The 461,373-nt window shown below is 53.2% G+C and carries 396 protein-coding genes, 5 pseudogenes and 6 riboswitches (2 of these 407 cut by a window edge); of the genes and pseudogenes, 93 read left to right on the top strand and 308 right to left on the bottom strand.

The window, feature by feature from the left end; translation table 11 throughout:
- A protein-coding gene (locus E1757_RS03215; protein ID WP_133225362.1) for an HD-GYP domain-containing protein crosses the window boundary here: on the bottom strand, positions 1 to 509 show its beginning. It extends 595 nt beyond the left edge of the window; only the first 509 of its 1,104 coding nucleotides appear in the window; the start codon lies at positions 507 to 509; the stop codon falls past the left edge of the window.
- 301 nt (positions 510 to 810) lie between these two features.
- On the opposite strand from E1757_RS03215, the gene E1757_RS03210 reads away from it, so the two are divergent.
- Complete coding sequence (locus tag E1757_RS03210) at positions 811 to 1,623, top strand: undecaprenyl-diphosphate phosphatase (RefSeq protein ID WP_133225361.1); 813 nt, start codon at positions 811 to 813, stop codon at positions 1,621 to 1,623.
- A 112-nt stretch (positions 1,624 to 1,735) separates the two neighbouring features.
- Here E1757_RS03210 and E1757_RS03205 read toward each other — a convergent pair whose 3' ends face one another.
- Positions 1,736 to 3,238 carry a bifunctional metallophosphatase/5'-nucleotidase gene (locus E1757_RS03205; protein ID WP_133225360.1) on the bottom strand — a complete coding sequence of 501 codons (1,503 nt, stop codon included), beginning with the start codon at positions 3,236 to 3,238 and terminating at the stop codon, positions 1,736 to 1,738.
- 150 nt (positions 3,239 to 3,388) lie between these two features.
- The gene (locus E1757_RS03200) at positions 3,389 to 3,847 is read right to left on the bottom strand and encodes a molybdopterin-binding protein (protein ID WP_133225359.1); all 459 of its coding nucleotides are present in this window, start codon (positions 3,845 to 3,847) and stop codon (positions 3,389 to 3,391) included.
- 273 nt (positions 3,848 to 4,120) lie between these two features.
- Here E1757_RS03200 and E1757_RS03195 point away from each other — a divergent pair, with 273 nt between their 5' ends.
- The 3 genes from E1757_RS03195 (at position 4,121) to E1757_RS03185 (ending at position 7,224) form a co-directional block, all read left to right on the top strand.
- Positions 4,121 to 4,810, top strand: coding sequence for a molybdenum cofactor biosynthesis protein (locus E1757_RS03195; RefSeq protein ID WP_133225358.1), 690 nt, complete (start codon positions 4,121 to 4,123; stop codon positions 4,808 to 4,810).
- A gap of 56 nt (positions 4,811 to 4,866) precedes the next feature.
- Complete coding sequence (locus tag E1757_RS03190; RefSeq protein WP_133225357.1) at positions 4,867 to 6,012, top strand: ThiF family adenylyltransferase; 1,146 nt, start codon at positions 4,867 to 4,869, stop codon at positions 6,010 to 6,012.
- Positions 6,013 to 6,168: 156 nt separating this feature from the next.
- The gene (locus tag E1757_RS03185) at positions 6,169 to 7,224 is read left to right on the top strand and encodes an HD-GYP domain-containing protein (protein ID WP_133225356.1); all 1,056 of its coding nucleotides are present in this window, start codon (positions 6,169 to 6,171) and stop codon (positions 7,222 to 7,224) included.
- Positions 7,225 to 7,344: 120 nt separating this feature from the next.
- Here the strand turns inward: E1757_RS03185 and E1757_RS03180 are convergent, their stop codons facing one another.
- Positions 7,345 to 8,490, bottom strand: a complete 1,146-nt coding sequence (locus tag E1757_RS03180) for a C40 family peptidase (protein WP_133225355.1) — start codon at positions 8,488 to 8,490, stop codon at positions 7,345 to 7,347.
- A gap of 281 nt (positions 8,491 to 8,771) precedes the next feature.
- On the opposite strand from E1757_RS03180, the gene E1757_RS03175 reads away from it, so the two are divergent.
- On the top strand, positions 8,772 to 9,200 hold the full coding sequence (locus tag E1757_RS03175; protein ID WP_133225354.1) for a DUF2935 domain-containing protein: 429 nt from the start codon (positions 8,772 to 8,774) through the stop codon (positions 9,198 to 9,200).
- A 443-nt stretch (positions 9,201 to 9,643) separates the two neighbouring features.
- On the opposite strand, the gene E1757_RS03170 is transcribed toward E1757_RS03175, so the two are convergent.
- Positions 9,644 to 9,868, bottom strand: coding sequence for a hypothetical protein (locus E1757_RS03170; protein WP_133225353.1), 225 nt, complete (start codon positions 9,866 to 9,868; stop codon positions 9,644 to 9,646).
- A 495-nt stretch (positions 9,869 to 10,363) separates the two neighbouring features.
- On the opposite strand from E1757_RS03170, the gene E1757_RS03165 reads away from it, so the two are divergent.
- On the top strand, positions 10,364 to 10,687 hold the full coding sequence (locus tag E1757_RS03165; protein WP_133225352.1) for a DUF2642 domain-containing protein: 324 nt from the start codon (positions 10,364 to 10,366) through the stop codon (positions 10,685 to 10,687).
- A 467-nt stretch (positions 10,688 to 11,154) separates the two neighbouring features.
- Here E1757_RS03165 and sufB read toward each other — a convergent pair whose 3' ends face one another.
- The 6 genes from sufB to E1757_RS03135 all read right to left on the bottom strand — a co-directional run bounded on the left by sufB (position 11,155) and on the right by E1757_RS03135 (position 17,203).
- Positions 11,155 to 12,552: a Fe-S cluster assembly protein SufB gene (gene sufB, locus E1757_RS03160; protein ID WP_133225351.1), complete on the bottom strand. Its 1,398-nt coding sequence runs from the start codon at positions 12,550 to 12,552 to the stop codon at positions 11,155 to 11,157.
- Positions 12,553 to 12,621: 69 nt separating this feature from the next.
- Positions 12,622 to 13,044: a Fe-S cluster assembly sulfur transfer protein SufU gene (gene sufU / locus E1757_RS03155; protein ID WP_133225350.1), complete on the bottom strand. Its 423-nt coding sequence runs from the start codon at positions 13,042 to 13,044 to the stop codon at positions 12,622 to 12,624.
- Entirely contained in the window at positions 13,031 to 14,257 is a 1,227-nt protein-coding gene (locus E1757_RS03150) for a cysteine desulfurase (protein ID WP_133225349.1), read from the bottom strand. Before E1757_RS03150 ends, sufU begins: the two co-directional genes overlap by 14 nt.
- Complete coding sequence (gene sufD / locus E1757_RS03145) at positions 14,254 to 15,567, bottom strand: Fe-S cluster assembly protein SufD (RefSeq protein ID WP_133225348.1); 1,314 nt, start codon at positions 15,565 to 15,567, stop codon at positions 14,254 to 14,256. The genes E1757_RS03150 and sufD overlap by 4 nt, the downstream gene beginning before the upstream one ends.
- Before the next feature lie 26 nt (positions 15,568 to 15,593).
- A complete protein-coding gene (sufC, locus tag E1757_RS03140; protein WP_133225347.1) occupies positions 15,594 to 16,424 on the bottom strand; it encodes a Fe-S cluster assembly ATPase SufC in 831 nt (276 codons plus the stop codon).
- 194 nt (positions 16,425 to 16,618) lie between these two features.
- Positions 16,619 to 17,203, bottom strand: coding sequence for a DUF1802 family protein (locus tag E1757_RS03135; RefSeq protein ID WP_133225346.1), 585 nt, complete (start codon positions 17,201 to 17,203; stop codon positions 16,619 to 16,621).
- Between the two features lie 127 nt (positions 17,204 to 17,330).
- On the opposite strand from E1757_RS03135, the gene E1757_RS03130 reads away from it, so the two are divergent.
- Positions 17,331 to 17,510: an asparagine synthase gene (locus E1757_RS03130; RefSeq protein WP_133225345.1), complete on the top strand. Its 180-nt coding sequence runs from the start codon at positions 17,331 to 17,333 to the stop codon at positions 17,508 to 17,510.
- Between the two features lie 242 nt (positions 17,511 to 17,752).
- On the opposite strand, the gene E1757_RS03125 is transcribed toward E1757_RS03130, so the two are convergent.
- From E1757_RS03125 to E1757_RS03115, 3 genes are read right to left on the bottom strand one after another with little or no spacing between them, the layout of a single operon-like run.
- Positions 17,753 to 18,646, bottom strand: a complete 894-nt coding sequence (locus E1757_RS03125; RefSeq protein WP_133225344.1) for a glycine betaine ABC transporter substrate-binding protein — start codon at positions 18,644 to 18,646, stop codon at positions 17,753 to 17,755.
- Complete coding sequence (locus E1757_RS03120; RefSeq protein ID WP_133225343.1) at positions 18,647 to 19,486, bottom strand: ABC transporter permease; 840 nt, start codon at positions 19,484 to 19,486, stop codon at positions 18,647 to 18,649.
- Positions 19,461 to 20,681 carry a quaternary amine ABC transporter ATP-binding protein gene (locus E1757_RS03115; protein ID WP_133225342.1) on the bottom strand — a complete coding sequence of 407 codons (1,221 nt, stop codon included), beginning with the start codon at positions 20,679 to 20,681 and terminating at the stop codon, positions 19,461 to 19,463. Before E1757_RS03115 ends, E1757_RS03120 begins: the two co-directional genes overlap by 26 nt.
- A 273-nt stretch (positions 20,682 to 20,954) precedes the next feature.
- On the opposite strand from E1757_RS03115, the gene E1757_RS03110 reads away from it, so the two are divergent.
- The gene (locus E1757_RS03110; RefSeq protein WP_133225341.1) at positions 20,955 to 21,518 is read left to right on the top strand and encodes a GbsR/MarR family transcriptional regulator; all 564 of its coding nucleotides are present in this window, start codon (positions 20,955 to 20,957) and stop codon (positions 21,516 to 21,518) included.
- 143 nt (positions 21,519 to 21,661) lie between these two features.
- Here E1757_RS03110 and E1757_RS35645 read toward each other — a convergent pair whose 3' ends face one another.
- Positions 21,662 to 21,838, bottom strand: a complete 177-nt coding sequence (locus E1757_RS35645) for a hypothetical protein (protein ID WP_165971934.1) — start codon at positions 21,836 to 21,838, stop codon at positions 21,662 to 21,664.
- A gap of 316 nt (positions 21,839 to 22,154) precedes the next feature.
- Here E1757_RS35645 and mtnK point away from each other — a divergent pair, with 316 nt between their 5' ends.
- Both mtnK and mtnA read left to right on the top strand, forming a co-directional pair.
- On the top strand, positions 22,155 to 23,360 hold the full coding sequence (mtnK, locus tag E1757_RS03105) for an S-methyl-5-thioribose kinase (RefSeq protein WP_133225340.1): 1,206 nt from the start codon (positions 22,155 to 22,157) through the stop codon (positions 23,358 to 23,360).
- A 49-nt stretch (positions 23,361 to 23,409) separates the two neighbouring features.
- Positions 23,410 to 24,498 (top strand): S-methyl-5-thioribose-1-phosphate isomerase, encoded by a 1,089-nt coding sequence (gene mtnA / locus E1757_RS03100; protein WP_133225339.1) that lies wholly within the window; start codon positions 23,410 to 23,412, stop codon positions 24,496 to 24,498.
- 224 nt (positions 24,499 to 24,722) lie between these two features.
- On the opposite strand, the gene E1757_RS03095 is transcribed toward mtnA, so the two are convergent.
- The 17 genes from E1757_RS03095 to E1757_RS03015 form a co-directional block, all read right to left on the bottom strand.
- Positions 24,723 to 25,775, bottom strand: a complete 1,053-nt coding sequence (locus tag E1757_RS03095) for an aminoglycoside phosphotransferase family protein (RefSeq protein ID WP_133225338.1) — start codon at positions 25,773 to 25,775, stop codon at positions 24,723 to 24,725.
- Positions 25,772 to 29,086: an alpha-mannosidase gene (locus E1757_RS03090; RefSeq protein WP_425464813.1), complete on the bottom strand. Its 3,315-nt coding sequence runs from the start codon at positions 29,084 to 29,086 to the stop codon at positions 25,772 to 25,774. Before E1757_RS03090 ends, E1757_RS03095 begins: the two co-directional genes overlap by 4 nt.
- Before the next feature lie 58 nt (positions 29,087 to 29,144).
- On the bottom strand, positions 29,145 to 30,173 hold the full coding sequence (locus E1757_RS03085; RefSeq protein WP_133225337.1) for a LacI family DNA-binding transcriptional regulator: 1,029 nt from the start codon (positions 30,171 to 30,173) through the stop codon (positions 29,145 to 29,147).
- A gap of 123 nt (positions 30,174 to 30,296) precedes the next feature.
- Positions 30,297 to 31,454, bottom strand: a complete 1,158-nt coding sequence (aroC, locus tag E1757_RS03080) for a chorismate synthase (RefSeq protein WP_133225336.1) — start codon at positions 31,452 to 31,454, stop codon at positions 30,297 to 30,299.
- Between the two features lie 566 nt (positions 31,455 to 32,020).
- The gene (locus tag E1757_RS03075; RefSeq protein ID WP_133225335.1) at positions 32,021 to 32,617 is read right to left on the bottom strand and encodes a PilZ domain-containing protein; all 597 of its coding nucleotides are present in this window, start codon (positions 32,615 to 32,617) and stop codon (positions 32,021 to 32,023) included.
- Between the two features lie 208 nt (positions 32,618 to 32,825).
- Positions 32,826 to 33,620 (bottom strand): SDR family NAD(P)-dependent oxidoreductase, encoded by a 795-nt coding sequence (locus E1757_RS03070; RefSeq protein ID WP_133225334.1) that lies wholly within the window; start codon positions 33,618 to 33,620, stop codon positions 32,826 to 32,828.
- A 19-nt stretch (positions 33,621 to 33,639) separates the two neighbouring features.
- Complete coding sequence (locus tag E1757_RS03065) at positions 33,640 to 34,800, bottom strand: UxaA family hydrolase (RefSeq protein ID WP_133225333.1); 1,161 nt, start codon at positions 34,798 to 34,800, stop codon at positions 33,640 to 33,642.
- Between the two features lie 313 nt (positions 34,801 to 35,113).
- Positions 35,114 to 35,437, bottom strand: coding sequence for a UxaA family hydrolase (locus E1757_RS03060; protein ID WP_133225332.1), 324 nt, complete (start codon positions 35,435 to 35,437; stop codon positions 35,114 to 35,116).
- Positions 35,438 to 35,454: 17 nt separating this feature from the next.
- Complete coding sequence (locus E1757_RS03055; protein ID WP_133225331.1) at positions 35,455 to 36,363, bottom strand: fumarylacetoacetate hydrolase family protein; 909 nt, start codon at positions 36,361 to 36,363, stop codon at positions 35,455 to 35,457.
- 85 nt (positions 36,364 to 36,448) lie between these two features.
- A complete protein-coding gene (locus E1757_RS03050; RefSeq protein ID WP_133225330.1) occupies positions 36,449 to 37,222 on the bottom strand; it encodes an SDR family NAD(P)-dependent oxidoreductase in 774 nt (257 codons plus the stop codon).
- Positions 37,223 to 37,253: 31 nt separating this feature from the next.
- Positions 37,254 to 38,009: an IclR family transcriptional regulator gene (locus E1757_RS03045; protein ID WP_133225329.1), complete on the bottom strand. Its 756-nt coding sequence runs from the start codon at positions 38,007 to 38,009 to the stop codon at positions 37,254 to 37,256.
- A gap of 236 nt (positions 38,010 to 38,245) precedes the next feature.
- Positions 38,246 to 39,085 carry a carbohydrate ABC transporter permease gene (locus tag E1757_RS03040; protein ID WP_133225328.1) on the bottom strand — a complete coding sequence of 280 codons (840 nt, stop codon included), beginning with the start codon at positions 39,083 to 39,085 and terminating at the stop codon, positions 38,246 to 38,248.
- Positions 39,085 to 39,990 (bottom strand): carbohydrate ABC transporter permease, encoded by a 906-nt coding sequence (locus E1757_RS03035; RefSeq protein ID WP_133225327.1) that lies wholly within the window; start codon positions 39,988 to 39,990, stop codon positions 39,085 to 39,087. The genes E1757_RS03040 and E1757_RS03035 overlap by 1 nt, the downstream gene beginning before the upstream one ends.
- Positions 39,991 to 40,050: 60 nt before the next feature.
- Positions 40,051 to 41,358, bottom strand: a complete 1,308-nt coding sequence (locus tag E1757_RS03030) for an ABC transporter substrate-binding protein (RefSeq protein WP_165971933.1) — start codon at positions 41,356 to 41,358, stop codon at positions 40,051 to 40,053.
- 73 nt (positions 41,359 to 41,431) lie between these two features.
- Entirely contained in the window at positions 41,432 to 42,241 is an 810-nt protein-coding gene (locus E1757_RS03025) for an SDR family NAD(P)-dependent oxidoreductase (RefSeq protein ID WP_133225325.1), read from the bottom strand.
- Between the two features lie 74 nt (positions 42,242 to 42,315).
- On the bottom strand, positions 42,316 to 43,305 hold the full coding sequence (locus E1757_RS03020; protein ID WP_133225324.1) for a galactitol-1-phosphate 5-dehydrogenase: 990 nt from the start codon (positions 43,303 to 43,305) through the stop codon (positions 42,316 to 42,318).
- 39 nt (positions 43,306 to 43,344) lie between these two features.
- On the bottom strand, positions 43,345 to 44,493 hold the full coding sequence (locus E1757_RS03015; RefSeq protein WP_133225323.1) for a mandelate racemase/muconate lactonizing enzyme family protein: 1,149 nt from the start codon (positions 44,491 to 44,493) through the stop codon (positions 43,345 to 43,347).
- 206 nt (positions 44,494 to 44,699) lie between these two features.
- On the opposite strand from E1757_RS03015, the gene E1757_RS03010 reads away from it, so the two are divergent.
- Positions 44,700 to 45,503, top strand: coding sequence for an IclR family transcriptional regulator (locus tag E1757_RS03010; protein ID WP_133225322.1), 804 nt, complete (start codon positions 44,700 to 44,702; stop codon positions 45,501 to 45,503).
- 84 nt (positions 45,504 to 45,587) lie between these two features.
- Here E1757_RS03010 and E1757_RS03005 read toward each other — a convergent pair whose 3' ends face one another.
- From E1757_RS03005 to E1757_RS02985, 5 genes are all read right to left on the bottom strand, one after another.
- Entirely contained in the window at positions 45,588 to 46,673 is a 1,086-nt protein-coding gene (locus E1757_RS03005; RefSeq protein ID WP_133225321.1) for a mandelate racemase/muconate lactonizing enzyme family protein, read from the bottom strand.
- A 32-nt stretch (positions 46,674 to 46,705) separates the two neighbouring features.
- Positions 46,706 to 48,247, bottom strand: coding sequence for an extracellular solute-binding protein (locus E1757_RS03000; RefSeq protein WP_133225320.1), 1,542 nt, complete (start codon positions 48,245 to 48,247; stop codon positions 46,706 to 46,708).
- Between the two features lie 135 nt (positions 48,248 to 48,382).
- Complete coding sequence (locus E1757_RS02995; RefSeq protein WP_133225319.1) at positions 48,383 to 49,294, bottom strand: hypothetical protein; 912 nt, start codon at positions 49,292 to 49,294, stop codon at positions 48,383 to 48,385.
- A 230-nt stretch (positions 49,295 to 49,524) separates the two neighbouring features.
- Complete coding sequence (locus E1757_RS02990; RefSeq protein WP_133225318.1) at positions 49,525 to 50,406, bottom strand: carbohydrate ABC transporter permease; 882 nt, start codon at positions 50,404 to 50,406, stop codon at positions 49,525 to 49,527.
- A gap of 18 nt (positions 50,407 to 50,424) precedes the next feature.
- On the bottom strand, positions 50,425 to 51,354 hold the full coding sequence (locus E1757_RS02985; RefSeq protein WP_246079023.1) for an ABC transporter permease: 930 nt from the start codon (positions 51,352 to 51,354) through the stop codon (positions 50,425 to 50,427).
- A 409-nt stretch (positions 51,355 to 51,763) separates the two neighbouring features.
- Between E1757_RS02985 and E1757_RS02980 the strand changes: the two genes are divergently transcribed.
- Positions 51,764 to 54,088, top strand: coding sequence for a helix-turn-helix domain-containing protein (locus E1757_RS02980; protein ID WP_246079022.1), 2,325 nt, complete (start codon positions 51,764 to 51,766; stop codon positions 54,086 to 54,088).
- A gap of 298 nt (positions 54,089 to 54,386) precedes the next feature.
- Here the strand turns inward: E1757_RS02980 and E1757_RS02975 are convergent, their stop codons facing one another.
- The 5 genes from E1757_RS02975 to E1757_RS02955 form a co-directional block, all read right to left on the bottom strand.
- The gene (locus E1757_RS02975) at positions 54,387 to 55,952 is read right to left on the bottom strand and encodes an extracellular solute-binding protein (protein WP_133225316.1); all 1,566 of its coding nucleotides are present in this window, start codon (positions 55,950 to 55,952) and stop codon (positions 54,387 to 54,389) included.
- Positions 55,953 to 56,096: 144 nt separating this feature from the next.
- Positions 56,097 to 56,978 (bottom strand): carbohydrate ABC transporter permease, encoded by an 882-nt coding sequence (locus E1757_RS02970; RefSeq protein ID WP_133225315.1) that lies wholly within the window; start codon positions 56,976 to 56,978, stop codon positions 56,097 to 56,099.
- Positions 56,979 to 57,044: 66 nt separating this feature from the next.
- Positions 57,045 to 58,004 carry an ABC transporter permease gene (locus E1757_RS02965; RefSeq protein WP_133225314.1) on the bottom strand — a complete coding sequence of 320 codons (960 nt, stop codon included), beginning with the start codon at positions 58,002 to 58,004 and terminating at the stop codon, positions 57,045 to 57,047.
- 490 nt (positions 58,005 to 58,494) lie between these two features.
- The gene (locus E1757_RS02960; protein WP_133225313.1) at positions 58,495 to 59,109 is read right to left on the bottom strand and encodes a TetR/AcrR family transcriptional regulator; all 615 of its coding nucleotides are present in this window, start codon (positions 59,107 to 59,109) and stop codon (positions 58,495 to 58,497) included.
- 21 nt (positions 59,110 to 59,130) lie between these two features.
- Positions 59,131 to 59,736 (bottom strand): VC0807 family protein, encoded by a 606-nt coding sequence (locus E1757_RS02955; protein WP_133225312.1) that lies wholly within the window; start codon positions 59,734 to 59,736, stop codon positions 59,131 to 59,133.
- Positions 59,737 to 59,996: 260 nt separating this feature from the next.
- Between E1757_RS02955 and E1757_RS02950 the strand changes: the two genes are divergently transcribed.
- Positions 59,997 to 60,521 (top strand): YfiT family bacillithiol transferase, encoded by a 525-nt coding sequence (locus E1757_RS02950; RefSeq protein ID WP_133225311.1) that lies wholly within the window; start codon positions 59,997 to 59,999, stop codon positions 60,519 to 60,521.
- Positions 60,522 to 60,714: 193 nt separating this feature from the next.
- Here E1757_RS02950 and E1757_RS02945 read toward each other — a convergent pair whose 3' ends face one another.
- The 4 genes from E1757_RS02945 to E1757_RS02930 form a co-directional block, all read right to left on the bottom strand.
- A complete protein-coding gene (locus tag E1757_RS02945; RefSeq protein ID WP_133225310.1) occupies positions 60,715 to 61,485 on the bottom strand; it encodes a LutC/YkgG family protein in 771 nt (256 codons plus the stop codon).
- Complete coding sequence (locus E1757_RS02940; protein WP_133225309.1) at positions 61,482 to 63,101, bottom strand: LutB/LldF family L-lactate oxidation iron-sulfur protein; 1,620 nt, start codon at positions 63,099 to 63,101, stop codon at positions 61,482 to 61,484. Before E1757_RS02940 ends, E1757_RS02945 begins: the two co-directional genes overlap by 4 nt.
- Positions 63,082 to 63,828: a (Fe-S)-binding protein gene (locus tag E1757_RS02935; RefSeq protein ID WP_133225308.1), complete on the bottom strand. Its 747-nt coding sequence runs from the start codon at positions 63,826 to 63,828 to the stop codon at positions 63,082 to 63,084. Before E1757_RS02935 ends, E1757_RS02940 begins: the two co-directional genes overlap by 20 nt.
- Positions 63,829 to 64,053: 225 nt before the next feature.
- Entirely contained in the window at positions 64,054 to 64,767 is a 714-nt protein-coding gene (locus E1757_RS02930; protein WP_133225307.1) for a FadR/GntR family transcriptional regulator, read from the bottom strand.
- 287 nt (positions 64,768 to 65,054) lie between these two features.
- On the opposite strand from E1757_RS02930, the gene E1757_RS02925 reads away from it, so the two are divergent.
- The gene (locus E1757_RS02925) at positions 65,055 to 65,705 is read left to right on the top strand and encodes an HAD family hydrolase (RefSeq protein ID WP_133225306.1); all 651 of its coding nucleotides are present in this window, start codon (positions 65,055 to 65,057) and stop codon (positions 65,703 to 65,705) included.
- A 13-nt stretch (positions 65,706 to 65,718) separates the two neighbouring features.
- Here E1757_RS02925 and E1757_RS02920 read toward each other — a convergent pair whose 3' ends face one another.
- Together E1757_RS02920 and E1757_RS02915 are read right to left on the bottom strand one after the other, a co-directional pair.
- Positions 65,719 to 67,332 (bottom strand): response regulator transcription factor, encoded by a 1,614-nt coding sequence (locus E1757_RS02920; protein WP_165971932.1) that lies wholly within the window; start codon positions 67,330 to 67,332, stop codon positions 65,719 to 65,721.
- Positions 67,304 to 69,130, bottom strand: a complete 1,827-nt coding sequence (locus E1757_RS02915) for a sensor histidine kinase (protein WP_133225304.1) — start codon at positions 69,128 to 69,130, stop codon at positions 67,304 to 67,306. Before E1757_RS02915 ends, E1757_RS02920 begins: the two co-directional genes overlap by 29 nt.
- A 226-nt stretch (positions 69,131 to 69,356) precedes the next feature.
- On the opposite strand from E1757_RS02915, the gene E1757_RS02910 reads away from it, so the two are divergent.
- Positions 69,357 to 70,502 carry an enolase C-terminal domain-like protein gene (locus E1757_RS02910; protein ID WP_133225303.1) on the top strand — a complete coding sequence of 382 codons (1,146 nt, stop codon included), beginning with the start codon at positions 69,357 to 69,359 and terminating at the stop codon, positions 70,500 to 70,502.
- A gap of 39 nt (positions 70,503 to 70,541) precedes the next feature.
- Positions 70,542 to 72,140 (top strand): extracellular solute-binding protein, encoded by a 1,599-nt coding sequence (locus tag E1757_RS02905; RefSeq protein WP_165971931.1) that lies wholly within the window; start codon positions 70,542 to 70,544, stop codon positions 72,138 to 72,140.
- Between the two features lie 284 nt (positions 72,141 to 72,424).
- Here the strand turns inward: E1757_RS02905 and E1757_RS02900 are convergent, their stop codons facing one another.
- Entirely contained in the window at positions 72,425 to 72,727 is a 303-nt protein-coding gene (locus E1757_RS02900; RefSeq protein WP_133225301.1) for a YunC family protein, read from the bottom strand.
- 473 nt (positions 72,728 to 73,200) lie between these two features.
- Here E1757_RS02900 and E1757_RS02895 point away from each other — a divergent pair, with 473 nt between their 5' ends.
- Positions 73,201 to 73,707: a hypothetical protein gene (locus E1757_RS02895; protein ID WP_133225300.1), complete on the top strand. Its 507-nt coding sequence runs from the start codon at positions 73,201 to 73,203 to the stop codon at positions 73,705 to 73,707.
- 241 nt (positions 73,708 to 73,948) lie between these two features.
- Here E1757_RS02895 and E1757_RS02890 read toward each other — a convergent pair whose 3' ends face one another.
- Complete coding sequence (locus tag E1757_RS02890) at positions 73,949 to 74,335, bottom strand: DUF423 domain-containing protein (RefSeq protein WP_133225683.1); 387 nt, start codon at positions 74,333 to 74,335, stop codon at positions 73,949 to 73,951.
- A gap of 69 nt (positions 74,336 to 74,404) precedes the next feature.
- Between E1757_RS02890 and E1757_RS02885 the strand changes: the two genes are divergently transcribed.
- Entirely contained in the window at positions 74,405 to 74,740 is a 336-nt protein-coding gene (locus tag E1757_RS02885) for a hypothetical protein (RefSeq protein ID WP_133225299.1), read from the top strand.
- Between the two features lie 130 nt (positions 74,741 to 74,870).
- On the opposite strand, the gene E1757_RS02880 is transcribed toward E1757_RS02885, so the two are convergent.
- The 9 genes from E1757_RS02880 to E1757_RS02845 form a co-directional block, all read right to left on the bottom strand.
- Entirely contained in the window at positions 74,871 to 75,173 is a 303-nt protein-coding gene (locus E1757_RS02880) for a hypothetical protein (protein ID WP_133225298.1), read from the bottom strand.
- Between the two features lie 85 nt (positions 75,174 to 75,258).
- A complete protein-coding gene (locus E1757_RS02875) occupies positions 75,259 to 76,278 on the bottom strand; it encodes an HD-GYP domain-containing protein (protein WP_165971930.1) in 1,020 nt (339 codons plus the stop codon).
- A gap of 346 nt (positions 76,279 to 76,624) precedes the next feature.
- Entirely contained in the window at positions 76,625 to 77,395 is a 771-nt protein-coding gene (locus tag E1757_RS02870) for a gfo/Idh/MocA family oxidoreductase (protein ID WP_246078989.1), read from the bottom strand.
- A gap of 6 nt (positions 77,396 to 77,401) precedes the next feature.
- Positions 77,402 to 77,704, bottom strand: coding sequence for a Gfo/Idh/MocA family protein (locus tag E1757_RS36370; RefSeq protein WP_246078988.1), 303 nt, complete (start codon positions 77,702 to 77,704; stop codon positions 77,402 to 77,404).
- 79 nt (positions 77,705 to 77,783) lie between these two features.
- The gene (locus tag E1757_RS02865) at positions 77,784 to 78,899 is read right to left on the bottom strand and encodes an ADP-ribosylglycohydrolase family protein (RefSeq protein WP_133225296.1); all 1,116 of its coding nucleotides are present in this window, start codon (positions 78,897 to 78,899) and stop codon (positions 77,784 to 77,786) included.
- Positions 78,900 to 78,937: 38 nt separating this feature from the next.
- Entirely contained in the window at positions 78,938 to 80,005 is a 1,068-nt protein-coding gene (locus E1757_RS02860; RefSeq protein WP_165971929.1) for an ADP-ribosylglycohydrolase family protein, read from the bottom strand.
- 213 nt (positions 80,006 to 80,218) lie between these two features.
- Entirely contained in the window at positions 80,219 to 81,727 is a 1,509-nt protein-coding gene (locus E1757_RS02855; RefSeq protein WP_133225294.1) for an extracellular solute-binding protein, read from the bottom strand.
- An 80-nt stretch (positions 81,728 to 81,807) separates the two neighbouring features.
- On the bottom strand, positions 81,808 to 82,731 hold the full coding sequence (locus tag E1757_RS02850; protein ID WP_133225293.1) for a carbohydrate ABC transporter permease: 924 nt from the start codon (positions 82,729 to 82,731) through the stop codon (positions 81,808 to 81,810).
- Complete coding sequence (locus tag E1757_RS02845; RefSeq protein ID WP_246078987.1) at positions 82,731 to 83,678, bottom strand: ABC transporter permease; 948 nt, start codon at positions 83,676 to 83,678, stop codon at positions 82,731 to 82,733. Before E1757_RS02845 ends, E1757_RS02850 begins: the two co-directional genes overlap by 1 nt.
- A gap of 343 nt (positions 83,679 to 84,021) precedes the next feature.
- Here E1757_RS02845 and E1757_RS02840 point away from each other — a divergent pair, with 343 nt between their 5' ends.
- Positions 84,022 to 84,957, top strand: a complete 936-nt coding sequence (locus E1757_RS02840) for a nucleoside hydrolase (protein WP_133225292.1) — start codon at positions 84,022 to 84,024, stop codon at positions 84,955 to 84,957.
- Positions 84,958 to 85,108: 151 nt separating this feature from the next.
- The gene (locus E1757_RS02835) at positions 85,109 to 86,140 is read left to right on the top strand and encodes a LacI family DNA-binding transcriptional regulator (protein WP_342774513.1); all 1,032 of its coding nucleotides are present in this window, start codon (positions 85,109 to 85,111) and stop codon (positions 86,138 to 86,140) included.
- Between the two features lie 97 nt (positions 86,141 to 86,237).
- Here E1757_RS02835 and E1757_RS02830 read toward each other — a convergent pair whose 3' ends face one another.
- Positions 86,238 to 87,074, bottom strand: coding sequence for an AraC family transcriptional regulator (locus E1757_RS02830; RefSeq protein ID WP_165971927.1), 837 nt, complete (start codon positions 87,072 to 87,074; stop codon positions 86,238 to 86,240).
- A 320-nt stretch (positions 87,075 to 87,394) separates the two neighbouring features.
- Here E1757_RS02830 and E1757_RS02825 point away from each other — a divergent pair, with 320 nt between their 5' ends.
- On the top strand, positions 87,395 to 88,426 hold the full coding sequence (locus tag E1757_RS02825; protein ID WP_342774512.1) for a LacI family DNA-binding transcriptional regulator: 1,032 nt from the start codon (positions 87,395 to 87,397) through the stop codon (positions 88,424 to 88,426).
- 317 nt (positions 88,427 to 88,743) lie between these two features.
- On the opposite strand, the gene E1757_RS02820 is transcribed toward E1757_RS02825, so the two are convergent.
- From E1757_RS02820 to E1757_RS02770, 11 genes are all read right to left on the bottom strand, one after another.
- Complete coding sequence (locus tag E1757_RS02820; protein ID WP_133225288.1) at positions 88,744 to 89,778, bottom strand: zinc-dependent alcohol dehydrogenase; 1,035 nt, start codon at positions 89,776 to 89,778, stop codon at positions 88,744 to 88,746.
- Between the two features lie 132 nt (positions 89,779 to 89,910).
- Positions 89,911 to 91,359, bottom strand: coding sequence for a CoA-acylating methylmalonate-semialdehyde dehydrogenase (locus E1757_RS02815; RefSeq protein ID WP_133225287.1), 1,449 nt, complete (start codon positions 91,357 to 91,359; stop codon positions 89,911 to 89,913).
- Positions 91,356 to 92,201, bottom strand: coding sequence for a class II fructose-bisphosphate aldolase (locus E1757_RS02810; RefSeq protein WP_133225286.1), 846 nt, complete (start codon positions 92,199 to 92,201; stop codon positions 91,356 to 91,358). Before E1757_RS02810 ends, E1757_RS02815 begins: the two co-directional genes overlap by 4 nt.
- Positions 92,202 to 92,401: 200 nt before the next feature.
- Positions 92,402 to 93,394: a 5-dehydro-2-deoxygluconokinase gene (gene iolC, locus E1757_RS02805; RefSeq protein ID WP_133225285.1), complete on the bottom strand. Its 993-nt coding sequence runs from the start codon at positions 93,392 to 93,394 to the stop codon at positions 92,402 to 92,404.
- Positions 93,395 to 93,445: 51 nt separating this feature from the next.
- Positions 93,446 to 94,270 (bottom strand): 5-deoxy-glucuronate isomerase, encoded by an 825-nt coding sequence (gene iolB / locus E1757_RS02800; protein WP_133225284.1) that lies wholly within the window; start codon positions 94,268 to 94,270, stop codon positions 93,446 to 93,448.
- A 42-nt stretch (positions 94,271 to 94,312) separates the two neighbouring features.
- Entirely contained in the window at positions 94,313 to 95,323 is a 1,011-nt protein-coding gene (gene iolG, locus E1757_RS02795; protein WP_133225283.1) for an inositol 2-dehydrogenase, read from the bottom strand.
- 70 nt (positions 95,324 to 95,393) lie between these two features.
- Entirely contained in the window at positions 95,394 to 96,275 is an 882-nt protein-coding gene (iolE, locus tag E1757_RS02790; protein ID WP_133225282.1) for a myo-inosose-2 dehydratase, read from the bottom strand.
- A 36-nt stretch (positions 96,276 to 96,311) separates the two neighbouring features.
- Positions 96,312 to 98,174 (bottom strand): 3D-(3,5/4)-trihydroxycyclohexane-1,2-dione acylhydrolase (decyclizing), encoded by a 1,863-nt coding sequence (gene iolD / locus E1757_RS02785; protein ID WP_133225281.1) that lies wholly within the window; start codon positions 98,172 to 98,174, stop codon positions 96,312 to 96,314.
- Positions 98,175 to 98,645: 471 nt separating this feature from the next.
- Entirely contained in the window at positions 98,646 to 99,650 is a 1,005-nt protein-coding gene (locus E1757_RS02780) for a LacI family DNA-binding transcriptional regulator (RefSeq protein WP_133225280.1), read from the bottom strand.
- 36 nt (positions 99,651 to 99,686) lie between these two features.
- On the bottom strand, positions 99,687 to 100,370 hold the full coding sequence (locus E1757_RS02775) for an MgtC/SapB family protein (protein ID WP_133225279.1): 684 nt from the start codon (positions 100,368 to 100,370) through the stop codon (positions 99,687 to 99,689).
- A gap of 255 nt (positions 100,371 to 100,625) precedes the next feature.
- Positions 100,626 to 101,609, bottom strand: a complete 984-nt coding sequence (locus E1757_RS02770) for an aldo/keto reductase (RefSeq protein ID WP_133225278.1) — start codon at positions 101,607 to 101,609, stop codon at positions 100,626 to 100,628.
- 277 nt (positions 101,610 to 101,886) lie between these two features.
- On the opposite strand from E1757_RS02770, the gene E1757_RS02765 reads away from it, so the two are divergent.
- Positions 101,887 to 103,494: an LPXTG cell wall anchor domain-containing protein gene (locus tag E1757_RS02765; RefSeq protein WP_133225277.1), complete on the top strand. Its 1,608-nt coding sequence runs from the start codon at positions 101,887 to 101,889 to the stop codon at positions 103,492 to 103,494.
- Positions 103,495 to 103,594: 100 nt separating this feature from the next.
- A complete protein-coding gene (locus E1757_RS02760; protein WP_133225276.1) occupies positions 103,595 to 104,263 on the top strand; it encodes a class D sortase in 669 nt (222 codons plus the stop codon).
- A 49-nt stretch (positions 104,264 to 104,312) separates the two neighbouring features.
- Here E1757_RS02760 and E1757_RS02755 read toward each other — a convergent pair whose 3' ends face one another.
- From E1757_RS02755 to thiM, 17 genes are all read right to left on the bottom strand, one after another.
- Entirely contained in the window at positions 104,313 to 105,278 is a 966-nt protein-coding gene (locus E1757_RS02755) for a sugar phosphate isomerase/epimerase family protein (protein WP_133225275.1), read from the bottom strand.
- The gene (phnM, locus tag E1757_RS02750) at positions 105,268 to 106,488 is read right to left on the bottom strand and encodes a phosphonate metabolism protein PhnM (RefSeq protein ID WP_133225274.1); all 1,221 of its coding nucleotides are present in this window, start codon (positions 106,486 to 106,488) and stop codon (positions 105,268 to 105,270) included. The genes E1757_RS02755 and phnM overlap by 11 nt, the downstream gene beginning before the upstream one ends.
- Before the next feature lie 27 nt (positions 106,489 to 106,515).
- Positions 106,516 to 107,235: a phosphonate C-P lyase system protein PhnL gene (gene phnL / locus E1757_RS02745; protein ID WP_133225273.1), complete on the bottom strand. Its 720-nt coding sequence runs from the start codon at positions 107,233 to 107,235 to the stop codon at positions 106,516 to 106,518.
- Positions 107,236 to 107,249: 14 nt separating this feature from the next.
- A complete protein-coding gene (locus E1757_RS02740) occupies positions 107,250 to 108,197 on the bottom strand; it encodes an ATP-binding cassette domain-containing protein (RefSeq protein WP_246078986.1) in 948 nt (315 codons plus the stop codon).
- Positions 108,198 to 108,199: 2 nt separating this feature from the next.
- Entirely contained in the window at positions 108,200 to 109,081 is an 882-nt protein-coding gene (locus E1757_RS02735; protein WP_165971925.1) for an alpha-D-ribose 1-methylphosphonate 5-phosphate C-P-lyase PhnJ, read from the bottom strand.
- On the bottom strand, positions 109,020 to 110,279 hold the full coding sequence (locus E1757_RS02730; protein ID WP_133225272.1) for a carbon-phosphorus lyase complex subunit PhnI: 1,260 nt from the start codon (positions 110,277 to 110,279) through the stop codon (positions 109,020 to 109,022). The genes E1757_RS02735 and E1757_RS02730 overlap by 62 nt, the downstream gene beginning before the upstream one ends.
- 1 nt (position 110,280) lies before the next feature.
- Positions 110,281 to 111,036: a phosphonate C-P lyase system protein PhnH gene (phnH, locus tag E1757_RS02725; protein ID WP_133225271.1), complete on the bottom strand. Its 756-nt coding sequence runs from the start codon at positions 111,034 to 111,036 to the stop codon at positions 110,281 to 110,283.
- A complete protein-coding gene (gene phnG / locus E1757_RS02720) occupies positions 111,023 to 111,454 on the bottom strand; it encodes a phosphonate C-P lyase system protein PhnG (protein WP_165971924.1) in 432 nt (143 codons plus the stop codon). Before phnG ends, phnH begins: the two co-directional genes overlap by 14 nt.
- An 11-nt stretch (positions 111,455 to 111,465) precedes the next feature.
- A complete protein-coding gene (phnE, locus tag E1757_RS02715) occupies positions 111,466 to 112,305 on the bottom strand; it encodes a phosphonate ABC transporter, permease protein PhnE (RefSeq protein ID WP_246078985.1) in 840 nt (279 codons plus the stop codon).
- The gene (phnE, locus tag E1757_RS02710; RefSeq protein WP_133225269.1) at positions 112,302 to 113,090 is read right to left on the bottom strand and encodes a phosphonate ABC transporter, permease protein PhnE; all 789 of its coding nucleotides are present in this window, start codon (positions 113,088 to 113,090) and stop codon (positions 112,302 to 112,304) included. Before phnE (E1757_RS02710) ends, phnE (E1757_RS02715) begins: the two co-directional genes overlap by 4 nt.
- Positions 113,091 to 113,113: 23 nt before the next feature.
- Positions 113,114 to 113,857, bottom strand: a complete 744-nt coding sequence (gene phnC, locus E1757_RS02705; RefSeq protein ID WP_133225268.1) for a phosphonate ABC transporter ATP-binding protein — start codon at positions 113,855 to 113,857, stop codon at positions 113,114 to 113,116.
- A gap of 18 nt (positions 113,858 to 113,875) precedes the next feature.
- Positions 113,876 to 114,874 carry a phosphate/phosphite/phosphonate ABC transporter substrate-binding protein gene (locus E1757_RS02700; protein ID WP_246078984.1) on the bottom strand — a complete coding sequence of 333 codons (999 nt, stop codon included), beginning with the start codon at positions 114,872 to 114,874 and terminating at the stop codon, positions 113,876 to 113,878.
- 51 nt (positions 114,875 to 114,925) lie between these two features.
- Positions 114,926 to 115,663 carry a GntR family transcriptional regulator gene (locus E1757_RS02695; protein ID WP_133225267.1) on the bottom strand — a complete coding sequence of 246 codons (738 nt, stop codon included), beginning with the start codon at positions 115,661 to 115,663 and terminating at the stop codon, positions 114,926 to 114,928.
- Positions 115,664 to 115,947: 284 nt separating this feature from the next.
- Entirely contained in the window at positions 115,948 to 116,877 is a 930-nt protein-coding gene (locus E1757_RS02690; protein WP_133225266.1) for an EamA family transporter, read from the bottom strand.
- Between the two features lie 279 nt (positions 116,878 to 117,156).
- The gene (locus E1757_RS02685; RefSeq protein ID WP_133225265.1) at positions 117,157 to 118,614 is read right to left on the bottom strand and encodes an MDR family MFS transporter; all 1,458 of its coding nucleotides are present in this window, start codon (positions 118,612 to 118,614) and stop codon (positions 117,157 to 117,159) included.
- Positions 118,615 to 118,865: 251 nt separating this feature from the next.
- Positions 118,866 to 120,029 carry a DUF6807 domain-containing protein gene (locus tag E1757_RS02680; protein WP_133225264.1) on the bottom strand — a complete coding sequence of 388 codons (1,164 nt, stop codon included), beginning with the start codon at positions 120,027 to 120,029 and terminating at the stop codon, positions 118,866 to 118,868.
- A gap of 86 nt (positions 120,030 to 120,115) precedes the next feature.
- Positions 120,116 to 120,922 carry a hydroxyethylthiazole kinase gene (gene thiM, locus E1757_RS02675; RefSeq protein WP_246078983.1) on the bottom strand — a complete coding sequence of 269 codons (807 nt, stop codon included), beginning with the start codon at positions 120,920 to 120,922 and terminating at the stop codon, positions 120,116 to 120,118.
- A 190-nt stretch (positions 120,923 to 121,112) separates the two neighbouring features.
- Between thiM and E1757_RS02670 the strand changes: the two genes are divergently transcribed.
- Complete coding sequence (locus E1757_RS02670; RefSeq protein ID WP_133225262.1) at positions 121,113 to 121,895, top strand: SDR family oxidoreductase; 783 nt, start codon at positions 121,113 to 121,115, stop codon at positions 121,893 to 121,895.
- A gap of 165 nt (positions 121,896 to 122,060) precedes the next feature.
- Here E1757_RS02670 and E1757_RS02665 read toward each other — a convergent pair whose 3' ends face one another.
- The 21 genes from E1757_RS02665 to E1757_RS02565 all read right to left on the bottom strand — a co-directional run bounded on the left by E1757_RS02665 (position 122,061) and on the right by E1757_RS02565 (position 146,928).
- Positions 122,061 to 123,320, bottom strand: a complete 1,260-nt coding sequence (locus E1757_RS02665) for a pyridoxal-phosphate-dependent aminotransferase family protein (RefSeq protein WP_133225261.1) — start codon at positions 123,318 to 123,320, stop codon at positions 122,061 to 122,063.
- Between the two features lie 30 nt (positions 123,321 to 123,350).
- Positions 123,351 to 124,751: a Zn-dependent hydrolase gene (locus tag E1757_RS02660; RefSeq protein WP_246078982.1), complete on the bottom strand. Its 1,401-nt coding sequence runs from the start codon at positions 124,749 to 124,751 to the stop codon at positions 123,351 to 123,353.
- Positions 124,752 to 124,827: 76 nt separating this feature from the next.
- Positions 124,828 to 126,231 (bottom strand): allantoinase AllB, encoded by a 1,404-nt coding sequence (gene allB, locus E1757_RS02655; protein ID WP_133225260.1) that lies wholly within the window; start codon positions 126,229 to 126,231, stop codon positions 124,828 to 124,830.
- 36 nt (positions 126,232 to 126,267) lie between these two features.
- A complete protein-coding gene (gene uraH / locus E1757_RS02650) occupies positions 126,268 to 126,639 on the bottom strand; it encodes a hydroxyisourate hydrolase (protein WP_133225259.1) in 372 nt (123 codons plus the stop codon).
- Positions 126,636 to 127,628 carry a factor-independent urate hydroxylase gene (gene pucL / locus E1757_RS02645; protein WP_133225258.1) on the bottom strand — a complete coding sequence of 331 codons (993 nt, stop codon included), beginning with the start codon at positions 127,626 to 127,628 and terminating at the stop codon, positions 126,636 to 126,638. Before pucL ends, uraH begins: the two co-directional genes overlap by 4 nt.
- Positions 127,615 to 128,142 (bottom strand): 2-oxo-4-hydroxy-4-carboxy-5-ureidoimidazoline decarboxylase, encoded by a 528-nt coding sequence (uraD, locus tag E1757_RS02640; protein WP_133225257.1) that lies wholly within the window; start codon positions 128,140 to 128,142, stop codon positions 127,615 to 127,617. The genes pucL and uraD overlap by 14 nt, the downstream gene beginning before the upstream one ends.
- Positions 128,139 to 128,672: a (2Fe-2S)-binding protein gene (locus tag E1757_RS02635; RefSeq protein WP_133225256.1), complete on the bottom strand. Its 534-nt coding sequence runs from the start codon at positions 128,670 to 128,672 to the stop codon at positions 128,139 to 128,141. Before E1757_RS02635 ends, uraD begins: the two co-directional genes overlap by 4 nt.
- The gene (gene pucD / locus E1757_RS02630) at positions 128,608 to 130,998 is read right to left on the bottom strand and encodes a xanthine dehydrogenase subunit D (protein WP_133225255.1); all 2,391 of its coding nucleotides are present in this window, start codon (positions 130,996 to 130,998) and stop codon (positions 128,608 to 128,610) included. The genes E1757_RS02635 and pucD overlap by 65 nt, the downstream gene beginning before the upstream one ends.
- 16 nt (positions 130,999 to 131,014) lie before the next feature.
- Complete coding sequence (locus E1757_RS02625) at positions 131,015 to 131,899, bottom strand: FAD binding domain-containing protein (protein WP_133225254.1); 885 nt, start codon at positions 131,897 to 131,899, stop codon at positions 131,015 to 131,017.
- A 307-nt stretch (positions 131,900 to 132,206) separates the two neighbouring features.
- Positions 132,207 to 133,262, bottom strand: coding sequence for an XdhC family protein (locus tag E1757_RS02620; protein ID WP_165971923.1), 1,056 nt, complete (start codon positions 133,260 to 133,262; stop codon positions 132,207 to 132,209).
- Positions 133,263 to 133,340: 78 nt separating this feature from the next.
- The gene (locus E1757_RS02615; protein ID WP_133225252.1) at positions 133,341 to 134,942 is read right to left on the bottom strand and encodes a PucR family transcriptional regulator; all 1,602 of its coding nucleotides are present in this window, start codon (positions 134,940 to 134,942) and stop codon (positions 133,341 to 133,343) included.
- 549 nt (positions 134,943 to 135,491) lie between these two features.
- Entirely contained in the window at positions 135,492 to 136,748 is a 1,257-nt protein-coding gene (locus E1757_RS02610; RefSeq protein WP_133225251.1) for an amidohydrolase family protein, read from the bottom strand.
- 76 nt (positions 136,749 to 136,824) lie between these two features.
- On the bottom strand, positions 136,825 to 137,640 hold the full coding sequence (locus tag E1757_RS02605; RefSeq protein WP_181956611.1) for an ABC transporter permease: 816 nt from the start codon (positions 137,638 to 137,640) through the stop codon (positions 136,825 to 136,827).
- 98 nt (positions 137,641 to 137,738) lie between these two features.
- A complete protein-coding gene (locus tag E1757_RS02600; RefSeq protein WP_133225249.1) occupies positions 137,739 to 139,076 on the bottom strand; it encodes an FAD-binding oxidoreductase in 1,338 nt (445 codons plus the stop codon).
- A gap of 18 nt (positions 139,077 to 139,094) precedes the next feature.
- Positions 139,095 to 139,877, bottom strand: a complete 783-nt coding sequence (locus E1757_RS02595) for an ABC transporter ATP-binding protein (protein WP_246079021.1) — start codon at positions 139,875 to 139,877, stop codon at positions 139,095 to 139,097.
- A gap of 78 nt (positions 139,878 to 139,955) precedes the next feature.
- A complete protein-coding gene (locus tag E1757_RS02590; RefSeq protein WP_133225247.1) occupies positions 139,956 to 140,771 on the bottom strand; it encodes a creatininase family protein in 816 nt (271 codons plus the stop codon).
- A 54-nt stretch (positions 140,772 to 140,825) separates the two neighbouring features.
- Complete coding sequence (locus tag E1757_RS02585) at positions 140,826 to 141,572, bottom strand: NAD(P)H-dependent oxidoreductase (RefSeq protein ID WP_133225246.1); 747 nt, start codon at positions 141,570 to 141,572, stop codon at positions 140,826 to 140,828.
- A gap of 49 nt (positions 141,573 to 141,621) precedes the next feature.
- Positions 141,622 to 143,004 (bottom strand): amidohydrolase family protein, encoded by a 1,383-nt coding sequence (locus E1757_RS02580; RefSeq protein ID WP_133225245.1) that lies wholly within the window; start codon positions 143,002 to 143,004, stop codon positions 141,622 to 141,624.
- A gap of 148 nt (positions 143,005 to 143,152) precedes the next feature.
- Positions 143,153 to 144,247, bottom strand: coding sequence for an ABC transporter substrate-binding protein (locus E1757_RS02575; RefSeq protein ID WP_133225244.1), 1,095 nt, complete (start codon positions 144,245 to 144,247; stop codon positions 143,153 to 143,155).
- 191 nt (positions 144,248 to 144,438) lie between these two features.
- Positions 144,439 to 145,524 (bottom strand): aromatic ring-hydroxylating dioxygenase subunit alpha, encoded by a 1,086-nt coding sequence (locus E1757_RS02570; protein WP_246078981.1) that lies wholly within the window; start codon positions 145,522 to 145,524, stop codon positions 144,439 to 144,441.
- Positions 145,525 to 145,542: 18 nt separating this feature from the next.
- A complete protein-coding gene (locus tag E1757_RS02565) occupies positions 145,543 to 146,928 on the bottom strand; it encodes an amidohydrolase family protein (RefSeq protein WP_133225243.1) in 1,386 nt (461 codons plus the stop codon).
- 264 nt (positions 146,929 to 147,192) lie between these two features.
- Between E1757_RS02565 and E1757_RS02560 the strand changes: the two genes are divergently transcribed.
- Positions 147,193 to 147,654, top strand: coding sequence for an Lrp/AsnC family transcriptional regulator (locus E1757_RS02560; RefSeq protein ID WP_220446477.1), 462 nt, complete (start codon positions 147,193 to 147,195; stop codon positions 147,652 to 147,654).
- A 111-nt stretch (positions 147,655 to 147,765) separates the two neighbouring features.
- Here E1757_RS02560 and E1757_RS02555 read toward each other — a convergent pair whose 3' ends face one another.
- On the bottom strand, positions 147,766 to 152,934 hold the full coding sequence (locus E1757_RS02555; RefSeq protein ID WP_133225242.1) for an S-layer homology domain-containing protein: 5,169 nt from the start codon (positions 152,932 to 152,934) through the stop codon (positions 147,766 to 147,768).
- 444 nt (positions 152,935 to 153,378) lie between these two features.
- Positions 153,379 to 154,404, bottom strand: a complete 1,026-nt coding sequence (locus tag E1757_RS02550; RefSeq protein WP_133225241.1) for a DUF7309 domain-containing protein — start codon at positions 154,402 to 154,404, stop codon at positions 153,379 to 153,381.
- 488 nt (positions 154,405 to 154,892) lie between these two features.
- Here E1757_RS02550 and yhbH point away from each other — a divergent pair, with 488 nt between their 5' ends.
- Both yhbH and E1757_RS02540 read left to right on the top strand, forming a co-directional pair.
- The gene (gene yhbH / locus E1757_RS02545; protein WP_133225240.1) at positions 154,893 to 156,050 is read left to right on the top strand and encodes a sporulation protein YhbH; all 1,158 of its coding nucleotides are present in this window, start codon (positions 154,893 to 154,895) and stop codon (positions 156,048 to 156,050) included.
- On the top strand, positions 156,047 to 157,474 hold the full coding sequence (locus E1757_RS02540) for a SpoVR family protein (protein ID WP_133225239.1): 1,428 nt from the start codon (positions 156,047 to 156,049) through the stop codon (positions 157,472 to 157,474). The genes yhbH and E1757_RS02540 overlap by 4 nt, the downstream gene beginning before the upstream one ends.
- Before the next feature lie 53 nt (positions 157,475 to 157,527).
- Here the strand turns inward: E1757_RS02540 and E1757_RS02535 are convergent, their stop codons facing one another.
- Both E1757_RS02535 and E1757_RS02530 read right to left on the bottom strand, forming a co-directional pair.
- Positions 157,528 to 158,136, bottom strand: a complete 609-nt coding sequence (locus tag E1757_RS02535) for a Uma2 family endonuclease (RefSeq protein WP_133225238.1) — start codon at positions 158,134 to 158,136, stop codon at positions 157,528 to 157,530.
- Positions 158,137 to 158,601: 465 nt separating this feature from the next.
- The gene (locus E1757_RS02530; protein ID WP_133225237.1) at positions 158,602 to 163,038 is read right to left on the bottom strand and encodes an S-layer homology domain-containing protein; all 4,437 of its coding nucleotides are present in this window, start codon (positions 163,036 to 163,038) and stop codon (positions 158,602 to 158,604) included.
- 281 nt (positions 163,039 to 163,319) lie between these two features.
- On the opposite strand from E1757_RS02530, the gene E1757_RS02525 reads away from it, so the two are divergent.
- Positions 163,320 to 165,083 (top strand): PdaC/SigV domain-containing protein, encoded by a 1,764-nt coding sequence (locus tag E1757_RS02525; RefSeq protein WP_165971922.1) that lies wholly within the window; start codon positions 163,320 to 163,322, stop codon positions 165,081 to 165,083.
- Positions 165,084 to 165,141: 58 nt separating this feature from the next.
- Here E1757_RS02525 and E1757_RS02520 read toward each other — a convergent pair whose 3' ends face one another.
- From E1757_RS02520 to E1757_RS02505, 4 genes are all read right to left on the bottom strand, one after another.
- On the bottom strand, positions 165,142 to 166,926 hold the full coding sequence (locus E1757_RS02520) for a hypothetical protein (protein ID WP_133225235.1): 1,785 nt from the start codon (positions 166,924 to 166,926) through the stop codon (positions 165,142 to 165,144).
- Between the two features lie 282 nt (positions 166,927 to 167,208).
- Positions 167,209 to 167,901, bottom strand: coding sequence for a response regulator transcription factor (locus E1757_RS02515; RefSeq protein WP_133225234.1), 693 nt, complete (start codon positions 167,899 to 167,901; stop codon positions 167,209 to 167,211).
- Positions 167,902 to 168,019: 118 nt separating this feature from the next.
- Entirely contained in the window at positions 168,020 to 169,924 is a 1,905-nt protein-coding gene (locus tag E1757_RS02510; RefSeq protein ID WP_165971921.1) for a DUF2334 domain-containing protein, read from the bottom strand.
- 282 nt (positions 169,925 to 170,206) lie between these two features.
- On the bottom strand, positions 170,207 to 170,977 hold the full coding sequence (locus E1757_RS02505) for a class I SAM-dependent methyltransferase (protein ID WP_133225232.1): 771 nt from the start codon (positions 170,975 to 170,977) through the stop codon (positions 170,207 to 170,209).
- 445 nt (positions 170,978 to 171,422) lie between these two features.
- On the opposite strand from E1757_RS02505, the gene E1757_RS02500 reads away from it, so the two are divergent.
- Positions 171,423 to 172,979, top strand: coding sequence for a PAS domain-containing sensor histidine kinase (locus tag E1757_RS02500; RefSeq protein ID WP_133225231.1), 1,557 nt, complete (start codon positions 171,423 to 171,425; stop codon positions 172,977 to 172,979).
- 210 nt (positions 172,980 to 173,189) lie between these two features.
- Here E1757_RS02500 and E1757_RS02495 read toward each other — a convergent pair whose 3' ends face one another.
- The gene (locus E1757_RS02495) at positions 173,190 to 173,336 is read right to left on the bottom strand and encodes a hypothetical protein (RefSeq protein WP_181956604.1); all 147 of its coding nucleotides are present in this window, start codon (positions 173,334 to 173,336) and stop codon (positions 173,190 to 173,192) included.
- 295 nt (positions 173,337 to 173,631) lie between these two features.
- Here E1757_RS02495 and E1757_RS02490 point away from each other — a divergent pair, with 295 nt between their 5' ends.
- Positions 173,632 to 174,033, top strand: coding sequence for a DoxX family protein (locus E1757_RS02490; RefSeq protein ID WP_133225230.1), 402 nt, complete (start codon positions 173,632 to 173,634; stop codon positions 174,031 to 174,033).
- A gap of 169 nt (positions 174,034 to 174,202) precedes the next feature.
- Here E1757_RS02490 and E1757_RS02485 read toward each other — a convergent pair whose 3' ends face one another.
- Both E1757_RS02485 and E1757_RS02475 read right to left on the bottom strand, forming a co-directional pair.
- Entirely contained in the window at positions 174,203 to 174,400 is a 198-nt protein-coding gene (locus E1757_RS02485) for a DUF2524 domain-containing protein (protein ID WP_133225229.1), read from the bottom strand.
- 709 nt (positions 174,401 to 175,109) lie between these two features.
- Positions 175,110 to 177,005, bottom strand: a complete 1,896-nt coding sequence (locus E1757_RS02475) for a PrkA family serine protein kinase (RefSeq protein WP_133225227.1) — start codon at positions 177,003 to 177,005, stop codon at positions 175,110 to 175,112.
- A 347-nt stretch (positions 177,006 to 177,352) separates the two neighbouring features.
- Here E1757_RS02475 and E1757_RS02470 point away from each other — a divergent pair, with 347 nt between their 5' ends.
- Positions 177,353 to 177,568, top strand: a complete 216-nt coding sequence (locus tag E1757_RS02470; RefSeq protein WP_133225226.1) for a hypothetical protein — start codon at positions 177,353 to 177,355, stop codon at positions 177,566 to 177,568.
- Between the two features lie 68 nt (positions 177,569 to 177,636).
- On the opposite strand, the gene E1757_RS02465 is transcribed toward E1757_RS02470, so the two are convergent.
- Positions 177,637 to 178,980: a sn-glycerol-1-phosphate dehydrogenase gene (locus tag E1757_RS02465; protein ID WP_133225225.1), complete on the bottom strand. Its 1,344-nt coding sequence runs from the start codon at positions 178,978 to 178,980 to the stop codon at positions 177,637 to 177,639.
- 231 nt (positions 178,981 to 179,211) lie between these two features.
- On the opposite strand from E1757_RS02465, the gene E1757_RS02460 reads away from it, so the two are divergent.
- Positions 179,212 to 180,036 carry a DUF2161 family putative PD-(D/E)XK-type phosphodiesterase gene (locus E1757_RS02460; protein ID WP_133225224.1) on the top strand — a complete coding sequence of 275 codons (825 nt, stop codon included), beginning with the start codon at positions 179,212 to 179,214 and terminating at the stop codon, positions 180,034 to 180,036.
- Positions 180,037 to 180,297: 261 nt separating this feature from the next.
- On the top strand, positions 180,298 to 181,455 hold the full coding sequence (locus tag E1757_RS36365) for a polysaccharide deacetylase family protein (protein WP_246078980.1): 1,158 nt from the start codon (positions 180,298 to 180,300) through the stop codon (positions 181,453 to 181,455).
- Between the two features lie 308 nt (positions 181,456 to 181,763).
- Here E1757_RS36365 and E1757_RS02450 read toward each other — a convergent pair whose 3' ends face one another.
- The 4 genes from E1757_RS02450 to E1757_RS02435 form a co-directional block, all read right to left on the bottom strand.
- Positions 181,764 to 182,690 carry an NAD(P)/FAD-dependent oxidoreductase gene (locus E1757_RS02450; RefSeq protein WP_133225223.1) on the bottom strand — a complete coding sequence of 309 codons (927 nt, stop codon included), beginning with the start codon at positions 182,688 to 182,690 and terminating at the stop codon, positions 181,764 to 181,766.
- Positions 182,691 to 182,859: 169 nt separating this feature from the next.
- On the bottom strand, positions 182,860 to 184,164 hold the full coding sequence (locus tag E1757_RS02445) for an ABC transporter substrate-binding protein (RefSeq protein ID WP_133225222.1): 1,305 nt from the start codon (positions 184,162 to 184,164) through the stop codon (positions 182,860 to 182,862).
- A 127-nt stretch (positions 184,165 to 184,291) separates the two neighbouring features.
- Complete coding sequence (locus E1757_RS02440) at positions 184,292 to 185,128, bottom strand: carbohydrate ABC transporter permease (RefSeq protein ID WP_133225221.1); 837 nt, start codon at positions 185,126 to 185,128, stop codon at positions 184,292 to 184,294.
- Positions 185,128 to 186,012: a carbohydrate ABC transporter permease gene (locus E1757_RS02435; protein ID WP_133225220.1), complete on the bottom strand. Its 885-nt coding sequence runs from the start codon at positions 186,010 to 186,012 to the stop codon at positions 185,128 to 185,130. Before E1757_RS02435 ends, E1757_RS02440 begins: the two co-directional genes overlap by 1 nt.
- A gap of 145 nt (positions 186,013 to 186,157) precedes the next feature.
- On the opposite strand from E1757_RS02435, the gene E1757_RS02430 reads away from it, so the two are divergent.
- From E1757_RS02430 to E1757_RS02415, 4 genes are all read left to right on the top strand, one after another.
- Positions 186,158 to 187,930 (top strand): cache domain-containing sensor histidine kinase, encoded by a 1,773-nt coding sequence (locus E1757_RS02430; RefSeq protein WP_133225219.1) that lies wholly within the window; start codon positions 186,158 to 186,160, stop codon positions 187,928 to 187,930.
- An 85-nt stretch (positions 187,931 to 188,015) separates the two neighbouring features.
- The gene (locus tag E1757_RS02425; protein WP_133225218.1) at positions 188,016 to 189,629 is read left to right on the top strand and encodes a response regulator; all 1,614 of its coding nucleotides are present in this window, start codon (positions 188,016 to 188,018) and stop codon (positions 189,627 to 189,629) included.
- A complete protein-coding gene (locus E1757_RS02420) occupies positions 189,626 to 190,069 on the top strand; it encodes a hypothetical protein (protein ID WP_133225217.1) in 444 nt (147 codons plus the stop codon). Before E1757_RS02425 ends, E1757_RS02420 begins: the two co-directional genes overlap by 4 nt.
- Positions 190,070 to 190,083: 14 nt before the next feature.
- Positions 190,084 to 191,157 carry a phosphodiester glycosidase family protein gene (locus tag E1757_RS02415; protein ID WP_133225216.1) on the top strand — a complete coding sequence of 358 codons (1,074 nt, stop codon included), beginning with the start codon at positions 190,084 to 190,086 and terminating at the stop codon, positions 191,155 to 191,157.
- A gap of 313 nt (positions 191,158 to 191,470) precedes the next feature.
- Here the strand turns inward: E1757_RS02415 and E1757_RS02410 are convergent, their stop codons facing one another.
- Entirely contained in the window at positions 191,471 to 191,725 is a 255-nt protein-coding gene (locus E1757_RS02410; RefSeq protein ID WP_133225215.1) for an AbrB/MazE/SpoVT family DNA-binding domain-containing protein, read from the bottom strand.
- Between the two features lie 191 nt (positions 191,726 to 191,916).
- Positions 191,917 to 192,381: a tRNA (uridine(34)/cytosine(34)/5-carboxymethylaminomethyluridine(34)-2'-O)-methyltransferase TrmL gene (trmL, locus tag E1757_RS02405; RefSeq protein WP_133225214.1), complete on the bottom strand. Its 465-nt coding sequence runs from the start codon at positions 192,379 to 192,381 to the stop codon at positions 191,917 to 191,919.
- Positions 192,382 to 192,527: 146 nt separating this feature from the next.
- Between trmL and E1757_RS02400 the strand changes: the two genes are divergently transcribed.
- On the top strand, positions 192,528 to 193,241 hold the full coding sequence (locus E1757_RS02400; protein WP_133225213.1) for a response regulator transcription factor: 714 nt from the start codon (positions 192,528 to 192,530) through the stop codon (positions 193,239 to 193,241).
- A 140-nt stretch (positions 193,242 to 193,381) separates the two neighbouring features.
- Here the strand turns inward: E1757_RS02400 and serC are convergent, their stop codons facing one another.
- Positions 193,382 to 194,470, bottom strand: coding sequence for a 3-phosphoserine/phosphohydroxythreonine transaminase (gene serC, locus E1757_RS02395; protein WP_133225212.1), 1,089 nt, complete (start codon positions 194,468 to 194,470; stop codon positions 193,382 to 193,384).
- A 174-nt stretch (positions 194,471 to 194,644) separates the two neighbouring features.
- Here serC and thpR point away from each other — a divergent pair, with 174 nt between their 5' ends.
- Positions 194,645 to 195,220 carry an RNA 2',3'-cyclic phosphodiesterase gene (gene thpR, locus E1757_RS02390; RefSeq protein WP_133225211.1) on the top strand — a complete coding sequence of 192 codons (576 nt, stop codon included), beginning with the start codon at positions 194,645 to 194,647 and terminating at the stop codon, positions 195,218 to 195,220.
- Positions 195,221 to 195,298: 78 nt separating this feature from the next.
- Here thpR and glnA read toward each other — a convergent pair whose 3' ends face one another.
- The 10 genes from glnA to E1757_RS02340 form a co-directional block, all read right to left on the bottom strand.
- Positions 195,299 to 196,723: a type I glutamate--ammonia ligase gene (glnA, locus tag E1757_RS02385; RefSeq protein WP_133225210.1), complete on the bottom strand. Its 1,425-nt coding sequence runs from the start codon at positions 196,721 to 196,723 to the stop codon at positions 195,299 to 195,301.
- A 256-nt stretch (positions 196,724 to 196,979) separates the two neighbouring features.
- Entirely contained in the window at positions 196,980 to 198,020 is a 1,041-nt protein-coding gene (aroF, locus tag E1757_RS02380; protein WP_133225209.1) for a 3-deoxy-7-phosphoheptulonate synthase, read from the bottom strand.
- Positions 198,021 to 198,211: 191 nt separating this feature from the next.
- The gene (locus E1757_RS02375; RefSeq protein ID WP_133225208.1) at positions 198,212 to 198,751 is read right to left on the bottom strand and encodes a DUF2062 domain-containing protein; all 540 of its coding nucleotides are present in this window, start codon (positions 198,749 to 198,751) and stop codon (positions 198,212 to 198,214) included.
- 24 nt (positions 198,752 to 198,775) lie between these two features.
- A complete protein-coding gene (locus E1757_RS02370; RefSeq protein WP_133225207.1) occupies positions 198,776 to 199,729 on the bottom strand; it encodes a 4-hydroxy-3-methylbut-2-enyl diphosphate reductase in 954 nt (317 codons plus the stop codon).
- Between the two features lie 57 nt (positions 199,730 to 199,786).
- Entirely contained in the window at positions 199,787 to 201,328 is a 1,542-nt protein-coding gene (locus E1757_RS02365; protein WP_133225206.1) for a sensor histidine kinase, read from the bottom strand.
- A gap of 1 nt (position 201,329) precedes the next feature.
- Positions 201,330 to 202,022, bottom strand: coding sequence for a response regulator transcription factor (locus E1757_RS02360; RefSeq protein WP_133225205.1), 693 nt, complete (start codon positions 202,020 to 202,022; stop codon positions 201,330 to 201,332).
- A gap of 163 nt (positions 202,023 to 202,185) precedes the next feature.
- On the bottom strand, positions 202,186 to 203,745 hold the full coding sequence (locus tag E1757_RS02355; RefSeq protein ID WP_133225204.1) for a S1C family serine protease: 1,560 nt from the start codon (positions 203,743 to 203,745) through the stop codon (positions 202,186 to 202,188).
- A 312-nt stretch (positions 203,746 to 204,057) separates the two neighbouring features.
- Positions 204,058 to 205,236, bottom strand: coding sequence for an NAD(P)/FAD-dependent oxidoreductase (locus E1757_RS02350; RefSeq protein WP_133225203.1), 1,179 nt, complete (start codon positions 205,234 to 205,236; stop codon positions 204,058 to 204,060).
- A gap of 35 nt (positions 205,237 to 205,271) precedes the next feature.
- The gene (locus E1757_RS02345; RefSeq protein ID WP_133225202.1) at positions 205,272 to 205,712 is read right to left on the bottom strand and encodes a DUF1641 domain-containing protein; all 441 of its coding nucleotides are present in this window, start codon (positions 205,710 to 205,712) and stop codon (positions 205,272 to 205,274) included.
- Between the two features lie 338 nt (positions 205,713 to 206,050).
- Entirely contained in the window at positions 206,051 to 206,455 is a 405-nt protein-coding gene (locus tag E1757_RS02340) for a YugN-like family protein (protein WP_425464817.1), read from the bottom strand.
- A gap of 203 nt (positions 206,456 to 206,658) precedes the next feature.
- Between E1757_RS02340 and E1757_RS02335 the strand changes: the two genes are divergently transcribed.
- Positions 206,659 to 207,951, top strand: coding sequence for an ammonium transporter (locus E1757_RS02335; RefSeq protein ID WP_133225200.1), 1,293 nt, complete (start codon positions 206,659 to 206,661; stop codon positions 207,949 to 207,951).
- A 166-nt stretch (positions 207,952 to 208,117) separates the two neighbouring features.
- Here the strand turns inward: E1757_RS02335 and E1757_RS02330 are convergent, their stop codons facing one another.
- From E1757_RS02330 to ytxC, 6 genes are all read right to left on the bottom strand, one after another.
- Positions 208,118 to 208,600 carry a DUF3862 domain-containing protein gene (locus E1757_RS02330; protein ID WP_133225199.1) on the bottom strand — a complete coding sequence of 161 codons (483 nt, stop codon included), beginning with the start codon at positions 208,598 to 208,600 and terminating at the stop codon, positions 208,118 to 208,120.
- A 220-nt stretch (positions 208,601 to 208,820) separates the two neighbouring features.
- Entirely contained in the window at positions 208,821 to 209,162 is a 342-nt protein-coding gene (locus tag E1757_RS02325; protein ID WP_133225198.1) for a hypothetical protein, read from the bottom strand.
- A 239-nt stretch (positions 209,163 to 209,401) separates the two neighbouring features.
- A complete protein-coding gene (locus E1757_RS36880) occupies positions 209,402 to 209,536 on the bottom strand; it encodes a hypothetical protein (protein WP_281282477.1) in 135 nt (44 codons plus the stop codon).
- Between the two features lie 62 nt (positions 209,537 to 209,598).
- Entirely contained in the window at positions 209,599 to 210,270 is a 672-nt protein-coding gene (locus E1757_RS02320; RefSeq protein ID WP_133225197.1) for a 3D domain-containing protein, read from the bottom strand.
- Positions 210,271 to 210,567: 297 nt separating this feature from the next.
- Positions 210,568 to 212,508: a threonine--tRNA ligase gene (gene thrS / locus E1757_RS02315; RefSeq protein ID WP_133225196.1), complete on the bottom strand. Its 1,941-nt coding sequence runs from the start codon at positions 212,506 to 212,508 to the stop codon at positions 210,568 to 210,570.
- Positions 212,509 to 212,916: 408 nt separating this feature from the next.
- Positions 212,917 to 213,837, bottom strand: a complete 921-nt coding sequence (ytxC, locus tag E1757_RS02310) for a putative sporulation protein YtxC (RefSeq protein ID WP_133225195.1) — start codon at positions 213,835 to 213,837, stop codon at positions 212,917 to 212,919.
- 167 nt (positions 213,838 to 214,004) lie between these two features.
- Between ytxC and E1757_RS02305 the strand changes: the two genes are divergently transcribed.
- Positions 214,005 to 215,117, top strand: a complete 1,113-nt coding sequence (locus tag E1757_RS02305) for a GGDEF domain-containing protein (RefSeq protein ID WP_133225194.1) — start codon at positions 214,005 to 214,007, stop codon at positions 215,115 to 215,117.
- 107 nt (positions 215,118 to 215,224) lie between these two features.
- On the opposite strand, the gene mqnC is transcribed toward E1757_RS02305, so the two are convergent.
- From mqnC to metA, 4 genes are all read right to left on the bottom strand, one after another.
- The gene (gene mqnC, locus E1757_RS02300; protein ID WP_133225193.1) at positions 215,225 to 216,361 is read right to left on the bottom strand and encodes a cyclic dehypoxanthinyl futalosine synthase; all 1,137 of its coding nucleotides are present in this window, start codon (positions 216,359 to 216,361) and stop codon (positions 215,225 to 215,227) included.
- A 167-nt stretch (positions 216,362 to 216,528) separates the two neighbouring features.
- Positions 216,529 to 217,698, bottom strand: a complete 1,170-nt coding sequence (locus E1757_RS02295; RefSeq protein ID WP_133225192.1) for a trans-sulfuration enzyme family protein — start codon at positions 217,696 to 217,698, stop codon at positions 216,529 to 216,531.
- A 3-nt stretch (positions 217,699 to 217,701) separates the two neighbouring features.
- The gene (locus E1757_RS02290) at positions 217,702 to 218,883 is read right to left on the bottom strand and encodes an aminotransferase class I/II-fold pyridoxal phosphate-dependent enzyme (protein ID WP_133225191.1); all 1,182 of its coding nucleotides are present in this window, start codon (positions 218,881 to 218,883) and stop codon (positions 217,702 to 217,704) included.
- Positions 218,880 to 219,806, bottom strand: coding sequence for a homoserine O-acetyltransferase MetA (metA, locus tag E1757_RS02285; protein ID WP_133225190.1), 927 nt, complete (start codon positions 219,804 to 219,806; stop codon positions 218,880 to 218,882). The genes E1757_RS02290 and metA overlap by 4 nt, the downstream gene beginning before the upstream one ends.
- 109 nt (positions 219,807 to 219,915) lie before the next feature.
- Positions 219,916 to 220,057: riboswitch (SAM riboswitch) on the bottom strand.
- A 652-nt stretch (positions 220,058 to 220,709) separates the two neighbouring features.
- Here metA and corA point away from each other — a divergent pair.
- Together corA and E1757_RS02275 are read left to right on the top strand one after the other, a co-directional pair.
- Positions 220,710 to 221,645 (top strand): magnesium/cobalt transporter CorA, encoded by a 936-nt coding sequence (gene corA / locus E1757_RS02280; protein WP_133225189.1) that lies wholly within the window; start codon positions 220,710 to 220,712, stop codon positions 221,643 to 221,645.
- A gap of 82 nt (positions 221,646 to 221,727) precedes the next feature.
- Entirely contained in the window at positions 221,728 to 222,159 is a 432-nt protein-coding gene (locus E1757_RS02275; RefSeq protein ID WP_133225188.1) for a universal stress protein, read from the top strand.
- A gap of 70 nt (positions 222,160 to 222,229) precedes the next feature.
- Here E1757_RS02275 and E1757_RS02270 read toward each other — a convergent pair whose 3' ends face one another.
- The gene (locus tag E1757_RS02270; protein WP_133225187.1) at positions 222,230 to 223,246 is read right to left on the bottom strand and encodes an HRDC domain-containing protein; all 1,017 of its coding nucleotides are present in this window, start codon (positions 223,244 to 223,246) and stop codon (positions 222,230 to 222,232) included.
- A 277-nt stretch (positions 223,247 to 223,523) separates the two neighbouring features.
- Here E1757_RS02270 and E1757_RS02265 point away from each other — a divergent pair, with 277 nt between their 5' ends.
- Positions 223,524 to 223,811 (top strand): hypothetical protein, encoded by a 288-nt coding sequence (locus E1757_RS02265; RefSeq protein ID WP_133225186.1) that lies wholly within the window; start codon positions 223,524 to 223,526, stop codon positions 223,809 to 223,811.
- A gap of 239 nt (positions 223,812 to 224,050) precedes the next feature.
- Here E1757_RS02265 and ilvD read toward each other — a convergent pair whose 3' ends face one another.
- Positions 224,051 to 225,736, bottom strand: a complete 1,686-nt coding sequence (gene ilvD / locus E1757_RS02260) for a dihydroxy-acid dehydratase (RefSeq protein ID WP_133225185.1) — start codon at positions 225,734 to 225,736, stop codon at positions 224,051 to 224,053.
- A gap of 208 nt (positions 225,737 to 225,944) precedes the next feature.
- Between ilvD and E1757_RS02255 the strand changes: the two genes are divergently transcribed.
- Positions 225,945 to 226,238, top strand: coding sequence for a DUF3055 domain-containing protein (locus E1757_RS02255; protein ID WP_133225673.1), 294 nt, complete (start codon positions 225,945 to 225,947; stop codon positions 226,236 to 226,238).
- 148 nt (positions 226,239 to 226,386) lie between these two features.
- The gene (locus E1757_RS02250; protein ID WP_165971919.1) at positions 226,387 to 227,046 is read left to right on the top strand and encodes a GPP34 family phosphoprotein; all 660 of its coding nucleotides are present in this window, start codon (positions 226,387 to 226,389) and stop codon (positions 227,044 to 227,046) included.
- A gap of 136 nt (positions 227,047 to 227,182) precedes the next feature.
- Here the strand turns inward: E1757_RS02250 and E1757_RS02245 are convergent, their stop codons facing one another.
- From E1757_RS02245 to E1757_RS02195, 11 genes are all read right to left on the bottom strand, one after another.
- A complete protein-coding gene (locus E1757_RS02245; protein ID WP_133225183.1) occupies positions 227,183 to 227,500 on the bottom strand; it encodes a cupin domain-containing protein in 318 nt (105 codons plus the stop codon).
- 264 nt (positions 227,501 to 227,764) lie between these two features.
- On the bottom strand, positions 227,765 to 229,324 hold the full coding sequence (locus E1757_RS02240; RefSeq protein ID WP_133225182.1) for an extracellular solute-binding protein: 1,560 nt from the start codon (positions 229,322 to 229,324) through the stop codon (positions 227,765 to 227,767).
- A 26-nt stretch (positions 229,325 to 229,350) separates the two neighbouring features.
- On the bottom strand, positions 229,351 to 230,439 hold the full coding sequence (locus tag E1757_RS02235) for an SGNH/GDSL hydrolase family protein (protein ID WP_133225181.1): 1,089 nt from the start codon (positions 230,437 to 230,439) through the stop codon (positions 229,351 to 229,353).
- A gap of 399 nt (positions 230,440 to 230,838) precedes the next feature.
- On the bottom strand, positions 230,839 to 232,251 hold the full coding sequence (locus tag E1757_RS02230) for an extracellular solute-binding protein (protein WP_133225180.1): 1,413 nt from the start codon (positions 232,249 to 232,251) through the stop codon (positions 230,839 to 230,841).
- A 138-nt stretch (positions 232,252 to 232,389) separates the two neighbouring features.
- Positions 232,390 to 234,174 (bottom strand): cache domain-containing sensor histidine kinase, encoded by a 1,785-nt coding sequence (locus E1757_RS02225; protein ID WP_133225179.1) that lies wholly within the window; start codon positions 234,172 to 234,174, stop codon positions 232,390 to 232,392.
- On the bottom strand, positions 234,171 to 235,778 hold the full coding sequence (locus tag E1757_RS02220) for a response regulator (RefSeq protein WP_133225178.1): 1,608 nt from the start codon (positions 235,776 to 235,778) through the stop codon (positions 234,171 to 234,173). Before E1757_RS02220 ends, E1757_RS02225 begins: the two co-directional genes overlap by 4 nt.
- 189 nt (positions 235,779 to 235,967) lie before the next feature.
- Positions 235,968 to 237,158 (bottom strand): Gfo/Idh/MocA family protein, encoded by a 1,191-nt coding sequence (locus tag E1757_RS02215; protein ID WP_133225177.1) that lies wholly within the window; start codon positions 237,156 to 237,158, stop codon positions 235,968 to 235,970.
- A 24-nt stretch (positions 237,159 to 237,182) separates the two neighbouring features.
- Positions 237,183 to 238,010: a sugar phosphate isomerase/epimerase family protein gene (locus E1757_RS02210; protein WP_133225176.1), complete on the bottom strand. Its 828-nt coding sequence runs from the start codon at positions 238,008 to 238,010 to the stop codon at positions 237,183 to 237,185.
- A 146-nt stretch (positions 238,011 to 238,156) separates the two neighbouring features.
- Complete coding sequence (locus tag E1757_RS02205; protein WP_133225175.1) at positions 238,157 to 239,470, bottom strand: ABC transporter substrate-binding protein; 1,314 nt, start codon at positions 239,468 to 239,470, stop codon at positions 238,157 to 238,159.
- Positions 239,471 to 239,582: 112 nt separating this feature from the next.
- On the bottom strand, positions 239,583 to 240,365 hold the full coding sequence (locus tag E1757_RS02200) for a carbohydrate ABC transporter permease (RefSeq protein ID WP_133225672.1): 783 nt from the start codon (positions 240,363 to 240,365) through the stop codon (positions 239,583 to 239,585).
- Between the two features lie 62 nt (positions 240,366 to 240,427).
- Complete coding sequence (locus E1757_RS02195) at positions 240,428 to 241,366, bottom strand: carbohydrate ABC transporter permease (protein ID WP_133225174.1); 939 nt, start codon at positions 241,364 to 241,366, stop codon at positions 240,428 to 240,430.
- A gap of 229 nt (positions 241,367 to 241,595) precedes the next feature.
- Between E1757_RS02195 and E1757_RS02190 the strand changes: the two genes are divergently transcribed.
- Complete coding sequence (locus E1757_RS02190; RefSeq protein WP_133225173.1) at positions 241,596 to 242,042, top strand: GNAT family N-acetyltransferase; 447 nt, start codon at positions 241,596 to 241,598, stop codon at positions 242,040 to 242,042.
- A 176-nt stretch (positions 242,043 to 242,218) separates the two neighbouring features.
- On the opposite strand, the gene E1757_RS02185 is transcribed toward E1757_RS02190, so the two are convergent.
- The 6 genes from E1757_RS02185 to E1757_RS02160 form a co-directional block, all read right to left on the bottom strand.
- Positions 242,219 to 243,088 (bottom strand): 5'-3' exonuclease, encoded by an 870-nt coding sequence (locus tag E1757_RS02185; protein ID WP_133225172.1) that lies wholly within the window; start codon positions 243,086 to 243,088, stop codon positions 242,219 to 242,221.
- Positions 243,089 to 243,182: 94 nt separating this feature from the next.
- Entirely contained in the window at positions 243,183 to 244,307 is a 1,125-nt protein-coding gene (locus E1757_RS02180; RefSeq protein ID WP_165971918.1) for a Ger(x)C family spore germination protein, read from the bottom strand.
- Positions 244,304 to 245,407, bottom strand: coding sequence for a GerAB/ArcD/ProY family transporter (locus E1757_RS02175; protein WP_133225170.1), 1,104 nt, complete (start codon positions 245,405 to 245,407; stop codon positions 244,304 to 244,306). Before E1757_RS02175 ends, E1757_RS02180 begins: the two co-directional genes overlap by 4 nt.
- 19 nt (positions 245,408 to 245,426) lie before the next feature.
- Positions 245,427 to 246,551: a Ger(x)C family spore germination protein gene (locus E1757_RS02170; protein WP_133225169.1), complete on the bottom strand. Its 1,125-nt coding sequence runs from the start codon at positions 246,549 to 246,551 to the stop codon at positions 245,427 to 245,429.
- Positions 246,548 to 247,648 (bottom strand): GerAB/ArcD/ProY family transporter, encoded by a 1,101-nt coding sequence (locus E1757_RS02165; protein ID WP_133225168.1) that lies wholly within the window; start codon positions 247,646 to 247,648, stop codon positions 246,548 to 246,550. Before E1757_RS02165 ends, E1757_RS02170 begins: the two co-directional genes overlap by 4 nt.
- The gene (locus tag E1757_RS02160) at positions 247,645 to 249,183 is read right to left on the bottom strand and encodes a spore germination protein (protein WP_133225167.1); all 1,539 of its coding nucleotides are present in this window, start codon (positions 249,181 to 249,183) and stop codon (positions 247,645 to 247,647) included. Before E1757_RS02160 ends, E1757_RS02165 begins: the two co-directional genes overlap by 4 nt.
- Positions 249,184 to 249,429: 246 nt before the next feature.
- On the opposite strand from E1757_RS02160, the gene E1757_RS02155 reads away from it, so the two are divergent.
- From E1757_RS02155 to E1757_RS02145, 3 genes are read left to right on the top strand one after another with little or no spacing between them, the layout of a single operon-like run.
- Complete coding sequence (locus E1757_RS02155; protein ID WP_133225166.1) at positions 249,430 to 250,524, top strand: GerAB/ArcD/ProY family transporter; 1,095 nt, start codon at positions 249,430 to 249,432, stop codon at positions 250,522 to 250,524.
- Complete coding sequence (locus E1757_RS02150; protein WP_181956602.1) at positions 250,521 to 252,005, top strand: spore germination protein; 1,485 nt, start codon at positions 250,521 to 250,523, stop codon at positions 252,003 to 252,005. The genes E1757_RS02155 and E1757_RS02150 overlap by 4 nt, the downstream gene beginning before the upstream one ends.
- Positions 252,002 to 253,153 carry a Ger(x)C family spore germination protein gene (locus E1757_RS02145; protein ID WP_133225165.1) on the top strand — a complete coding sequence of 384 codons (1,152 nt, stop codon included), beginning with the start codon at positions 252,002 to 252,004 and terminating at the stop codon, positions 253,151 to 253,153. The genes E1757_RS02150 and E1757_RS02145 overlap by 4 nt, the downstream gene beginning before the upstream one ends.
- A 349-nt stretch (positions 253,154 to 253,502) precedes the next feature.
- Here E1757_RS02145 and E1757_RS02140 read toward each other — a convergent pair whose 3' ends face one another.
- Positions 253,503 to 254,573 (bottom strand): lactonase family protein, encoded by a 1,071-nt coding sequence (locus tag E1757_RS02140; protein ID WP_246078979.1) that lies wholly within the window; start codon positions 254,571 to 254,573, stop codon positions 253,503 to 253,505.
- A gap of 334 nt (positions 254,574 to 254,907) precedes the next feature.
- On the opposite strand from E1757_RS02140, the gene E1757_RS02135 reads away from it, so the two are divergent.
- Positions 254,908 to 256,149, top strand: coding sequence for a multidrug effflux MFS transporter (locus E1757_RS02135; protein WP_133225164.1), 1,242 nt, complete (start codon positions 254,908 to 254,910; stop codon positions 256,147 to 256,149).
- Between the two features lie 435 nt (positions 256,150 to 256,584).
- Here the strand turns inward: E1757_RS02135 and gcvPB are convergent, their stop codons facing one another.
- The 3 genes from gcvPB to gcvT all read right to left on the bottom strand — a co-directional run bounded on the left by gcvPB (position 256,585) and on the right by gcvT (position 260,771).
- On the bottom strand, positions 256,585 to 258,042 hold the full coding sequence (gene gcvPB, locus E1757_RS02130) for an aminomethyl-transferring glycine dehydrogenase subunit GcvPB (protein WP_133225669.1): 1,458 nt from the start codon (positions 258,040 to 258,042) through the stop codon (positions 256,585 to 256,587).
- Positions 258,043 to 258,098: 56 nt separating this feature from the next.
- The gene (gcvPA, locus tag E1757_RS02125) at positions 258,099 to 259,454 is read right to left on the bottom strand and encodes an aminomethyl-transferring glycine dehydrogenase subunit GcvPA (protein ID WP_133225163.1); all 1,356 of its coding nucleotides are present in this window, start codon (positions 259,452 to 259,454) and stop codon (positions 258,099 to 258,101) included.
- 213 nt (positions 259,455 to 259,667) lie between these two features.
- Positions 259,668 to 260,771: a glycine cleavage system aminomethyltransferase GcvT gene (gcvT, locus tag E1757_RS02120; protein WP_133225162.1), complete on the bottom strand. Its 1,104-nt coding sequence runs from the start codon at positions 260,769 to 260,771 to the stop codon at positions 259,668 to 259,670.
- 101 nt (positions 260,772 to 260,872) lie between these two features.
- A riboswitch (glycine riboswitch) is annotated at positions 260,873 to 260,993 on the bottom strand.
- Positions 260,994 to 261,089: riboswitch (glycine riboswitch) on the bottom strand.
- 232 nt (positions 261,090 to 261,321) lie between these two features.
- Between gcvT and gcvH the strand changes: the two genes are divergently transcribed.
- Positions 261,322 to 261,714: a glycine cleavage system protein GcvH gene (gcvH, locus tag E1757_RS02115; RefSeq protein ID WP_133225161.1), complete on the top strand. Its 393-nt coding sequence runs from the start codon at positions 261,322 to 261,324 to the stop codon at positions 261,712 to 261,714.
- A 131-nt stretch (positions 261,715 to 261,845) separates the two neighbouring features.
- Positions 261,846 to 262,757: an alpha/beta fold hydrolase gene (locus E1757_RS02110; protein ID WP_133225160.1), complete on the top strand. Its 912-nt coding sequence runs from the start codon at positions 261,846 to 261,848 to the stop codon at positions 262,755 to 262,757.
- Between the two features lie 52 nt (positions 262,758 to 262,809).
- Here the strand turns inward: E1757_RS02110 and E1757_RS02105 are convergent, their stop codons facing one another.
- The 10 genes and pseudogenes from E1757_RS02105 to E1757_RS02060 form a co-directional block, all read right to left on the bottom strand.
- The gene (locus tag E1757_RS02105) at positions 262,810 to 263,751 is read right to left on the bottom strand and encodes a DMT family transporter (RefSeq protein ID WP_133225159.1); all 942 of its coding nucleotides are present in this window, start codon (positions 263,749 to 263,751) and stop codon (positions 262,810 to 262,812) included.
- Between the two features lie 162 nt (positions 263,752 to 263,913).
- Positions 263,914 to 264,068: riboswitch (FMN riboswitch) on the bottom strand.
- Positions 264,069 to 264,141: 73 nt separating this feature from the next.
- Entirely contained in the window at positions 264,142 to 265,113 is a 972-nt protein-coding gene (locus tag E1757_RS02100) for an AraC family transcriptional regulator (protein ID WP_133225158.1), read from the bottom strand.
- Between the two features lie 388 nt (positions 265,114 to 265,501).
- Positions 265,502 to 266,521, bottom strand: a complete 1,020-nt coding sequence (locus E1757_RS02095) for a Gfo/Idh/MocA family protein (protein WP_133225157.1) — start codon at positions 266,519 to 266,521, stop codon at positions 265,502 to 265,504.
- Between the two features lie 20 nt (positions 266,522 to 266,541).
- A complete protein-coding gene (locus E1757_RS02090; protein ID WP_133225156.1) occupies positions 266,542 to 267,624 on the bottom strand; it encodes a Gfo/Idh/MocA family protein in 1,083 nt (360 codons plus the stop codon).
- A 173-nt stretch (positions 267,625 to 267,797) separates the two neighbouring features.
- On the bottom strand, positions 267,798 to 268,445 hold the full coding sequence (locus tag E1757_RS02085; protein WP_133225155.1) for a hypothetical protein: 648 nt from the start codon (positions 268,443 to 268,445) through the stop codon (positions 267,798 to 267,800).
- A gap of 127 nt (positions 268,446 to 268,572) precedes the next feature.
- A pseudogene (locus tag E1757_RS02080) lies at positions 268,573 to 269,575 on the bottom strand (aminotransferase class I/II-fold pyridoxal phosphate-dependent enzyme).
- A gap of 58 nt (positions 269,576 to 269,633) precedes the next feature.
- The gene (locus E1757_RS02075; RefSeq protein WP_425464812.1) at positions 269,634 to 270,701 is read right to left on the bottom strand and encodes a site-2 protease family protein; all 1,068 of its coding nucleotides are present in this window, start codon (positions 270,699 to 270,701) and stop codon (positions 269,634 to 269,636) included.
- Positions 270,702 to 270,719: 18 nt separating this feature from the next.
- Complete coding sequence (locus tag E1757_RS02070; RefSeq protein ID WP_133225153.1) at positions 270,720 to 271,103, bottom strand: arsenate reductase family protein; 384 nt, start codon at positions 271,101 to 271,103, stop codon at positions 270,720 to 270,722.
- A 422-nt stretch (positions 271,104 to 271,525) separates the two neighbouring features.
- A complete protein-coding gene (locus tag E1757_RS02065; protein WP_133225152.1) occupies positions 271,526 to 272,569 on the bottom strand; it encodes a hypothetical protein in 1,044 nt (347 codons plus the stop codon).
- Between the two features lie 246 nt (positions 272,570 to 272,815).
- Entirely contained in the window at positions 272,816 to 274,036 is a 1,221-nt protein-coding gene (locus E1757_RS02060; protein WP_133225151.1) for a mandelate racemase/muconate lactonizing enzyme family protein, read from the bottom strand.
- 209 nt (positions 274,037 to 274,245) lie between these two features.
- Here E1757_RS02060 and E1757_RS02055 point away from each other — a divergent pair, with 209 nt between their 5' ends.
- Positions 274,246 to 274,998: a YdcF family protein gene (locus E1757_RS02055; protein ID WP_165971917.1), complete on the top strand. Its 753-nt coding sequence runs from the start codon at positions 274,246 to 274,248 to the stop codon at positions 274,996 to 274,998.
- Between the two features lie 360 nt (positions 274,999 to 275,358).
- Here E1757_RS02055 and E1757_RS02050 read toward each other — a convergent pair whose 3' ends face one another.
- The 21 genes from E1757_RS02050 to E1757_RS01950 form a co-directional block, all read right to left on the bottom strand.
- Positions 275,359 to 276,318 carry an RluA family pseudouridine synthase gene (locus E1757_RS02050; RefSeq protein WP_133225149.1) on the bottom strand — a complete coding sequence of 320 codons (960 nt, stop codon included), beginning with the start codon at positions 276,316 to 276,318 and terminating at the stop codon, positions 275,359 to 275,361.
- Positions 276,315 to 276,881 (bottom strand): cob(I)yrinic acid a,c-diamide adenosyltransferase, encoded by a 567-nt coding sequence (locus E1757_RS02045; protein WP_133225148.1) that lies wholly within the window; start codon positions 276,879 to 276,881, stop codon positions 276,315 to 276,317. Before E1757_RS02045 ends, E1757_RS02050 begins: the two co-directional genes overlap by 4 nt.
- Positions 276,836 to 279,766: a cobyric acid synthase gene (locus E1757_RS02040; RefSeq protein WP_133225147.1), complete on the bottom strand. Its 2,931-nt coding sequence runs from the start codon at positions 279,764 to 279,766 to the stop codon at positions 276,836 to 276,838. Before E1757_RS02040 ends, E1757_RS02045 begins: the two co-directional genes overlap by 46 nt.
- Before the next feature lie 71 nt (positions 279,767 to 279,837).
- Positions 279,838 to 280,734 (bottom strand): adenosylcobinamide-GDP ribazoletransferase, encoded by an 897-nt coding sequence (locus E1757_RS02035; RefSeq protein WP_133225668.1) that lies wholly within the window; start codon positions 280,732 to 280,734, stop codon positions 279,838 to 279,840.
- Complete coding sequence (gene cbiB, locus E1757_RS02030; RefSeq protein ID WP_133225146.1) at positions 280,716 to 281,708, bottom strand: adenosylcobinamide-phosphate synthase CbiB; 993 nt, start codon at positions 281,706 to 281,708, stop codon at positions 280,716 to 280,718. Before cbiB ends, E1757_RS02035 begins: the two co-directional genes overlap by 19 nt.
- Positions 281,709 to 281,759: 51 nt before the next feature.
- Positions 281,760 to 282,566, bottom strand: coding sequence for a bifunctional adenosylcobinamide kinase/adenosylcobinamide-phosphate guanylyltransferase (locus tag E1757_RS02025; RefSeq protein ID WP_133225145.1), 807 nt, complete (start codon positions 282,564 to 282,566; stop codon positions 281,760 to 281,762).
- Positions 282,567 to 282,574: 8 nt separating this feature from the next.
- Positions 282,575 to 283,642 carry a nicotinate-nucleotide--dimethylbenzimidazole phosphoribosyltransferase gene (cobT, locus tag E1757_RS02020; protein ID WP_133225144.1) on the bottom strand — a complete coding sequence of 356 codons (1,068 nt, stop codon included), beginning with the start codon at positions 283,640 to 283,642 and terminating at the stop codon, positions 282,575 to 282,577.
- Positions 283,643 to 283,688: 46 nt separating this feature from the next.
- Positions 283,689 to 284,480, bottom strand: a complete 792-nt coding sequence (locus E1757_RS02015) for an ABC transporter ATP-binding protein (RefSeq protein ID WP_133225143.1) — start codon at positions 284,478 to 284,480, stop codon at positions 283,689 to 283,691.
- Positions 284,481 to 284,499: 19 nt separating this feature from the next.
- A complete protein-coding gene (locus E1757_RS02010) occupies positions 284,500 to 285,528 on the bottom strand; it encodes a FecCD family ABC transporter permease (protein WP_133225142.1) in 1,029 nt (342 codons plus the stop codon).
- 1 nt (position 285,529) lies between these two features.
- A complete protein-coding gene (locus tag E1757_RS02005) occupies positions 285,530 to 286,570 on the bottom strand; it encodes an ABC transporter substrate-binding protein (protein WP_133225141.1) in 1,041 nt (346 codons plus the stop codon).
- Positions 286,571 to 286,942: 372 nt separating this feature from the next.
- A riboswitch (cobalamin riboswitch) is annotated at positions 286,943 to 287,139 on the bottom strand.
- A 106-nt stretch (positions 287,140 to 287,245) separates the two neighbouring features.
- The gene (locus E1757_RS02000) at positions 287,246 to 287,788 is read right to left on the bottom strand and encodes a hypothetical protein (protein ID WP_133225140.1); all 543 of its coding nucleotides are present in this window, start codon (positions 287,786 to 287,788) and stop codon (positions 287,246 to 287,248) included.
- 268 nt (positions 287,789 to 288,056) lie between these two features.
- Positions 288,057 to 288,320 carry an aspartyl-phosphate phosphatase Spo0E family protein gene (locus E1757_RS01995; protein ID WP_133225139.1) on the bottom strand — a complete coding sequence of 88 codons (264 nt, stop codon included), beginning with the start codon at positions 288,318 to 288,320 and terminating at the stop codon, positions 288,057 to 288,059.
- A 155-nt stretch (positions 288,321 to 288,475) separates the two neighbouring features.
- A complete protein-coding gene (locus E1757_RS01990) occupies positions 288,476 to 289,678 on the bottom strand; it encodes an aminotransferase class I/II-fold pyridoxal phosphate-dependent enzyme (RefSeq protein ID WP_133225138.1) in 1,203 nt (400 codons plus the stop codon).
- 13 nt (positions 289,679 to 289,691) lie between these two features.
- Positions 289,692 to 290,183 carry an Lrp/AsnC family transcriptional regulator gene (locus tag E1757_RS01985; protein WP_133225137.1) on the bottom strand — a complete coding sequence of 164 codons (492 nt, stop codon included), beginning with the start codon at positions 290,181 to 290,183 and terminating at the stop codon, positions 289,692 to 289,694.
- A gap of 345 nt (positions 290,184 to 290,528) precedes the next feature.
- Complete coding sequence (locus tag E1757_RS01980; protein WP_133225136.1) at positions 290,529 to 290,837, bottom strand: hypothetical protein; 309 nt, start codon at positions 290,835 to 290,837, stop codon at positions 290,529 to 290,531.
- A 403-nt stretch (positions 290,838 to 291,240) separates the two neighbouring features.
- On the bottom strand, positions 291,241 to 292,149 hold the full coding sequence (gene cysK, locus E1757_RS01975; protein WP_425464816.1) for a cysteine synthase A: 909 nt from the start codon (positions 292,147 to 292,149) through the stop codon (positions 291,241 to 291,243).
- A gap of 196 nt (positions 292,150 to 292,345) precedes the next feature.
- Entirely contained in the window at positions 292,346 to 293,662 is a 1,317-nt protein-coding gene (locus E1757_RS01970; protein WP_133225134.1) for an MFS transporter, read from the bottom strand.
- 243 nt (positions 293,663 to 293,905) lie between these two features.
- Entirely contained in the window at positions 293,906 to 294,418 is a 513-nt protein-coding gene (locus E1757_RS01965; RefSeq protein WP_133225133.1) for a hypothetical protein, read from the bottom strand.
- 145 nt (positions 294,419 to 294,563) lie between these two features.
- A complete protein-coding gene (locus E1757_RS01960) occupies positions 294,564 to 294,983 on the bottom strand; it encodes a DUF350 domain-containing protein (RefSeq protein WP_133225667.1) in 420 nt (139 codons plus the stop codon).
- A gap of 106 nt (positions 294,984 to 295,089) precedes the next feature.
- Positions 295,090 to 295,767: a PspA/IM30 family protein gene (locus tag E1757_RS01955; RefSeq protein WP_133225132.1), complete on the bottom strand. Its 678-nt coding sequence runs from the start codon at positions 295,765 to 295,767 to the stop codon at positions 295,090 to 295,092.
- 140 nt (positions 295,768 to 295,907) lie between these two features.
- Positions 295,908 to 298,274 (bottom strand): endonuclease MutS2, encoded by a 2,367-nt coding sequence (locus tag E1757_RS01950; RefSeq protein WP_181956601.1) that lies wholly within the window; start codon positions 298,272 to 298,274, stop codon positions 295,908 to 295,910.
- Between the two features lie 272 nt (positions 298,275 to 298,546).
- Here E1757_RS01950 and E1757_RS01945 point away from each other — a divergent pair, with 272 nt between their 5' ends.
- Together E1757_RS01945 and E1757_RS01940 are read left to right on the top strand one after the other, a co-directional pair.
- Positions 298,547 to 298,915: a phage holin family protein gene (locus tag E1757_RS01945; protein ID WP_133225130.1), complete on the top strand. Its 369-nt coding sequence runs from the start codon at positions 298,547 to 298,549 to the stop codon at positions 298,913 to 298,915.
- Positions 298,916 to 299,137: 222 nt separating this feature from the next.
- Positions 299,138 to 299,539 carry a cupredoxin domain-containing protein gene (locus E1757_RS01940; protein WP_133225129.1) on the top strand — a complete coding sequence of 134 codons (402 nt, stop codon included), beginning with the start codon at positions 299,138 to 299,140 and terminating at the stop codon, positions 299,537 to 299,539.
- Between the two features lie 616 nt (positions 299,540 to 300,155).
- Here the strand turns inward: E1757_RS01940 and E1757_RS01935 are convergent.
- The 4 genes from E1757_RS01935 to pheS all read right to left on the bottom strand — a co-directional run bounded on the left by E1757_RS01935 (position 300,156) and on the right by pheS (position 307,503).
- Positions 300,156 to 300,701, bottom strand: a complete 546-nt coding sequence (locus tag E1757_RS01935) for a CvpA family protein (RefSeq protein WP_133225128.1) — start codon at positions 300,699 to 300,701, stop codon at positions 300,156 to 300,158.
- 19 nt (positions 300,702 to 300,720) lie between these two features.
- Positions 300,721 to 303,783 carry a cell division protein ZapA gene (locus E1757_RS01930; RefSeq protein ID WP_133225127.1) on the bottom strand — a complete coding sequence of 1,021 codons (3,063 nt, stop codon included), beginning with the start codon at positions 303,781 to 303,783 and terminating at the stop codon, positions 300,721 to 300,723.
- 213 nt (positions 303,784 to 303,996) lie between these two features.
- Positions 303,997 to 306,447, bottom strand: a complete 2,451-nt coding sequence (gene pheT / locus E1757_RS01925; RefSeq protein WP_133225126.1) for a phenylalanine--tRNA ligase subunit beta — start codon at positions 306,445 to 306,447, stop codon at positions 303,997 to 303,999.
- A 21-nt stretch (positions 306,448 to 306,468) separates the two neighbouring features.
- On the bottom strand, positions 306,469 to 307,503 hold the full coding sequence (pheS, locus tag E1757_RS01920; protein WP_133225125.1) for a phenylalanine--tRNA ligase subunit alpha: 1,035 nt from the start codon (positions 307,501 to 307,503) through the stop codon (positions 306,469 to 306,471).
- A gap of 748 nt (positions 307,504 to 308,251) precedes the next feature.
- Between pheS and E1757_RS01915 the strand changes: the two genes are divergently transcribed.
- Positions 308,252 to 308,512, top strand: a complete 261-nt coding sequence (locus tag E1757_RS01915) for a hypothetical protein (protein WP_246078978.1) — start codon at positions 308,252 to 308,254, stop codon at positions 308,510 to 308,512.
- Between the two features lie 64 nt (positions 308,513 to 308,576).
- Here E1757_RS01915 and lepB read toward each other — a convergent pair whose 3' ends face one another.
- On the bottom strand, positions 308,577 to 309,107 hold the full coding sequence (gene lepB, locus E1757_RS01910) for a signal peptidase I (protein ID WP_133225124.1): 531 nt from the start codon (positions 309,105 to 309,107) through the stop codon (positions 308,577 to 308,579).
- Positions 309,108 to 309,208: 101 nt separating this feature from the next.
- Positions 309,209 to 309,643 (bottom strand): hypothetical protein, encoded by a 435-nt coding sequence (locus E1757_RS01905; RefSeq protein WP_133225123.1) that lies wholly within the window; start codon positions 309,641 to 309,643, stop codon positions 309,209 to 309,211.
- Positions 309,644 to 309,903: 260 nt separating this feature from the next.
- On the opposite strand from E1757_RS01905, the gene E1757_RS01900 reads away from it, so the two are divergent.
- Both E1757_RS01900 and E1757_RS01895 read left to right on the top strand, forming a co-directional pair.
- Complete coding sequence (locus E1757_RS01900; protein WP_133225122.1) at positions 309,904 to 310,824, top strand: aldo/keto reductase; 921 nt, start codon at positions 309,904 to 309,906, stop codon at positions 310,822 to 310,824.
- Between the two features lie 158 nt (positions 310,825 to 310,982).
- Positions 310,983 to 312,203, top strand: a complete 1,221-nt coding sequence (locus E1757_RS01895; RefSeq protein WP_133225121.1) for an MFS transporter — start codon at positions 310,983 to 310,985, stop codon at positions 312,201 to 312,203.
- A gap of 29 nt (positions 312,204 to 312,232) precedes the next feature.
- On the opposite strand, the gene E1757_RS01890 is transcribed toward E1757_RS01895, so the two are convergent.
- The 9 genes from E1757_RS01890 to E1757_RS01850 all read right to left on the bottom strand — a co-directional run bounded on the left by E1757_RS01890 (position 312,233) and on the right by E1757_RS01850 (position 322,904).
- Positions 312,233 to 313,915, bottom strand: a complete 1,683-nt coding sequence (locus tag E1757_RS01890; RefSeq protein WP_246078977.1) for a copper resistance CopC/CopD family protein — start codon at positions 313,913 to 313,915, stop codon at positions 312,233 to 312,235.
- Between the two features lie 34 nt (positions 313,916 to 313,949).
- Positions 313,950 to 314,354, bottom strand: a complete 405-nt coding sequence (locus tag E1757_RS01885) for a DUF2203 domain-containing protein (protein ID WP_133225120.1) — start codon at positions 314,352 to 314,354, stop codon at positions 313,950 to 313,952.
- Between the two features lie 78 nt (positions 314,355 to 314,432).
- Positions 314,433 to 315,005, bottom strand: coding sequence for a nickel-responsive transcriptional regulator NikR (nikR, locus tag E1757_RS01880; RefSeq protein ID WP_133225119.1), 573 nt, complete (start codon positions 315,003 to 315,005; stop codon positions 314,433 to 314,435).
- 277 nt (positions 315,006 to 315,282) lie between these two features.
- On the bottom strand, positions 315,283 to 316,170 hold the full coding sequence (locus E1757_RS01875) for a carbohydrate ABC transporter permease (protein WP_425464811.1): 888 nt from the start codon (positions 316,168 to 316,170) through the stop codon (positions 315,283 to 315,285).
- Between the two features lie 2 nt (positions 316,171 to 316,172).
- Positions 316,173 to 317,054: a carbohydrate ABC transporter permease gene (locus tag E1757_RS01870; protein WP_133225118.1), complete on the bottom strand. Its 882-nt coding sequence runs from the start codon at positions 317,052 to 317,054 to the stop codon at positions 316,173 to 316,175.
- A gap of 160 nt (positions 317,055 to 317,214) precedes the next feature.
- The gene (locus tag E1757_RS01865) at positions 317,215 to 318,528 is read right to left on the bottom strand and encodes an ABC transporter substrate-binding protein (protein ID WP_133225117.1); all 1,314 of its coding nucleotides are present in this window, start codon (positions 318,526 to 318,528) and stop codon (positions 317,215 to 317,217) included.
- 115 nt (positions 318,529 to 318,643) lie between these two features.
- On the bottom strand, positions 318,644 to 319,822 hold the full coding sequence (locus E1757_RS01860) for a response regulator (RefSeq protein WP_133225116.1): 1,179 nt from the start codon (positions 319,820 to 319,822) through the stop codon (positions 318,644 to 318,646).
- Between the two features lie 3 nt (positions 319,823 to 319,825).
- A complete protein-coding gene (locus E1757_RS01855) occupies positions 319,826 to 321,106 on the bottom strand; it encodes an ABC transporter substrate-binding protein (RefSeq protein WP_246078976.1) in 1,281 nt (426 codons plus the stop codon).
- Positions 321,093 to 322,904 carry a cache domain-containing sensor histidine kinase gene (locus tag E1757_RS01850; RefSeq protein ID WP_246078975.1) on the bottom strand — a complete coding sequence of 604 codons (1,812 nt, stop codon included), beginning with the start codon at positions 322,902 to 322,904 and terminating at the stop codon, positions 321,093 to 321,095. The genes E1757_RS01855 and E1757_RS01850 overlap by 14 nt, the downstream gene beginning before the upstream one ends.
- Before the next feature lie 637 nt (positions 322,905 to 323,541).
- On the opposite strand from E1757_RS01850, the gene E1757_RS01845 reads away from it, so the two are divergent.
- From E1757_RS01845 to E1757_RS01830, 4 genes are all read left to right on the top strand, one after another.
- The gene (locus E1757_RS01845; protein ID WP_133225113.1) at positions 323,542 to 325,767 is read left to right on the top strand and encodes a ribonucleoside-diphosphate reductase subunit alpha; all 2,226 of its coding nucleotides are present in this window, start codon (positions 323,542 to 323,544) and stop codon (positions 325,765 to 325,767) included.
- Positions 325,768 to 325,895: 128 nt separating this feature from the next.
- Positions 325,896 to 326,177: a hypothetical protein gene (locus E1757_RS01840; RefSeq protein WP_133225112.1), complete on the top strand. Its 282-nt coding sequence runs from the start codon at positions 325,896 to 325,898 to the stop codon at positions 326,175 to 326,177.
- A 345-nt stretch (positions 326,178 to 326,522) separates the two neighbouring features.
- Positions 326,523 to 327,560 (top strand): ribonucleotide-diphosphate reductase subunit beta, encoded by a 1,038-nt coding sequence (locus E1757_RS01835; RefSeq protein WP_133225111.1) that lies wholly within the window; start codon positions 326,523 to 326,525, stop codon positions 327,558 to 327,560.
- A gap of 399 nt (positions 327,561 to 327,959) precedes the next feature.
- A complete protein-coding gene (locus E1757_RS01830; RefSeq protein WP_133225110.1) occupies positions 327,960 to 328,166 on the top strand; it encodes a hypothetical protein in 207 nt (68 codons plus the stop codon).
- Positions 328,167 to 328,285: 119 nt separating this feature from the next.
- Here E1757_RS01830 and E1757_RS01825 read toward each other — a convergent pair whose 3' ends face one another.
- Both E1757_RS01825 and E1757_RS01820 read right to left on the bottom strand, forming a co-directional pair.
- On the bottom strand, positions 328,286 to 329,977 hold the full coding sequence (locus E1757_RS01825) for a diguanylate cyclase (RefSeq protein WP_133225109.1): 1,692 nt from the start codon (positions 329,975 to 329,977) through the stop codon (positions 328,286 to 328,288).
- A 103-nt stretch (positions 329,978 to 330,080) separates the two neighbouring features.
- A complete protein-coding gene (locus E1757_RS01820; RefSeq protein ID WP_133225108.1) occupies positions 330,081 to 330,455 on the bottom strand; it encodes a response regulator in 375 nt (124 codons plus the stop codon).
- Positions 330,456 to 330,667: 212 nt separating this feature from the next.
- On the opposite strand from E1757_RS01820, the gene E1757_RS01815 reads away from it, so the two are divergent.
- Positions 330,668 to 331,048, top strand: a complete 381-nt coding sequence (locus tag E1757_RS01815) for a hypothetical protein (protein ID WP_133225107.1) — start codon at positions 330,668 to 330,670, stop codon at positions 331,046 to 331,048.
- A 121-nt stretch (positions 331,049 to 331,169) separates the two neighbouring features.
- Here E1757_RS01815 and E1757_RS01810 read toward each other — a convergent pair whose 3' ends face one another.
- Complete coding sequence (locus E1757_RS01810; protein ID WP_133225106.1) at positions 331,170 to 331,565, bottom strand: gamma-glutamylcyclotransferase family protein; 396 nt, start codon at positions 331,563 to 331,565, stop codon at positions 331,170 to 331,172.
- Positions 331,566 to 331,816: 251 nt separating this feature from the next.
- On the opposite strand from E1757_RS01810, the gene E1757_RS01805 reads away from it, so the two are divergent.
- Positions 331,817 to 332,578 (top strand): sulfite exporter TauE/SafE family protein, encoded by a 762-nt coding sequence (locus E1757_RS01805; RefSeq protein ID WP_133225105.1) that lies wholly within the window; start codon positions 331,817 to 331,819, stop codon positions 332,576 to 332,578.
- 131 nt (positions 332,579 to 332,709) lie between these two features.
- Here E1757_RS01805 and E1757_RS01800 read toward each other — a convergent pair whose 3' ends face one another.
- Positions 332,710 to 332,997 carry a CD3324 family protein gene (locus E1757_RS01800; RefSeq protein WP_133225104.1) on the bottom strand — a complete coding sequence of 96 codons (288 nt, stop codon included), beginning with the start codon at positions 332,995 to 332,997 and terminating at the stop codon, positions 332,710 to 332,712.
- 719 nt (positions 332,998 to 333,716) lie between these two features.
- Between E1757_RS01800 and E1757_RS01795 the strand changes: the two genes are divergently transcribed.
- Together E1757_RS01795 and E1757_RS01790 are read left to right on the top strand one after the other, a co-directional pair.
- The gene (locus tag E1757_RS01795) at positions 333,717 to 334,310 is read left to right on the top strand and encodes a sigma-70 family RNA polymerase sigma factor (RefSeq protein ID WP_133225103.1); all 594 of its coding nucleotides are present in this window, start codon (positions 333,717 to 333,719) and stop codon (positions 334,308 to 334,310) included.
- Positions 334,289 to 335,245, top strand: a complete 957-nt coding sequence (locus E1757_RS01790) for a hypothetical protein (protein ID WP_133225102.1) — start codon at positions 334,289 to 334,291, stop codon at positions 335,243 to 335,245. The genes E1757_RS01795 and E1757_RS01790 overlap by 22 nt, the downstream gene beginning before the upstream one ends.
- A gap of 200 nt (positions 335,246 to 335,445) precedes the next feature.
- Here the strand turns inward: E1757_RS01790 and E1757_RS01785 are convergent, their stop codons facing one another.
- The 4 genes from E1757_RS01785 to E1757_RS01770 form a co-directional block, all read right to left on the bottom strand.
- Positions 335,446 to 336,234: an alpha/beta hydrolase gene (locus tag E1757_RS01785; RefSeq protein WP_133225101.1), complete on the bottom strand. Its 789-nt coding sequence runs from the start codon at positions 336,232 to 336,234 to the stop codon at positions 335,446 to 335,448.
- Between the two features lie 120 nt (positions 336,235 to 336,354).
- The gene (hisC, locus tag E1757_RS01780) at positions 336,355 to 337,467 is read right to left on the bottom strand and encodes a histidinol-phosphate transaminase (RefSeq protein ID WP_133225100.1); all 1,113 of its coding nucleotides are present in this window, start codon (positions 337,465 to 337,467) and stop codon (positions 336,355 to 336,357) included.
- A gap of 257 nt (positions 337,468 to 337,724) precedes the next feature.
- On the bottom strand, positions 337,725 to 337,838 hold the full coding sequence (locus E1757_RS36360) for a sporulation protein YjcZ (RefSeq protein WP_133225099.1): 114 nt from the start codon (positions 337,836 to 337,838) through the stop codon (positions 337,725 to 337,727).
- A 65-nt stretch (positions 337,839 to 337,903) separates the two neighbouring features.
- A complete protein-coding gene (locus tag E1757_RS01770; RefSeq protein ID WP_133225663.1) occupies positions 337,904 to 339,505 on the bottom strand; it encodes a bifunctional metallophosphatase/5'-nucleotidase in 1,602 nt (533 codons plus the stop codon).
- Positions 339,506 to 339,723: 218 nt separating this feature from the next.
- Here E1757_RS01770 and E1757_RS01765 point away from each other — a divergent pair, with 218 nt between their 5' ends.
- Positions 339,724 to 340,695 carry a phosphate/phosphite/phosphonate ABC transporter substrate-binding protein gene (locus E1757_RS01765; RefSeq protein WP_133225098.1) on the top strand — a complete coding sequence of 324 codons (972 nt, stop codon included), beginning with the start codon at positions 339,724 to 339,726 and terminating at the stop codon, positions 340,693 to 340,695.
- A 205-nt stretch (positions 340,696 to 340,900) separates the two neighbouring features.
- Here the strand turns inward: E1757_RS01765 and E1757_RS01760 are convergent, their stop codons facing one another.
- The 6 genes from E1757_RS01760 to E1757_RS01735 form a co-directional block, all read right to left on the bottom strand.
- Positions 340,901 to 342,262, bottom strand: a complete 1,362-nt coding sequence (locus tag E1757_RS01760) for an MATE family efflux transporter (RefSeq protein WP_133225097.1) — start codon at positions 342,260 to 342,262, stop codon at positions 340,901 to 340,903.
- A 14-nt stretch (positions 342,263 to 342,276) separates the two neighbouring features.
- Complete coding sequence (locus tag E1757_RS01755; protein WP_133225096.1) at positions 342,277 to 342,852, bottom strand: TetR/AcrR family transcriptional regulator; 576 nt, start codon at positions 342,850 to 342,852, stop codon at positions 342,277 to 342,279.
- A 241-nt stretch (positions 342,853 to 343,093) separates the two neighbouring features.
- Positions 343,094 to 343,879: a phosphonate ABC transporter, permease protein PhnE gene (gene phnE, locus E1757_RS01750; RefSeq protein WP_425464815.1), complete on the bottom strand. Its 786-nt coding sequence runs from the start codon at positions 343,877 to 343,879 to the stop codon at positions 343,094 to 343,096.
- Positions 343,880 to 343,884: 5 nt separating this feature from the next.
- Positions 343,885 to 344,685 carry a phosphonate ABC transporter, permease protein PhnE gene (gene phnE, locus E1757_RS01745; protein ID WP_133225094.1) on the bottom strand — a complete coding sequence of 267 codons (801 nt, stop codon included), beginning with the start codon at positions 344,683 to 344,685 and terminating at the stop codon, positions 343,885 to 343,887.
- Positions 344,685 to 345,455, bottom strand: coding sequence for a phosphonate ABC transporter ATP-binding protein (phnC, locus tag E1757_RS01740; protein ID WP_133225093.1), 771 nt, complete (start codon positions 345,453 to 345,455; stop codon positions 344,685 to 344,687). Before phnC (E1757_RS01740) ends, phnE (E1757_RS01745) begins: the two co-directional genes overlap by 1 nt.
- A 272-nt stretch (positions 345,456 to 345,727) precedes the next feature.
- Positions 345,728 to 346,108 carry an Hpt domain-containing protein gene (locus tag E1757_RS01735; protein WP_133225092.1) on the bottom strand — a complete coding sequence of 127 codons (381 nt, stop codon included), beginning with the start codon at positions 346,106 to 346,108 and terminating at the stop codon, positions 345,728 to 345,730.
- Positions 346,109 to 346,149: 41 nt separating this feature from the next.
- Between E1757_RS01735 and E1757_RS01730 the strand changes: the two genes are divergently transcribed.
- The gene (locus E1757_RS01730; RefSeq protein WP_165971916.1) at positions 346,150 to 346,542 is read left to right on the top strand and encodes a response regulator; all 393 of its coding nucleotides are present in this window, start codon (positions 346,150 to 346,152) and stop codon (positions 346,540 to 346,542) included.
- 185 nt (positions 346,543 to 346,727) lie between these two features.
- On the opposite strand, the gene E1757_RS01725 is transcribed toward E1757_RS01730, so the two are convergent.
- From E1757_RS01725 to E1757_RS01705, 5 genes and pseudogenes are all read right to left on the bottom strand, one after another.
- Positions 346,728 to 347,498 carry an ABC transporter permease gene (locus E1757_RS01725; RefSeq protein ID WP_133225090.1) on the bottom strand — a complete coding sequence of 257 codons (771 nt, stop codon included), beginning with the start codon at positions 347,496 to 347,498 and terminating at the stop codon, positions 346,728 to 346,730.
- Between the two features lie 427 nt (positions 347,499 to 347,925).
- A pseudogene (locus E1757_RS37145) lies at positions 347,926 to 348,660 on the bottom strand (ABC transporter ATP-binding protein); the annotation flags it as partial.
- 77 nt (positions 348,661 to 348,737) lie between these two features.
- On the bottom strand, positions 348,738 to 349,553 hold the full coding sequence (locus E1757_RS01715; RefSeq protein ID WP_133225089.1) for a uroporphyrinogen-III synthase: 816 nt from the start codon (positions 349,551 to 349,553) through the stop codon (positions 348,738 to 348,740).
- Between the two features lie 43 nt (positions 349,554 to 349,596).
- Complete coding sequence (locus E1757_RS01710) at positions 349,597 to 350,523, bottom strand: YitT family protein (RefSeq protein ID WP_133225088.1); 927 nt, start codon at positions 350,521 to 350,523, stop codon at positions 349,597 to 349,599.
- Positions 350,465 to 350,713, bottom strand: a complete 249-nt coding sequence (locus E1757_RS01705) for a hypothetical protein (RefSeq protein WP_133225087.1) — start codon at positions 350,711 to 350,713, stop codon at positions 350,465 to 350,467. Before E1757_RS01705 ends, E1757_RS01710 begins: the two co-directional genes overlap by 59 nt.
- Before the next feature lie 159 nt (positions 350,714 to 350,872).
- Here E1757_RS01705 and E1757_RS01700 point away from each other — a divergent pair, with 159 nt between their 5' ends.
- From E1757_RS01700 to E1757_RS01675, 7 genes are all read left to right on the top strand, one after another.
- Entirely contained in the window at positions 350,873 to 351,184 is a 312-nt protein-coding gene (locus E1757_RS01700) for a hypothetical protein (RefSeq protein ID WP_133225086.1), read from the top strand.
- Between the two features lie 162 nt (positions 351,185 to 351,346).
- Entirely contained in the window at positions 351,347 to 352,087 is a 741-nt protein-coding gene (locus tag E1757_RS01695) for an ABC transporter ATP-binding protein (RefSeq protein ID WP_133225085.1), read from the top strand.
- Between the two features lie 7 nt (positions 352,088 to 352,094).
- Positions 352,095 to 353,276, top strand: a complete 1,182-nt coding sequence (locus E1757_RS01690; RefSeq protein ID WP_133225084.1) for an ABC transporter permease — start codon at positions 352,095 to 352,097, stop codon at positions 353,274 to 353,276.
- A 190-nt stretch (positions 353,277 to 353,466) separates the two neighbouring features.
- Positions 353,467 to 354,369 (top strand): alpha/beta hydrolase, encoded by a 903-nt coding sequence (locus E1757_RS01685; protein ID WP_246078973.1) that lies wholly within the window; start codon positions 353,467 to 353,469, stop codon positions 354,367 to 354,369.
- Positions 354,370 to 354,551: 182 nt separating this feature from the next.
- Positions 354,552 to 354,695 (top strand): hypothetical protein, encoded by a 144-nt coding sequence (locus E1757_RS35640; RefSeq protein WP_165971915.1) that lies wholly within the window; start codon positions 354,552 to 354,554, stop codon positions 354,693 to 354,695.
- Between the two features lie 32 nt (positions 354,696 to 354,727).
- Complete coding sequence (locus E1757_RS01680) at positions 354,728 to 355,777, top strand: serine hydrolase domain-containing protein (protein WP_165971914.1); 1,050 nt, start codon at positions 354,728 to 354,730, stop codon at positions 355,775 to 355,777.
- 2 nt (positions 355,778 to 355,779) lie between these two features.
- Positions 355,780 to 356,712, top strand: coding sequence for a phosphotransferase family protein (locus tag E1757_RS01675; RefSeq protein WP_246078972.1), 933 nt, complete (start codon positions 355,780 to 355,782; stop codon positions 356,710 to 356,712).
- Positions 356,713 to 356,819: 107 nt separating this feature from the next.
- On the opposite strand, the gene E1757_RS01670 is transcribed toward E1757_RS01675, so the two are convergent.
- The 4 genes from E1757_RS01670 to E1757_RS01655 all read right to left on the bottom strand — a co-directional run bounded on the left by E1757_RS01670 (position 356,820) and on the right by E1757_RS01655 (position 361,746).
- On the bottom strand, positions 356,820 to 357,179 hold the full coding sequence (locus tag E1757_RS01670) for a VOC family protein (protein ID WP_133225081.1): 360 nt from the start codon (positions 357,177 to 357,179) through the stop codon (positions 356,820 to 356,822).
- A gap of 260 nt (positions 357,180 to 357,439) precedes the next feature.
- On the bottom strand, positions 357,440 to 358,423 hold the full coding sequence (locus tag E1757_RS01665) for a TAXI family TRAP transporter solute-binding subunit (protein WP_133225080.1): 984 nt from the start codon (positions 358,421 to 358,423) through the stop codon (positions 357,440 to 357,442).
- 24 nt (positions 358,424 to 358,447) lie between these two features.
- Positions 358,448 to 359,809 (bottom strand): sigma-54-dependent transcriptional regulator, encoded by a 1,362-nt coding sequence (locus tag E1757_RS01660; protein WP_133225079.1) that lies wholly within the window; start codon positions 359,807 to 359,809, stop codon positions 358,448 to 358,450.
- Positions 359,794 to 361,746: a transporter substrate-binding domain-containing protein gene (locus tag E1757_RS01655; RefSeq protein ID WP_133225078.1), complete on the bottom strand. Its 1,953-nt coding sequence runs from the start codon at positions 361,744 to 361,746 to the stop codon at positions 359,794 to 359,796. Before E1757_RS01655 ends, E1757_RS01660 begins: the two co-directional genes overlap by 16 nt.
- Positions 361,747 to 362,173: 427 nt before the next feature.
- Between E1757_RS01655 and E1757_RS01650 the strand changes: the two genes are divergently transcribed.
- From E1757_RS01650 to E1757_RS01630, 5 genes and pseudogenes are all read left to right on the top strand, one after another.
- Positions 362,174 to 363,295 carry an ABC transporter substrate-binding protein gene (locus E1757_RS01650; protein WP_133225077.1) on the top strand — a complete coding sequence of 374 codons (1,122 nt, stop codon included), beginning with the start codon at positions 362,174 to 362,176 and terminating at the stop codon, positions 363,293 to 363,295.
- 19 nt (positions 363,296 to 363,314) lie between these two features.
- Positions 363,315 to 364,409: an ABC transporter ATP-binding protein gene (locus E1757_RS01645; RefSeq protein WP_133225076.1), complete on the top strand. Its 1,095-nt coding sequence runs from the start codon at positions 363,315 to 363,317 to the stop codon at positions 364,407 to 364,409.
- On the top strand, positions 364,373 to 365,317 hold the full coding sequence (locus tag E1757_RS01640) for an ABC transporter permease (RefSeq protein WP_133225075.1): 945 nt from the start codon (positions 364,373 to 364,375) through the stop codon (positions 365,315 to 365,317). Before E1757_RS01645 ends, E1757_RS01640 begins: the two co-directional genes overlap by 37 nt.
- Positions 365,318 to 366,112 carry an ABC transporter permease gene (locus E1757_RS01635; protein ID WP_181956600.1) on the top strand — a complete coding sequence of 265 codons (795 nt, stop codon included), beginning with the start codon at positions 365,318 to 365,320 and terminating at the stop codon, positions 366,110 to 366,112.
- A gap of 17 nt (positions 366,113 to 366,129) precedes the next feature.
- A pseudogene (locus E1757_RS01630) lies at positions 366,130 to 366,452 on the top strand (DUF3870 domain-containing protein).
- Positions 366,453 to 366,609: 157 nt separating this feature from the next.
- Here E1757_RS01630 and glaH read toward each other — a convergent pair.
- From glaH to E1757_RS01590, 7 genes and pseudogenes are all read right to left on the bottom strand, one after another.
- A complete protein-coding gene (gene glaH / locus E1757_RS01625; protein WP_133225074.1) occupies positions 366,610 to 367,548 on the bottom strand; it encodes a glutarate dioxygenase GlaH in 939 nt (312 codons plus the stop codon).
- A gap of 315 nt (positions 367,549 to 367,863) precedes the next feature.
- On the bottom strand, positions 367,864 to 369,225 hold the full coding sequence (locus tag E1757_RS01620; protein WP_133225073.1) for a (Fe-S)-binding protein: 1,362 nt from the start codon (positions 369,223 to 369,225) through the stop codon (positions 367,864 to 367,866).
- Positions 369,215 to 370,642: an FAD-binding oxidoreductase gene (locus E1757_RS01615; protein ID WP_133225072.1), complete on the bottom strand. Its 1,428-nt coding sequence runs from the start codon at positions 370,640 to 370,642 to the stop codon at positions 369,215 to 369,217. The genes E1757_RS01620 and E1757_RS01615 overlap by 11 nt, the downstream gene beginning before the upstream one ends.
- 56 nt (positions 370,643 to 370,698) lie before the next feature.
- Positions 370,699 to 372,006: a nickel pincer cofactor-dependent isomerase, group 22 gene (locus E1757_RS01610; protein ID WP_133225071.1), complete on the bottom strand. Its 1,308-nt coding sequence runs from the start codon at positions 372,004 to 372,006 to the stop codon at positions 370,699 to 370,701.
- A 16-nt stretch (positions 372,007 to 372,022) separates the two neighbouring features.
- Positions 372,023 to 372,712, bottom strand: a complete 690-nt coding sequence (locus E1757_RS01605; protein ID WP_246079018.1) for a FadR/GntR family transcriptional regulator — start codon at positions 372,710 to 372,712, stop codon at positions 372,023 to 372,025.
- A 768-nt stretch (positions 372,713 to 373,480) separates the two neighbouring features.
- Positions 373,481 to 374,087, bottom strand: a pseudogene (locus tag E1757_RS37140) (IS91 family transposase); the annotation flags it as partial.
- A gap of 273 nt (positions 374,088 to 374,360) precedes the next feature.
- Positions 374,361 to 375,434: a Gfo/Idh/MocA family protein gene (locus E1757_RS01590; RefSeq protein ID WP_342774506.1), complete on the bottom strand. Its 1,074-nt coding sequence runs from the start codon at positions 375,432 to 375,434 to the stop codon at positions 374,361 to 374,363.
- A 138-nt stretch (positions 375,435 to 375,572) separates the two neighbouring features.
- Between E1757_RS01590 and E1757_RS01585 the strand changes: the two genes are divergently transcribed.
- Positions 375,573 to 376,409, top strand: coding sequence for a helix-turn-helix domain-containing protein (locus E1757_RS01585; RefSeq protein WP_133225068.1), 837 nt, complete (start codon positions 375,573 to 375,575; stop codon positions 376,407 to 376,409).
- 200 nt (positions 376,410 to 376,609) lie between these two features.
- On the opposite strand, the gene E1757_RS01580 is transcribed toward E1757_RS01585, so the two are convergent.
- From E1757_RS01580 to E1757_RS01565, 4 genes are read right to left on the bottom strand one after another with little or no spacing between them, the layout of a single operon-like run.
- The gene (locus E1757_RS01580; protein WP_133225067.1) at positions 376,610 to 377,701 is read right to left on the bottom strand and encodes a GerAB/ArcD/ProY family transporter; all 1,092 of its coding nucleotides are present in this window, start codon (positions 377,699 to 377,701) and stop codon (positions 376,610 to 376,612) included.
- A 13-nt stretch (positions 377,702 to 377,714) separates the two neighbouring features.
- Positions 377,715 to 377,948, bottom strand: coding sequence for a hypothetical protein (locus E1757_RS01575; RefSeq protein WP_246078970.1), 234 nt, complete (start codon positions 377,946 to 377,948; stop codon positions 377,715 to 377,717).
- A gap of 11 nt (positions 377,949 to 377,959) precedes the next feature.
- Positions 377,960 to 379,159 (bottom strand): Ger(x)C family spore germination protein, encoded by a 1,200-nt coding sequence (locus E1757_RS01570; RefSeq protein WP_133225066.1) that lies wholly within the window; start codon positions 379,157 to 379,159, stop codon positions 377,960 to 377,962.
- A 15-nt stretch (positions 379,160 to 379,174) separates the two neighbouring features.
- The gene (locus E1757_RS01565) at positions 379,175 to 380,677 is read right to left on the bottom strand and encodes a spore germination protein (protein ID WP_133225065.1); all 1,503 of its coding nucleotides are present in this window, start codon (positions 380,675 to 380,677) and stop codon (positions 379,175 to 379,177) included.
- A gap of 222 nt (positions 380,678 to 380,899) precedes the next feature.
- On the opposite strand from E1757_RS01565, the gene E1757_RS01560 reads away from it, so the two are divergent.
- The 3 genes from E1757_RS01560 (at position 380,900) to E1757_RS01550 (ending at position 384,618) form a co-directional block, all read left to right on the top strand.
- Positions 380,900 to 383,056 carry an AMP-binding protein gene (locus tag E1757_RS01560; RefSeq protein WP_133225064.1) on the top strand — a complete coding sequence of 719 codons (2,157 nt, stop codon included), beginning with the start codon at positions 380,900 to 380,902 and terminating at the stop codon, positions 383,054 to 383,056.
- The gene (gene lplT, locus E1757_RS01555; protein ID WP_133225063.1) at positions 383,053 to 384,225 is read left to right on the top strand and encodes a lysophospholipid transporter LplT; all 1,173 of its coding nucleotides are present in this window, start codon (positions 383,053 to 383,055) and stop codon (positions 384,223 to 384,225) included. The genes E1757_RS01560 and lplT overlap by 4 nt, the downstream gene beginning before the upstream one ends.
- Before the next feature lie 171 nt (positions 384,226 to 384,396).
- Positions 384,397 to 384,618: a hypothetical protein gene (locus E1757_RS01550; protein WP_133225062.1), complete on the top strand. Its 222-nt coding sequence runs from the start codon at positions 384,397 to 384,399 to the stop codon at positions 384,616 to 384,618.
- Positions 384,619 to 384,967: 349 nt separating this feature from the next.
- Here E1757_RS01550 and E1757_RS01545 read toward each other — a convergent pair whose 3' ends face one another.
- The 11 genes and pseudogenes from E1757_RS01545 to E1757_RS01495 form a co-directional block, all read right to left on the bottom strand.
- A complete protein-coding gene (locus tag E1757_RS01545) occupies positions 384,968 to 385,759 on the bottom strand; it encodes an alpha/beta fold hydrolase (protein ID WP_133225061.1) in 792 nt (263 codons plus the stop codon).
- Positions 385,760 to 385,966: 207 nt separating this feature from the next.
- Positions 385,967 to 386,932: a protease complex subunit PrcB family protein gene (locus tag E1757_RS01540; RefSeq protein WP_246078969.1), complete on the bottom strand. Its 966-nt coding sequence runs from the start codon at positions 386,930 to 386,932 to the stop codon at positions 385,967 to 385,969.
- Positions 386,933 to 387,087: 155 nt separating this feature from the next.
- Positions 387,088 to 387,969: a carbohydrate ABC transporter permease gene (locus tag E1757_RS01535; protein WP_133225059.1), complete on the bottom strand. Its 882-nt coding sequence runs from the start codon at positions 387,967 to 387,969 to the stop codon at positions 387,088 to 387,090.
- A gap of 16 nt (positions 387,970 to 387,985) precedes the next feature.
- Complete coding sequence (locus E1757_RS01530; RefSeq protein ID WP_133225058.1) at positions 387,986 to 388,948, bottom strand: ABC transporter permease; 963 nt, start codon at positions 388,946 to 388,948, stop codon at positions 387,986 to 387,988.
- 72 nt (positions 388,949 to 389,020) lie between these two features.
- Positions 389,021 to 390,673: an extracellular solute-binding protein gene (locus E1757_RS01525; RefSeq protein ID WP_246078968.1), complete on the bottom strand. Its 1,653-nt coding sequence runs from the start codon at positions 390,671 to 390,673 to the stop codon at positions 389,021 to 389,023.
- Positions 390,674 to 390,944: 271 nt separating this feature from the next.
- Positions 390,945 to 393,332 (bottom strand): helix-turn-helix domain-containing protein, encoded by a 2,388-nt coding sequence (locus E1757_RS01520; protein WP_133225057.1) that lies wholly within the window; start codon positions 393,330 to 393,332, stop codon positions 390,945 to 390,947.
- A gap of 126 nt (positions 393,333 to 393,458) precedes the next feature.
- Positions 393,459 to 395,264, bottom strand: a complete 1,806-nt coding sequence (locus tag E1757_RS01515; protein ID WP_133225056.1) for an MHYT domain-containing protein — start codon at positions 395,262 to 395,264, stop codon at positions 393,459 to 393,461.
- Positions 395,265 to 395,589: 325 nt separating this feature from the next.
- Positions 395,590 to 396,030, bottom strand: coding sequence for a bactofilin family protein (locus E1757_RS01510; protein ID WP_246078967.1), 441 nt, complete (start codon positions 396,028 to 396,030; stop codon positions 395,590 to 395,592).
- Between the two features lie 143 nt (positions 396,031 to 396,173).
- Positions 396,174 to 396,899, bottom strand: a pseudogene (locus tag E1757_RS01505) (RNA-guided endonuclease TnpB family protein).
- Positions 396,896 to 397,297: an IS200/IS605 family transposase gene (gene tnpA, locus E1757_RS01500; protein ID WP_133225055.1), complete on the bottom strand. Its 402-nt coding sequence runs from the start codon at positions 397,295 to 397,297 to the stop codon at positions 396,896 to 396,898. The pseudogene E1757_RS01505 and the gene tnpA overlap by 4 nt, the downstream one beginning before the upstream one ends.
- 111 nt (positions 397,298 to 397,408) lie before the next feature.
- Positions 397,409 to 398,377: a M23 family metallopeptidase gene (locus E1757_RS01495; protein WP_165971913.1), complete on the bottom strand. Its 969-nt coding sequence runs from the start codon at positions 398,375 to 398,377 to the stop codon at positions 397,409 to 397,411.
- A 195-nt stretch (positions 398,378 to 398,572) separates the two neighbouring features.
- Between E1757_RS01495 and E1757_RS01490 the strand changes: the two genes are divergently transcribed.
- Positions 398,573 to 399,664: a ParM/StbA family protein gene (locus tag E1757_RS01490; RefSeq protein WP_133225053.1), complete on the top strand. Its 1,092-nt coding sequence runs from the start codon at positions 398,573 to 398,575 to the stop codon at positions 399,662 to 399,664.
- 133 nt (positions 399,665 to 399,797) lie between these two features.
- Here the strand turns inward: E1757_RS01490 and E1757_RS01485 are convergent, their stop codons facing one another.
- Both E1757_RS01485 and E1757_RS01480 read right to left on the bottom strand, forming a co-directional pair.
- The gene (locus E1757_RS01485; RefSeq protein WP_133225052.1) at positions 399,798 to 401,042 is read right to left on the bottom strand and encodes an MFS transporter; all 1,245 of its coding nucleotides are present in this window, start codon (positions 401,040 to 401,042) and stop codon (positions 399,798 to 399,800) included.
- A 93-nt stretch (positions 401,043 to 401,135) separates the two neighbouring features.
- Complete coding sequence (locus E1757_RS01480) at positions 401,136 to 402,116, bottom strand: Gfo/Idh/MocA family protein (RefSeq protein WP_133225051.1); 981 nt, start codon at positions 402,114 to 402,116, stop codon at positions 401,136 to 401,138.
- A 766-nt stretch (positions 402,117 to 402,882) separates the two neighbouring features.
- Between E1757_RS01480 and E1757_RS01470 the strand changes: the two genes are divergently transcribed.
- Complete coding sequence (locus E1757_RS01470; RefSeq protein WP_133225049.1) at positions 402,883 to 403,347, top strand: hypothetical protein; 465 nt, start codon at positions 402,883 to 402,885, stop codon at positions 403,345 to 403,347.
- Between the two features lie 194 nt (positions 403,348 to 403,541).
- On the opposite strand, the gene E1757_RS01465 is transcribed toward E1757_RS01470, so the two are convergent.
- From E1757_RS01465 to E1757_RS01260, 42 genes are all read right to left on the bottom strand, one after another.
- Positions 403,542 to 404,099: a nitroreductase family protein gene (locus E1757_RS01465; RefSeq protein WP_133225048.1), complete on the bottom strand. Its 558-nt coding sequence runs from the start codon at positions 404,097 to 404,099 to the stop codon at positions 403,542 to 403,544.
- A 5-nt stretch (positions 404,100 to 404,104) separates the two neighbouring features.
- A complete protein-coding gene (locus tag E1757_RS01460) occupies positions 404,105 to 405,520 on the bottom strand; it encodes a cobyrinic acid a,c-diamide synthase CobB (protein WP_133225047.1) in 1,416 nt (471 codons plus the stop codon).
- Positions 405,521 to 405,574: 54 nt separating this feature from the next.
- Positions 405,575 to 406,699 carry a cobalt-precorrin 5A hydrolase gene (locus E1757_RS01455; RefSeq protein WP_133225046.1) on the bottom strand — a complete coding sequence of 375 codons (1,125 nt, stop codon included), beginning with the start codon at positions 406,697 to 406,699 and terminating at the stop codon, positions 405,575 to 405,577.
- On the bottom strand, positions 406,696 to 407,472 hold the full coding sequence (cobM, locus tag E1757_RS01450) for a precorrin-4 C(11)-methyltransferase (RefSeq protein ID WP_133225045.1): 777 nt from the start codon (positions 407,470 to 407,472) through the stop codon (positions 406,696 to 406,698). Before cobM ends, E1757_RS01455 begins: the two co-directional genes overlap by 4 nt.
- Complete coding sequence (cobI, locus tag E1757_RS01445; protein ID WP_425464810.1) at positions 407,472 to 408,194, bottom strand: precorrin-2 C(20)-methyltransferase; 723 nt, start codon at positions 408,192 to 408,194, stop codon at positions 407,472 to 407,474. The genes cobM and cobI overlap by 1 nt, the downstream gene beginning before the upstream one ends.
- Positions 408,181 to 409,503 carry a precorrin-6y C5,15-methyltransferase (decarboxylating) subunit CbiE gene (gene cbiE, locus E1757_RS01440; RefSeq protein ID WP_133225656.1) on the bottom strand — a complete coding sequence of 441 codons (1,323 nt, stop codon included), beginning with the start codon at positions 409,501 to 409,503 and terminating at the stop codon, positions 408,181 to 408,183. The genes cobI and cbiE overlap by 14 nt, the downstream gene beginning before the upstream one ends.
- A gap of 456 nt (positions 409,504 to 409,959) precedes the next feature.
- Complete coding sequence (locus E1757_RS01435) at positions 409,960 to 411,099, bottom strand: cobalt-precorrin-5B (C(1))-methyltransferase (RefSeq protein ID WP_133225043.1); 1,140 nt, start codon at positions 411,097 to 411,099, stop codon at positions 409,960 to 409,962.
- A gap of 6 nt (positions 411,100 to 411,105) precedes the next feature.
- Positions 411,106 to 411,756 carry a precorrin-8X methylmutase gene (locus tag E1757_RS01430; RefSeq protein WP_133225042.1) on the bottom strand — a complete coding sequence of 217 codons (651 nt, stop codon included), beginning with the start codon at positions 411,754 to 411,756 and terminating at the stop codon, positions 411,106 to 411,108.
- A gap of 3 nt (positions 411,757 to 411,759) precedes the next feature.
- Complete coding sequence (gene cobK, locus E1757_RS01425) at positions 411,760 to 412,533, bottom strand: precorrin-6A reductase (protein ID WP_133225041.1); 774 nt, start codon at positions 412,531 to 412,533, stop codon at positions 411,760 to 411,762.
- 126 nt (positions 412,534 to 412,659) lie between these two features.
- Positions 412,660 to 413,904 (bottom strand): sirohydrochlorin chelatase, encoded by a 1,245-nt coding sequence (locus E1757_RS01420; protein WP_133225040.1) that lies wholly within the window; start codon positions 413,902 to 413,904, stop codon positions 412,660 to 412,662.
- Between the two features lie 33 nt (positions 413,905 to 413,937).
- Positions 413,938 to 415,686 carry a precorrin-3B C(17)-methyltransferase gene (gene cobJ / locus E1757_RS01415; protein WP_133225039.1) on the bottom strand — a complete coding sequence of 583 codons (1,749 nt, stop codon included), beginning with the start codon at positions 415,684 to 415,686 and terminating at the stop codon, positions 413,938 to 413,940.
- 171 nt (positions 415,687 to 415,857) lie between these two features.
- A riboswitch (cobalamin riboswitch) is annotated at positions 415,858 to 416,091 on the bottom strand.
- Between the two features lie 165 nt (positions 416,092 to 416,256).
- The gene (locus E1757_RS01410; protein WP_133225038.1) at positions 416,257 to 416,442 is read right to left on the bottom strand and encodes a hypothetical protein; all 186 of its coding nucleotides are present in this window, start codon (positions 416,440 to 416,442) and stop codon (positions 416,257 to 416,259) included.
- A 352-nt stretch (positions 416,443 to 416,794) separates the two neighbouring features.
- The gene (locus tag E1757_RS01405) at positions 416,795 to 417,556 is read right to left on the bottom strand and encodes a metallophosphoesterase (protein ID WP_133225037.1); all 762 of its coding nucleotides are present in this window, start codon (positions 417,554 to 417,556) and stop codon (positions 416,795 to 416,797) included.
- 113 nt (positions 417,557 to 417,669) lie between these two features.
- Positions 417,670 to 417,858, bottom strand: coding sequence for a hypothetical protein (locus E1757_RS01400; RefSeq protein ID WP_133225036.1), 189 nt, complete (start codon positions 417,856 to 417,858; stop codon positions 417,670 to 417,672).
- Between the two features lie 156 nt (positions 417,859 to 418,014).
- Positions 418,015 to 418,434, bottom strand: a complete 420-nt coding sequence (locus E1757_RS01395) for a VanZ family protein (protein WP_133225035.1) — start codon at positions 418,432 to 418,434, stop codon at positions 418,015 to 418,017.
- Positions 418,435 to 418,437: 3 nt separating this feature from the next.
- A complete protein-coding gene (locus E1757_RS01390) occupies positions 418,438 to 419,811 on the bottom strand; it encodes a sugar phosphate nucleotidyltransferase (RefSeq protein ID WP_133225034.1) in 1,374 nt (457 codons plus the stop codon).
- Positions 419,812 to 419,834: 23 nt separating this feature from the next.
- Positions 419,835 to 420,986: a glycosyltransferase gene (locus E1757_RS01385; protein ID WP_246078966.1), complete on the bottom strand. Its 1,152-nt coding sequence runs from the start codon at positions 420,984 to 420,986 to the stop codon at positions 419,835 to 419,837.
- Complete coding sequence (locus tag E1757_RS01380; RefSeq protein ID WP_133225033.1) at positions 420,983 to 422,176, bottom strand: glycosyltransferase family 4 protein; 1,194 nt, start codon at positions 422,174 to 422,176, stop codon at positions 420,983 to 420,985. Before E1757_RS01380 ends, E1757_RS01385 begins: the two co-directional genes overlap by 4 nt.
- A 139-nt stretch (positions 422,177 to 422,315) precedes the next feature.
- Entirely contained in the window at positions 422,316 to 423,347 is a 1,032-nt protein-coding gene (locus tag E1757_RS01375; RefSeq protein ID WP_246078965.1) for an NAD-dependent epimerase/dehydratase family protein, read from the bottom strand.
- Between the two features lie 146 nt (positions 423,348 to 423,493).
- A complete protein-coding gene (locus tag E1757_RS01370) occupies positions 423,494 to 424,243 on the bottom strand; it encodes a sugar phosphate nucleotidyltransferase (protein WP_133225032.1) in 750 nt (249 codons plus the stop codon).
- A gap of 32 nt (positions 424,244 to 424,275) precedes the next feature.
- Complete coding sequence (locus E1757_RS01365; protein ID WP_165971912.1) at positions 424,276 to 425,358, bottom strand: acyltransferase family protein; 1,083 nt, start codon at positions 425,356 to 425,358, stop codon at positions 424,276 to 424,278.
- Positions 425,351 to 426,463: a glycosyltransferase gene (locus E1757_RS01360; RefSeq protein ID WP_165971911.1), complete on the bottom strand. Its 1,113-nt coding sequence runs from the start codon at positions 426,461 to 426,463 to the stop codon at positions 425,351 to 425,353. The genes E1757_RS01365 and E1757_RS01360 overlap by 8 nt, the downstream gene beginning before the upstream one ends.
- A gap of 155 nt (positions 426,464 to 426,618) precedes the next feature.
- Positions 426,619 to 428,028 (bottom strand): UDP-glucose dehydrogenase family protein, encoded by a 1,410-nt coding sequence (locus E1757_RS01355; RefSeq protein ID WP_133225029.1) that lies wholly within the window; start codon positions 428,026 to 428,028, stop codon positions 426,619 to 426,621.
- Between the two features lie 34 nt (positions 428,029 to 428,062).
- Positions 428,063 to 429,022 carry an SDR family NAD(P)-dependent oxidoreductase gene (locus E1757_RS01350; RefSeq protein ID WP_133225028.1) on the bottom strand — a complete coding sequence of 320 codons (960 nt, stop codon included), beginning with the start codon at positions 429,020 to 429,022 and terminating at the stop codon, positions 428,063 to 428,065.
- Positions 429,019 to 430,110 (bottom strand): glycosyltransferase family 2 protein, encoded by a 1,092-nt coding sequence (locus E1757_RS01345; protein ID WP_133225027.1) that lies wholly within the window; start codon positions 430,108 to 430,110, stop codon positions 429,019 to 429,021. The genes E1757_RS01350 and E1757_RS01345 overlap by 4 nt, the downstream gene beginning before the upstream one ends.
- Before the next feature lie 141 nt (positions 430,111 to 430,251).
- A complete protein-coding gene (locus E1757_RS01340) occupies positions 430,252 to 431,391 on the bottom strand; it encodes a glycosyltransferase (protein ID WP_133225026.1) in 1,140 nt (379 codons plus the stop codon).
- Positions 431,388 to 432,575, bottom strand: a complete 1,188-nt coding sequence (locus tag E1757_RS01335) for a glycosyltransferase family 4 protein (RefSeq protein ID WP_133225025.1) — start codon at positions 432,573 to 432,575, stop codon at positions 431,388 to 431,390. The genes E1757_RS01340 and E1757_RS01335 overlap by 4 nt, the downstream gene beginning before the upstream one ends.
- Positions 432,576 to 432,631: 56 nt before the next feature.
- A complete protein-coding gene (locus E1757_RS01330) occupies positions 432,632 to 433,525 on the bottom strand; it encodes a PIG-L deacetylase family protein (RefSeq protein WP_133225024.1) in 894 nt (297 codons plus the stop codon).
- Between the two features lie 28 nt (positions 433,526 to 433,553).
- Entirely contained in the window at positions 433,554 to 434,459 is a 906-nt protein-coding gene (locus E1757_RS01325; protein ID WP_133225023.1) for a glycosyltransferase family 2 protein, read from the bottom strand.
- A 12-nt stretch (positions 434,460 to 434,471) separates the two neighbouring features.
- Positions 434,472 to 435,656, bottom strand: a complete 1,185-nt coding sequence (locus E1757_RS01320) for a glycosyltransferase family 4 protein (protein ID WP_133225022.1) — start codon at positions 435,654 to 435,656, stop codon at positions 434,472 to 434,474.
- Positions 435,653 to 436,555 carry a glycosyltransferase family 2 protein gene (locus E1757_RS01315; protein WP_133225021.1) on the bottom strand — a complete coding sequence of 301 codons (903 nt, stop codon included), beginning with the start codon at positions 436,553 to 436,555 and terminating at the stop codon, positions 435,653 to 435,655. Before E1757_RS01315 ends, E1757_RS01320 begins: the two co-directional genes overlap by 4 nt.
- Before the next feature lie 19 nt (positions 436,556 to 436,574).
- The gene (locus E1757_RS01310) at positions 436,575 to 437,945 is read right to left on the bottom strand and encodes a lipopolysaccharide biosynthesis protein (RefSeq protein WP_133225020.1); all 1,371 of its coding nucleotides are present in this window, start codon (positions 437,943 to 437,945) and stop codon (positions 436,575 to 436,577) included.
- 60 nt (positions 437,946 to 438,005) lie between these two features.
- The gene (locus E1757_RS01305; protein WP_133225019.1) at positions 438,006 to 439,298 is read right to left on the bottom strand and encodes a glycosyltransferase family 4 protein; all 1,293 of its coding nucleotides are present in this window, start codon (positions 439,296 to 439,298) and stop codon (positions 438,006 to 438,008) included.
- A complete protein-coding gene (locus E1757_RS01300) occupies positions 439,295 to 440,764 on the bottom strand; it encodes a hypothetical protein (protein WP_133225018.1) in 1,470 nt (489 codons plus the stop codon). Before E1757_RS01300 ends, E1757_RS01305 begins: the two co-directional genes overlap by 4 nt.
- Before the next feature lie 3 nt (positions 440,765 to 440,767).
- Positions 440,768 to 441,940, bottom strand: coding sequence for a glycosyltransferase family 4 protein (locus E1757_RS01295; protein WP_133225017.1), 1,173 nt, complete (start codon positions 441,938 to 441,940; stop codon positions 440,768 to 440,770).
- Entirely contained in the window at positions 441,937 to 442,875 is a 939-nt protein-coding gene (locus E1757_RS01290) for a glycosyltransferase family 2 protein (protein WP_220446476.1), read from the bottom strand. The genes E1757_RS01295 and E1757_RS01290 overlap by 4 nt, the downstream gene beginning before the upstream one ends.
- A gap of 61 nt (positions 442,876 to 442,936) precedes the next feature.
- Positions 442,937 to 444,667: a hypothetical protein gene (locus tag E1757_RS01285; RefSeq protein ID WP_133225015.1), complete on the bottom strand. Its 1,731-nt coding sequence runs from the start codon at positions 444,665 to 444,667 to the stop codon at positions 442,937 to 442,939.
- A gap of 17 nt (positions 444,668 to 444,684) precedes the next feature.
- Positions 444,685 to 445,989, bottom strand: a complete 1,305-nt coding sequence (locus E1757_RS01280; protein WP_133225014.1) for an efflux RND transporter periplasmic adaptor subunit — start codon at positions 445,987 to 445,989, stop codon at positions 444,685 to 444,687.
- A 153-nt stretch (positions 445,990 to 446,142) separates the two neighbouring features.
- Positions 446,143 to 446,826: a sugar transferase gene (locus E1757_RS01275; RefSeq protein WP_133225013.1), complete on the bottom strand. Its 684-nt coding sequence runs from the start codon at positions 446,824 to 446,826 to the stop codon at positions 446,143 to 446,145.
- A gap of 19 nt (positions 446,827 to 446,845) precedes the next feature.
- On the bottom strand, positions 446,846 to 447,736 hold the full coding sequence (gene galU / locus E1757_RS01270; protein ID WP_133225012.1) for a UTP--glucose-1-phosphate uridylyltransferase GalU: 891 nt from the start codon (positions 447,734 to 447,736) through the stop codon (positions 446,846 to 446,848).
- Between the two features lie 241 nt (positions 447,737 to 447,977).
- Entirely contained in the window at positions 447,978 to 448,646 is a 669-nt protein-coding gene (locus E1757_RS01265) for a CpsD/CapB family tyrosine-protein kinase (RefSeq protein WP_133225011.1), read from the bottom strand.
- Positions 448,627 to 449,388, bottom strand: a complete 762-nt coding sequence (locus E1757_RS01260) for a YveK family protein (protein WP_133225010.1) — start codon at positions 449,386 to 449,388, stop codon at positions 448,627 to 448,629. Before E1757_RS01260 ends, E1757_RS01265 begins: the two co-directional genes overlap by 20 nt.
- A 282-nt stretch (positions 449,389 to 449,670) precedes the next feature.
- Here E1757_RS01260 and E1757_RS01255 point away from each other — a divergent pair, with 282 nt between their 5' ends.
- The 6 genes from E1757_RS01255 (at position 449,671) to E1757_RS01230 (ending at position 458,971) form a co-directional block, all read left to right on the top strand.
- Positions 449,671 to 451,941 (top strand): helix-turn-helix domain-containing protein, encoded by a 2,271-nt coding sequence (locus E1757_RS01255; protein WP_165971910.1) that lies wholly within the window; start codon positions 449,671 to 449,673, stop codon positions 451,939 to 451,941.
- Between the two features lie 173 nt (positions 451,942 to 452,114).
- The gene (locus E1757_RS01250) at positions 452,115 to 453,887 is read left to right on the top strand and encodes a glycoside hydrolase family 127 protein (protein ID WP_133225008.1); all 1,773 of its coding nucleotides are present in this window, start codon (positions 452,115 to 452,117) and stop codon (positions 453,885 to 453,887) included.
- Positions 453,888 to 453,909: 22 nt separating this feature from the next.
- Complete coding sequence (locus E1757_RS01245; protein WP_133225007.1) at positions 453,910 to 455,562, top strand: extracellular solute-binding protein; 1,653 nt, start codon at positions 453,910 to 453,912, stop codon at positions 455,560 to 455,562.
- A gap of 73 nt (positions 455,563 to 455,635) precedes the next feature.
- Complete coding sequence (locus tag E1757_RS01240; RefSeq protein WP_133225653.1) at positions 455,636 to 456,526, top strand: ABC transporter permease; 891 nt, start codon at positions 455,636 to 455,638, stop codon at positions 456,524 to 456,526.
- A 13-nt stretch (positions 456,527 to 456,539) separates the two neighbouring features.
- Complete coding sequence (locus tag E1757_RS01235; RefSeq protein ID WP_133225006.1) at positions 456,540 to 457,415, top strand: carbohydrate ABC transporter permease; 876 nt, start codon at positions 456,540 to 456,542, stop codon at positions 457,413 to 457,415.
- A gap of 14 nt (positions 457,416 to 457,429) precedes the next feature.
- On the top strand, positions 457,430 to 458,971 hold the full coding sequence (locus E1757_RS01230) for a glycoside hydrolase family protein (RefSeq protein ID WP_133225005.1): 1,542 nt from the start codon (positions 457,430 to 457,432) through the stop codon (positions 458,969 to 458,971).
- Positions 458,972 to 459,199: 228 nt separating this feature from the next.
- Here the strand turns inward: E1757_RS01230 and E1757_RS01225 are convergent, their stop codons facing one another.
- Together E1757_RS01225 and E1757_RS01220 are read right to left on the bottom strand one after the other, a co-directional pair.
- Positions 459,200 to 459,625 (bottom strand): VOC family protein, encoded by a 426-nt coding sequence (locus E1757_RS01225; protein ID WP_133225004.1) that lies wholly within the window; start codon positions 459,623 to 459,625, stop codon positions 459,200 to 459,202.
- 489 nt (positions 459,626 to 460,114) lie between these two features.
- Positions 460,115 to 461,373 carry the 3' portion of an ABC transporter ATP-binding protein gene (locus E1757_RS01220; RefSeq protein WP_133225003.1) on the bottom strand. The gene runs 565 nt beyond the window's last position, so the window shows 1,259 of its 1,824 coding nt (coding positions 566–1,824); its start codon lies beyond the right edge, outside the window — the gene reads right to left on this strand; the stop codon is at positions 460,115 to 460,117.

Raw genomic sequence — 461,373 nt, 5'->3', positions numbered from 1 at the left:
TGCAGCAGCGCTCCAAGGCCAATCGTCATCAGCTCTTCACGGTTGTAACCGTAAGCCATCCCCAGCATTGTTGTATACATGCATACGTTCAACGAATGCTGGTACAAATAATCATCCATGACGCTTATATTGGTCAGCATGATCATCGCATCACCATGGCCGCTCAAATCGTCGATAATCAGACTCATGACGTCGCGAAACACCCTACCCAGCTGCACAAAGCCGACCGACTTTCGCTTGGCTGAATCATCCATCAGCTTGCGGAAAGCGGTGCGCACTTCCGAAATGGCCCGCAGTCTCGTCCCGTCGCTCAACATGTCCGGAATTTCTATATCATCCGTGCGAGGATCGGCAATGTAGATAAAATCGATTCCGTGTTTGCCCAACCGATTAATCAGCATTTGCGTCAATTCGACTTGTTCCCCGAGAAGAACCGTTCCTTCTTCGTTGTATATTCTCTTCCCCAGCTTCATCCCGGGTCGAACCATGTTCAAAGGCAGCAAACGCATATGTGCAACCACGTCTTCTTTCATCGGAAGTTGAGAGTTACCTAAGCATAAATGTACTGGATTCATTTGAAAAGAGCAATAAGTAAATTCCATAATTCGACAATTTTTTTAAACCCTCTGACAAAAACAAGACGGTTCACGCTGCGCTGCGCGATATACGGAACGCGAGTTTTACGGATAAAAAGCGCCTTCGGATGTCCATCGTGCTTGAAGATTGCGTAAAGCTAAAACTAACAGTTGTACGGCTTTTCAATACGAGCTAAAATAAAATAGGTTTGTACAAAAAAAGTAGGAGGCTTTTATGCTAAGTTATTGGGTTTCGATCATCCTGGGTATTGTAGAAGGGCTTACCGAATTTTTGCCTGTTTCTTCGACGGGCCATATGATTTTAACGCAAGCTCTGCTCGGTATTCCTGAAGAGAATGAGATGCTGAAAGTTTTTGAAGTCGTCATCCAGTTGGGCGCCATCATGGCGATCGTCGTGCTGTACTGGAAACGAATTCTCCGACTGTTCGGTCTGCAAAAAGACCCTGAGCGGACCGGCAAAAAGCAGCTGAATCTCATCCATATTTTAATCGGTATTTTGCCGGCGGGGATAGCCGGATTATTGTTGAACCATTGGGTCGACAAATATTTGTTCAGTCCGAAAACCGTAGTGCTCAGCCTGATCGTCGGGGGAATATTGCTGATCATCGCCGAAAAATCGACGACGCCGAAGACGGCTGTCGAGCTGGACGATATTTCGTACAAGCAGGCGTTTTACATCGGCCTCTATCAAATATTGGCGGTCGTATGGCCGGGCTTTTCCCGTTCGGGTGCAACCATTGCAGGCGGTATGCTGACAGGCGTCAGCCGGGGCGCTTCCGCAGACTTCACCTTCATCATGGCGGTGCCTCTCATGTTCGCGGCGTCCGGACTGTCGCTGCTAAAGTCGTACCATATGTTTACGATGGACATAGTCGGCTTTTTTGCAGTCGGATTTATCGTATCGTTCATTGTCGCTCTGCTCGCGGTCGTCACCTTTATCAAGCTGGTATCCACAATGAAGCTTACTTATTTTGCATATTACCGTTTTGCAGTTGCCATTTTATTCGCGATTTATTTCATTTTCTAAAAAAACGTTCAGCCCGCCAAACAGGAAAAGGCCGCCCGGTAAATTGCCGAACGGCCTTTTCCTTATTCCGGTTGTACGCTTCATCGATCGGTTTCCCGCGGTCGTTTCCTCCTCAGGACGATGCGGAGTGCCACCGCCGGCTGCGGCTCTGCTCGATCGCCTGCGTATCCTGAAGCTCCAGCCGCAATATGTCGCGGATAAACTCGGGAAGAAAATATTGCACCTGTTCGCCTTTGGACAGCGACGGGTAGCCGACGCCGAACGTGAACATGTCAATGGTAGCGACGTTGTAGTGTTTGTCGGCGGTCAGAAGCTCGTCGCCGAGCCACGCCCGGCTAATTTTTGAGTAGGCCGGGGCAGCGCTATCGTATTCGACCTGCAGGCCGTCGATATTGAGCATGCCGAGCACTTTGCCGCGAAAGCCGAAGCCGAGCAGCGGCTTTTCCATAAATTCAGGCAGCAATGACTGCTCCAGCGCTTGCAATATATGCTCTCCGGCAAGCACCATCCGGCACGGATTGATCGGAGACGGGCATATTTCCAGTAGCCGGCCGGCCGAGACCGGGCCTTGCGCCAGTCCGCTCAAAAACTGGCCGGCATTGACAAGCGCCAAGTCCCCGCCTACCCGCTTCCGCAAGCCGGCGGCAAGCAGGTTGCCAAGCGGAGCTTCCGAATACCATTCGGCCGGCAACGGCTCCTGCAAATAAGCGACCTCGCGCATCAGCACTTGATCGGAGCTCGCTTTGTAGCGCCTGATGATAGCCGACACCCGATCATCATCTGGAGCGGCATCTGCGGTTTTGGCGGCGTCTGCGCTGTCGGCGGTGTCCGCTTCAGCCCATGCTCCGTTATGTACCTGCCGGACATAGCCTTCCATTGCAACGGGCTTGCGTGTCAATGCGTCCATCCGCACATCCACGACACCGTAATATTGACCGTATTTGCCGGCGGCGCAAATCATGGTGCTGCCGATGCGCAGCGGCTTTTCCAGCAAATGATGCGTATGCCCTCCGAGGATAAGATCGATGCCCGGGATGTCGGCGGCCATCCTTTCGTCGTTGCGCAGCCCCAGATGGGACAGCACGATAACGAGATCCGTCCGGGGGCGCAGCTCGCGGACCAGTTGGGCCGTCACCGCAACTGGTTCTTGAATGGCCCAGCCCAGCAACCGGTAAAATTCCGTGAAATAGGCCGTTACACCGATCAAACCGATGCGTATGCCGGCTTTTTCGACAATGTGATACGGCACACCCCATGACGGCACCCGGCCGGTTTCCGCATCGAGCAAATTGCTGCACAATACTTTAAAGCTGACATCGGAGCCGTATAGCGCCTCCAGCTCATGCGGCGTAAAGGTCAGCCCTTCATTATTGCCGATCGTCACCGCCTCGTAGCCGGTTTCGATCATGACGGCCCTGTTCGCCGAGCCGCAGCTGCCTTCCGTTTCCGGCCGCATGCGGTCGAGGTGGTCGCCAATATCCAGCGTAAGCGTATGCTCTGCGCCTGCTGCGGCGCGAAGCTCTCGGAAGGCGGAGGCAATGGGCGGCATCTGTTCAAAATGGCTGTGAAGATCATTCGTGTGAAGGATCCGCAGCCGCACCTGCGGTGAAGTCATTTCAGCCACCCTCCTTCTATATGTATCAAGCCGTTAACGGCGTTTATCCCGTATATTGTATCCTGCCAGGTTCATTAATTTTCTTCGGAGGTCCGATAAATTTCAGAACGTTCCCCTTCCCGCTTCTTATTCATCGGACTTCCAGCCCTTCTATTTTTTCAGCTTAAGCTCTTCAATCGACACTTCGTTTTTGAAGCCGTAAGTCGCTTTCTCAACGGGATGCCGGTAGCCGAATCGGATCGACACGACGCTCTTCACGTTCAGGCATTCGCTGCTGCCATCCGGGACGTACAGCCGAATCGGGAATCCCTTCTGCAATGGAGCGCCGTTCTGCTCATACAAGAAAACAGCTTGATCCAGCTCATCCCATGGGATCGTCGCCTGAAATTCATCGACCGCCTCCACGGTCATAAAAAGAGGCTCGCCTCCGTTTTCCTCCGGCGAACGCTGCCGTCTCTGCGCGCGGTACCAAGCTTTTACATCGAATGCCCGACCCTCCACACCCGGCACCCGGTCCTCCAAAGTCACATGCAGCGGCGCCGCCTGCTTCAATTCCTCCGTCGATAACTGCGCATTCCCGATCGCTTCATCCCATATGCTAATTTTCATCGCTAAACCTCCATCGCCCGACTTAACCTGCTTCATCCTTTTCAAGTAACCCTTATTATACCATTAACCCGTCAAGTTATGGTATGCTTAAATAGCCCGGCAAAGTGAAGCTTTGGCTTCGCTGCGTATTCAGGAATGTACAATTGCAGCATTTCTTAGCATCCTTTCACAATCGTTGCTGTGGAATAAATCTTTTTCAATGAAACGAAAACCCATCAGTTCAACTTATATAATTAAACTCCGGACCGTAGTCCGATACTGGGGTGATCTTGAATGAAGCTGCACATATACGTATTCGCCGGACTCGCTGAGCAATTGGGCGGCCCGTTGGTTGAGCTCGATTGGGAGCAGACGGATCCGCTGACGCCGGCGCTTTTAAAGGAACGGTTGATGGCTTGCTACCCGCAGGCGGCCGCGGCGCTTAGGCATGCTTTCGTCGCTGTAAATCAGAGCTACGCCGAGGACGACCTGCCGATCGGGATTGGCGACGAGATCGCGGTCATTCCGCCCGTTTCCGGCGGGCAGCCGCAGCTTGCGGAAATTACCCGGGAGGCGATCTCGGCAGAGGCCGTCAGTGCCAAGGTGATGCATCCGAACAACGGCGCGGCGCTGACGTTTATCGGAACGACCCGCGAATGGACCCATGGCAAGCGCACCGTCCTTTTGGACTACGAAGCTTACGAGCCGATGGCGCTCAAAACGATGCAGCAAATCATCCAGGAGATCGGCGAACGCTGGGATGGCGCCCTTTGTGCGGTGACCCACCGGCTCGGCCGCGTCAATATCGGCGAAATCAGCGTCGTCATCGCCGTTTCCGCACCGCACCGTGATGCGGTTTATGAGGCCAGCCGGCACGCAATTGAACGGTTGAAGCAAATCGTGCCGATTTGGAAAAAAGAAATTTGGGAGGACGGCTCCGAATGGAAAGGCCACCAGCAGGGACCTTGGAATCCTTTAACATAGGCAGCGGGCCGCACCGCCCGCCGCATTTAATCTGCAAATAAGGAGACATTGACATCATGAATATCGAAACCGATAGCGGGTCTATACAGACTTACCGATCAAAAGGTTCCAACGAGCCTAACGAGCCCCTTGTACTTAACAGCCCCGTTTCAACCGACGCTCCAACGGCTTTTTCGGCAGCCCGTTACTCGCGGCAGCTGCTGTTCGCTCCGATCGGCGAGCAGGGCCAGGCCAAGCTGATCCAATCCCGTGTGGCGATTGTCGGGATGGGGGCGCTAGGAACTGTGCTGGCCAATCATATGGTGCGGGCCGGCGTCGGCTTCGTCCGGCTGATCGACCGCGATTTTGTCGAGGCCAGCAATCTGCAGCGCCAAATGCTTTACGACGAAGCGGATGCGACCGCATCTGCGCCGAAAGCGATCGCTGCGGCGGACCGGCTGAAGCAGGCGAACTCGCTCGTCGAGCTCGAACCTGTCGTATGCGACCTGAACCCGACCAATGCCGAGGAACTGCTATCCGGCGTCGATCTGATCCTCGACGGCACGGATAATTTCAGCGTTCGCTTCCTGATCAACGATGTTAGCCAGAAGCTGGGCATTCCTTGGATATACGGCGGGGCGGTCAGTTCGCGCGGCGTATCCTTGACCGTCATCCCCGGCGTAACGCCGTGCTTGCGGTGCCTGTTCGGACAAGCGCCTGCCCAGGGCACGACCGAAACCTGCGATACGGCCGGCGTAATCGGTCCGATCATTCATACCGTCGCCTCGCATCAATCGACCGAGGCGTTCAAGCTGCTGGTGGGTGCAAAGGAACAGCTGAACCGCAAAATGGTTCATTGGGACTTATGGTACAATCAACATTCGGCGGTTGATGTCAGCAAAGCACGCAGATCGGATTGTCCCGCATGCGGTCAAGGCCAGTACGATTATCTCGATCAGGAAGCGGCCGACGATACAATCCAAACGATGTGCGGCCGCAACTCCGTGCAAATCCAGCCGGTTCACCGGGCCGTATTCGACCTGGCCGAGTGGGCGGAAAGATGGAGGCCGCTGGGTACTATAGAATCGAATCCGTTTTTGTTGAAGCTGCATCTCGATGAAACCGTTACTTTAGTCTTATTCCCCGATGGCCGCCTGCTGGTACAGGGTACGGACGACCCCGTTACCGCAAAAAGCCTTTACAGCCGCTATATCGGCATGTAGAGCAAGCATTCACCCCGGGTATATGAAAGGCTTCATTATTTTCATATTGCCATAATACGGTATTCTTGATAAATTTAATGATATGAATAAATGAGTCCTTGGAATTAAGCACCTAATCCGTACAACCTATTTGAAGCCCGGGGTGAATAGCATAATATGAAAATTTCTGTCATGGAATTGCATGTCGGCGACCGGACCGGTTCCGATGTGTTCAACTGGAACGGACTGCTTGTCGTTTCGGCCCATACGGTCCTGAATGGCGAAGATATTGAGAAGCTTCACCGGCATAACATCGACTATGTCGATATTATGCTGCGTTACGACGGCGCCGTGCCCGAGGAGCAGGAGAGCCCGGGAACAATCCGGGAAATTAAGGAAGATCCGGTTGTTTCCTTCAGTCATGCCGTCGATACGATGAAAATGTTCTTTTACGAAATCGGGCAAAACGGCTTCATCGATGAATCGCATGTGGAGAGCGCGCTAAGCCCGTTGACGGATCACTTGAAGGAGGAAAATGATGTCGTCTCGCTGCTGTTAACCTTGAATTCGCAAAATGACTATACGTACCAGCATTGCGTTCATGTCGGGATGCTCTCCTATTATATGGCCAAATGGCTTGGATATTCTGAAAAGGAAGCGCTTACGATAAGTAAGGCCGGTTATTTGCATGATATCGGGAAGAGCCGCATTTCCGATCAAATATTAAACAAACCGGACCGTTTGACCGATGAAGAATTTGAAGAAGTAAAGCGGCATGCGAAGTACGGCTACGAGCTCGTGAAGGCGTCAGGCATTGATGAAGCGATAGCTTTGGCCGCATTGCAGCATCATGAACGGATGGACGGCAGCGGATATCCGTCGCAGCTGCGCGGTGACGACATTCATCCTTACGCAAGAATTGTGGCCGTCGCCGACGTATACAGCGCAATGATTTCCAACCGTGCGTATCAAAAAAAGCAGGACATGCTCCTGGTGCTGAAGGAGCTGAACCGGCTTAGCTTTGGACAGCTTGACGGAAAAGTAACGCAAGTGTTTATCCGGAATATGGTTCCCAACTTCATCGGGAAGAAGATCACGCTGTCCTCGGGTGAAACCGGGTTCGTCGTCATGACGCATCCGTCGGATTTCTTCAAGCCGCTTGTGCAAATCGAGAACCGGTTTGTTAACCTGGCCGAGCAGCCCGAGCTGGAAATTATGGAAATTTATCAATAATGCCGCGAAGCCGTCTCGCACCCAAATATTCCGGGTATGTGCCGGCCGGGCAATTATAAGACAAAGAGCCGTCCCTTCGTGGAGCGGCTCTTTGTCTAGCCGGGAAAAACTTCCTTACGCTCAATCTTTCCAAATGGGGATCCGTCTTGCAAACAGAAAAGTTTTTTCCCAATACGCGTTATTGATGTTTGTCATTTGTACCCCGTTGACCGGTCGGGGAGCCGCGTGAATCATCCGGTTATTGCCCATATAGATCCCCACGTGCCCAACGGTTCGGTTCGTTCTGTAACGGCCCGGCACATTGAAAAACAATAAATCGCCCTTGCGCAGTTTTTTTCTGCTGACGGATGTCCCTTGGGCAGCTTGTCCTCGAGCCGAGGATTGCAGCGTTATGCCATGGCGGTTGAATACATATTGCGGGTACGACGAGCTGTCAAACCGGCTTGAGCTCGGATAAGGAGGGGCTGCGAATGAATAGCCTACTCCCAGATATGCTTTAGCCTTGCGGAGAATAGCCAGCATATCGGTATTCCGGCGCACCGCGGCCGGTAACGCAGATGTCGTCGCTTCGTCGCTCGGCGCATAATCTTCATTCCAGCCGGCGGCGTACGGTCCGTCCGCTGACGCTCGAACGCCGCCGGCATCAGCCTCGCTGTCCACTGCTTCCCGAAGCGGATCGTCCGGATCGTCCGCAAAATCATTTTCCCCGCCCGTGCCCGGCTCAGCGGGGCCATTCATCGGTTCATTGACCGTACCGGAAGCGGGCTCAATGATCAGCTCCTTCTCCGTAACCGAATAGCTCATATCGTCCTGAAGCACGAATAGAGCGCTAACCGGAATATAAACCAGAGCATTGCGGATAATCGGAGCCTCGGGCAGCTGAATGGGTTCGTCGCCGTTCCTGACTTCGGGAACATCCGCCTTCCACTCAAACGCCGCATCGTAATCGCCCATTTTGAACAGACGCTCCTTCGCTTCCCAGCGCGTTTGAAATTGGAGCACACGGGCCAATTCGCCGCCGGGCACGTACGGCTTGCCATCAAAGCTGACCGTCCCGATTACCGCCTGCTCAGAATGGCCCTGCGCGGTTTTAAGCGCCGTTATACCGTCGTTGCTCCCTATACCCTTCATGGCGCTTCCGTTCACTGAAACGGGACCTGACGAGGTCTGAGCCTGCTGCCGCATCCCGTTCCCGCCACAGCCGCTTGCCGCGATCACAACAACAAATAAACTGGTGAAAATAACGGTCCGTGCTAAACGAATCATAATGGCTTCCCTTTCTCCATCCGTGAAATTCAATTCAACCCTATTAGGATGAGGAAACAAAGGCGCCGCTATGCACCCGAACAGTAAAAGCCGCTTCCATCCCCACTTAAACTTGAATGGCTAGCAGCTGATGATAATGACCGTCCTATCGGTGTTATAGAACTGGGTGTGAGGCCACACCCGGGCGACAGGTACTTGATGAAGCCGGGCAAAGTTATTTTTTCACCGGGTCGGTCATAGACTCCATTAGTGAAAATTTATATTAAGGAAGGAAGAGTCGGATGCAGTTTTATTACGATCATAAAATGCCGCTGCGTATTCTCGATGAAGGCGAATTCTGGAAATTGCAGGAGAGCGAGCATACAGAAGTTATTCGCGCGCTGGTACCGAATTTGGAGAAGCCGTTCGCCGATGTGCTGCAGGAATGGGAACAAGCTTTCGCCCGTATGCACGGGAACTTTGTGCAATATATCGAGGCCGTCGTTCGTTCAGGGGATCAGGTCGGAGATGAGCTCAAGCAGCGGATCATGGAGTTAGTGCGCCTCTCCGACAAGCAGAGCCAACAGTTCATTCTTCTGTTGAATCAACTGGCCACAGAGAGCGAGCCGATTCGAACGAACCCTACGGTGATTACCGTGCTGAATCATATCCGAAGGGAGTCGGAATATTTCATCGGCATTTCCGAAGCTTTTCTATCCCATGGATTTTGAGTGACGACTAGATTGCCGCGCGACTTACTTATATGAGAACCGCCATAAATCGAAAAATTGGGGGGCGTAACAGAAAGTTTCGTTCGAACACTACAGCGGCGGTGAAAAATTCCAGCTTGAGCATCAATTGGCCCAGACTGGAATCATCCCGATGAACGTATCTGAGGAATTGGGACAACCGCGAGAAATGGGGTATTAGCAGCAAATCGTTGGACACTCAACCGTTTTATTAATACATACGAATTTATTTCTCCTAACCATCATTCTAATTGAGCCGTTTTTCTAATTCCCCACATATAGCCTCGTATGAATCTGGTGTCGGGTCCGCTGAAGAATACCTGACGAGAAATTCATACCAAAACTGATCAAAAGAAATCGTTTCACCGTGGACAGCACGGATGGATAGGAAGCGATCCCACAATCTCAATCGAAGCTTTTCTAGATCAGTGTCGGACCCCATGTGATGTACTTCCCTCAACCGCATCTTCCGGGCGAGGGGTTCCATGAGTAGTAGCCCCTCCCATCAGACCTTGAAAATGTTTTGCTTTTTCCAAATGATAAGCTTTTAAATGGTCATGATAATGATGCATTTTCATATGCCAATCGTGCATTTGTTTAATGTAGGTCGCGTGGTCTTGGGAATAAACAGGCATTGGATGATGAGGCATTCACAGATCTCTCCTTTGGAATATTGTTTTGCAAATATGCTTACGACAACAGTCTATGGGGAGGTATCTATACGAAACACGGTGATTGCCTAAAGTGTATAAAATAATCTCATTGCCTTCTTACTCATACGAAAAAAAGCCCTCAATCCAAAAGGAAAGAGAGCGACGTTTAAAGAAAATCGGGCTTATGTAAGGAACATATATCTCCCCAACTGACCCCTCCCTCTTTTCTAACTGCTGAATGAGACGGTAACATTCATTGAGCCGTCTATTTGGCATTCTGACCCAAATAAAAAAAAGCCTTAATCCCGAAGGAAAGAGTGGTTAAATCATGCCTTACTAGGACGATGGTCGCGGATCTCTGCGTTTAGGAACACCCTTCATTGAGCTAACATGCAGGATAATGTTTCCAGTATTATTCATTGAACACCACATAGGTATTTGTCATATGTTATAGATAAGTTTTTCAATTTATGACAAAGGAGTATGCAGCACATGAATAGATTTGTGTACTATGGCTATCCGCAAGCCTATGCTTCATTCCCGGCTCAGCAATATTATCGAAATGAAGACGTACAGCGAAAGGAAACTCTGGTATTACCGAAAAATGTTATGTACACGACAGCTGTGGAACCCAAATTTACTGAGCATTTAATCCAACACATAGGGTTAATGATTGTCATCACGACGACTGTCGGCAAATTGGTAGGTACTCTGGATGATGTTTTCATTGATCACGTAGCTCTTGTAGTTCATGGAAAAAAGCATCACATTCGATTATGTGAAATCGTTTATTTTGAAAAAGCAGAAGAGAAATAAGCAATGAACGTGAGCTGGAATTCATCATAAAGATGATGCCGTCAAAAGAAATGACCATCGATGACCTGCTGTATGCAACTAACCGGGAACGATAGTTCAATAGCAAGTCAAAAAAAAGCCCTCAATCCCGAAGGAAAGAGGGCCGTTTGCATTGTGGCTCAGGCGTATATTCTTTTACTTCAAACGTTTGGATTTTATCATAAGCGATAAAATCTTTCCGGGTTAAGAAGTTTGCTTTATTGAATGATTTGTTGATGGTGTAGACTTCCAATCCGGTACCGGCTGCGCGGCCATCCATTCGGAATTCGCTCTGCCATCTAATCTTTCATCGTGTTTATAAATTCGCCTGCTGAGGAAAATTTTCCTGAACTATTCCCGTGGCAGACCGGATGCTTTGCGCAACTCCTCAGCCAAACAGTGTTGTATGGAAACTCCGAAACCCTTGTTGCAGCAAGGGTTTTGGAGCTTTAACCGATACTGCCTTCCATCTCGAATTTGATCAAGCGATTCATCTCAACGGCATATTCCATCGGCAGTTCTTTCGTGAACGGCTCGATGAAGCCCATGACGATCATTTGCGTCGCTTCCGCTTCCGTCAGGCCGCGGCTCATCAGATAGAACAGCTGATCCTCGGAAACTTTGGATACGGTAGCTTCATGCTCCAAGGTAATGTTATCGTTCATGATTTCATTATACGGAATCGTATCGGACGTCGATTCCTTATCCATGATCAGCGTATCGCATTTGATATTCGCTTTGGAGCCCTGGGAGTTGCGTCCGAACGAAGCCAAACCGCGGTATGTTACTTTACCGCCGTGCTTGCTGATCGACTTGGAAACGATAGTCGATGTCGTGTCCGGGGCCAGGTGAGTCATTTTGGCGCCCGCATCCTGGTGCTGTCCGCGGCCGGCTACGGCGATGGATAATACCATGCCTTTCGCTCCGCGGCCTTTCAGGACAACCGCGGGGTACTTCATGGTCAGCTTGGAGCCGATGTTGCCGTCGACCCATTCCATGGTCGCATTTTCTTCGGCAACGGCGCGCTTGGTGACCAGATTATAAATGTTCGGAGCCCAGTTTTGAATCGTCGTATAACGGGCGCGGGAGTTCTTTTTACAAATAATTTCAACGACGGCGCTGTGCAGCGAGTTGGTGCTGTAAATCGGCGCCGTGCAGCCTTCAACATAATGAACGAAGCTGTCTTCATCGGTGATGATCAACGTACGCTCGAACTGACCCATATTTTCCGAATTGATCCGGAAGTAGGCCTGCAGCGGAACTTCCACCTTCACGCCTTTCGGTACATAGATGAAGCTGCCGCCCGACCAAACCGCGCTGTTCAAAGCGGCGAACTTGTTATCGCTCGGAGGAACGACCGTGCCGAAATATTCACGGAACAGTTCGGGATATTCGCGAAGCGCCGTGTCGGTATCGGTGAAGATAACGCCCTGCTCCTCAAGCTCCTTTTGCATGCTGTGGTAAACAACCTCGGACTCGTACTGCGCGGATACGCCGGCCAAAAACTTTTGTTCAGCCTCGGGAATGCCGAGCTTATCGAATGTTTCTTTAATCTCGGTCGGAACCTCTTCCCATGTTTTCCCTTGCTTTTCGGACGGCTTCACATAATATTGAATATCATTGAAATCGAGATCGTCCAGATTGCCGCCCCAACGCGGCATAGCCATCTTCTCGAACTGCTCGAGCGATTTCAGACGGAAGTCCAGCATCCAGTCGGGCTCGTTCTTCATTCTGGAAATTTCGGTGACGATTTCGCGGTTCAAGCCTTTTCCGGTTTGAAAAATCGCCTTGTGCTCGTCGCGGAACCCGTATTTATAAGCTTCCATTTCCGGCATTTTCTTCGCCATCTTCTTCAACCTCCTACTAATTTTTGTTCAAACCTGTACATGATTCGGTTAGCAATCAGCAAACCCTGCTTATTTGTTCGTCTGTTCGATCCCTTTGCGCAATGCGTTCCATGCCAGCGTAGCGCACTTGATCCTTGCCGGGAATTTGTTCACGCCTGATAGAGCCTCAATATCTTCATATTCGAATTCAACCGGCTCGCCCTTCATCAAGCTGGAAAACTTCTCGGCCATCTCGAGCGCTTCGTCAAGCGTTTTGCCCTTCACGGCATCCGTCATCATGGAAGCGGAGGACATGCTGATCGAGCAGCCCTCGCCTGTGAACTTGGCAGCTCTTACCTTGCCGTCCTCAATCTGCATCTGCAGCTGAATTTTGTCGCCGCAGGTCGGATTGTTCAGATCGACAGTTACCGCTTCGTTCTCAAAGGTGCCGCGATTTCGGGGCGTTTTGTAATGATCCATAATGACGCGACGGTACAAATCATCCAATTGCATGGCCGAAATACTCCTTTGTTTTAATTAGCGAAGCAATCAAGCGGTCGACATCCTCTTCGGTATTGTACAAATAAAAGCTGGCTCTCGCCGTAGCCGATACTTGCAGCCAACGCATCAGCGGCTGGCAGCAGTGATGGCCGGCCCGTATTGCGATGCCTTCGGCATCCAGCACGGTTGCGACGTCATGCGGATGCACGTCTCCCAGATTAAATGTTATAAGTCCGGCTCGGTCGCTGCGCGGTCCGTACACGTTCAAATCTTTAATGTCGCTCATCCGCTCCAAGGCATAAGCGGTGATCCGCTTTTCATGTCGGTCAATTTCGTCCAGCCCGATGCTTTCGAGAAAATCGATCGCCGCTCCCAAACCGACCGCTCCTGCAATAATCGGCGTGCCGCCTTCGAATTTCCAAGGCAAATCTTTCCAGGTGGAGTCGTATAAATCGACATGGTCGATCATTTCGCCGCCGTATTCGATCGGGTCCATCTCCTCCAGCAGCGCTCTTTTGCCGTATAAAGCGCCGATTCCGGTCGGACCGCACATTTTATGCCCGGACAGGGTATAAAAGTCGCAATCCAGATCCTGCACGTCGACCTTCAGGTGCGGCGTGCTCTGCGCGCCGTCCACGACCATCTTGGCGCCTTTGCGTTGGGCGATCGCGGCGATTTCTTTAACCGGATTGACGACGCCCAGCACATTGGATACATAAGTGACGGATACAATTTTGGTTCTTTCCGTTATCGTCTGCTCCACATCCTCAAGACGGATCGTACCGTCTTCCTGGAGAGGAATATATTTCAAGACAGCGCCGGTAGCCTTGGCCGCCTGCTGCCATGGAATGAGGTTGCTGTGATGCTCCATCGGCGTAATGACGATTTCATCGCCTTCCCGGCAAACCGACCGGGCGTACCCGGTAGCGACCAGATTCAGTGCGGATGTTGTGCCGCGGGTGAATATAACTTCTTCCGCCGATCCGGCGTTCAGAAACCGTACCAATTTCTCGCGCGCGCCTTCGTAAGCGTCCGTTGCCCGCGAGCCGAGCGTATGCACGCCGCGGTGAACGTTGGAGTTATCCCGCTCGTAATAATGCTTGACCGCTTCAATAACGGACACCGGCTTTTGAGAGGTCGCCGCCGAGTCCAAATACACTAATGGATGTCCGTTTACTTCTTGGTGAAGAATAGGGAACAATTGGCGGATCTCTTTAGTATTCATTGTCCGAGCTTCCTTTCCACGAAGCTTTGCAGTTGAGCCTGCACCTTCTCCATCGGAATTTCCGAGACGACGGGAGCCAGGAATCCGTAAATAACCAACCGCTGCGCTTCTTCTTTTGAAATCCCGCGGGACATCAAATAATAGATTTGCTCCGGATTTACTTGGCCTACGCTCGCTGCATGCCCGGCTTTCACATCGTCTTCGTCGATCAGCAGTATCGGATTGGCGTCGCCGCGCGCTTTCGGGCTCAGCATCAGAACCTTCTCCGTTTGCTCGCCGTTCGCACCGGTAGCGCCCTTCTCGATCTTCGTAATGCCGTTGATGATCGCAGTCGACTCGTCGCGCATGACCGCGCGCGTAATCATGCCGCTCGTCGAGGCTTTGCCGAAGTGAACCGCACGCGTCGTTACGTTCAGCTTTTGCTCGCCGGTTCCGACGCAAATGATTTTGGCATCGGAATTGGAGCCGTTGCCTTTCAGCACGGATGTCGTATCGGACATGACGTTGCCGTAGTTCATTTCGCCGATAACCCAGTTGATCGTCGCATCCTGATCGACCGACGCGCGGCGGTAGCTTAAATCCGTAACGGTTGCGTTCAGGTTGTGAACCGAGGCAAAGTTGACGGTAGCTCCGGCTTTTACGACAATCTCGACGATTCCGTTCTGCACCAGACTTTGCAAATCGCCCTCGGAGACAAAATTGTCGACATACGTTACCGAAGCATGCTGCTCGGCTACTATTAATATATGCGGCGAGAAGCTCGCTTCCGCATCGTCAGTCAAAAACAGCGCCTGAACCGGCAATTCAACCTGCACGTTCTTAGGCACGTATAAGAATACGCCGCCGCTCCACAATGCGGTATGCAGGGCTGTCAGCTGATTCTCGTCCTTGCCGATGACGTTCATGAAATGGCTTTGTACAAGGTCGCCGTGGTGAACAAGCGCATCCTCCAGGCTGGTGAAAATAACGCCCTGCTTCGTCAGTGCCTCCGACACGCTGTGATATACAATGCTCGAATTTTTTTGCACGAGCAGGTTGTCGGTCTGCCCCTGGCTTTCGGTTTGCAGCAGCGCTTTGGCCGTTTCCGGCAGCTGCTCAAGCGTTGACAAAGCCGCCTCTGCTTTATAAGCTCCGAAGGAACGAAGATTCCAACGGTCAATCCGCGTTTTTTCCAATTTCGGCAATTCCAACGATCCGGCCAGCTCCAACGCTTCCGCGCGCAGATGGGTCATCCATTCAGGCTCACGTCTCGATTTCGACAGCTCCACGATGGTTTGACGATCGATGGGAAGAATGGTGTTTGTACTCATGAATTATTCCTCCAGTTCGGTTGTCATTAATATCTCGGTGCTGTCGTATTCATCGGAACCTTGAACTCTTCGTCTTGTCCGCCTACGGTTTCATCGTCGATTCCAAGCTCCTCTTTAATCCAGTCGTAGCCTTCGTTTTCAAGACGTTCGGACAGCTCGGGACCTCCGGATTTGACGATACGGCCCTGCATCATGACATGAACGAAGTCGGGCTTGATATAATTAAGCAAACGCTGGTAATGCGTGATGATCAGGAAGCCGCGGTCCTCGGTACGCATCGCATTGACGCCTGTCGCCACGATACGGAGAGCGTCGATATCGAGACCGGAGTCGATTTCATCCAAAATGACGAGGCTCGGCTCAAGCAGCAGCATTTGCAAAATTTCGTTGCGCTTCTTCTCCCCGCCGGAAAAGCCTTCGTTCAAATAACGGTGCATGAACTCGGGGTTCATTTCCAGCTCTTTCATTTTGGCTTCCATCAGACGGATGAACTTAATCAGCGAAATTTCATTGCCTTCGCCGCGGCGCGCATTGATCGCGCTGCGCAAAAAGTCGGCATTCGTTACGCCGGTAATTTCGCTAGGATATTGCATAGCCAGAAACAATCCGGCTCTCCCTCTTTCGTCAACCGCCATGTCCAGCACGTCCTCGCCGTTCAACGAAATGGAACCTTCCGTCACTTCATACTTAGGATGTCCCATAATCGTCGATGCCAGCGTACTTTTCCCCGTTCCGTTCGGTCCCATGATGGCATGAACCTCGCCGCCCTTAATTTTCAAGCTGAGACCTTTCAAAATTTCTTTGCCTTCGACAGTCGCCTTTAAACCGTCTATAATAAATTCTGGTTTATTCGCCATGTTTTCTTCCTCCATATTTTGAAATGCTTTTTACAAAGTGTGATTATTACCTAATAATCATTCTAAACTGATTATCAATGATTCTCAATGTTAATATATTATATCTTACCGGGCAAAATCAATAAAGCCCTAAATGTCTATTTTCACAAAGGGATGCCGTTCCTCTCTCTCACCGCTATTAATTCAAGCCGATTTCAAGCTCCCAACGCTTGTCTGACCGTCCCGGCTGCGGCGGCAAATGCTCGTTCGTCCAGCACCGGACTGCGGCTTGCTTGAGCCAACGCATCACTTTCCAGTTGTATCCAAGATTTGCATCCGGTATACGAAGGAACAATCGGCAGCCGCACCGGAGTATCCAGCTCGTACACCCGCAGCAGCAGCACGTGCAACGGATTGGCCCGTTTCCATTTTAACCGTTCCCCGGCGAATGAGTCCGTCCAAATATGCAGCCCGCCAAGCTTGGCCAGCTGCTCCTCGTCATGTATTAGTATGTCTTCCGCAAGCTTCGCGTAGCAGCGGATCGTAACTTCCGTATCCTGGATACTCCAGCCGTTCAGAGTCTCGTCCAGACGATGTTCAAATTCGGGCTTGATCAATCGCATGTTCTGATGCTCATAGGTTGGAAACAGGTAAAAGCTTTCGCTTTCCACTTGAAAATCTTTCGTCTCCTCACGGATGCCGCCCTTGCGCATCAGGATGATTTGCCGGCCGCTCCGCAGCGCTTCAATGGCGACGGCCCATTCTTTTAAAGCTGCCGGTTTCGATAAATTATGTTTCATCCGTAATTACTTCCTTTCTGCAGTAACATGAACAAATCAATACAATACAACTGTTGGCAAGCATAAAACAACGGCTAAAGCACGAAGCTAAAGAACGCAATTACTTTACGAGAGAGGAGGAACCAAGATGCGCGAAGGATTGATTCCCGCCGTACTGGGTACAGCCGTTACGGCTTCCGGCGTAGCGCTGCGCAACAAATATCCGATGGCCGCGGCGGCGGTGGCCGGATTCGGGCTGGCTCATGTCGTGTTGGGCGCTATCGATTTGGTCGAACATCGAAACGGCCAGTCATCGCAACAGCGATAAAAAATCAGGGCGACCGCTCTTATTTTAAGAAGCTTATACACTTCGTATCAAAAGCAAATATAATAATGGTAGAAAAACGACGGTGCGGCGGGCGAAAGCCCGTCCTTTCCTCATCCGCGGCCGTCAGCCCGACTTACTTCTATTATACCAGATTTATGGAAAAAAGCCTCATCCATCCCGTGCCGCATAAATGTATGCCAAAAACCGGTGCAAACGCGTTACACCGGTTGACATGCAAAACCTTATTTCTTTTTCAAATCTTCGATGGAATTGATATTCATATAAGTCGGAACGACGAGACCGATTTTGGTTCCGTTCAGATTAGGGCCCATGTCTTCGAATTTACCTTTATATTTCGCATAATAATCCTTATGCGTCGTCGGCAGCCATGCCGCCACAATCGCATCCGCATCGCCATTGGCGATTCCGGCCCACATCGGTCCGGCTTCCACCTGCAGCATTTCCACCTTATAGCCGAGCTTCGTTTCCAGCACATTTTTTACGACATTCGTACTGGCGATTTCCGAGTCCCAGGCCACGTAGGCAAGCTTCAGCTTTTGCCCGTCCGCTTTGGCGATGTCTTTCACCCATTCGTCCACCTTGGCTCCATTATCCGCTATCCAAGCAGCGGCAGCCTCTTCCGGCTTCTTGCCGTCCTGGATGTCGACCATCACTTTGGCCATATCGTCAGGCGTCCATTCGAACTTGTCCAAAAAGCTGTACGCGGACGGCTGATCCTGCTTGAGACCGTTGCGGACAATCGTATGAATTTGCTCGTCGCCGCCATAAACGCCCTTCGGATCCTCCAAATATTTCAGGTCGTATTTCGCGAATTTCCAATGCGGCGTCCAGCCTGTCACAATAATCGGCTGCTTGTTTTTATACGCCTTATCCAACGCCGCGGCCATCGCTGCGCCGGAGCCCTCGATCAGCTTCCATTCGCTCAGATCGTACTCCTTCAGGGCGGCTGCCGTCGATTGCATCAAACCGGCGCCCGGATCGATGCCGACGATTTCATACTTCACCTGATCGCCCACAAAATCGGAAGCGTCCGTTTTTTGCGCGGAGCACCCCGTCAATGCCAGGACGCCGGCAAGCGCCATCACCATTAAAGTTTTTGCAGATTTGTTCAACATTCAAATTCCCCTTCCCTGTTTTCCTTTTATGACAGACTGTGTCAGTCGATCAAGCAAAATGGCAACAATTACGATAGCCAGTCCAGCCTCAAAGCCCTGACCTGTTTTGATCTGCGTAACCGCGCGGTATACGTCCGCCCCGATGCCTTGTGCGCCGATCATCGAAGCGATGACGACCATCGATAAGGCGAGCATAATCGTCTGGTTGATACCGGCCATGATCGAAGGGACCGCCAGCGGCAGCTGAACTTTAAACAGCTTTTGCGTCGGCGTCGAACCGAACGCGTCAGCAGCTTCGGCCAAATCGGCCGGCACCTGGCGTATCCCCAGGTTGGTAAGCCGGATCGTCGGCGGTACGGCGAATATAACCGACGCGATCACGCCCGGAACGACGCCGAGCCCGAAAAAAGTTACCGCCGGTATCAAATAAACGAACGCAGGCATCGTCTGCATGAAATCGAGCCCCGGCGTGAACAGGCTTTGAACTTTGTTGCTTCTTGCACAGGCAATGCCCAGCGGAACGCCGATCACGACCGATACGATTCCCGAGGTCATGACTAGCGCCAGCGTATCCATCGTTTGCTTCCAGTATCCCAAATTATCAATTAAGAAAAGTCCGATAAGCGTAAATACGGCTAACGGCCACTTGGCCACCTTGTATGCCGCCGCGGCTAAAATAACGATCATCAACCATGCGGGCGGCAAATGAAACAGAAACGAAAAAAAATGAACGATCCCCTTGATAGTGGAGGAGACAAGCTCGAACAGAAACGACAGTCTGCTGTCCAGCAAATCGACGATCGTCTCCACCCAATTATCTAATGGAAGCTTCGGCAGCATCCGCTTTCGCCTCCTTTGTCAGAGGATGTCCGGCCAAAGCGCCGAATACGGCCCCTAAAATAATGACCCCGACAATTTTTCCGTGCTCGTTCACGACGCCGATCGGATACTTGGACGTTCCGCAAAGCTCAAACAAGTCGTGCAGCAGAACATCCGGGGCAACCGTCGGCATATCCGTGATCACGATTTCCTCCAGGCTCTTTCCTTCCTTGACAGCCGTCGAAGCGCCTTCCGCCGTAATAACGCCAACCAGCTTTTTCATCCGGTCGACGACGAACAGATTCGAAATCCCGCTGTCTTTCATCAGCTGCAGGGCAACCCGCGGGCCCCGGTCGAGACTGATTGTCTCCGGCCTCCGCATCACATGGGAAGCCGTCAGCACCTTGGACAGATCGACGTCCTCGACAAAACGTTCCACATATTCGTTGGCCGGATTGATCATGATCTCCTCAGGCGTTCCGATTTGAACGACGGCACCGTCCTTCATCAGAGCAATCCGATCGCCAATCCGCAGCGCCTCGTCCAGGTCGTGAGTGATGAAAATAATCGTCTTTTTCATTTTCTCCTGCAGCTCGAGCAGTTCGTCCTGCATATCCTTGCGGATAAGCGGATCGAGTGCGCTGAACGCCTCGTCCATCAACAAAATATCCGGATCGTTCGCCAACGCCCGGGCCAGCCCGACACGCTGCTGCATCCCGCCGCTCAGCTGCTCCGGGTAGCTGCTTCCCCATGCCTGCAGATCGACCAGCTGCAAAGCCTCATTCGCTTTACGCTGGCGTTCCTCCTTGGCGATTCCTTGAACCTCAAGGCCATATTCCACATTTTCCAGCACAGTCCGGTGCGGAAATAAGGCGAACTTCTGAAACACCATGCTCATTTTTTGCCGTCTTACCCGGCGAAGCTGCTCCTGATTCATCTTCATAATATCGTCGCCGTGCACAAGAATGCTTCCCTGGGTCGGCTCGATCAGCCGGTTGAGCAGCCGGACCAGCGTCGACTTGCCGCTTCCCGATAAGCCCATAATGACAAAAATTTCTCCGGCTTGGATCGAGAAGCTGACACGGTTAACGCCGACGGTATGCCGCGTATCTTTATAAATTTTTTCCTTGCTCCACCCTTTCGCCAAAAGCGGCAAAGCGCTCTCGGGATCATGCCCGAAAACTTTCGTTAGTTCATTTACTGCTATGACGTCCAAAATGACACCCCCAAACAATCTCGGTTCCATTTGCTCTCATTCAAGTCTAACGGAACATTAAATAAAGAGTCAACAGTTTAATTTGTACGTTACGTACGTTCAGTAAAAACTGTACAAACTATTATTAATGAATAGTCCCATTTCCTCCCTCATCCTATGGGACTCTTTGCTTTACTTTGTGAAATTTGTTTTTTACAATGGGGTAAGAATAGAAACGGACATGTCTTCATCCGAGCTTGAGACTTGCTGGACACCGACGGAGGAGTGGGTGAAATGATAAATGAATTTTTAAATATTACAATGGAACAGGAACAGGCTATTCATAAAGCCCGTAAGCGAATTATCGAAGCGCTCGGCAAAAATATGGACTTATACGGTGTTACGCTGTCTACCGGACTTTTATACGGATTAATGCTGTTCCAAAATAAACCGATGACGCTGGATGAAATGGGCGAAGCGATGGAAATGAGCAAGACGAGCATGAGTACGGGGATCCGCACGCTGGTCGACCTCAACATGGTCAACAAGGTGTGGGAGAAAGGCTCGCGGAAAGATAAATATGAAGTCGAAAGAGACTGGCATCAAACCTTTACCGACTTTTTCGTCATCAAATGGCGCAAAGCCGTTGAAATGAATCTTCAAGCATTGCGAAAATCGATTTCCGAGCTGGAGGCCATGTCCGCCAAGCATACGGACGAGGAGCCGCTGCAGTCTTATCTGGAGTCGGATATCGAAAAAATGAAGCATGCGGTAAGCTATTATTTATGGCTCGACAGGCTCATCGATACGTTGGAGTCCGGCGACATTTACAAGCTCGTGCCTAAAGAGCAGCCGTGATGTGTCGAAGCGAACAAACAATGCCACGGTAATTTGCTGAAGCCCGCGGACCATTTCCTAAAACAACGAAAAAGCTTCCCTTCCACGGGTTGTCGTGGCTGAGGAGGCTTCTTTTTTGCAGTTATTATGAAAAAGCCGGCATTCTATTTGCCGACATCGGCGAACAGCGCCGGTTGATGAATTCGCTCGTACTGCTGGCGGTTGATTTTCATCGGATTCGCATCCGCCGTCGGACCATCGTCCCGGGACGCGAGACCGAGTGCCAGCACAACGCCGAACGCAGCAGCCGCAAGCAATAATCGTTTAAACCATTTCATCATATTAAAGCCCTCCCGTTCCATGCGGTTTCCTTCATTATCAAACAGGAGCGTCATGGTGATATTAACGGAAAGTGAAGTTTTTGTTAATTGCAATGGATTATGAGAAAAAATAAAACTAAGCAAACTGGTTTGATTACTCGGACTATCTTCCAACGTTACGAACATTTTGCTATACTATGAATTGATACGTGAAAATCGGCGATAGTGTGAGCCAGAGGTTAAAGTGAATCCGAAGCAAAAGGGCGGAATCGTCCTTATGACGGGATTTTCAGGCCGGCCCCGGCCGGCGCAACCATGCGAGGAGGAATTATAGTTTATGTCTACATACCATGCTTTCACAGAAGCGGAAGCGATTGCGTACGCGCGGCGGATGCCGGATTTATTCGCTCCCGACAGCGAGCTGACGAGCCGAGAGATCGGTGACGGCAATTTGAATCTGGTGTTTCATATTTCGGAGCCGGCGACCGGCAAGAGCATTATTTTGAAGCAGGCTCTTCCCTATGCGAAGGTGGTCGGCGAGTCGTGGCCGCTGACGCTCGACCGCGCCCGGATCGAAAGCGAAACGCTGATGATTCAGGAATCGCTCTGCCCGGATCTTGTTCCGCATGTATTTGCGTATGAGAAAGATTTGGCGCTCACGGTGATGCAGGATTTGAGCGATCATGTCATTATGCGCAAAGGTTTGATAGAAGGCAACCGCTATCCATTATTTGCTCAGCACATCGCGCGTTTTCTTGCGAATACGCTGTTTTACACATCCGATCTCGGTATGAACCAGCAGGAAAAGAAGGAGCGCGTCAAGCAGTTCATCAATCCCGAGCTGTGTAAAATTACCGAGGATCTTATTTTTGACGACCCGTACCGCGATGCCGATACGAATAATGTTCCGGCGGCCATTCGCGATGCCGTCGAAACGATCTGGAATGACCGGGAGCTTCATCTGGAAGTCGCGATATTGCGAAACGGCTTTTTGACGCATGCGGAAGCGCTGCTGCATGGCGATCTGCATACCGGCAGCATTTTTATAAAGGAAGATTCGACGAAGGTCATCGACCCCGAGTTCGCCTATTACGGTCCGATGGGCTTCGATATCGGCGCGGTGTTCGCCAATCTGCTGCTGAACTATGCGGCGCAGGAAGGCTGGAGCCGGGACGAGCAGGCGCGCGCGGATTACCGCGGCTACCTGCTCGGCACGATCAAGGAAATCTGGAGCCTGTTCCACGGCGAGTTCCGCTCCCTGTGGAGCCTGTACGGCGTGGACCGCGTTCAGCAGTCCGAAAGCTATCAGGATTGGTACATGCAGCGTCTGCTGCGCGACACCATCGGCTATGCCGGCTGCAAAATGGTCCGCCGCGTTCACGGGCTGGCACAGGTGGCCGATATTAACCAGCTGCAGGACGAGGCTGCCAAAGAACGCGCCCAACGCCTCGCGCTGCAGATCGGCACCTCGCTGATCAAGCATCACCGTCACGCGCAATCGATCGACGAACTGCTCGACATCGCTATCCAAGCGGTTAAGTAATAAATATGTGCTTCACGGCAAGCCAAATTAAAAGGAGCTATCATCGATTATGGAATCCAATCATCAGCAAACGCAAGCGGCGGCGGACTGGCTGCAGTCCGTACGCTGGAATTCGGCCGAAAACCGGCTTGATCTGCTCGATCAGCGGCGGCTGCCGGACGAAATCGTCTACCTCGAGCTGACCACGTCCGAGCAGGTATGGGACGCCATCAAGCAGCTCGCGGTCCGCGGCGCGCCGGCGATCGGCATCGCGGCGGCGTTCGGGGTGTACCTCGGCGTGCACGGCGCAAGCGGCAGCCGGGAACAGCTGCTTGACGCCGCGATCAAGCAGTGCGATTATTTGGCGACGTCGCGTCCTACGGCGGTCAATTTGTTCTGGGCGCTGGATCGGATGAAACAGCGCGCGGAGGCGCTCGCTTCCGCCGGCGGCGAGCCGGAAGCGATGAAGCGGGCGCTGCTGGATGAAGCGAAGCTCATCCAGAGCGAGGATGAGGCGACGTGCCGCCTCATCGGCGAGCACGCGCTCGCGCTGTTCGAGGACGGCATGGGCGTCCTCACGCACTGCAACGCGGGCGGCCTCGCCACCGCCCGCTACGGCACGGCGCTTGCGCCGATGTACCTGGCGCAGGAGCGCGGCATACACCTGAAGGTGTATGCCGACGAGACGCGCCCGGTGCTGCAGGGCGCGCGGCTGACGGCGTTCGAGCTGCAGCAGGCCGGCGTCGACGTGACGCTGATCTGCGACAATATGGCCGGCGCCGTCATGCAGAAGGGCTGGGTGCAGGCGGTCATCGTCGGTACGGACCGGGTTGCGGCCAACGGCGACGTCGCCAACAAGATCGGCACGTACAGCGTCGCGGTGCTGGCCAAGGCGCATGGCATTCCGTTCTATGTCGCCTGCCCGATGTCGACGATCGATCTGAATACGCCGACCGGCGCCGATATTCCGATCGAGGAGCGCCATGAGGACGAAATTACGCAGGGCTTCGGCAAACGGACGGCGCCTCAAGGCATCAAGGTTTACAATCCGGCCTTCGATGTGACGCCTAACGAATATGTGACCGCCGTCATTACCGAGAAAGGCGTCATCCGCGCTCCGTACGGCGAGCAGTTAAAAAAGCTTTTTGAACAAGGATAACAAGGAAAATCGTCTTCGTCATCCTTAGTAGACCGGGCGTCTTTGTCAAGGTTGTATCTGCAATCAAGCTTAGCGGGCGCGCCCGCTTGGTCGCGGCAGCCGGGCCGGACGACCGGCAACGGCGAACCGCAACAAGAAACGGCCGTCTCGTTCCCGCGAGACCGGCCGTTTCTTGTTTCACCTTACAACTTCGCTTATACTCTTTCTTTATAATTGAAAAAAGCTTATGTCCGCTCTTTGCTCATCACCCGCTCCGCCGACCGGATTCCCGCTTCGATTCCGCTCCAGCGACGGATGCAATGAAAGTCGATCATCTCCAAATCATTGGCCCGCTGCGCCTCGGCCGTATGGCGGTACAGCATATTCAGCAGCCAGTTGGACAAATTGCTCAAATGATGGCGGTAAGCGTAAAACCGGAGCAGATCGGTATGGAACCGGAGCTTTGTACCGGCCCGTTCGGTATACCGTTGATAAAACGTGTCAAACTCGTCGTTCAAATAGCCGAATACGTCCCGTTCCGGCGGCGCAAGCCGGCAGCTCTCCCAATCGAGAAGCATAAGCCGCCCTTCCTGTACGATCAGATTTCCGCCCCATACATCCCCGTGGCACAAGACAGGCTGACGGCATACAGCTTGTGCAGACAGCTGCAGCTCGCGCAGCAAACCGATCATCGAACCGATCTCGCTCATTCTCGGCAGCAGCAGCGACCGCAATGCTTTCAAATAAACATCCGTAAAGCTGCCGGACTCGAGGGCGGAAAGGCTGTTCGTCAATTCCGCGGCGAACGATATGTCGTACGTTTCGGTTCTGCACGCTACCCTCTCCAGCCGCAGCCGGGGCGTCACCTCGCAATGAATTTCGGCAAGCGTCTCCGCGATCGCGCCGACAACCGGCTTGGACAGCGGGTAAGCGTCCGCAAGCGTCTCCCCTTCGACGAATGAAAACAGCACCAGCACGGCCGCTTCGTTGCGAAAAATCGTTTGAAACGACTCCCCGTTATTTTTTATCGGAACCGTCAAATGTTGAAACATTGCTTGATGATACAATTCCCAGGTGAGCGGCAAATAATGGTCCAGCGCCTGCGCGTTTTTCCGCTGTCCGTCATTGTCCATGTCGAATAACTTTAAATAATAGCGAACGCCGCTCCGGCAGACGATCCTGTATGAATATGCGGCATCGCCGATCGGAATAAAGGCTAACGAAACCGCATCCAGTCCATACGCTTCATTAAGGCATTGCAGCAGTTCGCCATCCTCCGCAGGGTAACGGATTTTCATCGGCTGTCAGCCCCCGCCATTTCGACCAGCAGCGTTACGATCTCATAAGGCTTAACCGTCAGACGGATGACCGGTTCGTGACTCGGTTCGCCGGTTGGGCGCTCCATCAGATCGCATTCCTGCCAGCTGCGAATGCGATAGTCGCTCGTCAGCTCGACCCGGCCGCGCTGGCCCGCATATTCATGGAAACGGACGACGATCCGCCCGCTGTCTTCCGCTTTTTTCACCGCATCGATGTGCACATGCTCTGCCGACAGCCGGAATAAGGATTTCGGTTTATCGTTCGCGTCGGCTCCGGCTTTAACCTGCAGCGGCGCGTTTAAATCCCACGCCTCATGTACGGTGCCGCCCTCCAGCCAATCGCCCTTATGGGGCAGCAACGCATATGTGAACTCATGATGCCCTTGATCCGCCTGCGGGTCGGGCACAAGCGCGGACTTGATCAGCGTTAAGCGCATCCGGTTGTCTTTAATGTCATAACCGTATTTGCAATCGTTCAGCAGGCTGACGCCATAGCCACGTTCGGACAGGTCGGCCCATTGATGGCCCACCACCTCGAATCTGGCGTAATCCCAGCTCGTATTCCAATGCGTCGGGCGTTTCACGTTGCCGAATTGGATGTCGTAGGTCGCCTCGGTCGAGCGGATATCGACCGGGAACGATGCTTTGAGCAGCTTTCGCTGCTCGCGCCAGTCCACAACCGTATGGAAATCGATCCGGCGGGATGCGCTGTAAACGATCAGCTTCTGCACGATGGTGGACGCTTTATACTTCCAGACGAATTGTACAACCGCCCTGACCGGCCCGTTCTCGACTTCTTCCACCGAAATCAGCTCGCGAATTTCCTCCATTTTTTCCTGATAATAAATATCGATGTCCCATGCTTCATGTCGGCTCTTCGGCTTATCCTCGAACACCTGCAGCGCATTGCCGAGGGAGCCCTGCGCCAATACCTCACGCTGCGACGTCTTATCCCAAATCGACGTCAGTTGGCCGTTTCGATCCCATTGCAGCCGGTAATGCGGCGTTTCAAGCCCGCTGCCGGTCATGATGAACGGATGATGCCGTGCAGTCTCCGTCTGCCGCCCAGGCTTCGGAACGAAGCGGATGACGCGGCAGCCCATAGCCGGCACCGCCTGCATCTGCACCTGCCAGCCGCCATCTGCCGCGCGCTGGGCCTCCAGCTCTTCTCCCCGCTCATCCTGCCAAATTCCTTCGGCATCCGGCCCCGCCATGCTAGGATGTTGGCCGGATATGCCTGCGCCATCATTCTGCCGGGCTTCTTCGACATCCAGCCCCGCCACGCTCAGCGGCTGGCCGGCTGCATCCATGCTCTCCGCCCCCCGTTCCGTCCGGCCAGCGCCGGGCTCCAGCCTGATCAGCCCGCCGCGGTCCCAGCCCGCGCTATTCCAAACCGTAAACTCCGGCTTGCCGTCAGCCGGAGCGCCGGCCGCCCAGACTCGATCCGCCCGGTTCGCCGCATCGAGCAGCAGCTCTTCCGCTTCTTCATATTCCCGGCGCGAATCTTCATAAACCTCGTGAATCGAGGAACCGGGGATGATGTCGTGAAACTGGTTGCGCAGCACGATTTTCCAGGCTTCGGCCAGCTGACTTTGGCCGTAATGCGACCAGTCGCCGGCCTGCAGGCTGGCCATGACGCCGAGCCATTCCGTTTCCCGCGCCATCAGCTCCAGCTTCCGGTTCATCCGCTTGTTGTAGGCCTGACTCGTATAAGTGCCCCGGTGCAGCTCCAGATACAGCTCGCCATCCCATGTATGCACGTACGCATCGGTTTCGGCTATCGTCCGATGCAGCTTATTGAAGTAATCATCGACGCGCCCCGTCGTCACGTCAGGCACGCCCGGCAGCTCGCTCAGCCTGCGGCGCAGCTCCAGCATCTCCCGGTTGACACCGCCTCCGCCGTCGCCGTAGCCATAAGCAAGCAGCAGCTCGCGGTTCGCCGGCTTGTCCCGGTACGATTCCCAAATGCCGTTGACGGAGCTTGCCGTCACTTCGCCGTTATATGTATACAGCCAGCCTCCGGCATTATCCGGCGTCGTGATGAAATGCGTCAGCACCTCCGTGCCGTCGATGCCGCGCCACCGGAACGTGTCATGCGGCATCCGGTTGTACTGATTCCAGCTGATCTTCGTTGTCATAAAGGTGTCGATACCGGATTTGCGTAAAATTTGCGGCAGCGCCCAGCTGTAGCCGAACACATCCGGCAGCCACAAATAGGTGCAGTCCGCTCCGAACTCTTCCCGCAGGAAGCGCGTTCCGTAGAGCAGCTGGCGCACCAGCGACTCGCCCGAGGTCAGGTTGCAGTCCGCTTCCAGCCACATGCCGCCGCCGGCTTCCCAGCGCCCTTCCCGGACACGCTCCTTGATTTGGGCGTAAATGTCCGGGTAATCGGTCTTGATATATTCGTACAGCTGCGGCATCGTTTGCAAAAAAATATAGTCCGGGAACAGCTCCATCAGTCGCAGGACGGTGGAAAAAGAGCGCGCCGCCTTCTCCCGCGTATGCTTCAGCCGCCACAGCCACGCCACGTCGATATGCGTATGCCCGATGCAGCGGACCGTTACCGCGTGCTGCTTGGGGGGCAGTTCCCGAATCGCCGCGCGCAGCGAGGCGGCCGCTTCCGACAGCGAAGCGTAAAATGGCTCCGATCCCGGTCCGGACCAATCGATCCGCAAAAAAGCGCGGTCCACCGCCGCCAGCAGCAGCTGCCGCTCCGGCGCGTGCTCATGCAGCGCCTGAACGGTCTGCAGCGCCGCCAGCGAGGTGTAGTACAGGTCGTCGGCATCGGCATCGAGCCAGCACAGCTCCGCGCGGTTAATTTGATGCTCCGGTACGGCTAGCGGCTGATAGCCGCCCAATCCCGACCATAACCGGAAGCACAGACTGACCGTCGAGCCTGCCAGCTCCCCGGCCAAAAACACCTCATGATGATTCGTATCCACGCCTTGGTACGGCTGCCCGTTCACATACAGCAGCGACTCGAAGCCGGAATTGTTGCCGCCGCCCCCTCTGCCGAAATTAAAACGGCCGACGATGCGGCGGCTCTGCCAGGAAGTGGGGATGTCCACATCCGCAGCCAGCCATAAATAACGGTCCCGGCCCTGCCACCGTTCGCCGGACCGCATCTCCCCGGCGGCCCCGGCCTGACTTAACGGCAATGACGGACGCAATCCGACCGCGCCTTCGGGGTCCTCCAGACTGTGGAACCGGGCGATCGGCTGGTTGTCCCGGTACCGGTATTCATCAAGCTCTTGAAGACGGGCGGTCAATTTTTCCAATGTAAACAGCACAAACATCACTCCTATATATCATCATTTTAATAACACGTGTTATTGGCGCTGAAAAAAATCAGCTTCCCACGCTCTGCCGAACGACCAGCTGTGCGGAAACCGAAATCGTGCTCTTATCCTCGTAGTCTCTTTGCCCTTCGATGTATTCCAGCAATCGCCGAGCGGCCAGAAGGCCCATTTCACGGTACGGGACCTCGATCGAGGTAATCGCGGGAAACAAATGGCTGTTGATCCGCTCCGTATTATCGGCAGCCATCACATGGATGTCCGTACCGACCTGCATACCAAGCAGCTGAGCGGCTCTGCTCACGTAGACCGCGCCGCGCGACCAATTGCTTAATACGGCGGCCGGCGCGCCGCCAAGCGCTTCAATCCACTGCCGCCAAAAGCCGGACCGCGTTTCCCAGGGGCCGTCCGCGGCAGCGTGCACCCGGGGCGTCAGCCCGTTAATCTCACACCATTGCGAATACGCCTGCTTTCGCTCACGGTCTCCCCAGCCGAGCTGAATATGCTCGTGGTACATTTCCAAATAATGCGGAGCGAGTCCGGTCCGCTCCCGTAAAAAACCGAGCGCCCTGCGGATGCTTTCGTTATAATCCATTAACACCGATGCGATTCCGTCGTGGTTCGGATAGCCTTCGACCGAGACATAAGGCAGCTGATGCCGGTTCATCGACTCCACCCATTGCTCGTCCGTTTGAAGCGGCCGGTCCAGCGCGACGATACCGTCGATGCGGCGCTGCAGGTACAAGTCCAGCAGCCCTTTCGTGCCGGATTCGGCGCCCGATGCGTACAGCAGCACATGGTAGCCGTTGTCCGCGCAAGCTTCCTGCATCCCTTCAAGCACCTGCAAAAACAGCGGATTGGATACATTCCCGAAAGCGGCAAGACAACGGCTGCGCCCGGTCTTCATGCCTCTGGCCTGCGCGTCGACCTGGTAGTTCAATTCGCGGATCGCTTCCAGAACTGCGGCCCGTTTCTCCTCGCTTACGCCGATGCCCTGCGTGCCGTTCAGCACGGCCGAAACGACGCTGCGGGATACGCCTGCGCGTTTGGCGACGTCAAAGCTGGTCACCCTTTTGCTCATAATCAAAACACCTCAACGTTAATATAACACGTGTTATTAAAACGGACAATATCCAATGTTGGCTTTGCCGGCAATAACCGGCCGGCCTGGCGCATTCAACCGTCCGTATGTGCGCGGCCTCGTTTAGTAGCTGCGCACATACCGCATATATTCGTAATAATTGCGGCTTATTTCCTCGTACGAATCGCCTCCGAATTTTTCCAAAAAAGCGCAGGCGAGCTCCCAGGCAATGGCGTTTTCCATCACGACGGCCGCAGCGGGAACGGCGCAGCTGTCGGACCTCTCGATTTGAGCGGCGAAAGGCTGCTTCGTCTCGATATCCACACTGCCGATCGGCTTGTACAGCGTCGGAATCGGCTTCATAACGGCGCGTACGATTATCGGCTCGCCCGTCGTCATTCCGCCTTCAAAGCCGCCCGCGCGGTTGCTGGCCCGCGTGAAGCCATGCTGCGGGTCGTGCCGGATTTCGTCGTGGACCATGGAGCCCCGCAGCGCTGCGGCTTCAAAGCCGACCCCGAACTCGCAGCCTTTGAACGCCTGAATGGACATGACCGCCCGGGCGATGCTGCCGTCCAACTTGCGGTCCCACTGCACATGGCTGCCCAACCCGACCGGCACGCCCTGCGCGATCACTTCGATCAGCCCGCCTACCGAATCGCCTGCTGCCTTCGCTTCGTCGATATGCCGCATCATCCCGGCTTCGCTGTCCGCATCCGCCGTCCTTAGAGGCGACAGCTCCGTTACTTTGCGCAGCTCCGCTGCGGGCAAATCGGAACGTTCGGCCGCGATTTCGCCGATGCGCAGCACCTGGCTGGCGATGTCGATGCCGAACAGCTGCAGCAGCCTTCTCGCCACGGCTCCGCATGCAACGCGGATCGTCGTTTCCCTGGCGCTCGACCGCTCCAAAATATTGCGCAGATCGGTCTGACGGTATTTCAGCCCCCCGTTCAGATCGGCATGCCCCGGTCTTGGCCGGGTAATGGCACGTTTGACAGGCTCATCCGTCGGCTCCGTCCCCATGATCCCGCTCCAATGGCTCCAATCCTTATTGTCCACTACGAGCGCAATTGGAGCACCGGTAGTCATGCCATGTCTCACCCCGCCGACAATCCGGACGCTGTCGCTTTCAATCGCCATTCTTTTGCCTCGTCCGTACCCTTTTTGCCTGCGCTGCAGCTCGATGTCGATATGCTCGGCCGTTAGCCCGATATTGCTCGGCATCCCTTCGATTATAGCGGTCAGCTGCGGTCCGTGCGACTCTCCGGCCGTCAAATATCTCATTGCCGACTTCCTCCCTGTTTGCGGTATTTTCTTCGGAATGATTCCGTCCTCTCCGTTTCTTTCACATCGCGCTTCTAAGCTATACAAGTTGAACCAATAAAGCGTGTCCATTGCATTCCAAAAGGGATGGCCTTGCAGCTTCAGGCATCTTGTTTCGAGTTTCTTTGATCCTTTAGGCCTTCGGCTGGAAGAAACTCAAAGCCAAAACTCGCCTGCTCGAATGTTCTTTGGTTCAACTTATATAGCGTAATTATAAAGCCTGAAGTCGACATAGATAAAATAGATATATTTTATGTTTGACATATAATTTAACTATGGGATAACAAGCCGATCAACGATCTTTTTTGCCGATAACAACAACAAAGTCCCCCAAAAGTGAAGTGAAGCCCTGAAGCGAATTCCGCTAACCCGTATCCGCCGGGTTCCGTCAAGAGTGCAAGCAACTCTTGACCTTACTTTTGGGGGAGCCCCCGATTATGCACGGAAATATGCTGCGCATAATTTCCTAAACAACAAAAAAACTGCCAGAACGATTCCGGCAGCCGGATAAGCCGAGCTCTCCGCCCCTATACGAGCATTAGCTGTTTGAAATTGTGCATTACGATATAGTATCGGAATTTAGTTAAATCGGCCGGCGAAATATAATGAATTTCCGAGCCGTAGCGGATCGTTTTTTCCTTAATATGCGCGTAGCGAACAATTAGTTTCATCCGGATAGCTTCGTCGTCGCAAAAAATGGTGCTTTCGTACATTTCGTTCAATTTTACGGTAAAATCTTCGATCTCAAAACCGAGACCGTACCGGCTCACATCCGAAAACCGGACAGCCCTTGTTTTAAAATCTTCGCTGATCGTTCCAAATGTATTTAATTTATAGCTGTGAACCGTTTCGCGTTCATCGCCGAACAGCTCTTCCGTCATTAGGTTAGGCCTCGCTTTTATTTGGAACAGCTCCGAATCGACCGGCGCCAAAATCACTTTCGCAGGGGACTTGTGCAAAACAACGGCAATCTGCCGGCTTTTAAAATCAAAGCATAACACTTTTTCCCCGCATTCGAAGGCAGGACGCGCCGAAGCTGATAGCTCAATCTCCATAAAATCCGTTTCATAACCGATTAGACCATGATAAACTTTACCTTTGTGCAGCAATTGAATGTCCTTCATCAATCATCACCTCCTATTTCCTATCTCTACTATAGAATACAAATTTTTAAAAAGTTTGAGACAAATATTAGGAGATTATTAGATTTCATGACCGAATTGCCACAATATTGTCGATTCATTGAACATTTTGTGAACGAATGCGCCAAAGCTGCTGCGAAAAAGTAAACGAGCCCTCTCCCCTAAGGGGGAGCAGGGCTCTGCTTCAATATTAATGCTCCAAATGATCTTCCGGCTGCGCCGCCTTCACGGTCAAGCCCCCGTCCACCATCAGCAAGTGACCGTTAACCTGCATCGCCTCATCCGAAGCGAGGAATACGACCGCATCGCCGATTTGTCTTGCCGTACCGAGCCGTTTCATCGGATTCGCTTCCACTTCCTGCTCGCGGATGCGCGGATCAGCCAAAAAGTCGGTGCACATATCCGTATCTACTGTGCTCGGTCCAACCGCATTCACGTTGATGTTGTATTTGCCAAGCTCGACGGCCATCCCCTTGGTTAACATATTCGCCGCCGCTTTGGACGATTGATAGTGAGGAATGACTGGGCTCGTGACGACCAGACTGGCTGTCGACAATACGTTGACGATTTTGCCGTAACGCTTCTCGATCATCGACTTGGCCGCCAGTTGGGAGCACATAAAGATCGATTTTACATTCGTGTTGTAGGTGCGGTCCCAAGTCTCCTCCGTCACCTTCATAAACGGTTCGAACGGGGCGATGCCCGCGTTGTTGACCAAAATTTCGATATCGCCGAGCTGCTGCCGTACCTGCTTGAACATCGCTTCGACCTCGTCTTTTTTGCCCACGTCCGCCTGAACTGCGATCGCTTTGCCGCCCAAAGCCTCGATCTGTTCTTTTACTTTTTCCGCCAAAGGGCGGGAACGGTCGGATGTATAGTTAACTGCCACATGCGCGCCTTCCTCGGCCAAGCGGATTGCAATCGCTTCGCCGATCCCGCGGCTCGCGCCGGTTACCAGCGCTATTCTGTCAGTTAGTCTGCCCATTTGGCGATAGCCTCCTTCATTACAAGCTCGGTCCGATCCGGTTGATGCTGAACTCCGTATGACCGAGAATTTCCGCTTTAGTCAGTTTGCCGTTGGCCACTTCTTTGATTTCCTGCCAGACGAGCTCGCCCGCCTCTTCCAGGCTCATTGTTCCTGCCAGCATGTCGCCCACGTTCACATCCATATTGTCGCTCATTCGCTCGAACATCCGCGTATTGCCGGTAATTTTGATGACCGGGATAACGGCCGAACCGGTCGGGGTCCCGCGGCCGGTCGTGAAACAGACCAGGTGCGCCCCGCCTGCCGCCATGCCCGATACGCACTCGATATCGTTGCCGGGAGAATCCATGAAGTAAAGGCCATGCTTCGGAATGTTCCCGGCATATTCGATAATGCCTTCGATCGGCGCATTGCCGCATTTGCTTATACAACCGAGCGACTTCTCCTCGATGGTCGTCAAGCCGCCCGCAATGTTGCCGGGGCTCGGATTGCCGCCGCGCATATCGGCGCCCATCCGCTCGACCTCTTTCTCGAAGCGGTCGACAATATGATACAGCTCGTCCGCTGTTTCCTTCGTCGCGCAGCGGGAAGCGAGCACATGCTCGGCGCCGATAATTTCGGTCGTTTCGCCGATAACGACGCCGCCGCCCGCCTGGATCAGCGAATCGGCCGCCGCGCCCAACGCCGGGTTCGACGCCAGGCCGGAAGTCGCATCCGAGCCGCCGCACTTGACGCCGATGATCAGCTCGCTGAACGGAATCGGTTCAGGCTGCATCGCCTGAAGCTGCTCGCGCATTTTTTGGGCCAGCTCGGTGCCGTGCTGAATCGCCTTCACGGAGCCGCCGACGGATTGAATGTCGAACACCTCGACCAGCTTGCCTGTAGGTCGGATCGCATCGGCCAGCTCATTCGGGTCGATAACCTCGCAGCCCAGGCTGATGATGATCACGCCGCCGACATTCGGATTTTTGCCTGTGCCCGCCAACACGTCGAACGTACGTTCCTTATCGGAGCCGATCTGGCTGCAGCCGTGCTGATGCGGAATTGCGATCGCTTCCGGTACCATCTGGGCAATCCGGCTGCATACCTGATTGGCGCATATTACTGTCGGGATAATGAGCAAATGATTGCGGATGCCTACCGTACCGTTCGGTCTTCTGTATCCCATCATATGTTCCATTCTGATTTTCCTCCTGATAACTTTCCTTCCGGGAAGCTTGCTTCGTCGGTATTCGCCGTCGTTTCTGTCTATGTGAAACCGAACTCTTTACGTCTGTCGGGCTTCGCATGAATGAAGCCAAATTTATCGTATTCATCTGCCGGGCTTTCTTCCGGCAAATCTGACCGTACGAGCAGCCGTATAAGCCCGGAGACACCGTTCAGTCGGTGCCCCCGGGCCGCGTAATTGCCGACCGGCTGTCCGGTACGACTGCTGTAGACTGCGATAACGACTGCGGTATGACCGTGGTACGATTGCGTTTAATTCAATGACTTTACGCCTTTTTTGCCGCCTGGTCGCCTCGGCCGCGGATGCCCTCGACATTGTGCACGTGCACGTGCTGCCCGGCCTGGACCGGAACCGTCGTGCGGCCGATCACCTCGCCGTATTTGCGGATGTCCGTGCCGCCCGCAACATCCTGGATGGCTACTTTATGCCCGAACGGAATCGCATCGGCCAGCGTCAGCTGGCGAACCTGGTCCTGCACACGGTACGTAATGCTCTGCCCCTGCTGCAAATCCTTGATGGCCGTTGCCACATGATCGCGCGCATCCATCACCAATGCATCGGCGCCTGCTTCAATTTGATGTGCCGCCATATCGCTTCTGCCTCCTCTTATGCTTGCTCCGCCACCAAACGGTTGGTCAAAGATCCGAGCTTGTCGATTTCAATGGTAACCACATCGCCGTCCTTCAAAAATACTTGCTGATCCTCCGGCAAACCCAGCACGACGCCTTCAGGCGTGCCCGTCAAAATAATGTCGCCGGGCACGAGCGTCATATGCTGCGAAATGTAGCTGACGATCTCGTCGCAGTGGAAAATCATATCCGACGTATTCGAGTTTTGGCGGACTTCGCCGTTCACGATGCAGCGGATGCCGAGATCGTTCGGATTGCCGACTTCATCGGCGGTCACCAGATAAGGTCCGAGCGGGCTGAAGCCGTCGCAGCTTTTGCCGAGCAGCCATTGCTGCGTGCGCGTCTGCAGGTCGCGGGCCGATAGATCGTTGACATTGCAATAGCCGAATACATGGCTCAGCGCATCCTCTTTGGATACGTATTTCGCTTGCTTGCCGATTACGATGACGAGCTCGGCTTCATAGTCGACCTTGCTGGAAACTTTGACGGGAAGCGGCACATCGGCGCCGTTGCCGGTCAATGTGTTGTTGAATTTGTTGAACAAAATCGGATATTTCGGAATAGCCGCTCCGGTTTCCTCGGCATGCTTGCGGTAGTTGAGGCCTACGCAAATGATTTTGTTCGGATGCGTCACGCAAGGAGCGAGCGTCAGGTCGGATTCGTTCAGCACGTAACCGTCGCCTGCAGCCAGCGCCTGATCCACGTAGGCTTGAAGCGCGGCAACGGCGGCCGCTCCGCCGTCGATGACCTCATGCACGGTTTGCGGCACTGTTTGGCCGGCAGACGCAGCAACCTTTTGCAATGCCGCGGAAATATGTACGACGCCCTTATCCGTTTTAACGCCTAATTTTTGCTCGCCATTCTCGATAAATGTCAATAATTTCATAGGTATAACCTCCATATAATTTATAATAATGGCTTAGCCGCCAACCGGCTGTCAGCTTGCATTGCGGCGTATTGCACCGCCCCGTCTAAACGTCTTTCCCGAACGTGGTGCCGCCGTCAATGTACAGCGGGGAGCCCATCATGAAGCGCGATTCATCCGAAGCCAGAAACAATGCGGCCTTCGCCACATCTTCCGGCCGACCCAAATCGCCGCTCAGCTGCCGCTTTTTCAGGCTTTCGTATCCTTCTTCCGGGTTGTCGTAGGATGTGCGCAAATAATTTTCCACAAACGGCGTTAAAATGGTGCCCGGCAGCAAAGCGTTGACGCGGATCTGGTATTTTGCGTAATCGACCTGCATCGATTTGGTGAGCGCCAGCACGGCTCCTTTGGTTGCCGAATAGGAAGCGCGGCGGGCCAAGCCGATCTCGGCAATGCAGGAAGACATATTGATGATCGAGCCTTCACGGCGCTCCATCATATAGGGAATGACGTATTTGCACGGCAAATAGACGCCGCGGATGTTGACGTTGATGACACGGTCCCAGGCATCGGGCTCGATCTCATGAATCGCTCCTACGCCGCTGATGCCTGCATTGTTAAACAGCACGTCGATCCGTCCGTAAGCCGCAATCGCCTGCTCGACCATCGCTTTTACGGAATCCGGATTCGTCACGTCCGCCTGAATAAATGTTGCATCGCCGCCGGCTTCCGTAATCATGCTGACGGTTTCGCGGCCTTTTTCCTCCGATAAATCGTTGACAATGACGGTAGCGCCTTCTTTGGCGAACAGCAGCGCCGAGCTCTGCCCGATGCCCGAGCCCGAGCCGGTAATCAATGTGACTTTCCCTTGCAATCTCATTTTCAGCACACATCCTTCATCTAAAAATGGTTTAAGCAGTGCTTTGCGACAATTTGGCGGCCAGCGCGCAAATTTCCCGCTGCGCCAGCTCCCGCTTCTGCTCCCACTCATGCTGGAACATGGAGCAGCTGATCGCGGCAATCACTTGGCCTTGCGCATCGCGTACGGGCGCGGCCACACAGCAAAAGCCCATCACCGCCTCCTGCAGATCGAACGCATAGCCTTGAACGCGGGCAACGCCAAGCTGCTTCAGCAGCTCGCTCCGCCGTCCGATCGTGTGCGGCGTCAAGCAGGGCTCTAGCGCTTCCTGCGGAAACAGCTTGACGAACTCCGGCATATCCAGCGAGGCCAGCATCGCCTTGCCGAGCGCCGTCACATGCGCGGGCAGCTTCATCCCCGGCTCCGAAGCCAGTCGGACGGGAGACGGCATCTCCTCCTTCGCCAAATACAGCACCTCATGCTGCTCCAGCTTGGCGAGCTGAATCGTCTCCTGAATCGTATGCTTCGTTACTGCGGCTTCTTTGCGGAAACGGTCAATCAAGCTGAACTGCTTGAAAAAAGCGTTTCCAATGTAGCCCAGCTTGGAGCCCAATGAATAAGTGCCCTCCGTCTCGCGCACGACCCAGTCCAGAGCTTCCATCGTATTGAGCAATGAAAACATGGAGCTTTTATTAATGCCGAGCCGGTTGGACAAATCGATGAGCCTAAGCTTCGAGGGCTGCTCCGAAATCGCTTGCAGCACGTCGTCGGCCTTCTCCAAAGCCGGAACCCAATACTTCTTCTCCATCATGTCCTCCCAAGGTGAAAGGCGATTGCGGTTTACTATATAAAACCGCAGTTTTGTATAATCTACATGTTGATCGTACCACCGCAGAAATAGGGTGTCAACCCGATTTTTTCCTCAACTGAAACGAGAAACACCCCGGACCGCTCGACCGCGCGGCATGGGGCGTTCGTATTTTTGTGGCGACTACGGGGCACCGTCGGCAGGCGCAGGCTTCGTTTCCCATTGCATGGCGAACATTATCCCTTAATGCCTGTTGTCGTAATGCCTTCTACGAAATGCTTCTGGGCGGCAAAAAAGACCAGTACGGAGGGAACGATGGATACAAGCGAAACGGCAAGCAATTGGCCCCATTCGATCTTTGCCTCGGAATCGATAAATACGCGAAGCGCCACGCTGACGGTATAATTTTCGGCTGAGCTCAAATAAAGCAGTTGACCGAAGAAATCGTCCCAGCTCCATAAAAACGTGTACACCATGACGGTTACGAGCGCCGGCCTCACGAGCGGAAGAATGATTTTCAGAAGAATGCCGAAGGACGAGCAGCCGTCAATCTTGGCCGATTCGTCCAATTCCCGCGGGATGCCCCTAATAAATTGGACCATCAGAAAAACGAAGAAGGCGCCGCCCCCAAAAAAATGCGGCAGGATCAGCGGCAAAAAGGAATTAACCAGATCCAGCTTGCTGTACATAATATACTGCGGTACGATCGTTACTTGCCCGGGCAGCATAATCGTCATGAGCAGCAGCGAGAACATCAGACCCTTCAACTTAAATTTGATGCGGGCAAAGCCATAAGCGACAAGCGGCGTAGTCAACACTGCTCCCAATACGCACCAAAATTCCAGCCACAATGTATTGGCGAAAAACTTCGTAAACGTAAAGCTCGGGAATGACGTCCATCCCTTATAATAGTTTGCCCATATCGGAGTTTCCGGCCATATGGTCGGAAGCGGCATCTCCGCATTTGTTTTGAGAGACGCGCCAATCCACCATAACACCGGGTAAATCATCAGAAGGGAAAAGACCAGCAGTATAAGATGATATTTCAGGTTGGACAGTTGTTTAGAAGAAGCCATTACTTGCTGCCTCCTTCCGATTCATAAAATACCCAATATTTCGACGCATAGAAATTGATGGCCGACAACAGCGCGATCACGAAAAGCAAAAACCAGGCCAAGGCGGAGGCATATCCCATTTCAAAGTTTTTAAAAGCTTTGTCGTACAATAACAACGCATATGTATACGTCGAATTCGCAGGACCGCCATGAGTGACGATAAATGCCGAATTGAACATTTGGAACGACCCGATAATGCCCAGCACAAGATTAAAAAACATAACCGGAGACAGCATGGGCAATGTAATATGGAAAAATTGGCCGATCTTGGATGCGCCATCCACCCCCGCCGACTCATACAAATCTTTTGGAATCTGCTTCAGCCCCGCGAGAAAAATGATCATCGTCGAACCGAACTGCCAGGTGCTCAGCAGGACTAGCGTGCCGAGCGCAGTTTGCGGGTTGGATACCCAGCCGATCCCGGTAATCCCGAACCAATCCAGGATATGGTTGATATAGCCCTCCCTGCCAAACATGTTTCGCCACAATACGGCGACCGCAACGCTTCCGCCAATCAGGGAAGGAATGTAGACCATGGTCCGGTAAATAGAAATCCCCCGAATGCTCCGGTTGAGCAATATTGCGACCATAAGGGAGAAAAACAATTTTAAGGGAACGGAGAAAACGACATAAGCGAACGTTACTCCAAGCGATTTCAGAAAGAGCGGGTCGCCGCCAAATATGCGGCTGTAGTTGTTCAGACCGCTCCACTTCGGTTCGCTTAGCAGCGGGTAATCCGTAAAGGAAAGATAAAAGGATTGGAGAATCGGCCATATCGTCAGAAGCAGGAAACCGACCAACCAAGGAGAAATGTACAGATACCCGGAAAGATTGCTTTCATCTGAAATTTTCCTGTTTCTCCCCATGGATCCACATCACCTTCTTTCTTTTCGATTGTACGGCGAGATCCGGGACAAACCCGGCTCTTACTTGATTGAAGCCATCTTGGTTTTCGCGTCTTCAGCCGCTTTCATGATCTTCTCAAATGCTTGATCCAGCGATTGTTTGCCGAACATAGCGGATTCCATTTCCGACTGGTAGGTCTTGTCGAAATCTGCGCCCCCCGCCGGAAGCGGATAAAATTTTTGACCCTTACTTTTCCCGATATCGAGCAGCTCCTTACCCAACCTTTGACCGGCTTCCAGCGTCGGCTCGATGGACTTCCAGCCTTCCTGATTCAGCGGGATGCCCCTGGAAGTTTTCATAATTTTGGTTGCTTCGGGATCCTCCAGAAACCATTTGGCAAATTTGAGCGCTTCCTCCTTATTTTTCGAGTTTTGCGCTACGCTCCAGAATAGTGTCGGCTGTATCCAATCGCTGCCTTCCGAATTTATCGGACCGTTGACCACGCCGATTTTTCCAGGCATCAGATTTTCTACAAGCCCTGCCGAAGCTACGGTCGCTCCTGACACTAGCACGGCTCCGGAAGCGATCGGATCGAGCTGCGGGTCGCCGTCTTTAAACGCAACCGTTTTGTCTGCAGGAGGGACGATGCCGTTTTTGCGATACTTCTCGTAACGTTCCTGCCACTCCTTCCATAGCCCCTTATCGATATGCACAGTACCGTCGCCGGGGAAAACGGGGCCTTTGCCTTTGGACATTTGATACCCTTGGAAAGCGAACCAGCCTCTTGATGAATCCTGAACGCCGTAACGATCTTTCGGAAGCTTCTGGCGCGCCTCCTCGGCAAACTGCCAAAATTCGTCCCACGTCCAGTTTGCATGCGGAGCTTTGATGCCAAACGTTGCCACGTCGGCTTTATTGTAGATAAGACCGCCGCCGTTCAGACTCGTAGGAATGCCGAACAGCTTGCCGTTGAATTTGATCGCTTCCTCCGTTTTTGAATCCAAATACTGGGACAAATTATATCCGGTAATTTCCATCAGCTGACCGCGCTTCACGTACTGGTCCATAATCGCCAAATCCATATGGACGATATCGGGAAGATTATTTGCAGCCGAAAGCGTTACCAATTTATCGAAATACCCTTGTACCGCAGCGTATTCCGGCTGGAATTTGACATTAGGGTGAGTGCTCGAGTACAGTTCAAGCACTTTCAGCGTGTTATCGTGCCGTTCCTGCGATCCTCCCCACATGATCCTCAACGTTACCGGTTTGGCGTCTTTCGTCGCTTTGCCGTCTGTGGACTGGCTGCCGCTCGAGCAGGCCGCCAGGAAAATCAGGGATGTCGTCACGACCGTCGCCAACGATGTCTGCGTTATCATCTTGACCATTTTTGAAACCTCCCCTAATTGATTTTTTGTCAAACCCGTCATTGTCCAATGTTCATACTTATTCACCGGACTTCTAAAACTCGTATTTCCCGTCAGCCGCCGCCCTCTCATAGGCAATCCGCGGGATTTGCGTCGCCAGCTTCCCACCGCTGACATCGATCATGGTTCCGGTAATATACCCGGCAAAGTCGGAAGCGAGGAAGCAAATCAAATGAGCGACATCATCCTTCTTTCCCCAATGGCGCAGCGTCAGCGTATCGAGCAGCCGCTGCTGCTGCTGTGCCGGCAGCTCCGCAAAATGATTCATATCGGTAGGGATCATGCCGGGCGAATAGCAGTTCACGGTAATGTCCCACGGTCCGAGCTCGCCTGCCAACACCCGGGTAAACTGCTCCACGCCGGCCTTGGACGAGGCGTAGGCTGCGCTCCCATAAGAAGGTACGATCGCCGCAAACGATGCCGCATTGATGATACGGCCCGACTTTTGCTTTTTCATAATCGGCACAACCGCCTTGCACATCAGGAAAGTGCCTTTTAAATTAATATCGAGGTTGAGGTCCCATACTTCCTCCTGGAGCGTGTCTACCGTTCCGCCGCCGGCCACTCCGGCATTGTTGACCAAAATATCGATGCGGCCGAGCTTCTGCTCCACATCGCGGACCACTTCGGCAATTTGCCCGAATTCCCGTACGTCGCATAAGTATTGGCTTCCCTGATACCCTTGCTGCACAAATTCCTGCCGTAAATCGTTGAGGTTGGATTCGTTAATGTCCGTGACTACCGTGATTACGCCTTCGCGGGCCAAAGTGACTGCAATCTCCCTCCCTATTCCGCGGCCTGCGCCGGTAACGATTGCGACCTTTCCGTTTAAATCGATATGCATGAATTGTCGGCTCCCTTCCGAATCATGATTAGGTTTGCCCCGCCTGGCAAGACGGTTTTCGAGCTGTCGACTGTTCAAACGGTCAACAAGATTTTGGCGATTTTTTGCGGATTCGAGAGCAGTTTTTCGAAGCAGGCCCCCCCTTCCTCCAAGGGCGCATGAATCGTCCAAGGGGACAAATCGACCCGGCTCTCGGCAATCCATTGCAAGGCCGTTTCAAAGTCGTCGGAATGATAAGCGAAAGCTCCCTTAACCTGAATTTCGCTGCGAATCAACAGGTTGACCGGAAGCTTGCTGTCTTCCTCGTGCAGCCCGGTAAACACGACCCGACCTCCCGGTTTTACAAATTCCAGACATGTCCGACGCGTGATTTCCAAGCCAACCGCGTCTACGGCAGCATCAAATTTCACAGCAGCGCCAAGCGCCCGTATATCGGCCGCCGTCACGGCCCCCAGTTCCTTGGCGATCTCCAGCCGTTCCTCGTTGACGTCGATCAGAACGATATGCCTGAGCCCGTATGCCTTTGCCGCCAGAAGCGCCAGCAGCCCGATCGGACCGGCGCCTATAATGAGAAACCGATCGGTTGGCCTCAATTCCGCCAGCTTGCAAATATGAACCGCACAAGCGAACGGCTCGGTTAGCGCTCCCTCGTCCAAAGAAACGTGATCCTCCAGCCGATATACGTTTCTTTCCTCAATTGCCACAAATTCCGCAAAAGCTCCGGGACGGTGGGCGCCGAGCAGCCTCCGTTCGGCGCACAGCTGGGCTGCACCGGTCGTGCAGTCGCGGCATCGGCCGCAGGAGACGAGCGGGTTCGCCGTTACGCGATCTCCTATGCGGAAACGGGAAACGCCGCTGCCCAGCCGTTCGATCGTGCCGGAAAACTCATGTCCCATCACGAGCGGCGGCTTGCGCAGCGAATTATGGCCCAAATAACCGCTTAGCTCCGAGCCGCAAATGCCGGCCCGCTCCACCCGAATCAATACTTCGTCCGGCCGGGGAACCGGAATCTCCAGCTCCTTGACGTTCATGCTTCGGGGCCCTTCATATACCAGTGCTTTCATAGCTGAGCCTCCCATCCGATTTTTTGCCTGGTAAATTGCTTAATCAAGCTTTTGACGCTTTTCCCACCCTTGTTTAAAGAGCGGAATCCAATGACCGGGATGGTAAGGATGCTTCGCGATTTCCTCCAGATTGAGATCGATGCCAAGACCGGGACCTTCGGGCGGCTGCAAATAACCGTTCTCGACCTTCATCGGCGGGATCAGCACATGCTCCTCCCACGGTTCGTTAAATTCGTCGAAAATTTCATGAATGAAGAAGTTCGGAGTCGCCATGTTCAAATGAGCGCAAATGACTGAGCAAATCGGCCCTTGCGCGCTATGCGGCGCAATGACCCCGTTATGGGCGTGCACCATGCCGCCGATTTGTTTGGAGGCGGAAATCCCCAAGTATTGGGGTTCGAGCTGAATGATATGAACCGCATCATGCTTCAACAGTTCGGCGAACTGTTCGCGGCAATAATAATCTTCGCCGCAAGCGATCGGCACGGGACTCCGTTTGGCCACCTCGACCATAGAGGAAATATTTTGCGGCGGCACCGGCGCCTCGAACCATGCCGGTTTATACGGAACCATCGCATCCGCAAACTGCAGCGCCGTATGTACGCTGAAACGATTATGCCCTTCGATTAAAATATCGACGTCCGGTCCGACCGCCTCGCGAACGGCAGCGACAATTTCAAGCGCCGTTTGAAAATCCCTTTTCTCCACGGTGCGCCAGGCGTTCCCGAACGGATCGAATTTTAAAGCCGTGTAGCCTTTGTCGACGACTGCTTTCGCCTTTTCATGAAACATTTGCGGATCGCGCGGTCCGCGGTACCATCCGTTGGCATAGCAGCGGAGCTTTTCGTGGCATCTCCCCCCCAAAAGATTATAAAGCGGCTGGTTCGCTTCCTTGCCGATAATATCCCAGCAAGCGCTTTCAACTGCAGCCAAAGCGGAACCTTGAATTTGTCCTCCGTCGGAATAAACGTCGCGCGTCATTTTCAAGGCGATCGTTTCTACGTCGTGAACGTTCATGCCGATATACAGATGCTTCAGCTCATGGATAGCGGCTTCGACCGTTTTGGCAAAACCGTTTAACGTTCCTTCGCCTATACCGTAAACACCTTCCTTCGTGTGCAATTTGACGAACAGCCAGTTTTTCCATGGATTCCCTACGATAAACGTTTCCACATCCGTAATAATCACCAGATCAAGCTCCTCTCTTATTTCTAATATAGAAATATAATTTCTGATTATATACAAACTATAAAACAGCTTCCAAAACCTGTCAACCCATTTAACTGGCCATTGACCCTATCCTTTTTATGCAATAACATATGTTCATAAATAAAATTGAAAATATAGTTTCCAATTTGAATGACAAACGTTTTTAATTTGAAGGAGGGACCGGCATGACCCGGAGAATTGCGCAAGCAGGAAAAAACAAGGAAAAAGTGGCGTCTTCCACGGTTGTCAAGGCGCTGCATGTGCTTCATATATTGGCCGACATTTGCGAAACCCAAACAAGCGGGGCATCCGTCAGTGAGATCTCCCGCCTAGCTGAGGAAAACCCGAGCAGCGTCTGCAAGCATTTGGCCGCTTTTCAAAGGATTGGACTTGTCGAGCAGGACAGCCTCACGGAGCGTTACCGAATCGGCATGTATTCCCTTCGGCTCGCCGCTATCGCACTCAAAACTTTGAACATTCGCGATATTGCCTCGCCCCTTTTGCGCAAGCTTGCCGATCAGGTCGGGGAAACGGTGCATTTGGTCGTGCGGGACGGGCTGCGGGTCGTATATATCGATAAAGTGGAATCGCCCAAAACGATTCGCATGCACTCCCAGATCGGGCTCCGCAATCCCATGTATTGTACGGGAGTCGGTAAAGCGATATTGGCGTTTTCGCCCAAGCCGCTGCTCGAAGCCGTCATCGCCGAAGGTCTGATGCCGTTTACGACCCATACGCTGGCTACCCGCGGAGCGCTGCTTGACGATTTGGAAACGATCAAACAGAGAGGCTATGCGATCGACGACGGCGAGCACGAGCTGGAAGTTCGCTGCGCTGCGGCTCCGATCTTCAATCACTTGAAGGAACCTGCCGCTTCCTTCAGCGTTTCGGGCCCGAAATGGCGGATGGACGACGATCGGCTGAAGGAAATCGGCGAGATGGTACGGAATGTCTCGATCGAAATTTCCGCCAAATTGGGGTATCGTTAATTTAACGAAAAAAAAGAAACGCTTCCCGCCACCGGTTGCCGGCGGTCGAAAACGCGTTTCCAACAAACAACTTTATACCCGCTGCTACCTCGACACCTGCAGCAGCCGTTCCATTTTTTCCTCGTCCAGCTCGATGCCCAGCCCCGGGCCGTCGGGCACATGGATGTAGCCGTCTTCGACAACGAACTGCTCCTTCAGCAATTGTTCCCGCAAATTGTTTTTCTCGATCGAATATTCGTAGTAGCTGGTGCATTCCGGCGTGCTTCCCGCCAAATGCAGGGCGGCCGCAAAGCCGACTCCGCGGGTAGTGTTATGCGGCACGTAATGAATGTTGAACGCCCGGCACAACGTCGCCGCCCGTTTGGCGCTCAGCAGCCCGCCGCATTTGATCGGGTCGGCCGCATACAGATGGCAGGCGCCCTTGGCGATAAAATCGCGGAACGTGAACAGGTTCCAATCCTGCTCGCCCACGTGAATCGGCACCGGCAGCGTCCCGCATAATTTCACATATGCATCCACATCGTAATAAGGGCATGGCTCCTCGTAATGGTGGATGTCGTATTCCTTGATCTTATCGTACAGCTGAACGGCCTGAATATACGTATACGAGCTGTTGCCGTCGATCATCAGCCGGCAGTCGGGGCCGATCGCCTCCCTCACCTTGCGTACCTTCCGGGCGTCATCGCTCAGATCGACCGGGAGGCCGGTGCCGTAGCGCGGACCGACTTTAATTTTGACCGCCTTGAAGCTGTACTTCTCCAGCCCCTCGCGCAGCTTGTCGGCTTCCTGCTCATGGGTCAAATCGCGGCTCATGCTCGATCCGTACAATGGAATCACCGCTCTGTACTTCCCGCCCAGTAAATTGTATAAAGGCTGGTTCACATATTTCGCTTTCGCGTCCCACAAGGCGATTTCGACGCCGCTGTAAGCCATCGCCAGCAGCTGCCCGGATATTTTATAATGCTTTCTCATGATCTTCTCTTCGATTTTTTCGATGTCGAACGGGTCCATTCCGATCAGCTGCGGTTTAATGACGCCGTTCACGATCTGCAAAATCGTATCGACCTGCATCGGACTGCATTCGCCGTAACCGGTGACGCCTTCGTCCGTCTCCACCTTGACATAGAACAAGCCGCTGCCTGTATAGGAAATGATGTTCGTAACTTTCATTTATAAGCATCCTCCAGTGATTCGTTTTTCGCTTACTTTTTGTTCGGATCTTTGGCATATTCCTGATTGATTTCCTCGATCACCTTGTCTCCGCCAGCTTTCGTCCATTTGTCCAGAACGTCCTTCCAGCCTTTTTCGTCGATTTCGCCCATAATGTACTTGACCCGTCCGTCGTTAACAATTTTATTCAGCTCCGACCCTTTGCTGACCAGCGTAGGCGTAATGTAGGCGGCCGCCGGATTGACAACCAGATTGTTCGCCACCGCTTTTTTGGCCGCTTTATATTTTGCCGTATATTTGTCCATATCGCCCGGCATCGCGCGCGAGCCGTCCGAAACCTGCATCGCCTGCTGCAGATGGATCACCTCGGAGGCGTATTTCGTATCCTGCTCGGGCGTCCGTTTCGCTTTGCCGTTCTCAACCGTATAATGAACCCCTTCAAGGCCCCATTCAAAAATATTTTGTCCCGCCTCATCCGACAGCTTGTCGAAGTAAGCCAATATTTTTTTCAGCTCCGCCTCCGTCTTGACGCTCTGCTTCGGGATCAGGAACGCGCCGGACCAGCCGCTGTCCATCAGCACCTTGGCTCCTTGAGGCCCGTTGATCGTACTCGAAACGTCGAGCTCCGCCTTCGGATTGATTTTGAACAGCTCGGAATGTCTCGTAATAAAGTCCGGGTCGCCGAGCCGCAGCCCGTACAACCCTTTGTTGACGTTGTCGATATTTTTCACCCGGGTCGTAATGGCGAAGTCGAGATTGATCAGCTTCTCCTGGTACAGTCTGCGGTAAAAGTTCATCGTATCCAAATATGGCTTGGTGAACGTCGTCGGCGCCAGCTTGCCGTCCTTCAGCTCCCATTCATTGCCCCCGCCGTTTGCAGCCATAACGAACTTAAATCCTCGGATCGACGACTCCTCGCCCATCCCGATCGTATCCTGCTTGCCGTTTTTGTCCGGATCGTTAAGCGTAAACGCCTTGATTACATTGTACAGCTCATCGAGATTGGCCGGCGGCTTCAGCCCCAGCGACTGCAGCCAGTCCGTCCGGTAAATCATGCCGTCCCCGACAAGCGAACGGCTTCTGAAAATATAATAATTTTTATTATCGACCGCTGTGTTTCTCAGCACATCCTTGTTCATGGCTCTTTCCAGATTCGGATAATCTTTCAAATACGAGCCGATTTCCCAGAAGTGGCCGGCGCGAATCGCATTGATGATCGGCATCGGCTTGCCGTTGACGAGAATGACCATCGGCAGCTGCCCGGAGGCGACCGTGGCATTCAGCTTCTCATCGTAGGTGGAGCCGGGCACCCACTGAATTTCCAGCTTCGTATTCGTATGCTTCTCAACCGCTTTAACGATCGGATCGTCAGCCCGCGGAGGCTCCGCCAATACGCTCTGGTTCATCATCGTGATGCGAAAAGGCTCCTTGCTTTCCTCTGACGCTTTCTTATCGCCCGGCGCCGGCGTACCCGCGCTGCCGCTGCATCCGATCAAGCCCAGCGAGAAGGCGGTTACCAAACTGACGGCCGATAGCTTTCGCCAATGCTTGCTTTGACTGTTGCCGTATACCATGATAGTTCCCCCTTATTGTAAAATTAGGAAAAGCGGCCGCCGGAAGCGTGTCTGCTCTTTCATATTCCGTTGCCGACAGGCCGGCTGCGGCCGCAGCTGCCGGTTCGGCACACGCTCCCGCGCGCCGCGCGCCGATCAGACCGACTGGCCGTCGCGCCCTTTTTTACCGATGTCAAGCTTGTCTCTGAGCTCCTCTTCATCGATGACGCCGGAAAAAAACCGGCTCGCATAATAAATATAATGAAAGCCGGTCTTAATGGCATTGCCGTAATGGCTGCGCGGTTCGGCATTCACCGCCGCTTGCAGCTGCTCCCCGGTCGCTTGCCCGCCTTTCCTGAGCGATGCGGTCAGCTGCAATATCGGCTCATTGCGGTCATAAAAGTTTGTGTCGACCACGAACCGCTTCACTTTCGCCGGGTCCGGCGATACGACCGCCTCCGCATACCGTTCCAGCTGAATGATTTGCTCCTGATGTCGAGCATACAGCTTATCCATCCAGCCTTCAATATCATCCGTATCGGGAATGAATGTATGCATCTCGATCAGTGCTCTCTGATGCAAAATCCGATAAAAATCGGTGACCGCCTTCATATTGAACTCGGCCGAAACCGGCAGGCTGGCGATGCCGTTCTCGAAGCTGGCCAATTGAAAATGAAACGGCGAATTCGCATGATTCGTATACAGCTCGCTGAATATAAACGCGTCGTGATACACGCTGCAGTCGGTCGGAAACTGCGTCGATTCCGGCTCCGCTTCGCGGAACACCGGCTTCATTTGGCGATCGGCGGCCCGGTGGGACAGCCAGCCCAATATAAACGCCAGCTTGTAATCGAGCTTGTCTTCCGGCGTCCGGGATTCCCATCTTCCGCGGTAATCCTTCAATAAATTGATGGTGAACCGGTCCCCCGACCGCGTGACGCTTCCGAACTGCGCAAAATGCGGATACTTTCTGCCCGCCTCCTTGAAAGCCGGGTTGATGCCGTCCGAGGCGAACATCAGATTAAAGCAATCCTCCAGCACCGCTGTGTGGGTCACATGCTCCGACATTGAAATCCACTCCTTTATTCATAATTGTTCATCTGCCCTCCCGCCGGCTGCGACATGCGTTTACGGAGGATGACATCCCCCCAAAGCGCAAGAACGAATGCTTACCGTTTGCGTTCCCTCGCAATTTGTCACCTCACACACCCCTTTGGCAGAGCGAACTTGGAACCCGGCAAAACCTGCCCGCCGCCCGCAAGCCGAAACGATTGGCGAGCCTTGTATACCGGCAATCGTCAGCCTTTGACGGAGCCGATCATGGCGCCTTTGGCGAAATGCTTTTGCAAAAACGGGTACACGCACAGAATCGGCAGCGTCGATATGACGATGACCGCCATCTTGATAATTTGCGCAGGAGGAACGATGTACGTCTGATCGAACGCCGTCGAGTCGCCTATGCCGCCCTGCGACAAAATGACGATCTGCCTCAGCCATACTTGCACCGGCCACATCCGGTTATCGTTAATGTACAACACGGCCGAGAAGAACGAGTTCCAATGCCCTACCGCGTAAAACAGGGCGAAGGTCGCAATCGCCGGCAGCGACAACGGCATCACGATTTGAAACAAAATGCGCAGATCGTTGCAGCCGTCTATTTTGGCCGCCTCCTCCATACCCTCGGGCATTTGCTGGAAAAAATTTTTCAACACGATCAAATTAAACGCGCTGATCGCTCCGGGCAGCAGCAGCGCCCAAAACGAATTGAGCAAGCCCAGCTCCTTGACGATCAGGTAGGTCGGAATCATGCCGCCGCTGAACAGCATCGAAAATATAACCATCAGCAGGATCGGGCGCCGTCCGTCCAAATCTTTGCGGGCCAGCGGGTATGCCATCAGACAGGTGAACAGCAGGTTGATCAGCGTACCGGCAGCCGTTACAAATATCGTCACCCCGAGACTGCTCAAAATAATGTTCGAGGAGAAAATATACTTGTACCCCGCCAAAGAAAACTGGGTCGGAAACAGCACGAACTTTTTCATAATCATTTCCTCCGGGGACGTAAACGACCCGGCAACGACATAAATGAACGGCAGCACCGTAGCCAGCGCAAACAACGAGAGAAACGTGTAATTGAACGCATCGAACAAACGGCTGCCGAAGGAACGGTCTTTGATCATCGGGGCTCACTCCTTTTCCTAATAAATGCCTTCTTCTCCGGCCCGCTTCGCCAAATGGTTGGAGACGAGCACCAGAATGATGCCGACAACCGATTTGAACAAATTGACCGCTGTCGCATAGCTGAAATTGCCCTGCTCGATCCCTTTGGCGTATACATACGTATCGAAAACTTCACCGACCTCGCGGTTCATCGGGTTCAGCATCAAAAAAATTTGCTCGAAGCCGGAATCGAGAAAATGGCCAAGCCTTAAAATGAGCAAAATGATGATCGTGCTTTTGATCGCCGGCAGCGTGACATGCACCATCTGCTGCCACCGGGTAGCCCCGTCGATGCGGGCCGCTTCGTACTGCTGCGGATCGACGCCGGCCAAGGCCGCGAAGAACAGGATCGTGCCCCAGCCCGTTTCTTTCCAGATTACCTCGCTCGTAATCATCGTCCTGAACCATTCCTTGCTGAGCAAAAAATTAATTTTATTTCCACCGAGCGAAACGAGCACATCGTTGACAATGCCGCCCTCCGTCGTAAACAGGATGTAAGCGATCCCGACCACGACGACCCATGAAATGAAATGGGGGATATAAATGAGTGTCTGAACGAGCCGTTTAAACAGCTCCTTGCGCATTTCATTCAGCATTAAAGCAATAATGATCGGCAGCGGGAAAAAGAAAAATAAATTGTAAACGGCCAAAATAATCGTATTGATGAAAATCTGAAAGGTGGAATCGTCATCGAAAATCGTGGCAAAATGTTTAAGACCGACCCATTCGCTGCCCCAAAACCCGGAAAACGGCGAATAATCCTGGAATGCGATCATGACTCCCCACATCGGCAAATATTTAAACAAAATAAAGTACAGTACGCCCGGAAACAGCATGAAGTAGAGCCAGCGGTTTTTAATAAGCCGTTTTTTCCATTCCGTCCGCACGCTTTTTCGCGATACGCCCAATTCCTTGGCTGCGCTGACATTCAAGGCTATGCCCCCCTGACCCGTAGATTCGCAAGCTTCCGGCCCGCAGCTCGTTCGCAGCGATTGCCTGATGTAAACATAACAAAGCCGACCGTTACCGGATAGAATCTTTAACGAACCATTTGAAAACCGTGTGAAACCGCATGCTTCCGCCTGTTCATAATCATGAAAGCGACTTAATATAATCATTACACAGACAAACAGGTGTCACGAAAAAGACGGATTGATCCCTCCATAACCGATTTCGGACAATCGTTGCGTTATTCGGAGAGCGTGGCAGAAATCGTCCATATATTTTTTATTTTTCATGCCCTATAATTGAAGCAAGTCATTTGGAGAGCGCATTCATTGCAAAACATACGTAAGGCGGTGCTTTGTTTTGTTCCGTATGAACCGGTACTTGACCAAACTGCTTTTATTCAGCCTCTGTCTGAGCACGGTTCCCGTTCTGCTGCTGGGCGCAATCTTCTACAACCGGGCGACCGAATCGATCCAAAGCAAGGTGAACGAAGGCAACGTGCACATTCTGATGCTGACCCGGCTGCGCGTGGAGCAGGTGCTGCAGACGGTCGACCGGTCGCTGGAACGGTTCGCGGAGAGCAGCAGCGTCGTGGAATCGCTGGATACATATATAACGCCGTCCAAATTTCAGCTGTTCAATGAGCTGACGCAGTCGATGTACCGGATGCAGACGTTCGACGTCGGCGTTCAGGACGTGCATCTCATTAATTTGCAAAAGGGCTGGATCATCAACAACAGCGGCTTTTACACGTTCGACGAAATTGACTACAAGGAGCGGTTCAACCAGTACCTTAATATAGCGGATTCGAAATTTTGGACAAGCGAGCAGAGCGGCCTGACGAAGGAAAACCGGAACGCGCAAACCCGGATCGTCAGTCTGGTCAAAAAAATTCCGGCCAATTCGGATAAGCCGACGGCGCTTATCATCGCGGAAATACCGGGCCGCGAGCTGTCTTCCTTGATCAGCAAAAACAATCCGCTCGGCGAGGTCATTATTTTCGACCGGGCCCATCATATTTTGGCCATTCAAAACGAAAATTTCAGCGGCCAAAACTCGGAGATCGAATCGCTGTACAAGAACCTCGCCGCGACGAATTCGCCGTCCGGCGAATTGACCGCCAGGCTGAACGGCGATCCGGTAGGCATCGTCCGGCAGCAATCGGCCTATAACTCCTGGACCTATTTATCGATCATCCCGCTGGAAGACATCTATAAGGAATCCCGGCAAACCGGCTGGATCGTCGTCAGCTCCTGCCTGCTGCTGCTTGTTGTCGGCGTCCTCATCTCGCTGCTTGTTTCCCGCAAGCTGTATAAGCCGATCCAGAAGCTGCAGGCGTCGTTTCCGCCCCCCGGAGAACGCCAGCACGGGCAAGACGGACCCGCAGCCGCCGACGATCGGACGAACGAGTTCGAGCTGATCAACCGGAGCATCTCCCACCTGCAGACGCTGCACCGTCAAATGTCGCAGCAACTCAGCGGGCAAGTCAAGCAGCTTCAGGAATTGTTCGTGCTCAAGCTGATTCAGGGCGAGCTAAGGCATGCCGAAATGAACGAAAAGCTGCCGATCTTGATGAGCGCGCCTCCGTACCGAATCGACTGGATTGTCGTGCTCGCGCTGCAGATCGACACGTTGGAGGGCAGCCGGTTCAAGGAGCGGGACCGCGATCTGCTGCTGTTCGCGATCAACAACATGATCAACGACATCATTCCATACAAGCAGCGGCTTCTGCCGATTACGATTCATAAGTACCAGATCACGATCGTCCATACGAACCGGCATTCGATCCATGAATTCCGCGAGTTTACCGTCGCCATGGTAGATAAAATCAAGCTGGAAATCGGCCGCTATCTGAGCATTCCGATCAGCATCGGGATCAGCAGGCCGTATGAGGATATCAAGGATGCGCCGCAGGCGTATGACGAAAGCTTGAAGGCACTGAGAAACAGGCCGCTCGCCGGGCAAAACACGATTCTTTATTACGATCAGCAGCAGGCGGGCAAAATCGAGCTGGGCCAATTTCCGGAGGAGACGGAGAAAGCTCTCATTCAAGCCGTGAAATATGCCGATCATGAGCAGATCGACCTTTTGCTGGAGCGGTTTCTGGAGGAAATCGCCCGGTATTGCGCCACGTACAGCGAGTACCAGGTTTCTCTCGTCCGCTTTTTTGTCGATCTGACCCGGCTCATTCAAGATTCCGGCGCGGCCTTCCATTCCGTGTTCGAGAACGACAAGCCTTCCTTCGAGGAATTGCTGGAGCTCAAATCCAAGGCGGATATCCGCGAATGGCTGAAGCATAAAATGATCCGGCCGCTGCTGCCGCTGTTCGAGGAACGGCGCAAAACGAAATTCCAGAACATTTCCCGCGAAGTGATCCGCATGGTGCAGGAGGAATACGATACCGACCTCACGCTGGAAATATGCGCTTCCCGGCTTAACTATCATTCGAGCTATATAAGCCGCGTGCTGAAGAACGAGCTCGGCGTCAACTTCAGCGAATATTTGTCGCAGCACCGGCTCAACGTAGCGAAGGAGCTGCTGGAGGATGGCAGCATGAAAATTTCGGAAATCGCCGAAAAGCTGCGTTATCATAACCCGCAAAACTTTATCCGCTATTTCCGCAAAATGGTCGGCGTGACTCCGGGCAAATACCGCGAGACGTACGCCAACGGGGCAGTCAACCGGGGAGGGTAGCGGTTCGGCACGCGCCAGGAACAAAGTCCCCCAAAAGTGAAGTGAAGCCCTGAAGCGAATTCCGCTAACCCGTATCCACCGGGATTCGTCAAGAGTGCAGGCAACTCTTGACCTTACTTTTGGGGGAGCCCCCGATTATGCACGGAAATATGCTGCGCATAATTTCCTGAACAGCAAAAAAACCTGGCCGACGGCCAGGTTTGCGCGTTTCATTCTATTCATTGGAGCGAAGAAGCTTGCTTGGAATCGACATGCCGCTGTCCGGCGGCCGAAAGTGCCTAACCGGCTGCGGATCCGATTACTTCTGGGCCTGCCGTTTTTTATACTCGGCGTTCATTTCTTCGATAATTTTCTGGTAATTGGCGTCGCTTTTCAGTTGGGCCACGAATTTGTCCCAATCTTCCAGCGTCTGCTTGCCGATCGTCACCTGGGTCTTCATGTCGGCGATCTTTTTCGTGTAATCGGCGCCCATCTTCAGCTCCGTTTCGGAAACAAGCCCGATCGCCGGATCGGGAATCGATATTTTCGCCTTTTCCTCGGCGATTTTCACATTGCGCTGATAAATTTCTTTCGGCATGCCTGCCGCGTACTGCCACAGATCGAGCACGGGCGTGCTGAACATTTTACCCCATGTGGCCGTACCGACGCTGTCGCTCACCGCTTTATCCGTAGACACTTTCAGACCGTCGACCTCGTTGTAATGAACGCCTTTAATGCCGTAGAGGGTCAGGTCCAGACCTTCGCCGCCCGAGCCGTAGTCGATAAATTTCAGAATGGACCTCATCTTGTCCTCCGGCACTGTCTTCGGTATGGCCAGCACGCCGTTAAAGCCCGTATTTTGCGGCACGTAAGGCTTGCCTCCCGCTTTCGGGGCCAGCGACAGCATCGGCGTCCATTCTACCTTCGGATCGCGCTTCCACTGATCCATCGTATAGCGGAACAAAGCCTCGGGCGTTTCCGCCGTCACGCCGGCCCGACCGCCGGCCGCCAGCTCCCAGTATTGGGTCTCCTTCAGCACCGGAAAATCTTGAGGGATCAAGCCCTCCTGAAACAGCTTGCGCTTATAGGTCAGCGCTTCCCGCATTTCCGGCTCCAGGATCATGTTGACCAGCTTGCCGTCAACCGCCTTCCATTTGCCGACCGTCCCGGTAAACACTTCCTCCAGAAAGTCGGCGGAGCGCATCGTGTAGCCGACCGTATCCTTTTTGCCGTCGGGGGCGTTGTCTTTGAACGCTTTCATCGCCGTGTACAGCTCATCCATGTTGGTCGGCATTTTCAGTCCGAGCTTATCCAGCCAGTCCTTGCGGATCGAAGCAAAGCCGCCGCCGTTCAAAGGCCGTCCCGCAGGCACGGCATACGACTTGCCGTCGATCTTCGTGTTGTTCCAAATGGTCGGGTCCAGAGCCATCAAATTTTTGTAATCCTTAACGTAAGGCGTCAAATCCCAAAAAGCGCCCTGCTTGACCATTTGTCGAAACAGCGGAGTCGTAATATTCGGGATTTTGATCAAATCGGGAATATCGCCTGCGGCCAGCGCCACGTTGACCCGGTCTCCGTAATCCGCCCCCGGCACCCATTGCACGGTCAGCTTCGTGTTCGTTCGTTTCTCGAATTCTTTCCACACCGGATTATCCGTGCCCGGCGGCTGTGCGATCGTATAGTCGACCAAAATTTTAATCTCCGTCGTTTTGCCCGGAGTCTTCGCGTCTTCCTTGGTGCCTCCCGCATCTTTGCCTGCCGGAGTCGTAGGCGCCATCGGCGTGCAGGCCGCGGTCAGCGCTGCCAATGCAACTAACGAGGATACAGCAAAAACGGTCTGTTTGTTCGACGGCTTGGCCGAATTCATCGGCGAATTCAATTTCATACGGACTCATCTCCCGGAATTATTATTCGTACACGCTTTCAATTTCGCTTATCAATCCAGAACGAAGGGGCGTCTCCTCCGGCCGGGCCGGACGCCAGGCTGCATGCGGTCATGCAGGCCGTCATCTTTCCTTACGCAGTAGCCCTAGCCTTTGACCGACCCCAGCATGACGCCTTTCGTAAAATGCTTTTGCAGAAACGGGTACACCAGCAAAATCGGCAACGTGGAAATGACAACCGCCGCCATTTTAATCGTCTGGGTGGGCAGCTGCCGGTCCGAAGCCATCTCCACCGCGGTCGCGCCGCCAACGGCCGTATCGGAATCGATCAGCATGTTGCGCAGCACGATTTGCAGCGGCACCTTCGTGAAATCGTTAATATACAGCACGGCGCTAAAAAACGTGTTCCAGTAGGCTACCGCGTAAAAAAGCCCGAAGGCGGCCAGCGATGGCGCGGAAAGCGGCAGTATGATGCGGAAAAACGTGCTTAGATCGTGACATCCGTCGATCATCGCCGCTTCCTCCAGCTCGACGGGGATGCTGTCAAAAAAGCTTTTCATCAAGATGACGTACCAGCCGCTCGTCAGCACCGGGATAATGAGCGACCAAATGCTGTTGATCAGACCGAAATCCCGCACCAGCAAATAAACCGGAATAATGCCGGGATTAAACAATATCGTGAACAGCACCATCATGAGCAAAAATTTCCGTCCGCGCAGCCTTTTGCGGGACAGCCCGAACGAGAAGGCGGATGTCACCATGAGACTCAAGGCCGTCCCGACGGTAGCCAGAAAGGCGCTCGTCGCGGTCGCATTGACGAACGCCGAGGTCGACAGCAAATATTGATAGGCGCCGACGCTCCACGTTTCCGGCAGAAGCACAAAGCCGTTTTTCTGGATGTACTCGAACGGTTCCGTAAACGAAACGACGAACACATAGTACAGCGGGAACAAAGTGACGAGCCCGACAACAATCAAAATGACGATAATCCCGGCAGCAAACAGCCGGTCTCCTGCGCTTTCCCTCATTCGCGCTTCCTCCTTATGTGCCGGTTGGACGCAGCCTGCCTCGCAGCTGCGCAAGCGAAGGCCGGCTTAATATACGCCTTCTTCCCCGAATCGTTTGGCCAGCCAGTTGGCCCCGATAACGAGCACGAGCCCGATGACCGATTTAAACAGTCCGACCGCCGTCGTATAGCTGAATTGGCCCTGCTGGATCCCGTTTCGGTAAATATACGTTTCGAACACGTCCGCCACGTTCGCCACAGCGCCGTTCGACATGAGCAGCACCTGCTCGAAGCCGACATCCATAATATGGCCGAGCCGTAAAATAAGCAAAATGACGATTACATTGCGGATACCCGGCAGCGTAATATGCCACATTTGCCTGATGCGGTGAGCGCCGTCCATCTTGGCCGCTTCATACAGCTGAGGGTCGATGCCTGCAATGGCCGCCAAAAAAATGATCGTCCCCCAGCCCGTATCCTTCCAAATATTTTGCGCCGTCAAAATCCCCCAAAACATGCTCTCTCTCGTTAAAAAATCGATTTTTTGCAGGCCCGCGTATTCCAGCATCATATTGACCACACCGGTCGATTGGGAGAACAGCAGAAAGGTGATCCCGGCAATAATGACCCACGATAAAAAATGCGGCAAATATACGATCGACTGGATCGTCCGCTTGAAATACCGGTTAGCAACCTCGTTCATGCATAAGGACAGCAAAATCGGCAGCGGAAAAAAGAACACCAGGCTCAGCAGGCTGATCATCATCGTATTGCGGAACAGCAGGAAAAAGCTCGGATTCGTAAAAAACCGGGTGAAATGCTCGAGCCCGACCCAGTCGCTTTTGAGCACGCCCAAATACGGGGAATAATCCTGAAAGGAGATCATGATGCCCCACATCGGGATGTATTTGAAAATGACAAAATAGAGCACTCCCGGCGTAATCAACAGGTACAAAAATTTGTCGCGCCTTAATTCCGGCCAGAGCGCCGACCTGCTCTTCACTTGCACACCAGTCCGGCTCCCGCTTTTTGCAGCTTCAAGACTCATCGCCTCATTCCTTTCCCGTCTGTCGCAGACGCCTCGAAATTGTTAACGCTTCCATAACGCCCCCCATTCTTTTGCGGATCAGTTGGCTCCCGACTCGCTGCAATTATCGTAGCATGGCGCATTCCGGCAAAAATAAAAACATTTTTGAAGGAAACATCAAATTTTTATGAAGCGCAACAAAGTCCCCCAAAAGTGACGTGAAGCTCCGAAGCCGATTCCGCTAACCCGTACCCCCCGGGTTTCGTCAAGAGTGCACGCAACTCTTGACCTTACTTTTGGGGGAGCCCCCGGTTATCCACAGAAATTTGCTGCTCATAATTTCCAAAACACAAAAAAACCGGCGGAAGATTTGACCGCCAGGTCCTTTTCTGTGCAAAGCCATACGTTTGAGCGTGGGGAGGGATGAGTACGGGGCGTCTTTGTCGTATTCCGGGTACAATTTCTCCATCGCATGCTTCACTCTGATTGGGGCGGCATGTCCCTGGTCTCATTATTGCGGTGAAGCGTCCTTTACACCTAATGCATTCATAAGAAATTCGTAAAGTTCGCGGTCGGAAACGGTTCCGGAATCCGGCGTCAAAATATTTTGAATCTGCAGGCCGTTTCTCAAGATGGCGAACATTCGGGCCGCCTTCTCCTCGTTAATGTAGCCGGGGATTACATTGTGCCGCTTCCCGACCTCAATCCACTTTTTCGTCATCTGAATTGAGGTTTCATAGTAGCGGTTCAACATATTGGTTACGGCGGGGTTATCTTTCTGGCTCAGCAAGTAAATGAATATGAGATTGGCGGCGCTGCTTCCGCCGGCCATGTTTTGCAGCCTTACCGACAAAGCCTCGAAAGGACCCGCAGGCCCCGTTTTATGCGCTGCCGCGTCCGATACCGATTCGAGAAAGAGCCGGTTCGCCTGCTGCAGCCCGGCCTCCAAAATAAGGGCGAACAGCTCGTCCTTACTCTTCACGTAATGGTAAATCGCGCCTTTGGTCAAACCGCCCTGATCGGCAATATCCTGCAGCGTCGTATTTCGGCAGCCTTTCTCCACGATCAGCCGCTCGGCTATGTCAAGAATGAGCTGAAGACTCGGATTGATCGATTTCTCTTTCATGGGGATCACCTCAATGTACGTTTATTGTATCGCGGACTTCCTCTTTACTTGCCGGACAAATTGAACGTTCCACCAGATTGTCAATCCGATAATGCCGTAGGTGACGATCGGAGAGACGATCAGAAAATCGGGCACCGAGATCGAATAGACGAGCATAACCTTCAAACAAGCCTCGAAAAGCAGGCTTATTCCCCAGACGAGCGTGATCATCCGAAACGTTCGCCGCACACCCGGAAACCGGGTCCATTTCTCGTCTAGGCTCGAATCGCGTCCCATAAACCTTTCGGCAAAATAATAAATGAGCGGTCTGGCAAAGCAAAGGGAAGCCATAAACAGGATGCCCATGACCCCCGTAATATAAGACTCCCGCAGCAAAATAAATCTCTCATCCCCGCCAATGAAGACGGCTGCGATCCCGAGCACAATGCTGAGAAGAATAAAGCTGGAGAAGGCGTCCACCTTCCTTGTCCGGATCAAATTAAACAACGAATCGCATAACGGGATCAATGCGGCCGCCGAGAGGGCCGTGAGCCCGCTCGTATAAGGAACCAGCAGCGTGTAGGCCAAATAAGGCAATGCAATGTTCAACAAAACCGTAATCATAATTTCATTTCTCGTCTTGTTCATTGGACTCGGTTCCTTTCTGCCGGAAAGCTCGTTCGTGAAAGTCCGTGATTCCGCATACGGAATAGGGTAAGGAACTGCCGTATCGCAAATTGCGGTAATTGCATCCACATACCTTCGGTAGGTATTATTTATTTTACATACCTTCGGTAGGTATGTCAATGGGAAAATCGAATACATGCCGGCAAGGAATTCACGCACTGGGAATTGAATAAGAGAATAGGTTGACCGTTTCAAATTCAAACCGTTAAGAGGGTGAGTATATGGATCGTCTCCGTTATCCGATCGGAACATTCGAACCGGTGCCGAATCCGACTCCGGAGCAGCGCAGCAGCTGGATCGGGGAAATGACGGAAATTCCGAGCATCGTCAGGCTGAATGTGCAGAGCCTGAATTCAGAGCAGCTGGAGACACCGTACCGGCCTGGAGGCTGGACTGTCCGGCAGGTCATCCATCACATGGCCGATAACGATATGAACGCCTTTATCCGATTCAAGCGGGCGCTTACGGAGGAACGCCCGATTGCCGGTTCTTACCGGGAAGATTTATGGGCGGAGCTCGGCGATTACCAAGTGCCCATTGAAGCTTCGCTGGTTATGATGGAGTCGCTTTACGGCCGTTTTGCGGCCTTGCTCCGCTCCTTGCATCCTACGGACTTTCAAAGAACATTTACGAGCCCCACGCACGGCGTCATGAGTCTTGATACGGCCATGCAAAGATACGCTTGGCACGACCGGCATCATATCGCGCAAATCGCCGCTCTGAAACAGCGTTCGGGGTGGCATTGAGCAGTCATTGTTTCGAAAAAACAAACGACCGCCCGCCGTAAAAGTATCGGCGGACGGTCGCGATCCGGAAGTCCGGTGTAAAGCCTGCCGGCGGATCATTTAAACGAATGACGGCTGACCCCCAATTTCTGGATCGTACCTGCTCCAGCGGTTGAAATCCGGAGTCGAGGGCACAAAGTCCCGTCAAGAACGCTTACTTGATAATGACGGCGTAGACTTTGCCAGGACCGTGAATGCCGATCGTCAAATCGTTCTCGATATCGGCGCTTCGGCTCGGGCCCGTGATCAGGTTGAGCGACGACGGGTATTGAGCGGCGGCGGTTTTGCCTTCCCTCACGCCGTCGAACGCCTCGCCCATCCGGGTAACCAGTTGGTCCGCCCGGAATACGGCGAACAAAATATCGGTGAGCAGGCTGACCGAACGCCCCCGCTCCGGCGAGCATTGCAGCACGAGCGTGCTCGTGTTGGCGATCGCGTAATCCGGCCAGACGATGCCCAGCTGGCACCGTTCGGTGCGGCGCAGCAGCTCGCTGCGCCGCGCCCAGTTGGAGCCGGCATCGGCAGCCGGCAGCTCTTCATCGCCGTCTGCGGCCGCTTCCTTCCACGGCACGACCTCGACGCCCGCAGCGGCGAGCGCTTCGTCGAGGCCGAGCGCGGCGAGGCCGTCATGCTCCCAGCGGGAAACGCGCGTGACCTTCAGCTCGCCCGCAATCTCCTGCAGCCAGCCGCCGATCCGCTCCGGCGCTTCGGAGGCCTCGACGACGAGCACCTTGCCAGTCAGCGCCATCCAGTTGTCGGTAAACAGCTGAATCCGCTCGTCGGTCGTCCGTTCGACCGCTTTGTAGAAATCCGGCGCGCCGCGATGCGGATGCTCCGGCGCCGCGGCTGCCGGCGTTTTGCGGCCGAGCCGCGACGAAATATTGGCAATGAACGCCTCGCGTCCTTGTATGCTGCCTGTACTCATTGATTGTCACCCCGCTTATACGCCGATCCTTCAGCGGCATTCCCGTTGGCGCCGCCCGCCGCGCCTGACATGTCTTGCGGGCCCGATGAGCCTGATGAACCCGGCGAGTCCGGCAAGCCGGTTGACACATTCCGCTCCCGCGGCGCTTCCGCACCGCCAATGCCGCCCCCGCCGCCGGCCGCAAGCTCCTGCTGCAGCGCCGCCCAGCGGTCGCGGAACGATTGCTTCGGCTTCATCGGGAAGAAGCGCGACTGCGTCCAGCCGGACATCGGTCCCGGCCCATTCTTGATGAAGCCTTTGCTGATGAAGGGCTTCTGCATATAATAGGCGGACTTCGTCGCCATTTTGTACAGCTTCACGTTCCCGAACGCCGTTTGGAACGTTTTGAAGGCGGCGCGCTCGGCAAGCGGGGTCAGCCCCAGCTTGACCTTGCGGGCGCGCAGCTGCACGAGCATGTCGTGCAGCGGGATCTTGACCGGGCATGCCTCGTAGCATGCCCCGCACAGGCTGGAAGCGTAGGCCAGCTGGCCCGCTTCCTTCATGTCCTGCTGCAGCAGCGGCGTCAGAACGGCCCCGATCGGGCCGCTGTACACGCTGCCGTAGGTGTGTCCGCCCACGTGGCGATACACGGGGCACACGTTCAGGCATGCTGCACAGCGGATGCAGTGCAGCACTTCCTGAAACACCGGATCGCCCAGCTGCGCCGAACGGCCGTTGTCCAAAACAATCAGGTGCAGCTCCTCCGGTCCGTCGAGCTCGCCCGCACGGCGTGGTCCCGTAATCATCGACGTGTACGTCGTCAGCTTCTGACCGGTCGCGCTGCGCGCCAGCAGATTGAGCACGACCTCCAGGTCGTCGAACGTCGGCACGAGCCGTTCCATCCCCATGATCACGACATGCGATTTCGGAATCGTGCTGACCATCCGCCCGTTCCCTTCGTTCGATACGAGCGTGATCGATCCGGATTCGGCGACGCCGAAATTGCAGCCGGTGAGGCCGATATCGGCCTCCAGGAAATAATTGCGCAGCCGCTGCTTCGCATAGCCGGCCAGCACCTTCGTTTCCGGCGGGAACGTCTCGCCGGACTCCTCGTTGAACAGATCGGCGATTTGCTGCTTGTTCTTATGGATCGCCGGGATAATCAAGTGCGAAGGGGTTTCCTTCGCCAGCTGCAATATATATTCGCCCAGATCGGTCTCGATCGCCTCGATGCCTCGCTCCTCCAAATGATGGTTCAGATGGATTTCCTCGGATACCATCGATTTGCCTTTGGCGACCAGCTTGGCCTTGCGCTTCTCCGCCAAGTCCATGAACACCTTGACCGCTTCTTCGGCCGTCCGGCAAAAATAGACGTGTCCGCCCGCCTTCGCCACGTTGTCGGTAAATTGCGTCAAATAGTAATCGAGATGATCGATGACGTGCTTGCGAATTTGCTGCCCCCGCTCGCGCCACGCTTCCCATTGGCCGAAGTCGTCCATCGCCTTGAGCTTCCCGGTTTTCAGCTTATCCGTCGTAAATGCGACCGCCTTGCGCAGAAAGTCATCGGCCAGCGCTTCCTCGGTCCGCTTTTTTAAGCCGGTCCCGATAAGCTCTTTTTCATTTGTCGCCTGACTCACTCTGCTTCACCCCTTCCTCCAGCAGCTGCGCCAAATGCATGACGCGAACCGGTTGGTTCTCTTTATTCAAACGTCCGCCGATATTCATCAGACAGCCCATATCCGTACCGACCAGCACACCCGCTCCGGTTGAGCATACATGCCCCGCCTTCTCGCATACCATCGCTTCCGACATATCCGCCATTTTAACCGCAAACGTGCCGCCGAAGCCGCAGCAGTCTTCTTTTTTCGGCAGATCGATCAGCTCGAGCCCTTTGACGTTGGCCAGCAGCTTGACGGGTTCATCCCTGACCCCGAGCAGGCGCATCGCGTGGCATGACGGGTGATAAGTAACTTTTTCGTTTAGAACGGCGCCCACATCGGCCACGCCCAGCACGTTGACCAGAAACTGCGAAAATTCGTACGTCTTTTCGACCAGCGCCTCGGCTTTGCCCAGCCACTCCGGCTCGTCGGCAAACAGCTGCGGGTAATAGTGATGCACCATCCCCGTACAGGAACCCGAGGGCGACACCACGTAGTCGCTATGTTCGAACGCGCGGATCATCCCTCTGGCCACCTCGCGGGCCTCATCCTGGTAACCGCTGTTAAACGCAGGCTGGCCGCAGCACGTCTGCAGCTCGGGAAAATCGACCTCGCAGCCGTAGCGGTGCAGCAGCCTGACAACGCTTTCTCCTACCTCCGGATACAATTGATCCGCCAAGCATGTAATAAATATGGAAACTCGCATCGGCAATCCTACCTTTACTTTAAGCATCTCTTCCAGTTATCAGGTTATCAGATAAGTTGAGTTTTGGGAAGTCCTTTGCCGCTGATTTCGGGAATTCCCTTTGTGCTCCGCGGTTTATCCGATTACGACTTTATCGGGTTAAGACCCCCGCCTCTAAGGTGGCCTTGAATCAGGTGAGGTAGAGTCCCCATCTGATTCCCCGATGTTCAGCAACGCTGAACGAGTTCACTTTTTCAAATACCGCAGCAGCACCTGCTCGACATGGAACAAATGTTTGCGCATCGCTTCCTGGGCCGCCGACGCATCCCGGCTCCGGATCGCCTCGAAAATCGCTTTGTGCTCCTGCCACAGCTGCGTGGAAACCGTCTTGTTCGCATACATCTGCAGCCGCCTCGTCTCGCGGATCGCGACCTGCATTTGCGTCGAGATCGAATCGAGGAGTCGGGCCATAATCGCGTTGTGCGTCGCCTCCGCCAGCGTCAGATGGAACAGCATATCCGACCGTTCGCCTTCCTCTTCATCGCCCAAAACCTGCTCCATTTTGCCCAAGACCGCCTCGAATTTTTGCAAATCCTCATCGGTCCGCTTCTCTGCGGCCAGCGCCGCGTTGGAAATTTCCAGCGCTTTGCGGGCTTCGATCAGCTCGATCACCGTTTCGCGGTTCATCAGCAGCGCGTCGAATACCGGCAAATCCACAGTTTGCGGCTCGATGCTGCGCACGTAGCTGCCCTCACCCTGATGGATTTCGACCAGCCCCATCGCTTTCAGCGCACTCAACGCTTCGCGCAGCGTAGACCGTCCGACCTGAAACCGCTCGGCCAGCTCCTTCGTCGACGGCAGCTTTTCGCCCGGCTTCAGCGCACCGCTGACGATCTGCTCCTTAATCCGGTCCGCTATCACTTCGTATATTTTGCGCGGCGCTATTTTTTGAATTTCCAAACGGATCACCCTCTCGATTGAGCCCCACCCTGAAGCTATTCTCCAAGCCTTTATCCCTTTTCATCGACAGTCTCTGTATATCCCCTATTATACCGATACGCCGCCGCCAGTCCAATTTCTTTCCAAAGCGCCTGTCGCCTCCTTCGGGGCACAGTTGCAAAAGCGCGGAATATCGCCCCCGGTGATCCGGGTGGCCGGGCGTTCCGGCTTCCCGCCGGATCGTTCGCTGTGATACGATATGCGTAAAGAACGACAGCTTTTAGAACAAACGGAGCGGGGGCGGACCCATGGATAACCGGGGACAAATTCAAGGCATCATTTTCGATATGGATAATACGATTTTAAAATCAACCATCGACTTCCCCGCGATGAAGCTCGCGATTTTCGATTTTTTGGTCGAGCGCCGCATACTGCCGGACGACCTGCCCATCGAGCGGCATACGACGGCGACGGTCATCGAGCTGGCCCGCGGGCAAAGCTTAAGCGGCGAACTGGAACGTCAAGTATGGGACATCGCTTCCCGGCATGAGCTGGCCGGTATGCAGGGCGCCGGATTGGAGCCCGGTGTCCGCGACTTTCTGGACGCGGTCCGCGGCAAACTGACGCTGACGGTCGTGACGAACAACGCCCTGCCCGCCGCCTTGCATGCGCTGCGGGAAACGGGAATCGCCGCATGCTTCGAGCTGATCGCCGGCAGGGAGCAGATGAGCGCGCTCAAGCCGTCGCCATCCGGCTATCATTATGTGCTCGAACGATGTCCCCATATTCCCCGCAGCGGCTGGATCTCCCTCGGCGACTCGTGGATCGACGGCAAAGCCGCCAACGACGCCGGGGTTCCTTTTATCAGCTATCAGACCGATCTGGACGTAATGGAGAGCAGAGGCGTGGCGGCTATCGGTCGGATTGAACGGATTCGCGAGCTGCACGCCTACCTGTAGGGCTCGGCAATGTTCAGGAGGAGCTGCGGCGGCCGTTCCGTTTTTTGGAATATATATGCGGTGTCATGCCTACGATTTCTTTGAACACTTTTATAAAGTAGCTGTAATTGTTAAATCCGACCGTCTCGAACAAATCTTTCACTTTAAAGCTTCCGTGCTCGATCAGCTTGCGGCTCGCCTCGATCCTCACCTGGTTCAAATATTCCGTGAACGGCACGTTCATCTCGTCCTTGAACAGTTTGCTTAAATAGGCCGGTGAAATTTTAATTTGGCCGGCCGTTTCCTCCAGCGAAATATTTTTGTTGTAATTGCTTTTTACATAATGGATCGCTTCCCCGACATATTTGGATACCCGCTTCGCGCCGGCGCTTTGCTCAAGCTGGGCGATCAGCCGGGCGAACGTCGCGATCAGTTGATCTCTGACCCGTTCGGGCTCCGGCTCCATCTGCAGGACCGAAGTCCAGACGCTGCGGATCCAGCCGGCTTCGAGTCCCGATCTGGCGCATACCTTGACCGCGATATGCATCAGCTCGTTAACCAGCATATGCAGTTGGGCATCGTCGCCGGCCAGCGCCCCGCTGCGGAACAAGCTCTTCACTACCTGCTCCATGCCCGGCGCGTCCAGCTCGTCGATGCTGGCGAGCAGCCCTTTCTCCTGACGTATGGTCATCGCCGGCAGCGGCTGATCATGCAGTCTGATCCGCAGCGCCGAACCGGATACCTCGTACATTTGCCGAACCGCCGACTGGTAGCGCGACGCCACCTCCCCCAGCGCATGGAACAGCCCGCTCTGCCCGATGACGGCAGACAAATTCAAGTACATTTTCAGCGTCTGCTCCAGCCTTTGCCTGAACGTAAAGACGGTCTGGAAAATCGCATGCTCGCTTTTCACGTCGGCAAACGACAGCAGCAGCGCAAATCGTCCCTTATCCATATAGGTCACATAGCCGTGTCTCAGCTCGCCGATCGCCTGCTTGCATAATTGATGGATTGTCCGGATCATCGACGCCGTTTCTTCCTCCGACTGCTTTTCGGCGACCGCCTCGATGCGGTCGATTTGGAGCACCAGCAAAAGCATATTGCGCGACAGGTGGGGGCTGAAGCTGGCTTTCAAATGCTCATAGCCCTCCTCCTTTATTTGCCCGATGCCGAGTATGAGATCGTGGATCATCTTTTGCGTCAGCATCGGACTGTACATGTCGCGGAATTTGAACGCGGTTTCCTTCTCGCGATGATTCGCCGCCTCCAGCCTGATCCGCTCCCGCGTTTTATGCAGCGCTTCGAGCAAGGTCGGCGGATCGAGCCGGTGCTTCAGCAAATAATCGATCGCACCGTAGCTCATCGTGTCTCTGACGTAATCGAAATTGTCATAGCTGCTCAGCACAATGAACTTGCTGAAGCGGCGCCGGTCGTGCAGCGACTTGGCGATGCATACGCCGTCTACAAGCGGCATATGGATGTCCAGGATGACGATTTCCGGCTGCAGCTCATCGATCATCCGCTCGGCTTCCGCCCCGTTGGACGCTTCCCCGCACAGGCTGTAGCCCATCTTCTCCCAAGCGATCATCGACCTGAGCCGGTTGCGCATCAGCAGCTCGTCATCCGCAATAAGCACGTTCAGCTTCATAAGTCTCCCCCTTGCACAATGGAATGGAAATTTCAACTGTCGTAAAAAGACCCGGGTCGCTGAAAATCGCCAGGCCGTAGCGCTCGCCGTAATACATGACGATCCGTTCATGCACATTGCGAAGCCCGATTCCGCCCGGTTCTTCGGACAGGCTGTGCACCGTCTCCCGCTGCGGTACGCCGTCCGGTCCCGCCTGGCTCCAGCTCATAATCCGGCTCATCTGCTCCTCGTTCATGCCTACGCCGTTATCCGTTACCGCATACTTGATGTCAGCCCCCTCCGCGTAAATTTTAATCGAGATCATGCCTCTGCGCGGAAGGCTGCCCAAGCCGTGCTTGATCGAATTTTCGACGATCGGCTGCAAAATCATTTTGGGAGTCAAGCAGCTTTCGATGCCCGGTTCGACATCGACCGTCACTGCCAGCTGATCGAGAAATTTGTACTTCTGGATGCTCAAATATTTTTGCGCGTATTCCAGCTCTTCGGCTATCGTAATGAACTCGCGGCCGCTGTCGAGCGTTTCCCGCATCAGGTCGATTAACGCCCCCGATACTTCCTTGATATTGTAAGCATGCTGAATTTCGGCCAAATAATGGATCACATTCAACGTATTGCACAAAAAATGCGGCGCCACCTGATTTTGCAGCGCCTGCAGCTGCGCCCTCCGCTTTTGCCGCTCTCGCAGCTCGATATCGCGCATCAAGCTTTGGATGTTGTCCATCATCGAGCTGAAAATGACGTTTAGCTGCCCCACCTCGTCCTTTGTGTAAATTTTCGGCTTGGCCAGCAGATGGCCTTGACTGACAAGGCGCATCGCATTGCGCAGCTGCCGCAAATTTTTTGTAATATGATTGGAGATTTGCATCGACAGCAGCAGGACGGCCAGCAGGATGGCAACTGAAATCATCATGAACAGCCTGCGGATATGGTACACTTTTTGCAAAAGGGTATTTTCCGGAATCATCCCGATTGTAGTCCATTCGGTAAAAGCCGACGTATAATCGACGGCCAAATAACTGCGGCCTCCGACGTCAATCATCCGGCTGCCGGGCCGCTCCTTCTGCTTGCCCGCCGCCTCCGCGATGGAGGACGGTTCGATGACATTCGAAGCGGAGGTCGGCTGCGATTGAAACACGATGTCCCCGCTGCGATCGATCACGGCAATGTTGCTGTCCGCCAAAGGCTGAATCGAAAACAGCTTCGACAAAACCGCCGGATTAAAGGCGACGGCGACGATGCCGACCGGCTGCCCGCTCAAGTATATGGGCCTGCCGATGACAGGGACGCCTGCGACGAGATGGATCGACTTTTTATTTTGGCCAATAATGCGCCGGAACACCTCCGGGTCGATGCCGATCTGCTGCTTGCCGTCGGCGGCGAATCGTTTGCCGTTTGCACCGATGACGGTCATGCCGGAAATGTACGTTTTATACGCGGACAAGGTGGATAACCATTCGTCCACCCGCTTTTTTTCCATAAACCATTCGTAAGACAGAGCGGTATGGCCGCTGTTAATGGCGCCCGCGACGATCTCCTTATTTTCAACCACAACCGTGCTTATTTTATCCATATCGTCGAGCATCATTTGCAGATTGTCGTTCGCATGCTCGATGCTATCGGTAATCGAGGCGACGGCGTTCTGCTTGATCGTTTCAGCCGCATAGTAGTAGGCGCCCGCTCCAACGAGCGCGACGGCAATAACGGTAATGAGGCCGAATGAAGCGAATATTTTCCATTGAATGCCGAAGGCTCTGTGCCGCCAGACCGAACGCAGCCGTTGTAATCGAGATCGCAGCATAGTTCACTCCCTCCCAATACGTATCATACTACATATTTTCCGGTTTTGAATGCGTTTTCACGATTTTGCTGTTTTAGTTAAAAATATTGATGTTTTTCGGTTGGCGCAGCGATATATAATTGCCTTAAAAGGTGGGCGAATCCGCGGCAGAACGGATGCTGAAGCACCCGGGCCGCGCAATTCCCATACCAAACAATCCAACACAAACCGGAAGGGGCTTCAAACCATGAACTTTGTACAGCAGTTGGACCCGAATTGGAAAATCGAGCGTATCGAACAGGTTGTCATGACCGGAGAGCGCCGCAGATTGGCGGGCTGCAACGCCAGACTCGGCGTACACGGCAAAGCGGTCAGCTTTCCCATGGTCCGCATTACGATCGGCGGCCAAACCGGCTTCGGCTGGTCCCGTATTTCCCGTGACGCGGCAGCCGGGCTGGTCGGAGCGTCGGTTCAAGACATTTTTTCGGACGAACAATGGATTCGGGACCGTTTCTTAAGCATCCAGTTCCCGCTGCTCGATTGGCTCGGACATACGGCCGGCAAGCCTGTCTATGAGCTGCTGACCGGTGTGCGGTACGACTCTCCGCTGCTGATCCCATGCTACGATACGTCGCTGTATTTTGACGACTTGCATCTTCAGTCTGAGGAGGATGCCGTTCGCCTGCTGCAGGAAGAGGCCATGCAGGGCTATAACGAGGGGTTTCGCGGCTTTAAAATAAAAGTCGGACGCGGCGCAATGCATATGGAGCTTATGGAAGGCACGAACCGCGATATTGCAATCGTTAACGGAATTCGGGAAGCCGTAGGACCCGAATGCATGATTGCGATCGATGCCAACAACGGCTATAATCTGGGCTTGACCAAATATGTGCTGCAGCAGACGGCCTCATCCAACCTGACGTGGCTTGAGGAGGCTTTTCACGAGGATCGCGAATATTACAAAAACTTGAAGGACTGGATGGCCAAGCACAATCTGAACGTACTGATCGCCGACGGCGAAGGGCTGGCCGCGGGGCCGCTGGTCGATTGGGCGGAGCAGGGTTTGATCGATATGGTACAGTACGATTTAAAGGATTACGGGCTTGTCCAATGGCTGGCGCTCGGCGCCAGGCTGGACGAACGAGGCATTAAATCGGCTCCGCATAACTACGGGGGCTTTTACGGCAATTTCGCTTCCTGCCATCTGTCTCCGGCCATCCGGGGCTTTATGTATGTCGAGTGGGATGAAGCATGGATTACCGGGATCGATACGACCGGCTATTCCGTTCGAAACGGACGCATCCAAGTTTCCGCCGCGCCCGGCTTCGGCCTGCAGGTGGATGAAGCCTACTACGCACGCCAGGTCGGGGATAACGGCTGGACGGTGCGATAATTCAGGAACGTATGGCGCATGATGATGGGGGACTGCCGAATGATCAACTATTGGAAACACGCCTTCTTTTTGCTTGTCTCCCTGTCATTGCTGTCCGCCGCCGGATGCTCCGGCGATTTGCCGGCAGCCCCGCAGCCGAAAGCGCCGGAAACGGCGCAAGACAACGCATTGAATCAAGGATTTCCAATCGTGAACCAGCAGGTCCGCATCCGCATGTTCGGCCGGCGGGACCAGAGCCAGATTCCGTGGAACCGGATGGTCGTATTCAAGGAATATGAACGCAAATCGAATGTCAAGGTCGTTTTCGAGGACGTACCGATGCCGGGCTTCACGGAAAGGAAAAATTTGCTGTTCGCCTCGGGCGAGCTGCCTGACGCTTTTTTCAAGGCAAACTTGACGACTACGGAAATTATGCGCTACGGCATGAGCGAAAAGCTGCTCGTCCCGCTGGATTCCTTGATCCGGGACCATGCGCCGCATGTGAATGCGCTGTTCGACAAGTACCCGGAGGTGCGCAAATCGATGACCGCGTCCGACGGCCACATTTATACCTTGCCTTTACTGACGACGGCCGACGCGTACCGCACCTATTTGAAGCCATGGGTAAATAAGAAGTGGCTGCAAAAAGCCCGGCTGCGACCGCCTGCGACGATCGACGAGCTGATCGCGATGTACCGGGTTTTCCGCGATTCCGACATGAACGGCAACGGGATTGCGGATGAAATTCCGCTGAGCGCCGAATCTATTACCAACCTGATTCTTGCCATGGGAGGCTCCTGGGGGCTTGAAAACCAGTTCAAATATTATTTCAACATCGAAGACGGCCATGTCCGGCTGTGGCTGACCGATCCGCGATTTAAAGAAATGATTATGTTTTTTAACCGGCTGTACGAGGAAAAACTGCTCGATCAAGAAATTTTCACCCAGGACGGAGCGACATATTTTGCCAAGATGAACCAGGGCATTATCGGCAACTTTTATCTCGGCAGCACCGACCGGTTCAAGGATGTCGAAGCCGACTATATGGGCATCGCCCCTTACCAGGGACCCGAAGGTCAGCAAAAGGTTTCCGCCTTCAACCCGATCGTTGTCGACCCGGGCGGTTTCGCCATTACGAAAGCGAACGGACATCCGGAGGTTACGATGCGGTGGATTGATTATTTTTACAGCGAGGAGGGCGCGGAATTTTACCGCTTCGGGATTAAAGGCGATACGTACAAGCTAAATGCGTCCGGCAAGCCGGAGTTCACCGATAAAATTTTGAAAGATCCGAGAGGCCCGACCGCAGCGCTCGGCGAGATCAACAACATGACCGGCGGCGGCTCGCCGCATTGGATCAGCGAAAGCAACGACAGCTTTATCGACCCGCCCTCGGTTATTGAAGCGCATGCCGCATTGATTCCTTACTTGCCGAAGGCCGTATACAGCTCGCCGATCTTCGATAAAGCGACATTCGAGCGCATCTCCCCTATCAAATCGGACGTGGACAAGTTCGTCGCCGAAGCGATCCCTCCGTTTGTGACGGGGGAGCTGAGCTTTAACAAATGGGACGAATTCCGGGCCACGCTGCGCAAAATCGGTGTTGAGGAGCTGGAAAAAGCTTACCAGTCGGCATACGATGCGATGAACCGGCAGTAGTCCGGCACCCAAGTGAACTCGTTCAGCTTTGCTGAACATCGGGGAATCAGATGGGGACTCTACCCCACCTGATTCAAGGCCCACCTTAGAGGTGGGGGTCTTAACCGATAAAGTCGTAATCAGATCAAACAGGCTGTTGAGACTGTCGATGTTATGGCGGGTTTTTCCCTATTCATCGACAGCTCAGTTATAATGTTCAACAGCCTCACGCCTTTTTCGTTCAACTCCGCTATCTGTCAGCTCCCCATCGTCAATCTCCCCGCAGCTGTTGCCTGATCCGGCTCTTACCTCATTTTCAGAACGGCGTCTCTCCCTCTCATGCCCGGTACTATACCCAACCTCTCCGCCTCTAAAGTCACCATGTCCAAAGGCGCCTCCAGCAACTGTTCGATCGTACGTACCCCCGTCGCCCGGGCGGCAATGATATGACGATCCTGAAGCCGTTCATTCAGCAAGCCTACATCTAAAGCACCGCACATGATATATCCTTTGTCGGTCGTTACGACGAGCAAGGTTGTCTTCGGCAGCTTAACCTCGATGGCTGTTGCGGTAAAGCCGTCCAGGTCAACGGGTTCCATACGCATCATCATCAGCATCTCCTTTGTAAGGAATATAGGTTATAATCTATTATATGAACGCGAATTACCGCAGGTGAGCAGGTCTGCATAAGATAGGCAAACGCCAAACAAAGCCGATTCGCAGACTTCACGAAGTTTGTGGCGGCGGTCCTTGTAATCAAATTGCAGCAGCATGCCCTTCATTTTTTTTGCGGCAAATGCAGCAACCGGCGAAAGTGGTTACAGATTGCAGGCCGAGCGGTCGCGGCAAAAACAAAAATCATACATACGGTAATAAAAGGAAATATTCTATCGAATAGTATAGTGTTATCGGATCATTTTCGGGCGAAGCAGCCTCTCTGTGTACGACGGTACCCTGACGGGGCTTATGCCCCAGAAATAATTAGAAATAGAAGTATTTAGGTGCTACTTTTATCCCAAAGAAAATGATATAGTAGACTAGACAGAATAGCAGTTAGGTCGAAAGAAGGAGCGCCATGGGTATGGAACAAAAAAGCACCGGCAAATTTTTATTTAACGTAAATATCCTTATTGAAGAAGTGAACAATGGGCGCGCACTGGAAAAGCTCCTTAGCGTATTAAACACAACCGAGTTTGAGGACTACCAAATCAAGGACGGAATTCAATTAGGGAAATCCATTGAGATAGCAATGAGAGAAACGATGAACACGAGGAAGCTATCGCTGCAGCAGCGGGATACGGCGGAAGCCGGCAAGCCGCAATCGACTTCGCCCGCTTCTTCAGTCGCTAAGGAAGCTGTACAAGAAGATCCGCACAGCCTCATCTGGGAGCAATTCCAGAAGTACAAGGAGGACAACACTCTGATCCGGCTATCCGCCATCAAGGGCAAAGGCGTCAAATTAAGCGTCCCCTGCCGCATTCTGAACGTTGATCCGGCCAGCGGCAATGTTTCCGTCTATCATGTCGACGAGAAGCAGGTTTATTTGTTCAATATTCATGAGATTGACGATTATGTCATTCATTCGTGAGCGGACATTGCTTGCGGAATTAAGGGAACCAGCTTTACAGAGCAGCGAATGCAAGCCCGGCGGGAATCCGCCGGGCTTATTTTGTCCTTTTAAACGGTCATGCCGTATGCCGGCAGCTCGCGATCGCCGCTGCATCGGCACATTCGCCGCCGCCTGTTCTTCCGGTTCGACGCTTGCTTCACTTCACTTTGCTGCACATAACCTTGATAAAAGCGCTCGTTCTTGAGGAAGGCGAATCCGTCTATCCTTGTTTCTTGCTGTGCTGTAAAGCGGCCAAAGCGACCAAAAACCAGCCGATCATAAAAGAGACGCCGCCAAACGGCGTGATGGCCCCGAGTATTTTGATGCCTGACAGACTGAGCACGTACAGGCTGCCCGAGAACAGTAGGATGCCGGCGAACAGAAACCAGCCGGCTCTCGTCAAATTTTTGCTGCCCGGCATCCAACCGGCTGCCAAGCCAACCGCGATTAAGCCAAGCGAATGCGTCATATGGTACTGCACTCCCGTCTGAAATACCGCCAGATCGTCGGGCGACAGCACGCCTTTCAGCATATGGGCGCCAAAGGCGCCAAAGGCGACCGACAGCAGAGCGCATATACTCCCGATTGCAATAAATCTCGCGTTTATGTTATTCACCTCCGTGCCATGCTTCCTTCACTACTTCCTGTTAATCATCATAAAGGATTTTGCCGCCTGATGCCAATCTCGTTCAATTTGACAAATATAAATCAGGAGTCGGGTAATTCGATTCATATTTTTAGCGGCAAACCCGGCACTAAACCGATTTATACCGATCAAGCTACGTTATCCGAGAAATATCGCCGCGGTGTGAAGCTCCTCAGGATCATGCTGGCGGTTCTTGCTTTGACAGCCATTGTTTCTCTGATCCTGAGTTACATTTCACGCAATTACTTGAGCAGCTCTGTGGCAGCCAATATTCCGATTGCGATCGCAGCCGTAAGTGCAGTGCTGCTTGTGCCTGTCCTCATGACCTATGCAGCTTTTTATATAAAATCGAAGCGGATAAAGTAGAGAATTTGAATGTGCGGGGGCAACATACGAGTGCTTCGTTGAGGCGATGACGCATCATAGGCCGCCGATCCGACGTCGGCAGCCTGTTGTTTTTGATTAAGGGTACGTCGCACAAGCCAAGCAGCTCGGGTTATACGATTTGGCCTACGTCATGCTGACCGATAATCAATGTAGCCGGCTCCAAATAAGCGCGGGTTGTCGCCGGTTTTGTCAGCAGGTCGATTTGGATGTCGACGATTTTGCTGCGCTGCTGTTTGCCGTCTCTTTTGTCGGAAACGACTTCAAATTGCTGCAAGCCCAGCTGATACGTAATGACCGACGCGCCTACCGACAATGCCGGCAGCTCATGCTCTCCGTGCTGAAACAGCACTTCCGATAGAATCTCCTCGTTCATGTCGACTATTTTAACGAATTGGCAAATGGAATATTTCATAAGCTCATCTCCCTCAAGACTCGTTTGTCATTGGTTTGTCATAACATTCCATTTTCGACGCCATTCGTCATAATTCCTGCATCGACTAGCCTACGATTTCTTGCAATCGAACGGTCCGGTCTTTGCTCAAGTCTAAGAACAGACTGTCGATCTGAATCAAAGGACTGATCGGCTCGAACGGGTTCGCCAACACGATTTTGCCTGTCCGCCCGTCTGTCAACAGAGCATAGCTGCCGACCATCGACTCCATCATTTTTTTCATAAATAAAAGGAAAATGTTGCTGTTCAGCTTGCCGAACACATCCGTATTCATCTCATTCATCACCGTGAAAAAAGAGGAAGCGTCGTGGTAGGACCGTTTCGAGGTCATGGCGTGGAAAACGTCGGCGATACTGACGATTTTCGTAAACGGATCGAGCCTGTCCCCTTTCAGGCCGAACGGATAGCCGCTTCCATCCTCCCGCTCGTGATGCTGCAGCGCAACTAGAGCGATCCGGTGCGGAGCGCCCGCCGTACTTTTCAGCAGCTCATAGCCGTGGATCGTATGTCTTCTCATCAACCGATATTCGGCCTCGGTCAGCTTTTCGGGCTTATTTATGATTTCGATAGGCACTTTCATTTTGCCGACATCATGCAGGGTGGCTGCCATCGCCAGCAGCGTGAGCTCTTCCTCATCCATATTCATCCATTTGCCGATCAGGGTGGACAGTACCCCGACTCCGATATTATGCTTGTACGTATAGTTATCCTTGGAGCGCAGCCCGTTGAGCAGCCTGAACAGGTTCGGCGAGTCCGCAGCCTGCCTTATGACAGGCAACAGCGTGCTGCTGATTTGCCGGATAGGGATGTAGTGTCCGAAACGGATCCGGTCAAATAGTTCCTTCACCTGGGCGGTCGCATCCTCGATAAGCTGATTTTCGGAATCGGCTGCCGTCTCTCCGCCGCCGTCCGGTTCGTTTCCGAACTCGACCTCCGCCAGGTCAACCCGGTGTCTGATCAGCCGCTTGATATCCTCTTGCTTCAGCCTCGTGTGAGCCGGTACCAGCAGAATACCCACCCGGTTAAAGATATCCTTTTTAACAGAAACGCCGATCTTTGCATGCACCGCACATCCACCCCCAAAAGGATAAGGTCGTCCTCCCGATCCGCACACTGCTCCGTTCTTTGTAAACAATGTTAAATATAGGTAAGAGATGCCAGGGATAAACGGCTTCGCCGTCCTTCGAGGACGAGCACGTTTATCAAGGTTGTGCGAAGCAAAGTTTAAATCTTACACTTTCTATTCAACCAAAATAAAATAACCCTGTCGAGGCCAAAAATGGCCGTTCGACAAGGTTCTGCTAAACTTCCGATATTCGTTTACGTTTCGCCCAGACGGTTGAAGCGATGCGATAGATTTCGCCATTTTTCACCGCAAACTCGACCGCACTGCCATCGAAGGAAGCGTGCCGCTATTCGTTACTCTCCTTCATCGCTTCGATTAGCTTGCGGAACAGCTTCAAGTCTTCTTTCGCATCCTCCGGTGTCGTCTTCAGCGTTAAACCCTTCATAACCACATCGTAAAAATATTCAAATTGGCAGGTGTACGCATCTTTAAAGGTAGGACGAACTACAGTCTCATGATACGCTTCCCCGATCGTTTCATTCACCTGCAAGGTTGTCGGCAGATGACGCATATAGGGCGTATTATATTGTACCTTCAGCGACTTATCGCTGCCGTAAACCTCGATACACGCGTCGAATCGGCGTATATTGTCAATCCCGGTTTCATAGGTCACATGGAATCCGTCATATTCCAGTATCGCGCTCATGAAGCGGCCGTTATTCCACTGCCTGGCCGAAACAACCCTCTTGGGGAGGCCGATCACTTCCCGCATCGCAGATAGATCGTGACTGCCCAGTCCGCAGAGTAACCGATACGCTGACCGCAGGTCCGCAGGTGCATCGCCGATGGCATCCTCCACTAATCTATGGGCCCGCTCAGCACGTTCTTGTTTATCATGTTCCTGAATATCATCGAAACGGTACACATTGCTGGATTGGTTAATAAACAAATGATTGCCCCCGATAATATCGCGGACTCTCACATAATTGATTTTATCCAGCTTCTTGACTTCCTCCACCAGCTGCAAGTATGCCGGAGCATACCTTCTCATGTAGCCGACCATCACTTTAACACCCATCTCGTCTCGAACACGGATAATCTCGTCTGCTTCCTGCAAGGTTAATCACATCGGTTTTTCAATCAGCACATGCTTCTTGTTTTGAACGGCGGCAATAACGCAATCGGCATGATATTCGTCGCTGTTGCAAACAAGAACGGCATCCAATTCCGACAGACTTGCCAATTCAGCGGCGTTCGTGTAACGATTAGAGACATTGTACCGGTCCCCGGCAACCTCCAGAAGCTTGGGAGAAATGTCGCAGACTGCGGTAATTTCAAACTTATCGGACAAGCTTTCAAGTACAGGCAAATGAATAATTTGGGCAACCTCACCAAGACCGATAATTCCTATTTTCAATTTGGGCACGATTGATCTTCCTCCCCGATCGACTTCTCTTGAAAGGGAAGAAGTACATCTGCACCGCCTCCCTTTTGCAAGATCTTTGTTAAATAGCTAGCATCGTTTCGGTAAATGTATTAATTCTTTGCAGTCTCGCGTGGAATGCCTGGTACAATCCGTCAGCTTGCTCCTTGATCGTTCTTTGATTATTCGTAAACGGATTCAAAGCCGTAGCTTGATCCACTTGCTTGATAAGCTCCGCAGGCAGTGCCGCTGCACCTTGTAGTGTACCGGCCAGCCCGCCGGCAACAGCGGCAACGGAATCCGTATCTCTTCCCATATTTACTCCGGCCAGGATGGCATCATACACATTTCCTTTCACCAATCGAAGAATGCAGATCGCTTTCGTCATCGCTTCGTTGGCGAAGCTGTTACAATAAGGAACGCCGCAGCCGTAGTAAATACTGTCAAACGCCACTTTCAATTCATGAAAATCTGTACAGTGTGCCGTACGCTTCAAGCCCGAATCGAGCTCCTGAATGACGTTATCGCGAAGATACCCATACTTGGAGCCGTCAATCTTATGAGTAAGATCCGAGTAATCGCAATATCGGAAGATGTCGCCGATCACGCTATCCACAGTTGCACCTGGCTTAGCGGCTGAAGCAATCGCAGCAGCGGAAACTCCGGCCCACCGTACGGCGTAGCTTTTGGAGGTTTGATACAGCTGCCCGATCTCGAACGCGTCAGCTACCGCATTGCGGACGTCGCCAGCGTTAATCAGACCGATCGGCTGGCATGCGCTTGAAGCCGTGCTTAGTCCCGCATAATCGCAATACTTACCGATGTCTCTGGCAGGAACAGCGCTTCTGGCAACGGATAGCAAGGTCGTTTCAAACGGCTCCGCGATAGTACCGGCTGCTTCCGACTTAATGTCCCTGACCCAGATGGAGCGAATATCTTCCGCATTCACACGATCCTGCTTTTCGATAATGGCCGTGATCATCAGCTTCTGTCTCTCAACGCCATCTTCCGTCGTACCTGCAGCGCGGGCCCAGCCGTTTTTATAGCGCTCGTATGGCAATAAGCGGTCCACAATGCCGTATTTCGCTTCGATTTCCTGATGGCTGAGGCCCTTGACAGGAGCGCCCATCGCTGCCCCGACATGAACTCCCGCAATGCAGCCATAAAATTTATCTTTAAGGCGAATATTTTGACTCATGGTTGAACTCTCCTCACATAGTTAGAATGATGCATGATTTAAATAGCAGCCATCTGCTCGGAATAAGCCTTCAATCTTATCAACCTTGAATGGTAAGCCTGATACAAGCCTTCTGCATGCTCTTTCATCGTTCGATGCGAATTGCTTACGACATGCAGTGAAGTGGCATAATCGACCTGCTTAATCCATTCCTCAGGGATCGAGCTTGTGCCGCTGAGCGCTCCGGAAATCCCTGCAGCAACCGCCGTAATGCAGTCCGTATCTCTTCCCATATTGATCGCCGTAATCAAAGCTTCCTTGACGTTGGCATTCACCATTTTGAAAATGCATAAAGCTTTCGTTACGACTTCGTTTGCATAGCTCACTTCGTAAGGAATGCCTCTGATACTATAGGACTCATGTAAAGCTTTGCGCAGTTCGCGAATATCGGAGATGTGCTGTGTACGCCCCAGCTCGCGGTCAATCTCCTTCACGACCACATCCGGATCGCAGTAGTTATAGATCGCTCCGATGACGCTATCCACCGTTGCATTCGGTTTGGTTGCGGCTGCAATGGCCGATGCCGTTACCGCCGCCCATTTCAAGCCGCGTCCATTTGACGTCTGGTACAGCTGTCCAACCTCATTCACATCGTTAATTGCATTTTCGATATCTCCGGCATTAATTAACCCGATCGGATGGCACGAACGGGACATGCTGTTCAGCCCGGCATAGTCGCAATATTTACCGATATCTCTGGCCGGAATACCGCTCTTCGCCATCGCGAGCAGCACCGCTTCGAACGGCTCCGAGATCATCCCTGCCGACTCTGGTTTAATTTTCAATAACCACTGTCTGCGGACATCCTCTGCAGTCACTCGATCCTGTTTTTCAATAATGGCGGAGATCATCAGCTTCTGTCTTTCGACACCATCCTCGGTCGTACCAGCCTCACGTACCCAACCGTTGTTGAAATGCTCGTAGGATACTAATTTATCCAAAATCCCATAGGTTGCTTCCGTCCGCTCGAAATCCCAGCCCTCGACTGGCGCTCCCATCGCAGAACCGATATGAACTCCGGCAATACATCCGTAAAATTTCTCTCTTAAGCTTACTTGTTCGCTCATAGATTTTTCTCTCCTCATTTGTTCTTATGAAAAATATATATGGTATCGATACCATTTTTGAACACAATTCCTTTCTCACAGTATAAATTCCTTGCCACAAGCGGATACTTTAACTCCCGAAGCATTGCCGTAGAGCACACGAATCTCCGCTTCATAGTTGATCGCTCCTTTGATGGCGATTGTCGAAAATCCTGCAACGCGCCAGAAGGTCTGCTATTTCTTCGCTTTTTTGTCCTGATAAATTTTATTCACCTCATCCGTCCATTCTTGGCCGCCGCGTTTATTGAATTCTTGTACGTACTTGTCGAAGTCGGACAGCGGAGTTTTGCCGGTAATGAAACGGGCGTAATAATCGGCTGTCAATGCACGCAGATCGGCGGAATATTTGAGCTCAGCCTGGGAACTCATCAGATCGGCGGCATTTTTGATGACCTTCCAATTAAAAGCATCCCGACGGGACTGAACTGCATAAGTTTCCACTTTGAGCAGCGGAGCTTCGTTCTCGAATAAGGAATACCATTGAATCCACTTGCTGTCTTTATCAAATTGCGGCATTGTTAAGATTTTGCCGTCCTTTTTCTCCCAATGAATGCCTTCAATCCCTGTGTACGTATTCATTGCGCCTTCATCGGAGTTGAAGTAGTTCATAAATTTGGCCGAAGCCTCGGGATGCTTGGTGTTCGCCATGACAACTACGCCACGGGCAACGAGTGGTGTACCGCGTAAGCCCGATTCACCACGAGGTCCGATCGGCGGAGCAATTCGCAGCAGCTGGACGTTTGGATCCGTCTTCTTCATCGTTACTTCCTGGTTGGATTCCCAAGTCCACCAGTTGGCCGTTACGCCGTAGCGGTTTTTAACAAATTTCTCGTCTCGTACGGCTGAGGTTTGAGTGAACATCTCCGGATCGATGAGGCCCTCCTTATACCAGTTGGCGAGCAGAGTCAAAGCTTCTTTGGCTTCCGGACGCGTTGTTTGTGGAATCAGCTTGCCGTTCTGTTCAACGAAATAGACGCTCGCTTTCGTTGGGCTTACCCAAGGTGCATCGCCTGCAACAACACCGAATGCACCGAATATGCCGTCGAGCGAATCGAGGCCCAACCCGCTAATCCCATAGGTATCCTTGACGCCATTGCCGTCAGGGTCTTTCTCAGTAAAGGCAACCAGAACGTTGTGCAGTTCGTCAAGCGTCTTTGGCACTTGGAGGCTAAGCTTTTTCAACCAATCGCCACGAATAACAAAATTATAGCGCTGCGGGCTGGTCCAAATCGGAATGGCCCACAATTTGCCGTTCTCGGTAAAGTAGTCGAGCGCTTCCTTCGGAACCGACTTTTGCACATCCGGCATGAGATTCAAGTAAGGCTTCAAATCCAGCAGTGCGCCTTGTTTGGCGTAGTCAAAGATGGCATGATTCGTAGGCATTACCGCGACGTCCGGCTTATCATTGGAAGCCATAATCACAGGCACTTGATCCGCGTAGTTGGCCGATGGCGGAGAAGTTTGATCGAATTTCACGCCCGAACCTTTTTCAATTGCTTCTTTAATGGGATTGCCGTCCGGAGCCTTCTCAAAACCGCCCTTCGTATACAATAGCTTGATCGGACCGGAATCTTTTCCATAGCTTGCAGCTGGCGGTGCTGCATCATTGTTGGTGCAAGCGGCAGCAATAGACAGAAGCAGTGTGGCGGACAGGCCTAAGCTGGCTTTTTGCTTTCCTTTCATTTCCCATAACCTCCCATATTGTTTGGTTCTATTACAAACCTTCCTGCTGGCGGGGTTTGCAGGTGGCTTGAACAGGCCGTTTATCCCTTAATGGAGCCGACCATCATGCCCTGAATAAAATAGCGCTGCAGAAATGGATACACACACATTATAGGAAGTACGGCAACCACAATGGTCGTATTGATCAGCACCGAACTAGGCGGTCTGACCTCAGACAGTGAGCCGCCGAGTGCGAGATCGCCGATATCGTTCTTAACCAAGATCTCTCGCAGTATCAACTGCAGCGGCCACAGCTTTCGATTGGTGATGTACATGACCGCGTCGAAGAACGCATTCCAATGAAACACGGCATAGAACAAACTGATCGTAGCGAGTGATGGCAAAGATACCGGCAAGACGATTCTTAGTAGTGTAGTCATCTCGGAAGCGCCGTCGATATAGGCCGATTCCTCTAATTCAATGGGTATCGTTTGGAAAAAGGTCCGCATAATGATCAGGTTGTAAACGCTTAATGCGCTAGGAATAATGAGCGCCCAGAACGAGTTGGTCAAATGCAGGCCGTTAACGATCAGAAACGTAGGAATGATCCCGCCGGAGAACAGCATGGTGAAGAAGAAGATCGACATGATCCCGCCGCGCCCCGGCAAAAACTTTTTGGATAGCGGATACGCGGTCACAATGGTAAGAGCAAGGCTGATGGCTGTCCCGACAAGCGTTCTAAGAATCGTGATCGTGTAGGCATCGATAATGCTTGAGCTGCCACGAAATAACCACGCATAGTAATCGAACGTGAGGCTGCTGGGGATGACGATGAACGAGCTGGGATGCTTGATCACATCATCCATTGGCGTTACGGAGCTGAGCAGGACGGCGATGACCGGGAGCAGCGTTACCAGTGTAATTATGGTTAAGAACAATAGGTTACACGCTCCAAAAATGTGGTCTGCGTCGAAAACATTTTTTCTGCGGCGCGGTCCGGCAGCTTGCTGTCGTCTCGGTTTCATCACTTATCCTCCACTTTCTCCAAAAAATAGTAGGTGGTAATTACCATGATGCAGGCGATGACGGATTTGAACATTCCGGCTGCAGCGGAAATATGGAATTTATTCTCCAGCACACCGATCCGGTATACATACGTGTCAATGATGTCTCCCACACTGTACAGCATCGGATTGTACAGATTGAATACTTGCTCGAAGCCTACGTTAAGGATGCTGCCCATCCTCAGCAGGAGCATGATCATGATGACAGGCATAATGCTGGGCATAGAAATTTTCATCATGCATTGGAACCGGGTCGCTCCATCGATCTTGGCTGCCTCGTACATTTCCTGGGAAACAACGGTGAGTGCGGCCAAGTAAATAATGGCGTTCCATCCCATCTCCTTCCAGATGTCGGAAAGCACCAGTATGCTTCGGAAATACACCTCATCACTGAAGAAGAATATGGCCTTCCGGCCCGTCATCTTGATCAGATTATTGACAGGTCCTTGCTCGGTCAGGAAATTGAACAGCAGGCCGGACATGACAATCCACGACAGAAAGTGCGGCAGGTATAGAATCGTCTGCACGCTGCGTTTGAAGATGATATAGCGAACTTCATTGATTAGAAGAGCTAACAGAATGGGAACCGGAAATCCAATAATGATTTTGTAAGCGCTTATAATAAACGTATTTTTCATAGCTGTAATAAATTGAGGCGACTTGAACAAGTACACGAAATTAGCGAAGCCGACAAATGGACTGCCCGTTGCCCCTTTAAACACCTTGTAATCTTGGAAAGCAATGACGAGTCCGAACATCGGGGCATAATGGAAAATGGCTATATACAGAAGTCCAGGAACGAGCATCAAATAGAAAAACTTATAGCGGACCAAATTTTTCATTAACCTAGCCAGCGGCATAAGCTGAAGAGCGGAGCTTTCGGGCTGCGAACACAGTTCTTCTCTCATATAAGCACCTCACGATCGATGGACAGGTACTGATTGCGCTTTAGATTGTGCATCATTACTTCCAACCATTTCCGTTTGATAGCTTAATCTTAGCGCCCTGTTCAACTTGAAGTAAATGAACAGTTTAGTCGCCTAACTGTACAATTATGAAACAAATGTACAATTCCATAATCAGGATCCAGTTAGATAATTGAATATTCCAGACTTTCCGATGTATCCCCTATAATACAAGCAAAGTCCCCCAAAAGAGACTCAGCCCTTAAGAGGAATAATTTTAATTACTTTAGGGAGGCCCGTAAGCAATTACAAAATAATGGCTATTATTAGGAGGATGGAACACACAATGAACAGCTCCGCATGGCCCAAACTGGATGACAGTACGATGTTGCAAAGACTTGCTTGTCCTGAAGGACGCGTCCGTATGGTACTCGATACCGATACTTTCAACGAGGTGGATGATCAGTTCGCCCTCTCCTACACGCTGCTTTGTCCGGAAAAGATTGATCTTCTGGCCGTAACGGCAGCACCGTTCTATAATTGGAACTCGGTTAGCCCGGCAGACGGAATGGAAAAGAGCTACAAAGAAATTTTTAACATCTTTGACCTGATGGAATTGAAGAATGCGCCTCCGGTATATAAAGGCTCCACGCAGTACATGAGCAGTCACGATGAACCGGTAACGAGCGAAGCAGCTGATAAAATCATCGAGCTTGCTCTGTCTTCCTCCAAACCGCTATATGTAGTGGCCATCGGGGCGATTACGAATGTAGCGTCGGCAATCGCCAAATGTCCTGACATTATCCGCAATATCGTCGTCGTATGGCTCGGTCCAAACGCTCACTATTGGCCTACTCAGCGAATATTTAACGTGTCGCAGGACTATCATGCCTCCTCGCTGATCTATGACAGCGGCGTTCCGCTGGTCGTCCTTCCTTGCCATGGGGTAGCCTCCCATCTGCTGACGACACCTTATGAGATTGATGCCTGCTTGCGGGGAGCCAATAAGTTAGGCACCTACTTCAGCGACATGATCCGGGGGCGGTTTACGAAGTTTGGGCAAAATCGAATGGGATGGTCCAAGGTGCTTTGGGATGTATCCGCAATTGCCTGGCTGCTGAACGAGCAATGGGTCCCCTCGTCGGTTCGGCGGACACCGATCCTCAATCCGAACTTTACTTATTCCTTCGATGATTCCCGGCATTTTTATAAAGAGGCTATGGATATTGATCGCAACGAGGTCTTCATGGACCTATTTGCCAAGCTGAGGCAGCACTCCTAAGCATCTGAGTGAACTCGTTCAGCTATGCTGAACATCGGGGAATCAGATGGGGACTCTCCCCCACCTGATTCAAGGCCCACCTTAGAGGTGGGGGTCTTAACCCGATAAAGTCGTAATCGGATGAAATCGACATTGAAGGAGGGATCGTACCATTAAGAAGCCGAACATTCATGATGTCGCTGAAAGAGCGAATGTAACGCCCTCCACTGTCTCCCGGGTGATGAACGATTCCAGTCTTGTTAAGCCTCACACAAGACAGAGGGTGCTGGAAGCCGTGAAGAGTCTCGGTTATATTCCTAACAAGACGGCTCAAGTGTTCAAAACCGGTAGGAGCCGTATCCTTGGACTTGTCATTAGTACGCAGCATATTAGCGAGCTCGTCTATAACGCCGGATTCCAAGCGAGGTTCAAAGCTCTAACCGTCAAAACGCATAACGAAGGATACAATATATTGATTATCTCCTCCACCGACGCCAACTGTGATTCCTACTTCGAGGTCATCAAAAATCAGGTAGCCGACGGTTTTATCATACTAAGCCCGTCTGCAAACGAATCATTGACCTCTTTGCTCGAGGAAGCAGGCATTCCGTATGTGTTCAATATGAAATATTCCACCAATCCTGAAGACATTTACTACGTCTCCTCCGATGATATTGAGGGTGGATACATGGCTGCCAAGTATTTGCTGGATTTGAACCATACGGATATTCGTTTTATCGTGGGTGTTGTCAAGGGGAGCCTAATGCCTTTCAATGTGGACAGACTTAACGGCTTCAAGAGGGCACTGAATGAGTACAGCATAGAGTTCAAAGAGGAAATGATCGTCGGCATCCCCGGACAAATGGAGGAAAGCTACAATCTGATTCATCAATTGTTCCAGTCACACTGGCCGACTGCACTGATGATTTCCAACGAAACAACGACGGTGGCTGCCTTAAACTATTTTCACGACCATGGGATTCGCGTGCCGCAGGATGTATCCTTGATCGGCTTCGGACCTTCGGAATTTTTTCGGAATCTCAGGCCGAATTTAACGAATGTCAGCTATGACATCACCTGGTCCAGCGATAAGCTGGTCGATCTTCTGCTGCAGCGGATCGAAGGCAAGATGGTAACTCCCGAATGGCCTAAAAAGCCCGAGCTGATTATTAGGGATAGCACCATGCGTAATTTTAGGCCGTAAAAAGCTTGCCTGCAAAGGCCGTTGAATAAAACTTTGTATGTGGGAAGCGCCGACGATTTCGATCCGGTCGCTGCATACGGAGTTTTTGTTCGCTTCGTCAGCACTCGAATTCCATCCCATCTCCCATCAGAAACTCGCGAAATTGACCAGGAGTAATTCCTTCACTGCGTTTGAAGGCGCGAATGAAACTGTGCACATTATTATATCCCACTTCCTCGCTGATCCGGTTAATCGTCAAATCATTCATGGACAGCAGCTGTTTGGAGTGAATGATGCGCTTCTCTGTGAGCAGGTTGTAAAAAGTGCTGCCCGTGTGCTGCTTCAGTAAACGGTTAATATAGGTTGAAGAGCAATTCATTCGCTCGGACAATTGCCCCAATCCGAAATCCTGATTAAAATGCTCATCAATGTAGGATGTGACTTCCCATACGATCCGGTGATATTTGTCAATACGCGGATCGGCTAAATTACTGCAAATCGAAATGCACAATTGTTCAACAAACTCATGAATCTCCTGCTTCGTTTGGAATTGTTCGATGTCGGCATGATAGTCGGCATGATTTCTCAATACTTCGTGGAGAGAGATACCGGATTTGTATATCGTTCGAATCATGGCGTGGATCAGTTGAAGGTAAACCCTGCGGGCGGCCACCGTATCTGCCTGCTGTATGTAATCCAAGGAAATAGCGATAGAGTCCATTGTTTCCCGAAGCTTTCTGGCAGTGCATTTCATGACCGTCTTACTTAGTCTCTCTTCCAACTCGATTACATTAGCGTATTCATTAGACATGCTGCTCTCGAACTTCTGCGTCAGGTTCGGTCTGTTTTGCGGCACGGTGCGAGGGCTTTGAGAAGAATGATAATATACAGGGACCACGTCGGAGAAGCTATAATTTTGAACCGGTTTCTCCATAATTCGGTATGAATGTTGCATTGCCATCCCCTCTTCTCTCGTTTTTTTGATCGATGATATAGCTCAGATAACCTGATTTCAACATCTGGCTTGGGGTGTACATAACGGAATGCGGATAGGACCTAATTGCGGGGTATTGAGTCAAAAATGGTATCGTTGCCATTTTTGAATTCGCATATTTATAAGCACTTATGTTTTCATATTATTACTACTCATCACGTATGTCAACTCGATTTTGGGGAGAATTCAAATCGGAAAATGGATGTTTTTATCGAAAAAAACTGTTATAATGATATCGTTCCCATTCTAGGTTATTTATTTTTTGTTAGGGGTGAAGGAGAATTAAAAAGCCCACGATCCGCGATGTAGCTGAGAAAGCGAAAGTGACGACCTCTACCGTATCCAGAGTATTAAACCAATCTGCTCTCGTCAAACCCCGCACAAGGCAGAATGTGTTGGACGCTATAGAGAGTCTAGGATATATTCCAAGTCAAACCGCCCGGATCTTCAAATCCGGTAAAAGCTACATCCTCGGCCTCGTCATCAGCCAATCTCATATCAGTCATATCATGTTCAATGCCGGATTCCAGGCTCAATTCAAAGCGCTGACGGAGAAAGCCCATAAGGAAGGATATAACATATTGCTTATCACTTCCGCAGAAGGAGATTCCGAGTCGTATTTTGAAGTGATCAAAAATCAGGTGGCGGACGGATTTATCATCTTTAGCCCATCGCATAACGACGGACTGACTTCCTTGCTGGAGGAGGCGGAAATTCCTTATGTCTTTAACATGAAGTATTCGGACAAACCCGAAGACCACTATTACGTGTCTTCGGACGATGTTGAAGGCGGGTTTATTGCCGGCAAATACTTGCTGGATTTGAACCATACGGACATTCGTTTCCTGGTAGGCAACGTGAAGGGAGGCTATTTGCCCTTTAATGCGGACCGTATTAAAGGCTTCAAGAAGGCGCTGGATATGTACCATGTTCCGTTCAGGGAGGAAATGATTGTCAAAGTCCAAGGGCAAATGAATGAGAGCTATAACGGCATCCATATGCTGTTTCAGACGGAAAGGCCGACGGCCCTTATGATTTCCAACGAAATCACAACCGTTGCCGCCTTGAACTACTTCACAGACAATGGATACCGGGTGCCACGGGATGTATCGGTGATCGGCTTTGGTCCTTCCGAGTTTTTCCGGAGCTTGCGGCCGAATCTGACCAACGTCAGCTACGATATTTCCTGGGCCAGCGCCAAACTGGTCGATCTTCTGCTGCAGCGGATTGAGGGCAAGCCGGTAACCATAGAAATGCCGAAGAAGCCGGAGTTGATCATCAGGGACAGCACGGCTCGGAATATGGCACGATAAGGCACGATTCAGCGGGCCGTGGTGGCCTTTAGCAACTAGCTTGGATGCAGCTTTAAGCTACTCCTCGAAGTTGCTATCGCGCTTCCACACCTGCTGCAAATCTCTAAACTCTTGATTATTTCAACTACTTTAATCGTCACACTTACCGGTTGCACGATTTATGCTGCCTCCCGCGCCGTTACCCGGCCGTCCAGAGGCATGCGTTCGATTAGTTCGTACAATGAAAAAGCACCATTCGGCGAGGTCACGTCGAATGATGCTTTTTCATTTTCATTGCAATGGGCATAACCTTATCCCCGGGAAACGGAACGCTTCCACTACTCATCGTAAGTCAGCAGCACCTTTAAGCCCTGCTTCTTTTCGCATAGGGCAAAGCCTTCCTGCCAGCGGCTTAACGGTATCGTATGCGTAATCGTATGCGCTAGCGGCAGTTTTCGCTGGCGGAGCAGCTGGAGGGTGCGGCTCCACGTCTGCATGGAATGGGCCAGCGTGCCCGCCACAATCAGCTGCTTGTACAGGATCGTATCGAAGGCAATGCGGATTTCCTTGCCATAGATACCGACCTGAACGTAGCGGCCGCGACGCTTCACCGCCTGCAAACAGGCAGCCGCGGAAGCTTCGACGCCCGCGCATTCCATGGCGACGTCGACCCCGCGGCCGCCGGTTTCGCGCTGGACCACCTGCTGCAGATCCTCCTGCAGCACGTCTATGGTCAGCGCGGCGCCAAGCTGCTGCGCCAGCTCGAGGCGCAGCCGGTCCTGCGTCGTTCCGGCGACGATCACATTGCAGCCTTTGGCGACCAGCAGCAGAAGGCACAGCGTGCCGATCGGCCCCGGCCCCGACAGCAGCACCGTGTCGCCGAGATGAATGTCCGTCAGCTCCTCCACTGCCTGCACGGCACAAGCGAGCGGCTCGGCTAACGCGGCTTCCTCCAATGTCACGTCGTCCGGCAGCTTATGCACCTGGTCGTCCCGAACAACCGCATATTTCGTGAACGCCCCGTTCACGCCGTGGCCCATACCGCGACGAATCGGGCAAAACATATAATAGCCTTGCCGGCAGTCGTCGCAGTGGCCGCAGGTGACGGCAGTTGACGGATTGACGGCGACGCGGTCGCCTATACGCACGCTGCTTACCGAGGAGCCGGTTTCCGCGATTACGCCGGAAAACTCATGTCCCAAAATAACCGGCGGGTAATTTTTGAATGTATCGTGCAAAACATGCAGATCGGTACCGCAAATACCGGTATACCGGATTTCGATTTTGACGTCATGCTCGCCGCAGCGCGGCTCCGGCACATCGATCAGCTCGACATGGCCCGGGCCGGGCTCGGTCTTTACAAGAGCTTTCATCCGTTATTTCTCCTTTCGGACTTTCGGCGTCAAACAGTGTCGTTTCGCATCCATGTCCGGACCCCGGTCAATGCCTGTCGGCGGCAAGCGCCGACGGATCGCCGGAAACGTCCGGTAATGAGTTTCCAGATATTAGTAGCGGGCAACCACCATTTTTTTGCGCGTATAAAATTCGACGCCGTCCTTGCCATTGGCATGCAGATCGCCGTAGAACGATTTCTTGTAGCCGGAAAACGGGAAAAACGCCATCGGCGCAGGTACGCCGACATTAATGCCAAGCATTCCGGCATCGATATGCTCCCGGTAATGACGAATCGCCTTGGCGCTATCCGTATACAGGCAGCCGCCGTTGGCAAATTCCGACTGATTGGCGATCTCGATCGCCTCATCCAGACTGTCGGCACGGACAACCGATAGGACAGGCGCAAAAATCTCGTCGCTCCAAATTTTCATTCCCGGCTTCACCTGATCGAACACGGTCGGCCCGACGAAATAGCCGGCGCCTGCAGCTTCTGCAGCGTTTCGGCCGTCCAGCGCGAGCTTGGCTCCTTGCTGCTCGCCGCTCTCGATGTAGCCGAGCGTACGGACTTTATGCGAGTCACGGATGACAGGTCCGAGAAACACGCCCTCGTTCATGCCGTTGCCGATGCGGATCGATTTGGCCGCCTCGACCAGTTTGTCAACCAGTGCATCGCCAATCGAGCCGACAGCTACGACTACGGAAGTCGCCATGCAGCGCTCGCCGGCGGAGCCGAACGCCGCATTGACGATTTCTTTGACCGCCAGATCGAGATTGGCGTCCGGCAGGACGATTGAGTGATTTTTGGCGCCGGCCAACGCCTGCACCCGCTTGCCGCCCGCGGCCGCGGTTTTGTACACGTATTCGGCCACAGGCTGCGAGCCGACGAATGAGATCGCGCTCACATCGCGATGCTCCAGCAGCCCGTTCACCACATCATGGGCGCCGTGCACAATGTTCAACACGCCGGCCGGCAGCCCGGCTTCGGCAAACAGCTCCGCCAGCCGATTGGCCAGCAGCGGGGTACGTTCCGAAGGCTTCAGCACGAACGTGTTGCCGCAGGCGATCGCAAGCGGGAACATCCAGCAGGGGACCATCATCGGAAAGTTGAACGGCGTAATGCCGCCGACGACTCCGATCGGGTAACGGTGAAAGTTCGACTCGAGCCCCGTCGCGATATCCGGCAGCGTGCTGCCCATCATCAGCGTAGGCGCTCCGGCGGCAAACTCGACGCATTCGATGCCGCGCTGCACTTCGCCCAGCGCTTCGGAGAGTGCCTTGCCGTTCTCCCGGGTTACCAACTCAGCCAGCTCCTGCCAATGATCGACCAGCAGCTGCTGGTATTTAAACAATATTCTTGCCCGGCGCGGGACCGCCACCTGCTTCCACTCCTGGAAAGCCGCCTTGGCGGCGGCTACGGCGCGGTCCAAATCTTCCTTCGTCGAATGCGGCACCATGGCGATCGGTTCGCCTGTAGCCGGATTCGGTACCTCTACAACAGGCGCGGATGCCGCTGCGACCCACTCGCCGCCAATCCAGTTTTTTAATGTCGGTACGGTCATAGCCCTTTCCCCCTGCATCCCATAAGGATCAATTTTTGTTTGGCCGCCGCTTCGACCGCCTTCATCGGCTCTTGAAACAAGCTGACCCGGTCGAATGCCTGCGGATTGCGCTCCATCTCGGCCCGCATCGTATGGCCGAAAGCCATGCGTAGCGCAGTGCCGATGTTGATTTTGCCGACGCGCGTCTTGACGAGCCTGGTCAAATCCGCATCAGGCACACCGCTCGAGCCGTGGATGACAAGCGGAACGCGAACGCTGTCTTCAATGCGCTGCAGCAGCCCGAAGTCGATGCTGGCGCCCTGCGTTTCCATCCGGTGCACCGTCCCGACGGATACGGCAACGGCGTCGATCCCCGTTTTGCGCACGAACAGCTCCACTTCCTCGGGATCGGAAAGGATGTGCTTCATCGCGATCGACGGATCGGAGTAGCCGACCGAGCCGATCTCCGCTTCGACGGAAACGCCGTGCGCATGCGCATATTCGGCGATTTCTTCGGTCGTCCGGATGTTGTCCTTGAGCGGCAGCTGCGATCCGTCATACATGACGGAGCTGAAGCCGTGGCGGATCGCCTCCATACAAGACGGCAAATCTTTGCCGTGGTCGAGATGAACGCATACCGGCACGGATGCGCCCTGTGCGGCCGCAAGCATTTGCGGCGCCAAATAGTCGAGCGGCATATGCTTGATCGCCGGAATGTTGGCGGCAAGGATGACCGGCGCGCCGAGCTCCTCCGCCGCCCGAATTACCGGAGCAATATCCTCGTAGCCGTAAACGTTGAATGCAGGCACGGCATAGTCGCCCGCTGCCGCGCGGTCAACGAGTTCTTTTAACGTAACTAGCATATATGTCTACCTCCCCTCCCGCTGCGCTTGCAGAAAAATGGGCCAGTCAATCGAACATACCCGGAACTGTAGTACCGGCCAGATCTGCCCGCCTCATACCTGCAGCAGCCAGACTCCATTTAGCGAGCGGCAATCTAAAATTACCATAGTTATATAATATGACTTAATAACGGTCTTGTCTGCACAAGCATATGATGTCGCTATGCCGGATTGGCGTCAATGACCGCCTGTATTTGCTCTGCGGTCGGCATGGCGTCCGAGCAGCTGTGGTTGGATACGACGATCGAAGCGGACGCGCTTCCGAACTCCTGGCAGCGTCCGATATCCCAGCCGTTCATAAGCCCGTAAATAAACGCGCCGGCGAACGAATCGCCCGCACCGAACGTTTTCACGACGTTGGCCGGGAACGTTCTGCCCGTCAGCACGCGGCCGTCTTTCGTAAATGCCGCCGAGCCGTCTCCTCCGTGCTTGACAAGCACGATTTGGGCGTGATGGCCGAACCAGCGGTCGGCCGTCGCCCGGTCGCTGCGCTCCGCGGTGCCGTACACGGCATCCATCAGATCAAATTCCTCTCTACCGCCCAGGATTACGTCGCTTTTCTCGGCGGCGAGTCCGCAGTAAATGCCCGCTTCTTCGCGCGAAGTCCAGCTGTACGGCCGGTAATCGATATCGAGAAAGACGACGACCTTGTGCTTTCTCGCCAATTCGATCGCCTTGAACGCCGCTTCTCTCGACGGGCTTTTGGCCAGCGCCGTGCCGGAAATGAGAATCGCCTTGGCGCTGCTGATGTAAGCCTCGGAGACGTCGCCCGGCTCCAGCTTGAAATCGGCGACATTGTCGCGGTACATCAATATGCTGCATTCCGTCGGCGACAAAATTTCAGTGAACGCGAGCCCCGTTACCGTGCCCGATCGGTCCGTAATGACACTGGAGGTATCGATGCCTTCCTTGCGCAAATAGCCGGTAATAAACCGGCCGTGCTGATCGTCCGACACGCGGCCGATAAAGCCGGCTTTCATGCCGAGCCGGGCTGCCGCAATCGTAATATTGGCCGGAGAGCCTCCGACGTATTTCGTAAAGGTACGGGTTTCCTCCATCGGACGATGGATTTCATTCGCATTCAAATCGATGCACAGACGGCCTAAACCGATAAAATCGAGAGTGCGGATTTGCTCAAAAGATAACAGGCTCATGTCCGAGCCCCCTTCCGTTCATAATCGATGAAATATGATGCCGGCAGCGAGTTACTTCTTCCACTCGTTAAAAATCCATTCATGGTCGGGATCGTTATGGAACTTCCACGTGCGGACCGGTCCGGCCATGACGTTCAAGTAGTACACATCATAGCCCGGAGGCGCGGATACCGGATGGTAGCCCCGCGGGACGAGCACCGTGTCGCCGTTATTGACGATCAGCGTCTCATCCAGCGAACGATCGTCCGTATATACGCGTTGAACGGCAAAACCGTGCTCAGGCTGAATCCGGTGGTAGTACGTTTCCTCCAAATACGACTCGGCAGGCAAATTGTCTTCATCATGCTTATGCGGCGGATAGCTGGACCAATGGCCGTTCGGCGTATACACCTCGACGACGAGCAGGCTTTCCGCAAGCTTGGTTTCAGGTAAAATTTGATGAATGCGGCGCTCCGTATTCCCCTGACCGCGAATTTCCACTTCAATGTCCTCCGGCTCGATCAGGCGTGCCTCCAGCTTCCCTTCGGCCGGCGCGCTGCAAACGGCAAGCTCGACGCCGGTTAACGCTTCAAGCTCAAGCTGTTGACCCGGTGGAACGTATATGCAATACGGCCGCTTATGCTCGAACACGCTCATCCGCTCGCCAATCCCGCTCCAGCTCTTGCCGCCTGCGGATGCATTCGCCTTGCCGCTCAGCAGTACCGCGCACAGCTCCGTCGAACCGTCCGCCTCCCGTTGAAACGACTGGCCCGGCGTCAACCGGAATACTTCAAAGCCTACATATGTCCATCCTGCCGATGCCGGCGTCACGGTAACCATGCTGCCGTTGGCTCCCGGCTCCGGAGCGCCGGGTACGATCAATTCGGATTTGGCCATGTTGAGTGAGTCCTCCTCATTTATCGATTTACTCGCGCAGATTTACAGTTCTTCCAGCTTAACCGGCCTGCCTTCCTGCAAGGAACGTTTGGCTGCAGCGGCGATACGTTCCGCCTGCAGCGCGTCGTTGCCGTCAACCGGCGTCTGCCCGCCGCTCGCAATGGCTTGGAGAAAGGCCCGGTTTTCGTCGGCATAAGCCTGCTCGTAGCGCTCCAGGAAAAAATATTTCGGATTGTCGCGGAATACGGCATCCTTGGTGCTGATTTCGGCCGTATTCGAATGGTCGTTGGCGATCTGAATGCAGCCCGCCGAGCCGAACACCTCTACACGCTGATCATAGCCGTATACGGCCTGACGGCTGTTGTCGATAACGCCCAACGCGCCGTTGGCGAACTTGAGCGTCGTAATCGCCGTGTCGATATCGCCCAGCTCGCCGATCGCCGGGTCGATCAATACCGCCCCCTGCGCATATACTTCCTGTACCTCGCTGTTCGCAACAAACCGCGCCATGTCGAAATCATGGATCGCCATATCCATAAACAGTCCGCCGGACACACGGATATAGTCGGCCGGAGGCGGAGCCGGATCGCGGGACGTTATTTTAATCAGATGCGGATCGCCGATTTGTCCGGATTGCACGCAATCGCGGACCCGCTTGAAGTTATGGTCGAACCTCCGGTTAAACCCGGTTTGCAGCAAAACGCCGTGCTTTTTGACGGCCTCCAGCGCGCGCTCTGTCTGCACGTAATCCATACTGACCGGCTTTTCGCAAAAAATATGCTTGCCCTGCTCCGCCGCTTCTTCGATCAGCGGAACATGCGTATGCGTAGAGGAGCAAATGTAAACCGCCTGTATGTCCGGATCCCGCAATACGTCCCGGTAATCCGCGCTGATGCGGGGAATTCCCAGCTCTGCGGCCCACTGCCGCAGCTCCTCCGTAACCGCTACGTCCGAAACGATGCTCACCTCCGCATTCGGCTGCCGTACGAGATGCCCTGCATGCAGCTTGCCGATTCGGCCAACGCCGATAATGCCGATTTTTATTTTTGTCATAAGTGCTGACCTCTTTCAAAATAAACTGCAAGCCTGAAAAATTTACTTAACCTTTACGCGTTCCTTTTCGTCAAGCCGGCGTAATCTGCGACAAATACTGCTTCGCGATGCGCGCGTAGGTTACAGGCTCAGCAATTGCAGGGTCCTGCTCGGCCTCAATCGTTATCCAGCCTTCATAGCCGCGCTTCGCCAGCTCGCTGTAAATCGGCGCGAAATCGATGGCCCCGTCCCCCGGCACGGTAAAAATGCCCTTGCGAACCGCCTCGCGGAACCGGATGCCGTTCGCCCGCTTCCATTCCAGTACATCGTTACGGACATCCTTCAAATGGATATAGGGGATGCGATCATAGTAGGCTTGCAAAATTTCCAGCGGATCGCTGCCTCCGAAATACGCATGGCCCGTATCGTAAAGCATGTAAACCAGCTCCGGATCGGTCGCGTCCATCAGACGCCGGATTTCCTCCCTGCTCTCCACGACGGTTTCCCCGTGAAAATGATAGACCAGCTTCATGCCGAGCTGCTTGCAGTAACGGCCCGCTTCGTGAAGCCCTTCAACCATGCCGCTCCACTGCTCATCCGTCAGCGGCTCGATATGCACGCTGTTTTTGCTCAAATCCTCAAACGCATTGCCGGTTTCGCACGTAACGACATGCTTGCAGCCCATCTCATATAAAAAGTCGGCATGCTCGCGAAACGACTGCAGCTCCCCGGCATGTTTGGACCTATCGCTAAAATGGACCGATTTCCACTGCGACGTCAATACCATCCCATAGCGGGAAAGCAGCTGCTTCAACGTGTCGGGGTCGCGCGGAAATTTGCGGCAAAACTCGGTCCCTTCAAAGCCCAGCTCCGACATTTGCGATAACACTTGCTCTGCCGTGTAATGGTCGCCAAGCGCCATAATATCCTCATTTACCCAATTGATTGCGGAAATGCCGTATTTGACCTTCATTACCTTAAGCCTCCTTGGATTAAGACTGCAGCAGCGCTACCACGCTCTGGCGGTTTCCCGCTTCCGTTTCATGCTCTCGTAGGCAGCCTGCACGCTGTCCGATTCGGATACTTCGGAAACGCCGACATGCCACCACGATTCGTAGCCGTCGGTGCCGGTTCCGGGCAGCACCTTGATATCGACCAGCGTAGTGCCCGGCTCGGCCTTCGCCTTGGCAAGCGCGTCGCGCAGTTCCTCCACGGTTGTGGCGGAATACGTGGCGGCTCCCATACTGCGGGCATGGGCGGCAAAATCGATCGGCATATAATCGCCGTTCAACTGACGTGCCCCGTCGCCGCGCCGGCGGAACTCATTGCCGAAGCTGCCGCCGCCCTGACTTGTTTGCAAGCCGTGAATGCATTGAAAGCCATGGTTGTCAAACAGCAGAACCGTTATTTTGCGGCCTTCCTGAATGCTCGTCACTAGCTCGGAATGCAGCATCAGGTAGCTGCCGTCGCCTACCAGCGCGTAAACTTCGCCGCCCGGCTCCGCAAGCCTCACGCCGAAGGCGCCGGATACTTCGTAGCCCATGCAGGAGAAGCCGTATTCCATATGATACGTTTTCGGCTCCGTCGTCCTCCATACGCGGTGCAGATCGCCGGGCAGACTGCCTGCGGCGCAAACAATGACGTCCTTCGAACCGATAAACCGGTTGATCTCGCCCAGCACGCGCGTCTGCGCCAGCCCCTGCTCCATGTCGAGACTGTACAGGCGGTCGACCTCGTCATTCCATTGCGATTGTAAAGCGGCAAGCGTTCCGGCTTCGTAAGAAGACCGGTAATTCCGCTTGGCGAGCTGTTCCGACAGCGCTTCCAATCCGGCCGCGGCATCGGCGACAATCGCCGCCCCTTCCAGCTTGAACGCATCCATCGGGCATACGTTGATATGAACGACCGCCGCTTCCGGATGGAAGGCGGTTTTGGAAGCCGTAGCGAAATCGGCGAGCCGGGTCCCTACGCACAGCAGCAGGTCGGCTTCGGCGGCGAGGCGGTTCGCTGCGAGCGTCCCGGTTACACCGACGCCGCCAAAGGCGAGCGGATGCTCCCACGAGATCGCGCTCTTGCCGGCCTGCGTCTCCACGACGGGGATGCCGAACCGCTCGGCAAAGCGGCGCACCGCTTCGGTCGCCAACGAGTAATGGACGCCGCCGCCGCACAGAAGCACGGGACGCTTCCTGCCGGCGATCAATTGTGCGGCCCGCTCAACGGCCGGGACTGCGGCGGGTTTGCGGTCGATGCGATGCACGCGCTTGCGGAAAAAGTCCGCCGGATAGTCATACGCTTCGCATTGTACGTCCTGCGGCAGCGATAACGTGACGGCGCCGGTCTCGGCAGGGTCCGTCAACACCCGCATCGCCTGAATGGCCGACGACATCAGCTGCTCCGGCCTGACGATCCTGTCCCAAAACTTGCTGACCGGCTTGAACGCATCGTTCGCCGTCACCGTATAATCGAGCGGATACTCGATTTGCTGAAGCACCGGATCGGGCTGACGGCTGGCAAACGTATCGCCCGGCAGCAGGAGCAGCGGAATGCGGTTCACCGTCGCCGTCCCGGCCGCCGTCACCATGTTCAGCGCACCCGGACCGATCGACGAGGTGCAGGCGAACATTTGCAGCCTGTTGCTCTGTTTGGCGAAAGCGATCGCCGCATGTGCCATGCCTTGTTCATTTTTGCCTTGAATATATAAGATTTCGTCTTTATACTGCTCCAGCGCCTGACCGACGCCCGTCACGTTGCCATGACCGAAAATGCCCATAACGCCTTTGAAGCATTTGGTTTCCTGCCCGTCAAACTCAATGTACTGATTACTCAAAAACCGGATTAATGCCTGCGCCATCGTTAAGCGAACCGTTGCCATGCACAACTCACATCCTAACGTTTTAATTAAATGAAGGTTAAGCGCTTTCCCTGCCAGGTTTATTATACCATGAGGTGTACTACGACTGTCAATCATCAAAATGGCCTAAAGTGCAACTTCCTGACACCCGGCCACAAGCCATTCGGAGCCGCCCTGTAGAACGCTCATAATAAACGGTTTCGCCGTCCTTCAATGGCGGGCTCGTGTATCAAAATTGCAAAGCAAAGTATGGAACTTATACTTTCCGGTAATGCATGCAGACCGTCCGGCTGCCCGGACGGTCTGCATGCTTACCTATATGCGGCGTTTGCCTAATTTATTCGATTACGACTTTATCGGGTTAAGACCCCCACCTCCAAGGTGGGCCTTGAATATCAGGTGGGGTAGAGTCCCCATCTGATTGATGTTCAGCAAAGCTGAACGAGTTCACTCGCGTACGGCACAGCAGTAAGCCTCAAAGCCTCGCCCTTGCTATGGCAATGCTGCGGTCGACTGCCTCACAATCAGCTCGGGCAGCAGCACGGCACGCTGCTTCCCCGTTTTCTCGCCGCGGATTTCCTGAACGAGCAGGTCAACCGCTTGTCTGCCGATTTCCTGCGTCGGTTGGGCGACCGTCGTCAGGGACGGGTCGATCATCGTCGCCAAAATCGTGTTGTCGAAGCCGACGACCGACAAATCCGCAGGCACCTGCAGCCCCTGCTCCCGCGCCGCCTGAATGCCGGCAATGGCAAGCAGGTCATTGCAGGCGAACAGCGCCGTCGGCGGCTCCGGACCGGTCAGCAGACCGGTGGCGGCGGCTCTGCCGGTGTCCAGCGAGAACCCGCCGACTCGCGTCAGAGCTTCGTCATTGGCGATGCCGGCATCCTGCATCGCCTGCACGCAGCCGCGGATGCGTTCCCGGTTGCTGACATGCTCCATATCCTCGGCCAATATGGCAATTCGCCGATGGCCCAATTCGACCAAATGCGAACCGGCCTGATAGCCGCCGAGGTAATCGTCCACCATAACCGCATCCAGCGCGAGCGACGGCATTTCGCCGGCGATCAGGGCGATCGGTATTTTTCTTTGGACAAGCTGTTTGAGGAATAGCTCCTTGGTCGTGCGGGTAGCCACGATAATCCCGTCCACCCTCTTCTGCGTCAGCAGGGAAAAGTATCGGTCCTCCTTCTCCGGATCGTTATCCGTGCTGCAAATAAATAAACTAAAGCCGTACTCATGGCCGCGGTCCTCGACCGCCCGGGCGATTTCCGCGAAGTACGGGTTGGCGAGATCGGGCAGCGTAAGTCCGATCGTATACGTGCTCTTCCCTGTCAGCGCGGAAGCGACCATGCTCGGTTTATACTGCAGACGGTCCATTACGGCAATCACATGCTTGCGCGTTTTATCGCTGATGCGCCCTGTTCCGTTAATCACCTTGGATACGGTAGCGATCGAGACGCCCGCTGCGTCGGCCACATCATATATGGTGCGCTTCATAAAATCAATTACTTCCCCTTTCCTGATACGCTGCTTCTACGAGCTGATATATTCCACCTCGACGGCTTTCACATGCTGCAGCTGCCGGATTTTTTGATAAACCTCGGTAATCGGAACTTTGCTGGATGCCGAGATGACCAGATGAATTTGCTGGAGATCGTCATTCACATCCTTCACCTTGCTGTGCTTGACGCGCATCGATTCGTTTTGCAGCTGCCCGATCAAGGCGGTCATCGCGTCAATGTGCTCCACGACGACATTCAAGGATAGATCGCGCTCATTTAATTTGGTCGGTCCGAACAGCTTGATAACCAGCGGCAGCAAATTTACGGACACGATAATCAGAACCACGGCCACGGACGCCTCATAATAAAAGCCCGCCCCCGAAGCGATGCCGAGCGCAGAAGCCGCCCATACCATAGCCGCCGTCGTCAGCCCGGAAATAACGTCGTTTTGCCGGCGCAAAATAACCCCGGCCCCGATAAAACCGACGCCGCTCACAATTTGTGCGGCCAGCCGCAGCGGGTCCATGTTCGTCTGCCCGGGAATCGCGAACCGGTGCGACGACTCGATCGATACGATCGTAATAAGGCAACTGGCGACAGAAATAACCATGCTCGTTTTCATGCCGAGCGGTTTATGCTTCAACTGACGGTCTATCCCGATCAAAAACCCTAAAAACAAAGATATGCACAGCTTTATCAAAATATCGTACATCATCAGCGCAGCCCTTCTTTCCGTTTCGCCGAATGACGTTTCAGGTTGCAGGCAACTGGATGCGAATGCCGGACAGTAAAGCGCTTTCCCCTAACGTCTTTTTCTTGCTAGTATAGTGTAAAGCCGCCCGGTTATCAATCCTTTTCCAACCATCGCATGAAAAATAAGCGCTTGAGCCGGCACACGAAAATAATCCCCGTCTCCATACCGGAAACGGGGACCCTTCTGGCTGAGCCTATTTGTTTGCAGAACAGCCTGTTAATAGCCGCCCCGGATATGCGCATGCACTTCCTGCTCGTAAAACGACTGCAGCCGCTCAAGCTCGGCAGCGCTAAAGGACGGAGCCTCCAGCACGCCCAAGTTGTCCTCTACCTGAGCGACATTTTTAAAGCCCGGGATCACGCATGTGATATTCGGGTTATCGAGAATCCAGCGCAGCGCGGCCCGCGTCATGTTGCCTCTGCCCTCGGCGATCCAAGCCAGCTCGCGGCTTAATGCAACGCCTTTCTTGAACGGCAGGCCGGCAAACGTTTCGCCGACGTTGAAGCTGTCTCCGTTTTGATTAAAATTGCGGTGGTCGCCTTCCTCAAACACGGAGTCCACCTTGAATTTGCCCGTCAGCAAGCCGCTAGCGAGCGGCAGCCGGACCAAAATTCCGACACCCTGCTCTTTCGCCTTCGGGAACAACTGCCGCTGCGGTTTTTGTCTGAACAAATTATAAATGACTTGCAGCGCTTTGACTCCCGGCGACTCCAGGCAGAGCAAGCCTTCCTCGACCGTCTCCACGCTGACGCCGTAATGGCGTATTTTTCCTTCCCGCTGCAGCTTATCGAGCACTGCAAATACCGACCCGTCGCGTAAAATCTCAATGGGCGGACAATGAATTTGATACAGATCAATCCGCTCGCGCTCCAGCCGTTTCAAGCTTTGCTCGCAATAGGCCCTGACAGATGCCTCGGTATAAATCGCCGGGTCATGAATGTTACCCGCACGGCAAAACTTGGTGGCAATATGAATGCGGTCCTCTTTGCCTTTGGTTGCCTTCGCCAGCAGCCGCTCGCTGTGGCCGTCGCCGTACACATCCGCCGTGTCGAAAAAATTGACGCCCGCATCCATAGCGCGCGCCAAGGCGCGCAGCGACTCGTTGTCGTCGACCTTCCCCCAAGCTCCGCCGATCGCCCATGTGCCGAAGCTCACCTCGCTGACGGAAAGCTCCGTCGATCCCAATTGCCGATATTGCATCTGTGTTCCTCCTCTATTCCATGGCACATTTTTGCCTTCTATGGTCTCATTATACCTTGTAAACCGTAAAGTCAAAATAACGCAACTATAGTTGACTAACTTACGTTATAGTTAGTAGCGGACATGCAAGCCAAAGCGGACCGCAGAAAATTTTGGAAAATTTTTTCAAAAAGCACGCGGACTTATTCGATTGAATTGCTTCGAATTGGTTTAATAGTTTGAAGAATACATATACATGATCTAATGTAAGATTCATATTCCATAACGAGGTGATTGTATGAAAAAAAACGTATCCAAGCGAATGAGAAAGCCTGCGTTTTGGGTGATGGGGAGCACATTGGCGCTCCTTAGCCTTACTGCGCCCGCTCTGGCGGACAATGTGGGTACATCCGTATACGCAGTGGATTCGCAAACCAAGTCGAATACCGGGAGCTCGACTGCTTCTGCGGCAATCCAGACGGCCGCGACCAGCGTCGATATTTCGGCGATTTCCGACGCGGAGGACGCCGGCAAGCGCATCATTTCCTTTTCGGTATCCAATTTGAAAGATGCGACCGATATCGATTTCTTCAGTTACAGAAAGACGGCTACCGGCACCGCCCTTTATTCCAAAGCAACAGGTACATATACGTCGGGCCAATATTCCATCGCTATCGAGCTGCCTCCCAAGCCGGAAGAATATGTGCTGGAAGCTTCGTACAAACGTCCGGACAATTCCAGAGTCGTAATCGCAACGCGGGCATCCTCCGATAAAGAATGGAAGCTTGCCAAAAATGCCGCCGTAGGCGGCTCGGAGAAAACCGTACGCGGCGATAAAGTATTGACGGATGTAGCGAGTACGGACGCAGCCGGCAAAGCGACGGTCACCTTCCAGGTTTCGGAGGGCAAAACTCCTGTCGATCTGGACGTCATTGTCTACAAAAAAACCGATAACGGGCGGACCATCTACACGAAAAAGAACGGCAGCTATAACGCCGGAAAACAGAGCGTAGAAGTCGATTTGCCGAAAAATAACGATTTGTACAGTCTTGAAATCGTCCAGAACACCGCTAAGGACGTGTCCATCGTACTGTGGGGCAAAGAATCCGGCGGCGCGTGGAAGCCGGTCAACGGCAGCTCCGCGGAACTGTCCGCCGTCGTGATGAAAAAGCTGAATGTCACGCTGGTCCCAACCGATAAAACGACGAACACATGGTCGTGGATTGCCGAAAATACAAGCGATTCCGTCGTCAATTTGAACTGGAGAATCGAAGGGACGGATCTAGGCGGCTCCAATAAGATTCAACCAGGCGAAAAAGTTACGCTTGCGGAAAATCATGGCGAGGCCCAGCATATGGTCGTCTCCGAACATCAAGGCTATGAGATTATCGGTTCGTCCGGCACATCCGGCTCCAAAACGCCCGGTTCCTCAAACGGCAACGGTACAGGCTCAGGGACAGGTTCGGGCGGATCCGGCTCCGGTACAGGCGGATCGGGTTCGGGGTCAGGTTCGGGCTCCGGAACAAACGGATCCGGGTCCGGGTCAGATTCGGGCTCCGGAACAGGCGGATCTGGATCGGGTTCGGGCTCCGGAACAAACGGATCCGGGTCGGGTTCGGGTTCGGGCTCCGGAACAGGCGGATCCGGGTCGGGTTCGGGGTCCGGAACAGGCGGGTCCGGTTCTGCCGGCAGCGGCTCAGGAGCGCCTGCGCCAACCGTACCGGCAGGCGGAGACGGTACCGGCGGCATCAAAGCCGGCGGGGTGCCTGTCTTGTCGAAGCCGTCGGACGCGGATCTTTCGGTGCTGCCGAAAACCGGCGAGAAAGCTCCTTACGGCATGTATGCGGCAGGCGCGCTGTTGACCTTGGCGGGCTCCCTGCTGCTCAGAAGAAAAGGCCGCTCCTGATCGGAAGCACTGCGTGGAGTCATGCGAGGAGCCTTAACGGCTCCTCCATCCCTTCCCGCTATTCCGCCAAGGCCGCATCAATGATGGAGGCGAGAAAGCAATGCGTAAGTTTGCAATCCCATTGATCCTTGCAGGTCTCGCTATACTGCTGTTTCCGACCATCCATCTGTGGGCGAAGGATCTTCAGCAGGAGCGGCTGCTCCGCAGCCTGGACCGTACCGCAGCCTCATCCGCTGCAGCCTCACCGTCCGCGGACGATGAACTGAAGCGGCTGCTCGTGCAGGCTTCGACGATCCGGTCGCAAAGCCCGGAAGCGGCCGAGACGCCGGAAGCCGCCAGGACGGAAAAGCCGAAACCGGCGTCCACAGCAGGAACGGGAGCGCTCGGAACGATCAAGATCGATATCATCAAGCTGAAGCTTCCGTTTGTCGAGGGCGTCAGCGTGGACAATCTGAAGGACGCACCGGGCCATATTCCCGGCACCTCGCTTCCCGGCGAGATCGGCAATGCGGTCATAGCCGGCCACCGCAGCTATTCGTACGGCCGCATGTTCAACCGGCTGGAAGAGCTTGAACCTGGAGACGATATTACCGTCGAGTCCGGCGGCAAAACGTACGACTACGTCATTTATGAAAAGAAGCTGGTGGAGCCGACAGACTTGTCCGTGCTGAATCGCAATGACACCGACCGAATTCTTACCCTCATTACTTGCGATGAGGAAGGCGTTCAACGGCTCATTTTACACGCACAGCTAAAGCAAAAAGCATGACTTCCCGTATGGGAGGCCATGCTTTTGCTTTTTTCTTGCGCTTTTACAGTCATCCGGCAAACGTGCGCAAGCCGTCACCCGCCGTACCGGCGTCCGGGAGCTGGTCGAACCGCTTGGGCAGCTCGGCCCAAACAGACTCATACTGATCGCGGATTTCATGAATGAGAAAGCCATCGAACGTCGGAGCAAGCATGGAAACTATTTCCCGAATCGGCACCTCGCCATTCCCGATCGGGACATGCATATCGCCACGGCCGAGCTGGACGAGCTCGTACTGATTTTTTTCCGTCGAGAACGACGCCCTGCCGAAATTATCGTGAATGTGCAAATGCATGACATACGGCAGCATCGCTTCCAGCTGCTGCCTGAGATTCAGCTCGTACATGCGGACGGCCATATGCAGATGACCGACATCGAGTGCGATCCCGACATGCGGATGGTTGATGGCTTCGACCTGAAGCGCCAGCGCCTGCGGGATAACCGAGTAGCAATAGTCTCGGCAATCCAGGTACGGCCGCATATTTTCCATGCCGATCCGCAGGCTCAGCTGCCTCGCCCGGTTGCCGGCCAGCCGGAGAAACTCGATCTCCTCCTCCATAAGTCGCTGCTTCTCCGATTCGGAATAGATTTTCCACGTATGGGGATGCATGAACTGTTCCTCCCCGACAAACCGGCCGACATGATAGACCATCATTTGCGCCCCGATGGCGCCTGCAATCTCAAGCGAAGCCATAAACACCCGCTGCTCGGATTGAAGGTGATCCTGCCGGAACAGGTTCATATCAAAGGGAGCGTGAACCGTCACCTGCAGCGGAAATTCGCGCAGAAGCCCGACATAAGCATCCAATCGCGCCCGGTCGATCGCTCCGTTCACAATCAGCTTCATTCCGGCGATAGGCAGCTCGACCGCGTCGAACCCCGCTTCCTTCACTTTGGCCAGCTTGGCCCGCAGCTTATCGAATTGGCTTACGGTATCGTTGGACAGCAGACTGACTCCCGCGCCTCTAAGCTTCAATGTATTCCGCTCCCTTCCCTTCGGCGGCCGCGGCGGGACCGCTGCCTGTCAAATAATCCATTTGGCACACCAATTGCCCGTTGACCCATACCTTTTGAATAACCGGGCTTTGCTTGTGCTCCTTGACGAGCAGCAGATCGGCCCGCTTGCCGATTTCGATTGAGCCCGTAACGGCGTCCAGCCCGAGCGCTTTGGCCGGATTCAGGGAGACCATATTGACCGTCTCGGGCAGACCGAGCCCTTGGTGATGCAGCAGAAATACGGCGCGCAGCATTGCCGGGGGATAATAATCGGAGCATAAGATGTCGACCGCACCGGCATGAATCGCTTCCTGCGCCGATAAATTGTTGCTGTGCGACCGGCCCAGCATTACATTGGGCGCTCCCATGACGACCTGCAGTCCGCGCCGTTTGGCCTCCAGGGCAACCTCCATATCGACCGGAAACTCGCTGATCCCCGCGTTCCATTCCGTGACCAGATCGAGCTTGGCGATGGAATCGTCGTCATGGGAAGCGAGCGGAACGCCTTGGCTCCAGGCAAGCCCGGCCAGCCGCCGAAGCTGCGCTCCGTCGACCTTCGGGCGGTTTTTCCGCTCCTCCAGAAGCTGCACCACCTCGGCTTCCGTTTTCTTTTGCCGCTCCATAATGAATTTCTTCTGTATTTCAAGGTCGCGGTACTGCCCTTGTCCGGGCGTATGGTCCATGAACGAGAGCAGCTCGACATATCCCGCTTCCATTAATTCCTCAATAAAGGGAACGGCTTGCAAATTCGTAATCTCAAACCGGAGATGCACCTTGTGGCGGATCAAGTGATGCTGACGGCGCAGCTCGACAATTTGCTCGACAAACGATTTGACGCTCTGATTGCGGCGCGCTTCATTATCCGAATTTTCCCCGAGCATGCTGAGCGAATGGTAGATCATCGTGATGCCCTGACAGGCCAGCTTGCGTTCCAGCTCGTAAAAGGAAAACGGCAGCGGAAACCGGCTGGTCGGTCTCGGCCTCATTTCATGCTCGATCGCATCGCTGTGCACGTCGATCATGCCGGGCATGACCCATAGACCGGAAGCGTCGCAATCCGCCGCAGAGCCGACGCCGCTAAAAGGCTGAATGTCCGCGATAACCCCGTCTTCAATAACCAGCGTCCCGTTCGTTACAATTCCGCTCGGCGTGACGATATTGCCTCCGACTATTTTTCGAATTCGACTCATAGCTGTCTCCCCTTTCAGGCTTAAGTCTTACTCCGCTTCGGCCAACTGCTTGTATTCGGCGCTCATTTGAACCGTGCGCAGGTCCAGGATGCGGTCCGCCACCTTGCCCATCACATCCCAATCGTGGAATACGCCGATCATGGTCGTACCCTGCCGCTTCATGTCGTTCAGCAGATCCAGCACATGCTGCTTCGTTTCATTGTCCAGTGACGCGGTCGGCTCGTCGAGTATGAGCAGACGCGGACGCACGATGAACGCCCTGGCCAGATTGACCCGCTGCTGCTCGCCGCCGCTGAATGTGGCCGGATACGCCTCCCACAGTGACGCAGGAATGTTCAGCCGCTTCAGCATCTGCCGTGCCTCCGCCCGCGCCTGTTCCAGAGACTGTCCAAACGGAAGCAGCCGTTCAGCTACGACGTCTTCCGCGGACACGCGGGGGATAACCTTCAAAAACTGCGATACATAACTGATTTCACGCACGCGCAAATGCGTGATTTGACGTTCGCTCGCCCGAGCCAAATCGATCGTTCCGTACTTCGCCGAATCGTACCAAACTTTACCCGCTGTCGGGATATAAGTGCGGTAGATACATTTTAAAATCGACGATTTGCCGATGCCGCTCGGCCCGGCGATGCCCAGAAACGCGCCTTGCTCCACCTCGAACGAAATGTCGTTAAAAGGCTGTACCTTCATACTGCGGGATATGTTCAGTTCGAAATATTTCGTTAATCGTTCCACCTTCAGCATGAAATCACCGCTTTCTACAATAATGAATGAACAAGCAGCTGCGTATAAGGATGCTGCGGGTCTTCCAAAATTTGGTCGGTCAAGCCTTGCTCGACGATCAACCCTTGGCGGAGCACCATCGTCCGGTTGGCCAGCATGCGGATCACGCCCAAATCATGGGAGACGACGATCATCGCCACATTCAATTCCCGCTGGATGCTGCGGATCAGATCGAGCACCTTCGCCTGAACGGATAAATCGAGGCCTGTCGTGACCTCATCGAGCAAGAGCAGCGGCGGGTTGTTGGCAAGCGCCTTCGAGATTTGCACGCGCTGCTGCATGCCGCCGCTAAAATTGCGGGGCGGTTCGTCCATCCGCGATAAAGGGATTTCCACCTTGCCGAGCAGATCGGCCGCGCGTTCGCGAATTCGTCCTACATGAAAATGATCCGCCGCGATCAGCTTTTCCGCAATGTTGCCGCTGCTGGAGAAGTTCATGCGCAGGCCGAGATACGGATTCTGGTATACCATCCCCATCACATGATTGCGGATATACCGCTTTTGTTGTGCCGACCGGGTAAATAAGTTGACCGAGCCGTTCTCATACGAGGATACGGTCATGCTGCCTGCCGAAGCCTGCTCGTCGAAATAGAGGCATTTGACCATCGTGCTTTTGCCTGAGCCGCTTTCGCCAACGACCCCCAATATTTCGCCGGGGTACAGCTCGAAGCTCAAGCTGCGGCAAGCCCAGATGCTGCCGCAGCGCGGGCAGCGGTTGCTTTCCTCGCCGCGGATTGTCGGCTCGGCGCAATACGCGCAGCCGGGGCCGAACCGTTGGCTGAGCCCGCGCACCTGCAGCAGCGGGATCTCGACGTCTATGTCGCTTGCCGAGACCGCCGCCGAATCTGTTGAAGCTTCATCCGGAACGGCCGCTTCATTCGCGCCCGCGAGCTCCTCGGGAACATAGGATTCCATGATCGACATCGTTATCCTCTCTTTCCCTGCCGCTTTTGGCAGTAGGCCGTATCCGAGCATTGATAGACAGTCGCATTCGTTTCATCCGTCACCTCGTCCAGAAACGTATGCGCACTGCCGCAATGACGGCAGGCACGGCCTGCGAATGTTTCGATTTCGAACGGGTAGTCTTCAAACTGCAGCGGCGTCACGTCCGTGTAAGGGGGAACCGCATAAATTTTTTTCTCGCGGCCGGCTCCGAACAAGCTGAGATGGTCGGCCTGATGCAGCTTTTCGTTATCCCAGCGGGGAATCGGGCTCGGCGCCATAATGTAGCGGCGGTGCACCATGACCGGATAGTCCGCGCCCAGCGTAATGCTGCCCCAGCGGACGATGCTTTCGTACAGCGTCAGCCACATCGCGCTGTAATCCATCTCCGCATGGCGGCGACGGGTCATTTCCTCGCGGGGCTCGACCTTGCGCAGCGGTTCGGGCTGCGGAACCTGCAGCACGAGAATTTGCTCCTCGCCCAGCCGTTCCTCCGGAATCCGGTGACGCGATTGAATGATCGAGGCCTCGGCCGTATCCTCCGTCGTCCGAATGCCGCTTGTTTCTTCCACAAGCCTGCGGATGCTGACCGCATTGACGCTATCGTCATTGCCCTGGTCAATAACCTTGAACGTATCGTCGCGTCCCAGCAGCGAAAGCGTAAGCTGCAAGCCGCCGGTGCCCCAGCCTCTGCCAATCGGCAGCTCACGGGATGCAAACGGCACTTGATATCCCGGTATCGCCACGGCCTTCAACGACTGGCGGCGTATTTCCCGCTTCGAGCCTTCATCCAAAAAGGCAAAGTTATATGCCGATACTTGAAACGGCCCCTGATTCGCGTTCTGCTTTCGCACGGTCATTTGCATCTGTCTTCTCCTCCTTCGGCTTCGCTTGCGGCCCTTCAGACTGCTTGTCGTCCCGCCGCGTCATTTGCGTTTGCTGCGCCTGTCTGATCCGGTCCAGCGACGATTGGAACGTAATATAATGCGGCAGCTTCAAGTGCGAGACGAAGCCGCCCGATTCCACGCTGTCGATATGCAGCAGCACGAACTCTTCGTCCTGCGCCGGAGCTGCGCCCTTCGTCTCCAGGCTTCTTTCGAGAATCGCCATGGCGATCGCCTTCAGCTCATTTTGGCCGAAGCATAAGCCGTAGCCCAAAATAAACTGCACGTTTCCCGACTCCGAATCCTGCTTGAACGAATTGATCGTCTCCACCTCGGTCATCAGCATTTCGCCGATGTACACGCTATCGCCGCTGTCTTCCCCGGCTTCGCCGGCTTGCCGAAACGGATGCGGGATGTGCACCTGCGTGTAGCCGACGCGAAGCTCTCCGATCGTCGGATGCACGACGCCGTATCCGCGCATGCTGCTGTAAGCAAGAGCCGTCATCGCTCCCGTCTCGCCGCGGGCCAGCGATTGCAGACGGGCCGATCTTGAGGCGGGAATCGTCAGCTTCTGCCGCGTAATGTCGAACGGTTCCTCTTCCCGCTCCTGCGCCCCGGTTGAACGGACTTGCGCCATGAGTCCTTGCTCGCGCAGCAAATCCGCCACCTTTTTAAACGAATACCGGCTGTCGCCTTCAGCGCTGTATTCCGCCATTCCGTCCAACGTATCCTCCATAAACGGCTGCATCGCGGCGGCGATATCCGCAGCGCTCTCTCCCCGCAAGGAGAAGTTCAGCATCCGGTGCGTATAATCGTAAGTCGGGCCTAGCACTTGACCGCCCGGAATATCGCGAAAAGAGGAGGAGATGCGGCGGATCACCCGCATCTCCGACGGCTCCATCATCCGCGAATAATGATTTCTCGGCAGCGTCGAGCGGTAGGCCCGAAGCAGGAAGGCCGCCTCCGCGGGATCGCCCTCCGCCTGCTTTAACGCAAGAGCGGCATACTCGGGGGCATACAGCCCGCCTTCGCCCATCATCCGGTCGACCAGCAATCGAAGCTGCCGCTCCAGCTGCTTGACATCGAGGCTGTGCTCCGAGCCTCTTAGCCTGTAGCAGCCGACCAGCTCGTTCGCACGGGCTATCGCTTCCTGCCCGCCGGTAACAGCAACGTAAGCCATGTTACGCACGCTCCTTTCGGATCAGAGTCGTTCTCGGCAGTGCGGCCAGCTGCCCGTCTGCCGTGAACAATATCATATCGATGCCCATCGGGTATTCCGCGTTCGCTTTGGCGCGCTCATCGAACCATACTTGACTCATGCCGCCGATAGTCAGCCTCCGGCTGCCGCGAATGCCCGGCCCCTGAAGCAGCCAAACGCCATCCGCTCCCTTTTCAGCCGGTCTCAAGCCGGCGCCGCCTTCCGATGCTGCCACGGCCGGCTCCGGCCAGATGCTGCCCTCCGCTTCTTCCCCGGCCGGCCCAACGCTCCCGTCCACATCAGCGGCGGCGAGGAAATCGACCTGCATGAACAGCGTCGCACCCCGCTCCGGCGCGGTCAGCGACCCGCGGTGGACGATCTCCATCACAGCGTGAATATCATCATCGGGCAAGCAGCCGCAGGCAAACACATAATCCGCGTCCTCCACGGTGGCAGTTTTGCTGAACGTGTGCCGGCGGATATAGTCTTCCAGCTCCGTTATAACGGCTTCTCCCCCGGCGCAGCTGCAGCCGCATACCGCAAAACCGACCTCGCCGTCCAATAGCGTTATCGCCAGCGCAGCCGCCATGTTCAGCCCGCTGCCGGGCAGTGCGAGCTTGCAGCCGGGCTCTGCAATGCTGCCGATTCGACCCGGCCGCGCCAACGCATCCAGCAGCTGCCGGTACATAAATTGAGTGTCATGCACCCGGTCAAACACCGCTTCCTCAACGTTTGGCATTGTACTCCTCCATCGTGTCAAAGTTCACCTTTGACTTCATCGCCTGATTGTGCTCCTTCCGGTGCCGCTGCGCGATATTTTGCTCTTCTTCAAACAGCAGCGCGGTCCAGGACTCGGTGATCGGGAGCTTGGCATGCAGCGCCGCGTCGACTACCGCTAACTGGTAAGCTCTTTCCGCATCTTCCCCCATCAGCACTCCGAAGCCGTAAACCTCTCCGATCTCGACCGTGCATTCGGTCACCAAAATTTCTCCCATGAAAAAAGGCTGCCGTGATACCGAGTCCCGCGCCTTGCTCATCACGAGGCTTTTTTCCGGCTGCCTGACGGTCCGAACCTCATAGCTCCGCTCCACTTGTCCGCAAAGACGCGCCAGCAATCCAGGATCGCCCTCGATTAAAACGCGCGTTATTTGTGACATTTTCACAGCTGTCATCCCTTTCTTCTTATGTTAATTTTCAGCCGGTTGCTGACGAACTCCACGCTGAACACCATAACGAATATGACGAGCGCCACGAAGCTGGCCTGGTCAAACTCGTACTGCCGCATCGCGTTGGCGATCTCCCAACCGATCCCGCCCGCGCCGACAATGCCGAGAATCGACGATTCGGCGATATCGACCTCAAGACGGAATACGCTCCAGGCGACAAAGGATGTAAAAACGCTGGGCACAACGCCCTGAAACACAATCTGCAGCCAGCCGGCTCCGGTTGCCCGCATCGCTTCGACAGCCCCTTCGTCGACCTCTTCGATCGATTGGGCAAACACCTTGACCAGCATGCCGACCGCATGCGTGCAGATTGCAAGAATACCGGGGAACGGGCCCATCCCGACGGCGACGATGAAGATAAGCGCCCATACGAGCGTAGGTATCGCACGCAGCAGCGATGCGAAGCCTTTGATCAGCCACGAGGTACGGGGGGATATATTTTCAGCCGCCAAAAACGATAGAAAGAAAGCGATGATTACCGCTAATACCGTCCCGACCAGCGCAATTTGCAGCGACTCCAATGCGGCCGCCAGCACATGCCTCCACTCATCCGCCTTCGGAGGAAACATCAATGCAAGGGAAGCGATGAACTTCATCGTTCCGTTCCATATTTTGATGTAATCGAAGTTCAACTGCACCAGGCAAAAGACGAAGAATGCGGCGCCCACTACGGCAATTCCCGTTAAGAACGGGTCCTTACGCGGTTTTCGCGGAAGCGGCTCCGACAAAGGCTTGTTCATTCCTACGTCACGGAGAGCCGCTGGAATAAGTTCCGTGCTCAAATGATTCGCCCCCTTATTTTACTCGTCGTCCATTCCGTTATTGTGATCAGCGCCACCACCATCAAAATCGCCAAACAAACCTCTTGAAATTGAAACAGCTTCAATCCCTTTTGAATCGCAAATCCGAGGCCGCCGCCGCCAACCATCCCGATGAGTGTAGAAGCGCGAATGTTCAGCTCCAACTTATATAGAGACCAGCCGATAAAGCCCGGCATAAATTGCGGCAGTACCGCCTGCGACAACACCTGGATATAAGTAGCGCCGACCGCTCTAAGCGCTTCGACCTGCCCCATATCGATTTCCTCGAGCATTTCCGCATACGCCCGGGTCAATGTGCCGATTGAGGTGATGATGAGCGCCAGTGTGCCGACCAGCGTGCCCAAGCCGTAAGCGGAAACGAGCAATATGCCCCAAATTAACGTCGGAATGTTTCGCAAAATGGAATTCATGCCGCGGACGATCGCCTGAAACGCCGGGTGGGGCGCTGTCGTGGCCGCCGCAAAAAAAGCCAATATAAACGAGATTAACGAACCGATCACCATCGCGACAAAGCTGATGTAGACCGTATCGAGCGCAGGACCGATCAGCTTCTTGAAGCTGGAAAAATCCGGCGGAAAAAAATCGAAAACAATAAACCGGAAAATTTCTCCGAGCCCGCTGTACAAACCGAACAGCGAAAATTTCGTTTCGACGGCGGACCAGACCGTTATCGCCAAAATACCGAGCGCGATCATCCATGAGGTCCGTTTTTTATCCCGCCGAATTTCCATTAACCGTGCTTCCATTGCTGCAGTTTCGCCTCCTTCCGCTATTTGTTGTAGATGAGGCCGGTTACCTCATCCGTCAGCTCGTCCGGAGCCCCGTCAAACACGACAGCGCCTTTGTGAATGCCGATAATGCGGGTAGCGTATTTTCTGGCTACCTCCACCTGATGCAGATTGACCAGGCAAGTAATGCCGTCCTCGCGGCAAATGGTGTACAAATACTGCATGATGTTTTCCGAGGTAACCGGGTCCAGACTGGCGATCGGCTCATCGGCCAATATGACCTGCGGCTTCTGCGACAGGGCGCGGGCGATGCCGACGCGCTGCTGCTGGCCCCCGCTCAGCTCATCCGCACGCTTATACATTTGCTGGTTCAGGCCGAGCCGCTGCAGTATGCTGTGCGCCTCTTCCGTGTCCCTTTTCGAATAAAAGCCTAATGCGCCGGTCATGCTGCTCATGTAACCGAGTCGGCCGTGCAGCACATTCCGCAGCACCGAAACGCGCTGGATCAGGTTAAAGCCCTGGAAAATCATGCCGACCTCGCGGCGCAGCTTGCGCACCTGTTGACCGCCTGCCTTGGAGGTATCCGTCCCGTTGAACAGTACGGCGCCCTCCGTCGGCTCCACAAGCCGGTTAATGCAGCGCAGCAGCGTGCTTTTTCCCGCGCCGCTCGGGCCGATTACGGCTACGAACTCGCCGCGCTCCACTTGCAGGCTTACCCCTTGCAACGCCGCCGTTCCGTCCGCATACACTTTTTTCAAATTACGGATTTCCAGAATCGCCGCCATTTTCTTCTTCCCACCTTCCTACTTTTTAAGAAGCTCGTCGGGACTCATATTCAATGCTTTTGCCGTATCCTTCACAATTTGATAATCCTTGTCCTCAATCGGATAAAACGCCTGGGTGCCGTTGCTGAAATAATCCGGGTTTTCCTTATGGTAGTTGAACATAAACTGCTTCACCTTCTCAACCAGATCGGCCGGCAAATCTTTGCGGTACGTCATTGGCCCCGACGGGATCGGATCCGACTTGGCCAACACCCGGTAGTCCGAATCCTTCACCAGACCCGCGTCTACGACTCGCTGGATACATGTGTCGCATACGCCCGCGCCGTCAGCCGTCCCTTTGGCAATTGCCAGGATGGACTTGTCATGACCGCCGGAAAATGAAACGTTGGAGAAAAAGCCTTCGACCTGATCGTTCGTAATGCCCAACGTTTTGATCAGGCTGCCTCTTGGAAACAGATGACCGGACGTGGAAGCCGGGTCGGCGAACAGGAAGCTTTTGCCTTTCAGGTCGGCGAGCGATTGCGCCTTGGAGCTGGCGGGTACGACGATCAAGCTGTAGTAAAAGGCGTCCTTCTGGCTTTTCGCTTTGACGGCGAAAGGCACCGCACCGCTCCGCTCAGCGGCAATGACATATGAAAAAGGACCGTACGAGGCGATATCGATTTTTTTCGTGCGCATCGCTTCTACAACCGCCGTGTAGTCATCCCCGACGAACAGCTCGGTCTTGATGCCTACCGCCTTGCCCAAATCCTCGGCGAATTTCTTGTTGCCCCGCGACAGCTTGCCTTCCTCCTCACCCGGCAGTACGCCGATCCGCAGCACCTCCGGCCATGCGCCGGCTTTCTCGTTTTTTACGGCAGTTCCTGGAGCGGCCGGCGCAGCGCCCTGCGCCATATTGTTGCCCGATCCGGAAGCCGGCGCGGTTCCACACCCTGTAATGAGCGCCAACAGCATGGCCAATACGAAGGCAGTGCTTCCTTTCCATGACGGCAACGGTTTCTTTCTGCTGAACATCATATTCATTCCTCATTCATTTTTAAATATGGGTTTGTGCAATTGCGGCTCAAGTTAAAATTGGATGGACACGCGGCACAGGTCCCCTCTGTATTTGGCCGATGTATATTCGACCAGCCGCCGCTTCTCGTCTCTCATCACGCTTTCGATATGGAGCAAATTCGTGTTCGGTGAAATTTGCAGGTAACGCGCTTCCCTGGCGGTCGGGTATATCGCTTGAAACGTCGACCAAATCCGCTCCAGCTGTACCGCATACACCTCTTCAAGCAGTGCGTACAGCGAATCGAACGCGGCCGTATGATCCAGCAGCTCCGGAAAGTATGCAACAGGCAGCCAGGTAACGTTCCATGTAAGCGGAATGCCGTCCGCGTAGCGCAATATTTCCAGGCGGAACGCTTCCTCCCCCTCGTCCAGCTCCAGCCCGTTTCTCACGGCTTCCGGCGGCGCCAGCTTCTCCTGCTTCATCAGCTTCGCGCCCGGCGTGCAGCCAAGCAGCCGCATCACATGGGAAAATCGCATGGCCGGAGTGATCGTATATTGAATGTCCAATGGCTTGTCGCAAACATAGTAGCCCTTGCCTTGATGGGAACGGATTACGCCCGTGTGTACAAGAAGATCGAGCGCCTGTCTGATCGTATAGCGGTTTTCGCGAAATCGTTTGCACAGCTCGGACTCCGAGGGAAATTTTTCGCCCGGCCGGTAAGGGCCGTCTTCAAGCTCGGCTTGCAGCATGTCGGCTATTTCAACATAGCGGGGAGTGGCTTCGAGCAGATCCAACTCCATGTGCATCATTACACCTCCATCATCATGATCACTTCATGACTTGAAGGTAACTTGTCGACATCAGAGCAATGTTATCGTTAAATAAAGATTATATTAAGGCCGCATTATCGACGGTCCGAACGCAGCCTCGAAAACTGCAAAAAAGCACGCATCCGCATGCGCGGAAAACGTGCTTTCATTGGATATGCCTCTGTTGCCTTTATTCGGAATCCGATTGAGCCAGGCCGCAATTCAGTGCATGGCTGTCTATCGGTTTGATGCATGCCTCTTTAATAGCTCGTAGAGGTTGATGATTATAAACCCGCGTCATTTGCCTTGCCGCCGACGGAATGTTTGCGCGCCGGACGGAATGTGAGAACAACGACGGCGACGATGATACACAGGCTTCCGATCAGCTGCACCGCATCCATCGCCGTCTGCAGAAACGCGATACCGACCAGCACGGCGGTCAACGGCTCGGCGCTGCTCAAAATGCTTGCCTGCGCGGGCGTGACGAACCGGAGGCTGTCCAAAAACAAATAAAAAGGGATGATTGTCCCGATAATGACGATAAACAGCAGCAGGGCATACAAGGATAACGACCCTTGACTCCAATCAAAATGCCACGGCGGATTGAACATACTCAATCCGACGCCGCCGATAACCATGCTCCAGCCAACAACCGGTACAGGCCCCCAGACCGCCAGCAGCTTCCTCGGGTATAACGTATAAAAGGCGGCGGCCAATGCCGATAAAATACCCCATACAAACGCTTCGACCGAAATGGATAACGTACTGACAGAGCCGCCCGTCGTCATAAAAAAAATGCCGACCAGCGCCAAAACAAACGCAATCAGCTCTTTACCCCCGGGCCTTTGCCTTAGCCGCATGGATACGAAAACAATAATGAACACCGGTCCCAAAAACTGCAGCAGCGTCGCTGTAGCCGCATTGCCGTAATGGATCGCTGCAAAAAACGTATACTGAACGCCGAGCATCCCCAATATTCCGAAAATAAGCAGCGTAATTCGGTCTTTCCTGTGCGACCAAACGGAAAAAGCGCTGCCCGTACCTTTGACCAAACACTGCAGCACAATCATCAGGATGCCGGCCGACAATAGCCGGACGGCGACCAATAGACCCGGTGTGGATTGAAAATGCTGAAAAAACAGCTGTGCCGCGCTCCCCGACAACCCCCAGCAGACGGCCGCGCCCAGCACCATAAATACCCCTTTATTTTTCATGCTTATCTTTTGCCCCTCGCTATATGCCAATAAACAATCTTATACTACCACATCCCTGCAGGGTACGGTATTACTATTCCGGATTTAAAACGCATAATCTATAAAATAGCAAGGATAAACGGTTTCGCCGTCCTTGGGAACGAGCGCGTTTGTCAAGGTTGTGCGAAGCAAAGTATAGCATCTTATACCTTCTATTCAACTGAAAAAAGAGCCTCGACATTACGTCACAGGCTCTTTTGCTCCGGGCTTATCCTATTGTAAAGGCTTGTCCGGATTCAATCATTTCATTGTCGGCCCCTGGGTGCGCTTGATGAACAGCGACAGAACAAGCGCGGCCACTGCAAAGCCGAGTCCGATGACAAAGGCATTGTGAACGCCGGCAACCATTGCCTTCGCTATTTCCGCAGGGGCGGTCGGGTTGGACGACCCTGCCAAATATCTGCCTTGTCCCGTGGACATAATGCTGATAAAGAAAGCGACGCCGATTGCTCCGGCCACCTGCTGCATCGTATTCAATATGGCCGTCCCGTGCGGATAATAATGCTGCGGCAGCTGGTTCAAGCCATTCGTCTGCGTCGGCATCATGATCATGGCTATGGCGACCATCAAACAAATATGCAGCGCGAGGAGTACCATTTTGGTAGTATCCAGATCAACCCGCGTAAACAACCACATTATGACGACGAGAAATACCATTCCCGGGATGACCAGAGCGCGAGGACCGAATTTGTCGAACAATTTACCCGTAAGCGGCGAAATGAGACCGTTCAATAAGCTGCCTGGCAGCATAAGCAGACCCGACGCAAAAACCGTCATCCCCAGCGCTCCCTGAAACAGAAACGGAAGCAGCGACATCGTCGAGAACAGCGTCATCATCATGATGACAAGCAGAACGGTTGTCAGCGTGAACATCGGATAACGGAACGCCCTAAGATCCATAAGCGGCTCTTTCACCCGAAGCTGGCGCAGAACGAACAGCAAAAGCGAGATGGCGCCGATCAGAACGGCTACGAATACCTGCGTGCTTGCCCATCCGCCATGCGACTCGCCCGAGCTGCTGAACCCGTAAACGATGCCGCCGAAGCCGAATGTCGAAAGAATGATCGACACGACATCCACTTTCGGCTTGGTAGGCTGCGATACATTCTTTAAATAAATGAACGCAAACACAATCGAGAAAATCGCAAACGGCAGCACTATGAAAAACAGCCAACGCCATTGCAGCGACTGAAGAATCAGACCGGAGAGCGTCGGGCCGATAGCCGGAGCGAACATGATGACCAGACCGATGCTCCCCATCGCCGCTCCGCGTTTCTCCGGAGGGTATAGCACAAGAATCGTATTCATCAATACCGGCAGCATCAGGCCGGTACCTGCCGCCTGGAGCAAGCGGCCAATCAGCAGTACGGAAAAATGCGGCGCAGCTCCACATACAAGCGTTCCGACGGTAAACAAAAACATTGCTCCCAAAAACATTTGCCTTGTCGTGAACCACTGTACAAGCAAGGCGGAAGCGGGAACCAGCACACCGACAACCAGCATGTATCCGGTTGCCAGCCATTGGAGCGTGGGAGCCGTCACGTTAAGCTCAACCATCAGCTCCGGAAACGCAACATTCAGCAGCGTTTCATTCAATATCGAGAAAAAGGCGCCAATCATTAGCGAAATCAAAATCGGCAGTCTCTTTACATCCCCTATCGGTTGGGATGCGGAGGCTGCAGCACCGCTCGCATTCATTAAATTCCCTCCTTCTTTAAACCCGGTTATTATAGTTCATATGGAAAAGGATTTCAAGTTTCGGTTCCGTCCTTTCCAGTACAAGGAAGCCGGCTATCTCTTATAATCTGCATGCTTGCGCATTTTAAACCGCCCTCCAGGATAACCGTATCGTACCGCTATAATGTTCGTATCGCCTTGAGCTTTACCCATAGAAAAAAGACCTCCCCGGCTTGCAAAGAGGTCCTGCGCAATTACGGATTCATTTCAATTCAACATAAAAAACGGATACTCCCGGGCGATGAGTATACTTGTTTGTTACAGTATCGTAACCTGGGGCGGATGGATATAATCCTGATAACGGCCGAATCCCCCTCATGGAAATAAACCCGATAGCGGTAGTTTACTTTTTCCCCCGGTTTAATCAGCTTCCCGCCGGCAAAATAAAAGTTGTTGGGCGCGAGCAAGCCGTAGTTGCGGATATGCCAATAGGTCGGATAGTTTTCATTGTCCGGATGGTCGAATGCGGCGATCCCGTATGTATAATCGCCGACCGCTCCGTAATAATCGCACCACTCCGCGCGTTGGCCCCAGCATTCTTGTTCCCCGATGGAGCCGTATGAATTGACCATGGTTCCGCCATTGTCGACCTTCATCGATTCGGTGACGCGAATGCCGAGCGGTCCCGCTTCCTTCGTCGCCCCAAATTCGACCTGGCCGTAATTGGCCGTAAACGTTGCATCCACATCGACGATCCGGCCGGCAGCCGGCGTACGGTAAACGGTCAGCGTTCGCGTTTCGTCAATTTGCGGCTTGTCCGCGAAGCTTGTCCACACATTATGCGCCGTAATCGTCGCGCATACAGGACCTCCGGCTGCGCGGGAAAAGTGCAGGTGCCGCTGCTTGCCGTGCCTGCCTTCCGGCTCGTTCCACATATCGATCCCGTTGACATCGCCGATGGCGAGCCACAGTGAACGATGATGAGGATGCTCCTTCGTTTCAAAATCGAGCCGGGTAAAGCTGTCTCCGTGCGGTCCCGCGACAGCCCCCAAATAAGGCTTCGCCACCGCCGGATCGAACACATAGGACGTGAAATAACGGCCGTCGATACTGATATCGAGCTTATGGCGGTTCGGATGAACCTCCACTCCGCCCGCGGACGGATCGGACTCGGCGGCTGCACGGTCATGAACGACTGCCGAGTAAGTTTTGCCGGAGCCCTTGGCCAATCGATCCACGATCAGCCGGATGATATACCGGCCTTCTTCTTCGCAGCATTGTACGGGCACTGGACGTCCGTCCTCGTCGCAGACGCTTAGCGATTCCAGCCTGCCGCCGTTCAACCGGGGGTCGTCCTTGCCCATAGCAAAGCCGACAGGACATTCATTCCGGTCGCGCGGACCGGCATTCACCTGAAATTGAAACGAAACCGTCATCGTATCGTACTCTCCCCTGCTATTGAAAATGAATGAAGGCCGCAATTGTTTTTATGTAATCATGCGACCTCTTAAAGCGAACCGTTTTAAAGCTTGTTGACGGAGGCGAGCTGACGAATGTCTTCGCCCGTCACATGCGACAGCTGATTTAAAAATTCAACCTGAAAGCTTCCAGGTCCTTCCTGCCCTTTTATTTTTGCTGCCGCTTGGGCGGCCGTGCCGTAATAAACAAGCGCAGCCGTCGCGGCCAGCAGCTTGTCCGGCTCAACTGCGGCAAAAGCGCCGATCACCGAGGTAAGCAGGCAGCCTGTGCCCGTCACTCTCGTGAGCAGCGCATCCCCGTTGTTCACGAGATAGGTTGCGGCGCCATCCGAGATGACATCGGTTTTACCCGTTACCGCGACAATGCATCCAAGCCGTGCCGCGGCTTGCTGCGCAAGGGCGACCGTATCGCCGGAGCCCTGACCGGCATCGACTCCTTTAATCTCCCACGCTTCTCCGATGACATTGGCGATTTCCGCCGCATTGCCCCGGATAACCGAAACGTTCACCTCTTTTAAAATGGCCCTCGCCGTATCGGTCCGGTAACGGGTCGCACCTGCGCCGACCGGATCGAAAATGACCGGCACGCCATGCCGGTTGGCGGATCGGCCCGCGAGCATCATCGCTTCCACTTCCGTCTCGTTTAAGGTGCCAATATTCAGTACAAGAGCGCCCGCAATCGCGGCCATATCGGCAGCCTCCTGCTTGGCATATGCCATGACGGGGGAAGCCCCCAGCGCAAGCAAGCCGTTCGCGGTAAAATTCGTTACGACCACATTCGTGATGTTATGAACAAGCGGACTCGCAGCGCGAACCTTGTCCAAACAGGCGATCAATCGTTCAAGCTCCACTTTAGTAACACTCCTCGTTTTAACAACTGAGAAAATTGTACCATATTTATGAACGGAAACGATAAATAAAGTGGCGGTCGATGCCTGCAGGTCGAAATTGTTTTTAAACGAACTTTCCATGCCGAATCGCGCTGTTCCCGGGTAAAATAGAGGTTGATAGCAATGAGAAAACTGAAAGCGGGTGCTGTTGATGAGCAGACGGTTGACGGGGCGGGTTGCCATAGTTACCGGGGCTAGCCGCGAACGAGGCATAGGGACCGCCGTATGCAGAGCGCTTGCCGCCGAAGGCGCGAATATTATGTTTACCCACTGGGGCCGCTACGATGAAAGCGACGGCTGCGGAGCGGAGCATGATTGGCCGACAAGCCTTCAAGAGGAATTGACACGGATGGGCGTTCGTTCGGCTCGTTTGGAAGCGGATTTGGCCGATCCCGATGTGCCGGCAGCGATAATCGAATATACGCGGAAAGAGCTTGGGGCACCCTCGATTCTTATTAACAATGCATGCTATTGTGTAGGCTGCGGGTTTCACGAAATGACCTCGGAGCTGCTGGACCGGCATTACCGGGTCAACATTCGCGGCACCTCGATGCTAAGCATGGAGTTTGCCAAACAGTTCGAGCAGCAGCTTCAAGGTATAGCGCCCGGACGCATCGTATTCCTGGTTTCGAAAGGCCCTGATCCTGACAACTTGGCCTATACGGCAACGAAAGGTGCGCTTATCGCATTGACGGAGCCATTATCCGTAGCTTTGGCGCCGCTAGGAATCACCGTAAATTGCATCGACCCCGGCCCGACCGACACCGGATGGATGAGCGACGAAATTCGCGGACGGCTGCAGCCGTTATTTCCGGCGGGACGCATCGGATTGCCGGAGGATGCGGCAAACGGCATTGCTCTGTTGTGCAGCGACGAAGCACAGTGGATGACGGGCCAGCTCATTAGGTCGGAGGGCGGCTTTATCGGAAAATAAAGGTGTTCCCGTCCTTTCAACGGGAGCCTATCGGAGAAGTCGGGTACACGTCAAAAAAGCTATTCCCGTGTGTCCGATAAAGGAATAGCTTTTCGTATTATGGAGCCCGTCAGGACGCTTGCGGTTCGGTATAGCCCGACTGAAATTCGTACGCGCCGACTGCCTTTAATTTACGGCGGGGACGGCCCCGTTGACAGCCGTTAGCGCATAGGCCTCAAGCGCAGCCTGAACCGCTTCGCCCGCCGGAACCTTGCAGCCGTACCGAAGCAAGGTCGCTTCGAGCGCACCGAGGGTGTGCAGCACATTTTTTTTGCTGCAGCTGAAGCCCATCGTTCCGATTCTCCATATTTGTCCTTTCAACGGGCCGAACGAGCTGGCGATTTCAATGCCAAAATCATCAAGCAGCATGCTGCGGACCTCCTCCCCGTCCACTTCTTCCGGGATGAGAATACAGGTTACTACCGGAAGCTTGCAGGACGGGTCGCCATATAGCGACAGCCCCATTGCTTGAATCCCCGCGACCAGCGCCCTCTCATGATACTTGTGACGGGCTGCCCGCTCCGGCAAGCCTTCCTCCAGCGTCAGCCTGACGCCTTCGCGCAGCGCATACAGCATGGACGTCGCTTCCGTGTGATGATTCAATCTTGCTGGGCTCCAATAATCCTGAAGCTGGCTCAGGTCGAAATAGTTGCTGCGGATTGCCGTACTATCCATAGCGGTGGATAAAGCCGGATCGCGCAGTCCGCGCTCGATTTTTTTGCGTTTTAACAGCTTCGACTCGGCTCTGTCGTTGTAAGTGATAGGCGCCATGCCCGCCGGAACCGACAAGCATTTCTGCGTGCCGCCGATCACCGCATCCAGCATCCATTCGTCGGTCTTGATCTCGACGCCGCCGACGGTAGCGACAGCATCGACGACAAGCAGCGCTCCCAGCTCCCGACAAGCTTTGCCGATCCCGTCAAGCGGCTGCATGCAGCCCGTCGAGGTTTCGCCGTGAACCATCGCCACGAGCGACGGCCCGGTTTCCCGTATGCGCCCGATAATATCGGCCGGCTCGAATACGGCGCCCCACTCCCGCTCCATCGTGATCACTTCCGCGCCGCATCGCTCGGAAATTTCCACCAGCAGATGGCCGAAGCGGCCATATATCGGAACCAGCACCCGATCGCCCGGTTCAATTAAGCTGGTCAGCAGCGCTTCGATTCCGGAACGCGAAGAGCCGTCGATCGGGTAGGCCCGCCGGTTGTTCGTTTGGAACAGCTGCCTCAACATTTCCATCGTTTCATTCATCAAATGCGTAAATTCCGGATCGAACTGCCCCAAAATCGGAAATGACATCGCCCGTAAAACGCGGGGATCGACCTCTACCGGACCCGGGGTCATGATCGTTCGTAAAGACGGGGCTAAATCTCTGTACTTGTTCATATCGTTCCCCCCTGGTTCTTTTCCTATATATTACCGGTAAGCGAGCGAATGAAGCAAATCGGCCAAAACCGCAATGCCCGCGCCAAGCTGCTCCGGCTCCGTATGCTCATCCGGCGAATGGCTGATCCCGGCTCGGCTCGGTACGAATATCATAGCCGTCGGGCAAACCGCAGCAAACAATTGGGCGTCATGTCCGGCGCCGCTGTACATGCTTCTGAAACTTAAGCCGCGCGCGCGGCAGCTGCTTTCTCCTGCCGCCGCCAATTCCGCATTCATCGGGATCGGCGCCGCCGTCATCCAGCGCCGGCTTGTCAAGGAGAGGCCGGAACGTCCGGCCAAGCGCTCCAGCCGCTTCTCGATCGTCCGGCAAAACAGGTCCAGCTCGGTAGGATCGGGATGGCGGGCATCCATTGTGAAATGGACGTGTCCGGGCACCACATTGGATGCCCCGGATACGACCGTCAGCTGCCCGACGGTAGCGACCATAGGGTCCCCGAACTTGACCGCCTCCTCCCGAACCGCCAAAATCATCTCGCTTGCCCCGCACAAGGCGTCCTGCCGGTCGCCCATCGGCGTCGTGCCGGCATGGTTTGAAACGCCGGTTACTTCAAATGTAAACCGCTGCTGGCCTACGATGCCTTGAACGATGCCGACCGCGCAGCGTTCGCGCTCCAGCACGCTGCCCTGCTCAATGTGAAGCTCCACAAACGCTTCCCAATCGTTGCGGCCAGCCGGTTCGAACCGGTTCAGCCCGAAGCCGGCCGCATGCATCGCATCCGCCAGCGTCACGCCATCGGCGTCCCGGACCGGCGGGGGGTTATCCGCCGAATATATCCTGGTTGCGTTGCCCGATCCCCAGAAGGTTAACGGGAACCGGCTGCCTTCCTCTTCGGCGAAAGCAACGATCTCGATCGAACGCAGCGGCTGGCCGTAGCGCTCTCTCAAGTAAGCCGCGGCAATCAAGCCTGCGATAATGCCGTAAGCGCCGTCATAGCGGCCGCCGTGAAGCACGGTATCGATATGGGAGCCGGTCAGAACGGCGCGGGAATCCGGCTGCTTGCCTGCCAGCCGACCGAACAGATTGCCGGCCTCGTCATAATAAGGCTCGAAGCCAAGCTGCAGCATGCGCCGGCTCAACGCCGTTTGCGCCTGCTGCCATTCCGGGCTGTACAGAAGCCTTGTGACTCCTCCATCCGTCTCGCCGCCGAACTGCGCCAGCCAATCCAGCATGTCGACGGCTTGCCAAGCAAAGCGGCGGATCAGCTGTTCGCCGGAAGCATCGGCAGGCGACGATGCATCTGTTGCAGCTGTCGATAAAGGCATCTCGGCTGAATGCACGGATGCTAGCTGGTGCTGTACCGTACCTGTCTTTATCGGCGGTGTCGGCATCGGCTGCGCCTCTACCGCCGACGTCTCCAGCGGCCCCGTCATCCGGTTTGCTTCCCGGGCATCGTTTCGTTCCAGATAAATCCCCCCTTATCTCCATACGATCCGGCCGGTCATCGGTTTAATACCGATAGCGGAGCCATTTCCCGTCTCCCTTCATGCTGTCATCTGCACTTGCGGCAGAGTAATCATCTGTGCGGGCATCGTCTGAATTGTACAAATATACGAAATTTCCCCTCAAAACCGTTGCGCTTACCCGGCAGCCCATTATCCGGCCTGTGTAAGGACTGTAGGCATGGCGCTGCTTTAAATGCTCGGCGCTCAGCTTGTAGGGACGATTCAAATCTATAATCGCGAAGTCCGCGTCCGCCTGCAGAGCGATCTCCCCCTTCCGCGGATGCAGTCCGAACCGCTCCGCCGGGCGGAGGGAGAGCAAGCTGCATAAAAACGGTAGGGACAATCCCCGTTTCAAATGACCTTCGCCGATCATCAGCTCGAACGTGCTCTGGGCGCCGGCGATGCCGCCCCATGCGTCGAAAAAGCGATCCGCCCGCTTCAATTCAGGCGGACTTGGCGAATGGTCGGACGCAATGAGATCGATCCTGCCGTCCGCCAAAGCCTGCCACAGCTTATCCCGCTCCTCCGCGCTGCGTAAAGGAGGAGCGCATTTGGCAACCGCGCCGAGGCTGACCGTGTCTGCCTCGGTTAACGTCAAATAATGCGGGCACGTCTCCAATGTTACGTCGAGCCCCCGGTCTTTGGCCGCCTGGATCAGCTCCACGGCAGCTGCGCTGCTGATGTGGACGAAATGCAGCGGGCAGCCCGTCCGCTCAGCCATGAGCAGCGCCCGCCGCACCGCTTCGCACTCGGCGGCAATGGGCCGCGAGGCGGCATAATCGAGCGCGCCCGTAAGTCCCTCGGCAGCCGCCTGCCGGGCCAGCCTGACCGTCATCGCCTCGTCCTCGGCGTGCAGCGCAAGCACGCGGTTCAGCTTGGCGATCCGCTTCATCCCTTCCAGCAGCGCTTCGTCATCGACGCGCTGAAAGCGGTCCTCGCCTTCGCCGCCCGGCTCGGACATGAAGGCCTTGAAGCCGATGACTCCGGCTTCGGCAAGTGGCGCCAGCTGGTCCGCATTGCCCGGGACCAGCCCGCCCCACAAAGCATAATCGACTCTGGAGCGTCCCTCGGCCGCCTCCAGCTTGCGTTTCAGCGCGGTTATCGATACGGTGGGCGGCAGCCCGTTCAGCGGCATATCCATGTATGACGTACAGCCTCCGGCCGCCAAGGCGGCGGATCCGGTTGCAAAGCCTTCCCAATGTCCCATTGCAGGCTCATTAAAATGCACATGCGCATCGATCATCCCCGGCAGCACATGCTTGCCTGCCGCTTCGTAATGCCGTTCGGCCGCCTCGTCGGCCAAGCTCTCCTCCAAGCGGACGACCGTGCCATCCTTGACCCCGATATCGAGCCGCAGGACTTCGCCTCGCAATACGACATGGCCTCCGGTAATTTTCAAATCCAGCACAGGCCTCTCCTCCTTCTTGCAGACAAACGTCGACGATCAGCTGCCCCGATACGTGCTGTATCCGCCTGGAGCGATCAGCAGCGGGATATGATAATGCTCCTCCGTGCTGCCGATGCGAAACCGGATCGGAACAGCCTCCCATAAGCCCGGCGGCTCCAGCTCCTGCAATTGCCCCCGGCTCCGGCTCCGGTAATACTCGCCGACTTCAAACAGCAGCTCGTAAGTCCCCGTCTCCATGCTGCCGCCGTTCAGCAGCGGTTCGTCCAGCCGGCCGTCGCGATTCGTCACCGCCTCGGCGAGCTTGACGGCGCCGTCTGCTTCCGACAGCCGGTACAGCGTCAGACGCATCCCTTGCGCCGGCCGCCCGGCGGACAGCTCCAGAACATGGGAGGTCAGCCGCCCGCTCATTTCGATTCCGCCGCTGCGGCGGCCTCCTGCACCCGCTTCGCCGCCTGCAGATCGCTCCGGGTCATGGAGAAGCCCTGGAAGCCGTATGGCGGTCGCGGCTCGGTGTAGACTCTGCCCTCAGAGCCCGGAACCTGCTCAACGATCGTTTCCCAGGTCCGGTTATTCGATTCGAACCATACTTTGCCGAGCTGCGGGTACCGCTCAAGAATGCGCAGACCGACATCGTAAATTAACTTTTGGATGGACGGGCTGTTCAGTTGATGAAACAGCGTGTGGGTAATATCGCTGATCTGCTCCGCGGGCACATAACGTTCCGCTTCTTCCAGCAGCGCATCTCCATAATCCGCGTATTCCCAGCCGATATTTAAATAAATATATAAAGGGCGGTCGAAGCTTTCGGCCAGCGTCGTGTATTCGTCACGCACAAACCCGGCAAACATGCTGCCTTTGACTTTGATCAGATGCAGGTTGGACAGCTTGGCGGATTGCCCGACGATCCGGTAGCCGTTTTCGCCGCGTTCCATCCTAAAGGTATACACACCGCTTTCGTTGCGGGAATGACGATACACAAGTCCGCTTTCCTGAAACGGAGTCTCATCGGACGGGACGAGTACCGGATCGAACGGAATGCGTTCGGCCGACAGCTCAATGCCTGTCAAATGCGTATATTTATCCATGAAAACAGTCGCCATAAACTGTAAATACGACTCCACCGTACTTCCCGTAAAATCGGCCGTACGCCGCAAAATAAAATTTTTCATCGAATCGGTCGCAACGACCAGCGTGTTATCTCCTTCCGAAAAAGAGGACAGGAGAGCATCCGCCCATACGGTAATTTTGACGTTCAACGCGAAAACGACATTGTCCGTTCCGGTAAAAGCGGATTCCGGAATCGGCTGAACGTGCAGCGGTTTAACGAATGTACGATAAACAAGGACATCCCCTTTTCCGTAATGCATGGTGCGTTTGATTGAATTATGCTCCATCATTGCTCTCCTCCTCCAATGGAATCAAATCATTGAGCCGAAAACGGGTAATAGCGGCGATTTGATTCAGCGCTTGCCGCTTTTCCTCCTCGCGATCCAGCGTCAGCCTATGCTTCATCGCTTCCAAAATCGCTTCCTTCGATTTGCCTTTGACGGCGATGATAAAAGGAAACCCGAACCGCTGCGTATAAGCCTGGTTGCAGGCGCTGAATTCGGCAAACTCGTCGGCTGTCAGCTCCGATAGCCCGGCTCCCTTTTGCTCGTTGACCGACAGCTCGCTCATGCGCAGCCGCGCCCCTAAATCCGGATGAGCCCTGATCAGCCCGAGCTTTTCCTCCTCGCAGGCCTCGTCTACAATGGTCAGCATAACCGCATGCAGCTGTTCCTTGCCGGCAAATGGGCGCGAATTCCAGGCCCGCTCCGCGATCCATGGGGAATGCTCGAAAATTTCGCCCAGCGCGTCCGTAAATGACCGCCGGTCCATCAGGTTCAATTGTCGGATCGCGTAGGTTTTCATGATCGGGACTCCTTCTCCTGTTCCGCAGCCGCAATCTGTGCTGCCGGGCGGCTCATTTTTCGTACGGCCGATTCAGCCGCGCGCAGGATGCCGCCATAGCCCGTACACCGGCACAGATTGCCGGACAGACCGTCCGCAAGCTCATCCTGGGTCGGCTCCGGGTTATGCTCCAGCAAGCCGGCAAGCGAAATGACCATGCCCGGCGTACAGTAGCCGCATTGAAAGCCGCCTTCCTCCAAAAAAGCCTGTTGAACGGGATGCAGCTTTTCCCCGTCGGACAGTCCCTCGATGGTGACGACCGACCGGCCCTCCAGCTGGTAAGCCATCAGGAGGCATGCATTAACGGGCTGGCCGTCGAGTAAAATCATGCAAGCGCCGCATCGCCCGATTTCACAAGCTACTTTCGTCCCGGTCATTACCAAATCGTCCCGCAGCAGATCGATCACGCGGCGGGACGGCGATACGTCAAGCTTCATCGGCCTGCCGTTGATCCTCAGCGACAGCATATGACCCGGTACCCGTTGAATCATCAGCGTTCCCTCCCATCCATCCGAACGGCTCCGATATAAGATCCCCGGGCGCAATCGGCAGCTTCCGAACCCGCACGCCTACAGCGCTGTGAACGGCGGCGGCAATGGCGGGCGCTACGGCAACCGTGCCGATTTCGCCTACGCCCCTTGGACCGAACGGATCTCCTTCCGGCAGTTTATCGATCGCATCCAACTGCAGCGCCGCCGGCATATCCTTGACGGTCGGAATCAAATACGAGTCGAAATTGTTCGTCAAATAGCGGCTATCCTTCATCACAGCGTCTTCCGTCAACGAGAAGCCGATCGCCATGCTGCTCGCCCCTTCGATTTGGCCGAGATAGCCCATCGGGTTCACCACAGGCCCGGCGGCGACGGCGTGATATTGATCCGTCACCCTGACTTTTCCGGTTAACAGATTCACTTCGACTTCTACGGCCAGAGCCGTATACGTGTATAAATAATGAGCTCCGAATATTTCATCCGGCGTTGTCGGGAAATCGAATGCAGACTCGCATTCGATCGGTGCGTCCGCGATCCGTTCCGCCAACTCGCTGTAGCTGATGACCGGACCGGAAGCAGGCTCCGTCCGCGACGCTAACCCTGCAGCTGATTCGCCGGCCGCGGCCGCGGCGCTTTTGCGCCAGATCCCACCCTGCCCTGTCTCCAGCATGCCGGCCGGGATGCCGGTCAGCCCGGAGGCCGCAGCGACCAGCTTCCGTGAAAATTCCGGCCCCATCCGCGCCAAAGCCTGCCACATCATGCTGGTTGCCCGTGAAGCCGTGCTGGAGCCGCTATGCGGCACCCGCGCCGTATCTCCAATCACGATATCGACATCGGACTTGGAGCAGCCGAAGCGCTCGATCAATAAAATTTCCAGCGTAGCGATAAGCCCTTGGCCAAATTCCTCATATCCGAAAGAGGCCTCGATCCGTCCATGTTCGTTCAGCCTGAGCCTGCCTCCGGCAGGATCGGGCAGCCCGTACCCAAGACCCGAGCCGTGCATCGCAATGGCTGCGCCCGTGCCATAACGGAGCCATGGCGGGTTGCCGCCACGGGAAATTCCGCGCCGGCCCATCAGCCGGGAGCCCGCGACCGATGCCCATACTTGCCGCGCCCCGTCCGTCGGCACGATGCGCTGTTCGAACGGACCCGGATCGCCGCTTTCGCGAAGATTGCGGCTGCGCAGCTCCCACGGGTCGATGCCGGCCGCTTCGGCCAGCCGGTCGATTTGGCCTTCCAGCGCGAAAATGACCTGATTGCCGCCGAAGCCGCGAAACTCGCCTGACACGCCGTTGTTCGTATACACCGATACCCCCTCCACGGATACGTGTGGAATCCGGTAGGGTCCCTGCGCATGCTCGGTAGCAAAATTCAGCACGGGAGCGCCCAAAGTCGCATATGCCCCCGTGTCCGCCGTGATGCGAACCGAATGCGCCAGCAGCTTGCCGTTCGCGTCAATGCCCGTTCGCATCGTGACGGTCATCGGATGGCGCTTCAAGCCGGCGCGAACCGACTCCATGCGCGATTGATGCAGCTTGACCGGACGGCCGCTTGCGAGCGCCAGCAGCGCGCCGTAAGGCTGCACATTCAATTCATCCTTGCCGCCGAACGAACCGCCGATCGGACTGGATACGACGCGAATGTCGGATTCCGGGATAGCGAGAATGCGCGACAGCTGCATTCTGTCCTTGTAGCCGTGCTGCGTAGGCGCAAATACCGTCAGCCCCCCGCCGATCTCCGGGACGAACAGCCCTCCCTCCGTTTCCATATAGGCGTGCATTTGGCGCGGCGTACAGTACGAGTTCTCTGTCACATAAGCGCAGTCTGCAAAAGCATCCTCCGCCCGCCCACGTTTATATTCCGTCCGGTGAAGCACATTGCCGTTCGGATGCAGCTTGGGAGCGTCCGGACGCAATCCGGCTTCGGGACTGTCGATTACCGGGAGCGGCTCATAGACTACATTTATTAAAGAAAGCGCATATTCCGCAAGCTCCTTGCTCTCCGCCGCTGCGGCGGCGACCGCATCGCCGATATAACGGACGCGATCCTGGCACAGCACCGGCTGGTCGGGGGTCGCAATACCGAACAAATTCATGCCAGGCACATCCCGGTGCGTGACAACCGCATAAACGCCGGGGAGCTGCTCCGCGCGCTTCGTATCTATGCTTAAAATGCGGGCATGCGGATGCTCGCTGCGCAAAATGGCGCCATAGGCCATATCCGTCAGGCTCATATCCGTCAAATACGTCAGCCGGCCCGCTACTTTATCCAATCCGTCGGGGCGGGTATGCCACCTCGCTCCGGCTGTTTGTTTATCCAGCAGCATCGCACTCCCACCTTTCTCATCGGCTGCCGCCGGGAATCCGGCTCCACAGCGCCGCTGCAATCAGATTAGCGGCCGCCTGCCGCCGGTACGCATTGGAGGCGAAAGCGTCCGCTCCTCCGTCCCAATGCTCTATGATCCACGCATGTACGGATTGAATCAGCCGCAAGCTCAATCTTTGTCCTTGAAGCAGCGCTTCCGCCCCCGTCAAACGAATGGCCGAAGCGGCGGCGCTGCCTGCTGCCAGCCGGATATGCAGCAGCTTGCCGTCCGGATCGGAACGGAAAGCTCCGGCAACGATCGCGACCGAGGGGCAAAACGTTTCCCTTCTGCCCAGCTTTTCATAAAATTGAAACTCCGTTTCCGTCTCCTCCGGAATAACGACCTCAACGAGCAGACGCTGTTCTATGAACGCGTTGTGCAGCCGCCTTTGCGCAAGCCAATCGGCTGCCGATTGGAGTATCGTGCCCTGCCCGTCAAACCAAGCCAGCCGGGCATCCGCCGCCAAAAGCGCGGGGAGCGTGTCGCCTACAGCCGACATGATGTTGCCGCCGATGGTTCCGACATTGCGGATGGAAGGTGCGGCGATCTGACGGCAGGCCGCCTTCAGCAGTTCGGGAACTTCCGGGTCGCGCTGGCAGGCTGACAATGCGGCCGCCGAACCGATGCGAATATGTCCCCGATCCGATTGAATGCGGCGCAATTCCGGGAGAAATTGCAGACTGACGAGATGGGGCGGCATCGCTGCCGTTCCCGATTCCCAGTGCGTTCTGAGCAGCGTGCCTCCGGCAACAAATACCGCCTGCTCCGCAAGCCGCTGCTTGAGCTGCCACGCCTCCGACAATGTACGGGGCTGCCACACGTAGCTTTGAAATTCCGGATTCGGATACAATCCCGCCGCCATGAGAATCTCCCCCTTTTTCCTTCGCCATAAGCTGTATTCAAAGGCTGTTTCCGCTGCGCGGCTTTTACCGCTCTACCGTTACCGCATTTACCCCCTTTTCCGGTTGTGCTGCCTTTGCATCTCCTGGCAGCTGGTATTTAAACTATACAAATGCGTCACATGCGCGTCAACAAACATAACAAACATTCGTATCCCATAACAAATTGAGCCGATTTTTTTGTGATTCATGCATGATTTTTTAAATTCCTGTTACATAAAATAACATGTTTTTTTAAAAAACGACCTTACCCGCAGAGCATCCCCCCGCTTACCGCCGCAGCCGAGCCGGGTCGAAAGCTTCGAATCCCCCATACGCCGGCTTTGATCCGCCGCCAAATAAATGCCTGCCGCCTTGCTGCCCGCGGACGTTTCTCCTTTCTACCGGTGTCAGCATCCTGCGCTTCACCGCTATAAGCTGTGCCGCCGCGCTGATTGCGATTTCCTCCGGCCCTTCCGCACCTATCGGCAGCCCGACCGGATAATGAAGCCAGGCGGGCGGCATTCGCCCTTCCAGTATGCGGGCAGCCCGGGTTTTCGATCCGAGCAGGCCTACATAACGAGGCGCCAAAGGCCATAGCAGCTCCAGACATTGACGATCACGCTCCAGCTGATGGCTCATAATGACAACATAGTCGGCACTGCCGATCTGCAGCTTTTCCATGCATTCGACAGGCGATCCGATCACGAAGTCGCAGCTGTCCGGAAACTTGCCGCTGCAGCATAACGCTTCGCGCCAATCCGCTACGACCACCTGGAATCCGGCCTTTGCAGCAAGCGCCGCCAGCGGCTCCGCATCGCTGCCGGCTCCGAACAAAATCAATCGCGGACGCGGCTCGCAATATATTTCGACCGACATGGCTCCGGCCGCAGCGTGCAGCGCCTGATTTTCCGTCAGCTCGACCTTGTGGCTTACATGCCCGTCGCCATCCCATTGCCGCCTCCACAGGCAGGCGTTTCCGTCGTCCAAGCTGCGCTTTACCGATGACATCACTTCTTGCAGCCGCTCATCGACGGGCTCCAGCAGCACATGAATCGCTCCGCCGCAGCCTACCGCTTCCCCCCAACCCAAATCATCGGTATTCCGCATGTCATATTCGATGTATTGCGCCTCCCCGCAGACGAGCGTATCCGCTACCCGCTCCGCCAAATCCGCCTCCAAACAACCGGGGCTGATCCCGCCGAGCTTCTCTCCATCGTTGAACAGCAGCATCGACGCTCCCAGCTTGCGATAAGCATGCCCCTGTACCTTTACAATCGTAGCCAGCGCCGATTCACGGGTTGTTCGTTCCATAACCCAGCGGCCCAGCAGCTCATGGAAATCCATATAACCACCGCTTTCGTTGTTGTCGTTTATGTTCATCCCGTACCGTATTGCAAACCAAGCTCGCCAAGCTCCGCCTGTCTACGGATTCGTCCCGCGCTTCTCCTCTACCATCCTGCGAAAAACAAAAGCGAGCTTCAAGCGCAGCAAATCGTCGATTTTTTTAAAATCGACGCTCAGCATCTCGCCGATTTTTTCCAGCCGGTAAGCGGCCGTGTTGCGATGCACAAACAAATGCTTGGCAGCTTCGTTCACCTGACCGTCATGCTCCAAAAACAGTTCCAGCGTCCGCAGCATTTCCTGCGAATAATCCGGATCCTTGGCCAGCAGCTCCGACAAAACCTCATCGCTGTAAGCCTTCATCTTTTCCGGAGTCACATGCTGGAATACATAAGCCAGCTCGATCGATCCGAACTGCACAATGCGGTCGCTCATCCCCAGTCTTTCCGACAATTTCAATGCGTCCGAGCATTCCGTATACGCCTGGCGGAGCAGCTCCGGCTTCGATTTTTTAGAACTGACGGAGAGCCGGATTTGCGAAATGATACCTTTGTTCACGATATATTCGAAGCAACGGGACAAGAGACCCGCCAGCTTCCCCGCATTGTCGAACGCATCCGCCCGGAATATCGAGAACACGCCTTCCTCAACCACGAAATGAACAACCTCCAAGTCGCGAAAAACAGGATTGTACGCAAACTCCTCGCGAACTTCCTGGAAAAACTGTTTACTCCGTCCTTCCCGGTCGGAAGTGGACAGCTTCGTCAGCACGCATTGGTAGGCCCGGTCCAGCACTCGAACGCCCAGATGATCCGCGTAGTCCACCAGCATGTCGATCGGCGCAAGTTGATTTAAATATCGGGCAAACAGTTCTCCCAAATCTTTATTTAACGACTGTTCGAGCGCGTCTCTGAAAATGTAGCTCATATGGTGTGCAATCATCTCTGCCGTCTGGTGGAACAGCCCTTCCTCTTCCTTTAAATGAAGCGCCCCGTGCGGGAAAAACAATACCGTTCCGATACATTCCTGCTTATATTCAAGCGCTATCCGGTAATAGCCTCCATATTCCATCCGCTCCCATTGATCCTGTTGACGCCATGGCCACTCCTTCAACAGCTGTCCGTCGGGATGGGACGAAGCGTTGAACACCATCTGTCCCCGCGAGCTGACCACGGCAAACGGATATCCGATAATAGCCAGCACCTTGCTGAAAAAATCCGTTTCGAACCCCGACTTCAGCGCGAACTGCATCAGCTTTTTTTGCTTCTCCAGCAGCTTGTGAAGCGATTTTGTGTTGCGCTCCATCTCGGCATAAAACAACCCGCTCATCTGATCGGAAAACGTAAATTGAAACGGGAGCTCGATCAGCGGAAACTGCAGCCGGTCCGCCTCCTCGACGATCGGCTCGGGAATATGCGTCCAGAAACGCCCGAGCTTGACGCCTAGTCCGGCGGAGCCTCTGGCATCCAGCTTGCGCAGCAGCCCGACGGCCTCCTCCGGATGATCCTTCATCAGATATGCGGTGGTGAACAGCATCTCGCCTTCCTTGATCCACTCCGTTATATCCGGAGCGTCCATCACATTGACCGATTTAACGATGCGCGAGGAGCCGTCCTTCCCGGCAATCAACCGCCCTTCGGACAGCGGATAAATGCTCATCGCCTGTTCAACTGTAATGTTCATTCGCAGCTCCCCTCTCCCAAAGTGGAATGCTTCAATATTATACGGACACGGAGGCAATAATTACGTTAGATTATATAACATTATATTCACATATTTCCAAAATAACAATGGATCGTTGTGGAAAAAAGACAAAAATTATAATAAAATCGCCTTATACTTTCCTTTTATTGGGTATTATTTCAAAATGGGTGGTCGATTTTCAATTTAAATGTTATATAACATTACACATTATTAACATATTGCCAGCAATTGAAGTCGGTTGAAAAAGTATTTTGTTCCTAGAGGATTCAAAGTCTAAAGAACGTCAATAAAGCGAAGCAGCAAGATTAATTACGTTGGTTAAGGCATTTCGTGGAGAGTTTAGCGTGGTGAACTGTAATTGATTCGCAATAGCCCGAAACGGTGCGCAACCGATTTCGACAATCCATTCTCAGCGCGCTGCATCGCTATATCGGCTCGCTGCAGCAACACCAGTATCAATGACAAGCCGAAAAAAACGCCCGGTTCGTTTGTGGGAACCGGGCGGCTCGTTTTCGTTCTGCATCCGTTTTACCAGGAAAGCGATAAGCTGGTTGCCGGAGGCAGAGTTTCGGCAATGATGCGGCCGCCGCTTACGACATACCGGCATTCCGGCTGCCGGCGAAGAAGATCCGCCGCATCGGAAACCGGCAGGAGAACGAAGCTGGCCGGTCTGTTTGCTTCCAGCCCGTACGTTTCTCCAAGACAGAGCGTCCTTGCCGCCCGAACCGTAATCATCCGCACCAGCTCGGCCAGCTCCTCGCGGCCGGTCATATGGGCAAGATGCGCCGCGATATGGGCGGCCTGCAGCACACTGCCGGTGCCCAGCGGATAAAACGGGCTCTGGATATCGTCATGGGCAATGCTGACATTGATGCCCGCCTGCCACATCTCCTTAATCCTCGCGATGCCGCGCCCTTTCGGAGCGCCGTCCAGCCTGCCCTGCATCGCACTGTTAATGAGCGGGCAGCATACGACATTGATCCCCGAGCGGACAAGCAGCCCGAGCAGCTTGCGAAAATACGCCTCGCCATAATAGGCGGTCGCGTTCGCATGGCTTGCCGTCACCCGCTCCCGCAAGCCGGTCGTCATCGCCAAATGCGCAACCGTCTCGATAAACGTGGAGTGGGCATCATCGATTTCATCGCAAAAAACATGTACGAAGCAGCCATGCTTTTCGGCAAGCCGGAAGCATACATCTAGCGAAGCCAACCCTTCCTCGCGGGTCGGCTCCAAATGCGGAACCGCGCCGATTCCGTCGGCCCCAAGCTCAAGCGCCTCCTCCAGTCGGCGTTCGTTGTCCGGGCAGGCCCGGATTCCGTCCTGGGGAAATGCGATCACCTGCAGCCGGACAAAAGGCTTCACCCGTTCCCGCAGCTCCAGCAGCGCACGCAGCGCCACCAAATCAGGGTCCGAGATGTCAGCCTGCGTACGGACATGCAAGATTCCGAAAGCCGCTTGCCGACGGAGCACCTCTTCCGCCCTCCGCCTCACATCGTCCGTCGTCAGGCTCAGCTTGCGCCGCTGCCACAGCCCGATGCCTTCGAACAGTGTGCCGCTTTCATTCCACGCAGGCTCTCCGGCGGTCAGCACCGTATCAAGATGAATGTGCGATTCTACAAAAGGCGGCAGAGCCATTAGGCCGCTGCCGTCGATTTCCCGCTCTCCGGTTCCCGGCGGAACTGCGCCGAGCACCGCAAGCCTGCCTTCCCGTACGCCGATATCGGCCGCAGCCTGCGTTCCATCGGCCCGGGGAACAAGCACATTTCGAAATACGAGATCCAACATAAGCCCACCTTTTCCCCCATCCGTTAGTTAGCTGCGCTATGTTCCCATTAGTGCCATGATTAGTGCCATCTTCTCATTAGTTGTCGCGGCTCATTTCCGATTCATGCCACGAGCTCAACACCCACTTGGAAAATGCGTTCACGAGTAAAAAGAACCCGATGCCGAGCACCGACGCCGACAAACCGCAGGCGAATAAATACGCCGTTTTCAACCGGGCCGCCGCATACGTAATCGCATAACCGAGACCTCCGGCGTCGCCGCCGATTCCCGCAATATATTCTCCGACAATCGCCCCGATGACGCAAAGCGTACACGATATTTTCAAACCCGCCACAATATAAGGGAGCGCTGCCGGAATGCGCAGCTTCCACATCGTCTGAAACGGATTCGCATTATACAAATAAAATAAATTGCTCATGTTATGATCCGTCGCATTAAGACCGATCAGCGTGTTCGACAGCATCGGGAAGAAGCCGATCAGGAAGGCGATGATGACAATCGCGTTCATCCCTGCGTCGAACCAGATGACAATCAGCGGAGCTATCGCCACGATAGGAATGGTTTGCAATATAATCGCATATGGATATACGCTTCGCTCGATCATTTTGGAGCTGGCCAGCAATATCGCGCCGGCCACTCCGAGCAGCACGCTCAGAAAAAAGCCGATCACCGCCTCAATCGTCGTGGTCGATACCGAAACCCACAGATCGTACCGGTTCTCAATGGCCGCATTGACAATATCCGACGGCTTCGGTACGAGATACACCGGAATATTCAGCATTGCGACAAGCAGCTGCCAACCCCCGATGAATACGATAAACGCGACCACCGGCGGAAGCACCCTTTTGACAAGAGCATGAAGAGCGCCGCCCTTAAATACTCCTTCCTCCATCCGGTACGTCCAAGCCGCTCGCTCGCGCGCCGGATATATCTCATCTTCAAACAGCTGGGCATAAGCTTTATCCATCGCCATAACCATTCTCCTTCCGCTTAGACGTCGTAAATAATTTTGCCCGGATTGAGCAGGCCCTGCGGGTCGTTTACACGTTTTCTGCGCTCCATACTCCCCACTTCACCGCGGCCGCCGTTATCGAGCACCCATGTGTGAGGGTCGAAAATTTTGACTCCGATCGATTCGCAGTAATGAATGATTTCGTAGAGCCTTTCCTCGCTTTTATAAAAAACGAGCGGCAGAGCTGTCGGTATCACTCGGCCTCCGCCGCGGACCCATTCAAAATGGAACAGCACTTCATCCCCGAACCGGTCTTTGATCATCCGGATTTGTCCGATATAATCGGCAGGGTCGAACCCCGCCTGCAAATACGTAAGCGACGCATCCGTCTTCATCGCCCACAATGTCGTATGATTCCAGGTAAAGTCCGATACGCCGATCGTTTTTCGGTATTTTTCCGGTCCGACCGCATAACCGATTTGTCCGCCATAGCTCTGTGCAAGCGCCTCGACCTGCGGCAGCAGACCGTCGGCGATTTCCAGCATGACCGCCGCCATATCCGGCATAATCGATTTGATCAACGGCGTGAAATACGAAGGGACCGGCCATTCCATCGGACTGATCAACCGTTTATGGACGGCTCCATCCTTCGCTAACGCTTCGCCAAAACGCATCGACGATTCAAAGGAAGGAAACTGGGCAATCAGCTGCATCCACTCCGTACGCGGAGCAAGCGGAACCGTAACCTCGGTCATAATGCCGGTCGTTCCGTAATTATGGATATAATCGTACAGCTCTTTGCCGGCTACAACGAGACGGCGCGGCGTCTCTTCCATCGTATAGATGACCGCCTCCAGCACATTGCCGTCCCACAAATTGCCGTAGGTGATCGATCCGATACCGCCGGAGCCGCCGCTGACAAAGCCGCCCACCGTCGCCTTCACATACGTGCTCGGATAAATGCGGATTTCCTGTCCGGCTTCGCGCGCCGTTTTATCCAGAACGCCCAGCCGCACGCCGCATTGCACGCGGGCATAGCCGTCGCCGATTTCCATAATTTGATCCATCCGGCTCAAATCCATCACAATGCCGCCCTTGAGCGGAACCGCCTGACCGTAATTTCCCGTACCCGCTCCGCGCACCGTAACCGGAATGCGATAGCGGTAACCGAAGGCGAGCACGGCGGCAACCTCGGCCTCGCTGCGCGGGAGCGCGACGCCATCGGCCGGTTTATTCCCTTTCAACCGGTTATCGAGCACCGGCGAATACCAGTAATAATCCTTGGACAGCTTCTCCCTCGTCTCCACATCGAACGCGATAATCTCCTCGCCCAGCAGCTTGATTATCTCTTGTTCCCAGCTCAATTCAGCAGCCATCGGCTCTCACTCCTTTTCTTAATGGTGCAGGGCGGCGGATACTTTGCGAACAAGCTCGTTAAACCGGGGTGCCGTCCGGAACTCGTCGTCCCGCGGAAACGGAACCGGAATGTCGAGCGTCGCCGCTATTTTACCGGGGCGCGCCGTCATGACAACGACGCGGGTGGACAAAAACACCGATTCAAACACATTGTGGGTAACAAAAAGCACAGTCATCTTTTTATCCTGCTGCCAAATATTGAGCAGCTCGTTCTGCAGTGTCTGCCGCGTAATCTCGTCCAATGCGCCGAACGGCTCATCCATCAGCAGCAGCTTGGGCCTCGAAACGAGCGCCCTTGCAATGGACACGCGCATTTTCATCCCGCCGGACAGCTGTCGCGGCAGCACCTTCATGTAATCTTTCAGGCCGACCATCTCGAGGACGCGCTCCGCTTCGATTTTTTGCGTTTTTTTATCGACGCCGCGAAGCTCAAGCGGCAGCCGAACATTCGATTCGACAGTCGACCACGGAAGCAGCGTATGATCCTGGAACACGAAGGAAATGTCGCTCTGCTTGCGCGCCTCCTTGGGCGTCGTGCCGAACACGTCCAGCGTGCCGCCGCTCGGCGAGCTGAGGCCGGTAATGATTTTAAAAATAGTCGATTTACCGCAGCCCGACGGTCCGACAAAGCATAAAAACTCGCCTTCGTGGATCGTCAAATTCACATCATGCAGAGCAACCGTTCCATTCGGATATGTTTTGGACAAATTTTCCATACGTACAAACCCGCTTTTCACCGCTTCCTCTATCGCCGGCGCCATAACACCGGCCGCCTCCGCTTCGTGCCGCATTCGCCTTCATCTCCGTTCGTCCGATTTTGTAGATGCTCTCAGCCGCCATCAGTCATGCTTGAACGATTCCATATCAAATCGGGCCATTTCCAGCAGTGCGGCAGCCACATGCTCGCCATACCGCTTCACCATCGCTTCGCCTTTCTCTGCGGTCGCCCTGGAGGCGTCGCCGGAAATACCGGATCGCGACAAATCGTTCATAACCCATGCGAAAGCCTTGTTGCGCAGCTGAAGGAACCGGGATTCCGGAAAACGCGGAAATTCCGCCGGCGCCAGCTCCATACGCACCCAATCCGGTTGCGCCGCCAGCACAAGCGACGTCTCCACATCTCCGCCGTGAATACCGTACTTCTTTTCATCCGGAGCAATCCATTCATCCACCGAACCGAGTCCGCCCGGATCAAGCCGAAACACAGCCATACCCGTTTCAATACGGATTTCGCGTGCCATCATATTAAGCAGATCCGCATTGCCGCCATGCGTATTGACAAGCACCAGCTTCTCGAACCGGCTCTGCCGCAAGCTTTTGGCAATATCCATGACAACCGCCATCAGCGTCGTGGCCGATAGCGAGATCGTCCCCGGATGACCGAGATGCTCCGTGCTTTTGCCATAAGGGACAGCCGGCAGCAGCCATATGTTCGCATCGTACGGCAGCTGCTCGAACGCTTCGGTTAGCACCGTTTCGGAAATCAAAGTATCGGTAAAGACCGGCAGGTGCGGGCCATGCTGCTCAACCGCGCCAACCGGCAGCACCATCAACGCGTCGTCCTTGCGGAGCTGCTCTACCTCCAACTTGCTTAAGCGGGGAAAAAAGCAGCGATCCCACGCCTTGCCCGCACCTGCGTAACGTCCATGTTTCATATCAAGCTCCTCCTTGCGTTTCTCCTGCAATCCGTCTGCCGTTTGCCGAAAGCATCAAGATTGTGATATTTTGTGCAGCGCAAGCGCTGCGGCGACATGCGCCACCCTTTCGCCCAACCGCGACGCCATCGTAAGCTCCCTCCGATCCGGCTGCAACGAGCTGTCCGGTCCCGCCAAGGTCGACGCTCCGTACGGCGAGCAGCCGATCGGGTCTGCTGTCAAATATTCCGGATTTTCCGTATAAGGCAGCCCGACGAATATCATGCCGAAATGGAATAACGGCACCATCGACGTCAAGATCGCCGCTTCATGGCCCGTATGAATCGATGCCGTACTGTTAAATATACCGGCAGGTTTGCCTTCCAATGCGCCGTCGATGCAGAGCTCTCCGGCAAATTCAAGAAACAGCTTCACCTGCGCGGGCATCGTGCCGTAATAAGTCGGAAAGCCCCACAAAATGCCGTCCGCCCAGCGCAAATCTTCATTCGTCGCTATCGGAATGTTATTTTGGAGTTCAAGCACAGCTTCATACTTGGCGTACCGATCCTGCAGACGAAACCGTCCGGACAGCTGCCGTTCCGATTCCGCAGGCACAGCCTGCCCGGACGACACCTCCTCCGCCGACGGTTTTCCTCGCTCCCGATCCAGCCCGATAACCCGGTTGGCCGGGGAAGCCATCTCGGCGATCCGCACGATCCGAACATCGCTGCCCGGCTCCCGGTTTGCCCCTTCCGCAACCGCCTGCGCCATTTGGAACACATGGCCGAATGCACTGTAATAAACGACGAGTATATTCGCCATGTCGAGCATCCCCCTTTTTCCGATAAATGGATGATCGTTACGGAACCATTCACTCCGTCACGGATTCCCGCTTCCGGAACGAGACCGCCTCGCTCGCTTCTTCCCACCAGCCGGCCAGCGAGCTGTCGCGCCATTGCGCCTTGGCCGCAGGCTCGCGCAGCCATTTCCCCCGGCTGTACACCCACCTGCGCTCAGGCAGCAGCGTAAATAACTCCTCCGGGGTTTCTGCGTCCGCAATGACGAAATTCGCATCGCAGCCCGCCTTAACCCCGTAGCCCTCAAGTCCAAGCACCGATGCAGGTACATCCGTGATCATGCGGAGCAGCGTTCTCAAGTCCGCCGGACGTCCCATATGGGCGGCATACGATCCGATCAATGCAATTTGCAGCAAATCCCCGCGTCCGAACGGATGAAACGGATCATGAATATTGTCCGAGGCCACCGCAATCGGGATGCCGGCCTCCCATATCTCCCTCAGCCGCGTCACCCCTCGTCGCACCGGGTAACCGTCCAGCCTGCCTTGCAAATACAAATTTACGGCCGGCAGGGAAACAGCCTTCAAACCCGCATCAGCCATTCGTCTGATGACCTGATGCGCATCCTGATCGGTCATCGAAGCGAGCGCACACAAATGATCGACCGTGACCCTGCCCCTGTAGCCATACTCCTTCGTACGCAGCGCCGTGTGCTCGACCGTGCGCATGAGCGGATTATCCGTCTCATCCGAGTGCAGATCGATAGGCAGATCGTACTTCTCGGCCAATGCGAAAATACGATCGATGTCTTCCTTCGGCGTCGGCGACAAGTGCGGCGCTCCGCCTATCCCGTCCACGCCCATCTGCAGCGCTTCTTCCACAATCTCGTAGCCGGAATCATCCAGCCCGAAGGGAACCATGGGGAACAGCTGCAGCGTCATATACGGCGCCAGCTGCTGCTTCGCTTCAAGCGCCGCCTCCACCGTCCGCAAAGCTACTTCCCGCGAAGCTCTAATATTAAAATCAAGATGCGTGCGAATATGTGTCGTACCGAACGACAATGCCTGCAATGAAGAGCGCATGATTCTTGATTTGATTTCGAATTTGGTAAAATCCGGCGACGCTGCGGCATAATTGCGAATCGCTTCCTCCAGCGTCCCGCTCACGTTATCCACCGCAGTAAGCGAAAACGATTTATCCAAATGCATATGCGAATCGACAAAGCCCGGCAGCAGCATTTTACCTTCCAGATCCAACTGACCGGCTGCCGAACCGTCATAAATCTCTTTGCGAAGCGCGCCCCGCTCCAGCGAAACGAAATCCGGCTGTACCGCAGTGGCTTCCTGAGCTTGGACCCGGGCCCATTTTCCGTCACGAACCGATATCCGATACAATAACGATTCATTTTCCAAAGGTAATCGAACATTCAACAGATCCAAATCCGCACAAGAAGCCAATGCGGCCACCTCCCGATATAATTGCTCTTACCCTAATTTATCCGATTACAACTTTATCGGGTTAAGACCCCCACCTCTAAGGTGGGCTTTGAACAGGTGGGGTAGAGTCCCCATCTGATTCCCCGATGTTCAGCAAAGTTGAACGAGTTCACTTCTTGGGCAAAAATTTAGTCGTAAACACCTTGTCGATATCTTCTTCCTTTTTCAATATGCCTACATCGACGAGCTGCTTCTGCACCTCGACCCAGCGTTCCTTCGTCATGATTCCGGTACCCATCGTTGCCGCATCGCCGCCGTAAACAAAATCGATTTCCTGCTGCGCGCTGAATTTCATCATATCCAGGCCCATATCCGGGTTTTTCTCTTTGATGAACGGGTTGATTTCTTCGGAATGATCCTTGTAGTAATCCCAGCCCTTAACCGTCGCTTCGACGAAAGCTTTTACCTGATCCGGATGCTCGGCAATCATTTTTTCCGTTGTAAAATAAACGCCCGCATAAATTTTATAACCGGAATCGGCCACCAGCAGCGAACCGATCTCGACATTTTGCTGCTTCAGCGTGAATGGCTCGGATGTCATGTAGCCTTGCGTCAATGCATTCGGGTCGTTTACGAAATTCACCAATTGCCCCGTATATTTCATTTCCTGCGCATTGTCCAATTTATATTTCTTCTTTATATATTGCCAGAAACTTGCAGTGGAAGCTACATATACTTTATGTCCGTTCAAATCGCCGAAATCTTTAATGCTTTTGTCTTCCTTGTGGTAAAACAGTGCCTGTGGACTCTTCTGCATCGAAGTTGCGATCGCTACAACCGGAATCCCTTCCTGTCTCGCCACCAAAATATCGTCGCCATTCGCCATGCCGAATTGCGCCTTTCCGGATGCGACGATCTGAGTCGCCGAAACTTGCGGCCCGCCAGGCGTTAACGTCATGTCAAAGCCCGCATCTTTGTAAAAGCCTTTGACCACCGCTGCGAAGTTGCCGCCATGCTCAGGCTCGGCGAACCAGTTGAGAATGAGCGACGTTTTAATCAGCTCTTTAGGAGCGGCGGGAGCCGGCGCACCGCCATCCGCAGGTTTGGGAGAAGCGTTATCCGCAGCCTTCGGCGCGGACGCTGTCCCGGCCGGTTTGGCCGCATTCCCGCAAGCCGATAATACACCTAACAGCAGGATCAAACATAGCGACATGACAGCATGACGTTGAACCCGAAACATCGTAGCGCGTTTGAATATTTTCATCTTCCACTTCCCCCTCCATATTAGCCCCGACCGCTATAAGCATGTCGTTGTTATGCACTAATCTTAATTTCGTGTTATATATAAGTCAATATAGTTTACACATATTTGTGCCGATTGCCAATAAAACGGATCATTTTTGTAATTTGGTTGATTATGTGTTAGATTTTATGACATGAAATTAAGTTCGATGATCAAACCGTCCCGACAACAACACCCAGTTCATTCAACCAGCGGCGGTAAGCTACCGAGAAAATATCGACCTTATGATTCAGCTCAACCTGCAAATCCAGCGGCAGCAGCTCCGGCTTCTGCGTTTCGATAATGCGCGCGTCCTGATCGAACACCATATTTTGAAAATGGACAAAATTTTCGTCCGGCACATCAAACCCATAGTTGCGCGATACGACCATGAATACCACACATTCTTCCGCCGTCACCGGCTGAACGCTCAGCATGATCCAGAGCGTTTGCCCGTTGGCCGGATCGGTCTTGGACAATCTTGCCGACAATGGACGGTACACTTCCTTCCTGTACACATAAGTCGTACCTTCCTTTTTATCCGAACCCGAATGCGCAACCGGCTGGAAAATCGGAATATTTTCAATGTAGATGCGATCCTTCTCCTTCACGACCTTGATGTCCGGCAGCTCCGCATAATCGGGATGACCGAGCAGGTTCCGGTGAACGAACATCAGATGGGCAAAATCGGTAAAGTTTTCGATTACCCGCGTCGCTGCGGCACTAACCTTATAAGGTCCACAGGGCAGAGGGCGGAATTCCGGATTGTCAAACTCCTCCAAATGCGGCAGCTCCGCCGCAGGATCGCCGATGCACACCCATATAAAGCCATACTTCTCCACGCAGCCGTACATTTCCGTCCTGGCCCGCGCAGAAATGTTTTCTCCTTTCGGTTGGGCGGGAATACAGACGCATTGGCCTGTCGTGTCATATTTCCAGCCATGGTACGGGCAGACGAGAATATCATCCTCGAGCCACCCTCTGGAAAGCATCGTTCCCCGATGAATACATAAATCGCGGCATGCATGCACGCCTTTCTTCGTACGGTAAATCGCCACCCGTTCCCCCAGCAGCGTCACGCCGATCGGGCTATCCTGCAGCTCCGAAGCGAGATAGACGGCATGCCAATCGTTTTCCAATACAGGATCCTGCAATCGGTATGATTCCATTTCCTTCACCCTTTCGTTTTTTATAATCCCGTTCAAAACGAGCGGTCCGTCCTGGTCATCGACAAGACTCGTCACCAACTTTATCGTCAATCTTCATCATCCGCCTCCTCATTCAACAGCCGCAAAAATCGGGTAACGCGCGGCCAGCTTGCTGCGCAAAGCATCAACCCTCGCCTGCGCCCGGTCCAACACCTCCCGCTCATCGACCAATACGCATCTGCCTCCTTCGACAACAATGCTGCCTCCCGTCATAACGAGATCGACATCGTTGCCGTTGGCATTATACACAATCGCCGAGGAGGCGCGGTGGACAGGACTAATATGCGCCTTTTGCATATCGATCGTCACCAAATCCGCCTGCTTGCCAGGCTCAAGACTGCCGAGATCCGCGCTTCGTCCCATCGCCCTGGCTCCGTTGATCGTCGCCATGCGCAGCACATCCATCGGCGGCAGCAAGGTTGAATCCATGCCGTTCACCTTGTGCAGGCAGGCCGTAAATTTCAACACCTCCAAATTATCCTGGCAGTTGTTGCTGCCCGGACCATCCGTGCCCAATGCAACATTAATTCCCATCCTCTGCATCTCCGGCACTCTGGCCACGCCGGACGCAAGATACATATTCGATACCGGACAATGAACGACCGAAGCCCGCTTCGCGTTTATCGCTTCCAGCTCTCCGTCGTCAAGCCAAATCCCGTGTACCACATGCGTATGCTCGCCCAGCAAACCAACCTCATTCAGCAGCTCGAGATTGCGCAGGCCGAACCGCTCCATCGTATTGTCGATCTGCCCGCTCGTCTCGGCCACATGCACATGGGAGATCAGCTTATGATTCGCGCTGAATCGGGCGGCCCGCTCCAGATAACCGCGCGAGCAGCCGTACAAGTTCAGCGGCCCCAGCGCGATCCGGATACGCCCCGAGGCGGCGCCCTCCCAAGTTTCCAGCAGCTTCTCCGTTTGGGTAAAAATTTGCTCCTCCGTTTCCCGCAGACGGGGTTCAAGCGTCAAATCCGCGCCTCCGCGAGCCAGATGCCCGCGGATTCCCGATTCCGCCATCGCCCGCAGCACCCCGGCGTCATTATCGAGCGACGTATGAATATAATGATGGTCCATGACATATGTGGCGCCCGACTTCAAATTTTCGATGCAGCCTACCAAAGCGGCCAAATAAAAATCTTCCGGCTCCATCGCCAGGCTGAGCGGCCAAATAATTTCACGCAGCCATTGGGCGAGCGGCAAATGATCCGACACTCCCCTCATAAACGTCTGAAACAAATGCGTATGCGAGTTGACAATACCCGGAATGACCGCCTTTCCTTCCGCATTGTAAGCAAACGACGCCTGGTCCAGCAAATGATTCAGACTGCCGTCCGCGCTCCATTCGCCCACCTCCTTGATCACGTCATGTTCCATATACACATACCCCGGCTTATATACCCGGTTTTGTTCGTCCATCGTCAGTACGATACCGTTATAAATCAATTTGCTGGACATCGCGTCACCACCATGTTAATTTTAATAACATAAAAGAAAGTTCGTCGTTATTTTGTTATGTTTGTTGACACGATTATATGCCGGCGGCAAATTGCCGTCAAACCTATTTGTAAATCCGAATAGGAAATACGATTTCATTTTGTAATCAATTACAAAAACTCGGTTAACTTTTGACAAAAGACGACGTGAACTTGTTTCTTTTTTTGCAATAGCCTGATTTCAATATTGCGATGATTTCGACATCGATGGGAAGGGGATTTGCCTATGCTGGAACTGCCGAATCTGGATCAAACCGATCAGGACATTATTCGGCTGCTGCATGAAAACGGCCGCATGTCTTACGCTAAAATCGGGGAGCTGTTAAATCTTTCACGGGTCGCTATTCAAAAGAGAGTCGAAGCGCTGGTCGAAAACGAGATCATCGAAAACTTTACCATCCGGCTTAATGCGACCAAGCTCGGCAAGGTGGTCAGCGCTTTTTTCGAGGTTGAGGTCGAGCCGCTCTATGTCCAGCATGTCGGCGACAAGCTAAGCGCCGATCCTAATGTGATCAGCATTTACCAGATGACCGGCCCAAGCACGCTGCACATGCATGCTTTGCTGAAGGACGAGAATGCGCTGGAGTCGTTTCTGTACGGGCATATTTACACGCTGAAAGGCGTGCTTCGCGTGAACACGCAGGTCGTTATCAAGCGTTTCAAGCAGGGTACGGGACTGGAGCTGTGAAAAAAGGGCTCTCCCGCAGTCTTGAAGCCGACCGCAGGAAAAGCCCTTCGTTTATCATATTGTAATCTCCCGCTCCATTCGGAGACCGGGAAGCGCGGCGGCAATCGCCGCTTAATTCATGAACCCGGCGGCCTGCAGCAGCCGCTTGAGCATGACGGCCGCTTCAGCGCGGGTAGCTTGCCCGTTCGGCGCGAACGCCTTGTCCGTCATCCCGTTGACGATTCCGGCATTGACGGCTCCGGCGACGCCGGCTTTCGCCCATTCCGAGACTTGGGCGTTATCCTCGAACGCCATGAGCTTCCTGGGGTCGGAATCTGCTTTCTTGCCCGCAAGCTCCATTGCGCGGACGATCATAACCGCCATCTGTTCGCGCGTAATCGCGCCATCCGGCCGGAAGGTGCCGTCCTCGAACCCTACGATCAGGCCCGCCTGAGCGGCGGCTCCAACTGCGCCGGCGAACCACTCCTTGGCAACATCCGGGAACGCCATGCCGTGCAGCTCCGCAAGTCCGGTCGCACGGACGAGCAGCGCTGCGAATTCCGCGCGCGTAATCGGATTTTGCGGGGTGAAGGCCGTATCGCTCGATCCGTCGACAAGCAGCTTGGAGGCGAGCAGCTCGACATCCTCCCTTGCCCAGTGTCCGATCATATCGGCGAATGACTTGTTCGCCTGAACGACCGTATAGATGCTGTTGCCCGGACGCTGCATCACGATTCTCGTCGCACCGCCTTCCGAACTGAACCGGCTCGGAACAAAGGTCAACATCCTCTTGGCGGAGTTATACCAAGCCCCTGTAGCCCGGTGCGCATCAATCGAGCCCGAAACATCGAACGATCGGGAAACGTATACGTTGCCAAGATCGAGGACCCACACCTTCCTGCCGTTCGCTTCGGCGGTGATCCTGAAGTCCAGCGGTCCGCTCAATTGAACGGCACCCTGCTTCTTGGCGGCCGTATCGATCTCAGCCGCCGCGTCTCCGCTTACTTTTTCAATCGTTATCGTCACTTGGATATCTGCGGCAGCCGCGCCAAGCGCTGTGGACAGGCTGCTCAGATCGATCGCTTTAAGCGGAAGATCGTACACGATATCGTTGACTTTGACCGACAGTATCGCATTTGCCGCTTTCGCTACAGCCTCGGAAACAGACAGTGCGGGAATTTGCACGGCGGTTACCGGCTCGGCGCTCTTGACTTCGATCGTAATCGTAGCTGCGCCGTCAGTCATGCCTTCGATGGCTTTGTTTAGCGACGCCGCATCGACAACGGCAAGCGCCGTTTTTTTGCCGTCCACCATCGTCGACTGGGGCTCCACGCTTAGCAGCGGCCCGCTGCTAGTATGCTGCGGTTCGCTCACGCCGGAAACGGCGCCGGCTCCTCCTCCGCCGCTACTGGAGGAATGGCGTTTCCCGCCGGGATTCGTTCCCGGATTGGGTTCGGGATCGGTACCTGGCGAAATTAATTTGAGGAAATCGCCCCAAATAATGTTGCCTTCCGCATCCCGCTCGTACGGCAGCTTCGGCTGCAGGCTGACAAAGTTCGAATCGCTCAGCTTCACTCCCGACTTATTGACGGACGCCGTTCCGTTAAACATATAGTTTTGATCGGAATTCAGCTGCGCCGGGTAGTTGTCTTTCGCCGTAAAATCTTTTTGGTACGAAACAAACCCGCCGATTCTGAAATCCGTCGCAATGCCGGTGTAGGTTGTGAAGTTCAGATTTCCTTTGGCATTGTTGAACGCGACGTTGTTTTCCGCCTGGACGCCGGGATTGCTGTTGCTGGCAAAACCGACGGCGCCGTTGCCGAAGGCGATGCTGTTGCGAATCAGATGCGGCACATGGATGCCTTCCCCGCCAAGCTTGAAGCCGTTCTTATCTCCGGCTCCCACCGTTCCGTCGGTTAACGTTCCGTTGTGGAAAGCGATGCTGTTCTCAATTATAACGGCCCCGATTGCACCCGACCCGGCCTTCGTATATAAATCCCAGCCGTCATCGATGTTATTGTGCGAGATGTCCCCCCGGAAGACGTTGCCTGCGCCGGAGGTCAGCTTGGCCGCAAACCCGTCGGCATTATTGTTGGACGGATCGATATTGTCGAACGAATCGCAGTTTAAAATCAGGTTATACGACGGCCACGTCGACTTATCCGTTGAGCCGTCCGTACTGCTGATTTGCAGACCGGTATCGCCGTTGGCGTAAAATCGGCTGTATTCCACAATATTATGGCTGCCGCCTACGGTGAAGCCTTTCGTATTTCCGGCGGAACGGGTGAAATCGATCCCCTTCACATGCCAGTAGCTGCCGCTTAGTACAACGCCCTCCGACTTTTGATTGAAGTCGATGACCGGCCTTGCGCCGGGAGCCGCAAACAAATGCTTCTTCGCGTCGGCCGTGCCGTCATTGCTCTTTTTAATATCGAGCTTCGAAGTCCGGCTGTATGTGCCGCCAAGCAGCCATATTTTTTGGCCGGGCTTCACAAAATCGACAGCCGTATCGAGATCGAGCGGATGAGCCATCGAACCGTCGCCTGTGCTTGTGCCTCCCGGAGAAACGTAAATGTCCCCGTTATCCGCATACGTCCTCATATCGACCGTAAAGTTTTTGACGATCTTATCGTAGGAGGTCAAGTTTTGCGTATCGTCAGGAACGAAAACCGCGCTGAAGTTCGTGTACGTGTTGGCGGCAACAGTGGTAGCGGTCGACAATGTTTTGCCCGCTTCCAGCTCGCGATCCTGCAGCAGTGCGTTGTTCAGGCCCTGCTTGATTGTGACTGCACCGTTTACGTTCGATTTGACGCTTAACTGGTAGGCGGATTGCGATGTGCGCGTTAGCGAAACGAAATCGAAGGCAGGCGTCGCCGGCACTTCAGGCGCCTTCATCTTCGGAGGATCGGTTTCCGCTGCCGTCACCGTCAGCCTGGCGCCGCTCACTTCGATCGTGGCCAATCTCGCCGCATAAAAGCCTACATACATTTTATCGTTCTGAACCTTTAACAAATCGGGCTCAAAAAAGATTTCCTCTGTACCGTTGTTCAGTTTGCCTGTGAAACCGCTGTTCGTTTTGGCCAAAGTCAGCCTGTACGGCTTGGCCGGACTCGTGTTGGCGGCAGTCGGCCTTTCGGCGTTCAGCATTTTGCTCTGAATGCCTTTGCTGCCCGTGCCATTCGGGGCTTCGACGCCCGTTCTCACGAACAGCTGCGTCCCGTTGGGCCGCGTCGTTCCGCCGCTGTATCCGCCAACGGCCGCGATATTCGAAGCGAAGACGCTGGGATCGCCGGCTTGGCCGATCGCGTCTCTGGCCATGAGCCCGAACGATTCTTGACCGTCCTGCGGGTCTTTGGCATAAGCGGTCACCTTGATATCCGCCGACAGTTCGAAATTGTCATGTACGGCATCCAGCTCCGTGTAATAGTAAATGATGCCGTCGTGATCGCCGGTCACTTTTCCGCCGCCCTCCAATGCCGTGAGCCGAACCGCGCCATTGTCAAGAAACTCGGCCTTGTTGTTGTTGTCTGAGGAAGACTGGCCGAAACGGATCGTTTTCCATTGAATTTCCGCCTTTTGTCTGACCGTTACTTTCAAGCCGACAGGCTCAAGGGCATGCCCTGCAAGCTGCGGCGCGATCCGGATCTCATACGTTCCGGGAACCGATGGGACAAAAGCGGATGCATCGACCGTATATTGATCCGGCATCAACAGCAATTTATCCCCGCTATCATAAACGGCCGATACGGCCAAGCCTGCCGGGTCGAACTCCTCGCCTGCGCTGCCATCCGTATCATACGTCGTTTTAGGATAATGGGTAATTTGGATGCCGGTCAGCTCTTTTTGTTTAACGGCGACGGTTAAGCTCGTCTTCTTCGCCGGGTCCGCATTCGGAATAATTTCTACCGTTTTCGTTCCGGGCGTACCGCTATCCAGCTGAGATACCGTGTATTCGTTTCTCATCAGCCGCACCTGTGTGCCATCGCTGTATTGGGCATATACGATCATACCCTTGACAACGAACGGCTCGCCGATGTAGTACAGCATCTTCTCCGGGCTTTGCCGGATATCCAGGCCGGTCAACTGGGCGTCCTTGACCGAAATATCGAACGATGTATACGTAGATGTCGTTACCGTTGATCTTACGGTAACGGTTTTGGTACCGGGCGTGCCAAACCTGTAGGTCGTTCCGGCAACCGTCGCACCGGAAACGGATAGCGTGTACTGATCGTTCGCCAGTTCCTCGCTAACCGGATTGCCGTTATATTGCCCCAAAACCGTCAGCCCTTGCGGATCGAACGTGTCTCCCGGATAATAGACTGTTTTGGCGGGGAAATATTTAATGCCGAGCGCTGTCACATTTAAAGGCTTGACGTTCACATCGGCCGATACCGTGGCGCCGTTAAAATGAATTGTAATCGTTTTCAACCCGGCCGTTGTATTGTCGAAGCCCGAGACGATATAATCGCCGGGATTCAGCTTCTCCTCGTGTCCATCCGGATATACGGCGGTCACCAGATTGGTCAGATCCAGGTTTTCGCTAACGAAATAGTCGACTTTCAACCCGGCCGTATTCAGCTTCAAGCGGCTCGGCGCCCGGGTATCGACCGCAAATTTCACATTGCTGTAGGTTACCTGTGTTTTGCGCGACGTGTACAGCCCGACATAAGCCAGATTGCCCGTATAATCGGACAACACCTTCGTCTGGCTGCCGATTTGCAGCATGATGACGTCACCGGATTTTTTCAGCTTCAGCTCGTAGACGTTTCCAGCCGAAGGAGCAGCGGCCGTGCCAAATTCCAGGCCAGCCTTCTGTTGCGTGCCACCGCCCATCTTGTAAAAGCCTTTCATTGCCTGATCGAGCGCACCCACGGCCACATACTCACCCGTGAAGCTGGACCCGACATGCTCATTATCAAGCACGTTGCTTCTCGCCATAATACCGAAGGAAACCTGATTATTCGCGTCCCAGCTATCGACGGTAGCCGTCGCTGACAATTCAAAGTTGGCATCGTCCGGCAGCTCCTTAAAATAGTAAGCAATTCCTTCGCTGCCTCCCGCAATTTTCCCGTTGTTATTGAGACTTTTCAGCGTGACAGTTCCATTCGCGTTTTCCGTGATGCCGAAATTGGCCGCGGTTATTTTATCGCCCCCTCCGACATCCCCGAACACGCTTCCCCGCCAATCGCTCGTAATGTTAATAAAATCGGGCTGGGCCGCCGACGCCTGAAGCATAGGGATCGACGTAAACATGAGTACGAATGACATGATCATCGCGATCTGACGCAATTGTTTCCTCAAAGAGCATTCTCCTTTTCATTTTAACTGGTCGTAAGCGCTTTCTAAAATGCCGATTAGATGATGCACGCTGCGCGGGCGGATCGTTCAGCCAAATTGCTGCTGTCCACAAAGCGAATAATAACGCTTCTCCGGAACAGACCTCCTTCACTGTTACATGCTCGTTCACCGGACTTTTTATTAGTTCCCTGTTCTCGCCATCCTCTCTAATCGAACTGTGATCCTTGTCCTGCTAGCAACATCATAGTAGGAAACCTGCAACATGGCATCCACTCTGTTTAACCAATTGCTTACAAATGGAATTTTTGTCGTTTAAAGGCCAGTATGCTTTTTTTAACCTGAATGTGCTGAAAACAAAAAAGCTGTCCGAACGGTCACCCATCGGATGCGGCTGAATGACATGCGGAAAAACCCGAAGCGGCGCCTCGGGTTCTTTGCAGACAATTATTATCCGTTCCCGTTTTCAAAATATTGGATCATGCCTTCCTTTGCCTCCTGCAGCGCCGGCAGCTCCAGCGTCATAAACGCCTGCAGGTCGAACGCGTGAAGCATCTGAGACATGTACATAAACACCCGCTCATTAACCGCCCAAATTTCGTCCGGAAGCACACCGATCTGTTCGACCACGTTTAAAAAAAGAGCCGCCGTTTTATTCGCTATTTCCGATTTTTCGATGAATTCAAAGCTTAAAATTTGACCCGTTCCTTGATCCACAATCAAACAGGCCATCGGGTAATAAGGTCTTTCCCCTTTTTCTTTGATCGGCATCGGCAAATAGAAGCAGTCGATTTCCCACACTCCAGCCCGGCCTTGAAGCTTCCTTTTGATTTTGGCCAGGCGCAGCTCGTCGACCGGCTCGGCCGTCGGGATTGAGCTTTCCTCAACCGGCTTCGGCTCCAGCCATTCGCTTGCCCAGTCCAAACCGCCGGCCGACGGAAGGGCAGTCCTTGTCAAAATCGATTCGCCCTCCCCTTCCAGCAGCGCATCGGGATCGTCTCGGTACGATCGGGCCACCTCCAGCGCTTGCTGCAGTGCTAACGTCAAGAAATCGACCTGCTCACCGCTGGCAAGCGGCATCGGCAAAAACCCCGGCTCATAGAACCGGAAGGTCGGCCATGACTTGGCGCCTCGGAACGATAGCCCGAGTTCCTTGATTTGTTTGAGCTCCTGAGGGTAAAGCTCCTTCCGGTCGTCGAAGGAAAGCATCAAGCAATATTGGGCATACAGCGGATCCTCGCCCAACGAATCGGTCAGCATGCCGACAAACGTCTCCAAGCCCTCCGTGCCAAGATATACGGCCATTCCGAACATTTCGCCGCCATTACCCATGATGGAACAATAGCCGATCTCCCCGTTCGCAGGATTTGCCACGCCGAACAAATGCCCGCTCGTCATCCAATCCCAGCACCCGGCCCGCTTAAATCCCGCGGCTGCTTCATATAAATGTTTCCATTGCGTTACACTCGGCTCCATAACAACGCGCTCCTAATCGTATGATGTTAATCCTATTTTATATAGTAAAAACGAGTACCGTGCTCGTTGCTTCCGAAAAATAGGCCCCCGTCCTACTCACATAACCCCCAGAGACTTGAATATATTTAGTAACAAGCACTTTTTTTCCAGCCAGCTGCACTTTATTCCTTTACTGCCGCAGCGTCTGCATGCTGCTTAACCGCGGTCGCTCATCTTGGAAAGGCCTCGATAGAGGTTATCTTATAATGATGGAAAGTATAAGTTTTCAGCGGAGCTGAAGCTTTCCATCATTTCAAGAAAACCTACATTTTAATCGCGGTCGCTCATCTTGGAAAGGCCTCGATAGAGGTAATCTTATACTATCGGCAAGGGCAGGTCGAGCTTTCAATTAAAATCAAGCAAGCCTATGTTCGCTGTATTGTTGCGCCGTTGAGCTTATCATTTTCACGAAGCCGCTTTCCTATGAAGATCATCAGGAGGTGTCCCGCATGACAGAACCGTTATTTACCGTATCCCGAGAAGACTGGTCCTTACACCGCAAAGGCTATCAGGATCAAACCCGCCATCAGGAAAAAGTTCGTGAAGCGATCAAACAAAACTTGCCGGACCTGGTAACCGACGAAAGCATTATTATGTCAGACGGCAAACAAATAATCAAAGTTCCGATCCGCAGTCTGGATGAATATCGGTTTCGCTATAATTTTAATAAGAGCAAGCATGTCGGTCAAGGCGACGGCGATAGTCAAGTCGGCGATGTGCTCGGCGTGGACCCCACTCCGGCCAAAGGTCCGGGCAAAGGCGAAGGCGCGGGCGACCAGCCGGGTGAAGATTATTACGATGCTGAGGTTGAGATGGAGGAGCTGCAGTCGATGCTGTTCGAGCAGTTGGAGCTTCCGAATTTGCAAAAAAAAGAGAAAGATGTTTTGACGACAACCGACGTTGTTTTTAATGATATCCGAAAAAAGGGGATTATGTCTAATATTGATAAGAAACGGACGATCTTGGAAAATTTGCGCCGCAACGCGACAGCGGGCTCTCCGGGCATTCACGGCATTAACCCCGACGATCTGCGGTTTAAAACATGGGATGAAATTGTGACGCCGCAATCGAACGCGCTGATCATCGCCATGATGGATACGTCCGGGTCGATGGGCTCTTTTGAAAAATATATCGCCCGCAGCTTTTTCTTCTGGATGACGCGATTTTTACGCACCAAATACGAGCATGTCGAGATCCTGTTCATCGCCCACCATACCGAGGCAAAGGAAGTAACGGAGGAGGAGTTTTTCACCAAGGGCGAAAGCGGCGGCACCATATGCTCCTCGGCCTATCAGCTGGCGGTGGATATTATCGACCGGCGTTACCCGCCGGCGCGGTACAATATTTACCCGTTTCATTTTTCCGACGGCGATAATTTGACCTCGGATAACGAACGCTGCGTAAAACTCATTAACGAGCTCATTAGAAGATGCAATTTGTTCGGCTACGGCGAGGTGAACCAATACAACCGCAGCAGCACGCTGATGTCGGCTTATCGCAATCTGCATGACCCGAAATTTGTTCATTATGTGATTCGTGAAAAAGGCGAGGTTTACAAAGCATTGAAGACGTTCTTCCCAAGATCCGAAGGAGGAATCGCACGATGACTTCCGATGATATCAAGCAACTCGAATACGCTATAGCGGAAATTACGGAGATAGCGGATGGCTTCGGCCTGGACTATTATCCGATGCGGTACGAAATATGCCCTGCCGATATCATTTACACGTTCGGAGCATATGGCATGCCGACCCGCTTCAGCCATTGGAGCTTCGGCAAAACGTTCAATAAAATGAAAATGCAGTATGACTTCGGGCTGAGCAAAATTTATGAGCTGGTCATCAACTCCGACCCGTGCTACGCTTTTCTGCTCGATGGAAATTCGCTCATTCAAAACAAGCTGATCGTCGCGCATGTCTTGGCACACTGCGACTTTTTCAAAAATAATGCCCGATTTTCCAAAACGAACCGCAACATGGTGGAAAGCATGTCGGCTACAGCGGAGCGGATCCGTCAGTATGAACTTTTATATGGTACGGACGAGGTGGAGCGGTTCATCGACGCCGTGCTTGCCATTCAAGAGCATGTCGATCCGTTGATTTCGAAGCCCTATGGCACCGGTTATGTAGGAAAGCCCGCAGATCCGTTCAAAAAGACTGAATCCGCGGAGCGGAAGCTGGGCTACGAAGATTTATGGGATCTCGATAAGCCGGTCGAGTCGGCAGCGCCGTACAAGCAGGAGCCACGGAAATTCCCGGCCGAGCCGGAGAAAGATTTGATGCTGTTTATCGAGGAGCACGCCCCTTATATGACCGATTGGCAGCGCGACATCATGACGATGCTGCGCGACGAGATGCTTTATTTCTGGCCGCAGCTGGAAACGAAAATTATGAACGAGGGCTGGGCCTCGTATTGGCATCAGCATATCATGCGGGAGCTCGATTTGACCGCGGAAGAAACGATCGAATACGCGAAGCTGAATTCTTCCGTTGTCGTGCCGTCACGGCACAGCTTGAACCCGTATTATTTGGGCTTGAAAATTTTCGAGGACATTGAGAAGCGCTGGGATAATCCGACACAGGAGGAACGCGAACGGCTGGGCCGCAAAGGAGGGGAAGGCCGGCAAAAAATATTCGATGTGCGCGAATATGACTCGGACATCTCCTTTGTCCGCAACTATTTGACGAAAAAGCTCGTTGACGAGCTGGACCTGTATGTTTTTGAAAAAAAGGGGCCGGAATGGAAAATTACCGATAAATCGTGGGAATCGATTCGCGACCAGCTCGTCTACTCCCGCGTCAACGGCGGCTTCCCGTATATCGTCGTCGAAAACGGCAACTACGAAAATAATGGCGAGCTGAGCTTAAAGCATGCTTATGAGGGCGTCGAGCTCGATCTCAAATATGTGGAGCGTACGATCCCTTACATTCAGCAGCTCTGGGGCAAAACCGTCTATCTGGAAACCGTAATCGAAGCGAAGCCGGTGCTTTTCTCGTACGACGGGAAGAAGCACAACCGGAAATTTTTATAATATAGCGGGCCTTGAATACGCAAAAAAACCGGCCGAGAGAGCATCTCGCCGGTTTATTGTTCTTGTGATTCCAGACTGAACAGTCTGTTCATGGGCACTTGCAAATCTTTAAAGGCAACGGATTGAATCGTTTCCTGCTCCGTATACATATTGCGTACCTCGTAGCTGCCATCATGCAAGGAATAAACATGAACCGTTCGATTCCCGGGATCGACAATCCAATATTCCTGAACTCCATAATTTTCATATAAATTGAATTTCTCATTAAAGTCCTTCAATGCGGTAGATGGCGACAGCACTTCAATGATTACTTTCGGCGCACCGTGACAGCCGTTCTTGGATATTTGATCCTTCGAACAAACAACCGAGAGATCGGGCTGCGTAATATGATCAGGCGATTCGTACTTTCCGCTTTCACTAAAAAATACATCGAATGGAGCTGTAAACACATAGCAGCTTCGATTCTGAAAAAACGTCCGCAATGCGAAATGCAGCTCTCCGACTATAAATTGATGCAACGAGGTTGAAGAAGGAGACATATTATAGGCTTTGCCGTTAATTAATTCCCAAGCTCCGTCCCAGGTCTGCCAATCTTGGTAGGTGTAGATTTTGTTATCATCCGGATTTGACACGATGTTTTCGGCCTCCTTCAGATTTTGCATAAGATACTTTACTATATAAGTTGAATCGATAAAGCGTGTCCATTGCATTCCAAAAGGGATGGCCTTGCAGCTTCAGACATCTTGTTTTGAGTTTCCTTGATCTATAGGCCTTCGGCTTGAAGAAACTCAAAGCCAAAACTCGCGCAAGACCATTCCCTTTTTCCATTTCATTTGGTTTATCTCGGATGTTCTTTGGTTCAACTTATATAATTGTATCATGATCAAACGGGTCGTTGCTAATTTTTACTCATTTATTAAGATCAGTATTGCCCGATTTATAGCAGTTGTTTCACGTCTCCCGTAACATTTCGTATAGAAAAAATCCCCTCCGGCCGACAATGCAAGTTCATCATAACAGATGTCCTTTTTTCATCGTCAACCATGAGGGGATAAAACTGCAAGCTATGTAGGCTGTGCAGACCTTATAAGTAATTTCATAAAAGCGAGCGCTTGGCGTTGTTTAATTTAATTGTTGAATTGAGCCTTCGCCAGCATCCTGTTCAAAATAACGGCGCTTTGCGCGCGAGTGGCCGTCGCGGCAGGATCGTATTTGCCCGAGGCGACTCCATCGACAATACCGTTGCCGGCCATAATGGCTACCGCTTCTTTAGCCCAGCTGGGGATAAGATTTTCATCCGCAAACGCAACGGCTTGCGCCGTCTTGCTGCTATCGTCAAATCCTGCAAATTTCATTGCCCGGTAAATCATGACCGCCATTTCCTGGCGGGAAATAGGTTGATTCGGTCCGAAGGTTTGATCATCATAGCCGGTTATAATGCCAACTTCCGCCGCCGCGTACACCTGGCCTTCAAACCAGTCGTCCGGACGCACATCACTCCATTTTATTTTGGAAGAACCTGTTGGACTCAATCCAAGCGTCCGGGTAATCAATACGGCAAATTCCGCCCGTGAAACGGCTTGGTCAGGTTGGAACGCATCCTTGGAAACGCCCTGTACGATATATTTATTGGCCATGCGCTCAATGTCCGCTTTTGCCCAATGATTTTGGGTATCGGTGAAAGCAACATTGTTTTCGAGCAGCAGGTATGTGCTGTTCGTTCGGCTGTAAAGCGCGGCTTTCGAGCCGGACACTGTGAATGGAACCGGTTGGTAAACGGAATTTCCTTTGTCCGTCTCCACGCGAACCGCCGCAAGATTACTGGCGTTTAAAGCGCCCTCTGCCATCACGGTCCGTTTTACAAATTGGGTGAATGCTGACAATTCCATGCTTTTTCCGAATACGGAATTTACCGTCACTGTAAACTCAACCGCGCCCAACACCTTTTGCCCGGATGCCTTTGCTTTTTCCGCAGCAGACACATTTTTAGAGATCGTCACTTCCAAGGTGACGGCATCCGCTGTCGTACCCAGCTTGGCTGCCAAATCTTGAACATCGATTTGTTTCATCGGCAGCTCGTAGCTTCCCAAAGATGTCTCGATGCTCAACGATTTGATGCTTTTGTCCGTCATCATTTTTTGTAAAGCGCTGTTGCTCAGTATCGCAATCGTCCGATCGGCAGCGGTATCAGCGTTTATGGCAACTCTCAGTATACCGCTGCCGCTATTTTTCAACGCATTATCGATCACGTCGCCGTCCACTGTTGCTTGAGCCGTCTGTTTCCCGTCAATGGTTTTAACCTCGGCGGCGAGTTGAACTGCTTGATCGTTCTTGCTGCCGCTTTGATCAGAAGCAGCTGCGTCTCCAGCCTGCACAGCTCCAGAGCCGCCTCCGGAGTTGGAACTCCGTTTTCCGGGTTTGGGACTGACCGGCGGTTCATTCGGATCGCCTGGTTTACCGTCAGGCTGCAGTTTGTTGACCGCAAGCCGGTATGTTTTCTTCTTCGTTTCATTGTCTGCCGAAACTTCAATCTCAATTGGATTGCTGCCAACCTGCAGATCGTTAATCGCGAACCCGGTACCTTCGGATTGAACGTCTCCATTCATTTTTATAACGGATCTGCTGTTCTCCGGCGACGCTTGAATAAGAAGACTGCTGACCGAATTGCCTACCTCCAAACTATATTCGGTTGTGCCGGGTGCAAAAGCAGGCGTCAAATCAAGCGATGCCGTCCCATCCATAACCTTCAGACTTCTCAGGTCGGTGATGGCCAAATCGGTATTGTCCAGCGGGATATTGAGATTGAGATTCGTTCCGAGATTGTCCTTGATCGTATTGCCGAGTACCGTAATGTTGCGGCCGGCCTCAATGTTCAATCCGTATGCATTGCCCGTCACCGTATTGCCGATGAGCTGGACATTTTCGGGATCGCCTGCGCCCAGTCCGCTTTGGCCGCTATCCCCGTTATGATGAGCCAGCAATATTCCCCAGTAATTCGAAGCGGTGTTTCCTCTGATTACATTGTTCTTAACAATGGTTCCCGGGGCGTTATGAAGCTTGATGCCGACTCCGTCCTGAACCGTATTGACCGCGTTGTTCACGCCGTTTGTTCCGCTGAACATATTGTAATCCGTCGTTGCAATGATTTCGTTCTCTTCAATAATCGTATCCGGCGATCCCATATAAACCATGATTCCGTCGCGATTATGCTTAAGCGTATTGTGATGGATATAGTTTTTCGGACCCGAAGCGGAGTGGTTCGTATTCGGCGGCGTTCCTCCCGTGTTGCCTACTCCGATCGCTTCCTTCGGCACGTTTTCGATCACGTTATAGCTGATCTCGTTTAAATATTCGTTTTCGCCGTGAAGGTCGATGGAATCCAATAAAGTCCCGTTGGCATAGTTTTTGGTGATCAGGTTGTTATGGGCAAAATGCTGAATGATCACGCCATGACGAATATACGGTCCTAAAAAGTTATTGTTCTCCACGATGTTGAAATAGACGTCGATCGGCTCGCCGAAATGATTTACCTTGGTTGTATCACCCTGAACGGCTATACCGTATCCCGCTCCCCCGGCGCCTACGTCGGTGGCATTTTTAAACGTGCTGTTGCGGATGGTGATTTCTTGACTGCGGCTAACGCGTATGCCCATTCGTTGGAAATGCTCGACCGTGACATGCTCGATGACGATTTTATTGGATCCGATATTACCGGTCTGGTCGATGTAAATTCCGTTGCCGAAACCGCCGATTTTCGGATTTGCCGTATTTGTATTGACCGAATAAGCATAATCCGGCTGACCGTCAGCTCCCGGTTCATTTAATTTGCTTTCAAAAATCGACTTGATCGTAAAATTGGAAATAAGCAGCTCTTTTTTACCGAACGCTTTAATGACCCGCGTGCTTCCATTGTTTCCGTTGAAGTAGGAAAGCAGAATCGTGCCCTGCTCGCTTTCACCGCGCAAATTAACGTTGCTCTTTACTTGGAAATTGGACAAAGCGTCGCCGCTCATGGTCGATTTCAGATGATAAACGCCGTCAGGAAAAAAGATTTCATGGCCGGCAGCCACTCTCGGATCGCTGATGGCATTATTAATGACAGGCGTATTGTCGAAATCCGGATCATCCGGCTTGGCGCCGAAATCCGTTACGATATTCCACGTTTTGGACGGATTGCGATTCGGCTCATAAGGAATGTAAGGCGTTCCGTCCGCATGAAACAGTCCAGGTATCGTGTTCGGTTCGGCCGGAGGCTTCGGCGGCTCAATATAAGGAACCGGAACAAGCGCCGCGCTGCCGTCCTCTGCGGGCGGATAAATTTGGAAGGCGGTTAAGCTGTTCCAATCCTTCGAATTGGGCGCGCTGTTACCATGCCCGAGATATCGTACGTAACGGGCGGAAATGTTCTGGCTCCGCAGATCGACGAGCTCCACCTGATCCGATGTCCCGCTGCTCTCCTGATTTTGAAGGACCGTCGTCCAGGCGGCTCCATCGCCGGAAACAAGAATGTCGAAGAACGATTTCCGGTTCGTACCGGCATTGAACGCGATACCGAGATAACCGACCGGTTTAACCGCCCCGAGATCCAATTGAATCCATTGATGCGGTTCTCCGGCCATGTTTTGGGCGGACCAGCGGGTATAGCGGTTATTGTCCACCACGTTTTGCGGAACGTTGCCGTCATCGGCACTGGCCGTTACGTTGGCCGGCGGAACCGTATAAGGAAGATTGGGGCCGGGGCCCTCCACTTTTTGCAATATCAACGCAGGCTTTTTATCCGTGCTGCCGAATTGCCCGTTAAAAGCGGCATCCGTATTGTACGAGTTGTAAATGGTCGAGGCGTTGGTTTGTGTTTTTTCCGCAGCTCTGATCAAAAAGCTAACCGCACCAGAGACCCCGTATTGTTTCACGAAGTCGGTAACGTCGATCCGGTATTCGTCATCCTTGGCATCCGTGGTTGCGAAAGAGCAGGATGAAGCCGGATCCGCATTGGTCTTACACCCGGCAGCCGCGATTTCTATCGCTTGGTAGGACGGGTCTCTTTTCTCATATCGCAGTGCCGCGTCCGCTGTCTGGCTGTTGTATTTGACCGGCGCGTTGATCCATGCAAGCAAAGGAGGCGTAATCCCGGAATATACGGCTGAGGTTACATCCGCTCCCTGCTTGGTCAAGTCGGAGCTCCAACCGTTATAGGTCACGCCCGCAACCGTAAAATAAAGCGTTCCCTGACCGGCATTGGATTTGCCTTTTACGCTTAAGTAAATTTTGTTTGCTTCGGCCAGCTTGCTTGGGTCGGGCAGGTCGAACTTGTAGTAAGCCTGCCGCTCCGAGCCGTTGCCGGCTTTTACATTATAAGCAGCCGCTCCGCCGCCTTGATGGTTTCTCGGATAGTGGACTTTCTGATTTGCGGCAGTCTGGTCGATCACTGCATTTGCGCTCGCTCCGTATTTGGCTAACTCCGTTACCGTCTCTGCATATACCCTTGCAGGTCCGGCAATCAGAATCATCTGCAGCATAAGCAGAGCGCACAAACCGAGACTGACGAGTTTCTTTGTTCGGTTCACGATACGTTTTCCCCCTTCATGGTTTTGCTGTACTGTCGCTGCAAAAGGCCCCTTATGTAAGCGATTTCAATCAAGAGACTGCAGGTGCCAACTGTACAAGCTGCATGGCAAATAAATTATAAAATAATACTTGAATGAACAATTGTCATTTTTTTGTATCAGCTTGTGTTTTTATTGGCGACGCTCTCATGGATGGTTTGATCACTTGTAATACGTTTGTAACCAACAGCAGGCAGTGTTCATTTATACTTGGGATATCATCACATCAAGGAGGCAATAAGATGAAAAATCCGTTCAATCCGTTCAAAATGCTCACTTTAACGATCACAGGCTGCTGTCTGCTGACTGCCGCCGCTCCCATCTCCTACGCCGACGCGCTGCCGCCTGTTTCCGCCCCCTCGGCGGGCGTACCCGTTCCGATATCCGCCCCGATCAATCAACAGCAGGGGATTCAAGTTGCCGGCAAAACGGTAAAAGAACAAACAGCCGACTTTGAAGCCGACATTACTTATCCCGTTATCGGAGGGATGCTGGATAAAGCCTACCAAACGAAGCTTAACGATCAAATCGCCGGCCGGGCGATGGAGGATCTGGACAACCTCAAGAAAGAAGCCGCCGATGCAGCCGCAAAAGCGAAAGAAGCCGGCTTTGAGCATAGACCGCATACGCTCAGCATCAAATACGAGGTAACGGCGGACGGCAGCGCATCCGCTGCCAATATCGTTTCAATTAAAGTAGATACCTACACCTTCACAGGCGGAGCCAACGGCATGCCCCGGGTCGATACGTATAATGCGCTGAACAAGACGCAGGCGAAGCAGGCGGAACTGAACGAATTGTTCGGCAGCGGCTACAAGGATACGATCAATGAGCGCATCCGCCAAGAAATCGCCAAGCAACCGGACCGTTATTTCAAAGGGGACGAAGGCTTTAAAGGCATTTCCGACACGCAATCGTTTTATATGGAAAAAGAGGCGGCGGTCATCGTGTTTCAAAAATACGAAATCGCCCCTGGCTCATCCGGCAATCCGGAATTTCGCATTCCGTTGGCGACCGGCTCCGGCACTGCGCAAACCGGTGTAAAAATTTCGACCAAGACCGTTAAAAATGAGGACGGACTTGTTGCCGTCAACATGAATATCCCGGTATTCGAAGGTTTGAAGGACAGTAAGTACCAGGCACAGCTGAACGATATCATTGAAAGCGGCGCAATGAAGGACATGGAAAGTTTGAAGACGCAGGCACAAGAAGGTGCGGCCGCCGCTCAAGAGGCCGGGCAGAAAATGAGACCGTACACGTTGGACGTCATGTACGAGGTGAAAGCCGACGGCGGCGGCGCCAACGCCAACCTCGTATCGGTCAAAATCGTAACCGGGGTGTACACCGGCGGCGCCCACGGCATGCCGCGGGTCAATACGTATACGGTATTGGATGAAGCCGAGGCCAAAAGCGTACAATTGAAAAATTTGTTCGGCGACGGCTATAAGGAAACCGTCAACGAGCAGATTCGCCAAGAAATCGCCAAGCATCCGGACAAATATTTCAAGGACGGATTTAAAGGAATATCGGATACCCAATCGTTTTATGTGGAAAAGGGAGCTGCGGTCATCGTATTCGGCGCTTACGAGATCGCTCCATACGCAGCGGGTACGCCTGAATTCCGCATTCCGTTTAGCCAACCATCCAGGCCGGCTTCTCCGTCCCGTCTCGTCGTAAGCGGTTCGGAGCTGTCTGTCGGCGATGCCGCCATCTATATCAATGACAGCGGAATGACGCTGGCGCCGCTGCGCGCGATCGCTGAACGACTAGGCTGGAACGTCAAGTGGAACGGAGAGACACAATCCGCGGAAATTAGCAAAGGAGCCCAATGGACGAGCCTGCAAACCGGCAAAGACGCCTACATCTACAATAAAATGGCTCCTTTTTCGTTAGGTCAAGCGCCGGTCATTAAAGAAGACGGAATTATGTACGTGCCGCTCGATTTCTTCAGCCGGGTACTGAAGGCATCGGTTATAACCGAAGCCGGAATCATCGGCATTCAATAGTTCGCCGTATTGCAAAAAGCTCCTCCACATCATAAAAGTGTGAAGGAGCTTTTTCCATTCAGCCTTGTATTTCTTTGGGAGGCACCGGACCAGAATTCAGCTTTTTCTTCTTCTCTTCCTCATCCGCAGCTTCCTTCGTATGGATGCTGATCCCGCTGACCGCGCCGGCCGGCGAAGCCTGATTCATGGCGTACAAGTTTTTAACCGCATCCATGTCGCCTTCCGACACCGTATCGGCAATAATTTTCCGTCCGTCCAAAAAGCTGCGAATCCCCTTGATCAGGTACTCCATAATCGGATCCGATTTTTTCATATCCATCACATATCGCGCGCCCTCCAGATTGTTCGATCCGGTGCCGGCCAATGTGCTTGAAGTTATTTCCGAGGCAATAATCCAGGGAGTGAACGACGAGCGGACGATCCGGTTTTCGCTTCTCGTGGAATCGGTAAACGCCATCCCTACGGACACCGTCGATTCCGTATACGTCCCTTCGCCGTAAAAATGGATCAAAAAGCTCTTGAAATTCATTTCAGCCCAGTACATATGAGCGATATTAATGGCAATGCTGCCAAAAATCCAACAAACAAGCGGTGTATACGCCGTCTTGGCGATGTATCCGACAGTGAGGTCGGCCGGCAGACTAAAGCTTGCGGTCAAAAGCAGCACGGCGGCGATAAAAACAAGCAGATGGCCGAATATGGCTAATGCCCACCTGAGCTTGACCATCGTATCGGGAAGCTTCAGCTCGATCGGGATCGGCTGGGTTTCCTGAATCGCGTCTCCCTTGAAGCTGCCTTTGTCATAGCTGCCTTCCAAATTCAGGTTCGGGTTCATCTCGCGGTATACGCGATTCGGTATTTCTTTATAGCGCAGGTCGGACATTTCCAAATCAAAGCTGCGAAAAATATCTTTCGGATGCACATTTTCCTGCCAATGCCCGCGAAATTCCGACACTTCCGTCAACGGATTCAACATATTGGCCCGATTCAGCGCCAGCATGACGCCGCCGACCAACGTAAGAACCATCAATAAATACGTCACGGTAATGTAAAATGCCGGATGAAACGGAACGTCGGGTATCGTAATTCCGCCCTGCCTTAATACGATTTCGCCGATTGCCGGGATGAGCACGGCCACGATCGTCATGATGGCGAAGCCGCCCAGACTGAGCGATTCGATTTTTGTCTTGAGCACGCCTTTAGCGGATATTTTGTTATTTACCCAGATGAAAAAGAGCGCCGCCATCAATAAAAGTCCGATCCAGCCGGAAAACCCGGATTGGGTAATATGCGTTAAGCCCAGCGAGCCGGACAGCAGGCACAGCATATAAATCGTGACGACGATGAGTGAATAAGCGCTTTTTTTAACGAGCAAATGCACATAGTTGCGCATGGCATACGGTAAAAAAATAATTTTCGGAAAGAAACTGAAAACCATCCGGTCAAAGAAGGTTTGCGGCTCCACAAACGTAGGATTGATCCTTCCCATCAGCATTTGCTCCAAATTCGCGGAATTGTACACATAGCGTCCCATATGCGAGATGCCTTCATTTTGGGCCGCGTTCGGCGCAAGATTGCCGGGAATTCCCCTGCCTACGTAAAACCGGAACGTTTTCAAAAGCCCGCTGCTCAAATACGCTAACCCGGCGCCGATTAACAAAAAGCAAATGATCGCATTAATCCAGCCGATCGCCGCCCCGTTGGCTACGATTTGACTGCGCAAATTAAACAGGCACACGATACCGGCGATAAGAATGAACAGCCCGTTTATCGAGTAGAGCAAGCCTTCTTTTTTAAAAGGGTTCTGAATTTCCGGTGAATCCGACCCGTAAAAATACGACACACGATCTCCCTCCAGCCTATGGTTGATGCTTGCTTCATGATGTATATATTCCGCGTATAAGGCAAAAATACCTGCCTGGTTTCCGGAATGAACCCGGTATAGCGGTTAAAATCCAAAAACAAACGCTGACGCCGCTACGTCCCATCGAGCAAAATACACCCCTACAAGCTCATCGGTTTCCGATGAAGGCTTCCCCGGTAAGGGATTCCAATGTCAGCTCGCAGGGGTGCAATATTACGGATAGGGGCATGCGTTTTATCGGAACGATTGCTCTACATCGTCTCAAGAGAGTATGAATTTGTAACCGACTCCGTGCACATTAATGATATATTGCGGGTTGGACGGGTCGCGTTCGATTTTTTTACGCAGGTTGCTGACATGGACAATTATGGTGCGGGTATCGTTGAAGCTTTCTTGTCCCCATATTTCCCGGAACAAATTTTCATGGGTAAAGGTTTGTCCCGGCCGGCCAGCTAAAAACTTCAGCAAATCAAATTCTTTTTTCGAAAGGAAAATTTCGTTCCCGCTCACTTTCACCGTCCGGCTGAGCAGATCAATATGCAGTTCGCCGAATTCCAGCTTGGTTACTGAAGTTTCCCTGTTGGAAAAATACGGTCTTCTCAAATTCGCCTGAACACGCGCAATCAGCTCGTTCGGACTGAACGGCTTCGTAATGTAATCGTCCCCGCCGAGACTGAGACCCGTAATTTTATCCTGCTCCTCTTTCTTGCAGCTCAAAAACAAAACCGGCACCGACGTTTCCTGACGGATTTCTTTGCACACTTCAAAACCGTCTTTTCCGGGCAGAAGCACATCGAGGATGATCAGGTCGGGATGTACGGTCCGCACCATCGGAAGCGCCTGATCGCCGCGGTCGGCCAAAGCGACCGTATATTGATTTTTTTCCAGATACAGCCGGATCACATCCCGTATTTCCGGGTCATCCTCAATGACCAAAACAGTTTGTCCCGTCATAAAAAGCATTCACCACCATTGCTCTGTCATGAGATTCGAGTTCATTCGACCATTAATTCAAGAATAGTCAAAGGACGGCCTGCGGTCAAGATGTTTGTACGGCCGCCGCCGGATGCCGTTAATTGCTTTCAAACGAAAGCGCGGTATCGATGTATCCCCCTTGACGGTCAATCAGCGCCAGATCGCTCTTGCCGTTGCCGTCCAAGTCGGCGATGATCAATTTGGAGCCCGGTTTGCCCCACGGGCCGAACACCGAAAGCAGCTCATAATTGTTATCTTCTTTACGCAAATAGACCGTGAACCGTTTCAAAGTGCTGTTCCAGCGTACAATATCTTCTTTGCCGTCTCCGTTAAAATCGCCGAACCGGATCTCGCCGTCCTCGCTCGGAATGTTCAGCTCCGTTTTCTTCATTTTCCAAGCCATCGCCGCTTTATCCAGATTCAGCTCAATTCCGCTGACCGCGCCGGACCGTGCATAAAATAACGCTTGGGTTCCTTCGTCCAATGTCCGGACCTGCATACCTCCGGTCAGCTCGCTTTTGAACCTGTAAGGCCGGGCCGGCTTCAAATCGTCCTTGCTTACAACGTAGCCGTACAAGCTCTTGCGGTCTTCCGACAAGCCGGCCAGCACGGTATCCCCGCCGCTTTGCGGAAGCACGTACAAGTTCGAGCAGCTGTGCGGCGCAGTCTTCCACGACTTCTTCAGCAAAAACCGTTCGCCGTCCGATTCGTACAGCTCCAGCTTGCCGTTCGGGGCCAGCACCCACAATCCTTTTCTGCCGGCGGCATGTCCCGGATCCAAAGCGGCGACCGCCCCATTGGCATAGGGGATGCGGGCCCATATAACCGGCGAGCCCTGCGGTTCGTTGCGCATGCCGGTGAAACTGCCTGCCGTTACGCTGATCGTGCCGGTTTTCGTATCCCAGACGACCAGATCGCTTTGCCCGTTCCCGGTTACATCTCCGATCATCAGCTTTTCCTGCTGGCCCGCCGTATGGATGCGCAGGCTCTGCGCCGGCGTGAACGGAACGTAATCTTGAATGGAGTAAAACGCATAGCCTTTTGCTTTCAATGATTTGACCAGCTTTTGCAGCAGGCTTTTATCCTGATCCGGATAACGGAACTCGGGCAGCCCGTCTCGTATAACCGGTTCGCCGTCTTTGTCCTTAACGGGAATCAACTGCTTAAACTCTAGAAAAGGATGATAGAAAAAAGAGCCGATGTGATTCGTCTTGCCTACGCGCTCGGTAATCAGCTTCTCATCTTTATTGTATGGAATGTAGTCAAACGGTGTCGGGACATACGCCGCTCCAAGCGATGGCTGTCCGTAGCCGGTATTGCGTTCAGTCCTGTACTGGGCGACCGGCGAGTTGCGGTTGGTCTGCACATCGGCCTGATAATGAAGTCCGAAATAATTGCGGAACAGCTCATCCTGCTCGGGGGTGGAGCGGTAATGAGGCGCTTCCCAAAATCGGGGACGAAGCCCGGCATTTTGGAAAATGGCGAGTCCTTCCTTCAGGCGGGGTTCGGCAAACGAAGACGTCAACGTCCCATCTTCGCCCGGCTCGTTAAATTCATTGCCGATACCGGATTCCTGATGCCCGTCATCGCGCCTTATATTGCCTACCTGATGGGTATAGCCATGCATGCCAAGCGTCGCTCCGTTCTGGACGGCTTGCCTGAGCAGCTTGCGGTAAGCTTCCGCATAGGCGCTGTCCGGTTGGTCGAGCGCAACATCATAACGGGTGCCGTCTGCGGTAATGTCAATCCACCGGGGAATGACCGCCAAATGATAATTAACATGCTGTTCCCGCAAATATTCCAGCACCGTCCGGAGCTTGCCGAGCTGTTCCAGGGTGGCGTACTGCCCGCCCGGACCGATATCCTCAAGCCGCATCAGCACGAAGCGCGGATTGCTCGTCTCACCCTCAACGGTAATAATTCGGTAGGCGGTGAACAGGCTGCAGATGACCAGCACGGATAAAACAAATTTGCTCCATTTTGATTTGAGTAGTCGTGTCACGTTATGATGAGCTCCCCTCTTGGCTGCCAAAAAATGATCGAATTCCATAATAGGTAAAACGCTTACATCCCTTGTTCTTACAATGATTGTAACAGATTATTCGCAAACCGGACATCATTTTTACAAAAATAAAACCCGCTTCCCGAAAGTCTGCCGCCATGTCCGTTTACAGCAGGAATCGCCGCGTTTTTCGTTTCTTATCCGCAAATGGAACAAGCGCCAAACGGCGCTTGTTTCTTTCAATCGTCGGCGGTCGCCGGCCGCTACCTTTGACCTGCGTCTCTATAGCTTCACCGCCATAAAACGGAGCCGCCGGTAATCGGCCGTCCAATAGTTGCCGTTATACAGCTCCGCTTCCAACAGCTTGCCGCAGCGGGCATACGCCTCGCGCTTCCGCTCCTCGCCGAACCCGGCAAAAAACATGCCGGCAAACGCCTCCAGCCAATGCCCGAGCCCGTTGATCCCGTCGTCCAGCTCCGTCGGACGATCGTACAGCTCCATCCAGCGAACCTCGAAGCCATGCCGCTCCAGCAGGCCGCTGTATTCGCTTACGCTCGGAAAATACCACGGATTGCGATCCGCCGCATCGATCCCGAAATCGGCCAAAACCGCCGCGATGGCCTCATAAATGCGCCCGATGTTGCCGTTGCCGCCGAATTCGGCGACGAATCGTCCGCCGTTACGAAGCGCCAGCCGGACGGATTCGATCACGCGTTCCGGCTGCTTCATCCAGTGCAGCGCGGCGTTGGAGAACACCGCGTCGAACGGCTCCTCCACGCGGAACGAGTGACCGTCGCCGGCGAGGAACGGGATTTCCGGGTATTTCAGGCGCGCCTTATCCACCATATCCGGAGAATGATCCATTCCTGTGCAGCGCACTCCAAGACGGACCAATTCATTCGTCAGATCGCCGGTGCCGCAGCCCAGATCGAGAATGCGTTCGCCCGGCTGCGGCGCAAGCAGCTCGACAACCCCTTTGCCCAAACGCGATACATATCCGATCTTGCTGTCGTACAATCCGGCGTTCCATTGTTGATTATCGGACTCACTCATACACGTCAGCTCCTTTTTAAATTCGGTTAAAATTATTCCTCTACAGCCTATTATGAAGCCGATCTATTCATTTATTAAATATATAAAACCAATATTCTTAATAGAAAATAACTATAAGATTGTCAACCTCACGCTATTTCCGCGATTGTTAACCGTTTCGCGTTTATCGCAGTAATCAATCCGTAACAAATTTAAAAGATTTCATTTACTTATGAATTCCTCAAACGATATAATGGACTCACTATTCTATAATTATAAACGATTCACCATACTTCATGACATCGACCAAAGCCCGCTCGCCAGTCGAAGCTATGCACTAACAAACCCTCTCTCATTTGACCTGTCATCGGATTACACTGCCTGGCTTATATGCGCGGCTGTTCGTTTTCATTAACACGGAGTTCAATTATGAATCGAAGCAAGGTAGGCAGGTGATCATTTCTCAATGCAAAAAATTCCAGTCACAAGAGATGGAAAAAAGGGCTCCGATATTATCATTCTCCATTCGGACGAAGTCGTAAAAATCGAGTCCGTGAAAGAAAAAGAATACATCATTCATACCGTTAACGATAAATATTACTGGGCGGCGTCGCTCGAAGGCTTTGAAGAATGGATGTACGAGGAAGGCTACCGGTTAATCGACCAAATGAATGTCGTCAACATGAATCATGTCGCCGCCTATGACGTCAAAAAAGGCCTTGTTACGCTGCAGCCCGAAAACGAAACTCTGTCCAAAGCGGCATCGGCCGCAAGAATTCATAAAGATCATATCGTCAACGTCATGAACATGCTGGGCGAGCTGAAAAAGCTCGATAAAAGCAGCGATCCCGACGAGTTTCAGGACGATATTTTCGAATCGATCCTGGCGCAGGAGGAAGACAGCCGATTCGCCCGTTCCTACGCCATGATCCAGGCGATTTATGAAAAGAAGAAGGCGGAGAAGCAGCTTGAACAAAGCGAACAGCGCTATAAGTCGTTGTTCCGGCATAATCCCGACCCGATTATTTCGTTCGACAGAAACGGCTACTGCACCAGCGCCAATCCGGCTCTTTTTTCAATGACGGGCTACATGGAGGAAGAACTGCTCCATAAATCGATCAGCCATCTGATCGTGCCCGAGCATTTGGAACACTGGCATGAATATTTCGATGATACGTTGAACGGTCAAACGCGACACTATGAAGTGACGTTCAGGCATAAAAACGGCGGGGCGGTGGAGCTGAGCATTTTAAATGTGCCGATTGTCGTTAACGGCCAGTTGAATGGCGTATATATGATCGGCAAAGATATCAGCGAACGGAAGCGGGCCGAGGAAATGCTGATCCGTTCGGAAAAGCTGTCGATCGTCGGTCAGCTTGCCGCCGGAGTCGCCCATGAAATACGCAATCCGTTAACCTCATTGAAAGGCTTTGTACAGTTAATGCGGACCAAGGTAACAGGCTACGATTCGTATTTCGAAATTATGAAGGACGAGCTCGAACGGATCAATTTTATTGTGAGCGAGTTTCTCGTTATCGCCAAGCCGCAATCGGTCAGCTACCAGGCGAAGGACGCGCTTCACATTTTGCAAAACACGGTCGCGCTGCTCGGCTCCCAGGCTATGATCCACAACGTCGAGCTGATAACCCGTACGGAGGATAGCCTGCCGAAAATTAATTGTGACGAAAACCAAATCAAACAAGTATTTATAAATATATTAAATAATTCGATAGAGTCGATGCAGGAGGGCGGCACGATCCGGATGGAACTGCTGCGGGCGGGTGACCATTACATCATGGTCCGTTTTACGGACGAAGGTTGCGGTATTCCCGAGGACCGCATTCCCCGGTTGGGCGAGCCTTTCTATACGACGAAAGAAAAAGGGACGGGACTCGGCCTTATGGTCACCTTCAAAATTATCGAAAACCACGGCGGCCGGATGCAAATCCGCAGCGTGGTCAATAGAGGAACGACCGTAGAAATTATTTTACCGACCGCTCCGGAGCATGATAACCAGGGATAAACATTTACGCACCCGTCGACTCGATGACGGGTGCGTTTGTCAGAAAGAGGCCGCTTCCGCGGCAGCTCGTTCTTGTTGGTGAACACGTTTTATAGACTACGCGAGCGGGGGCTTTTGCTTGAATGAGCAAAGGCCCCCGCTGCCGTTTCTGTCCCCATAGATACACGGATTATAAGGTGCTTTCGCCAAGTAATCGGCAAGCCGGTCGAATTAAAGCGGACCGGACGCCTGGGTGAGAAGCTTCGCCAACATATCATAATCAGGCGATTGCCCTTCGCGAATTTTAATCCACTTGCATTCGGAGCTGACCGCATCCTTGGATGGCGTGATGACCGCGGCATACTTCCCATTTTTCAAAAAAAACCTTTTAATCGACTGTCTCCGGCAGCGGGTAAATTTTTTTTCAAATATTCCTTGACAGGAATATTCCCTTAGGGGTATATTAAAAACAACAAATGAATCACAACCAAACAAACGGAGGAATGAGATTATGTCAACAGGCAATGCAGCGAACTTGAAAAAGTGGTAAAAGAATACGGAGCTATCGAAGGCGCCAAATCAACGCTTGACCTTCTTGAAAAACAATTGGCTGCCATGTAAGCGGAGCGAAACGCTCTTACAATCATTTTAAAAAAGGATGGGATGAATTATTATGAAAAAAGTGAATGTTTTGTACTGGATTTTTACCGGATTGGTGGCAGTAATGATGGGAGTGGGAACTATCCCCAACATTTTGTCGGTACCTGACGCAGTTGCCTTGTTCGACCATCTCGGCTATCCCGCTTATCTCCTCCCCTTTCTCGGTGTTGCCAAATTATTGGGCGTCATTGCGATACTCGTTCCCGGCTTTCCGCGCATCAAGGAGTGGGCTTACGCCGGTCTTGCATACGATCTGGCAGGCGCCATGTATTCGAGCATAGCCGTGGGCGACCCGGTAATCGGATGGATATTTCTCCTTATCGGGTTTGGACTGATTGCCGGATCCTATATTTATCACCATAAGAGACAAAAAGCGGCTCCACTCGGCCAGGCGAAGCTGCACGCACCCGTTTGACAAGGATAATCGGCTTCGCCGTTCTTAAGAGACGAGCGCGTTTGTCAAGGTTGTGCGAAGCCAAACCAAGAAATGAACTCGCCCTCGCGCTTGCTTTCGAAGCAAGACGGAGGGCGAGTTTTTTAATCATCTGCCTATTCACCTGCGACGGACGCAACAGTTTGGAGCATCAGTCGGATGCGGATGAATGATTGATGTCGCATTTGTTCAAAATGAACGAGATCTGGTTCTCGATCCGGTTGATCGTTGCCTGCGCTTCCTGATGTTCCGCGCCTTGTCCGCGAAGCTCGGACAGTTCCTGTTTTAGCCGGTGAAGATCGGCCCCCGCATTGGCGCAATTGTAATTACTTTCAAGATTATCGAGCATGATCCATCCTCCATTCGTTCGGTATTCTCCCCTATTATGAGGGTTATCCCGTTTTTTATGCGCGAACTTCAGAAATCGGCCGACGCCGCATACGATCAACGCTGCCGATGCCGGTCAATGCACATTATGGACGATTCGTGAACATACTCCGGATATCTTAAGGCAAAATAAAAACCAGCCGAACACGGTTTTCGTGTCGCTGACTGGTTTTTTGGCCGGCTTCATCCGTTACGCTTACCGTTTTGGTTAGTAGGCATAGTCCGGGCTGTACGGTTGATCATACGGAGAATATGGATACGGATACGGATATGGATATGGATATGGATATGGGTATGGATACGGCTGATAATATGGCTGAGCCAGGAAAGGCGTCAATGCGATAATCGGAACGATCGGATTCAAGCCGCCATGAAACTCATGATGACCATGAAACCCATGCTGGCCTTGAAACCCGTGTTGTCCCTGGAACCCATGCTCGCCTTGGGGCCCGTGATGTCCATGAGAACCTCCTCCGTGCGGCCCGCCATGAGGAGGTCTGTTCGTTTCGGCTTGCGAACCCGCACCGGCTAATTTACCATGTTGTTCTTCAAGTTGGTTGTGCATCGGTACTCTCCCTTTTGTTCGTTAAAATGGCGATCTTACTAAAATATATGTGCGTTCGCCTAAAGGGTGAGTGCCTAGCCGGTAAAATGGGCGTATACCCGGTATATTATCGATTCAGCAGACTGCCTACGTAACGAAGCAGCTCATTCGCCGAAGCCGTTGTATAGCCGTGCTCCTCGACAAGCCGTTTAATAACCTCATTAATCCGTTTCAACTGGTTGCCGTCCGGCGTTTTGGTCGAGGTCGTAATTTTTACGACATCCTTCAAGTCGGCAAACAGCTTTTTCTCTATCGCTTCGCGGAGCCGCTCGTGGCTGCTGTAGCTAAAGCGATGGCCTTTGCGCGAATACGAGGACAGCCGGATCAAGATTTCTTCGCGGAACGCTTTTTTGGCATTTTCGGATATGCCGATCTGCTCCTCGATCGATCGCATCAGCCGTTCGTCCGGGTCCATCTCCTCCCCGGTCATCGGGTCCTTCACCTTCCCCCAGTTGCAGTACGATTCAATATTGTCGAGATAATTGTTGAACAGCGTTTTCGCGGATTCCTCGAATGAATAAACGAACGCCTTTTGCACCTCTTTTTTAGCCAGTTCATCGTACTCCTTGCGCGCGACCGAAATGAAGTTCAAATACCGCTCCCGCTCCTCCTTCGTGATGGACGGATGCTGATCCAGCCCGTCTTTTAACGCGCGCAGCACATCCAGAGCATTAATGAATTCAAGCCCCTGCCGGATGAGCGCGCTTGAAATCCGGTTTATCACATAACGCGGGTCGATGCCCGACATGCCCTCCTCCAAATATTCGCTTTGCATTTCCTTCAAATCGGCTTCCTTGTAGCCTTCGACTTCCTCTCCATCGTACATGCGCATTTTTTTGACCAGATCCATGCCCTGCTTTTTCGATTCCTTGAGCCGGGTCAAAATCGAGAAAATCGCCGCCGCCCGCAGCGAATGCGGTGCAATATGAACATGCGCCATATCGCTCTGCCTAATGAGCTTCGTATAAATTTTTTCCTCCTCCGACACCCTCAGGTTGTAAGGAATCGGCATGACAATCATCCGCGATTGCAGCGCTTCATTTTTTTTATTGGCAATAAACGCTTTATACTCCGATTCGTTCGTATGGGCAATGATCAGCTCATCCGCTGAAATCAAGGCGAAGCGGCCCGCTTTGAAATTGCCCTCCTGCGTTAAGGACAGCAGGTTCCATAAAAATTTCTCATCGCATTTCAGCATCTCCTGAAACTCCATTATGCCGCGGTTCGCTTTATTCAATTCGCCGTCAAACCGGTAAGCGCGCGGGTCCGATTCGGAGCCAAACTCGGTAATCGTGGAAAAGTCGATGCTGCCCGTCAAATCGGCAATATCCTGCGACTTCGGATCGGACGGGCTGAACGTCCCGATCCCTGTCCGAGTATCTTCGGAAATGAGCACCCGCTCTATTCGCACATCCTCGATTCGCCCGCTATATTCCGTTTTGAGCCTCATTTGGCACGAAGGACATAAGTTGCCTTCAATCTTCACCCCAAGCTCCCGCTCGACTTCCGGACGCAGCTCCAGCGGAATTAAGTGCAAAGGCTCTTCGTGCATGGGGCATCCCTTGATCGCGTATACGGCCCCCTGATCAGTCCGCGAAAACTGCTCCAAGCCCCGTTTCAGCAAGGTCACGATGGTCGATTTGCCTCCACTGACCGGACCCATAAGAAGGAGGATACGCTTACGGACGTCGAGACGTCTCGCTGCGGAATGAAAGTATTCTTCGACAAGCTTTTCGATCGCCGAGTCCAACCCGAATATTTCCTGTTCAAAAAAATGGTACTTGCGTCTGCCGTTATCCTCCATTATGCCCTGAGAAGCGATCATACGATATACTCTGCTGTGAGCGGTCATCGCCAGGTCAGGGTTTTTGTGAACCATTGTAATATATTGGGCAAAGGTTCCCGTCCACGCCAATCTGTCGGTTTCTGCGCGGTAATCCGATATTTTCTTGAATATGTCCATGAGTCAACCTCCTCCTCCGTACAGTGCATTTGCGATGACAACATAAAAAGAATTGAAGTGTAATAAATCCTATGCAAGTTGGAGGGATAACTTGCCCGGAAATTTTAGATAAAATTGTCGGTTGCACGCGACCGCCGCCACATTTTACAAAACTATACGGTGGATAGTAGCTACCTCTGGCATAGCAAATATATGTAGAAATGCCCGCTCAACGAATCAGCGCTTGCTTGGGCTATGCGACCGCTGCAAGGGGCGGGTCGCCGTCGCGTTGATGCGCTGCCGCATGGCAAGGCGGGTCGCCGTCGCGTTGATGCGCTGCCGCATGGCAGGGGCGGGTCGCCGTCACGTTGATGCGCTGCCGTATGGCAGGGCGGGTCGCCGTCACGTTGATGCGCTGCCGCATGGCAGGAGCGGATCGCCGTCGCGTTGATGCGCTGCCGCATGTGGTCCGGACAGCGCAGCTTTCGAAGGCGGGCGATCCGCGATTAGATGCCCCGTACCTCCTCCTGCGAAGCTGCGGCGCTCCCGCCGGGAATGTGCCGATCCGCAGCGGAGCTGCATAAGAAACAGCCCCCGATTATCGTCTTCCGCGAGGAAGCCGGTAACCGGGGGCTGTTCGCACCGTCGGCTGCTAAAGCCATTGATGCAGGCGTATGATCGTATAACGGTTGCGCACGTACATCGCGTACCTCAGGCTGTCCTGCAGCAGCTCGGGCTCGACGCCGAGCTCGGCTGCCGTCGTCGGGCCGCCTACGCGGCGCAAAGCCTCAGCCAGCTGCGCAGGCGGCGGTACGCTGCCGCATACGGCGCGGACGGCGTCCCAGCGCTCGATTATGCGCTGCGGCAGCTCCTGCAGCTCCTGCGGCTCTGCAGCGCCGGCATCGCCGCTCAGGCCGTTTTCGGCCAGCACCTGATCGGCGATGCTGCCGTAGCCTGCGCGGATTTGCTCGCGCATCCGCGCAGGCGTCAAAACATCGCCGCTGGCCTGCCGGGCCGCGATCGCCGCGGCAGCCGCTTCCGGCGACAGCGCAGCCACCGCCTCGTACAGCTCGGCCATCTTGACGGCCGCCGCGCCGACCTTGGCGCCGTGCAGCAGCGCCCGGCGCCGCTCTTGAATGAATCTCATCTCCCAATAATGGGAGAGATGATGCTCCCCGCCGGAAGCCGGCCGGGAATGGCCGACAAGCAGCATGGAGATGCCGGACAGCGTCAGGCCCTCCATCAGCTTGCGCATCCCGAGCTCGCTGCCTGCGGCGATCTCCTCGGCGTTATCGACGCACAGCGCGAGCCCCTGCCGCGTCATCTCGACAGCAAGCTCGCAGTACGGCTCGTCGAACAGCACGCGGCCGAGCTGCCAGTCGGCAAGCGACGTGTACTTGCCCAGCATATCGCCGAATCCGGCGGCGATCATCGGTCTCGGCGACTTGGCAAGCAGCGTCAAGTCGGCGAAAATAGCTTCCGGCGCGCATGCCGGAATCGTCTGCTTGAAGCCGCCGACAATGAGAGGCGCGCCTACGGAGGCGAAGCCGTCGACCGACGGGGCTGTCGGCACGGAGAAAAACGCGCGGTCCGTTTTATGAGCTACGAAACGGACGACGTCGTGGATCGTGCCCGAGCCGACGGCCACGATGGCTTGCACCGGCGGCGTCACCTTCAGCAGCAGCTGCACGATGACGCGCTCGTCGGCGGCGATTTCCCCGTGCTCGTCGTCCGTGAGCACGCACAGATCCGCCTTCAGCCCCGCCGCTTCGCACAGCTGCAGCAGCTCCCGGCCGGCGACCTCCAGCGTGCGCCGGTCCGCCACCAGCAGCAAATCGCGGTAGTCCCGCTCCTGCGCGTACCGCGGCAGCTCGGCTAACGCGCCTCGCTCAATAACTGCCTTGCGTATCGACACCGAATGCGTCTTCCCGCAAGCACATGGCAAGGTTTGTCCCAGCCATGGATCGATTTGACCCGCTTGTTCGATAGATAACATGTAAAATAGCCTCCAGTAGTTAATGTCAGTCCTCCGGCATTCGCGATGCGATAACAATCATTCTGAACAAGAACAGCCCGTCCGCCATGCAGATCGGGAGCCATTGCTGATGCTGCCCGGGATGCCCGGGAACGTGCTGGCAACTTCTAAACTAATACTATCAAACTTATGCTATAATTACATTAATTTACTCAAATCCATCAACCCGATGATTAAAGGAGACGAGCGACTGTGGCGATTAAAACCGAGACAGAGCTGTACGCGCCGGTCAAATCGTATTTCGAGCAGGTTGGCTACCAGGTTAGAGGCGAAGTACACCACTGCGATCTGGTCGCCATTCGCGGCGAAGAGCCGCCCGTTATCGTCGAATTGAAAAAAAACTTCTCCATCCCGCTGCTTCTGCAAGGTATCGACCGGCTGCGGCTCACCCGCCGCGTATACGTCGCCTTCGAGCTGCCCAATAAGGGCCGCGCCCCGCACGGAGCCAGCTGGCCCGAGCTGCGTAAGCTTTGCCAGATGCTCGGGATCGGCATGATCACCGTACAGTTTTTCAAACGCAAGAAGCCGGCCGTTCTCTTTGAATGCCATCCGCCCGGCATCACCGATCGCTTTGTTTCTCTGTCGCCGGCCGTCGCTGCGGCCGATGCACCCGCGCTTGCGCCTGCGGTAATGCCCCGTCACAACAAGCGGGCAGCCGAACGGATCGTCCATGAATTCAAGGAGCGGCGGGCGGATTACAACGTGGGCGGCAGCTCGAAGCTGAAGCTTATGACCTCCTACAGGGAAAAGTCGCTCCATCTCGCTTCTTTGCTCCGCCAGCACGGTCCCCTGAGCCCGCGCCGGCTGAAGGAGCTGACGGGCAACCCGAGAGCGGCCGGTCTGCTGCAAAAAAATGTTTACCGCTGGTTCCAGCGTGTCGAGCGCGGCATTTACCGTTTGACGCCGCACGGCGAAGAGGCGCTGCGAACGTACGCGCATGTCGTGGACGAGCTTCCGCCGGCAGCTGCGGCTTCGTCGTCAATGCCGTCATTGCCACCATCACAGTCTTCGTCATAATGCGTTTGCATTCCATCGCTGTCCATCGATTTTTTCGATGGCGGCGCCTTCCCTTTCACCATGGCAATCACACAATGCTTTGTCATCGCCTTCAACAAGATTATCATCGCTGGTACCGTCCTTATCCCGCTTTTTTTCGCAGCCACGATCCGCTCGTCTATCAGGCAAGTTTTCACCAGACTTCTGAACCGGCAGACATATTCTTTTTTATTGCAGGATATGCATAGAGTAGTAGATTTTCCATAAAAGGAGTCTGTGCCTATGAAACGTCCCAAGCTATTCGCCGGAAGAGCCCGTTTGGCACTTCTGTATCGGCGCTGGTTTTTCAGTATGCTTTGCTGTGTCTTGGCGGTCGGCTGCTCGATCCTGCCTGCGCTTGCCCAATCGCCGGATGCCGCGGATTCGGCAACCGCTCCTGCCGACAGCGGCAGCCGGTCTCACTCCGTGCGAATACCGGGCTCTGACGCTCCGATTTCGCTGACACAGGCGCTTCCGTTCCTGCGCCTCCTGGAAGGTTCGCAATCAGCAAGCGCTTACAAATACTCGGCTGTGCCATCACATCCTGCCATGCTCGCCGTTCCCGAAGCTGCGGTTCGCGCAGGCTCCGCTACGAATGCCGCCTCCGGACCGGCCGCGTCGGAGTCATCGGAGCCGGCCTTGCAGGCTGACGCTTCCTCTATGGCCCTGCAGCCCACCGCGGCGGCAAACGGCGCCGCGCCGCCTGTCAATGCTCCGGCGGCAGCCCCGGTTAAACCGGATAAGCCTGCACGGATTCCGGTATTGAATTATCACAGCATTACGGTCGATCCCGGCAATCCGGCCACCATCACGCCGGAAAAATTCGCAGAGCAAATGCGTTATTTGTCGAAGGCGGGCTACACGCCTCTTACACTCAAGCAATTTTCCGACATGATGGAGGGCATTGACAAAGGCCCGGATAAGCCGATCCTGCTTACGTTTGACGATGGCTATATGGACAATTACGAGCATGCGATGCCGCTGCTGAAAGAGCTCGGTTTTCACGCCACCTTGTTTATGTCTCCGGGAATGGTGGATGACGGTTATTTTATGAGCTGGGAGCAAATAAAGGAAATGCACGAGGCCGGCTGGGATATTCAGCCTCACGGCATGACGCATCCCCATCTGCCCAAGCTGAACGTCAAAAATCAAAAATTTGAAATCGCAGAGGCAAAAGCCCAGATCGAGCAGCACCTGGGAACGGTTGCCGACGTATTCTGTTATCCTTACGGCGAATGGAATGCAGCTACGCTTCAACTGCTGCAGGAGCTTCAATTCAAATATGCGTTTACGATCGAGCAAGGCTTGACCGCTCCTAGCCAGCATAAGCTGAAGCTCAAACGGATATTTGCCAATGGAGAGGAGTCGTTGGAGCAATGGAAGTCCAGATTCGAAAAATAGTGATTCAACTGCAAACCGGCCGGATTCCTGCGAAAAAGCGCTGGGTTCCGATCGCCTTTCACTTTGTCGTTCGAACCGCATAACGAAATGGGTGACGTCGAAAGAAACTCCCGATGAACGGCGGAAAACAGATTCCGAAACGCCGTTATGTTGCAACTCGTCCGGTATGCCATGCCGGACCGGCCTGCAACGGTGCCTGCCGGGAGGCTGTCGATTAAAGGAGAGGAACCGGTTCAGGAGATGACTTCTCCCCCCCGAAGCCATTCTACAGGCCCTTTCCCCTATTATCGCCAGTCTCGCCGGGCGGATTATGCTTTCATCCGCTTCAGCAGCTCTTTATGAATCCAGATCGCCGCCTGCGCGCCTTCCCCCATTGCAATGGTCAACTGCTCGGCGTGCACCCCGACATCGCCAGCCGCCCAAACGCCGTGCACGCTTGTCATCTTCGTGCGCGGATCCGCTACAATATGCTTGTTTTCCAGCCTTTCGATCTTCAACTGCGCGGCAAGCGACGACTGCACCTCGTTGCCTCCGAAGGCGATAAAGCCGCGCTCTCCCGCAATATGCCGTCCGTTGGCCAAACGAACGCCGTGGAACGCTCCGTCGCCTTTGGCGACCACCTCAACTATCGGTTGATCGAAATAGGCAATACCCCGATCGGCCAGCCGTTCCAGCAGCTTGCTGCTGATCGGAGCTGCAGCCGCCTCATGGTTAACGTATACAATTGTATGCGTCCAATAATTCAACGCCAGCGCCATTGAAGCTCCGACATCGCCCGCGCCTATGACAACGGTTTGCCGTCCGCTTGTCTCATATCCGTCGCAATCCGGACATACGTACACGCTGATGCCCAAGCATTCGATCAAGCCCGGCAGCGGAGGGAACCGGTCCAGCAAGCCCGTCGCCAGCAGCAGCGTACCGGCTGTCAAATCACGGGATTGCCCTTGTATCCCAACTTGAAAGCTCCCCGCTTCTCCGCCAAGGCGAGTCACTTCTCCCTGCATAAATTGAACGCCCAGCCGCTCGGCCTGCTGCCTGCCCAATCGGCGCAGCTCTTCCCCGGAGACGCCGTCCGGCCAGCCGAGCACATTATGATAGCTTCTGCATAACGTGGACCGCCCGTAGCCCTTATCCGCCACCAGAACACGGTGCTTATAGCGGCCAAGCTGGATCGCTCCCTGCAGCCCGGCAATTCCGCCTCCGATAATAATGCAATCGAAATCCGATGCTGTCATGCTGACCCGCCTCCATTTTGCGCCGCGATTTATGGCGCTTTTTGATGGATTCAGCTTTCCCTTTTCCAATCGCGCCTATTCCGGTGAAACCCTTTCTGCGTCCGGTTCGGATTGACGACGACGAAGAAAAACCCTCGGCAGAGATCTGCCAAGGGCTTGTTAGTTCCGCTTACTTCTTCAGACTTTCCCATGTTTTTTGGAATTCGTCCAGCATTTGCTCCTTCGTTTTTTGCTTCGCTACGTAAGCCTGCATCGTGGCTGCGAACTTTTTGCTGCTCGCTTCGCCGCCGGGGAATTTAAACCAGTTCCAGCTTAACGTTTTGTTCTCTTTGCTGTACTTCATAATATCGGCGGCTAACGGACCCAGGATGCTCTCATCGGCCGTAATCGTGGTGAACGCAGGGATGAATTTAAACTGTTCCGTAATATACTTTTTACCGATATCGGATGTTACGAGCCAGTTCAAGAACTTTTTCGCTTCTTCTTTATTCGGCGAATTTTTATTGATGACCCAGTTGTTCGGAACGCCGACAGGGAGCTTGTCGTTCGCCGCGGCATCGTCGCTGATCGGCATCGGCAGGAAGCCGACCTTAATATTCGGGTTCGTTTGCGTAATTTGCAGCTGCGTCCAGTTGCCCTGCTGCGTCATCGCCGCTTTGCCTGTGGCAAATTCGGTTACCTGTGTTTTGTAATCCGTCTGCAGCGGGTTTTTGTTGCCGTATTTCAACTGCAGATCGAACAGCTTCACCCAGTTATCGAACACGGCATTGCCTGGAATTTTGGCAGATCCTTTATTCAAACCGTCGATGAATGCATTCGAATCAGGCTGATAAGCGAACGGCAGGTTGACGAAGTGGTTGCCAAGCACCCACCATTCGCCATAACCGTTAACGAACGGGGTTATGCCTTTTGCCTGCAGCTTCTGGGCGGCCGCATCAAGCTGCGACAATGTTTTCGGCAGCTCGGTAATGCCGGCCTGGGCGAACAAATCTTTATTGTACAGGAAGCCGTAGCCTTCCAGATTGAGCGGTTGGCCGTACAGCTTGCCGTCTTTGGTCATAGGCTCTTTCGCGACCGTGACCATATCTTTTACCCACGGCTGATCGGACAAATCTTCCAGATGCTCGATCCATTTGTCCAGGTCGGAAAATCCGCCGTTGTTGAAAATATCAGGCTTATCGCCCGAATTGAATTTCGCCATCAGCGCTGCTCCGTAGTCGGAACCGCCGCCTACCGTATCGATCTGAATTTTGACACCCGGATTCGCTTTTTCGTATTCGGCAGCCAGCTTCGCAAGCGGTTCGGCAATTTCCACTTTAAACTGAAACATTTTCAAAGTAACGTTTTTGCCTCCGGCGGCATTGCCGGCGCCGGCGCCTCCGGTTTCGCTCGGAGCCGCTCCCTTGCTCGCGCATCCGGCCAACAGCGACAGAGCCGTTACGGCAGCCAAACTGATCGTCGTTATCTTTTTCATATAGTTTCGAGCCTCCCTTTATCTGGTTCATTTTTCATGTTTACATTTCTCATTGTATAGAAAGCATTTGCTGCATAACACGCATTATATTGAACGAAAAGGTGTAACTTATTGACCGGCTGTCAGTTCAGCCTTTTATAGAGCCTGCCGTAATCCCCTCAATAATATGCCTTTGCATCGACAGGAAAAAGATGACAATCGGCAGAACGCCGAGAACGAGCGCAGCGAGGGCAAGATCCCACTGCTTCGTATATTGTCCGAAAAACGAATATGTCGCGAGCGGAATCGTCCGCAGCTCCGGCTTGTTCAGAATGAGCATCGGCAGCAGGAAATCGTTCCAGATCCACAGGCTGTTGAGCAGCACGATCGTGACCGTCATCGGTTTCAAAAGCGGAAACACGATCCTCCAAAAAACGCCGTAAGGCGACGAGCCGTCGACTCTTGCGGATTCCTCGATTTCGATAGGCACGGACTTGATAAAGCCGTGATACAGGAACACATTTAACGAAACCCCGAAGCCGAAGTAGCAAATGACGAGACCGGTGATGCTATCCATCAAGCCGACCTGACTCGCCACCCTGACCAAAGGAATCATGATCGATTGAAACGGGATGACCATCGCGGCTACGAAAGCCATGAACAGCAAATTATTAAAGCGGGTCGGAAACCGGACCAGACGGTAAGCCGCCATCGAACTGATGACCACCAGGCCGATATTGCTGAACACCGTGATCAATAGAGAGTTCCAAAACACTTTGGGAAACTTCATAATTTCCCATACTTTTCCATAGTTTGAAAAATTCAAGGAGCTTGGCAGCCCGGCGGAATTAATAAGCAATTCCCCGAACGTTTTCATCGAATTGACGATGACGAAATAAAACGGGACAAGGAACAGCAGTCCCAGCAAAATGCCGATAATTTCCATTATGAATACCCGCGAATTGTAAGAGGACTTGACTTCCATTATACTTCAACCTCCTTTCTCTTCGTCACCCATACCTGGATCGAGGAGATCAAAGCGACCACAATGAAAAACAGCAGCGATTTGGCGGTTCCGAGGCCGTAACGGTTATTACGGAACGCTTCCTCGTAAATGTTGAGCGCCACAGACTGCGTCGAATTAAACGGTCCGCCCTGGGTCAGCGACACGTTCAAATCGTACATTTTGAAAGCCCATGAAATCGTTAAAAACAGACATACCGTCACCGCCGGCATAATTAACGGCAGCGTTATGTGTCGAAGCGTCTGCAGCCTGTTGGCTCCGTCAATAGTAGCGGCCTCCGTCACATCCTTCGGTACATTGGACAGCGCGGCAATATAAATGACCATCAAATAACCGGCGGTTTGCCACACGCTGACGATGACCAGCGCCCAAAAAGCCGTCGGCGCGTCGCCGAGCCACGGCAGTTGAAAAAAAGCGATGCCTGTCAATTCGCCGATGGCCGTAAAGCCTTTGACAAAAATAAACTGCCAAATAAATCCGAGCAGCAGCCCGCCGATCACGTTAGGCAGAAAAAATACGGTACGCAAAACGTTCCTTGACTTCAGCTTCTGCGTCAGCAGCAGCGCCAGCCCAAATCCGACAACATTCGCCAGCAGCACATTCGTCACGGAGAAACGGGTCGTAAACCAAAACGATTTATGAAAATCTTCGTCCGTGAACAAAATTCGTCTGAAGTTATCGAAACCGGTCCATTTCATGTCCGACGTAACACCGTTCCATTCCGTGAACGAATAATAAATGCTCAGCAGAAACGGAGTAATGACAATCAGCGCAAAAAAGATCGCCGCAGGGCCAACGAAAACCGTTTGGTGTATCCAGTTCGTGAAACGGCTTTTGGTTTTCATAGAATCTCCCCTCTTTGTGTAAGTTAAATTAAGTATAAAAATATGAGCCTGTTTCGAACACCGATTTTCGTGACCCGTCAGGTGGAATTTATTGACGTCGCTTGATACAATGTTGATGCAGGCCATTCGGCTGGGAGGATTCGTGATGATTCGCAACAGTATCCGCAATAAACTGATTATATTTCTGCTCGCCGCCACGATTATTCCTATTTCGACGTCCATTGTCATCACTTATTACTTTACAAAACAGTCGGTTTCCAGTGAAACGGTGCTTAGCAACTCCAATCTGATCTACCAGGGCAAGACGAATATGTTGAACTACTTGAAGGTGATCGAGCAAAACTCCTTGTCGGTTTACAACGATACGAACCTGTACAACATTATTGAAAACGGCGATACCGATTACTTAAGCAATAATGAAATTGTGAGAGGCTTGCAGACGATCGCCAACTCCGTCAAGGAAATTAAGCAAACCTACTTATATATGAGAAAAAGCGACCGGGCCTTTATGATTGCCCAGGGCAATCCGCACCGCAACGAAGGCCCCGGACCCAAGTATCAGCCGGATATGGGCGCCGCCGAGCTGAAGATGGAGCCTACCCATCCAAGCCATGACTACAAAAGCGGAAGCCTGTTTTATATTCCCCCCACAACTGTCATTACTATGCATCGGAAGATCTTCAATGCCGTAACGCAAGAAAATTTGGGCAGTCTGTCTATCGATTTCGACATCGATGTCATTCGTTCGATTTGCGAGCAATTGTATACGCAGGGGCAGGAAGAGCTGTACATTTTGGACAACGACGGCAAAGTCGTTTACGGGGGAAACCCGCAGGAGTGGGGACATACGCTGCAAGGGGATTGGGTCGGGCACCTGCTGTCGGCGCCGGCCACTGCGGGCAGCTTTGAATGGAAGAGCGAGCAATTCGCGGGCATTCATATTTACGACCGGATGCGCACACCCTACATGGAATGGACTATCGTGAAACGGATTCCTTACAACCATCTGTATAAAAGTGCGCGCGATTTGACGAAAATCAACACGTTAATCTTCATTATGTTCATGGTCGTCGTCATTTCCGCAACGCTGTATATTTCATTCCGGTTCACTTCGCCGATCAAAAATTTGCTCGGTTACATCGGTAAAATTCAAAGCGGCAATATGCAGGTCGACATCCGGGTCACGAGCAATGACGAAATCGGCATTTTGGCGCGGCGCTTCCGGCTCATGATGCAGACGATCAACAACTTGATCGAAAGCGAATATAAGCTGGATATCGCCAATAAAACGAATCAGCTCAAAGCGCTGCAGGCGCAGATCAACCCGCATTTTCTGTACAATGCGCTGCAATCGATCGGCACGCTCGCGCTGCAGCACCAGGTGCCGAAAATTTATTCGCTTATTTCATCTTTGGCCAAAATGATGCGCTACAGTATGAATACGAACGAAACGCTGGTGCCTCTCAAGCAGGAAATCGACCATCTCCAATCGTATTTGGAGCTGCAGCTGCAGCGGTTTGAAAACGAGCTTGATGTGACCATCCATGTATCCCGGCAGACGCTCGACATCCTGATCCCGAAAATGATTCTTCAGCCGTTAGTCGAAAATTACTTCAAGCACGGCTTCGATCCGCGGGAACGAAAAGGCAAGCTGCGTATCGCCGGGTCGCTCACGGAAAGCGGCGGCCTGGAGCTCGTCGTCGAAGATAACGGCAAAGGGATCGACCCCGACAGGCTGCTCCGCCTGCAAAAGCTGGTCAGCCTTCCTCCCGGGGAAATCGGCGAGAGCTCGCAAAGCATCGGCATCATCAATGTTCATCTGCGGCTGCAGCTTTATTTCCAGGGCGCGACCATGAAGCTCGAGTCATGCGATCCGACGGGCGTCCGTGTTACACTGGTCATACCGGCAGAAGGCTAGCGTCTGCTGCGCCAACCGATTCGCATTACGGTTTATGCTTACGATGCCGGTTTGGCTAAAGCCAAATCTGAGGAGGTACAGCAAAGTGAAAGCCATCATCGTCGATGATGAAAAGCATGTCCGCGATGCGATCCGGCTGCTCGTTCCTTGGAATGAGCTGGGCATCGATGACATCCGGGAAGCTCCCGATGGTCAGACCGCAATCTCGTTGATCAAGGAGCATAAGCCGCAGATCATTTTCACGGATATGATCATGCCGGTCATGGGCGGCGCCCAGCTGCTCGAATGGCTCCATACCCATTATCCGTCCGGAAAGACGATCGTCATCAGCGGCTTCGACGATTTTCAATTGGTGCGCCATACCGTCCAGTACGGAGGCCTGGATTACATATTGAAGCCGGTCGATGCCGAACAGCTCCGGTCCGCGGTAATCAAAGCGATCGCCAGCTGGCGTCAGGACGAAGACGAGCGGCGGCGCGGACAGCAGCTTAATATCGAAATGAACCAGATTCGTCCGGCCTATTGGGATAAAATGCTGTCCAATTTAATTACCGACCCGTCTACGTTCGAGTCGGTCGCCGATTCGTTCGCCAACGAGTACGGTCTGGACCGGAATGTGCGCGAGGGCCGTTTGGCCATTGTATCGCTCGATACGTTAAGCGGCAGTTTGAAACAAAAATTCGAATCCAACATCGACCTTCTTTTCTTTTCCATTACGAATATATGTAATGAGTTTCTGCAGGCGGGCAAGCAGGGTATCGCCTACCGCTATTGGAACAGCGACGATGCGATTCTCATCCTGCTGTATGGCCAAGGCTCCGCCGAGCGCATATTGAACGACATCCAGCAAGGAATATGGTCCGTCTTCCACAGCAGAGTGGATATCGGAGTCAGCAACGTCCAACCGTTTCCATCCGGCCTGCCAACCGCGTACACCGAAGCCGGCATCGCTCTGCGCAGACGAAATTTATGGCTGACCGATAAAAAAATTCATCCGTATACCGGACAGCCCTCCAACCCGTCCGCGCCGCTGAGCTTCAGCGATTATGCCGAGCTCATTCAGCTTTCCGTACGAAGCGGCAGTAAGGAACAGATTGAAAAGTCGGTGCAGCAGTGGATCGAGGCGGTAAAGCGGCTCGATTCCATCGAGATCGGGCAGCTGGAGCTGTGGTGGCAGGAATATACGGTGCTGCGCAACCGATGGCAGCACGAATGGTTCGGCGATCGGCTGTCCGATATGAAAAACGTGCCCGGCGCATCCCGCTTCCAGCTTCCTTTGGACGAGAAGGGCGCATTCTCGATAGCATTGTGGCGGGAACTGCTGATCGGCGAGCTTACCCGGCTGTCCGAGCATATGCTCGCTCACCAGCAGCAGGACAATAATGTCATTTTCGAGATTGCAAAGTATATTCAAAACCATTATCATCAGGATATTACACTTCAGGAGATTGCCAATCATTTCTATCTGAGCCGGGAATATATTTCACGCAAATTCAAACAAGAATTTCACGTCAACTTATCCGATTATTTAAGCAATATCCGGTTGGAGAAGGCGAAGCTGCTGCTGCTGAACCCGCATCTCAAAATCGCCCAGGTTGCAGCAATGGTCGGATACGAGGATGAAAAATATTTCAGTAAAGTTTTCAAGAAAATGTGCGGCTGTTCCCCGAACGAGTACAGGAAGGTGAATCAAAAATGAATACGCCCATTGAACCTGCGGCTTCTCAGCAGCCCATGGCGCGGACCGGCAGGCCGGACAGATCAGTCAAAGGACGAGGCAAGACGTATTTGCTTTTATTTGTAAGCTGGGCGCTGCTTATCGCGGCGGGCGGATACGGAGCCAAGCTGTACACCGATCATTTGCGCCAGCAAATCGCACAGGATATCGCCAAACAAACCGAGCTGCAGCTGCAGGCCGTACAGGACGATTATCAGAAGCAGATCGCCGGACTCAAAGACAGCGTCAGCGGCGATCTGACGAAGATGCAGAGCAAGATCGATTCAATAAACGAGCTGCTTGCTTTTACGAAAGATAGCGCGAACAGCAAGACGGATAACAGCAACCAGCTTTATACCCAATTGGGCGAGGTCAAGAAAAAGCTGGACGATCTGAAGAAAAACCTCGATGCGCTGCAGTAAGGGGGTGTCCGCAAATGAATCCGATCCCGTTAATCAATCGCACCCTGCTGCTTGCCGTCGCGCCGTTTATCGGCATCGTCGTATTTTTGCTGAGCTTTCAGCTGCCCGTTCAGCTGCCTGACTTTCAGCGCTTTGCCGCAACCGACTTTTCGCTTCAAGCCGAGCTGCAGCAGTCTTCGCAAAAGCTCGATAAGGCAAAGGCCGACGCATCGCAAACGCGCGCAACGATCGAGCGGTTCTATCAATTGTATGAGAAAAGCGCCGCCGACGTAGCGAGTATGGCCAAGACGGCAGATGCCTCGGCTTCGCGGCCTGCCGCGATTTTTGATACGCGCATCAGCACGAAGCTAGGCGCCAAGCCATCCAAACAAACGAACAGCCAGAACCTTGATTTGAAGCTGTACTATTTAAACGAATCCAACTACAAAGGCTATGCGCTGAAGGTCGATATGAAATCCGACAAGGCGTTCAAGATGGTGCTGGGCAAAGACAAGCTCGGAAGCAGCGAAACGACGCTGGATGCCGCCCGGCGTTACGGCGCCGTAGCGGGAATTAACGCGGGCGGTTTTGCCGATGATAATAAGACCGGCAAGCGATTTCCTCTCAGCACTACGGTGCTGGGCGGCAAATACGTGTACGGCTTTGAGCCGACCTTCGAGGACTTGGCTTTTATCGGATTAAGCACCGACCGCAAACTGATCGGCGGCCGTTTTTCGCGTCAGCAGGATTTGGACAAGCTGAATCCGTCGTTCGGGGCGACATTCGTTCCCGTACTGCTGCAAAACGGCAAAAAGCAGTCGATCCCGTCCCAATGGCAAACGTCTCCGGCCCGCGCGCCGCGCACGGTGGTAGGCAACTTCAAGAATGACCAGCTGCTGTTCCTTGTGACCGACGGCTACGATGAAAGAGGAAATTCCGGCGCAACGTTGGCCGAGCTGCAGGACAAGCTGCTCCAGCTGGGCGTCAAAGACGCCTATAACTTGGACGGTGGCGGCTCCTCCAGCCTCATTTACGACGGCCAGGTGATCAACCGGCCTTCCGACGGCAGATTGCGGCCGCTACCGACGCACTTTTTATTTTTTAAATAATTGTTCACTTTTATCCGTTTTCTTTTACCGGGCGGTTGGTTATAATATAGGGCAGGGGGTGCAGACCATGTCGGCAACATTTTGGATTTTGAACCTGTTATTTTTGATTTTTATCGTAGCCATGCTCACTGCAGCATACAATGATGACAAAACAAAAGGGCTGTAAGCAAGAAGCCGCCAGCTTCTTTCAGACCGCCTCCGAATAAACGGCTCCGCCGTCCTTCAAGGGCGTTTTCAGCACCACTACAAAAAAGCATCACGTCCTTAAACAAGGAATACGTGATGCTTTTTCGTGCGCCTCGGCTTGCACCGGTCACGCATTTTCTTTCATTCCGCTCATTTCCTGAAGACACTCCACGCAAATATGTCGTTCCTTAAACTCGCTGACCTGCTCCATCGAGCTGCAGAACACGCAGCGGGGCCGGTATCTTTCCAAAATAATATGATCTCCGCTTACCAATATTTCCACGGGATCGCCCTCATTCATTTGATACCGCTTCCGCAGCGATTTGGGGAGTACGATTCTGCCTAATTGATCCACCTTTCTCACAACGCCTGCCGGCTTCATTTTATTAATTCACCTCGCTTTCGTACAAAAAAAACGAACAGTCTGGCCAAGCTGATCCGGAGAACCTCCCTCCAATTGCTTGTCCCTATACTATTCGTTGAATGTATAAAAATTCCTGCCATAGACAGGCCTATTCTGTCATATTTATGCGGAACCGCCTTGGAAAGCCGGCGGACCGCTAAAGCTCAAATCTAGCTTAAACCCGGAAAACCCGCTTGTCGCAGCCCTTCGAACAATACGATCGCCGCGGAATTGGATAAATTCAACGAGCGGACCGCATCCGTCATCGGCATCCGCATCAGCTGCTCCGGGTGCTCCGCAATAATTTCCGGGGACAGCCCTTTCGTTTCTTTCCCGAATACAAAAAAATCGCCGTCGCGGAATGTAAAATCAGTGTAAAGCCGCCGAGCCTTCGTCGTCGCGAAATAAAACGTTCCGTCCTTATATTTATCCTTCACTTCCTGAAACGAATCGTGATACTCGATATTAACGGCGTGCCAGTAATCGAGCCCGGCGCGCTTCAAGGTGCGGTCATCGGTCAAAAAACCGAGCGGACGCACCAGATGGAGCCATGCCCCGGTCGCGGCGCATGTTCTTGCAATATTGCCCGTATTGGCCGGAATTTCCGGTTCCACTAAAACGATATGAAAAGCCATCTTTGCCATCACCTCTCTGTGTAGCTCATTTTATCACAAAAACCGGTTTAAAATTTAACATTCGTTTTACCTTTTATTAATATCAGGTTGATAGTGCTCTGCCATAATAGGCTTAACAAGTGCTTCAAGCAAAGGAGATTCGATGGATGAAGAAGAAAATTCTTGTTGTTGACGACGAACCTTCCATTTCCATGCTGATAGAATTCAATTTGAAGCTGGTCGGCTTCGAAGTGCAGTGTGTGTATGACGGCGAAGCCGTTTTCCAGGCGATTCAACATTTCCGTCCCGATGTAATCGTGCTCGACCTTATGCTTCCCAAAATGGATGGCATCCAGGTTTGCAGAAAGCTGCGCAGCCAGAACAATTTGGTGCCGATTATTATGCTTACCGCGATGCAGGATTTATCCGATAAAATCGCCGGCCTCGATAACGGAGCGGATGATTATATGACCAAACCGTTCAGCCCGCAGGAATTGATTTCCCGGATTCAAGCTATTTTGCGCCGTATCCAGACGCTTCCTTCGGCAACGGAGAACGCTCCGGTGACGATCGGTCAAATTACGATTCAACCGGATCAGCGCGAGGTTACACTAAGAGGCGAACCGATCGAGTTGACGCCCAAAGAGTTCGAGCTGCTGCTGTTTCTGTGCAAGCATCGCGGCAAAGTGCTCAGCCGTCAGCAGCTGCTTCACGGGGTATGGGATTACCACTTCCTGGGCGATACCCGGATCGTCGATGTTCACATCAGCCACCTGCGCGATAAAATAGAAGGCAATGCCAGAACGCCGGAATATATTGTGACCATCCGCAACGTCGGTTATAAATTAACGGAACCCGCCATTAAAGAGTCTTTTGCCTAATCGTATAAATCCCCTTTAATCGAGGAAAAAGAGTGCCGTTCAAAGCTGAAGCTTTGCGGCGCTCTTTTTTTGTGCGCTTTCTGTTCAACCAAAAATAAACAGCCCCGCCTTCAAGCTCAGCAGGGCTGCCGGTTTGTCGATTAGCCGTTACGCTTTTGGAAATCGTCCATGAATTGTGCCAGCGCTTGACATGCTTCGTAAGGAACGGCAATGTAAGCGGACGCGCGTATCCCGCCAACGCTGCGATGACCGGCCAAACCGACGAAATTATGCTGCTCCGATTCTTTGACGAACTGCTTTTCCAGTTCTTCGGTCGGCAAACGGAATGTCATATTCATAATGGAACGGCTGTCCGGATCGATGTTGCCTTGATAAAAGCCGCCGCTTGTATCGATCGCGTCGTAAATCAGCTTGCTTTTTTCGATGCTTTGTCTTTCCATAGCCGCTGCGCCGCCGTTCTTCTTGATCCATTTCAGCACCAGATTCATCATGTAGATCGAATGAACCGGAGGTGTATTGTACAGCGATTTATTTTTCGCGTGCGTCGTGTACCGGAAAATGAACGGGATATGCTTAGGCTCCTCCTGCAGCATGTCGTCGCGGATGACCGCTACGGTTACGCCGGAAGGGCCGAGATTTTTTTGCGCGCCGGCATAAATCATCGCATATTTGCTCACATCGATCGGACGGCTCAAAATACCGCTGGTCATATCGCCGATCAACGGAATTCCGCCCGTTTCGGGAATGTATGAGAATTGCGAACCCTCAATCGTATTGTTCGTTGTCATATGCACATACGCGGCATTCGGATCTACGATAATATCGGATGCTTTGGGAAGGCTTCTCCATTTTCCTTCTTTATTGGAAGCCGCGATGACCGCTTCGCCGACGACACGGCCTTCATCGTATGCTTTCTCCGAGAAACTGCCGGTAATGATGTAGCCGGCAGTCCTGCCCGGCTTCAGGAAATTCATCGGGATGGTAGCAAATTGCGTGCTGGCTCCTCCGCCCATGAATAACACCTGATAGCCGGCATTGATCCCCAACAGCTCAAGCAGCAGCTGCTGTGTTTCATTGTTGACCGCTTCATACTCTTTGCTCCGATGGGAAACCTCCATTAAAGACATGCCGATCCCATTGTAATCCACAAACTGTTCCTGAGCCTGCTGCAATACTTCAAGCGGAAGCGCCGCAGGTCCCGGGTTGAAATTGTATGCGCGTTTTGTCATGAGTTCACACCTTCACCTAGTTTTCAAATCGCATCTTTTGATATGATATGGCTATGATAGCAAAGATTGTCCCTATCCATCAAGTAGTTATGCTCATTCTTCACAGCATTGATACATATTTCCGATAGGATAGGATACCTTAGCGAATATCGCATATGGAAAGAGGTTTGCAGTATGACAAGACCGCGGTTATTTCTGGCGCTGCCGCTCGATCAGGAGCAGCGATCCTGGCTTCGCCGGCTCCGAGAAGAGCTCCAACCGGCGCTTCCTTTTCAAAAATGGGTGCATACCGACGACCTTCATATAACGCTCAAATTTTTGGGAGAGACGGAAACGGTAGCTGTCTCTGCGATATCATCTCTCATGCGCGGGCTCGCAGCCGCTTCTTCCCCGCTTGCCTTGAGCTTGCAACGATTCGGCACATTCGGTAAGCCGTCTGCGCCATCGATTTTATGGATCGGTGTCGGAGGCGATATGGATGCGCTCCGCCATCTCCACGCACAATCCGAGAAAGCGATGGAATCGGCAGGCTTCGCTCCCGATAATCGCAGCTACAGCCCGCATCTTACCGTAGCCCGCAATTATGCCGGCGCCGCCGCATTTTCCAAAGCCGGTCTGGCTTCCGCCGAGCAGATGCTGGCGGCACATTCGACCGGCATGCATTGGACTGTCGAGCAGATCATTCTATACCGCAGTCATCTCGGGCGCACACCGATGTACGAGGCTGTGGACCGGTTTCCGCTCGGCTGAGCGTCGAATAACAAAAGCCCCGGAGCATCCGGGGCTTTGCTTGTAAAATATAGTAATAAGTTCGTTTGAAACCCGCTCTTACAGGTCGAAGTACAAGGAGTACTCGTGCGGGTGAATACGGATCGAAACTGCCTTGGCTTCGTCGCGCTTCAAGCCGATATAGTTGTCGATAAATTCTTTCGTGAATACGCCGCCCTCAGTCAGGAACTCATAGTCTGCCTCCAGAGCGTTCAAAGCTTCATCCAACGAGCCTGGTACGCTGCGGATTTCGCCTTTTTCCGCGTCGGACAATTCGTAGATGTTTTTGTCCAGCGGACCGTAGCCCAATGCGCGAGGATCGATTTTCTTCTTGATTCCGTCCAAACCGGCCATTAGCATTGCTGCGAATGCCAGGTATGGGTTGGCTGTGGAGTCCGGAGTACGGAACTCGATACGGCAGCCTTTTGGCGTAACAGCGGCAACCGGAATACGAACAGCCGCGGAACGGTTCCCTTTGGAGAATACGAGGTTAACCGGCGCTTCGTAACCTGGAACCAAACGTTTAAACGAGTTGGTCGACGGGTTGGTCAAAGCGATCAAAGCCGGCGCATGGTACAAAATACCGCCGATGTAGTTCAGAGCCAATTCACTCAGGTTCGCGTAGCCGCCTTTTTCATAGAACAGCGGCTCGCTGCCGTTGAAGATCGATTGGTGAACGTGCATGCCGCTGCCGTTATCTCCGAACAACGGTTTCGGCATGAAAGTCGCTACTTTACCGTATTGTCTGGCTGTGTTTTGCACGATATATTTGTATTTCATAAGGTTATCGGCTGTTTTCGTCAACGTGTCGAAACGGAAGTTGATTTCGCCTTGACCTGCGGTTGCCACTTCATGGTGATGACGCTCAATGCGAAGGCCGGATTCCATCAGCAAACGACACATTTCGCTGCGGATGTCTTGCTGGGAGTCGGTAGGACCTACCGGCACGTATCCGCCTTTATGACCTACTTTAAAGCCGAGGTTGCCGCCCTCTTCCTGTTTGTTCGAATTCCAGTGCGCTTCTTCGGAATCGACAAAGTAGGACGATTTATTTTGTCCGCTTTCGAAACGAACTTCATCAAAAATGAAAAATTCGGATTCAGGAGCAAAAAATGCAGTCGTGCCAACGCCAGCGGATTGAAGATATTCTTCCGCTTTTTGAGCGATACCGCGCGGGTCGCGATCATAACGCTCGCCGTCCGGCGTATAAATATTACACATAACGATCAAAGTCGGATGTGCGGTAAACGGATCTACGTATACAGATTCCGTGTCAGGAAGCATAACCATATCGGACTCTTCAATGCCTTTAAAACCGGTGATGGAAGAACCGTCGAAAGCTACTCCGTTCACAAATGTTTCTTCCTCAACCTCGGAAGCTGGTAAAGAAATGTGGTGAGCTCTACCGGAAAGATCTACGAAGCGAAAGTCTACCCACTCGATGCCTTTTTCTTTGATGGTGTTTAATACGTTTTGAGCTGACATTGACTCACTAACCTCCTAAATTCCGAACATTAACCCTTAATTGTTCGTACATTGTTCAAGTTTTTGTTGATCATGGTCATATTATAAAACTTTTCAACAACAATCGTCAATACTTATGTAAGGTATTTTTTACGCCTGTGTAAGGTATGCTCACACATATTTGAGATTCCGTTCACAGATTCGACAAAAAGAAAACTTGGCTCCCAATAATTCGGGGTACCAAGTTCATTTGGGGCATTATTTACTTTGCAGCCTGCTAGGCAAACACTTCCTTCTTCGTATCAAAACGTTTGCCGCACAACGGCGCAAGCTTTTCCAGGTCAACCATCAATTGGGCGAATTGTTCAGGGAACAACGACTGCACGCCGTCGCCGGTCATCGAGTTATCAGGGTCGGTATGCATCTCGACGATGAGCCCATTCGCGCCTGCGGCGACCGACGCTTTGCTCATCGGCTCTACCAGCTCGCGGCGTCCTGTGCCGTGGCTCGGATCGGAGATGACCGGCAGATGGCTCAATGTTTGCAATGCGGGAATTGCGGCAAGATCCAATGTATTTCTCGTGTAAGATTCGAATGTTCGGATTCCGCGCTCGCAGAGCATAACGTTCGGATTGCCTCCGGCCAAAATATATTCGGCCGCATTCAGGAACTCGTCATAGGTGGAGCTGAAACCGCGCTTCAGCAGCACCGGCGTCTGGATCGTCCCTAATTTGCGCAGCAGATCGAAGTTTTGCATATTGCGTGTGCCGACCTGCAAAATATCCGCGTATTCGGCGCATACATCCACGTATTCGGGCGTCATGACCTCGGTAATTGTCAGCAGACCGTGCTTTTTGCCGGCCTCGGCCATCATGACCAATCCTTCCACGCCTACGCCCTGGAAGCTGTACGGTCCCGTTCTTGGCTTGAATGCGCCGCCGCGCAGCACTTGAGCGCCGGCTGCCTTGACCAGGCGCGCGATTTCGTCGATCTGCTCTGGCGACTCGACTGCGCAGGGTCCTCCCATAATGACAAGCTGCTCGCCGCCGATTTCAACATCCTTGATTTTGATAACGGTATTGTCCGGATGGAAATCTCTGCTTGCGAGCTTGTAGGACTTCGAAATTTTGACTACCTGCTCAACGCCGGACAATTGACGAAGCTGCTCGCCGAGCTTGGGGTCGGCCTGCCCGATAATTCCGATAACCGTACGGTCTACGCCTTTGGATACGTGAGCCTGCACCTGATGCTTCTCGATTATGGCAACAATTTCATTAATTCGGTCCTCGGATACTTTATTAGATATGATAACGATCATAATGGCACTCTCCCGGTCTGATAAGTATTTGGACTTATTCCTCCAATACGCTTAAACGCTTCGACGCTTATACGCTTTTAAGCTTTTAATCGCTAAAGCAAATATACACCATCTTTCCTTCTCCCGTCAATAATAAAAATTTCAAATCGATGCCCGCCGCGGCAAATCCACATACAAAGACAAAAACCGACTCAAGGAGTCGGTTCCGTGTTGACAACCATTTGTGCTTTTCTTTTCTTCCGTTTTTCTTTGCGCTGCGTATGATAATATTCCAGTGCCCAGCGGATCGGAAAATAGAACAGCAGACCGAGCAGCAATCCATCGATGACGCCGCCGACAAACAGCTTCAGGTTCGACTTGATAAACATATCCATCCAATCGGGCAGAAAAGCGAGCAAATGGCGGCCCGTGCCTCTCGGCAGCACCATCCCGCCCACCTTGATATGAATGTAAGTCAACGGCAAGTATATGACTTTTCCGAAAACAAAGCCGATTAGCGCCGCAGCCATACTGCCTCTAAACAAATAAACAAGCGGGAATATGAGAAAAAAGGCGAGACCCGCGGTAGGCAGAGTAAACATTTCCACAGACAAGCCGATGGAAAATCCCATGGCCACAATGCCGGGGCCGCCCTTGGCCCGGGTGAGCAGCAAATATTTATATTTAAACCAACGTTTGACGGACTGGAAACGGAACGGTTGACTGCTTTTGGCCCCTTGTCTTTGATGCATCTTTATTCCCCTATCCAAGGTTCATTATTCACTTCCGGCTTTTTGTTTCACGGCAGGAATCAGCTTGCTCATGTTGACCGTTCGTATAATTTCCCAAGTCGACGGGTTATCTGGATCAAACTGCTCCAAGTAATGAATAACTTCTTTGGTAATCGGCGTCGGTGTGGATGCGCCCGATGTTACGGCGACACGGCGGACCGGCATCAGCCAATCCGTCCGAAGCTCCGATACGTCCGCGATCCGGTATGCCTTCACGCCTGCGATTTCTTCCGAAACCTGCGCCAGACGGTTGGAATTGTTGCTTCGCGGATCGCCGACGACCAGCACCAAATCGGCATCCTTGGCCTGCTCGGAGACAGCTTCCTGCCGCACCTGGGTAGCGAGACATATTTCGTTATGAATCTCGGCGTGGGGAAACCGTTCCAGCAGCCTGTTCATAATATGCTTAATATCCCATTGGCTCATCGTCGTCTGGTTCGTGATCGTAATTTTGCGGCCATCCAGATCGAGCTTTTCGACTTCCTCCAGCCGCTCGATTAAATGGACTTTATCCGGCGCGACGCCTACCGCTCCTTCGGGCTCGGGGTGGCCTTTTTTCCCGATATAAATAATATGGTACCCATCCGCCGTTTTTTCTTTTATCAGGTCATGCGTTTTCGTTACATCCGGACATGTCGCGTCGACAACGGTCAGCCCTTTTTCCCGCGCGCGGCGCCGCACCTCAGGCGAAACCCCGTGTGCTGTGAAAATAACGGTTCCCGACTCCACCGTATCGAGAATTTCGAGCCGGTTCGGTCCGTCGAGCGTAATGATGCCTTCTTTATCAAAATAATCGGTAACATGGGAATTATGCACAATCATTCCCAATATATATACCGGTCTTGGCAGATTGAGGTTTTTTGCGGTTTGCATGGCAAGCGCCATAGCGTCAACAACCCCGTAACAGTATCCGCGGGGCGAGATTTTGATTACATCCATCGCTGCACCTGCCTATTTTGGTAAAAAGCTTCAAATTTAGAAGCCTTTTTATGCTGATCAGTCTATTATACCCGATTCCACAGCCGTAGGGAATGCCTCTGCGCGGATTATGTCGTTTGGCCCGCTGACCGGAAGCCAGATGATGAAGGTACTTCCTTCGCCCTGCAGCGTCTTCACTTCGATCGAGCCTTGGTGCTCGTCAATAATCCACTTGGCGATCGACAAACCGAGCCCGGTACCCGAGGTTTTGCCCCGGGACACATCCGCGCGGTAAAACCGCTCGAATATCATCGGGACCTCCTCTTTATCCATCCCGATCCCGGTATCCTCGATGCGTATGCCGACCTGCTCATCCATGCGGATCGCATCCATTTTTACATATCCGCTCTCGGTAAATTTAAACGCATTTTCCAAAAAAATGTAAATCAACTGCTGCAAATAATCGCGGTTTCCATATATATAAACGCCTGCCAAAGCGGACAAATCGCCGGATACCCACTCCACTTTGCGGGGAAACAGCTTCGCCCGGCGCTTGACGTCCTCCACCAACGGGAGGAGCTCCAGGCTGATTTTGGACATTTGAAAGCCCGCGTCCGCTCTGGCCAACGATAACAGATCGTTGACGAGACGCGTCATCCGCTCGGCCTCGCCCGCGATATCATGCATCGCTTCCAGTGAAAGCTCGAGCTGTTGACGGTCGTTCTCCGTACCGATAGGAACGGTCCGCTTCCACATTTTTTCAAGCAGCTCGACGTTGCCGCGAATCGTCGTCAGCGGAGTACGCAGCTCATGCGATGCGTCGGAGACGAAACGCCGCTGCCGCCGGTACGATTCCTCGAGTTCGGAATACGCTGTCTGCAGCCGCTCCAGCATCCCGTTGATCGTGCTCGTAAGCCGTCCTATTTCGTCGCCCGGACCGCTGTAATTAATCCGGTTGCCGAGATCGGCCCCTTTGTTGATCGAATTCGCGGCGGAAATGACCTGGTCGATTGGACGCAGCGCTTTACGCGCCAGAAACCAGCCGAAGGACGCCGCCAGAAATACGGCGAGCAGAGCGGTAAACGTCAGGATGCGCTTGACTAACGAAAACAAATTTTCGGACGTATCGACCAGCACGGCTGCCTGAAATACGCCCGCCAGCTGCGGCTGACCGTTTTTCAAAACGACGATAGGTCTGTTATAGATCAAAAAAGCGAGATTTTCGATCGTCTTCTGTTCAAATAAATAATTATTTTCATTCCGCACGAGCTGCCGTTTCGAATCTTCCGACAACGGCGGCAATGTGAGGTTAGCCTCCACCAAATTGGTCGAAGGCCGGATAATCCCGTTCTCAAAATTGGTAATTTGATAAAATTTCCCGGCGCTTCCGATATTGTCTCTGCCCTGCAAAGCGAAGTCAAAGCTGATTCCGCCTCCCAGCGTCGGCGTCATCCTCGGCTGAATACGGGAGAATACCATGTCTCCCTGCGCCCGCAGCTCTTCCTTGATGAAGCTGTAATAGTTATAATGCAGCAGCCAGTAAAGTCCGTAGCCGAACAATAACAAGGTGACGGATAGTATCGCTGTGTACCATAGCGTCAGGCGCAGCCGAATCGACACGTCAGCTCTCTCCTTTCAGTACGTAACCGGCTCCGCGAACGGTTTGGATCATCCGCTTATGCCCGTGCTCCTCCGTTTTTTGACGTAGCAAAGCGATATACACTTCCAGCACGTTCGATTCCCCGCTATAATCATAGCCCCATATTTTTTCCATAATGACATCGCGGGACAGTACCCGCTTCGGATTTTGCATAAACAAGTGAAGCAGCTCGAATTCCTTGGTCGTCAGCTCGATCAGCTGGCTGCCGCGAAACACCTCGCGCGTATCCAGATCCATGAAGATGTCCTGAAACTGCAGCCGGTTCGTCGGCTGTTCGACCTTCTCTGCGCTTTTTCTGCGCAGCAGCACCCGTACCCGGGCCAATAGCTCCTCCAATGCAAACGGCTTGACCAAATAATCGTCGGCTCCGAGATCCAAGCCTTTCACTCGTTCGCCGATTTCGTCCTTGGCGGTCAGCATCAATACAGGCACCGTCGACCCGGATTCGCGTATACGGCGAACGACCTCCCACCCGTCGAGCTGCGGCATCATCACATCCAAAATGACGGTATCGGGATCATGCTCCAATATTTGCTTCAGCCCGTCCATCCCGTGCTGCGCCGTAAACACCGTATAGCCTTCAAATGCCAGCGAGCGCCTGAGCATCGAAGTAATTTTTTCGTCATCGTCGATTACTAATATTTTCTCTCTCATACGCAGCACCGTCCTCTTTGTATATCCTGCTATATTTATTGTAACATCAACGATCGGCCGGATACAAAAAGAAGCAGAGCCGACTAAAGGCGCGCTCCGCTCTGCTTCTTTTCGTTTGCATGATTGTTCCAACCTTTTTATATCTGTATGGTTCCAAATCTGTTTATTTGGCTGTCGTATCCGCATTGCGGTCGCCGATTGTGACCGCGATCGTTTCCTTCTTGCCGTCGCGCATCACGGTCAGCTTCGCCTCGTCATTCACCTTCAGAGCTTTAATCTTATTGACCAGCTCGGTTGAATTTTTGACAGCGGCGCCGTTCACTTCCGTAATGACATCGTAAGGGCGCAATCCGGCTTTAAAGCCAGGGCTTTTCCGCTCGACTTCGGATACAATCGCGCCGTCCGTGCTTTGCAGCTTAAGCTCTGCGGTCCAATCTTTATCGATATCCGCCAGCTTCACGCCGATATACGGTGCCGGCTCCTTCGGAATTTTAACGTTGTTTTTCAAGTTATCCAATACCGAGGAAATAGTGCTTGTCGGGATGGCGAACCCGATCCCTTGCGCCTGGGCGCTGACGGCCGTGTTGATTCCGATCACTTCCCCGTTCAGATTCAACAGCGGTCCGCCGGAATTCCCCGGGTTAATGGATGCGTCCGTTTGCAGCAGATGCTTGTATTCGCGTGTTCCTTGAGAGTCGGGAATCGAAATCGGACGCTCCTTGGCGCTCAGGACGCCGACCGTAACCGTATGGTCAAAGCCGTACGGATTGCCGATTGCGACTACCCAATCGCCGACCTGCGTATTTTCCGCTTTTCCGAGCGGCAGAGAAGCGAAATCTTTATCGCCTTCAATTTTCAAAGCGGCCAGGTCAAGGTCATAGCTGTTGCCGAGCAGCGTAGCTTTAAACGGCTTCTCGTAGCCCTGCACCGTAACCCAAATTTCGTCCGAGCCGTCGATAACATGCTCGTTCGTCAAAATGTAACCCGATTTTTCGAAAATAAAACCGGTTCCCATACCGCCGGGCTGCAGCTGTCCGGAGTCATTGCTCTTAGGCTGCTGTCTGCCGCCGCCGAAATCATCGCCGAAAAATTGGCGGAAGAACGGATCGTCCAGCAAGGAGCTTCCGCCGCGGCTCGATTTCGCCTTTACTTTGGTCTCGATCTTGACTACGGCCGGGCCGGACTGCTCGGCGATTTGAGCGATATTTTCGGGCCTGCCGCCAAGATCGAAAGCCGTAGGCTTTACGGCACCGCCCGAGCTGCCGGTCGCCTGACTGGAGGTCGGGGACGGGCTGCTGCTCAGCACGCCTTGCGAGCCTGTGAACCAGTTCATTTTGTCGGAGGCGAACATCAAGCCGCCTACCAATACCGCTCCCGCCAGAAAAGCGGCGAATCCGCTTTTGAACGAGGAGCCTCTTTTGGTCCGCAAATCTTGTTCCCAGCCGCTTGCCTGTTCGTGCATCGGCTTATCCGAGATGTTGTAGGAGAATGGTCGCATGGGCCGCGGCGGCGTCATTTCCACCTGCAACGTCTCTTCGTTCGGTCCAGCAGCCGTGTCCTGATGTCCCAAATCCGATTTATAAGGTCCGTATGAGTAGTAATGCGACGGACGCTCCTCGGAGCCAGCCGCTTCGTTTTTGCCCGATTGTTCGTTTGGCGAACTATTCGATTCGCCACTGGTCCGGCGAAAGAAATCATCATAGCTTCGTTTGTTGTCTTCCATAAAATGAACCCTCCGTTTACAAGGTTTTGAATAAGGATGAATTAGGATGTGATTTGTTTGCGCTACTTACTATCTTTGACTATATAATGGACTTGTAACCTTAAGGAAACCTTAAAATTATATAAACCGAAGTTAAAAAACTTCAAGTCGAAGCATGCAACCCATTGCAATCAAGAAAAACCCGACCCTTCGACCTTGTCTAAACCCATACTTCATGCACGGAGAGGGATGGGTATGGGGTTCCGTATAAAAACGGCGCAGCCCATCAAATAATGAGGTCTGCGCCGTTATGTCTTTGTTCATGATTTTGAATTAGTAAGCCAGCGAGAATAAGCCGTTAATATGCGTCAAATAGCGGGCATTGCTCGCTTTTTTCATCAAGGATGCCGGTGTTCCTTTCAGCTCGATGCCGCTTTCGCCGATTGAACCGATACCGTCTTTGCGTCCGAGGCTTGCCAATGTTCCCGAGAATACCGGATGGAAGCCTTCCAATTTGCCGCCCTTGATAGTGGCTGCAATATTGGCGCCCGCCAGCTCGCCCATCTGCCATGCAAGCTGTGCGGTTGGAGGAAATGGGCGGCCTTCCGGTCCGAATACGACAGCACAGTCGCCTGCCAGGAACACTTCAGGATGGGATACGGATTGCAAATGCTCGTTAACCGTTGCCCGGCCGCGGTTCACTTCGACGCCGCAATTTGCGACAAGCGAGCTGCCCTGCACGCCGCCGGTCCAAACCAGCGTTCCGGTTTCGATGGACCTGCCGTCCTTCAGGTTAACCGTTTGGCCGTCGACTTCCGTAATCGCCAAGCCTGTCAAAAATTGAACGCCGCGCTTCTCAAGACTCGTCGTAGCGCGCTCGATCAGCTCAGCCGAGAAAATAGGCAGGATCGTCGGCATCGCTTCAACCAAATAAAGCGAAACGTCGGCAAAATCGACGCCGTTTTTACGGCAAATGCCCGGCAGCTCATCCGCCAGCTCGCCGACAAGCTCTACGCCTGTAAGTCCGCCGCCGCCGATGACGAAGGTTGCGTCCGCTTTATTTTTCGTTTGGCTGTAAGCGCGTATTTTGTCTTCGACATGCTTGTAAATACGGTTCGCATCGGCCACCGATTTCAGGATAAAGCTGTTTTCCTGAAGTCCCGGAATGCCGAAATAGTTCGTTTCGCTGCCAAGAGCCAGCACCAGCATATCGTAGCTGCATGTTCTTCCGTCGCTCAGCAGCACTTTGCGGCCTTCGACATCGATATTTTCAATCGTACCAATTTTCAAATCGATTTGTTTGCCTTTCAGCAATTTCTCGAGCGGCAGCGCAACAGCCTTCTCCGCAACGTTGCCGGCAGCAAGACGGTGCAGCTCCGTAATAATCTGATGCGATTCGAAGCGGTTAACCAATGTAATCGACGCTTCTTCAGCCGTCAGATTGGCGCGTGCGGACAGCGCGCTTAATAAGCCGCCATAGCCGCCACCCAGGATCAATATTTGTTTACTCATAGTTATCCTCCGTTCTTAGTACCAGGCCGATTAGATTAGTCTTGATTATTTTTTCTTTCGCCCAAAATATCCAGGTAGGCTTGCCCGAAGCGAAGCATCTTTTGCAGCTCCGGATCTTTCAGCAGCTTCAGCATGCCGAACAGGCCGATGGTCGCATCGCTTTGCTCCGCGCGTTCGTTCGCTTCGATTGCCGCGGAAGCATATCCTTTTACTTTCTCCTCAAGCGGCTTGACCACTTCCTGAATACCGCCTACCATATCCTGAATCAGCACGCGGTCATTCGCCACTTTTTGCGCCAGATCGTAGGTTTTCGTCAGCAGCGCCATCATCTCGGCCAGCTTGGGCAGTTGATCCACCAAAACGGACAACGCCTCCTGCACCTCCGGTTTTAACAATTGATCCAATACATCGGCATTGGCAATTGTTTGTACAGCGGAAACCTCTTGCTCGGTTCTCTGGGAAGTTGTTAATGACATTTCTACTCGTCCTCCTTCTTTCATTTGCATAGTACTGATCGCAGCTATAACCGGATGCCCTCCATCTATACAATAAAAAAACATATCCGTTTTACTTCGTGAATTTCTTCACATATAAACTAGAATGGATCCGTATAAGCTGCTGCGAACAATAAGTATCTGAGATTCCATTGTATACCCAAATCCCGAAGCTAACAATCCGTTTTCTAAAATTTTTCGCAAATTCGACATTGAACGACATTTTTCTTAACCTGTATCATGAGCCTAAGAGCCTCCCTCTGAAAAGCGGTGAGGGAGGCTGCAGGCTGTCCGATCGCATATATCAATCTGAAAGGCATTCAGAAAGGCAAAGACTCATCCACCTGACGCAGCACCTCTTCAGCTTTGCTGACCCACTTGTCCTCAACGGGCGCATCCCGATCCAACGGCTCTTGAAATTGATTGAATAAAGCGCCGTACGTATTGACATGGGCTTCCTCATCCAGCCCCTCATTATAAACATGTTTGAGCACAAACGGCGATCCGAACCGGACGATCGCATCCGTCGACGACGCATCGCCATCCAGCGCCCCGTGCGTCACCTCGAACGGAATGCGCAGCCATACTTTTCGCGCTTCATCTAAATAGCGGTCAAAGTAGCCATGCTCGTAATCCCAATTGCCCCCTAATGAAAATTGATGTTCATGCAAATACTGACGAACAAAATCAAATGCTTCTTCACGATTGGCGATACGGGATTCCATAGCGATCACAGGTTCATCCTCCAAATCCATTTTACTAATAGAATGAGCGTTAGCCGTAAAAATTATGCCGCAGCCTTCTTCTTTACATTGGTCATACTATGTCACCTTATCTTACGTAATTCGTTGACATAATTACCATAATACCCGTATAATAATGGCTGAAGAAACCGCATATTGTACGCATAATAAGGGGGATGAGCACAGTGGATATATCCGTTTTAGCCAGCGGCCTGGATACGATTTGGGTCGTGCTGACCGCAGCCATGATTTTGCTTATGGAAGGCGGTTTTGCCTTGCTGGAAGCGGGTTTTGTCAGACAAAAGAACGCCGTAAGCATCATTATGAAAGTGTTCGTGGACATCGCATTCGGCGCACTTGTATTTTTCTTTTTCGGCTTCGCCTTCATGTACGGAACAGACGTATCGGGCCTCATCGGAGCAAGCGGGTTTATGATGGGAGGAGACCTCACACATATCCAGCTTTCGATTTCTCATAATACTTACTGGTTATTCCAGTGCGCCTTTGTTATCGCCGTTATTTCCATCGTTTCCGGCGCTGTCGCCGAACGCATTAATTTTCACGCCTACATTCTTTTTACGGTCGCGATGACAGGATTTATTTATCCGATCGCCGGCCATTGGGTTTGGAGTACGGGCGGATGGCTCGGTTCCCTCGGCATGATCGACTTCGCCGGCTCGGCCGTCATACACGGTCTGGGAGGGTCGGCGGCCTTGGCGGCAGCTATGTTCATCGGTCCGCGGATCGGCAAATTTTCGGAGAACGGAACGCCGAACATCGTACCTCCCTCCAATTTGCCGCTTGCGTCCGTCGGCGCATTTATTCTTTGGTTCGGCTGGTTCGGCTTCAATTCGGGCAGCACGCTCAGCGCGACGAACAGCTCGATCGGCCACATCGCCGTCACCACGATGCTTGCGGCTGCGGCCGGCGGCGCCACTTGCATTCTGTTTACGATGTTCCGCTACCGCAAATCGGACCCGCCGATGGTCATTAACGGCTCGCTGGCAGGTCTGGTCGGGATTACGGCGGGCTGCGCTTTCGTCAGCGAGCTGGCCGCCATTGTGATCGGCGCTGTCTGCGGGATTGCGATGGTATTTGCCACCGAGTTTCTGGAGTCGAAAAAGATCGACGATCCGGTCGGCGCATTCGCCGTCCATGGCGTGAGCGGAAGTATCGGCACGCTGGCAGTCGGTTTGCTGGCGATGCCCGAACTGTCCGAAGGCGCCGGTAAAGGATACAGCGGTCTTCTATACGGGGGCGGCTGGAGCCTGCTCGGCGTTCAGGCGCTCGGCCTTGTTACCGTTACCGTCTGGGGCTTTGTCGTTACATGGCTTGCTTTTAAAGTAATCAGTCTGTTTGTTCCTGTACGGGTTACACGGGATGAAGAGCTTGTCGGATTGGATGTGGGCATTCACGGCGTCCCCGCCTACAGCCAGGAAAATGATTTTATCGAGGTTACAAGACTTAAAAACGGTTAAGTATAAACGGACTAAATAAGGGTAAGCGGCTTCGCCGTCCCTAACTGATGAGCGCGTTTATCAAGATTGTGCGAAGCAAAGTATAGAATCTTATAGTTTCTATTCAATTAAACAAAATCCCAATCCGATACGGATTGGGATTTTCCATGTAAGTATTTTTGTTACTTCATTTTGAGCTTTCCGATTTATTCAGCACTTTGCCGTTTCTGAAAGTAACCTTCAGCGTGCCTCCGCTTTTTGTCTGGTATTGATAGGTTTGGAATGAGTTCGTTCCGCTATCGTCCTTCGATTCCGACATCAGCTTGCCCATTTCGCCCATGTTTTTCGAGACTTCGTCGTACGTCATTCCGATTTCTACCTTTTCATACTGTTCCTTCGAGGCAACTGGCTGGTCCGCCGCTCCTTTAGGGGCTGCTACCGGTGCAGGATCGGGCTTGTTCGCTTCGCCATTCGGTTTGGCGGCATCGGCATTATTGTTGGCTGGCGGATTTGCTGGCGTTCCCGACCCGTCTGTCGCGGTTGCAGGCGTCTGCATGCCGCTAGGTGAAGTCACCGGTGTGCTAGGTGTGTTGTCTTTTGCTGCCTCTTGCTTGGTACATGCGGTACCTACTAACATCAGCGCTAATAATCCAATATATAATTTCTTCATGTCAAATCTCCTCCATCCGAATAAATAGTGCCAGAGAAAATTTGCCAGCCCCGCTTTTTTGCCTGCCGTAGTCACATTATAGCGAATCCTGTCCCATAAATCAAAATTGTCGCACTTCCCGCCCACAGCACCGTAAAAACCGGGAGTTTCCAGCTTCCGGGCGCAACAAAACAGCCGAACTTCGCTAACGAAATCCGGCTGCTTTGTTCGTTATAATGGATCAAATAAATTCCTTTTCCAATTCTTCGCTGATTTCAACCAGATCCGTAGGGTTGCTTCCGGTCATAATCGTTCTGGCCTGCTCAATCTCTGTCCGCAGCCGCCGAATTTGCTCCATCGGTTTTCTTACATAATGGATATATTCAACGGCAAGATGATGATCCGGCTTCCGACCGGTAAACATCCGGCGAAGGGGTGACATCGACTGGTAGCTTCTTTCTTCCAGCTGGCGTTTCTTCTCATACCGTTCGACACTCTGCTCGATTTCGGCGATCTGTTCTTCTTTACGGGCAATATAAGCTTCCAGAAAAGGATACACTTCAGCCGCTTTCCGTTTATTCACCGGAATCGCACTCCCTGTTAACAAAACATTCAGCATGGGACATCACCTGTCTTCATATGTTAACTATTATTACAGTATTTATATTTTACACTAATTTTGCCGCTTTGAAAATATTTATTTTTAACATGTAATCAATTCCAGTTGTTTTACAGATCATTCAGGCAGCTTTTCTGTCATGAAAAGCAAATAACCGGAGCCGCATATAGATAATATGCGACCCCGGTATCTTTTATTTCGAGTTATTGCTGCTGGTTGTTTTTGTTTGCACCTTGGTTAGGGTTGTTTTGAGCGGCCTTCTTCACGTTGTTGGCAAGCACTTCTTCGGAAAACTCCGTATCGTTTTGTTGCTGTTTGTTATTTCTGTTCTTTGCCATGGATGATCACCTCCCCTACATCAAATAGTATGAGAAGTTCCGAATGGCTTTATGTTGGAAAATTAAAACAATATTTCATTGCTGAGCTGGTTCCACATAACCTCGGTAATTTTACCGTCGCCCTTTTTCACAATAAACACATTTAGCGTTTTTTTGCCCCATTCCTTGTATACCTGATCCTTCGTTTCGAAGTACAGGTCGATCCGGTTGCCTTTGATCGCTCCACCCGTATCCGCCACGACTCCGTAGCCGTAACCGGGTATCCAAAGCACGGTGCCAATCGGAAAGACGGATGGATCGGCGGCAATCGTGGATAACGCGTGCTTGTTTCGCTTTACTTTCATTCCGGAATAGGTGACGCCGTACTCGGGATGCCCGGGGTTTTTACCGGTTGACTCCTTGCCGGCGTAATAGCCTGTCGCTACTACTTCCACGGCCTGCAGCCGCGATAAATCATGGTTCATGTTAGGCAAAATATAATATTTATTCGTTTGCTGGTTGTTGGTTTGGGCATAATAATTGGCGGATACTGTCCTTGACCCACTGCTTTTAAGATCCTGCTCTTTACCTTTGCCGGCTGTATGGTCGCTCTGTCCAGACGTTGCAGCAAGCGGCGGGAGCGGCTGCGAAACTTCGCGGATTTGCTCCTGCTCTTGTCCGAAAAGAAGAAACACCACCAGCATGACGGAAAAGAGAAAAATCCATTTGGCATGACTTATGGCTCTAGGTAACATACTTAGTTAAACCACCCCTTAATAGTAAGAGGCTTTCCAAATGCGACAGGAATTATACGCAATCCCCAATTCCTAATGGAACAAAGTCCCCCAAAAGTGACGTGAAGCTACGAAGCCAATTCCGTTAACCCGTGTCCACCGGGTTTCGTCAAGAGTGCAAGCAACTCTTGACCTTACTTTTAGGGGAGCCCCCGGTTATCCACAGAAATTTGCTGCGCATAATTTCCTAAACAAATAAAAAAAGACCACCCCTCATAACAAGGAACGGTCCGTTTGCACATTGCAAAGCATGTTTAGTTAGTCGATTTGTTTGGAACGGATGGCGTTTTCGATCATTGCCACGACGCTGTCCAAGCTTTGAACGCCGAGGTCTCCTTCGCCGCGCTTGCGCAACGATACGCTGGAGCTGTTCATTTCATTTTCCCCGACGACGAGCATGTACGGGATTTTTTCAAGCTGCGCTTCGCGGATTTTGTAGCCCAGCTTCTCGTTACGCAGATCGGATTCCGCACGGACGCCTGCAAGTTGAAGCTTCTCCTCCACTTCCTTCGCATAGCCTTCGAATGCGGTCGAAACCGGGATCACCTTGGCCTGAACCGGGGAAAGCCAGGTCGGAAGCGCACCGGCGAAGTTTTCCAGCAGAAACGCCGTCATCCGCTCCATCGTGGAAATGATGCCGCGGTGAATGACAACCGGGCGGTGCTTCTGCCCGTCATCCCCGACGTACTCCAGCTCAAAGCGCTCAGGCAGCAAAAAGTCGAGCTGCGCGGTGCTGAGCGTTTCTTCCTTTTTCAACGCCGTTTTGATTTGTACGTCCAGCTTTGGCCCGTAAAATGCAGCCTCGCCCTCCGCCTCGTAGAACGGCAGCCCCAGCTCCTCGACAACCTCGCGAAGCATACGCTGCGACATTTCCCACATTTCGTCGTTCTGGAAATATTTTTCCGTATCTTTCGGATCGCGGTACGATAAACGGAAACGGTACTCCTTGATGCCGAAATCCTCGTATACATGACGGATCAGGTTAACGACGCGGGCAAACTCTTCCTTGATTTGATCGGGCCGGCAAAAAATATGCGCATCGTTCAACGTCATCGCTCTTACGCGATGCAGACCGGTCAAAGCTCCCGACATTTCATAACGGTGCATCGTGCCGAGCTCGGCGATCCGCACCGGCAAGTCGCGGTAGCTTCTCATATCGCTTTTGTACACCATCATATGGTGGGGGCAGTTCATCGGACGAAGCACAAGCTCCTCGTTGTCCATAATCATTTTCGGAAACATATCTTCCTGATAATGATCCCAGTGCCCGGAAGTTTTGTACAGCTCGACGTTGGCGAGCACCGGTGTATACACATGCTGGTAGCCTAGCCGTTCTTCCAGATCGACGATATAACGCTCCATCGTGCGGCGCACTTTGGCGCCATGCGGCAGCCATAGCGGCAGCCCTTGTCCTACCTCGCGGGAGAAGGTAAACATCTGCAGCTCCTTGCCCAGCTTGCGGTGATCGCGCTTCTTCGCTTCTTCGAGCAAATGCAGATGCTCCTCGAGGTCCGCCTTTTTCGGGAAGGCTGTCCCGTAAATGCGCTGCAGCATTTTGTTTTTCGAATCGCCGCGCCAGTAGGCGCCCGCCACGCTCAGCAGCTTGAACGCTTTAATTCTGCCTGTCGAAGGCAGATGCGGTCCGCGGCAAAGATCGAAAAATTCGCCTTGATCATAAATCGTCAGCACCGAATCCTCGGGCAAATCGCAGATCAGTTCAAGCTTCAGCGGATCCTCCAGTTCGGTGAAAATGCGGACGGCCTCGTCGCGGCTTACGACGCGCCGGCGGATCGGCAGGTTCTCCTGCGCGATCTTCTCCATTTCTTTCTCGATTTTAACGAGATCTTCCGGCGTAAGAGGCGTTTCGATATCGATATCATAATAGAAGCCATCTTCGATCACGGGACCGATGCCGAGCTTCACCGTTTTTTGCCCGTAAATCCGTTTAATGGCCTGCGCCATCAAATGCGCCGTACTATGCCGATATACCTCCAGGCCGTCGTCGCTGTCCAGCGTTACGATCGATACGGACGCATCCTGCTCCAGCGGCGTATTCAGGTCGACGGCCCTGCCGTCCAGCTTTCCGATAACCGCATTTTTTTTCAGTCCGGAGCTGATAGAGCCTGCAATGTCTTCGATTGTCGATCCCTGCTCGTACTCCCTTACCGCCCCATCCGGAAATGTAACTTTTACTGCCATTTTATTCATGCCTCCTGTTCGTGTTCCATACCAGGATAAACGGCTTGCCGTCCTTATGGGACGCACGCGTTTATCAAAGTTTAGCACAGCAAAGTATCGAATTTACACTTCTTTACAACCAAAAAAAGCGCATCATCCCGATCAGGGACGAGTGCGCTTGGTCTCGTGGTTCCACCCTAGTTCGATTCGCCGTGTCCATTGAAATAAAGCCGGATCAAGCAGCGAACCCTCATAAGCATCGGATAACGGTCATGAACCGGGGATATATACTGATCGGGGCGATGAATCACTCCGCGTTCCATATCCCGACTACAAAGGGGTAAATGAATGTCGTTAACTGGAGGAGATTGCAGCCGGGTCTCCTCTCTCTGCGCAGCACTTCATTCATTATTATCTTTGATTCTAGTCTTATCCTTTATTATAATCGGATGCCGCCGAACGGTCAAGATTTTGACATAGTCTGCAATAGTCGCACAGTTCGACGCGGTTTTCAAAAATTTGCGAAATCGTTTGAATAATCTGCACTTCGGGGTCCCGGGAATGGATGTAAATCAGCTGGGGCGATACCGAAATAAGCGTGCTTACGATGACATCCTCGAAATTGATGTCTTTTTCCAGCATTTCGATCGTTAAGGTCGAATCCCCATTGGCTTCGATTTTTTCCATCTTGTCATTTAAAAGCAAAAATTCGTTTCCGCCTTTATGTATCAGATGGGCAAACGGGATTTTGGCCTCTTGAATATACACGAAATATTGCAGCAGCGAAATAAATTCCTGATACTGCTGATCCATTAAAAATTCATCTATCGCATATTCGGCAATTTCCTTCAGCTCTTCGAAATATTCGTTCAAACGGAATTTAATAAATCCGTCTATGTTCAAATCCGTATTGTCTTGCAAAAAGCTGTACGCGGCCTGGCGTATTTTTTGCTTGCGCCGCAAAACCATTTCCTGCTGCTCCGCATGATGGTCCGACGTTTCCAGCTGAAGCATATGCCGGTAATAGCCGAGAATCGCGGCAATATCTTTGTCTTCCTTATGCTCGTATTCTTTTATGATCAAAGAACGGAACAATGATTCTTCTTTATAGCCTACAATCCAATCAGCCACTTCCTCCGACACTTTCAGAAGCAGCGCGTCCAGCCGCTTATCCAATTGGAAATTAGGCATCACGCCGTCCGCTTGAATCATGGAACAAGCGTCATGCTGATGCAGATCAATTACCGTATGCTGCTTGTAAACGCTCCCTACCGCATCAACTACTGATTCATAAAGCCGCTGAACCGAAGCATCCGGCAATTTCATCAAAGTCAAAGCAAACAGCTTCATCCTTTTCACTCCTTTCTGACCCTATCCTGGCTTTTTTGAGTCAAAAGCTCCTCCCGCCTGTGCCGCTTACTTAAAGTATATGGTGGCCCGAAGGCATATATACAAACAACAATTTGCCATGGTATAGTTAAGTAATTAGAAAGCGGCAATAATGGAGTGACACCTGAATGGGGTTTGACTTTTTACAGTTAATTAATTTGCCTCTATGGAACCGCAAGCTGCTGAACGGCTACTGGATTCTTATCGGTCTCTCCGTGCTGTTATCGATCGTCTACAATGCCATCGGCAGCTCGACCGGTTATTACGACGCCTCGCCTTTGATCTCCTTAAACACGCTCTGGATGTGCATCGGTCTGGCCGTATTGGAATTGGCAAATTTTTGGTTGAAGCGATGGAATGATTATCTGGTCATTATTGGCGGATGCCTCATTCCGTTCGTTTTGATTTATTCGTTTCCCGAAGACAGTGTGCTGTTAACGATGCTGTATCTGCCTATCGTCATCTCCGTTATTTATTTTCAGCCGCGCAAAGTTATTTTTTCCGCGGTTCTTAGTGTATCGGCTTTTTTGGCGCTGTATACGCTGTGCCTGCGGGATACGGCGCTGTATTCGGACACGGATTTGATAACGATGACAATCGTGCTGATGTGCGGCACCGTTGTCGCTTTAGGCATCGTTAGCCGCGGTTCGGAGCTGCTGAAGCATTTGCGGCAGTCGCTCGCATCCAGTCAAGATCTGATGGTCAGAAATGTGCTCATGGACAAGCAGCTGAAGATTGATGCGCTGACCGAGCTGTATAATCATATGTCGTTTCATGAATATCTGGAAAAGCTGATCGAGCAGGGAGAAAAGTACGATCTTTCCATTCAGCTGGCCGTCGTGGACATCGATCATTTCAAAAAAGTAAACGATACATACGGTCACCGCGCCGGAGACGCCGTGCTGAAGAAGGTCGCTCTTTCCATTAAGCTGCTTGTGTCGGCTAACGATTTTATCGCCCGCTACGGCGGCGAGGAATTCGTAATTATTTTTACCGATATGGAGTTGAACGAAGCGCTCATTAATCTTGAAAATATACGTATGTTCATTGCCGAACAGCCGCATGAGGAGCTGGGAGGCGAGCCGGTGACGATCAGCATCGGCGTTCGGGATTACCGCAAGGGCTGTACGAAGGAGGAGCTGTTCGCCGGCGCCGACGAGGCATTGTACGAGGCCAAGCGCGGCGGACGCAACCGGACGGTCGTATATGATCCCGAACGGCAAAAAACAACGGATCCGTAAAGGGCCGTTGTTTTTATATTTTACTCCGCTAACCCCGATAAACGCGCCCGCCCCTTATGGATGGCGAAGCCGATTCAGTCTAGTCGGCAAAGCTGTGCAATCTGCAGTTAGTTTTGCATAATAAAGTCGTTTTCGATCTTCTCGTTGACATCGTCGAACACCCGTAAAATTTCATATTTCGTATTGCGCTGCGCCGGAATTTTGCCGGCTTCGCGAATAATATCGAGCGTTGAGGAAATATTGACCTTGTGCGTCGTGCCGGCGGCCGAAACAACGTTCTCTTCGATCATCGTCGAGCCGAAGTCGTTGCAGCCGTAATGCAGCGACAGCTTGCCGACCTCCGGTCCCATCGTAACCCAGGACGATTGGAAATTCGGAATGTTGTCGAGCATGATGCGGCTGATCGCGACATTTTTCAAATAATCCTGCGGCCCCAGCTTCTCCGCCTTCAAATTCGTATTGTCCGGCTGGAACAGCCAGGAGATGAATGCGAGAAAACCGGGCGTCTTCCACTTGTTCGCAATGCATTCGTCCTGTGCGTCGCGAATCCGGAGCAGGTGAAGCGCGCGCTCCTCCATCGATTCCCCGAAGCCGATGACCATCGTGCCTGTCGTGTGCATGCCGATTTTGTGAGCGGTTTGCATCACATCCATCCAGTCGCGCCACGAGCCTTTCAAACGGCTGATTTTGCGGCGCGTACGGTCGTCCAATATTTCCGCGCCGCCGCCGGGCAGCGAATCGAGCCCCGCGTCATGCAGTTCGCGCAGCACCTCTTCCAGCGACAAACCGTCGGATACTTCTTTCATTTTCATGATCTCGGCGGGCGAGAAAGAATGCATTTGAATCGTAAACCGCTTCTTAATTTCCCGCAGTAAATTCGTATAATAAGAAAAAGGCAAGTTCGGATTCGTTCCGCCCTGCATCAAAATTTCGGTGCCGCCCACGTCGAGCGTTTCCTGAATTTTACTGAATATCGTTTCATCCGGCAGCACGTAGCCTTCTTTGGAGCCCGGCGGACGGTAAAAGGCGCAAAACTTGCAGTATACATCGCAAATGTTCGTATAATTAACATTGCGGCCGATGACGAATGTCGTAACCGGCTCCGGATGATGCTTGAGCATAATCTGGTTGGCGACATGGCCCATTTTCTCGATTTGATCCGATTCATATAATTCGATGCAGTCTTCCAGACTGATTCGGTTCCCGGCTTGTGCACGATCAAGGATGCGGTCAACGGAACTCATCCTGCTCACTCCTTTTTAACTGGCAATATGTTTTGCATACGAAGCAATTCATCTAAACTATCGTACCATAAACGCGAGACTTCGTCAGTATAAAATCTTATACTTTCTATACAACTAAGAAAGCCGGCCCCGCGTTCGCTTGAACTTTTTGGGGCCGGCTTGTGCCGTTAAAACGATAATGCCTGCTCCAGATCGGCAATAATATCTTCGATACTTTCCAGTCCGACCGAATAGCGGATCAATCCGTCGGTAATTCCCCGCTCATGCCGGACTTCCCGCGGCATCGCCGCATGGGACATCATCGCCGGGTAAGACAAAATGCTCTCGACCGCACCCAGACTGACCGCCACAAGCGGAATCCCGACTTGGCCGAGCAGCTGCTTGGCCCGTTCTCCGGAGCCGACATCGAACGATACGACCGCCCCATATCCGGACGATTGCCGCTCGTGAATTTCGCGGCCCGGATGATTCGGCAGCCCGGGATAATATACGGCCGCCACTTCCGGATGAGCCGCAAGCCATTCAGCAAGCCGGCGCGCGCTCCGCTCGTGAGCTTCCATGCGCGTTTGCAGCGTCTTCATGCCGCGCATCAGCAGCCAGGAATCGGACACGCCCAGTATTGTGCCGAGCCCGTTCTGCAGCTGCTTCAACCGCCGGCCCAGGCTATCGTTCGCGACTACGGCAAGACCTGCCGTCACATCGCTATGGCCGCCGAGAAACTTGGTCGCGCTGTGCAGTACGATATCGACGCCCAGCTCGATCGGACGTTGATGGTACGGCGTCATGAACGTATTGTCGAGCATCGTCAGCAAACCGCACTCTTTCGCCCAAGCCGTAATGGCGGCGATATCGGTTATTTTCAACGTCGGGTTGGACGGCGTCTCCAGAAAGATCGCCTTCGTATTCGGCTTCAGCGCCGCCTTCAGCTTATCCAGATCCGTCATGTCGACAAAGGTCGTTTCCACATTCATTCGGGTCATGATCGTACTGAGCAGACGGTAGGTGCCGCCGTACACATCCTCGGTGCAAATGATATGATCGCCTGCGGAAAGCAGCATGGCTGCGGCCGATATGGCGGCCATCCCCGAAGCGAAGGCAAAGCCGCGGGTTCCCCCTTCCAGCATGGCGATATAATCCTCAAGCGCCTGCCGCGTCGGGTTGCCCGAGCGGGTGTAATCGAATTCCTGCGCCTCGTCCAACCGTTCCTGATGAAACGTCGACGCCTGGTAAATCGGCGTGCTGGCCGCTCCCGTCGCTTCATCGATCGAGCGGTTAAAATGAAGCAGCCGGGTCGCAAACTGACGCTGGGCTTGTCCTTGATCGCGTCGCTGTGCCATCGGTCACACCCCCTCGATTTCGGCCTGCGCCAAATCGATCGCTCTCGACAGATCGGCAATCAGATCATCGACATGCTCGATGCCGACCGAGTACCGGAGCAGACGATCGTCCACGCCGACTTGACGGCGTATGTCCTCGGGGATATCGGCATGCGTCTGCACAGCCGGGTATGTCATCAGCGATTCTACGCCGCCCAAGCTTTCGGCGAAGGCGATCAGGCGGATATGCCGCAGGATCGGCTCGACGAAACGGGCGTCTTTTAATTTGAAGGAGAAAATGCCGGTGTTGCCCGACGACTGCTTCTGCTGAATATGATAACCGGGATGGCTCTCCAGACCCGGATAGTATACGGTGTCGACCTGCGGATGCTCGAGCAGAAACTGGGCCATCCGCGTCGCGTTGTATTGATGGCGCTCCATACGGATTGCCAGCGTCTTCATACCTCTCATGAGCAGCCAGCTGTCCTGCGGATTCAGCACGGCGCCGATGGAGTTATGTAAAAACGCCATCTGCTCGGAAAGCTCCTGTCCCTTCGTGACGATCAGCCCGGCCAATACATCATTATGGCCGCCCAAATATTTGGTCGCGCTATGAATGACGATGTCGGCGCCAAGCTCGATCGGCCGCTGGAAGAACGGCGTCAGCAGCGTATTGTCGACAATGGACAGGATGCCCTTCTTTTTGGCCCATCCGCACACAAGCTCCAGATCGGTAATCATCATCAGCGGATTGGTCGGCGTTTCGATCAGCACCGCCTTCGTGTTCGGCGTATAATGCGATTCCAGCGCGTCCAGATCGTTCGTGTCCACGTAAGTAGCCGTTACGCCGAAACGCGACATAATTTTTTCAAGCAGCCGGTACGTGCCCCCGTACAAGTCGAGCGATACGATCAGATGATCGCCCTGGCTGAACAATGCGAAAATCGTCTGCAATGCGGCCATGCCGGAGCTGCAGGCGAAGCCGGCGTCGCCCGCTTCCAGATTGGCGATAGCCTCTTCCAGCACTTTGCGTGTCGGGCTTTTCGTACGCGCATAATCAAAGCCGGTGCTTTGCCCCAGCTTCGGATGCCGGAACGCCGTCGCCTGGTAGATCGGGAAGCTGACAGCTCCCGTAACCGGCTCCTCGATGGAGCCGATTTGCGCCAAACGGCTTTCGATTTTCAAATCCTTGTTTTGCTCGTTCATATGGAAAAGTCCTCCTTGTGTAAATCGAACGGGGTTTCTTGGTACACGTAGTAGTTCAGCCAGTTGGAAAACAACAGGTTGGCATGGGCTCTCCATGAGACGAACGGCTGTTTGGACGGATCGTCATTCGGATAATAGTTTTTCGGAATGGCGACCTCCATTCCTTTGTTCACATCCCGGTCGTATTCGGCTTTCAGCGTACACGCATCGTATTCGGAATGCCCGGTAACGAATATATGCCTGCCGTCCGTCGTGCCGACGATATAGACGCCGGCTTCCGGCGATTCGGACAAAATTTCCAGCTGCGGCACCTTTTCGATATCTTCCTTGCGCACTTCCGTATGACGCGATTGCGGCACCAGAAATACCTCATCGAATCCGCGCAGCAGCTTCACGTTCTGCTTGCTTGTGATGTGCGTGAACACGCCGAACATTTTTTCCTCGAGCGAATATTTCGGGATGCCGAAGTGATAGTACAAGCCGGCTTGCGCGGCCCAGCATATATGCAGCGTGGACGTGACGTTGCTGCGGCTCCACTCCAAAATTTGCTTCAGCTCTTCCCAGTAAGTCACTTCCTCGAATTCCAGCTGTTCGACGGGCGCCCCGGTAATGATTAAGCCGTCAAAACGCTCATAGCGAACGTCCTCGAACGTTTTATAAAACTGCTCCAAATGTTCGGCCGACGTGTTTTTCGATCTATGGGTACCGGGATGCAGCAATACAAACTCAACCTGCAGCGGAGTATTGCCGATCAGCCGCAAAATTTGCGTCTCCGTCGTTTCCTTGGTAGGCATCAGATTCAATATGGCAATCCGCAGCGGCCGGATATCCTGGTGGTAAGCCACGGTTTCATCCATCACGAATATATTTTCATGTTGCAAAATTTCTTTGGCAGGCAAATGATCGGGAATTTTGATAGGCATCGGTAATTCACTCCTTTTTTGTTTATAAGCGAAGTCCCGCAAAAAAGGCATAAAAAAGGCCTTTTTCGCGCAAACGAGAAAGGCCTTGTTAAATACGTAACAATGTCCTCTCTCATCTCTCAGAAACGTTGACGTTTCCGCAAGAATTAGCACCGTGCATGCTTCGATCCAATGCGCGCATGCGCATGGACAAAACGATGTCGGTTGCCGGGTGTCATCGGGCTAGTCCCTCGACCTGCTCTTGATAAGAGTTTGTAAAGCTATTCAGTTTAAAAACTGATGACAAGCGGTGGCTTTGCTTGAAACATCCTCATGATAAGTTTCGGATGTTATAAGCAAAGCTTTTCACTCGATGCTTATTCGATAAAGATACATTCGTGTATAAGCGGTAGCTTTGCTTGAAACATCCTCATGATAAGTTTCGGATGTTATAGCAATACTTTATACGAAATCCTTTTGCTCGTCAAGCATCCAAATTGTACAGATGCCCTTGTTCCTGCCCTCTTGGAACGGAAACCATACGCGTCGTTTTGCATACAATATCTTATATTTGAAAAACAGTCGGTATCCATTGTTTTTCACCTTGCTGAGTGGAAAATGAAGGGTTATACTAGACAAGTATTCGACAAAGTGGCAAAGGGGTGCAGCAATCGAATGGACGGAGACCCGAGGAGGAGCAGTATCTACGTTCAATTACAACCGAATAATTCGTTTGGAATGCAGCCGGCTTACGCCGACGATCATCTGCGCCGAACAGACCTGCGCCGCTCCATGCTTGGCTTTGCTGCTGCTACGCCAGCATGCTCTTTCGCCTTGACGGATTAATTGTACTGTCCGCAGCAATCGCGACGTTTCTTCTGTGCTGCATTCCTTACGGTTTTACTTTGTGAAGGGGTGAGGCGGATGAAAACGCGTTTGGTACAGGATGGTATTTTTACTTTGGTCGATGATATTACGGAAGCAATGGCTGCGCCGGATCACGGCTTTTATTGGATTGATGCGGACGTTGAGGAATTGGAAATTTTACAGCCCTTATTTCTTCTTCATGAACTGGCCGTGGAGGATTGCTTAACCGAAGAGGAGCAGCGTCCGAAAATAGAATTGTACGATTCCAACTATTTTATTGTGATGAACAGCATCCGCTTTGACGATGAAGAAATTTTTCTGCGGGCGCTCAACATATTCCTCGGCAAACATTATATCATTACGATTACACGGCAAAAAATTAACGAGCTGCGCGCCTTGAAGCCGATCCTATGGGAGGATGAGGTTGATGCGCCGGATCGATTTCTGTACCACTTGATGGACCTTGTCGTCGATAACTATACGAATGTCGGCGACCGGATCGAAGCAAAGATCGAAAAGCTGGAAGAAGATATATTGATGCATACGAAAAAATCGCACCTGAACGAAATCATCGGGCTGCGAAGCGAAATTTTATGGCTGAAAAAGGTGCTCGTCCCGCAAAAGGAAGTTATCTCGACCTTAAATAAAAAAGATTTGAAGCTGATCAACGAACCGCTCAAAAAATATTTCGGCGACATCTACGAGAATGCCGTCAAAATTTCCGAAACATTCGATACGTTCCGCGATTTGATGGGCAACTTGCGTGAAGCTTACCAGTCAAGCCTGGCCAATCGCGCGAATGAAATCATGCGTGTATTTACAGCGCTGACCACCATATTCATGCCGCTGACGTTTATTACCGGTATTTACGGAATGAACTTCGATTATATCCCCGGACTCCATTGGGCGTATGGAGGGGTTGCCGCGGTCGTGTTCATGTTGTTTGTAGGCATGTCCATGCTGATCCTGTTCCGTAAAAAAGATTGGCTGTAAACCTGTGGCATTAAGGGTCTCCCGTTTCAAATCCGTCTTTTCCGGGTAATAATCTGAACACGGAAAAAGAGAGGTGATTGCCATGTTTCGTAAAATTTTGCTGGCTTACGACGGCTCCGAAACTGCAAAAAATGCCTTAACGAAAGCGATCGAGCTAAAAGAAACGTTTAAGGATGCCATTCTCGAAGCCGTCCTTGTGTTTCAAATCGCCAGTTTGGTCGTTAACGATGCGATGGTAGCTGGAACGGCTTTGGTGCAAGAGGATCTGTACGAAGCGGCTGAGACGGTAATCGACGAAGCCAGGAAACGGATCTCCCATCTTCCCTTTACGGCTGCGACTCTGCTGGATGGAGGGCCGCCGGCCAAAGTTATTTTGGATTATGCGGAAGAGCAGAAGTTCGACCTCATTATCGCTGGCAGCAGGGGGCTCGGCACCTTTAAGGAGCTGCTGCTGGGCAGTGTAAGCTATGAAATCGTGCAGCATGCCAAAATTCCCGTAATGGTTGTAAAATAAAAAGTCAAAAGGCGTTACAAGCGGTTAGAAGCGCGCTTGCAGCGCCTTTTTTGTCATCATATCAAAGAACTCAGCCCGCTTCGGCCTGGCTCGCGCCGCCGTTCGCGCGGCGAAACTTCATCCGCAGCAGCCGAAGCCATTCATAGATGCGGTCAACCTCCTGCCCTTCCAGCTCCTCCTGCTTGTACAACGATAACAGGACCGGTTTCAGATAGCGGGTGCCGTGCAGCTCGAACGCAGCCCAAGCCAGCTCCTGCAGCTCGGAGGATACGTCCCGGAGCGCTTGCTCGATCAACGGTTCCAGGTCGTAACCCTCGCGATCCAGCTCCTCCACCAGCAGCAGCAGTTCCCGGCGCTGCAGCTGCGTTTGTTCGCGCAGCGCATCCAGACTATCGCCTCGCGTGGCGGCCTCCAGCAGCGTACGCTTCAAATCGCGCTTCGTTTGCTCTGCCTTCTGCTTGCGATCCTTCTCGTTCTGCAGCCAGGCGTCAAATTGGGCCGCATCTACCTCCGCTTCCACCCAGTGAAGCGGGAATGAAGAAGCGCGTTCGCACGATTGCGTCAGTGCAAGCAGCTCTTTGCCGTATGCGGCGATTTTATTGGCGCCCATGCCCGGCAGCTGCTGCAGCTCTTCCGGGGTATAAGGAAGAAAGGTTGAGATCATGCGCAGCAGCCGGTTCGTGGCGATCAAATACGGCGCCTTGCTTTCCAGACCGGCTTGTTTCAAGCGCCACTGGCGAAGCTGCTCGTACAGCTCCTCGTTCATATGCCGCTCGCTGTAATAATACAGCAGCTGCAGCTGAGCGGATTTGCCGTCAAGCTGCACGGCGGAGGTCATCGCAGCATTCAACAGCGGTACGAAGCCTTCCCGCTGCTTCACGAAGATACGGGTGCGAAACGCGGTCAGCATGTCCTCCCAGCCCGTCCCCTTATACCATGTCTCTTCTGTCCAACCGCTTCGGTCCTCGCTCTTCTCGCGCCAGTTCGCAAACCATACGCCTTCTTGTTCGCTGATGGATACCTGCGCATCAAGCTGCAGGTCTTCCCCCGCCTTCCTGCTTAAGCTGTTCAAAAATATCAGATTCAATCGACATCCCTCCAATTCATTGTATTCAAACGCAAAAAAGCACCGCTCCTACAAAGTAAGAGAGGTGCTTCCTCAACGATTTGAAATTATTCCCATATTAACATGCTTCTCCAGTTTTGGCAATAGCATGATGTGTGTCTATGGTCGTCATTGAACCGCCTTGATCCGCGAACAACTGGCGGTTGGCGGATAACCGTTCACCCGATGGGCACGCTATATAGGAACAACCATAAATAAACTAACAAATTACCGTTACTGCAAAGTGAGGGATGTTCATATGATCTCCAATGACGACCAGCCATTCAAACAAGAGGAACCGCACCGCTATACAGATCTGGATACCGTTGAATCGCAGCGTAACGAGTTGATCCCCGAGGAGTTTCCCGAAGGCCCTTACGGCTCCGATGTCAGCGCCGCATCGCTTGGCAAGAACACGCCGTGGCGCGAGGATCAGCGCCCAGTGAGCGCCTACACCTATGAAAACCGCGAATTGCATGCAGGGCTTTCACGCGGTTATCCCGGCGACCATCCGACGCATGACGACGAGGATGAAGATCAAGCTTAAGCGGTTGCCCCCTCAGCGTTGGAGTATGTCGGTACGTTCGAACGGCCGGATATTCTCTCAGCCGAACGAGGACCGCCTTTTTGCGGTTTGCCGCACCGGTTCCCGCTTCACTCCAGGCTGGTATACGCGGCAAGAGCAGGGATAAAGAGAGGCGAAGAGGGCGGCTCCCTCATTGCCGAGGCGACGAATAAGAAAACGGCAGGAGGACTCTCGTCCGGCCTGCCGTTTATGCGTTTCAATTATATTTTCATAACTCCGCCTGTGCTTGCATTGGTAACAAGCTTCGAATAGCGGGCCAAATAGCCTGTCTTCACTTTCGGTTCAAAGCCTTTCCAGTTCGCTTTGCGGCGTTCCATTTCCTCATCGGAAATTTCCAGCGTAATCGTGCGGTTTTTCAGATCGAGCTCGATCATATCGCCTTCTTCGACGAAAGCGATCGGTCCGCCTTCAGCGGCTTCCGGAGAAATGTGGCCGATGCTGATGCCGCGGGATGCGCCCGAGAAACGGCCGTCCGTAATCAAGCCGACTTTGGCGCCCAAGCCCATACCGACGATTTGCGACGTTGGAGCCAGCATCTCCGGCATGCCCGGTCCGCCCTTCGGCCCTTCGTAGCGGATAACGACGACATGACCTTCCTTCACCTTGCCGTTCGCAATGCCATACAAGGCATCTTCCTGAGAATCGAAGCAAATCGCAGGTCCTCTATGGTAGCCGCCTACCGATTTGTCAACCGCGCCCACTTTAATAATGGAGCCTTTAGGCGCCAGGTTGCCGAACAATACGGACAGACCGCCTTGCTCGGAATGCGGGTCTTCCAGAGGACGGATGACTTCTTTGTTCACAATTTCGCAACCCGCTACATTTTCGCGGAGCGTGTTGCCCGTTACCGTCAAGCAATCGCCGTTAAGCGCGCCCGGCTTTTTCAGCAGTTCGTTAATAATCGCGCTCACGCCGCCTGCCGTGTGCAAATCTTCAATGTGATGGTCGGAAGCGGGAGCCAGCTTCGACAAGTAAGGCACGCGCTTGGCCACTTCGTTAATGCGTTCGATCGGATATTCGATCTCCGCCTCATGCGCCAATGCCAGCGTATGAAGCACGGTATTGGTCGATCCGCCCATCGCCATATCCAAGGCAAACGCATTGTCGATCGCGTCGATGGTCACGATATCGCGCGGCTTGATATCTTTCTTGATCAAATCCATCAGTTGCGTTGCGGAGCGTCTGACGAACTCTTTGCGCTCCGGCGAGATTGCCAGGATCGTTCCGTTGCCCGGCATAGCCAGACCAAGCACCTCGGCCAAACAGTTCATCGAGTTGGCCGTGAACATACCGGAACAGGAGCCGCATGTCGGACAGCCGTACTGCTCAAGCTCGAGCAGCGCCTTGTCGTCGATTTTGCCGACCTGGTACGCGCCTACGCCTTCGAATACGGAAGTCAGCGAAATTGCGCGGCCATCGCTCGTTCTGCCCGCTTTCATCGGGCCGCCGCTGACGAACATGGTCGGAATGTTGACGCGGAGCGCGCCCATCATCATGCCCGGCGTAATTTTGTCGCAGTTCGGGATGCAGATCATGCCGTCGAACCAGTGAGCGGCTACGACCGTTTCAAGCGAATCCGCGATAATTTCGCGGCTCGGCAGCGAATAGCGCATTCCGATGTGACCCATCGCGATTCCGTCATCCACGCCGATTGTATTAAACTCAAAAGGTACGCCGCCCGCTTCGCGGATGGCTTCCTTGACGATTTTACCGAATTCCTGCAGGTGCACATGACCCGGAACGATATCGATATAGGAGTTGCAGACCGCAATAAACGGCTTGTCGAAATCTTCCTCTTTGACGCCTGCCGCGCGCAGCAAGCTGCGGTGCGGAGCGCGGTCAAAGCCTTTTTTGATCATATCGCTTCTCATTTTTGCTTTGGACATTTGAAATGTGGCCTCCCCGTTTTGTTTATGGCATCACTTGCGTGGTTGATAGAGTATCTGGCATTCCTTAAATTCTATCATGTTTGTCCGGAAATGAAAACGTTCAGATGCGAAATAATATGGCGTTTTACCTTTTGCCGGAAACCCGCTCATCATGTATAATCAAGGGGACATCAGCTATTTACAAACGAACGGAGTGACGGAACAAATGCATGATTTTGATTATTTATACGATTCCAGCGAGGACACGACCACCCGCTTTGTTTGTTTTGTAGGAGAATCAATGCGCAGGTTCGATCTGGCGATAACGAACACGAACCGGTTTTATGGTAAAAAATTGGTAACCGACCTCCAATCGGGTCGTACGGCCGTCATCGGTCCGGACGATCTGGAGGAAGAAGGCTATCTGGAGCATGTATACAAGCTGACGGAGGAAGAGGCTGCCGAGCTGACTGAATTTCTGGTTCAAATTGTTGGCGCCGTCAACTTTACCGACATCTAAATTCGTATGATGCTGAATGACGCGTTAAATCCATACAGATCTGATCGGGTCCACCCGAAAGACCATGCCCGGCTGTGATAAACGGCTGCCGCACGGTCTTTTTTTAAAAGATCAATCATTGATGCTGCTTGTTAAAGGGGGACAGCTCATGCCATTAACGATAACCGAGCAGTTCGTGCTGCTGGCCATTAACCGGGACTCCGGCATGCTTGATAGCCGGTTGTCGAGCAAGCTCGGCTTTTATTTGGCTGCATCCGGCATGCTCGAGCTGCTGCTGTCCGATACCTTCCGGCTGGACGCCAACGATAAGCTGACGTTCAATCCGTCGAAGCCGCCCGCGGGACCGGCGTATCTCGGTTGGATAGCCGGCAAAATCGCCAAGTCGCGGCAGCCCGCCTCGATCGAAAATATAATTGTGTCGCTCTACTCCTGGAACAGCCGCACCTTGCACAAGCGGGTGTTCGAATCCATGGAAACCCGCGGACTGCTCGAAAAAAAACAGCGCAAGGCGATGCTCGTCCTTCACTTTACGTTCTGGAGCATGCAGGACGATGTCAGGCAGACGCTGCTGCTGCGGCTGCGGGAAGTACTGCTGGAGGACGGCGCGGCCGGGCCCGAGCTGCTTTCCCTGTCCTTGCTCGCAGCTCACGCCAACATTTTGCAGCCGCATTTTTCACAGGACGAGTACGCCCGCATAAAGCAGCGGATCGCTTACCTGGAAACGAAGCATGCCTTATCCGGCGTTCCGCTATGGTACAGCAAGATGAAACGGGCTTACACGGAAGCCTTATCGTCCGGGTTAGGTTAAACGCCGATTTCGGCCATGACTGGACAATGACGAAAAAAAGAGCCGCCGGCTCCTTCCGGGGAAGGGCGGGCAAGCTCGGTTCGGTACGGGGAGCAGGCTGTCCGAAACGGCTTAAGCCTTGTGCTCCGGGATAAACTTAACGTTTCACCAGGTCTTCGCGGACCGGCGTAAACGTGTCCAGCAAAATGCTCGACTCCAAAGCTTTGGCGCCATGCTTCGCGCCGCTCGGAATGAAGATCGTTTCTCCGGGCCCGATAACGGTTTTCTTTCCGTCGATCGTAAATTCGATTCTGCCTTTAATCAAATAAGACAACTGCTCGTGAGGGTGGCTGTGCTCATAGCCCTCGGCATTCGCTTCAAAATGCACTTCCATCATCATAATCGTCGCGCCCGGCTCGAAAATTTTCCGCTTTACGCCGGGTTCCGCGTTTTCCCATACACCGATATTGCTCATTTCTATGAACCCTCCCAAATAATATGAAGTAACGATCTATGCTGCCAGCAGCGATTGATCACAAATGAAAGCCTTTTCCATTATACCGCAACCGCCTGTCCATGGCTATTATTTGGCTTCGCCATAAGCGAACGCTGCAGCATCCGGGAGCAGTCGCCCTCGCATGCCGGAATATCCCTATCCCAGATTACCTCATAGGCTCGGCGAATGCTTGGGATTTTTTTAGGTCCGGTTGTCAGATTCGGTATGTGCCGGTTCCGGATACTATGATTTCGTTCTTGACAGGCTGACGCCGTCTTTTCGGTTATACCGGTCCGTAGCTTCTTTAATGACATCATTGCCGCCTTTTTGCTTCCACTCCTCCAGCACTTTGGGATAGTCGGAGATCGGCTCCTTCCCGTAAACCATCTTCAATACATGCGTCAGTACGACTGGCGGCAGCTTGTCTCCGGTCGGCGTAATATCCGGATTTTTCTGATAGCCCTGCAGCTGCGGATCGAACTGGATGCCGTCACGGCCTTCCTTCGCCAGTACGGTATCGTACACATTCATCAGGTCCCGGCCTTCCGGCGTGAGGCTAAGGGTGCCCTTGTTGTAGGTTGTGTCCTGAACGAGCCACAGCAGCACCTGCCGGTACGTTTCCTCGTCCACCTCTTTCGCGTTTGCAGGCGCCTTGTAGTTGATTTTGCCGTTATCCTCGGTGTAATTTTCCCCTTTGATCCCGAACGTAAAATACTTTTCCGCCTCGTCGCTGACCATCCAATCGAAAAATTTGACGATGCCCGCCGGATCCTTCGCGTTTTTATTGATCAGATAAGCCCGGGTCACGCTGCCGACAAGCCGCAGCCCGCCTTTGCCGTCAGGTCCGGTCGGGGACGGGATCAGCCTCATTTTGCCGTTCGGCACCGTTTCCCGCATTTGCTGATCCCATTGAATGAGCAGGTTCGCATTCATGTTCCAGATTCCCGCTTTACCGGCTATAATGTCGTTTTTGAATTTAGTCGGATTGATCGTTGCGAATTCTTTGCTGATCAAGCCTTCGTCCACCATCGTTTTATACGTTTGGATCGCTTTTTGCATATGGTCCACATTAAAAAACTTAGGTACGATCTGATCGCCCTGCTTCATAAAAAAGTTGCCGAACACGTCGTAAGCGCCGAAGAAGGCGTCCGCATAAACGAAATCTTCCCGTCCCATATAAGGATGCTCGACACCCATTTTCTTAAAGGCGCGCATGACGTTCAAATAATCGTCGACGGTCTTCGGCTCGGGTAATCCTGTTTTTTCAAGCAGATCGCCGCGAATCCATGTAGCTCTTCGGGCCGGGTTGGACAGCCATTCCGGGATGGCGTAAATGTTCCCTTTGGCGTCGGTTTCTTTCTCCCACGCTTCCTTCGGAATTTTTTTCAACAGGTTTTGCCCATGCTTCTCCAGCAAATCGTTCAACGGTAAAAATACGCCCGCCTGCACGGAACCGGCCAGCTGCGGATTGGTCAAGCCCGCGCTCGCCTGCACAACGTCGGGAATGTCGTTGATCGCGAACATTTGAATCATTTTTTGATCGAATTCTTTATGCGGCATGAGCCGGATATCCAGATCGGTGTTGGTCAGCTCCTCCAGCTTCTTCACCCATTTCTCCTCGTTGATGTTCGGGTGATTTTCCGCATAGGAGATGTTGCCCGACCGGAAGGAAATGGAGAATGACGTCTTGCCCCCGGTCTTGCCGGCAAGCTCCCCTTCCTGTTTCCCCGCCTGCGAGCAGCCTGCTGCCGTTGTGGCCAGCAGCGATGCACTGACGATGCACAATAGCCATTTTATTTTCATTTTAATCTCCCCTTTTCCATTTCGCTTCAGTCCATTAAGTCGGTGGCTCCGTCCGCAGCCGGCACTCGCAGCTTTCCTGCACGGGCATCGCGCAATCGGGCTACCGCGGGCTGCATCAGCCGGGCCAAATTTTCGCCCATCAGGATATGGCCGTAATCGGAAGGATGGATGAGGTCGCTTGTTAACGAAGCGAAATCGCTCATCACCCGGCTTCCGTCCAACAGGTGCAGATGCGGATGGTTGCGCGCATCGGCATACTGCCGCAATATTTCGTTATATTGTCTCTCGGCCTCGCTGTACGCATGGCTGCTGTCTTTGAAATATGTAGCCCGGTTCGGATAAATGATCGTCAGAAATACCGGCTTTTCCGGGTGACGATCAATGATCCGGTCCAGCAAATAGGAGGAGCGCCGTTCAAACTCGTCGGGCGGGACGACCCCGCGCATATTGACGCCGATTTCGAGAAACGCGATGTCCCAGTCGTCCCGCTCAGCAAGGTGATCGGACAGCTCCCGCTCGCAAAAGCACGAGCCGCTCAAGCCTAGATTCAGCACATCGATTTCAAGGCGCCGGGCGGCCTGTTGAACGTAGCTGTTGTAATGGCTCAATGCGCCGGCCCCTTGGGTAATGGAAGATCCGTAGGTCAGCATCTTCAGCCCCGGCATTTCGTGCGGAAAGGGCGGTCTCACCTCAAAGCCGTACGCGTCCACCTCATACAATACGGCGCTGTACCGTTCGAAAAAAATGCGCCACACGTTGGACGCAAACGCCCGGTTGTTTAATTTGCCGGGGATTACATTAGCGAACCGTTCGGGCGTCTCCAGTTGAATCGCAGTCGCGCAGCCTGCTTTCAGCTCATGGGAGGAATGAAAGAAATCGCCTCTGAACACGAGCGCTTTCCCGTTCGTATCCAGCGCGCCGACCGTCACCTGAACGTAGCGTCCTGCCGTTACAAACCGAAGCTCGCACCCGTTGGATTGCACCGCCTTCGTACGTCCCTTCTCCGTCAAAGCATGGCGAACCTGCTTCGGGAACCGCTGCAAGACGAGCCCGGGCAAATAAGCCTTTTGTTCCAGTTCGGTTACATTATGAAAAAAAACGCCGTCATGCTGCATTCTGTGTCCTCGCTTATTATGGATTATGTTAAAGCATCAACTTGTCAACCGAGGTTTGTCGTATCCGATTCATATATCGCCTTCTTTTCGCCCGATTTCTGACCCATATCTAACTCACAAACTAACTATAGCATGGATGTAAGCGTAATCAATGTGATTTTTTTAGATTCGCTTGTGTTTTTTATAGGTCAGTTATGGGTCAGTCGGATGAATGCATGGCCAAGCATAAGGTAGCATTCCGGTATTCGCATAACTGTGCAGCGCAAATGACAGCAAAAAAACCCGACGGGGATAACCGTCAGGTTCGTCTAATCCGGGAATGCGCATGCTCCATAAAGGTCGCAAAATCAATTCATTGTAGTCGGGCAGGATAGGGTAAGGGCTGCTTCATTCCCGCTCTCACGGGGTCGATTGGATAATGTTGCTCTGCTTCGCTTCGACCAGCAGCTGCTCCAGTCTGGCACTTAAAGCTTCGCTGTTTTGCAGGCCGGACAGAAACAACATGACGTCGCGTTGAATGTTTTTCAGTTGGTAATTGCTCAGTCCCAGCTCGGGCAGAAGACGGAATGTCGCTGTCATCTCCCGGTACATATGAAATCTCGGCGGACGGTATGCCGGCTCCTCGCCCTCCCATTCCATTGCCTTGCGGTTCGCCGCAATGTTCAGCGTCTTGCGGCGGATTAGCAGCTGCGCATCGTAGGAGGTCAAAAAGTCGACCAGCAGCTTGGCCGCCTCTTTGTGTGGGGAACGGCTGTTCACGCCCAATCCGTTAATAATGAGCAGCGTACTCGCATCATGCAGCCCCGGCAGCGGCGAGACGTCGAATGAAATCGGCGTCTGCCGCAGCTGATTCAGGAAAAAATAGGTCGTCATGATGACCGACACCTTTCCCTCCATAAACAGCGCCTCCGCATCCGCATCGCTCGCGGTCACGAATCTCGGAAACACATCGGTCATTGCCAGCAAGTCCCGGCATGCTTCCAGGCTTTCGATAAGCTTGCTGCCGCCGAGCCGGTAGCCGCCGTCGCCGTCCGTCTGAAAGCGGCTGCCGCTCTGCAGCATGAAGATCGGCCACCGGTTGCGGGAAGGTAAATAAAAGTAAAAGCCGAACCGTTCATTTTTCACGGTTAATCGCTGTCCATACGTGAACAGGTCGCTCCAGCTCCAGCCGCTGTCCGGCACGGGAACACCGGCCTGCCTGAAATGCTCCGTATTGTAGCACAGTACAACCGGCGAATAAACGAACGGCCGGACCCGCGTATCGGTTCCAGCCGCGAACGGCTCCGTCAAATAAGGCTCTTCGTCCTGTCCCCGCTCCAGCGGCTCCAACAAGCCGGTACAGCCGTTCTCGATAAAATCCTGAAAGTTATTGTTGTTTAACAATACCGCATCCACGATGCCCGATTCCAAATATTCCTTCATCGCTTTGGAATAGCTGCCCGAAGGCAGCTCCAGCGGCTGAACGTCGATATGCGGGTACCGTTCCGTAAACCCTGCAAGCAGCTCCTCCATTGCGACAAGTCCTGCGATCGAACTGACGTAGCCGAACCGGATGACCGTCTTCCGCTCGGCTGGCGGGCTGACGACCCGATTGCCTACCCTGGCGATTTTCTCGATGAGTCCTTCCTCGACAAGCACCTTCAAACCGTTGCGGACGGAGGCGTTGCTCAGCTCGAACCTTTTCTCCAGATCGCTCTCGGACGGCAGATAGCCGCCGATCGTCACCTTCCCCGATACAATTTCCTGCCGCAGCACTTCGATCATTTCTTCCAGCCGGGCCCGAAAATGCTTGCGGCTGCTCCTCTTTTGCATGCCTGTTCCTCGCTATCTGCTTTCTATGCTTTTTCAATCATACTGAAAACATCCGTGCTCTACAAGTCAGCTCCTAATGAAAGCCTGCGCGCCAACGCATCGGGACAATGGACCACCCGCCCGATGCTATACGATGGGTCAGACGGGTTCCAGAGGTTCTCCCCTGTTCTCCGGCTCCTTGCTTCTCAGCACCGGCAAACGAATCTGCACCGTCGCGCCGCTCGAGCCGGCGTTATTCGCAATATGAATGCTGAAGCGGGAGCCGAAAAAGGCTTCGTACCGTTCTCTCACATTTCGGATGCCGTAGCCGCCGGTTTTCCGCTTGCCCGGCGTATCCCAGCCGGCGCTCAAGCCCGCACCGTCATCCGTAATGCGAATGACCACATCCTCCTCTTCTTCATGTACCGAAATTTCGATACAGCCCTTCGTCCTTTCGTTGAATCCGTGCATGATCGCATTTTCAATAAAAGGCTGGAGCGTCATCTTCGGTACGAACAGCTCCTGAACCGGCCCGGGGAGTTCCAATCGCACCGTCAAGCCCTCCTCCCAGCGCAGCTGTTGGATTTGCAGGTAGCATTCCGCATGGATGAACTCTTCCCGGAACGTAATCATGCTCTCGCCGTTCGACAGGCCGATCCGGAACATTTTGCCCATCAGCTCCAATATATGACTTAGCTTGTCCTGGCCTGCGGCAAGCGCCATCCAATTCAGCTGATCGAGCGTATTGTATAAAAAGTGGGGGTTGATCATCGCTTGCAGCGCCTTGATTTCGGCTTTTTTTTGCCGCCTGTACTGATTTTCGAGGGAAGCGTACAGCAGCTGAATCCGGCTTATGAGCTTCCGGTAGCCTGAGAAAAGTACACCGAACTCGTTCCGGTAATCGTCCGGCAGGCTGATTTTGTTGCCACCCCCGGAATACCGCCCCATTTCGCGCACCAGCAAGCGCAGCGGCTTAATAAATTGATTCGCCAGCAGCAGCGTAATCAGCATGGAAATCAGGATGGCCGAAGCCCCGACAACCGCCAAAATGACAGCCGTATGCACGCTGCCCTGCGTAATTTTGCTCCACGGCGTCAGCTCGACAAGCGTCCAGTTGACGCCCGGATGCTTCGCCCAGACGATCAAATAAGCGATCGGTTGGGAAAACAGTCCTCCTTGCCCCTTCGCTCTCGCCTGCATATGGCCGGAAGCGCCCTGCATGTCCGCCATGTAATCTTTCAATTTCGTCTGCAGCTGCGGATCGCCGATCGAAACGATCACCCTGCCGTCCGAGTCCAGCAGTAAGCGGTTCGAGTCGGGCGTTTCGCCCCGCACCAAATTTTGTACCGAGGAAGCGTTCACATTCATGACGAGAAGCCCCTGATACGTGCCGCTGCCCGAATATATTTTCCGGGCAAAGCTGACGACCCGGGCCTCGCCCTGATAAGTGTGCTTTTTGTGTTCGCCGATCCAGGCAAAGTCCGTATTTTCAACGACCGGGTACCATTCCGCAAGCCTGGCTTCCCGTTCGCTGAAAAACGTAACCGGGCTTTGGCGGGTAATGACGGGCGCTTCATAGGTCGTGTAATAGTCGATCGATTGAATTATGGGCGTCGCATACGTAATGCTGGCCAAATATAGTTCCTGCTCCCGGCCTTTTTGATAGTTGGAGTACGTGTCCTCCGGCGAATTCGAATATTCCGAGAGCGTCGTATTCCGTGCGGCCGCAAGCGAATGCTGTTCAATGGCGCGCATCTGAATCTCGGTTTTGTTGTACAATTCGTTCAGCAGACCCTGCTGATAAAACGAGGTCATGCGAACCATCTCCTGGGTGGAAAGCGTATAGGTCAACCCGATGACAACGCTCAGCAAAATCACCATCACGCTGGAAAATCCGCCGTACATCAAATAGTCGATGCGCGTTCGTTTAAACAAATTGTTCATGATATAAACTCGGCCGGGGTAACACCGAAATATTTTTTGAAGGTCGTGCTGAAATACGGAATATTTTTGTAGCCGACGCTTTCGGCGACTTCAAAAATTTTATGCTTCCGCTCCAGCAGCAGTCCTTTCGCCTTTTCCATTTTTACGCTGATGATGTAATTGTTGATCGTTTCTCCGGTTCCGTTTTTAAAAATTTGGCATAAATAGTTTCTTGAAATGAACACCTTTTGGGCCAGCTCGGCAATCGTAATCTCCCGGTCGAAATGCTCATGAATATATTGCTTGATGAAATCGATCGTGAGCCGGTGCTTGAAATTTTCATGCCACTCCTGCCGATGGCAGATTCGTCCGACGATTTCGTTAAGCCACTGCTCGTACTGATCGATCGTATACAATTTGCCGAGCTCGAGCTCCAGCTGATTCCCCTGAAAAAGCTCCTCCAGATGAATTTCTTCATCATTGAGCGCATAGCTGAGGATGGCCCAAAATTGAGTACCCAGCAAACTGAACTGCAGCACGCCTGCCTCCTGATGCCCTTTTAACGCGCTTATATAGCTGCCGATAATTTTGGCCGCGTTTTTACCCTGGGTCTCCTTGATATCCCCTACCAGATGCTGGTAAAACTTCATCGGCCGGCCTGCGCTGTGCGCTTCGTTCATGGAGAGCCGGCCGGCATCGGCATACTCGAACACGCCCGACGGATGCAGCACCGGAACTTCCAGCGACAAAAATTGAAACGCTTCCTCCATCGAATCGGATAGCTCCCTTTCGCTGCCCTTCAATCCGCCGATGCCGATGCGAATCGTGATGTTCAGATAATGCTGCACGCAATCGATAATCCGCTGGGCCATGCTTCTGATCCTTCCTATTACGCTCTCATAGGAGGCGGTACGGTCAAAATGAAGCAGCAGCGCGGCATGGTAGCCATGCAGCTCGATGTAATCGAAGCCGATGCCTTCCCCATGAACGATTTCATCCAAAATATTATTAACCGCAAACCGGAACAGCAGCCGATCCGAGCCGTTCACATCGCATAAACGGGCGGTCCGCAGCAGCTCGATGCCGAGCACCATATAGCGCCCGGCTTCGCCCCGCAGCCAAGAGCGCTCCTCCTGCAGGCCGTCCGTCGTTCCCGTCACAAGGCTTTTCAGACGCTCCTTGCGAACGAACGGCTCGTAAGCCATCAGTTTATTGCGGAGCTTGTCCTGTTCCAGTCTGGCATGCTGCTCGTTCTCCAGCGCGGCAATCGCGCGGCCCAAGACTTCCCGGAGCGTATGCCGGGATACGGGCTTCGATAAATAATCTTCCACATTCAGCCTTAACGCCTTCCGGGCGACCTCGAAATCCGAATAACCGCTGTGAATGACGATTTTTCCCGGAAAGTTTTCCTCATGCAGCGCTTCGATCATCGTCAGCCCATTCATCACCGGCATATAAATATCCGTAATAACGATGTCGGGCTTTTTTTCCCGGATCAACTCCAGCCCCCGCGCGCCGTTCAAGCTGTCTCCGACCCATTCGGCATGGATGTCCTCCCAGGGAATCACCTGCTTCATCCCTTTCAAAACTTGTCTATCGTCGTCGATGATGGCGATTTTCCACATTCATGAATCCCCCTTATACAAGTTGAGAGTGATCGGATAGCTTAATATTCGATGCCGGTGGCCGCCTTCCTTTTCCCAAATATAGGTACGAAAAGCACCCTCCCGCACATATCGGTCCGAATGACCGGCTGTCAATGGCGGATGGGCGCTTTAAACTTCCGGTTATTGAAGTCCGGCGAAAAGTTGCCTTTACGAAAACGATTTGGACATATCGGCTTCCGACGTCCCCGAGTCGTTCACGGTTTTAATATATTTCGATGTCCGGATCAGCTCGTTCAGGATGCGTTCGTATGCATCCGCATCGAACGGCACGTCGACCATTTGCTTCGTAAACGAGGAAAGCATGATGCCGTTGCCGATCGTAAGTCCCTTGATCCCTTCGGTGCCATGGGCGATCAGCTCCCCTCCGCCGTTCAACACCGCCTCGATAAACTTCTCCGCGACCACTTTATGGCCGGTCGGAGCTTTGGTGTTGACGGGGATTTCCGTGTACCAGCTCTCGACATTTCCGAATTTTTCAGTCGTTTCATTCAAAAATTGAAGCATCGACATCCGGTTTTTGTACAGCACCAGCTTCTCGTTTTCATAAATAAGCTTGCCGTGCTCGCCGACGATTTCAAACCGGTTCGTGCCCGGAGATTCCGCGGTCGTCACCATAAAATGGCCGATCATGCCGTCATCATGCTCGAAGTACGCCGTAACCTCGTCCTCCACTTCGATGTTGTGGTATTTGCCGATATGCGCGTGACCGCTGATCCGGGCCGGAACGCCGAACAACCATTGGTACATGTCCAGGTTGTGGGGGCATTGATTCGTCAAAATGCCGCCCCCTTCTCCGGCCCACGTCGCCCGCCAGTCTCCACTGTCATAATAAGCCTGGGATCTGAACCAGGCGGTGTTGATCCACGTGACTCGCGTCAGCTTGCCCAGTTCGCCGCTGGAGACGATATCCTTAAGCTTTTTGTAAAACGGCAGCGTCCGCTCCTGAAACATCATGCCAAACACGAGCTGCGGATTGGCCGCTTTCGCTTTTTCATAGGCATCGATGGACTTTTGCGCATCGTTCACGTGTACGGCCAGCGGCTTTTCGCATAATACGTGAAGCCCGCGCCGAAACGCCTCCGCCGAAATCGGTGTATGCGCATAATGCGGCGTGGCGATAATGACCGCCTCCAGCCCGGATTGATCGAAAAGCTGATTGTAATCATAATAGGCGGTTGTTCCGCATTCGGCCGCTATCTTGTCTGCCTGCTCCTTCGCAACGTCGCAAACTCCGACGAGTTCGACATTATCCATCGTTTTCAAATATTTAACATGCGTATTGTTACCGATGTTGCCGAGCCCGATCAGACCGATTTTCACTTTTTTGTTCGTTCCCATTCTCTCATGCTCCCTCCGTATCCGTTAGTTCCAGTCTATGCCTTCCGCCTCAAGCAGCCGCTTCAACGCCTGCGCCGCCTGCACGAAGCGTCCCGGGTCATCCTGTTCAGGCAAATATTTGTGAAGATGCGGTTCGATCGACAGAAAGCCGGAATAGCCGGTGTTCTTCAAGTGACGAATAAACGACGGCAGCTCCCCGTCTCCCGCCCCGGCCGGAACGAAAATTCGCCGCTCGGCCGACGCGTCCTTGATATGCACATAATCCATATACTCCTTCAGCTTGGGCAGCGCCTCGGACACAGGCTTCACGCGGTTCATCACAAAGTTGCCGGGATCGAACGCCAGCCGCAGACGAGGACTGCCGCAAGCCGATAAAATATCGAGGCAGCGGTCGTCCGTATCTCCGTAAACGGCGCTTTCATTTTCCAGCAGCAGTGTGACTTGATGCCTCTCGGCGACGGCGACCAGCTGCCGCATGCGGGAAACGACCTCCGCGCGATGTACGGCATGCTCGTCTCCCTCCGGTATAAAGTAGGAGAATACACGGATATACGGCGATCCGAAGCGGTTCGCAATCTCGCATGCGCGGTTCGCGCGCTCCAGCTCCTCCGCGAAGTCATCGCGGATGCCGTATTTGCCAAGCGGTGAGCCGACGGACGATATACGGAAGCCTTCCTCATCGAGCCGCCGCTTTACTTCGTTAAGCTCGGCGTCCGTAAGCTTCAGCACGTTGACGCCGTTGACACCCCTAAATTCGATATGCGAGATTCCTTCCGATTTCAAGACAGCCAGCTGAACCTCCAAATCCGGCGATATCTCGTCGGCAAAGCCTGTTAACGTAACCTTCTGCATGATGCACCTCTTTATTCGATTATCACTTTATCGGGTTAAGACCCCCACCTCTAAGGTGGGCCTTGAATCAGGTGGGGTAGAGTCCCCATCTGATTCCCCGATGTTCAGCAAAGCTGAACGAGTTCACTCATTATGTGCGGTCGTCATTATTTTTCATATTCCGAAGCTTTTTTCTTCAGCTCGTCGTACGCCTGTTCCGGCGTCATTTTGCCGAACATGACCGCCTCGGTTATCGCTTTGTAATCTTTGCTGTAAAAGTTATTCCAGCCTTTGGCGCCGGGATTGAAGCGCTGCGCTCCAGGCGCGATTTTTTCGATCATTTCTACCGTCAGTTTATCGCCCGGCTTGAACTTGGACTGCATGTCCGCGATGATTTTATTTGAAGGCGGCACCCCGCGGGTTGTACCGGAGATCGCCATCGCCTCCGGATCGTTAATAAACCAGTCGACGAATTTGGTCGCTTCCTCCTTGTTCTTCGAATCCTGGCTCACGCCGAAGAAGAAGGTTGCTTTCAGCCAGCTGCCGTTCTGCTTATCCTTCGGCGCGGGATAAACGCCGATACCGCCCGGCTTCAGGCTGTCCCACGACGACGCCTGCGCCGCATGGGCCGCACGGAAAATGATTTTGCCGTTGACCATCAGATCCAGCTTCGGATCCAATTCCTTATCGCCTACTGCGACGTCCGGCGGAGGAACGATCCCTTCCTTGCGCAGCTCGCTGTAATTTTTGACCCATTCGAGCCACGTATCCCGGTCATAGTTGAATTTGCCGTCCAGCGTAACCGGATCGCCCTTGCCTTTGCTTAGCTGATAGGAGTCGTACAGCTCCCGGTTGCTCGTGCTGTCGCTCATCACATAATGATCCTTATCCAGCTTCGCTTTGATCTCTCTGGCCAATTTGTAATACGCGTCCCATGTAATGCCGTCGCCCGGCAGCTTGAATCCGAGCTTTTCCAAGGCGCCCTTGTCGTAAATAAGTCCCCAGGCGTTTTTCCCGAGCGGGATCGCCGTTTGCTTGCCTTTATACTTACCCGATTCGACTAGGCTGGCATCCATATCTTTCACATTAACGGAGCCCAAGTCGGCCAGCTGTCCTCTTGCGTTCCAGTCCGCCAGCCAGGAGGAGTCCATCTGGATAATATCGGGCGCGTTTTTCGCGGCCGCTTGCGTATTCAGCTTATCGATGTAACCGTCAAATCCGGAGTATTCCGGCTCGAACGTAACATTCGGATGGTTTTTCGTATACAGTTCCAAAATTTTAAGCGTCGCGTCATGCCGTTCCTGCGCGCCCCACCAGTTAATGCGGAGCTTGACCGGCTTAGCGGCAGCCGAACCGTTCGCGCCCTCGCTGTTTTTTTGCCCATCCGCTTTCGTTGCCGTCGAACCGCCGCAGCCCGCCAAAGATGTCAATACGACCGCCGACAGCAGACCAAGCGCCATTTTATTCCGCCAAGTTGTCATGTTTTGCAAAACCCCTTTGCTTTTTTTAGTAAAACCTGCATATAGAATATCAGCATCAACCGCAAATGAGTATGCGGGCAACGTCCGATTTGTTTTAAAATACAACGAATCTTTACCCTTTGATCCCCGTCGTCGCCATCCCTTCGACAAAATGCTTTTGCGCCATAAAAAAGATCAGCGCCGACGGGACGACCGAGACAAGCCCCATCGCCAGCAGCTGGCCCCACGCTTGAGCGGATTGGGAATCGTTAAACATGCGGAGGGCCAGACCGACCGTATATTTGTCCACCGAGTTGATATAGAGCAGATGGCCGAAAAAATCGTCCCAATTCCACAAAAAGCAGTAGATGAGCACCGTGACGAGCGCCGGCTTCATCAGCGGCAGCACGATCCGCCAATAAATGCCGAACCAGCTGCAGCCGTCCATTTTCGCCGATTCGTCCAATTCTCGCGGAATACCGCGGATAAACTGAACCAGCAAAAACACGAAGAACGTACCTCCCGTACCGCCGGCCAGCGCATGAGGCACAATGAACGGCAAATACGTATTGATCCAATCGAATTTATGAAAAAGCGCATATTGCGGAATAATCGTCACCTGGTGCGGAAGCATCAGCGTCATCATCAGAACGGAAAACCAAATGCCGCGCAGCGGAAAATCAAGCCGGGCAAACCCGTACGCAACAAGACTGCAGGAAATGATCGTCGTAAACAAGACGCCAAGCTCCAACTGGAACGTATTCAAATAAAAATCGGTAAACGAACGTCCCGGAATCGCGTGCCAGCCGTCGCTGAAATTGCTCCAAAGAGGCTTCGACGGAAACAGGCCGGGCAAGCTCAGCTCCTCATTCGATTTGAGGGAGGCGCCGACCCACCAAATGACCGGGTAAATCATCACGATGCTGAAGACCAGCAGGATCAGATGCCTATGAAATGCTTTTGTCGATAGAGCCTGCTTCAACGTTTTCGCCCTCCTTCCGATTCATAGAAAACCCAATATTTGGATGTAACAAAAATAATGGAAGTGGAGGCGGCGATAATGAGCAGCATCACCCAGGCCAGTCCCGACGCATAGCCCATCTGCAACTGACTGAACGCCCGGTCGTATAAATAAAGCGCATACACATAAGTCGAATTCATCGGACCCCCGTGCGTTATAATCATCGCCGGGGTGAACATTTGAAAAGCGCCGATGATGCCCATTACCGTATTAAAATAAATGGTCGGCGAGAGCATCGGCAGCGTAATTTTAAAAAACTGCGTCACTTTTCCCGCTCCGTCGACGGATGACGCTTCGTACAGATCGTTCGGGATTTGCTTGAGTCCGGCCAAAAAAATAACCATTGCCGAACCGAACTGCCAGACGACGAGCAAAATCAGCGTTCCGAGCGCCGTGTCGGGATTGGTCACATAGCCTGTCCCTTCAATGCCCAGATGGCTTAACAAATAATTGATATAGCCATCCTTGCCGAAAATGTTTTTCCATAAAATGGATACTGCAATACTGCCGCCAATGAGCGACGGAAAATAAATCATCGTCCGGTAAGCCGACATGCCCTTTACGTTTTTAGCCAGCAGCACGGCGATGAGCAGCGCGGCTACCAGTCTCAGCGGCACCGAACAGAGGACGTAAATAAATGTCACTTTAACCGACTGGTAAAAGGTGGCATCCGTCGAAATTTTTTCGTAATTGCGCAGCCCGATCCAGTTGGGAGCCTCCAGCAGCGAAAAATCGGTAAAGGAGTAATAAAGCGATTGAACCATCGGGTACAGCGTCAAAACGAGAAATCCAAGGAGCCAAGGAGAAATCGCGATATAGCCGGCAACCGGCGAATCCCATCGCTTTATTCGAGCCGTTCGGCTTTTCGTCAAAGCAACCGAATCACTTGCTTCCATCCTGCAGTCACCTCTTTTGTTGTTTTTTTCAGTATAAAGACTGCCGGCCTCCATGACTATGAGAGTGGATTCCGATTTCTTTCAAATTACTAAGAATTTCGACATGCCTTCGAATTTCGACAGCCGCCGATTTGACGCCGGGACGATTTTGCGGTATGCATGATAGGAACCGTTCGTACGGGCAGACCGTTGCGAAAGTAACGATAAGATGCAGAGGAGGCACGACCGAATGAGACAGATTGTCATTGCAACGACGCGCGACCAGCTGCAGCAGTGTCTGGATGTCCGGCGCGAGGTATTCGTCAACGAGCAGCAGGTCGATGAGAGTCTGGAGGTCGACGAGTTCGACCAAAGTCCGGACGCATGCGTGCACGTGCTGCTGCTGGACAGCGGCCGCCCTGTCGGCGCCGGAAGAATGCGGCCTTACGAAGAAGGCGCCATGAAGCTGCAGCGGATCGCCGTGTTGCGCGGGCAGCGGGGAACCGGCGCGGGCAAGGCTGTCGTGCTGGCGCTGGAGGAAGCGGCCCGCGAGCGCGGCTATACCGGCACGGTGCTCGACGCGCAGTGCCAGGCGGAAGCCTTTTACTCGAAGCTGGGCTATGTCACCGTATCGCCCGAGCCTTTCCTTGATGCGGGGATTCCGCATGTCCGCATGAAAAAGCGGCTGCAGGCCTGACGTCGGCGCGCTGACGCGTGGGCAACCGCCATACGATAATAGCCATGTATCCAAGCCGGCTAAAGCGCACATGTCGCTAGGCAGCCAGCCCTGTGTGCCGAGAGGCGCCATACGGCAAAAGAGCCTTCCCCGCCCGTCAGCCGGGCAAGGAAGGCTCTTTTCATATCCATATTTGTTTAGCCGATCAGCTTCATCAGTCCTTTAAACTCCAGCTCCTCGAACTTGGCGATGACGCTGTGGCGGTCCGCATCCCATACGGACGCATGCACATTGCATTCCACAGGAGCATCGCAGCGGATGCGGGCCAAATCGCGGCACAGGTGCAGCATCTCCATATCGGCTTCGATTTTGCTGCGGACGCCTTTCGGCAGGCTAGACAAGTTATCCAGGATGCCATCGATGGACCCGTATTCCGCCAACAATTTAATTGCCGTTTTCTCCCCGATGCCTTTCACTCCCGGATAATTGTCGCTCGTATCGCCGATCAAGCCCTTCAGGTCGATGAACTGGGCGGTGGTCAGCTGTTTTTCCTGCAGCAGCAGCTCCGGATCGTATACCGCATAATTGGACTGGCCTTTTTTCATAATGACGACCTTCACACGCTCGCTTACGAGCTGCAGCATATCGTGGTCGCCGGTCAGCACGTACACGTCCATTTCCTGACTGAACCGGCCGGCCAGCGTACCGATGCAATCGTCGGCCTCAAAGCCTTCATATCCGACATTCGGTACGTTGAAGCTGGCCACCACCTCTTTGATTAACGAAAACTGCGGGATCAAATCCGCCGGCGCTTCCGGCCTGTTCGCTTTGTAGCCGTCGTACTTGTCCGTGCGGAACGTCTTGCTTCCGAGATCCCAGCAGCAAACGACATGCGTGGGCCCAAACCTGTCAACCGCATCCAAAAAATATTTCATGAATCCGTAGACCGCATTGGTCGGAACGCCGGAAGCCGTCTTGCGGATGTAGCCCCCGTACGAGTTGGCGAAATAAGCCCGGAATAAAAGAGCCATTCCGTCTACCAGCAATACTTTATTCGTGTTTGACAACGCACTTCACTTCCTCTGTATGTACTCTCTCTGAGTATAACACAGGCTTTTCGCCCTTTCCGTAAAAAAAGGTGAGCGCGCAGCTATCCGGCATTCACTTCACCGGCCCCGTTGCTTCAATCGTAATTTTCACAGAAATACGTATGTCCGCCTTGGCCAGCTCTTCGCCCCAGCGGTCCTCTGCTTTTTTAAACTGGCTGTAATGGTGGGCCCGGGCGTAACGCCCCAGTCCAATCGGATCGATTTTATGCTTTTGAATTTTTTGGATGATGCTCTCAAATTGTTTTTGTACTTGCCTGGAAATGATTTTTTCCAGCTCCGGTCCGTTCTTTTGCAGATCAAAAGGGAATAGGAGCTCGGATATAACAATGGGCATCTTGATGCGAATATCAAAATGAAATTTGTTTTGCATGTAGGAGGATTTAATTTTGGTATTTACTCCTTTTGCATCAAAGCTTACCCGGCTCATATCGAACGGTCCTTTCTTGGATTCATCGGGTGCGGAAATCGATATGCTGACCGTTTTGCCCGCATTTTTTTGCAGGATGCTCATAAATACGGTTTCCTCGGAGCTAAATGAAACGGCAAATTTCCCTTTATGGGTAAGCAGCGTCGTTCCATGCAGGGTGACATCATGATTCGCGCTCAGTGCAATCTCGGAGATGCAAGGAGTAATCCCTTTTTCATACATTTGCCAATGCAGCTTTTGCATGGTCGTGCTGACCGTTTCCGACCGGGCGCTTTTCGTATCGACCATTCCGCGCAATAACACGGGGAGTATCGGCTCGTCCGGCGGATTTAAGGAAAAAATGTCCGATAAAGGTCCGTTGTAAACAATCACTCTTGGGGTTAACGGATTTTTGGCATCGCGAAAAAACACATCCGTCATGGGAAACCATCCGTCCTGCTGCAATATTTTTTTGCTGATCAGGAAAACCTGCGTTTTTCTCCCTTGAAAAATACCGGCTGTATGGGCGTCTATTTGTTCTTTGGCCATGCGAATCGTCGATGTAGTGACATGGATTTCTTGATTTTTTTTCTTCACATTTTTCGTGAACACGGGATGAATATCATAGATGGTCAAGTTGTTGTTTTTATCTAAGTCCAGGCCGATCGCCAAGGGGAAGACGACATCTTCCAGATCCAATCTGTCCTTGCACCCGATGAGCGTAACAGTCATGATAACGGCAAGTAAAGCATTCAGTACCCTCTTGTTCATTCGAGCTTCTTCCTCCACTGAAAATGTTTGTGCATCCATACGTACAGCAATAAACAGCAGGGGATTCCATAATCAATAATAAGAGCGGCTCGACCAAGAAACTCTTCCAAACGCTCGCTCTGGTTAAAAGTAGGCAAAAAGATGAAGGCGACTATTGCAAGCATGAGGCAGATGATCCGCAAATGGCCGCGGTGGTCCTCCTTGCCGAATATCCAGCTTGTGCAAAATACGGCCATGTACATGAAGGAAATCCAACATAATGAAAAAATAAATAAATAAAACGCGATAAATAAAGTTTCGATCCGTTCTATAAACTTAAATTCGATTGTTTTCAGAACATTGACCACAGGCTCATTATATTCGGTAATTTCATAAGGACTGAAATAGACGAAACAGACAAAAGTGATGAATACAAGCACAAGCATCGTCAGCGTATTGGCGATCACAACTGCGGCGGCGGCTTTTTGCCTGTTTTGCAAAAACGGGTATAAAACAAACGCGATTTCCAACCCTGCGTAGGAAAGAGCGGTAACCCGCACCGCCGAGAGGATAGGAAGCCAGCCCTCCTTGACTACAGGGAGCAAGTTGAGTATATGCGCATCCTTTAGCGGCAGTAAATACGCGAATGGTATCCATAAGGAAATGAAAACAATAAACTCCGAGTATCTGCCCACGATACGAAGGCCGTTTCGCGCTATTAGATAGGACGGAATAAGCAGCAGCAGCATAATCAAATAAACCGGTGTTTGCGGCAGCAGCCATACCTTTGTATACAGAACGGTTCTCACCATCGCGGTGTATCCGTAAATAAAAAACCAGATGCCGAAAAACAAAGCTCCCGCCTTGCCAACCCATTTGCCCGCGTAATGCTTCAGCAGGTCGAACAAGGTGCCGTCCGGACGGTTCTTCATCACTTGAACAATAATCAGACTGGCTGCTGTGGAGACGGCCCAAGCTATAACAATCGAGATCAAGCTGTCCGTACCGGCCTGTTGGGCTAATACCTGCGGCAGCGACAGCAGCCCGAAACCGAATTGAGCTCCGAATTGGATAAAAATAAACTGCATGAAAGTAATTTCATTGAAAGCATATTTTTTCACTTCTATCACCCTTGGACGGTTACTTCACGGGGCCCATAGATTGTATGGCGGTTTTGACGAAAACGGTGATATCCGCTTCAGCTAACGCTTTGCCCCAATGTTCCGACACTTCCTTATATTGTTTATATTCATAAGCTCTGGCGTAGAGGCCAAGCCCGATCGGATCGATTTCGTGCTTCTGTATTTTTCGGATGAGCCCGATCATTTGCTTTCGCGTTTGTTCAGCAATCATGTTCTCCAGCTCCCCTCCTTTTTTTCTTATATCCATGGGGAACAACCGTTCCAATAAAGCGACTTTCATTTGAATGCGGATATCAAACTTAAATTTGCCGTCAACATAAGACGTTTTTATTTTCGTTTTTATCTGCTCGGCATGGATACTGACTTTGTCCGTATCGAACGGTCCGGTTTTGGTTTTGCCCGGAATCGGAAGAGTTAAGCTGACGACCTTGTTGGTATCCTTTTGCAATATTTTTAGCAGAACCGTTTCCTGGGCGTTTAATGTTCCGGCGTATTTCCCCCTATGATCAAGCAATGCGGTTCCGTCAAGCTTAACTTTTTTATTTTTATCCAAGCTCACCTCGGAGATCGAAGGAGTAATTCCTTTTTCATATATTTGCCGGTGCAGCTCCTGTGCCGTTATTTTTACCGTCTCCGATCTTGTGCTTTTTGTATCGACCATATCCCTCAGCATGATAGGCAAGTACGGCGTATCCTTGCGATCCAGGTATATGATATCCGGGACTTCTCCGTTAAAGGCGATAATCCGGTCGGTTACCGTATTTCTCGAATCGCGAAAAATAACGTCCAGAATACGGAACCAATCGTCTTGCTGCAGGATGCGTTTTCCAACAAGGATGACCTGATATTTCCGGCCTTGAAATACGCCCGCTGTGTGGGCATCCTGCTGAACTCTTGACTGGCGGAGCGATAGGGCTTGTTCGCCGATCTCATGGTGTTTTTTCTTTGCATTTTTGCTGAACTCAGGACTGGACATGTAAACATGAAATTTATTCTGATTGTCGACATCCATCCCCAATGCCAAGGGAAAGTTAGCATCTTCCATGTTCAGCCGGTCGTAGCACCCGGCAAGCAGGACGATAGCGGCAGTTAGGCAGCCGGCATACAGCAGTCGTTTGTTCACAGGTTCGTTCTCCTTTGAAGCCGATCATATATCCATAAATAGCCGAACAAAACAAATGGAAAAATATATTCAACGACAAGCCCGACAGCGGCCAGAATATCATCCATCCATTCACTTTGGCGGTAACTCGGCAGGTAGAAAAAAGTTGCTGCCGCGAGCAACGCCCACAATACACGGAGATGGCTGCGGTGATCTTTTTGGCCTGCCAGCCAGCTTGTGCAAATTGCGGCCAAGGAAAATACCGGTATCCATGACAGCGAAAAAAGCAATAAATAGAAGGAGATAAATAAGATTTCGATCCGTTCGATAAATTCAAACTCAATCGCTTTCAAATAAGTGATCACCGGTTCGTTATAAGTAATAATTTCATCCGGACTGAAGTAGACGAAGCAAATAATCGTAATGAACAAATGCGTGAGCAGTGTTAACGTATTGCAAATCGTAACGCCCAAGGAAGCGTTATGCTTGTTGTCTAAAAACGGATATAACATCATCGTGACTACAAAACCTACAAAAGAATAGACGGTTGCGGGCATGGCGGCTAAGACGGGCTTCCACCCTTCCTTAAAAACAGGCAGCAGGTGGAGCCAGTGGGCATCCTTTAACGGAATTAAGTAAACGATTGGAATCCAAAATGACATAAGCAGGATAATCTCGCTGTATCGGCCCAATATGGTCGGCCCGTTTCGCGCGATAAGATAAGATGGAATAAGCAGCAAAATCATAATGAGATAAGCCGGAGTTTGCGGTAAAAGCCATATTTTTATTATATTGACCGCTCTTACAATGCCTTCATATCCAAAATAGATAAAATACAGCGCTAACAGAACTGCTGCCGTTTTGCCTGCCCATTTGCCTGCATAACGGGTCAATAAATCGAGCAGCGTACCGTCGGGGTACCGTTTCATGACTTGAATCATGATCAGGCTGGCGGCCAAACTCAGGATCCAGCCGATAATAAGCGCGATCCAGCCGTCGGTACCGGCCTGCTCAGCCAAATTGCGCGGCAGAGACAAAAATACAACGCTGATTTGAATGCCGGTATTGAAAAAAATAAACTGCATAAGGCTCATATTATTAAATGCGTATTTTTTCATTTCCCGTCACCCTTCGGATGGTTTGAACCCTGCCTTTTTAATTGAACCGCTCTTGTGCTCAACGGCCGTTTGGTCATGAACCAGAGAGGCAGGCGGACGAAGGCATCCTTCCAATCTGCAAACCGCACAGGCGCAAAAGGGTTCCCAAACGGCGTACCAAGCGATTCCAGAGCGATGAGATGTCCGATCAGCGTCATCAATCCTATAACGATGCCGACAATCCCGAACATCGAAGCGGCCACCATCATGGCAAAGCGCAGCAGCCGGACAGCCGCAACCATATCATAATTGGGCAGGATAAACGAAGCGATGGCGGTAAACGCAACGACAATAACCATCGTATTGCTGATGAGTCCTGCCTGAACGATCGCCTGGCCGATGACTATGCCGCCGACAATGCCGACGGTTTGTCCGACCGGAGCCGGGAGGCGTACACCGGCCTCCCTCATCATTTCGAGCGTCATCTCCATAAGAACCGCTTCGACAAACGGCGGAAACGGAACGCGTCCTCTGAATTCGCCAATGGAAAGCAGCAATTTAATCGGGATGATTTCGAAATTGTAGGAAATGACGGCAATGTAGAAAGCCGGTAAAAAAATGGCAACGAAAAAAGCGAATAATCGCAGCAGCCGTATAAAAGTGGCTATCGACCAGCGTGTGCTGTAATCGTCCACGCTTTGAAAAAAAGATGCAAAGGTGACCGGCGCAACCAGCACGCTGGGAGAACGGTCGACGACGACAACAAACCGGCCTTGTATAATTTGCGAAGCAGCTGCATCCGGCCGTTCCGTCGAGATAAACTGCGGAAAAGGAGAATACGGGTTGTCCTCGATTAACTCCGCCAATTCGCCTGTGTTAATAATCACATCGACGTCCAATAGGCTGATTCGGTCTTCCAGCTCTTTCAAAACCTCCGGATGAGCGACGTCTTCCAGATACATAATGGATATTTTGGTTTCGCCTCTTCGACCGACCGTCAGTTCCAATGTTTTCAACTCGCGGTTCGGAATGTAACGGCGGATTAAAGCAATATTTTGGCTCCCTGTTTCAACGAAACCTTGATGCGCGCCTTTTAGCGATGTCTCCAGCTGCGGATCCTCAATAGCCCGCTGCGGCCAGCCTGCTGTATCAAATGCATAGGCTTCCATTCGCCCGGCGATAAACAGAACGCTACTGGCATGCAGGATCGCGCCTTCGACCTGATTCCATGAATGCAGCGTATGGAAATGGCCGACAGTTACTGTAAAGCCTAAGCTCTCTTCCTTACCCCCCTCATTGTATTGAAGGGGGCGAAGCACATTATTGTTAATCGAATTTTTATCTGCAAGACCGTCTAAATAAACAAGCGCCGCCTGATCTCCGCTTTGTTTGATGATCAGGTGCCTCACAATAAGGTCGGGTGTTTTGGTGAAAACGTTTTGAAGAACTGACAAATTTTGTGCCAAATCCGCGCTTAGAAGCGACTGCTGCTGCTGATTGCTTTGCCGTTGAGCCGACTGGTATTTCGATCTTCCTAACCACCTCAAAAATTTCATTGACCATCACCCCGAATCATCAATGCGTTGTTTTCCGATAGGCATCTGATAATCTATAATGGACCAATTAAAGGAATTTTATGTAAAGCATGATGAGTGAGAAAAAGCAGGGGGCGTTTCAAAAACGTTTCAAATTATACCGCATATATTGTTCCATTGTTGGATAATATATGAAAACCTCCATCGAGGCCGAATATATAACAATCGTATATTAGTAAGTTCGACTAACCATAGACAGGAATCGACATGAACCATTCAAAAGGTACTATCAATATTGTTCAGGCCTGGATGATCTTGCTGTTAATGAACGGATTGACCGACCACGTAACCGTGAATCCGATTATGCTCGACGCAAGCGGCAGAGACGCCTGGATTTCCATTTTATTGACAGCCATCGCACTCATTCCGTGGTGCGGACTGCTTGCCTTCGTCATAAAAAGATCGGGACAGGAAAAGCTGCAGCCCTGGCTGGCCCGGCAAACGACGCCTGTTCTGGGATGGGTGCTCGTAGCTCCGATCGGCGTGCTGTTCTATATAATCGGAGGCTTCACCGTCATCCATACATCGATCTGGACGGTTACCAATTATTTGCCGGCAACCCCCAAGTTCGTGCTCATGACCGCTATTGTGCTCGTCTGCTGTTACGCAGCCATCAACGGTATCCGTACCATCGCGATATGCTCGGGCGTTTTACTTCCGACGGTCGTGCTGCTGGGCTTTTTCGTAGCGATATTCAATACGCCGCAAAAAGATTACGGTCTGTTAAAGCCCTTTTTGGAGCATGGCTGGCAGCCCGTCTTCAACGGCATGATCTATGCCGGAGGCGGATTCGCGGAGCTGGTCGTCATCCTTATGATGCAGCATCATATCAAATCGCCAATCAAGCTGTGGAAGCTTCTCCTGCTTGCCGGTATGCTGGTTTACATCTCGCTCGGCCCGCTTATCGGCGCCATCACGGAATTCGGTCCGAAAGAAGCGGCCAAACAGATGATCTCCCCCTACGAGCAATGGCGACTTGTCAAATTGGGCGAATATATCGAGCATGTCGACTTCTTGTCCGTGTACCAATGGCTGGCGGGAGCATGCGTTCGTATCAGTCTTGCTCTTTTTCTGCTGGCCGATCTGCTGCCGTTCACCCGTCCGGATATTCGGGGCCGGTTCATCATGATTATTTCGGTCAGCTTTATTTTACTAGCCCTGCTGCCGATCAATCAAAACGAGTTTTATATGTGGATGTATAAGGCCTACTTTCCGGTTACACTGGCCGTTATCGTGCTCATAACCGTCATTTGGGCGATTGCATCGCTCATCAAAAAATCTGCCAGGGAGGAATCGACGTGAACGGGCGAACAGAGGAGCCGGTGCCGGCTTGGACGAAACACACATTAAAAGAGCTGTTCGTACAAACGGCGGACGTGCAAATCCAGGTTCACCGGATGGAACAATCGGCTTCGTCCGAAATTATGCTCATTTTTGCCGAAGGTTTGTGCGAATCCGCCATGATCAGTAAAGTCGTGCTGCCCCAGCTTCATTACTTATATCAGGAAGAAGGCTTCGACCGTTTGCGGGACGGGCAGCTGTTCGGATCGCTGCCGCTAATCGCGTTTGAAGAGCCGGTCGTTACGAAGGAGTTGATAGTGGATTCGGTGTTTCAAGGCGATCTTCTGATGCTGATTCCGGAAACGAATGCGCTGTTTAAAATGAATATTTGCCATCGTCCCGGACGATCTCCCGAGGAATCCAGCACTGAAATATCGATCAAAGGACCGAAGGACGGCTTTGTCGAAGACTTGCCCACCAATATCGCACTGATCCGCAAACGCATTCGCAGCAACAGCTTGTACAATGAAACGTTCATTCTGGGCACCAGAACACGGACCAAAGTAAGCCTGCTTTATTTTCACGACATTATTTCTCCAAAAGTGCTGAACGAGGTGCGAACCCGGTTGAATAAGGTCGATATGGACGGCATGTACAGCATCGCTCAATTGGAAGAACAGCTGAGCGATGTGAAATATACGCTATTCCCGTTGCTCGATTTCAGCGGCCGTCCGGATTATGCGGTGAGTGCGCTGCTTGCCGGGAGATTCGTCGTCGTCGTGGACGGCAATCCGTCCGTACTGATCGGCCCCGCCTCCTTCGCGTTAGTGTTGAAATCGCCGGAGGATATCCATTTCACCTTCCAGTACGTTTCGTTCGCCCGCCTGATAAGGCTGCTCAGCTTTTGGCTGTCCGCGCTGCTGCCCGGTTTTTGGGTTTCTCTTGTAGCGTTTCATCAGGACCAGCTCCCCTTCCGGCTCATGGCCACCATTTCCGTAGCCCGGATCGGCCTGCCTTTTTCCGCGCAGATGGAGATGTTCGTACTGCTGCTGCTGCTTGAAATATTCCGCGAGGCGGGCGTACGGCTTCCGAGCTCCATTGGTCAGACGTTAACCGTTGTCGGCGGTTTGGTCATCGGGGATGCGTCGATCCGGTCCGGTTTGGTTTCACCGTCCGTCGTAGTCGTCGGCGCCATCACGGCGATCACCGGAGCAACCTTGGTCAATCAGTCCTTAAGTACGATTGTCAGCATCATTAGACTGATCATATTCGGTATTGCCAACGTTCTCGGCATGTACGGGATGATACTGAGCGTTATTTTGCTGCTGTTCTATATGTCCAAGCTGCATTCGTTCGGAGTTCCTTATATGGCGCCGTTTTCCCCGCTTTACGTGAAAGATTTTATAAAAGCGTACCTCCGGCTCCCATGGAAAAAAATGGTCAACCGACCCAAGGTTTTAAACACCATTGACCCGGATCATCAAGGAGATGATTCCAAATGAAACAAATAGCGGCCGCGTTCGTTTACTTATCGGTACTTTTGCTGCTTCCGGGGTGCTGGAATTCCAAGGATATTCAATCTATGGCTTACGTGACTGCGCTCGGGCTGGATTATAAAGACGGAAAATTCCACACTTATGTGCAGGTGTTGAACTTCACCAACGTAGCCAAAACCGAAACTAGTCAGCTCGGCAAAAATATTCCCGTATGGATCGGCAAAGGAGTGGGGAAGACGATTACCGAATCGTTCAATGACATTTACTCCACTTCGCAAATACGTCTTTTTTGGGGACATGTGAAAGCGATTGTCTGCTCGGAAAACATACTGCGGGATGCGGAAAAAATACGCGAGTCTTACGACATGTTGAATCGGTACCGCGAGGTCCGGTACAATATTTTGCTTTACGGAACGAAAGTTCCGCTTCAGGAGATTTTTACCAAAAAATCGCTGATGAATTTTTCTCCGTTGGATACGATCATGTATACGCCTGCCCAGATGAATTCCCAGCGTACGTTCATTTTGCCGGTTTACGGCTACCGAATTATTTCCCAATTCAACGAACCGAGCAATTCGTCGCTTCTCCCCTCGCTGACCGTAAGTAAACAGGGCTGGCAGGAAGATACCAAAATAAAGCCGATGTTAAAGGTCGACGGGGCCTTCTTGCTCGAAAACACGCAATTAACCGGCTGGCTGAGCGAAAACGATCTGATCGGCTACCGATGGATGCAGAAAAAAATGCAGCGCTCCTCGATCAATATTTTTGACAATCACGAGCCGGCCGCTGCTCTCGTACTGCTGAATCCCCGTCCTAAAATACGACCGGTGTTCGAGGACGGCAACGTACGCTTCGACCTATCCATCAAGCTTGACGCTTATTTGGACGAGCTGATTGTGGATCTGCCCAAGGACAAGATCGAGAGTTTGGCGGCCAAAGTGATCCGGGATCAAATCATTTATACGTATAAAAAAGGGATCGGTCTGAAGTCCGATGTATTGAAATTGGATCGTTCGCTGTACCGGGATCATCCGAAAGAATGGAAAGCATTGCACGAAAAACGCCGGTTTCTTCTGGATGAACATTCGTTAAGCCATGTCGATGTCCGCATCCATCTGCTGCATACCGGCAAATATAAAGGCCGAACCTACTGATAAAGGGACAAGCTCTAAAGTCGGCTTCAAATCGTACACCTTCCGCTCCATGCCAATTTTAGCCTGACAAGGATAAACGGCTTCGTCGTCCTACGGGACGAGCGCGTTTGTCAAGGTTGTGCGAAGCCAAGTATAAAATCTTATACTTTCTATTCAACACACAAAAACCTCCAACACCGTTTTGTTCGCGGTATTGGAGGTTTATTCGATTACGACTTTATCGGTTTAAGACCCCCACCTCTAAGGTGGGCCTTGAATCAGGTGGGGTAGAGTCCGCATCTGATTCCCCGATGTTCAGCAAAGCTGAATGAGTTCACTCGCGCCTGTTTGCCGTTATCAGGTCCCGTTATTATGCAAATTTTATACAAACGGGTTTCGAGACATTAACGGTTTGACCTGTCGGTGTCAAGCGGCCGGTCGCCAGATCCACCCGGAAAGTAACGATCGAATCGGTATCCTGATTGGCGGCAAGCAGCAACCGTCCGTCCGGCGTAACGGCGAAATTGCGCGGTGTTGCGCCCAACGTCGGCGTATGCTCCACATAAGTTAAAGTTCCGTCGGTCCGGTTGATCGCATAGACGACGATGCTGTCATGACCGCGGTTCGATCCGTACAAGTAGCTGCCGGACGGCGAGATGTGAATATCCGCACATGTGCTCGAGTCCGTGAAGCCTTCGGGCAGCGCGGACACAGTTTGCACCGGACGCAGCGAACCATTCCCGGCTTCATATGCAAATGCGGTTATCGTGGAATCCAGTTCATTAATGACATAAGCATAAGGAATATCGCGATGGAACGCCATATGCCTCGGACCCGATCCGGGGGTAACCGGCACTTCGCCATGGGCGATAAGCCGCAGCGGCTCACGACCGATTCGGTACACCTTTATCCGGTCGATCCCCAGATCGGGAACGAATACGAACCGATCGCCGGGATCGATCACGGCGGCATGGGGATGCGGCTCCGATTGCCGATCGGCGCGGATGCTGCTGCCGGCATGCTGCACCTGATCCGCGGCTTCTCCGACCCGGCCGTCCGCTTCGATCGGGAACAAGACGACATTGCCGCTTGTATAATTGGCGGCAAGCAGGCAGGTGGAGTCTCCGTCTAACGTGACATAGCAGGAAGCCCGACCCAGCGAAGACACGCTGTTCGAAAAATCAAGGCTCCCATCCTCGGGCCGGATTGCATAAGCCGCCGCCTGGCCGGCGCCTTCCCCGACCTCGCTGACCGCGTACAGCCGGTTCCGCTTCGGGTCAAGCGTCAAAAACGACGGATTCACTATTCCGCTCAAGCTCTGCTGCAGCGTCAGCGCTCCGGTTACCGGATGAAGCCGGTATACGTAAATGCTTTCCGAGGATGCGGGCGCATATGAGCCTACATAGACGAGCAGCTCATCGTTCGGAGCTGAATTCATCATCCATATCACTCCTTTAATATTCGTTTTATAACCTAATTCCTCTTAGTTTACCATAAAATGGGCGAAGGAGGAAAAAGTTCTGCCGCAGGTTCAGTTCGGTCCGGGGATTGACAACTTGGGCCGAAAGTCTTTATGTTAGTTTGAGAAGCAAGGTTGAACTTGATTGAAACAACGCATCGATAAAACAAAGCTGGAGTGGAATGTACGATGGTTATACGTATGAATGGCGGCAGGTATGCTGCAATAAACTGCAAATTAAATGGCTGTATGAATGGCGGCATGAATGGCCGTGCAGTACCCGATCGGATTGCAAGCAGGAGAGGGGGGATGTGCAATGATAACCGGTGCTAGACCGGAGGATGCCGGCACTCGGCCGTCTTCGTCCCGCCGTTTATGGATAGCGCTCATACTGGGCTCTTTATCCGCATTCGGTCCGCTGTCGCTCGATATGTATTTGCCCGCCCTGCCAATGCTTGGCGACGATTTGCAGACGAGCGCCTCGCTCGCCCAGCTCAGCCTGACCGCCTGCCTGCTAGGGCTGTCGTTAGGCCAGCTGCTGGCCGGTCCGCTCAGCGACGTACGGGGCCGCCGCGCGCCTTTGCTGGTCGGTCTTGCCGTTTATACGGCAGCCTCGCTGCTGTGCGCGTTCGCCCCTTCGATCTGGGCATTGATCGTCCTGCGCTTTATTCAGGGCTTGGCAGGCTCGGCCGGAATCGTAATCTCGCGGGCTGTCGTCCGCGATTTATATGCCGGAACGGAATTGACGAAGTTTTTCTCGCTGTTGATGCTGATCAACGGAGTCGCCCCGATCTTGGCGCCGGTGGCCGGCGGGCAGCTGCTGCGCATCAGCGAATGGCCTGTCGTGTTTATCGTACTCGGATTGATCGGCCTCATCATGTTTGTTACCGTCATGTTCGGCCTGCCCGAAACATTGCCTGCGGAGCGGCGTTCCCCGGGCGGCATCCGCAATATGCTGTCCACCTTCCGCCGGCTGATGGGCGACCGGACCTTCATGGGCTTCGCCTTGTCGCAGGGGCTTGTCGTCGCCGCCATGTTTGCTTATATATCCGGCTCGCCTTTCGTCATTCAAAATATTTACGGAGCGACGCCTCAAATGTTCAGCATGTTTTTCGCCATTAACGGTGTCGGGATTATTATCGCGAGCCAAACGACCGGCCGGCTCGTCGGCCGGGTAAGCGAGCTGAAGCTGCTTGCCAGCGGCCTTTCCCTCGCTACCTTCGGCGGCGTCATGCTGCTGATCGCAATCCTTGCCGGAGCGGGACTCGCCGTCGTGCTGCCTTGCTTGTTTCTCGTCGTATCGAGCGTCGGCATCGTCACTACGGCAGGCTTCTCGCTCGCCATGCAAAACCAGAAGCAGGCCGCAGGCAGCGCAGCCGCGCTGCTGGGCGTCCTGTCGTTCATCTTCGGCGGCCTGGTTGCCCCGCTCGTCGGCTTGGGCGGTGGCGCAACGGCCGCCCCGATGGGCATCGTCATCGCCGGCGCGGAAATCGGCGCCGTGCTGAGCTACCTGCTGCTCGTACGACGCGGCGCAGGATCACAGCGGCGTCAGGCATAAGAGAGCAGCGAGCAAACAAGACCGCCTCCGGCTAATTCGCCATCTAGCCGGAGGCGGTTTTATTGAATTCGCCGTCGCGGCGCAGACCGGCGGTGCCATGCATCCGCGCATCTGTGCCGCAGCCCTGACTTCTAATCTACGTAAGTTGCCACCATCTCATTGGCTCTCACCCTATTCCAACTCCTTGATGGACATGCCATCCGTGGTTAACCGATACTGCCCGAGCATAATTGGATTAGTCTGTACCAATCCTTCACGCAGTAAGTCTTTAAGCGGCTGATTTATATAGGATGGATCCCCGCCGCTTTCGGAAGCCGATCAGCAATCTGCGTAGGTGTCAGCCATTCAGAGCCGGTACTACCCAAACAGGACAGATGCGTTCGAACGGCAACCACATAATACGGGGCCAACCGGCGGAGCGTGTGCTTGTATGCCCTAGCTGCATGTGCAGTTCAGCACCGGCTTGCGTGCGGCCTGGGTTTCGTCAAGCCGCCGGACCGGCGTCGTATAGGGAGCATTGCGGAGCAGCTCCGGGTTCGCCGCCGCCTCCCCGGCAATTTGAATCATCGTATCGATGAAAGCGTCCATCGTTTCTTTGCTTTCCGTTTCGGTAGGCTCGATCATGATGCACTCCTCCACGTTAAGCGGGAAATAAATCGTCGGCGGATGATAGCCGAAATCGAGCAGACGCTTCGCCACATCCAATGTGCGGATATTGAACTTTTTCAGCCCTTTGCCCGACAGCACGAATTCATGCTTGCAGATGCGGTCGAACGGCACCTCATAATACGGGGTCAACCGGCGGAGCATATAGTTGGCGTTCAGCACGGCGCATTCCGATACGCGGCGCAGCCCTTCCGGACCATAGGTCCGGATGTAAGCGTAGGCGCGGACGAGAATGCCGAAATTGCCGTAATAGGCTTTGACGCTGCCGATGGATTGCGGCAAGTCATCATCGAAGAAGTATGAGCCGTCCGCAGCGCGTTCCACCGTCGGCTTCGGAAGAAAGGGCGCCAGCAGCTGTTTGACGCCGACCGGCCCCGCGCCCGGACCGCCGCCGCCGTGCGGCGTGCTCATCGTTTTGTGCAGGTTCATATGCACGACGTCGAAGCCCATATCGCCCGGGCGGGTGATCCCCATGATCGCGTTCGAATTCGCGCCGTCGTAGTAGAGCAGACCGCCCGCCTCATGCACGATCGCGGCAATCTCGACGATCTGCTCCTCGAACAAGCCGAGCGTATTCGGATTGGTCAGCATCAACGCCGCCGTATCCGGCCCGACGGCTTGACGGAGCGCTTCGAGATCGACAAGTCCGCTATCGTTGGACGGAATCGTGACCGTCTCCAGGCCTGCCATCGTCGCGCTGGCCGGATTCGTGCCGTGCGAGGAATCCGGCACGATAACCTTCGTGCGATGATCCCCGCGGCTCTCATGATACGCGCGGATCATCATCAGCCCGGTCCATTCGCCATGAGCGCCTGCGGCCGGCTGGAGCGTCACCCGATCCATGCCGGTAATGGCGGCGAGGTCGTTCTGCAGCCGGTACAGCAGCTCCAGCGCGCCCTGGATCGAAGCTTCCGGCTGGTAAGGATGTATATTCGCAAAGCCGGCATAGCGGGCGACATCCTCGTTAATTTTCGGATTATATTTCATCGTGCAGGAGCCGAGCGGATAAAAGCCGTTGTCAATTCCGAAGTTTCGGCGGGACAGCGCCGTATAATGACGGATAACGTCCACCTCATACACTTCGGGCAGCTCGGCCGGTTTGTCGCGCAATAAGCCGCCTGGAATCAGCTCGGACGTTTCCCGGCGCGGAACGTCGCATTCCGGCAGCGAATACGCGACGCGCCCCGGCCTGCTTAATTCGAAGATTAGCGCCTGCTCGTGCTTCACATCGGCAGAAGGGCCGGAGACCTGCTCCCCCGGCAATGCTTGCGGCTCGCTTTCACTCATAACAACGCCTCCAATCGCTCTGCAAATTCGTCGATTTCCGCTTTCGTTCTGCGTTCGGTGACGGCGATCAGCATATGGCCCTCCAGCGCCGGGTCATCTCTGCCCAGGTCGTAGCCGCCGATCATCCCCGCCTCCAGCAAACGCTTATTAATGGCAGCTATGCTCGCGCCATCCGGCAGCTTGATCGCAAACTCATTGAAAAACGGCGTTTGTAGAAAAGGCAGCGTCACCCCCGGCAAACGGCCGAGCGCGTCGGCTGCGTAATGGGCCTTCTGCACATTCAGGTCGGCTACCTCCTGCATGCCCCGCTTGCCCATCGTCGACATGTATACGGAGGCGCACAGCGCGAGCAGCGCCTGGTTCGAGCATATATTCGACGTCGCTTTCTCACGGCGTATGTGCTGCTCTCTCGCCTGCAGCGTCAGCACAAAGCCCCGCTTGCCGTCGCGGTCGACCGTCTGCCCGACGATCCGTCCCGGCATGCGCCGCATCCATGCGCCGGAAACCGCGAAGAAGCCGCAGGTCGGACCGCCGAGCGAGGCCGCGATGCCGAGCGGCTGCGCATCGCCGACGACGACATCGGCGCCAAGCTTGCCGGGCGCCTCCAGCAGCCCGAGCGACAGCGGATTGCTGCTGACGACGAGCAGCGAGCCGGCGGCATGCGCGACCGGCTCGACGGCTCGCAGATCCTCGATGCAGCCGAAAAAATTCGGCGACTGGATCAGCACGCCCGCCGTATCCGCACCAATCCGCGCGGTCAGCTCCTCCAGATCCGTCACACCCGCCCGGGTGCCTACCTCGAGCAGCTCGAACCCGAGCCCTTTGGCAACAGCGGCGACGACCTGCCTCGCTTCCGGATGAACGGCACGGGAGACGATCAGCTGCTTGCGCTTCGCTGCGCCGCAGGCCAACGCCCCCGCTTCCGCCAACGCCGTAGCGCCGTCGTACATGCTTGCGTTCGCGACAGCCATACCGGTCAGCTCGCATATATACGACTGGAATTCAAAAATAGCCTGCAGCTCGCCTTGGCTGATTTCCGGCTGATACGGGGTATACGCCGTATAAAACTCGGACCGCGATATTATATGATTGATCACAACCGGCACATGATGGTCGTAAATACCGGCGCCTAGAAAGCAGGTATACGTATGAAAATCGGCATTTTTACCGGCCAACTGCCGCATATGTCTGATCAGCGCGTACTCGTCCAGCGCTTCGGAAACGTTCAGCCTGCCCTGAAAACGCACCTTCTCCGGAATATCAGCAAACAATTCTTCGACGGAGCCGATTCCGGCGACAGCTAGCATCTCCGTCTCATCCTGTTCCGTCATCGGTAAATAGCGATGCTTCATGCGACTCACTCCTTGTCCTGTTTCTCTGGTACACCTTGAACCGCTTGCCCTTAGGTCCGGTAAATCCCTACCCCTTGCGCGGGCGATCATGATTTCCGCTCGCGGCGGTCTCCTGATTTCCGGATGAACCGTCTCCAACGGTTGACATTCAAAAAATTAGCCCGAGCTGCTGCTGCTTATACGATCTTGCCCTCCACACCCGGCGGCTTCCTGCTAATCCCGTTTATAAAAGGGCGTCGGCACTACGGAGGCTTTAAGCCGTTTGCCCCGAATTTCCACCCATACCTCGGTCCCTGGCAAAGCAAACGCCGCATCGATGAGAGCAAGTCCGAGGTTTCGCTTCAACGTAGGCGACTGCGTGCCGCTTGTAACCTCGCCAATTTGCCGATCGTCCGCATAAACCGGGTAATGGCTGCGCGGGATGCCCCTGTCAATCATTTCAATACCGACAAGCTTGCGCGGAATCCCGGCTTCCTTTTGCCTGGCCAACGCTTCCCGTCCTATAAACCCTCCTTTGTCCAGCTTCACGAATTTGCCGAGCGACGCCTCGAGCGGACTAACGGCGGACGACAGCTCCTGTCCGTACAACGGCAGCCTCGCTTCAAAGCGCAGCGTATCCCTAGCGCCCAGCCCGCAGACAATCAAGCCGGACGGCTCGCCGGCCTCGCTCAGCCGCGCCCACAGCGCCTGAGCGTCGCTTGCGTTGATATAAAGCTCGAAGCCATCCTCGCCCGTATAGCCGGTTCTCGATACGAGCGCGCGCACGCCTCCGACTTCGATGTCCGGCAAAAAGGCAAAGCTCCTCAGTGCCTCAACCGGTTCCTTCGTCAGCGTACTCAGGATAGACGCAGCCGCCGGGCCTTGCAGTGCCAGCAGCGCCGTCTGCCGTGAAATATCCGTCAGCTTGACCGCTTCATCGCCGGCCAGCTGCCGCTTCATCCACGCCAAATCATTTTCCGTATTGGAAGCATTGATTACGAGCATAAACGCGCTCGCGGCCAGCCGGTACACAAGCAAGTCGTCGACGATGCCTCCGTCCTCATAGCACATCAGACTGTACTGCGCCTGGCCGTCCTGCAGCCGGGTCACGTCGTTTGTCGTCAGCCTTTGCAAATAAGCCTCCGCACCCTGCCCTTCTACCATCACCTCGCCCATATGGGAGACGTCGAATAATCCCGCGCGTTGGCGCACGGCCTCGTGCTCCTTTTGAATGCCGTAAAACTGGACAGGCAGCTCCCAGCCTCCAAAATCGATGATGCGGGGCTCTCCATACTGCTTATAGACGGGGAACAGCGGCGTTCGTTTCAATTCGGTCATCACTTCACCTCAATCCATCCTTATCGACGAAAATCTGCGGCAAAAGCAAAAAAGGACATCGTGAAAAGCAGAGGTTCAAGAAACATGAACGACCGTACCTGCTTTCCACTCTGTCCTTTGTACCTGAGAGTTACCTGATTACGCCTTCCTAAAAGCCGGAAAGACTTAACCGTTTCCCCTTGGGTGCCCGCGCCTTATTTGCGCCGGATCTCTCCAGAGCTGCGTCCTGCAAAAGTCCTTTTGCCTGAGAGATTCGCCCTTGCCGGGTTTACTCCTTCGGCGTTACCGTCCTGCGGTAATCTCTCCCTTTGCCATCATCCGCTACTATTGGTTATATACTCATTTTTACTCTACGACGGGCCGAATTGTCAACATCATTTTCCTCATTATCCATTTTCCCCCTTATTCGACGATATTATCCGTCACTTGCAATCCGGAGCATAACCGGACGCTTCCGTATCTTCGCGTAGAAGCTTTTGTCGGCTTTGCGTTGTGCCGGGCGGATACGTTATAGTGGGATCAACAACATTTTTGAAAGCGAGGTTTTATGATGGCGGAGGTTAAAGAGCAACTGCTGTACAGCAAGGAACATGAATGGGTGGAGGTAATCGGAGAACGGACGGTGCGGGTCGGAATCAGCGATTTTGCGCAAAATCAATTGGGTGACATCGTGTTCCTTGAACTGCCCGAGCTTGGCGCTCAAGTGAATCCGAACGACAGTCTGGGCAGCATCGAATCGGTCAAAACGGTCTCGGACCTTTACTCCCCGGTTAAGGGCAAGGTGACCAAAGTAAATGCCCGACTGCTGGATCAGCCTGAGCAGGTAAATGAAAATCCGTACGGAAACGGCTGGATGGTCGAAATCGAGCTTGAGCAAAACGTGGAGGAAGCGTTGGCCGGTCTGCTGAATGCCGGTCAATACCGCGAATATACTGAGGAATAAACGCACATTGTCAAAAGTCCGGGGGTTCATGGGCTTGGTTTGCCGAACTCCCAGGCTCTATATGAAAAAAGGGACCGATGAAGGCGAATGGGCATATAGTGGGTGTATCCAATTCAGAAAGGAAGCTGAATATGCGCCCTGTAATCGATAGGCGTTGGGCCCCCGTTCGCCAATGGCCTTATGCTGCAAATAATACTGCCGATTGGCGGTGGGAATACGGCTACCCGACTTTTCCTCAGCTTACCTGGTCTCCTCCTCCCGTCGTCAACGGTTCCGCGGAGAAGGGGGAAGGAACAGCCGACCGGCAGCAGCCGCTCACCTTCGTTCTCGTTCACGGGTCATGGGCGGACTCCAGCTATTGGGACGGGATAGCAGCGGAATTGCGCAAAACGGGGCATACGGTGTACGCCCCTGAATATCCCGGGCACGGTTCGGACCCGTCCAATGAAGTCAGTCATGCGATGATGACCCGTTCCATCGCCGACTTTATCGTTTCCAAGCAGTTGAACGACATCGTTCTGGTCGGTCATAGCTTTGGCGGCACATTGATTCAAAAAACCGCCGAGCTCATCCCGGAGCGCATCAAACGGCTTGTTTTTCTGGATGCTTTCGTCCTCAAGGACGGCGAAAGCACCGCCGACGAGCTGCCCCCTGCCACGCGTGAAGGCTTCGAAAAGCTGAGGCAAAGCTCGGAGCATGATACTATCATGCTGCCATTTCCGCTATTCCGGGAAACTTTTGCCAATTTGGCCGGTCTGGAGGTCGTCCGTCGGCTTTATGACAAAATTCGCCCGGAGCCGGCCAAGCCTCTTTTTGAGAAGCTTGACCTTCAAGCCTTTTACAAGCTGGATTTGCCGAAAAGCTATGTGTACCTCACCGAAGACAACGTACTGCCTCAAGGCGGCGGGTACGGATGGCATCCACATATGTCGGGACGGCTCGGTTTATTCAGGCTTATTAAAGGGCATAGCGATCATATGACAACGGCAAGAACGGAGCCCGGCAAAATAGCCGGCCTGCTGTACGCTGCCGGACGGGACTGAATGCGGCTGTGTCCGGCCCGTGCCTCGCACCCGGCTTTGTCGCGCGTCCCGCTCAACGCTGACGCGACAAGCTGAACAGCATAAACCAGATCAGCAGGAAGCCTGCGATTTGCACAAATGTCACCGTCTGCTGAAATACGAGCCAATTGATCAACACCCCGACTGCGGGAAACAGCAGCTCCGCAAGCGTCGCGTACGACGCCTTCGTCCCGGCCAAACCGCGGTAGTACAAAAGCAGGCTTAGCAAGCCGGGGAATGCGGCCTGAAGCAGCAAATTGCCCGACACCGCGAGCCAGTCGAAGGTACCTCCCGGCAGCCGTACCTTATCGCCTTCCAGCCATGTTGTCATAAACAGTAAAGGCAGCGCGCACGCAAACCGCAGCGCCGTGACCGTTTCGAACTGCATCTTGTTGAGCAGCAGCCGGCCCATGACGGTCGAGCCGCCCCATAAAGCGGCGGCGCCGATGGACAGCAGTCCGCTTACCGCGGCAATTTCCGACAAGCCTGCCGGAATGGACCAGCCGAAGGTAAGCAGGTACGTACCGGCAAGCGCCATGACGAGCAATAACGGGAACAGCGCCGGCAGCTTCTCTTTCAACAGCAGCCTGGCCATCAATATCGCGAACAGCGGCTGCAGCTTTTGCAGCAGCAGCACGGCATTCGGATTGCCGTAGGCGAACGCCGATGTGAAAATAATGGTTGCGATAGCCGAACCGCCCCACGAAATAAACAGCAGGGCCAGCACATGCCGTACAGCCAAGCCGCGCAGTTCCTTGTGGTTGAGCCATAATACCGGAACGGCATAGACGAGCAGCAGCAGATGCTCAAATAATACGATCTGCGCAGATGTGAGATGCTTGAGCAGCAATATCCGGAACAACGGGTCCATCCCCCAGAGCGCCGCGCCCAGCGCCACAAGCCAAATACCGCTCCGCGTAGTACCGTCCGCTCGCTCCAGCCGTACGGACGGGTGAATCGGAATACTTTTCTCCATGTCCAAAACCTCCTGCAATTGCAAAGACTATGCTAATCAGGTTTTGAATAGGACGCTTCGAAAGAAGACAACCCCGCTATCGGCATTCGATAACGGGGCGTACTTAAAGAGGCTTGGCGGATATGCCGTTTTTTGCGCAAAACGGTTGGCGCCATGCCTGCTTTTGACCTTCTCCCATCCGGACTGTACCGTCGGCTTTGGAATTGCACCAAATCAGTCGCGGGCTGCCATCCATCGGCAATCCGCGAGTCGCGGGCTGAGGTTCCGAAAGAACCTTCACCGCCGGTCGGGAATTTCACCCTGCCCCGAAGGTCCGTATTCAATTAGCAATTAGAATGCATTTTACCACATGGCCTTCGTTTCGACAAGATAATCGATGCTCGTTTTCAGCTATGTTTTCAAGCTTCCACCATGCCGGGCCCGGTATTGGTTCGGGGTCGTGCCAAACTTTCTTTTGAACACGTAGTGTAAGTAATTGGCGCTGGAGAAGCCGTTTTGAAATGCGATCTGATCGATCGTCAAATCGTTCAGGCTCAATTCACTGCAAATATGCGCCAGGCGAACTTGCTCGATATATTCGCTGAAAGTTCCCCCGGTATGGTCGCGAAAAACGCGCTGCAGCTGGCGCGGACTGATCTGCACCCGCTCGGCCACCGTTTCCAGCGTCAGCGGCTCCATGTAATTATCTTTAATAAACTGCTCCGCCAGCTTGTAGCGGTAATGCTTCATATCCCGGGACGGCAAATCCGGCTGCGGTACCGATGCATAGGCGCGGGTCGTGCGGAGCAATATTTGGATAATCGATTGTTTTATGACCGTAAATAAACCCGGTTGATTTTCAGACCAGGCGCGATAAGCGGTCAGGAAGCATTCCATCGCCCGATGCTGGTCCGCCACAGGCTTGACCGGCAGCTGCTGAAGCTGCTGGATGCAGGCTTGCGCCTCCGCAATTTCCCACTTGCTTACCCAGTTCGACATATTCGAGGACGGCTCGTCGCTTTCACCGTTCAGCTTCACGATATCGATGTGCAGGCATAGCTCATCCATCGCCTCGTGAGCATCCGCCTCCTGGTAATGGAGCACGTTCGGGCCTGTGAGATACAGCATTCCTTCCTGCAGCGCATATGGCGTCTCTCCCAAAATCACTTTGCCCTTGCCCCGGGGGATGAAATGAAATTCATAATCGGAATGCTTGTGAAAGGAGACAATGCGGCCAGGGGGAAAGCATGTATGGTGAAACCGGAACATGCGGATTCCATAATTGCCCCACCGGAACTCGACATCAAGCCGATCCAAGGCGTTCGGCTGCTCCAGCATCAATTCGAAAGGGTAAGGCTTCGGTGTGGTACGCCCCAGATCCATGGATGTGTCCTCCTACAAGTTTTGCGTAAGCAAAACTGCGTCGTAAGCGTAAACTAAGTTTTGCATAAGCAAAACTGCGTCGTAAGCATAGACTAAGTTTTGCATAAGCAAAACTGCGTCGTAAGCATAGACTAAGTTTTGCGTAAGCAAAACTGCGTCGTAAGCGTAAGCTGAGCTTTTCGGTGAAAAGCTTGCTAACATAAAAGGAAAAAGCCGCCCGTGTCCACGCCGAAAGAGCAGGGGTACGGGCAAGCCTCGTTATACATCAAACCGAATTTATCCGATTACGACTTTATCGGGTTAAGATCCCCGCCTCTAAGGTGGGCCTTGATTCAGGTGGGGTAGAGTCCCCAACTGATTCCCCGATGTTCAGCAAAGCTGAACGAGTTCACTCCGCAAGGTCGTTCAGCTTGAACGCCGCACCTGTGCGCGCCGACGTGTTGGACGCTTCCATTAAGCGGGTCAAATCCAACGCCATTTGAATGTTGTCGGCCGCGACCGTTCCGTTACGGATGTGGTCCACCCACTGGTGGAACGCCGATTGCCGTTCTTCCGGCAGCTCCTGTACCTGCCATTCCTTCATCGCTTCTTCGCCAAGCTTGGCGCTGCGGACCAGCAGCTTGTCGTCGTGCGACGAGTACAGCAGGCTGCCCTCGGTCCCGTGAACCTCGATGACGAACGGCGAGAAACGGTTGACAAAGCCGGCCTCAACGATTGCCAAAGCGCCGTTTGCGTAGCGCAGCACCGTCACGGCGTTATCCTCGACCTCTTTACCGGTGACATAGCCGTAATTGGCGGTCACGCTCTCGGGCAATCCCAGAAACAGACGCGCCAAGTACATGGGATGGCAGCCCAAATCGATCATCGCACCGCCTCCGCATTGCTCCTCATTGTAAAAGTGCAGAGGCAGCCACCCTTGCGGCCCGCGCTCCGATGGAATGGCGCCATTATGGGATAGACGCGTGCGAACCAAAGTCAGCTCGCCAAGCAAGCCTCGGGAGAGAATGTCCTGTACGGCGAGCGTATAGTTAAAATTCAGACGCGGCAGCGAAACGGTCAGCTTGACGCCTGCAGCCTCGACGGCTGCCATAATGTCGTTGCACGCTTTTATCGTCGTAGCGACAACCTTTTCGGTAAAAATATGCTTGCCGGCTTTTGCGGCGGCTGTGATTACTTCTTTATGCACGTTCGTCGGCGTATCGACGATAACCGCATCGATATCCTGCTGAGCGAGCAGCTCGTTCAGGTCTTCATAGAACCGGACGCCTCGCTCCGCCGCTTCCTTACGTCCCCGCTCAGGCAATTCATCCCATACGGCTACAATTTCGGTGTCCGGGTGCTCATTGGCCTGACGGGCGTAATCTTTGGCATGTACATGCCAAAAGCTAAGCATCGCAACTCTAATCATAAGCTACCTCCGCTTCGGGATTAATCGAAGTAAACGGCTTTGCCCGTTTTCGCAGATTCGTAAATCGCTTCAAGAATTTCCGATACGACACAAGCTTGCTCAGGGGTAACAATCGGCTGCTTGTCGTTCAATACGGCGTCGATCCACAGGCGGATTTCCGTATCCTGCATGCTCTCCTGCTTGCCGTCGTAAAAGTCGACGCCTTTCGCATCAAGCTGAATTTGATTTTTATACAGCCGGCTGTGCTTCTCGCCGTTAATTCGCAAGCCGTCCTCCATGTCCGCCCCGCCTTCCGTACCGCTCAGCGTACATTTCGCTTCCTTCACGTCCAGCGTATTTAACGCCCAGCTTGATTCGAGAATGATGGTTGCGCCATTTTTCATCGTAATCATGCCGAAAGCCGAATCCTCGACAGTAAATTTTTTCGGGTCCCATGAGCCCCATGCATTGGCAGCGTTTTCTTTCTGCGACAGCTTATGGAACGTCGTCCCAAGTACGGCCTTCGGCTCGTAGTTGTTCATAACCCACAAGGTTAAATCGAGCGCATGCGTGCCGATGTCGATCAACGGACCTCCGCCCTGCTTCTCTTCATCCAGAAATACACCCCAGGTCGGTACGGCACGGCGGCGAATCGCATGCGCCTTGGCAAAGTAAACTTCACCCAGCTCGCCTTCCTCGCAAACCTTTTTCAAGTACATGCTGTCCGAGCGGAAACGGTTATTGTAGCCGACAGTCAGCTTTTTGCCCGTTCTTTTGGCCGCTTCCACCATCCGGCGCGCATCCGCCGCCGTTTTGGCCATCGGCTTTTCGCACATGACATGCTTGCCGGACTCCAAGGCCGCAATCGAAATATCCGCATGCGAATCGTTCGGCGTACATACATGCACCACGTCGATGGAGCCGTCGTTCAATAGCTCTTGATAGCTTTCGTAAACCTTCGCTCCCGCGACACCATATTTCTCAGCCGCTTGCTTCGCTTTCTCCATAACGATGTCACAAAAAGCGACAAGTTCAACTTGTCCCAGCTTGGACAGCGCAGGCAGATGCTTGCCGTTTGCAATGCCTCCACACCCGATTACAGCTACTTTTACTTTAGCGGACATATGTATATTCCTCCTGTAAAATAATGACTCGCCCTTATCTTAGCATGATTGCCCGAAACTTTGAATTGCAATTTAACGACAGAGTAAAGTGCAAAATCGTGACATGAATGAAAAAAGTGCCGGCCAAGGCCGACACTGCGACAGCTCCATGCAGTTGCGGGAGAACGAGAAGCTTAACGAACGGACGCAATAAACACGAGCCGCCGGTTGATTTGATCGTAGGCGATACGATATTTTTTCCGGGCGGTCAATCCCAGCGATCGGATGACCGTCGGATTCAAGCGGAAGGTCGTGTTGAACACATCGTTGCGGGTTAATCGGATGAACCGCAGCCGAAGCCTGGTCCGGCCATGCTTCAGTGTGATGAAGCGGCCGCTGCTCAAATAGTTGCCCATTCTTAATGCGAGTCCGAATCCTATCGATACCCGGTCCCGTCTTTGGGCGGAGCCGGAGCTGATCGTCAGCATGTCGCGCGTCACCGGCTTACGGTGCAGAGTCAATGTTTTCGACGCCGTATTATATGTGAGCCGGTACCGCGTTTCCGATCGAAGCCGGAAAATCCTTGCCAGCGCCCTGCTCATTTCCAATGAATTGGCCACACATTCCGAAGCGTCGCCGATGTTGATTTTCACCTTGCGTTTTCTGGTTCCGCGGCGCAGAGTAACAACCGTGCCGTCCGCAATAAAGCCCAGATTGTTATCGGATGCTCCCCCGCAGTTAGGGTTCAACAGCACCGAGTTGACCTCGCTGCCTTTGGATACAAACACATCGGCCGTACTGGAAGCCAGCCTGGATACAACAGCCCGTTGATGAATGCTCAAATCGATCCTCTCCTTGAAAACGCCTGATATAAACTATGCTATGCGTTTTCAGGCATACGGACCGGGCGAAACCGCCCATCTTAATAGCCCATTATCCGATATATCGAACATCATCCTGCGGCATGTTTTATGTTGAAGGAGCTTTTGCCGTTTGAAGAAACCGGGCGATCCGCCGTACGGCCTCCTGCAGCCGATCCTCCTCCTGTACCAGTGCGATCCGGACGTAGCCTTCGCCTTCTTTGCCGAAAGCGTCGCCCGGAATGACGACAACGCCCGCCCGGTACAAGATTTCCCGGGAAATTTGTCGAGATGTCCAGCCTTCCGGAATCCGTGCCCAGATGAACATCGTCGCTTTAGGTCGCGCAATCGTCCAGCCGGCTGCAGCCAGACCGTCAATTACTACGTCACGTCTTCGCTCGTACAAGCCCGCTACCGACTCCCGCGCCTCCATATCTTCTTCCAATGCGGCGATTCCCGCCTCCTGCACCGCCAAAAAAACGCCGTAATCGATATTCGATTTCAACGTGCGCAGCGCCTTTACAACATCAGGCTGTCCTGCCATGAAGGCGATGCGGCAGCCGGCCATGTTAAAGCTTTTCGACAGCGAATGAAATTCGACGGCAATCTGTTTGGCTCCTTCGATTTCCAAAAATAGCTTCGAGCTTCGGCAAAAAGCCGTTTTCTTCTCTGAGCGGCAAAAAATACGGCGTTACGCCGGCCAATACAAGGCTCGCCGCGTAAATCGGATAACCGGGGTCCGGCACCAGCGCCGTATCGCCCGGATCGGTAATGGCCATCGCCAAATGGGCGAGTCCGTCCTGGGAACCCATCAGCGCCACAATTTCCTTCTGCGGATCGAGCTTCACTCCGAAGCGGTGACGGTACCAACGCGCGACGGCGTTGCGAAACGCCGGGCTTCCCTCCGAGGTCGGATATCCGTATGCCTGCGGCTTGCGAACAGCCTGCTCCATTGCCTGCATCACCCGCTTGGAAGGCGGCTTGTCGGGACTGCCGATGCCGAGATCGATCACGTCGATGCCGCGGCCGCGAACCTCTTCCTTCCACTGCGCCATTTCGGAAAAAATTGCGGACCCGAGTAAGGACAGCCGCTTGGATTGATAACGTTCCATATAATAGCAACCTCTTTTGTTTAATGGAATTAAATACTCTAGACCATGCTTTCCTTGCTTATATATTTCCAACCTTATGAACGAGCGACATCATGGCGAACAAAAATCCGGCGAGCGCAAAATAGGCAATCCCGTATTTCCAGCGCGCAGCGCTCGGAACCTCATAATACTTGTCGTTTATATATGGATCGTAATCGACCTGACAATGAATCATCAGATGCAGCCCGTCTTCCTTTTGAATGCGCTCCAATCGGGTCACATGCGTCCTGTGAATAAGCGACTGCTGCATAAGCGGAATGGTGCCTTTGAAATTCAAGCCATCCCAGTAAACATGAACAAACTGCTGACCTTCCAGGTCGGAATACGTGACAAAATCGAGCTCTCTTTTATGCTCCTCGCCGGGAATCAGATACCCTTGTTCAATCAGCGGCTCCGCAGGAATCAAAAAGCTGGCCGCCATCGCGCGCTTCTCGCCGCCGTTTTTCCGGTGGCTGACATATTTTTTATACAGGTCGTAGGCAAACATGGCCCAAATAATAAAAAGAATAATATTAAAATTGTAAATGATGAGCACCAGCCCGCCGACAAGACCGACCAGCCATAGCCAGCGCGATACGGCAGTTACGATCCGGCCTCCGTCGAGAGGATGGATCGGCAGCAGATTGAACAGGTTGATCAGAAAACCGACCAGCGCCAAACGATACAGCAGCGGATGATCCCAATACACGGCTGCGCCGAACACCGCCAGCGCGCCGACGGTTCCAAGCACAGGACCGCCCATTGCCATATAAGCTTCGGTGACGGCATCCCGCGGGTGACGCTTCATACTAATAAACGCGCCGACGAACGGAATGAACATTGGCGCCGACACCGGCAGTCCCTTCTGCTTGGCTGCGATGACGTGTCCCATTTCATGCACCAGAATAAGCAGAACGAATCCGATGGCAAAGCTCCACGGAAATATAATGGCGTAGGCGCCGATGGAAACCAGCATGGAAATAAAGACGCCGCCGAATTTGCCGAATTTGAGAAGAGTCAGCAGCAGCTTGCCCTGTGTTAGCAGAAAAGCGCCTGCCGCGCCGATAAACCACAGCGGATTGTTTTTTTTCGGTCGTTTTGGCTGCAATACGATTCACGCTCCTTTTTAACTGCCTGTTGATCCGCCCCATATTTGCTCGTACCGATCTTCCTTGAAGCCTACCGTTACCTTCGAACCGTCGGTAACGACCGGGCGCTTGATCAATCTGCCATTGGTGGCGAGCAGCTCGATCATCTGCTCCTCGTTCATTTGCGGGAGCTTATCCTTCAGCTTCATTTCTTTGTAGACTTCGCCGGACGTATTGAACCATTTGCGGATATCGAGACCGCTTTGCCCAACCAATGTTTTCAATGTTACGCTGTCGGGCGGATTGTCGAAGACATGGATCGGCTCCACCTCCAGCCCCTCTTGCTTCAACCATTTCAGCGCAATACGGCATGTTCCGCATTGAGGGTATTGATAGACGGTTACGGTTCTTTGAGTACTCATACGATCATTCCTTATCTTTGGTTTCTTTAAGAGGCTTCATTTCCAAACTGTACTCATTATACCGAATCCGCCGTAATATATAAAATGGCCTTGGCTCCGGTCTGGCCTCACGGTTTGAACCGCAGCAAAAGCAAAACAAAGTTCCCCAAAAGTGACGTGAAGCTCCGAAGCCAATTCCGCTAACCCATGTCCACCGGGTTTCGTCAAGAGTGCAAGCAACTCTTGACCTTACTTTTGGGGGAGCCCCCGGTTATCCACAGAAATTTGCTGCGCATAATTTCCTAATCAAAAAGCAAAAGACCCGGTCGCGGTCGCGCCCAGGTCCTTGTTTAAACCGGTATGATTGTGAGCGGGGTAGGCATGACTGGAGCATTTAATGAAGCGATTGTTCATAAACTTCATTCGCTCCTTCCTGCAGAACATTATATTTCAACGATGCCTATCCATAGATGGTTATCCTCGTCGGCAAACGTGTACGTCACTTTCTTGCTGTCAGGGCTGAACGCCGGATGCGGATGCCCCGGGTGACTCCACCAGAATGGCGTTACGCTCAGCACCCTTGACGATTGCTCCTGCCGGTCGACAAGCACGATTCGTGTCGGCAGCTCATGCGTGTCGGCGACGACCCAACGACCGTCGGGGCTCGGCGCCACATGCCAATACTTGTAATCTCCGTTAATGAAATGCGAGCTTCTTCCCCGCTTATCCGCATAGTAGATGCCGGCAGGTTGAATCGGACTTGTAAAATATTTGGCAAATACGACGCCTTCCCCATCGTAAGTCCACATCTCGTGTCCGACATGCTCACCAAGCGTACCGTCCTCCAGCGTCAGCTGGCGGTATATATTGTTTGACTTGCCGGTTCGCGCATCGAACGTCCACAGCCGGTCCGGAATATGCTCCGTCTTGCCTTCATGAGCAAAGAATATAAGCTGGTCGTCGACCGGGTTGACCATCGCGTGGTCGGCCACTTCGTAGGGCTGTGCGAAGCCGGGCGCGAATGTATCGGTAATCGTCCCGGAAGCGATATCGATTCTCCCGATCGTCCATTCATCCCCGTCGTTCCAGTACACCCCCATCGTCCTGCCGTCGCCGGACACGGAAAGCGGCTCGTGGAATCGCTCGCCCTGTTCAAGCGTACATACGGTCCAGGCTTCCCCTGTATGCAGATCGAGACCGCGAATTGCAGAGCCGGACGGATAGTACAGCTTATCGTCGGACGATACGGTTCCGCCCCCCCACTCCGCCTCATCGACCAAAACCTGCGATTCTCCGGTTTCCGTATCGATCAGGAGGTAACGACAATTCCGCTCAGCGTCGATCTGCGCGCTGGCCACCAAACGACGGCTGTCAGACATCCACGACATCGCGGTAAAATAAAAATGACCCGTATCGCTCCCTTTTTGCCCGATCGCTTTAACGGTATTGCCAGTATGGCTATCTTTGAACGTGCGAATCGTAACCATTTGGCCTTGCCCCTTTCCAAAAGTAAATTCAGATGCCGTACGGCTCGCTGCCGGCGCCTGCGGTTCCTTCGCTTCTGCGCGCAAATGCGGCTTATTGGAACAGAATACGGGTTATGATCCTTTTTTAGACCTCCCAATTTCTACAAAAAGAGGATGCCCTTGTCATTTTCAGACGGAGACATCCTGCTATAATTATGTTTCGTTTCCGCCTGCCATGCCGTGATCCGCAGGAGATGCCGCACTGCGTCAAATCAATAATGCTTTGCGCAGTATTCCGTTTACGACGTCAACGTCCATCCCCAATCCCGGTCCGGTCGGAGCGGTCAGAACGCCGTCCTTCAGCTCGATCTGAGGCGTAAACAAGCCGCGCGTTTCTTTTAATCCAACCTTATGTTCCTGGAATTTGCCGATGTTCGGAATGTAGGAAGCATAGTGCAGCACATAAATGTAGCCGTAGCCGCCGGAAATGTGCGGCGTAACCGGAATTCCCTTCAACGCCGCCATTCTGGCGATTCGGGTATTGCGTATAAATCCGCCGTTATACTGGAGGTCGGGCTGTACCACCTGGGCAGCATCATGCTCAATGATCCAACGGAACCGCCGCATGCTCGTTTCCTGCTCGCCGAACGCCATCGGAATGTCCAGCGCGTCCGCGACTTCCTTCGTTTCCTCCAGCTGGTCGAACGGACAAGGCTCCTCGTAGAAAAATGCATCGATTTCCTCCAGCAGCTTGCCGTATTCGATAGCCACTTTAGGATCGTATGAGCCGTTGCCGTCCGCATGAATGCTCATGCTGTCGCCGAACGTTTTACGGGTCAAAGAGATGAGCCCTTCCGACCGGCCCTTGATCGAATCGGCGTTTTTGCTCATTCGGCCGCCTACCTTGAATTTAATCGCTTTGGCGCCGGTTTCCTCCACACGCTGCTGCAAAATCGCGATCTCTTCCTCCGGCGTCGTTCCCCGGTTGCCGCTCGCTACATAAATCGGCACTTCGCTGCGGATAACGCCTCCTAATAGATCACCTATCGGCTTGCCGCTGATCCGCCCCAGCAAATCGAGCAGGCTCGCTTCCACCCATGACATGCAGCACCACAAAGCAAGACCCGAAAGCTTGTAATTGTTATCGTATACATAGACACCGTCCAGAAGCGTTTCCAGCTCTCGGGCGTCCTTTCCGATGAAATACGGGATAATGAGCTGCTTCAGCAAAGGATGCAAATATTCCGCACGGCTGCTCAGGACGGCAACGCCCTCCGAGCCATCCTGCGACCTGGACCGCAAAAAATAAAGACCGTTATTAAACAGCAGCTCCATCGACTGAATGATGACCGGCGAATGAATATCATGTACTTGAAGCACGGTGCTGTTGGCTGCCGCCTCCAAATCTTCACCGCTGATATGAGCCTCTCGTTTTCGAAGCGAAGCGTCCAAATACAAATAGGAAAGGTCGTCGTATTTTTTTCCCATAGTATCCTCCTCGTATATGAGCTTTAGTATGAAACCGATTACAACACGTGCTGCCGTCACCCGTAGGGTTATGCGAATTCCTGCATATTCTACCACTACCTATCAAGCAATTCAATCGGAATAAGCCGTTTTCAACTATTTTTATGCAGCGCGGCGCAATTCTGCTAAACTACTGATAGATGGTATTAAAACAATCCGGGAGAGTCGCCATGATCTATATTCTCAAATACATATACAGCTTTTTCATTCCTCCGGGACTGTTCATTACGGTTCTCATTGCGTTCAATCTTTGGCTGCGAAAAAGAGACCGGCACGCGTCAGCGCTGCTCTGGGCAGTCATCCTGTTTATTTGGACGTTTGCCACCCCGCTCGCCGGAAACACGCTTGCCGGCTATCTGGAGCATCGCTACGCACCGCCGGCCGCCGTACAAGGCGATGTCATCGTCATGCTAACCGGCGGTTCCGTAAACGGTACGCCGGACATCGGAGGAAAGGGCAACCTGAACGGCTACACGATGAATCGTGTCGTTGCCGCTTACAAGCTGCACAAGAGCACGAACCTGCCGATTCTGATCTCGGGCGGGCAGGTGTTTGCCGATTCCGGCAACGAGGGCCAAATGGCCAAGCGCAATCTTCTCGCTATGGGCGTAAATGAAGCCTCCATTATACTGGACGACAAAAGCAGGACAACGAAAGAAAACGCCGCAAACACGACTCAACTGCTGGAGCAGCGGAAGCTGCACCGGCCTGTGCTGTTGACATCCGCTTTTCACATGGCGCGATCGGTCGAAAACTTCAAGCGGCTCGGTATCGAAACGACACCGTACCCGACCGACTTTCTGGTGCCGCAGCCTTACTCTGTTTCGGTAAGCTCGCTGATTCCCGCATCCGACGGATTGCAAAAAAGCGCCTTGGCCGCCAAAGAATATTTGGCCCTCCTGGAATTGATGGTGACCAATTAAGCGGCCCTGACCGACTAATGACTGAAAGCACGGAGGGGCTGCCCCAATTGGGTATCTGAGAGAGAGTCGGTCCCGATCAATGTGCAAAAACGCCTCCAAATCACTCACTAAGTGGGGATGAAGGCGTCTTTTTGTATCCGAAATTATGTAAAAACGGGGTTCAACCATCTAAAAATGACCTCGGGGATAGCCCCTGCCGGCGGCATCAATGATTGGATGCGGGCAGGCGCACACAATACCGCGCATGACTAACGTTTTATCCGATTACGACTTTATCGGGTTAAGACCCAAGGTGGGCCTTGAATCAGGTGGGGTAGAGTCCCCATCTGATTCCCCGATGTTCAGCAAAGCTGAACGAGTTCACTCATTTGCCTCCAGCTGCTGCAGACATTGCCGCAAATCGTCAGGCAGCGGGGCATGGAATTCGATCCACTGCCTCGTCCCGGGATGTGTAAAACCGAGCAGACTGGCGTGCAGCGCATGCCGGCTTAACCCATGCTCTTCCGTATCGGCCTTCGCCGCTTGCTCGCCGGGTACAGCCTCCGGCAGGTCCGGCTTATACAGCTTGTCGCCCAGCAGCGGATGGCCCAAATGCTTCATATGGACGCGGATTTGATGCGTCCGGCCCGTTTCCAGCCAGAGCCTTACCATCGTCGCGCCGGCAAACCGCCGTTCCACCCTGTAATGAGTGACGGCCGGATATCCGCCCGCCGTGACGATACGGATATGCGGCTCCGCAGGATCGCGATCGATCGGCTCGTTTACGGTTCCTTCATCAATCCCGATCACGCCATGAACGAGCGCAATGTATTCTTTTTTCACCTGATGCGCCTGCATTTGCTCGGACACCTGCTGATGGACGAACGGATTTTTGGCGACGGCGATCGTCCCCGACGTTTCCTGATCGAGCCGGTGAATCGGACGAAAGCGGTAGCTTTTCCCCTGCTGCTGCCAATAGAAAACGACCCCGTTGGCCAACGTGTTTACGTAATGGCCGTGGGTCGGATGCACGATCATTCCGGCCGCCTTGTTCAGCACAAGCAGTTGCTCATCCTCATACAAAATGTCAAGCGGCAGCTCCTGCGGCAATATATCGTCGGACTCCTCCTGAACCATCCGGACCTCGACCTTGTCCCCGGCATGGACGCGGACGCTGATATAGTGCCGCTCGCCATTGACCGTTATCCCCCGCTCCGTCAGCTTCAAGCGCGACAACAGCTTGCGGGATAGCAGCATCCGGTTTTGCAAGATCGTCTTCAGGTAGAAGCCTTCTTCTTCCTCCGGAACGATATAAATCAATGGATCGTAATAGCCGTTCATTTGCGCCGAAACACCTTGGCACTGCGCGCATACTCGACATCGCCGCTGCCGCTGCGGCTGTTCGCCAAGCGGGCGACGGTAAAAAACAAATCGGACAACCGGTTCAAATAACGGCGCACCTGCTCGTTGATCGGCTGTGTCCTTGCGAGCGTAACGACCCGGCGTTCGGCACGGCGGCACACCGTTCGGCATATATGAAGCGTCGAGGAAGCTTGAGTACCGCCCGGCAATATAAACTTTTCAATATCCGGCGTCTCCGCATCGTACTTATCGATCCAGACCTCCAGACGGTCGACCATCTCCGCAGTCACCTTGTAGGGACGAAGCTCCTGCTTCAGCAGCGCCAGATCGGACCCGCAATCGAACAGCTCATGCTGAATTTCCAGCAGATCGGCGAGCAGATCGCCGAATTGCTCCGCATCCAGAAATCCCATCGCCTGACCGACAAAGCAGTTGAGTTCATCCACCGTTCCGTAAGCTTCCACCCGTACATCATCCTTGTCGACGCGTCCGCCGATCACTCCGGTCTGCCCGGCATCGCCTGTTCTCGTATATATTCGCATCGTATCGCCTCCTGACTCGGAATTTGCTTATCGCTTTGCTTCGCTTGCCTGCTATAATCTATCATCTCATACAAGCGGTCCATATCCAAATGATTTCTGACATGAGCGGCCAACCGGTCAAAAGCCGCCTCTCTCCGTTCCTGAAAGCGCAGCTCCGCCTTTAAAGGCTCCCAGCCTTTTCCAAGACGAATCGCATTCAGCCAGGCGCGGCGAAAATCGTCATTGTGCAGGATGCCGTGCACATATGTCCCCCATAATTTGCCGTTGTCCGAAACGACGCCGTCGGGATGCGCCTCCTGGCAGCCGCCTTCCTCGGCAATATAAAACGGGTGCTTGACCGGCCGCAAAAACCTTGTCCGCCCCATATGAATTTCGTAGCCGCTAATCCGGTAGGCGGGAACAGCGTCATCGCTTCCCCCGCCGTCGAACAGCCGGGCTTCTCCAACGGCGCGCACCGTCTGTTTGTCAGGCTTGAACACCGTCTCCGCAGGGAACAGTCCGAGCCCGGCGGTTTCAGGCCGGTCGGATTCCAGCAGCTCGGGATCCAGCAGACGCTCGCCCATCATTTGGTAACCGGCGCAAATGCCGGCGATCCAGCCGCCTCGCCGCGCATGGCCGGCCAGCGCCTGATCGAGGCCCGTCGATCGCAAAAACAGCAGGTCGTCGACCGTGTTCTTGCTCCCCGGGATAATAACCGCATCCGGCTGGCCCAGCTCTTCGGCCGTCCCGACGTAGCGAAGCCGCACATCGGATTCGTACAGCAGCGGATCGATATCCGTAAAGTTCGACAGGCGCGGCAGTCGGATCACCGCCAGATCGAGCCGTCCGGCACTGCCGGCTTCTTCAGCGTCGGTTGCTAGCAGTGTGCCGCGCCCGACGCTTCCGCGTTCAATCGCGCCCGCGGCGAGCTTGCGGTCCAGCGAAGCGGAGTCTTCGTCTTCCAGCTCCAAATCCGGCAAATAAGGAATTACGCCAAGCACCGGCTTGCCGGTCCGCTGCTCCAGCCAATCGAGTCCCGGCTTGAGCAGCGATACGTCACCGCGAAACTTGTTAATGATAAAGCCCTTGACGCGAGCTTGCTCCTCGGGCGTAAATATTTCCATGGTGCCGAGCAGCGACGCGAACACGCCTCCCCGGTCAATGTCGGCCACCAGCACGACCGGTGCGTCCGCCCAGCCGGCCAGCCGCATATTGACGATATCGCTGTCCTTCAGATTCACCTCCGCAGGACTTCCGGCGCCTTCCAGCACGACAACTTGATAAGTCTCTCTCAGTCGGGCCAGCGCATCCCTAACGATAGCTTCGGCTTCAGGCAAGTACTTTTCCCGGTACGTCCGGGCATCGAAGTCGCGCAGCGGTTTGCCGTGAACGACGACCTGCGAGACCATATCCTTCTTCGGCTTGAGCAAAATCGGATTCATATCCGTAGTGGCCGCGACCCGGCAGGCGTCAGCCTGCATCCCCTGCGCCCGGCCGATTTCTTTGCCGTCCGCGGTGACGTACGAGTTCAGCGACATGTTTTGCGATTTGAACGGAGCCACGCGCAGCCCGTCCTGCCATAAAATACGGCACAGCGCGGTTGCCAGCAAGCTTTTTCCTGCGTCCGAGGACGTTCCCTGCACCATCAGGGTCGCTCCCTGCGAAGCGGGGGAGACCGGCTCCCGGGGCCGGCTGCTGCCGAACGGCAACGCTGGTGCTGCTCCCTGCGGAACGGGCCGTTCCGGCTCCATGTGTCCCGTTTCCATTCGACTTCCTTGGGCCGCCGCAGCATCGCCACCGGTTGACCGTCCAGCAAGCTTTCCGCTTCCCGTTAACGCTCCGATTGCCGCACCAAGCTCGCGGATAAGCCGTTCGTTATGCTCGCGCAAACGTATCGCCGTACGGACGTATGAGCTATCGAGCCCGGGGAATCGGGAGGCATCGCGGATCAGAACGCCTCTGCGCCCCATCTCGGCCTGCAGCTCCTGTACCGTAATCCCTAGCGGCTTCAATGAAAATAGCAAATAATTCGTGTCGCTCGGCGTTACAAGCAGACCCAATTCCGTCAGCTTGCCGATCAGCCAGGGACGTTCTTCCGCCAGCCAGGCATGTGTGCGGCGCTCAAACTCGCGATCGTCCAATACGGCGGCGCCGATCAATTGCGCCATCGTATTGACGCTCCACTGTACCTGCTGCTGCCGCATGAGCCGGATTCGATCCGGATGCGCAACCATAAAACCGAGCCGCAGCCCGGGAATCGAATAAAATTTCGTCATCGAGCGGATAACCGTCAAATGCCGGGAATCGGCGGCTGTGCGGATCATGGACAGCCGGGCCTCATCGGGGCAAAAGTCAATAAACGCCTCGTCCACAATGACCGGTTTGTCCGCCGCAGCCAAACGTTCCAATACGGACGGAGGCAGCAGACGGCCGGTCGGATTGTTGGGCGAGCCCAAAAAAAGCAAATCCGACCGAGCCAGCGCCCGTTCCGCCGCCGTTTCCTCGAGCATAAATCCGTGAGCGGCGAACAGCGGGATTTCGTAGATCGCTCCGTCCGTTTTATGTACCGCTTCCTCATATTCCGAAAACGATGGGCGCGCCAAAGCCGTCACACCCGGCTGCAGCAGCCGCACCGACAAATCGATCAGCTCCGCCGCACCGTTCCCGACCAGAATGGACTCCGCCGGTATTTCGTATTTCGCCGCCAGCTTCGCCCGCAGCTCCCGCACGGCCGGGTCCGGATAAGCAGCGATATCCCGCCACCTGTCCCGCAATATGATTTGCGCCGCATTCGGCGGCCCCAGCGGGTTCATATTCGAGCTGAAATCAAGAAACGCGTCCTTGCTTAAGCCGAACGTTTTCGCAGCGGTCCACAAATCGCCGCCATGACCGTACCGTTCCAGCATCCGTTACCCCTCCCAGCGGCTTTCCGCAAAGAAAACCGGCTTCATTAGCTTTTTAGATCGCGAACTTTCATCTAACGCATCGCCGTTATCGCTATGTACAGCAGAAGCAGCAGCGCGGTTTCGATGAGCTCGTTCATTGCCCCATACGTGTCGCCTGTCAGCCCTCCGAGCTTTCGATTCAAGTATACGCTCGCGCCAATACCGATTAATAAAGCTCCCGCTGCAGCCGTTCCGACCGCCATCAACCCTTTAGGTGAAAATGGCGAGGCAGGCCCGCCCGACAGCCACATAAGTCCCATAGACAGCAGCAGCGCAAGCAGCGTATGCAGTGCGAGATGCTTGACGCCCAATCCGCGGAAGAAAGAGCCGATCCCCCGACCCTCCTGTTCCCGGCGGGCGTAGGGCCAACAGGCGATGGCCACGACCATATACCAGCGGCTCCATAAGGTTGCGAGCGGCAGCATGCAGATCAGCTCCGTGCCCGGAAGCATCAGCCATTGCTCAAGCAGCGTCCATTTCAGGAGCAGCGTCAAAATGCAGGCGATAACGCCCATCGCTCCTACTCTGCTGTCCTTCATGATGTCGAGCATTTGCTCGCGGGAACGATGGCTGAAAATCCCATCCGCCGTATCCATCAGCCCGTCCAGATGCAGCGCCCCGGTCAATCCGACCCATAGAAGCAGCACCAATGCCGCAGCTGTACCCGGGCCGAGTCCTGCGCCGAAGCCGAAGCCGAAGTCGATCCCGGTTCCGGGGATGTCCGCTCCGGCGGACGGAAAGCCGGCCCGGAGCAGAGCGCCTGCCAGGGCGAACAGCAGGCCAAGCACAACGCCGACCAAAGGATAAAACACGACGCTGCGCCGAAACAACGCATCGTTATAATCGAGCTTCACCGGTATCGGCAGCCGGCTTAAAAATTGAAAGGCCGCGGCGCACGCCGCCAGCCCTTTTACAACCATATCCAGCATAGTGCGCACACCAGCCCTCCCGCAATTAGAACACTTACGCCGTACAGCAGCCGAACCGCCGCAATGATATCGTCCCGGCTTCGCTCCCGCAGCGGCCAGCCCATCCTGGCGCGCTCGCTGGTCCGCCCATGGTACACATTGACACCGCCTAGCTCGATGCCCAACGCCCCGGCCACCGCCGATTCCGGTATGCCGCTGTTCGGACTCGGATGCAGCCCGGCAAACTGCCGCACGGCACGGAAGGAACGGGCGGCCGAGCAGCCTTTTTGCAGCGCCGCCATCATGATGAGCAAGCAGCCGGTCAGTCTTGCAGGCAGCCAGTTCATCACATCGTCCCAGCGCGCCGAAGCCCAGCCGAAGTACAAATATCGGTCGTTTTTGTATCCGACCATCGAATCCAATGTATTGGCCGCACGATACAGCATGGCGAGCGGCGCAGCGCCCAGGAAAGCATACAGCAGCGGCGATACGACGGCGTCGACCGTATTTTCGGCGACGGTTTCCACCGCAGCCCGCGTCAGCTCCGGCTCCTCCAGCTTCGAGGTATCTCTGCCGACAATATAGCCGGTATATTTGCGGGCTTCGTCCAGCCGCCCCTCGCACAGCGGACGATATACTTGAAGCGCTGCGTCCTTCAAGCCTTTGACCGCAATCGTCGAAGCGATAAACCATGTATTGACGGCATAACCGAGCCATGGATGAATCAGATTGGCCAGAAGCAGCAGCAGCCACATGACGGCAAAAGCAAGCAGCAGCGTCGAAGCCGTCAGCACGACTCCATGCATACGCACGCGCAGTGCCGTCGGCACGGCCTTTCCATCCATCGACGACCGCAGCCGGGCCTCCGCCCAGCCGATCCACTGTCCGATCCGAATGACCGGATGCGTCGGCCATCGCGGATCGCCTAACAGCCAATCGATCATTAGCGCAGCCAGCAGCATAGCCGCCGTTTCCTGCCAAGTATAGAACAACAACCTGCTTCCCCACCCGCCTGCCGAATTCGAGACCGAAATCGGTTGATGCGGCTACAGTTCAAATCGGATTCGTTTCAGCTCTACCGGAATGCCCGCCGTCACCAAAAACACTTCATCCGCTTCCTGCGCCAATTGCTGATTCATTCTGCCCGACAAGTCGCGGAACTGCCGGCCCAGCTTATATTCAGGCACCAGCCCGTAGCCCACTTCATTCGTAACGAATACGAGATGCCGGCGCCTGTCTGCCGCAAACAGACTGGCAGCCCGCTTCAATTCGTCCAGCAGCGGCTGAACTTGCCCCTCGGCATCAGCCTGCCGTTCATGCTTAAGCAGCCAATTGGACAGCCACAGCGTCAAACAATCGACGAGAACGACCGGCAAATCATCGCGATGCATCCGCCCTTCGTATTTTTCCGGATCGGGCGCTTCATGCTCCGGTTGTGCCCGCTCCGGCTGCCCGGATGCCGGCTGTCCATGTCCGCTTTCCGACGGCTGACGCTCGCGCTCAATATGCTCCGGTTGCTCCTGTATCCATCGATCCTCAGCGGGTTGTTCGCCGTCTCTTTGCAAGCGTTGCCGCTCTTGAAGTCCGTCCAGGTGTTGCTGCCCGGGATGAACGCCCTGCAGTCTGTACAGCCTTTGCAGCATATCGGCCAAAGCATACGGCTCCTCAACCGTCGTCCAGTGTAAGCCGCCGTTTTCCCGCTGCCGCTGATGAAGCCGGATTCTCGCCTTCATCTCCTCATCGTATGCCTGTGCCGTCGCTATGTACACGCCCCGCTGTCCGAGCTTCGCGCAATACGCTTCGGCAAAGGAGCTTTTGCCGCTGCGGGCCCCGCCGGTAACCAATATAAGCATGGCGCCTCCTACAGACCGTCTGGGCCGCTTTGCGAGACGCCGGCACTGGCGAATGTCGCCATTTCCTTCATCACGTTAACCGACGCCTCGATCAGCGGAAAAGCCAGCACGGCGCCGGTCCCTTCGCCAAGCCGCATATCCATGCTTAGCATGGGCGAGATGCCGATCGCCTCCAACAGACGCGCATGTCCACGCTCCTGCGACAAATGCGAGGCGATCATGTAGGACGCGCTTTGCGGAGCGATCCGGCTTGCGACGAGCGCTGCCGCAGATGAAATAAAGCCGTCGATCACGACAGGACGGCGGTGCAGCGCAGCACCCAGGATGACGCCGGTTAATCCGGCAATTTCGAGGCCGCCCAGCTTGGCCAGCACATCGATCGGATTACTCGGATCCGGCTTATTGACGGCGATGGCGCGCTCGATCACGGACTGCTTGTGCAATAGCTTGTCGCTGTCTATGCCGGTGCCCCGGCCTACGGCATCCGCCGCTTCCGTCCCGGTCAGCACAACGAGCAATGCGGAGCTCGCCGTTGTGTTGCCGATGCCCATCTCGCCGGTTGCAAACAGGCCGCAGCCTTCGCGAACGAGCTCCTCCACGAGGCGAATGCCGACGTGAATGGCGTCCAGCGCCTCCCGCTCGGTCATGGCCGCTTCCCGCATCATATTGCGCGTGCCTTTGCGCACCTTGCGCGCTACGAGCTGAGGGTGCTCAAGCTCCGCGTTCACGCCGATATCCACGCAGACGACATCCGCCCCCGTCTGCCGGGCAAGCACGTTGACCGCAGCTCCCCCGTTCAGAAAGTTAAGCACCATTTGCGGCGTCACCTCCGCCGGAAATGCACTGATTCCTTCCTCGCATACGCCATGGTCCCCCGCCATGACGATGACGGCTTTTTTCCCGAGCTCCGGAATCGTCTGGCCGGTAATACCGGCCAGCTGCTTCGCAATATGCTCCAATTTGCCGAGGCTGCCCGGCGGCTTCGTCAGTTGGTCCAAATGGCGTCCGGCCGCTTCGACGGCCGCTTGATCCAACGCTTGTATTTGCCGAGCGATCGTATCTAGTGATTGCTTCATAATCCTCTCCCCTTCCATATTGAGCGAAACCGGATTCCCCGTTGCATCATTCCTGCCCGCCATCCGGCTGCAGCAATATTTGCGGCACGCCGGACACGGGATGCCGCATGACGATGGGCTGCGTGCCGTACACCCGCTCCAGCAGTCCCGGCGCAATGACCTCCTCCGGCGTTCCGGCGGCAACGACCCGCCCCTCCTGCAAAATCAGCAGCCGTCCGCAATACTGCGCGGCCAAATTCAAATCATGCAGCACGGCGATGACCGTCAATCCCGACTCCTTCTGCCAGCTGCGGATCCAATCCATCATCTGAATCTGGTAGCCGATATCGAGAAAAGTCGTCGGCTCGTCGAGCAGCAGCAGCCGAGGCTGCTGCGCCATCACTTTGCCGAGCGCAACCCGCTGCCGCTCGCCTCCGCTCAAACCGTCCACCTGGCGATGCTGCAGCTTCACGAGCTGCAGCCGCTCGATGATCCGGTCCACCAAACGCTCCGCATCCGCCGAATCGGTTCCGAGCCAATTTTGGAACGGGTAGCGGCCCATGCCGATAACCTCGCGTACGGTAAAGCCGAGCGGCGGCAGCGCATCCTGCTGCAGCACCGCCGCCCATTGCGCCAGCCGCTTGCGCGGGTAGGCATGAGCGGAGCGGCCCTCCAGCAGCACGCTGCCGGAGGTCGGCGCTTCAATGCCTGACAACAGCTTCAGCAGCGTCGATTTGCCGCTCCCGTTCGGGCCAATTATGCCCAAGCATTCGCCCGGCTCCACAGCAAGGCTGACCTGCTGCAGCACATGCCGGTCTTTATACGCTTTGCCGGCCTTATCCGCCTGTACGATCGTCATGACCGCCCCCCTTTCCGCCTTAACCGGTCCGTTTATTTTTTCTGAGCAAATAAGCAAAAAACGGCGCGCCCATAAATGCGGTAACGACCCCGAGCGGGATTTCGGTCGGACTGAGCAGCATTCTGGCGATCGTATCGGCCCACAGAACATAGATCGCCCCGCCCAGCAGCGAAAGCGGCAACAGCAGACGGTAATCCGGCCCGATCAGCATCCGCAGCAAATGCGGGACAATCAGGCCGACAAACGCTACGACTCCCGATACGGAGACGGCAGCAGCGGTCACAAGCGTAGCCGCCGTCAGAACGATCAGCTTCGTCCGCTCGACCCGTACCCCCAGATGGGCGGCCTGCGCCTCGCCCAATGCAAACAAATTCAGCGCCCGCCCGTACATCAGCAAAACCGCTGCTCCTGCAGCCAAATAAGGCAGGAGCACAAGCGTATACGACCAGCCCCGCAGCGACAGACTGCCCATCATCCAAAATAAAATTTCGTTAATGACCTGCTTCGACATCGCTACCATCAATGAAACGAAGGAACCGAGAAATGAGTGCATGACAACGCCCGCCAACAGTACCGTTCCCATTTTCAGCTGGCCGTCCGTGCGCGCCAGCAGCAGAACCGACAACAATGATGCCGCCGCGGTTATAAAAGCAATGACCGGGATCGTCCACGAGCCGAACGCGAACTGCAGCCCGAACAATATTAAAAATGAAGCGCCGAGCGCCGCTCCCGACGAGACCCCCAATGTATAAGGGTCCGCCAGCGGATTGCGCAGCACGCCCTGAAAGGCGGCTCCTGCCACGCCCAATGCGGCTCCGACGAGCAGCCCCAGCAGCACGCGCGGCAGTCGGACGCGCCAAATGATCTGCTCCGCCGCCGGCTGCCAATCGGCAGGAATCGAATGGCCGATCCATGGCAGATGATGGGCAAGAATGCCCCATACTTGCAGAAACGGCAGCCGGACCGTACCGATAGATAGGCTGACCGTCATCGAAACGAGCAGCAGCAGTACACCGGCGCCGCCCCAAAGCAACAGCCTGCGCCTCATCCTATTTCACCAGCTCTGGGTAAATGCCTTTGGCGATATCTACCAGACTTTCCGCCATACGCGGGCCGGGACGACTCATTAAATTTTTATCGAGTCCGATTAGTCGGTTATTTTTGACAGCCTCGATGCCTCCCCAGCCGCTGCGCTCTTTAATTACTTGGTCCAGCGTTTTTTTGGACTTGTCGTCGAGCAGATTGTCCGGATATAAAATCACTTGCGGATTTGCGGCAATCACTTTTTCCTCATTGATCTCGTTATAGCCCTGTTGATCCGCAGCAATATTGACGCCGCCCGCCAAGGCGATCAGCTCGTCGATAAATTCGCCCTTTCCGACCGTCCAGCCTGGCGAAAACTCGATAAACACCTTTTTCTTCTGCTCCGGCTTCAAATCCTTTACCGCATCCGTTACTTTTTGCCGGTTCGCTTTCATGACAGCGACCAGCTGCTCGGCCTGCTCCTGCTTGTCGAACAACCGGCCAAACATCAGAATGTTGTCCATCACATCGTTCATCGTCTTCGGCTCAACCTTGAACACATTCACCTTTAAACCGCGCAGCTGCTCGACGACCGGAACTTTTAGCGAAACGCCGGACAACACTACATCCGCATTAGCCGCTATCAGCGCTTCCTCGTTCGGCTTGACGATGCTGCCCATTTTCGGCTTGGTCAAAGCTTCCGCGGGATAATCGCAAAAATCGGATACGCCGATAACGCGATCCCCCAATCCGAGCGCGAACAATGTCTCCGTCTCGCTGGGAGATACCGAAACGATGCGTTCGGGAGCTTTATTAAACGTAAACTCCTTGCCTGTCGCATCCTTCACTTTAAAAGGGTACACGGTTGCTTTGGACCCGGCCGGAGCCTTCGTATCTCCACTTTGACCTTCCTGCTTGGCACTGCCCGCTTTGGGCGGATCGACCAATTGGCCTGCTCCCGGTGTTGTCGGGCCCGGCGCCTGGCTGCCTCCGCAGCCTGCGGCGCTCCAAATGAGAGCAAACCCGAGTATGCCCGCGGCCCATCTGTTTGTTTTCGACAAGTTCATGATCCATTTCCCTCTTCCCCCGCCGCAATGGCGGTTCATCTGCTCCTGACCCGAGCCCCGCCCCTGAAACAAAACATAAACGGCCCCGCCGGCCTCAGGACGAGCGCGTTTGTCAAGATTGTGTGACGCGCTTAAGCTTTCTGTTCAACCCAGGATAAACGACTTCGCCGTCCTTCGAGGACGAGCACGTTTATCAAGGTTGTGCGAAGCAAAGTATAGATTCTTATACTTTCTGTTCAAATGAAAAAGCCCTCCGGTTCCTCGTCATCAAGGCTCCAAAGGGCGCAGCGCAGCGGCGAAACAAACAGCAGCAAAGGCTCTGGCGAGCCTGTAACTGGTTTGTGCCTGACGCTCCTTTTTCCGCGAAAGAGGCTGTCTTTATCCGAACAGGCAGGTCTCCTGACTTATGGGGACAGATGCAGCATCCTTGCCTTCCCGTCCTTCTGCCGGACAGTGGCTGTTAAGGAGCTTCCCATATTACAGTGGCGGGACCGTGCCGGATTTGCACCGGCTTCCCTTTTAACCTGCGCACGCAATACGCTGCAGGCACCTGCTCGAAGCTATGAAGTTATGTTCATTGATATAGAAAGTATAAGATTCTATACTTTGCTTCGCACAATCTTGATAAACGCGCTCGTCCGTTAGGGACGGCGATGCCGTTTATCCTTGAATTGTTCACTTCTGGGCGATAACTTTAATAACCTGCATCACTTTTTCCTGATTTTTCGCATTTGCCGGTACGAAAGCGATCAAATCTTTACCGTTCAGCTTCAGATCGATAAACCATTTCGTTTTTTCGAGTGGAATGCCGAATAAATGCTTCTCCTTCTTGCCTTCCTTGTCCTTGCCGTCCACCGGCAGCTCCAGCACTCCGTCGGGAAAATCTTCCGCTTTCGCCGCGCTGTCCAAGCTTACGTAACCGCCCTGCTGGCCGATCGTCTTGAACTGCTCCATAGGCACAATAATAATGCCGTTATCGCCGGCGGCAATTTCTACAATCAGCTTCTCCATCGAAAAAATCGGCGTCGATGTCACGCTGACTGTAGGAGCCTCGCCCAACTTCGACCGCAAATCCGCCTGCAGCTTGTCGGCGACATCGTTCGGAACCCCGTTGGCCGACATCATGAATATGGGCACGTCCGCCTTCGGTCCGCCGCCGCAGCCGGCCAAAGCAAACAATAACGCAAAAAGGATAAATATTGTGAAACTCCGCTTCATCTGTTCTCCTCCCGCACCTTGGAAAAGCTACTCCGCAAACCTGCGTTTTTCGCCGTCCAGAAACGTTGTCCGATTGTGTAATCTTATCATAAAAAAGCAAATTCCACAAAAAGTGACATTGCCGGATGAGAGGAGGCTGCTGCCGAATTCCGCTGCACCGGAATAAACGGCTTCGCCTTCCCTAACGAACGAGCGCGTTTATCAAGATTGTGCGAAGCAAAGTATAGAATCTTATACTTTCAATTCAATAAATAAAAAGGAACCGGTTTTAACGGTCCCTCTTCCGATTCATATATTCATTAATCTTCTTATCGAGAATCATACTCGTTTCTACAACCTTAGGCGAGGTCAAGCTCTTCTCATTACGAACGAGGTCTTCCAGCTCGCGCCGCAATTGATAGATTTCATCTTCCAGAGATCGTGCAGCAGATGATTTCTTTTTTTTCCCAGATACCCACTTGGCCTGCTGATCGTTCTCGCGGATCCAGCCAATGTGCTGATATTGGCGAAGCTGATATTCCGGAAAAGCCATTGTTCATCCCCCCTTGCTGCATATCTTTAGCACGCAATAGTTAGCTACATGAATCTTTTATCCTATAAAATTAAACATGTGAACCTTCTATACTATTAAAGATACCAGTTTTTGACTTGGTTGGAAATGGCTAGTTTTGTCGATTTGTGACGAAATTACAGCTTTTTCAAAAAGTTCCCGATCCGATCGATTGCCTCGATCAATTGATTGACGGAATAGGCGTATGAACACCGGACAAACCCTTCGCCGCCAAGACCGAATACATTTCCCGGAACGGCCGCCACTTTGCCCTCGTAAAGCAAGCGCTGCGCGAACTCCTCCGAGCTTAGGCCTGTAGAAGCAACCGACGGAAAGACGTAGAATGCGCCTTGCGGCTCATGGCATTGCAGCCCGATTTCCCTGAAGCCCTGCACCATCAGCCTCCTCCGCTGATTGTACGACTCCATCATTTTATCCTTCTCTTCCATCCCGTTTCTCAACGCTTCGAGTGCCGCTACCTGCCCCATAGCCGGTGCGCACATAATGGAATATTGATGAATTTTGAGCATTGCCGAAATGATGTCGCTATGTCCGCAAGCATAGCCCATCCTCCAGCCGGTCATCGCAAAAGCTTTGGAAAAGCCGCTGACCAGAATAGTCCGGTCCCGCATCCCCGGCAGCGAAGCGAAGCTGACGTGCTTGCTCTCATAAGTAAGCTCGGCGTAGATTTCGTCGGAGATGACGATCAGATCGTGCTCCTCCACGACTTTGGCGATCGGCTCCCAGTCCTCGTAGCTCATGACTCCGCCTGTCGGATTGTTCGGGAAGCAGACGATCAGCGCCTTCGATTTCGGGGTGATGCTGGCTTTCAACGATTCAGCCGTCAGCTTGAATTGATCCTTCGCGAACGTTTCGACGCCTACGGGGACCCCTCCGCTGATCTTGACGATCGGCGCATAAGATACATAAGTCGGCTCGGTAATGAGAATTTCGTCCCCGGGCACGATCAACGCGCGCAAGGCGAGATCGATCGCCTCGCTGCCGCCTACCGTAACAAGCACTTCGTCCGACGGCTCGTACGGCACCTGGAACGAATCGTACAAATATTCGGCGATCGCCTCACGAAGCTCGGGCATGCCGGCATTGGAGGTGTACTTCGTATTGCCTCGTTCCAACGAGTAAACGCACGCTTCGCGAACATGCCACGGCGTGCTGAAATCGGGCTCACCGACACCGAGCGAAATAATATCGTCCTTGCTGGCGCTAACCAGGTCAAAAAATTTGCGGATGCCCGAAGGCGGTATTTCTCTTACCAGGGGAGCTAAGTATCCGGTCATAGGCTTGGTGGATGATCCGAGTATTTGGTTTTGCTTTATCATCACTCATCGTCCTTTACGGGGAGATTAGCAGACGGGGATCCTCTTCTTTATCCTCAAAGATAATACCGTCCTGCTTGTATTTTTTTAACACAAAATGGGTTTTGGTCGACAATACGCGCTCGATAGGGGACAGCTTGTTGGATACGAAGGAGGCGACCTCCTTCAACGTCTTGCCTTCGATCTCAACGAGCAGATCGTACGCACCCGACATCAAATAAACGGACTTCACTTCCGGATATAAGTAAATACGTTCCGCAATCGCGTCAAACCCGCGGCCGCGTTCCGGTGTAATTTGCACTTCAATTAACGCCGTTACCCGTTCGTCGTCGACCTTCGCCCAATTGACGACTGTCGCGTATTTGACGATAACGTTCGCTTTTTCAAGATCGCGGATCGCTTCCGCCACTTCCGCCTCCGACGCGCCCAGCATGGTCGCGATTAGCGCAGGCGTTCTTCTCGCATCTTCCTTCAAAATTTCGATAATGCGCATTTTAAATTGTTCCATTGGCAAATTGACCCTCCTAGGAGTTTCAAAGATTATTACTACATATTACACCTAATCAAGCGTTTATTGCAAAATAAAAATATGAATGCTCGGCACGTTAAAGCATTACTGCAGCGCAGCCTTCGCTGCTGCCTGCCGGTAACAGAACAAAGTCCCCCAAAAGTGACGTGAAGCTCCGAAGCCAATTCCGCTAACCCGTATCCACCGGGTTTCCTCAAGAGTGCAAGCAACTTTTGACCTTACTTTTGGGGGAGCCCCCGGTTATCCACAGAAATTTGCTGCGCATAATTTCCTAAAAAAAAGTCTGCAGGCGCGAGCCGCAGACTTTATGTGAAATGGCGGCGGCTAGACGCCGACGCGGCATGAACAAGATTCGATCCGGTTAACCGACAACAGCTTGCGCATATATAAATCGACATCGCGGCCGCGGTAGTTTTGATGCAGAGTAATATGGCAGGCTTGCCCGGCTTCGCCTTCGTCGGCGACTCTGCCGATACCAACCAGCCGGCCCTGATCGTAGGCCGCAAGCACGTACCGGCTGTTGCGATACGCTTCGTACTGCTGTCCCGCATCCGCACCATCGGCATCTATGGAGGAAAGCAGCTCCTGATATTCAGGCAAGCCGGGAAGCACGTTATCCAATGCTATTTTCATCTCGCTCCACCTTCCATTGATATCATCGCTTACATTAATAATTATACATTAAAATGTATTTTTATTCAATACGATTCAGACCGCTTTTGTGAAAAAAAGCCCGACTTGGACCCCAAGGAGCCACTAAACAACCTTAGCCTGCGGCAAACCGGAGTGAACTCGTTCAGCTTTGCTGAACATCGGGGAATCAGATGGGGACTCTACCCCACCTGATTCAAGGCCCACCTTAGAGGTGGGGGTCTTAACCCGATAAAGTCGTAATCGGATAAATGGCGTTGCCATCCGGTCGCGATGATCAGGATTGACAAGTAAAACACGGAATTTAAAAGCCGCTGGAAGCGATAAACTGCCTCCACCGGCTTTAATAATCACGCCAACTTGACTGCCTTGGTTATTTGAGCGATTAAAAAATACCCATGCTTAAATAACGCTCGCCCGTATCGGGCGCGATACAAAGCACACGCTTGCCTTTGCCCAGCTTGCGCGCCACCTGCAGCGCAGTCCATACCGTTGCGCCGGCCGACGGCCCGACAAGTATGCCTTCCCGGCTCGCCAGCTCGCGCGTCGTGTTTAACGCGTTTTCGTCGGTCACCTGTACAATCTCGTCGTATACATTCGTATTCAGTATCGCCGGCACGAATCCGGGGCTCGTTCCGACCAATTTGTGCGGCCCCGGCCGCCCGCCCGACAGCACCGGCGAACCTGCCGGCTCCACCACGTAAATCCGGATGCCCGGCAGCTTCTCGCGCAGCACCTCGCCGGTACCCGTGATCGTGCCGCCGGTCCCGGACGAGGCGACAAATGCATCCAGGCGGCCTTCCATCTGCTCGATAATCTCGACGGCGGTCGTCACCCGGTGAATATCCGGATTCGCTTTATTCTCGAATTGCTGCGGAATAAAGCTGCCCGGAATTTGCTCCCGCAGCTCCAGCGCCTTGCGGATCGCGCCCGGCATCCGTTCAGCGGCCGGCGACAAAACAACCTCCGCACCGTAAGCCTTCAGCAAGTTAATCCGTTCCTTCGTCATATTATCCGGCATGACCAAGATCGCCTTATACCCTTTGGCCGCCGCATTCATCGCCAGGCCGATGCCGGTATTGCCGCTGGTCGGCTCGATAATCGTCGCGCCCGGCTTCAGCACGCCATCCTTTTCCGCCTGCGCGATCAGGTTGTAAGCCGCACGGTCCTTGACGCTGCCGCTCGGGTTGAAGTATTCCAGCTTTACGTACACCTCGGCATCGTTCTCCCCTGCCAGCCGGCGAATTCGCACCGCCGGGGTATCGCCGATCAGCTCCGTTACACTGTTTACCATTCGAATGTTCGTTTTCAATGCTGCTCGCTCCTTCATGCACCAATTCCTAGCTTCCATATAAGTATACCGACTATTGTAGCGGGACGCAGCTTTTTGTCAATAATTACTTTGCTGCCCCTCGCGGTCTACTCGCCGGACGAATGCGGAAAGCCGCTTGCCCCGGCAGGCAAACGGCTTCTTCGGCTGTCATGGCGGGCTAATGCCGCACCGCCGCTGCGGTCCGTGAATGGACATGGCGCATAAAAAACCAGGTGACAATCGGCGAGCTGCCGATAACAAGCAGCAGCACATTCATCGCAAGGGGACTTTTCGTCATCGAAACGACAATAATGAACAGCACCGAGCCAAAAATTCGCCCGACATTGAGCGCCAGCTCCCGCAGTACGATATACTCCTCCCGCCGCTTTACGCTGTCCGCGTTGCCGCCGATCAAGTCGAATACCGAGGAAGTAATCGGAATCGAATACAACGGAAAAAACAGCCCGACCCCGATACCGAACAGCAGCAGCGTCGTAAAATTCACCTTCCAGAAAAACGGCACGACCACCAGCACAATCATGACCGCCCCCAACAGCATTGCGCCTTTGCGGTGATTCGGCTTAAGCAGCCTGCCGACGAGCATAAAGCTGAATAACGCAACCGCCGAGGTGACGAGCGAGAAGTTGCCCAGCTTCATTTCATTGCCGGTATGTACATATACGAGCAGCGCGATCATAAAACCGAATACCCCTTCGCGAACGCCTTGGGCGACCAATGCCGCGGATACGGTCCGCCAGGCCGTTTCTTTTTGTCTCAAGCAGCGCGCCGCCAGCAGCCACTCGTAATGTCCGACGGATTTGCGCTTTTTCAGAAAAAAACTGACCACCACGCCGAGCAAAAACACGATTAACGATATCGTAAAAATAAGCCGGTAGCCACTCGTTTGCTTCATATGCACGATCAGATAGCCGGAAATCCACGGCGCAATCATGCCGGCTCCCGAGCCGAGCAGACCGGCCCATCCGTTGAAACGGTCCCGGTTGCCGGGATCGGTCACCTCGAAATAGACCACATTAAACGCCAGCCAGAAAAATCCGGCCGCCGTTCCCTGTATCACGCCCAGCAGCCAATAATAATCGACGGCACGTACGCCAAACCAGAGGACCAGCATATAAAATACGGCCGATACCACCACCCCGGCGCGCAGGCAATTCATTTTATTATGCTCCTTGACCCACTTGCCCGCAAGCCAAAAGGTCAGCGCCATCGCCACATGGTTTATCAGCGTGAACCATCCGAGCACCAAAAAGTCTTGACGCGCTTTCCATAAGTACACATTGACGAAAGTTCCGGATAAAGCGTTGGCCACTGCGCATAATCCATGGACCGTCAACAGCAGCCGGGACTGTCCGGTTAAAGATTGTTTTGATTTTTCCGGGGGAGCGGAGCCCTCCTGTCCGCGATAATGCCAGGACGAACGGTCGGCGGCACGCCGGATCCATTTTTCCGGGAAGCTTTTGATTCCAGAGTTCATATCCATACTCACCTGTACGAGAAATTATGACGTCCTAGTTACCCTTCCCAAATCCCGTAAAAAACATGAGACTTGGAACGAATCCCCCAAAAATGAAGCCACTCTGAAGCTTATTCCGAGTTAATGTCCTGGGGCCTTCGGTTATCGCCAAGAAGCTGCTGCGCATCATTTCGCAAGCTTCCCATGCAACAAAAAAAGGGAATCGCTCCGGCAGCGCTGTGCCGTGAAATTCCCTTTCATGCCTTATTTTCCGTTCTCCCGCAGCAGCTCGATCATCGAGAGCCGTTCGTCCTCGCCCAACATATGTTCGACTTTAAAGCAGGAAGGGCAGACATATACTTTGAGCGTACTCGTCGGTTTAACCAAAGGCTCCTTCAGCTTGCCGGGCAAAAGCGGCGTAAAATCATCGCCCATCGTCCGGCTGCCGGCCAACAGCATAAAGCTTTGACAGAATGTGCACTCCGGAGCCTCCTCCTGCAAGTCGAGCACCCTCTGCGTGCCCTCCACATATTCATCGAACGTCGTGTCGCCTTCATCATCCTCCAAATCGACCAGATCGTCGTCTTCAATATCGTCGTCCTCCAACGGCTCATCGTCGTACACGAGCTGCTGGCCGTCCTGCTTTACTTTCAGCGATACGCTCCGGTACTCTCCCAATTCGTTCAAGCAGTGCGGGCACGTATCCTCAGGTCCGAGCTCGGGATCCCACACAATTTCCGTTTGGCACCAAGGGCACAGACGGTCATACTGCGTCATGGTCATTCCTCCGGTTTCTTCTGCACGCCGTTAGGCATGATTTATAAAATAATAGACACCGGCACCCACAAATACAAGCGCCAAAACAAACAATGTACCCCACAAATACTTCATACTATGCCTCCTGGGCTGTCTGTCATTCCGATTACGTTACGCAGGCGCCGACGACGTAAGAAATCGAAACCGAAATGATCAACGAAAGGAAACCGACCGCACGGTTGTCCTTTTGAATCTGCTCGTCGATTTTAAAATAAGGCGTCAGAAATTCGAAAATGAAGTAGGCCGCAAGCAGCAAAATAAAGCCATACCCCGCCCAAATCAAGGAATGAAGCAGCGAATCGTTATTTAGTATCGCAAACCGGAACAGATTGCAAATCCCGAATATTTTCCCCCCCGTAGCCATAGCGACAGACACATTCCCGTTTTTAATTTCTTCCCAGTCTTTGTATTTGGTCACCATTTCAAAAATCGCCAAAAACACGATCAGAGCGAGAATGGCAATCGAAAAAAACGCTAATGTCTCCACATACGGGTTGCTCAACAATACATCCACCTCTTCATTCATCATTTAAATACCCCACTCTCGTAGACGTAACCCAAATCGTTTTATCGTTTTAACGGAGTAAGAGACTGCGGCAAATGCCCCAGCCTCCCCACGAACACCTATCGGATTAACCTTCTTTTTTGGCCTGCAGCTTGGCTCTCAATGCCGCCAGCTCGTCATCGACGCCGTCGCTCTTCTTCAATTGATCAAGCTCGTCATCGAGGCTGCGGTCTTTGGAACGAAGCTCATTGCTGGCTTCCGCCTCGGCCTCCATTTGCAGCACCTTCTCGGACATACGGTCAAAGCCTTTGGCCGCATTATCGGTTCCGAAGCCGGAAATCGCCTGATTGATTTGCTTTTGCGCTTTTGCGGCTTCGGCACGAGCCACGAGCAGATCCTTTTTGTTTTTCATTTTGGTCAGCTCGTCTTTCATTTCCTGCAGCTGGCTGCGCAGACGATCGGCATTGCCTTTGGCGATATCGTACTGCTTCTTCATTTCGTCGAAGCGGATTTGATGCTCTTTCTTATCCTGCAGCGCGCGGCGGGCCAAATCCTCATTGCCCTGCTCCAACGCTTTAAGCGCTTGCTCCTCGCGTTTTGTCACCATTTCGCCGGCTTCTTCAAACTGCTGCTTAAACTTTTTTTCCACCGCGATTTGCTTCGCTACAGCAACTTCGGCTTCGTTGATATCCTCTTCCATGTCGCGCAAAAATTGGTTGAGCATTTTGACAGGATCTTCGGCCTTGTCGAGCAGATCGTTAATTGAAGCCATTGTCATATCACGCAATCTTTTAAAAATTCCCATTGTTTTACTTCCTCCCATGAATTGGCTTTTTTTTATTATAACAAACGCTACCTTACATTGCTGCAGCAACTTGGTTGTTTCATAGTTATTCATACGGAAAAAAGCAAAAGGAGTTTCAAAGGCTGCAAAAAATTTTTTTGTCAATTCAGCTCGGCTACGGTGACGCCGGTGCCGCCTTCGTTGTAATTGCCGATCCGGTATGCTTTGACATGCTTATGCTTGCGCAAAAATTCCTGGATACCGGTGCGCAGAACGCCCGTGCCCTTGCCATGTATAATGTAGACACTTCCAAAATTCGCCAAGTATGATTCGTCCAGAAATCGGTCGACCTCGATCATCGCTTCCTCCAGATTGGCCCCGCGCAAATCGAGCTCCATCCGGGCGTTGTCGTCGCGCGTCCGTTTGACGCTGGCCGCTGCTTGCGGCTGCGGTTTTTTGGCGGCGGGAGCCGCTTTCACCAGCTCGAGATCAGCCAGCTGCACCTTCATCTTCATGATGCCGAGCTGTACCATCGCTTCATGATCATTAACGATATCGACGATATGGCCCTTTTGGCGCAAGTTCGTCACCATCACTTCATCGCCCGGCTCCAGCTTATCGGGCTTCCTGGCGCTCTTCGACGGCGCTTTTTTCGTTCTCAGCTCCGGTGCCGCCTGGTCGAGCCTGCGCTTCGCATCGCTCAGCTGGTGATCCTTCACGCCGAGCGCCGCCTCACGCTGCATGCGCCGCAGCTCGCCGATAATTTCGTCGGCCTCGCGCCGCGCCTTTGCCACAGCCTCCTGCGCTTCTCGCTCCGCCTTCTCGAACAGCTTGTCGCGCTGTTCCTCGAAGCGCTGCTGCTGCGCCTCCAGCTTGTCGCGCAGCGCTTCGACCTCGCGGCGCTGCCGCTCGGCGGTCGTCCGCTCGGCTTCCGCGGTAAGCCGGTTTTCCTCCAGCGTGGCGATCATCGACTCCACGCGCTGCTCCTCCTCGCCAACCTGCCCGCGGGCGTGATCGATGATCGATTTGGCCAGCCCGAGCCGCTCGGCGATCGCAAAAGCGTTGCTTCGCCCGGGGACGCCTACGAGCAGCCGGTAAGTCGGGCTCAGCGTCTGCACATCGAACTCCATGCTCGCGTTAATTATGCCCTGCCGTTCATAGGCATAAGCCTTCAGCTCGCTGTAATGCGTCGTAGCAACGATCCGGCAGCCCATGCGGTGAATATATTCAAGCAGCGCAATCGCCAGCGCCGAGCCTTCGGCAGGGTCGGTTCCGGCTCCCAGCTCATCCATCAGCACAAGGCTTTTCGGCGTCATGTCGCGCAAGATACTGATGATGTTCGTCATATGGCTGGAAAACGTGCTGAGGCTTTGTTCAATGCTTTGCTCGTCGCCTATATCGGCATAAATGGCATCAAATACGCAAAGCTGGCTGCCTTCCTCCGCCGGTACGAACAGGCCGGACATCGCCATCAACGACAGCAGGCCGATCGTTTTCAACGATACGGTCTTGCCTCCTGTATTCGGCCCGGTTACGATGATCGTCGTATACCGGTTCCCCAGCTCGATATCGAGCGGTACAACCTTATCCGCGGCGATAAGCGGATGACGTCCCCGCTTGAGCTTGATAAATCCGCGGTCGTTCAAAATCGGCAGCGTCGCTTTCATTTCATGAGCAAGCCCAGCCTTGGCGAAATTGAAATCGAGCTCCGCCAATACGTCCAGACTGCCGAGCAGCTCGTCCGCAACTTCGGCTACAAGCGCGGAAAGCATCAGCAATATTTTCTCGATTTCCTTTTCTTCCTTCAGCTTCAGCTCGCGCACCCGGTTGTTCAATTGCACGACCTGCTCCGGCTCGATGAACAGCGTGGCGCCCGAGGCGGACTGATCGTGTATCATCCCGCCGAAATGACTGCGGTATTCCTGTTTGACCGGAATGACGTAACGATCGTTGCGGATTGTGACCAGATTATCCTGCAGCATTTTTTGAATCGACGGCGTTCGAACCATTTGCTCCAGCCGGTCCCGCGCCCGCGTCTCGCTCGTTCGCAGCTCCTGCCGAACTCTCGCAAGCTCGGGGCTTGCTGAATCGACCACCTGCGCATTATCATCGATGCACTGCTTGATCCGACCCTCGGTCGTTTTCAGCTCGGCAACCGATTCGGTCAGCGCGATTAGCAGCGGAATCGGATAATCCTCATGCACCCCTTCAAGAAAACGCTTCAGACGGCGTCCGCCGTAAATCGTATTGGCCACATCAAATAGCTCGGCCGGATTCAGCATCCCCCCGATTCTGGCGCGGTGTATCGCATGGGTGACGTCACGGATGCCGCCGAACGGCGCGCCGCCTTTGAGACGATTTACATTTACGGCTTCGTCGGTCGCCTTCAAACGTTCCTTGACTTCAATAAAATCTCCGCTCGGGAACAGCTTTTCTAAACGCTCCTTGCCCAGGCTGGTCGCCGCGTGGTGGGCACATTTATGTAAAATGACGGAAAAGTCCAATGTTTTTAATATTTTGCTGTTCAATTCAAATTCCCTGCCTTTCTTGCCTTTCCTTTCGTGGCGCGCCGACTGCCGTCGGACAAACAACCATTTTTCTATTATATTATATCCAACACCATGCCGATTAGCTAATTTTCGGTTAAATTCATTTTTGCCGTTTACGGTCTACATAAGTCGCGCAGCGGAAGCGCATAATATGATGTGCACCTAGAAATGTTGTCGAACGCAGAACGAACATAAGCCAGCCATAACGAGTTGCGGATGCACATCCGCTATTCCAAAAGGAGGTATCAGCGATGCATTTGCTTGGACATCTGGTCAGGTTTATCGTATCCGCATTGGTGCTGATGTTTGTGAGCTATATCGTTCCGGCTTTTAAAGTTGGCGGTTTCTGGAGCGCCTTTTTCTTGGCATTGGTCATAGCGTTAGCCGCTTGGATCATCGAAGGCGTGTTCGGCAAAAAAATTACACCGTTTGGCCGCGGGATCGTAGGCTTTGTTACGAGCGCGGTAATTATCTGGTTGGCGCAGTTCATCGTCAGCGGTGTTTCGACAAGCATTATCGGTGCGCTGTTAGCTGCTTTGGTCATTGGGATTATCGACCTGTTTATTCCGGTCAAAACCCCTTTCGAGCAAGGCGCTTCCGGACGCGAAAAACGCGAATAAGCGTGCTTTGGCCGGAAAAAAGATCAGTCTCGCGGGATTTCCGTAAGGCTGATTTTTTTGTGCGCACAGTTTTCCATATTTGTCCATGACCAATTTCGCACAGCTGTCGTTTGTTTGAAAATACCTCATCGTTTTGTCACCTGTTTGTCACTGCAAACCGCCGTAAGATCGTGTAAGATGGCGGTATCGGGAAATCATTTTTATCAAAATGGAGGGGTATATATGAAAAAGAGTATCGTTTGGGCATTGGCGCTTTGTCTCGTATTTGCGCTTTCCGCATGCGGCAAGAAGGAAGAAGCGGCGGCTCCCGCTCCTGCACCATCCAATGGAGCGGCAACCGGAGCCGGCTCAGCGGCATCCGCCGATTTGAAGCTTGTCGCCAGCAACTTCAAATTCGACCAGGCCGAGTACAAGGTGAAAAAAGGCCAAGATATCAAAGTGTCGCTGGAAAATAAAGAAGGCATGCACGGCGTTGAAATTAAAGGCTTGAATGTAAAGCTGGACGGCAATACGAAATCGGCAACATTCAAAGCCGAAAAAGAAGGCACTTATGATATCATCTGCACCATTCCTTGCGGCTCGGGCCATATCAATATGAAATCCAAATTAATTGTTGAAAGCTAAAATTGCGACAACGTCTGCCGAGAAGTTAAAAAACGCCTTGCGGCGCCCTTAGTGTAAGATTTACATTTGAGCGTTGAGAGGGATGGGTGTGGGGTTACAGCCGTTGTTGAAGTCGTGTTCCTTCGATTAGACTAGGCAGGGAGAACACGACTTCAAAGACGGCCCGCAAACTTTCCACCCTACATCCATGCCCTCTTACTGTTCTACTCCTGTGTCTTCTGTTACATTTCTTTTTACTAGCCGGTCTTCGGAGACTGTCGATAAAATTCGCCCTGATGCCATCCTCCAAGCCCTTAACCCCTATTAATCGACAGTTCCAAGATGTGCGACCGCTTTCTATCATTATAATAAAAACGGCCAATCCGTCCTTCATCTTGAAGGCGGATGGTCGTTTTTTTTTGGACGCGGCTGACCGTCTCGTCCATTGTCATGTTAGCTTCAGCTTGCCGTTCCCCGACAACGGTTGCTTCGATAACCGGCTGTCGCCGCCAACCCCGATCCGGAAGGTTACGGCCCCGTTGTGGGGGACCGCCGCATGTGGTTGACCGAAGTCATGCAACGCCACATCGCGCGCCGCACGGTGCAAAACGAAGGCTTAGCTCGCCGGGCCGGCCGGCTAAGGCTTCTTTTTGTCCCACAGCTCATGCAGCTTGTCGTTGAGAACAGGCACGGCGTTTAAGATGTACGGTGCCGCGGCGGACTGCTTCAGCAGCCTCTGCGCGGTATCGTTCGGGATGACGGTCATGACATGAACGGCGACGATGACAAGCAGTGCAGCTTCGGCAAAGCCAAGCAGCGCCCCGCTCCATTTGTTCAACGTCTTGATACCGGGCGTCAGCGCGATCCAGTTTAATACTCGTCCGACTATGCTCAGTGCCAGCTTGACCCCGAAAAACAAAAGCGCAAACGCAATCGCATTATACATATAAGCGTCCAGGTTCAAGCCTTTGACGAGATATTCGTATTTGCGGTATGTCTCATATGCAGGTAAAGAAAGCACCCCGGCTATCCAGGGTGCCGTATCACGATATAAAGCGAATGCCGCGACATAAGCGATAAACAACCCCGCCACCGATACCAGCTGGCTAACCAGGCCCCGGTAATAACCCAACACCGTACCGGCCACCGTAAGCACGGCTGCAGCCCAATCCAATCCATTCATGCCGTATCCTCACTTATGCCTATTCTTTTTCGACCAGCTCGATCCATTCGTTGTATTCATTCTGCAGCTTGACATACTCGGACTTCAGCTCTTCATGCTCGGCGAAAACGAGCTCGGCCCGCTCGCGATGTCCGTTATATTCTTCCTGCAGCGCACGCTGCTGCTTGCTTTGCAGATCATATTTATCCTGCAGCTCATTATACAGCTCCATCTGCAGCTGCAGTTCTTCCTTCTGGCTAATAAACTGCCGGCGCGTCTGCTCGGCTTCGCTCGACAGCTCCTCGGTCCGGCGCTGCCATTGCGCGCTCTGCTGCTCCAACGCTTGGATGCGCTCGCTTTGCTCATCGTTAAACCGATCGAGGTTCTGCCGCAGCTCAAGCTGTTCCTGGTACTTGGCTTCAAGCGATTGATATGCCTCGGTTCCTTCCTGCAGCCGGATTTCCAGCGCCGAAGCAGCTTCCAGCTGACCCTGCAGGCGCTCCTGCAGCGCATGACACTGCGCCTCAAGCCGCGCAGCTGCTTCCCGGCTTTCTCCGTCCTGCTGCTCCAATGACGATTGCAGCTCGGCGAATTGGCCTTCAAGCTCGCTGTACAATTCCTCCTGCAGCTCCAGCTCTTCCCGCTGCCCGGTCATTTGTTTGCGCTGCTCTTCAAGCTGCTTCGTCAGCTCGTCGCAGCGAAGCTGCCATTGCGCGATCGAATCCTGCAGCTGCTGCTGGTACGATTGCTGCTCGCGGAACTGCGACAGCAGCCCCCGCTGCTCCTCATGCAGAGCCGCGTTTTGCTGCTGCTGTACCTCCAGCTGCTCTTCGCGCTGGCGAAGCTCCTGCTGGAGCGCCGCACAGCGCTTGTCCAGCTTTTTCTGAGCTTCCGAGCTGAGTGCGCCCTGCTCATGCAGCTGCCGCTCCAAGCTGTCGTGCAGCGACTGCAGCTCATCCTGCAGCTCCTGCATGAGCTGCGCTTCTTCCAGCGCGGTTTCAAGCTGCGCCTGAAGCACTGCGGCCGCGGCCTCGCTCTCCTCACGCTGCTTCGTCAGCCGCTCTTGCGCCTCGCGCAGCGCTGTCTCGCTCCGCTGCCGCTCCTGCTCGGCCTGCTCCGCGCGCTCCAGCGCTTCCAGCTGCGCTTGTTCGCTCTCCTCACGCTGCTTCGTCAGCCGCTCCTGCGCCTCGCGCAGCGCTGTCTCGCTCCGTTGGCGCTCCTGCTCGGCCTGCTCCGCGCGCTTCTGCGCTTCCAGCTGCGCTTGTTCGCTCTCCTCGCGCTGCTTCGCCAGCTGCTCCTGCGCCTCGCGCAGCGCTGTCTCGCTCCGCTGCCGCTCCTGCTCGGCCTGCTCCGCGCGCTCCAGCGCTTCCAGCTGCGCCTGTTCGCTCTCCTCACGCTGTTTCGCCAGCTGCTGCTGCGCTTCATTCAGCAGCATTTCGCTCTCCTCCCGCAGCGCTGTCTCGCTCCGCTGCCGCTCCTGCTCGGCCCGCTCCGCGCGTTCCAGCGCTTCCAGCTGCGCTTGCTCGCTCTCCTCGCGCTGCTTCGCCAGCCGCTCCTGCGCCTCCCGCAGCGCTGTCTCGCTCCGCTCGCGCTCCTGCTCGGCCTGCTCCGCGCGCTCCAGCGCTTCCAGCTGCGCTTGTTCGCTCTCCTCGCGCTGCTTCGCCAGCCGCTCCTGCGCCTCGCGCAGCGCTGTCTCGCTCCGCTGCCGCTCCTGCTCGGCCTGCTCCGCGCGCTCCAGCGCTTCCAGCTGCGACTGCTCGCTCTCCTCGCGCTGCTTCGCCAGCCGCTCCTGCGCCTCGCGCAGCGCTGTCTCGCTCCGCTGCCGCTCCTGCTCGGCCCGCTCCGCGCGCTCCAGCGCTTCCAGCTGCGACTGCTCGCTCTCCTCACGCTGCTTCGCCAGCCGCTCCTGCGCCTCCCGCAGCGCTGTCTCGCTCCGCTGCCGCTCCTGCTCGGCCCGCTCCGCGCGCTCCAGCGCTTCCAGCTGCGCTTGCTCGCTCTCCTCGCGCTGCTGTGCCAGCTGCTCCTGCTGACGCCGGCTATCCTCGGCCTGCTGACCAAGCTGAACCTGCAGTTGGCGCTTCTGCTCGTGCTGCTGCTGAAGCTGTTCCTCCAGCGCACGCACATGCTCCTGCTCCTGCGCGAGCTGTCCGTGCAGGTCGTTGTACAATTCGAGCTGCAGCTCGTATTCCTGCCGCTGCCTCTGAACCTGCTCCTGCAGCTGATCATGCTGCACACTAAGCTCATCAAGCTGCTGCTGGCGGGTGCCGTTCAGCTGCTGCAGCTCCTGCGCCGCGGTCTGCTGCTCCTCGAGCTGCGTACGCAAGCCTTGAATCTGCGCCCGCTCCTGCTGCAGCTGCTGCTCCAGCCTGCGCTGGGCTTCGCCCTGCTTGCTCAGCAGGCTCTGCTTCTCGTCCAGCTGGCCGCGAAGGCTGCGCTGCTCCTTCAACTGCTGCTCGATCCGCTGCTCCAGCAGCTTTTTCTCCTCCGTCTGCTTCACCAACCGCTGCTCCAACGCCGTCACCCGTTCCGCTCCTGCCGCAAGCTCCGCTTCATGCGCTCCGAGCTGCTCCTTAAGCTCAGCTTCCGCTTGGCGTACAGCTTCAAGCTGCGACTCGACGAGGCTGCGGCTTTCCCGCTCGCTTGCACAATCGGCCTCCAGCCGTTCGCGCCGCTGTTCCAGCTGCGCTTTCTCCTGCCGCAGCCGTTCCGCTTCCTGTGCCGCCTGAGCGTAATCATCCCGCAGCTTGCCGCTCTCCGCTTCCGACTGCCGGACGAGCTCTTCGCCGTCTGCCAGCTTCTGCTGAAGCTGCGCGTGCTGCTCCTGCAGCTTGCCCAGATCTTCGTGAGACTGCTCAAGCTGCCGCTGCTTCGCCAACGACTGCTCCAATTCCTCCTGCATCTTAAAATAATCGTCCGCCATATGTACGGCTGCCAATACGGCAATTTTCGGCGTATCCAAACGCGGGGAACCCGCGGCGATTTTGTGCATCTGTTCGTTGACCTGAGCAACTACTCTTTTCATGTAGCTGACATTCGTTTGGGCAACCAGCTTGTATTGGCTGCCGAATATATCTACCGTCATCCGGACTTTATTTTCACTCACAGGCAAGCTCTCCTTTCGGATTTACAACAATATATGTACTCCAAAAATGAAGTAAATCTTAACGGCATGCCGCCGCCGCTTTTTGCGGAAAACCGCTTATCTGATTATATAAACAAAAAAATTCCTCGTATCTCAGATTAATTCGATACGAGGAACCGCTTTTCCTTCTGTAGCAAGCATAGTTTTGTCAATTTTGGACGGACGAATTATCGTTTACTTGCGCAGTTCCGCCCCGAATGACTGCTCTAGCGTTGCGACGACCTTCGCATGCAGCTCGCTTACCTCTTCATCGGTCAGCGTACGGTCGGGAGTACGGTAAACCAGCGCAAGTGCCACGCTTTTTTTGTCGGCTCCAAGACGGTCGCCGGTATAGATGTCGAACACTTGAATCGATTCCAGCAGATCGCCTGCCGTTTCGCTCGCCTTTGCCGTCAAATCGCCGACCTGCACTTCCTTGTTGACGACAACGGCCATGTCGCGGCCGATGGATGGATAACGGGGCAGCGGACGGTAGGTGATATGCTCGTCGGCATATGCTGCCAAAGCATTGAATTCCACTTCAAGCACATACGTGTCGGCCAAATCCTTCTTCTGCTGCAGCTCGGGATGAAGCTGTCCGAGCGTTCCGAGCGTTTTCGGCCCTTCCGCCGTGTTCAGCACGATATGCGCCGCGCGTCCGGGATGAAAGCCGTCCGGCTGCGCCGCTTCGTATCCGATCTTAGCCGACAAGCCCAAATAACCGGCGAGCCCGTCGAATACGCCCTTCAGATCGTAAAAATCGACCTCGCCCGATTTGCCGCTCCAGTGCGTTTCCTGACGCTTGCCCGTCAACAACATGGCCAGCATCAATCGTTCGTCCGGCAGCCGTGTAAGCGCTGATTCATCCGTCACGAACACTTTGCCGATTTCGAACAGCGACACATCGCTTATGTTCCGGTTACGATTGTATGCGGCGGCGTCGAGCAAATGCGGAATCAGACTCGTCCGCAGCGCGCTGCGCTCCTCGCTCATCGGCATGGCCAAAGCTACCGGCTGCGCGCCAATGTATGCCCCCGGGAATTCGCCGATTTGCTGCGGATGCGTAAATGAATACGTAATCGCCTCATGCAGCCCGTTGCCGGTCAACAAATTGCGCGCCAGACGGCGGATCGTTTGCTCCTTCGTGAGCGCTCCCGGCGTCGTGACGCCTGTCATCAGCGTTGTCGGTATATTGTCGTAGCCGTGAAGGCGCGCCACTTCCTCAATCAGATCAACGGCTCTTGTAATGTCCCCGCGGCGGCTCGGCACATGCACCGTAAACACATCGCCAGCCGCTTCGGCGTTAAAGCTCAGACGGTCGAAAATCGATTTCACCTGCTCGGCGGACAATGCCGTTCCCAAGTAATCGTTAATGCGTCCGACCGACAATTCGATCCGCACCGGCTGGTGCTGCTGCGCGGCCGCTTCTACGATGCCAGCCGCGACCTGTCCGCCCGCAAATTCGCTCATCAATGCGGCGGCGCGGTTCAATGCCGGAATAACGGCTTCCGGATTGACTTCCTTCTCAAAGCGCAAGGACGCCTCGGAGCGAAGTCCGAGCTGACGCGACGTTTTACGGACCGAGCCGCCGTCGAATTTGGCCGATTCCAGCAAAATCCGCGTTGTTCCGCCGGTTACCTCGGAATTTTCGCCGCCCATGACGCCTGCAATCGCGACCGGCTTAACGCCGTCCGTAATCAACAGCATGTGAGGCTCCAGCGTGCGCTCGGCACCGTCGAGCGTCACCAGCTTTTCGCCCTGCCGCGCCAAGCGCACATCGATATGGCCGTCCGCTAGCTTATCGGCGTCGAACGCATGCAGCGGCTGGCCGTATTCGAGCATCACATAATTCGTGATGTCGACAATATTGTTGATCGGGCGGATGCCTGCCGCCATGAGCCGGTTTTGTATCCACAGCGGCGAAGTACCGATGGTCACGCCCTCGATCAAGCGCGCGGCATAGTGCGAGCATTGCTCCTTGGCCGTAATTTCGACGGAAATGCGGCTGGATGCTTGTACATCGGCTCCGCTGGCGTCAAGCAGCCGCTCGGCATCGGGAAGCTTGACTTCGCGGCCGAGAATCGCGCCGATTTCATAAGCGGCCCCGAGCATGCTCAAGCAATCCGAACGGTTCGGGGTCAGATCGAGATCCATAACCCGGTCGTTGATTGCCAGCACATCCAAAATAGTATCGCCGATCTTCGTATCCCCGGGCAGCACAAGGATGCCTTCCTGAATTTCTTTTGGGAGCAGCCTGTCGTTCAATCCGAGCTCCTTGGCCGAGCAGATCATGCCCTGCGACTCAACGCCGCGCAGCTTGGCGCGCTTGATGTTCAGCCCGTCCGGCAGCTTCGCTCCGACGACGGCTACCGGCACCTTTTGCCCGGCATCCACATTTTTCGCGCCGCAAACGATCTGCAGATCGTCGCTCTGGCCGATATCGACGGTGCATACGCTCAATTTATCCGCATCGGGATGCTTTTCGCGCGTTTTGACGTAACCGACGACTACGCCCTCCACACCTTTATTGCGGTCCTCCACGAGATCAACCTCGATGCCGCTGCGAGTCAGCTTTTCAGCCAGCTCTGCAGCCGTATATCCGCTCACGTCCACATATTGGGACAACCATTGGTACGATACTTTCATGCCCGCTCACGCTCCTCTCTCTTACAAATGTACGAACTGCTTCAGGAACCGAAGGTCGTTCGTATAAAAATGACGTATGTCCTCGACATCGTACTTCAGCATCGCAATCCGCTCGACGCCCATGCCAAATGCAAAGCCGCTGTACTCCTCCGGATCGTAGCCGGCCATTTCCAGCACGCGCGGATGCACCATCCCCGACCCGAGAATTTCCAGCCAGCCGCTATGCTTGCATACCCGGCAGCCTGCGCCGCCGCACATCGCGCAGGTCACATCGACCTCGGCGCTCGGCTCCGTGAAAGGGAAAAAGCTCGGGCGCATCCGGATTTGCGTCTGCTTGCCGAACAGCTCCTGCACGAACTGAAGCAGCGTTCCTTTCAAGTCGCTCATCCGAATGTTGCGGTCGATGACAAGCCCTTCGATCTGCGTAAACATGTGGCTGTGTGTCGCATCGTCGTCGTCGCGTCGATACACGCGGCCCGGGCAAATAATTTTGACCGGCACTTCACCTTTCATTTTTTCCATCGTCCGTACCTGAACCGGCGACGTATGCGTACGCATCAATATTTCGTCCGTCACGTAAAAGGAGTCCTGCATATCGCGCGCCGGATGATTTTTCGGAAGGTTCAACGCCTCAAAGTTGTAATAATCGTGCTCGACCTCGGGACCTTCGGCTACCGTATAGCCCATGCCGATAAAAATATCTTCGATCTGCTGAATGACCTTGCTGATCGGATGCGCCGCGCCAACCGTGGCCGGCCTTCCGGGCAGTGTCACGTCGATCGTCTCCGCGCGCAGCCGCGCTTCGGTTTCCGCCTGCTGATACTCGGCTTGCCTGCTTTCGATGACGGCTTCAATCGCTCCGCGCACATCGTTCGCCACTTGGCCGATCACCGGACGCTCCTCGGCGCTCAATGCGCCCATCCCGCGCAAAATTTCGGTCAACGGTCCTTTTTTGCCCAAATATTTGATCCTCATGTCGTTCAACTGCTGTTGGCTCGTTACTTGCGCCAGCTCCTGCAGCGCTTCCGCCTTTAAAGCCTCCAAACGTTCTTTCATTGTGTTTATCCTCCTTGTAATCATGATAACGAACCAAGAATAAACGGCTTCGCCGTCCTTCGGGACGAGCTGGTTTGTCAAGGTTGTGAGAAACAAGTGCAAGACTCGTACTTTTTTGGGAAACGCAAAAAAGGCTCCTCCATCCCGGATCAGGGACGAAAAAGCCGTGGTACCACCCTTATTTCGAAAAGCACGTTCTTATGTCGCAGCCGACGGTATTCCGTATCGGTTTAGACGCAAAAGCGAGAAGCTTTCCGCTCATTGAACATAACGGTTCCCGAACGCGAGCGTTCCTGGCCGGTTCCTCCTACTTGCCGGCCGTTGCCGTCCGGTTTCAAAGGTCTGCTCGGGAGCGAACTTCGGCAGCCTGTTTCTGTAGAACCGCTCTCAGTCTCCGGCGGCTCCTCCCTGTAAAGAGGCACTGCTTACTTTTCTCCGTCAATGCATTTCGTTGTATGAAACTTTATCCGAATACGACTTTATCGGGTTAAGCCCCCACCTCTAAGGTGGGTCTTGAATCAGGTGGGGTAGAGTCCCCATCTGATTCCCCGATGTTCAGCTAAGCTGAACGAGTTCACTGTGTATTATAAGCAAAATCGCGGCAGGATGCAAGCGGCATCGCGCTTTTTGCCGCAATCCCATAGTCATGTCCCTAATAAATAGGTATTTGCTACCGGGACGATCGTACAGACCGGAACCTATCCGCTGGCGTATAGTGTCACATACCCATCAAAAGGAGATGATACCGATGTCTTTTTGTCCGGAGTGTCCGACGCAAACTGTGTTCGATCCGCCGATCACAATGTATGAAAACTACTACCATCCTCAACTCGTACAGGTCGTTCAACCTATCGAGGTCATTAGACAGCATCACTGCGTGCCTGTGCCTCATCATATTTACACGGTCTCGACCAAAGATCAAATGTGCACCGTATACAGCGTGAAATCAAAAAAACGCCGCTCGGCAGCTAAAGCGAAAACCTCGCAGCTCCGTTCCAAAAAAAGATAATGCGGCATTGCGCCTCCGCTCAAATTCCGTTTGGCGGAGGTGCGGTTACCTCATCGGCACGGTATTAAGATTCCAATGCGCCGATATGGGCGAACGGGAAATAACGGAACATCACTTTGCCGATCAGCTTGTCCTTGGATACGAATGGCGTCGGCCACAGATGCGAGTCCAGACTGTCGTTGCGGTTATCCCCCAAAAATAAGTAATGGTCCGCCGGCACCCGGACGGGACCGAAGCTGTAATTCATTTTCTCTTTTACATACGGCTCGTCTACGCGCTCGCCATTGCGTATCAGCTCGCCGTCCTTAACTTCGATCGTATCCCCCGGCAGCCCGATCATTCGTTTCACATACCGTTCCTGCTCGTGGCCGGGCAGCGGCGGATAAAACACGACAACATCGCCGAACCCAAAATCGGTGAGCGCCACCATTTTTTCCACCAAAATTTTATCCTGCAACTGGATGGTCGGCAGCATGGATCCGGTCGGCACCGTCATCCCCTGCGCTACATACGTATTGAACGTTATGCTGACGGCAGCGGTTATCGCTAACGTCGGTATCCATTCCTTTACCCAACGTTTTATTGCTTGGCGCATTCCGCTCCCACTCCTTCTATATAAGTCTACTCCTACCATACATGATATCGGCCGACTTAATATTAAAGAGACATAAATTTTTTTCCGATCGGCTATTCCGGTTATTTGGCCGGAGCCGCCGCAGCATTGGCAACGGATATGTACTCCTTGTATCGCCTGTCGCCCGTCTTCCATTCGATTTCGACCTGCTCCGTATCTTTCCAGTCGGCGACCGCGCTTTTATCGGGGAACTTGATCGGCTGCCCGCCCTTGAACATTTCCGGCTCGATCATCTGGTACGATACGGGCTTTTGATTTTTATGGTTGATCGTTGCGGTCATTTCGCTGATCGTTTGCTCGGTGATTGACGTTTGTACGGTGACCGTTTCTTCCAGCGAGTTCCCCTGGGGGGTATACTCCAGAACGACCTTCCAATGCTCCGATTGACCTTGAAGCACGGCTGGGCCGGACGCTCCCTTGTTCGTTTTGGTACAAGCCGTTAATCCCGATAACAGTGCAAACATCACTACAAGCAGCAGCATCATTTGTTTTCGCATATGCCTAATCCTCCCGGTTGCTTTCCTCAGGAAAGCAGGCTCGTCAGCTTTGATCAGTCTTTCGGCAGGAGCCGCGGAGCCTCCGCTTCCTTAGTAATTTGGATTATTTTGCAATATTTTATTCGAAATCCGGACGATTTTCAACTGCAGGCCGCCTTTTGACTTCACCTAAAATAAACCGTTACAATAAAGAATGGACGCTGCGGCTCTATGCAGCGTTATGACGGTTTAACCAAAATCATGGCCAGGAGGGATTGGAAATGAAGTACAGACGGTTAGGCGCAACCAATATGAAGGTTTCGGTCATCGGCGTAGGGACGTGGCAGTTCGGCGGCGAATGGGGCAAGCAATTTTCGCAGCAGGAAGCGAATGCGGTTTTGGATCAGGCTCGCGAGTCGGGCATCAACCTGATCGATACGGCTGAGTGCTACGGCGACCACGTTTCGGAAGGGCTTATCGGCAGCTATATCGCCCGCAGCCGCCGCGAAGATTGGGTCATCGCGACGAAATTCGGCCATCATTTTACGCAAAATTTCCAACGCGACCAGCTTTGGTCCGCCTCCCAAGTGCTACAGCAACTGGACGCGTCGCTTCAAGCACTGCGCACGGACTACATAGACTTGTACCAATTCCATTCCGGGACCGATGAATCATTCGACAACGATGAATTATGGACTGTACTCGACAAGCAGGTGCAGGCCGGAAAAATCAGGCACCTGGGCACCTCGATCGGCAGCAACGACAACCTGCATCAGACTGCGGCATCGACCAAGGTAAACTCCAAAGCGATTCAAGTGGTGTACAACCGTCTGGACCGGAAGCCTGAAGAAAGAGTGTTCCCGTCCTGCATTGAACAGGATCTGGGCGTGCTCGCGCGGGTTCCGCTGGCCAGCGGCTATTTGAGCGGCAAATACAAGCCCGGCGCGGTGTTCGCCGAAAACGACGTGCGCAACAATCACGACAAGGAGCTGACCTTCAAAAGATTGGAGGAGGTTGGACGCATACAGGAGCATGAAGTGCCGCAAGGGATGGATATGGCCACATGGGCGCTTGCCTGGTGCTTGAAGCATCCTGCGGTGACTGCGGTAATTCCAGGCTGCAAAAGTCCCGAGCAGGTCGTGTCCAATACGGCCGCAGCGCAGTACGCTTCCGAGCTGCACCCGCAAAACTGGAAGGAATAGGCCGACAGGCGGCTGCACAATAAAGGCATAATAATCCATGTTTTTCGACAGAACCGTCCATGTAAATGGCCGTGCGATCGCGTTATGCTATCGGTGAATGCATAGAACGGAGCCGTATGGCCGCTCCGCACCCAGAGCAGAAAGGTCTTGAATAACCGATGAAGCTGTCGACCCGCATATACTTGGATGCCGCTTTGCAAAACATGAAAAACGTTTTCTTCTTTACTTTTTTACAAGTACTGATCGCCCGACTGGGTGCAACCGATTTTCAAATAACGCTTTCAACCTCGCTCCCGCCTCTGTTCTGCGCATTGTCATTAGCGTTTCTGACGCGACAATTGCCGGTAACAAGAGGCGTTTTTCTTGCCGGCGGCTACATCCGCCAGTTCGCCTTTTTATGCATGGCCTTCTCGGTGCTGCTTCCGAATCCAATCCCGTACCTGTTATTTTTCTGGTCTGTAAACGCGGTGTCCGTCATGGTATCCGATGCCCAGAAGCCGGCTCTGCTGCGGCGGTGGGTAGCGCCGGGCGACTTCCCTAAAATTTTCAGCAACAACAAAATTATCGGTATCGTCATTGTTACCCTCGGGAGCTTTGCGATCGGCCAATACCTCGATGCGTACAATTGGATGTTTCCGAAAAACTATTTGTTTTCGATGCTGGTCGGCTGCGTGTCCACCTTTGCCGGGATGTCGCTGATGGCGGAGCTCGCGCCCAGGGAGAAACAGCCGATCAAGCTCACTATGGTGAGGCCGTTTCAGGAATGCGACCGGAAAATGTGGTGGCTCGGGCTCAACAATGCGGGCATTGCGATGGTTACCCCGCTGCTCGTCATTTACCACGTCAATGTGCTGAAGCTGAGCAATACGCAGATCGCTTATTTTGTCATTATTGCCGGTATCGTATCGACACTGCTGCTGCCTGTGGCTCGTATGTGCATGGAGCGCTTCGGCACGATGCGCGTCTATGCGACAGCCATCATCGGCATGGCGCTCGCGCTGCTGCCGTACGGATTTATCGGGTCGTTCTGGCTGCTGCTCGTTATACAGGGGTGGGTCGGCGTATGCCTGGCCGTCAATGAGGTCGCATCCCAAACGATTATGATGAAGGAAGCGGCCAAGCATCGCAAGGAGATGGTCTACTTCTCCGACTTTCAGCTGGTCATGAACGCCGGCAACGGAATCGGGGCGCTGATGTCGGGAGCGCTGCTTGCCGTTATGCCGATTTGGGGCTGCTTTGTTGTTATTGCGGCAGCACGGCTGCTGTTTTTCTTCAGCATCCGCTCGGCGGCAAGCGAGGATCGGCAGGCAGCTCCCGCAGCCATTTCCGCGTCCCAGCCCGTTCCGCAGGGTGCCCCGGCGCCTACGGCAAAAGGATAGCCGAAAGAACGGGCAAGTCCGGAATATCGTTAAAACAGCCTGATCTGCTTTTCATAAACCGTTTCGTCGTCGTTGCTGTCCATGACCCGAATCTCGATATTCCAGTAGCCGGGATATGGCAAATAGGAGCCTTTTGCTTTATATGTGTGCTTTTTCATGCCGTACGATTCCTCGTAGCTGTTGACCGGCTCCTGCACCGGCTGAAGCGGCACCTCGATCGGGGCAATGTCCGGCAAGTCCGGATTGCGCAGCTTGAACAGAACCTGCTTCGGCTGTCCCAGCTTCTCCGGCAGCCATACTTTAACCGTGATCTCATTCACGCCGGGCGCGTTCGGCGTTATTTGCGCGGTCATGTGAATTTTCTCGCCCATCACATGCCAGTTTAACGGCTCATTAGCCGGCTGCGGCGTCAAATAGGTAAATATGCCGACGATACATGCGATGAGGAGCGCCAGCGCCGCATCCTGCTTGAGCAGATAGGATACCTTCCGAAGCTGCCCATGCTTCCGGTACAGCAGGCGCAGCGACGCCGCGGTTATGACGACCAGCAGAACGAGCGCGCTTTTGACCAGCAGCAGCTTGCCCCATTGTGTTTCGACAATGTATTTGACGTCCGGCAAAAATACGAACACGGTCAACACGCCGGATACGATCAACAATACAATGGAAATAAGAGCCGCCGACGAAAACCGCGGAAAAAACAAAGCGCCGTCCTCCTTGCTGCGGCGCCATAGCACCAGCAGCATCAGCAGACCGCCCATCCATAAAGCCGCTGAAGCCAGATGAACCAGATCGAGAACGATCGTTTGCGATTGCGGCGCGAATACCGCAGCGTGGCCGTTTAAGCTTTTGCACAGCCACAGCAGGACAAGCCACAGCAGATCGAGCCATAGATTGCGATATAAAACCACAAAGCTGAGCAATGACAACGCAAGCGATGCCAACCATAAGTAGCCGATCGAGGTCGACGTAAAGAGAGCCTTCATTGCCTGCGGCCCGCCGGAGCCGATCATCGCGTATATATGTACAAACATAAAGAACAAAAAAGCAAGCAAATAGCCGCGCTGCAGCTGAACCGTCCAGCCCTCGAGCGCCGGGCGCGAACCGTCCATACCTTGAAGCCCGAAGCGCAACCACAGCACCCAGCCCGTAAACAGCAGCATCATGATATAGTAAAGAATCCGGGACAAGTAGCTGACGATGTCCAGCAGGCTCATATTTTGCGACAATCCGCCCGAATGCAGATGCTCTGCATTGGCAGGCACCTCGATCGGCTGCTCGCTCAAGCTTTGGCCCACAGCGAACAAGTAGGTGCCCTCAACCGGATGGCCGTCCGCCGAAATAACATGATAAGAAACCAAATAACTGCCCGGGGCCAAAGCCGGCAGATCCAGCTCTACCTCCGTACGGGTCGCGTTTAATGCTGCGGCTTTATCCGTAACCGGCTTTTTTTTGGCGTCGAGCACCTTAATATAATATACGCCGTCCTCCAGCCTTTCGTTGAACGTCAAATGAATGCTTTTGGGCGCCTGCTGCAGCTCCGCGTTCGCCGCCGGAACGGCATTCGTCAGACTGGCATGCGCCCATACCCTGCCGGGCAATCCCAGTAAAACGAGCAGCCCTATAGCCAGGATCGGCAGCAGCGCAAGCCATCTTTTCCATCGCGATGAAAGCCGTTCGTTCCAAGCCATACATGCTGTTGAGCTTGCCATATGCGTTAAGTCCTCCCGCCCTTCTTTCGGACGACTATTCGTCCGTCAGCTTTTTTCTGCCTGCAAAGCCGTCGTGCAGTCCATGGTAGTGCGCCACCCGCTCCTCGCCCTGCCGCCAGCAAAGCAGCACCTCCTGGCCTTTCAGCAAAGCGGGGAAATCGACGAGTCCGCTGTCGATATCTTTCAATTGCACTCCCTTGAGCTCAAAGCTGCTGAGAAGCGTATTGCCTTCCACCTGCAAAAAGTCCATTTCGCATTCCAAGGTGAAGTAAGGGTCGCTGCCTTGCGGCACCCCGTGCTTCTGAAAGTAGTCCTTCAGCCGCCGCAGCTCTTCATACTTTTCGCGAAACTGCCGTTTGATGCCCTGCAGCTTCTCCAGCTCAGCCTTGACCATAGGGAGCATCGAGTTCGCCTCAGCTACGGTATAATAAATTTTCATCCGATTTACCTCCGGGTTCGAATGGGTTGCCTGAATCTATGCCATCCGCTCGCGCTTTTACCGGTACCGCCGCGCCGATTATTGACGACTGTCGTCCGAAGCGCCGTCATCATGCCGGTGGTCGTGCTTGGGCGAGCCGCTGCCGTCATGCTCATGCCGATGATCGTGCGTGTGCGGACTGCCGGCATGCGCGTGCTCGTGGCCGCCGGTATGTTTGGAAGCAGTCTGATCCTGTCCGTCCACATGCGTCACGGATAGCTCGGCGTACGCCACTCCTTTCAGCACCTGTATCCGCTGCTGAAGCTCGCGGAGTCTGCGGACGACCCCTCTCACGACAATAACCTCCAGGCATTGGTGATGGTTCAAATGAATATGCAGGGTAGAGTTAATCTCCTGGTGATAGTCATGCTGCAAATCGGTCAGAACGATCGGCAAATCACTGACATGATGGTCGTACACCATAACAATCGTTCCTGCCGCCAACTGCTCCGAAACGATATGGGCAGGCGCCAGCAGAGCTCTCCGCACCAAATCGCGGACAGCTTCGGAACGGTTGTCGTACCCTTGATCAACAATTAATGCGTCGAACTGCTCGATCAGCGATTGCGGCATCGAAATGCCGAACCGGACAAGCGTTTCTTTCTCATTCATCGACCTCTCCCCTTTGCCGGACGGTTCTATGTCTGTTCCGATTGTGTAGCTTAACATTAAATGTAGCATATTCGGAACTCGCAATCCAAGCTATTCACACATATGTTAAAAAGCTGCTGACGGGACGACGGATCCGAATGACTTGCCGGGAGCCCAATTAAGGTCCGGGGAATAAGAAATGAGCACCTTCCATCACCAAGCGTGATAAGGTGCTCATTTTCATGATCACAAGCTCTAAATGAGAACAAGCGTATGGCAACCGAAAGAGTCAGTTCCCTTAATCCTTGACCGATCCTTGCATCAAACCGGAAATAAACTGCCTGCTGAATAGAGCAAACACAATAATTAAGGGAACGGTTGCCATCAAGGTAGCGGCCATGACCATCGAGTAGTCGGTGCTGTAAACTCCGTTCATCGAAGCGATCAGCATTTGAATCGTAAATTTATTTTGCACCGAAATCACAACAAGCGGCCATAAGTAATCGTTCCACGAGCCCAGAAATGTAATGATGCCCAGCGTTGCCAGCGCAGGCTTCAAAATGGGCAGCGCGACGCGCCAGTACAGGTCGAAGCTGTTGCAGCCGTCGATCCGTCCGGCATTGATCAATTCGTCATGAATGACCGATTGGGAATACTGCCTCATCCAAAATATGCCGAATGCGCTTGCTGCTCCCGGTATAATTAACGCCTTCAGCTCGTTGATCCAGCCGAGCTTCTGCATAATGATAAACTGGGGGATCAAGCCCAGCTGCTGCGGTACCATCATGGTGAGCAGCAAAAACAGAAACAGCGGTCCTTTGGCCGGAAAAGGGAACTTCGCAAACGCAAAGCCCGCCATCGAACAAAAAAATAATACAATCAACGTATGCATGCCGGCGACGACCAACGAATTGCCAAACGATTGGAAAAAACCGACGCGGTCCAGCACCTTGCCGATATTGACCAGCAGCTGATCCCCCGGCACCAAACGCGGCGGAAACCGGAACATATCGGCCGTCGTAGCCGTGGACATAACGAACAGCCAATAGAACGGAAATAATGAAATCAATGATCCCAGGCACATGCCTATATAGACCAAAGCCGTGCCGGGCCGAAAAGTACGCCTCGAGACCGCAGGAGGAACCCGCAATGCCGCTGACGGCTTCGATGCCGTAGAGTTCGCCATAATCAGATCCCTCCCCCTTTGGAAACGAACTTCCAGTTCAAGAACGAAAAGACCGCAATAATAAGAAACAGCATCCAGGCAATAGCCGAAGCGTATCCGAACAGATGATTGCCGAACGCCTGATTGTATAAGTAAAGGACAAGCGTCAGACCGCCCTTTGTCGCGCCGCCGGACGCGCCTACAAGAATTGCAGGCTCTGTAAAAAGCTGCATGCCCCCGATCGTTGATAAAATGACGGTAAATAAAATAATCGGACGCAGCAGCGGCAGCGTAATATAGCCGAATTGCTGCGGCCTGTTCGCCCCGTCAATGGTAGCGGCCTCGTACAGGTCGGCAGGAATGCTCTGCAGCCCGGCCAAATAAATAATCGCGTTATAACCTGTCCAGCGCCAAATGACCATGAGCGATATGGCGACCTTGACCCAAAACGTGTCGTTGATCCAGTCGATTTTGGGCAGCCCCAGCGCCGAAAACACCCCGTTCAGCAGCCCGAACTGCGCCCCGAAAAACGATCCGAAAATGATGGCTACCGCAACAATCGATGTAATATTGGGCAAAAAGAAAATCGCGCGGAACGTATTTTTAAACTTCATGAATGATGCGTTTAACAAGAACGCAACGACGAGCGCCATAAACAGCTGAGGCACCGTAGACAAAAACCAGATGACGAACGTATTGCCCACCGAATTCCAGAAATCCGGATCGTCCGTCAGCAAATTGCGGAAGTTGCGCAGACCCACGAATTCCATCTGCCCCAGCCCGTCCCAAGCATGGAAAGCCAAATAGAGCGAGAATAATATCGGAAACAGCCCGAAAATAAGAAATAACAAATAAAATGGCGAGATCATCAGGTAAGGAGCCGCATATTGCCTTAATGCCTTCATCGTTCACACCCTCCCGGTGTCAAGATAAACTGCCTCGCCGTCCATAGGGGACGGGCGCGTTTGTCAAGATGACTGAAAAAGAAAACAGGATGAGCCCTGCAGGTGTTCCTGCACCTCACCCTGCCCTAAGTTTTATATCAATTGCCGGCTGGCATACCGGTTACTTGTTTTTCAGCTTGGCTTTGACCTTTTCTATGAGCGCCGCAAATTCTTTGTCAGGGTCCTTGCCCTTATCGACCGTTACGGCTTGCATACCGTCGCTAATCATCGTTTCAACGGTCTGATAATCCGGACCTTTCCGTTGAACCTTCACTTCTTTCGCTACTTCGGAGAACAGAACACCCAGCTTCTGATTGCCCCAAAATTCATAACCTTGTTCCGTGATTGCCTTATCCCCGTAAATCGATGGAGTCGAAGGGAAGTTGCCCGACAGCTTGAATACTTCGAGCTGCTGCTGAGGCGTTAGCAGCCAGCTGATTGCCGTATACGCTTCTTTGGCATATTTCCCCTGCTTGGGCAAAGTCAAGAAGGAGCCCCCCATATTTCCGGTGCCTTCCGGTATTTTAGCGGCACGCCATTTTCCTTTCGTATCGGGAGCCCTTGTTTCAACATGACCGCGGCCCCAAGCGGCGGAAATATAGGTGCCTATTTTGCCAGAATTTAGTGCCGCCGAATATTCCTGCAGCGCATTTTTTTGATCGAAGGCGCCTGCAATATCCATTTGCCGCGCTTTTTTATAATACTCCAACGCCTTTTTAATTTGCGGATTCGAATCGATGATCAGCTTGTCGTCTTTGTCAAAATAAAGCTCGTTGCCCTGGTCGCGGATTGCGCCGTACAGCTCATACGGGTTGGATAAAATATTGGTGCCGGTTTTTTCCTTGAGCACCTTGCCGGCAGCCAGGAAATCATCCCAGTTTTTGATTTTGGCCGACACGTCGTTCGGCTCGAAAGGAAGTCCGGCTTGCTGGAATAAATCTTGGCGGTAGTACATGACCATCGGTCCGATATCCGTAGGCAAGCCTAACTGCTTATCTCCGACCGTCGATTGCTTCCATTTCCATTCCAAGTAATCTTTCGCGAGACTTTTGGCGCCGAATTCATTCAAATCATAAAATTTATCCGGATATTTTAAAAATTGGTCGATCTGCGAAATATCGATCATGGCGATGTCGGGTGCTCCCGAGCCGGCGGACAAAGCGGTCAGCAGCTTGCTGTGGGAATCTTCCCATTTGTAGATTTGCGGAATGATCTCGATGTTCGGATGCGTTTTATTGAACTCAGGTATAATTTTTTCGAACGAAGCCCCCTGCCAAAACCACATTTGCAATTGAACTTTTTTGCCGTCGTTACCCTTCGGCGCCCCATCAGCAGGCTTGGCGGCATTTCCGCCATCCGCACCGCATGCGCTTAGAAGCAGAACAAGCGATAACAATACCGGAAAAAATGACTTTCCATTCAGCAACCTTTTCATCGATAACGCTCCTTTCAATAAGTAAGTCGGCCCCCAATGAAAGCCCTTGCAAGTATTATAGGTTGCGGCCTGTTTGCGAGTATAGGTGACCATTCTTCGATTTCTTGCAGTATTGTTAGGAACTTACCGAGGCTGTCCGATAATCGTTCGGCGATATGCCTTCCACCGTTTTAAACATGCGGCTGAAATATGCCGGATCCTTGTATCCGGCCAATTCACATATCTCATACATTTTAAGATGCGTTTCCCGGAGCAGCCGTTTGGCTTGAGTCAGACGGTATTGGGTTAAGTATTGCGAGTAAGTGAGGCCTATCTCCTGATGAAATAAATTGCTCAAATAGTTCGCATTGACTTGATGAATTTGGGCAAAATCGGCAAGCTGCGCCCCGCCGGCATATTCTTTGTGAACATAGGCGAGCAGCGCCCGCACAATCGGGGCGATCGCTTCTCCGGCGTCCGTCCTTCGGGACAATTCGGTGAATCCTAAGCTGATCATGCTGCGGATATACATCAGGCTGAGGTCTTTGATGTCCGTTGCATCGCCTCCGTAGCCGATTTTAACCGGCAGACGGAGCTTCTCGCTAATCCAGACTGCCGTTTCCTTCACCTGAAGGTCCCAGGCTTCCTTATCGTAGCGCTCCGTGAATAAGACAACCGTAATAAGCCGATCCTCCAGGCAGACGACAGCCGTCCCCAGCCCGCTGAAAGCTTCATACGCGCAGCCGCGAATAAAATACCGTACGCTGGCCTCGCCAAGTGATTGCAGTTCCTTCGTGGAAAAGGAAACGAGCACTATTTTAACGTAAGGAGGGATCAAATTTTCATCGAAGGTCGGAAGCGGCACATCGTGAAGCAAATCGTGGATGCGTTTCTCCAGCAGCGCCTGACTGCGGATCGCATTCAACTGAAGAACCTCCTTGCGCTGCCGGTATCGCAAATAAGCCGAAGCATAAATTTCCTCAAGTTTTTTCTTGGAGAGCGGCTTCAGCAAATATTCCGTCACTTGGTGCTGCACAGCCTTAAGCGCGTATTCAAATTCCGCATGGCCGGTCAGCACATACACATCGGTCTCCGGATACTTATTACGGATATGGGCCGCAAGCTGAAGCCCGTCCACGGCCGGCATTCGGATGTCGGTAATGACTAATTGAATCTCATGCCGCTCCATCACCTCGAACGCCTCCAGGCCGTCTTTAGCCTCGAATACCGCACTGACGCCTTCCATCGCCGCAAGCACCCTGCATACCGGTATTCTCACATTCGGCTCATCATCCACCACAAGTATACGAAACATGGTTCACTCTCCTTTGGTTTGCTCATCTATTTGCTGAATGACAGAAATCCATGCTTGCCCGGGATTCATCCCTTCCGCTTCCACCCTGCGGAGCCCGTCTCTCACGATGCGGTCCATGCGGCTGTAGTCCGTTTCCTCATATTCGGTTTTGTAACGCAGCGCCGAGTACGAATACAATTGGCCCACCGGAGCATTATGGAAAAAAGGATCGCGGACTTCCAGAAATTTCGCCGAAGCATACGATTCAGGCGTGGACGGAAAATTGCCGTTTGCCATAAAATTGCTCAGCTGCTGCTGCGGCGCGGTCAGCCATAACGCAAGCTCATACGCCTCTTTCGGATATCGGCTCGACTTGGGAACGGAGAGGAAGCTGCCCTGCCAATTGGACGACTGTCCCGGAGCGCGGGCCAAATCCCATTTGCCGCTCGTTGCGGGAGCATTCTTCTTCATCGCTCCATGTACCCAGGACGGGGCAAGCACAGCGGCAAACTGACCGGAAACGGCGCCCTCCGCCCATGCAGGCGTTTGCGAAGGCAGTCCGGCGTTTAAACCAAGCCGATGAAAACGGATGGCCCGTTCCCAAGCCTCTTTCATGCGGGCGCTTAATGATTCATGTCCGGCATTTAGCACCGTCCGGGACGGATCTTCGAGCTGGTTCATATAAGTCGAATACACATTGGCTAAATTATCGAATAAGAACACGCCGGTTTTCTGTTTTAACAGCAGCCCCGCCTTCTCCAAATCATCCCAGCTGCGAAGCTTATCGCCTACCTCTGTCCGCTCATACGGCAAGCCGGCCGCTTGAAACAAATCATAGCGGTAAGCCAAGGCAACGGGACCTATATCGGCCGGCATTCCGTACAACATTTTACCGTCCTTGCTCTCGGCCTGGCGCCACTTCCATTCCAAGTAGTGCTCTCTCTCATCTCCGAAATCATATAAGTTATAAAAATGCATCGGAAACCGTTTTAACTGATTCAATTGCGACACGTCCAGCAGGACCAGGTCAGGCGCATCGCTTCGGGTAGCGAACGAGGTTATCAAGCTCGGCACCATATCATCGAATTGTGCGGTGATGACTTCAATGTCTATATGCGGATGACTTAATACATAAGCTTTAACGGATGTTTCCAGACCGCTGCCCGGCCACAGCCAAACGCGAAGCGTTGTTGCAGGCGTGGCTGCATTAGGAAGCACAAGCTGGGGCGTGCATCCAGTTGAAGACAAGACGAGCATCAGCAAGAACGCGACAGGAACCATGCAACGAAAGTTACGCAGCGCCATCCCCTCCTTCTTTTGGCAATGCGTTATGTCCCGCTGCATGCAGCGGCAAGGTCAGAACGACCCGCAGGCCGCCAAGCGGGCTTTGCGACAGAGTGAGACCGTAAGGCAGGCCGAAATAAGCGCGGATTTGCTTATGCAAATTCGTAAGGCCGATGCCGCCGCCCTTCTCCTCCAGCAAATGCTCGGCATGTATCTGCGCTTCAAGCGCTCTCGATGCAGCTTCATCCATGCCTTCTCCGTTATCCTCTACGGAACAAACAAGCTTGTCGTCGCTGCTGTATAAGTTGACCCGGATATACCAATCGCCGCCGGCTTTTTTTTCCAGCCCGTGATGGAACGCATTTTCAACGAGCGGCTGCAGCACCAGGCGGATCACCCGCTGCTCCTCCAAGCCAGGCTCAATCTCCACATCCACGCTGAATTTCTCCCCGTACCGCGAGCGTTGGAGCAATAAGTAGCGTTCCAGTTGGGCCAGGTCCTCCCGCAGCGTCACCAGCTCTGACGACGGGTGGATGCTGTAACGGAGCAGATCGCTTAGCGCAAGCGTCATTTCCTGCGCCGCATCATAGCGCTTATCCTCGATCGTCCAATAAATCAGATTCAATGAGTTGTACAAGAAATGCGGGCGGAATTGCGCTTTTAAAGCTACGAGCTGCGCTCGCTGTTCGCTGATCTGCTGTTCGGACAAGCGTTCAATGACCTCTTCAAGCTGATTCACCATCCGGTTATAGTTGTCATACAGAAATGATATTTCACGGCTGGCAAACCGCTTTTTTATCGGAAGAATACGTTCGCGGCCGATGCTGTTCATCCCGCCTGCCAAATGACGGATCGGCTTCGTCAAGCTCCATGTAAAATAGGCTACGAGGATAAGCGCAACTACAATGCCTACCGCAATCGTCAGCAGTGCATTGATCCATATTTGCACCGCATCGCCGTACACGGCTTCCCGCTTGAAATAGGCTATCGTTGTCCAGCCGCTATAAGAGGACGTGGCATAGGTTACATACATTCGCTCGTGTTCTTCCCGTGTCGTCCATTCGAAGAACGGCTGTGCATTGCCGCCAAACTTCGCGAATAATCCCTGGTCGGCGGCCGTGCCTATCTCGCGGTGCTCGGTTGAATAAACGATGTTGCCGGAGGAATCCATCACCTGAACTTTCCGTTCGATGCGCTGCCCCGTCTCGCCGATAATTCTGTTAATTTTCTCTACCGGAAAAACAACGAATTGATCGCCTATCACCTGCAAATCAAGCTGATCCTTCAATTTTCTTGCTCCGATAATGGCCGGAATTTCCCCGTCCCGCCAGGCCGGGCCGTAAACCCAGAGCATCCGTCCATCCAATCGGTCGATCTTGCCGAACCATGTAACCGAGCCCAGCTCATCGTAGTTGCGCCAAAATAGCTGGAGCGACTCATTCGAAGCGTAGGCATTGCCTTTAAGATCGAATAAATGAATAAGCATATCGTTCGCAATATAGCGCACCTTCTCCGCCATATACCGGTTTAGTCCGATTGCATCCGTAGCAGCCGGAATGCCGGATGTGCCGGTCAATGCTTGCTGCACCCTTTGGTCAAACGCCATCATTTGTGAAAATTGATCGTACTGCCGCAGCAATACATCGATTTTGGCCGACAGCTGTTCGACCGATTCCTGGGTATACCCCGCGGACCGGTTTAATACCATTTGCGAGGCAAGACGGTAGTTAAATATATTCGTTAGCGCTATTACTAATACGGCGATCACGAATATGCCGGCCAGCAGCTGGACGAATATCGGCAGCGGACGGCGAAGCATGGACACTCCTCCTTCCTTCGGTTCAAGAGATAGCAATCGCATCTCTTATTAGGAATATTTGGAAATAAATGACTTATGAACACAACTAATTCTATCCCGTTCCCAAGTATTCCTCCTGATCGCCATTTTCCGACAAGAAAACTTTTTGTTTGCAAACCGACCCGCGGACAGTAGGCCTATTCGCCTATTTTTTAAGGCTTTAAGTCATTTTTTGTCGTGCCATTCTCCTCTCTCAAGCATCGCCGAAAATCCGCTGATACAGCGTAAATGCTGCAAACCTGTCTAAATGAAAGCGCTGCCAAAAATCTCTTATACCAAAAAATTAATAGATTGACAGGCACCATATATTGAGGTAAATTCTTCTTACGGCTTTATGGATAACTATATATTGTGGCAATAGGTTCCCTGTTTGAGAGATTTCGCCAGCGTGGATAGAGAGGCGGTATCCGGCATGTGCCTGTGAACATCGGAGGCGGCATGCTTTTTAATTTGAATAGAAAGTATAAGTCTCATACTTGGCTTCGCACAAACTTGACAAACGTGCTCGTCCCTTAAGGACGGCGAAGCCGTTTATCCTTGTTTGCAAGGAAACCATGTTGGCTTTTTCCCATTTGCTCGAGAAGGAGTAGGTAGTAGGATGATTATAGTTAAAAGAGACGGTACCAAAGAGGAACTCGTATTTTCCAAAATGAAAAAAGTAATCGATTTTGCCATCGAGGCTTATCCGGAATGCGATCCGCTTGAGCTGGAAACTGCACTGCTGCCGTTGTTCCGCAACGGAATCAGCACGAAAGAAATCCAACGGCTCTTAATTCAGGTTGCCGTCGAAAAGACAAGCGTGGAACAGCCGAGCTGGCAGTACGTCGCCGCCAAGCTGCTCGCCTACGATCTTTATAAAGAAGCCCGTCTAAACCGCAAATACGGCCATTTCGGATACGGCGATCTATATTCTCTTATTACATATTTGACGGACATGGGGTTATACGGCACGTACATATTGGAGCATTATTCCCGCGAAGAAATTCAAGAGCTCGGCGCCTATATCAAGCCCGAACGCGATTACCTGCTGAATTATATCGGACTCAAAACGTTGTCGGACCGCTATTTGATCCGCGGCGTCGACAAGGATGTTCTCGAGCTGCCGCAGGAGCTGTTCATGGGCGTGGCGATGCATCTGGCGATGAAGGAAAACGACAAGCTCAAATGGGCCAAGCAGTTCTACGATGTGCTGAGCAATCTGGAAATGACGGTGGCTACGCCGACGCTCGCCAACGCCCGCAAGCCGCTGCATCAATTGTCCAGCTGCTTTATCGATACGGTACCGGACAACCTGTGGGGTATTTACAATGTCGACCAGAGCTTCGCGCAAGTATCCAAGCATGGCGGCGGCATGGGCATCTATGTCGGAAAAGTACGCAGTCGCGGCTCCAATATCCGCGGTTACAAAAACGTCGCCGGAGGCGTCGTGCCGTGGATTAAAAACTACAACAACACGGCGATCGCGGTTGACCAGCTTGGCGTGCGTTCCGGCGCGGTTGCCGTCTACCTCGACGTATGGCATAAGGACATTCTCGATTTCCTGAACCTGAAAACCAACAACGGCGACGACCGGATGAAGGCGCATGATATTTTCCCGGGCGTATGCATCCCGGATTTGTTCATGAAAACCGTTCAGGAAAGAGGAACCTGGTGCTTGTTCGATCCGCATGAAGTGCGTAAATTAAAAGGCTACTCGATCGAGGACAGCTGGGGCGAGGAATGGGAGCGCCGCTACCTCGATTGCGTGAACGACGATAAACTGTCGAAGGAAGAAATTCCGGCTATCGATATTATGAAGCGGATTTTGACCAGCTCTTTCGAAACCGGCACGCCGTTCATCTTCTTCCGCGACACGGTCAACCGCGCGAACCCGAACAAACATGCGGGAATGATCTACTGCTCGAACCTGTGTACGGAAATATGTCAAAATATGAGCCCTACCGAGCACATTCAAACGTTTCATGAGGACGGCATCATTACGAACCAAGTCAAAAGCGGCGACTTCGTGGTGTGCAACCTGTCGTCGACCAATCTCGGCCGCGTATACACCAAGGAAGACATCGAGCGTGTCGTCACGACGCAAATGCGGATGATGGACAACGTCATCGATCTGAATTATTACCCGGTTCCGCAGGCGGAAATTACGAACAAGAAATACCGCGCCGTCGGTCTCGGCTCCAGCGGTTATCATCAAATGCTGGCGCAGCTGAAAATCGTCTGGGAATCCGACGACCATGTGGCCAAAGCAGATGAAGTATATGAATGGATGAACTTCTACGCGATCAAGGCGTCCATGGAAATTGCCAAGGAAAAAGGCGCCTATAAAGCTTTCGAAGGCAGCGAATGGCAGACCGGCGCCTACTTCGAATCCCGCGGATACGACAGTCCGGAATGGCTCGAGCTGAAGGAGCAGGTTGCCAAGCACGGCGTCCGCAACGGCTGGATGTTTGCGATCGCGCCTACCGCTTCCACTTCGCTGATCGCCGGCTCCACTGCGGGCATCGACCCGATCTTCAACAAGTTTTTCGTCGAGGAAAAGAAAAACGCCGTCATTCCGCAAACGGCGCCGAACCTGAACGGCGATACGATGTGGTATTATAAGGAGGCGCATCGCATCGACCAGCTTTGGAGCATTAAAGCGGCCGGCGCCCGCCAGCGTCATATCGACCAGGCGCAATCGTTCAACCTGTACATCACGCCGGAGCTTTCTGCCAAAGATTTCCTCGAGCTGTATATGGCCGCGTGGGAAAACGGTCTGAAGACCGTATATTACTGCCGCAACAAGAGCCTTGAGGTGGAAGACTGCGTAAGCTGCTCCGCATAACGTTGCTTCACTCGCGGCGCATGTCTTATGGCACCGCAATGGCAGCAGCGAAGCGACCTGCCCATGGTTTGCACTTTGGACCTTGATCTTGTCCTTGATCATTGCCTGTCTTCCGCGGCGCATATCTTATGGCACCGCAATGGCAGCAGCGAAGCGACCTGCCCATGTTTCGCAATTTGGATCTTGATCTTGATCTTGATCTTGATCTTGATCATTGCCTGTCTTCCGCGGCGCATATCTTATGGCGCCGCAATGGCAGCAGCGAAGCGACCTGCCCATGGTTTGCACTTTGGACCTTGATCTTGTCCTTGATCATTGCCTGTCTTCCGCGGCGCATATCTTATGGCGCCGCAATGGCAGCAGCGAAGCGATCTGCCCATGTTTCGCACCTTGGACCTGAACCATCGTAGAGCGTGTACGTACCGGCTCTTTGCCTTGCGCAAAGAGTCGGTATGTACGTAAGCGGCTCCTATTGCTCATGTCCCGTCGGAAACTACCGGCACCCACGTTAAGCGTGCAGAAGGAATGCGGCAGCGAAGCTGCAGCCATTCCTTCTGCGGACGCGGTTCATAAACCAACAACGTACCTCCCTAGTAAAGGGGGTCCAGGGGGCAGCGCCCCTTGGGGTCCCCCTTGCAGGGGGATTTAGGGGGTAGTCTTCCGGCTTATAAACCAACAACGTACCTCCCTAGTGGGGTCCAGGGGGCAGCGCCCCTTGGGTCCCACTCGCAGGGGGATTAGGGGGCATCCTTCTTATGGAACTGAATAAAAAGAAACTTTTCAACGAGCATGGCGACCGCGATTGGGGTAAGCGCCGCATGATCGGCGGCAACACGACCAACCTGATCGAGCTGAACAATGTGAAGTACGACTGGGCAACGAAAATGTACCGAACGATGATGAACAATTTTTGGATTCCCGAGGAAATTCCACTGGCACAGGATGCGAAGGATTATAAGTTCCTGTCGCCTCACGAGCGCCAAAGCTATGATAAAATTATTAGCTTTCTGATCTTTCTCGATTCTTTGCAAACATCCAATTTGCCGAACATTAACGAGTACATTACCGCGCCGGAAGTTAATTTGTGCCTGACCGTGCAAACATTCCAGGAAGCGGTGCACAGCCAAAGCTACTCGTATATTTTGGACAGCGTTTGCTCCGCGGAAGTTCGCGATGAAATTTATAACCAATGGCGCGAAGACAAGCATTTACTGCGCCGCAACCGGTTTATTACCGATCTGTATGAAAACTTTATCGACGAGCCGACAACTCAGAATCTGCTGAAAACGATCATGGCCAACTATATTTTGGAAGGCATTTACTTCTATAGCGGCTTCAGCTTCTTCTATGCGCTTGGGCGCCAGGGCAAAATGCTCGGCACCGTATCCGAGATCAAGTACATTCAGCGGGATGAGCTGACTCATCTGGCGCTGTTCCAAAATATATTCCGCGAAATTCGCAAGGAAAACCCTGAGCTGTTCACCGACGAGCTTGTCGAGGAGCTGCGCAGCATGATGAAAACGGCCGTACAGCACGAAATCGAATGGGGCCAATATATTACGGACAACCAGATCAACGGGCTCAGCAACGAGATTATCGACCAATATATCAAATATTTGTCCAATGAGCGGATGCGCAAGCTCGGACTTGACGTTTTGTACCCCGAGATTGAAGATCATCCGATGAAATGGGTCGAAAGCTTCAGCAATATGAACAGCATGAAAACCGATTTTTTCGAGCAAAAAGTAACCAACTACAGCAAATCGTCCAGCTTGAACTGGGATGATTTGTAATTTGTGACTCGCAGCCGTTTCGTTTATGATAGACATAACTGCGAGCAAAGCTCGCAGTCTCCGGCAGCAGCGAAGCGAACTGCCATGTTTGAATTAATTTCCCGGTTTGTATCTTTTATATGTTTATGATGCTGGGTCCCGGCTAATCGTAAAGCGTGTACCTGACCGGCTCCTTGCCCATGCAAGGAGCCGGTCAGGTACGAAAGCGGGCAAAAAACCGCTCATGCCGCACAATAGCCTCTACGCTGCCGTTAAGCGTGTATGCGGGAAGCTTTAAGCGCAGCTTAGACTTCCCGCATACGAAAGCGCTCCAAACCGTACTCAAGTAACTCCCGCGCAACGGGGGTCCAGGGGGCAAAGCCCCATGGGGTCCCCCTTGGGGGATTTAGGGGGGACCCCATGTTTCGTTTGCTAACCGACCGCGATTTTCAAGAAGCTATGGAACGCCAAAAAGCGATCCGCGTATTTCAAAATGATCATGTTGTGGGTGCCGGCGGAATCATTACCCGGTTTGACGACCAGGTGGTAGTAGTCCAATCCGGTGTCAGCGATATCGCGCATCATCCAAGGGCGCTATGCGAATTTTTCGAAATGAGAAAAAGATGAGGACGCATGATCGCGCCAAAAAGCACTTCCTTCCAAATCGGACGGGAAGTGCTTGTTTTGTTGCTTAGGAAATGATTCGCAGGCAATTTCTATGGATAACCGGGATTGGGGGACCTTTCTTAATCAGGCAGCCCCAGCATCTGCTTCACTTTAAACTCCAGCTCCAACATCGAAAAAGGCTTGCTCATATACACGTTTACACCCAGCTGTGCGCCTTTCGACATATCCTCCTCGCGGCCTCGGCCCGATAACATTAAAACTTGCAGCCCGGAGGGCATCATGTTGTTAGTGTGCAGCCTGTTGAGCATGCCCAACCCGTCCAGCCTTGGCATGACGCCGTCCAAAATACACACGTCGACGCTTTGCGTCGTCACAACCCGGTAAGCTTCCTCCCCGTCCTCCGCTTCGACAAACGTTACCGGCAAATGCTGCAGCTTCGAAACGAGAATCGAGCGGAGAATGCGATCGTCATCGGCGATCAGCACCGTTTTCGCTCCCGGCTCGGGCGCGGACGACGCATCGGACAGCGAGTCGGACAGCTGGCCGGTGTATAGTATGACACGGTCTCGGCCGCTCTGCTTGGCTGTATACATCGCATTGTCGGCACGCTTGATCCATTCCGCTACCGTCATCCCTTCCGTCCATTCGCATACGCCTGCCGAAAACGTAATCCGGTAAGCTTCGCCTTCATGCTGCGCAACCGGGCCTGCGTGGGTTTGCCGCAAAATCGACTCTATCGTTTTTTGCGCGTGATCTCCGGAGCTGCCGGGCAATACGATGACAAACTCTTCGCCGCCAAACCGCGCCAACACATCGGTTTCGCGCAAATGATGCTGAAGCAAGTGGGCCAGCCCCTGCAGCACCAAATCCCCGATATGATGCCCATGCGTATCGTTAATCGATTTAAACCGGTCGATGTCGATAAAGGCAAGCGAAATCGGTGACGGATAACGCTGAATACGCTGCAGCTCCGCCTGAATCTGATGATCGAAAAAGCGTCTGTTGTATACGCCCGTCAACGGATCGCGGAACGCCATCCGTTCGAAATCTTTCGTCCGCTTCAGCAGACTGTATATGCGGGCGCTTAATTCTTCGTATTGAAACGGCTTTGTCATATAATCGTCCGCACCCAAATAAAAACATCTTACTTTATCGTGCACATCGCTGCGGCCGGACAAAACGACAAGCGGCACCCATTTCAAGGTCGGGTCTTCCTTGACGAATGCAAACAGCTCGTAGCCCGATTGCGGGTGCATCATCAGGTCCAGCGTAATTAAATCATAGGTAAACTGGCGAAGCAGCTTTTGCGCCTCCGCGACATCGCTTGCCCCGTCCACCTGGTAGCCCTCCAGAATGAGACGGCGGACCAAATAAGAGCGCAGCGCCTCGTCATCGTCTATAATTAGCAGCCGGCTGCCCGAGGATAGAGCCGTACCCGCCATGGCGGCCTGCTCGCGCTTCTCGTCCAGATCCAGCTCCTGGTTGTATATATCCAGCTCTACGGACAGCTGGCGAACAAGAGCATCCCCTTCGGAAACCGCTAATTTGAAACGGTTCAGAAACTCCATATCCGCACTTGACAAGCCTTCCTGAGCCTGCGTCCATTCCCATTGCCGGACAAGTTTGTCCGCAATTTCGCCGATCCGCATAAACCCGAACATCGGAGCGCTGCCTCTAAGCGTATGAACTAGCCGGTAAAGCTGAACGGCCGCATCCCGGGTCATGCCAGCCTCGGCGCCGGCGCAAAGTTCCTGAAGCGTAGCCAACTGTTTGCGCAGCTCCGCGATGTACCGCTTCCTTCCTTCTTTCATCAATCTTGCTTCTTTGTTCAGGCGTTCCTCTTGTTGGGGCTGCCGCAATACTCATCACTTCCAGTCGTTTTCAATTTACGATTTGCGTCGAACCCGATCGGGATTACGCCTGAATCAATTGGCGAACGGTGTCGACCAGCTGCAGCGGACTGAAGGGCTTGACCACATACGTGCTGACCCCTGCGGCGTTGGCCCGTTCGCGATCCTTCTCGAGCGCCTTCGCCGTCAGCAATATAACCGGCACGTCACGGTTTGGATTGTCATGATTGCGCAGCCAGTCGCATACTTCAACGCCGGTAAGCTCGGGCATCATATAATCGAGAATAATCAAATCATAGCGGTTATCCCTGATGCAGCCGAGCGCCTCCTTACCGTCCTCCGTTTCCGTAATATCGAATCCTTCGTCCGCCAACGTTTCCGTTAACAAGAAACGCAGCGCCGCCTCGTCATCCGCCAACAAAATTTTAAAATTGGACATCTTTAAATCGCTCCCGGTTTTGATCTCGTCGTTTGATATATTATACCATTTTCAGACGAATGCTGTTGGAAATTATTCACTTGTTTTCGATATTTATAGGTAATAAGACTTATGTATACGACATATGAACTATGGTACCATTACATTGTGCTTATAATTGATTATAACTTTACATTTGTTAGATATAAGGAACTATAGAAGGAGGCGAAAACATGGATATAAACCGGGTTATTAAAGAGGTGTCCAAATACATATCGTTCGGTCAGCCTGTATCTTCCGGCTCTGTGTTCAATCAACGAATTTCGGACCCGCGGATTGCCATGCAAGCCTATTATATGTCAATGAAGCTGCGCAGCGAAGAAGAACATTATTATCACGAAATATGGCTGAAAAAGGACGGGACCTTTGCCATCACCGAGGCGTGGTATCACGGATCGACCGTTTCCCGCAAGCTTTACCGCGATAACGTTGCCTTTGACGATATTGTGCAAACGTTCGGGGACGAGGAAGCGAATGCCGTACTGGTCCGGATGACGGAGATTATTAAGAAGTCGGAAAGGGAAGACTGGAGTTCCTCGCGCAAAAGAGCATGAGCCGCAGCGGCTTGAGCTCTTTATTTTTTGTAAATGTATTATTTGCGTCGTACAACCTTGACAAAAGCGCTCGTCCCCTGGGACGGCGAAGCCGTTTATCGTTGGTTGTTCGGGCTGTACGTCAGCCCCTGCCGCTGTTTCTGCCTTTCACGCAGCTTTTCCAAGAGCCTCCCGGTATGCGGCTGCAGCCGCGGGGATCGAGCCAGACATAAATCCAGCCTTGCCTGCTATCGTCAAACGCATCGCTCACCCATACCCGCTCGTAATCGTTGTCGCCTCCCGGACCTTCGTATTCTTCCAGCGCATCCATCGCAGTCAACCCTTCTCCGGTCACGGCAAGCCACTCCCCCCGGACGATCTCCTGCTCTTCCCCGCCCAGCACGACGGCCGGATATGCTCCCGCATCGTACAAACGCCCCCGAACCGCCCCCGCTGCAACCTGCCGCAAAAAAGGCGCAACAATTCCATGGTTGGCCTCCCCCACAAGCAAGGTGCCGTATACAAAAACGGATATCACGCAATCAACCTCCTTCTTTATTTTCAAAAATCAGCTTACAAGACCGCATGTCTTCACTTCCCTCAAGGGGGGTGAGCTTGCCAAAGTTATGCGAGTAACATTTAAAAACTTATATTTCTTTGCAGCAAAAAAAGGTACATCGATTCCGCCTAGCTCATATAGTAAAATAGCGGATTTAAAATTCCTTATTCCCGATAAGCTTAGTTTGAATTATAATAAAACCAACAGACAACTGTACAAGGAGAACTCACATGGAGTGGAGCATCGCATTGATGGGCCTTTTGGTCGGGCTGCTGGTCGGGATGACCGGTGTCGGCGGAGCCTCTTTATTGACGCCTTTGCTGATCCTGATGAACATATCGCCGACAGTCGCCGTAGCCACGGATTTATTTTATAATTCCATCACGAAATTGTTCGGAAGCATCCAGCATTACCGGCAAAAAACGATTGATTTCAAGCTCGTCCAATATTTGGCCGCGGGCAGCATCCCGGGCGCGGTAGCGGCGATACTGCTGCTTGAGCTGTACCCGCCGCTGCACAGCATCCAGGAATCGATTGTCAAGCATATGCTGGGCGGCGTATTAATCGTCGTTGCCATTGCCAGCATCGCCAAGCAGTGGTTCGGCAAGCTCGAGGGCAACCGGTGGCAGCTGCGTCCGAACTCCGAAAAACGGGGGATGACGATACTGATCGGTGTGCTGCTCGGTTTTATCGTCGGCATGACCTCGATCGGCTCCGGCTCTTTGTTCGCTTTGGCGATGATGTTTTTTTACCGGATGGGCGCCGCCAAGCTTGTCGGCACCGACATTGCGCATGCGTTCCTGCTGGTCTCTGCGGCCGGAATATTGCATGCGGGCTTCGGCAATATCAATTACAGCTTGGCCTTCAACCTGCTGTTGGGCTCCGTTCCAGGCGTCATTGCGGGAAGCTCGTTATCCGCCAGGCTGCCCGCGAAGCCGCTGCGCACCTTTATGGCCGCGATCATTCTGATCAGCGGCATCAAGCTCATTTGACAAACGAGTCCGCAAGCGCCGGCCTTTGGCAGGTCGGTGCCTCTTTACAACAACGAAAAAAAAGCCTGTCGGCTTTTTTTCGAATGTATGGAATCCGGAAGGCCGGCGGCCTCATAGCCGCAAGCCCCGGGTTAGTTTTGCCTTACTGCGGTTCCGCGCGTCTTAACAATAATTTTGCGGATGCTGTCCTCGGACAGGTGGTATTTTTGAATCAGCTCGGGAACGGTCGAACCGTTCTCGTACAGCCGGTATATTTCGTTATTGCGCCGCTGGATCGTTAAACGTGTACCGTTATTTTCACCCCAGCCGGCACGGGTCTTTTCTTTCTTGGGAATATAGATAATCTCTCCGCTTATATAATCCTGCAATTGCTTGAGCAGGCTAGGGGGAAGAATATCCTTTCCGTTTTTGTACCCCATCGATGAAATCCTCCTTCCGTGCTTTAGTTGCAAGCGCCGCCGTGAAAGAGATAAGCATTTTCATCTTCACACCTCCTGAAGGTTGTTAGACAGCCGACTGCAGTAATGCCGGCTTATAGGGTCATCCATGAAAATAAAAAAACACGATCTGCCTATCGTGCCTGGGTACCATATATATTATGGTTCATGTCAATGACGTCAGGTGACGGTGATGGAGAAAATGCTTATTCAATTGTCACTAACCCCTTTGAAAAATGTGCTTTCAGACATCGAACGCCACTCCTTTCGTCTTAGTATCATGATTCCAGTTACTTCCTTATTGATTATACCTTATGTATAGGCTGAATGTCCATGCCGGATTCATTCGGAGAATAATAGAGGGAGGCCGTTAAGCCTCCCCACTTTATGGGGCCTCTGCTTTAAGCAGAGACCACCTCAAGTATTGTAATCATCGTTCACGATCACTCCTTTCCGTTAAACGTTAGCTGGCCCGCTACATTACTATTAACTCATAATCGGCAGCCCGTCACAAGCGAAAAAATCGTTATATTCGTTTTCTCCCTACATTCCGCGCTGATCGGGAGGCAGCCGGATATTGGATGGACATGCTTAAGTAAAGCATTGAGATATTTGGCGATCACGTTAAGATAGTAGAAATGAACCTTTTCCGCCTACCGGACCAATATAAAGTGAAATAAAGATTAGGGGGCCGGCCGCCTATGCCAGATTCATCTATTCAAGAGTGGATTCAAAAAATGAACAATGGCAATGAGGAAGCGTTTCGCGTCATTTACGAGCAGAGCAAGGGCCACGTGTACAGCACGGTCTCGCTGCTGCTGAGCAACAAGCAGGATGTATACGATGTTGTGAACGAGGTATATGCGGAGCTGCTCAGATCGCTGCCCAAGTACGATTTTCAAAAGCCGTTCCGCCCCTGGTTAACAGGGCTGACGATCCGTCAAGTGAACAATTGGAACCGCAAATTATGGCGCAGATTCAGACTGTACGAGCGGAGTCACAACCTTGCAACGAATGACCCTATTCCCGATTCCGCAGACGTCGTCCTGCTGAACGAGCATCGCAGCGAGCTGCTGCAGTTGGTACAGATGCTGCCGTATAAGCAGAAAATGGTTATCGTACTACGGTATTACCATGACCATACATTCGAGGAAATATCCGAGCTGCTCGAAATTCCGGTCGGAACTGTCAAATCGAGGCATCATACCGCTCTCGCCAAGCTGCGCAAGCATGCGAGTTATTCCATTTCTAAGGATGAAGGAGGCTTTACCTCATGTCCATCGAAAATCAATTGAAAGCCGAGTTTCAGCGGTACTCCGACCAATTGCAATATCCGCGTCAGCTTGATGACCGGATTGCGCTTTTGACGAGAAAAGGAACGGCGGCCAGGCGCGGGATAATCACCCGGATTGCGCTAATTGCAGCCTGCATCTTCCTTTTCTCCGGCATCGCCTATGCGTCGAATCTGTTGTATACCATGCAGAGCCATCGAGTGAGTGTGGAAGTATTCTCCGACGCACAGGCACAGCTGCCCGATAGCTTGAATGCGGAAATCCGTTCGTCGTTTCAGCAGATCCGGGATCAATTAACACCTGGAGAATCCGCCATAATGTACGTATCGGAGTTGGATAAGCGCAAGCTTCCCGCTCTGATCAAGGTGACACAACCTGTTCGTTATACGGATCCGGAGGAATGTGCAGCCATAGCAGGAGGGCTACTCAAGAAGCCTGCGGTATTGCCGCAAGACTATGTCTTGGCCTGGGGAGAGAAGGAAGCCTCGTCGGGTATGATCGATGCGCATACCTATACCCGGTACAAAAGCCTGTTAGAGAAGCAGGCCGCCGATACGAAGCAGAATGTCGTATGGCAGCGGGCAGCGCAGTCAGTTTCCGCGTCTGAAGCCGTGATGAGCCGCCCGGGACTTATTTATGTCAACTCCAATCAGGATCGGATCGAAATCCGTTTTCAGGTAATGCCAACCTCCAATTCTCAGGTCGGGCTGAAAATAAGCACGGGCACGTCCACAACGGCCGAGAAGATAGACCTATCCGGTAAGACAGGCTTCTATACGCGAAATAACAGTACATTTTTGAGCGATACCGGCAAGCTGGATACGATCAGTTGGGTGGAGGAGTTAAGCGATGGACAGACCGCGCTGTATGAGGTTTCCACTTCCTCCTCGAATGTAAGTAAAGCTGAACTGCTGCTGATAGCCGATCATATGAAATAATAGAATGGTCCTGCCGACATAGCCTTAAACGGAAAGTCCGAAAGGATGTCTCCAAAGTCATTTTCGGATATATGAACCCGTACTCCGATATAGATTTGCAACAAAAAGACGCTCCCAGTCCCACTATAGCAGTGGTAAGATGGGAGCGCCTTTGAACATGGTTCAGGCCTGACTCACCCGGTCTTTGGGACAGCCCTCGTTTAGAAGCCCTGCCTTTTCAGCCAATCCGCACAAAGCTCCGGCCATGCCCGGACTCCCGGCTGCTCCGCCGCCAAGCCCAGTCCGTGACGGCCGCTTTCGAATACATGCAGCTCGTAAGGCACTTTGTTGCGGCCGAGCGCCGAAGCGAACAGCAAACTGTTTTCCACCGGAACCGAAGCGTCATCCGCCGTATGCCATAAAAAAGCGGGCGGCGTCTGTTCCGTTACCCGGTTTTCGCTGGACATTTCGTCGACGAGCGCCTGCTCCGCGTCTTCCCCAAGCAAATTTTGCCTCGAGCCGGCGTGCGCATAAGGTCCGAAGCTTATAACCGGATAGCACAGGATGAGCAAATCCGGCCTGCAGCCTTCGCGTTCAATCGGATCGTCCGCATCGGGCCGGCCGTGATCGTAATGCGTGCCGGCCGATGAAGCCAGATGCCCGCCCGCGGAAAAGCCCAAAATACCGACGCGGCTTTTGTCCACATTCCATTCCCCGGCTCTGCTGCGGACCGTACGGATTGCCCGCTGCGCGTCCAGCAAAGGATTCGGATGCTTGTAGGGAGCAACCCTGTAATGAATGACAAACGCCGAAATACCGAGCGAATTGAGCCACAACGCAACCGGCTCTCCTTCATGATCGGCCCTGCGGGCATAACCGCCGCCGGGACAAACAATGACCGCCGCGGCCGGCTCAGCCGTTTGCGCCAAGTAAGGCACCAAAGTCGGCTTATCCTCCGCTCCCTCCCCCAATGCGTTAGGCGTACCGTCCGGCCATAGCAACAAACTCATCGCATACCCCTCCATCAACTAATAATAAAATCAAGCCATAAATAACCGCTATTATTATAAATGCACTATTCTGATCATACTACATCGTCTGCGGGATTTAAATCTGCTGCTCCGGCTTGCTCAGTCCTTTTGCTCCTGCAAAATGGCTCGCAAATTCACAAGCAACGTATCGTTCTCCTCCGGAAGTCCGACCGAAATACGCACATGGCCGCCAAGCCCCCATGTACCGCCATAACGGACGATAATGCCCCGAGCGAGCAGCTGCTCGTAGATCGATTGGGCGTCGGGTCCAAGCTCGACCAGCACGAAATTGCCCATACTTTCGGTATAGGCCAATCCGAGCTCACGGAAGCCTTTGTACAGCTGTTCCCTCCCTTTCTCGTTCACTTGAACGGACGCTTGCACATGCTCGTCATCCGTTATTGCGGCCGAAGCGGCCGCTTGAGCCAAAGCGTTGACGTTAAACGGTTCCTTCACCTTCAAAATCGTTCGGATTACAGATTCGGGAGCAGCACCAAAGCCGATACGAATACCGGCAAGACCGAATATTTTGGAAAACGTCTGAAGTACGATGACGGGATATCCGGCCCGCACAAATTCCAATCCGCTGCTGTAATCGTCCGCCGAGGCGAAGTAGCTGTAGGCGCTGTCGATCACAACGAGAATATGCTTGGGAATGGTATCCAAAATACGCCGCAGGCCGGCTTCCGGCAAATACGTACCGGTCGGATTGTTCGGCGAGCATATGTACATCAGCTTCGTCCGCGGGGTTACAGCCGCAAGCATCGCATCGACGTCATAACGAAAGTCTGCGGTTAACGGAACGGGCACGGTGCGGGCACCCATCAGATAAGCGCCAAATTCATATTCGCTGAACGAAGGGGCCGGAATAACAATTTCATCGTCCGCCTCCAAGAAAGCTTCCGATACGAGCGAGATCAACTCATCTCCGCCATTGGTCACAATCAACTGTCCCGGCTTCAAATCGAGCTGCGAGGCAATAGCAGCGCTTGCCAGCTTCGCTCCTGCATCAGGATAACGATGAAGCTCCGGGATGCTGTTCTTGATCGCTTCGACCGCTTTTGGCGACGGGCCGAGCGGATTTTCATTCGACGCCAGCTTGATAACGCGGGTCAGCCCAAGCTCGCGCTCCACCTCCCAGATCGGTTTGCCGGGCGAATAAGGCTTGATATTTTTTAAGGTTTGACGCGGAACAATGTCGAGGTGTTGCATACTGTCAGCTCCTGTTCATTTTTGAATATAAAAGATAGGATACGGTATTGCTTTAATGCGATAAATCAATAATACATTAACGCGTTCATATAGTAAACAGTTTTTTTAATTGATGCGCTATAAGGCGGCAAAATGAACATTAAGAAACCTGGCGGAAGCTGACCGCCAGGTTCGTTCGTTGCAAGAATGGCATGTTTCCCATAAGGCCCGAGCCGTATCATGCTCTCCCGACCACCGCTAAACTTTCATACTTTTCATTAGATGCAAGCTCTAAGCACAATGACAAGAAGAATAAACAACACTAGGATGACAGCTGTGCTAGTAAAAAAATTTCCGCCAATTCCACAGCCAAATCCGCCTAAGAAAGCCATATACTATCCCTCCCCTATACAACGGAATAATGTATTGTATGGGTGAACATGCCGTAGGGATTGGACTATTCGGGCCTAACTTCGTCCCAGACGACTTCCCAATTGGAGTTTAACGAAGCTTCGATCGTACCTTTTTCCATAATATATGTGGCCAGCAGCTCGGCCATATCGGTCGGGATATCGCGGACGACGGGCTTGCCGTGAAACATCGTATAGTTGCCGCCGCCGCCGGCGCGGTAGTTGTTCATGACGACATCGTACTGGCGGTTCGGTTCGACCGGTTGGCCTTCGCAGGTCAGACTGACGACCCGTTCTCCTTCCGGCCGCGAAATGTTGAGCTTGTACTCGATTCCTTCCCACATATCGTAATTGTAGTGCTGCGGCTTCGGCTCGCTGAAGGACGGGTTCACCTGCACCGGTCCGCCGGTATATGCGGCAAAATAGGAGGCAGAGCGCTCCAGAGCATCCTTCATATCCTGGCCGGATATCCGGATGACCTGAAGCGTGTTCGGATAAATATAATTGGATACGATATCGCGCATTGTGATGTCCGGAGGAAACCCCGGTGAAATGTTATCGAACAGCGCGGTATTCGATATTCGGGCCCCGGAAATGTCCATCTGGACGCGGTTAATAAATTCGATTAACGGATGCTCCTTCAGCCGCACGTCCATCGGGTCGGTAATACTCATATCGCCGAGCAGCTTGCCGATCGGCTGGTCCAGCCACTGCTGCGTCAGCGCCTCATCCTCCCGAAGCAGCCGGACGATACGCTCCACCGTCCCGGCTCCCTCCACCGGAAGCAGCTCGGATGCGGCGGACGCTATATGCCAACAGCCGTTCTCCCGTTTCAGCTGGAGCTGCACCTTCCCCAAATAAGCAGCCTGGGTGCCCGGTTGAATGACTGTGACGCCATGAATTTGCCGCCCGGCAATCGTCCGGTGCTGGTGCCCGGTCAGCAGCACGTCGATGCCTTCCACTTCGCTGCACAGCGCATAGCCTACATTTTCGCCGGTTAGAGGCTCGGTCGGCTCTCCGCTCGCAAGATCCCGTTCGAAGCCGCCGTGATAAGAAACGATCACGACATCGGCCCGTTCCTTTTCCCGCAAATAATCCGTCCATTTCTTCGCGGCGTCCACCACCGGTTCAAAGCGCAGTCCGGCGATATGCTCCGCCTTCTCCCAATTCGGGATAAAATTCGTCGTCAATCCGAGTATGGCCACACGGAGGCCGTTATCGAAGGATTTGACGATAAACGGCTTGCCGAAATACGGCTCCCCGCTCGCCTCGCTGACAATATTCGCACTCAACCAGGGGAAGGACGATTCGCCCACCGCCTTGTCCAGCAGCGGAAGTCCGTAATTGAACTCATGGTTGCCAATGACAGCTGCATCATACCGCAGTTCGTTCAGGCAGCGGATCATCGGATTCGGCGCAGCCGCATTCAGCCTTGCATGGTGATAGGCAAGCGGCGTTCCTTGGATCAAATCCCCGTTGTCGATAACGATGCAATGCGAATGAAGCGCTCTTTGCTCGGCGATAAGCGCAGCCAATTTGGCAAAGCCTTGCTCCGTTGGCTCATTATTTGCATATTGAATGGGCAACATATAACCATGAATATCGCTTGTCTGCAAAACCGTTAAACAAAAATTCGAGTGCTCTGACATCATCAATCAGCTCCAACTGTTAAAATGTTTGTGCCCCAAGAGCATAACTGGTATCACTATATCAAACAAACAATCGCCAATTCAACGGTTTATTAAGCGGACCAAGCATGGCAGCTTCATTTACACGAAGTTCACAATTATTTTGATGTCGAGCTTGTCAATATGTGCTATATTAGTATATGGATTTCATTCCACAATTAACAGGAGGTCAAAAAAACATGTTCAAAAAATTTGCAGCGATCAGTTTGTCGCTGATGCTGTCCGCAGGCATTGCGGCCGGCTGCGCGAAAAAAGAGGAGGCCAAGCCATCCGCCCCTGCAGCGCCGGCAGATAAAAAAGAAGCGGCAGCTCCAGCCGGTTATGTGCCGAAGGAATTGACCGTTCAATTCGTGCCATCCCAAAGCGCCGAGACGCTGGAAGCCAAAGCGAAGCCGTTGGAAAAGCTGTTGAGCGACCGCCTGGGCATTCCTGTAAAAGTTTCGATTTCGACAAATTACAATACGATAATCGAAGCTATGGCCTCCAAAAAGGTCGATATCGGCTTCCTGCCGCCGACCGGTTATGTTTTGGCACATGATGAGAAGAAAGCGGCCGACCTGCTGCTTCAAGCTCAGCGCTATGGCGTAGACGATGCAACAGGCCAGGAGGATAAATCCAGGCTTGTCGACTCCTATAAATCGATGATGATCGTGAAAAACGATTCTCCGATCAAATCGATCGATGATTTGAAAGGCAAGAAAATCGCATGGCAGGACGTAACCTCTTCCGCCGGTTACATTTATCCGGGCCTTGAAATGAAGAAAAAAGGCATCGATCCTGACAAAGACGTCAAAGGTATCGTGGTCAAAGGCCATGACAAAGGCGTGCTCGCCGTATTGAACGGTGAAGTCGATGCCGCTGCCGTATTCCAGGATGCCCGTTTGAATGTGGTGAAGGATGTACCGGACGTGTTCACGAAAACGCGCGTGCTGTACTTTACTGCTCCGATTCCTAACGATACGATCGCCGTACGTACCGATATGTCCGATGATTGGCGCAAAAAGATTTCCGACGCTTTCATCGCGATCGGCAAAGATCCGGAAGGCCAAAAAATTATTTATGAAGTATATTCCCACCGCGGCTACACACCATCCGACGACAAGAAATTCGACGTTGTCCGCGATGCCAACAAACAAATGGGCGGCAAGTAATCGCTAGTAAACAGAACAGACCGTACAGGAGCACTGCCTCCGGTACGGTCTTTTTTTTATAATATCAGAATTTAAATGTTTTCAGCGGAGCTGAACAATTCTGATATTGCAAGAAAACCTACATTAAATCGCGATCGCTCATCCTGGAAAAGCCTCGATAGAGGTTTTTTTATTTGGGCTGCAAAGCCGGAAAGGACGAGTCCGTTCAGGGCAGCGCTACTCCGCGACGCAGCCGGTTGGCTGCCTGCCTGCGGATGTATACATACACAGTACTGACGACGATACATTCGGATACCGGAATCGCAAGCCATATGCCGGTTGTGCCCAACCAATGCGGCAAAATAAGCAGGAAAGCGACCATGAGAATCATTTCCCTGGCTACCGTAATCCAGACCGCCATTTTGACCTGATCCGTCGTTTGAAAATAAGTCATCATGACGAAGTTGATCCCCATAAATAGATAGGCGATGAAGAATAGGCGAATGCCCGCAACCGCCAGCTTTCTCACCTCAGCTGGAAATTGCCCGAAAAGCGATACGATGGCGTCCGCTCCCACCAGGCCGAGCAGTAAGATGCCCGCTCCGGCCACAAGCGCCGTCCGGACGGCGATCCGGATCGTCTGCTGTTCCCTGGCACGCTGTTTCGCACCGCGGTAATAGCTGATCAGCGGTTGAATGGCCGAACCCATTCCGAGAAACATCAACAGCATAACGCTGTGGACATAGTTGACGATTGAAAAGGCCGACACCCCGGCCGTCCCCGCCCAATGCTCCATCGCGATGTTATAACCCGCCGTAAAGACCGCGATCCCGACCTCGGCCACGAAGCTTGGAAACCCGATAGTAAAGGTGCGCCGCGCCAGCTTCCAGGAAAAGCTCGGCTTGCTGAAGCGAAGCGACCGTTGTTTGCGCAAGAAATGCGCAAACAAGACGATAGAGCCGAGCGCCGCAGCGGCGATTAGCGCCCAGGCCGAGCCTGCGACGCCCCAATCAAGCACAAACAGGAAAATATAATTGAACACGATATTGGACAAGGCGCTGACGATCATGGAAATCATCGACAAGTTCGGATTGCCGTCGTTACGGACAAATACGCTGAATGCATTTTGCACCGTAATCAAAAATCCGCAGGTCAGAAGCACATTCATATAATCCATCGTGTACGACATCGTTTCCGGATTAGCTCCGAGAAATACGGCCAGCCGATCGCGGAACATAAACGCGGCAAAGCCGAGCAAGATCGTCAAGCTGAATATTAAAACCAGGGAATGCGTAAAAATCGATTGCGCTTGCGCATAGCGCTTCTCCCCCAACGCTCTGGAGTACAGAGCCGCGCCTCCAATGCCGACCCATAACGACATCGCGACATAAATGGAAAAAACGGGAAACGCAACGTTAATGCCGGCCAATGCGACCGAGCCGTAACGCTGTCCGACAAAGATGCCGTCCACCACCACGTTGATCGACATCATCAGCATCCCGACCAGCGACGGAACTAAATAACGAAAAAAAACGGATGCCACGGAATCGGATTCCAGCGACTGCAAGTTTCTGTTTTCATTTTGCATGATACACCTCTAATTTAAGCCTTTGAACGTATTATTCCTTCCCACAGTAAGGTGAAAGTAACCTCGGCGGCATCGACAAACTGCTCGGGACTATCGAAAATAAGCTTGGCGGTCAAGCCGTCGTAAACGGTATGGACAGCGAGCGCCGCTTTCCCGGAAGCCGCCTCGACGGTCGGATCGTTATCGAAGCCGAGCTCAAGCAGATGAAGCAGATGATGCAAATAAATTTTGTACAAGCTAATAAAAAGCTGCTGCAAACTTTCCGGCGGAATAAACGCCAGCAGAAACATGAGCTTCACATTTTGATTGTCCGAATAACGGTCCTTCATTTTCAAAATGAACGTATTCAACAGCTCGCGCATCGGCTTTCCTCGGTTCCGATCGAAAAATGCAGTCAAAAAAGCCATTTCCTGCCGCGTCGCCTCTTCGTAAATTTCAATAACCAGCTCGTTCTTATCCTTGAAATGCGCATACATGGACTGCTTCTTAATGCCCGCATCGCCAGCGATATCCGCCAGCTTCGTGCCCTCATAGCCGAATTGCAGCAAATGGCCGACAGCAATTTTCTTAATATGCTCTCTCCGGTTCATTTTCTCCCCCCTATCGACAAATTAGTTACCTTACCACAGTCAGGTAATGAGTACAAATCATTTTAGCACAACTATTATTAAACATCAATCGGCTTCCTGATCCTGGTCAGCTATAATTTTCACCGATCCGAAAATCAAGCATGCTGAGCCAGCAAGACGCTGTACGCGGCGTATGATGGCAACAGGAAAAAAGCCCCGACACCTCTTCTTGAGGTTATCGGGACTTGCTGTCAGGCTTAGATCAAACCAATCTTTTGCGGATATAGCCCGAAATCAGGTCAATGATCGTAACCATGACGACGACGCCGAGCAAAATTATACCGACCCGCGGCCAGCTGCGCGCATCCAGCGCGAAAATAAGCGGCGTACCGATCCCGCCCGCGCCGATGACGCCCAAAATGGCGGCGGAACGAATATTGATTTCAAACCGGTACAGCGCAAAGGAGAAAAAGTCCGGCAGCACCTGCGGAATGACGGCAAACCAGAGCGTCTGCAGCTTGTTCGCGCCGCAGGCGACGAGCGCTTCCGTAGGACCGCGATCCAGATTCTCGATCGCCTCCGAATACAGCTTGCCCAGCATCCCTATGGAATGGACTCCCAGGGCAAGCGCGCCGGCATATGAGCCTGGACCGACCGCCTTGATGAAAATAATCGCCATGACGATTTCTGGGAATGTCCGGATCAGGCTGAGCATAAATTTACCGGTACCTGTCGCCCAGCGCGCTTTACCTTTGTTGGCCGCCGCCCAGAAGGCGAACGGGATGCACAGCACCGCCGAGATGAACGTACCCAGAACAGCGATTGCAGCCGTCTCCAGCAGCCCGCGGAGCAAATCCTCCCCTTCAGGCAAATAGACGTAGTTCCAGTCGGGATGGAGCAATCCGCGGAATATCGCCTTCGATACTTGTCCGGCTGTCTCTTTAATGCCGGTAAATTCGATCCCTCCGAAAGCCCATACGCACAATATTGCCAAAACAAGCGTTACCGACCATTGGCGGACGCGAATGCCCGCATTCTTTTTAGCCATATCCGTCATAGCAGTCTCTCCCGTAGCTTAGTACTGATATAATCAATCAGGAGCACGACCACAAGCGTAAACAAAATAATCGTTGAAGCTTGATCGTACCGCAGCCGGTCCAGAGCCCGCTGCAAAATCAAGCCGATTCCCCCGGCACCGACAAACCCCAGTATCGCGGCTGCCCGCACATTGACCTCAAAGGTATACAATACATAGGCGGCGAACTGTGCCATCACCTGAGGCACGACTCCGAATTGAATCCACTGCAGCTTGTTGGCGCCTACAGCCGTCATCGCTTCCAGCGGACCCGGATCGATCGATTCCATGGATTCGTAAGTCAGCTTGGATACGAGTCCGAACGAGAAGAAGGCGAGGGCAATCGCTCCGGCCAATGCCCCGTAACCGACAATCGCCGCGAATACGCCGGCAATCATCAGATCGGGAATCGTCCGCACCAGATTCAGTATAAAACGCGAGACGATGCCAAGCAGCGGGACGCGGGTTACGTTGCGCGCCGCCAGAAATGAAATCGGGATCGCGGCGATCGAGCCGACGACCGTACCGATGATCGCCATCCGGATCGTTTCCAGCATCGGCCCAAGCACGGTGCTGAAATAGCTCCAATCGGGCGGATACATATCTTGGAACAGCTTGCCCATCTCCGGGATGCCCTCAACCAGCTTGGCCAGGGAAGCATCCGTCTTATAGGCGCTGCCGAATAACAGCAGCAGCACAAAAATAACGGTCAACGCCGGTTTGAGCGAGGTTGGCTTTTTCAATGCGGCCGAAGGACGTTCGCGTTCGGATGACGACATCAGTCCTCCACCCCCAGCAGCTCATCCTTATTAATCGCGCGTCCATAAATTTCGGAAAACTTCTCGTCCGTCGCTTCAGATACCGGGCCGTCGAATACAACCTTGCCGGCGCGCAGACCGATAATGCGCGTCGCATATTCACGAGCCAAATCGATAAAATGCAGGTTGACGACCGTCGTGATGCCCAACTCCTGATTGATCCTTTTCAGATCATCCATGACCTGGCGCGTCGTTAACGGATCGAGCGAAGCGACCGGTTCGTCGGCCAAAATAATTTTGGCTTCCTGCGCCAGCGCGCGGGCTATCGATACGCGCTGCTGCTGGCCTCCCGACAGCTCATCCGCGCGGGCGTAAGCTTTCTCGCGAATATTGACGCGCTCAAGCGCTTTTAAGGAAAGCTCGACATCGTGCTTGGGGAACAAGCCGAGCAAGGTTCGCCACGTGGAATGGTAGCCGACACGGCCCGACAGCACGTTGCGCAGTACGGAAACGCGCTTGACGAGATTGAAGCTTTGGAAGATCATCCCGATATCGCGGCGCATCCGGCGCAGCTCCGCTCCGCGGGCCGAGGTTAACGATTTGCCGTCGATCATGATTTGACCGTCGGTTATTTCATTCAGCCGGTTCATGGAGCGCAGCAGGGTTGATTTCCCGGCGCCGGACAAGCCGACAATGACTACGAATTCTCCCGGGTGAATGGTCAAATTAATGCCGCTCAAACCAACGGTCCCATTGGGATATACCTTGGAAACATTATGAAATTGGATCATGAATAGGCCGTACTCCTCTTGATAGATTTGTTAACAAACTATCATTCGACATGAATCACGGTTTTCCTTTTTCTCGGGGAGCAACTTCGCAAAACCTTAATTTTCCTCTTATCGTTCCCTTCGTGACACATTCGATTCAATCGGAGTCAGGCTGACAGACGGCCATCGGACCAAATTTCCCCGGGTCCGCGCCGGTTTTCTTTTCTCTGAGGACGGGGAAATACGGAAGCTTCAGCGCGCTGCATTCCATTGCAACGCCCCGGTTTCATCGGTTATATAAGTCCTTCCGCCTGGAGCTCCCCGCGCAGGCCGGTAAAGAGTTCTTCGATGTACGAGATCATTTGCAGAAGACTGTCTTCTGTCCATGCATCCAAATGTTGTATACTGTAAGAGTCTGCCGCTTCGCTCAGCCGGTGCAGCCGGTCGCAGCCTACCGTCAAGGCTACGCCTTTCAGCGTATGCGCGAAACGGTACAGGCCGTCGCCCAGCCCGTTCGCGGTCTCGGCATCATGTCCGGGCAACCGCGATCGCCACGATGCGATCCGCTCGTTCAGCTCCGCTGCGCGCCGGTCGGCGTCCTGCAAAAACAATCTTTTCGTTTTGGCAACAATTTCTTTCATACGTTTTTCTTTATCTGCTTGCGACATGGACATATGGTTATCCCCCTTATTATGGAAAAGGATGTGACTCCCGAATGACGATGAAACAAATTGCGCTGATTGACGACAGCTCGCCGTTCTGTCTGCTTGTCAAACAAATATTTGAGGATCAGTATGAGGTCGATACTTACGCTTCAGCGGTCGATTTCCTTTCAGTGGCTTCGCGGATTGCCCGCTACGATCTCATTTTGCTCGACATCAATTTACCGGATATGAACGGGTTGGAAGCATTGACCAAGCTGAAATCGACCGCTCAAGCGCAATCGATTCCGATTCTGCTGCTGACCGGGGATACGCGGAAGGAAACGGTTGTACAGGGTGTGAAGCTTGGCGCGCAGGGCTACATCGCGAAGCCGATCGATCCGATGCTGCTTCATGAAAGAGTTACCCTGCTGCTAGAAGACGGCGAATCGGAGGCGGCTGAGTAATGCGCGGCCGGGCAGCGGAGCCGGCAGCAAATAAGCCGCTTCCGCTTGCTTCCTGCAGGAAAGAGGCGCCGCTTCCCGGGCGGCATGCAAACAGCCAAGGCCGCAGCTCGATTTGCTTCTCCGCTGCTTTGCGCTTGGCTGTACTTGCAGAACCACGTATTTGAACATGCCAGTACTTTTCGCGACTAACCCGCAATATCCCGTTTTGTAAATAAAAGCCATGCGACTCCATAGAAAATAATCCAATATACAATCAGCACCGTAACGGAAAAACCAAGCGTCATTCCAGCGATCGGCGGATTCCCGCCCAAAAAATACGGCGACAGATCGGTATTGGCGAACAGCAAAAACTTGGCCCAATTGTATTTGAACGCCACAAGTATAAATACGACCGAGTTCGCGGTGAACATCAGCAGGATCGACAAGCCGATCGCCAGCGAGCTGCTTCGGAACGCGGCGGAAATCATAAACGCGAGCGTTACCGACATCAGCAAATCAACCCACTTCAGCCCATACGCACGGAGTACGTTCGTAAACGCATCCGGCTCGTTCACCGTTCCGCTCAAGCCGAAAAACAGCAGACCGACAAAGTAAGACGCGATAAACAACACAAGCAGCAGCGTAAGTAAAAAAAGAAAAACGGATATGTATTTGGCGGCCAAAATTTTCGAGCGGGTCACCGGACGGATCAACAGCAGCTTGATCGTCCCCCATGTAAATTCGGAAGCGACGCTGTCCCCGGCGATAATGACCGAAAAAATAAACACAAGCCACGTCAAATTCGTGCTTAAGCTTAAAAACGGAAACGCATGATTCAAGCTGACATCCATCGCATATTTCATCATCAGCGCCATCATGACGATCGCCAACACCAGGATGCCGAGCATGACCCAGGTTCGGGTACGGCTGTATATTTTCATCTGCTCATTTTGCACATGACGGTACAAGCTAGACAATCTGATTCCCCCTCGTTACCTCAAGGAATTGATCCTCCAAGGATTGGATATGCATCCGGATGCCGTACACCTTCACACCGGCACCGACCAACAGTCCGTTCAGCTCCGCAATCTGCTCGCGTCCGCCCTTCAGGCTGACGGCCAGCGTGCCTTCCACATGCTCCGCTGCCGTGACCGCTGCGGCAGTCCGGGTGATATCCGGCTGATCGGTCTCGGGTTGGGCGGTATCGGACTGAGCTGTTTCGGATTGAGCATTGTCGGACCGGTCTGCTTCGGATTGGGCTGTTTCGGATTGGACAGTGTCGGACCGGTCTGCTTCGGGCTCAGTAGCAGCGGATGGGACGGCAACGCTTTCTGCGGCGTACGGCTTGGCAGCTCCCGGCGGCGCCGGAATCCAATGCACCGCCTGCTCGCCAGCTAAGCCTGCTGCCAGCTGAAGCGCCTTCTCAAGGTTATCCACATCGAACTCAACCTCCAGCAGCCGGGAATCGCTTTGAATCTCTTTAAAAGAACGGACGTCTAGCAGCCGGCCGTTCTGAATGATCGCCACGCGGTCGCACATCAGCTCCATCTCGGACAGCAGATGGCTCGACACGATGACCGCGATTCCTTCCTTCCGCGAAAGCTCGCGCAAATAGTCGCGCAGCTCGCGGATACCTTCCGGGTCGAGGCCGTTCGTAGGCTCGTCCAATATCAATACAGCCGGCCGGTGCAAAATTGCCTGGGCGACGCCGAGCCGCTGACGCATCCCGAGCGAATAGGTTTTCACTTTGTCGTAGATCCGGTGCTCCAGCCGGACAAGCGCGATCACTTCCTTCAGCCGCTCTTCGGTAATGCCGGGAATCATCCGGGCAAAATGCTGAAGATTTTGATACCCGCTCAAAAATTTATAAAACTCGGGATTTTCCACAATCGCGCCGACATACATCATGGCCTGCTCAAACTGCTTTTTGACACTGATGCCATTAACCAGCACTTCTCCCTCAGTCAGCGACATCAGGCCGACCATCATCCGGATTGTCGTCGTTTTGCCTGCGCCGTTAGGACCCAGAAAGCCGAATATTTCCCCGGGAAGCACATCGAACGACAAATGGTCGACAATCGTTTTGGAGCCGATCCGTTTGGTTACATCGCGAAGCTGCACAACAGCGTTTGTATTCATGGGGCCTCCAACATAAAAAAGGATAGGTAACTTTTTAGCAAAGTATACCATATCCTTATGTTCCAGACCAAACCGGCTCAGGTTGCCGGCAAATTGTCATAATACCGGGCCAACGTCACCATCATGCTGCCCATCCGCTCTTCCTCCGGCGCTACGACGCGCTCGACGCCTTCTTCCCGAAGCGCTTCCGCCGTCACCTTGCCGACGGCCACGGCGACCGTCGTTCCGGCGAACGCTGCCAGCAATTGCTCGGCATCCCCGCGTTCCCGGGCATAAGCCATCATAAAGCGTACCTGCGGCGTGCTCGTAAACGTAACGGCGTCGATCTCTCCGCGCCTGATTTCCGAAATCAGCGTATCGAGCACGGCCAAATCGGGCGGCACATGCAGGTAGGGTAAAATTTGATAAACGTCCGTCTGCCGCTCCTTCAGCCACTGCACAAGCCGGGGCGCATGATCTCCGTACAGCTGCAGAGCCACACGGCTTCCGCGGATATCGCAAGCCTGGAACGCCCGGATCAGGCCAGCCGTCGTACCGTCATCGTCCCTGACGGTCGGCGTCAAGCCAATCGTCTTTAAATATCTCGTCGTTTTGTAGCCGCGGGCGGCGATCTTCGTCCCCTTCAGCCGCTTCACGAACGCGTCGGCGGATCCCATGGCCTCTGCGGCCTGGTACAGCATTTCCGTTCCGATTCCCGTAGTAAGAATGATCCAGTCCGCACTCTTTTGGAGAAATTCCCGCAGCTCCGCCTCCACCTGCTCCTTCTCGACCGCTACGGTGCCCTGTGCCGGACGAACAAGCGGAATGCCGCCCAGCTTTTCCACAATCACGCTTAATTCGGCAGCTTTTCGCGGACCGGTCAGTGCGATTCGTTTACCCTCCAGCTTACTCATTATGATCCTCATTTCATCCAGTTAGTGAACAGCTTGCTTCCGTTTAGTGAATATCTTTCTTCTTGAATCTTCCGCCCTTGACGTCATGGATGTTGCCAACCGCCAGAAAAGCCTTGGGATCGCAATCTTCGACGATCGATTTCAGCTTCGCTTCCTCCAGCCGGGTGATCACGCAGAAGATCACTTTCTTATCGCCGCCCGTAAAGCCGCCTTCCCCGTTTAAATACGTAACGCCGCGGCCCAGCCGGCTCAATATCGCTTCTCCGATTTCACGGTACGAATCGCTGATCACCCATACCGCTTTCGATTCGTCAAAGCCTTCGATCGTAATATCAATCATTTTAAAGGCAATATAATAAGCAATCAGCGAATACATCGCATGGTCCCAGCCGAACACAAAACCGGCGCTGCCGAGAATAAACAGGTTCAGGAACATGACGATTTCGCCTACCGAGAACGGGGTCTGCTTGTTGACCAGTATGGCGACGATTTCCGTGCCGTCCAGCGACCCACCCGTTCGAATGACCATGCCGACGCCGACGCCGAGTATGATCCCGCCGAATACGGCCGCCAGCAGCGGATCGATCGTCAAAGGCGGTACCGGATGCAGCAGCGAGGTGCCGATCGACATGATCAGAACGCCGAACAAGGTCGATAAAGCAAACGTTTTACCGATCTGCTTGTAGCCGAGAAAAAAGAACGGCAGGTTAAAAAGGAATAGAAATATGCCTAGAGGCAGGCCCGACAAATGAGCCGTAATGATCGAAATACCGACTACGCCCCCGTCAATAATATTGTTCGGTACGAGAAAAATTTCCAGCGCCACCGACACAAATCCCGCGCCAAGCAGCAAAAAGACCGCTCTTTTCAACAGCTGGATTCCGGTTGCCCGGTTGTGCTGCGGGGATATGTTATGTGTTTTGCTGCTTTGAACCGCACTCTCCGTCAATAGCTTCTCCTCCTTCGTCATTTATGTCCGCAAGGCCAAATTCAACGGTTATTTCCATAATAATGAGATCCGTTGCCGACAGCTGTCCGCAAATAAATTCCCGCGACTGCTTAAGCTCGGTCATCTCCAATTGGCTCATTAAGGATCGCTTCCGGACCTGCAGCCGTTCCAAATAATGCTCGATTTTTGACTTACGGTAGGTTTCCGCCATTTTTTACATCCTCCATTCCTTTTTTTCTTCTTAATACTATTGTATTCATTTGTATACAAAGATTCAAACTTTTTTTCATTCATGACAAGTTTTCCAAATTCGGGGGCAAAGTAAGGAATAACCGGAAATTACTATTGTTATTGAAGGGAGTCGAAACCTATGAAACGAATCGCCGTGTTACTCCTCTGTTTATTGTTTGTCGCTCAGACGTACGGATGCGGCAAGCAAAAAGCGCAAAGTCAAAAGCCCCAGCCGGAGAAGCCGATCGATACACAGCTTGTAGAGCAAATGAAGATGTATAAAAACGTGAAGCAGTACGAATACGACGAAGCGGAAAAACAGCGGAAGCTGGACAAGGAGCAGTTAAAGAAGCTGGACAAAGCGCATAAAACGGGCAAGGCAGGCAAAACGGGCAAAACGGGCGGGACGAACAAAGCGCGGACGAAAAGCCAGGGCGGCAGCCAAAAGTAAAACCGGGGCATTGACGGCCGCCGTTCAACGCAGGTTCATGCATATATTGAAGCTCGCTTCGCGGCTTGCCGCTGACCGCCGCGCGGGCCTGTTGGGCCGGACTGGAAAAGTGCCGGCATTTCCGCTAGTCTAAGAGGAAGGAAATGTAAAGGGGGAACCCTCATGAAACCGATGCTTGAAGTCGAAGGGGTAACCGGAGGGTACAGCCGGATTCAGCCGGTGCTGCATAATTTGTCTTTCCATGTGCAGCCGGGTGAAATGGTCGGTCTGATCGGGCTGAACGGTGCGGGAAAAAGCACGACGATCAAGCATATTCTCGGCTTAATGCTGCCTCATCAGGGAGAAATTCGTTTGAAGGGGCAGCCATTGGCCGCATCGCAGGAGCAGTACCGAAAGACGTTCGCCTACGTACCGGAAAGCCCTCTGCTGTACGAGGAGCTGACGGTGCGCGAGCATCTGGAGCTGACAGCCAGAGCATATGGATTGGAGCGCGACGTATATGAGCAGCGTCTGGACCCGTTATTGAAGCAGTTTCAAATGGAAACGTTAACGGATCGGCTTTCCTCGCATTTATCCAAAGGGATGCGGCAAAAGGTGATGATTTTATGCGCCTTTCTCGTTCAGCCGGAGCTCTATATTATCGACGAGCCGTTTCTCGGGCTGGATCCGCTCAGCATGCGCTCGCTGCTGGAGCTGATGGTCAGCGTAAAGCAAAGCGGCGCCTCCATCCTGATCAGCTCCCATATATTGGCGACGATTGAACGGTATTGCGACCGTTTCCTCGTGCTGCATCATGGAAAACTGATCGCCTCCGGCGGTGTGGATGCGCTTCGGGATGCCGCAGGTATGCCGAACGGCACGGCGCTGGACGATGTGTTTTGCGAATTGGTGACAAGGAGCTGAGCGGTTAATGGATTTGCAAGCTTTATTCCGCAGCCGGTCCGCGCTGTTTCTTAAAGAAATTCGACCCTATCTTCATTATGCGCTGCAGAGCGCGGCGCTGGCGGCCGGTGTGGCCATTTTGCTGTTCAGCTTCGCGTACCGGCAGTTTATGCTTTGGGTGACGCCCGAATTTCCATGGGCGCTTTTGTCCGCGGCCGTCATGCTGCCCGCGCTAGCGGGCGGCAAAATCCGCACGTATTTACAGGAGGCGGACACGCTGTTTCTGCTGCCGCAAGAGCAAGGAATGACGCTGTATCTGAGGCTCTCGCTGAACCGTGCGCTGATCGTGCAGACTGCCGTCGTGACCGTGGTCTGGCTTCTGTTGTGGCCGCTTTATCATAAGATGACCGGAGCCAACGGGTGGCTGTTTCCGCTTTTCCTCATTATATGGATCCTATTTAAACGCATCATGCTGTTAGGAAAATGGACGGAGCTGCAAATGCAGGAAAAACGGTCGCGGCGATGGTACGCTATCCTCAGATGGGCACTCTGCGTTTTATCCGCCTATGCCTTGTTTGCGATGAGGCCTGCAGCAGGCATTTTGCTGTTGTCGCTGGCGGCTGTCGCCTACCTTCTCCTGCTGCGGCTGCCGAACCGGTATGTCGTGAACTGGAGCCTGCTGATCGAGCTCGAGCTGGCGCATAAAGCGGGCATTTACCGGATATTGAACTGGTTCATCGACGTACCCGCCGTTCAAGGCAAAGCAAGAAATTTCCGCTGGCTGGACGGCTTGACCCGTTCCGTCGCTTTTCGCCAGAGCCATGCCTATACTTACTTGTACACGCTTGTATGGCTGCGCTCGGAGCTGTTCGGCATTATCGCGCGACTGACTATCGTCGGCATGCTGCTGTTGAGTTCGATCCGGCATGATCTGGCGCTTGCCAGCGTCTATTCGGCGCTCGCGGTCATCGGCGCGCTACAGCTTGCCGATTTGAAGCGCTATTATCAAGGTCATCTCTGGCAGTATATTTATCCGATCCGCGAGCAATCGGTACGGCGCTCGGTCGGCGCGGTTCGTTTCCGTATTCATCTGGCTATCTTGGTTTTGCTCGCCCTGCCCGCCTTTTGGACATTTTCCAACCCGTTTTATGCCGCAGGCTTAGTTATGCTATGCGCCACAGGTTCGGGCTGGTATCACCGCTTTCGCTGAGCGTGCCGGGATAAACCTGTCAATATACGACAAAAATGGTTGCCCGCCGCCGTCTTATCGTATAATCTAAAGTTACTTTTCATTATTTGATCCGGAAAGGAACTTGGCTATGCGACCTACTCCCGCAATCACAAGAGCCCCGCGCCCGCGCCGCGGACGAACCGCCCAATGGCTACGGACTTTTGCAATTTTGCTTGTTTTATTGATTCTGGGCAGCGCCGCTGTCTCCGCCTATGTCGGGTGGAAGCTGACGCATCCCGAGCCTAAACCGTTGACCGATAGCCCGGACAAGCACGGAATTCCGTTCGAGCCGGTCCAATTCGCAAGCCGGAATCAGGATGTCACGCTGAAGGGCTGGTTTCTGCCCGCTTCCGGCGTATCGGACGGCTCCGGCGGCTCTGGAGGCTCGAACGCAGCCAAGCTGAACATCATTATGGCCCACGGGTACAGGGAAAACCGGCTGCAATCCGGAGCGGAAGCGCTCAAGCTGGCGAAGGAGCTTACGGCGCACGGCTATAATGTGCTCATGTTCGATTTTCGCAATTCCGGCGAATCCGGCGGCAGTCTGACGACAGTCGGCTATTTGGAGCAGTTCGATCTGCTCGGAGCGATCGATTGGACCCGCACCCATCATCCGGGCAAAATCGCGCTGCACGGCTTTTCGATGGGCGCTACCGCCTCGCTGCTCGCGGCCGCAAAGGATCCGGAAATTGCCGGCGTTGTGGCGGACAGTCCATTCAATCATTTGACCCATTATTTGGAGCAAAATTTGCCGGTATGGTCGCATCTCCCTAACTTTCCGTTCACTCCGCTCATCCTTGGCATATTGCCGCCATTGACCGGCATTGTGACGGATCAGGTCGACGGCTTGAGCGCCGTAGACCTTATTTATCCGCGCCCGGTGCTGTTCATTCACACCGCGGACGACGAGTCCATTCCGCTCCGCAATAGCGAGTCGATGTGGGAGAAGCACGCAGACCGCTTTCAGCTGTGGAAAGCGCCGGCCGGCCAATCGCATGGGAAAGCGCATGCGGTACTGCCGAAGGAATATGAAACCAGAGTACTCGAGTTTTACAACAGCCTGCATCCGTAAAGCAGCCGGTGATCTGCCTGGCATGCCGCAGAAGCATAGGTGTGTTCCAGCCTCCCGGCGGCAGAAGAAGCTTCCGCACAACATGTGCGGCGGCTTTTTTGGGCTGGGATTAGGCAATGTGGTATAACTACCAAAGGCGTTATGTTAAAATATGGTTATATTTGTCGAAGGTGGATGCGCTCATGGAAAATTTTTCAAAAATCATGGGGATTCCGGTTCCCAAAATAACGATGAACGATACGGTTGATATTATTCGCAGCGTCCCCGATTCGTCTTCAGGGCATTATTTTTTAAAGAGAACCGCTGAACTGTATAATTATGAATGACTCATCACGCCCGACTGGGGGATATCTATACGATGCTGAACAAAAAAGCAAATCGCGATTTTGATCGTCTGATGTTTTATGTCGAGCGGATCAATGAATTGAATGGAGCCTCTGCATGTGCTCTATTTGTCATCCAAAAGGATCGGATTGTCGCCGAATATTACAGCGGCGCGCACTCCTTTGAGAAATCGGCCAGACATATACAAGCGGATTCACAATTTAATGTCGCCTCGGTCCGGAAAAGCTACCTTGGACTTGCAACGGCATGGGCGCTTCATTTGGGAAAGATAGCGTCTCTGGATGATCCGATATTAAACTATTTGCAGGTTAGCGATGGAGAAAAGGCTGCATGTACAGGAATTACGATCCGGAACTTGTTGACTCATACGCACGGGCTATATGAACAAGACGGACAATTAGCGAGAAGCTTTGCGCCGGGAACGGATTGGCACTACAACAACGCAGGAATTGGTTTGCTGCAATCCTTGGTCAGCAGCGCTTTGCAATATCCTTATTTCCATCTGCTCCGTGAACAAATATTCGAGCCGTTAGGCTGGAAAGAAACGGGTTACCGCAGCATCGCTAGCGACCAGCTCGTACCTGTTATTCGCGACAAGCAGGCCCATGTTCGCATCAGACCGACAACCGACGGTTCTCAGGGGAATTTGTTTGTCTCCGCAAGGGAACTCGCTTATTGGGGATATCTGCATTTAAAATCAGGCAGCATCAACGGCAAACAGATCGTGCCTGAATCGGTGATCCGGACTGCCGTCTCCGTTCAAGCGCCTCTGCAGCTGCCAGCGGGACTCCCCCGGAACGGCTGCCTGTGGTTCGTCAAGGACGGGGAGTCGTCACAATGTCCAATCGGCAGCGAGATACCCCGGCACTCGTATGAAATTGTCGGTTTATACGGCCCCCTTCTGTTGGTCGTGCCCGAGCTGGAACTGGTCGTAGTCCGTATGTCCAACCAGGAAAAAGGAAATTACGCGGAAAACGAACGCGGCTACAACGATTATTTGCAAGAGTTCGGCAATTTGGCAGCGGCCTGTGCGAGACAAGCCGAGCAGCCCGATAGGAGGTAAGCATGCCGGAAAAAGATGAGCTGGACGTACAAGCTATTCGTGAGCATATCCCTTTGTTGAACAACATTGCATCGGTTTCAAAAATCCACAAAGGATTTTCATCCGACGGAAAATATTTCCTGTTTACAAATATGGGTCGGCCCGCCTATGTGCTTCGAACCGCCACGCTGCAAAAAAGCGAGCAAAAACAGCGGGAGTTCGAAGCTGTTCAACGCGTTCATAAAATAGGCGTCAATACGTCCGCGCCTGTCCAATTTGGCATCGTCGAACCATTGGATATGTGCTACATGTTGCTGCGTTACGCAGAAGGTGAAGATGCCTCGGACATTGTCCCCGCTTTAACCAGCAATGAACAATACGAGATAGGAAGCAAAGCTGGAAGCGAGCTGCGGCTTATGCACGGGTTGGAAGCTCCTGCGAATTGGGGCGCTTGGCATCTCAGACGGATCGCAAAGCATAAGAAACAATTCGAGGACTATATGAGCTGCGGGATTCGACTGCCCGAGGAGACCGTCATCGTTTCTTTCATAGAAGCGAACCTGGCATGGATGAACGATCGCCCCAATCGGTTCCAGCATGACGATTTTCATCCGGGCAACCTGCTTGTTCATCATCGTCAATACGCCGGTGTTATTGACTTTAACCGGTACGATTGGGGAGATCCTTATCATGACTTTTTGAAAATAGCCTTTTTCAGCCGTCAAGTCAGTATACCGTTTTCCATCGGGCAAATCGACGAATATTTCAAAGGCTCGGTTCCCGTTCATTTCTGGAATCTGTATGCTTTATATACGGCGTTTACGATCTTCTCCACGATTTCATGGACCCTGCAGGCAGCACCGGAGCAATTGGAGTCCATGCTGGCTCGTATTCGCATCGTGCTGGACGACCATCACAATTTTGAACGCGCTATACCCCGATGGTACCAAAATTAATTGGCTGTGATCTACAGCCTGATCTTGACCGCCTTCGTCAGTATCGGTCCTTGCTGGCTGCCGCCCGAAGCCAGGCAGAGCACCTTCAGCCCTGCCAACGGCAGGCGTCAATCGGATTGCAGATGAGCAAGAATATTGATGAGCTTGCCGAACGGATCTCTTACAAAAAACCGCCGAACGCCCCAAGGCTCGTCAACCGGTCCGTACTGGATCGGAAATCCGGCATTTTTCATGTGTTCAAGCGCGGCATCGACATCATCGACTTCAATCGACAGATCCGGCGTCGGCGTGCCGGAACCACCCTGCGAGGCGAAGCTGATTTGGATCTTCATCTCCCCGTGCGAGCCGTAAGTGGCGATCCAGCCGAGATCCATCAATAAATCGAGGCCAAGCACGTCCTGATAAAAGCGTTTGGCCTCCGCAATATTGTCCGTATCGATGTTGGCGACGATTCGTTGGACCTTCATGTTAACCCTCCGTTCCTTATATGTTCTACTCTCGGATGAGAACAAGGAGCCGCTCGCGAAAGCGCTCCCTCTTGGTGCTTGATGCTACTATATCAAAAAATACGATATATACTCAAGGATAAACGGCTTTGCCATCCCTGGGGGGGGCGAGCTCGTTTATCAAGTTTGAGCGAAGCAAAGTATACAATCTTATACTTTCTATTCAACCAAGGGAAAAACTGATTATGAATAAGATTATCATGTTAATCCGTCGCCCCATGTTAATCGGTCCTGATTTCTTTATAAAATTTTGCCGCGCCGGGATGAACCGGGATCGGAAGATTTTGCCGCGCTTCCTCCAGATCGATGGATTGCGCCGCTTTATGAGCATCGCGCAAAAATTCAAGGCTGTCAAAAAACTCCCTGGTCAGCTTATATACGAGATCTTCGTCCAAATCGTTATTTACGAGCATCACATTCAGGATAGCCGCCGTTGGAATAGGGACTTCATTCTGATACGTGTCTGCGGGAATTTCCGATATTCGGAAAAACGGATACGTTTCTTTTAATTTCTCCATCTCCTCGATCGGAATGGGGACAATCGAGACCGGCTTCGTTATCGCCAAATCGGTGACCGTCGGATTGGGCAGCCCCGAAGTAAAAAAGGCGGCATCGATTTTTTGGTTTTTCAGCTGCTCCACCGCTTCGGTGTAGGACAAATATTCGGGCTTTATATCCTGATAAGTAATCCCCAACGCCCCAAGCAGCAAACGCGCATTCATCTCCACCCCGCTCTCCGGGGCGCCCACGCTGACCCTTTTGCCCTTTAAATCGGAGATGGAATGAACGGGGCTGCCTTTTAACGCAATAATTTGCACATAATTCAAATAAAGTCCGGCCATCGCTTGCAGGTTTTCCATTTTTTTGACGCCTTCGGCCCCTTCGTAAGCAAACGTAACCGCATCCGACATGGCGAAGGCCATATCTACCTTCCCCGCCTCGATAAGACTCATGTTTTCCACCGAGCCGCCTGTTGTCAGCACGGACGCCGTTAATCCAAGCCGCTCTTCGTACCTTTTGGCTAATGCGCTTGCAATCGTAAAGTAAGGACCTGAAGCGCTGCCGGTTGCAATGGTAACGATAGGATGATCGGCATCCCCACGGCTTTGGTTTGGCTGATGGCTGGAGGTTTGAATCGTCCGATACACGAACAAGGATAAGCCTGTTATGAAAAGCGCTAGTGAAAATAGGAGTACACGCCGCATGATGAAATTTCCTCCCTTTTCATTCTAGTCTTTGGATGGCAAAAATTTGTTTAATTTATCACGAAGCCCTCGTTCGCTGATCTCCAAGGCTTCAGCCGTTTTTTTGCGGTGCCCGTTACAAAGCTGCAGCTTATGCAAAATAAACTCCCGCTCGGCTTCCTCCAGGGTCAGCATCGAAGGAAGGAACACGCCCTCCTTGTCATTTACTCGCTCGAAGGCTCTTTCCTGCAAATAAACGGGAAGATCATGCACATTCAGCAGGGTATCATTGGACAAAGCCACCGCGTATTCGATAATGTTGGACAGTTCCCTCACATTCCCCGGAAAAGAATGACGATAGAGCACGTCCATCGCCGAAGGATGAAAATGAACGCCCGTTTTACCCAATTTCAACCCGTAAACTTGAAGAAAATGATGGGTCAAGAGCGGCAAATCGTCGATTCTTTCACGCAGCGGCGGCACATGCACCGGAATGACATTCAAGCGGTAGTACAGGTCTTCGCGGAATGCGCCCTTGCTTACTTCCTCGAACAAATTCCGGTTGGTGGCGGCAATAATGCGGACATCGATTTGTTTACGCCGATTCGAGCCGATGGGGACTACTTCCCGCTCCTGGATGACCCTAAGCAGCTTGGCTTGAAGATGCAGCGGCATCTCCCCGATTTCATCAAGAAATATCGTACCTCCATGTGTCTGTTCGAATATGCCTTCCTTTCGTTGGAATGCCCCGGTAAAGGCTCCCTTCTCATGCCCGAAAAGCTCGCTTTCCAGCAACGTTTCCGGTATAGCCGCACAGTTCAGCGCTGAGAACGGTTTTCGTTGTCTGATTCCTTCTTCGTGGCAAACTTTGGCCACCAGCTCTTTCCCCGTACCGCTTTCCCCTGTAATAAGCAGGCCGGAATCAATCCTTTTCACTTTATCGATAAGCCCGAACAAGTTTTTCATCGCGTGGCTTTTGCCGATGATGCCGGCATAGCTGTCCTCCGGCCGCAGCACTTCATGAAGACGCTCGACTTCATGCTTCAAATCGTTAAAGTGCAGCGATTTTTCAATTAAAATGCGGACCTCGTCCAAATTCAGCGGCTTGGTCAAATAGTGATACGCTCCCAGCTTCATTGCATTCACCGAGGTTTCAATCGTTCCGAATGCCGTCATGACAATAACGGAAGTTTTGGGCGAAATTTCGAGCAGCCCCGGGATCAGCGACAAACCGTCCACCCCGGCGATCCGCATATCGAGCAGGACGGCTCCGATCTTTTCTTTGCGGACAATAGCCAAGCCTTCAACGGGCGACGTTGTCGCAAACACTTGGTACTGATCCTCCAGCGCGAACATCAAGGAGGTACAAATGGCTTGTTCATCATCGATAATTAAGATGGAGTGCATAAAAATTCGCCTCCTGCTCCTGGAAATTTTAATGTAAAAGTTGTACCTTTGCCGGGAACGGATTGAACGGCGATCTCTCCGCCATGCTCGGCCATAATTTGGTAGCAAATGTATAAACCGAGACCTACCCCGTTATTTTTGGTTGTATGGAAGGGCTGGAACAGCTTCGATATTTCATGGGCAGGGATGCCCGCCCCTGTATCATGAACGCGAATGTACGGATAACCATCGATCGTCCCGGCCTCGAATGTAATCATTTTTACTTCGCTCTCCGCGATGGCATCCACGGCGTTCGTAATGATATTAATGAATACTTGCTTCATTTGCTGCTTGTCAAAATAAAAAGAAGTTCCCTTCTCCGCCAGGTTGATCAGCTGAATCGGTTGAAAGGCATATTGGAGTTCAAACGGTTTTATAACGGAAGACAGAAACTCATGCAAATTCACCCGCTCTTTCACAGGAACCTTGCTGCGCGTATAATCCAGCAGGTCCTCCACCACATGATTCAGCCGATGAAGTTCTGCCGGCACATGCTTCATGAACTCCTGTCTGTATCTGTGATCGTCGATTTTACGAGGAAGAAGCTCGATAAACACTTTCATGGACGTCAAAGGATTTCGCAGCTCATGGGCAATTCCCGCGATAAGCTGGCCTAATGAACGAAGCTTCTCCTGAAGGACCAGTTTGTTTTGCAAGTTTTTTTCCTTGGTTCTGTCCTGCATACTGATAATCCATCCCAGTTTCTCGTCAAAATCGTTTTTTAGGACGGCTGCGTAATAATGGACAAGCTTCTCTTCGGCGCCTTCCCGAATCAATACAAATTCCCCCTCATGGTCATTTTCATCCAAAGGAAGATCGATAATTTGCTCAATTTCTTTGAACAAGGAAGATCCGGAGATGCAAGTGTTCACCGGCTCGGTCTTCAAATTCCAAATTTCCATCGCCCGCCGGTTGGCGAGCTGGATCGTTTTATTGGTATTGATGGAAAAAATGCCGTTATCAATCGTATCCAATATTTGTTGTTGAAAAATCAAGTAGTTTTTAAGCGTTTTCGTATGACGCCAAATTTCTTTTTTTAGCCGTTTGTTGATCATATAAACAAATAGCATGAACACGAATACGGCTATCGAAACCAAGCCCAAAATCCAGGAAATTTGTTTCCACAGCGTATCCTGCGGGAACAAAGGAGCGAACCATGCGTTATAGATCCGCTTTAATTCACCGTTTTGCTGCAGCTGCTTGATCCCCTCATTCAACTGCCGAGCCAGCTCATAGTTTCCTTTACGCACGGCGAAAGCGATTTCATAAGAATGTATCGAATTGATTCTTACATCATACTCCGAGTCCAGCTTATGCTTTGTAAAATAGTACCTGACCACTTCATAATCTCCGATAAAGGCATCGGCGCGCCCATGAAGGAGAAGCTCAAGCGCTTTCGTTTGACTGGATGCGATGTTCATCCGGACGTCGCGAATATCGCCCAATATATCAATGGCGCTGCTCCCTCGCTGAACGGAGGCAACTTTCCCTTTGAGTCCGGACAAATTGTAGATCTCTTTATTTTCTTTGGGCACCACAAGCGCTTCGGATAGAGAGAGGAAGGAATCCGAGAAATCTACAAGCTCGCTACGGGCGGCGCTATATTTCACGCCCAGGATCAGATCGACCGTTCCCCGCCCGAGCTGTTCGGCGAAATCGCTTGTTTCCACGGGAACGAATTTCAGCTCCACGCCCAGCCGCTTGGCAATCAAACCCATAAGCTCCACATTAAAGCCCGTCGGATTTCCGGCTTCGTCTACAAAAGAGAATGGAGGATGATCGCGCTCAAACCCGACCTTCAATACATTTCCCGGGGGAGGAGAGTCTGTTTCCGCCGCCCATCCGGAATTCGCAGAAAAGCATAACAGAACCAATAACCAGAGCAGCAGCTTTCTCATCTGTCACACCTTTTCCCTACATGTATTCTTAACTAAAAAGATAGCATGTAACAAGTCAACGGGGAAGGGCTATCTTTGCCTGCCCTTTTTTGGACTCGCTTCCGCACGACCGCCACCCCGGCGGGTTTACCGTCGGCGTACAGAGGCCAGCCATTCATCCGGCTATGCCCGATTCGCAACGGCTATCCGCCATTTGCGAGGGACAGCCAACTAAGCGGTCCATGCCCGGGCCGCTTGTTCGGCACATCGCTTGACGAAGCCGTTTATGGCCTTTCGAGGCAAAAATCGCCGCCTTCCTGGACGAAACCGGAAAAATTTGCCGCATGACCAATGGAAAATAACCGATTTTGCCGCAAAAAAAGTTGGCACGATATTTGCTAGTGTATGAATTGTAAGAAAAAATCATTGATTTAGGGGGAAAATTATCATGAAAAAATGGCTCAGTGTTGGACTTGCTTTAGTTTTGATAGCGCTTACGGGATGCGGTGTCCCTGCGCCCAAATCATCAACCGATGCAAAACCGGCAAGCTCATCCGTTCCGGCGCCCGCATCCTCTGCCGATAAGGAGATTACGGTGGCGGCCAACGGAGGGAAAATCGAGAAAGCGATCCGCGATGTCATCGCGCCGAAATTCAAAGAGAAGACCGGCATTAAAGTGAATTTCGTCTCGGCCTTGTCGGGCGAGATTTTGTCCAAAGTCGATTTGCAAAAAAATGCGCCGCAATTCGACGTAGCGGTGTATGTGCCTCTTGACGTGCAGCGTGCGGTGGAAAAAGGGTTGGTCGAGCCGCTTGATGAAACGACTGTCCCCAATATGAAGCTGACGGACCCCCGCTTTGTCGCGGTGGAACAAATGGGCGTGCCCGCTTTCGGTTTGGTGATTGCGCCTGCCTACAATACGAAAACGTTCCAGAAAAACGGATTTGCTCCGATCGCCTCTTGGAATGACTTGATTCGTCCCGATTACAAGGGGAAAACCGCTTATTCCGATATTGCCAACGACTGGAGCTTTGCCACGCTCTACAATCTGGCCTTCGCCAACGGAGGCAGCCTGGATAATATGGAGCCGGGGCTGAATAAAGCGAAGGAGCTGGCGCGCTATTCGGATACGTTCTATAAAAACTCGACGCAGATGATGCCTGCCCTGCAGCAAGGCGAGGCCGATGTTACTGTCATGGGCAGCTATGCCATTGCCGAGCTGGTGGAGTCGGGCGTGCCGCTGAAAATGGTCATTCCCAAAGAGGGGGCGCCGCTGCAAGCATTTAATGCAACCGTCGTCAAAAATGCCCCGCATAAGGCGGATGCGATGCAACTCATTAATTATTTGATTTCCGAGGAATCGCAAAAGCTCATTTCCGACGGCGGCTTTTATCCGACAGTAAAAGGCATGAAAATCTCGTCCAAATTCGAGGACTCGATCGGCATCAAGGAGGATACGGACAAGGTGTATCGCCCGGACATTAAAAAGCTTTCCGAGATTCGTGCAGTCTGGATGGATAGATGGACGAAGGAAGTGTCTCCGGAGCTCGGAAAAAGCGTTAAAAAATAAGCTATAACGGAGGTTTCATATGCAGCAAATAATCAACGATGTGGAAATACGCGGCGCCTATAAAAAATTCGGTTCCAACGTGGTGCTTGGCGGCGTAGACCTCGATGTCAAGCAGGGTGAATTACTCACCCTGCTCGGCCCGTCGGGCTGCGGCAAAACGACGACGCTCAACCTGATCGCCGGTTTTATCGACGCCGATCAAGGCGAATTGTTCATTAAGGGAAAGCGGATGAACGGCGTTCCGCCCTATAAGCGCGACCTCGGCATGGTATTCCAGACGTATTCGCTCTTTCCGCATATGACCGTTTATGAAAATTTGGAGTTCGGTCTCAAGCTTCATAAAGTGAGCAAGGCGGATTGTGCCCGGCGCATCAAGAATGCGCTGGAAACTGTCAAAATGACCGGACTGGAGGAACGCTATCCGCGGGAAATGTCAGGGGGCCAGCGGCAGCGGGTTGCGATTGCCCGCGCATTGGTTGTGCAGCCCAAGCTGCTGCTGCTCGACGAGCCGTTAAGCAATCTTGACGCCAAATTGCGCCAGGAGCTTCGCGTGGAAATCAAGCGTTTGCAGAAGGAAGTCGGCGTAACGACGATTTTCGTCACGCATGATCAGGAAGAAGCTCTCTCGATGTCAGACAGGATCATCGTCATGGACAAAGGCAAAGTCGAACAAGCGGGAACGCCCACGGAAATTTACGCCAATCCGAGGAGCGAATTTGTGTTCAACTTTATCGGCAAGTCCAATTGTTTGCACGGTTCGATTGCTTCTATCGATACAGGCATGATTACGGTACAGCTGGAGAATGGTGAAAAGCTGCTTGTGGAAGCCGGCAATGTGATGGGGGAGGACCGCTCCTGCTCCATTGGGGATTCCGTCAAGCTCTATATACGTCCGGAGAAAGTGGCGATCGGTTCGATCTTCGATCCAGAATACGATCCGCATACCGTTCACATTTCCCAGATGAATTACCTGGGATCCGCCTGGGAAATATTAGCCTCGTTCCAGGGGTCTGTTTTACAGGTGCAATGTCCCGATATCGAACCTAGTTGGATGATTGGAAGCGAGGTGAAGGTCGGATGGAAGCCATCGGACGTCATGCTAATCAAGCGGTAGACGGGGGCGCTCAGTCTTCTCCCCAACCTGATTCGCCCAAAAAACGCGCAATTCTTAAAAGGTGGGTTCCCGGCTGGCTGCTGCTGTCTCCTATCCTGATCTTCATCATCGGCTTCTTCGTCGTACCCATGCTCTATATTTTTTATTTAAGCTTTATCGATGTCGATGAAACGTCGGGTCATGCGGCGTACGGCATTCAAAACTATATCCGGTTTTTCACGGATCCCTACTATGTCTCCTCCCTTTGGCTAACGATCAAAGTGAGCGTATATACGGTGATCGTCTCGCTGATTCTCGGTTATCCGGTAGCATTAACGATGGCCAAATGTTCCCCCCGCCTCAAGGGGCTGCTCGCTTTGCTCGTCGCATCCCCGCTGCTAGTCAGCATTGTGGTACGGAATTTCGGCTGGTTTTTGCTGCTAACGCCGAACGGAACCGTCAACCGGATGTTGACTTCCTTGGGCATCGTCAAATCCCCGCTGAAGCTGCTGTTTTCGGAGACGGGCGTAGTTATCGGGATGTCCAATGCCTATTTGCCGTTCATGATCCTGGCGATCGCGACCAGCCTGTACAATATCGATCCGTCGCTGGAAAAAGCGAGCTCGATCCTTGGAGCCAACCCGTTCCGTACTTTCATGTCGGTCACACTGCCGCTCAGCCTTCCCGGCATCGTTGCCGGCGTGGCGCTTGTATTCAGCATGTCGATGAGCGCTTATGTGACTCCGGCCCTCATGGGCGGCGCCAACGTCCCGGTGCTCCCTGTCGTCGCTTACGATCAAATTCTTCATTTGCTGCGCTGGACTTACGGTTCCGCGATTTCATACGTACTGCTGGGCATCACGCTCATCCTGGTCACCGTGTTTACGCGCCTGTTTGAAAAAGGGCGATATAAGGAGGTGTTTCGTTAAATGAAAATGGCGGGAAAAATCCGGGTTCTCGTAACCGCTCTTGTCTTGATTTATATCCTTCTTCCGATCCTTGTCATCCTTCCGGCCTCCTTCACGAGTGCAAGCTTTCCGAGCTTTCCGCCGCAAGGATTTTCGGTACAATGGTACACCAAGCTGCTTGATCGCCCGGAATATATCGAGGCGTTCCTCAACAGCGCGAAGTTTGCCCTCTTGGCCTCGCTCATCTCAGTCGTTCTGGGAACTTTGGCGGCGCTTGCACTTGCAAAGTACGAATTGCCCGGCAAATCGTATATAGTCTCGCTGCTGACCGCTCCATTAACGGTTCCGCAGCTTGTGCTCGGCGTCGCTCTGCTCATTTATTTCACCCCGATCCTGCTCGCCGGCACGTCAACCGGCTTTCTGATCGCCCACATCATTATTTGCGTGCCTTACGTTGTACGCTTCGTACTGACGGGGCTTAGCGGCTTCGACTACACGCTGGAGCGGGCGGCCAGTATACTGGGAGCGAATCCGGTCACGGTATTTTGGAAAATAACGCTGCCTTTGATTCGGCCGGCGATTTTATCGGGAGCTCTGTTTTCTTTTCTGACTTCCTTCGATAATGTGACGGTGTCCTTGTTCATGGTATCGCCGAATATGCGCACGCTCCCTCTGGAAATTTTTTCCCAGATGCAGGATGCTTACAGCCCGCTCATCGCGTCGGTATCAGGCGTTGTCGTATTTATCTCGTTAGCGCTCATCCTCGTGTTGGAAAAAATACATGGGGTAGGCCATTTATTCGGAAAATCCCATTAAGATGGAGGGCCTGACGAATGTTTCCGATCAGCACCTTGTTCATTGCGGGCCACGCCAAGCTGCCGCAGGGCATGGCCGCTCAAAATATATATGACTCGCTCACCATTACGGCGGAAATCGATAGAAAAACGGCGTTATTCTTGAAGCGTCCTGCACTCTGGCCACGGAGCATGGGCGCGGTTATGTCAGCCAGCTTTTAAAAGGCTTCAGCCTCCGCGACGGCATCGAAGAGCCGATCAAGCTTCTTCAGCATCATTATCGCGGTCGGGCCGCCAACGCGCTGGCAGCCGCTTTGAAGGATTTGCATTTGCAGTACGAGCTTATCAAAGGAAAGCACTGAAGCCGCCGCAGCCGGCTTTCCCGATGCGGCAATAAAAGCCCTTAGTCCAATTGCCGAGTGCAATCGGACTAAGGGCTTCTTGAGGCTGCCGTTGAATAGGAATAAAGGCTTGGAGTGTTCCAGCAGCTCATCGACAGCCTCCCGCTGTCTTTAATCGTTATACTTCCGTAAATACCCCGCGCAGACGCATTAATTCCCTGTGCAGCTCGGGATGTTTTTCAAAAGCAGCCCGGCCATGCATCCAGAACGTATTGTTCAGCATGATGAGCTGTCCTGCAGGCAAAGGGAGTGCCATGACGGCAGCACTATTTTCCAGGGATTCGGAGAGCTCCTTCAAATACGCGGCTTGCGCGATCGTCTCGGGATAAACGAATTGATCGATAAAACAGATGCATGTGCCGTTGTTTTGTTTGAAAAAGGTTTTGCGCTTCACTACTTGACCAATATTTTTGCTGGGCGGCGACTTATAAGTGAACGGATACGAGGCCAGAGGGTGATCGCTGAACTTCTTCAGCTCCTCCCAATCGTCCAAGTGTAAAATGCGGGATTCTCCTCCTGCGGAATGGCGCTCTTCAAATTTCATCATCAGAAGCCAATCGGTCGGCTCCTCCACGAACGTGCCGTCCGTATGCAGCGTGAACAGTCGGTAAGCCTGGCGCAAATAAGAATCGCTGTCGTCGGTATCTTTGACGGTAAAGCGCGCATAATAGGTGCCGGACATGGCGTCGAAGTTAGGCGTCCCTGCCAGGCAGCTGACGGCCGTTCCGAATTTGACGTAGCTCTCCGGATCCATGGCTTGCTCCTGCACGCCGACGGTGAACCCGCCGGAGCGGCGGTCATGCAAAATGCCGCGAACGGCTTCGCCAAGCGATGCGCCGAACAAGTCTGACAGCCTCCCGGCCAATATAAGCCGCATGTAGGGCACATATTCCAGCGTCTGGGCATTCACCTCGCTAAGCCCGGCGAAAAACGTTTGCAGCAGGCTGTCATCCAGCTCGATATGATACAGCCGCGAATGCTCCGGATGGGGCTTGATCTCAAACCCCGGTTGTTTTTGCACAAAAACCATATCCTGTTTACTTGCCAACATACTCATCTTCCCATTCCTCCTGCAGATTTAATAAGAGCATTGCCTGACCCATGGGCCAAAAAACACAAAAAGCCAGTAAATCATTCATGGATCGAATGATATTACTGGCTTAAACCTGCCTCGCCGCTCTGTGGATCAGAGTTCAGCAAGTTTCTCAGCGCTGTATAGGCAATTGAAAAGGTATGCCGCATATGTTCATTCACGGATCTTGCAAGGGCTGCCCGACAAGAAGCGAACTCATCTCATGCGATTAATTTCATCATATGCTGCATCCGCCTTCCGCGTCAAGTGGAAGTTCCCGCTTTAGGTCGAGGATCTCAACTAAACGCTAACACCGCAGGCTTCCGCCAAAAGCTCCACCAGATGAACGGCCCGGACTTCCCCCTCCAGCCCCTCCCTGACGATGCCGAGCTGCATTTGCATGAGACAGCCGGGATTGGTAGTAACGATCGTTTGGGCCTGCGTGGCTTTCACATGGTTCATTTTCACATCCAGAATGTCCATTGACTCCTTATAATTTACGATATTATAAATACCGGCCGAACCGCAGCACTTGTCCTTATCTTCCATTTCGCGCAGCCGGATGCCCGGGATGGCCCCCATGAGCTGTAAAGGATCGCGGGTTACTTTCTGGACGTTGGTCATATGGCACGAACGCTGGTAAGTGACGATTTGCGGTTCAGGAGAAGACGTTCGCTCTTGGGGCGTTGGCTTCGCCGGAAGGGGGAGTCCGAGCTGTGCCAGCACCTGATGAATATCCCGGTTTCGCGAGGCGAAAGCTTGGGCGCGATTCGCCCAAGCAGGATCATCATGGAACAGATGATCATATTCCACGAGCATAGCTCCGCAGCCTCCTGCATTATTGACAATATAATCAACCGGCTCCTGTGCAAGCAAACGTTCAAATGCCGCAATATTTTGCCTGGCCAGTTTTTTGGCCAGCTCCATTTCCCCTGAATGCGAGTGAAGCGCCCCGCAGCAAGTATCGCCGCTTAATATAATGACCTCACTCCCGGCTTTTTGCAGCAGCTTCATGCTGAGATGATTGATGCGCTCAAACATGGCATCCATTACGCAGCCCGTGAAAAAGGCTACTTTCAGCTTGGGCACACCCTCGGGCCGGAAACGAAGCGGCCGCTTCCGCCGCTCCAGCGGGCCGGGTACGTCGGGGACAATCCGCTCGAACACGCCGAGAGGCTCCGGCAGCACGCGGGTCAGCCGAAGCTTGCGTGCCGTATGCTGCAGGCCGCTTTTCTGATAAGCCCATAGCAGGGTGCCTATCGTATTTAATGCGGCTTTACTCGGAAACACCTTGCGGAGCAAAACGGACCTCGCAGCCCGCGCCTTCACGGAACGGGGAACGTTTTGTTCGATGACGTTTTTGGCCGATTCGTAGATGCTACCGTACTTCACTCCGGACGGACAAGCGGTTTCACAAGCCCGGCAGCCGAGACACTGATCGAGCGAATCCGCAAGCAGCGTGAAGTCGTTCAACTTCCCTTCGCCCGCCATTTTCACCAGATGAATCCGCCCCCGGGGCGAATGGGTCTCCTTGCCCATCGTCTCATAGGTCGGACACGCCGGCAAACAATAGCCGCACTGGATACAGCTCATCGTATCGTCATACGATAAAGCTTTTTGCAGCTCTTTCAATTTGGAATCAGCTTGTGGACTACCGCTCATCGGTCAGCACCAGCCTTTGTCCGGGTTCGGCAAAAATTTTCCCCGGATTCATGATGTCGTTCGGGTCCCATGCTTGCTTGATGCGCTTCATCATATCCACCCCGGCCGCTCCCAGCTCGGACTCCAAAAATGGCGCTTTCATCGTTCCGATACCGTGTTCCCCGGATAGCGTGCCGCCCAGCTCAATGGCCGTTTGAAAAATTTCCGCGACCGCCAGCTCCGCCCGCTTCATTTCTTCCTGATCCCTTATGTCGGCGACGATGTTCGGATGCAGATTGCCGTCGCCCGCATGACCGAAGATGACCAGATGCAAATTGTATTTCTCGCGGATGCGCTTTAATCGTTCGAAGGCTTCCGGAATCTTGCTTTTGGGCACGGTAATATCCTCGGATATTTTCGTCGGCTTGATCTTGGCAATGGCCGGGGAAACGAGCTTGCGCCCGCGCCACAGCTCATTGCGTTCGCTATCGTCCTGAGCCACCTTGACTTCCCTGGCCTTCATCCGCTCGCAAAGCTCGCGCACCACTTGAATTTCATGCCCGATTGCGGCGGGATGACCGTCGAGCTCAATCAGAACGATGGCCTCCGCGTCCCGTGGCAATCCGCAAGGCTCGTAGTTTTCAACGGCCGCAATCGAGGCCTGGTCCATGATTTCGATTTTGGAGGGCAGAATAAGAGCTGCCAATATGGACGAAATCGCCCTGCCTGCATGGACCAGATCGTCAAACACCGCCATCAGCGTTTCGGAGGCTTGCGGCTTCGGAATGAGGCGCAATGTCGCTTCGGTAATAATGCCAAGCGTGCCTTCCGAGCCGACGATCAGCTTCGTCAAATCGTAGCCGGTCACGTTTTTGACCGTACGCCCGCCGGTGCGGATGATCTCGCCCTGCGGCGTGACCACCTCCAGACCGATGACGTAATCCTTGGTCACGCCGTATTTCAGGCCGCGCGGTCCGCCGGAATTTTCCGCGAGATTGCCGCCGATAGTCGAAATGTGCGAGCTGCTCGGGTCGGGGGGATACATGAGGCCTTTGGCTTCGGCCGCTTTATGAATGTGGGCCGTAATAACGCCCGGACTGACAACGGCAACCAGATCCTCCTCATCAATATTCAAGGTGCGGTTCATCTTGGTACAGTCCATGACGATGCCGCCCTTTACCGGGAGCGGCCCCCCGCTTAAGCAGGAGGAGTGGCCCCTGGGCGTGACCGGAATGAGATGCCGGTTGGCGAAGCGGACAACGGCCGCCACTTCTTCCGTGGATATCGGCTGGACGACAACATCCGGCGGATAGGTGCCGAACGAGGCGTCGAAGGAATAGCTGAGCAGGTCGTGGGTCTGATGAAGCACCCGCGACGGTTCCAAAAGCGTGACGATTTCCTCCAAATGCTTCGGCGTAAAAGCGTTATATTGCGGCATGAGCAAAGCCTTCTTTCCCTTGAAATTCGAGATGCGAGATTCGGCAAGCGGACAGCTTACCGTTTCGGAAGCAAAAGGTTTCCATCGTTGTCGAATGGAAGGCGGCAAGGACCATCCATGCATTCGATATGAGCTTCGGATTGCAGCTCCTCATAAATGGCTCCCGAGACCCAAACCTCATCCAAATGGAGCGTGTTCTTAATATAAACGAGCCTGAACGCTCCGGGATCTTTGATCTTCAGGGCGAACATCGCTTTCTCGATCAGTTCGCGATCGTTCTTCAAGCTCATCGGGATGGCGGCTCTTGTGACAAAGCCGGTCGTTAGGCAATTGAGATAGGTGGAATCCCGATCGATGTCCCTTACCACGGCGTCCGTCGTAAAATCGGCAAGCCCGATTCCCGTGGCGTTGCCATGCGAAGGACGCGATAGTCCCAATACGCCGACATAGGCAATATCCGGCCGATCCGGCTCCGCCAAGCCGCGGATTCGCATTCGACCGATAATGTTCGAATCCATACCCGTTCCACTATAGTTTTTGCCCATTTCGCCTACCAGGCAGAGATCCATTTGCCCTACGGGCAAAGAGGGCATCATCCGCTTCGCTTCCTGCAACAGCTGCCGTTCCCTGACGAAAATATCGCCGGCGGGAATGCCTTCGATAATGGCAGTTTCCTCCTCGCCGTTCTCCACGATGGCAATGCCTCCGATCACGGGAGCTCTTTCCAGGGATACCCGGGCGATCGATGGAATGGCCAGTGCGAGCTGACTTGCGCCAAGACTGTGCACGCTGTCCGCCCCGGCCGCCCGTCCAAGACCGACGGACAGCATTTTCAGGAGACCGCTTTCGTAATCTCCGCGGAACGCCGTATGAGGCTTCACCCGATTGATGACCAGTATGCCGTCGGCTTGGGCAGCCTCCTTCGCCATATATACCGGCAGCCCCGCCAATCCGGGCGTCATGCTTCCGAATAAAAGAAGTGGATCGGCGCTTGTGATACCGAGCTGAACGACCTCGCTGGAGCAGCGGATCGGCGCCCCTATCGATTGTTCCGTTATGCCGAGACTGGCCAAGATCTCACGCTGGCCATCCGCTTCCCCATTGCCGTGGCTGCCCATAGCGGCGACGAGAAACGGGCGGTACCCTTCGTCCTGAAGGTACCTTACTACGTACCTTAAGATCGCGTCGATTTGGCGGATGCCTCGCGAACCGACTGTTATGGCGATGGTCGCCCCCGGCGCAAGCTTGGCGAATAAAAGGGATTGTTGAAGCGCTTCCATCAGTGAGGATGGAAGGTCGGCAATCCGACTTCCGGAGAAATGCTGTTTCAATTTGTACATAAGGACGGATGAACTGCTGTCCATTCTCGGCACCTCCCGATTAACTCAAGTATCTTGCCTTCACGTTCTGCAGATGCTCCCACATCATGTCCCGCGCTCTATCCGCATTTCGCTGCTCGATGGCGGAATATATAAGCTGATGTTCCTCCAGCACCGCCCGGCTCTTTCCGGGAATGCCGAGGCTCTGGCTGCGGCTTTCGTGAAGTCCTGCGAGACATTTGTCGGAGAAGAACTTTACGCTTTCCATCAGCATTTGGTTGCCTGCCGCTTCCACTACGCGGAGATGAAACAAATAATCTTCCTCGGCGGCAACCTGTCCCGCTTTGACCGATCGCTCCAAAGCATCAAGAGCGGACTGAATCGCCCGCAGATCGGCATCCGTACGGCGAAGAGCGGCCAAATAAGCTGCTTGAACCTCCATGGCCTGTCGAACCTCGATCAATTCGATCAGATTCGTATTCTGCGGAGATACGATCTCATTCAATTTGGCCAGCACATCTTTGTTTCGGTCCTCCTCGAGAAAAACCCCGATACCCGGGGCGATTTTAACGATTCTTGCCGATTCGAGCACACTGACCGCCTCACGGACAGCGCTGCGCGACACCGATAAGGCTTCAGCCAAGTCCCTTTCCGAGGGAAGGCGATCCCCCGGGTGAAGCTCTCCGCGCTCAATGCTCGTTTTAATCTGTTCTATGATCATTTGGTACACACGTTGTTTCTGGACCGGCATCAGCTTCAATCGATCTCACCTCATTAAAAAAGTTATGAATACGCCATGAGTGGTCAGGTGGTCGGGACACCTGAAGTATACCATACGTACAACTTTCGTGTAAAGATATTCCAGAAGGCCGGCCACCGTAAACCAGACACCGGTCAACGAGCCGACGACAGCTTCGGTACAAACCTCTTTCCCCTTTCTATGTAAGTAAAACGCCTTGCGGCGTCCTTGGTGTAGGATATACGTTTGAGCGTTGGGAGGGATGGATGTGGGGTTACAGCCGTTGTTGAAGTCGTGTTCCTTCGATTAGACCAGGCAGGGGGAACACGACTTCAAAGACGGCCCGTAAACTTTCCACCCCACATCCATGCCCTCTTACTGTTCTACTCTCGTGTTTTCAGCTACCTCTTTTTTTACTAACCGGTCTTCGATCCGGTATTCATAACCATGCACACCTTTGTAGTATTCTGGGTACATGGCTCCGCCGCAAGCTTCACATGCGAATTGCGGGGGCACTTCCGGGTCTCCATCATCCATCCTATCGAAGTCCCGGACCACACTAAGCGGTATCTTTTCGCTTTCCGAACACGTCAGACATACATAATTGACGGCCTCTTTCGACTGTAGGTACTTGCTTAGGATCAATGGCTTCGGTTTCTTTTTCTTTCCTGGTTTTCTTTTCTTGGATACCGGTGACAGGGTTGATCAGCCTCTCTAGCACTGCCCTTGTATTCTGACATGCCGCGTACTTTACTACAAGCTGTCCGTCCTCAGGACATTTTCCGCGGTACTCAAGTTTCGGCGAATCAGCTTCAGTACAACCGTTTGCCATTGTTTTCGCAACATTTCAAACGGAATATAGTTATACTTCTTCCACTCTCCATTTGCTTTCATGCCCCAAGGTCACTACCATATGGATATGAGGATTAAAGTTTAGCCTCGATCCAAACGTACGCAGCCCAGCGATAATCCCAGTTTATGCTTTTTTTGAAGTATTCCTTTACAATTCTTACTCCTTCGTTCATGAATTCCTTCAGTAAGCCGCGATGTTTCAGGAAAATATCCCTCAGTCCTTCATCGATCGTCATCATGACATGCCGATGATTCACTTGAAATGCTTCCTCTGCTAACACTCGGCTCCATTCTTCGGTTTCATTACATGAGCAGGTTGTACAAAATCGGCCTTTGCACCTGTATGGTATGACTTTCATGTCATGGCAGCCTTCACAGACGAGCAGTTTAAATCCTTTCTTTGTATTTCCGCAGTTCTTGAACTTTTCTACTTCTTTCATGACGACTGGCCGTATTTGTTTCCATGCTTCTCTACAAAGTTTTCCCAATGGTTATGTTCATCAAAAAATATTTGTCGCAAAATATTAGTCTCCATAACTCTACTTACCAAAAAACTTAAAAAAGGAACCACCTTGATTCCCCGGATTTTATACCTTCTATTATGTCAAGCATAAACGGCTCCGCCGTCCTTAAAGGACAGGCGCGTTTGTCAAGATTGTGCGAAGCAAAGTATAAAACTTATACTGTCAACATAAAAAAACAGCGGATACTATGTCAGTTTCAACATAGTATCCGCTGTTGGTTTCAGCCTGTTTCATCTCGTTCGGCTTATATGCATTCCTGCCACGCATGCCGCCGGTTCAAGCCTTTATGACCGTGCAGCCGCTTCAGCGCCCGAATACGTAATGGTTTTTCCGGTACGGGACGATTCGTATACATCCATGACGAGCCCGAACGTTTTATAGCCTTCCGGACCGTCGATCCAGAACGGCTTGCCTTCCAGCACATGCTCGTAAAAGTCTCGGATTTGCAGCTCATGGCTGGAACCCCAATAAGACTTTCCGCCCGAGAGGTTAACCTGCGGCTCAACCAGAACGGTAAGCTTGCCGTCCTGCTCCAGGTACAACGTGTCGCCGCGCTGTACCAACGCTCCTTGCTCAAAACAAAGCTCAAGCTCCACCGGGGAGTTTTTCACATATGCGTTGGTCGCATAGAAGATGCCTTTTGCGCCGCTTGCAAATTGCAGGAACACGTGGACGGTGTCTTCAACCTCGATAACGTCTTCCAGCGAGTCGTTGGAGAACGTGCCTTTTAGGCTGGCCACCTGGCCTCCGAACCAATGCAGCAGATCCAAGGTATGGATGGATTGGTTGATCAGCACACCGCCGCCTTCGGTAGCCCAATTGCCCTTCCAGTCGGTCTCGTAATAGCTGGAATTGCGGTGCCATGTCACAATCCCCTTCAAGCCGAGCAGCTTGCCGAATTCGCCGGAATCGACGGCCTGCTTGATTCGCTGCGAGGATGCGTTATAGCGGTTTTGGAAAATGACGCCCAGCTGCACGCCCGGATTTTGCCCGGCCGCTTTCAGCATCGATTGCGCCGCCGCTTTCGTCTCCGCCATCGGCTTCTCCGTCAGCACATGCTTGCCCGCATTCAGAGCATCCACAGTCACCGGCGCATGTTGATGGTGTCCGGTACATATATGAACAATCTGAATGTCATCGCGCTTCAGCACTTCATTGTAATCGGTGTAATAATCGCAGCCGTATTGCTCGGCTACCCGTTTGGCCTTGCTTTCATCCAAATCGACAACCGCTTTTAATTCAGCGTTTTCCAAGTCTGCTACCGCTTTCAAATGGACACCTGAAATAGAGCCGCATCCGATAATTGCTGATCCTAATGTTTTCACGGTTTCACCTGATTTCTTAAAGGTTGTGCGCATTCCCGGCTCAAAGATCGCTCCCCATTGCAGTTTTGAACACGCATTACTTGTTATAATGAGGTATACTTAAAACAAATTCCTTGCATCAATTGGTCAATTTATTGCTTTTTTTGACTTTTACGCGAAAGGATGCTGGCCTTGGACATTCATTATCAGACCCGGCAAATCGATTACCGCCACCGGCGCTTGGAGCAGTCTCCGAAATTCGACTTTCATCTCCACGACCGGTTCGAGATCTACTTCTTTATAAGCGGCGACGTCCATTATTTTATCGAAAAACAGGTGTACCCGCTGCAATACGGCGATCTGCTTGTCATGAACAACCGCGAGCTGCATAAGCCCACCTTCCGGTCGACGGCCACTTATGAAAATAAAGTGATCCACTTTCATCCCGGTTTGGCGGAGCCGTTCTCATCCATGTACCGGTTCGATTTGTTAGGCTGCTTCCGCGACCGTCCCGACGGCGAACGGAACAGACTTCATTTTTTGCCGCATCAACTTGAGGAATTGATTGCTTTGTTCCAGAAAATGGATGTGCTGGCCGGCGAGCCGGACGAAGGCACCGACCTGCTGATGACAACCGCTTTGATCGAGCTGCTCGTCCTGCTGAATCGGGCATTCCGGCAAAACAGATCGCCGCTGACCAGCCCGGTCGCGCTGCAAAAGCTGTCCCCGGTGCTTGACTACATCGAACATCATTTGGATCACGACCTGACGCTGGAGGCTTTGGAGCAGCAGTTTTTTATGAACAAATATTATATGAGCAGGCTGTTCCGGCAAAGCACCGGCAGCACTATTCATGAATACATTTTACTCAAAAGAATCGCGCTTGCCAAGAAGCTGCTGCATGACGGCTGCAATGTGACCGATGCGTGCCAGCTGTCGGGCTTTAACGACTATTCCAACTTCATCCGCATGTTCAAGCGGGTCGTCGGCTTGCCGCCGGGCCAGTACCGCAAGCGCAAATGGGGCTGAGCGTGCGAATGCCCGGGCGGCGTCCGGAAGCCGTAATCTGCTTATGCTCCGGAACCCGCACGTTTCGCCGTTGGCAGGCTGTACGGCTTTATCCGATTACGACTTTATCGGGTTAAGACCCCTACCTCTAAGGTGGGCCTTGAATCAGGTGGGGTAGAGTCCCCATCTGATTCCCCGATGTTCAGCAAAGCTGAACGAGTTCACTTGTTTCTCAGACGACCGGCAATCATGGATATTCCGTACAGCGCCAGGGGCAAAAACAGCGTAAACATACTCGAAAAGGGCCCCCAATTTTTACCGAGATAGTCGTTGACATAAATCGTATTCGGGTAGCACATCAGCGACAGCACGATCATGCCAAGCGCCAGCGGTGCAATCAGAGGCTTCTCGCTTTTGAGATTCAAAAGTTGGACGAACCCGATCAGCGCCGCATGGAAAGTGAGTACAATTTTCAAAAAAATCGAAAGTACCCAGATGGAAATCATGATGCCTTCCACCCGCTCCAGAAAATGGCCGATGCTGATGTTTTTGGCTAACGTATAAGCGGGGAACAGTTGATTAGCCGTCAGCTTTTGGCCCAAAACGGCAATGCTGCCGATTGTAGTTAAAAGCAGTATCGCCCCTCCGATTAGAATGCCGGTTGCAAAGCCGTTTCTCCGTACGCTCGCGCCGGCAACAAGCGGATAAAACATCAACATCACGATCAATTCCTGCAAGCTCCAAAATGTAAATGCACCGTGCAGCACTGGCTTGAACCCATATTCCAGAAACGGCATAAAATTTCTGAATTGAAATTTGGGGGCCAATGGCACAATGAGCACTAGAAACAATAGCAGCAGCCAAGGAAAGAACACCAATGCCGCCCGTGTATATACGATAAACCCCGATCTGACCGCCATGACGACCACAATCATAAACAGCATTTGCAGCACTTCCATCGGCGTTTCCTGCATAATTTGCGAGGTCACGAAGTAGCCCAAATCGCCAACCATAAGCGACGCCAGCAAATAAAAGAACAGCACGAATCCGGCGGAGACGGCTTTACCGAGCCATTTCCCCAACGTCGACTCGCAAAATTGGACCAAGGTTTGTCCGCCCAATCGCTGCCCCAGCAGCACATACAGCAGGCCGGTCGCCAAATTCATGCCGATTCCGATCAGGCAGGCGACCCATGCATCCTGTTTGGCGCTGATTGCGAGCCCTGAAGGCGTAATGAGGATGGAAGTTCCGGTCATAAAAAAAGTGACCAAAACCGCAAACGAACGGCGGTTGATCGTCCCCATTTTTTCCATGGGCTCGCTCCTTTCACTGGAATAACGATTCGATAAAGCTGGGAAACGGCCCCATCGCGGCTGCGATCCAATCGAGCGGGTTAGGCAATTTCACGCTAAAGCTTTCCGCCGTGCTCAGCGCCGTTATAGACAGCGTAAGCAAAGCAAGCACCCATAGCTCTTTATAGCTTTTTTCTTTCCATATGCGAGGAACCTCTTTCCAGCATGTCCAAATTAACATAAGCGTAATACCGGCAATGAGCCACAAAAAAACCCCCCCTATTTTTCCATCAAAGCATCCATCGGCTGCAGCACGGTTCCCATCCGCCGGAGAATCGTATTCACATGGATACGTATTGGAACCGTAGGAAACACCTCGTTCCAATTTTTAATTTCATGCCAAACCTGCGGGTATTTATTGTGCAGCCGGTTGCCGAAGCCGTATATATCGGTGCCGTATTCCTTTTGAATTTTTTGCAGCGACTTTTCCAGCAATCCATGCACCTTAAGGTCCGACCATCTTTTCAATTCATTTACGACCGATGCTTTCGATAAATCCATCATGCATTCCACGTCCGAAATATCCTGCTCCAGCCTAATATGGACGTCGAATTCCGGCTTCCCGTTGCGGAGCGTGGGCGTAATGACCGCATTAGAACGGATCACCTGCATCGAAATTTTGCCTTTGCCCCCTGAACATGGAATGACACCGGTCGTTTGGTGAACCGAATTTTGGATATAATTTAACGCTTTCGTATCGTTTTCATCCAGCCAACCTACCATCCGGTCAAATTTGAACGCCGCCATGCCGGCATATTTCAAAATGACAGGCGGGTCGATGTACTGGCTATTTGACGTTTTATCCCCTTTACGCGGGTCACCGGCGATTTCAATGCCGGTCATGGTCGGATCTTTACCGGCCATTCCCATATCCTGAAGCAGTGTATTCAAGTTCATGCTGCCTGTCGCCGACCAATATTTATCCGACGTTTCGAGCTTGGTATACATATTGTTGGCCGGTATCGGATCCATCGCGCTGTTCATCTTCAATATTTCGGATGCGCTGGTCTTGCGGGCCACCACAAAGTAAAAGTCGGTGCGCATCTCCATATTGCGGGACAAGAAGTCAAGCGACTTGCCGATCCCCGCTCTGGCTGTAGATTCCCCCAGTATGACCATTCGCAAATGCGCGTAATACAAGTGACGGGGCGCTCGGACGGTCATTCGGGATAACGCTTCGGGAATCGTAGCCCCCATCTCCTCAAAGGTAACGACCGGACTGGCATTGAACGAGGTTCCTCTTTTTACCGCGACCTGCCCCGGATTAACCGTCTGTACCGTGACCTTGTACTTGTCTCCGATATAATCAATGCCCATCCCGACCACGATGCTGATGTCATTCAATTCATGCCGGCTCCAGCAGCCGCTCAGCAGAACAGAAATGAGAAGCAAAAGCAAGCCTCCTGCCACCTGTTTCATACGAACCCCTCTCTCTCAGCGGCGTTTCTGCCTGATGGGATTTTTCGGGCGGAACGTCTTGGGCCTTGATATCAAGTTCGGAATGGAGGAACGGACCAGCGTATCTTTTTGATCGGACATATGCAGCGGCGCCATCGGCGACATATAGGGCACACCGAAGGAGGACAGGTTGCACAAATGAATCACAAGCACGATCAGACCCAAAAAGATGCCGAACAGACCGAAGGAAGCGGCAAGCATCATCAGGATGAACCGGATGATACGAATCGTAATGCCCAAATTAAACGCCGGTAAAACAAAGTTGGATATCGCGGTGATCGACACGACGATGACCATGGCCGCGCTAACCAGCCCGGCTTCCACCGCCGCTTGACCGACGACAAGCGTGCCTACGATGGAAATCGATTGGCCGACGGTTCTCGGCATGCGCACGCTCGCTTCGCGTAAAATTTCAAACGTGATTTCCATTAGAATCGCTTCAATAAAGGCCGGAAACGGGACGCCCTCCCGTTGGCTCGCCAGGTTGTAGAGCAGTGTTGTCGGCAGCATCTCCTGATGAAAGGTCGTAATCGCGATGTAAAAGGATGGGGTCAGCAGCGCCAGGGCAAACGAGAGAAACCGCAGCAGACGCACTAATGTGGCAAAATCGGCCCGTTGGTAATAATCCTCGCTGGATTGGAAAAACTGTGTAAACACCGCAGGCACCAACAACGTGAACGGAGTCCCGTCCACCATAATCGCAACCCGGCCTTCCATAATGCCGGCGGCGACCACATCAGGCCGCTCCGTATTGAAAACCGTCGGAAAAGGCGTGCTCCGCTTGTCCTGGATCTGCTCTTCGATGTAATTGCTCTCCAGAATGGCGTCAATGTCAATGGCGGACAGCCGCTTTCTGACTTCTTCCAGCACGTCCTCGTTCACAATATTTTTCACATAAGCGATCGTCACATCGGTTTTCGTAATCTTGCCGATGCTCATCGTCTCCAACCACAGATGACGGTCTTTGATTTTGCGCCGGAGCATGGCTGTATTCGAGCGCAGCACTTCGGTAAACCCTTCGCGCGGACCGCGGACTACGGACTGAACATTCGGCTCTTCAATGGCCCGCGCCGTTAATTTCTTCGTCCCGACCGACAGCCCGTGCGAGCTGCCGTCAAGCATCAAGATGCTGTTGCCGGACAAGAGCGTCTCATACGCATCTTCGAAGCTGTAGATGTCCCCGACCATCCCGGTCGATACGACGCTGTTTCTGCAGAACTCCAGCAGTTGTTCAATGTCAAGGTCCGCTTGTCCTTTGTTTCCGAGGCCGGCCAGCAAAGTATGAATCATGGACTGGAGACTATTGAGACCATCGATATAAACGACCGCGCCTTGAACGGAACGTCCGCCGCTCTGCTCTATTTGAATTTCGCGTACGGTAACGTCTTCGCTATTCCCGAGACCCTGCTTCAATTGCAGCAAGTTAAATGTAAGCCGCGTGTGCAGCGCCTCATCTTCACCTTGCCCTTGTTTAGACATGAGAACCTCCCGCCGTTAGCTAGTACGGTTATTTTTTGCATAACATCCACATTTATGCATGCAGCAGAAAAGGAGCGAGCGGGTTCTCTTCCTTTAAAACCGCGATTATAAAACACGCGTTCGGGGTACTAATGCAAGTTAGTACTCCTCATCTCCTCCCTTTCCTTATACAATATAATTAGCACCTGATCCTATAGCCAGTCCCAAGAGGAGACGATCGAGATGATACGGTTTACGACCGCGTTGTTAAGGCTTATGCTGCGCATTTTATTTAAACTTCGGGTAACGGGACTGGATAAGCTCGATTTCAGCCGCCCGGCCATTCTGATTGCCAACCACGTCTCGCTGCTTGACGCGGCTTTGTTGGCGGCCTATTTGCCCGAGGAGGCGACCTTTGTCGTCAATACGGCGATCGCCAGGCGGATCAAGCTGCTGCTCCGGCTGCGCCGTCATATTACGGTCGACCCGCTGAATCCGTACTCGGTCCGGACGATGATGAAGACGGTGCAGAGCGGCGTACCGCTCGTGCTCTTCCCCGAAGGCCGGATTACGGTAACCGGCGGAATGATGAAAATATATAACGGCATCGGCTATATCGCGCTGAAAACCGAAGCGAGCCTGTTCCCTATCGCCATTAACGGGGCCGAACGTTCGAAACTTTCCTATATCGGACAAAAAGTGAAAACCGTATGGTTCCCGGCCATCGATATTCATATCGGCGAAGCGTTCCGCATATCGCTGCAGCCGAACGTATCGATGAAGCTGCAAAAGGAACGCGCTGCCGAACGGATTTTGTTCGCCCTACAGGAGCAGCTTCTGCAGAGCCGGTTGAAGCCGGACGTCAATCTGTTCGACGAGCTGCTGCTGCAGGCCTCGCGCCACGGCTGGCGGCGCCGTATCTGCGAAGATATGTCGCAGAAGGTGACGTACCGGAAGCTGGCGCTCGCTTCCTATGTGTTCGCCCGCAAGCTGCGGCCGCTGCTGGGCAAGGAAGCCGCCGCGGGCGTGCTGCTGCCGAACTCGGTCGGTCATGCGATCGCGCTGTTCGCCCTGTTCCGGCTCGGCGTCACCCCGGCGCTGCTCAATTTCTCCGCAGGCGGGCAAAGCCTGCAGGATGCTTGCGAAACCGCCGTGCTGCGCACGATCGTCACTTCCCGCGAGTTTATCGCGAAAGCTAAATTGGCAGATACCGTTGCCGCGCTAGGCCGGAAATGCCGAATCGTCTATATGGAGGATCTGAAGGCCGGCGTGCGGGGTGCCGACCGTTGGGGCGGGATGATGGATTTGCTGCTGCGCAGAAAGGCGGACGCCGGCTTTAGCGATGTCATCCTGTTCACTTCGGGCAGCGAAAGCAAGCCCAAAGGCGTCGTGCTCGGACATGAGCAGCTGTATGCCAATATACAGCAGGCGCGCTCGGTATTCGATTTCACCTCGGCCGACAAGCTGTTCAACGCGCTGCCGATGTTTCACAGCTTCGGGCTGACGGCCGGCACGCTGCTGCCCCTCCTGACCGGCGTCCCTGTCGTGCTGTATCCGAGCCCGCTGCATTACCGCGTCATTCCAGAAGTCGTTTATGACCGCAATGCAACGATTTTATTCGGCACATCCACCTTCCTCGCCGGTTACGGGCGCGCCGCCCATCCGTACGATTTCCATGCGCTCCGGTACGTCGTCACCGGCGCGGAAAAGCTGAAGGATGAAGTTAGCGAGCTGTGGAGCCGCAAATTCGGCATTCGTATCCTGGAAGGCTATGGAACGACCGAGGCCTCGCCGATCATTTCGATTAATGCGCCGCTTGCGTACAAAAAAGGTACCGTCGGCCGCCCGCTGCCGGGCATCCGCTGCCGGCTCGAGGCCATACCGGGCATAGCGGCCGGCGGCAGCCTGCTCATCCAAGGTCCGAACGTCATGAAGGGGTATTTGATTCACGGCACAGGCTTTGTTCCTTGTCCGGAATGGTATGACTGCGGAGATGTGGTGGAGCTCGATGAGCAGGGCTTCCTCAGCATCAAATCGCGATTGAAGCGGTTTGCCAAAATCGGCGGCGAGATGATTTCGCTGCAGCTGGTGGAAGAGCTCGCGGGAGCCGTCTATGAAGATCCGAACGTCGCAGCCATCAGCCTGCAGGACGGGCGCAAAGGCGAGCGGATCCTGCTCTACGTCACTAAGCCGGACTGCAGCTTGCAGCAGCTGAAAGCGCGCATCCTCGAAGCCGGTTACCCGGCGCTGCTCGTGCCGGCGAAGCTGGAGGTCATCGCCAGACTGCCGCTGCTCGGGAGCGGCAAAACCGATTACGTCGCTTTGAAAGCATACGCCGAAGCCTCCGACGGTCATACGGCGGCTGAATCAGTTAGTTCCGGAGGGAGCGGTTTAGGATGAATCGGAGAGCCTTGAATGCCTTGTACGTCACGCAATTCTTATCCGCTTTTGCCGATAACATGTCGCTTCTGGTCATTGCCAATCTGCTCGGCAAAAACGGATTTTCACCGGAATCGCTCGCTTTGGTTACGATCGCGTTTTTCCTGCCCTACATTTTACTGGCGCCGTTCGTAGGCCCTTTTGCAGATAAGCTGCCCAAAGCCGTCGTTCTGATTATCGGCAATCTGATCAAGCTGTTGGGCATTGCCGTGCTTTTACTCGTGAACCATTCCGGCATTTTGCCCTTAATGCTTTGTTATTTTACGGTCGGCGTCGGAGCCGTAGTCTATTCTCCGGCCAAGTACGGCATTTTGCCGGAGCTGACCCGGACGGACCAGGAACTGTTTACAGCCAATTCCAAAATCGAAGCTTATACGATTCTTGCCATCCTTACCGGCATCGGCGGAGGCGGAGCTATTGCGGCAGCCGCTTCGACGGTGCAGTCTTCCCTCGTCTGCGCGGTCCTTTATGCAGTCTCGCTGGGCATGACCTTCCGGATTCCGCGCATCCACGGAAATCGTTCCATCCGCTATGCGAGGGAGGCACTGCAATTTTTCGCAAGCGTCCGGCTGCTGATGCGCCATCCGCAAACAGCCTTTTCGCTTGTCGGTACGGGCTCCTTTTGGATGAGCTCGGCCGTGCTTCGCACCGCCGTATTAGCCTGGATTCCGCTGGCGCTGGGAATTCAACCGGATGACTTTCGGGTATCCCTGCTATTGGCTACAACCTCCGTCGGAATCGTGATCGGAGCGCTGCTGGCCCCCAAGCTGATCGAACTGCACCGCTACCGGAAGTCGCTCGTTTACGGACTGATCATGGTCGCGCTGATCTTGATTTTTCCGTGGGTTCACCATCCGGCGATGACGATCGTTCTCTTATTATCGGTCGGTTTTACGGGCGGCGTCTTTATCGTTCCGATGAACACCGTGCTTCAGGAGGAAGGGATCAAGCTGGTCGGGTCGGGGAAAACGATCGCCGTGCAAAACTTTTTCGAAAATGCGCTGATGCTTTCCGGATCCTGCATCTATTACTTTATCGTTGAACAGGGAGTTTCCCTGTCGTTGGCCATCGTTGTGCAGGGCATAATTATGCTCCTCTTTCTTGCATACCTCGGTCTAAAGGCCCGTTGAACAACGGCGATCGGAAAAATGAGCCGCATGCGCAGCGGACCTTTTCACCGGCTCTTGCATCAGGCCAAAAAAAATTGGATGGGATAAATAAAGGAGAAGTGGACGGTTACACTAGGGGCATATCCTGCTATGGTTGGAGTAGGGAATACCAACATAAAGAGGTGAACGATCATGTCCTTAACGGTTTACTATATTTTGTTTGCGACGGTCATGTTGATTGCTTTGATTGCAACGATACTTGTCGGCGTATCCAAAACAAACAAAGAGGGGAATCCGGATTACGATTCGAAAACGAAAGGCAATTGGTCCAGGCTTTCCTGGATTTATATTATCGTCATTACTTTGGGATACGTCGCTTTTATCGTCTACATCACCAACTTGAAGCCCGCCTGACGATGACCGCCCGCCGTTGTGTTCCTGCCGATGTATATGCTGACCGTTTTAAGAAAAACCGTCAGGAAGATCATCCTGACGGTCCTTGGTTCTAACCATACGTTGGTGCGTTGGGAGGGAAATCGCTGTTGAAATCGTGTCCCATTGAATGTATGTAGCGGTATTGACACGATTTCAAAGGCGACCGCTATCGCTTTTCCACCCCATACCCATTTCCTTTCTGTTCTACCTTCTGCTTTACTTCTACCTCTTTCTTTACTGCACGGTCTTCGATCCGGTATTCATATCCATGCACGTCTTTGTAGTATTCCGGGTACTTGGCTCAACAGCAATCTTGGGCAGCCCACCGCTACACCTTCGAAATAAACTCGACGATGATGTCCGCCAGCCGCCGCGGCGCCTCCACCATGCTCATATGGCCTGCTGCATCAATTTCCCGCTGCATGATGGTCCCGCCACTGACGGAAAAAGCGCGGTCCGGCGGGACGATCTGATCATGGGTGCCCGCAACGAGCAGCACCGGCAGCTCCGCATCGGCCAGCACCCGGTTCCGGTCGGGCCGGGTCCGCATTCCTTCCAGCGTGCGGACGGCGCCCTCAGGATGCGTGCCGAGCCCGATGTCGACCGCCGAGCGAACCGCTTCCGGCATCGACTTTACATGCTCCGGCGCGAACAGTTTCGGAATCAGGCCGTCGATGAAGACGGGCAGCCCTTGCCCGCGGATCGTCGCCATCCCCTTGAGCCGTCCTTCCTTCGCAGCGTCGCTGTCCGGATAAGCGGTCGAATGAATGAGACCGAATGCGGACAGCAGCTGCGGATGCTTCTCGGCGAAAGCCAGCGTCGCGTAGCCGCCCAGCGAATGGCCCAGTACAATCGGGCGTTCCGCCTGGAGCAGCTGGAGCAGCCTGACGAGATCTTCGGCGAATTGCTCCATCGTATAAGCTCCTTCCGGCGCCGAGGAACGGCCGTGGCCGCGCAAATCCGGCGCGATAAACCGGTAATGATACGGCAGCAGCGGCAGCAGCTCGTTCCAATAATCCGAGCTGCCGCAAAAGCCGTGCAGCAGCACAACGGCTTGACCCTCTCCCTGCTCTTTATAGGCGAATGTCATGCCGCCTTGTTCGATCCGTTTCGTCTCCATCGCCCCGTCTCCTTCCAATCATGGATTTAGTTGGTATTACCCGGCAGCGGCAAACCAAAAACATCCCCGGTTATCCGCGTAACAAAAAACATCCCTCCTGCTGCACCGTCCTTCTTCGGAAAGAGCGCATCAGGGTTAGGATGCTTTAAATGAATCGCCTCTATGAATAAATGCGGTGATACGGACAGCGGACCGTCCGCCCGCTTGTTATTCCGTCAGCGGCTGAACCGCCGGCAGCGCCGGCTCTACGCTTCCCGCTGCATACGGCACCGAGTCCGCGGATTTTTCCGCAATCGGCTTATATTTCGAGGATACGTAAGTGTCGGCCTTCGCCTCGGTAACGACCTGAGGATACATGACGCCGGGCTTAGGATCGCTGAGCGTATACGTGACGGCCGCCGTACCGTCGGCTTGGAAACGAATTCCCGTAATCGCGATGCCATAGCCGGGGTTCGGCATTTCGCCGCGCGACAAGGTCACTTTATTGACGTCCGCGTTCACCTGCTCGACGATGACCTTCACCTCGCCCTGCTGCGGCGGCTGCTGCGTGTGCGATTCCACGAACTGGATTGCATTGCTCAGCAGCACCGCCGCCTCGCCGCGGGTCATTTCCCGCTTCGGATGAACCATCCGGTCCTCGTCCAGCTTGGCGATTTTGTACAGGTACATCCGCTGCATCGTGCCCTGCAGGGAAGGATCGATCTGATCTTCATCGGCGAACAGGATAAACATTTTTACGACAGGAAACTGTCCCTTCGTCTCCACGGCGTGAATGAGCAGATCGACGTATTTCTCGCGCGTGATGATCGCATTAGGGTCCACATCTTGCGGAATGTCAAGTCCGTTCAGCTTGGCGATGATCAGCGCTTCCGCATACCAGGCGTTATTCGGAACTTTCGTGAAATAATCGGACGCAACCGGCTTTTTAACAAACTTCATATTGTCGATATTCAGATTCAACCCTTTGACAATCAAGCTTATGCTTTGAGCAAAGCTAATTTGGCCGCGCGGCGCAAAATGTTCGCTGTCCACTCCCGATACGATCCCTCTTTCCTTCAGTTGGAGAATCGGCTGCTTCTCTGAAGCATCCAAATCTGAAAATGCAAACACGGAACCTGCCGACAACGAACAGACGAGCGCAGCGGTAGTAGCAAGGGCAACCAGCTTTTTCATCAATATCCATCCTTTACCTTTTGAAATTAATTTTTCAAATCACTCCGGAGTTACTTCAATAGACGGACTTGATTGGAAAAAGGTTGCTGATCGCATGCAAAAAAACGGCCTCCCCTTCATTGTGACTCAAAGGGAAGGCCGGTATTCGAAAAGGGTCAGCCCTTTAATGCGCCGACCATAACGCCTTTTACAAAATATTTTTGCACGAACGGATAGACGCACAGGATCGGCACCGTCGCTACGATAATCGTCGCGTACTTGATCGTCTCGCCCAGTTGGAAGCGATCCTCCGCGCCGGCCCCGGTCGACATGCTGTCCGTCGAATTCGCGATCAATATTTCCCGCAATATGAGCTGCAGCGGGAACAGCTCGCGGTCTTTGATGAAGATCGACGAATAAAACCAGCCGTTCCACTTCTCGACCGCATAGTACAGAATCATAACCGCAATAACCGGCATCGACAAGGGCAAAATAATTTTAAACAGGATCGTAAAATGATTCGCCCCGTCGATCTTCGCCGATTCCTCCAGGCTGTCCGGCACCGACATGAACGCCGTCCGCATGATGATCAGGTTGAACGTGCTGATCGCAAACGGGATGATCGGCGCCCACAGCGTGTCGATCAGGCCGACTCCTTTGACCGTCAAGTACATAGGCACGAGTCCGCCGTTGAAAAACATCGTCAGCACGATGATGAAAATAAACACTTTGTTCCACATGACGTTTTTACGCGATAACACATACGCGCCCAGCGCGGTCATAAACAGGTTGAGCGTGACCCCCACGACCAGAATGAACAGCGTATTGCGGTAGCCGGTCAATATACCCGGGTTTTTAAATACGCTTTTGTACGACTCCAGGCTGAAGCCGAGCGGCCGGTACAGCAAGCCTTTATGCGCGATCAGCTGCCCTGCGTCGCTGATGGAGGCGAACGCCACGTACAGCAGCGGGTATAAGGTGACCAGCACCAGCGCCACCAATACCGCATGAATCGCGACATCGAACGCTTTATCGGATAAGCTTTGATTTCTCGTCATCGTCTATGCGCCTCCTTTACCATAAGCTGCTTTCGTTGACTTTGCGGCTGACGTAGTTGGCCGTAATCAACAGCGCCAGATTGATCACCGAGTTGAACAGCCCCACCGCGGAGCTGTAGCTCCAGCCGAACTCCAGCAAGCCTTTCCGGTAGACGAAGGAAGAAATGACGTCCGCCGTTTCATAGGTGACCGGGTTGTACAGCAATATGATTTTCTCGAAACCAACATTCAGCAGGTTCCCCATGCGCAAAATGAACATGATCGCAATCGTCGGCATAATGCCGGGCAGCGTGATGTGCACAATCTGCTTCCAGCGGTTCGCGCCGTCCATCCGCGCCGCCTCGTACTGCTCCTGGTCGATGCTCATCAGCGCCGCTATATAAATAATCGACTCCCAGCCGATTTTTTGCCAAATTTCGGAAACGATATAGATCGTCCGGAACAGCTCGGGCTTTTGCAGCATCGCGTGCCCGTCGTAGCCGAAATAGGTCAGCAGCGTATTGATAATGCCGTCCGCATTCGTAAAGTCGTTGATCATTCCACAGATGACGATCATCGAAATAAAGTAGGGCATATACGTGATCGATTGAACGACCCGTTTGAATACTTGATGGCGGACCTCGTTAATGAGAATCGCCAATATAATCGGAGCCGGAAACTCGAAGCATAACGAGTACAAGCTGATTACAACGGTGTTTTTCAAAATGCGCCAAAAATAATAGCTGCCGAAAAAATCCTTAAAATGGGCGAGACCGACCCACTCACTGCCGAGTATCCCTTTCATCGGGGTATAATCTTTAAAAGCAATGACGGCCCCGTACATCGGAGCGTAATGAAACACGGCATAATAGGCGATGACCGGAACCATCATCAAATATAAGTATTTGTTCAGCAAAAAATCCCGGGTGAAGCGTTTCATAAACGTCGCTTTCGTTGGTTTTACAGATGCAGGCGCTTCCATTTGCACTGTGTTGGCCATTTCTTACCCCTCCTTCCGAATCGTATTTTTTGGATATGGAGGGAGGGCATCCAGCCCTCCCCGGATTTCAGCTTAACGCTTATTGTAGCGGTCCAAAGCCGCTTTTTGAATTTCAATCGCACGGTCCAGCTTGACGGATTTCAGCTTCTCCACATATTTTTCAAAGCTGTCCACCGGCTCGGCGCCCAAAATAATTTTCATCGTCATTTCATCAACCAGCGTGTTCACATCGGTCATAATTTTCGCGAACTCGGTGCTTTCCTCCGGCGTCGGCGTAATCGGCGGCATTTGATGCTTCGCCATATCGGTTTTCGCCCAGATGCCGACGGCGTCTTTTTGCGCCTGCAGCGCCAAGTATTGTTCGATGTAACGTTTATCCTGAACGAACGGTCCGCTGTAATTGGAACGGGTATATTGAGAAAGCATTTGAGCCGGCGCCAGTTTATCCGGATTTTTCATCAGCAGATCCGTATATTTCGGATATCCGTTTTCCATCTTGTAGCTGACGCCCTCGGTACCGAAGTTAAAGTACATGTGGCCTTCTTCGCTGTAGCCGTAGTCCAGCATTTTTACGGCCAACTCGATATTTTTCGTTTTTGCCGTAATCGCTACCATGCCGCCGTTGATGGAGAACGGCAGGTCTCTTTGACCAAACTGCGGCGTATCGCCCTTCTTCAGCACCGGCTGCGGCGCCGCCACCAGCTTGCCCTTCGGATCCTTCGCTTCGATCAGCGGCTGCCATTTGCCGATACCGCCTCCCGTATTGGCTACCGTAGCGCCGGACGCTCCCGACGACATGTTGGCGTCAAATGCTTTCGCATCGACGGTCGCGATGTTCTTGTCGATCAAGCCTTGTTCGTACCAGCCGCGGAACAGGGCCAACCAATCTTTGTAGCCTTTTTCAGCCGGACCGAATTTGATCGTGCCGTTATCCAGATAAAAATCGCGCGTAACCCCGTATGCGCCCATAAAGTGACCGCTGTTAAACTCGTTGAAGACGCGCGGCTTGCTGCTAGCGGTGAACGGCGCCGACGCACCTTTTTTCTCCTTGAACGCCTTCAGCATCGCCGTCCAGTCGTCGATCGTTTGCGGCAGCGGCAGTCCCAGCTCATCCAGCCAGTCTTGACGTACGATCGGGCCCTGGTACACCATGAGCGAATCGTCGCCGCGGATAAACGGGAACGCGTAGTAGCTGCCGTTATCCGTTTTGACCATTTTATCGATCTCCGGATGCTCTTTTAAATACTTTTTTAAATTCGGCGCAAATTTATCGATCATATCATTCAGCTTGAGAATGTAGCCGTCTTTAATCGCTTTTTCCGGTCCGCCCGGGAAATCTTTAAAGAAGTTGAATTCGATCATATCCGGGAGATCGCCCGAGGCAAGCATTACGTTCAATGTTTCCTTCGCCTGATTCGTTGGAGGCGCAATAAATTTTAACGGAACGCCTGTTTTCTTTTGCCATTCGGCAAAAAACGGTACATCCTGATGGGTCGCTTTCACACCGACCAGGTTGCCCGTAAGCTCGGCCCAGTAAGTCAACGTTTTATCCGTCTTCATCGGATAAGTAGTTGCCGTCCCGGTCGAAGCCGGCGGCGGTGTCTGGGACTGGTTCGTCTTGTTGTCGGAGGCAGGTGGAGGCGTAGACGTGGAACAAGCCATTACCATGGTGCTCATCACAGTCGTCATAACTAGTGTTGAAGCAAGTTTCTTTCTTTTTTTCACAGCGAAAGACCTCCTAAGAATTTCGGTTCATCCGAAAATTCTGAATATAAATACGTGAGTGGCATCCTCACCCCATCATTATATGGCAGCGCTTACAAAATTGAAATCGCAATTATTGCCAAAACCATCTTTAAAAATAATTGGTTGACTATTCAAAATATACAATCGAATCTACAAAAAGTTCAAAAGAGCAAATTTACCGCCATTCAAACGACTTTACGCCCTGCAAAAAGTTCATAAAAAAAAAAAAGCCGCGCTTCGGCACAGCGGCTCATTGTTCCTTCATCTCTTTATATTTGCCTGGCGTTATGCCCTCATACTTCTTGAAGGTGCGAATCAGCGCGTTCACGTCGTTGAAGCCGACCTCCACAGCAATCTCGCTGACGTTCTTATTCACATCGGCTGCTATCAACTGCTTCGCTTTCTCAATCCTCGCTTTGTTGATCGAGTCGAGCAGCCCTTCCCCCGTATGATCCTTGAACAGCTTGGACAAATAAGCCGGCTTCATATCAAAATGGCTGCCGATCATCGAGATGTTCAGACTCGAATCGCTATAGTTACGGCCGATGTAATCCATCACCTGCTGGATTCTGTCATCCAGCGCCCGCTGCCGGGATTGCTGAATATTTTGCTGGCGTTTGTTGGCCGTATAGTCGCAAACCTTTCCCAAAAACTCGGTCATCTGCATATGCATGTCTTCAATCGTACTGCTGTTGATCAACTGCTCGATCCGTTTCTCGATACGACGCGGATTGCGGATCAGCACGCTGTCCTGAATATCGCCGAGCTCGCTGATCGTTTTGATCAAGGTGCTGACCAGATTAAGCATCAAGCAGCGGGCAATCAATACGGACATAAACGTCCGTTTAAAGTTGCGCTCGATGATCTCGTCCAGCGTCCGGCGCGCCATCTCAAAATCGCCGATCTTCACGTAATTGATCAGCTGCTGCTCCACCTGCAGCGGATAATAGTAGCCCGTGTCGGCATTATCCGCCGCGGCGCTTTGATGAATTTCCTCATACGACAATATTTCTTTACCGCCCATCACAAGCTTGTATTCCATCGCATCGAGCGCTTCCGCATAAGCCTGGGAAATGCCCGCAATGCCCGTATGAATGCCGCTTAATGAGAGCGTTAGCCCGATATGATATTTCGACATCAAAAATGTCTGCGCTTCCCGGGCGATTTCGGTTAACTGCTCCATTCGTTTGTCGGGGGCTATGTCGGTAAAATTAATCAGGCACGCTAACGTTTCGTCGATCTCGGCCACATAGCCATGGTGCTTCTGCGAAGCCAACTCCTCTATCACATTCGTAATAATAAAATGCATCAGCTTCTGCGGATCGGCCGAGCCGATCTGCTGAATGCGCTCATGGAACGCACCCTCCCGCATATACAGAAGAATAACGGCAAACGCATCCGTTTCAAACCTCATATTGAACGCCGTCAACGATTCATCCACCGGAATTTGCCCGTCCAGCTTCCCTTTTAACAGACGTCCCAAAAAGTTGGAGCGCAATATATGGTGCTGCTTTTTTTGCTCGGACATCATTTTGGACAGCTCCACCAAGGTGTGGTCGACCGCTTCCTGAATAAAGCTGAATTCGTTGTACCCTTGATTTTGCGGCATGACGGCCTTATCGGAAAATACCCGTACGAGCTGGCGAACCGGAATATAGTTTCTTCTCAGGAAAAAGTAGGTTAACAGGCTGCCTCCGAGCAAGCTGATAAATATGCTCATATAGGTCAGCTGACGTACCTTTTGCGCTTTTTCCCAAAACAGCGTGCTCGGGATGATTGACAAATATTTGAGCTTGGAGCGATCCGATTGAATAAATGTGACCTCATAGTGCTGGCCGTCCTTATCCCATAAAAAAAACGGGGAGCCCGCTTCTTTCTCGAACGGAAAATCGAGAACAAGCCGCTCGCTCTCCTCCGAATTCGAAACCAGTACCTGATTGGCATCGTTCAAAATCAGCACATGCCCCTTATTGAACAGTTCTATATTATCGATCGCCCGCAAAATCCGCGACTGGTCGATCATGATGACGTTCGTCGCTTTCGGCTTGTCCGTTTCCGTCGGGTAAGCGCTAATATAAGCGACCGTTTTTCGTTCCTTGCCGCTCTCATTCATGCGGACCATCGGAATAAATCCTTTTGCTTCTTTCTGATTCAAAGTACTGACCCACCGATCGTATGTCAGCGAGCTGCTTTTATGCAATATTTCGTAAGCGAAGCCGGCGTCCCGGTATACATCCGGCAGCAGCACCGTTTTATTATCGGCCAAATAAATATAGAACAGGTCAATAAGCGAATACGATGTTTTGTACATGAGCAAATCCTGGGTAATTTTATGCAGATCGTACAAATACTCGTTAGGGTACATCTGATACTTGTCCGAATAAAGAAACTGCCTTACTTCCACATTCCACATAATTTCAAAATTGAGCCGCTCCATCGCCTCGAACTGGTTGTCCATGACCTCGCGAACCTGCTTCAGGAGTGATTGATTGGCCTGGTTGATTTCGTTTTCCAGCGTTTCGCTCGATTTCGAATAAACGATCACACTCATAATTACAGGCAGCAATAGAACAGCCAGGTAGGAAAGGAGCCAGGTAAGCAGTACGCTTCGTCTGTTGAATTGAAACTTTCCCAGCATCAAACTCCTCCCTCCGCTACGATGATACCGTTTTCTTTATTATCTATTGTAACTTCTCTTTGCAGGAGAGTATAGTGCCTGAGCGATCCACTTGCGCGGAAAAGGACAGAAACCCGCCGATTTCGATTATTTACCCGATACGGCAGGCAATGTAACGTCGACAACCGTACCTATTCTTCCCGCGCTGTAAATATCGATTCGGCCGTTGTGCTCCTGAATGATTTTGTAGCTGATCATGAGGCCGATCCCGGTACCTTTTTCCTTCGTGCTGTAAAACGGCTCCCCCATCTTCTTCATCCATTCGTCGGAGATGCCCGTCCCTTGATCGAGAAAACGGATTTGAACCTTGTCATGGCTTGTGAAATACACCTGGACCTTAATATCTCCGCCATGCTCCATCGATTCGATCGCATTTTTCAACAGATGGGTGAAGACGTGCTTGATTTTATTTTCGTCGCAGCAAATCCACGGCGTTTCGGCTCCGTATTCCACCTTGATCCGGATGTCGTACAATATCGCCTGCGCATCCATGAGCATCGCGATGCTTCGAATGATTTCATGCAGGTCGCATACCTTGTAATGCTCGGGATTCGGGCTCGCCAGCAATAAAAATTCGGATAGTATCGATTCGATCTGCCGGATATCGTTCATCATGACATCCAAATATTCCTGCTTCATGATGCCGCTCTTGATCAGCTGGGTCATCCCGCGAACGGTCGTCAGCGGGTTTCGGATTTCGTGTGCAATGCCGGCGGCCAACTGCCCGGCCATGGCGAGCTTCTCCGTCTTTCTCAGCATTTCCTCGTTGCGGTTGCGCTCCGTGAAATCTCTGCAAACAGCAAACACGCCGATAATTCTTTTTTTGAAAACAATAGGAATCGCGGTCACGCTGAAATCGAGTTTATGGCCCTGCTGATGCAGCCCGTCGACCTCAAAATTTTGCGGCTCCCCCTGCTTGACCTGTTCGAACAATTGATGCACTCTTTCCGTTTCATCGGGAACGAGAAGGTCCGCCAGCTTGCGGTCCATCAGTTCGTCTTTGGTGTAACCGGTGACCCTGAGGGTAGCCGCATTCACAGAAATAAACCGGCCCTGTAGATCGAACGAACAGACGATGTCGGGATTGTGGTCGAACAGCGATTGAAAATGCAGCGCATGCATGCTCGCGGCCTCATAAGCAAGCCTCCGGTCCACATGAACCCCGAAAAAAACAAAGCCGATTAACAAAAAAAGAGCCAGACATACGGTATACGCTAATGTGTTGGGCTCCACAACATAATTCAAGATAGGTGTAAACAACGAGCTCCCGGCTTTAACGGGATTCGAAAACGCGGTAAAGTGCGCCGCGTTCATCGCTGTATAGTGCATTCCTGAAATTCCGCTGCCCATTAAAATTGCATCCGTCCATTTTCCTTTCATATCTAGTGCGGCTTTTGGCGGTTGGAACTTTCGGAATATGGAAAAAAACGAGACACCCACCGCTATGAGAACCGACAATACGAATAGCAACGTATCGTATTTGATCGTATAGGCGCTCTCCATGGCGGCCATTCCTATGTAATGCATCGAAGAGATGCCGGTCCCCAACATAAAGCCGGCGATTATAAACCGGTACGTTTTCATCGAGCTGGCCAGACGGTATGCAACAAAGGAAGAAATAATCGGAATGATGAAAGAGACACCGGTCAGCAATAAATTATAGGATACCGGAAAGACGGTATGATACGCCAACATTCCCACAAAATGCATCGACCATATTCCGATCCCCATGGCAAAAGAGCTGGAGAGCAGGAACAGAAATCGAAATCTGCTGTTTAAGGCCGCAAGCGATTTATGGGATAAATCACAGGATACATAAGATGCAAATATCGCGATGATAATCGATAAAATGACAAGCGGTGCCGAATAGTGTCCGCCCGCATGCATATCCATGATTAACCCCCCGTCCCGCAATAGTTGTCAATACTAATCCATAGGGATTCAACAGGAAAGTGAATATTTGTAAAATCATGTAAGTATCTGGGACAATCTTATAAAAAAATGAAATAATATTATCTATTCTGCAATTTTTGTCAATTTCCTGCCCAGTCATTAAGAAAACCTCAATCGAGGCCTATCCAAGATGAGCGACCGCGATTTAAAGGTAGGTTTTCTTAAAATGCGCTGAAAATTTTTAAATTGTTTGTCGTTAAAAAATAGCACGTACCCGGGGCAACCGGGCCGTGCTTTTATGATACCTTTATGTACGGACAGCGGCTTACTGCCAAGTCGGCGTCGTCGACGCGTTCTGGAACGGATTACCGGCTGCCGGTTCGGTTCGTTCCTGTTTTTCCTGTTGAACGGCCGCATGATCCATCTTGCTCGTCCCTTGAAAAATGCCGCCTTCGTCGATGATCAACGACTGGGCGGTCGTATTGCCATACAGTTTGCCTGTGGAGCGGATGGTCAGTTTCCCTTTGCAAAATACGTTGCCGGTGACGCTGCCTGCCAGTATGACATCCCGCGCGTTGATATTCGACTTCACGACGCCGTGCTCGCCAACCGTAACATCTCCCGCGCAATCGACATCGCCGGTAATCTGTCCTTCGATACGGATGCTCGCTTCCGATTTGATTTTGCCTTCAAACAACGTGCCTTCGCCGATTAACGTATCGGTCGTATGGAGGTCGCCCGCAAGTTTTTTTCCTTTAAACATCATGCAGCAGCCTTCTTTCGATCTATTGTGACATACTCCCGCCACCTACACTAACGACCAGGGGTGGGGGCTTCTTGGGGCGTACCGGCTAACGCCGGCATAATGACCAAGCTATCCCCGTTTGCCCAACGGTTCTCTGTAACTGACTAAGCTATACCAAGCATTCGGCAACCTTCATTTTGGATATTGATCGCAGCATTGATATCTCGATCCAACACAGCACCGCAAGAACAGTTCCAAACCCTGGCTGACAATGCCAGTTCGCTTTGGACTGTTTGACAAAAGCGACAAAGTTTACTGGATGGAAACCATTTATCAATGACGACTAATGACTTTCCTTGTTCGGCTAGTTTGTACGACAGGAACGTTTACAGAAACGTAGTATTTTCCAGTTGGCGTTTTGCTAATGGTTGCAGACTTTATAGCAGCTTCCTTCGGCAATGAACGATGAAGCTTAATTCGCACATCTTTCAGTATGGGCAATCGGATGGTTGTAGGGTCAATGAGCCGAATCGTACCGCCTTGATTGTTCGTGGTATAAGACTTCTTATCCTGATGCTTGCTCTTGAACTTCGGAAACCTACGGACGGGTCTCGGAAGAAATTGTTATAAGCCGTTTGCAAATGAAGCTGTGCATTTGCCAGAGCCAGACTATCCACTTCTTTGAGCCATTCGAACTCCTTTTTGAAATCGGCGGGAAGCCGATATTTCTGTTTCTTCAAGGCTTCTTTATCATCCTTGAATTGCTTATAGATGTCTTTCCGATTCGCTAGCATTTGATTATAGACAAATCGTACACAGCCAAAGGTTTTATTAATGAGAATTTCCTGTTCCGTACTGGGATAGATACGATATTTGAATGCTTTGTTCATATCTTCTCACCTTGACTTTCGATATAACGTCCGACCACTTCCATCGGCGCACCGCCTGTTGTTAGCAGACAGAAGCTTCTCGCCCAGAAATATTCTTTCCATAGAGATTTTCTTATGATGGAATATTCTTTCTTGATCAAACGTGATGATGCGCTTTTATAGGCATTGATGAATTTCGACAATTCGCTGTTTGGTTGCGCCTTGAACAAAATACGAACATGATCCTTGTCGGGGTTCCATTCCTGCAAGGCAATATTGTAATTCGGCGCAATATACGCAAATATTTCTTTGAGACGATTCGATATGTTATCATCAATCACTTTTCGACGATATTTTATAACCAAGACGAGGTGATAGTACATCGAGAATACTGAATGATTATTATTGTCTAATTCCACATGATCACCGCCATATATAACTATACTACTGATTATATCATGACGATGTGCATTTTGTAAGCTACGCTTCGAAGGCGACAATTCATCCCCCGCTTAAAGAAGTGGGAGACTTCATGGTGCATAGGATAAATACGGCTTCGGGTCAACGCTTACGCCGTTTTTCAATACTTCGTAATGCAGATGATTGCCTGTGCTTCTCCCTGTCGAGCCGACATAGCCGATGACTTGGCCTTTTTGCACCTCATCTCCCTTTTCCACGTTGATTTTGTTCAGATGCATGTACCATGTCCGTAGCCCGTCCGCATGGCTGAGAACGATATTATTGCCATGATTGGCATCGCTTCCCGTGGACTGGACGATGCCGTCCGCGGTTGCGTAAACCTTGGAATTGAACGGTGCGCTAATGTCGTATCCGCTGTGAAAGCTGGGGCGGAACGTAAACGGGTCCTGTCTAAGCCCGAAGCCCGAGGTAAGAGTCCGGCTGTCTACCGGCCAAATCGATGGCGTGACGCGCAGCTTCTGCCGGGCGACCATCGCCGTTTCCTTGCTGCTCGCAATGCTGTTCTTGAGCTCGCTTACTTCCTTGTCCATGCCGGACAGCAGCGATTTGGTCTGCTCGAGCGTATCCTTGACCTCGTCCTGCGTTACAGGATGACTCGATCCGCCCATAGCCGGCGTTCCCGATGCCGACTCCGCAAGCGCGGCCGTTTTATTCGACCCGGTCAGCGTCCTCACTTCATCCTCCAGCTTGCGGATGTCGTCGATTTTCGTCTTCATCTCCGATGTCTGCTTGGATAGCTGGATCAGTTCATTTTGCAGCTGTTCGATCGTTTCGTCCTTCTGCTGAACCGTTGTCGTGTACATTGCGTCCTGATTGACGACGCGCGACTGCAGCTGGCTAGCCGTACGGGACGCCTGCGAATGAAGGACGCTCAACGTCAAGGTGAGTGCTATTAAACCGCACAGACCGCCTGCGGCGAGATATGGGATCAGCTTGGGCACCTCGAAACGGCGTACGGAGCTGTTGGCATCAGGAATAATGACGAATGTAAATCGTTTATTGATCCGTTTGGGCTTCATATCGGCTCCTTCAAAATTGGAACAAATTAACATTATTCGCTAGAATATGATAGTATTCGTCATATACCGCAAAAAAACCTGCTGGTCCGACTGCTTAGTTTGTAAAATAGTTCTAAAGTACGAAGGGATTTCGTACGCATGAATCGAATTTTAGTACTTAATAAGCAGGTGGACCGACAGGAGGTTATTTCATTCATGAAATTAGCAGGAATTGATATCGGCAACGACAGCATTAAAGTGCTGCTGGACGGGGTCCGCGATCCGTTAACGATCCCGAATATTGTAGCGCCGGGGTATGAGCGGCATATTTTGCAGGAGGAAGATTCGCCGCTTAAGGCGCTTGACGTAGTCGTGCACAGCCCACGCTTGTCAAGAAATAACCAGCGTTATTTCGTAGGCCTGTTGGCGATGGAGAACGAGGACAGCGTGGAGCTGGAGGAGACCGATAATAAAGCGGTGTCCGATCAATCGCTGATCGTCGCACTGACCGCGTTGGCTTATGCGGCGATTGTCAGCCAATCCGTATCGAATACGGGCTACAACAATATCGAGGAAGCCGAGTACGTCATCGGCACCGGATTGCCGGTCCGTTCCTACACTTATTATCATAAGCAGTTTGAGGATCGGCTGGTCGGAGAGCATGAAGTGACCTTCCTGTCGACGCCGAACATGCGCAACCGCAAGGTGAAGGTATGCATCCGCCGGGCAATCGTTTCGATCGAGGGCGCAGCCGCCATGTTCCACATGGCGACCCATGACAATCTGCAGGTGAAGGACGAGGAGCTGTACAACGGCTGCATCGGCATTTGCGAGATGGGCGCGCTGACTACGGATTTCCCGGTCATCAATAAAATGAGCATCGATAACCAATTCAGCACCGGCGAGCAAATCGGACTTGCGTCCTATCTCGACAACATTATCCGGGATGTGGAGGATCAGTTCGGATACCGCTTCCCGAGCCGCGCAAAGCTCGTCCAGCGCATCAAGCGTAGCGACTTCACGATACGCCGAATCGGGGAAGGACAGTCGAGCATGAAGCCGGTCGTCGATATGTACTTCAGCCGGGCGGCTGCGAAAATCGTCGACCTGATCAAAAAGCGCTGGAAAAAGCATCCCGATATTCAATGCTTTTATGTAATCGGCGGCGGAGCGGCGGCGCTGAAGCCGTATATCGTGGATGCGGCCGGTCCGATCAAGCTGAGGTTTATGGACGATAGCGAAATGTTGAACGTGCAGGGCTATCTTAAGCTGGCGAAGAGCAAGATGAACCAAAACACGTTTGTGTAGCGGCGAAGACTTACGGATGAGAGCAAGCGGCTTTACAACAAACGAAAAACTGCCCCCAACCCTTGAAAAAGGAATTGGGGGCAGTCGACGTTTCATAACGTTCCATGCCCGCTGCGCGAACGGAATCTTCCGCCTAGCCGGCATCTCCCTGCTGCAGTCCGGGCTGTGAGCCGCCGAGCCGGAACAGCGGAATCATCAGCAGTACACCGACAATAAACAGCACGGCCGCGGCTTCGTACATCATCACAATGTTAAAGACGCCTTTCAGCCAGCCCGACATACTCATCGTCAATACCATCGCCCCCATGAACAGCGGGCTTAAAATACCGTTAACCCGGCCGACAAAAGCTTCCTCGGAATTTTGCAAAATCATCGTGTTAATTCCGATTTGAATCGCGGGCAGCACAAAGCCGCCCAAAAACTGCGCAGCCAGCGTTATCCACAGCAAGGTGGAAAGGCCCGTCACGACCATGCTGACCGCGCTGACTGCCATGCCGATCGCCAAAAGCGTTTGCGGAGAAAGCTTTTTGGTCAACCCCATCGTAATTCCCCCGCCGGCAATCATCGCCAACCCGTTCGCGGTCATCAGCCACTGGATATATTCCTTCGGCAGCTCCAGCCGCTCGGTCACGAGGAAAATGCCCATCGGCTGAATGAGTCCGAGCGCAAGACCGGCTACCAGGAAACAGCTGCCGAGCGTGGTCAACGTTTTTCTGGAAAGCACATAGCGGAACCCCGCCGCCATCTCCTCCGCCAAAGTCGTCGGCTTCTTCTCTTCGTCAATCTCCTTGTCCGGCGGCAAAAACAGCAGCACAACCGCCGAGCATATAAAGGCGACGCCCATAATGCCGATCGCCACCTCGATGCCGTATCGCTGGTAAACGAACGTGCCCATAATCGGGCCCAGCACCATAAATATCGCAAACATCGTCTGGTACAGCGACATTCCGAGCTGCATCAGCTCGCCCGGCACATGAATTTTAAACAATCGCATACCCGAAGGCTGGGAAAATTGCGATAAAATGGCCGATACCAGCGTAGCGAAGAAGACCGCCTTCCAGCTGCCGAACGCCAATGTAAGCAGCACGGCGAAAATCGATACGGCGCTTAACAGATCGCACCAGATCATCGTTTTTTTCGGCATCCAACGGTCTGCAAACGTCCCCCCGATAAACGAAAAAATAAAAATCGGCGCAAACTCGGCGACAGAGATCATGGAAACCGCAAGCGGATCTCCGTTTGTCTTATCCATTACAAATAACAGCACTGCAAAATTACGAACCCATATGCCAATCTGCAAAAAAAGTCCCGACAACAAAATTGCCCGAACAAACCGGTTGCTAAGCAAGTTGCCCATTCCCGGCGTCGTTGATGCCATAGCTTTATCATCCTTTCAATATGCCAAATCCCCGCCGTATGATATCGCTAACGCAAGCGTCCTCGCCACGGCCAATCCGCTTGCCGATTCGATTTAACGATATGGCCCGACACGGACGGGTTGACCGGTCGCCGCCGAACGAGCGGCAGCTGCGGTCACCGCCTGAGTCTTCAAGGAATCCGCGTAAGGCGATAAAATGCGGGAAGCGTCTCCCGTTCTGACCGCATGGAGGAAAGCTTCGTGTTCGCGTACGTACGGGTTATGTTCGTTTTTGTACTCGCTAATCGTCGATTTGCCGGCATCCTTGAGGCTGTCCCTCGTCAGCTCGAGCAGTCCTTGGTTCGTATAGATTTGAAGGCCTGTCGGTCCATTGCCGGGCAGCATGCAGGCATTCGATATCGTGGCGACCGCTCCGCTCGCCAGCTTGAACGTAACGGTGCCTACGTCGGGAACCGTGACTCCTTCTTCCACCTCGTGCATGACGCGGCTTGCATATGCGGCATATACTTCCTCCACATCGCCGATCAAATACCGCATCAAATCGACGATATGCGAGGTTTGCTCGATGAACTGTCCGCCCGAGCCGTCCTGCCTGCGCCACCAGCCGACCTTCGGCATGCTGCCCATCCAATACCCGAGCGCCATCCCGACTTTTCTTTGCTGAAGCAGCTCAAGCGCTCTTTGCGTCGAATCCATGTAGCGGAAATGGTATCCGACGGAGGTGATCAGCTTCCGTGCGGCCAGCTTGTCTGCGATCTGCGCGGGCAGCTCGATGTCCAGGCCGAGGGGCTTTTCCACAAAAAAAGGAATACCCCGTTCGATTAGCGTCATTTCAATTTCCCCATGAGCCATAGGCGGCACGCACACATAAACGGCGTCCAGCCTTTGGCTGTCCAGCATGCTTGCCACGGAATCGTACGCGCCCGCTCCATTCCACCCGGCTGCGGCTTTCTCCGCCTTGTCCAGGCTGGTCGCGCAAAATGCGGCGACCTGCACCCCATCCATTTTGGCCAACAGATCGCAGTGAAAGCGGGTAAATGACCCCGTTCCGACAAAACCGATTTTTAAAGACATTGCAGATCCCTCCTATTCGTTATCGCTGAAATCCGTATTATATGCTTGATGCAGGGCGCCATTGGAGATATGGGGAATACATCGTCTAGGAGGCTGTTGACCAATTGCATCGTATAACCTTCGTCCGAGGGACCGGCGTGAGCTCCTGTTCACTACGTCCGGGCATACGAGCATACGCATACGGTATTCTAACGATTCAAAAGACATTATTGTTGCATAAGCCTTCATTTCCATTATCCAGTGAACCTCTCTCCAATGAATTGGAGAGCTTCTCAAATCATCGGGGCTCGTAACCTCGCCCCTCCTTGAAGATGGCTCAATGAAACAGCTGCTGTTCCAGAGCGGTCCGCCCCATAATCTCTCTTTCAATTGAGGGAACTTCAGAAATAGTTTTCTATCAGAGATGCTTAACCGACCAAACGATGTGAAATTGACATTGTAGACGCATGTCCTAGAGCGTTTTATATTTTCCGTTGTCATACAGATAGTCTACCAGAACCGGGATGATATTCAAATAATTGTAATGATTTTTGAGTTTATTTGGTGTATTATTTTGCCCTTGTATCCCCACAAGGGGATTTTGGGCAAGCGAGCTTTCATCTACCCCATTTAAATGAAGAGGACTCCCGTCCGCTCGTTCCTAAAATTCCATCCCTGTGCAAAAGCTAACGGACGAGCCAGCCATTTTTTATAAATGGCGTTTCCCCTGCGTGCCTTGTCCCTGTCAACTCTATCAACCTAAGATGTAACAAAAGGAGGGATACCCTTGGTCACATTTTCTACAAGCGTTATCGAAAACCGTAAAAGGCGCATTACGAATCTAGCAATCAGCATTTCCAACGAAGGCACCAAAAGAAAAACCGTCGTAGTCGAAGTATACGACGTTCCGTCGCTCGGCTTGAGCAATGCCGTCGTCTACTTTTTGCATGAGCTGACACTCAATCCGTTCGATACACCCAACTCCACTATTACATTTGACAATGTATTCGCTAACCTGGACCGTTTCGGAGTACGCGTCATTACGAGCAATCCGACCGGCATGACAGGCGTTAAGGATGACGACGATGACCGTAGAAGCAGAGGCAACAGAAACAAAAACAGAGGCAGAGGCAGCCACGGCGAACGCCGGCCTGAAGAAAAAAACGAAAGCATTGCAGTAACGGTAACCGGTTTGGATGCAGCCGCCAATACCGACACTAACATTTTCCCCGGGGATCTGCTGGAGTTTTAACCGGTTAACGCGCGCAAGGGGCTGTCCCATAAGGGTTCAACCGGTGATACAATCCCAAAAAATATGCAAAGCCGCCTCCAACACCTCTATAGAAGTGGGAATGGAAGCGGCATTTATATGTAAATTCATAGTCAGAGTGGGGGGCTGAACATCCAAACACGGCTTTTGGGACAGCCTCTTATTATCAACAGCGTTTATAAAAATGTCATTTTGTCACGATGAGGCGTTCTCGCCGTTGGCGGCGCTTCCTCAGCCGGGTAGCCGATAAACAGCGTGCCGACTACCCGTTTGTTTTCAGGCGAGCCGATAAACAGGTGCATCCGTTCGTCATGGACAAGTCCAATGCCGCGCGTTCGCCACACCATCCCAAGCCCAAGCTCGGTTGCGGTCAGCCACATCGAGTGGATCGCGCATGCGGTTGCATATTCGTTGTCCTTGGAAGATGCGCTGTCGGACGGAATCACATCCGACGTCACGACAATGACAAGCGGCGTAGCTGTCAGCACCTTTAACGACTCCTGCACGAGATGCGGCTTAGTCGGAAAGCGCTCCTCCAGGTAAGCGAGCGCCAACGCCTCATAGCGCCTCTTGGCTTCCCCGCGAATCACGTAGAAATGCCATGGCTCGCGAAGCCGGTCGTTCGGTGCAAGCGTGGCCGCTTCCAGCAGAGCATCGATCTTCTCATCCTCGACTTCTGCCGGCTTGACATTTCGTATCGCTCTGCGCTGCTTCAACAACTGTAAGACGGACATTTTCTTTACTCTCCTTTATGCTGGCGTTTATAGTTTCGGCATGCGGCAACCCAGCGCTGCGCCAAGACCGGCTCGGAAGCAAAGTGAAGATGCGTGAAACCGGCGACAAGGTTGCCCCGTCCGTTGCGATAGCCTTCCTGCTTGATGCCGCGCATCCCTTTCGTCTCGTAGGCATAGGCCGCAGCAGTGCCCGGATGCGGATGATAAGTCGAATAATGGAACTCATGGCCCTTCGCGCGATCGTCCGGTCCCAGCACAAAATTGCCTGCGGTGCCGGTCACGTCGCGATAGCCGAGCGCCGCCAGCTTCGGCTGCATGCGTACGATGCCGGGAATGACGCCCAGCATCGAATACGTCTCGCCCGCGGTATTCTCGATCGCTTCGGTGAGGTACATGAAGCCGCCGCATTCGGCCAGCGTCGGAAGACCGCCTTCAATCGCGCGGCGAATCGACTGCTTGACCGGCTCGTCCGCCGACAGACGATCGGCGAATTCCTCGGGAAAGCCGCCGCCGATATAGAGGCCGTGCGCACCCTCGGGGAGCGGTTCTCCGGCCAGCGGCGAGAAGAAGACGCAGGAAGCGCCGTATGCCTCCAGCAGCTCGATATTTTCCTGATAATAAAAATTGAAAGCCGCATCCCTGGCAATCGCGATGGTAACGGCGTCTTCCGCTGCACCGGGACGCCGGCCGAACAACCCGGCGTCCTCCGCCTGCGGCGGCAAGCTGACCGGCGGCGATACCGCCAGGTCCCAAATGCGCTCTACATCGATCGTAGCGGAGATCAAAGCGGACAGCCGGTCGAAGAACGGCTGCAGTTCTCCGCGCTCAATCGAGGGGACGAGCCCCAGATGCCGCTCGGGCATCTGGATGTCGTTGGTGCGCAGCAGGTAGCCGAGCACCGGGATGCCGCATTCCTGCTCGACGGCGTCGCGCACGATGCGGAAATGGCCTTCGCTTCCGCATCGGTTGGCGATGACGCCAACGATTCGGGCACGTGGCTCCAATACCTGGAACCCTTTGACGATCGCGGCGGCGCTGCGCGCCATGCTCTGGCAATTGACGACGAGCAGCACGGGCGCCTCCAGCAGCACGCTGATCTCGGCCGTGCTGCCCTCGTTCGATTTCGGGTTTTTGCCGTCATAGAAGCCCATGACGCCTTCGATGACGGAAATATCCGCATCGCGGCTTCCCCGGTTGTATATTTCTTTAACCGTATCATGAGCCAGCATGTAGCTGTCGAGGTTGCGCGAGATGCGGCCGGTGACCGCCGTATGATAGGTCGGGTCGATATAATCGGGGCCGCATTTGAACCCCTGTACCCGGCGGCCTTTGCCGCTCAGCGCAGCCATCAGACCGATGGTCAGCGTTGTTTTGCCGACACCGCTGCCGGTCCCCGCGATAACGATTTTTCGAACGGACATGGGTAGGATTTCCTTTCGTGAACAATGATGTGGCTAGCCGGCAGACAGCCGCCGTTATGCCGAAGGGATAACGGCAACGGAAATCGTCACGTTGCCGGATTTTTTCTTGACGAGCGCAAGCTGCGAAACGCCCGCGTACAGCTTGGCGGCAGGCTCGCTGACCCCGTACGCGCCGGTATATTTATACACGGTGTCCGAAGGCTCGTCCATCGGCACGGTGTTCAATTGCTCGGGCGTATACGTTTCGAACGCCCAGCCGTTCTTCTGCACGACAGCGAGCAGTCCTTCCTCGTCCTGCTTCAGATCGATCGTGCAGACGGACTTCACGCTGCGCGGCGAAAACTTCAGCTCCGCCAGCGTCTCCGCGATGACCGCCTCGATTTCTTCGGCGGCCGTGCCGCGGTTGCAGCCGATGCCGAGCGCGATCACCTTCGGCCGATACAGCACGCCGTTGGCGAGGATCGCTTCCTCGCCCGGGCTCAGCACGCGATGCGTTACGACCAGCGCCGCCTTCGGCTGTGCCGCCAACGCTTCCGTCACCGTCGCGTAGACGCGGATATTTGCCGGCAGCGGCGTGCTGTACAGCCACCAGCCGGTCTCCCCCGATTCCTGAACGACGGCGACCTGCTCCTCGTTGACGACGGATGCGCTGACCGGCGTCAGCTTGTCCGCGGACTCCCATTCCCAGCCGAACCGGCGGCCGAACAAATCGACGGCAATCGTCCCCTGGACGTCGGAAGCCGTCGTAATGACCGGACGGGCGCCGAGCGCCGCCGCCACCTCGCGGGTCAGCTCGTTAGCCCCGCCCAGATGGCCGGACAGCACGCTGATCACATGCTCCCCTTTGTCGTCGATGACGACAATGCCGGGGTCTTTTTTCTTATCTTCCAATAATGGAGCGATCATGCGGATGACCGCGCCTAACGAAATAATAATGATCAGGCCTTTATACGCAGGAAAAAGTGCGGGGAACAGCAGCCGGACGCTGCCTTCAAACAGCTGTATGCCGCGCGCCGTTTCGTCCCCCCGCTCAAATTTGGACATATAATAAAGATCCGAGCGGGAAAATGCGCGCTGCAGCTTGCGGGCCATCTCGACGCCGTGCTTTGTAATCGCGATAATGGCGTAATCGCCGCGCCGCTCAATAACGGGAATCTCGCCTTCGCTTAATGTAATCATGCCTTCACTCCTCTGCGGAAGCGATGCGTAAATTGTTTGTCGTACAGCTTCGAACGGTACTCGCCGTTGCTGTGAATGTCGGGATCAAGCGCCCAGCCGGCCAAAATCATCGCGTGGGAACGGATGCCGTGTTCCTTCATATCCGTTTCCAGTTTGGCGAGCGTTGTGCGGACAATGAGCTGATCCGGCCATGTTGCGCGCTGAACGACGGCAACCGGCGTATCCTCGCTCCAACCGGCTTCGGTCAGCTCGGCGACGACTTTCTTCGTCAGCGTCGCGCTTAAAAACAGCGCAATCGTGCAGTGATGAGCGGCCAAATCTTTCAGCTTCTCCAGCTCCGGAACCGGCGTCCGGCCTTCGGCCCGCGTCAGAATCAGCGTCTGCGTCAGCTCCGGAATCGTCAGCTCCGCGCCTATCGCCGCCGCCGAAGCGAAAACCGAGCTGACGCCGGGTACGATCTCGTAGCCGATGCCTTCTTGTTTCAGCAGCGCGATCTGCTCCATGATCGCCCCGAACACGGCCGGGTCGCCCGTGTGCACCCTGGCCACCATCTTGCCCTGCTTGACACGGTCCGCCATAATGCGGACCATTTCATCGAGATCCATCCCCGCGCTTTTCAAAATTTCCGCATCCGGCTTCGCCTTGGCAATCAGCTCCTCGTTGACCAGCGAATCCGTGTACAATACGACATCGGCTTCCTGCAGCAGGCGCAGCCCTTTGACCGTGATTAAATCGGGATCGCCGGGGCCCGCTCCGATAATATAAATTTTCATTATTTTCGCACCACCATTAACGTCAAATATTCCAGCTCCCGCCCCTGCAGCTCCATAATATCGCGCCATATCATTTCCTCGGACGAAGTTACCTTCGTCAGTACCGACGCTTTGTCCGTCAGGCCAAGGTCCCGCAGCACTTGAATCATCAAATCGATCACTTTGGCCACCTTGATCAGTACGATGCAATCATGCGTCTCAATCGCGCGACGCATCGTTTCGTAATCGTCCGTCGCCGGGACGATCGCGATCTGCTCGTCGCCGTCGGCCATCGGAATACCGAGGCGGGAGGCCGCAGCATTGACCGATGAAATTCCCGGAATCGAACGAATTTCGACTTCAGGATGACATTCCTTCATAAGCCGCATTAAATGAATAAACGTGCTGTATATCATCGGATCGCCCTCGGTCACGAACGCAACATCTTTGCCCTCGCGAAGATGCTCCCAGACGGAGGCAACCGTCTTGCTCCACTGCAGCTCCAGCGCTTCGCGGTCACGGGTCATCGGAAACGTCAGACCGACCATCGTTTTCTCCTCGGTATTGACATAAAGCTCCGTAATGGCGAGCGCATAGCTTTTTGCCCCCATCTTTTTGCGCGGGTAAGCGATCACCGGAGATTCCTTTAAGATCCGGAACGCTTTCACCGTAATCAGCTCCGGATCGCCGGGACCGACGCCCAATCCGTACAATTTGCCCAAGCCTGCATTACTCACCTGCACGAGCCTCCTTTTCCCCTGCTGTTTTTGTCGTGCCGGTGCCGTTGCTGGTGCCGACACTGCTGTCGTCGGGCTTTTGAAGCTGCGCCGTTATAATATAAACCGGGTTCAGCCCTTCGAACCGGGTCATATCGAGAATCGGTTTGCTGCGAGACAGCTGCGCGAGCGTAATGCTTGTCGTGAACCCCTCCTCGGCAAAGATGCGATTCGCATCGACCAAATTTTCGATCGTCACCGCATTCAGCACAATCCGCCCGCCGGGACGCAAACGGCTGCAGCAAACATGCAGCAGCTCCTTCATTTCGCCGCCGCTGCCACCGATAAATACCGCATGCGGATCGGGAAAAGCATCCAGCCCCTGCGGCGCGCGCCCGAGGATCGCGGTAATGTCGGCGCGGAAGCGATGCATGTTATCTATACAATTTTGCAGATCGGCCTCGTTCTTTTCGATTGCATACACTTCGCCCTGACGCGCTATCCGCGCGGCTTCGATCGCCACGGAGCCCGTACATGTGCCGATATCCCATACGATGCTGTCCGGCCTTAGCGCAAGCTGGGCGAGGCTGAGCACGCGGATTTCTTTTTTCGTAATCAGCCCTTTGTCCGGCTTGCGCTGCGCAAACAGCTCGTCGTCTATGCCAAGCGGCCAGTCCGGGATCGCAGATGCCGCGCCGACTTTATGTCTGAGAATTACGACATTCAGCGGGGAGAAAGCTCCCGCTTGCCGCGCTGCAAGCTCTTCCAGCCCGTATCGGCCGACCCGTTCCCCGGCACCGTCCAAATTTTCAGCGACGACCGCCTCATACTCCGTCATGCCAAAAGCAAGCAAATACGCCGCAATCGCCGCCGGATGGTTATGCTCATCGGTAAGAAGCGCCACCTTCCGTTTGCCGTCGATCCGCTGCGCCAATCCTTTCATGCTGCGGCCGTGAATACTGACCAGCTCGGCGTCCTGCCAGCTTTCCCCGATGCGTGCAAAAGCCAGCTGGACCGAGCTTACATTCGGATATATCTCGATCTCCAGCTTCGAGCTCAAATAGCCGCCGATTCCATAAAATAACGGATCGCCGGATGCAAGCACCACCGCCTGCCGACCTTGTTCGGCCTCAGTCTCCAGCCGCTTGACCAGCTCGCCTAATCCGCCTTTTACCACCACTTGTTCCCCGCCGTATTCCGGGAAAAATTGCAGCTGCCGCTCCCCGCCGACCAGCACGTCGCTCTGGATGATCCAGTCAACGTACTGCGGCAGCAAGCTGTCTTTGCCGTTATCTCCGATGCCGATAATTTTCGGCTTGCTCCGGCTCCCCGGCATGCTGCCGACCGGGCTGCCCCCGTTTCGAGCCCGCCTCTGCTCCCGATGTAGATTCATTCCGCATTCCTCCCCATTGCTGCTATTGCTGTACCATCCGTATCGTTATGCACCGGCTGCATATTGCTTTTTATTTTGCGGCTGTCGTTTGCCTAATTAACGGCTCATAAATAACGTGCCTTGATTTGATTACACTTTTCGGTATCAAGGCAATAAAAAACTCGCCCTGAAGCCACTCTCCAAGACCTTATCCCTATTAATCGACAGTCTCCGGAGGGACGTTATACGATGCGTCGGTCTTCGATTTATACCATTTGCTGCGAAAAAGCGTCCCCTCGGTCCGATACTCGGGAAGAATCATCGTTTTGCTGTTAATAAGTGCTCTGGGGTCCGTAAGAGCAACGATGCCGCTCGATGGACTGGACGGTACCCTGTTAACGTTATTTTCGGATCGTCGTACTAGCCCGAAGGCGCCCCCAGAGCCGCATGCCCCAGCAGATTGCCCTTCATGGAGATGATGACCGTTTCCATTTCCAGGCCGCCGCTTGTCTCGCGCAGGCCGGCTTCGCAGCAGTAGCCGCACAGCCGTTCAAAAAAGTCTGCGTAGCCCCATTCATGCATCCAATCGCCTACGAGCGCAGCCGTATTCGCTTCCCGGATAGCGTTCGCCTGTTCCTGCGATGCCTCCGCTTCGAGCGCAACCTGCGCCAAAAAGCCGAAGTCGACCGGGGCGCTTTTGTTATGCACCATCATAACCCCTTGCGCCACTTTGGAAAATTTCCCCATCATTCCGACCAACGTAACTTTTTGCACGCCCTGTTTTTTGCAATGCTGCAGGGCAAACCCGACAAAATCGCCCATCTCGATGAACGCTTCCTCCGGCAATTCGGGGTACATATCCATTCCGTACTTTTCGCTGCGCCCGCCTGTGGACAACACCAGATGACGGCAGCCGCATGTTACGGCGACCTTGATCGCCTGCGCTACGCTTGCCTTGTAGGCGGAAGTCGAAAAAGGCACCACAATGCCGCGTGTGCCGAGGATCGATATTCCTCCTATTATGCCAAGTCTCGCGTTCAGCGTTTTTTTGGCGATTTCTTCGCCGTCAGGAACGGAAATGACGACGCGGATGCCGCACTGCGGCTCATACTGGTTCAGTACGGCCTCGGCGGCTTCGCGGATCATTTTTCGGGGAACCGGGTTGATCGCCGCCTGTCCGACCGGTACCGGCAACCCGGGCTTCGTTACCCGTCCGACGCCGATGCCCCCGTCCAGCTCGAATCCCGGCTCGGCACGCCAGCTGACCCGCGATACGATCCTCGCTCCATGTGTCGCATCCGGGTCGTCCCCGCCGTCTTTAATCACTTCCGCCTCGGCGTAATCGTCCGTGTTCGAGCATTGGCAGCGCACAATATCGAAGGTAACCTCTTGTCCGATCGGTAGCGTTATCGTCGCGTGCGTTTGCCGCTCCTGCAAAATGAGCGCCGTCAGCGCCGCTTTCGTGGCTGCAGCTGCGCAGGAACCGGTTGTATAGCCGTGTCTTAGCGGCTTGGCGTCCCCGCTTTCGTTGACAGGCTTGTTCGCTTTGTCCGCTGCCATAGCCAACTACCCTAACCGTTCGGCCATCAAGGAAATCGCATTGACGGAAGCCACCGCTACCGGACTCCCGCCTTTACGCCCGATATTCGTAATAAACGGAATGTCCAGCTTCGCCAGCTCTTCCTTCGATTCCGCTGCGGATACAAAGCCGACCGGCACGCCGATCACGAGGCCCGGTTTCGCTTCGCCTTCCTTGACGAGGCGGATCAGCTCCAGCAGCGCGGTCGGCGCATTGCCGATTGCAAAGATTCCGCCATCCGCCTCCCGGATCGCTTTGCGGATCGAGATGATGGCGCGGGTCGTATTCAACCGCTTCGCTTCCTCCATTACGTCCGGATCGGATATGTACACCTTCACATCGCCGCCAAATTTGGCAAGACGCGGCTTGCTGATGCCGACCTGAACCATCTGCACGTCGGCGACGATCGTTTTGCCGGCGCGGACAGCCCGAATACCTGCCTGGATGGCATCTTTATGAAACAAGAGGCTGCGGCCCAGATCAAAGTCGGCCGATGCGTGGATAACCCGCTGCACGACCGGATACTGCTCCTCGGTAAACGAATGCGCGCCAAGCTCCTCCGTGATCATTCGGAAGCTTTCTTCCTCAATTTCCTGCGGCTGAACCGTCAGCGGCTTAAACTCCGTACCAAAATCCATTTTTTACGCCTCCTGCAGCAGTTCGTTTAATTTATTCAATACACTGTCGAAATCGCTGAAGTGCAGCCCGTACTCCACGGACGGACGCCCGATGATGATCGTCTCGATCCCGAGCTCCAGCGCCGACTCCAGCTTTTCATCGACTGCGCCTACCTTGCCGCTTTCCTTTGTAATCATCAGCGTCACCTTGTAATGCTCGTACAATGCCTTATTCAACTGCTTGGAAAAAGGACCCTGCATGGCAACGATATTTTTTTGCTCCAGTCCGAGCTCCTCGCATTTTTCCATATTATCTTTGCGCGGAAGCATGCGGGCGACCAAAGTGGTATCAGGCAAACCGAGCAATCGTTTGGCGAAAATATGCAGCGTTTTGCTGCCCGTCGTCAGCATAATGACGCCTTTGCGGGCAGCAGCCAGCTCTGCCGCTTGCTCATAATCGTCCGCAAAGGTAAGGAGCGGCCGCCCTTCGAAAGACTGCCTGCCGCGTTCATAACGGATATAAGGCACATCCGCTTCCCGGGCGGCAGCCATCGCGTTTCTGGACGCTTCCTCGGCAAACGGATGCGTCGCGTCCACAATGGCGCGCACTTCCTTGTCCCGCGCCAGTCCGGCAATCTCGCCGGCCGTCAGCCGCCCGGTGAGTACCGGCAAGCCCGCTTCTTCCATCGATCTCGCAGCGCTGTCCGTTACAACGGTCGTCAGCAGCTCATAGTCCGCTTGACGAATGCGCAGCGCCAGCTCGCGCGCGTCGCTCGTTCCGGCCATAACCAATATCATGCATGTACCTCCTTCATTTATCCGATTACGACTTTATCGGGTTAAGACTCCCTCTAAGGTAGGCCTTGAATCAGGTGGGGTAGAGTCCCTATCTGATTCCCCGATGTTCAGCAAAGCTGAACGAGTTCACTTGGATGCGGCAGCTGTGCTGCCGCTTGCCGTCGGTTCCGCTCGTCTATCCGCGTCTTGCTGCCGTTCGTCCTTATCCGTAACACAAAGATTCGCATGTGTTTCGTCATGATGAGCCTGGTTGTGGTCATGATCGTGACTATCATCATGATCATGATCATGATGATGATGCTGATGACTGTGGCTATGCTCGTGAACATGCTCATGATCATGACTGTGGCTATGCTCGTGATCCTGTTCATGATTGTGATTGTGACTGTGACCGTGATCGTGACCCTGTTCATGATTGTGACTGTAGCCATGCTCATGTACATGACCATGCTCGTGTTCGTGTTTGTGCTCATGATCGTGACCATGCTCATGATCGTGACTGTGACTGTGACCATGGTGATGGTCGTCATCGTGATGATGATGGTGGTCGATATGTTCCATTGCCGCCAAACGGTATTGGCACATATCGCAGTTCATTTTGGCATCGCCTTGAATCGCTTCAAGTGCACGCTCCTGCAAAATGTGTTTCAATCTTGGATGGAAACCGAAGTAGTCGGCCAGGGAGAACCGGTTCCCAGGATAACGCTCCGCGAACTGCTCCAGCATCGCCTCCATCCTTTTGATCAGAACGCCGGTAAACAAAAAATAAGGCAAAATAATAACATTGCGCGCTCCCAGCTTCAAACATCGCTCCACGCCTTCCTCCATTAAAGGGGCCGTTACCCCAATAAAGGCCGTCTCCACCCATTTCACCTTCATTTTCTCCCAAAACAGGCGGGAGATTTTATATAAATCGCTGTTGGCGTCGGCATCGCTGCTGCCACGTCCGACGACCAATACGGCCGTATCCTCAGGACCCGGATCGTAATCGGGCGCCAAACCGCCCGGCATGCCGACGGTCTCCAATCTTGAGCCGAGAATTTCAAGCACCTGCTGGTGCACGCCGATCGGCCTGCCGTAAGTGAACGTAATCGCCGGATAACGCAGCCTGGCTTCATCGATTGCGGCCGGAATATGTATTTTGGCATGACCCGCTGAAAACAACGTAATGGGCACAACCGCTATCCGTGTCGCCCCTTGTTCGACGCACTGTTCTATTCCTTGCCCAATAGATGGAGCTTCAAACTCCAGAAAGCAGGTTTCCACCAGCAAGCCTTCCAGCCCTTCAGCCACAGACTTTACAAAAATGCGAATTTCCTCGTTCCCCTCCGCATCCTTGCTGCCGTGGCCTACAAATAATACTGCATTCATCTGCATACTCCTCCCGTTTCCTGCAGGCTGGCACTAATCCCCGCAAACCGCATTTTCTATCGTAAAAGCAGGCATCTCCTGATGCCGGTAGCCTTCTATTTCTTTCACCCGTTTGAAAAACTTGTGGAACCGCTCGTTCGGATGTCCTTCCGCAATAAAGCGCTGTACGATACGCTCGATCGTCTCCACCAGCTGCTCGGGCTCTATGCCTTCGGCCACCGGTTGGGCGGGATGAGCGTTACGGCCAACGGTTTTGCCGCCGAGGAACAGATCAAACTTCTGCTTACGGTAAACAATTCCAATATCTTCCTGAACAGCGCCATAGCATGCCATGCCGCAACCGTTCAGGCCGATCCGCAGCTCCTTGGGGGCGCTAATACCGCCCAGCTTTTGCTGCAGCGCTTCGGCGTACGGGATCGCTTCATTCTTCTCGCCGTTACAAAAATCGCAAGCCTTGATCTGCACTACGTCTCCGATCGGCGCAAGCAAAAAGCCGTCACTCCTTAGCCTCGCCGTAATTTCTTCCGGCTGCTCGGTCTGTATCCGCAAAATCAGCTGATGATGCGGCGTATACTCCATCGATCCTTTCTCGCCCACTACGTCCGCCAGCGTAATCATTTGCTTGGCGGTAAATTTCTTGTCGGCAACGCCCGGACTGACAGCCAGCTCGAAAATCGACTGCCGCCGGAACAGCCCGGCCGTCAGATCTGCCCCGAGGCCGTCAGATCTGCCGCGCCCGCGCTCCGCCATCTGCAGCGCCTCGAGCGCCAGCAGCAGCGGCGTTGCTATCGCTCCGCCTCGCGTCTCCGCCGCCGCACGCTCCCCGCTCACCGCTATCGCCCCGCCTCGCACCGCCGCCGCACGCTCCCCGCTCACCGCTATAGCTTCGCCTCGCGTCTCATCGGCATCGTCCGGCTCCTCCCAATCCGAGTCGCCGTAAGCCTCCGCATCCCACTGCCGCAGCGCCCAAGGCTCCGCCTCATGCTGCAGACGCTGATGCGGTCTTAACGGCTGGACGTCCGCTCCCAGCGTATACTTGCGCTGATATCCGCGCGGCGTAATCATCAATCCGTCGTAGACGATCGTCGACGAATTGCCGATGACGACCGTCGTCAGCATCCCGATATCGTGGTCGAGCATATCGCGCAGATTGGTCAGTACGACATGCTGCCGCTCGCGATAGGCGCTCTTGACGATCCCGACCGGCGTATCCGGCGAGCGGTACTTCAGCAAAATGCGTTGCGTCTCCACAATTTGCCGAGTTCGTCTTCCGCTGCGCGGATTGTACAGGGCGATCACAAAGTCGGCCTGTCCTGCCGCATCGACCCGCTTGGCGATCAGCTCCCACGGAGTCAGATGATCGCTCAAACTGATTGTGCACGCGTCGTGCATAATCGGTGCGCCGAGCAGCGATGCGGAGGAATTGATCGCCGAGATGCCCGGAATAATTTCAACCTCGACACCGCCGTCCCTGCGCCAGCCTTTTTCCATCAGCACTTCATAGACGAGTCCGGCCATTCCATATACGCCGGCGTCTCCGCTTGAGATCACGGCAACCTTTTTCCCCGCCTCCGCCTGTCTGACCGCTTCCTGGGCACGGCTGACTTCCTCCGTCATGCCGGTACGGACAATTTCCTGATCGGTCAGCAGGCCACGGATCAGATCCACATACGTGTTATAGCCGATTATGACCTCGCTGTCCTGCAGCGCCTCGCGCGCCCGCTTCGTTATATGCTCAAAGCTGCCCGGCCCAAAACCGATAATCAACAATTTCCCAGCCATAGCCGCACTTCCTTTCCCGTTTGAAAAACAAAAAAAGCATTTCCAACAATAAGTGTTAGAAATGCTTCGTCAGGTTGTATCCTTAAAGAACGCCGAAGGCATTAGCGCGCCTTGTCCGTTAAAATAAGCAAGCAAACTGATTTCTAACACCCCCTAAATCCTCGTAGGCAACAGTGTTTAACGATACAGGCAGGTCTCCTGACTTGGAACATCATCTTCCGACTGCCTTCCCGAGCATCAGCTTAATCGCCTGCCGCCCAGTGGCACTTTCGTCGAAACATGCGCCGGTATTCGAAACACCGGCATTCCTTACAGTGGCGGGTCCGTGCCGGCTTCTCACCGGCTTCCCTATTAAGCCGCACAATAAATCGGATATCGTGCAGCACCTGAATCCATGTTATATGAACTTGTCCAGTTATCATACCATTCCGGGCAAACTTTTGTCTATACGATCTGCCGGGACGACCGGCATGAGAGGAGTGCAGAGCCCGCTCAAATTCACGCCGCACAGCCGTACGGGTTATTCAATAATTCCGAGATGTTTATGGCGGAGAAGTTTTTTCATACTATTTATTTGCTCAGAAACGTTCCCTTCTCCATGGAAAAAACAACCGAACTTTCCGTCATCCATGCATCGCCGGGCAAGCTGTGACGCTTGACTTGCTCCAACGATTTCCACTCCTTGAATTTGGCTTCTGGGATATTGAGCTGGTTTAAAATAACACGGATATCAATACTCTTTTTTTGATCGTCCATTACAATCTCCACTCTCCATCTCGGAATTTCGGTTAATAACTTCTCAATGAATAGTATTATAATTGAACCATTTAAAAAAAGGTGTCATTTACTGGTAGTCCGTTAGAGAAAAGCAACATTAATTTTGTCGAAACTGAAATTATAAACAATACTTTATAAATTTAAGCTGAAATTGTGACGTATATCACATTAATTAGGACCTCCAACCTTGATTATGGGGTCGTAAAACAGAAAAAAACCTGTTCGCGCTCCATACAAGGTACGCAAAAAGGCTTATTTTCCCAGTCGTTTTCGGAAATCGGAATCATGGAACCGCATATATCCGGACCTTCTGGAAACGAATGTCGAATTTTCACAAGCTATGCACCGTTATTTCGCTCCTTACAAAAAGTCTGGCGTTGATGCCTGCCTGGCCAATCCCTTTGGATATATAGAAAGCGCCGTAATCGCCCTTATGAAACCCTTTATAAATTCCTTTGGCCGGCAGCTCTCCTTTATACTTGATTTTAAAAAAGAACGGAATATTGAATTGCTTGCCATGCAGATGCCCGGCCATCAAATAATGAAACGGCTTCCGGATATGCGGTACGACATTCGGATCATGCGTCAAAACAATAACCGGCTTGGACGGATCAACCTGTTGAAAGGAGCGGTTTACCTGGCTTTTGCCGCTGCAGAAATCGTCAATGCCAACCAGTTGAAAGCCGTCGAGCGGCAGCATTTCATTTCGGAGCACGGGAATCCGGTAGCTCTTCAGCAGCTGCAGCAGCTTCGTTATTTTGCGCATCCGGTAATCATGATTGCCAAGTACGGCATAAGCGGGAACGGCGCTAATCGATATCGCTTTCAAATACGGTTCGACCCGCCGCAAATGCCGGTCGTTTCTCGTAAAATCGCCGGTGATTGCAATAAAATCGGGCTTCTCCCGCTCGATAATGCTCAGCAGCCGCTCCGGACTGATGCGCAGCTTCTCCGCATGCAGGTCGCTGATTTGCACGATCTTCCGGTTAATGCCGAGCGGGTACCGGACGCGTTCTATTTTGAGCCATTGGGTCGGAAGGATCAACAATATATACAACAACAGCAATGTCAACAGCGCATAAACCCATACCATGCCGCATCCTTCCTTTTCTTTAAAACCCGGTACCAGGTCTTACGTATTTTAACTTCTAAGCTAACTATAGGGGATCGAACGCTTTTTTTCCACAAAAGAAAAAAAGCCCAAGCTCATTCATGCCGAATGAAGCTTGGGCGGGATTGACGCTCTTTCCTGGATAAAGCTTTTTGCTTCGGCTGAATGCCGGCAACTCTTAACCCTTCCAGACACATGCTGAGCTGGTAAAGCAAATCATGCGCTTTTTTCTTGCCATAGACCTCTACATATATTTTCCCATTATAATGGATTCCCCATTTCATGAATCGACTTCCTCCGGCTGTAAAATTTGACAAAGATACATAACGGCATCGCCGTCCTCAGCGGACGAGCGCGTTTGTCAAGGTTGTGCGAAGCAAAGTACAACACGCATACTTTTTTACAACTGATAAAGTTCGCGCTTGGGCCGTCCCGACCTCCTATCTGGAGGCCCGGAACAGACGCGCCCCGATCCAAAAAACGGTCAGCCCTATACAGGCTCCAAGCGAATCGATCGCAACGTCAGTCCACGATGCCCCTCTTCCGGGAATGAAGGTTTGATGGAATTCATCCGCATACCCATACAAGGTCGTCAGCAGCCATGCAACCAGGTAAGCACCGCGACGATTGCCGAGAAAGCTTCGGATCATGACCGCCAACAGGGCGAACAGCGACAGATGGGCCCCTTTCCTTGCCATAAAATTAAGCTCTCTGACGTTATCGGCGTTAAATGTGATGACAGCTATTTTTCTGCCCGTATAGACGGAGGCGAACATGGGCGATTGGCTCAAGTAGAAGATAAGCCCGCACACCGATACAGCCAGCAGCAAATAGATCCATCTTTTCCAACCGGATGCCATGCGTCAAACGATCGCCAGCTCGGCAATTTCATCCCACGACATGCAGAGCCGGACAATATCTTCCTCCACCAGCTCGCTGCCGGTCTGTACCTCGATAATTTCCAAATCCTCGGACGCCCGGATGCTGTGCCTCGCCCCGACATCGATTTTGAGCACGTCTCCTGCGGTTACCTTGAACAGACGATCGTTCAATACGACTTCGCCCTCCCCTGAAATTACGGTCCATACCTCGCTTCGTTTATGGTGCAGCTGATAGCTCAAGTTTTTGCCGGCGGCGATAAAAATGGTTTTGGTCAGCACCTCTTTCCCGTTCGGCAGCTTCTTGTAATCAAGCACCCGGTAGGATCCCCAACGGCGCTCCTCATACATCGGCCGCTGATCGATATTTTTGATCAGTTCCTTGACCTGCGGGCTGGCGTTTTTCTCGGCAACCAGAATGCCGTCCGGACTGATGGACACGATGATGTTGGATAGACCGAGCACGGCGGCCGGAATATCCAGCTCATTAATGACATGCGTATTGAGCGAATCGGCGCTGACCGTGCCGTTGCCGATAATGTTGACGGGTATTTCCTCGGTTAAAGTATTCCAGGTGCCGAGATCTTTCCACTCCCCGTCATAGGGCAGCACGACGATGGAGCCCGCTTTTTCCAGCACCTCATAATCGAAGCTGATCGCAGGCAGCGTATCGTAGCGCTTCAGCATTTCTTCGTATTGAATCGGCAGCCCTTTGCCAATTAACAAATTGATCAGATAGTCCAGTTTAAAAGCAAAAACCCCGCAATTCCAAAGCGCCTGCTGCTTCAGCAGCTGTTTCGCTATGTCTTCGCGAGGCTTTTCCATAAAATGGCTCACTATACTGTAAGGCTGGCCGTCGGCGGCAGTCTCCCGCTGCGGTACGATGTAACCGTATTTGTCGGACGGACAAGTCGGCCTGACGCCCATCAAAGCGATTTCGGCGCCGGCAGACTGGATGAGGCCGGCCAATTGGCGCATGTGCGTAAAAAAACGGTCGTCCACATACGGATCGACCGGCAATATCGTCACGACTTCATTCAAGCTTACGCCTTTAATGGAATACAGGTAGGTTGCCGCCAGCGCAATCGCCGGAAACGTGTCGCGCCGGGCCGGTTCGACAATGAGCGGGACGTCCGCGCCGAGCTGGCTTTGGAGCGTGTCAACCTGCCCTTTTCCGGTGGCGATATAGGCATCGCGTACCAGATCGGCGCTGCGCAGCTGGGTCCAAACTCGCTGCACCATGGATTCCATGCCGCCGTCCGCATTGCGCAGCACCTTTAAAAATTGTTTGGATCTCGAATCGTTGGATAACGGCCACAACCGTTTGCCGGAGCCGCCGGAAAGCAAGACGAGCTTCATCGCTATCTACTCCTTATCCTCATTTAAGCCAAGCTTTTAACCAGCTCGCCGTTATTTGACCGGTCGCCGGACTTGCGTTCCCCGAGGGCGCTATCGATAAACCGGGCGATGGCGTCCATGAACACGCCCTCGCTGAACTGCTCCGCATGCTGGCGGATCGCCGCCGAATCCCAGCCGGACGGGTTGATGCCGGCCAGCGCCTCGGCCAAGCTATCGATGGTTTGCCGGTCGAAGAAGCGCCCGTTAATTCCCGGCCGTATCGTGTCCAGCGCGCCTCCCCCTTTGAAAGCGACAACCGGCCGGCCGCATGCGTTAACCTCCAACGGCGTAATGCCGAAATCTTCAATGCCGGGGAAAATGAACGCCGCACAGTGCTGCATGTAATGCGCCACCTGCTTGTCGGACAGCCGACCCATAAAGGTGACTGTCGGTCCGGCCAGCGACTCCAGCCTCTTCCGGTCCGGACCGTCACCGATGACAATAAGCTGCTTGCCAAGCTTCGTACACGCCTCCACGGCCAAATCGATCCGTTTGTAGGAAACGAGTCGGGACACAACCAGAAAATAATCTCTGGCCTTCTGCTTCGAAATTTGGAACCGCGAAACCGCAACCGGCGGGTAGATTACCGTCGCCTCCCTGTCGTAGCAGCTCTCGATCCGCTGCCGAACGACGGTCGAGTTGGCGATGAGGTGATGGACGCTTTTGGAGGTCGCTTTGTCCCACAACCGCAGCGGGTGCATCATCCATCGGATCAACCGCTTCTGAAAGTCCGGCACGGCATTGCCTTCCATATAAGCGGCGAAATCCCAGGCAAACCGCATCGGCGTATGGCAGTAGCAAATATGGATCGTCTTCCCTTTAACTGCGGCCCCTTTGGAATAAGCGCTGCTGGAGCTGATGACGAGGTCGTAGCCGCTTAGGTCCATAGATCTTACCGCAAACGGGTACAGCCAAAAAAAATGTTTGAACCGTTTCATAATACCGGGAATGCTCTGCATCCATGTCGTCCGGATGTCCGCGTCTTTAAGCTCGGGAAGCAGCTTGTCGTAATCGGCTATCGTCGTGTAGATGGGCGCGTCGGGAAGCATCCGGTGCAGCACCCCGACTACCCGCTCCGCTCCGCCCATCTGATTTAAATAATCATGTACGATGGCAATTTTCAGTTTAGGCTTCATACGAACTCCTTTGCTTTTCCAAATGAAGGTGCGGGCTCCGATGGGGCAAGAACCGACTTGTATACATCCTCCACCTTGGAAACCGTCGTTTCGATCGTAAAACGGGCATTCACCTGCTCGGCCGCATACCGGCCCATTTGCCGGCGCCTTTCGTCGTTGTTCAACAGCGCGAGCGTATGATGCAGCAGCTCCTTCACAGCTCCGACCTCATATAAAAAGCCGCTGCGGCCGTGCTCGATAATTTCCGGCACTCCGCCGGAACGGGTCGCCACGACGGGAACGGCCTGCGACATCGCCTCGATGATGACCCGCCCGAACGGCTCGTTATCCGAGCAGAGCCAGAGCACGTCCGCCGCGCAGCAAATCTCCAGCACGTCGGCGCGGAAGCCGGTAAACCGCACCCGGTCCGCGATGCCAAGATCTGCGGCCAGCCGATGCAGCTCATGCCAGTAGTCGGTGCATGTCTGGCCGAACTTGGGCTCGCCGACGACGAGCAGCACTGCGTCCAGCCCCCGATCCAGCAGCAGCTTGGCGGCTCGTACCGCATCCTCCTGCCTTTTCCAGGGGGCGATCTGCCCGACGATCAGCAACACTTTGCTATTCGGCGGAATGCCCAGCTCATGACGGATGCGCTCCTTCCACTGCCGTCTGTCCGATTCGGCCGTTTCACGGACGCTCACGCCGTTATGCACATGATACAGCCTGTCGGCCAGCTTCCTGCGGTCGAAACCGTCCAGTACCGGGTGGGAAATTCCGATGACGGCTTTCACGGCAAACCCGGCCAGACGGTTGATCGCTTTGCCGATCAACCCCTTCGGCGGAATATCGCGCACATGCCAAATGAGCGGTCGGCGGTGCAGCCAGTTAAACAAGGCCGCCATCATGCCCGCCCGCAGCGAATTCGCATGAATGACGTCGATGGAATGACGGCGGACGCTTAACGCGAACTTCAGGCCGGCCTGCAGCATGCCGAGCAGGCCGAGCATAAGCCGCAGCGGGTTTCGCGAGAGGCGGGCCCTGTATCCGTGAACGGCAACCGTCTCAAGCCCGGCAGCCCGCGCCCGCTCCAGCAGCTCTCCCTCCGGCGCGAAGATGACCGGCTCGGCCATGTTCATATGCTTGGCCGTCAGCAGAAGGCTGATTTCCGCGCCGCTGACCACGCTCGTATGATTATAAAAAGCTACCTTCATCGTTACCGGACTCCTTTACTGATGTACGGTGAATACATGGCTGCAGCGCGGTCGGTCATGGTGCCGATATTGACGCTGCCGCATTAGAGCAATTCCGTCCGCTCCGCGCTCCGCCGCTTATTCAACGGACTTCGGACTTTTAAATACCGGCGATCATTCCGCCGTACATTTCACATTCCTTAATAATTTTGTGCCATTTGGCCAGATCCTGGTACCAATTCAGCGTAATCGTCTGCTCCGTCTTCGTTAATCGGCCGGAAGCGAGCGCATCGTATATTTCTCTGACTCCGTCGGCAGCCGTCCATCTGGCTTCCCAATTGAGCGTCGTCTCAATCTTCTCGAAATTAACCCGGTACGAGCGGTGATCGGCGTCGCCGTACCATTCGATCCGGATATCGATCGGCATGGACGAAGCGATCTCATCCGCAAGCTGTCCCAGCTGATAATTATTCCGGTTGGAGCCGACATTGAAAATATGCCCGTTGATTTTCGCCGGATCCGCCTCCAGCAGCAGACACATGACGTCCGTCGTGTCCTGGATATGAACCATCGGCCGCCATTGCGAGCCGTCCCGCATTAGCGGGATGACGCCTTTCTCCCATGCGCCGTAGGTCATTCCGTTAATGGCGAGATCGAAGCGCATCCGCGGCGAATATCCGTATACGGTAGCCTGCCTTATCGCCACGGCGGTAAACCGGTCGTCGGCTAACGGCAAAATGTCCTGCTCGGCTTTTTCATTGGCTTTCGCATAAGTCGTAAGCGGGTTGGTGGCGGACTGTTCATCCACGATGACGCCCGGTTCCAGAAAGCCGTAAATGCTGCAGGACGACGGCAAAATATAGCGGCTTATACCGAGACGTTTAGCCATGCTGGCCGTATTGAACCGCGATTGGTGATTAATTTGATACGTGGCTTCCTGGAACAGCTCGCCGGTGGGGTCGTTGGAGATGCCCACCAAATCGATGACCGCATCGACGCCTTCGAAGTACTGCTCCTTCAGCCTTCGTGTATCTTCCTTAATAATGGTCAGCTGCTCATGCGATTCCAGCTTATCCATCCCGAAGAAATACCGGTCGATTGCGACTACCCGATAGCCTTTACGAATCAGCTTCGGCACCAATACCGAACCGATGTAACCGCCAGCGCCCGTCACCATTACCGTTTTTATCATGCGTCCCAACCTCCGTTTATCAATTGGACAAACCATGTATACGATGCTCCGGCATTGACCGGCTTCCGTTTGCAGCTCCCCGCGTTTGGTGCCGATCGTATCGATGATACGCTTCGCGAACGGAAGGAGCAGGTAAATGCCGGTCGTTAAAAAACGACTTCCTTTATGCCGGATTTAGGTTCGTAGCTTACATTCATCGACAGTTCATTCGCCAAGGCGAGCGTTTCATGGGTTCCGGCATCCGTCCACCAGCCCTGCAAAACTTCATGCGTCAGCTCGCCCCAAGCGATGTATTTATTGTTGACGTCCGTTATTTCCAGCTCCCCGCGGGCGGACGGCTTGAGACATTTAACGATGTCGAAAACTCGTGAGTCATACATGTAGATGCCGGTTACGGCCAAAGCGCTTTTCGGATGCCTGGGCTTCTCCTCGATTGCCGCGATTCGTCCCCCGACGATTTCCGCAACGCCGAAAGCCTCCGGGTGTTCGACCTCCTTGACCAGAACATGTGCACCGCCGCCCCTTTGCTTAAAAGCATTCACATGCGGGAGCAGCTCGTCGGAGAAAATGTTGTCGCCCAAAATAACCGTCACCAAATCGCCTCCCGCAAACGTCCGCGCCAAACCGAGCGCCTGCGCAACCCCCCCGGCCTTATCCTGAGCCTTGTAGGTGAAGCTTGCGCCGATCTCGTGTCCGCTGCCCAGCAAATGGACGATGCTTCCCATATGATGCCTGCCCGATACGATAAGAATTTCTTGAATGCCGGCACCAAGCAGCTTATACACGGCATGGTAAATCATCGGATATTTGCCGACCGGCAGCAGGTGCTTGTTGGTCATCTGGGTTAACGGATAGAGCCGCGACCCGGTTCCGCCCGCAAGAATAATTCCTTTCATCGAAAGCGCCTCCTAAGGAATGTTCGGTTCGCTCAAACCGGATGCCGGTTCGTCCGGTCCATCCATTGCGAACGATCGGCCTGCACGGTCTTTTTCCTTTTGCCCAACGCAAAGGGAGCGAACTTGTTGAGGCCGTATATGACCGGAACTAGCAGAAGCAGGGTGATGACAGCTCTCATCCCTTCGAAGGCATACGGGTTCGGGATGACGCCGACATGGTTGAGCACCTTGGTCGATATGTTGAGCAGCGGCATATGAAACGACATGATAATCAAGGATTGACGACCCAAATATGCAAGCGGCGGCAGCGTACGAATGAGGCTTGCGATCAGCAGGCAGAACGTGATGCCGGCCGCAGCGGCCAAATAAAAGTCAAAATAATCGCCATACCGTTTCATGTTCAGGTTGACCTGGTGGCGGAGCAGAAACAGGTTGACGCATAAGCAGATGCAAGCCGCAGCCGCTTGCTGCACCGCCGGTCGGGACAGCAGGCTCCGGTACGCCGGCTTCAGCAAATTGCCCATGCCGTAGAACACGACAGCAGTGAAGGCAACATCGATTCCCCAGGGCAGCTTGAGGCTGTTCAGCAGGCTATCCAGATAACCGACCGCGGAGCAAATGACCAGGATCAGCATCATGCCGCTGTTGGTTTGGACCATCCGGCTGAACATATAGTACATGCACTCTACGACAAACAGGCAGGTCAAAAACCATAAGGGCAGATTGAAGTCCATCCATTCCCTTGTGCCCGCCGAATAAAAAATACCGGTAAATACCTGCAGCAGATCCAGATCCTTATAATAGTTGGCATCGCCGAAATGATACCGGAGCAAAAAATATATGTAGGAGACGGAAGCGAATAAAAAGTAAGGTATCAGCAATGTCGTTGCTTTCTTTTTTATAAATGCGGCAAAGCCGGTATATTTATGAACGGAAAAAAGATACCCCGACAAAAAGAAGAACAGGGGCATGTGAAACGAGTAAATGAACCTTCCTAATCCGCTGTCCTCCAGCGCGGTATGTCCGACGACCACCAATACAATGCCAATCCCTTTCGCAATGTCAATCCAATCGATCCTTCCATTGCCGGCGGCGTCGAGTGTAGAACTATTCATTTTTTTCGCCATCAAAAATCACTACTTTCCACAGGCTGATTAAGTTTTTTCTTCGTTTCTTCTCGACTTCCGACCGCAGGATGCCGCGCATCGTTGCGATGATGCCCGTCGTATCGAAGCGCGCTACGGAGCTTTGAACCGCATGCGAATCGGGCAGCCGCTCCGGATTTTCCACGATCTGCTGCAGCCTGCCGGCGATGGCATTGATGTCCCCTACCGGCACGAGCCAGCCGTTTGCATCCGGTTGAATGATTTCGGCCGGGCCATAATCGCAATCGGTGCTCAGACACGGGATACCGCGTGACATCGCCTCGACGAGCACCATCCCGAAAGCCTCGAATGCCGAGGTCAGCACCAGCGCGGAAACGGGCGGCACATGCTCCCACGGCTTGTAGACCCAGCCCCTCCACTCGATGCGGTCCTGAAGCTGAAGCTGATTTGACAGCGCAATCAATTTCGGATAATCGTCGCCGTCGCCGATCACAATCGCTTTGAACTCTCCTCTAACCCTCGACAGGGCGGTTATAAAATCGCTGACCCGTTTGGAATTTTCGTCCAGCCTGCCGATGAATAAAAAAGTCGCCGCGGCGGATCTCGGGATGAAGGGCTCCCGGGTTAAGATCGAATTGTACAGCACATGGACGCTACCTCCGTCCTTCCCCGCGGCTTGCTCCAGCTCGCGCGCTATCCCTTGGCTGACGGCGAAATGATAGTCGGCATATTTCAGCAAAGCCGTCTTTTTCAAAGTCGATACCGGAAAATGAACCCACGTCCCGACCGGCAGCCGCGGCTTCAGGAACATGGCGGCGATTTTCGTAAACATAATGATATTCGGGTCCGAAACAATGACCGTATCGGGATTGAAAGCTTTTAAAGCGCGTACGTACGAGACGGTAAAATCGTAGTACCGTCTCAACCGGCCTGCCCCCGGGACGCCGATAATTTCATACGGCAGCCCTTCCAGCCAATGCGGGTCGGCCGTACCCTGCAAAATGAACATTTTCACCGTCTCGCCCTGCGCGATCAATTCCCGGATCACTGTTTTATAGACCGTCTCCATACCGCCTCTGCCCGATGTCGCCCGAATGACCAAAGCGATTCGCATGCTTTCACCTCCTCTCATCGCACCCCGAAGTCTGCCCCACGAAAGTAAAAAACGGTGAATCATGATGAATCATGATTCACCAAGCCGATCCATGGGACCGACTCCTGGTCATCCGCCCGCTGTCGGACGGACATGGCGCCGGCGGCTTGCCGGCGCTACATATAGACCGGCACCGGCCTGTTATTCACAAACTGATTGCCGATCCCCAACCCTTCGTATGTGAAACCGAGCTCCTCAAGCGAAGTCCTGGGTAAAAAGTTTCTCGTATCCAATATGTACGGGGATCGCATCATCGTCGCCATCAGCGACCAGTTGATGTGCAAATAATCGTCCCAATGCGTCAGCAAAATGACCGCATCCGAATTGAACGCCACCTCATCCGCATGCTCGCAATAGCTGACGGCCAGTCCGCCGTTTAACGATTGGAACACATCCATCCCTTTCGGGTCATGCACCTTGACGTTGGCTCCCATGTCGAGCAGCTTGCGGATGATGGCGGAAGCTTGCGTTTGACGCGCGTCGTCGGTATTTGGCTTAAAGGTCAGCCCCAGGACGCCGATATTTTTGCCGATTAACGTCTTCAGGCGCATTTGTACCTTTTCCACGCAAAAGTCGTGCATAAGCTCGTTGGATTCGATCGCCGCCTTTACAATCGACAGCTCCCTGCCGTATTTTTGGCTGGTTGCCAAAAACTCGGCCGTATCCTTCGGGAAACAGCTGCCGCTCCAACCGCTGGATACTTGCAGAAACTTCGAGCCGATGCGGGAGTCGAGCCCCATGCCTTTCGATACATCAAGCACATTGGCGCCCAACGTTTCGCACAGGCGGGCTACCTCGTTAATATAGCTGATCTTGACGGCGAGGAAGGCGTTCGACGCGTATTTAATCATTTCGGCGCTTTTCAGATCGGTCTCGAAATAGACCGCAGGCCGCGCTTGCGGATTGAAGCTGAATTTGAAATGACGGGTCGCTTCGTCGTAGCCTACCCGGTTCAACAGGTTATGATAAAGCTCCCTGAGCACGGCCCGTGCTTTCTCGTTCGTAGTGCCGATGACAATCCGGTCGGGGAAAAATACGTCTTCCAGCGCGTAGCCTTCCCGGAGAAATTCCGGGTTGCTGATTACGGCGAAGTGCTCCTCCGCCTTCAGGCCGGACATGTCATCAATGATGGATGCCACCAGATCGGCCGTGCCGATCGGCACCGTCGATTTGTCGATGATGACCGTAAATTTATGCGGGTTCAAATTTTGCGCGATGCTTTTGGCCGCCGACCGGATAAAGCTCAAATCCGCCGTCCCGTCTTCCCGCGATGGCGTGCCCACCCCGATAAAGACGACATCGGCATCGTAGACCACTTCGTACGAGGTAGTGGCCCGAAGCGTTTTGCCGATATGCATTTCGATCAATTCATTCAGCCCGGGCTCATAAATAGGGCTTTTCCCGGAGCAGATCAGATCCACCTTCTTCTGATCCATGTCGATGACGGTAGTTTGATGTCCCAATACGGCAAAGGCCGTTCCCGTAACGCTGCCTACATAGCCGGAGCCAATACATACAATATTCATTCCCAACGACCTCCGATTGGATGATGCCTATCCTTTAATTAGCCACCAGACGATTGCGGTAGCTTTGAATCGTCCGGCGCAAGCCTTCTTCCAGATCAATATGCGGTTCCCAGCCCAACAGCCGCTTCGCCTTATCGATCACCGGCCGCCGAACTTTAGGATCGTCCTGCGGAAGCGGCATATAGGTGATGACGCTGTCGGACTCCGCCAGCCGCTTTACCATCTGCGCTACTTCCAGAATGGCGTATTCCGCCGGATTGCCGATATTAATGATCTCGCCGGTCGCTTCATCCTTCTCCATCACGAGCTGCAGCGCGCGGACATTGTCGTCCACATAGCAGAACGAACGGGTCTGGCTGCCGTCTCCGTAAACCGTAATGTCGTCGCCGTTAATTGCCTGTGTGACGAAATTCGATATGACCCGGCCATCGTCGTTCCGAAGTCCCGCCGAATACGTGTTAAATATTCGCACGACCTTCGCCTCCACCTGGAACCGATGATGATATTCATAGCAGAATACTTCGCCCAGCCGTTTCGCTTCATCGTAGCACGCTCTCGGCCCCCAAGTATTGACATTCCCGCGGTAAGCCTCGCTTTGCGGGTGAACCTCGGGATCGCCGTAAGCTTCGCTGGTGCTGCTGAACAGCAGCTTGGCCTGATTCCGTTTGGCGACCTCAAGCATATGGCGGGTGCCGATCGTATTCACCGCGATCGTCTCCATCGGCGCCGCCTGATAAAATTTCGGCGATGCCGGAGAAGCCAGATGAAAAATTTGTTCGACTCCGCGAAGCTCCTCCAGCCCGATAACGGACGGATCGGAAACATCGTAAACGAGGTGCGTAAACCGTTCGTGCCGATGCAGACCGCTCAAGTTTTGCTCTTTTCCGGTGGAGTAATTATCGACGGCGATGACGTGGCAGCCTTTCTCCAACAGCTCTTTCGTTACGTGCGAACCCAAAAAGCCCGCAGCGCCCGTCACTAAAACTTTTGTCATTGTATGGCCTCCCGTCTCGCAATTGAGCTTTTTATTTTTCGAATCACCGGTACCATGAAGGAATTGTAGTAAAGTCCGGCTAGGCAAAGCATCCACCAATTGCGCTTCCTTATATAGTTGAACACGCCGAGGGAATATAAGCTGTTTACGTAATCCGGCGAAGCCTCGACGACATGAACGCCCTGCCGAAGAACGGGACTATCCACCATTTCCTTCACGCTCCGTACCCTTTGCAGAAAGCTTTTCGGTGATGCTTTGGAAAATTCGTTGATCATCGCCTTCATCGACTGATAAACGAAATAGTTGGCAGCCGCCCTTCTGCTTCTATCCTCTTCCCAGCCCCAAACCGACAGCAGCTTCAGCTTGAACAGGTAAACATGCTCGTATAATTGGAAGTAATTATAGCGGTATTTCTTCGAGGCGCTGTTCGGAATGCTGACGACATACCTGTAAAAGGGCTCCGGAATGTAGATCGCATGCCCGGCATAGGTGAAGGCGACCAGATTAAACAGATGATCCTCGGTAAACAAAACCGTTTCGTCAAACCGGATTCGATGCCGGCCGAGCAAATCGCGGCGATACAGCTTGTTCCATACGCCAGCATCCATATCGCTGTACAGCAGGTTATACCATATTTGTTCGCGGATCTCTTGTTTGCCAAGCACGACATTGGCGATAATAGGCAGCCGGGCGGACTCGCCGGCAAGATTGGCTTCGCTGACATAGGAGAACCCGCAGATGACGATATCGCAGCCGGTTTGACTGGCGGTATCGTACATATGCTCATACGCCCGCCGGTCGATAAAATCGTCCGGATCGACGAATGTCACGTATTCGCCCTGCGCCAGCTCAAGCCCCGTGTTTCTTGCCGAGCTGACCCCTCCGTTCGTCTTGTGTACGACTTTAATCCTGCCGTCATTTCGCGCGTACGCTTCGGCAACCGTACCGCTGCCGTCGGTCGAGCCGTCGTTGACGACGATAATTTCAATGGAACGCAGCGTTTGCTCAAGCAGACTGTCCAAGGCGCGTCCCACATATTGCTCCAGATTGTAGACAGGGACAATCACACTGACCAATACATCCTTCAACCTTCAGCACCCTTTCATCTTCATCTGCTTGATCCGATTACGACTTTATCGGGTTAAGACCCCCACCTCTAAGGTGGGCCTTGAATCAGATGCGGTAGAGTCCCCATCTGATTCCCCGATGTTCAGCAAAGCTGAACGAGTTCACTCTGCGTGCCACTTCTGCACCTGACTTTCAGGGTCGGCATGATCCGTCAAAATATCGTGGATAAACGCGCGCACGCTGCTGACCTGGCTTTCCTTATCGAACAGCGGCAGCTGCCTCGGCACCCTCGAGCCTCGCTCCTTCACTTCCTCCGAAGTCACGCACTCCAAAAAGCCGGCCAGCGACCGGATATATTTCGGCTCCCACGGCTTATCGCCATGAATCCGGTACATCCCTTCATGATTGAAGTCGTAGGACATCGGTATTCGGCCCGTTACGATCGGCAAGCCGGCGCACAGGTACTCGCTGACTTTCGTTGTGTAGCGAAAGCTGCCGACCTGGTCCACGCTTTGCGGCAGGCTGGCCAAGTCCATCGCTGCCAAATAGGCCGGTACCTTCTCGCGGGGGACGCGACCGGTAAAAATAACCCGGCCCGGTCCGCCGCTTGCGCCGGCAAGCTGCTCCAGCCGGGCTTTGCCGCTGCCGTCCCCGACAATGAGCACGGTTACGTCCCGGCGCTCCAATAGTCCGGCCGCCTTGACCAGCTCGTAGCCGTAGCAATAGCCGAGCCGCCGGTTCCAGTTCAAGGAACCGACGATGCCGATGACCAGCTGCCGCTCCGGAATGCCGTATTCGCTGCGGATTTCGCTTCGCGCCTGCTGCAGCTGCTCGCTTGAATAAGCAACGGGCGCCCAACCGGCGGCGGTCATCGCGAATTTGGCGCCGTACGTTAACGCGCGTCCGGCCAAGTAAGGCGTCCAGCCGATGAATCCGGTCGACCTTTTGTACAGCAGTCTTTCATACCAATGAAACAACGGCCCGAGCAGCGGGAAGCGGTTCGCAATATAAGGGCCGATCGCATCGCCGCTGCTGACCACATAAGGCACTCGGGTCAACGTGCTGCCGACGATCAACGCCAAGCCGCCGGCGATGCCCGTTCCTTCCATCACTACCAGATGAGGCCGTTCCCGGTACATGTACCGCAGTATACGCCAGCCGTTCATCCATTTGCGGGATCGCTCGAACGGGTAAAAGTAAACCGGGGTATCGGCGAGCAGGGAGCGCAGACGCTGCTCGTCATCCCCGTTGCTGCCTTGGGTCGCAAAGCCTAAAATTTTATAAGACTCCCGATGGTTCATAGCTTCTGGCTCCTTACCGAATGTGCGATGCCGGGAGCATCGCTGTCGGTCCGATTCAATGCGGCCGCTTCTTCAAACAGCCCGATGTATTTGGCCGCTACGGACTGCCAGCTTTGCCGCTCGGCGATTGCCCGCGCGTTGAATCCGAGCTCCCGGCGCAGCTCCGGATTCGCGGATAACGTCCGCATCGCCCGCCTAAGTCCCGCCACATCCTCCGGATCTTCAAGCACGAAGCCGGACGGGCTATCGCCGGCGATCAGCTCCGAAACGCCCGACTGGTAGGTCGTAATGACCGGCAAGCCCGAAGCGAGCGCCTCGATAACCGCCAAGGTGCAGGCTTCGTACCGCGACGGAAAGACGAAGAAATCGGCGCATCTCATCACATTCGCCATATCTTTCCTGTAGCCCAGGAAGTGTACCCGCCGGTCGACGCCCAACTGCTCCGCCAGCTTCAAATACGGGCTGCCGCCGGTCGAGCCCGCCACCGCCAGATGCAGCTCAGGCAGACCCGCCAGCGCCCGCAGCACCGAATCGAGATTTTTCCGCGGCGATTTGATATCTCCCGCAAACAGCGCCAGCGGCACATGCTCCGGGAGACCCAGCTGCCCGCGGCTCAAGCTCCGGTCGGGATAAAATTCATCCACATCGACACCGTTCATAATGACGCGAAGCTGCGATGCCGAACAGATCGCCTGCACCTCGCTGCGCACCTTTTCCGACACCGGCACAAGGAACCGGGTGCGGGCGAAGGCGATTTTTTCCAGAGCGGCGTTGATGGACGTAAATGCCAGCTGGTACCAGCCGAAGCCGTCTTTCCTCAAGCGAAACGGATGAGCGGGCGACTTCAGCCAGGAGCTGTGCACGAAATGGACCGCGTTAATATCGCTTTTTACCCAGGTGATAAACCCGTTCACGATAATCAGGTCGTACTGCTTTCGTCGAGGCAGCAGCTTCAGCGCACTGATGACCGCAAAAATCTGATTTTTCAGCAGCTGTGTGGGCCAGCCGCTGACAGGCACCTTAATCCAGCTTGCATTCGGCCTTGTGGACAGCTCGGGAGCGACCTCGCTCGCATATAAAGTGACCTGATGGTTGCGCTGGAGCACTTCTTTCACGATCTCGTAGTTCACTCTGGCTTGCCCGTCGCCTTTAAGCAGCTTATGCGTAACGATACAAATATTCATCGAAATATTCCCACCTATAGGTTCAATTGTTCCTTCGCTTCCAGTATTTTTGCCGCTCAAGCCCTTGCCGTCGCCTTATCGCCCGCTTCGCTTCTTCGGCGCTTATCGGCATTCATGAGCAGCTGCCTGCTCGACTTCAGCACCGGGCGCAGCAGCTCCTTCGGCAGCAGCCAGTGCGTTTTCAAGGCAGACTCCAAATGGGTTAAACTCGTCTGGCGGACCGCCTCGCCGTGGTTGAAATAACCGACCACATCCTGCGATTTATGGCAGGCCAGCATTTTTCCCTTCAAAATGCGCTCGTGTTCGCTGATGCGGATCATTTCGATTTTATGCTTATATATGATTTTCTCGGGCAAAAACGTAATATGCGGACTTCCAAGATCGTGGTATTGATTGTACTCCGTCCATTCGTATACCTTATAAAAGCGCAGCAGCCTGCAAACCGACTGGACGATAAAGCTCGTTATATCGTGATCCGGATGACCGCCTTCGATAGCGTGCACATAAATCTTTTGCGGCTTCAACGCATCGACCACCCGTTCGATATCCTCCGCCAAGCCTTTTAAATACCGGTGCGTGCCCCGGTCCGGGTAACCGAGACAAATCACATTTTGCTTCGTCAAGCCGATGAGCGAGAGCGCCTGAGCCGCTTCCTCGTACCGGATCCGGGCAACCGCCTCCGCCCAGGCGAAGCTTTTTTTATAGCTGTAGCTGCTGCCGTTCGTTGTAAAAACGACCGTGATGCGGCTGCCGGTCAGGCTATGCCGGTACAGGACCGTTCCGAGTCCCAATATATCATCGTCCGGGTGTGCGGCGAAAACAAGAATGTCCGTCTGGTCGGCCAACTGCTCCGGCGTGCAGTGCCGGCCCAGCAGCCGATCGGGGTACCTGTACAAGCCTCTGGCGAATTCGAGCATATGGATGAACTTTTCCTTCCATATCGGAAACATAACCGTTTTCCCTCTTTCCAATAACTTCTTAAGAACGGATCAATGATCGAAGCAGAGGCTTGATAACCAGCGGATGCTGCAGCATCGCCCATGACGGCCGGAGCAGCCTGCCTTTCTTGAAATCGGCCCGGATGACGGCCTCGGCTAAGTTCAGCGCCTTTTTGCTCCGGTATTTGCGCAATTCCCGGACGATATCTCCGCGCCTCGCATATTTCTCCAGCAATTGATTGACGGACCCGAGCTGCGCTTGAAACGAAGCCGCCGCTTTATTCCCCGCAGTCAGCGAATTGTCCCGGAAGCGGTAATAATACAACGGCTGCGTGCAGATGCACATGGATCCGGCGGTTATGATGCATTCGAGCAAAAAGCGGAAATCTTCGCCGTAATGGAGCCCGTTCTTGTATTCCAGTCCGTTGTCCTTGATCAGCTTCGCCGAAATAATCGGGTTTAAGTAGCCGTAGTCGTCGCGGATCATTTTCAACGCATCGATTCGCGTTTTATCGGCAATCGGACCGATCACCCGCTCCCGCGATTTCAGATACGTCGACCATGGCTTGGTTTCTCCGTCCCGGATTAATAACAAGTCGTCCACCACAATATCCGCCTGGAGCTCGTTGGCGAACGACAGCATATGCTGCAGCCGGTTCTCTTGCCACCAGTCATCCCCGTCCAGCATGGCGATCCATTTCCCCCGGGACAAACGAATCGCCCGGTTTCTGCTATAGGACGGTCCCCGATTCGTGTCGTTTACAAGCAGCCGGATTCTGACATCGCGTATAGCGCGAACCGCGTCTGCCGTTCCGTCCGTCGAACGGTCGTCCACAATGATCATCTCGAAATCTTGAAACGTCTGCGCCAAAACCGAATGTACAGCCTTCGCGATATAAGGCTCCACATTGTAAGCGGCGATGACGACGGATACGGTCGGTATCACTTTCCATCCTCCTCACTGTTTCCCATGACGTGGCCTGCCGCCGACAGCCTGCTCAAATACGCGGGTCACCAATTGGGCCGCTCGTTCCCAGCTGTAATGCTCGACCGCATGCCGGCGGCACAGCTCACGAGACGGAAGAGCGCAGCCGCCCTGAAGGACAGCGACGATTTTGGCGGCCATTGCCTCCGGACTGCCGTCGGCAAACAGCAGCTGCGGGGACAGCTGCGACAAAATTTCATTCGTTCCGCCGCTGGGCGTGCCGAGCACCGGCGTCCCGCATGCGAGCGACTCGACCGTAACGAGGCCGAAGCCTTCAAGCGTCACCGTCGGTACGACGCTTACATCCGCCGCCTGATACCAGGCGACCAGCTCTTCATTCGATACCCGGCCCAGCAAAACGACCGTGCCGCTTAATTGATGCTCCTCGATCAATTGTTCCAGCTGGCTGCGCATCGGCCCGTCGCCGGCAATATACAGCACAGCGTGCTCCGCCTGACGCTTGACGCTTGCCATCGCCAGGATGAGGCGGTCGATTCCCATCCGATTGACCAGTCTGCGCGTGCAGAACAGCACCTGCTGCCGTTCCTTCAGCCGCAGCGATTGCCGCAGTTTGGCTCGGTCGTCCGCCGGCCGGAACCGGTTTAGATCCGCAGCGCCCGGAACGATATGGATACGCTCGCCGTCGATACCGTAATCATTCGCCAAAATTGTACGGAAATAGCTGCTCAGGACGATGAAGTGATCCGAACGGCGGTAAGACAACAGCTCGACCTTTTTCTTGATCCGATAGCGAAGGAGCTGTCCCAGCTGCTGCCCGCGGTCCTCCACTCGCGATTCCTGGGCCCAGGGGCCGTGGAAATGAGTGACGATGGGCACGCCGTCGGGAATCAGCTTCTTCGTGACCAGAGAAGTATAAAGGGCGAAATGCGGGTTGAACACATCCGGACGTTCCGCTGCCAGCTCTTGCTTCACCCGCTGCCGGAACGCGCGGGCTCTGGCCAGCGTGCTGCGAACGGTCGGTCCGTCAAACACGTCGTGGATATAAGGAGGCGCGCTCGTCTTGGTGCCGAATGCGGTCATAAGTCCCTTGATCGCATGCCCTTTTTCATGCATCGCCGCCAAATAGTCGGCAAAGTACCGGTTTAAGCCGCCCGGCGTATGATCGATCCAGCCCATGCCAGTCGCGAGAATATTCATAGCTTCCCCCTTACCGCCATCCGATTCTGCTTCGTGTAGGTACGGATATATTTAATAGAACCGCCAACGGTGCGCAGCGAGCTGCCGATGCCTCTGCCGCCCTCGGCCTTCATGCTGTGCAGCATCGTATGGATGAAGGCGGCTATTAAAAAACAGCCGGCTTTCAGCCAATTCCGCTCCGTAAATAAATACCGTTTGAAGGTCACGTACAGACGGGAGGTGGCAATATGCGGCTTGTAATAGTCGCGGTTGATTTCCGAAGGATAGTGGTAGTTCACCGCGTCTTTGGCAAGGACGATACGGTAGCCCCGGCGAATGGCGCGCGTCGCTATGTCCACTTCCTCATAGCCGTAAACGAGCTGCTCGTCAAACAGCACTTCATTAAATAAGGCCGCGGGGAAAACGGCGCTGTTGATGACAACCGTTTTGATCGCGTCCGTATCTTTATATTTTCTTTTTTGAAACCCGAGAAACGTCTGGTCATGCGGGTAAATGATCGTACCCCGTTTGTTTTCCAGACCCGTGACGATGATTTTGCCGCCGAACATGTTTTCTTTCGAGGCAAGCTCGCTTATGATCGTGCCGAAGAAATCGGCGGCCACCTCTACATCGTCATCGATAAACAAGAGGTGCGTGCCGGTGACAGCCCGGATCGCGTTGTTCCGGTTGGCCGACAACCCCCGCTTGGGACCGACGACATATTTGACATACGGGAACTTCGATTTCACCAGCCTGGAGGTCAGCAGATTCGTACTGTCGTCCGAAACGATAATTTCATGCACGCCGATATCGGACAGCTCTAACGACCGTAGCGCTTTGTGCAGATCGTCGGGCCGGTTTCTCGTGCAGATGCACACCGAGAAGCGGTAAGGGCCTGCCTTGGTACGAATGTTTCTCATATAGGACCTCCTGAATTTATCATGCTTCATGGGCACTGTTCGCACGCCTCCTGACCAGCTTGCCGATCATGCCTAAGCCATAGTGGACCAGTTCCTGCACATCCGGGTATCCGGGCATCATTTGCATGAACGACATGCGCTGGATCGTCACGTTGTACCATACGAGCCTGATAAGAAAAGCCATGAAATATCCGGCCAGCGTGGCGACAGCGGCTGCATTCATGCCCCAGACCCCGATGGTCAGCGACATCGTGCCCAGCGTCACGCCGACATAGACGGCGGTGGCGACCGTATTGTGCAGCGTCCGCCCCGTGCTGTTCAGCGCATTGCCGAGCAGATCGGCCAGCCCGCCGAACAAGGCGCTCGGCAGCAGCAGCAGGGCGGGCATAACCGCCGGCAAGTACGATTGCCCGAACAGGAACGGGATCAGGTAAGGCTCCGCCAGCCCGAGCAATGCCGCTCCGAGCGCGATGCTTAATGCCGTCATCCGAAAAAAACGGCATACCTTGGCATGCAGCTGAGCACGGTCTTCTTTGACCAGATTCGGCAGGCTCGTAAAGCCGATCGCCTTCGGAATGGCCCACAAAATCGCCGTCGCGCTGACGGCCGTCTGAAACAGAGCGAGCGCCGCGGGCGTCAATGAAAATAACAATATTTGCGTTCCGCTACCGCCCAGTACATTGATAACCGATCCGCCGTGGCTTCGCAGACCGTACCAGATTCCTTTCTTGAACAGCGGCATCCGGAAACGGCCGAGCGATTTCAAATATCCCCGTACCTGCCATAAATAAGGGATGACGTTGATCAGCGATATGGCGGCCGATGTGATCAAACATAAGCCGATGCTCAGCTCCCCGAAGAAGAAGTAAGCCGCCCACAGCGCCGTCAATACGGTTGGCACCCCGACACGGCAAAAATTCATCAGGGCGAACCGCTGCTCGGCGGCAAGTACGCCTGAGATCATGCTCGTCAGCGGACCGCCGAACGATACCGCGTAATAAATGTATGCCGCCGTCAGTTCACCGGGCCCGAGATGACCTTTGATCATCCAGCCGGCCAGCAGCATCACAATAATTACGGTGACAGCTCCGGTTATCGAAGCCCAGACCAGCAGAGTCGTAAACACATCCTTCCGCTCCGACTCCTTGCTTTTCCCCCACAGGTAGATCGCGGCGATGAAAATGCCGACATCGCATAATCCGAGAATGAATCCGCTCCACACTGTAATTCCCAAGTAAATGCCTCTATCATCGGGCGACAGTCCCCGCGATAAAATTATCGCGGATACGACATTGATTGCCAGCACTCCGAACATGCTGATCATCGTTTGAATCGTCTGCATGACAAAGGATGAATTGCGCAACCCTGTTTCGCCGTTATGTACTACCATAAGAAACCTCCGATAGAAAATGACCTTGCGTCTCGCCGATAGGCGTTTCAGGCTTGCTTGTCAATTGACCGCCATATTTCCTTCGGATACCGGTTTCGCTTTTCGTTTGGCTCCGCTGCGGCATACTTCGTGCAGTATCGATACCAGCTCTTCGCCAACGACGGGGTCCGCAAACAGCCTTACTGCCTCCGACCGCGCGGTTTCGTTAATCGCCTGCTTTCCGGGCGAGCGAAGCTCATGGAACAGCATGCGCACATGACGTTCAAGCTCATCCATATTACCGGCCGGAAATACCCGGCAGCAGGCCGGATCCACATCCTCAGCGGCGCCGACCTTATCGCTGGTTACAACGGGCAAGCCGCATGCCAGCGCCTCCCCGACCGTAAGTCCGAACGGCTCATAGTGGCTCGGCTGGATGAGTGCATCCGCCGAATGATACAGCCCGGCCATATCTCCGCCGGAAACTGAACCGATGTATGCCGCCACCTTCGGATTCAACCGATCCAGCAGGCCGCGGTAATTGGACCATAACGAATAATTGCCGACGATGACGATGCGGGCCTGATCGGAAATATCGTCCAGCCGATGGGACAGCTCGACCATCATCTCGACTCCCTTGCGGACAGCAAGCCGCGAAACGAACAGAAATGTGAGGCGTCCATCCGTTCCGGACCGGCTTCCTCCCGGGTTCGGATAATACCGTTCGACGTCGATCGGATTCGGCACTATATAGGCTACCTTCTCCGGAGCCAGGTTATAGTCCGTCCTCAGATCGTCGGCGAAGTTTTTGCTGATGCTCATAATGTAATCCGCATCCTTAATATGCCGCTTCTGCACAAAGCTTCGGGCCATCAGCAGCAACCGGATCGAGGAACGCGTAATCCAGGACTCCGATACTTTGGCGAGATGAGCCTCCTTCCGGTGCCATCTCAGCTCCCCGGCGGCATGTACCTCGGGATGCAGAACGATAGGCGGAAGCTGCTTTTTAAACCGCCTTAACGCATGAAGCTCGATATGGGAAAATTGATAGACCAGATCGTACGGCTTCTGCTTATGCTTGCGAAGCAGCTCCTCGGCAAGCTTCAGCTCGCAGCGCAGGTTGGCGAACTGTCCCGTGACGAACGCCATATAATTATTCCGGCTGTACCAGCGGTTCCACTGCCAGGAGGACGGATGGCAATGAAACGTCAAGTTGCCCTCTTTCTTGAGCACATCCGGCACCGACGCTTCCGTCCCTACAAAATAGCAGTCCACTTCAACGCCCTGTCTGGACAGCTCCAGTAAAAGCTGCCTGCCTACTCCTACGGCTCCCCCGTCATTGTTAGGCATAGGACCGATCCAAGCGATTCTCAATGGTACGCACCTTCCTCTTTCTCTTTTCGTAATGGCTTGTTCTTGTTTTGCAGCGGGGCGGACGTCTTATCGAGATAGCCGATCATCAGCCACAACGGCCCCATTATCGAATAATGGCCGCCGGTCAACCATTGACCGCCTTCGGCAATCAGGACGCCCAAAATAATCAAATGGCTAATATGTCCGAACTTGACCTGCCGGAATGCCGCGTACAGCGTCCGGATTATAATCAGGAAGTAGAGCGTGCCGCCCACGATTCCCGTAGCCATCAGCTTGTTGCTTAGATCGACCTCCGAGCTCAGTGCGGCGCCGCTGAACTTGGCGCCGGCAATCGTGGTGCTGCCCAGCCCATGGCCGAGCGGATTCAATAAGCCGATCTGGAAACCGTCCCGCATCAAGCTGAGATGGCCGTCAACGGTCGAATGCTCGCCGAAAGGATCCGTCAGCCCGCTGACCGAATGATAAATTAAATCATTATCCGTATTCAGCTTCGACATCCCGACGAACAATCCCGACAATACGGCCGCCGACAGCAGCGCGAGCAATACCTTATTTTTGGTGCTCTTCGTGCTCATTATGGTAATGACTGTCAAAGCGGCGGTTACCGTCACAATGACTCCCCGGGCCGACTCGATAAATAGCGCCGAGTACAGGAGTCCGAGGGCGAGCAAGCCGATCAGCTTCACCATGCCCGACCTGTGGCGGAGCACATATGCCCAGCCGATGATCGCCGCAATCCCCAAATAGTGGGCATATTCCGAGCCGCTGGAGAACGTTCCGATCGGTCTTGTGACACTGTACACCTTGAGCGCGGTAAACCCGGAAATTTCAATCCACTGCTCCTCGAACGAAGAAAAGCCGAACAAAAATTGCTTATATCCATACAGCGCAACGATAATGCCGATGACGAAAATGGTGGCGAACATTCGTTTCATCCAGGCCTCATCGAAATATTCCCGGCTAATAATGACAAAACAAACAGGTACGAAATAATAAATAACGCCGGCAAAGCCGGTCAACAGGCTGCCCTGCAGCGGATTGAAGATTTGCAAAAAATCGACCAGCATCATCCAACGGATCATGCGAAAAATCGGTGTGTCATCGGTGATTTCCTGACGGCCGATATACTTGGCATACAGCCACCGGGAAAACAGCACGAGCACAATAATCGGCTGCACCAGCAGCAGCGGGTCAATCGAGTTCCATCCGGCCAGCGGAATCAGCATCCGCCGGAATAATGCCAGAAACGGCATATAAATCATCAGCAAGTAAAGGACAATGATCGGTTGGCGCAGGCTGAAAGCAAATAAGAGCAATAAAAGGGAAGCGGCCAACAGCAGCCGTATATTGCTCGGGCGAATCGCCATCATGCCGAGCGCGTAGCCAAGCAGCAGCACGCAGCACGCGATCGCGAACCATTTGACGTATTTGTTGTCCAACCAATTTTTTTGAAGGATTGTATTCAAGCTTCAGTTCCCTACTTCCTTTGCCAACGGCTCCTGGACGGACGTTTGCCGTTTCTGCGGACCGCTGTTCAGATTCCCGAAAAATTCGGCCAGCTCCACGCTCAGACGCTCTTTGCTGAACGCTTTGGCCCGCTCCATGCCCGCACGGCTCAGCCGGCTGTAGAAATTCTTGTCGACAATCAGCTTCTGGATGGTCGAAGCGAGGCTGGCCGGATCATTCGGCGGAACGAGCATCCCATTCTCGCCGTGGACGATGGATTCTTTCGGCCCTCCCGCTTTTGTGGCGATCACCGCTTTCCCCATTGCCATGCCTTCGATAACGACCATGCCAAACGGTTCCTGAACGGATGCCTGCACTAAAATATCAAAGGACTGAATCCAGTCGGTCAGCTGATTTTGAAAGCCCACAAAGTGCACTTTGTCGGCAATTCCGGCTTTTGCCGCCTGCAGCTTCAATTCGTCCGGATATTCTGGCTCCGAATGGTGGCTGCTCCCTACGATGACAAAATGGGCGTTCGGCTGGACTCTGGCGACGAAGGCTGCGGCATCGATGAATACGTGTACGCCCTTCCAGCGCTGCAATCTGGCTATAATGCCGACAATGCTGGCGTCGACCGGCAAACCGAGCTGCCGCCGGACCTCTTCGACCCGAGGCGCCGCCTGCGGGTTGAATGCCTCCAAATCGACCGAAGGGTAGATGACCCGGGTCGGCAAGCCGGGGTTGATCCGGTTGATGGCGTGTTGGGCTGCCTGGGACGGACAGCATACCGCTTTCGCGGGAATGCGGGCAAGCAGACGCTCCGCCTTGTCATCCTCCTCGGGTATTCCATGCTGGTACCAGACGGCATTCACCTTCGCGGCCATTGCCGCCGGCGCCGCATATAAATGCGCCTTGCTCATCCAGGACATGACAAGGTCGATCTTCTCCCGCTTCATCCATAAATAGATGGAAATCAAAGCCGAGGCATATCGGTGCAGCTGCCTGAGCTTTCCGACCTTTAAGACGAATACGGGATAGCCCAGTGCTTTCACTTCATCCACCAATGGACCCGGCTCAAAAAATACGACCGTATAATCGATCTGGTGCTGCAGCTTATTGGCGCGCAGCAGATCGAGCAGCATGAACTCCGCTCCCCCGTGCAAACCGGCCAAAGGCATAATAATGCCAACCTTCATCGCGACTCCCCCTTACTCAGTGTCCGCCATGTCCGTATTCCTTCCACTCTTCCGCGCATCGAAATCAGCCACTTCCTGTTCGCCGTATGCCCGCTTGCCGGCAGCAAACGAAGCCATTGGAAAAAGCCCGGCGAAGATGTCGACCCGACCGCCACGGCCCAGATCAAATAAAAGATCCGCTTGAGCGTTCCCAAATTTCGCAGCAGCACATAGGTTTCATTGTGAACCATATTGAAAAAGGCGACCGTGTTAAACGTATTTCTCTGGTCCTCGTCGAACCGGGGAGCCGGATAATGGTTCACCGCCACGCGGGGATCGTACAGCAGCTTCCAGCCCGCTTTCTTCACAGCCATGCTGAAATCCATATCGTTGTAGACCTGGGCGCCGCTTCCTTTCAGGCAAGTTTCGAAGCGGATGCTGCCGATCGCGCTCCTTCTGTAGCTCATGTTCGCTCCCTTCAGCACGTCGACCTCGCGGGCCTCTCCTATACCCAGATGGTGGTTGCCGATGACTCTGCCGAACCACTGAACTTTGCCGACCGTCCGCTTCGAGCCCGTCTCCATCCGGCCGTGATGATGGACCCAATCGCGGCCGCCGACACCGCCCAATTCCGGGTCGTTGCGAAAATGCTCCTCGATGTTGCGCAGCCAGCTGCATTGCGGAGCGGTGTCATCATCCGTGATCGCAATCAGATCGCCCCTCGCCGCCTCGAGTCCGGCATTTAAAGCCGCCACGACGCCGGGCACCGCCGTACGAATGACCGTTATCCAATCATGTCCGGCATACTCCCGGCTTAACAGGGATAACGTTGCTTCATCCGAGTCGCGCGCGATGACTATAACTTCATCGGGCATACGGGATTGATTCAGAATCGCCTGCAAGCAGCGATGCAAATCATTCGTCCGTTTATAAGTCGGGATGATTACCGAAATCACAAGCATCGAACCACCTATGTTTGAATTTCCGGAACACCGGAACACGGATTCGCGGATACCGCTATTGCTTCAATGTTTTAACAAGACGCTTCGCTTCTCCGAAAGGAGTGTCGATCGATTCGTAGAGGCATACCGTTAGCGGATATTCAAACTGCTCCGTACGCAAACTGTTGAAATTGATCGTCTGCCAGCCGCTCGTCAGCCGGCTCACCCCTGTGAACGATGTACTTTCCGCACCGAGCACGCGGCCTTGCGAGTCTATAATTTCCACCTTCATTTTGGAAAAGTTTTGATCGATTACGACATTGTCCAGACGCGCGATATCCAGGTTAAGCCTCAGCTTGTACGCGTAGGTCAGGCCCGAGCTTGAGGGCAGCAGACTGGACCCGAGCGACCAGTCGAGCAGCTTCACCGTAAACGGATAGAACGGCAGCGCCTGATCGTCCACTTCCTTCTGAACGCTCGTCTGGAAAACGGCGATCGGCACGTTATACGGCGCGACCGATTGACTGTCCATCATTTTCATAATCATACGGTCACCCGATTCGCTGTCGGGCACATTGAACGAATAGCTGATGACATAGCTTAAATTCGGTACGAGCGTCTGTACCGCCGTGCTTTGGCGCGTACCCAAATAGTTGTGGCCGTCGCTCCCCGTCAGCTCCGCCGTAAATCCCGGAACCGGCAGCGGGTTTTCGCTGCGATTTTCCAATTTGTACTTGGCGATAACGGTTTTATAGCCGTCGCCTTCGGCCTTGTGCATATGCAGCTCGACCAGCGATACGTTCACTTCGGGCCTAATGAGCTTGTTGTACGGATCGAATTTGATCGGCTTGCCGGTCTGGTACGGTTCAGGCTGTTCCATAACGCCGGACAGGTTAATATTGGCGGGCAGCTGGATGCTGATCCGACCGACGGTGTAATTGATATTCGTTTGGATCGATTCTGCAAACAGCTCCGGCGTCATAACGGTCAAGCTGGTCAAATCGACGTTATTTTCCGTCGGGATCGCATAATAGACGAGCTGCTTTTCGCCCGGGTCAAGCGATACGCTGTCCTGCCCGAGCCGGCTGCCGGAATACATCTTCTTATCGGTTTTGCCGCTGATCGTAAAGCCGGGCAGCGTTTCCTTCATCGAGCCTTTATTTTCAACCAGCAGCACGACGATATTGACAAGTCCCTGCTGGGTGTTTTGACGGATCACGTTAACCGGCGTGTATTCCAATGCGGAGGAAAGCACAGGAATTTTAAACGGCTCGCCCCATTTCCTGGCCGCGGTCATGTCCGCAGAAGCCTGGGCGCCTTTCCATTCAAGCGACGATACGGGAATCGTCAATACGATCGATTCCTTCCTCGGATACTCGAACTCGTCGACATCCGCCCAGGACAGCTCCCGCAAGGAGAAATCGTCAGCGCGGTCGACGACAATCATATAGCTCAGCTCGACGGTTTCCCTCGGCTGTATCGCCGCCGCATTAACCGTGCTCGGACGCAACGTATACTCGACGCCGCCTTCGGTTTTCATCCGGACCTCATAGTCCGGAACACGGGTGACGGTCGTGCCTGAATTGAACAAACGAACGACCGCGCCGATCCGGGTTCCATCCGCCGCTTTCTCGTTAAGAACGCTCTTCACCTGCGCTTTAATCGTCGTCGACAATTGATACACATCCGCTGCTTTTAAAATCGCGGGCACATCCTCCGCGCTTGCGATCAGCGGAGCCTTTACCGATAGCAACAAGGCTGCTCCAATGGCGACTTTGGTGAAATTTCTGATCCAGCTTCTTTTCACATCTGCCCCTCCGATACTTATTTTGATCCGCCCCCGGCAGGTGGTGTCACTTTCTCATTCGGCTTCAACTGGTTTTGACCGGATACGACGAGTTGCTCTCCCTCTTTGACGCCGGACAGCACTTCCTGGATCGGCTCATTCAGCCGGCCCAGCTCCACCCTGCGTTTCTCGGCGATATCGCCGTTCAGTACGAACACATAAAATACATCGCCTTCCTTGATGATGCTTTGCGTCGGAATGGCGACGACGATCTGTTCCTGCTCATCCGTCAGCTGCATCCGCACCTTCATGCCCGGCTTCAAGGCCATGTCCGGATTCGGCGCCTCGAGATTAATTTCGTACGCCTTGGCCTGCGGATCGATGACGCTGGCAAGATAGCTGATCTTGCCTTTTGATTTCTGCGACGATTCGGGCAAAAAGAACGCCAGCTCGCTTTTGCCGCGAACGAATTTGGCCGCTTCCACGGGCAGGAAGCCTTTGATTTTAACCGGATTCAGCTTTTCAATCAGCCCTACCGGCGCGCCGGCGGCCAGCGTCATGCCCATCTGGATCGGCAGCTCCGTCAGCATCCCGCTGACGGGAGCCTTCACTTCAAGGGAGGCCAGCGCCTCATCCGCCTGCTGCAGCGAAATTTGTGCGTTGTTTAGCTCATTGTCGGACACCGGCGACGTATTGGCCGGACCCATCGTTTTTTGCTGCTGCTTCAACAGCTGCAAATCGAGCTCGGCATTTTTCAGCTGCGTTTGCGACTGGTAAACCTGGAGCTTCGTCGCCAGGCCGTGATCGTAATCGTTTCTCACCTTGTTATGCGCTTTTTGCAGATCCGCTACGGTTTGCTCCAGCTTGGTGATCGAGTTTCGCATATCGCCGACCTGCTTGTCGTAATCCTTTCTGGCCCGCTCCTGCTCACGCTTGCCCCGATCCAGCGCCTCCTGCGCGCTTTTCAGGTTAAGCAGCGCTTTTTCCCGCTGTACCTTCAATTCCGAGGAATTCAGCTTGACGATCACCTCGCCCTCCTGAACCACATCGCCCCGCTTTTTCACGATTTGCTCAATGTCCCCGCCCGCTTTGGCATTGACGTTAATTTGCACGGAGGACATGACCTCGGCAGCCTGCTCGAGCGGATCGCCGATTTTTTGCTTGCTGATTTTTTCCGTTTTTATCGCTTTGGCCTGCTGCTCCTGCGACGATTCAACCGGATTTTGCAGCAGTACGTTCATTTGCGAGCAGCCGGCGATCAGGGCGGCGCTAAGCGTCAATATGCCGGTTGCCGAAACCATCGTCCGGGTCAACGAATGTTGTCTCAATCGAGCTTTTCTCATTGCGCATATTCTCCTTATTCATATACTTGAAGGATCGGACCGACGCGCATCATAGCCCTGCCTAACCGCCTCAATGAGACTGTTGATTAAAGGGCGGGAACGGGCTTCGGAGAGGTCTTCTCCAAGCCCTTTTCCCTATTCATCGACAGTCTCTCAATAAGCGTTGTTAGGGAAAACGATGATCCACACCGTCTTCAAAATCAGCTTCATATCAAGCCATATGCTGCGCTGCCTGATGTACGCCAAATCCAGCTCTACCATCTGCTTGAAGCTGAGGCCGTTGCGGCCGCTAACCTGCCACAGCCCCGTACAGCCGGGCGTCACGAGCAGCCGCTGCCGGTCATAGCTCGTATAGGACTCGACCTCTCTGGGGAGCGGCGGCCTGGGACCGACCAGGCTCATCTCGCCTTTCAGCACATTCCACAACTGCGGCATTTCGTCGATGCTCGTTTTTCGGATAAATTTGCCGATTCGCGTTACGCGCGGATCGTCCTTCATCTTGAACATCGCCCCGTTCATTTCGTTTTGCGAAAGCAGCTGCTGGAGCAGCTCCTCGGAATTGGCAACCATCGATCTGAATTTGTACATATAAAAAGGCTTGCCGTTTTTGCCGAGACGAATTTGTTTAAAAAAGACGCTCCCTTTCGGGTCCTCCCACTTAATCAGAATGGCAATGACCAACAGCAGCGGAAAACAAAGAAGGATACCCGCGATCGCGCCGAGGATATCCATTGTTTTTTTAGCCAATAAGTAATATTTGCGGTTTGCCATTATATCGTTTTCAGGATAATACCGTGCCGCTTTCAGCACTTCCGCTTCATTCGTAAAGTTGGCCATACCTTTCCCTGCACTCCTTCTATCCGATTACCCGCGGCATGGATTGATTTTCCAGCATTTTCTCCATTGCATAAATAAGCGGCCCGCGCAATTCTTCATTTCTCATTGCAAAATCGAGCGTGGTCAATATAAACCCGAGCTTCTCGCCCACATCGTATCGAACGCCCTGAAAGTGGTAAGCGAACACCTGCTGAATCTGGTTCAATTTCTGAATCGCGTCCGTCAGTTGAATTTCTCCGCCCGCGCCTTCCTCCTGCAAATCCAAAAACTGATATATTTCCGGCGTTAAAATGTAGCGGCCCATAATCGCGAGATTCGACGGCGCTTTGCCGATCGGCGGCTTTTCCACAAAGTTGCGGACCTGATACAGCTTGCCGTCTTTGGCAAAGGGATCGATAATGCCGTAGCGGTTCGTTTCGTTATCGGCCACGGGCTTCACGGCGATGACGGATGCGCCGGTCGTTTCATACTGGTTCATCAGCTGCTTCAGGCACGGAACCTCCGCCTGGACAATGTCGTCGCCAAGCAGTACGGCGAACGGCTCGTCGCCGATAAATCTTCTTGCGCACCAGATGGCATGACCCAGGCCCTTCGGTTCTTTTTGGCGAATGTAATGAATATCCACCTTGGAAGATCGCTGCACTTCTTCAAGCAGCTTCATCTTCCCCTTCTCGGCCAGATTCGATTCCAGCTCGAACGCATGGTCGAAATGGTCCTCGATCGCCCGCTTGCCTTTCCCGGTTACGATAATAATGTCCTCTATTCCGGATTCGACCGCTTCTTCTACGATGTATTGTATGGTTGGCTTGTCAATGATAGGCAGCATTTCTTTGGGCATCGCTTTCGTTGCAGGCAGGAATCTCGTTCCAAGCCCTGCTGCCGGAATGATGGCTTTTCTAATCTTGTACATGGCTAATCCTCCTAACCCGAAATAAATGAAATAAAAACGCTAATTATACTGTCTGATCCTGCGGTCACACAGTATAACTAGAATTTTTATTAAAATAATAGGGCATCTAACCCTCCCTCACGCCACACCCTTGACAATCAACGTCTAAGGTCTTGCCAACCCACAGCATGGCCGAGTGCCTACAGTGATAAAGGTACAGTAGACATTACCTGAACAATGCCCAATATGAATGAAAAGGGTATTAGTAATAGTAGGCTTCGGCGTCTTTGCTGTTTATTTTGTTGAATACGACACCCAGTACATGGGCTTTCACGTTGGTAAGTTCGTCTTTCACTCGTTTGGCGGCGGCCCGCTTTACTTTGCGGTATTCCACCACGAGCAGCACGCCGTCGCATTTGGACGCTACAATCTTGGCGTCGATCAAGCCGAGCGAAGGCGGCGTATCGATAAGAACCATGTCGTAGCCTCGCTTCAGCTCGGCAAGCAGCTCATCCAGCTTGTCGGACGCCAGCATCTCCGACGGACTTGACGGAGCGGGTCCGGTTGTAATAATCGACAGGTTGTCAATGCCCGATGCCTGAATGAGGCCGTCAAGCGGTCGCTGCCTGATCAAGCCATCCGCCAGCCCGAAGCCGTTGCTGTTCCCGAATGCCCGGTGAACGGCCGGCTTTCTGAAATCGGCGTCGACCAGCAGCACTTTTTTTCCAGCTCTCGCATAGGCGACGGCCAAGTTCAACGCAGTCGTCGTCTTTCCTTCATCCTGTTGAACCGATGTGACGGCAATCGTCTTGATCCCCCGTTCGGCGATAGCAAAATCGATGTTGATTCTTAATGTTCTGTACGCTTCCGCCGCAGCGGAATCGGGATGGGTCTGCATCAAAATCGCAGCGCTAGTTTCTTGTCGTAGCATACGGCGCTTCACCTACCTGTCTTCGGGATGCTCTCTTGCTTCGCTGCAGCTTCAATGCTTTTACTTTCGTGACGGGGATGACCGAAAACGTCGGCAAACCGAGCGCGGCTTCTACATCTTCCTTCGTTTTTAAGGTATCGTCGAGGAACTCCAGCAGGAAGGCGATGCCGACGCCAAACAATAGCGAAACGGCAAAGCTGATGATGATATTTTGGTTTGTTTTCAAATTGAGCGGCTGTGGATTGTCGTTCATTTTGGCTACATTCAGTATCGTGACATTATCGACCTTCATAATTTTCGGAATTTCCGATTTGAACACCTCGGAAACCGCATTGACGATTTTGACGGCTCTTTCGTAGGAAAGATCGATGGCCATGAGCGTCATGACCTGTGTGCCGTTCAAGGCGGAGACATTGATGCTTTTAATAAGCTGGTCTTCCGTCAAGCGCAAATCCGGGTACCGCTGGATGACTTTGTCCATGATCGCCGGCGTCTTAATAATTTCCTTGTAGGTGTCGATTAACGAAATGCTCGTGGATATGGCGCCGAAATCCATCTGCTCCTTGCCCAGCTGCCCCTGCTCGATCGTTTTATTGACGATCAATTTCGTTGACGCCTGATAAATCGGCCTTGAATTATAGTGACTGAATAGCGCTGTTGTCAGGGTAGAGACGACGACACACAGAACAATCAGCCAGAGACGTTTTTTCACAATTCTTACACAGTCTTTGAGCTCCATCATTAACCCCCCGTTTAAAAATTTGCTGTTCCCGCCCAGTGCTCGCGATACAATTTGTTATTACTGTGATACAATGTGTATCAATGTTCATAGACCTATATTAAGATACGTTATGTATCTTGTCAATCACTTTTTTTAAAAATGTCGTTTTTTGTGTTCCAAATTGTATCACAATTCACAAAACCATGTTCTATACCCTTCCTCATTTTTATGTTGCAAAATAGAAGATCTTGCGCCATCATGAAAAAGGTTGGACTATCCTATCTACAGGGAGCTGCAAAGGACTTGAACAAACGTTGGTATCATCATTTGCTGCTATCGTATTTGCCGGTGTTTTTTCTAATCACTTTGTCGCTTATTTTCATATCGTTCTATTCGATAGGCAAATTTACCGAGCGAGCGGCGGTCACGGCAAACTCGTTGTTTACGCAATATGCGATCCAGGTCATCGACAATTCGCTCAAAACGATCGATCAGAGTATGTACAAGGAGCTGTCGCGAAATGAAAAATTCAATTACTTTTTTTACAATGTGAGCAATAACAGCACTTACTATACCGTCTATGAACCGTCCCGGTTAATCAACGACATTATGTCGGGCAACAATCTGATCGATTCCATCTACATTGTGCGATCCATGGATAAAACCGTTCTGAGCCCGAACGGGATCATGGAGCTGGACCAGTTCGGAGACAGGGAGTACATTTACCGCCATCTGAACAATCCGCCGCAATTTACGGAAACGATAGACTGGTCGGCCAAAAGGGAGTACAAGGAGTTTCCAAACGGTACACCGAAGCAGGTCGTTTCCCTTGTATTCCGTACCCCGCTCGTTTCCGGAAGCCTGGGGCTGGTCGTCGTTAATGTCAGTATCGAAACGCTGGGGAAGCTCATTTCCGGCTTAAGCAGCTCGAATATCAGTTATATGCAATTGCTGGATAAAGAAGGAAACCTGATCAAGGGCGGAATTCCCGATACCGTTAAAGGCTATGCCCATATTGACACGGTACGGTCCGATTACTCCGGATGGACGATGGAGAGCACATTGAAAAGCGATACTTTTTTCAGCTTTGTCAACTCGATTTCCGTTGTTTCCGTATTGATTGGCGCTTTTCTGATCATATTGGGTGTGCTGTGGATTCTGTACGTCAGCAAAAGAAATTCCCGCCCTGTGGAATCCATTACCGAACAAATCCAGGCGGTACTGCAAACGAACGGCAGTTTTTCATTGAATAAAAAATCAAAAAACGAATTTCAATTTATTTCTTCCGCTGTGGAAGCCATGATTGATGAATTGCATCAATATTCGAAGAAGGATGTTGAGAACCTGGCCTATCGGCGACAGTCCTTTTTAAGGGAACTATTCGAATGGCAGCAGCCGATGACGATGGAACAATGGCGCGGCCGAATGATAGAGCTTGGTCTGCCTTATGAATTCACCAAGCTGACGGTAGGCGTTATCGAGATTGATAAATATTCGGGCTTTGTCAAGCAGTACTCGGTCAGAGATCAAAACTTGCTCCGGTTTGCGATGTTCAGCGCCGTGAAGGAAATGTCCGACAAGCATCAATTGACAAGTTGGTCGGAATGGCGGTCGGACTCCCATATATCGACCATTCATTACGGCGAGAGCGACCCGAACGAATATTACAAGCGCATCTTTCATTTTTATGAGGATCTTGCAGGCTGGATTCATGAATATTTGGGGCTGACCGTTTCAATCGGCCTCGGATCACCGATGTCCGACATCATGGACTTGAGCGAATCGTATGAACACGCGATGGAAGCGCTCGATTACAAATTAACGCTCGGGGACGGGCAAATTATCGAATATTTGAAAATTAGAGGCCGCTCGCAGGGTGAAGCGTACGATCACTTCCAATTGATCAGTCAGATTGCCCAGCAATACCGGCTGGGACAGAACGGATGGAAGGCGCAGCTTCAGCAGTTTTTTCAAACTGTACAGCAGCAGTTCATCTCGGATTCGGATTTTCAGCATCTGATGAATTATTTAATATTCCATTTGGATAAAGAAATGAGGAAGCTCCCGGCCGGTCAAGCGGAAAGATGGGTTGATGCGCATCTTCCCGAGCTGCATCGTCTTATGGAAACGGACGAATCGCTGAAAAATATATGCAATAAATTGGAAATGTACTTAAGTCATATATTCGACGAGCTGCAAACATTGCGGACAACGCGAAACAGCTACCAGCAGATGGAAGAAGTGAAAGGTTACATCGATCAACACTTCCATCAGTCCGACCTATCCCTGGATTACTTGGGCGAGAAATTCGGCATTGCCCCGAAGTATGTCAGCCAGCTGTTCAAAGAGGAGCTCGGCGAGAAGTTTGTAGACTATTTGGCGAAGGTTCGGGTAGAGCATGCGAAGCGGCTTCTTCAGCAGCCGAACGGCACCGTTCAGGAAATTGCGGAAAAAGTAGGATATGCGCATTCCTTTTCGTTTATTCGGGTGTTTAAAAAAATAGCGGGTCAAACGCCTGGCGATTATCGCAACGAATACGCCGATTCCGGCAGGACGAAAAATGAGGATAGCTGAGAAATGTGCATCGGACACCGCCTGACCTGCAGGTTATGCGGCGTCTTTTTTGTTTGCGTAAATGCGGCGGAATTCCGTGTCTGCGGCGGATTCTTGTTTATTTACGATGTCCCGCTTCTTGATTATAGTTTCCTTGTACGAAAGGCAAAGCATCCGAAGGAGGAAACAAGAGCATGAGTCAGACATCCCGAATGAATCTGCACAAAAGGGGAACCCAATTGGAAATATCGCTAGAGATACCTGCCGGCGTGCAAGAAATCGAAGTACGCATTTACAGCGATCGGAACAACCCGGTTAGCAAATTAAGCGATATTTCGCACCGCCATCCGGAGCGGGAACAACTGCTGGCGCAGCCCAAGACAGCGGGTGAAGTATTGTTCCCTGTTATCGACTTGGAGTTGGAGCCGGCCATGGCGGCTGTCGTCACGTTCCGTGCCGACACCGAAGGCGAATATGTGATGAACGGCGCCTTCAATAAGAGGAAAGAGCCGCTGAGCCGCGAAATTGAGATCGACGCGAGCGTGCTCGAGCATTGGGAAAACAGTTTATGGGTGAGCGGCCAGTCTGAAGTCGAGCGGTTCATTGTGAAGCAGACGTTCAGAGTGAATGAGCGAATCGGTTTCCGGCATACGTACTGGCTGCTCTCCGAGGATTGGAATGGCACCGTGGAAGTTTACGGAACGTCTTCCGACGGAACTCAATTGCTCGCCCGGGCCGCGTATGAAGGTCCCAAGCTGCAGCAGGCGGCAGCGGTTTCCCTCATCGAAGGCGACGCGTGGAACAGCGAATTATTGTTAAGCAAACTGGATCTGGCCTTAACGTATATCCGAAACAGCCAGAACCGCAATCCGCGAAGCCCGTTTTACGAAGGATTGTATTTGTTTTATGACCACGACGCGAGAACGTACCGGTCCCCGAATTGGATCTGGAGCTGGGGTCCCGCCGTTAAGCTGCTCGTCGAAAGCGACAAGCTTGCGGCATTTGCCGGTCAAGGGCTGCTGCAAACCGCCGAGCAGATCGGCCAAACGAGCCTGCTGTTCCGGAAACAGCATCTTGCGCATCCGGCCCATGGCATTACGACATCGCGCTGGAAATATGGCAGCCAACTCGAGTATGGCGTCGTCGAATGCCATTCGGCGGCCGATGCGAATTTTTTATCCGGCTGGGCGTGGATTCCGCTTTTCGAAGCGACCGGCAATCGCGATTTCCTGAATGGCGCCGCACAATTGGCTTTGTCGACCGAAGCGCTCATTTCGGAATTCGAGATCGCTCCGATGGATTACTTGGAGGAGCCCAAAGGATGGACGAACTGGTCGATCGACGAGATCGGGTTTTGCACGGAAGGCTTATCCGAGCTTTACCGCGTAACCGGAGACGAGCGGTACAAAAAAATCGGCGAAAATTGGATCGATAAAGTATTGGATAAGCTGGAGCGTCCTGACGGCTTATGGGACCGGTCCTGGCTCCGCAACGAACGCATGCGGTTAACATGCGAATATATGACGCGCGGACTGGGCTGGGGAATGGAAGGCCTGATCGCGGCGCATCGGCTTTCCCCTTCCGGCAAATACCTGGAGAAAGCGATCAAAATGGCCGAGGCCGTCATCGGCATGCAGCATGAATCCGGATGCTGGGCGCATTATTGCAATCAGTCTCTGGAGGCTGCGGGAGCCGGCGAGAAAGCGACCTCGTTATGGAGCCTGCTCCTGTACCGCTTGTTCCGCTTTACGAACGACAAGCGTCACCTGGAGGCGGCGAGAAAAGCGCTGCAGTGGTGCTTAACCAATGTTTACGAAGGCGGCGACCGGGAAGGCTTGGGCGGCATTATCGGCTGCACGGTGCAATCCGGGGTCGTTTATCGTCAATGGTATCGGCTGTCCAATGTGTATACGTCAGGATTTTTCGGATTGGCCATTTTGGAAGAATTGAAGCTGCGCGAACATTAATACGATCCAGGGGGAGTTTTCAATGAACAAGAAACGTTTCAAGCGCCGTACCGCGACCGCTGCAGCTATTGCCGCAGCCCTGCTCGTCCTGTCGGCATGTGGAGCATCGTCTAAAAACGGCAAAGCCGGAACAGGAGCTGCGACCGACGCCAAGAAGAATGGGACGATCTCCGTATCGTTGTACGATCGCGGAATTACGCCGCCGGACGCCGGAACTCCGGAGAAAAACAGCTGGACCGAGTGGGTGAACAAAAACGGACCGGTCAACGTCAATTTCGTCACGATCCCGCGCTTCGAGTCGGTGTCCAAATTTAATGCGCTGTTTGCTTCAGGCGATGTTCCCAACTATATTCAGGAATTCGACGTTTCTTTCCGAAACCAACTGATCGCCCAAAAGCAGGTCGTTCCTCTGGACGACTTGATCGACAAATACAGCACGACCTACAAAGCGCTCATTCAAAAGTATCCGCAAATCAAATCGTTCGGGGTAAAAGCGGACGGCAAGCTGTACGAATTTGGCCGGATGGGCGGCGTCCGGGTCAACGAAGGTTTGTTGATTCGGGCCGATTGGCTGAAGAAACTAAACCTTCAGGTGCCCAAAACGACCGAAGAGCTGTACCAGGTCGCGAAAGCGTTCGCCGAGAACGATCCGGACGGAAACGGCAAGAAAGATTCGCGCGGAATGTCGTTAAGCCCGACCGCGCCTCAGCCGGGCAACGACAAAATTGTGAACCAGATGTTCCAAAATGTAACGTGGGTTGTCGAAAACGGCGCGCTGATCCGGGATTGGGACCGCTTGAAGGCGGCGACTCAATTTAAAAAAGATTTATACGAAGGCGGTGTGGTCGATAAAGATTTCCTGGCCGACAAAAACGGGGAGAAAAGCCGTCAAGATTGGATTAACGGAAAATTAGGCATCTGGGGCCTCAACAACGCTGCGGAAAAATATGGTTTGGACGCGTTTACCGAGCTGATGAAAAACAACCCTGACGCCGAAGTGATGGCGATCCCGCTGCCCAAGAGCCCGTTCGGGCAATTCAGTCCGGTGCCGGCTCCGCCGATCACCTACAACGGCATGATCACCGCAAACGCCAAGGACCCGGAATCCATAATTAAATATGTGGATTTCATGTCCGAGGATGCCACCATGAAAGCATTGAAGTACGGCGAAGAAAACGTGCACTATAAAATGTCGCCGAATGGCTGTCCGCAGACGATCAATGAAGACAAGTGGAAGAAGGAAGTTTCCTGGACAACCGATTTTCAGATGCTTTCCCACTTCTATCTGGAAGGTAAATGCGGCTTATTTTCAAGCCAATTGGATACGGGCAATCCTGTCAATAAAAGCTTTAAAGCGATCGTCGATCAGGCCAATGCCGCTTATTTGACAACGGAAAGACCGTTTCCCGAATTTATGCACCCGTCCTACTACCCTTCCTATCCGAAGGATTTGCAAATTATAGCAACGAATCTGGAAAAGCAAATTAACGATATGATGGTGAAAGCGATTGTAAGCGGCAATTCCTATACCGTCGACCAAGCGATTAAGGATGCGAAAAACGTCTGGGAAAAAACGGGCGGCACGAAGCTGGAAGAATGGTTCGGTCAATGGTACAAAGAGAACAAAGACAAATTGATGACGAAAAAAGAAATTTACGACTTGGTCCAGAAATAATGAATCGGGGGGCGACAAGCCCCCTTGGATGTAAAGTCAGGTGGGGTGAAGCGGTGTGACCAACACGAGTACAATGAACGCAATACGCAAAAATGCTTTTTTACTGCTGTTATTTTCACCTATTGCGATCTATTTTATCGTATTTAAATACGTTCCTATGCTCGGACTTGTCATTGCATTTAAAGACTATAATTTCATGGATGGAATTTCCGGCAGTCCTTGGGTAGGGTTGGACAACTTTCGAGCTCTGTTCGCCAATCCGCAGATGGTTATCATTATTAAAAATACGTTTGTGCTCAGCATTTTGAATATTGTAATCGGGTTTCCGTTTCCGATATTGCTCGCAATCCTGTTGAATGAGGTTAGGTCGCTCTGGTTTAAAAAATCGATCCAAACGATCGTTTATTTGCCTCATTTCCTGTCGTGGGTCATTATCGGCGGTATGGTGGTTACGATTTTTTCTCAGGATTCGGGCATCGTCAACGATTTTATTAAAAAATTTGGCGGGGAGCCATACCCTTTCTTGTACAAGGAAGGCTCCTGGATCGCTTTGTTCGTAGGCTCGAACATATGGAAGGAAATGGGATTTAGCGCCATTATTTATTTGGCTGCCTTGTCGTCCATCGATCCGCAGCTATACGAAGCCGCCAGTCTGGACGGAGCCGGAAAGCTGAGAAAAATGTGGCATGTCACGCTGCCCGCGATTGTTCCAACGATGGTCATTATGTTAATTTTGGGACTTGGCAAGGCGATGGAGGTCGGTTTCGATCAGGCCTTCGTGCTGCAAAATCCTGTCGTATCCGGCGTCGCCGAAGTCATTAGCACCTTTATATACCGCATGGGCCTGCAGGGCATGCAATTCAGCATGACGACCGCTCTCGGCTTATTCGATTCGGCAATCGGTCTTGTCCTCGTGCTCTCGGCAAACTACATCTCCAGAAAATTCGGCCAAGGCTTGTGGTAAAGGAGGCATCGCGATGAAAGATACAACGGGAGACAAAGTGTTCAATCTGTGCAGCTACATCATACTGCTGGCATTAGGGTTAAGCTGCCTGCTGCCCCTGGTCAATACTTTGGCGTTATCGCTTAGCGATACGAGCGGGATTATGTCGGGGAAGGTGACGTTCTGGCCTGTCGGCTTCAACTGGAAAGCTTATGATTCGCTGATCAACGGCACTTCCATCATCAGATCCTTTGGCAACAGCGTACTCATCACCGTCGTCGGCGTGCTGCTCAGCATGACGGCTACTATCATGGCAGCCTACCCGCTGTCCAAAAACCATTTCGTATTTCGTCGGGCCATCACGCTGGCCGTCGTCTTTACGATGATCTTCACCGGCGGGATGATTCCGACATACCTGGTCGTCAAATCGCTCGGATTGCTGAATACGTACGGCGCTCTCTGGTTTCCGGCATTGGTGAGCGTCTATAATATGCTGATCTTGAAAACGTTCTTCGAAAATATTCCCGTAGAATTGGAGGAATCGGCCAAAATAGACGGCGCCAGCGAAGGAAGACTGCTTGTTACGATTGTGATTCCGCTTGCCAAGCCCGTATTGGCCGCCCTCACCCTGTTTTACGGCGTTACGTTCTGGAATGCGTTTATGAGCGTTACGCTCTACATTTCGGACAGTACGAAAACAAATTTGATGGTCATGGTTCAGCAAATGGTGCAAAATCAACAGCTGATGACGCAGCTGGGTAATTTGCAGCCGGAGGATATGACGTCGATGACGCCGGAATCGATCAAATCCGCTGCGGTCATTATCCTGGTCGCCCCGCTGCTTGCGGTATATCCGTTTGTCCAAAAATATTTTGTCAAAGGCGTTATGATCGGAGCCATCAAAGGTTAACAGGAGAGATGAACATGAAAACTGCCGAGTTTGAAAAGCTGCAGCTATCGAATACCGTATTGGCTAACGATTATGTGCTGGAACATACGAAATATGACTATTTGTTTTTTAAAATTCCGGCGGAAGACTACGGGATGACCGAGACGGTTGCTTTGACGATGGATGTCGTCAGCGAAACCGCCGTCATCGCTTTGAACGAATATTTAAATCATCGAACGATGCGAATCAGCGGCCGGGATGTTGTCGTCCGATTCGATATCGCGGAATGCGAGTCCGGCGAAAACACGCTTGCCTTCAAAGGGCAAATCCATGTAAAACGCATTGATTTTATAACCGGAGGAAACGGCGGTGAAGCAAGTGAAACGGCGGAAGTCCCGCATCTGCCGCCTTCGGCCGATCCGGTCCATGCCGCAGCCCGGTTTTTGCTGAACGCGCAAATTCAAGGTCCCGGCAAATCGCCATTCCACGGCTCCTGCTATGCCATCTACGATTATACGAACGGTTGTCATCGGATGCCCTGCTGGCTGTGGAGCGATGCGCCTATCGTATCCGCAATGCTGAAGCTGGTTCAAGAAAACGTATACCCGGACATGAACGCATCGTTCGAACGGCTGGCGTTGGATATCGGGAAGGCGTTTCTCCGCAATCAAATAACCGATCCTTCCGATGAAGTATACGGCGCCTTCGTCTCGCGGCATCGTTATTACGGGAAAACGGCGAGGTCGTTCGACCGGCTGTTGGGGCCGAACGACACCTCGTTTACGGTGAAGTGGGCGATGCTGCCGTTGTACGAGCATACCAGGGACGAAACCTATTTGCACGCTTCGAAGATTGCGCTGGACTGGGTGGAACATATCATTGATACGCAGCCTTTCGTCCCGTCCCATTACTATTTCGAAGAAAAAGCGTGGGAAAATAAAGCGTTCGTGGATACCGGCTTTAATGTCGAAGGCTTTGCAGCGTACGATAGCCTGACGGGCGGCAGCTCCTACGACGCGGTCATTCGCTTCTGTATGGACCGGTTTATCGGTCAGTTCAGACTCGATAACGGCTACTACGGTCAAAACTACACGCCCGGCTCCGGCGTCGACGACAGGCTGTTCACGAGAGGCCATGCCTGGGTGCTCGAAGGGCTGGCGGCCTGCTGCAGCGCCAATGGGGACGATAAATATGTTGCGGAAGCGTTGGCTCTGTCCGAGAAGATGATCGAGAATCAAAATGCCGACGGCTCCTGGAATTACCTTCTGGGCTATTACGCTCCTGACCCGGCAGTCAAGGCAGGCTCGGGCATTTGCGAAAAAACGATTCCGATCTTCGCCTATCTGTTTCTGGAGCTGTACGCCATGACGGGCCGGAAGCAGCTGCTGGACTCCGCCGACCGCGCGCTTGCCTGGTGCGAAGCGAGCATGTCCGATGAAGCAGGGTCAGGTTACGGCGGTATTGCTGGCGCAAGCCTTGCTTCCGGAATTACCGGGCTGCCCTTCCTGAAAGTCGCTACCGGCTACGCGAACGCGTTCTATCTGCTTGCCAAACTAAAGCGCCGGGGAATTCGTTGAATGACGCTTTCTACGGAAAAAGACTCTGTCGCGAAATGAAGCGAGCAGAGTCTTTGCCTTTACACCGTCATGACTGCGCCTCTACGTAAACAACGGTGCAGTTCGGACCAATCCGGTTTATCCGATTACGACTTTATCGGGTTAAGACCCCACCTCTAAGGTGGGCCTTGAATCAGGTGGGGTAGAGCCCCCATCTGATTCCCCGATGTTCAGCAAAGCTGAACGAGTTTATTGCTTGCCTTCCACAAATACTTGGAACGTAACGCCGAACTTGTCTATTACGACACCGTAACCCGGGCTGAAAAACGTTTCCTGCATCGGCATAGTCACTTGACCGCCCTGCTGCAAGGCGTCAAATATTTGCTTCGCTCTTTCTTTATCGTCCGTCGTAATGCAAATGGTCACCTGGCTACCGCTTTGGTGCGATTGGCCCGGAAACGTGTCGGAGAACATGAGATCCGATTCGCCAATCTTCACCATGGCGTGCGATACGAGATTTTTAGCCTCTGCCGGTAACGGAAATTCCGGGTTTTCCGGCATTTCCCCGAAAGTTTGGTTAAAGAGGATTTTGGCATCCAGCGTTTTTTCGTAAAACTCAATCGCTTCTTTCGCATTTCCATTCATCATCAAATACGGAGTCAATCGCAATGTCATTGTAAATCCTCTCCTTTAAGGTTTGTCCGTTATCGGCATAGCTGCGTTTCCATTATGGCTAATAATTTGATTCGGGCGGTGAACCCGGATCGTTGTCAACGCAATCTACCCAACAACCAGTATTACCCATAATCCGATTATAAACCACGGAACGCATGTTCGCAATTTTTTTTTTTTCTTATTAAGAAAAGCTTCTGACCGAAGCCCTTCCGACGAAGATACATTCGTGTTTTAGATGTAGCTTTTCTTGCAATATCAGAATTGTTCAGCTCCGCTGAAAACTTATAAATTCTGATATTAAAAGAAATGCCTTCGGTGTCCTTTGTGCAGGATTTACGTTTGGGCGGATGGATGCGGGGTTGGCTTCGCCATCCTTCGCGGACGTACGTTTATCAAGTTCAAGATTGGCCAAGCAAAGTATAGAATCTTATACTTTCAACGCACGAAAAACCCGAGGCGCCGCCTCGGGTTTTTCGTCTTGGCATGCAATCAGGCATTGCCCGCCTTCGATATGACCGGTTCCGCCTTCTCTTCGAACTGCAGCCGGTACAAGCGCGCGTACAAGCCGTCCTTGTTCAACAGCTGATGATGCTTGCCCTGCTCGACGATCGCGCCTTGATCCATTACGACGATCAAATCGGCGTTCTGAATTGTCGACAGCCTGTGCGCGATGACCATCGTCGTGCGGTTTTTCATGAGCCGCTCCAAAGCTTCCTGCACCAAATATTCCGTCTCGCTGTCGAGCGCCGACGTCGCTTCGTCGAGCAGCAATATCGGCGCGTTTTTCAGCACCGCGCGCGCAATCGCAATCCGCTGCTTCTGGCCGCCGGACAGCTTCACGCCCCGCTCCCCGGTTTCCGTATCGTAGCCGTGCGGCAGAGCGAGAATGAATTCATGCGCATTCGCATCCTTCGCCGCCTGGACAATTTCCGATTCGGAGGCATCCAGCCGGCCGAAGGCGATATTATCCCGGATCGTGCCGGCGAATAAGTACGTCTCCTGCGGCACATAGGCCATACTGCTGCGCAGCTCCGCATTCGACAGCAGCTCGATCGGCTGCTGGTCGAGGCAGATCGTTCCCGAATCCGGTCTGTAAAACCGCTGTGCCAGGCTGAAAAGCGTGCTTTTCCCGGCGCCGCTCGGACCAACCAGCGCAACGGCCTTCCCTACAGGCACGGTGAGGCTGAAGTTGTCCAGGACGGTCTTACTGCTGTCATACCCGAACGTGACGTGGTGAAAATGGATGGAGGACGGCGCCATGACCCGGGAAGCGGATGCCGGAACCGACAGCAGACTGTGCGGTTCCGCCGGCTCGTTCATCACCTTCTGCAACCGTTCGATCGCGGCAATCGAGCGCTGGAAGCCGCCCCATAAGCCGGCCATCCCGGCTAACGGCGAGATCAGATACTGCATAAGGCTGACGAAAGCAAGCAGCGAGCCGACGGTCAAACTATTTTGCGTGACAAAGTAAGCGCCCAGACCCATGCTGAGCAAATACGCCACCGTACCGGCCGCGCCCGCCCCGACGCTGAACCAGCCCCGCAGCCTGGCCACTTTCAGCTCCATCGCCAGCAGCTTCTGGTTCCGATCCTCGTACTGCCGGTAAACCGGCTGCTCCAGCGTAAACGAGCGGATGACCAGCTGTCCCGCAAAAGCGTCGCCCAGAAAGCTGTTCACTTTGCCGAGATGGTCGTGAATGAGCCGGCTGTTTCTCCGCAGCAGCTTGCCCAGCACAGCGCCCGACAGCA

This window comes from Paenibacillus piri, assembly GCF_004354045.1.
Lineage (GTDB): Bacteria > Bacillota > Bacilli > Paenibacillales > NBRC-103111 > Paenibacillus_S > Paenibacillus_S piri.
Note: the sequence above shows the minus strand (reverse complement) of the source record. Positions and strands in the feature narration are given on the sequence as shown.

What these genes read in the sequence shown, in the direction of transcription:
- E1757_RS01435 (WP_133225043.1), bottom strand. Translation starts at nt 411,099, where the DNA reads ATGGCAGCGGACAAAGCGAACAAGCCTGTCAACGAAAGCGGGGACGCC.
- mtnK (WP_133225340.1), top strand. Translation starts at nt 22,155, where the DNA reads ATGTCTACATACCATGCTTTCACAGAAGCGGAAGCGATTGCGTACGCG.
- E1757_RS01710 (WP_133225088.1), bottom strand. Translation starts at nt 350,523, where the DNA reads ATGACGAAGGAGGAGAAGCTATTGACGGAGAGTGCGGTTCAAAGCAGC.
- E1757_RS02635 (WP_133225256.1), bottom strand. Translation starts at nt 128,672, where the DNA reads ATGATTCAACGGGTACCGGGTCATATGCTGTCGCTGAGGATCAACGGC.
- E1757_RS01850 (WP_246078975.1), bottom strand. Translation starts at nt 322,904, where the DNA reads ATGCTTCGCCGTCCGCTGCCGATATTCGTCCAGCTGCTGGCCGGCATA.
- E1757_RS02920 (WP_165971932.1), bottom strand. Translation starts at nt 67,332, where the DNA reads ATGAAGCTGAACGTGCTTATTGCGGATGACGAGCTGCTGATGCGCAAC.
- E1757_RS02550 (WP_133225241.1), bottom strand. Translation starts at nt 154,404, where the DNA reads ATGGAGCCGAGTGTAACGCAATGGAAACATTTATATGAAGCAGCCGCG.
- E1757_RS36365 (WP_246078980.1), top strand. Translation starts at nt 180,298, where the DNA reads ATGAAACGTCCCAAGCTATTCGCCGGAAGAGCCCGTTTGGCACTTCTG.
- E1757_RS02050 (WP_133225149.1), bottom strand. Translation starts at nt 276,318, where the DNA reads ATGAACGGCTATTACGATCCATTGATTTATATCGTTCCGGAGGAAGAA.
- phnC (WP_133225268.1), bottom strand. Translation starts at nt 113,857, where the DNA reads ATGGCGGCGATTCTGGAAATCCGTAATTTGAAAAAAGTGTATGCGGAC.
- ytxC (WP_133225195.1), bottom strand. Translation starts at nt 213,837, where the DNA reads ATGAAGCTGTTTGCTTTGACTTTGATGAAATTGCCGGATGCTTCGGTT.
- glnA (WP_133225210.1), bottom strand. Translation starts at nt 196,723, where the DNA reads ATGTCAGCTCAAAACGTATTAAACACCATCAAAGAAAAAGGCATCGAG.
- E1757_RS01495 (WP_165971913.1), bottom strand. Translation starts at nt 398,377, where the DNA reads ATGAAGCCCAAACGGATCAATAAACGATTTACATTCGTCATTATTCCT.
- E1757_RS01385 (WP_246078966.1), bottom strand. Translation starts at nt 420,986, where the DNA reads ATGAAGCCTAAACTGAAAATTGCCATCGTACATGATTATTTAAATCAG.
- E1757_RS01295 (WP_133225017.1), bottom strand. Translation starts at nt 441,940, where the DNA reads ATGAAGGTTGGCATTATTATGCCTTTGGCCGGTTTGCACGGGGGAGCG.
- E1757_RS01420 (WP_133225040.1), bottom strand. Translation starts at nt 413,904, where the DNA reads ATGAATGCAGTATTATTTGTAGGCCACGGCAGCAAGGATGCGGAGGGG.
- E1757_RS02925 (WP_133225306.1), top strand. Translation starts at nt 65,055, where the DNA reads ATGGATAACCGGGGACAAATTCAAGGCATCATTTTCGATATGGATAAT.
- E1757_RS03030 (WP_165971933.1), bottom strand. Translation starts at nt 41,358, where the DNA reads ATGGTCAAGATGATAACGCAGACATCGTTGGCGACGGTCGTGACGACA.
- E1757_RS03055 (WP_133225331.1), bottom strand. Translation starts at nt 36,363, where the DNA reads ATGAAATTATTGACATTTATCGAGAATGGCGAGCAAAAATTAGGCGTT.
- E1757_RS02105 (WP_133225159.1), bottom strand. Translation starts at nt 263,751, where the DNA reads ATGGAGAAAAGTATTCCGATTCACCCGTCCGTACGGCTGGAGCGAGCG.
- E1757_RS01865 (WP_133225117.1), bottom strand. Translation starts at nt 318,528, where the DNA reads ATGAAAAGGTTGCTGAATGGAAAGTCATTTTTTCCGGTATTGTTATCG.
- E1757_RS02990 (WP_133225318.1), bottom strand. Translation starts at nt 50,406, where the DNA reads ATGATCAAAGACCGTTCCTTCGGCAGCCGTTTGTTCGATGCGTTCAAT.
- iolE (WP_133225282.1), bottom strand. Translation starts at nt 96,275, where the DNA reads ATGAAGGTCAAATACGGCATTTCCGCAATCAATTGGGTAAATGAGGAT.
- E1757_RS01640 (WP_133225075.1), top strand. Translation starts at nt 364,373, where the DNA reads ATGGAAGCCATCGGACGTCATGCTAATCAAGCGGTAGACGGGGGCGCT.
- E1757_RS01275 (WP_133225013.1), bottom strand. Translation starts at nt 446,826, where the DNA reads ATGGCCAACTTTACGAATGAAGCGGAAGTGCTGAAAGCGGCACGGTAT.
- metA (WP_133225190.1), bottom strand. Translation starts at nt 219,806, where the DNA reads ATGCCTATCAAAATTCCCGATCATTTGCCTGCCAAAGAAATTTTGCAA.
- E1757_RS03165 (WP_133225352.1), top strand. Translation starts at nt 10,364, where the DNA reads ATGAATAGATTTGTGTACTATGGCTATCCGCAAGCCTATGCTTCATTC.
- E1757_RS01620 (WP_133225073.1), bottom strand. Translation starts at nt 369,225, where the DNA reads ATGAGCGGTAGTCCACAAGCTGATTCCAAATTGAAAGAGCTGCAAAAA.
- E1757_RS01230 (WP_133225005.1), top strand. Translation starts at nt 457,430, where the DNA reads ATGAAAACTGCCGAGTTTGAAAAGCTGCAGCTATCGAATACCGTATTG.
- E1757_RS01670 (WP_133225081.1), bottom strand. Translation starts at nt 357,179, where the DNA reads ATGAAGGTCCAACGAATCGTCGCCAACATCGATACGGACAATATTGCG.
- nikR (WP_133225119.1), bottom strand. Translation starts at nt 315,005, where the DNA reads ATGAATGAGAAAGAAACGCTTGTCCGGTTCGGCATTTCGATGCCGCAA.
- E1757_RS02190 (WP_133225173.1), top strand. Translation starts at nt 241,596, where the DNA reads ATGAGACAGATTGTCATTGCAACGACGCGCGACCAGCTGCAGCAGTGT.
- E1757_RS02140 (WP_246078979.1), bottom strand. Translation starts at nt 254,573, where the DNA reads ATGATGAATTCAGCTCCGAACGATGAGCTGCTCGTCTATGTAGGCTCA.
- E1757_RS02810 (WP_133225286.1), bottom strand. Translation starts at nt 92,201, where the DNA reads ATGCTAGTTACGTTAAAAGAACTCGTTGACCGCGCGGCAGCGGGCGAC.
- E1757_RS03205 (WP_133225360.1), bottom strand. Translation starts at nt 3,238, where the DNA reads ATGACTTCACCGCAGGTGCGGCTGCGGATCCTTCACACGAATGATCTT.
- E1757_RS02015 (WP_133225143.1), bottom strand. Translation starts at nt 284,480, where the DNA reads ATGACGATCGTACAGGCGGATAAGGCCGGCAAAGCGTATAAAGACCGG.
- E1757_RS01460 (WP_133225047.1), bottom strand. Translation starts at nt 405,520, where the DNA reads ATGTCCGTTCGAAAAATCGTTATCGCGGGGACCGGCAGCGGTGTCGGC.
- E1757_RS01940 (WP_133225129.1), top strand. Translation starts at nt 299,138, where the DNA reads ATGAAAAAGAGTATCGTTTGGGCATTGGCGCTTTGTCTCGTATTTGCG.
- E1757_RS02355 (WP_133225204.1), bottom strand. Translation starts at nt 203,745, where the DNA reads ATGGAAGACAACAAACGAAGCTATGATGATTTCTTTCGCCGGACCAGT.
- E1757_RS03060 (WP_133225332.1), bottom strand. Translation starts at nt 35,437, where the DNA reads ATGGCGGCACATCAAATTGAAGCAGGCGCCGATGCATTGGTGATGGAT.
- E1757_RS01680 (WP_165971914.1), top strand. Translation starts at nt 354,728, where the DNA reads ATGCTGAACAAAAAAGCAAATCGCGATTTTGATCGTCTGATGTTTTAT.
- E1757_RS02695 (WP_133225267.1), bottom strand. Translation starts at nt 115,663, where the DNA reads ATGATGCACATGGAGTTGGATCTGCTCGAAGCCACTCCCCGCTATGTT.
- E1757_RS03120 (WP_133225343.1), bottom strand. Translation starts at nt 19,486, where the DNA reads ATGCTGCCGAAGCTTCCATTAGATAATTGGGTGGAGACGATCGTCGAT.
- E1757_RS01825 (WP_133225109.1), bottom strand. Translation starts at nt 329,977, where the DNA reads ATGAAAGAAGGAAGGAAGCGGTACATCGCGGAGCTGCGCAAACAGTTG.
- E1757_RS01365 (WP_165971912.1), bottom strand. Translation starts at nt 425,358, where the DNA reads ATGAATAGTTCTACACTCGACGCCGCCGGCAATGGAAGGATCGATTGG.
- E1757_RS01430 (WP_133225042.1), bottom strand. Translation starts at nt 411,756, where the DNA reads ATGGATTTTGGTACGGAGTTTAAGCCGCTGACGGTTCAGCCGCAGGAA.
- E1757_RS01240 (WP_133225653.1), top strand. Translation starts at nt 455,636, where the DNA reads ATGAACGCAATACGCAAAAATGCTTTTTTACTGCTGTTATTTTCACCT.
- glaH (WP_133225074.1), bottom strand. Translation starts at nt 367,548, where the DNA reads ATGAGTATGTTGGCAAGTAAACAGGATATGGTTTTTGTGCAAAAACAA.
- E1757_RS02290 (WP_133225191.1), bottom strand. Translation starts at nt 218,883, where the DNA reads ATGAACGAGCAAAACAAGGATTTGAAAATCGAAAGCCGTTTGGCGCAA.
- E1757_RS02345 (WP_133225202.1), bottom strand. Translation starts at nt 205,712, where the DNA reads ATGTCATTAACAACTTCCCAGAGAACCGAGCAAGAGGTTTCCGCTGTA.
- E1757_RS02760 (WP_133225276.1), top strand. Translation starts at nt 103,595, where the DNA reads ATGCGTAAGTTTGCAATCCCATTGATCCTTGCAGGTCTCGCTATACTG.
- phnC (WP_133225093.1), bottom strand. Translation starts at nt 345,455, where the DNA reads ATGATCCAATTTCATAATGTTTCCAAGGTATATCCCAATGGGACCGTT.
- sufU (WP_133225350.1), bottom strand. Translation starts at nt 13,044, where the DNA reads ATGCAATTGGATGATTTGTACCGTCGCGTCATTATGGATCATTACAAA.
- E1757_RS02600 (WP_133225249.1), bottom strand. Translation starts at nt 139,076, where the DNA reads ATGGCTGCTGAATTGAGCTGGGAACAAGAGATAATCAAGCTGCTGGGC.
- E1757_RS01280 (WP_133225014.1), bottom strand. Translation starts at nt 445,989, where the DNA reads ATGAGAAAAGCTCGATTGAGACAACATTCGTTGACCCGGACGATGGTT.
- mtnA (WP_133225339.1), top strand. Translation starts at nt 23,410, where the DNA reads ATGGAATCCAATCATCAGCAAACGCAAGCGGCGGCGGACTGGCTGCAG.
- E1757_RS03075 (WP_133225335.1), bottom strand. Translation starts at nt 32,617, where the DNA reads ATGAAGGACATTCAATTGCTGCACAAAGGTAAAGTTTATCATGGTCTA.
- E1757_RS01310 (WP_133225020.1), bottom strand. Translation starts at nt 437,945, where the DNA reads ATGGTAGTACATAACGGCGAAACAGGGTTGCGCAATTCATCCTTTGTC.
- E1757_RS02660 (WP_246078982.1), bottom strand. Translation starts at nt 124,751, where the DNA reads ATGACGGGGCCGCTGGAGACGTCGGCGGTAGAGGCGCAGCCGATGCCG.
- E1757_RS02775 (WP_133225279.1), bottom strand. Translation starts at nt 100,370, where the DNA reads ATGATGTACGATATTTTGATAAAGCTGTGCATATCTTTGTTTTTAGGG.
- E1757_RS02515 (WP_133225234.1), bottom strand. Translation starts at nt 167,901, where the DNA reads ATGACGGGACAAACTGTTTTGGTCATTGAGGATGACCCGGAAATACGG.
- yhbH (WP_133225240.1), top strand. Translation starts at nt 154,893, where the DNA reads ATGACAGAACCGTTATTTACCGTATCCCGAGAAGACTGGTCCTTACAC.
- E1757_RS01380 (WP_133225033.1), bottom strand. Translation starts at nt 422,176, where the DNA reads ATGAAGGTAGCTTTTTATAATCATACGAGCGTGGTCAGCGGCGCGGAA.
- E1757_RS02225 (WP_133225179.1), bottom strand. Translation starts at nt 234,174, where the DNA reads ATGAACAATTTGTTTAAACGAACGCGCATCGACTATTTGATGTACGGC.
- E1757_RS03020 (WP_133225324.1), bottom strand. Translation starts at nt 43,305, where the DNA reads ATGAAAGCACTGGTATATGAAGGGCCCCGAAGCATGAACGTCAAGGAG.
- E1757_RS02895 (WP_133225300.1), top strand. Translation starts at nt 73,201, where the DNA reads ATGGAACAAAAAAGCACCGGCAAATTTTTATTTAACGTAAATATCCTT.
- aroF (WP_133225209.1), bottom strand. Translation starts at nt 198,020, where the DNA reads ATGATCGTTATCATATCTAATAAAGTATCCGAGGACCGAATTAATGAA.
- E1757_RS01480 (WP_133225051.1), bottom strand. Translation starts at nt 402,116, where the DNA reads ATGTCTTTAAAAATCGGTTTTGTCGGAACGGGGTCATTTACCCGCTTT.
- E1757_RS01755 (WP_133225096.1), bottom strand. Translation starts at nt 342,852, where the DNA reads ATGAACCGGAGAGAGCATATTAAGAAAATTGCTGTCGGCCATTTGCTG.
- E1757_RS01735 (WP_133225092.1), bottom strand. Translation starts at nt 346,108, where the DNA reads ATGTCCATGTCGCAAGCAGATAAAGAAAAACGTATGAAAGAAATTGTT.
- E1757_RS01395 (WP_133225035.1), bottom strand. Translation starts at nt 418,434, where the DNA reads ATGGCATCCGGTTGGAAAAGATGGATCTATTTGCTGCTGGCTGTATCG.
- E1757_RS02235 (WP_133225181.1), bottom strand. Translation starts at nt 230,439, where the DNA reads ATGCAGCATGACGGCGTTTTTTTTCATAATGTAACCGAACTGGAACAA.
- gcvH (WP_133225161.1), top strand. Translation starts at nt 261,322, where the DNA reads ATGGCGGAGGTTAAAGAGCAACTGCTGTACAGCAAGGAACATGAATGG.
- E1757_RS02945 (WP_133225310.1), bottom strand. Translation starts at nt 61,485, where the DNA reads ATGAGTACAGGCAGCATACAAGGACGCGAGGCGTTCATTGCCAATATT.
- phnM (WP_133225274.1), bottom strand. Translation starts at nt 106,488, where the DNA reads ATGAGTCGAATTCGAAAAATAGTCGGAGGCAATATCGTCACGCCGAGC.
- E1757_RS02420 (WP_133225217.1), top strand. Translation starts at nt 189,626, where the DNA reads ATGAATACGCCCATTGAACCTGCGGCTTCTCAGCAGCCCATGGCGCGG.
- E1757_RS01590 (WP_342774506.1), bottom strand. Translation starts at nt 375,434, where the DNA reads ATGCGCACAACCTTTAAGAAATCAGGTGAAACCGTGAAAACATTAGGA.
- E1757_RS01580 (WP_133225067.1), bottom strand. Translation starts at nt 377,701, where the DNA reads ATGGAAAAAATGGGGACGATCAACCGCCGTTCGTTTGCGGTTTTGGTC.
- E1757_RS01510 (WP_246078967.1), bottom strand. Translation starts at nt 396,030, where the DNA reads ATGATGTTTAAAGGAAAAAAACTTGCGGGCGACCTCCATACGACCGAT.
- E1757_RS02850 (WP_133225293.1), bottom strand. Translation starts at nt 82,731, where the DNA reads ATGAAACCGAGACGACAGCAAGCTGCCGGACCGCGCCGCAGAAAAAAT.
- E1757_RS01350 (WP_133225028.1), bottom strand. Translation starts at nt 429,022, where the DNA reads ATGACAAAAGTTTTAGTGACGGGCGCTGCGGGCTTTTTGGGTTCGCAC.
- E1757_RS35640 (WP_165971915.1), top strand. Translation starts at nt 354,552, where the DNA reads ATGGAAAATTTTTCAAAAATCATGGGGATTCCGGTTCCCAAAATAACG.
- E1757_RS01945 (WP_133225130.1), top strand. Translation starts at nt 298,547, where the DNA reads ATGCATTTGCTTGGACATCTGGTCAGGTTTATCGTATCCGCATTGGTG.
- E1757_RS03110 (WP_133225341.1), top strand. Translation starts at nt 20,955, where the DNA reads ATGATAAATGAATTTTTAAATATTACAATGGAACAGGAACAGGCTATT.
- E1757_RS01970 (WP_133225134.1), bottom strand. Translation starts at nt 293,662, where the DNA reads ATGAACTCTGGAATCAAAAGCTTCCCGGAAAAATGGATCCGGCGTGCC.
- E1757_RS01390 (WP_133225034.1), bottom strand. Translation starts at nt 419,811, where the DNA reads ATGAAGCTCGTCTTGCTTTCCGGCGGCTCCGGCAAACGGTTGTGGCCG.
- cobK (WP_133225041.1), bottom strand. Translation starts at nt 412,533, where the DNA reads ATGATATTGGTTATGGCCGGAACGAGCGACGCGCGCGAGCTGGCGCTG.
- E1757_RS02690 (WP_133225266.1), bottom strand. Translation starts at nt 116,877, where the DNA reads ATGAAAAATAAAGGGGTATTTATGGTGCTGGGCGCGGCCGTCTGCTGG.
- E1757_RS01400 (WP_133225036.1), bottom strand. Translation starts at nt 417,858, where the DNA reads ATGAAATGGGGAATCCATTATAATGGGAAAATATATGTAGAGGTCTAT.
- E1757_RS02110 (WP_133225160.1), top strand. Translation starts at nt 261,846, where the DNA reads ATGCGCCCTGTAATCGATAGGCGTTGGGCCCCCGTTCGCCAATGGCCT.
- E1757_RS01885 (WP_133225120.1), bottom strand. Translation starts at nt 314,354, where the DNA reads ATGAAAATTTATTATACCGTAGCTGAGGCGAACTCGATGCTCCCTATG.
- E1757_RS01800 (WP_133225104.1), bottom strand. Translation starts at nt 332,997, where the DNA reads ATGGGGTACAAAAACGGAAAGGATATTCTTCCCCCTAGCCTGCTCAAG.
- E1757_RS02860 (WP_165971929.1), bottom strand. Translation starts at nt 80,005, where the DNA reads ATGAGCGAACAAGTAAGCTTAAGAGAGAAATTTTACGGATGTATTGCC.
- E1757_RS01605 (WP_246079018.1), bottom strand. Translation starts at nt 372,712, where the DNA reads ATGCCGGTCCAGAAACAACGTGTGTACCAAATGATCATAGAACAGATT.
- E1757_RS02535 (WP_133225238.1), bottom strand. Translation starts at nt 158,136, where the DNA reads ATGCAAAATCTGAAGGAGGCCGAAAACATCGTGTCAAATCCGGATGAT.
- sufC (WP_133225347.1), bottom strand. Translation starts at nt 16,424, where the DNA reads ATGGCGAATAAACCAGAATTTATTATAGACGGTTTAAAGGCGACTGTC.
- E1757_RS02845 (WP_246078987.1), bottom strand. Translation starts at nt 83,678, where the DNA reads ATGAGAGAAGAACTGTGTTCGCAGCCCGAAAGCTCCGCTCTTCAGCTT.
- E1757_RS02950 (WP_133225311.1), top strand. Translation starts at nt 59,997, where the DNA reads ATGGATCGTCTCCGTTATCCGATCGGAACATTCGAACCGGTGCCGAAT.
- E1757_RS02615 (WP_133225252.1), bottom strand. Translation starts at nt 134,942, where the DNA reads ATGAACATTACAGTTGAACAGGCGATGAGCATTTATCCGCTGTCCGAA.
- E1757_RS02210 (WP_133225176.1), bottom strand. Translation starts at nt 238,010, where the DNA reads ATGCAGAAGGTTACGTTAACAGGCTTTGCCGACGAGATATCGCCGGAT.
- cobJ (WP_133225039.1), bottom strand. Translation starts at nt 415,686, where the DNA reads ATGGCTGGGAAATTGTTGATTATCGGTTTTGGGCCGGGCAGCTTTGAG.
- E1757_RS01875 (WP_425464811.1), bottom strand. Translation starts at nt 316,170, where the DNA reads ATGGCGAACTCTACGGCATCGAAGCCGTCAGCGGCATTGCGGGTTCCT.
- E1757_RS02410 (WP_133225215.1), bottom strand. Translation starts at nt 191,725, where the DNA reads ATGAAGCCGGCAGGCGTTGTGAGAAAGGTGGATCAATTAGGCAGAATC.
- E1757_RS02205 (WP_133225175.1), bottom strand. Translation starts at nt 239,470, where the DNA reads ATGACAACTTGGCGGAATAAAATGGCGCTTGGTCTGCTGTCGGCGGTC.
- E1757_RS01530 (WP_133225058.1), bottom strand. Translation starts at nt 388,948, where the DNA reads ATGGCCAACACAGTGCAAATGGAAGCGCCTGCATCTGTAAAACCAACG.
- sufB (WP_133225351.1), bottom strand. Translation starts at nt 12,552, where the DNA reads ATGGCGAAGAAAATGCCGGAAATGGAAGCTTATAAATACGGGTTCCGC.
- serC (WP_133225212.1), bottom strand. Translation starts at nt 194,470, where the DNA reads ATGACAAAACGCGCATACAATTTCAACCCGGGACCTGCGGCGCTTCCG.
- E1757_RS02575 (WP_133225244.1), bottom strand. Translation starts at nt 144,247, where the DNA reads ATGAAAATATTCAAACGCGCTACGATGTTTCGGGTTCAACGTCATGCT.
- E1757_RS01560 (WP_133225064.1), top strand. Translation starts at nt 380,900, where the DNA reads ATGATACGGTTTACGACCGCGTTGTTAAGGCTTATGCTGCGCATTTTA.
- E1757_RS01610 (WP_133225071.1), bottom strand. Translation starts at nt 372,006, where the DNA reads ATGGACAGCAGTTCATCCGTCCTTATGTACAAATTGAAACAGCATTTC.
- phnE (WP_425464815.1), bottom strand. Translation starts at nt 343,879, where the DNA reads ATGGCTAAAAAGAATGCGGGCATTCGCGTCCGCCAATGGTCGGTAACG.
- E1757_RS02215 (WP_133225177.1), bottom strand. Translation starts at nt 237,158, where the DNA reads ATGGGAACGAACAAAAAAGTGAAAATCGGTCTGATCGGGCTCGGCAAC.
- E1757_RS01315 (WP_133225021.1), bottom strand. Translation starts at nt 436,555, where the DNA reads ATGAGAAACATTCGTACCAAGGCAGGCCCTTACCGCTTCTCGGTGTGC.
- pheS (WP_133225125.1), bottom strand. Translation starts at nt 307,503, where the DNA reads ATGAAAGAACGTTTGGAGGCTTTAAAGGCGGAAGCGCTGCAGGAGCTG.
- E1757_RS02730 (WP_133225272.1), bottom strand. Translation starts at nt 110,279, where the DNA reads ATGGCTTACGTTGCTGTTACCGGCGGGCAGGAAGCGATAGCCCGTGCG.
- E1757_RS01870 (WP_133225118.1), bottom strand. Translation starts at nt 317,054, where the DNA reads ATGAAGGCATTAAGGCAATATGCGGCTCCTTACCTGATGATCTCGCCA.
- E1757_RS02370 (WP_133225207.1), bottom strand. Translation starts at nt 199,729, where the DNA reads ATGGATGTAATCAAAATCTCGCCCCGCGGATACTGTTACGGGGTTGTT.
- E1757_RS01860 (WP_133225116.1), bottom strand. Translation starts at nt 319,822, where the DNA reads ATGTTTCGTATACTTGTGGTGGATGATGAGCCGAATGTGAGAATACCG.
- cysK (WP_425464816.1), bottom strand. Translation starts at nt 292,149, where the DNA reads ATGGTAAACAGTGTAACGGAGCTGATCGGCGATACCCCGGCGGTGCGA.
- E1757_RS01340 (WP_133225026.1), bottom strand. Translation starts at nt 431,391, where the DNA reads ATGAACCATCGGGAGTCTTATAAAATTTTAGGCTTTGCGACCCAAGGC.
- E1757_RS01715 (WP_133225089.1), bottom strand. Translation starts at nt 349,553, where the DNA reads ATGAGTAAGCTGGAGGGTAAACGAATCGCACTGACCGGTCCGCGAAAA.
- E1757_RS01965 (WP_133225133.1), bottom strand. Translation starts at nt 294,418, where the DNA reads ATGACGCAGTATGACCGTCTGTGCCCTTGGTGCCAAACGGAAATTGTG.
- E1757_RS01700 (WP_133225086.1), top strand. Translation starts at nt 350,873, where the DNA reads ATGAAACGAATCGCCGTGTTACTCCTCTGTTTATTGTTTGTCGCTCAG.
- E1757_RS03010 (WP_133225322.1), top strand. Translation starts at nt 44,700, where the DNA reads ATGACCCGGAGAATTGCGCAAGCAGGAAAAAACAAGGAAAAAGTGGCG.
- galU (WP_133225012.1), bottom strand. Translation starts at nt 447,736, where the DNA reads ATGTACAAGATTAGAAAAGCCATCATTCCGGCAGCAGGGCTTGGAACG.
- iolB (WP_133225284.1), bottom strand. Translation starts at nt 94,270, where the DNA reads ATGGCCAAATCCGAATTGATCGTACCCGGCGCTCCGGAGCCGGGAGCC.
- E1757_RS03175 (WP_133225354.1), top strand. Translation starts at nt 8,772, where the DNA reads ATGCAGTTTTATTACGATCATAAAATGCCGCTGCGTATTCTCGATGAA.
- E1757_RS02265 (WP_133225186.1), top strand. Translation starts at nt 223,524, where the DNA reads ATGATCTCCAATGACGACCAGCCATTCAAACAAGAGGAACCGCACCGC.
- E1757_RS01265 (WP_133225011.1), bottom strand. Translation starts at nt 448,646, where the DNA reads ATGCTACGACAAGAAACTAGCGCTGCGATTTTGATGCAGACCCATCCC.
- E1757_RS03040 (WP_133225328.1), bottom strand. Translation starts at nt 39,085, where the DNA reads ATGGCTTCTTCTAAACAACTGTCCAACCTGAAATATCATCTTATACTG.
- E1757_RS03045 (WP_133225329.1), bottom strand. Translation starts at nt 38,009, where the DNA reads ATGGAGAAGAAGTATTGGGTTCCGGCTTTGGAGAAGGCCGACGACGTG.
- E1757_RS01485 (WP_133225052.1), bottom strand. Translation starts at nt 401,042, where the DNA reads ATGGCATCAACGACGCCGGGAATGGGCAACTTGCTTAGCAACCGGTTT.
- corA (WP_133225189.1), top strand. Translation starts at nt 220,710, where the DNA reads ATGAAAACGCGTTTGGTACAGGATGGTATTTTTACTTTGGTCGATGAT.
- E1757_RS02590 (WP_133225247.1), bottom strand. Translation starts at nt 140,771, where the DNA reads ATGAAACATGGACGTTACGCAGGTGCGGGCAAGGCGTGGGATCGCTGC.
- E1757_RS02955 (WP_133225312.1), bottom strand. Translation starts at nt 59,736, where the DNA reads ATGAACAAGACGAGAAATGAAATTATGATTACGGTTTTGTTGAACATT.
- E1757_RS01515 (WP_133225056.1), bottom strand. Translation starts at nt 395,264, where the DNA reads ATGGATATGCATGCGGGCGGACACTATTCGGCACCGCTTGTCATTTTA.
- E1757_RS01785 (WP_133225101.1), bottom strand. Translation starts at nt 336,234, where the DNA reads ATGAGTTTGTTGCTATGGCCGGACGGTACGCCTAACGCATTGGGGGAG.
- E1757_RS02165 (WP_133225168.1), bottom strand. Translation starts at nt 247,648, where the DNA reads ATGAAAAAATACGCATTTAATAATATGAGCCTTATGCAGTTTATTTTT.
- E1757_RS02500 (WP_133225231.1), top strand. Translation starts at nt 171,423, where the DNA reads ATGCAAAAAATTCCAGTCACAAGAGATGGAAAAAAGGGCTCCGATATT.
- E1757_RS02885 (WP_133225299.1), top strand. Translation starts at nt 74,405, where the DNA reads ATGCCAATCTCGTTCAATTTGACAAATATAAATCAGGAGTCGGGTAAT.
- E1757_RS02245 (WP_133225183.1), bottom strand. Translation starts at nt 227,500, where the DNA reads ATGAGCAATATCGGTGTATGGGAAAACGCGGAACCCGGCGTAAAGCGG.
- E1757_RS01855 (WP_246078976.1), bottom strand. Translation starts at nt 321,106, where the DNA reads ATGGCGCTGCGTAACTTTCGTTGCATGGTTCCTGTCGCGTTCTTGCTG.
- E1757_RS03050 (WP_133225330.1), bottom strand. Translation starts at nt 37,222, where the DNA reads ATGAGATTGCAAGGGAAAGTCACATTGATTACCGGCTCGGGCTCGGGC.
- E1757_RS02230 (WP_133225180.1), bottom strand. Translation starts at nt 232,251, where the DNA reads ATGCAAAAGAGGAGCAGCCGCAAGCATTTTCGGGCCCGGCTGGAAGAA.
- mqnC (WP_133225193.1), bottom strand. Translation starts at nt 216,361, where the DNA reads ATGAGTTCCGTTGACCGCATCCTTGATCGTGCACAAGCCGGGAACCGA.
- E1757_RS01845 (WP_133225113.1), top strand. Translation starts at nt 323,542, where the DNA reads ATGATTATAGTTAAAAGAGACGGTACCAAAGAGGAACTCGTATTTTCC.
- E1757_RS02670 (WP_133225262.1), top strand. Translation starts at nt 121,113, where the DNA reads ATGAGCAGACGGTTGACGGGGCGGGTTGCCATAGTTACCGGGGCTAGC.
- E1757_RS01795 (WP_133225103.1), top strand. Translation starts at nt 333,717, where the DNA reads ATGCCAGATTCATCTATTCAAGAGTGGATTCAAAAAATGAACAATGGC.
- E1757_RS02155 (WP_133225166.1), top strand. Translation starts at nt 249,430, where the DNA reads ATGAACCATTCAAAAGGTACTATCAATATTGTTCAGGCCTGGATGATC.
- E1757_RS01260 (WP_133225010.1), bottom strand. Translation starts at nt 449,388, where the DNA reads ATGATGGAGCTCAAAGACTGTGTAAGAATTGTGAAAAAACGTCTCTGG.
- E1757_RS02905 (WP_165971931.1), top strand. Translation starts at nt 70,542, where the DNA reads ATGATCAACTATTGGAAACACGCCTTCTTTTTGCTTGTCTCCCTGTCA.
- gcvPA (WP_133225163.1), bottom strand. Translation starts at nt 259,454, where the DNA reads ATGAAGCATCGCTATTTACCGATGACGGAACAGGATGAGACGGAGATG.
- E1757_RS01410 (WP_133225038.1), bottom strand. Translation starts at nt 416,442, where the DNA reads ATGGACGATCAAAAAAAGAGTATTGATATCCGTGTTATTTTAAACCAG.
- E1757_RS01225 (WP_133225004.1), bottom strand. Translation starts at nt 459,625, where the DNA reads ATGACATTGCGATTGACTCCGTATTTGATGATGAATGGAAATGCGAAA.
- E1757_RS01765 (WP_133225098.1), top strand. Translation starts at nt 339,724, where the DNA reads ATGTTCAAAAAATTTGCAGCGATCAGTTTGTCGCTGATGCTGTCCGCA.
- E1757_RS36880 (WP_281282477.1), bottom strand. Translation starts at nt 209,536, where the DNA reads ATGGCAAAGAACAGAAATAACAAACAGCAACAAAACGATACGGAGTTT.
- E1757_RS02765 (WP_133225277.1), top strand. Translation starts at nt 101,887, where the DNA reads ATGAAAAAAAACGTATCCAAGCGAATGAGAAAGCCTGCGTTTTGGGTG.
- E1757_RS02970 (WP_133225315.1), bottom strand. Translation starts at nt 56,978, where the DNA reads ATGAGGGAAAGCGCAGGAGACCGGCTGTTTGCTGCCGGGATTATCGTC.
- E1757_RS02450 (WP_133225223.1), bottom strand. Translation starts at nt 182,690, where the DNA reads ATGACAGCATCGGATTTCGATTGCATTATTATCGGAGGCGGAATTGCC.
- ilvD (WP_133225185.1), bottom strand. Translation starts at nt 225,736, where the DNA reads ATGTCCAAAGCAAAAATGAGAAGCGATATGATCAAAAAAGGCTTTGAC.
- E1757_RS01490 (WP_133225053.1), top strand. Translation starts at nt 398,573, where the DNA reads ATGAAATTAGCAGGAATTGATATCGGCAACGACAGCATTAAAGTGCTG.
- E1757_RS01660 (WP_133225079.1), bottom strand. Translation starts at nt 359,809, where the DNA reads ATGCACTCCATCTTAATTATCGATGATGAACAAGCCATTTGTACCTCC.
- phnE (WP_133225269.1), bottom strand. Translation starts at nt 113,090, where the DNA reads ATGGAAGCACGGTTAATGGAAATTCGGCGGGATAAAAAACGGACCTCA.
- E1757_RS01900 (WP_133225122.1), top strand. Translation starts at nt 309,904, where the DNA reads ATGAAGTACAGACGGTTAGGCGCAACCAATATGAAGGTTTCGGTCATC.
- lplT (WP_133225063.1), top strand. Translation starts at nt 383,053, where the DNA reads ATGAATCGGAGAGCCTTGAATGCCTTGTACGTCACGCAATTCTTATCC.
- E1757_RS01615 (WP_133225072.1), bottom strand. Translation starts at nt 370,642, where the DNA reads ATGCCGCAATATAACGCTTTTACGCCGAAGCATTTGGAGGAAATCGTC.
- E1757_RS02965 (WP_133225314.1), bottom strand. Translation starts at nt 58,004, where the DNA reads ATGAGTCTTGAAGCTGCAAAAAGCGGGAGCCGGACTGGTGTGCAAGTG.
- phnG (WP_165971924.1), bottom strand. Translation starts at nt 111,454, where the DNA reads ATGTCACAAATAACGCGCGTTTTAATCGAGGGCGATCCTGGATTGCTG.
- E1757_RS02560 (WP_220446477.1), top strand. Translation starts at nt 147,193, where the DNA reads ATGCTGGAACTGCCGAATCTGGATCAAACCGATCAGGACATTATTCGG.
- E1757_RS02275 (WP_133225188.1), top strand. Translation starts at nt 221,728, where the DNA reads ATGTTTCGTAAAATTTTGCTGGCTTACGACGGCTCCGAAACTGCAAAA.
- E1757_RS02595 (WP_246079021.1), bottom strand. Translation starts at nt 139,877, where the DNA reads ATGGCGCCGGCGATAGAGGAAGCGGTGAAAAGCGGGTTTGTACGTATG.
- E1757_RS02375 (WP_133225208.1), bottom strand. Translation starts at nt 198,751, where the DNA reads ATGCATCAAAGACAAGGGGCCAAAAGCAGTCAACCGTTCCGTTTCCAG.
- E1757_RS02045 (WP_133225148.1), bottom strand. Translation starts at nt 276,881, where the DNA reads ATGCGAATATATACGAGAACAGGCGATGCCGGGCAGACCGGAGTGATC.
- E1757_RS03070 (WP_133225334.1), bottom strand. Translation starts at nt 33,620, where the DNA reads ATGGGCAGACTAACTGACAGAATAGCGCTGGTAACCGGCGCGAGCCGC.
- E1757_RS35645 (WP_165971934.1), bottom strand. Translation starts at nt 21,838, where the DNA reads ATGATGAAATGGTTTAAACGATTATTGCTTGCGGCTGCTGCGTTCGGC.
- E1757_RS01840 (WP_133225112.1), top strand. Translation starts at nt 325,896, where the DNA reads ATGGCACCGCAATGGCAGCAGCGAAGCGACCTGCCCATGTTTCGCAAT.
- E1757_RS01830 (WP_133225110.1), top strand. Translation starts at nt 327,960, where the DNA reads ATGTTTCGTTTGCTAACCGACCGCGATTTTCAAGAAGCTATGGAACGC.
- E1757_RS02910 (WP_133225303.1), top strand. Translation starts at nt 69,357, where the DNA reads ATGAACTTTGTACAGCAGTTGGACCCGAATTGGAAAATCGAGCGTATC.
- E1757_RS02305 (WP_133225194.1), top strand. Translation starts at nt 214,005, where the DNA reads ATGGGGTTTGACTTTTTACAGTTAATTAATTTGCCTCTATGGAACCGC.
- E1757_RS02100 (WP_133225158.1), bottom strand. Translation starts at nt 265,113, where the DNA reads ATGGATCTGGGGCGTACCACACCGAAGCCTTACCCTTTCGAATTGATG.
- E1757_RS01245 (WP_133225007.1), top strand. Translation starts at nt 453,910, where the DNA reads ATGAACAAGAAACGTTTCAAGCGCCGTACCGCGACCGCTGCAGCTATT.
- E1757_RS01545 (WP_133225061.1), bottom strand. Translation starts at nt 385,759, where the DNA reads ATGGAGACGAAACGGATCGAACAAGGCGGCATGACATTCGCCTATAAA.
- E1757_RS03210 (WP_133225361.1), top strand. Translation starts at nt 811, where the DNA reads ATGCTAAGTTATTGGGTTTCGATCATCCTGGGTATTGTAGAAGGGCTT.
- E1757_RS02180 (WP_165971918.1), bottom strand. Translation starts at nt 244,307, where the DNA reads ATGAACAAGAGGGTACTGAATGCTTTACTTGCCGTTATCATGACTGTT.
- E1757_RS02005 (WP_133225141.1), bottom strand. Translation starts at nt 286,570, where the DNA reads ATGAACTTGTCGAAAACAAACAGATGGGCCGCGGGCATACTCGGGTTT.
- E1757_RS01985 (WP_133225137.1), bottom strand. Translation starts at nt 290,183, where the DNA reads ATGGAACAATTTAAAATGCGCATTATCGAAATTTTGAAGGAAGATGCG.
- gcvT (WP_133225162.1), bottom strand. Translation starts at nt 260,771, where the DNA reads ATGACCGAATTGAAACGAACGCCGCTGTTCCCCGTCTATAAGCAGTAT.
- E1757_RS02770 (WP_133225278.1), bottom strand. Translation starts at nt 101,609, where the DNA reads ATGCAATATCGGCAATTGGGATCGACGGAGCTTTCCGTCAGCGAGGTG.
- E1757_RS01655 (WP_133225078.1), bottom strand. Translation starts at nt 361,746, where the DNA reads ATGAGAAAGCTGCTGCTCTGGTTATTGGTTCTGTTATGCTTTTCTGCG.
- E1757_RS01360 (WP_165971911.1), bottom strand. Translation starts at nt 426,463, where the DNA reads ATGCGAATCGCTTTGGTCATTCGGGCGACATCGGGCAGAGGCGGTATG.
- E1757_RS03005 (WP_133225321.1), bottom strand. Translation starts at nt 46,673, where the DNA reads ATGAAAGTTACGAACATCATTTCCTATACAGGCAGCGGCTTGTTCTAT.
- E1757_RS02095 (WP_133225157.1), bottom strand. Translation starts at nt 266,521, where the DNA reads ATGATTAGAGTTGCGATGCTTAGCTTTTGGCATGTACATGCCAAAGAT.
- E1757_RS03025 (WP_133225325.1), bottom strand. Translation starts at nt 42,241, where the DNA reads ATGCATATCGATTTAAACGGAAAGGTCGCAATCGTTACCGGCGCAGGC.
- E1757_RS01790 (WP_133225102.1), top strand. Translation starts at nt 334,289, where the DNA reads ATGTCCATCGAAAATCAATTGAAAGCCGAGTTTCAGCGGTACTCCGAC.
- E1757_RS02665 (WP_133225261.1), bottom strand. Translation starts at nt 123,320, where the DNA reads ATGAACAAGTACAGAGATTTAGCCCCGTCTTTACGAACGATCATGACC.
- cbiE (WP_133225656.1), bottom strand. Translation starts at nt 409,503, where the DNA reads ATGCCGGGGAGCCGGAGCAAGCCGAAAATTATCGGCATCGGAGATAAC.
- E1757_RS03130 (WP_133225345.1), top strand. Translation starts at nt 17,331, where the DNA reads ATGCGCGAAGGATTGATTCCCGCCGTACTGGGTACAGCCGTTACGGCT.
- E1757_RS01730 (WP_165971916.1), top strand. Translation starts at nt 346,150, where the DNA reads ATGACGATGAAACAAATTGCGCTGATTGACGACAGCTCGCCGTTCTGT.
- E1757_RS01915 (WP_246078978.1), top strand. Translation starts at nt 308,252, where the DNA reads ATGTCTTTTTGTCCGGAGTGTCCGACGCAAACTGTGTTCGATCCGCCG.
- E1757_RS02065 (WP_133225152.1), bottom strand. Translation starts at nt 272,569, where the DNA reads ATGGTTACGATTCGCACGTTCAAAGATAGCCATACTGGCAATACCGTT.
- E1757_RS03195 (WP_133225358.1), top strand. Translation starts at nt 4,121, where the DNA reads ATGAAGCTGCACATATACGTATTCGCCGGACTCGCTGAGCAATTGGGC.
- E1757_RS02250 (WP_165971919.1), top strand. Translation starts at nt 226,387, where the DNA reads ATGCCATTAACGATAACCGAGCAGTTCGTGCTGCTGGCCATTAACCGG.
- E1757_RS02605 (WP_181956611.1), bottom strand. Translation starts at nt 137,640, where the DNA reads ATGGAGGAAGGAGTATTTAAGGGCGGCGCTCTTCATGCTCTTGTCAAA.
- E1757_RS02465 (WP_133225225.1), bottom strand. Translation starts at nt 178,980, where the DNA reads ATGTTATCTATCGAACAAGCGGGTCAAATCGATCCATGGCTGGGACAA.
- E1757_RS02340 (WP_425464817.1), bottom strand. Translation starts at nt 206,455, where the DNA reads ATGGAATCCCGTATCGCCAATCGTGAAGAAGCATTTGATTTTGTTCGT.
- E1757_RS03185 (WP_133225356.1), top strand. Translation starts at nt 6,169, where the DNA reads ATGAAAATTTCTGTCATGGAATTGCATGTCGGCGACCGGACCGGTTCC.
- E1757_RS03065 (WP_133225333.1), bottom strand. Translation starts at nt 34,800, where the DNA reads ATGGAACATATGATGGGATACAGAAGACCGAACGGTACGGTAGGCATC.
- E1757_RS02855 (WP_133225294.1), bottom strand. Translation starts at nt 81,727, where the DNA reads ATGAAAGGAAAGCAAAAAGCCAGCTTAGGCCTGTCCGCCACACTGCTT.
- E1757_RS02900 (WP_133225301.1), bottom strand. Translation starts at nt 72,727, where the DNA reads ATGATGCGTATGGAACCCGTTGACCTGGACGGCTTTACCGCAACAGCC.
- E1757_RS01675 (WP_246078972.1), top strand. Translation starts at nt 355,780, where the DNA reads ATGCCGGAAAAAGATGAGCTGGACGTACAAGCTATTCGTGAGCATATC.
- E1757_RS01995 (WP_133225139.1), bottom strand. Translation starts at nt 288,320, where the DNA reads ATGGCTTTTCCGGAATATCAGCTTCGCCAATATCAGCACATTGGCTGG.
- E1757_RS01990 (WP_133225138.1), bottom strand. Translation starts at nt 289,678, where the DNA reads ATGATAAAGCAAAACCAAATACTCGGATCATCCACCAAGCCTATGACC.
- E1757_RS02995 (WP_133225319.1), bottom strand. Translation starts at nt 49,294, where the DNA reads ATGTCGGAGCATGTGACCCACACAGCGGTGCTGGAGGATTGCTTTAAT.
- cobM (WP_133225045.1), bottom strand. Translation starts at nt 407,472, where the DNA reads ATGAAAATTTATATTATCGGAGCGGGCCCCGGCGATCCCGATTTAATC.
- E1757_RS01705 (WP_133225087.1), bottom strand. Translation starts at nt 350,713, where the DNA reads ATGGCGGAAACCTACCGTAAGTCAAAAATCGAGCATTATTTGGAACGG.
- E1757_RS02960 (WP_133225313.1), bottom strand. Translation starts at nt 59,109, where the DNA reads ATGAAAGAGAAATCGATCAATCCGAGTCTTCAGCTCATTCTTGACATA.
- E1757_RS02620 (WP_165971923.1), bottom strand. Translation starts at nt 133,262, where the DNA reads ATGGATTTCCATGAGCTGCTGGGCCGCTGGGTTATGGAACGAACAACC.
- pheT (WP_133225126.1), bottom strand. Translation starts at nt 306,447, where the DNA reads ATGAAAGTATCGTACCAATGGTTGTCCCAATATGTGGACGTGAGCGGA.
- E1757_RS01330 (WP_133225024.1), bottom strand. Translation starts at nt 433,525, where the DNA reads ATGTTTCCGATATGGAAGGAAAAGTTCATCCATATGCTCGAATTCGCC.
- E1757_RS02160 (WP_133225167.1), bottom strand. Translation starts at nt 249,183, where the DNA reads ATGAAATTTTTGAGGTGGTTAGGAAGATCGAAATACCAGTCGGCTCAA.
- E1757_RS03125 (WP_133225344.1), bottom strand. Translation starts at nt 18,646, where the DNA reads ATGTTGAACAAATCTGCAAAAACTTTAATGGTGATGGCGCTTGCCGGC.
- phnL (WP_133225273.1), bottom strand. Translation starts at nt 107,235, where the DNA reads ATGCTGAAGGTGGAACGATTAACGAAATATTTCGAACTGAACATATCC.
- E1757_RS01955 (WP_133225132.1), bottom strand. Translation starts at nt 295,767, where the DNA reads ATGGGAATTTTTAAAAGATTGCGTGATATGACAATGGCTTCAATTAAC.
- pucD (WP_133225255.1), bottom strand. Translation starts at nt 130,998, where the DNA reads ATGCTGCTGGATAAACAAACAGCCGGAGCGAGGTGGCATACCCGCCCC.
- E1757_RS02200 (WP_133225672.1), bottom strand. Translation starts at nt 240,365, where the DNA reads ATGATTTACCCGGTCATTTGGTGGGTCGGCGCCTCCCTCAAATCGAAT.
- E1757_RS03200 (WP_133225359.1), bottom strand. Translation starts at nt 3,847, where the DNA reads ATGAAAATTAGCATATGGGATGAAGCGATCGGGAATGCGCAGTTATCG.
- E1757_RS01835 (WP_133225111.1), top strand. Translation starts at nt 326,523, where the DNA reads ATGGAACTGAATAAAAAGAAACTTTTCAACGAGCATGGCGACCGCGAT.
- E1757_RS01370 (WP_133225032.1), bottom strand. Translation starts at nt 424,243, where the DNA reads ATGAAAGGAATTATTCTTGCGGGCGGAACCGGGTCGCGGCTCTATCCG.
- phnH (WP_133225271.1), bottom strand. Translation starts at nt 111,036, where the DNA reads ATGCCAAACGTTGAGGAAGCGGTGTTTGACCGGGTGCATGACACTCAA.
- E1757_RS02000 (WP_133225140.1), bottom strand. Translation starts at nt 287,788, where the DNA reads ATGAAGCGGAGTTTCACAATATTTATCCTTTTTGCGTTATTGTTTGCT.
- E1757_RS01815 (WP_133225107.1), top strand. Translation starts at nt 330,668, where the DNA reads ATGGATATAAACCGGGTTATTAAAGAGGTGTCCAAATACATATCGTTC.
- E1757_RS01550 (WP_133225062.1), top strand. Translation starts at nt 384,397, where the DNA reads ATGTCCTTAACGGTTTACTATATTTTGTTTGCGACGGTCATGTTGATT.
- E1757_RS01250 (WP_133225008.1), top strand. Translation starts at nt 452,115, where the DNA reads ATGAGTCAGACATCCCGAATGAATCTGCACAAAAGGGGAACCCAATTG.
- E1757_RS01465 (WP_133225048.1), bottom strand. Translation starts at nt 404,099, where the DNA reads ATGTCCGTCTTACAGTTGTTGAAGCAGCGCAGAGCGATACGAAATGTC.
- E1757_RS01650 (WP_133225077.1), top strand. Translation starts at nt 362,174, where the DNA reads ATGAAAAAATGGCTCAGTGTTGGACTTGCTTTAGTTTTGATAGCGCTT.
- E1757_RS02975 (WP_133225316.1), bottom strand. Translation starts at nt 55,952, where the DNA reads ATGAAATTGAATTCGCCGATGAATTCGGCCAAGCCGTCGAACAAACAG.
- iolD (WP_133225281.1), bottom strand. Translation starts at nt 98,174, where the DNA reads ATGGCAACGGTTCGCTTAACGATGGCGCAGGCATTAATCCGGTTTTTG.
- E1757_RS01455 (WP_133225046.1), bottom strand. Translation starts at nt 406,699, where the DNA reads ATGATTACATTAAGCGAAGGCGAGATTCCCGTTATTGAGCGGCGCGGC.
- E1757_RS01405 (WP_133225037.1), bottom strand. Translation starts at nt 417,556, where the DNA reads ATGGTATGGGTTTATGCGCTGTTGACATTGCTGTTGTTGTATATATTG.
- E1757_RS03180 (WP_133225355.1), bottom strand. Translation starts at nt 8,490, where the DNA reads ATGATTCGTTTAGCACGGACCGTTATTTTCACCAGTTTATTTGTTGTT.
- E1757_RS03190 (WP_133225357.1), top strand. Translation starts at nt 4,867, where the DNA reads ATGAATATCGAAACCGATAGCGGGTCTATACAGACTTACCGATCAAAA.
- E1757_RS02880 (WP_133225298.1), bottom strand. Translation starts at nt 75,173, where the DNA reads ATGAAATATTCCATTTGCCAATTCGTTAAAATAGTCGACATGAACGAG.
- E1757_RS02295 (WP_133225192.1), bottom strand. Translation starts at nt 217,698, where the DNA reads ATGGCACAGCGACGCGATCAAGGACAAGCCCAGCGTCAGTTTGCGACC.
- E1757_RS01320 (WP_133225022.1), bottom strand. Translation starts at nt 435,656, where the DNA reads ATGAATATTCTCGCGACTGGCATGGGCTGGATCGATCATACGCCGGGC.
- E1757_RS02350 (WP_133225203.1), bottom strand. Translation starts at nt 205,236, where the DNA reads ATGAGTAAACAAATATTGATCCTGGGTGGCGGCTATGGCGGCTTATTA.
- E1757_RS02055 (WP_165971917.1), top strand. Translation starts at nt 274,246, where the DNA reads ATGATCTATATTCTCAAATACATATACAGCTTTTTCATTCCTCCGGGA.
- E1757_RS01355 (WP_133225029.1), bottom strand. Translation starts at nt 428,028, where the DNA reads ATGAATATTGTATGTATTGGCTCCGGCTATGTAGGCAGCGTTACGGGA.
- E1757_RS02685 (WP_133225265.1), bottom strand. Translation starts at nt 118,614, where the DNA reads ATGAATGCGAGCGGTGCTGCAGCCTCCGCATCCCAACCGATAGGGGAT.
- E1757_RS03150 (WP_133225349.1), bottom strand. Translation starts at nt 14,257, where the DNA reads ATGAATACTAAAGAGATCCGCCAATTGTTCCCTATTCTTCACCAAGAA.
- iolC (WP_133225285.1), bottom strand. Translation starts at nt 93,394, where the DNA reads ATGAGCCTGTTATCTTTTGAGCAAATCCGCACTCTCGATTTTATCGGT.
- E1757_RS02060 (WP_133225151.1), bottom strand. Translation starts at nt 274,036, where the DNA reads ATGGGAAAAAAATACGACGACCTTTCCTATTTGTATTTGGACGCTTCG.
- E1757_RS03035 (WP_133225327.1), bottom strand. Translation starts at nt 39,990, where the DNA reads ATGGGGAGAAACAGGAAAATTTCAGATGAAAGCAATCTTTCCGGGTAT.
- E1757_RS01520 (WP_133225057.1), bottom strand. Translation starts at nt 393,332, where the DNA reads ATGCTGGGAAAGTTTCAATTCAACAGACGAAGCGTACTGCTTACCTGG.
- E1757_RS01820 (WP_133225108.1), bottom strand. Translation starts at nt 330,455, where the DNA reads ATGTCCAATTTTAAAATTTTGTTGGCGGATGACGAGGCGGCGCTGCGT.
- E1757_RS02070 (WP_133225153.1), bottom strand. Translation starts at nt 271,103, where the DNA reads ATGAGTACTCAAAGAACCGTAACCGTCTATCAATACCCTCAATGCGGA.
- E1757_RS02145 (WP_133225165.1), top strand. Translation starts at nt 252,002, where the DNA reads ATGAAACAAATAGCGGCCGCGTTCGTTTACTTATCGGTACTTTTGCTG.
- E1757_RS02400 (WP_133225213.1), top strand. Translation starts at nt 192,528, where the DNA reads ATGAAGAAGAAAATTCTTGTTGTTGACGACGAACCTTCCATTTCCATG.
- E1757_RS01570 (WP_133225066.1), bottom strand. Translation starts at nt 379,159, where the DNA reads ATGAAACAGGTGGCAGGAGGCTTGCTTTTGCTTCTCATTTCTGTTCTG.
- E1757_RS02830 (WP_165971927.1), bottom strand. Translation starts at nt 87,074, where the DNA reads ATGCAACATTCATACCGAATTATGGAGAAACCGGTTCAAAATTATAGC.
- E1757_RS02915 (WP_133225304.1), bottom strand. Translation starts at nt 69,130, where the DNA reads ATGCTGCGATCTCGATTACAACGGCTGCGTTCGGTCTGGCGGCACAGA.
- cobT (WP_133225144.1), bottom strand. Translation starts at nt 283,642, where the DNA reads ATGAAGCAATCACTAGATACGATCGCTCGGCAAATACAAGCGTTGGAT.
- E1757_RS03085 (WP_133225337.1), bottom strand. Translation starts at nt 30,173, where the DNA reads ATGAGCAAAAGGGTGACCAGCTTTGACGTCGCCAAACGCGCAGGCGTA.
- E1757_RS01665 (WP_133225080.1), bottom strand. Translation starts at nt 358,423, where the DNA reads ATGCGGCGTGTACTCCTATTTTCACTAGCGCTTTTCATAACAGGCTTA.
- pucL (WP_133225258.1), bottom strand. Translation starts at nt 127,628, where the DNA reads ATGATGGAGCATAATTCAATCAAACGCACCATGCATTACGGAAAAGGG.
- E1757_RS02440 (WP_133225221.1), bottom strand. Translation starts at nt 185,128, where the DNA reads ATGGAAGTCAAGTCCTCTTACAATTCGCGGGTATTCATAATGGAAATT.
- E1757_RS02625 (WP_133225254.1), bottom strand. Translation starts at nt 131,899, where the DNA reads ATGGCGGCGGGATTGTATCCGAATCCGGAATTTCAAAGCTACGTGTGG.
- E1757_RS02980 (WP_246079022.1), top strand. Translation starts at nt 51,764, where the DNA reads ATGAACCGGTACTTGACCAAACTGCTTTTATTCAGCCTCTGTCTGAGC.
- E1757_RS02035 (WP_133225668.1), bottom strand. Translation starts at nt 280,734, where the DNA reads ATGCTGGATATGGTTGTAAAAGGGCTGGCGGCGTGCGCCGCGGCCTTT.
- E1757_RS03170 (WP_133225353.1), bottom strand. Translation starts at nt 9,868, where the DNA reads ATGCCTCATCATCCAATGCCTGTTTATTCCCAAGACCACGCGACCTAC.
- E1757_RS02610 (WP_133225251.1), bottom strand. Translation starts at nt 136,748, where the DNA reads ATGTTGGATCTCGTATTTCGAAATGTGCTTGTTCCCCGGGCCGATGGA.
- E1757_RS02565 (WP_133225243.1), bottom strand. Translation starts at nt 146,928, where the DNA reads ATGTCCAGCAAATTGATTTATAACGGTATCGTACTGACGATGGACGAA.
- E1757_RS02255 (WP_133225673.1), top strand. Translation starts at nt 225,945, where the DNA reads ATGCATGATTTTGATTATTTATACGATTCCAGCGAGGACACGACCACC.
- E1757_RS02025 (WP_133225145.1), bottom strand. Translation starts at nt 282,566, where the DNA reads ATGCTTATATTGGTTACCGGCGGGGCCCGCAGCGGCAAAAGCTCCTTT.
- E1757_RS01565 (WP_133225065.1), bottom strand. Translation starts at nt 380,677, where the DNA reads ATGTCTAAACAAGGGCAAGGTGAAGATGAGGCGCTGCACACGCGGCTT.
- E1757_RS02935 (WP_133225308.1), bottom strand. Translation starts at nt 63,828, where the DNA reads ATGCGAGTTTCCATATTTATTACATGCTTGGCGGATCAATTGTATCCG.
- E1757_RS02540 (WP_133225239.1), top strand. Translation starts at nt 156,047, where the DNA reads ATGACTTCCGATGATATCAAGCAACTCGAATACGCTATAGCGGAAATT.
- E1757_RS01980 (WP_133225136.1), bottom strand. Translation starts at nt 290,837, where the DNA reads ATGAAAATAGCATTGGATAACGTGCTTCCCGGCTTGCCTGAATATCAG.
- E1757_RS02585 (WP_133225246.1), bottom strand. Translation starts at nt 141,572, where the DNA reads ATGGCGAATATACTCGTCGTTTATTACAGTGCATTCGGCCATGTGTTC.
- thrS (WP_133225196.1), bottom strand. Translation starts at nt 212,508, where the DNA reads ATGGCAGTAAAAGTTACATTTCCGGATGGGGCGGTAAGGGAGTACGAG.
- E1757_RS02525 (WP_165971922.1), top strand. Translation starts at nt 163,320, where the DNA reads ATGAAAAATCCGTTCAATCCGTTCAAAATGCTCACTTTAACGATCACA.
- phnE (WP_133225094.1), bottom strand. Translation starts at nt 344,685, where the DNA reads ATGTCGTCATCCGAACGCGAACGTCCTTCGGCCGCATTGAAAAAGCCA.
- lepB (WP_133225124.1), bottom strand. Translation starts at nt 309,107, where the DNA reads ATGCGCCAAGCAATAAAACGTTGGGTAAAGGAATGGATACCGACGTTA.
- E1757_RS02435 (WP_133225220.1), bottom strand. Translation starts at nt 186,012, where the DNA reads ATGAAAACCAAAAGCCGTTTCACGAACTGGATACACCAAACGGTTTTC.
- E1757_RS01690 (WP_133225084.1), top strand. Translation starts at nt 352,095, where the DNA reads ATGGATTTGCAAGCTTTATTCCGCAGCCGGTCCGCGCTGTTTCTTAAA.
- trmL (WP_133225214.1), bottom strand. Translation starts at nt 192,381, where the DNA reads ATGGCTTTTCATATCGTTTTAGTGGAACCGGAAATTCCGGCCAATACG.
- E1757_RS01375 (WP_246078965.1), bottom strand. Translation starts at nt 423,347, where the DNA reads ATGATAAAAACGGTAATGGTGACGGGCGCTGGCGGTTACATCGGTTCG.
- E1757_RS02010 (WP_133225142.1), bottom strand. Translation starts at nt 285,528, where the DNA reads ATGAGGCGCAGGCTGTTGCTTTGGGGCGGCGCCGGTGTACTGCTGCTG.
- E1757_RS01935 (WP_133225128.1), bottom strand. Translation starts at nt 300,701, where the DNA reads ATGAATGGATTGGATTGGGCTGCAGCCGTGCTTACGGTGGCCGGTACG.
- E1757_RS02415 (WP_133225216.1), top strand. Translation starts at nt 190,084, where the DNA reads ATGAATCCGATCCCGTTAATCAATCGCACCCTGCTGCTTGCCGTCGCG.
- E1757_RS01760 (WP_133225097.1), bottom strand. Translation starts at nt 342,262, where the DNA reads ATGCAAAATGAAAACAGAAACTTGCAGTCGCTGGAATCCGATTCCGTG.
- E1757_RS01890 (WP_246078977.1), bottom strand. Translation starts at nt 313,915, where the DNA reads ATGGCAAGCTCAACAGCATGTATGGCTTGGAACGAACGGCTTTCATCG.
- E1757_RS01895 (WP_133225121.1), top strand. Translation starts at nt 310,983, where the DNA reads ATGAAGCTGTCGACCCGCATATACTTGGATGCCGCTTTGCAAAACATG.
- E1757_RS01540 (WP_246078969.1), bottom strand. Translation starts at nt 386,932, where the DNA reads ATGAAAAAGCTGGTTGCCCTTGCTACTACCGCTGCGCTCGTCTGTTCG.
- E1757_RS36360 (WP_133225099.1), bottom strand. Translation starts at nt 337,838, where the DNA reads ATGGCTTTCTTAGGCGGATTTGGCTGTGGAATTGGCGGAAATTTTTTT.
- thpR (WP_133225211.1), top strand. Translation starts at nt 194,645, where the DNA reads ATGACAAGACCGCGGTTATTTCTGGCGCTGCCGCTCGATCAGGAGCAG.
- E1757_RS01335 (WP_133225025.1), bottom strand. Translation starts at nt 432,575, where the DNA reads ATGAATATTTGTATCGTTACGCATAAGCTGCTTAAAGGCGACGGGCAA.
- uraD (WP_133225257.1), bottom strand. Translation starts at nt 128,142, where the DNA reads ATGAAAACCTACGCGATCCGACAATTGAACCTGATGGACCGGCGGTCA.
- E1757_RS02090 (WP_133225156.1), bottom strand. Translation starts at nt 267,624, where the DNA reads ATGTCCGCTAAAGTAAAAGTAGCTGTAATCGGGTGTGGAGGCATTGCA.
- E1757_RS01960 (WP_133225667.1), bottom strand. Translation starts at nt 294,983, where the DNA reads ATGAATGAAGAGGTGGATGTATTGTTGAGCAACCCGTATGTGGAGACA.
- E1757_RS02475 (WP_133225227.1), bottom strand. Translation starts at nt 177,005, where the DNA reads ATGGACATATTCAAGAAAATATCGGATTACCGCGCAGAAACCGACAGA.
- E1757_RS02840 (WP_133225292.1), top strand. Translation starts at nt 84,022, where the DNA reads ATGAACAGCTCCGCATGGCCCAAACTGGATGACAGTACGATGTTGCAA.
- E1757_RS01535 (WP_133225059.1), bottom strand. Translation starts at nt 387,969, where the DNA reads ATGACGAGAAATCAAAGCTTATCCGATAAAGCGTTCGATGTCGCGATT.
- E1757_RS01695 (WP_133225085.1), top strand. Translation starts at nt 351,347, where the DNA reads ATGAAACCGATGCTTGAAGTCGAAGGGGTAACCGGAGGGTACAGCCGG.
- E1757_RS02330 (WP_133225199.1), bottom strand. Translation starts at nt 208,600, where the DNA reads ATGAAGAAATTATATATTGGATTATTAGCGCTGATGTTAGTAGGTACC.
- E1757_RS02735 (WP_165971925.1), bottom strand. Translation starts at nt 109,081, where the DNA reads ATGCAAATGACCGTGCGAAAGCAGAACGCGAATCAGGGGCCGTTTCAA.
- E1757_RS02505 (WP_133225232.1), bottom strand. Translation starts at nt 170,977, where the DNA reads ATGAGTGAGTCCGATAATCAACAATGGAACGCCGGATTGTACGACAGC.
- E1757_RS03095 (WP_133225338.1), bottom strand. Translation starts at nt 25,775, where the DNA reads ATGAAAATCCGTTACCCTGCGGAGGATGGCGAACTGCTGCAATGCCTT.
- E1757_RS02740 (WP_246078986.1), bottom strand. Translation starts at nt 108,197, where the DNA reads ATGTCGATCATGGAATCCTATGTTCCCGAGGAGCTCGCGGGCGCGAAT.
- aroC (WP_133225336.1), bottom strand. Translation starts at nt 31,454, where the DNA reads ATGAGATATTTGACGGCCGGAGAGTCGCACGGACCGCAGCTGACCGCT.
- E1757_RS02865 (WP_133225296.1), bottom strand. Translation starts at nt 78,899, where the DNA reads ATGAGTCAAAATATTCGCCTTAAAGATAAATTTTATGGCTGCATTGCG.
- E1757_RS02445 (WP_133225222.1), bottom strand. Translation starts at nt 184,164, where the DNA reads ATGAAAAAGATAACGACGATCAGTTTGGCTGCCGTAACGGCTCTGTCG.
- E1757_RS02680 (WP_133225264.1), bottom strand. Translation starts at nt 120,029, where the DNA reads ATGACGGTTTCGTTTCAATTTCAGGTGAATGCCGGTCCGCGCGACCGG.
- E1757_RS01635 (WP_181956600.1), top strand. Translation starts at nt 365,318, where the DNA reads ATGAAAATGGCGGGAAAAATCCGGGTTCTCGTAACCGCTCTTGTCTTG.
- E1757_RS02780 (WP_133225280.1), bottom strand. Translation starts at nt 99,650, where the DNA reads ATGAAGCGCACCATATATGATGTGGCCGACGCAGCGGGCGTCTCGATC.
- E1757_RS02040 (WP_133225147.1), bottom strand. Translation starts at nt 279,766, where the DNA reads ATGCTGGAACGGTACGGTCATGGCGGCGATTTGTGGACCGCTGCGAAA.
- E1757_RS02485 (WP_133225229.1), bottom strand. Translation starts at nt 174,400, where the DNA reads ATGCTCGATAATCTTGAAAGTAATTACAATTGCGCCAATGCGGGGGCC.
- E1757_RS01770 (WP_133225663.1), bottom strand. Translation starts at nt 339,505, where the DNA reads ATGTCAGAGCACTCGAATTTTTGTTTAACGGTTTTGCAGACAAGCGAT.
- E1757_RS02700 (WP_246078984.1), bottom strand. Translation starts at nt 114,874, where the DNA reads ATGATGTTCAGCAGAAAGAAACCGTTGCCGTCATGGAAAGGAAGCACT.
- E1757_RS02220 (WP_133225178.1), bottom strand. Translation starts at nt 235,778, where the DNA reads ATGTGGAAAATCGCCATCATCGACGACGATAGACAAGTTTTGAAAGGG.
- iolG (WP_133225283.1), bottom strand. Translation starts at nt 95,323, where the DNA reads ATGACAAAAATAAAAATCGGCATTATCGGCGTTGGCCGAATCGGCAAG.
- E1757_RS02820 (WP_133225288.1), bottom strand. Translation starts at nt 89,778, where the DNA reads ATGAAAGCTCTTGTAAAGACCGAGCCCGGCCCGGGCCATGTCGAGCTG.
- E1757_RS02320 (WP_133225197.1), bottom strand. Translation starts at nt 210,270, where the DNA reads ATGTTACCTAGAGCCATAAGTCATGCCAAATGGATTTTTCTCTTTTCC.
- E1757_RS02430 (WP_133225219.1), top strand. Translation starts at nt 186,158, where the DNA reads ATGATTCGCAACAGTATCCGCAATAAACTGATTATATTTCTGCTCGCC.
- E1757_RS01235 (WP_133225006.1), top strand. Translation starts at nt 456,540, where the DNA reads ATGAAAGATACAACGGGAGACAAAGTGTTCAATCTGTGCAGCTACATC.
- E1757_RS01805 (WP_133225105.1), top strand. Translation starts at nt 331,817, where the DNA reads ATGGAGTGGAGCATCGCATTGATGGGCCTTTTGGTCGGGCTGCTGGTC.
- E1757_RS02240 (WP_133225182.1), bottom strand. Translation starts at nt 229,324, where the DNA reads ATGAAAATAAAATGGCTATTGTGCATCGTCAGTGCATCGCTGCTGGCC.
- sufD (WP_133225348.1), bottom strand. Translation starts at nt 15,567, where the DNA reads ATGAGTACAAACACCATTCTTCCCATCGATCGTCAAACCATCGTGGAG.
- E1757_RS01905 (WP_133225123.1), bottom strand. Translation starts at nt 309,643, where the DNA reads ATGCGAAAACAAATGATGCTGCTGCTTGTAGTGATGTTTGCACTGTTA.
- E1757_RS01645 (WP_133225076.1), top strand. Translation starts at nt 363,315, where the DNA reads ATGCAGCAAATAATCAACGATGTGGAAATACGCGGCGCCTATAAAAAA.
- E1757_RS02815 (WP_133225287.1), bottom strand. Translation starts at nt 91,359, where the DNA reads ATGACCGTACCGACATTAAAAAACTGGATTGGCGGCGAGTGGGTCGCA.
- E1757_RS02135 (WP_133225164.1), top strand. Translation starts at nt 254,908, where the DNA reads ATGATAACCGGTGCTAGACCGGAGGATGCCGGCACTCGGCCGTCTTCG.
- E1757_RS02360 (WP_133225205.1), bottom strand. Translation starts at nt 202,022, where the DNA reads ATGAGAGAGAAAATATTAGTAATCGACGATGACGAAAAAATTACTTCG.
- E1757_RS02195 (WP_133225174.1), bottom strand. Translation starts at nt 241,366, where the DNA reads ATGGAAGCAAGTGATTCGGTTGCTTTGACGAAAAGCCGAACGGCTCGA.
- E1757_RS02490 (WP_133225230.1), top strand. Translation starts at nt 173,632, where the DNA reads ATGAAAAAAGTGAATGTTTTGTACTGGATTTTTACCGGATTGGTGGCA.
- E1757_RS03135 (WP_133225346.1), bottom strand. Translation starts at nt 17,203, where the DNA reads ATGAAACATAATTTATCGAAACCGGCAGCTTTAAAAGAATGGGCCGTC.
- hisC (WP_133225100.1), bottom strand. Translation starts at nt 337,467, where the DNA reads ATGCAACACCTCGACATTGTTCCGCGTCAAACCTTAAAAAATATCAAG.
- uraH (WP_133225259.1), bottom strand. Translation starts at nt 126,639, where the DNA reads ATGAGCGGGCGGCTGACCTCCCATGTTCTGGAGCTGTCCGCCGGGCGG.
- E1757_RS03000 (WP_133225320.1), bottom strand. Translation starts at nt 48,247, where the DNA reads ATGGTATACGGCAACAGTCAAAGCAAGCATTGGCGAAAGCTATCGGCC.